The sequence below is a fragment of the Paenibacillus psychroresistens genome (assembly GCF_009728935.1).
In the GTDB taxonomy this organism is placed as follows: Bacteria; Bacillota; Bacilli; order Paenibacillales; family NBRC-103111; genus Paenibacillus_AC; species Paenibacillus_AC psychroresistens.
The window spans coordinates 3,667,755-4,129,127 of sequence record NZ_CP034235.1 but is presented as its reverse complement, the minus strand read 5'-3'; the positions used below and the strand labels follow the sequence as shown (position 1 = coordinate 4,129,127).

General features: G+C 39.6%; 424 protein-coding genes, 1 tRNA gene, 8 pseudogenes and 2 riboswitches (2 of these 435 running past the window's edge). Of the genes and pseudogenes, 188 read left to right on the top strand and 245 right to left on the bottom strand.

Annotation, left to right across the window (positions count from 1 at the left end):
* Positions 1 to 375 carry the 3' end of an aminopeptidase gene (locus EHS13_RS18660; RefSeq protein WP_155701813.1) on the top strand. Its footprint begins 741 nt before the window's first position, so 375 of the gene's 1,116 nt are visible here — the last part of the coding sequence; its start codon lies beyond the left edge, outside the window; its stop codon occupies positions 373 to 375.
* Positions 376 to 438: 63 nt separating this feature from the next.
* Here the strand turns inward: EHS13_RS18660 and EHS13_RS18655 are convergent, their stop codons facing one another.
* A complete protein-coding gene (locus EHS13_RS18655) occupies positions 439 to 1,365 on the bottom strand; it encodes an EamA family transporter (RefSeq protein WP_155701812.1) in 927 nt (308 codons plus the stop codon).
* Between the two features lie 81 nt (positions 1,366 to 1,446).
* Positions 1,447 to 1,546, bottom strand: a riboswitch (purine riboswitch).
* A gap of 113 nt (positions 1,547 to 1,659) precedes the next feature.
* Between EHS13_RS18655 and EHS13_RS18650 the strand changes: the two genes are divergently transcribed.
* From EHS13_RS18650 to EHS13_RS18625, 7 genes and pseudogenes are all read left to right on the top strand, one after another.
* A complete protein-coding gene (locus EHS13_RS18650; protein ID WP_155705420.1) occupies positions 1,660 to 2,508 on the top strand; it encodes a DMT family transporter in 849 nt (282 codons plus the stop codon).
* A gap of 82 nt (positions 2,509 to 2,590) precedes the next feature.
* A pseudogene (locus EHS13_RS36835) lies at positions 2,591 to 2,959 on the top strand (VOC family protein); the annotation flags it as partial.
* A gap of 48 nt (positions 2,960 to 3,007) precedes the next feature.
* Entirely contained in the window at positions 3,008 to 3,721 is a 714-nt protein-coding gene (locus tag EHS13_RS36830) for a class I SAM-dependent methyltransferase (RefSeq protein WP_227014047.1), read from the top strand.
* Positions 3,722 to 4,006: 285 nt separating this feature from the next.
* Positions 4,007 to 5,095: a 3-phosphoserine/phosphohydroxythreonine transaminase gene (gene serC, locus EHS13_RS18640; protein WP_155701810.1), complete on the top strand. Its 1,089-nt coding sequence runs from the start codon at positions 4,007 to 4,009 to the stop codon at positions 5,093 to 5,095.
* Positions 5,088 to 5,912 carry a hypothetical protein gene (locus EHS13_RS18635; protein ID WP_155701809.1) on the top strand — a complete coding sequence of 275 codons (825 nt, stop codon included), beginning with the start codon at positions 5,088 to 5,090 and terminating at the stop codon, positions 5,910 to 5,912. The genes serC and EHS13_RS18635 overlap by 8 nt, the downstream gene beginning before the upstream one ends.
* Before the next feature lie 131 nt (positions 5,913 to 6,043).
* Positions 6,044 to 6,871: an ABC transporter substrate-binding protein gene (locus EHS13_RS18630; RefSeq protein ID WP_227013427.1), complete on the top strand. Its 828-nt coding sequence runs from the start codon at positions 6,044 to 6,046 to the stop codon at positions 6,869 to 6,871.
* Positions 6,868 to 7,335, top strand: coding sequence for an extracellular solute-binding protein (locus EHS13_RS18625; RefSeq protein WP_227014046.1), 468 nt, complete (start codon positions 6,868 to 6,870; stop codon positions 7,333 to 7,335). Before EHS13_RS18630 ends, EHS13_RS18625 begins: the two co-directional genes overlap by 4 nt.
* 58 nt (positions 7,336 to 7,393) lie before the next feature.
* On the opposite strand, the gene EHS13_RS18620 is transcribed toward EHS13_RS18625, so the two are convergent.
* Positions 7,394 to 9,256, bottom strand: coding sequence for an LTA synthase family protein (locus tag EHS13_RS18620; RefSeq protein ID WP_319633381.1), 1,863 nt, complete (start codon positions 9,254 to 9,256; stop codon positions 7,394 to 7,396).
* Between the two features lie 207 nt (positions 9,257 to 9,463).
* On the opposite strand from EHS13_RS18620, the gene EHS13_RS18615 reads away from it, so the two are divergent.
* The 7 genes from EHS13_RS18615 (at position 9,464) to EHS13_RS18585 (ending at position 18,865) form a co-directional block, all read left to right on the top strand.
* A complete protein-coding gene (locus tag EHS13_RS18615) occupies positions 9,464 to 10,234 on the top strand; it encodes a hypothetical protein (RefSeq protein ID WP_155701806.1) in 771 nt (256 codons plus the stop codon).
* Between the two features lie 29 nt (positions 10,235 to 10,263).
* A complete protein-coding gene (locus tag EHS13_RS18610; RefSeq protein WP_155701805.1) occupies positions 10,264 to 11,988 on the top strand; it encodes an efflux RND transporter periplasmic adaptor subunit in 1,725 nt (574 codons plus the stop codon).
* 24 nt (positions 11,989 to 12,012) lie between these two features.
* The gene (locus tag EHS13_RS18605; protein WP_155701804.1) at positions 12,013 to 12,714 is read left to right on the top strand and encodes an ABC transporter ATP-binding protein; all 702 of its coding nucleotides are present in this window, start codon (positions 12,013 to 12,015) and stop codon (positions 12,712 to 12,714) included.
* 19 nt (positions 12,715 to 12,733) lie between these two features.
* Positions 12,734 to 13,912 carry an ABC transporter permease gene (locus EHS13_RS18600; RefSeq protein WP_155701803.1) on the top strand — a complete coding sequence of 393 codons (1,179 nt, stop codon included), beginning with the start codon at positions 12,734 to 12,736 and terminating at the stop codon, positions 13,910 to 13,912.
* A gap of 44 nt (positions 13,913 to 13,956) precedes the next feature.
* Positions 13,957 to 16,857, top strand: coding sequence for a hypothetical protein (locus tag EHS13_RS18595; protein ID WP_155701802.1), 2,901 nt, complete (start codon positions 13,957 to 13,959; stop codon positions 16,855 to 16,857).
* Between the two features lie 124 nt (positions 16,858 to 16,981).
* Positions 16,982 to 18,010, top strand: coding sequence for an AraC family transcriptional regulator (locus EHS13_RS18590; protein ID WP_155701801.1), 1,029 nt, complete (start codon positions 16,982 to 16,984; stop codon positions 18,008 to 18,010).
* A gap of 60 nt (positions 18,011 to 18,070) precedes the next feature.
* A complete protein-coding gene (locus EHS13_RS18585) occupies positions 18,071 to 18,865 on the top strand; it encodes an SDR family NAD(P)-dependent oxidoreductase (protein WP_155701800.1) in 795 nt (264 codons plus the stop codon).
* 109 nt (positions 18,866 to 18,974) lie between these two features.
* Here the strand turns inward: EHS13_RS18585 and EHS13_RS18580 are convergent, their stop codons facing one another.
* Together EHS13_RS18580 and EHS13_RS18575 are read right to left on the bottom strand one after the other, a co-directional pair.
* Complete coding sequence (locus EHS13_RS18580) at positions 18,975 to 19,568, bottom strand: beta-class carbonic anhydrase (protein ID WP_155701799.1); 594 nt, start codon at positions 19,566 to 19,568, stop codon at positions 18,975 to 18,977.
* Entirely contained in the window at positions 19,565 to 19,906 is a 342-nt protein-coding gene (locus EHS13_RS18575; RefSeq protein ID WP_155701798.1) for an iron-sulfur cluster biosynthesis family protein, read from the bottom strand. The genes EHS13_RS18580 and EHS13_RS18575 overlap by 4 nt, the downstream gene beginning before the upstream one ends.
* 127 nt (positions 19,907 to 20,033) lie before the next feature.
* Between EHS13_RS18575 and EHS13_RS18570 the strand changes: the two genes are divergently transcribed.
* From EHS13_RS18570 to EHS13_RS18515, 12 genes are all read left to right on the top strand, one after another.
* Entirely contained in the window at positions 20,034 to 21,551 is a 1,518-nt protein-coding gene (locus EHS13_RS18570) for a carboxypeptidase M32 (protein WP_155701797.1), read from the top strand.
* 28 nt (positions 21,552 to 21,579) lie between these two features.
* A complete protein-coding gene (locus tag EHS13_RS18565) occupies positions 21,580 to 22,536 on the top strand; it encodes an aromatic acid exporter family protein (protein WP_227013426.1) in 957 nt (318 codons plus the stop codon).
* 93 nt (positions 22,537 to 22,629) lie between these two features.
* Positions 22,630 to 23,199 (top strand): outer spore coat protein CotE, encoded by a 570-nt coding sequence (locus tag EHS13_RS18560; protein WP_155701796.1) that lies wholly within the window; start codon positions 22,630 to 22,632, stop codon positions 23,197 to 23,199.
* Positions 23,200 to 23,406: 207 nt separating this feature from the next.
* Positions 23,407 to 24,852: a putative amidoligase domain-containing protein gene (locus EHS13_RS18555; protein ID WP_155701795.1), complete on the top strand. Its 1,446-nt coding sequence runs from the start codon at positions 23,407 to 23,409 to the stop codon at positions 24,850 to 24,852.
* A gap of 85 nt (positions 24,853 to 24,937) precedes the next feature.
* Positions 24,938 to 27,559: a DNA mismatch repair protein MutS gene (mutS, locus tag EHS13_RS18550; RefSeq protein WP_155701794.1), complete on the top strand. Its 2,622-nt coding sequence runs from the start codon at positions 24,938 to 24,940 to the stop codon at positions 27,557 to 27,559.
* A gap of 27 nt (positions 27,560 to 27,586) precedes the next feature.
* The gene (locus EHS13_RS18545; RefSeq protein ID WP_155701793.1) at positions 27,587 to 29,056 is read left to right on the top strand and encodes a S41 family peptidase; all 1,470 of its coding nucleotides are present in this window, start codon (positions 27,587 to 27,589) and stop codon (positions 29,054 to 29,056) included.
* 3 nt (positions 29,057 to 29,059) lie between these two features.
* Positions 29,060 to 30,943, top strand: coding sequence for a DNA mismatch repair endonuclease MutL (gene mutL / locus EHS13_RS18540; protein ID WP_155701792.1), 1,884 nt, complete (start codon positions 29,060 to 29,062; stop codon positions 30,941 to 30,943).
* Positions 30,943 to 31,722: a class I SAM-dependent methyltransferase gene (locus EHS13_RS18535; protein ID WP_155701791.1), complete on the top strand. Its 780-nt coding sequence runs from the start codon at positions 30,943 to 30,945 to the stop codon at positions 31,720 to 31,722. Before mutL ends, EHS13_RS18535 begins: the two co-directional genes overlap by 1 nt.
* Complete coding sequence (gene miaA / locus EHS13_RS18530; RefSeq protein WP_405083504.1) at positions 31,719 to 32,681, top strand: tRNA (adenosine(37)-N6)-dimethylallyltransferase MiaA; 963 nt, start codon at positions 31,719 to 31,721, stop codon at positions 32,679 to 32,681. The genes EHS13_RS18535 and miaA overlap by 4 nt, the downstream gene beginning before the upstream one ends.
* Before the next feature lie 87 nt (positions 32,682 to 32,768).
* Positions 32,769 to 33,005 (top strand): RNA chaperone Hfq, encoded by a 237-nt coding sequence (gene hfq, locus EHS13_RS18525; RefSeq protein WP_155701790.1) that lies wholly within the window; start codon positions 32,769 to 32,771, stop codon positions 33,003 to 33,005.
* Between the two features lie 261 nt (positions 33,006 to 33,266).
* Positions 33,267 to 35,705, top strand: a complete 2,439-nt coding sequence (locus tag EHS13_RS18520) for a PBP1A family penicillin-binding protein (RefSeq protein WP_162463163.1) — start codon at positions 33,267 to 33,269, stop codon at positions 35,703 to 35,705.
* A gap of 95 nt (positions 35,706 to 35,800) precedes the next feature.
* A complete protein-coding gene (locus tag EHS13_RS18515; RefSeq protein ID WP_227013425.1) occupies positions 35,801 to 36,532 on the top strand; it encodes a peptidylprolyl isomerase in 732 nt (243 codons plus the stop codon).
* 54 nt (positions 36,533 to 36,586) lie between these two features.
* Here the strand turns inward: EHS13_RS18515 and EHS13_RS18510 are convergent, their stop codons facing one another.
* A complete protein-coding gene (locus tag EHS13_RS18510; protein WP_155701788.1) occupies positions 36,587 to 37,375 on the bottom strand; it encodes an AraC family transcriptional regulator in 789 nt (262 codons plus the stop codon).
* A gap of 132 nt (positions 37,376 to 37,507) precedes the next feature.
* Here EHS13_RS18510 and EHS13_RS18505 point away from each other — a divergent pair, with 132 nt between their 5' ends.
* Together EHS13_RS18505 and EHS13_RS18500 are read left to right on the top strand one after the other, a co-directional pair.
* Entirely contained in the window at positions 37,508 to 38,740 is a 1,233-nt protein-coding gene (locus tag EHS13_RS18505) for an LL-diaminopimelate aminotransferase (RefSeq protein WP_155701787.1), read from the top strand.
* 18 nt (positions 38,741 to 38,758) lie between these two features.
* The gene (locus EHS13_RS18500) at positions 38,759 to 39,349 is read left to right on the top strand and encodes a GNAT family N-acetyltransferase (RefSeq protein ID WP_155701786.1); all 591 of its coding nucleotides are present in this window, start codon (positions 38,759 to 38,761) and stop codon (positions 39,347 to 39,349) included.
* Here EHS13_RS18500 and EHS13_RS18495 read toward each other — a convergent pair.
* Positions 39,338 to 40,108, bottom strand: coding sequence for a GNAT family N-acetyltransferase (locus EHS13_RS18495; RefSeq protein WP_155701785.1), 771 nt, complete (start codon positions 40,106 to 40,108; stop codon positions 39,338 to 39,340). The two genes, EHS13_RS18500 and EHS13_RS18495, sit on opposite strands and share 12 nt — an antisense overlap.
* 232 nt (positions 40,109 to 40,340) lie before the next feature.
* On the opposite strand from EHS13_RS18495, the gene EHS13_RS18490 reads away from it, so the two are divergent.
* The 5 genes from EHS13_RS18490 to glnA all read left to right on the top strand — a co-directional run bounded on the left by EHS13_RS18490 (position 40,341) and on the right by glnA (position 45,801).
* Positions 40,341 to 41,330, top strand: coding sequence for an AAA family ATPase (locus EHS13_RS18490; protein ID WP_155701784.1), 990 nt, complete (start codon positions 40,341 to 40,343; stop codon positions 41,328 to 41,330).
* Positions 41,331 to 41,357: 27 nt separating this feature from the next.
* A complete protein-coding gene (gene hflX / locus EHS13_RS18485; RefSeq protein WP_155701783.1) occupies positions 41,358 to 42,674 on the top strand; it encodes a GTPase HflX in 1,317 nt (438 codons plus the stop codon).
* A 2-nt stretch (positions 42,675 to 42,676) separates the two neighbouring features.
* Positions 42,677 to 43,927 carry a methionine gamma-lyase family protein gene (locus EHS13_RS18480; protein ID WP_155701782.1) on the top strand — a complete coding sequence of 417 codons (1,251 nt, stop codon included), beginning with the start codon at positions 42,677 to 42,679 and terminating at the stop codon, positions 43,925 to 43,927.
* 101 nt (positions 43,928 to 44,028) lie between these two features.
* Positions 44,029 to 44,436 carry a MerR family transcriptional regulator gene (locus EHS13_RS18475; protein ID WP_155701781.1) on the top strand — a complete coding sequence of 136 codons (408 nt, stop codon included), beginning with the start codon at positions 44,029 to 44,031 and terminating at the stop codon, positions 44,434 to 44,436.
* A gap of 36 nt (positions 44,437 to 44,472) precedes the next feature.
* Positions 44,473 to 45,801, top strand: coding sequence for a type I glutamate--ammonia ligase (gene glnA / locus EHS13_RS18470; RefSeq protein ID WP_155705415.1), 1,329 nt, complete (start codon positions 44,473 to 44,475; stop codon positions 45,799 to 45,801).
* Positions 45,802 to 45,871: 70 nt separating this feature from the next.
* Here the strand turns inward: glnA and lexA are convergent, their stop codons facing one another.
* Positions 45,872 to 46,492, bottom strand: coding sequence for a transcriptional repressor LexA (gene lexA / locus EHS13_RS18465; protein ID WP_155701780.1), 621 nt, complete (start codon positions 46,490 to 46,492; stop codon positions 45,872 to 45,874).
* A 149-nt stretch (positions 46,493 to 46,641) separates the two neighbouring features.
* On the opposite strand from lexA, the gene EHS13_RS18460 reads away from it, so the two are divergent.
* From EHS13_RS18460 to EHS13_RS18445, 4 genes are all read left to right on the top strand, one after another.
* Positions 46,642 to 47,109 carry a LysM peptidoglycan-binding domain-containing protein gene (locus EHS13_RS18460; protein ID WP_155701779.1) on the top strand — a complete coding sequence of 156 codons (468 nt, stop codon included), beginning with the start codon at positions 46,642 to 46,644 and terminating at the stop codon, positions 47,107 to 47,109.
* 175 nt (positions 47,110 to 47,284) lie between these two features.
* Entirely contained in the window at positions 47,285 to 47,470 is a 186-nt protein-coding gene (locus tag EHS13_RS18455) for a DUF896 domain-containing protein (RefSeq protein WP_155701778.1), read from the top strand.
* A gap of 23 nt (positions 47,471 to 47,493) precedes the next feature.
* Positions 47,494 to 48,012, top strand: coding sequence for a hypothetical protein (locus EHS13_RS18450; protein WP_155701777.1), 519 nt, complete (start codon positions 47,494 to 47,496; stop codon positions 48,010 to 48,012).
* Between the two features lie 2 nt (positions 48,013 to 48,014).
* Positions 48,015 to 48,824, top strand: coding sequence for an HAD family hydrolase (locus tag EHS13_RS18445; protein WP_155701776.1), 810 nt, complete (start codon positions 48,015 to 48,017; stop codon positions 48,822 to 48,824).
* A gap of 65 nt (positions 48,825 to 48,889) precedes the next feature.
* Here the strand turns inward: EHS13_RS18445 and EHS13_RS18440 are convergent, their stop codons facing one another.
* Positions 48,890 to 49,432 carry an acireductone dioxygenase gene (locus EHS13_RS18440; protein WP_155701775.1) on the bottom strand — a complete coding sequence of 181 codons (543 nt, stop codon included), beginning with the start codon at positions 49,430 to 49,432 and terminating at the stop codon, positions 48,890 to 48,892.
* A 212-nt stretch (positions 49,433 to 49,644) separates the two neighbouring features.
* On the opposite strand from EHS13_RS18440, the gene metH reads away from it, so the two are divergent.
* Both metH and rnz read left to right on the top strand, forming a co-directional pair.
* Positions 49,645 to 53,091 (top strand): methionine synthase, encoded by a 3,447-nt coding sequence (metH, locus tag EHS13_RS18435; RefSeq protein WP_155701774.1) that lies wholly within the window; start codon positions 49,645 to 49,647, stop codon positions 53,089 to 53,091.
* Positions 53,092 to 53,160: 69 nt separating this feature from the next.
* Positions 53,161 to 54,084 (top strand): ribonuclease Z, encoded by a 924-nt coding sequence (rnz, locus tag EHS13_RS18430; RefSeq protein WP_155701773.1) that lies wholly within the window; start codon positions 53,161 to 53,163, stop codon positions 54,082 to 54,084.
* A gap of 57 nt (positions 54,085 to 54,141) precedes the next feature.
* On the opposite strand, the gene tlp is transcribed toward rnz, so the two are convergent.
* Positions 54,142 to 54,366: a small acid-soluble spore protein Tlp gene (gene tlp, locus EHS13_RS18425; protein WP_155701772.1), complete on the bottom strand. Its 225-nt coding sequence runs from the start codon at positions 54,364 to 54,366 to the stop codon at positions 54,142 to 54,144.
* A gap of 239 nt (positions 54,367 to 54,605) precedes the next feature.
* On the opposite strand from tlp, the gene murA reads away from it, so the two are divergent.
* From murA to EHS13_RS18400, 5 genes are all read left to right on the top strand, one after another.
* Positions 54,606 to 55,910, top strand: a complete 1,305-nt coding sequence (gene murA, locus EHS13_RS18420; RefSeq protein ID WP_155701771.1) for a UDP-N-acetylglucosamine 1-carboxyvinyltransferase — start codon at positions 54,606 to 54,608, stop codon at positions 55,908 to 55,910.
* A 28-nt stretch (positions 55,911 to 55,938) separates the two neighbouring features.
* Positions 55,939 to 57,567, top strand: coding sequence for an RCC1 domain-containing protein (locus EHS13_RS18415; protein ID WP_155701770.1), 1,629 nt, complete (start codon positions 55,939 to 55,941; stop codon positions 57,565 to 57,567).
* 153 nt (positions 57,568 to 57,720) lie between these two features.
* Positions 57,721 to 58,242 carry a type IV pilus modification PilV family protein gene (locus tag EHS13_RS18410; protein ID WP_155701769.1) on the top strand — a complete coding sequence of 174 codons (522 nt, stop codon included), beginning with the start codon at positions 57,721 to 57,723 and terminating at the stop codon, positions 58,240 to 58,242.
* Positions 58,226 to 58,777, top strand: a complete 552-nt coding sequence (locus EHS13_RS18405; RefSeq protein WP_162463162.1) for a PulJ/GspJ family protein — start codon at positions 58,226 to 58,228, stop codon at positions 58,775 to 58,777. Before EHS13_RS18410 ends, EHS13_RS18405 begins: the two co-directional genes overlap by 17 nt.
* Positions 58,778 to 58,790: 13 nt before the next feature.
* Positions 58,791 to 60,638, top strand: coding sequence for a hypothetical protein (locus tag EHS13_RS18400; protein WP_155701767.1), 1,848 nt, complete (start codon positions 58,791 to 58,793; stop codon positions 60,636 to 60,638).
* A 218-nt stretch (positions 60,639 to 60,856) separates the two neighbouring features.
* Here EHS13_RS18400 and EHS13_RS18395 read toward each other — a convergent pair whose 3' ends face one another.
* Positions 60,857 to 65,773 (bottom strand): Ig-like domain-containing protein, encoded by a 4,917-nt coding sequence (locus tag EHS13_RS18395; RefSeq protein WP_162463161.1) that lies wholly within the window; start codon positions 65,771 to 65,773, stop codon positions 60,857 to 60,859.
* 348 nt (positions 65,774 to 66,121) lie between these two features.
* On the opposite strand from EHS13_RS18395, the gene EHS13_RS18390 reads away from it, so the two are divergent.
* From EHS13_RS18390 to EHS13_RS18350, 9 genes are all read left to right on the top strand, one after another.
* Positions 66,122 to 67,786 (top strand): GspE/PulE family protein, encoded by a 1,665-nt coding sequence (locus EHS13_RS18390; protein ID WP_155701765.1) that lies wholly within the window; start codon positions 66,122 to 66,124, stop codon positions 67,784 to 67,786.
* Between the two features lie 40 nt (positions 67,787 to 67,826).
* Positions 67,827 to 68,855 (top strand): type IV pilus twitching motility protein PilT, encoded by a 1,029-nt coding sequence (locus tag EHS13_RS18385; RefSeq protein WP_227014045.1) that lies wholly within the window; start codon positions 67,827 to 67,829, stop codon positions 68,853 to 68,855.
* Complete coding sequence (locus EHS13_RS18380; protein ID WP_155701763.1) at positions 68,855 to 70,066, top strand: type II secretion system F family protein; 1,212 nt, start codon at positions 68,855 to 68,857, stop codon at positions 70,064 to 70,066. Before EHS13_RS18385 ends, EHS13_RS18380 begins: the two co-directional genes overlap by 1 nt.
* Positions 70,067 to 70,158: 92 nt before the next feature.
* Positions 70,159 to 70,647 (top strand): type II secretion system protein, encoded by a 489-nt coding sequence (locus tag EHS13_RS37385; protein ID WP_155701762.1) that lies wholly within the window; start codon positions 70,159 to 70,161, stop codon positions 70,645 to 70,647.
* Between the two features lie 88 nt (positions 70,648 to 70,735).
* Positions 70,736 to 71,500: a prepilin peptidase gene (locus tag EHS13_RS18370; RefSeq protein WP_155701761.1), complete on the top strand. Its 765-nt coding sequence runs from the start codon at positions 70,736 to 70,738 to the stop codon at positions 71,498 to 71,500.
* A gap of 7 nt (positions 71,501 to 71,507) precedes the next feature.
* Positions 71,508 to 73,025 carry a pilus assembly protein PilM gene (pilM, locus tag EHS13_RS18365; RefSeq protein WP_155701760.1) on the top strand — a complete coding sequence of 506 codons (1,518 nt, stop codon included), beginning with the start codon at positions 71,508 to 71,510 and terminating at the stop codon, positions 73,023 to 73,025.
* Positions 73,026 to 73,031: 6 nt separating this feature from the next.
* A complete protein-coding gene (pilO, locus tag EHS13_RS18360) occupies positions 73,032 to 73,652 on the top strand; it encodes a type 4a pilus biogenesis protein PilO (protein ID WP_155701759.1) in 621 nt (206 codons plus the stop codon).
* A 212-nt stretch (positions 73,653 to 73,864) separates the two neighbouring features.
* On the top strand, positions 73,865 to 74,416 hold the full coding sequence (locus tag EHS13_RS18355; RefSeq protein ID WP_155701758.1) for an NfeD family protein: 552 nt from the start codon (positions 73,865 to 73,867) through the stop codon (positions 74,414 to 74,416).
* 39 nt (positions 74,417 to 74,455) lie between these two features.
* Positions 74,456 to 75,931, top strand: coding sequence for a flotillin family protein (locus tag EHS13_RS18350; protein WP_155701757.1), 1,476 nt, complete (start codon positions 74,456 to 74,458; stop codon positions 75,929 to 75,931).
* A gap of 72 nt (positions 75,932 to 76,003) precedes the next feature.
* Here EHS13_RS18350 and EHS13_RS18345 read toward each other — a convergent pair whose 3' ends face one another.
* The gene (locus EHS13_RS18345; protein WP_155701756.1) at positions 76,004 to 76,471 is read right to left on the bottom strand and encodes a hypothetical protein; all 468 of its coding nucleotides are present in this window, start codon (positions 76,469 to 76,471) and stop codon (positions 76,004 to 76,006) included.
* Between the two features lie 184 nt (positions 76,472 to 76,655).
* On the opposite strand from EHS13_RS18345, the gene EHS13_RS18340 reads away from it, so the two are divergent.
* From EHS13_RS18340 to EHS13_RS18260, 17 genes are all read left to right on the top strand, one after another.
* Complete coding sequence (locus EHS13_RS18340) at positions 76,656 to 77,684, top strand: DUF3231 family protein (RefSeq protein WP_155701755.1); 1,029 nt, start codon at positions 76,656 to 76,658, stop codon at positions 77,682 to 77,684.
* A 69-nt stretch (positions 77,685 to 77,753) separates the two neighbouring features.
* Positions 77,754 to 80,042, top strand: coding sequence for a DEAD/DEAH box helicase (locus tag EHS13_RS18335; RefSeq protein WP_155701754.1), 2,289 nt, complete (start codon positions 77,754 to 77,756; stop codon positions 80,040 to 80,042).
* A complete protein-coding gene (locus EHS13_RS18330; RefSeq protein WP_155701753.1) occupies positions 80,039 to 81,325 on the top strand; it encodes a ribonuclease H-like domain-containing protein in 1,287 nt (428 codons plus the stop codon). The genes EHS13_RS18335 and EHS13_RS18330 overlap by 4 nt, the downstream gene beginning before the upstream one ends.
* Positions 81,326 to 81,384: 59 nt before the next feature.
* The gene (locus tag EHS13_RS18325; RefSeq protein ID WP_155701752.1) at positions 81,385 to 82,164 is read left to right on the top strand and encodes an ABC transporter ATP-binding protein; all 780 of its coding nucleotides are present in this window, start codon (positions 81,385 to 81,387) and stop codon (positions 82,162 to 82,164) included.
* Between the two features lie 129 nt (positions 82,165 to 82,293).
* On the top strand, positions 82,294 to 83,931 hold the full coding sequence (locus tag EHS13_RS18320; protein ID WP_162463160.1) for a protein kinase domain-containing protein: 1,638 nt from the start codon (positions 82,294 to 82,296) through the stop codon (positions 83,929 to 83,931).
* Between the two features lie 259 nt (positions 83,932 to 84,190).
* Positions 84,191 to 85,297, top strand: a complete 1,107-nt coding sequence (locus EHS13_RS18315) for an AAA family ATPase (protein WP_155701750.1) — start codon at positions 84,191 to 84,193, stop codon at positions 85,295 to 85,297.
* Complete coding sequence (locus EHS13_RS18310; protein WP_155701749.1) at positions 85,294 to 86,523, top strand: TadA family conjugal transfer-associated ATPase; 1,230 nt, start codon at positions 85,294 to 85,296, stop codon at positions 86,521 to 86,523. Before EHS13_RS18315 ends, EHS13_RS18310 begins: the two co-directional genes overlap by 4 nt.
* Before the next feature lie 4 nt (positions 86,524 to 86,527).
* Entirely contained in the window at positions 86,528 to 87,412 is an 885-nt protein-coding gene (locus EHS13_RS18305) for a type II secretion system F family protein (RefSeq protein ID WP_155701748.1), read from the top strand.
* Positions 87,409 to 88,203, top strand: a complete 795-nt coding sequence (locus EHS13_RS18300; protein WP_155701747.1) for a type II secretion system F family protein — start codon at positions 87,409 to 87,411, stop codon at positions 88,201 to 88,203. The genes EHS13_RS18305 and EHS13_RS18300 overlap by 4 nt, the downstream gene beginning before the upstream one ends.
* Before the next feature lie 15 nt (positions 88,204 to 88,218).
* Positions 88,219 to 88,431, top strand: a complete 213-nt coding sequence (locus EHS13_RS18295; RefSeq protein WP_155701746.1) for a Flp1 family type IVb pilin — start codon at positions 88,219 to 88,221, stop codon at positions 88,429 to 88,431.
* 101 nt (positions 88,432 to 88,532) lie between these two features.
* The gene (locus EHS13_RS18290) at positions 88,533 to 89,411 is read left to right on the top strand and encodes a hypothetical protein (RefSeq protein ID WP_155701745.1); all 879 of its coding nucleotides are present in this window, start codon (positions 88,533 to 88,535) and stop codon (positions 89,409 to 89,411) included.
* 13 nt (positions 89,412 to 89,424) lie between these two features.
* Complete coding sequence (locus EHS13_RS18285; protein WP_155701744.1) at positions 89,425 to 91,404, top strand: DUF5702 domain-containing protein; 1,980 nt, start codon at positions 89,425 to 89,427, stop codon at positions 91,402 to 91,404.
* An 82-nt stretch (positions 91,405 to 91,486) separates the two neighbouring features.
* Entirely contained in the window at positions 91,487 to 92,062 is a 576-nt protein-coding gene (locus EHS13_RS18280) for a hypothetical protein (RefSeq protein ID WP_155701743.1), read from the top strand.
* Positions 92,063 to 92,091: 29 nt separating this feature from the next.
* A complete protein-coding gene (locus EHS13_RS18275; protein ID WP_162463158.1) occupies positions 92,092 to 92,610 on the top strand; it encodes an A24 family peptidase in 519 nt (172 codons plus the stop codon).
* Positions 92,610 to 93,920 carry a DUF6382 and FHA domain-containing protein gene (locus EHS13_RS18270; protein ID WP_155701741.1) on the top strand — a complete coding sequence of 437 codons (1,311 nt, stop codon included), beginning with the start codon at positions 92,610 to 92,612 and terminating at the stop codon, positions 93,918 to 93,920. Before EHS13_RS18275 ends, EHS13_RS18270 begins: the two co-directional genes overlap by 1 nt.
* 82 nt (positions 93,921 to 94,002) lie before the next feature.
* Positions 94,003 to 95,562 carry an ABC-F family ATP-binding cassette domain-containing protein gene (locus tag EHS13_RS18265; RefSeq protein WP_155701740.1) on the top strand — a complete coding sequence of 520 codons (1,560 nt, stop codon included), beginning with the start codon at positions 94,003 to 94,005 and terminating at the stop codon, positions 95,560 to 95,562.
* A 21-nt stretch (positions 95,563 to 95,583) separates the two neighbouring features.
* Positions 95,584 to 95,871 carry a Dabb family protein gene (locus EHS13_RS18260; protein ID WP_155701739.1) on the top strand — a complete coding sequence of 96 codons (288 nt, stop codon included), beginning with the start codon at positions 95,584 to 95,586 and terminating at the stop codon, positions 95,869 to 95,871.
* A 2-nt stretch (positions 95,872 to 95,873) separates the two neighbouring features.
* Here the strand turns inward: EHS13_RS18260 and EHS13_RS18255 are convergent, their stop codons facing one another.
* Both EHS13_RS18255 and EHS13_RS18250 read right to left on the bottom strand, forming a co-directional pair.
* Positions 95,874 to 96,311, bottom strand: coding sequence for a hypothetical protein (locus tag EHS13_RS18255; RefSeq protein ID WP_155701738.1), 438 nt, complete (start codon positions 96,309 to 96,311; stop codon positions 95,874 to 95,876).
* A 107-nt stretch (positions 96,312 to 96,418) separates the two neighbouring features.
* Positions 96,419 to 96,751 (bottom strand): ASCH domain-containing protein, encoded by a 333-nt coding sequence (locus EHS13_RS18250; protein ID WP_155701737.1) that lies wholly within the window; start codon positions 96,749 to 96,751, stop codon positions 96,419 to 96,421.
* 99 nt (positions 96,752 to 96,850) lie between these two features.
* On the opposite strand from EHS13_RS18250, the gene EHS13_RS18245 reads away from it, so the two are divergent.
* Together EHS13_RS18245 and EHS13_RS18240 are read left to right on the top strand one after the other, a co-directional pair.
* Positions 96,851 to 98,803 (top strand): ABC-F family ATP-binding cassette domain-containing protein, encoded by a 1,953-nt coding sequence (locus tag EHS13_RS18245; protein WP_155701736.1) that lies wholly within the window; start codon positions 96,851 to 96,853, stop codon positions 98,801 to 98,803.
* Between the two features lie 51 nt (positions 98,804 to 98,854).
* Entirely contained in the window at positions 98,855 to 100,468 is a 1,614-nt protein-coding gene (locus tag EHS13_RS18240) for an ABC-F family ATP-binding cassette domain-containing protein (protein ID WP_155701735.1), read from the top strand.
* A 62-nt stretch (positions 100,469 to 100,530) separates the two neighbouring features.
* Here the strand turns inward: EHS13_RS18240 and EHS13_RS18235 are convergent, their stop codons facing one another.
* Complete coding sequence (locus EHS13_RS18235; protein ID WP_155701734.1) at positions 100,531 to 100,737, bottom strand: hypothetical protein; 207 nt, start codon at positions 100,735 to 100,737, stop codon at positions 100,531 to 100,533.
* A 122-nt stretch (positions 100,738 to 100,859) separates the two neighbouring features.
* On the opposite strand from EHS13_RS18235, the gene EHS13_RS18230 reads away from it, so the two are divergent.
* From EHS13_RS18230 to EHS13_RS18105, 27 genes are all read left to right on the top strand, one after another.
* Positions 100,860 to 101,339, top strand: a complete 480-nt coding sequence (locus tag EHS13_RS18230; protein ID WP_155701733.1) for a glutathione peroxidase — start codon at positions 100,860 to 100,862, stop codon at positions 101,337 to 101,339.
* A 32-nt stretch (positions 101,340 to 101,371) separates the two neighbouring features.
* On the top strand, positions 101,372 to 101,893 hold the full coding sequence (locus tag EHS13_RS18225; protein WP_155701732.1) for a hypothetical protein: 522 nt from the start codon (positions 101,372 to 101,374) through the stop codon (positions 101,891 to 101,893).
* Positions 101,894 to 101,897: 4 nt separating this feature from the next.
* Complete coding sequence (locus EHS13_RS18220) at positions 101,898 to 102,581, top strand: DUF6483 family protein (RefSeq protein ID WP_155701731.1); 684 nt, start codon at positions 101,898 to 101,900, stop codon at positions 102,579 to 102,581.
* Between the two features lie 74 nt (positions 102,582 to 102,655).
* Positions 102,656 to 103,144, top strand: coding sequence for a YdcF family protein (locus EHS13_RS18215; RefSeq protein WP_227013981.1), 489 nt, complete (start codon positions 102,656 to 102,658; stop codon positions 103,142 to 103,144).
* Positions 103,145 to 103,242: 98 nt separating this feature from the next.
* Positions 103,243 to 106,299, top strand: coding sequence for a HEAT repeat domain-containing protein (locus EHS13_RS18210; RefSeq protein ID WP_162463157.1), 3,057 nt, complete (start codon positions 103,243 to 103,245; stop codon positions 106,297 to 106,299).
* 16 nt (positions 106,300 to 106,315) lie between these two features.
* Positions 106,316 to 106,765, top strand: coding sequence for an ATP-binding protein (locus EHS13_RS18205; protein WP_155701728.1), 450 nt, complete (start codon positions 106,316 to 106,318; stop codon positions 106,763 to 106,765).
* 3 nt (positions 106,766 to 106,768) lie between these two features.
* On the top strand, positions 106,769 to 107,107 hold the full coding sequence (locus EHS13_RS18200) for an STAS domain-containing protein (protein WP_155701727.1): 339 nt from the start codon (positions 106,769 to 106,771) through the stop codon (positions 107,105 to 107,107).
* A gap of 40 nt (positions 107,108 to 107,147) precedes the next feature.
* Entirely contained in the window at positions 107,148 to 108,518 is a 1,371-nt protein-coding gene (locus tag EHS13_RS18195; RefSeq protein WP_155701726.1) for a PP2C family protein-serine/threonine phosphatase, read from the top strand.
* Positions 108,519 to 108,537: 19 nt separating this feature from the next.
* Positions 108,538 to 109,119, top strand: coding sequence for a hypothetical protein (locus EHS13_RS18190; RefSeq protein WP_155701725.1), 582 nt, complete (start codon positions 108,538 to 108,540; stop codon positions 109,117 to 109,119).
* Between the two features lie 104 nt (positions 109,120 to 109,223).
* Positions 109,224 to 109,895, top strand: a complete 672-nt coding sequence (locus EHS13_RS18185; protein ID WP_227013980.1) for an eCIS core domain-containing protein — start codon at positions 109,224 to 109,226, stop codon at positions 109,893 to 109,895.
* Positions 109,896 to 110,025: 130 nt separating this feature from the next.
* Positions 110,026 to 112,257 (top strand): ATP-binding protein, encoded by a 2,232-nt coding sequence (locus tag EHS13_RS18180; protein ID WP_155701724.1) that lies wholly within the window; start codon positions 110,026 to 110,028, stop codon positions 112,255 to 112,257.
* Positions 112,258 to 112,265: 8 nt separating this feature from the next.
* Entirely contained in the window at positions 112,266 to 112,835 is a 570-nt protein-coding gene (locus EHS13_RS18175) for a Pvc16 family protein (protein WP_227013979.1), read from the top strand.
* Positions 112,836 to 112,846: 11 nt separating this feature from the next.
* Entirely contained in the window at positions 112,847 to 113,650 is an 804-nt protein-coding gene (locus EHS13_RS18170) for a hypothetical protein (protein ID WP_155701723.1), read from the top strand.
* Between the two features lie 111 nt (positions 113,651 to 113,761).
* Positions 113,762 to 115,483 carry a phage tail sheath family protein gene (locus tag EHS13_RS18165; protein ID WP_155701722.1) on the top strand — a complete coding sequence of 574 codons (1,722 nt, stop codon included), beginning with the start codon at positions 113,762 to 113,764 and terminating at the stop codon, positions 115,481 to 115,483.
* Between the two features lie 39 nt (positions 115,484 to 115,522).
* Entirely contained in the window at positions 115,523 to 115,957 is a 435-nt protein-coding gene (locus EHS13_RS18160; protein ID WP_155701721.1) for a phage tail protein, read from the top strand.
* 104 nt (positions 115,958 to 116,061) lie between these two features.
* Positions 116,062 to 116,439, top strand: coding sequence for a phage tail assembly protein (locus tag EHS13_RS18155; RefSeq protein WP_155701720.1), 378 nt, complete (start codon positions 116,062 to 116,064; stop codon positions 116,437 to 116,439).
* 20 nt (positions 116,440 to 116,459) lie between these two features.
* Positions 116,460 to 116,627, top strand: a complete 168-nt coding sequence (locus EHS13_RS37380) for a DUF6760 family protein (protein ID WP_319633433.1) — start codon at positions 116,460 to 116,462, stop codon at positions 116,625 to 116,627.
* A 5-nt stretch (positions 116,628 to 116,632) separates the two neighbouring features.
* A complete protein-coding gene (locus tag EHS13_RS18150) occupies positions 116,633 to 117,100 on the top strand; it encodes a phage tail protein (protein ID WP_155701719.1) in 468 nt (155 codons plus the stop codon).
* 16 nt (positions 117,101 to 117,116) lie between these two features.
* Complete coding sequence (locus EHS13_RS18145; protein WP_155701718.1) at positions 117,117 to 123,188, top strand: hypothetical protein; 6,072 nt, start codon at positions 117,117 to 117,119, stop codon at positions 123,186 to 123,188.
* A 14-nt stretch (positions 123,189 to 123,202) separates the two neighbouring features.
* Entirely contained in the window at positions 123,203 to 123,838 is a 636-nt protein-coding gene (locus EHS13_RS18140) for a CIS tube protein (protein WP_155701717.1), read from the top strand.
* 6 nt (positions 123,839 to 123,844) lie between these two features.
* Positions 123,845 to 124,957 carry a phage late control D family protein gene (locus EHS13_RS18135; RefSeq protein ID WP_155701716.1) on the top strand — a complete coding sequence of 371 codons (1,113 nt, stop codon included), beginning with the start codon at positions 123,845 to 123,847 and terminating at the stop codon, positions 124,955 to 124,957.
* Positions 124,954 to 125,670, top strand: coding sequence for a phage baseplate assembly protein V (locus tag EHS13_RS18130; protein WP_155701715.1), 717 nt, complete (start codon positions 124,954 to 124,956; stop codon positions 125,668 to 125,670). The genes EHS13_RS18135 and EHS13_RS18130 overlap by 4 nt, the downstream gene beginning before the upstream one ends.
* Before the next feature lie 328 nt (positions 125,671 to 125,998).
* On the top strand, positions 125,999 to 126,403 hold the full coding sequence (locus EHS13_RS18125; protein WP_155701714.1) for a GPW/gp25 family protein: 405 nt from the start codon (positions 125,999 to 126,001) through the stop codon (positions 126,401 to 126,403).
* 18 nt (positions 126,404 to 126,421) lie between these two features.
* Complete coding sequence (locus tag EHS13_RS18120) at positions 126,422 to 129,523, top strand: baseplate J/gp47 family protein (protein WP_155701713.1); 3,102 nt, start codon at positions 126,422 to 126,424, stop codon at positions 129,521 to 129,523.
* A 31-nt stretch (positions 129,524 to 129,554) separates the two neighbouring features.
* On the top strand, positions 129,555 to 131,825 hold the full coding sequence (locus EHS13_RS18115) for a putative baseplate assembly protein (protein ID WP_155701712.1): 2,271 nt from the start codon (positions 129,555 to 129,557) through the stop codon (positions 131,823 to 131,825).
* A gap of 23 nt (positions 131,826 to 131,848) precedes the next feature.
* A complete protein-coding gene (locus EHS13_RS18110) occupies positions 131,849 to 133,906 on the top strand; it encodes a phage tail protein (RefSeq protein WP_155701711.1) in 2,058 nt (685 codons plus the stop codon).
* 29 nt (positions 133,907 to 133,935) lie between these two features.
* On the top strand, positions 133,936 to 135,615 hold the full coding sequence (locus tag EHS13_RS18105) for a hypothetical protein (RefSeq protein ID WP_155701710.1): 1,680 nt from the start codon (positions 133,936 to 133,938) through the stop codon (positions 135,613 to 135,615).
* Between the two features lie 67 nt (positions 135,616 to 135,682).
* Here the strand turns inward: EHS13_RS18105 and EHS13_RS18100 are convergent, their stop codons facing one another.
* Positions 135,683 to 137,302, bottom strand: a complete 1,620-nt coding sequence (locus tag EHS13_RS18100; RefSeq protein ID WP_155701709.1) for an MORN repeat-containing protein — start codon at positions 137,300 to 137,302, stop codon at positions 135,683 to 135,685.
* Between the two features lie 15 nt (positions 137,303 to 137,317).
* Entirely contained in the window at positions 137,318 to 137,704 is a 387-nt protein-coding gene (locus EHS13_RS18095) for a DUF4280 domain-containing protein (RefSeq protein ID WP_155701708.1), read from the bottom strand.
* A gap of 220 nt (positions 137,705 to 137,924) precedes the next feature.
* Here EHS13_RS18095 and EHS13_RS18090 point away from each other — a divergent pair, with 220 nt between their 5' ends.
* The 5 genes from EHS13_RS18090 to EHS13_RS18070 all read left to right on the top strand — a co-directional run bounded on the left by EHS13_RS18090 (position 137,925) and on the right by EHS13_RS18070 (position 149,472).
* The gene (locus EHS13_RS18090; protein ID WP_155701707.1) at positions 137,925 to 141,494 is read left to right on the top strand and encodes a stalk domain-containing protein; all 3,570 of its coding nucleotides are present in this window, start codon (positions 137,925 to 137,927) and stop codon (positions 141,492 to 141,494) included.
* Positions 141,495 to 141,509: 15 nt separating this feature from the next.
* Positions 141,510 to 144,248 carry an adenylate/guanylate cyclase domain-containing protein gene (locus EHS13_RS18085; protein WP_155701706.1) on the top strand — a complete coding sequence of 913 codons (2,739 nt, stop codon included), beginning with the start codon at positions 141,510 to 141,512 and terminating at the stop codon, positions 144,246 to 144,248.
* A 111-nt stretch (positions 144,249 to 144,359) separates the two neighbouring features.
* Positions 144,360 to 146,309 carry an ATP-dependent DNA helicase gene (locus EHS13_RS18080; RefSeq protein ID WP_155701705.1) on the top strand — a complete coding sequence of 650 codons (1,950 nt, stop codon included), beginning with the start codon at positions 144,360 to 144,362 and terminating at the stop codon, positions 146,307 to 146,309.
* Between the two features lie 81 nt (positions 146,310 to 146,390).
* Positions 146,391 to 148,772, top strand: coding sequence for an RNA polymerase recycling motor HelD (gene helD, locus EHS13_RS18075; protein WP_155701704.1), 2,382 nt, complete (start codon positions 146,391 to 146,393; stop codon positions 148,770 to 148,772).
* Positions 148,750 to 149,472: a metallophosphoesterase family protein gene (locus tag EHS13_RS18070; protein WP_227013978.1), complete on the top strand. Its 723-nt coding sequence runs from the start codon at positions 148,750 to 148,752 to the stop codon at positions 149,470 to 149,472. Before helD ends, EHS13_RS18070 begins: the two co-directional genes overlap by 23 nt.
* Here EHS13_RS18070 and EHS13_RS18065 read toward each other — a convergent pair.
* Complete coding sequence (locus EHS13_RS18065; RefSeq protein WP_155701702.1) at positions 149,426 to 149,686, bottom strand: DUF3951 domain-containing protein; 261 nt, start codon at positions 149,684 to 149,686, stop codon at positions 149,426 to 149,428. The genes EHS13_RS18070 and EHS13_RS18065 overlap by 47 nt on opposite strands.
* Positions 149,687 to 149,777: 91 nt before the next feature.
* On the opposite strand from EHS13_RS18065, the gene EHS13_RS18060 reads away from it, so the two are divergent.
* From EHS13_RS18060 to EHS13_RS17990, 15 genes are all read left to right on the top strand, one after another.
* Entirely contained in the window at positions 149,778 to 150,056 is a 279-nt protein-coding gene (locus EHS13_RS18060) for a 4a-hydroxytetrahydrobiopterin dehydratase (RefSeq protein WP_155701701.1), read from the top strand.
* 111 nt (positions 150,057 to 150,167) lie between these two features.
* Positions 150,168 to 150,542 carry a YtxH domain-containing protein gene (locus EHS13_RS18055; RefSeq protein ID WP_155701700.1) on the top strand — a complete coding sequence of 125 codons (375 nt, stop codon included), beginning with the start codon at positions 150,168 to 150,170 and terminating at the stop codon, positions 150,540 to 150,542.
* A gap of 86 nt (positions 150,543 to 150,628) precedes the next feature.
* The gene (locus EHS13_RS18050; protein ID WP_155701699.1) at positions 150,629 to 151,138 is read left to right on the top strand and encodes a hypothetical protein; all 510 of its coding nucleotides are present in this window, start codon (positions 150,629 to 150,631) and stop codon (positions 151,136 to 151,138) included.
* Between the two features lie 41 nt (positions 151,139 to 151,179).
* On the top strand, positions 151,180 to 151,455 hold the full coding sequence (locus tag EHS13_RS18045) for a DUF2277 domain-containing protein (RefSeq protein ID WP_155701698.1): 276 nt from the start codon (positions 151,180 to 151,182) through the stop codon (positions 151,453 to 151,455).
* 243 nt (positions 151,456 to 151,698) lie between these two features.
* A complete protein-coding gene (locus EHS13_RS18040) occupies positions 151,699 to 152,670 on the top strand; it encodes an SH3 domain-containing protein (protein WP_155701697.1) in 972 nt (323 codons plus the stop codon).
* Between the two features lie 41 nt (positions 152,671 to 152,711).
* Complete coding sequence (locus tag EHS13_RS18035; protein WP_155701696.1) at positions 152,712 to 153,320, top strand: nucleoside/nucleotide kinase family protein; 609 nt, start codon at positions 152,712 to 152,714, stop codon at positions 153,318 to 153,320.
* Positions 153,317 to 153,718, top strand: coding sequence for a YhfM domain-containing protein (locus tag EHS13_RS18030; protein WP_155701695.1), 402 nt, complete (start codon positions 153,317 to 153,319; stop codon positions 153,716 to 153,718). The genes EHS13_RS18035 and EHS13_RS18030 overlap by 4 nt, the downstream gene beginning before the upstream one ends.
* Positions 153,719 to 153,908: 190 nt before the next feature.
* Positions 153,909 to 154,436 (top strand): hypothetical protein, encoded by a 528-nt coding sequence (locus EHS13_RS18025; RefSeq protein ID WP_155701694.1) that lies wholly within the window; start codon positions 153,909 to 153,911, stop codon positions 154,434 to 154,436.
* Positions 154,437 to 154,502: 66 nt separating this feature from the next.
* On the top strand, positions 154,503 to 155,228 hold the full coding sequence (locus EHS13_RS18020) for a helix-turn-helix domain-containing protein (RefSeq protein WP_227014044.1): 726 nt from the start codon (positions 154,503 to 154,505) through the stop codon (positions 155,226 to 155,228).
* 121 nt (positions 155,229 to 155,349) lie between these two features.
* Positions 155,350 to 157,389 (top strand): molybdopterin-dependent oxidoreductase, encoded by a 2,040-nt coding sequence (locus EHS13_RS18015; protein WP_155701692.1) that lies wholly within the window; start codon positions 155,350 to 155,352, stop codon positions 157,387 to 157,389.
* 195 nt (positions 157,390 to 157,584) lie between these two features.
* Positions 157,585 to 158,166 (top strand): RNA polymerase sigma factor SigZ, encoded by a 582-nt coding sequence (sigZ, locus tag EHS13_RS18010; RefSeq protein ID WP_155701691.1) that lies wholly within the window; start codon positions 157,585 to 157,587, stop codon positions 158,164 to 158,166.
* A 30-nt stretch (positions 158,167 to 158,196) separates the two neighbouring features.
* Positions 158,197 to 159,003, top strand: coding sequence for an arsenite methyltransferase (locus tag EHS13_RS18005; protein ID WP_155701690.1), 807 nt, complete (start codon positions 158,197 to 158,199; stop codon positions 159,001 to 159,003).
* A 204-nt stretch (positions 159,004 to 159,207) separates the two neighbouring features.
* Positions 159,208 to 159,522: an ArsR/SmtB family transcription factor gene (locus EHS13_RS18000; RefSeq protein WP_405083588.1), complete on the top strand. Its 315-nt coding sequence runs from the start codon at positions 159,208 to 159,210 to the stop codon at positions 159,520 to 159,522.
* 25 nt (positions 159,523 to 159,547) lie between these two features.
* A complete protein-coding gene (locus tag EHS13_RS17995) occupies positions 159,548 to 159,976 on the top strand; it encodes a BlaI/MecI/CopY family transcriptional regulator (protein WP_155705411.1) in 429 nt (142 codons plus the stop codon).
* Positions 159,973 to 160,827 (top strand): M56 family metallopeptidase, encoded by an 855-nt coding sequence (locus EHS13_RS17990; protein WP_155701689.1) that lies wholly within the window; start codon positions 159,973 to 159,975, stop codon positions 160,825 to 160,827. The genes EHS13_RS17995 and EHS13_RS17990 overlap by 4 nt, the downstream gene beginning before the upstream one ends.
* 424 nt (positions 160,828 to 161,251) lie before the next feature.
* Here the strand turns inward: EHS13_RS17990 and EHS13_RS17980 are convergent, their stop codons facing one another.
* The gene (locus EHS13_RS17980) at positions 161,252 to 161,707 is read right to left on the bottom strand and encodes a ZIP family metal transporter (protein ID WP_155701687.1); all 456 of its coding nucleotides are present in this window, start codon (positions 161,705 to 161,707) and stop codon (positions 161,252 to 161,254) included.
* A 205-nt stretch (positions 161,708 to 161,912) separates the two neighbouring features.
* On the opposite strand from EHS13_RS17980, the gene EHS13_RS17975 reads away from it, so the two are divergent.
* From EHS13_RS17975 to EHS13_RS17910, 14 genes are all read left to right on the top strand, one after another.
* On the top strand, positions 161,913 to 163,205 hold the full coding sequence (locus tag EHS13_RS17975; protein WP_155701686.1) for a peptidoglycan DD-metalloendopeptidase family protein: 1,293 nt from the start codon (positions 161,913 to 161,915) through the stop codon (positions 163,203 to 163,205).
* A gap of 109 nt (positions 163,206 to 163,314) precedes the next feature.
* A complete protein-coding gene (locus tag EHS13_RS17970) occupies positions 163,315 to 163,896 on the top strand; it encodes a PrsW family glutamic-type intramembrane protease (RefSeq protein WP_227013977.1) in 582 nt (193 codons plus the stop codon).
* Positions 163,897 to 163,909: 13 nt separating this feature from the next.
* The gene (locus EHS13_RS17965) at positions 163,910 to 164,857 is read left to right on the top strand and encodes a hypothetical protein (protein WP_155701684.1); all 948 of its coding nucleotides are present in this window, start codon (positions 163,910 to 163,912) and stop codon (positions 164,855 to 164,857) included.
* A 77-nt stretch (positions 164,858 to 164,934) separates the two neighbouring features.
* A complete protein-coding gene (locus EHS13_RS17960; protein WP_155701683.1) occupies positions 164,935 to 167,082 on the top strand; it encodes a heavy metal translocating P-type ATPase in 2,148 nt (715 codons plus the stop codon).
* A 42-nt stretch (positions 167,083 to 167,124) separates the two neighbouring features.
* On the top strand, positions 167,125 to 167,400 hold the full coding sequence (locus tag EHS13_RS17955) for a hypothetical protein (protein WP_155701682.1): 276 nt from the start codon (positions 167,125 to 167,127) through the stop codon (positions 167,398 to 167,400).
* 98 nt (positions 167,401 to 167,498) lie between these two features.
* Positions 167,499 to 168,581 (top strand): copper resistance D family protein, encoded by a 1,083-nt coding sequence (locus EHS13_RS17950; protein WP_155701681.1) that lies wholly within the window; start codon positions 167,499 to 167,501, stop codon positions 168,579 to 168,581.
* Positions 168,582 to 168,598: 17 nt separating this feature from the next.
* Positions 168,599 to 169,270 carry a copper resistance CopC family protein gene (locus EHS13_RS17945; protein WP_162463156.1) on the top strand — a complete coding sequence of 224 codons (672 nt, stop codon included), beginning with the start codon at positions 168,599 to 168,601 and terminating at the stop codon, positions 169,268 to 169,270.
* The gene (locus tag EHS13_RS17940) at positions 169,263 to 169,979 is read left to right on the top strand and encodes a cytochrome c biogenesis CcdA family protein (protein ID WP_155701679.1); all 717 of its coding nucleotides are present in this window, start codon (positions 169,263 to 169,265) and stop codon (positions 169,977 to 169,979) included. Before EHS13_RS17945 ends, EHS13_RS17940 begins: the two co-directional genes overlap by 8 nt.
* A gap of 71 nt (positions 169,980 to 170,050) precedes the next feature.
* Positions 170,051 to 170,734 carry a DsbA family protein gene (locus EHS13_RS17935; protein WP_155701678.1) on the top strand — a complete coding sequence of 228 codons (684 nt, stop codon included), beginning with the start codon at positions 170,051 to 170,053 and terminating at the stop codon, positions 170,732 to 170,734.
* The gene (locus EHS13_RS17930; protein WP_155701677.1) at positions 170,735 to 171,166 is read left to right on the top strand and encodes a disulfide oxidoreductase; all 432 of its coding nucleotides are present in this window, start codon (positions 170,735 to 170,737) and stop codon (positions 171,164 to 171,166) included.
* Positions 171,167 to 171,420: 254 nt separating this feature from the next.
* Complete coding sequence (locus tag EHS13_RS17925) at positions 171,421 to 173,130, top strand: ABC transporter ATP-binding protein (protein WP_155701676.1); 1,710 nt, start codon at positions 171,421 to 171,423, stop codon at positions 173,128 to 173,130.
* A gap of 20 nt (positions 173,131 to 173,150) precedes the next feature.
* On the top strand, positions 173,151 to 173,588 hold the full coding sequence (locus EHS13_RS17920) for an ABC transporter ATP-binding protein (RefSeq protein WP_155701675.1): 438 nt from the start codon (positions 173,151 to 173,153) through the stop codon (positions 173,586 to 173,588).
* Between the two features lie 9 nt (positions 173,589 to 173,597).
* The gene (locus EHS13_RS17915; protein ID WP_155701674.1) at positions 173,598 to 174,926 is read left to right on the top strand and encodes an ABC transporter ATP-binding protein; all 1,329 of its coding nucleotides are present in this window, start codon (positions 173,598 to 173,600) and stop codon (positions 174,924 to 174,926) included.
* A complete protein-coding gene (locus EHS13_RS17910; protein ID WP_155701673.1) occupies positions 174,808 to 175,317 on the top strand; it encodes a GNAT family N-acetyltransferase in 510 nt (169 codons plus the stop codon). The genes EHS13_RS17915 and EHS13_RS17910 overlap by 119 nt, the downstream gene beginning before the upstream one ends.
* Positions 175,318 to 175,536: 219 nt before the next feature.
* Here EHS13_RS17910 and EHS13_RS17905 read toward each other — a convergent pair whose 3' ends face one another.
* Positions 175,537 to 176,259 (bottom strand): class I SAM-dependent methyltransferase, encoded by a 723-nt coding sequence (locus tag EHS13_RS17905; RefSeq protein WP_155701672.1) that lies wholly within the window; start codon positions 176,257 to 176,259, stop codon positions 175,537 to 175,539.
* A 199-nt stretch (positions 176,260 to 176,458) separates the two neighbouring features.
* Here EHS13_RS17905 and EHS13_RS17900 point away from each other — a divergent pair, with 199 nt between their 5' ends.
* The 6 genes from EHS13_RS17900 to EHS13_RS17875 all read left to right on the top strand — a co-directional run bounded on the left by EHS13_RS17900 (position 176,459) and on the right by EHS13_RS17875 (position 182,578).
* Positions 176,459 to 176,572 carry a sporulation protein YjcZ gene (locus EHS13_RS17900; RefSeq protein WP_155701671.1) on the top strand — a complete coding sequence of 38 codons (114 nt, stop codon included), beginning with the start codon at positions 176,459 to 176,461 and terminating at the stop codon, positions 176,570 to 176,572.
* Positions 176,573 to 176,829: 257 nt separating this feature from the next.
* Entirely contained in the window at positions 176,830 to 178,419 is a 1,590-nt protein-coding gene (locus EHS13_RS17895) for a ThiF family adenylyltransferase (protein WP_155701670.1), read from the top strand.
* On the top strand, positions 178,419 to 180,365 hold the full coding sequence (locus tag EHS13_RS17890; protein ID WP_155701669.1) for a TOMM precursor leader peptide-binding protein: 1,947 nt from the start codon (positions 178,419 to 178,421) through the stop codon (positions 180,363 to 180,365). Before EHS13_RS17895 ends, EHS13_RS17890 begins: the two co-directional genes overlap by 1 nt.
* A gap of 64 nt (positions 180,366 to 180,429) precedes the next feature.
* Positions 180,430 to 180,750, top strand: a complete 321-nt coding sequence (locus EHS13_RS17885; protein ID WP_155701668.1) for an acetyl-CoA acetyltransferase — start codon at positions 180,430 to 180,432, stop codon at positions 180,748 to 180,750.
* A gap of 898 nt (positions 180,751 to 181,648) precedes the next feature.
* Entirely contained in the window at positions 181,649 to 181,984 is a 336-nt protein-coding gene (locus EHS13_RS17880; RefSeq protein ID WP_155701667.1) for a DUF1801 domain-containing protein, read from the top strand.
* 93 nt (positions 181,985 to 182,077) lie between these two features.
* Complete coding sequence (locus tag EHS13_RS17875) at positions 182,078 to 182,578, top strand: SRPBCC family protein (RefSeq protein ID WP_155701666.1); 501 nt, start codon at positions 182,078 to 182,080, stop codon at positions 182,576 to 182,578.
* A gap of 1,647 nt (positions 182,579 to 184,225) precedes the next feature.
* Here EHS13_RS17875 and EHS13_RS17870 read toward each other — a convergent pair.
* The 3 genes from EHS13_RS17870 to EHS13_RS17860 form a co-directional block, all read right to left on the bottom strand.
* The gene (locus EHS13_RS17870; RefSeq protein WP_155701665.1) at positions 184,226 to 184,477 is read right to left on the bottom strand and encodes a hypothetical protein; all 252 of its coding nucleotides are present in this window, start codon (positions 184,475 to 184,477) and stop codon (positions 184,226 to 184,228) included.
* A 187-nt stretch (positions 184,478 to 184,664) separates the two neighbouring features.
* On the bottom strand, positions 184,665 to 185,429 hold the full coding sequence (locus tag EHS13_RS17865; protein ID WP_155701664.1) for an IS3 family transposase: 765 nt from the start codon (positions 185,427 to 185,429) through the stop codon (positions 184,665 to 184,667).
* Positions 185,430 to 185,697: 268 nt separating this feature from the next.
* On the bottom strand, positions 185,698 to 186,465 hold the full coding sequence (locus EHS13_RS17860; protein ID WP_155701663.1) for a nucleotidyltransferase domain-containing protein: 768 nt from the start codon (positions 186,463 to 186,465) through the stop codon (positions 185,698 to 185,700).
* 287 nt (positions 186,466 to 186,752) lie between these two features.
* On the opposite strand from EHS13_RS17860, the gene EHS13_RS17855 reads away from it, so the two are divergent.
* Entirely contained in the window at positions 186,753 to 187,334 is a 582-nt protein-coding gene (locus tag EHS13_RS17855) for a GNAT family N-acetyltransferase (RefSeq protein WP_155701662.1), read from the top strand.
* Positions 187,335 to 187,955: 621 nt separating this feature from the next.
* Here the strand turns inward: EHS13_RS17855 and EHS13_RS17850 are convergent.
* From EHS13_RS17850 to EHS13_RS17835, 4 genes are all read right to left on the bottom strand, one after another.
* Positions 187,956 to 188,471 (bottom strand): hypothetical protein, encoded by a 516-nt coding sequence (locus EHS13_RS17850; protein ID WP_155701661.1) that lies wholly within the window; start codon positions 188,469 to 188,471, stop codon positions 187,956 to 187,958.
* A gap of 181 nt (positions 188,472 to 188,652) precedes the next feature.
* Positions 188,653 to 189,081, bottom strand: a complete 429-nt coding sequence (locus EHS13_RS17845; RefSeq protein ID WP_155701660.1) for an NUDIX hydrolase — start codon at positions 189,079 to 189,081, stop codon at positions 188,653 to 188,655.
* 162 nt (positions 189,082 to 189,243) lie between these two features.
* Entirely contained in the window at positions 189,244 to 190,122 is an 879-nt protein-coding gene (locus EHS13_RS17840; RefSeq protein WP_155701659.1) for a class I SAM-dependent methyltransferase, read from the bottom strand.
* Between the two features lie 24 nt (positions 190,123 to 190,146).
* The gene (locus EHS13_RS17835; RefSeq protein ID WP_155701658.1) at positions 190,147 to 190,623 is read right to left on the bottom strand and encodes a GNAT family N-acetyltransferase; all 477 of its coding nucleotides are present in this window, start codon (positions 190,621 to 190,623) and stop codon (positions 190,147 to 190,149) included.
* 234 nt (positions 190,624 to 190,857) lie between these two features.
* Here EHS13_RS17835 and EHS13_RS17830 point away from each other — a divergent pair, with 234 nt between their 5' ends.
* The gene (locus EHS13_RS17830; protein WP_155701657.1) at positions 190,858 to 191,418 is read left to right on the top strand and encodes a histidine phosphatase family protein; all 561 of its coding nucleotides are present in this window, start codon (positions 190,858 to 190,860) and stop codon (positions 191,416 to 191,418) included.
* A 59-nt stretch (positions 191,419 to 191,477) separates the two neighbouring features.
* Here EHS13_RS17830 and EHS13_RS17825 read toward each other — a convergent pair whose 3' ends face one another.
* The 7 genes from EHS13_RS17825 to EHS13_RS17795 all read right to left on the bottom strand — a co-directional run bounded on the left by EHS13_RS17825 (position 191,478) and on the right by EHS13_RS17795 (position 198,515).
* On the bottom strand, positions 191,478 to 191,855 hold the full coding sequence (locus EHS13_RS17825) for a hypothetical protein (protein WP_155701656.1): 378 nt from the start codon (positions 191,853 to 191,855) through the stop codon (positions 191,478 to 191,480).
* Positions 191,856 to 192,170: 315 nt separating this feature from the next.
* A complete protein-coding gene (locus EHS13_RS17820; RefSeq protein ID WP_405083567.1) occupies positions 192,171 to 192,464 on the bottom strand; it encodes a nuclease-related domain-containing protein in 294 nt (97 codons plus the stop codon).
* 369 nt (positions 192,465 to 192,833) lie between these two features.
* A complete protein-coding gene (locus EHS13_RS17815; RefSeq protein WP_227014043.1) occupies positions 192,834 to 193,109 on the bottom strand; it encodes a type II toxin-antitoxin system VapC family toxin in 276 nt (91 codons plus the stop codon).
* A gap of 118 nt (positions 193,110 to 193,227) precedes the next feature.
* Positions 193,228 to 193,458, bottom strand: a complete 231-nt coding sequence (locus tag EHS13_RS17810; protein WP_155701655.1) for a hypothetical protein — start codon at positions 193,456 to 193,458, stop codon at positions 193,228 to 193,230.
* A gap of 115 nt (positions 193,459 to 193,573) precedes the next feature.
* Positions 193,574 to 194,944: a transposase gene (locus tag EHS13_RS17805; RefSeq protein ID WP_155701654.1), complete on the bottom strand. Its 1,371-nt coding sequence runs from the start codon at positions 194,942 to 194,944 to the stop codon at positions 193,574 to 193,576.
* 512 nt (positions 194,945 to 195,456) lie between these two features.
* Positions 195,457 to 195,798 (bottom strand): alpha-helical endospore appendage domain-containing protein, encoded by a 342-nt coding sequence (locus EHS13_RS36820; RefSeq protein ID WP_227014100.1) that lies wholly within the window; start codon positions 195,796 to 195,798, stop codon positions 195,457 to 195,459.
* Between the two features lie 593 nt (positions 195,799 to 196,391).
* The gene (locus EHS13_RS17795; protein WP_155701653.1) at positions 196,392 to 198,515 is read right to left on the bottom strand and encodes an NTTRR-F1 domain; all 2,124 of its coding nucleotides are present in this window, start codon (positions 198,513 to 198,515) and stop codon (positions 196,392 to 196,394) included.
* Positions 198,516 to 198,630: 115 nt separating this feature from the next.
* On the opposite strand from EHS13_RS17795, the pseudogene EHS13_RS36435 reads away from it, so the two are divergent.
* Positions 198,631 to 198,850, top strand: a pseudogene (locus EHS13_RS36435) (IS6 family transposase); the annotation flags it as partial.
* A gap of 609 nt (positions 198,851 to 199,459) precedes the next feature.
* Here the strand turns inward: EHS13_RS36435 and EHS13_RS17790 are convergent.
* The 8 genes and pseudogenes from EHS13_RS17790 to EHS13_RS17755 form a co-directional block, all read right to left on the bottom strand.
* A pseudogene (locus EHS13_RS17790) lies at positions 199,460 to 200,756 on the bottom strand (IS110 family transposase).
* A gap of 149 nt (positions 200,757 to 200,905) precedes the next feature.
* The gene (locus EHS13_RS17785) at positions 200,906 to 201,121 is read right to left on the bottom strand and encodes a hypothetical protein (RefSeq protein WP_155701652.1); all 216 of its coding nucleotides are present in this window, start codon (positions 201,119 to 201,121) and stop codon (positions 200,906 to 200,908) included.
* A 302-nt stretch (positions 201,122 to 201,423) separates the two neighbouring features.
* A complete protein-coding gene (locus EHS13_RS17780; RefSeq protein WP_155701651.1) occupies positions 201,424 to 201,669 on the bottom strand; it encodes a hypothetical protein in 246 nt (81 codons plus the stop codon).
* Between the two features lie 707 nt (positions 201,670 to 202,376).
* Positions 202,377 to 202,598: pseudogene (locus EHS13_RS17775) on the bottom strand (tyrosine recombinase XerS); the annotation flags it as partial.
* A gap of 158 nt (positions 202,599 to 202,756) precedes the next feature.
* Positions 202,757 to 204,073, bottom strand: a complete 1,317-nt coding sequence (locus tag EHS13_RS17770) for an ABC transporter substrate-binding protein (protein WP_155701650.1) — start codon at positions 204,071 to 204,073, stop codon at positions 202,757 to 202,759.
* A 248-nt stretch (positions 204,074 to 204,321) separates the two neighbouring features.
* Entirely contained in the window at positions 204,322 to 205,287 is a 966-nt protein-coding gene (locus tag EHS13_RS17765; RefSeq protein ID WP_155701649.1) for a glycerophosphoryl diester phosphodiesterase membrane domain-containing protein, read from the bottom strand.
* A gap of 160 nt (positions 205,288 to 205,447) precedes the next feature.
* Complete coding sequence (gene xerS, locus EHS13_RS17760; protein ID WP_155701648.1) at positions 205,448 to 206,524, bottom strand: tyrosine recombinase XerS; 1,077 nt, start codon at positions 206,522 to 206,524, stop codon at positions 205,448 to 205,450.
* 148 nt (positions 206,525 to 206,672) lie between these two features.
* Positions 206,673 to 209,255: an NPCBM/NEW2 domain-containing protein gene (locus EHS13_RS17755; RefSeq protein ID WP_227014041.1), complete on the bottom strand. Its 2,583-nt coding sequence runs from the start codon at positions 209,253 to 209,255 to the stop codon at positions 206,673 to 206,675.
* Here EHS13_RS17755 and EHS13_RS36255 point away from each other — a divergent pair.
* On the top strand, positions 209,158 to 209,367 hold the full coding sequence (locus EHS13_RS36255; protein ID WP_227014099.1) for a hypothetical protein: 210 nt from the start codon (positions 209,158 to 209,160) through the stop codon (positions 209,365 to 209,367). The two genes, EHS13_RS17755 and EHS13_RS36255, sit on opposite strands and share 98 nt — an antisense overlap.
* A gap of 374 nt (positions 209,368 to 209,741) precedes the next feature.
* Here EHS13_RS36255 and EHS13_RS17750 read toward each other — a convergent pair whose 3' ends face one another.
* The gene (locus tag EHS13_RS17750; protein ID WP_227013976.1) at positions 209,742 to 213,404 is read right to left on the bottom strand and encodes a fibronectin type III domain-containing protein; all 3,663 of its coding nucleotides are present in this window, start codon (positions 213,402 to 213,404) and stop codon (positions 209,742 to 209,744) included.
* A gap of 385 nt (positions 213,405 to 213,789) precedes the next feature.
* The gene (locus tag EHS13_RS17745; RefSeq protein WP_155701645.1) at positions 213,790 to 216,216 is read right to left on the bottom strand and encodes a glycoside hydrolase; all 2,427 of its coding nucleotides are present in this window, start codon (positions 216,214 to 216,216) and stop codon (positions 213,790 to 213,792) included.
* A 666-nt stretch (positions 216,217 to 216,882) separates the two neighbouring features.
* Between EHS13_RS17745 and EHS13_RS36815 the strand changes: the two are divergent.
* A pseudogene (locus tag EHS13_RS36815) lies at positions 216,883 to 221,448 on the top strand (fibronectin type III domain-containing protein); the annotation flags it as partial.
* Positions 221,449 to 221,690: 242 nt separating this feature from the next.
* On the opposite strand, the gene EHS13_RS17720 reads toward EHS13_RS36815, so the two are convergent.
* From EHS13_RS17720 to EHS13_RS17610, 23 genes are all read right to left on the bottom strand, one after another.
* Positions 221,691 to 222,206 (bottom strand): hypothetical protein, encoded by a 516-nt coding sequence (locus tag EHS13_RS17720; protein WP_155701644.1) that lies wholly within the window; start codon positions 222,204 to 222,206, stop codon positions 221,691 to 221,693.
* 85 nt (positions 222,207 to 222,291) lie between these two features.
* Positions 222,292 to 222,864: a GNAT family N-acetyltransferase gene (locus EHS13_RS17715; protein WP_155701643.1), complete on the bottom strand. Its 573-nt coding sequence runs from the start codon at positions 222,862 to 222,864 to the stop codon at positions 222,292 to 222,294.
* Positions 222,865 to 222,907: 43 nt separating this feature from the next.
* Positions 222,908 to 224,308 (bottom strand): sulfatase family protein, encoded by a 1,401-nt coding sequence (locus tag EHS13_RS17710; protein ID WP_155701642.1) that lies wholly within the window; start codon positions 224,306 to 224,308, stop codon positions 222,908 to 222,910.
* On the bottom strand, positions 224,305 to 225,708 hold the full coding sequence (locus EHS13_RS17705; protein ID WP_155701641.1) for a sulfatase family protein: 1,404 nt from the start codon (positions 225,706 to 225,708) through the stop codon (positions 224,305 to 224,307). The genes EHS13_RS17710 and EHS13_RS17705 overlap by 4 nt, the downstream gene beginning before the upstream one ends.
* Positions 225,705 to 226,262 (bottom strand): adenylyl-sulfate kinase, encoded by a 558-nt coding sequence (gene cysC / locus EHS13_RS17700; RefSeq protein ID WP_264373601.1) that lies wholly within the window; start codon positions 226,260 to 226,262, stop codon positions 225,705 to 225,707. Before cysC ends, EHS13_RS17705 begins: the two co-directional genes overlap by 4 nt.
* A 19-nt stretch (positions 226,263 to 226,281) precedes the next feature.
* The gene (locus tag EHS13_RS17695) at positions 226,282 to 227,277 is read right to left on the bottom strand and encodes a Gfo/Idh/MocA family protein (protein WP_155701639.1); all 996 of its coding nucleotides are present in this window, start codon (positions 227,275 to 227,277) and stop codon (positions 226,282 to 226,284) included.
* Positions 227,278 to 227,304: 27 nt separating this feature from the next.
* A complete protein-coding gene (locus EHS13_RS17690; RefSeq protein ID WP_155701638.1) occupies positions 227,305 to 228,738 on the bottom strand; it encodes a sulfatase family protein in 1,434 nt (477 codons plus the stop codon).
* 30 nt (positions 228,739 to 228,768) lie between these two features.
* A complete protein-coding gene (locus EHS13_RS17685; protein WP_155701637.1) occupies positions 228,769 to 229,569 on the bottom strand; it encodes a sugar phosphate isomerase/epimerase family protein in 801 nt (266 codons plus the stop codon).
* A gap of 21 nt (positions 229,570 to 229,590) precedes the next feature.
* Positions 229,591 to 230,580, bottom strand: a complete 990-nt coding sequence (locus EHS13_RS17680) for a Gfo/Idh/MocA family protein (RefSeq protein ID WP_155701636.1) — start codon at positions 230,578 to 230,580, stop codon at positions 229,591 to 229,593.
* 51 nt (positions 230,581 to 230,631) lie between these two features.
* Positions 230,632 to 231,396, bottom strand: coding sequence for a DeoR/GlpR family DNA-binding transcription regulator (locus EHS13_RS17675; RefSeq protein WP_155705410.1), 765 nt, complete (start codon positions 231,394 to 231,396; stop codon positions 230,632 to 230,634).
* Positions 231,397 to 231,443: 47 nt separating this feature from the next.
* The gene (locus EHS13_RS17670; protein WP_155701635.1) at positions 231,444 to 232,265 is read right to left on the bottom strand and encodes a sugar phosphate isomerase/epimerase family protein; all 822 of its coding nucleotides are present in this window, start codon (positions 232,263 to 232,265) and stop codon (positions 231,444 to 231,446) included.
* Positions 232,266 to 232,270: 5 nt separating this feature from the next.
* Complete coding sequence (locus EHS13_RS17665; protein WP_155701634.1) at positions 232,271 to 232,750, bottom strand: hypothetical protein; 480 nt, start codon at positions 232,748 to 232,750, stop codon at positions 232,271 to 232,273.
* Between the two features lies 1 nt (position 232,751).
* Entirely contained in the window at positions 232,752 to 233,132 is a 381-nt protein-coding gene (locus EHS13_RS17660) for a hypothetical protein (RefSeq protein WP_155701633.1), read from the bottom strand.
* A complete protein-coding gene (locus tag EHS13_RS17655) occupies positions 233,129 to 234,154 on the bottom strand; it encodes an ABC transporter ATP-binding protein (protein ID WP_155701632.1) in 1,026 nt (341 codons plus the stop codon). Before EHS13_RS17655 ends, EHS13_RS17660 begins: the two co-directional genes overlap by 4 nt.
* Positions 234,151 to 235,188, bottom strand: coding sequence for an ABC transporter ATP-binding protein (locus EHS13_RS17650; RefSeq protein ID WP_155701631.1), 1,038 nt, complete (start codon positions 235,186 to 235,188; stop codon positions 234,151 to 234,153). Before EHS13_RS17650 ends, EHS13_RS17655 begins: the two co-directional genes overlap by 4 nt.
* A gap of 13 nt (positions 235,189 to 235,201) precedes the next feature.
* Positions 235,202 to 236,362, bottom strand: a complete 1,161-nt coding sequence (locus EHS13_RS17645) for an ABC transporter permease (RefSeq protein ID WP_227013975.1) — start codon at positions 236,360 to 236,362, stop codon at positions 235,202 to 235,204.
* Positions 236,359 to 237,357, bottom strand: coding sequence for an ABC transporter permease (locus EHS13_RS17640; RefSeq protein WP_155701630.1), 999 nt, complete (start codon positions 237,355 to 237,357; stop codon positions 236,359 to 236,361). Before EHS13_RS17640 ends, EHS13_RS17645 begins: the two co-directional genes overlap by 4 nt.
* Before the next feature lie 100 nt (positions 237,358 to 237,457).
* A complete protein-coding gene (locus tag EHS13_RS17635; RefSeq protein WP_155701629.1) occupies positions 237,458 to 239,473 on the bottom strand; it encodes an ABC transporter substrate-binding protein in 2,016 nt (671 codons plus the stop codon).
* 387 nt (positions 239,474 to 239,860) lie between these two features.
* Positions 239,861 to 240,721 (bottom strand): AraC family transcriptional regulator, encoded by an 861-nt coding sequence (locus EHS13_RS17630; RefSeq protein ID WP_162463151.1) that lies wholly within the window; start codon positions 240,719 to 240,721, stop codon positions 239,861 to 239,863.
* Between the two features lie 196 nt (positions 240,722 to 240,917).
* Positions 240,918 to 242,069 (bottom strand): serine hydrolase domain-containing protein, encoded by a 1,152-nt coding sequence (locus EHS13_RS17625; RefSeq protein WP_162463150.1) that lies wholly within the window; start codon positions 242,067 to 242,069, stop codon positions 240,918 to 240,920.
* 28 nt (positions 242,070 to 242,097) lie between these two features.
* Positions 242,098 to 242,667: an SF0329 family protein gene (locus tag EHS13_RS17620; RefSeq protein WP_155701626.1), complete on the bottom strand. Its 570-nt coding sequence runs from the start codon at positions 242,665 to 242,667 to the stop codon at positions 242,098 to 242,100.
* Positions 242,668 to 242,705: 38 nt separating this feature from the next.
* A complete protein-coding gene (locus tag EHS13_RS17615; protein ID WP_227013974.1) occupies positions 242,706 to 243,422 on the bottom strand; it encodes a response regulator transcription factor in 717 nt (238 codons plus the stop codon).
* 46 nt (positions 243,423 to 243,468) lie between these two features.
* Complete coding sequence (locus tag EHS13_RS17610; protein ID WP_155701625.1) at positions 243,469 to 244,638, bottom strand: sensor histidine kinase; 1,170 nt, start codon at positions 244,636 to 244,638, stop codon at positions 243,469 to 243,471.
* Positions 244,639 to 244,871: 233 nt separating this feature from the next.
* Here EHS13_RS17610 and EHS13_RS37375 point away from each other — a divergent pair, with 233 nt between their 5' ends.
* Positions 244,872 to 245,669 carry a CPBP family intramembrane glutamic endopeptidase gene (locus tag EHS13_RS37375; protein ID WP_155701624.1) on the top strand — a complete coding sequence of 266 codons (798 nt, stop codon included), beginning with the start codon at positions 244,872 to 244,874 and terminating at the stop codon, positions 245,667 to 245,669.
* On the opposite strand, the pseudogene EHS13_RS36805 reads toward EHS13_RS37375, so the two are convergent.
* The 4 genes and pseudogenes from EHS13_RS36805 to EHS13_RS17585 form a co-directional block, all read right to left on the bottom strand.
* Positions 245,665 to 245,989 (bottom strand): annotated as a pseudogene (locus EHS13_RS36805) (tyrosine recombinase XerS); the annotation flags it as partial. The gene EHS13_RS37375 and the pseudogene EHS13_RS36805 overlap by 5 nt on opposite strands.
* Positions 245,990 to 246,163: 174 nt before the next feature.
* Positions 246,164 to 247,138 carry a zinc-dependent alcohol dehydrogenase family protein gene (locus tag EHS13_RS17595; RefSeq protein ID WP_227013973.1) on the bottom strand — a complete coding sequence of 325 codons (975 nt, stop codon included), beginning with the start codon at positions 247,136 to 247,138 and terminating at the stop codon, positions 246,164 to 246,166.
* A gap of 203 nt (positions 247,139 to 247,341) precedes the next feature.
* Positions 247,342 to 248,436: an NADH:flavin oxidoreductase gene (locus EHS13_RS17590; protein ID WP_227013972.1), complete on the bottom strand. Its 1,095-nt coding sequence runs from the start codon at positions 248,434 to 248,436 to the stop codon at positions 247,342 to 247,344.
* 304 nt (positions 248,437 to 248,740) lie between these two features.
* A pseudogene (locus tag EHS13_RS17585) lies at positions 248,741 to 249,630 on the bottom strand (NmrA/HSCARG family protein).
* Positions 249,631 to 249,844: 214 nt separating this feature from the next.
* On the opposite strand from EHS13_RS17585, the gene EHS13_RS17580 reads away from it, so the two are divergent.
* The gene (locus EHS13_RS17580) at positions 249,845 to 250,390 is read left to right on the top strand and encodes a TetR/AcrR family transcriptional regulator (protein WP_155701622.1); all 546 of its coding nucleotides are present in this window, start codon (positions 249,845 to 249,847) and stop codon (positions 250,388 to 250,390) included.
* A gap of 248 nt (positions 250,391 to 250,638) precedes the next feature.
* Here EHS13_RS17580 and EHS13_RS36800 read toward each other — a convergent pair whose 3' ends face one another.
* Positions 250,639 to 250,866, bottom strand: a complete 228-nt coding sequence (locus tag EHS13_RS36800) for a nitronate monooxygenase (RefSeq protein WP_227013971.1) — start codon at positions 250,864 to 250,866, stop codon at positions 250,639 to 250,641.
* Positions 250,867 to 251,286: 420 nt separating this feature from the next.
* On the opposite strand from EHS13_RS36800, the gene EHS13_RS17565 reads away from it, so the two are divergent.
* Entirely contained in the window at positions 251,287 to 252,294 is a 1,008-nt protein-coding gene (locus tag EHS13_RS17565; protein WP_155701621.1) for an SDR family NAD(P)-dependent oxidoreductase, read from the top strand.
* Positions 252,295 to 252,397: 103 nt separating this feature from the next.
* Here EHS13_RS17565 and EHS13_RS17560 read toward each other — a convergent pair whose 3' ends face one another.
* The 3 genes from EHS13_RS17560 to EHS13_RS17550 all read right to left on the bottom strand — a co-directional run bounded on the left by EHS13_RS17560 (position 252,398) and on the right by EHS13_RS17550 (position 256,194).
* Positions 252,398 to 253,366, bottom strand: a complete 969-nt coding sequence (locus EHS13_RS17560; RefSeq protein ID WP_155701620.1) for an AraC family transcriptional regulator — start codon at positions 253,364 to 253,366, stop codon at positions 252,398 to 252,400.
* A gap of 164 nt (positions 253,367 to 253,530) precedes the next feature.
* The gene (locus EHS13_RS17555; RefSeq protein WP_155701619.1) at positions 253,531 to 254,421 is read right to left on the bottom strand and encodes a hypothetical protein; all 891 of its coding nucleotides are present in this window, start codon (positions 254,419 to 254,421) and stop codon (positions 253,531 to 253,533) included.
* A gap of 24 nt (positions 254,422 to 254,445) precedes the next feature.
* Positions 254,446 to 256,194, bottom strand: a complete 1,749-nt coding sequence (locus EHS13_RS17550; protein ID WP_155701618.1) for a hypothetical protein — start codon at positions 256,192 to 256,194, stop codon at positions 254,446 to 254,448.
* A gap of 266 nt (positions 256,195 to 256,460) precedes the next feature.
* On the opposite strand from EHS13_RS17550, the gene EHS13_RS17545 reads away from it, so the two are divergent.
* A complete protein-coding gene (locus EHS13_RS17545; protein WP_155701617.1) occupies positions 256,461 to 257,366 on the top strand; it encodes an SAM-dependent methyltransferase in 906 nt (301 codons plus the stop codon).
* Positions 257,367 to 257,460: 94 nt separating this feature from the next.
* On the opposite strand, the gene EHS13_RS17540 is transcribed toward EHS13_RS17545, so the two are convergent.
* The 4 genes from EHS13_RS17540 to EHS13_RS17525 form a co-directional block, all read right to left on the bottom strand.
* A complete protein-coding gene (locus tag EHS13_RS17540) occupies positions 257,461 to 258,231 on the bottom strand; it encodes an ABC transporter permease (protein ID WP_155701616.1) in 771 nt (256 codons plus the stop codon).
* The gene (locus tag EHS13_RS17535) at positions 258,224 to 259,144 is read right to left on the bottom strand and encodes an ABC transporter ATP-binding protein (RefSeq protein WP_155701615.1); all 921 of its coding nucleotides are present in this window, start codon (positions 259,142 to 259,144) and stop codon (positions 258,224 to 258,226) included. The genes EHS13_RS17540 and EHS13_RS17535 overlap by 8 nt, the downstream gene beginning before the upstream one ends.
* An 80-nt stretch (positions 259,145 to 259,224) precedes the next feature.
* Positions 259,225 to 260,004, bottom strand: coding sequence for a sensor histidine kinase (locus EHS13_RS17530; RefSeq protein WP_227013970.1), 780 nt, complete (start codon positions 260,002 to 260,004; stop codon positions 259,225 to 259,227).
* Positions 260,005 to 260,149: 145 nt separating this feature from the next.
* Positions 260,150 to 260,848, bottom strand: a complete 699-nt coding sequence (locus EHS13_RS17525; protein WP_155701613.1) for a response regulator transcription factor — start codon at positions 260,846 to 260,848, stop codon at positions 260,150 to 260,152.
* A gap of 165 nt (positions 260,849 to 261,013) precedes the next feature.
* Here EHS13_RS17525 and EHS13_RS17520 point away from each other — a divergent pair, with 165 nt between their 5' ends.
* The gene (locus EHS13_RS17520) at positions 261,014 to 262,135 is read left to right on the top strand and encodes a glycosyltransferase family 2 protein (protein WP_162463148.1); all 1,122 of its coding nucleotides are present in this window, start codon (positions 261,014 to 261,016) and stop codon (positions 262,133 to 262,135) included.
* 4 nt (positions 262,136 to 262,139) lie between these two features.
* Here the strand turns inward: EHS13_RS17520 and EHS13_RS17515 are convergent, their stop codons facing one another.
* Entirely contained in the window at positions 262,140 to 262,721 is a 582-nt protein-coding gene (locus EHS13_RS17515; protein WP_155701611.1) for a hypothetical protein, read from the bottom strand.
* Between the two features lie 173 nt (positions 262,722 to 262,894).
* Here EHS13_RS17515 and EHS13_RS17510 point away from each other — a divergent pair, with 173 nt between their 5' ends.
* The gene (locus EHS13_RS17510; RefSeq protein ID WP_155701610.1) at positions 262,895 to 263,788 is read left to right on the top strand and encodes a GT-D fold domain-containing protein; all 894 of its coding nucleotides are present in this window, start codon (positions 262,895 to 262,897) and stop codon (positions 263,786 to 263,788) included.
* Between the two features lie 109 nt (positions 263,789 to 263,897).
* On the opposite strand, the gene EHS13_RS17505 is transcribed toward EHS13_RS17510, so the two are convergent.
* The 4 genes from EHS13_RS17505 to EHS13_RS17490 are packed head-to-tail and all read right to left on the bottom strand — an operon-like array spanning position 263,898 to position 269,351.
* Entirely contained in the window at positions 263,898 to 265,550 is a 1,653-nt protein-coding gene (locus EHS13_RS17505) for a thiamine pyrophosphate-binding protein (RefSeq protein WP_162463147.1), read from the bottom strand.
* Positions 265,537 to 267,345 carry a sensor histidine kinase gene (locus tag EHS13_RS17500; protein ID WP_155701608.1) on the bottom strand — a complete coding sequence of 603 codons (1,809 nt, stop codon included), beginning with the start codon at positions 267,343 to 267,345 and terminating at the stop codon, positions 265,537 to 265,539. Before EHS13_RS17500 ends, EHS13_RS17505 begins: the two co-directional genes overlap by 14 nt.
* 23 nt (positions 267,346 to 267,368) lie before the next feature.
* Entirely contained in the window at positions 267,369 to 268,259 is an 891-nt protein-coding gene (locus EHS13_RS17495) for a GGDEF domain-containing response regulator (protein ID WP_155701607.1), read from the bottom strand.
* 15 nt (positions 268,260 to 268,274) lie between these two features.
* Positions 268,275 to 269,351, bottom strand: a complete 1,077-nt coding sequence (locus EHS13_RS17490; protein ID WP_155701606.1) for an HD-GYP domain-containing protein — start codon at positions 269,349 to 269,351, stop codon at positions 268,275 to 268,277.
* A gap of 404 nt (positions 269,352 to 269,755) precedes the next feature.
* On the opposite strand from EHS13_RS17490, the gene EHS13_RS17485 reads away from it, so the two are divergent.
* The gene (locus EHS13_RS17485; RefSeq protein ID WP_155701605.1) at positions 269,756 to 271,204 is read left to right on the top strand and encodes a glycosyl hydrolase; all 1,449 of its coding nucleotides are present in this window, start codon (positions 269,756 to 269,758) and stop codon (positions 271,202 to 271,204) included.
* A 58-nt stretch (positions 271,205 to 271,262) separates the two neighbouring features.
* Here the strand turns inward: EHS13_RS17485 and EHS13_RS17480 are convergent, their stop codons facing one another.
* Both EHS13_RS17480 and EHS13_RS17475 read right to left on the bottom strand, forming a co-directional pair.
* Positions 271,263 to 272,081 carry an SDR family oxidoreductase gene (locus EHS13_RS17480; RefSeq protein ID WP_155701604.1) on the bottom strand — a complete coding sequence of 273 codons (819 nt, stop codon included), beginning with the start codon at positions 272,079 to 272,081 and terminating at the stop codon, positions 271,263 to 271,265.
* Between the two features lie 165 nt (positions 272,082 to 272,246).
* A complete protein-coding gene (locus tag EHS13_RS17475; protein ID WP_155701603.1) occupies positions 272,247 to 272,858 on the bottom strand; it encodes a TetR/AcrR family transcriptional regulator in 612 nt (203 codons plus the stop codon).
* Positions 272,859 to 273,073: 215 nt separating this feature from the next.
* On the opposite strand from EHS13_RS17475, the gene EHS13_RS17470 reads away from it, so the two are divergent.
* Positions 273,074 to 275,128, top strand: a complete 2,055-nt coding sequence (locus EHS13_RS17470) for a transglycosylase domain-containing protein (protein ID WP_155701602.1) — start codon at positions 273,074 to 273,076, stop codon at positions 275,126 to 275,128.
* An 81-nt stretch (positions 275,129 to 275,209) separates the two neighbouring features.
* On the opposite strand, the pseudogene EHS13_RS17465 reads toward EHS13_RS17470, so the two are convergent.
* The 3 genes and pseudogenes from EHS13_RS17465 to EHS13_RS17455 all read right to left on the bottom strand — a co-directional run bounded on the left by EHS13_RS17465 (position 275,210) and on the right by EHS13_RS17455 (position 278,010).
* Positions 275,210 to 275,723, bottom strand: a pseudogene (locus EHS13_RS17465) (formylglycine-generating enzyme family protein).
* Positions 275,724 to 275,815: 92 nt separating this feature from the next.
* Entirely contained in the window at positions 275,816 to 276,922 is a 1,107-nt protein-coding gene (locus EHS13_RS17460; RefSeq protein ID WP_227013969.1) for an LCP family protein, read from the bottom strand.
* A 206-nt stretch (positions 276,923 to 277,128) separates the two neighbouring features.
* On the bottom strand, positions 277,129 to 278,010 hold the full coding sequence (locus EHS13_RS17455; RefSeq protein ID WP_227013968.1) for an SPL family radical SAM protein: 882 nt from the start codon (positions 278,008 to 278,010) through the stop codon (positions 277,129 to 277,131).
* Between the two features lie 306 nt (positions 278,011 to 278,316).
* On the opposite strand from EHS13_RS17455, the gene EHS13_RS17450 reads away from it, so the two are divergent.
* Both EHS13_RS17450 and EHS13_RS17445 read left to right on the top strand, forming a co-directional pair.
* Positions 278,317 to 280,026: a DUF6583 family protein gene (locus EHS13_RS17450; RefSeq protein ID WP_155701599.1), complete on the top strand. Its 1,710-nt coding sequence runs from the start codon at positions 278,317 to 278,319 to the stop codon at positions 280,024 to 280,026.
* Between the two features lie 114 nt (positions 280,027 to 280,140).
* Positions 280,141 to 280,698 (top strand): NADPH-dependent FMN reductase, encoded by a 558-nt coding sequence (locus tag EHS13_RS17445; protein WP_155701598.1) that lies wholly within the window; start codon positions 280,141 to 280,143, stop codon positions 280,696 to 280,698.
* 79 nt (positions 280,699 to 280,777) lie between these two features.
* On the opposite strand, the gene EHS13_RS17440 is transcribed toward EHS13_RS17445, so the two are convergent.
* The 3 genes from EHS13_RS17440 to EHS13_RS17430 are packed head-to-tail and all read right to left on the bottom strand — an operon-like array spanning position 280,778 to position 282,145.
* Complete coding sequence (locus EHS13_RS17440; RefSeq protein ID WP_155701597.1) at positions 280,778 to 281,095, bottom strand: NIPSNAP family protein; 318 nt, start codon at positions 281,093 to 281,095, stop codon at positions 280,778 to 280,780.
* A gap of 34 nt (positions 281,096 to 281,129) precedes the next feature.
* Entirely contained in the window at positions 281,130 to 281,537 is a 408-nt protein-coding gene (locus EHS13_RS17435; protein ID WP_227013967.1) for a VOC family protein, read from the bottom strand.
* On the bottom strand, positions 281,537 to 282,145 hold the full coding sequence (locus EHS13_RS17430) for a polysaccharide deacetylase family protein (protein WP_155701596.1): 609 nt from the start codon (positions 282,143 to 282,145) through the stop codon (positions 281,537 to 281,539). Before EHS13_RS17430 ends, EHS13_RS17435 begins: the two co-directional genes overlap by 1 nt.
* 188 nt (positions 282,146 to 282,333) lie before the next feature.
* Here EHS13_RS17430 and EHS13_RS17425 point away from each other — a divergent pair, with 188 nt between their 5' ends.
* Positions 282,334 to 282,534 (top strand): hypothetical protein, encoded by a 201-nt coding sequence (locus EHS13_RS17425; protein ID WP_155701595.1) that lies wholly within the window; start codon positions 282,334 to 282,336, stop codon positions 282,532 to 282,534.
* Positions 282,535 to 282,576: 42 nt separating this feature from the next.
* On the opposite strand, the gene EHS13_RS17420 is transcribed toward EHS13_RS17425, so the two are convergent.
* The 3 genes from EHS13_RS17420 to EHS13_RS17410 all read right to left on the bottom strand — a co-directional run bounded on the left by EHS13_RS17420 (position 282,577) and on the right by EHS13_RS17410 (position 285,394).
* On the bottom strand, positions 282,577 to 283,764 hold the full coding sequence (locus EHS13_RS17420; protein ID WP_155701594.1) for a chromate transporter: 1,188 nt from the start codon (positions 283,762 to 283,764) through the stop codon (positions 282,577 to 282,579).
* Positions 283,765 to 283,859: 95 nt separating this feature from the next.
* Positions 283,860 to 284,639 (bottom strand): YheC/YheD family protein, encoded by a 780-nt coding sequence (locus EHS13_RS17415; RefSeq protein WP_155701593.1) that lies wholly within the window; start codon positions 284,637 to 284,639, stop codon positions 283,860 to 283,862.
* 2 nt (positions 284,640 to 284,641) lie between these two features.
* Positions 284,642 to 285,394: a YheC/YheD family protein gene (locus EHS13_RS17410; protein WP_155701592.1), complete on the bottom strand. Its 753-nt coding sequence runs from the start codon at positions 285,392 to 285,394 to the stop codon at positions 284,642 to 284,644.
* Positions 285,395 to 285,753: 359 nt separating this feature from the next.
* Between EHS13_RS17410 and EHS13_RS17405 the strand changes: the two genes are divergently transcribed.
* Positions 285,754 to 287,673: a terpene cyclase/mutase family protein gene (locus EHS13_RS17405; protein ID WP_319633429.1), complete on the top strand. Its 1,920-nt coding sequence runs from the start codon at positions 285,754 to 285,756 to the stop codon at positions 287,671 to 287,673.
* Positions 287,674 to 287,696: 23 nt separating this feature from the next.
* Here the strand turns inward: EHS13_RS17405 and EHS13_RS17400 are convergent, their stop codons facing one another.
* Positions 287,697 to 288,110 carry a VOC family protein gene (locus EHS13_RS17400; protein WP_155701590.1) on the bottom strand — a complete coding sequence of 138 codons (414 nt, stop codon included), beginning with the start codon at positions 288,108 to 288,110 and terminating at the stop codon, positions 287,697 to 287,699.
* Positions 288,111 to 288,240: 130 nt separating this feature from the next.
* Between EHS13_RS17400 and EHS13_RS17395 the strand changes: the two genes are divergently transcribed.
* Entirely contained in the window at positions 288,241 to 289,860 is a 1,620-nt protein-coding gene (locus EHS13_RS17395) for an alpha-galactosidase (protein WP_155701589.1), read from the top strand.
* A 19-nt stretch (positions 289,861 to 289,879) separates the two neighbouring features.
* On the opposite strand, the gene EHS13_RS17390 is transcribed toward EHS13_RS17395, so the two are convergent.
* The 7 genes from EHS13_RS17390 to EHS13_RS17360 form a co-directional block, all read right to left on the bottom strand.
* Entirely contained in the window at positions 289,880 to 290,584 is a 705-nt protein-coding gene (locus EHS13_RS17390) for a glycosyltransferase family 2 protein (RefSeq protein ID WP_162463146.1), read from the bottom strand.
* Between the two features lie 5 nt (positions 290,585 to 290,589).
* The gene (locus EHS13_RS17385) at positions 290,590 to 291,441 is read right to left on the bottom strand and encodes a dTDP-4-dehydrorhamnose reductase family protein (RefSeq protein WP_155701587.1); all 852 of its coding nucleotides are present in this window, start codon (positions 291,439 to 291,441) and stop codon (positions 290,590 to 290,592) included.
* A complete protein-coding gene (locus EHS13_RS17380; RefSeq protein ID WP_155701586.1) occupies positions 291,438 to 292,424 on the bottom strand; it encodes a polysaccharide biosynthesis protein in 987 nt (328 codons plus the stop codon). Before EHS13_RS17380 ends, EHS13_RS17385 begins: the two co-directional genes overlap by 4 nt.
* A complete protein-coding gene (gene wecB / locus EHS13_RS17375) occupies positions 292,417 to 293,508 on the bottom strand; it encodes a non-hydrolyzing UDP-N-acetylglucosamine 2-epimerase (protein WP_155701585.1) in 1,092 nt (363 codons plus the stop codon). Before wecB ends, EHS13_RS17380 begins: the two co-directional genes overlap by 8 nt.
* 206 nt (positions 293,509 to 293,714) lie before the next feature.
* Positions 293,715 to 294,221 carry a C40 family peptidase gene (locus EHS13_RS17370; protein WP_155701584.1) on the bottom strand — a complete coding sequence of 169 codons (507 nt, stop codon included), beginning with the start codon at positions 294,219 to 294,221 and terminating at the stop codon, positions 293,715 to 293,717.
* Between the two features lie 221 nt (positions 294,222 to 294,442).
* Positions 294,443 to 296,002: a VPS10 domain-containing protein gene (locus EHS13_RS17365; RefSeq protein WP_155701583.1), complete on the bottom strand. Its 1,560-nt coding sequence runs from the start codon at positions 296,000 to 296,002 to the stop codon at positions 294,443 to 294,445.
* A complete protein-coding gene (locus EHS13_RS17360; protein WP_155701582.1) occupies positions 295,989 to 296,543 on the bottom strand; it encodes an RNA polymerase sigma factor in 555 nt (184 codons plus the stop codon). Before EHS13_RS17360 ends, EHS13_RS17365 begins: the two co-directional genes overlap by 14 nt.
* Before the next feature lie 289 nt (positions 296,544 to 296,832).
* Here EHS13_RS17360 and EHS13_RS17355 point away from each other — a divergent pair, with 289 nt between their 5' ends.
* The gene (locus EHS13_RS17355; protein ID WP_155701581.1) at positions 296,833 to 300,732 is read left to right on the top strand and encodes a CARDB domain-containing protein; all 3,900 of its coding nucleotides are present in this window, start codon (positions 296,833 to 296,835) and stop codon (positions 300,730 to 300,732) included.
* Between the two features lie 114 nt (positions 300,733 to 300,846).
* Here the strand turns inward: EHS13_RS17355 and EHS13_RS17350 are convergent, their stop codons facing one another.
* The 10 genes from EHS13_RS17350 to EHS13_RS17305 all read right to left on the bottom strand — a co-directional run bounded on the left by EHS13_RS17350 (position 300,847) and on the right by EHS13_RS17305 (position 309,525).
* Entirely contained in the window at positions 300,847 to 301,266 is a 420-nt protein-coding gene (locus tag EHS13_RS17350; RefSeq protein WP_155701580.1) for a GNAT family N-acetyltransferase, read from the bottom strand.
* A 14-nt stretch (positions 301,267 to 301,280) separates the two neighbouring features.
* The gene (locus EHS13_RS17345) at positions 301,281 to 302,264 is read right to left on the bottom strand and encodes a phosphotransferase enzyme family protein (RefSeq protein ID WP_155701578.1); all 984 of its coding nucleotides are present in this window, start codon (positions 302,262 to 302,264) and stop codon (positions 301,281 to 301,283) included.
* Between the two features lie 144 nt (positions 302,265 to 302,408).
* The gene (locus EHS13_RS17340; RefSeq protein WP_155701577.1) at positions 302,409 to 303,209 is read right to left on the bottom strand and encodes a glycosyltransferase family 2 protein; all 801 of its coding nucleotides are present in this window, start codon (positions 303,207 to 303,209) and stop codon (positions 302,409 to 302,411) included.
* Between the two features lie 224 nt (positions 303,210 to 303,433).
* A complete protein-coding gene (locus EHS13_RS17335) occupies positions 303,434 to 304,804 on the bottom strand; it encodes a transposase (protein WP_155698741.1) in 1,371 nt (456 codons plus the stop codon).
* Between the two features lie 165 nt (positions 304,805 to 304,969).
* Positions 304,970 to 305,911 carry an exosporium glycoprotein BclB-related protein gene (locus EHS13_RS17330; RefSeq protein ID WP_319633428.1) on the bottom strand — a complete coding sequence of 314 codons (942 nt, stop codon included), beginning with the start codon at positions 305,909 to 305,911 and terminating at the stop codon, positions 304,970 to 304,972.
* Positions 305,912 to 306,113: 202 nt separating this feature from the next.
* Positions 306,114 to 306,824 carry a class I SAM-dependent methyltransferase gene (locus tag EHS13_RS17325; protein WP_155701575.1) on the bottom strand — a complete coding sequence of 237 codons (711 nt, stop codon included), beginning with the start codon at positions 306,822 to 306,824 and terminating at the stop codon, positions 306,114 to 306,116.
* A gap of 2 nt (positions 306,825 to 306,826) precedes the next feature.
* The gene (locus tag EHS13_RS17320; protein WP_155701574.1) at positions 306,827 to 307,531 is read right to left on the bottom strand and encodes a glycosyltransferase; all 705 of its coding nucleotides are present in this window, start codon (positions 307,529 to 307,531) and stop codon (positions 306,827 to 306,829) included.
* Positions 307,532 to 307,552: 21 nt separating this feature from the next.
* The gene (locus EHS13_RS17315; protein WP_155701572.1) at positions 307,553 to 308,641 is read right to left on the bottom strand and encodes a tetratricopeptide repeat-containing glycosyltransferase family 2 protein; all 1,089 of its coding nucleotides are present in this window, start codon (positions 308,639 to 308,641) and stop codon (positions 307,553 to 307,555) included.
* 83 nt (positions 308,642 to 308,724) lie between these two features.
* A complete protein-coding gene (locus EHS13_RS17310) occupies positions 308,725 to 309,177 on the bottom strand; it encodes a hypothetical protein (RefSeq protein WP_155701571.1) in 453 nt (150 codons plus the stop codon).
* A gap of 9 nt (positions 309,178 to 309,186) precedes the next feature.
* Positions 309,187 to 309,525, bottom strand: a complete 339-nt coding sequence (locus EHS13_RS17305; RefSeq protein WP_155701569.1) for an alpha-helical endospore appendage domain-containing protein — start codon at positions 309,523 to 309,525, stop codon at positions 309,187 to 309,189.
* 158 nt (positions 309,526 to 309,683) lie between these two features.
* Between EHS13_RS17305 and EHS13_RS17300 the strand changes: the two genes are divergently transcribed.
* Together EHS13_RS17300 and EHS13_RS17295 are read left to right on the top strand one after the other, a co-directional pair.
* Positions 309,684 to 310,013, top strand: coding sequence for an alpha-helical endospore appendage domain-containing protein (locus EHS13_RS17300; RefSeq protein WP_155701568.1), 330 nt, complete (start codon positions 309,684 to 309,686; stop codon positions 310,011 to 310,013).
* A 78-nt stretch (positions 310,014 to 310,091) separates the two neighbouring features.
* Positions 310,092 to 311,195 (top strand): glycosyltransferase family 2 protein, encoded by a 1,104-nt coding sequence (locus EHS13_RS17295; RefSeq protein WP_227013966.1) that lies wholly within the window; start codon positions 310,092 to 310,094, stop codon positions 311,193 to 311,195.
* A gap of 22 nt (positions 311,196 to 311,217) precedes the next feature.
* Here EHS13_RS17295 and EHS13_RS17290 read toward each other — a convergent pair whose 3' ends face one another.
* From EHS13_RS17290 to EHS13_RS17215, 16 genes are all read right to left on the bottom strand, one after another.
* On the bottom strand, positions 311,218 to 311,652 hold the full coding sequence (locus tag EHS13_RS17290) for a DUF4362 domain-containing protein (protein ID WP_155701566.1): 435 nt from the start codon (positions 311,650 to 311,652) through the stop codon (positions 311,218 to 311,220).
* A 15-nt stretch (positions 311,653 to 311,667) separates the two neighbouring features.
* A complete protein-coding gene (locus tag EHS13_RS17285; RefSeq protein ID WP_162463145.1) occupies positions 311,668 to 313,104 on the bottom strand; it encodes a WG repeat-containing protein in 1,437 nt (478 codons plus the stop codon).
* A gap of 156 nt (positions 313,105 to 313,260) precedes the next feature.
* Entirely contained in the window at positions 313,261 to 314,022 is a 762-nt protein-coding gene (locus EHS13_RS17280) for a VOC family protein (RefSeq protein WP_155701562.1), read from the bottom strand.
* 63 nt (positions 314,023 to 314,085) lie between these two features.
* Entirely contained in the window at positions 314,086 to 315,654 is a 1,569-nt protein-coding gene (locus tag EHS13_RS17275) for an RNA polymerase sigma factor (RefSeq protein ID WP_155701560.1), read from the bottom strand.
* Between the two features lie 56 nt (positions 315,655 to 315,710).
* Positions 315,711 to 316,190 carry a GNAT family N-acetyltransferase gene (locus EHS13_RS17270; RefSeq protein WP_155701559.1) on the bottom strand — a complete coding sequence of 160 codons (480 nt, stop codon included), beginning with the start codon at positions 316,188 to 316,190 and terminating at the stop codon, positions 315,711 to 315,713.
* The gene (locus EHS13_RS17265; protein WP_155701558.1) at positions 316,187 to 316,621 is read right to left on the bottom strand and encodes an NUDIX domain-containing protein; all 435 of its coding nucleotides are present in this window, start codon (positions 316,619 to 316,621) and stop codon (positions 316,187 to 316,189) included. The genes EHS13_RS17270 and EHS13_RS17265 overlap by 4 nt, the downstream gene beginning before the upstream one ends.
* 30 nt (positions 316,622 to 316,651) lie before the next feature.
* A complete protein-coding gene (locus EHS13_RS17260) occupies positions 316,652 to 317,176 on the bottom strand; it encodes a YfiT family bacillithiol transferase (protein WP_155701556.1) in 525 nt (174 codons plus the stop codon).
* Positions 317,177 to 317,209: 33 nt separating this feature from the next.
* Positions 317,210 to 317,356 (bottom strand): hypothetical protein, encoded by a 147-nt coding sequence (locus EHS13_RS17255; RefSeq protein WP_155701554.1) that lies wholly within the window; start codon positions 317,354 to 317,356, stop codon positions 317,210 to 317,212.
* 71 nt (positions 317,357 to 317,427) lie between these two features.
* Positions 317,428 to 317,928, bottom strand: a complete 501-nt coding sequence (locus EHS13_RS17250; protein WP_155701553.1) for a hypothetical protein — start codon at positions 317,926 to 317,928, stop codon at positions 317,428 to 317,430.
* 52 nt (positions 317,929 to 317,980) lie between these two features.
* The gene (locus tag EHS13_RS17245; protein ID WP_155701551.1) at positions 317,981 to 319,441 is read right to left on the bottom strand and encodes a HAMP domain-containing sensor histidine kinase; all 1,461 of its coding nucleotides are present in this window, start codon (positions 319,439 to 319,441) and stop codon (positions 317,981 to 317,983) included.
* 98 nt (positions 319,442 to 319,539) lie between these two features.
* Positions 319,540 to 320,310 (bottom strand): class I SAM-dependent methyltransferase, encoded by a 771-nt coding sequence (locus EHS13_RS17240; RefSeq protein WP_155701550.1) that lies wholly within the window; start codon positions 320,308 to 320,310, stop codon positions 319,540 to 319,542.
* Between the two features lie 152 nt (positions 320,311 to 320,462).
* Positions 320,463 to 320,870, bottom strand: a complete 408-nt coding sequence (locus tag EHS13_RS17235; RefSeq protein ID WP_155701548.1) for a GNAT family N-acetyltransferase — start codon at positions 320,868 to 320,870, stop codon at positions 320,463 to 320,465.
* Positions 320,860 to 321,996 (bottom strand): nucleotidyltransferase domain-containing protein, encoded by a 1,137-nt coding sequence (locus EHS13_RS17230; protein WP_155701547.1) that lies wholly within the window; start codon positions 321,994 to 321,996, stop codon positions 320,860 to 320,862. Before EHS13_RS17230 ends, EHS13_RS17235 begins: the two co-directional genes overlap by 11 nt.
* 71 nt (positions 321,997 to 322,067) lie before the next feature.
* Positions 322,068 to 323,045, bottom strand: a complete 978-nt coding sequence (locus tag EHS13_RS17225; protein WP_155701545.1) for a hypothetical protein — start codon at positions 323,043 to 323,045, stop codon at positions 322,068 to 322,070.
* 36 nt (positions 323,046 to 323,081) lie between these two features.
* Positions 323,082 to 324,080 (bottom strand): P-loop NTPase family protein, encoded by a 999-nt coding sequence (locus tag EHS13_RS17220; protein WP_155701543.1) that lies wholly within the window; start codon positions 324,078 to 324,080, stop codon positions 323,082 to 323,084.
* Positions 324,081 to 324,364: 284 nt separating this feature from the next.
* A tRNA-Gln gene (locus tag EHS13_RS17215) sits at positions 324,365 to 324,435 on the bottom strand.
* A gap of 139 nt (positions 324,436 to 324,574) precedes the next feature.
* Here EHS13_RS17215 and EHS13_RS17210 point away from each other — a divergent pair.
* Positions 324,575 to 324,892, top strand: a complete 318-nt coding sequence (locus EHS13_RS17210) for a hypothetical protein (RefSeq protein ID WP_155701541.1) — start codon at positions 324,575 to 324,577, stop codon at positions 324,890 to 324,892.
* A 2-nt stretch (positions 324,893 to 324,894) separates the two neighbouring features.
* Here EHS13_RS17210 and EHS13_RS17205 read toward each other — a convergent pair whose 3' ends face one another.
* Complete coding sequence (locus EHS13_RS17205; RefSeq protein ID WP_155701539.1) at positions 324,895 to 325,440, bottom strand: GNAT family N-acetyltransferase; 546 nt, start codon at positions 325,438 to 325,440, stop codon at positions 324,895 to 324,897.
* A 60-nt stretch (positions 325,441 to 325,500) separates the two neighbouring features.
* Entirely contained in the window at positions 325,501 to 326,481 is a 981-nt protein-coding gene (locus tag EHS13_RS17200; RefSeq protein ID WP_155701538.1) for a glucosaminidase domain-containing protein, read from the bottom strand.
* A gap of 260 nt (positions 326,482 to 326,741) precedes the next feature.
* On the opposite strand from EHS13_RS17200, the gene EHS13_RS17195 reads away from it, so the two are divergent.
* Complete coding sequence (locus EHS13_RS17195) at positions 326,742 to 327,146, top strand: CBS domain-containing protein (protein WP_155701536.1); 405 nt, start codon at positions 326,742 to 326,744, stop codon at positions 327,144 to 327,146.
* 62 nt (positions 327,147 to 327,208) lie between these two features.
* On the opposite strand, the gene EHS13_RS17190 is transcribed toward EHS13_RS17195, so the two are convergent.
* Positions 327,209 to 329,998 (bottom strand): transglycosylase domain-containing protein, encoded by a 2,790-nt coding sequence (locus EHS13_RS17190; protein ID WP_155701534.1) that lies wholly within the window; start codon positions 329,996 to 329,998, stop codon positions 327,209 to 327,211.
* 184 nt (positions 329,999 to 330,182) lie between these two features.
* Here EHS13_RS17190 and EHS13_RS17185 point away from each other — a divergent pair, with 184 nt between their 5' ends.
* Positions 330,183 to 331,073 (top strand): DMT family transporter, encoded by an 891-nt coding sequence (locus tag EHS13_RS17185; protein ID WP_155701532.1) that lies wholly within the window; start codon positions 330,183 to 330,185, stop codon positions 331,071 to 331,073.
* Between the two features lie 10 nt (positions 331,074 to 331,083).
* On the opposite strand, the gene EHS13_RS17180 is transcribed toward EHS13_RS17185, so the two are convergent.
* On the bottom strand, positions 331,084 to 331,626 hold the full coding sequence (locus tag EHS13_RS17180; RefSeq protein WP_155701531.1) for a hypothetical protein: 543 nt from the start codon (positions 331,624 to 331,626) through the stop codon (positions 331,084 to 331,086).
* 165 nt (positions 331,627 to 331,791) lie between these two features.
* On the opposite strand from EHS13_RS17180, the gene EHS13_RS17175 reads away from it, so the two are divergent.
* Both EHS13_RS17175 and EHS13_RS17170 read left to right on the top strand, forming a co-directional pair.
* Positions 331,792 to 332,169, top strand: coding sequence for a c-type cytochrome (locus EHS13_RS17175; RefSeq protein ID WP_155701529.1), 378 nt, complete (start codon positions 331,792 to 331,794; stop codon positions 332,167 to 332,169).
* Positions 332,170 to 332,268: 99 nt separating this feature from the next.
* Positions 332,269 to 332,400: riboswitch (cyclic di-AMP (ydaO/yuaA leader) on the top strand.
* Positions 332,401 to 332,405: 5 nt separating this feature from the next.
* Positions 332,406 to 333,062: a CAP domain-containing protein gene (locus EHS13_RS17170; RefSeq protein WP_155701527.1), complete on the top strand. Its 657-nt coding sequence runs from the start codon at positions 332,406 to 332,408 to the stop codon at positions 333,060 to 333,062.
* Positions 333,063 to 333,097: 35 nt separating this feature from the next.
* Here the strand turns inward: EHS13_RS17170 and EHS13_RS17165 are convergent, their stop codons facing one another.
* Positions 333,098 to 333,928 carry a YheC/YheD family protein gene (locus tag EHS13_RS17165; protein WP_155701525.1) on the bottom strand — a complete coding sequence of 277 codons (831 nt, stop codon included), beginning with the start codon at positions 333,926 to 333,928 and terminating at the stop codon, positions 333,098 to 333,100.
* 143 nt (positions 333,929 to 334,071) lie between these two features.
* Between EHS13_RS17165 and panD the strand changes: the two genes are divergently transcribed.
* Both panD and EHS13_RS17155 read left to right on the top strand, forming a co-directional pair.
* Positions 334,072 to 334,455, top strand: a complete 384-nt coding sequence (panD, locus tag EHS13_RS17160; RefSeq protein WP_155701524.1) for an aspartate 1-decarboxylase — start codon at positions 334,072 to 334,074, stop codon at positions 334,453 to 334,455.
* Between the two features lie 13 nt (positions 334,456 to 334,468).
* The gene (locus tag EHS13_RS17155) at positions 334,469 to 335,242 is read left to right on the top strand and encodes a YheC/YheD family protein (protein ID WP_155701522.1); all 774 of its coding nucleotides are present in this window, start codon (positions 334,469 to 334,471) and stop codon (positions 335,240 to 335,242) included.
* Here EHS13_RS17155 and EHS13_RS17150 read toward each other — a convergent pair.
* The 10 genes from EHS13_RS17150 to EHS13_RS17105 form a co-directional block, all read right to left on the bottom strand.
* Complete coding sequence (locus tag EHS13_RS17150) at positions 335,239 to 336,144, bottom strand: hypothetical protein (protein WP_155701521.1); 906 nt, start codon at positions 336,142 to 336,144, stop codon at positions 335,239 to 335,241. The genes EHS13_RS17155 and EHS13_RS17150 overlap by 4 nt on opposite strands.
* A gap of 45 nt (positions 336,145 to 336,189) precedes the next feature.
* Positions 336,190 to 336,792: an HAD family hydrolase gene (locus EHS13_RS17145; protein WP_155701519.1), complete on the bottom strand. Its 603-nt coding sequence runs from the start codon at positions 336,790 to 336,792 to the stop codon at positions 336,190 to 336,192.
* 197 nt (positions 336,793 to 336,989) lie between these two features.
* Entirely contained in the window at positions 336,990 to 338,189 is a 1,200-nt protein-coding gene (locus EHS13_RS17140) for a threonine synthase (RefSeq protein WP_155701517.1), read from the bottom strand.
* A gap of 194 nt (positions 338,190 to 338,383) precedes the next feature.
* The gene (locus EHS13_RS17135) at positions 338,384 to 339,538 is read right to left on the bottom strand and encodes a trans-sulfuration enzyme family protein (protein ID WP_155701516.1); all 1,155 of its coding nucleotides are present in this window, start codon (positions 339,536 to 339,538) and stop codon (positions 338,384 to 338,386) included.
* A gap of 34 nt (positions 339,539 to 339,572) precedes the next feature.
* On the bottom strand, positions 339,573 to 340,400 hold the full coding sequence (locus tag EHS13_RS17130) for a carbohydrate ABC transporter permease (RefSeq protein WP_155701514.1): 828 nt from the start codon (positions 340,398 to 340,400) through the stop codon (positions 339,573 to 339,575).
* Positions 340,400 to 341,281, bottom strand: coding sequence for a carbohydrate ABC transporter permease (locus EHS13_RS17125; RefSeq protein ID WP_155701512.1), 882 nt, complete (start codon positions 341,279 to 341,281; stop codon positions 340,400 to 340,402). Before EHS13_RS17125 ends, EHS13_RS17130 begins: the two co-directional genes overlap by 1 nt.
* Before the next feature lie 68 nt (positions 341,282 to 341,349).
* Positions 341,350 to 342,693 (bottom strand): ABC transporter substrate-binding protein, encoded by a 1,344-nt coding sequence (locus EHS13_RS17120; protein WP_155701511.1) that lies wholly within the window; start codon positions 342,691 to 342,693, stop codon positions 341,350 to 341,352.
* A 112-nt stretch (positions 342,694 to 342,805) separates the two neighbouring features.
* A complete protein-coding gene (locus EHS13_RS17115; RefSeq protein ID WP_155701509.1) occupies positions 342,806 to 343,489 on the bottom strand; it encodes a FadR/GntR family transcriptional regulator in 684 nt (227 codons plus the stop codon).
* 146 nt (positions 343,490 to 343,635) lie between these two features.
* On the bottom strand, positions 343,636 to 344,904 hold the full coding sequence (locus EHS13_RS17110; RefSeq protein WP_155701508.1) for a hypothetical protein: 1,269 nt from the start codon (positions 344,902 to 344,904) through the stop codon (positions 343,636 to 343,638).
* Position 344,905: 1 nt separating this feature from the next.
* Entirely contained in the window at positions 344,906 to 345,451 is a 546-nt protein-coding gene (locus EHS13_RS17105; RefSeq protein ID WP_155701506.1) for a sigma-70 family RNA polymerase sigma factor, read from the bottom strand.
* Between the two features lie 135 nt (positions 345,452 to 345,586).
* Between EHS13_RS17105 and EHS13_RS17100 the strand changes: the two genes are divergently transcribed.
* Positions 345,587 to 346,456, top strand: a complete 870-nt coding sequence (locus EHS13_RS17100; protein WP_227013965.1) for an alpha/beta fold hydrolase — start codon at positions 345,587 to 345,589, stop codon at positions 346,454 to 346,456.
* Between the two features lie 12 nt (positions 346,457 to 346,468).
* Here EHS13_RS17100 and EHS13_RS17095 read toward each other — a convergent pair whose 3' ends face one another.
* Positions 346,469 to 347,104: a phosphatase PAP2 family protein gene (locus EHS13_RS17095; protein WP_155701505.1), complete on the bottom strand. Its 636-nt coding sequence runs from the start codon at positions 347,102 to 347,104 to the stop codon at positions 346,469 to 346,471.
* 121 nt (positions 347,105 to 347,225) lie between these two features.
* On the opposite strand from EHS13_RS17095, the gene EHS13_RS17090 reads away from it, so the two are divergent.
* Positions 347,226 to 347,828, top strand: coding sequence for a CBO0543 family protein (locus EHS13_RS17090; protein WP_155701503.1), 603 nt, complete (start codon positions 347,226 to 347,228; stop codon positions 347,826 to 347,828).
* A 76-nt stretch (positions 347,829 to 347,904) separates the two neighbouring features.
* On the opposite strand, the gene EHS13_RS17085 is transcribed toward EHS13_RS17090, so the two are convergent.
* From EHS13_RS17085 to EHS13_RS17070, 4 genes are all read right to left on the bottom strand, one after another.
* Positions 347,905 to 349,998: a glycoside hydrolase family 36 protein gene (locus EHS13_RS17085; protein ID WP_193571511.1), complete on the bottom strand. Its 2,094-nt coding sequence runs from the start codon at positions 349,996 to 349,998 to the stop codon at positions 347,905 to 347,907.
* Positions 349,999 to 350,104: 106 nt separating this feature from the next.
* Positions 350,105 to 351,400 carry an ABC transporter substrate-binding protein gene (locus EHS13_RS17080; RefSeq protein ID WP_155701500.1) on the bottom strand — a complete coding sequence of 432 codons (1,296 nt, stop codon included), beginning with the start codon at positions 351,398 to 351,400 and terminating at the stop codon, positions 350,105 to 350,107.
* A gap of 111 nt (positions 351,401 to 351,511) precedes the next feature.
* A complete protein-coding gene (locus tag EHS13_RS17075; RefSeq protein WP_155701498.1) occupies positions 351,512 to 353,155 on the bottom strand; it encodes a response regulator transcription factor in 1,644 nt (547 codons plus the stop codon).
* Complete coding sequence (locus EHS13_RS17070) at positions 353,148 to 354,983, bottom strand: cache domain-containing sensor histidine kinase (protein WP_155701497.1); 1,836 nt, start codon at positions 354,981 to 354,983, stop codon at positions 353,148 to 353,150. Before EHS13_RS17070 ends, EHS13_RS17075 begins: the two co-directional genes overlap by 8 nt.
* Before the next feature lie 176 nt (positions 354,984 to 355,159).
* Between EHS13_RS17070 and EHS13_RS17065 the strand changes: the two genes are divergently transcribed.
* Positions 355,160 to 356,047 (top strand): carbohydrate ABC transporter permease, encoded by an 888-nt coding sequence (locus tag EHS13_RS17065; RefSeq protein WP_155701496.1) that lies wholly within the window; start codon positions 355,160 to 355,162, stop codon positions 356,045 to 356,047.
* Positions 356,047 to 356,877: a carbohydrate ABC transporter permease gene (locus EHS13_RS17060; RefSeq protein ID WP_155701494.1), complete on the top strand. Its 831-nt coding sequence runs from the start codon at positions 356,047 to 356,049 to the stop codon at positions 356,875 to 356,877. The genes EHS13_RS17065 and EHS13_RS17060 overlap by 1 nt, the downstream gene beginning before the upstream one ends.
* A 99-nt stretch (positions 356,878 to 356,976) precedes the next feature.
* On the opposite strand, the gene EHS13_RS17055 is transcribed toward EHS13_RS17060, so the two are convergent.
* From EHS13_RS17055 to EHS13_RS17040, 4 genes are all read right to left on the bottom strand, one after another.
* A complete protein-coding gene (locus tag EHS13_RS17055; RefSeq protein WP_155701493.1) occupies positions 356,977 to 357,345 on the bottom strand; it encodes a hypothetical protein in 369 nt (122 codons plus the stop codon).
* Between the two features lie 68 nt (positions 357,346 to 357,413).
* On the bottom strand, positions 357,414 to 358,487 hold the full coding sequence (locus EHS13_RS17050) for a DUF3900 domain-containing protein (RefSeq protein ID WP_155705401.1): 1,074 nt from the start codon (positions 358,485 to 358,487) through the stop codon (positions 357,414 to 357,416).
* Positions 358,488 to 358,561: 74 nt separating this feature from the next.
* On the bottom strand, positions 358,562 to 359,833 hold the full coding sequence (locus tag EHS13_RS17045) for an MFS transporter (RefSeq protein WP_155701492.1): 1,272 nt from the start codon (positions 359,831 to 359,833) through the stop codon (positions 358,562 to 358,564).
* 65 nt (positions 359,834 to 359,898) lie between these two features.
* A complete protein-coding gene (locus EHS13_RS17040; RefSeq protein WP_155701490.1) occupies positions 359,899 to 360,318 on the bottom strand; it encodes an Rrf2 family transcriptional regulator in 420 nt (139 codons plus the stop codon).
* 133 nt (positions 360,319 to 360,451) lie between these two features.
* Here EHS13_RS17040 and EHS13_RS17035 point away from each other — a divergent pair, with 133 nt between their 5' ends.
* Entirely contained in the window at positions 360,452 to 360,667 is a 216-nt protein-coding gene (locus tag EHS13_RS17035; RefSeq protein WP_155701488.1) for a hypothetical protein, read from the top strand.
* Between the two features lie 34 nt (positions 360,668 to 360,701).
* Positions 360,702 to 360,959, top strand: a complete 258-nt coding sequence (locus EHS13_RS37550; protein ID WP_405083587.1) for a sterol desaturase family protein — start codon at positions 360,702 to 360,704, stop codon at positions 360,957 to 360,959.
* Positions 360,960 to 360,968: 9 nt separating this feature from the next.
* Here the strand turns inward: EHS13_RS37550 and EHS13_RS17025 are convergent, their stop codons facing one another.
* The 18 genes from EHS13_RS17025 to EHS13_RS16940 form a co-directional block, all read right to left on the bottom strand.
* Positions 360,969 to 361,862, bottom strand: coding sequence for a DUF6999 family protein (locus EHS13_RS17025; protein ID WP_155701486.1), 894 nt, complete (start codon positions 361,860 to 361,862; stop codon positions 360,969 to 360,971).
* 22 nt (positions 361,863 to 361,884) lie between these two features.
* The gene (locus EHS13_RS17020; RefSeq protein ID WP_155701485.1) at positions 361,885 to 363,762 is read right to left on the bottom strand and encodes a beta-ketoacyl-ACP synthase III; all 1,878 of its coding nucleotides are present in this window, start codon (positions 363,760 to 363,762) and stop codon (positions 361,885 to 361,887) included.
* A gap of 163 nt (positions 363,763 to 363,925) precedes the next feature.
* Positions 363,926 to 364,075, bottom strand: a complete 150-nt coding sequence (locus tag EHS13_RS36415; protein WP_193571510.1) for a hypothetical protein — start codon at positions 364,073 to 364,075, stop codon at positions 363,926 to 363,928.
* Between the two features lie 17 nt (positions 364,076 to 364,092).
* Positions 364,093 to 364,275: a hypothetical protein gene (locus EHS13_RS17015; protein WP_155701484.1), complete on the bottom strand. Its 183-nt coding sequence runs from the start codon at positions 364,273 to 364,275 to the stop codon at positions 364,093 to 364,095.
* A 59-nt stretch (positions 364,276 to 364,334) separates the two neighbouring features.
* Positions 364,335 to 365,216, bottom strand: coding sequence for an AraC family transcriptional regulator (locus EHS13_RS17010; RefSeq protein ID WP_155701483.1), 882 nt, complete (start codon positions 365,214 to 365,216; stop codon positions 364,335 to 364,337).
* Positions 365,217 to 365,240: 24 nt separating this feature from the next.
* On the bottom strand, positions 365,241 to 366,350 hold the full coding sequence (locus tag EHS13_RS17005; protein WP_155701482.1) for a glycosyltransferase WbsX family protein: 1,110 nt from the start codon (positions 366,348 to 366,350) through the stop codon (positions 365,241 to 365,243).
* Positions 366,351 to 366,476: 126 nt separating this feature from the next.
* Positions 366,477 to 367,832, bottom strand: coding sequence for a nucleotidyl cyclase domain-containing protein (locus tag EHS13_RS17000; RefSeq protein WP_155701481.1), 1,356 nt, complete (start codon positions 367,830 to 367,832; stop codon positions 366,477 to 366,479).
* A 13-nt stretch (positions 367,833 to 367,845) separates the two neighbouring features.
* Positions 367,846 to 368,730 (bottom strand): L-serine ammonia-lyase, iron-sulfur-dependent, subunit alpha, encoded by an 885-nt coding sequence (gene sdaAA / locus EHS13_RS16995; protein WP_155701480.1) that lies wholly within the window; start codon positions 368,728 to 368,730, stop codon positions 367,846 to 367,848.
* Positions 368,727 to 369,407, bottom strand: a complete 681-nt coding sequence (gene sdaAB / locus EHS13_RS16990) for an L-serine ammonia-lyase, iron-sulfur-dependent subunit beta (RefSeq protein ID WP_155701479.1) — start codon at positions 369,405 to 369,407, stop codon at positions 368,727 to 368,729. The genes sdaAA and sdaAB overlap by 4 nt, the downstream gene beginning before the upstream one ends.
* Positions 369,408 to 369,433: 26 nt before the next feature.
* Positions 369,434 to 370,501, bottom strand: coding sequence for a dihydrodipicolinate synthase family protein (locus tag EHS13_RS16985; protein WP_155701478.1), 1,068 nt, complete (start codon positions 370,499 to 370,501; stop codon positions 369,434 to 369,436).
* Positions 370,501 to 371,517 (bottom strand): NAD-dependent epimerase/dehydratase family protein, encoded by a 1,017-nt coding sequence (locus EHS13_RS16980; RefSeq protein WP_155701477.1) that lies wholly within the window; start codon positions 371,515 to 371,517, stop codon positions 370,501 to 370,503. The genes EHS13_RS16985 and EHS13_RS16980 overlap by 1 nt, the downstream gene beginning before the upstream one ends.
* A gap of 203 nt (positions 371,518 to 371,720) precedes the next feature.
* On the bottom strand, positions 371,721 to 372,278 hold the full coding sequence (locus tag EHS13_RS16975) for a nucleoside-triphosphatase (protein ID WP_155701476.1): 558 nt from the start codon (positions 372,276 to 372,278) through the stop codon (positions 371,721 to 371,723).
* Positions 372,265 to 372,717 (bottom strand): hypothetical protein, encoded by a 453-nt coding sequence (locus EHS13_RS16970; RefSeq protein WP_155701475.1) that lies wholly within the window; start codon positions 372,715 to 372,717, stop codon positions 372,265 to 372,267. The genes EHS13_RS16975 and EHS13_RS16970 overlap by 14 nt, the downstream gene beginning before the upstream one ends.
* Before the next feature lie 431 nt (positions 372,718 to 373,148).
* Complete coding sequence (locus EHS13_RS16960) at positions 373,149 to 373,829, bottom strand: ankyrin repeat domain-containing protein (RefSeq protein ID WP_227013964.1); 681 nt, start codon at positions 373,827 to 373,829, stop codon at positions 373,149 to 373,151.
* Positions 373,830 to 373,876: 47 nt separating this feature from the next.
* Positions 373,877 to 374,083 (bottom strand): hypothetical protein, encoded by a 207-nt coding sequence (locus EHS13_RS16955; protein WP_155701472.1) that lies wholly within the window; start codon positions 374,081 to 374,083, stop codon positions 373,877 to 373,879.
* A gap of 281 nt (positions 374,084 to 374,364) precedes the next feature.
* Positions 374,365 to 375,849: an IS1182 family transposase gene (locus EHS13_RS16950; RefSeq protein ID WP_227013963.1), complete on the bottom strand. Its 1,485-nt coding sequence runs from the start codon at positions 375,847 to 375,849 to the stop codon at positions 374,365 to 374,367.
* A 239-nt stretch (positions 375,850 to 376,088) separates the two neighbouring features.
* On the bottom strand, positions 376,089 to 376,799 hold the full coding sequence (locus tag EHS13_RS16945; RefSeq protein ID WP_155701471.1) for a hypothetical protein: 711 nt from the start codon (positions 376,797 to 376,799) through the stop codon (positions 376,089 to 376,091).
* Positions 376,800 to 377,034: 235 nt separating this feature from the next.
* Positions 377,035 to 377,646, bottom strand: a complete 612-nt coding sequence (locus tag EHS13_RS16940) for a hypothetical protein (RefSeq protein WP_155701470.1) — start codon at positions 377,644 to 377,646, stop codon at positions 377,035 to 377,037.
* Between the two features lie 909 nt (positions 377,647 to 378,555).
* Between EHS13_RS16940 and EHS13_RS16935 the strand changes: the two genes are divergently transcribed.
* From EHS13_RS16935 to EHS13_RS16925, 3 genes are all read left to right on the top strand, one after another.
* Complete coding sequence (locus EHS13_RS16935; RefSeq protein ID WP_155700896.1) at positions 378,556 to 378,882, top strand: transposase; 327 nt, start codon at positions 378,556 to 378,558, stop codon at positions 378,880 to 378,882.
* Complete coding sequence (locus tag EHS13_RS16930; RefSeq protein ID WP_155700897.1) at positions 378,879 to 379,811, top strand: IS3 family transposase; 933 nt, start codon at positions 378,879 to 378,881, stop codon at positions 379,809 to 379,811. Before EHS13_RS16935 ends, EHS13_RS16930 begins: the two co-directional genes overlap by 4 nt.
* Positions 379,812 to 379,955: 144 nt before the next feature.
* Positions 379,956 to 380,510, top strand: a complete 555-nt coding sequence (locus tag EHS13_RS16925; protein ID WP_155701469.1) for a dihydrofolate reductase family protein — start codon at positions 379,956 to 379,958, stop codon at positions 380,508 to 380,510.
* Between the two features lie 197 nt (positions 380,511 to 380,707).
* Here EHS13_RS16925 and EHS13_RS16920 read toward each other — a convergent pair whose 3' ends face one another.
* The 12 genes from EHS13_RS16920 to EHS13_RS16865 all read right to left on the bottom strand — a co-directional run bounded on the left by EHS13_RS16920 (position 380,708) and on the right by EHS13_RS16865 (position 388,977).
* Positions 380,708 to 381,121 carry a hypothetical protein gene (locus EHS13_RS16920; RefSeq protein WP_227013962.1) on the bottom strand — a complete coding sequence of 138 codons (414 nt, stop codon included), beginning with the start codon at positions 381,119 to 381,121 and terminating at the stop codon, positions 380,708 to 380,710.
* A 218-nt stretch (positions 381,122 to 381,339) separates the two neighbouring features.
* A complete protein-coding gene (gene ltrA, locus EHS13_RS16915) occupies positions 381,340 to 383,133 on the bottom strand; it encodes a group II intron reverse transcriptase/maturase (RefSeq protein ID WP_193571463.1) in 1,794 nt (597 codons plus the stop codon).
* A 777-nt stretch (positions 383,134 to 383,910) separates the two neighbouring features.
* The gene (locus EHS13_RS16910; RefSeq protein ID WP_155701468.1) at positions 383,911 to 384,366 is read right to left on the bottom strand and encodes a hypothetical protein; all 456 of its coding nucleotides are present in this window, start codon (positions 384,364 to 384,366) and stop codon (positions 383,911 to 383,913) included.
* A 179-nt stretch (positions 384,367 to 384,545) separates the two neighbouring features.
* Positions 384,546 to 384,875, bottom strand: a complete 330-nt coding sequence (locus tag EHS13_RS16905; protein WP_155701467.1) for a hypothetical protein — start codon at positions 384,873 to 384,875, stop codon at positions 384,546 to 384,548.
* 126 nt (positions 384,876 to 385,001) lie between these two features.
* Positions 385,002 to 385,256, bottom strand: coding sequence for a hypothetical protein (locus tag EHS13_RS16900; protein WP_155701466.1), 255 nt, complete (start codon positions 385,254 to 385,256; stop codon positions 385,002 to 385,004).
* 149 nt (positions 385,257 to 385,405) lie between these two features.
* Positions 385,406 to 385,597 (bottom strand): hypothetical protein, encoded by a 192-nt coding sequence (locus EHS13_RS16895; protein WP_155701465.1) that lies wholly within the window; start codon positions 385,595 to 385,597, stop codon positions 385,406 to 385,408.
* Positions 385,598 to 385,615: 18 nt separating this feature from the next.
* Positions 385,616 to 385,867, bottom strand: coding sequence for a hypothetical protein (locus EHS13_RS16890; protein WP_155701464.1), 252 nt, complete (start codon positions 385,865 to 385,867; stop codon positions 385,616 to 385,618).
* 79 nt (positions 385,868 to 385,946) lie between these two features.
* The gene (locus EHS13_RS16885; protein ID WP_155701463.1) at positions 385,947 to 386,219 is read right to left on the bottom strand and encodes a hypothetical protein; all 273 of its coding nucleotides are present in this window, start codon (positions 386,217 to 386,219) and stop codon (positions 385,947 to 385,949) included.
* Positions 386,220 to 386,538: 319 nt separating this feature from the next.
* The gene (locus EHS13_RS16880; protein ID WP_155701462.1) at positions 386,539 to 386,856 is read right to left on the bottom strand and encodes a GNAT family N-acetyltransferase; all 318 of its coding nucleotides are present in this window, start codon (positions 386,854 to 386,856) and stop codon (positions 386,539 to 386,541) included.
* A 175-nt stretch (positions 386,857 to 387,031) separates the two neighbouring features.
* Entirely contained in the window at positions 387,032 to 387,583 is a 552-nt protein-coding gene (locus EHS13_RS16875) for a histidine phosphatase family protein (protein ID WP_155701461.1), read from the bottom strand.
* 82 nt (positions 387,584 to 387,665) lie between these two features.
* Complete coding sequence (locus EHS13_RS16870; protein ID WP_155701460.1) at positions 387,666 to 388,208, bottom strand: histidine phosphatase family protein; 543 nt, start codon at positions 388,206 to 388,208, stop codon at positions 387,666 to 387,668.
* Between the two features lie 217 nt (positions 388,209 to 388,425).
* Positions 388,426 to 388,977, bottom strand: coding sequence for an ATP-binding protein (locus tag EHS13_RS16865; protein WP_155701459.1), 552 nt, complete (start codon positions 388,975 to 388,977; stop codon positions 388,426 to 388,428).
* A gap of 456 nt (positions 388,978 to 389,433) precedes the next feature.
* On the opposite strand from EHS13_RS16865, the gene EHS13_RS16860 reads away from it, so the two are divergent.
* Positions 389,434 to 389,943 (top strand): SRPBCC family protein, encoded by a 510-nt coding sequence (locus tag EHS13_RS16860; protein ID WP_155701458.1) that lies wholly within the window; start codon positions 389,434 to 389,436, stop codon positions 389,941 to 389,943.
* A 36-nt stretch (positions 389,944 to 389,979) separates the two neighbouring features.
* Positions 389,980 to 390,291: an ArsR/SmtB family transcription factor gene (locus EHS13_RS16855; RefSeq protein ID WP_155701457.1), complete on the top strand. Its 312-nt coding sequence runs from the start codon at positions 389,980 to 389,982 to the stop codon at positions 390,289 to 390,291.
* Positions 390,292 to 390,575: 284 nt separating this feature from the next.
* Here the strand turns inward: EHS13_RS16855 and EHS13_RS16850 are convergent, their stop codons facing one another.
* The 7 genes from EHS13_RS16850 to EHS13_RS16820 form a co-directional block, all read right to left on the bottom strand.
* Positions 390,576 to 391,154, bottom strand: a complete 579-nt coding sequence (locus tag EHS13_RS16850; protein ID WP_155701456.1) for a chloramphenicol phosphotransferase CPT family protein — start codon at positions 391,152 to 391,154, stop codon at positions 390,576 to 390,578.
* Positions 391,155 to 391,610: 456 nt separating this feature from the next.
* The gene (locus EHS13_RS16845) at positions 391,611 to 392,063 is read right to left on the bottom strand and encodes a VOC family protein (protein ID WP_155701455.1); all 453 of its coding nucleotides are present in this window, start codon (positions 392,061 to 392,063) and stop codon (positions 391,611 to 391,613) included.
* A gap of 175 nt (positions 392,064 to 392,238) precedes the next feature.
* Positions 392,239 to 393,519, bottom strand: a complete 1,281-nt coding sequence (locus EHS13_RS16840; RefSeq protein WP_155701454.1) for an ABC transporter substrate-binding protein — start codon at positions 393,517 to 393,519, stop codon at positions 392,239 to 392,241.
* A gap of 180 nt (positions 393,520 to 393,699) precedes the next feature.
* Positions 393,700 to 393,891 (bottom strand): hypothetical protein, encoded by a 192-nt coding sequence (locus tag EHS13_RS16835; RefSeq protein WP_155701453.1) that lies wholly within the window; start codon positions 393,889 to 393,891, stop codon positions 393,700 to 393,702.
* Positions 393,892 to 394,058: 167 nt separating this feature from the next.
* Complete coding sequence (locus EHS13_RS16830) at positions 394,059 to 394,568, bottom strand: hypothetical protein (RefSeq protein ID WP_155701452.1); 510 nt, start codon at positions 394,566 to 394,568, stop codon at positions 394,059 to 394,061.
* Positions 394,569 to 394,736: 168 nt separating this feature from the next.
* The gene (locus tag EHS13_RS16825; protein ID WP_155701451.1) at positions 394,737 to 395,120 is read right to left on the bottom strand and encodes a hypothetical protein; all 384 of its coding nucleotides are present in this window, start codon (positions 395,118 to 395,120) and stop codon (positions 394,737 to 394,739) included.
* 100 nt (positions 395,121 to 395,220) lie between these two features.
* Complete coding sequence (locus EHS13_RS16820; RefSeq protein ID WP_155701450.1) at positions 395,221 to 395,487, bottom strand: hypothetical protein; 267 nt, start codon at positions 395,485 to 395,487, stop codon at positions 395,221 to 395,223.
* A 149-nt stretch (positions 395,488 to 395,636) separates the two neighbouring features.
* On the opposite strand from EHS13_RS16820, the gene spoVB reads away from it, so the two are divergent.
* Positions 395,637 to 397,187 (top strand): stage V sporulation protein B, encoded by a 1,551-nt coding sequence (gene spoVB / locus EHS13_RS16815; protein ID WP_155701449.1) that lies wholly within the window; start codon positions 395,637 to 395,639, stop codon positions 397,185 to 397,187.
* A 139-nt stretch (positions 397,188 to 397,326) separates the two neighbouring features.
* Here spoVB and EHS13_RS16810 read toward each other — a convergent pair whose 3' ends face one another.
* Both EHS13_RS16810 and EHS13_RS36410 read right to left on the bottom strand, forming a co-directional pair.
* Complete coding sequence (locus tag EHS13_RS16810; RefSeq protein WP_155701448.1) at positions 397,327 to 397,611, bottom strand: hypothetical protein; 285 nt, start codon at positions 397,609 to 397,611, stop codon at positions 397,327 to 397,329.
* A complete protein-coding gene (locus EHS13_RS36410) occupies positions 397,604 to 397,759 on the bottom strand; it encodes a hypothetical protein (RefSeq protein WP_193571509.1) in 156 nt (51 codons plus the stop codon). The genes EHS13_RS16810 and EHS13_RS36410 overlap by 8 nt, the downstream gene beginning before the upstream one ends.
* A 360-nt stretch (positions 397,760 to 398,119) precedes the next feature.
* Between EHS13_RS36410 and EHS13_RS16805 the strand changes: the two genes are divergently transcribed.
* Both EHS13_RS16805 and EHS13_RS16800 read left to right on the top strand, forming a co-directional pair.
* Positions 398,120 to 398,917, top strand: a complete 798-nt coding sequence (locus EHS13_RS16805) for a metal ABC transporter ATP-binding protein (RefSeq protein ID WP_155701447.1) — start codon at positions 398,120 to 398,122, stop codon at positions 398,915 to 398,917.
* Between the two features lie 11 nt (positions 398,918 to 398,928).
* A complete protein-coding gene (locus tag EHS13_RS16800; protein WP_155701446.1) occupies positions 398,929 to 399,750 on the top strand; it encodes a metal ABC transporter permease in 822 nt (273 codons plus the stop codon).
* Between the two features lie 87 nt (positions 399,751 to 399,837).
* Here the strand turns inward: EHS13_RS16800 and rpmG are convergent, their stop codons facing one another.
* From rpmG to EHS13_RS16755, 9 genes are all read right to left on the bottom strand, one after another.
* On the bottom strand, positions 399,838 to 399,987 hold the full coding sequence (gene rpmG, locus EHS13_RS16795) for a 50S ribosomal protein L33 (RefSeq protein WP_155701445.1): 150 nt from the start codon (positions 399,985 to 399,987) through the stop codon (positions 399,838 to 399,840).
* 25 nt (positions 399,988 to 400,012) lie between these two features.
* Positions 400,013 to 401,233, bottom strand: coding sequence for a GTP-binding protein (locus EHS13_RS16790; protein WP_155701444.1), 1,221 nt, complete (start codon positions 401,231 to 401,233; stop codon positions 400,013 to 400,015).
* A 159-nt stretch (positions 401,234 to 401,392) separates the two neighbouring features.
* Positions 401,393 to 401,917, bottom strand: coding sequence for a hypothetical protein (locus tag EHS13_RS16785; protein WP_155701443.1), 525 nt, complete (start codon positions 401,915 to 401,917; stop codon positions 401,393 to 401,395).
* A gap of 37 nt (positions 401,918 to 401,954) precedes the next feature.
* Positions 401,955 to 402,458, bottom strand: coding sequence for a nucleoside deaminase (locus tag EHS13_RS16780; protein WP_155701442.1), 504 nt, complete (start codon positions 402,456 to 402,458; stop codon positions 401,955 to 401,957).
* 170 nt (positions 402,459 to 402,628) lie between these two features.
* Positions 402,629 to 403,054, bottom strand: coding sequence for a Fur family transcriptional regulator (locus EHS13_RS16775; protein WP_155705397.1), 426 nt, complete (start codon positions 403,052 to 403,054; stop codon positions 402,629 to 402,631).
* A gap of 133 nt (positions 403,055 to 403,187) precedes the next feature.
* Positions 403,188 to 404,171 carry a CobW family GTP-binding protein gene (locus tag EHS13_RS16770; protein WP_155701441.1) on the bottom strand — a complete coding sequence of 328 codons (984 nt, stop codon included), beginning with the start codon at positions 404,169 to 404,171 and terminating at the stop codon, positions 403,188 to 403,190.
* A 171-nt stretch (positions 404,172 to 404,342) separates the two neighbouring features.
* The gene (locus EHS13_RS16765; protein WP_155705396.1) at positions 404,343 to 405,284 is read right to left on the bottom strand and encodes a metal ABC transporter solute-binding protein, Zn/Mn family; all 942 of its coding nucleotides are present in this window, start codon (positions 405,282 to 405,284) and stop codon (positions 404,343 to 404,345) included.
* Between the two features lie 30 nt (positions 405,285 to 405,314).
* Positions 405,315 to 406,169, bottom strand: coding sequence for a metal ABC transporter permease (locus EHS13_RS16760; RefSeq protein WP_155701440.1), 855 nt, complete (start codon positions 406,167 to 406,169; stop codon positions 405,315 to 405,317).
* Positions 406,169 to 406,912 carry a metal ABC transporter ATP-binding protein gene (locus EHS13_RS16755; protein ID WP_155701439.1) on the bottom strand — a complete coding sequence of 248 codons (744 nt, stop codon included), beginning with the start codon at positions 406,910 to 406,912 and terminating at the stop codon, positions 406,169 to 406,171. Before EHS13_RS16755 ends, EHS13_RS16760 begins: the two co-directional genes overlap by 1 nt.
* A gap of 402 nt (positions 406,913 to 407,314) precedes the next feature.
* On the opposite strand from EHS13_RS16755, the gene EHS13_RS16750 reads away from it, so the two are divergent.
* Positions 407,315 to 408,226 carry a metal ABC transporter solute-binding protein, Zn/Mn family gene (locus EHS13_RS16750; RefSeq protein ID WP_155701438.1) on the top strand — a complete coding sequence of 304 codons (912 nt, stop codon included), beginning with the start codon at positions 407,315 to 407,317 and terminating at the stop codon, positions 408,224 to 408,226.
* A 1-nt stretch (position 408,227) separates the two neighbouring features.
* Here EHS13_RS16750 and EHS13_RS16745 read toward each other — a convergent pair whose 3' ends face one another.
* From EHS13_RS16745 to EHS13_RS16735, 3 genes are all read right to left on the bottom strand, one after another.
* Positions 408,228 to 409,388 (bottom strand): polysaccharide deacetylase family protein, encoded by a 1,161-nt coding sequence (locus EHS13_RS16745; RefSeq protein ID WP_155701437.1) that lies wholly within the window; start codon positions 409,386 to 409,388, stop codon positions 408,228 to 408,230.
* Between the two features lie 119 nt (positions 409,389 to 409,507).
* Complete coding sequence (locus tag EHS13_RS16740) at positions 409,508 to 410,419, bottom strand: permease (RefSeq protein WP_155701436.1); 912 nt, start codon at positions 410,417 to 410,419, stop codon at positions 409,508 to 409,510.
* A gap of 48 nt (positions 410,420 to 410,467) precedes the next feature.
* Positions 410,468 to 412,312, bottom strand: coding sequence for an LTA synthase family protein (locus EHS13_RS16735; RefSeq protein WP_227013961.1), 1,845 nt, complete (start codon positions 412,310 to 412,312; stop codon positions 410,468 to 410,470).
* Between the two features lie 193 nt (positions 412,313 to 412,505).
* Between EHS13_RS16735 and EHS13_RS16730 the strand changes: the two genes are divergently transcribed.
* Positions 412,506 to 413,429 (top strand): TIGR03943 family putative permease subunit, encoded by a 924-nt coding sequence (locus EHS13_RS16730; RefSeq protein ID WP_155701434.1) that lies wholly within the window; start codon positions 412,506 to 412,508, stop codon positions 413,427 to 413,429.
* A gap of 3 nt (positions 413,430 to 413,432) precedes the next feature.
* Here the strand turns inward: EHS13_RS16730 and corA are convergent, their stop codons facing one another.
* The 25 genes from corA to EHS13_RS16605 all read right to left on the bottom strand — a co-directional run bounded on the left by corA (position 413,433) and on the right by EHS13_RS16605 (position 441,629).
* The gene (gene corA, locus EHS13_RS16725; protein WP_155701433.1) at positions 413,433 to 414,383 is read right to left on the bottom strand and encodes a magnesium/cobalt transporter CorA; all 951 of its coding nucleotides are present in this window, start codon (positions 414,381 to 414,383) and stop codon (positions 413,433 to 413,435) included.
* An 81-nt stretch (positions 414,384 to 414,464) separates the two neighbouring features.
* Positions 414,465 to 416,795, bottom strand: a complete 2,331-nt coding sequence (locus EHS13_RS16720; RefSeq protein WP_155701432.1) for a histidine kinase — start codon at positions 416,793 to 416,795, stop codon at positions 414,465 to 414,467.
* Between the two features lie 75 nt (positions 416,796 to 416,870).
* Entirely contained in the window at positions 416,871 to 417,434 is a 564-nt protein-coding gene (gene kdpC, locus EHS13_RS16715) for a potassium-transporting ATPase subunit KdpC (protein WP_155701431.1), read from the bottom strand.
* A 29-nt stretch (positions 417,435 to 417,463) separates the two neighbouring features.
* A complete protein-coding gene (gene kdpB, locus EHS13_RS16710) occupies positions 417,464 to 419,500 on the bottom strand; it encodes a potassium-transporting ATPase subunit KdpB (RefSeq protein WP_155701430.1) in 2,037 nt (678 codons plus the stop codon).
* An 18-nt stretch (positions 419,501 to 419,518) separates the two neighbouring features.
* Positions 419,519 to 421,192, bottom strand: a complete 1,674-nt coding sequence (gene kdpA, locus EHS13_RS16705) for a potassium-transporting ATPase subunit KdpA (protein WP_155705395.1) — start codon at positions 421,190 to 421,192, stop codon at positions 419,519 to 419,521.
* 56 nt (positions 421,193 to 421,248) lie between these two features.
* Positions 421,249 to 421,326, bottom strand: a complete 78-nt coding sequence (gene kdpF, locus EHS13_RS37545; RefSeq protein WP_155705394.1) for a K(+)-transporting ATPase subunit F — start codon at positions 421,324 to 421,326, stop codon at positions 421,249 to 421,251.
* Positions 421,327 to 421,552: 226 nt separating this feature from the next.
* Complete coding sequence (locus EHS13_RS16695) at positions 421,553 to 422,254, bottom strand: response regulator (protein WP_155701429.1); 702 nt, start codon at positions 422,252 to 422,254, stop codon at positions 421,553 to 421,555.
* A complete protein-coding gene (locus EHS13_RS16690; protein ID WP_155701428.1) occupies positions 422,247 to 423,800 on the bottom strand; it encodes a DUF4118 domain-containing protein in 1,554 nt (517 codons plus the stop codon). The genes EHS13_RS16695 and EHS13_RS16690 overlap by 8 nt, the downstream gene beginning before the upstream one ends.
* Before the next feature lie 127 nt (positions 423,801 to 423,927).
* Complete coding sequence (locus EHS13_RS37370; protein ID WP_155701427.1) at positions 423,928 to 424,689, bottom strand: YugN family protein; 762 nt, start codon at positions 424,687 to 424,689, stop codon at positions 423,928 to 423,930.
* Positions 424,690 to 424,823: 134 nt separating this feature from the next.
* Positions 424,824 to 426,416 carry a copper resistance CopC/CopD family protein gene (locus EHS13_RS16680; protein WP_155701426.1) on the bottom strand — a complete coding sequence of 531 codons (1,593 nt, stop codon included), beginning with the start codon at positions 426,414 to 426,416 and terminating at the stop codon, positions 424,824 to 424,826.
* On the bottom strand, positions 426,416 to 427,000 hold the full coding sequence (locus EHS13_RS16675) for a sterol desaturase family protein (RefSeq protein WP_162463140.1): 585 nt from the start codon (positions 426,998 to 427,000) through the stop codon (positions 426,416 to 426,418). Before EHS13_RS16675 ends, EHS13_RS16680 begins: the two co-directional genes overlap by 1 nt.
* Positions 427,001 to 427,061: 61 nt before the next feature.
* A complete protein-coding gene (locus EHS13_RS16670; RefSeq protein WP_155701424.1) occupies positions 427,062 to 427,199 on the bottom strand; it encodes a hypothetical protein in 138 nt (45 codons plus the stop codon).
* Between the two features lie 326 nt (positions 427,200 to 427,525).
* Positions 427,526 to 428,107, bottom strand: a complete 582-nt coding sequence (locus EHS13_RS16665) for a glucose-6-phosphate isomerase (protein ID WP_155701423.1) — start codon at positions 428,105 to 428,107, stop codon at positions 427,526 to 427,528.
* Between the two features lie 17 nt (positions 428,108 to 428,124).
* On the bottom strand, positions 428,125 to 429,069 hold the full coding sequence (locus tag EHS13_RS16660; protein ID WP_155701422.1) for a shikimate dehydrogenase family protein: 945 nt from the start codon (positions 429,067 to 429,069) through the stop codon (positions 428,125 to 428,127).
* Between the two features lie 11 nt (positions 429,070 to 429,080).
* On the bottom strand, positions 429,081 to 430,025 hold the full coding sequence (locus EHS13_RS16655) for a phosphoglycerate dehydrogenase (protein WP_155701421.1): 945 nt from the start codon (positions 430,023 to 430,025) through the stop codon (positions 429,081 to 429,083).
* The gene (locus tag EHS13_RS16650; protein ID WP_155701420.1) at positions 430,025 to 431,014 is read right to left on the bottom strand and encodes an SMP-30/gluconolactonase/LRE family protein; all 990 of its coding nucleotides are present in this window, start codon (positions 431,012 to 431,014) and stop codon (positions 430,025 to 430,027) included. Before EHS13_RS16650 ends, EHS13_RS16655 begins: the two co-directional genes overlap by 1 nt.
* A gap of 25 nt (positions 431,015 to 431,039) precedes the next feature.
* Positions 431,040 to 432,077 carry a zinc-dependent alcohol dehydrogenase gene (locus tag EHS13_RS16645; RefSeq protein WP_155701419.1) on the bottom strand — a complete coding sequence of 346 codons (1,038 nt, stop codon included), beginning with the start codon at positions 432,075 to 432,077 and terminating at the stop codon, positions 431,040 to 431,042.
* Between the two features lie 20 nt (positions 432,078 to 432,097).
* A complete protein-coding gene (locus EHS13_RS16640) occupies positions 432,098 to 433,072 on the bottom strand; it encodes a PfkB family carbohydrate kinase (protein ID WP_155701418.1) in 975 nt (324 codons plus the stop codon).
* A gap of 31 nt (positions 433,073 to 433,103) precedes the next feature.
* The gene (locus EHS13_RS16635) at positions 433,104 to 434,048 is read right to left on the bottom strand and encodes a glycoside hydrolase family 88 protein (RefSeq protein WP_155701417.1); all 945 of its coding nucleotides are present in this window, start codon (positions 434,046 to 434,048) and stop codon (positions 433,104 to 433,106) included.
* 57 nt (positions 434,049 to 434,105) lie between these two features.
* Entirely contained in the window at positions 434,106 to 434,855 is a 750-nt protein-coding gene (locus tag EHS13_RS16630; protein WP_155701416.1) for a GntR family transcriptional regulator, read from the bottom strand.
* A 33-nt stretch (positions 434,856 to 434,888) separates the two neighbouring features.
* A complete protein-coding gene (locus tag EHS13_RS16625) occupies positions 434,889 to 435,731 on the bottom strand; it encodes a carbohydrate ABC transporter permease (RefSeq protein WP_155701415.1) in 843 nt (280 codons plus the stop codon).
* Complete coding sequence (locus EHS13_RS16620) at positions 435,731 to 436,612, bottom strand: carbohydrate ABC transporter permease (protein ID WP_155701414.1); 882 nt, start codon at positions 436,610 to 436,612, stop codon at positions 435,731 to 435,733. Before EHS13_RS16620 ends, EHS13_RS16625 begins: the two co-directional genes overlap by 1 nt.
* Before the next feature lie 87 nt (positions 436,613 to 436,699).
* The gene (locus EHS13_RS16615) at positions 436,700 to 438,094 is read right to left on the bottom strand and encodes an ABC transporter substrate-binding protein (RefSeq protein WP_155701413.1); all 1,395 of its coding nucleotides are present in this window, start codon (positions 438,092 to 438,094) and stop codon (positions 436,700 to 436,702) included.
* Between the two features lie 138 nt (positions 438,095 to 438,232).
* The gene (locus EHS13_RS16610; protein WP_155701412.1) at positions 438,233 to 439,846 is read right to left on the bottom strand and encodes a response regulator transcription factor; all 1,614 of its coding nucleotides are present in this window, start codon (positions 439,844 to 439,846) and stop codon (positions 438,233 to 438,235) included.
* Positions 439,839 to 441,629, bottom strand: coding sequence for a cache domain-containing sensor histidine kinase (locus EHS13_RS16605; protein ID WP_162463139.1), 1,791 nt, complete (start codon positions 441,627 to 441,629; stop codon positions 439,839 to 439,841). Before EHS13_RS16605 ends, EHS13_RS16610 begins: the two co-directional genes overlap by 8 nt.
* Before the next feature lie 228 nt (positions 441,630 to 441,857).
* Here EHS13_RS16605 and EHS13_RS16600 point away from each other — a divergent pair, with 228 nt between their 5' ends.
* The gene (locus EHS13_RS16600; protein WP_155701410.1) at positions 441,858 to 442,019 is read left to right on the top strand and encodes a DUF3231 family protein; all 162 of its coding nucleotides are present in this window, start codon (positions 441,858 to 441,860) and stop codon (positions 442,017 to 442,019) included.
* On the opposite strand, the gene EHS13_RS16595 is transcribed toward EHS13_RS16600, so the two are convergent.
* The 12 genes from EHS13_RS16595 to EHS13_RS16540 form a co-directional block, all read right to left on the bottom strand.
* Positions 442,020 to 442,703, bottom strand: coding sequence for a lipase family protein (locus EHS13_RS16595; protein ID WP_155701409.1), 684 nt, complete (start codon positions 442,701 to 442,703; stop codon positions 442,020 to 442,022).
* A 34-nt stretch (positions 442,704 to 442,737) separates the two neighbouring features.
* Positions 442,738 to 444,186: a PDZ domain-containing protein gene (locus tag EHS13_RS16590; RefSeq protein WP_162463138.1), complete on the bottom strand. Its 1,449-nt coding sequence runs from the start codon at positions 444,184 to 444,186 to the stop codon at positions 442,738 to 442,740.
* Positions 444,137 to 445,015 (bottom strand): radical SAM/SPASM domain-containing protein, encoded by an 879-nt coding sequence (locus EHS13_RS16585; RefSeq protein ID WP_155701407.1) that lies wholly within the window; start codon positions 445,013 to 445,015, stop codon positions 444,137 to 444,139. Before EHS13_RS16585 ends, EHS13_RS16590 begins: the two co-directional genes overlap by 50 nt.
* 24 nt (positions 445,016 to 445,039) lie before the next feature.
* Positions 445,040 to 445,918: a tetratricopeptide repeat protein gene (locus EHS13_RS16580; protein WP_162463137.1), complete on the bottom strand. Its 879-nt coding sequence runs from the start codon at positions 445,916 to 445,918 to the stop codon at positions 445,040 to 445,042.
* Between the two features lie 12 nt (positions 445,919 to 445,930).
* Entirely contained in the window at positions 445,931 to 447,247 is a 1,317-nt protein-coding gene (locus EHS13_RS16575) for a deoxyguanosinetriphosphate triphosphohydrolase family protein (protein WP_155701405.1), read from the bottom strand.
* Positions 447,234 to 447,827, bottom strand: a complete 594-nt coding sequence (locus EHS13_RS16570) for a beta-class carbonic anhydrase (RefSeq protein ID WP_155701404.1) — start codon at positions 447,825 to 447,827, stop codon at positions 447,234 to 447,236. Before EHS13_RS16570 ends, EHS13_RS16575 begins: the two co-directional genes overlap by 14 nt.
* Positions 447,828 to 447,946: 119 nt before the next feature.
* Positions 447,947 to 448,792 (bottom strand): deoxyribonuclease IV, encoded by an 846-nt coding sequence (locus EHS13_RS16565; RefSeq protein WP_155701403.1) that lies wholly within the window; start codon positions 448,790 to 448,792, stop codon positions 447,947 to 447,949.
* A gap of 19 nt (positions 448,793 to 448,811) precedes the next feature.
* A complete protein-coding gene (locus tag EHS13_RS16560) occupies positions 448,812 to 449,618 on the bottom strand; it encodes an Fpg/Nei family DNA glycosylase (protein ID WP_155701402.1) in 807 nt (268 codons plus the stop codon).
* Between the two features lie 65 nt (positions 449,619 to 449,683).
* Positions 449,684 to 449,998, bottom strand: coding sequence for a thioredoxin family protein (locus tag EHS13_RS16555; protein WP_155701401.1), 315 nt, complete (start codon positions 449,996 to 449,998; stop codon positions 449,684 to 449,686).
* Positions 449,995 to 450,372, bottom strand: a complete 378-nt coding sequence (locus tag EHS13_RS16550; protein WP_155701400.1) for a MerR family transcriptional regulator — start codon at positions 450,370 to 450,372, stop codon at positions 449,995 to 449,997. The genes EHS13_RS16555 and EHS13_RS16550 overlap by 4 nt, the downstream gene beginning before the upstream one ends.
* 68 nt (positions 450,373 to 450,440) lie before the next feature.
* Positions 450,441 to 451,520, bottom strand: coding sequence for a PQQ-dependent sugar dehydrogenase (locus EHS13_RS16545; RefSeq protein WP_155701399.1), 1,080 nt, complete (start codon positions 451,518 to 451,520; stop codon positions 450,441 to 450,443).
* 159 nt (positions 451,521 to 451,679) lie between these two features.
* Positions 451,680 to 452,852, bottom strand: a complete 1,173-nt coding sequence (locus EHS13_RS16540) for a glycosyltransferase (RefSeq protein ID WP_227013960.1) — start codon at positions 452,850 to 452,852, stop codon at positions 451,680 to 451,682.
* A gap of 290 nt (positions 452,853 to 453,142) precedes the next feature.
* Between EHS13_RS16540 and EHS13_RS16535 the strand changes: the two genes are divergently transcribed.
* From EHS13_RS16535 to EHS13_RS16525, 3 genes are all read left to right on the top strand, one after another.
* Positions 453,143 to 455,416 (top strand): carbohydrate-binding protein, encoded by a 2,274-nt coding sequence (locus EHS13_RS16535; protein WP_162463136.1) that lies wholly within the window; start codon positions 453,143 to 453,145, stop codon positions 455,414 to 455,416.
* 154 nt (positions 455,417 to 455,570) lie between these two features.
* Positions 455,571 to 455,873, top strand: a complete 303-nt coding sequence (locus EHS13_RS16530) for an MTH1187 family thiamine-binding protein (protein ID WP_155701397.1) — start codon at positions 455,571 to 455,573, stop codon at positions 455,871 to 455,873.
* Positions 455,874 to 455,893: 20 nt separating this feature from the next.
* On the top strand, positions 455,894 to 457,132 hold the full coding sequence (locus EHS13_RS16525; RefSeq protein ID WP_155701396.1) for an MFS transporter: 1,239 nt from the start codon (positions 455,894 to 455,896) through the stop codon (positions 457,130 to 457,132).
* Between the two features lie 73 nt (positions 457,133 to 457,205).
* Here EHS13_RS16525 and EHS13_RS16520 read toward each other — a convergent pair whose 3' ends face one another.
* From EHS13_RS16520 to EHS13_RS16500, 5 genes are all read right to left on the bottom strand, one after another.
* On the bottom strand, positions 457,206 to 457,826 hold the full coding sequence (locus EHS13_RS16520) for a nitroreductase family protein (protein WP_155701395.1): 621 nt from the start codon (positions 457,824 to 457,826) through the stop codon (positions 457,206 to 457,208).
* Between the two features lie 83 nt (positions 457,827 to 457,909).
* A complete protein-coding gene (locus tag EHS13_RS16515) occupies positions 457,910 to 459,121 on the bottom strand; it encodes an MFS transporter (protein ID WP_155701394.1) in 1,212 nt (403 codons plus the stop codon).
* Positions 459,122 to 459,124: 3 nt separating this feature from the next.
* On the bottom strand, positions 459,125 to 459,469 hold the full coding sequence (locus EHS13_RS16510; RefSeq protein ID WP_155701393.1) for a 4Fe-4S dicluster domain-containing protein: 345 nt from the start codon (positions 459,467 to 459,469) through the stop codon (positions 459,125 to 459,127).
* Positions 459,466 to 461,070, bottom strand: a complete 1,605-nt coding sequence (locus tag EHS13_RS16505; protein ID WP_155701392.1) for an FAD-dependent oxidoreductase — start codon at positions 461,068 to 461,070, stop codon at positions 459,466 to 459,468. The genes EHS13_RS16510 and EHS13_RS16505 overlap by 4 nt, the downstream gene beginning before the upstream one ends.
* Positions 461,067 to 461,373, bottom strand: the final stretch of a protein-coding gene (locus EHS13_RS16500; protein WP_155701391.1) for a nitroreductase family protein. 344 nt of this gene lie beyond the right edge of the window; the window shows 307 of its 651 coding nt (coding positions 345-651); the start codon falls outside the window, past its right edge; it ends in the stop codon at positions 461,067 to 461,069. The genes EHS13_RS16505 and EHS13_RS16500 overlap by 4 nt, the downstream gene beginning before the upstream one ends.

The following is a 461,373-nucleotide window of genomic DNA, read 5'->3' as shown; positions in this document are numbered from 1 at the left end:
GTTTTGCGCTTTGAACAAGGGAAGATTGTTGAAGCGACAGCTAATAACACAACGAAGCTAAATGAAATTTTGGATTCAGATGAAGGCGCGCGTTATATTGGGGAGTTTGCAATTGGCGTTAATCCGTTTATTCAAACACCGATGAAAGATATACTGTTCGATGAGAAAATTGATGGTTCCATCCATTTCACGCCAGGCCAGGCATATGAGGTTGCGGATAACACTAACCGATCTTCCGTGCATTGGGATATGGTGCTGATCCAAAGACCTGAGTATGGTGGCGGAGAAATTTATTTTGACGATGTCTTGATTCGCAAGGATGGTCGTTTCGTCTTAGAAGAACTTTACTGCCTTAACCCAGAAAATTTGAAATAAAATGAGAAGCTAAAAAGGGACGGTAAGTCGAAGCTAGCATCACTCGACAAACTGTCCCTTTTTTTATAAAATTTTACTACCTTGTGCCTTTAGATTAGGTAAAGTAATGCAGAGTAGAATAACTCCAACTCCACTCCACTGGAGAAGCTGTAAATGTTCATGTAATAATAAGGTGGAACAAATCATTGCCACAGGGAGTTCGGCTGAGCCTAGTATCGAGGCCATACCCGTACCGATCTTGGGGATTCCTATAGTAAAGAGGATAGTCGGAATAACCGCACCAAAAAGTCCAAGCATTAAGCCGAAACCTAATAAAGTAAAATCTATTCCAATAAATAAGTAAGAAGGTGGGAAGAGCAGAAAAACGAACAGCAAGCCACCTGTTGACATCCAAGCACTGCGGTAAATCGGATCCAAGCGCGGTACAGTTTTTCCACTGAAGAAAATAAAAAAAGTATAACTTACTGCAGATAGCAAACCTAGCCCAATTCCCAATATTGGAGCAGAAGCAATGCCCGATTTGGTAATACCCGCAGCTAAGCCTGTTCCAACGAATATAAGTCCTAAAGTGATGCTTTGAAGCTTACTAGGCCATCTGCGCTTCGTCACAGCTTCAATTAGAACGCCAATCCAAGTAAATTGAAATAATAAAATGATCGCTAATGAAGCCGGTATATGCTGCAAACTCCCATAATACAATAAACCGGTCATTACCATGAAAGTTCCAACAAGTAATAAAAGCAGCTTTTCATTAATTGTGGCCTTTTTAACTAGATTATCTTGGCTGCTGACAGCTTCCTGTTGTCGCTTAATTGAAGATCTTCGCTGCACAATAATAGAAATAGTCCAAGTGATTAAAGTACCCCATAACATTTGTGTACCTACGACTTCACCGAGGGAATATCCATGGGAGTAGGCGACTTTTACAATCGAAGAGAGCACTCCATAGCTGCAGGCTCCCAAAAACACGTAAATCATATACTTAAACATTTAATTTCTCCTTAATCCGCTTAATTAGGCAAGCTTCAAAAAGCACAAAAAAATCCCTTCATACAACATATCAGATCAGAGCTTAACAGATCCAATATTCGTAGTCAGGAATTTACGGCTCCTTGTAGAAACCCTTAAGCCTTATTCTTAAGGATATACGAACAATATTTAGGGTGAAGCAAAACCTTAATTAATATACATTGTAACTGCGGTTATGTCAATTATTCATTAACAAGGAGAATTTCGTTGCCTACCTTTCATAAACCTACTCTCCATTTATCCTTACTTATATTTATGGGAATCGTTGCAATTTCATTATCATCTATTTTTATAAGATGGTCTTCAGCGCCAATTTCGATCATGGCGATGTATCGTTTACTAATGATTAATGCATGCATGTTACCTTTTCTTGTTTTTCATAGGCATGAAATCAAACATATTTCTCCCCTTATAGGGTTCAAGCTTTTTATTTCTGGGGTAGCATTGGGCTTGCATTTCTTGTTCTGGATGGAATCTTTAAGATGGACCTCTGTGGCGAGCTCAACAACTATTCTTACTCTAGAGCCGATTTTTGTGATGTTAGGTTCATTATGGATTTTCCGCCAAAAAATTACGCGAGCAGCACTTCTAAGTATGGTTATTGCTATTGTTGGAGCTAGCTTGATTGGTTGGGGAGACTTTAGCTTCATTGGTACTGCACTGCAAGGAGATTTATTATCCCTACTAGGTACTTTAACTATTGTGATTCACATGCTGCTCGGGAAAAGCCTGCGTGCGCACATGTCTGCATTTCTCTATAGCTTCTTTGTATTTCTGTTTGCAGGGCTAATACTAGCTGTTTATAACTGGATCCAAAGCTATTCCTTTACTGCTTATCCACCTAGAGAGTGGGGAATATTCTTACTGCTTGCGTTAGTTCCTACTTTATTGGGGCATTATTTATTTAATTATTTGCTAAAATATATGAGTGCCACCTCGGTTTCTATGACCATCCTAGGAGAACCGATCGGAGCAACAATCCTAGCCTATTTCATCTTAGGTGAGCAGATTACGCTATTACAATTCATTGCTGGATGTATCTTATTAGTTGGTGTTGCTTTATTTATTCGCAGCAGCAAAACGGCTCCAATTTTATCTGGATAAAAAAAATAGATTTCTTATGTATAATGTTCTTATACGTGAAACTGGGTTTCATTCAATGAAACTTCAAACAGGAGGAAATAAGATGGCTTTTATCTATTCTGGAATTGATCATGTTCAGCTAGCTGCACCCGAAGGCTGTGAAGCTGAAGCTCGAAAGTTTTATACGGAGTTATTAGGATGGATTGAAATTCCAAAACCCGAACAACTAAAGAAACGTGGTGGAGTATGGTTTCAATGTGGCGTGCATCAGGTCCATATTGGGGTACAGCCGAATTTTGTTCCAGCAACAAAAGCTCATCCGGCATTCCAAGTCCATTATCTGAATGAATTAAGAGCTCATTTAAACAAACATAATGTACCGATTATCGATGATGAGGCGAGAGAAGATGAAGGCGTTATTCGTTTTTATTTAAACGATCCGTTTGGTAATCGCCTTGAGTTTCTTGAATGGACAAGTAGAGATACCAAAACAAGATTTACCAATCGCGTTGAAAACTATGTGAAATATCGTCCTAGCTATCCTCAGGAAGCGATTGATTATTTATTTAATACAGTTGGTCTTAATTCCGAATCTGAAATAGCAGATATTGGAGCAGGAACGGGCATCTTCACGCAATTGTTATTGCAACGAGGAAGCCATGTGACAGCGGTTGAGCCTAATCAAGCCATGCGTGAAGCCGCAGGGCACATGTTAGCTGGCGAATCTCGTTATACCTCTGTTACAGGTTCAGCAGAAGAGACCCAGCTGCAAAGCGATTCTGTTGATTATATTGTTTGCGCACAAGCCTTTCATTGGTTTGATCAAGCAGCAGCACAGCTGGAGTTTCGGAGAGTACTGAAAAGCGGCGGGAAAGCTGCTCTGATCTGGAATTCCCGTTTGAGAAAAGGCAGTGCCTTTTTGGAACAGTATGAGCAATTACTGAATAAATTTGGCAGTGATTATGCAAAGGTTAATCACAGCAATATTTCTCAGGATGCTTTGATTGCTTTCTTCAAGCAAGGCGAGATGAAGGTGGGACGCTTTAAGATCAGTCAAAAGGTTGATTTTGATGGATTAACTGGGCGATTGCTTTCTTCATCCTATATTCCCGAAATCGGACATCCGAGCTATGAACCGATGATGGTTGAATTAAGCGGTATTTTTGAGCGGAACAATCAGCACGGAACCGTTTCTATAGACTATGAAACCGAAGTTTATTGGGGAGAAATATAAATAAGGATTGACCGTATTATTAAATAAGGCTATAATTTTCCAATATTGATAAATAAACGTGCCTATGAAGAGAATCCAACTCGGAGGCGTTTTCGCTAATAGAGACTTTTTGAAGTCGAAACTAAGTTAACCGGTCCTGCCCGTTATCGCAGAACCAAGTGGGGGATACGTATTTATACGTTCCTCAAATAGGGTGGCACCGCGAGCTAACGCTTCTCGTCCCAATCGGATGAGGGCGTTTTTTGTGTTTTTTAGTGCTTACAAACATTCTGAGGAGGAACAAACATGGCAGAACGATTATTCAATTTTAACGCAGGACCGGCAGCACTTCCGCTTGAAGTATTAATGCAAGCTCAAGAGGAATTTGTAGATTATCAGAACGGTGGCATCTCATTATTGGAAATGTCGCATCGTCATAAACGTGTGGAAGAAATGAACCAAGAAACGCAAGCGCTGCTTTTGGAGCTAATGAATTTGAAAAAGGGCTATCATGTACTGTTTATGGGAGGTGGGGCAAGTTCACAATTTGCCTTAATCCCGCTTAATCTTCTGCAGCAACAGCAGTTTGCAGCATATGCACTGTCCGGTAGTTTCTCAGAGAAAGCATACCAAGAGGCTAAATATGTTGGGGAAGCGCGTATTATAGCTAGCTCTAAAGATCAGAATTGGAGCCAGATTCCGCAATTAAATACACAGATGATTGAACCTGATTGCAGCTATGTTCATATTACTTCCAATAATACAATTGAAGGCTCGAGGTATAACTCTATTCCACAAACAAATAAGATTCCACTGATTGCAGATATGACCAGTGATATTTTGAGCCGCAAGCTCGATTTCGATAAATTCGCGATGATTTATGCTGGAGCACAAAAAAACCTAGGTCCAGCCGGAGTTACTACTGTTATTATTCATGAAGACTTGCTGCAAAATGCTTCCAAGCAGATCCCGCTTATTCTGAGGTATGAGACTTTTGTAAAAAATCAATCTTTATACAATACTCCACCTGTTCACGCTATTTATATGATGAATTTGATGCTGAAATGGGCAGTGAAGCAAGGGGGAATTGGTGCTTTGGAGCAGCAAAATAAGCAGAAAGCAAAGCGAGTCTATGAGGTTATAGATAATTCCAATGGATTTTACCAAGGCTTTATTGATCTAAAAGATCGTTCGGATATGAACATAACCTGGAGAATGTCGTCCGAAGAACTTGAGCAACAATTTGTTAATGAATCGTTGCTGCATGGGTTTGAAGGATTAGCAGGGCATAGAAGCATTGGCGGTTTAAGAGCCTCGGCGTATAACGCTGTCCCGTTAAAGGCATGCCAAGCTTTAGCCGAGTTTATGATTGAGTTTCAAAGACAGCATGAGTAAGAATGAGGGGATAGGATTAAAAAGCAGGGTTACAACAATTTCGATATTAATTATCGTTATGATGCTTATAAACGCTTGTATGTCGAAGAATGATATCCCAGTGTCAACTGCACAGCCTCATCCTGATTCTGTAGATCTACTCTTTAATCCTGTAGAAATGCAGTCAGTTACAGAAGGTAAACTAGATAAGAGCTGGGAGCTGCTGAAAGTAATTCCTTTTGGGGAGATAGATCATCATAAAGTTGAGATTTATACGTATCATGTGCCTAAAAAAGCGGAAGATCTGTTTGAAGTAAATCGTGCTTTTATAAAATTTCAAGAGAAGTATTATCTAATTAATGATCCCATATCTAATGATTTAGCTTATTTTCCACAATATGAGCATTCCACTGTGTTTTTACTGCAGCATACATTTTCGTATTTAGATAATCAGCTTGTAATGATTGGTGGAATTGAGGTTGAGGCAAATGGACCTGGAAGGGTTGACTATCTTATGTATGACTTGCAGAAGAAAACATGGTTCATTTTCTCAGACTGGGGTAAACCGCAGTTTATTGATTTGGATTCCGATGGGGAAGACGAGTTTGTGATTCAATTTGAAGGGCTGCATCTGGCATGGCCTGATGTAATTATTTATAACTGGAATAAGGGGAAGCTTGAAGTAAGTCAGTCATTGAAACAAACTATAATGGGGGATGAATCTATCCAATCTTTTGCAAATTTAGAAGCTAACAAAACGATTGCTTTTGGAGAAGTTAGGGAGAACGGCTCGATTTTACATTACAGTTATCATAATAAAAAGCTTATTAAACAATAAGTTAAAGCTGACAAATCGACACCATTTTCTAACAAAATGTATCTATATTCAAGCTCCCAGTTATATTATGATTTTTCTAATGATATAAAGGGGTGTGAATCATGCGGATCAACAAAATAGTATTGTTTACGATGATCGGAGTAGTTGCTTTTACGACTAGTGCGTGTACGCAATCCAAAAAGGATACTGAGCCAGCTATCATTCATTATCAGGTTCTTGCATTGAAAAATAATGCAGCATTAGATCCAATGACTCAAATTGAGCTGGATGCGGCTGAGCATTTCAACAAATTGAACCCATCTATCCAAGTTGTCATTGATTATATGCCCGAAACTCCACCAATGGCATATTCTACGCAGGATATAATAAAAATACTTCAATCCAACCAACCGCAAGATATTGTTCCTTTATGGGAGACTAGCATGCTGCCTATCCTTGATAACAGGAAATTATTATTGGATTTAAACGACTTTCTTTCAAATACAAATGATAAGGACATTAATCAACGAATCTTGGATAACGCCACTATAAATGGTAAATTACTTTTATTGCCCAATGCAGCTTATGCTAATTTAATGATGTTTAACAAAGAACTATTCGATGCTGCTCAAGTGCCATATCCTCAGGGAGATTGGACCTGGGAACAGTTCAGAGAGATATCAAAAAAAATCAAGCCGTCTGGTCCAGCTTTGTCCTATGATTTAGGTACCTTAGATATGCTAATGGGCGGGAGTGGAAAAAAGTTATTATCAACTGATGGGAAAACTGCTATTGGCTATTTGGATAGTCCAGAAGCAGTAAGTAGTCTTAAATGGCTTAACTCCTATTATCATGATAATGATAACCAGATTTCTCCCTTACACATTATGGATCTATTTGGTCGGTTTGATGGGCATAAAATGGGTATGTTACTAGGTGGTATGGGTAATACTTTTCTTCATTTGAGGGGAGCAATCTGAATAAGCTCGGTTATGCTCCATTGCCTCACTTCGAAGGGATGGAACGAGCCAATCCTATTGGATTCTCTGGGTTCGGAATTTCGGCGAAAAGCAAGCATGCAGCGGAAGCTTGGCAGTTTATCCAGTATCTTATCCTTTCCAAAAATGAAGATTCTGTCAAGTTTGCAGCTAATTATGTGACGACTAGTAAAATAATGGCCGATGCGACAGAGCAAAGCTCAGATCCAGTCAAGAGTATTTCATCCGATGAGATGAGCTATGCAACTAAGTCATCCAGTGATTACAATCTTTACTTTAACATAGCATCATCTAATGAAGAATTAACTGCCCAATTTGATGATTTGCTGGCAACCGCAGACTCTGATATTCCACGCAAACTTCATGAGCTGGCGCTGAAGCTGGATCAAGAAATGAAACGTTTGAAGGATACTGAAGAACAGTCAGCGGGTAGCTTAGCACCCTAATTAATAAACCCGCCCAAAACTGGGCGGATTTATCTATTTAAATAGCTATGGATAAATTCTATCTTTTGGGAAGCATATTCACATAATCATCAGAAAGCTTCATTTGATTTAGGACATAATCATAATCATCTTTATACATTGAAAAATCAGTAACTGGCTCTAAGGTTGTAAGTGATGTTGCTTTACCGTCAGCAAAGCCTTTGCCAGGAACAAACATAATGTCATCATTAAAGAATGAACCTGTTGGCAAATAATAACGCATACCGAACACATTTTTCTTGATATTCATTAAATCCTGTCCGAAATGCACAAAGTTTTCTTCTTTAAGTGAGATACCCAGTAAATTAGATATAGTCGGCATAATATCCATTTGCCCGCCTACTTGATTGATGACCTCACCCTTTTGTAAATTAGGTGCATGGATGAATAGCGGAATGTTGAAACGGCTTATATCGGGATGATACTTAACGCCAATGGCTTTATAGATGGCTTCAGCGGTGTTAGTGTTTTCCTTAGGCTGCAGTCCAAAATGATCACCATAAACGACTAAAACGGTATTCTCCCACAGCCCGGCTTTTTTTAATCCATCAATGAAAACTCCTAATGCATAATCTGTATAATTAATTGCTAATAAATAATCGCCCAGTTGGCTTCTAGTTAAAGAGTCACGTAAAGCTTTATTCTGATTCTCAACAGGTATTTTGAAAGGATGATGGCTGGAAAGCGTGATAAATTGCGCATAAAAGGGTTTGTTTTGCTTGCTAATGGCTGTTATTTTCTCTAAACCCACACGGTAAAGCTCTTCATCGGAAGCGCCTAAAGTATTGAAATTATCATTCTTATAGAATGGTTTATCAAAAAAGTGGGTAAAGCCTAATGCAGGATATAGCTTGATTCGATCCCAGAAGGTGACATCATTTACATGAAATGTATCGGCTTCATAGCCTTGTTTTTCGAGTAATTTGGGCAAGCTAGGGATATCACGATCCCCGTAACCCGTTGACATGGCAATTGTCCCTGTAGGGTAAATAGATGTATTGGACATAAACTCAGCATCGGAAGTGTTCCCTTGGCCAATTTGTTGAAAAATATGCGGGAAATAGTAGCCGTCTTTAGCTAAATTATTCAAAACGGGTGTAACTTCAGTGTTATTTAAAGAAAGATTTATTGGGAAGTTCTGAAAAGCTTCAAGCTGAATGACGATTAAATTTTTGCCTTTTTGTGTCCCAAAGAGCTTATCCGTGCTCTCCGTAACTGTTTCAGCTTGCGCTTCTGCAATGGCTGTTTTTGCTTCGGTTAAGTCAGTAAAGCTGTTTTGATTTCTCAAGAGAAAAGTATTAAGTTCATAATTAAGCACACCAAGCTGGTCCGCACGTACAAGCTCATTAGTAAAATCCTTGTCCATTTTATTGGATAGAATCGTGAAACTGATACAAACTACAGCTAAAACGAACCATGTTTTATTTTGGACAAAAAGTGGACGGAGTAATGGTTTTTTAAGCTTCGTAAGTTTCTTGGATACCAGATAGAATAGGAATGCAACAATGAAGTCTGTGAAGAATAAAAAATCCTGCGGTTTAATCAATGCTTTTATACTTGCTGAGACATCTCCAGCTTGTTTAGCTTGGAAAATCGATGTATAGATGATGATGGAGCCAAAATATTCAAAGTATACAACAGCAATAAAACATATAATTGAAAGTATTAAATTAATGGACCAATAAAAACCTTGGGTTAGTTTCTTAGGTACTATTAATTCAATTAAGCTGGCTAATACCAGGATGAATGCGAGATCAAACCCTAAACCTTTTAAGCTGATTTCTTCAAATAAGAAAACTCGGAGCAGAATAATTTTAATGAGCATGAGTAAAGATAGAATTAGAAATGGGCTTTTCCATAGTTGACGCTGATCTTTTTCCAATATGTAACCTCCAAAATAAATCGTTTTACAATTACTTAACAAACTATATGATATGATACAGCAAAAAGCTTAATATTTCATTAAGATTATGAGCCTGCTAATATTTTACACTTTTTTCACAATTGCCATACTGAATATTCATATTTTTCAACTAAGCTGATCTTGTATCAGTTTTTTTTATGTGAAAAAAAGGAGAGAGCGCTAATTATGAAAAGTAAAATGTATGCAGGAAAACTAGGATTTATAGCGATGCTCGTAGTCACTTTGGCTGTTATGAGTGGCTGCGGCAAACAAGCTGCAAGCTCTGAGCCCGCTTCATCGGTTCAAGCTAATAGCCAAGAAGCTGCTGTAAATTCGGATGCCCCTAAGGACCAAGTTATGAGTCCGAAGGAGCTTGAATTAAGCATGTTATTCCGCGGACTTCTGCAAATGGACAATAAAGGTGAGCTGCTAATCTCTAAAGAACAAGCAGTCAGCATGCAGCCGATTGTAACTAAAAGCACAGAAGACGGTGAAATTACGGCCGATAATCAAAAGCAGCTAATGGCTTTGTTAACTCCGGAGCAGAAAAAATTCATAGATGACCTGAATGCAAGATTTAAACAATTTGCGGGAAATCGCAACAATCCCGATGCAGCCGGTGGCGGTAAGCGACCTGCTTTAACGGATGAGCAACGTGCAGAATTTCAGAAGAATCAGGCTAATCTAACGGACGAGGAACGTAAAAAATTACAAGAAGCTAGAGGCAATCGTGGAAAAGGCCAAGGAACAGGAACTAAGGATCAAGGAGCAGGCACAGACGCTCAAGGTGATCAAGTTCAAGGTGATCAAGTTCAAGGTGATCAAGTTCAAGGTGATCAAGGTCAAGGTCAAGGTGATGGTCAGGGGAATGGTGGCTTTGGCGGCGGCTTTGGTGGATTTGGAGATAATGTAGAACAGCAATTAATGGATCTGCTAGATACTAAAATTAATAATTAATCGTCATTATTTCTATAGGAGGCTTATCGATGAAAGGTTTTTTTCGTAAAAAAATTGTTATTTGGAGTTTGATTGTGCTTGTACTAGCTGGAGCCGGGACTTTCTATTATCAAAAACAAAGTAAGCCGTCACTTGCAGCAGCAGCCAAAGAAAATATTATAGATGTAAAAAAAGGCAATCTTCGTTCCACGGTTTCGGGGACCTCACAGTTTGAGCCTACGAAGATGCAGACCATTACCATTCCCTCAGATGGAACAATTAAAAAGATGAACTTATCAAGAAACAAAGCAGTAAAAACAGGTGATGTGTTGTTCGAGCTGAGTAATCCAGATTTCAATATTGATATGCAAAGAGCCAAGCTGACCTTAACTCAATTACAAAAAGATTATGAGGATCTGCAAAAGCAACAAAATGCACTAACGATGATTGCGCCTTTAGGCGGCAAACTAACTTTTGCGAATACGATAGATATTGCCTCACAAGTGTCGAAAACGTCCAAAATAGCGACTATCTCCGATATGCGTACTTTGAACGTTACGCTTGCATTCTTGATTGAGGATGCTGTTCAATTTCACGTGGGTGATCCGATTGATATCGCCGTGGAAGGCTATATGCTGACAAAAACAGCAACTATTAAAGCAATTAATAAAGTACCACATGCGGATGCAACTGGTAATAAAATTCTCGATGTAGATTTAGAAATCATCAATGACAATACATTGGATGCAGGCTTGCAAGTGCGCGGCAGTACGACTATCGATGGCCACGTTAGTGATTCGCAAACTCAAGCACCTTTGCAATATGCAAAAACCGTTACGGTAATCGCAAATGCCAATGGCAATATTAAAGATTTAAATTATAAGACTGGGGATCAAGTTGAGCAAGGCGAGGTATTAGGGACTATTTTTAACGATACCTTGGTTAATGATATGTCCAGTAAGCAAGCAACAATCGATCAACAGAAAATTACAATCAGTGATTTGCAAGAGAAGCTAGATAGTTTAATTGTTAAAGCTCCTTTTAATGGTGTATTCTCGACAGATTTTGTTAACCAGAAAACGGATGTATTAGCGACTTATCCAGTAGGGGCAAAAGTCTCATCAGGCATTCAACTGGGAAGTATTGCAAGCTTAGAAAGTATGCAGCTTCCTGTGCAGGTGGATGAATTAGATTTGCCTAATATCAAAGATAAGATGAAAGCAGATGTGAAAATTGACTCCTTAGCAGGAAGAACCTATCAAGGTGAGGTCAACCAGGTTTCAACAGTTGGGACAACCACCAATGGTGTCACTTTTTATACGGTTGTACTTTCAGTGTCTAACAATAACAATACGTTGAAATATGGAATGACGGCCACAGCAGAAATTCTAATCCAGAATAAGCAAAATGTATTACTTCTACCTATAGAAGCGCTGCAATCCTCACAAGGTAAACGTTATGTTTCACTTAAAAAGGCAGATGGTACGGTCGAACTAAAACATGAAGTGAAAATTGGGATTCGCAGTAAAACTCAGGTTGAAATTACCTCAGGCTTGAAAGAAGGGGATAAGGTAGTTACGCCAGTCTTACAAGCTCAAGCAAGAAACTTAAGCCAAGCGGATATTCAGGCATTAAGAGAGCAATTCCAGAATGGTGCAGGTGGCGCAGCTGGTGGATTCGGTGGATTTGGCGGCGGTGCTGGAGCTGGAGGAACCGGAGGAACTCGAGCTGGTGGCAACGCCGGTGGTGGCGGTGGCGGTAATAGAGGGAATTAATCGCTAGGGAAGAGGTAAAACGGCATGAATATGATTGACTTACATGAAATCTCAAAAATATATTATCGCGGTGCAGAAGAGCTGCAAATTCTCAAAAAAATTTCCTTAACCGTGAAAAAAGGTGAGTTTGTAGCGATTATTGGTCCTAGTGGATCTGGTAAATCGACGTTGATGAATATGATTGGATTACTGGATGCCCCAACTTCAGGTAATTATACCTTGGATGGCGTAGCCACTGAGAAAATGTCAGATAATCAATTAGCTACTTTACGCAATCAAAAGCTGGGCTTTATTTTTCAACAATTTAATTTGCTTCCGCGTTTAACCGCGATTGAAAATGTGGAGCTTCCGATGATTTATGCAGGGTTCAGCTCAAAGCAGCGAAGAGAGCAGGCCATGAACATGCTGGCTTTACTTGGGATGGGAGAACGTGGCCATCATAAACCAAGTGAGCTCTCGGGGGGGCAGCAGCAGCGTGTTGCGATAGCTAGAGCATTAGCCATGTCCCCATCGCTTATCTTGGCTGATGAACCAACAGGTGCCCTAGATTCCAAAACAGGCGAGGAAGTTTTGGAATTGATTATGAAATTAAATGCTCAAGGCAATACGATTGTTCTGATCACTCATGACCAGCATATTGCCGAGCATGCAAATCGAGTCATTTCATTACGTGATGGTGAAATTTTAAGTGACGTTCGCAAAACCTTACAAGAGGTTGAACTATGAGGATTGTGGAGGTTAAAGCATGAAAATAATGGAGCTTGTATTTATGGCCATGCGAACGGTGCTCGCTAATCCATTACGTACTATATTAACGATGTTAGGGGTCATTATTGGAGTAGGCTCAGTAGTAACCTTAGTTGCACTAGGAAACGGGACTTCTGATCAGATCGCAAAGCAATATGAGAATTTAGGTACAAACCTTTTAGTCGTCACGGCTAACGGAAATGGTCGTGCGACTCAGCTAGACTATAGCGAGCTAATGCGGTTTGAACAATTTCCTGAATTTAAAACCGTTGCGCCTACGATGTCCAAACCCAATTCCAACATTAAATATGATCGGACCCAATCTACTTATTCTTTAATCGGGACGAATGATCGCTATTTAGAAATTACTAAATCCAAAATCGCCAAAGGTCGCTTTCTATCAGAAGCCGATTTAGAGTTTAGGACAAATGTTGTAATTCTCGGCAGCGAGGTGTCTAAAAAGTTTTTTGGTTTATTGGATCCCGTTGGTGAGGATGTTAACATCGATGGGATTGTATTTACAGTTATCGGGTTGCTTGAGCCTAAAGGCTCGAATATTACTGGAACCTCAGTAGATAGTGCTGTGATAGTGCCGCTTGAGACGGCGAGACGACAATTTAAGCTGGGAAGTATCCGGACAACTTATATTGAGGCGCCAACTAAAGATGATATCTACAAAGCACAGACTACAATGACACAGTACCTAACTTATAAATTCAAAAGTGCCGACAATTTTACATTAACCAATCAGGATGAATTGTTAACTGCCAAAACAGCTGCGACGGATACTTTAACGAATCAGCTGGTGGCTGTAGCTTGCATTTCCTTGCTCGTAGGCGGTATTGGAATTATGAATATTATGCTGGTAACGGTTAGTGAACGTACGAGAGAGATTGGTATTCGTAAATCTATTGGCGCCAAGCGAAGGAATATACTCTTTCAATTTCTGGTGGAAGCTACCGTTATTAGTGGAATGGGCGGATTAATAGGCCTGCTCCTTGGAATAGGCTTCTCCATTGCATGGCCGCATCTCTATCCCGCTCAAACGACGAAAATCTCTTTGGATATCAGTATTTATGCTTTTTTATTCTCAGCTTTTGTAGGCGTTGTGTTTGGTTTATACCCAGCCAACAAAGCATCAAAATTGCGGCCTATCGATGCTTTGCGTTTTGATTAGTCATCATTATCAGTCATTCTATTATTCATAGGAGGTAGAAACAATTGAAAAAAGCATTATGCGTAATGATCGCCTTTATACTCCTAGCCGCTTCATACTCACCCACAGTGACAAATGCAGCCCAACAGAAGGTTAGCGCTAATCCTACGGTATCTTTTACAGTAGATAAAGTGGTCCTCACCTCAACTACAGATGCTCAAGCGCTAAGTTTTACTTTGAATTTGTCGAATCAGAGCACGCAAAATGTGGATTATAACCAATATGGAGTTCGGATTAAAGATAAAAACGGCAATAAATATTCGGCACAGTTAACGGAAAAGGCATCTGCAAGAATTTTGCCGAAAGTAACTCAAGCCTTTAAGTATGCCGCAACAATTCCCAGTGACTTATACATCAATCAGCTGAGCATCGAAATTTTTGCTTGGGATTATAGTCTGCCTTCCCTAATTCGAGTTCTAGGGAGCTTCGATGTAGCCTCAGCCGTAGATACGACAAGCAATGCACCTGTTATTAAACAAGCCACAGTAAATTTAAGTGCACTTGATGCCAAATTACCTAAAAATACTTCGGCTACCTTTACTTTACTAAGCAGCTATTCCGTTTTAAAGAGCAGCGGTTGGGTCATCTATTCAGACGTACTTATCGAGAATCTAAGCGCAAAGACGATTAAATTGCCTGACAATTTACTATTTAATCTGCGTGATGAGTCTAGTCTGTTCTTGTTAACCTCGGTGGTTGCAGGTCAAAATCAATCACTGCTTACGAAACAACGTCGAATAATTACTTTTCAAACGCCATTCAACTCTACGGCCACACCTACAACAAAAGGTTTAACTTTTGAGTTGAGAAAAAGGCCTTTAGTTGTCAACACTACGGGTACAGTATTAGGCGGCTTGCCGATGGATCCAACTTTTGTTGATTCCCGTGTAGGTACAGTTCTAACTGCACCCAATCTAGCTAATAATGCACTTACAATTGCAGCTGAGAAGGCGACATATAACCATAATACCTTCAATAATGCGATTGATGTGACCGTTACCTTGAAGAATGAAGGGAAAACGAGCTTACCCGTTCCTGCACTTTCAGGTAATTTTCAAGTAATGGATGGCTCGATATCAACTCCAGCTGTTGAGAAGGAGACTCATCCTGCAGCTTTGGCAGCTGGCGAGTCTACAACCTATCATTTCAAAGCAGAATTCCCACTAGCTTTAAATGAAAGCTCGATTCAGTTAGTGATAACGGGAGTGAAGTCAGCTACTCAAGCGATTAGCAAGCCAATTAATGTGATTACCCTTTCTACGAGTCATATTCAGCCAGGTGTTACTGGACTTACTGAAGTAACCTCCTTGGATCTAAAAGATTTCGATCCAACGCTTCCCATTCATTCGATGATCAATTTACAGGTGATTCGCAGCTTTCACTCCGTTTCAAATGGAGAGCCAATGATCAACTTAGAGGTTAGCGCAGAGAACGAAACAGCTGTTGCCTTAAAGCTTCCTGCGTCCTTATTGTTCGAAATACGCGATAGCGCGGAGCTTTCGTATCCGACTACTGCCATTAGTGGAGCTGATCAAACGATCATGCCTCATCAGAGCATTAAGTTTACGTTGCAAACTAAGACAGGCAGTAAAGACGAGCAAACGGCTTATTCTTTTGATTTTGTTAAGAAGGCGGCAACACCAGCAGAAGCAAATGTGCTCCTTGATTACATCGATATATCGAGTTCTTTTGCAAACACACAATCCGTGAACAGTCCATTGGTTACAGCCATTGGCAGGCTTGGAGTTACCTTGAAATCGACCTATAGATTGGCTTCTTCAAGCGGAGACGATATTCTCATGAGTGAAGTCGAGCTTGAAAATCTAGATACAAAAACAGTTACATTGCCAAACGAAGATGGGCTTTATGCCGGTTATATGTTAAATGATGTAGATGCTGGAGGCAAAATAGTGCGGATTCAAACATCCCCATACTTGTATCCTAATCAGAAAACAACCATCTACATTTACACAAAAGTCCCTTACAGTACTATAGCGGAAAACGGCTATATCTATGTGGGAGATGGCACGCTAAACAAACAAACATCTGTTTGGACTTCAACTCATGAATGGACTGAACTACCCTACACATTAGGTGCTAATACATTATCGGCAGCTGTGTTGGACAAGGAATGGGTGCTAACAGATGCAGGAAGAGCATCATCAGGTAAAATAGTGGACAGCCAAATTTATGATATTAACAATCAGAAAATGTTGGCTGTGCGTATCCTGCAAACAAATAAAGAGCTGCGAAATGGCAGCATTGTTCCTTACACGGGATATCTGACCGACACAAATGGATCTGTGCTCTCCTTAAAAACAACGGATGATACAGCAGGGACAGCTATTCTCTGTAACACTTGTACTGCTTTATCAACATTATGGACTGTATTGCCTACAGGTTTTACAACTGAGAATCAGAGCGTGATTTTCGGTCAAAAGCTGGATGATCAAGCTTTCACAACACCTCAGAAATATGCTTTTGTATCAAGTGGAGGAACTGCAACAAGTGGTTCATCATTAAGCAACATTGCGATTTATCCCTATACGATTAGTTTGCAGAATCCAAAGCTGACCTTATATAGCACAGGTTCGGGAGCTAATTCATCTGCTGCTTATGATATCGCCTTGGATTATACAATAAGTAAATCGATAGATGCAGCGGGTTCTGCCAAGAACAGAAGCTTGCAATTCACATTAACAGAAGGGGATGGCAAAGTAATCAAGACTTGGGATACGCCACTTGTTGGAGGGGGTGCCTGGACAACAGGCAGCAACAAGCTAAGCTTTGCCAATTCAGAAATTCCCGATCTGCAGAGCTTCATTAATTCCCGCCAGCTGAATGTTTACGAGAAATTCGAAGGTGGTACTAGATTACTCGGAACTATAGCTATTGATTGGTACTAGAATATTGACATGGAGGCAGCCAGCTATTATGGCTGCTTTTTTGTTTCACAGCTTATTACGTTAATGTTGACACCTTAACAGACATAAGAGTATTCTAATGTGTACTTAAAGGAGGTTTATATGTATGAAGTCTCATACCTCTGACCGTATTAAAATCCCGCCAGGATTTTGGGCAGGTTTACATCAATTAGGGATTTCCGCCGACGACGTAGCTTGTAAAGCACGACTGCCACTCACCATAATTACTGAACCTATAGTCTCCACTGCCCAGTACTTCGCAATCTGGCAGGCTTATTCCGATCTCATTGGCGACACTGCCGAAGGAATCATCAAGCTTGCGACCGTTTTTGAAACAGCGAAGTACCCACCGACCGTCTTAGCGACTTACCACGCTCGTGACTACCGCGACGCTCTAAACCGAATGGCACGGTACAAACAACTGTGCCCTCCCGAAAGCTTACATATCACCGAGCAGGGCAATCTCTGTACAATCGAACTGGAGTGGCTGAATACTGAGCAATCTGGTCCGCCGATGCTGGTTGGTATCACGCTGGCATTTCTTCTGGAGCTTGGGCGTCGAGGCACAGGTCAACCTTTGACGGCGCAGTTAGTCGAATTTTCGCAGCCAATGGGTGATGTACAGGCCCTTAAAGCTTTCTTCGGCTGCCGTATCCGGATAGGTGCACAATGTAACCGGTTGACGCTGCATCGAAGGGATCTGGACCGTCTCTTTATCTCGTACAACGAAGAGTTGCTGGAGATTCTGACTCCCGTTCTGGACCAATCGTTGGACGAACAGCAGCGCAGCCGCACAAGCAGCGAGACGGTCAAATGGATCATGAAACGCAGCCTCACAGCTGGGCGCCCCAACATTCAGGCTGTCGCGAAGGAGATGGGGATGAGTGATCGTACCTTGCAGCGCCGGCTTACTGACGAAAACACAAGCTTCAAGCATCTGTTGTCACAGGCTAGACATGAGCAGGCACGAGAGTACTTGGCAGACCCATCGCTCAATATTAAAGAAGTGGCTTTCTTGATTGGATATGAAGATCAGAACTCGTTCTACCGTGCCTTCCGCCTTTGGGAAGGTGATACTCCTTTAAATTGGCGCGTTAAACAAGAACTTTGGCGCAATAGGCTAGTTACTAAATAATCCAGACAAGTTAACATAAACACTATCCGGAGATAAGCAAAATAAAAGGAGAAATGTATTATGGATATGGGATTAAACAATAAAACGGCTTTAGTTACAGGTTCAACAAAAGGTATAGGTAAAGCAATTGCCATTGAACTTGCCAAAGAAGGTGCTAATGTACTAATTAATGGACGAAATTATGAAGAGGTAGAACGTACTGTAAATGAAATTAAGTCGGATTTCCCGGCTACATCTCCGCAAAATGCTACAGCCGATATAGTGGATATTCAACAAAGAGCAGCTTTATTTGAAAAATACCCTAACATTGATATTTTAGTTAACAATATGGGTATTTATGAAATTATGAAATACAAGGATATTGATGATGAAGTATGGGAAAAATACTTCCATACTAATGTTCTTGCTGCAAATGGATTATCAAAGTTTTATTTACCTAGAATGTTGAAAAAAGATTATGGCCGCATTATCTTTATTGCGAGCGAAGAAGCAATTATGCCTTCAGGACTAATGCCACAGTATAGTATGACAAAAGCTATGTTATTATCATTGTCAAAAAGCTTATCAAAGTTAACCAAAGGAACAGAAGTTACAGTCAATTCGATCATGCCAGGACCAACACTCTCTGAAAATGTGCATCAAATAATTGACGGAATGTACCCTAATGAAGATATGACTTTTTCAGATAAAGAGAAAAAATTTATGGCTGTAAACCTACCTCAATCTGAAATACAACGATTTATCAAGCCCATCGAAATAGGTAGACTAGCTACTTTTTTATGTAGTCCATATGCATCCGCATTTAAAGGTTCTCCAATCCGTATGGATGGGGGAATGGTACCGACTATTTTTTAACATTTTGCATATTTCAAAAATTGTATATAGGTTAGCAAATATACAACAAAAGGATGCGCCATATTGCAGTGTGGGCGCATCCTTTTGTTTAAGGCGTTAATTAACTAGGTTAATTACCTTGAATTTTCTCTTTTTCCTCTAAATACACATATCCATCCTCAACAACATCGAGCTTACCTGTATTCGGAGAGATAACTAGTCCATGAACCGCAATCTTCGGAAGAAGCGGGTGGTTGCGAATCAGCTTAACGCTGTTGCGGACACTTTCATTGACATCGTCAAAGCCTTTGAGCCATTTTTCAAGATCGAGCCCGTAATATTCCAAGGTTTTGATGGTTTCGTCCTTAATGCCTTCGGCCTTGAATTTCTCTTTCATCTTACTAGGATCAAGACTGCCCATTCCGCAATCTGTGTGCCCCACGATAAAAACTTCAGAAGCTTTTAGCTCATAAATCGCAACAATGATACTTCGCATAACGCTTCCGAATGGATGAGCTACAACCGCACCCGCGATTTTAATGATCTTCACATCGCCATTCTTAATATCCATGCTTGCAGGTAAGAGCTCAATTAAACGCGTGTCCATGCAGGTGATAATGACAAATTTCTTTTCAGGGAACTTTGAGGTTAGAAAAGGGATATATTTTTCATTCTCAACAAATTGTTTATTATAATCCAATACTTCATATAACAAGGTTTTCATTGCAATGCCCCCTTAGCAATTAAATTAAGATTATTATTATAGATCTGATTAGAGCTTTTTAATATAAATGAACGACCGGAGGCCTTATAGTCAATGATTAACCGATCTTCAAAGTAAATCTCATCTTTCCGCGCATAGAGGATATGTAAGTCGGAACCTGTAGCTTCTGACCAAGCCTCTGACTCAGCAGCAGCTGGTACCATCCATAATTGTGCCACTCCATTTACCGCGCAGCCGCAGCCTTCATTATCATAAACAAGTTTCAATGCATGCATGTCATTTTTAGCAAGCTGAGCTGTTATTTCGTTTTGCGCATTTGCTGTGACTGTAATCTCCATGGGATCAATCTCCTTATGCTTCTCTTTTAAAGGCTATTTTATCATAAACCAGAGAAAAGTTGCTTATAAAATAGAGAAAAAGGTATATTTATATTTAGAAAATGTTACAAATAGGAGGCTATTCCATATGAGTGAAGTTCAAAATCAATTAATAGCGTTTCGCGAATTAGTCAAAAAAATAAAAAGCTACGAGGAAGCAGTCGGTTTAATTTATTGGGATATGCGCACAGGCTTGCCGAAAAAAGGGGTTGAAAGCAGATCCGATGTGGTGGGAGTTCTCTCAACTGAGATGTTTAAATTATCGATTTCCGATGAAATGGGCGCTTTTTTACAATTCTTATCCGAACCACAGCATTGGGAGCAAGTAGACGAGTTAAATCGTAAAATAATCCTTGAATGTCAAAAAGATTATGATCGCAGCCGTAAGATTCCCACTGAAAAGTATCAAGCTTATGTGGTTTTAACTTCTAATGCAGAGTCGCTTTGGGAAACAGCCAAATCTACTTCGGATTATGCTTTATTCCAGCCCTATCTGGAGAAAATTATTGCAGCAAATCTCGAATTTATCGAGCTTTGGGGATATAAGGACAACAAGTATGACACCTTATTAGATATGTATGAGCCAGGGATGACCGTTGCCAAGCTCGATGAAGTATTTGGAGCCTTGCGTAAAAAGCTTGTGCCGTTGGCAGCCAGTATTCAAGCTTCAAAGAACCAACCGGAAACGGCCTTTCTTCGTCAAACCTTTTCCAAAGATCAGCAGCGTCAATTCAGCCTGTTTATTCTTAATCAAATGGGTTATGACTTTGAGGCTGGGCGCCTCGATGAAACAGTTCACCCTTTTGCTACAGGCTTAAATCCAGGAGATGTACGCATTACGACTCGTTATTTAGAGGATGATGTGGTTAGTGCCTTGTTTGGTACCATCCATGAGGGGGGCCATGCTTTATATGAGCAGAATATCTCTGCAGAATTAATCGGGACGAATTTATGCACAGGCACATCGATGGGTATTCATGAGTCACAGTCTCGTTTCTGGGAGAACATGATTGGTCGGAGCGCTTCGTTCTGGAACCGATATTATGCGGATCTGCAAAAAACATTCCCAGGCCAATTTGATGATGTGTCAGTTGAAGCGTTCTACAAAGCTATCAATGAAGTTAAACCTTCCTTAATTCGGATTGAAGCGGATGAGTTAACTTATAACTTACATATTATGATCCGGTATGAAATTGAAAAAGCGTTGTTTAACGAAACGATTACAGCTGCCGAGCTCCCCCAATTCTGGAATGAGAAATACAAGGAATACTTAGGGGTAGAGCCTTCAACCAACGAAGAGGGCGTTCTGCAGGATGTTCATTGGTCAGGTGGTGCTTTTGGCTACTTCCCATCCTATGCTCTAGGCAACATGTATGCCGCGCAAATGCGTCATACCATGCTTGCGCGTATGCCTAATTTTGAGGAGCTTGTAGAGCAAGGCAATCTGCTTCCTATCAAGGAATGGCTAGTTGAGCAAATATATCAATATGGCAAGTCATTGACTCCCGCAGAAATTATTCAACAAGTAACAGGAGAAGCATTGAATCCGGATTATCTAGTTGCTTATTTGGAAGAGAAGTATCAAGAAATTTATAAACTGGTTTAATTTATTCTCATCAAGGAGGGCATAAGCTTTGATTGGGATTCGTGTGATCAAAACAGCAGCAGCTGTTGTTATAGCGATTTATCTAGCTCAATTTTTTGATTTGCTTTCCCCGTTTTCAGCTGGACTTTTTGCCGTATTGGGTGTGGATGTTACTAAAAAACGCGGAATTAAAACCTCCGCGATTCGGATTCTTGCTTCTTTAGTTGGGTTACTTTTAGCTGCATTAATTTTTTATTCATTGGGCTATCATATTTGGGCAATTGCGGTATTCGTCCTTGTGGTATATTCGTTATTGGCTAAGCTTAACCTTCATGATGGCATCGTCACAAGTACCGTAGTGATGCTCCATTTATTTGCCTTGCAATCTGTTTCTTTGACACATATCATGAATGAAGTTTATTTGTTAATTATCGGTTTGGGCTTGTCCACAATCATTAATTTGATCTACATGCCCAATGAGCACCCTAAGCTGGATCAAGCGAGAATTCGGCTGGAAGAGCTGCTTTCAGCAATATTTAAAGAATTTGCGCTACATCTTAATGATAATGAGAATCACGTTTGGGACGGTAAAGAGCTGCTGGAGGCTTATGATGTAATTGAAGCAGGCAACCTTATCGCAGAGCGGTCTGCAGATAATAAGCTTTTGCAAGGTAATGGCGATTGGGTGCGTTATTACGAGATGCGACGCCAGCAATTAGAATCAACGCAACGCATGCTTGATCTCGTAGCCCAGGTCTATCGCTCGTTGCCGCATGGCCATCAGATCGCACAGCTTTTCGAGGAATTGAGTGTCGAGGTAAAGATGGAATACTATCAAGGTAATGTGGATAAACATCTCTCGGAAATGGAGGCCGACTTCAAGAAGTATCCATTACCTGTGTCTCGCGATGAATTTGAGGTGCGTTCAGCCCTGCTGCAGCTTTGTGTAGAGCTTAAAAACTATCTATCAATTGCCAAAAGAAGTAAAAAGCGTAAAGAAGCGTAATCTTTTATTTAGAAACTGCAAAAATAGTTGTCACTCTAGACGTATGTCCTGCATACAATTTAAAAGAATGATCGTATGGAGGAGGTAGCAAGGATGTCAATCAAAGATAAAGACCTGCAATGTCGAGAGATCATTACGAAAGCGGTCTGCGGCAAAGGTCGGAAGTTCAGTCAGGTGAGCCATACCGTCACTCCGCCGCATGCTCCGACCAGCATCTTAGGCGCATGGATTATTAACAATCAATACGAATCGGCAAAGTCCAGCGACGGGGTAGAGGTATTAGGTACTTACGATATTAACATTTGGTATTCTTATGACAAAAATACGAAAACGGATGTTGCCAAAGAATCTGTCTCGTATGTTGATGTTGTTCCGTTAACCTACTTAGATAAAAAACATAAGGCAGGTACCGTAGAGGTTTCAGCTGACGCCACACAGGAGCCGAACTGTGTGGAGGCAAGCGTTTCCGCGCAAGGAAACAGTGTAATCATTCGAGTGGAACGTGAATTCGCAGTTGAAATGATTGCTGAAACCAAGGTATGCATCGTCGTATGTGACGGTGGGTGTGATGATGACGGAGATAAGCATTTTGACTTTGATGCCAGCAGCAGCTTAGATTACGATGACTTAGATCCAGAAACATTTGACGAAGATTTGAATTAAGTTAATTTAAAGTAGTATATGATTCATCATGTAGTTTGGCAGGGGGCAATTGCCCTCTTTTTTTTGCGAATATTGGATAGTATATAATTTTATACTTTCCGTAGATATTCCTTGGCAAACGCACCCGTCCAATAGGACGGTGTAGCCGTTTACCCTGGCTATTATTAATTATTTTCACGGATATTATAGGAGAGAGGTTGAGCTGAAATGGAAACTTATCTATTACATAACAATCAATCCGGCGTAGATAAATTACTTCCTTTGTTACATTTTGAGCATGGTGAGAGCTTGTCTCCAATTTTCCAAAAAACAATGATCCTCTCATGGGGAGCTGATTTCTCAGGAAGAACAATTACTGGTGAAAATATCCAGATTTTTAATGATCCGAAAAGCGTGCTTCAGTGTAATAATAAAAAAACAATGCGTCAGATCATAGAGCTACACGGGCTCAAAATTTCCCCAGCTGAAAATAGGCCTGAATATCGAATCGAGTATAGAATACCGATCTTTCACCTTAAAGCGCTAAGTGTATTTATTAAAAAAAGTAAAACAACATTGTGGTCGTCTAGATTGTCTTTTTCAGAATCCAATCGGGGCCGTTTTGAAGAGCTGGAAGTGAATGAACGGGTAGGCTTTTATGTTAGGCGTGCCATGCGTGAAGCTCGAAAAGCTGTATATGCGTTAGGGTTAGAGTTTGCTTTAGTGCATATTGGCATTCTAGGAAGGGGAGATACAGTAGTTATCGATGTGAATCCCACACCTGTGTTAAATCAAAGATTAGCCCAATGTTATGCAGATGAAATGAATGCTTTTGCTACCGAACTAAGGACTGTAAACCCTCCATATATAGCTAGAGTTAAGCCAATTCTAATTGGTGCGGATCCCGAATTCATCCTGCGTAAACCAAATGGGAAGATTGTCTCAGCGGATCGTTTTATGGGGAGAGAGGGTGTTGTTGGCTGTGATGCTGTGGTTCTCTCTGGACATCGAATTGTACTGCCGCTAGTTGAGCTTCGTCCACAACCGAGCACAAGTCCGATTATCCTAACTCATCATATAAGAAACCTAATGCAGAAAGCGCAGAAAATGATCAACGAGCCCGAATTAGATTGGTTAGCTGGTGCGATGCCAGTAAAAGGCTTACCTTTAGGCGGACATATCCATTTCAGTGGAGTCGAGGTTAATTCGATGCTGCTTCGCGTACTGGATAATTATTTAGCGCTGCCGTTAGTATTATTAGAAAGTGAAAGCATTTATCATCGCAGGCCACGATATGGTTTTTTAGGTGATTTTAGACGTCAATCCCACGGTGGCTTTGAATATCGCTCGCTCCCGAGCTGGCTGGTATCTCCAACCGTCACAGTGGGAGTACTGTCGCTTGGTATGGTCATTGCTCACCATTATCTGGAATTGCAGCAGCGTCCATTGCGGTTATTAGAGGTGCAACGAGCCTTTTATCAAGGAGCTAAAGATAGAATTAAACCCCACATCGAGAAGCTTTGGTTGGATATTAAACAAACCACTACGTATCTGAAATATCAAAAAGAGCTGAACCGCTTATTCCAAATGATTTTGCTAAAAGAAGATTGGCAGGAGGAACAGGACTTTCGTAAAAATTGGAGAATCGATTCTCAGCGTGAATTCATGTTATAATAAATTCATTACGGATCACTGATAAAGGACAACAATTTACCCATTAACAGTATCCGTATACGAACTGGATGTATGGAGGATTAAGATGATTAAATATACACCAATGATAGAACAATACTTGTTAGTAAAAGCAGAAGTGCCCGATGCTTTTTTATTTTTTCGACTCGGTGATTTCTATGAAATGTTTTTTGATGACGCGATATTAGCTTCTAAAGAATTGGAAATAACCTTAACAGGCAGAGATGGCGGGACTCAAGAGAAAATTCCGATGTGTGGAATTCCTTATCATGCTGCAGAGAATTATATAGCCCGCTTAATTGAAAAAGGCTATAAAGTCGCGATTTGTGAGCAAGTAGAGAAACCAGAAGAGGCCAAAGGTATCGTACGCCGTGAAATTGTGCGGATTGTTACTCCAGGAACTCTAATGGAAGGCAAGATGCTTAGTGATTCCGTTAATAACTATATTGCAGCGGCTATAGCTCACGATGATAAATATGGCTTTGCCGTTTGTGATCTGTCGACTGGAGAGCTTCATGTTACTTCTGTTGAACTCTCGCTTGAGCTTCTATTGGATGAATTTACGGCGTTCGCACCTTCAGAAATGTTGGGTGCCGCAGATTTAGTGGAGCAAGTAAGAGCTAATTTATTGCTGACTTCTAAAGCAGTTGTTTTTACTCAATGGGACTCTGTAGATGAACAATTCACTCGACAGCATTTCGCTGCGGAGCATATTAAGCCGCTCGACCCAGCATGCTTGTACGCGCTAACCTTATTAATGAATTATCTGAGCGCTACACAGAAAAGAATGCTTTCGCACATTACGCATATTAGGCAATATGAATCCAATCAGTTTATGATGATGGATTCCTTCACCAGACGGAACCTGGAATTGGTTGAAACGGTAAGGGAGCGCAGCAAAAAAGGCTCATTGCTATGGCTGCTGGATGAAAGTGTTACCTCTATGGGCGGAAGAATGCTGCGTCGATGGATTGAGAAGCCGCTTATGCAAGTTGCGCAGATTGATCAAAGACTGGAAGCGGTAGATTGCTTTTATCGCCAGTTGATCATTCGTGACGATATTCGTCACCATTTACAACAGATTTATGATTTGGAGCGTTTAACAGCTCGAATCTCCTATGGTAGTGCTAATGGACGAGATTTGCTCGCCCTGCAGCTGTCACTAGCGGCTATTCCAGCCTTGCGCCAGATTTGCCTCGATTCGGATTCCAATACTCTACAGCAATTAGCCAAGCGTATGGATCTCTGTGAGGATGTATTAAGCTGGATTTCAGCAGCGATAGTGGACGAGCCCCCAGTATCGATTCGAGATGGCGGAATCATTCGTGATGGTTACCATGAGCATCTGGACCAGTTAAAAGAAGCCGATCGCAATGGCAAGCAGTGGATGGCCGAGCTCGAGCGGCAGGAACGAGAAAAGACAGGAATTAAATCATTAAAAATTGGCTATAATCGGATATTTGGTTATTACATAGAAATAACGAGGTCACATCTGGTCAATCTGCCTGAAGGTACTTATGAACGTAAACAAACGCTTGCTAATGCTGAACGTTTTGTAACACCTGAGCTTAAGGAAAAAGAAGCCTTGATCCTTGAAGCGCAAGAGAAAATGGTCGATATCGAGCAGGAGCTGTTTATTAAGCTAAGGGAACAAATTGCACAGCAAATTTCCCGCTTGCAGCAGCTTGCTGAAATTGTGGCTGAGGTAGACGTCTATCAATCACTTGCTACCGTAAGTGCAGCGAATCGCTTTAAACGTCCTTATCTTACGGATGGCTACAGCTTTCAAGTCGGACAAGGCAGACATCCGGTTGTGGAAACTGTGATGAAATCAGGCTCATTTGTGGCCAATGACACCCATTTAAGTGAAGAGGATGGCATAGTTTTATTGATTACCGGACCTAATATGGCGGGTAAAAGCACTTATATGCGACAAGTTGCTATCATTGCGATTATGGCTCAAATCGGTTGCTTTGTGCCCGCTGAGCATGCTAACGTTTCGCTGATTGATCGAATTTTTACGCGGATTGGAGCTGCTGATGATTTAATTGCCGGTCAGAGTACTTTTATGGTAGAAATGATGGATATTCAAGTCATGACGGAGAAAGCTACCAAACGCAGCTTAGTGATTATTGATGAGCTGGGTAGAGGAACGTCAACAGGTGAGGGAATGGCTATCGCCCAAGCTGTGATTGAATTTATGCACGATGAGATTGGCTGCAAGACCCTGGTCTCGACGCATTTTCATGAATTGGCTCATTTGGAGGAAACCTTAAGCTCTTTACGCAATTATTGCATGGCAGTCAGAGAAAGCAACCAGCAGGTGACTTTCTTACGCAAGCTGATACCCGGAGCGGCAGATACCAGCTATGGCATCTATTGTGCCCGTATAGCAGGCTTGCCTGAATCGATTATCCAAAGATCCTATACGTTATTAAATGGTTTTATAGCTAGAGAATCGATAGCTCCGTATGAGACTCAGCAGGTAGCTGCTGCCGCAGAGCCTTTTGTACAGCTTAGCTTATTTGCTGAAGCGGACAAGCCGCAGGCGGATAAAGCCAAAAAGAAGCTGGATCCTAAAACCGAGCAGGTCATAGATGAGCTTCGCAATGCAGACATCATCAACATGACACCTTTGCAAGCGATGAATTTGGTTTATGAGCTCAAGAAAAAGCTAGCTGAGAAATAAAACAAGCTTAGAGAAAGGGATGAGTCCATGTTTCGTTATATTTCTAGAGCTAAGCTTCATAAGTCCTTGCGAAAAAGTCTACTTATTCTTACCCTATCAACCTTAGGTACTCTACCCATCCTATCGATCGCAAGCGCAGCGGATAGTACAGCGCCGACCGCAGTTACGGATGAAGTATTCAAGCTGCTTCAAGATAACCATTTCAGCGCAGTCTCACCGGAAAAGCTGAGCGACAACGCGATTAAAGGCATGGTAGATGGGCTTAATGATCCTTATACCGTCTATTTTACGCCTAAGGAATGGAAAGGCTTTGAGAACGCTTTGGAGCAGAACTATGTGGGAATCGGAGTTCGTTTAAATACGGATGAAAATGGAATCTTTATAACTGAAATCTTTAAAGGCTCCCCTGCTGAAGCGGGGGGGATTAAGATTGGTGATTACATCACAGGTGTAGATGGGAAGACAACGAAGAAGGTAACCGTTGATAAGCTCATTGAAATGGTGCTGGGTGAAGAGAATACCAATGTAACGATCACAGTAACTCGCAATAAAGAAGTGCTTGACCTGAAGATGCTTCGTAAAACAATTAATTTGCCAGTAGTGACGGGCAAGCTATTCGAGGATGGTACAGGTTATATACAGCTATCAAGCTTCTCGACGGACGCAGACGAATTGTTTGCAGCTAAGCTTAAGGAATTCCAACAAAATCACATTCGTTCCTTAGTGATTGATTTACGCGACAATGGCGGTGGATTATTGGACACGGCGAGCAATATTGCCAAGCTTTTCATTAAAGAAGGCACATTAATCCATACTAACGATCGCAACCATATCGATGCGCCGATTACCTTGAAAGGCGGGGCAACTGTTGATTTTCCAGTTTATGTACTGGTGAATGAGAATAGCGCAAGCGCATCTGAGGTACTAGCTGGAGCTTTACAGGATTACAAGCTAGCCACAGTAATAGGAACCAAAAGCTTTGGTAAAGGAAGCGTACAATCGATCTTCCCTCTAAGCAATGGTGGAGTCTTGAAAGTAACCATCGAGGAATATTTAACTCCCAAAAATCACAAAGTCAATAAAGTCGGAATTACTCCAGATATCGAGTCATTAGGTTATGTACCACAGCTAATCACTGCTTTTCAAACTGCAGGGATGAAGGAAATTAAGCTAACGAAAAATAATAATGAAATCTCAATTAACAATCAAGCCTTTGGCGGAGAGAATTATACAATTAAGACCGTTAATAATAAAATATATGTGCCATCGCGAATTTTGGCTACGCTGATTAAAGGTAAAATAAGCTGGAATACAGCTGCCAAAGCTGTTCAAATTACCGCCTCGAATAAAAATGAAGTATTTCCGGTGACTGCAGGGGGGACCCTGAATGAAAAAGGCACTACTTATCTCGAGCTCGCAAGCTTTAGTAAAAAATTCCCGCAGCTGCAATGGTCGATGGAAAAGGATCTGCTGACACTGCAAGTGAAAGGAAAATAAGCCATGGGTATAATACATGTTTTAGATGATCATATTGCTAATCAGATTGCTGCGGGCGAAGTAGTAGAGCGGCCTTCCTCCGTAGTGAAGGAGCTTGTAGAAAACAGTGTCGATGCTGGCAGTACGACAATTGATGTTACCATTGAAGAAGGTGGGCTGCAGCTAATTCGAGTGGTAGACAATGGTTCAGGAATCGAACAGGACGATTGTGAGCTCGCCTTTTTTCGCCATGCGACAAGTAAAATCAACTCAGGCAAGGAATTGTTTCAGATTCGGACGCTTGGCTTTCGTGGTGAGGCATTACCCAGTATTGCTGCCGTTTCCAAGGTTGAATGCACAACATCCACCACTAAGAATGGTCTGGGCAGGACGCTGATAATTGAAGGCGGCACGGTACGCTCTTTTGTCGAGGCGGCGGCACGCCAAGGAACAGATTTTAAAGTTCGCGAATTGTTCTACAATACACCTGCACGGTTAAAGTACATGAAGACAATTCAGACTGAACTTGGCAACGTATCCGATTATATATACCGATTAGCCATGGCGCATCCGCAGATTGCCTTTACTCTGCGACATAATGACAATCTATTGCTGCAAACCTTGGGCAATGGCGATCTATTGCAGGTTATCGCTGCTGTATATGGTTCAACGTCTGCTAAGCAGTTAATCCCTGTACAGGAGGAAAGTTTAGATTACACGGTTCAAGGCTATGTCTCTAAACCGGAATGGACACGAGCCAATCGCTCAGGCATTACCACGATTATTAACGGCCGTTACATCCGTAATTTTGCTTTAGCACAAACGATTCTACATGCTTATCATACTTACTTACCGATTAATCGCTATCCTGTTGCTGTTTTGCATATTACGATGGATCCGTCCTTGCTTGATGTCAATGTTCATCCATCCAAGCTTGAGGTTCGATTTAGTAAAGAACCGGAGCTGCTTGCTTGTCTGGTCAAAACGATTGAAGACGGTTTAAAGAAAGTTAACTTGATACCGCAGGGAGGTCAACAGCGCAAGCTGGATAAACCCGCTGTGGTTCAAGAACAAATGGAGCTTTATCGACCAACAACGACTCCAAATAGCCAAGCCCCAAGCAGATCAGTACCTAGCAGTACAGCTCTAAGCAGCTCAACACCAAATAACTATAGCTTTCCTAAACCGACTATAGATTTCACACGAGCTAAAGTAAATGAATATGTACCTATGCCCGCTCCTGAACGTAAATCGGTACCATATGATGCCGTTCAAAGATTAATGCAGCCGGCAGTCGAGTTGGAGCAACCTATTAAACTGCCATCATTCCCAGAGTTAACGCCTATTGGTCAATTGCATGGGACTTACATTGTGGCTCAGAACGAATTGGGTTTGTTCTTAATTGACCAGCACGCAGCTCATGAACGGATTCATTATGAATATTATTATGAGCAATTTGGCCATCCAGCTGACGCCAGTCAGCAATTATTAGTCCCGATTACCTTGGACTTCACACCCACGGATGCGGCCATGCTCAAGCTTAAATTAGACATATTCGTCCAAGCAGGTGTATATATTGAGCATTTTGGCGGGCAATCTTTTATCGTCCGTGCTTATCCTCATTGGTTTCCAGCAGGCGAAGAACAAGCGATTATTGAGGAAATGGCGGAGTGGATTCTCGCTGAGAAAAAAGCGATTGATCTAACTAAAATTCGTGAGAAGGCGGCCATCATGTGCTCATGTAAAGCCTCGATCAAAGCTAACCAATTCCAGACGATTGCGGAAATGGAAGCCTTGTTGGAGCGTCTGGGTGCTTGTAAAGTTCCTTATACCTGCCCGCATGGAAGACCCATTGTCGTTAGTTTTTCTACGCACGAGCTTGAAAAAATGTTCAAACGGGTGATGTAATGCTAGTGACAACTTCTTACAAGCCATCGAATGAATTAGCCATTAAAGCACAACGAATTGCTGATCAGCTAGGTGGAGGAAAATATGTTTTGCGTCGACAGTTTTCATTGCCAGCGTTGCGGAAACGATATACCGAAACTGAAATTATGCTGCTGACGGAGCGGGAAATTCGTTATTATACTTCAACGGATGATTCTGCGATATTTTTTCATCCAAGCACAGCAGCCATTCGGATTAAACGCTTAATTCGAGGCGAAGTGGATCCTCTAATTGCATTTGCAGGTATTAGTGAAGGAGACTCCGTGCTGGATTGCACAGCAGGGCTAGCCTCAGATTCAATTGTGTTTGCTTACGCAGTTGGCGCAACAGGCAGCGTGGTTGCGCTTGAAAGCGAACCGACGCTTGTTATGCTTCTACAGGAAGGGCTTAGCTGCTACGAATCTCCGATTGCTGAGATAACCGAAGCCATGCGTAGAGTCAAGGTCGAGCATGCAGATCACTATTCCTATCTTCAAAGCTTGGAAGCTAAGAGCATCGACTACATCTATTTTGATCCGATGTTCCGCACCCCAGTTGTCGATTCCAGTGCAATTTCACCTTTGCGTGAGATTGCGAATATGCAAGCTATTCAGCTAGAAACTATTACAGAAGCCAAGCGAGTCGCACGCAAAAAAATTATTATGAAAGAACTTAAAGATAGTACTGAATTCGCGCGATTAGGCTTTGCCACAACCTATCGATCCCAGACTAACATAGCTTATGGAGTGATTGAATTATGAGTCAATTGATTAACTCCGACAAACCCAAATTACTTGTTCTTGTCGGACCTACTGCTGTTGGCAAGACAAAGCTAAGCCTTGAATTAGCAAGAATCCATGGATGTGAAATTATTTCAGGTGACTCTATGCAGGTTTATCGAGGGATGGATGTCGGTACAGCCAAAATTTCTTATGAAGAGCAAGAGGGCATCCCACACCACCTGATTGACATCATTGAACCCGATGAAGCTTTCTCGGCAGCTTCTTTCCAACAATATGCGGAGCCATTAATTCTTGATATTCAAGCGAGAGGCCAGCTTCCGTTCATTGTGGGAGGCACCGGGTTATATATAGAATCACTTTGCTATCAATTTCAATTTAGTGAGGCGACAGCTGATGAAGCTTTTAGGCAGGAGCAAGCAATTTACTTAGCGGAGCATGGTGAACTGGCACTACATGAGAAATTAAGAGCCGTAGATCCGACTTCTGCGGAACGCTTGCACCCTAATAATACACGCCGTGTGGTGCGAGCCTTAGAAATCTTGCATCTCACAGGAATTACACTTTCAACACAATTAGCTGGCCAGTTGAAGCAATCCCCTTATGAGTTATGCATCATTGGGTTGACAATGGATAGGGATTTGCTATATAAACGAATTGAACATAGAATTGATTTAATGCTCGAGCAAGGATTGGTTGAAGAGGTGCGTATGCTCCTTGACAAAGGTTATACAACGGATTATGTTTCCATGCAAGGATTGGGCTATAAAGAGATCATTCGCTATCTGCAAGGCGAGTATACTTTAGAGGCTGCTATCACGCTTTTAAAACGGGATACCCGGCATTTTGCCAAGCGTCAGTTATCATGGTTTCGTCATATGAAAGACATTAATTGGGTGGATGTGACAGACTTCACAAACTTTTCTACGCATTTGCAAAAGATTAATGATATAATAGCAGGAAAGTTTACGCTTCCATAAGAATATACATCAGAACAGCCTATGTTTTGACTGTAATTGTTTCATTTTATTAAAAAATGGTTAAACAAAAATCTAGGGGGTACTTTCATGAACAAATCGATCAATATTCAAGACAACTTTCTCAATCAGCTGCGCAAAGAAAGCATTCCCGTGACAGTCTATTTAACAAATGGATTTCAAATTCGCGGCATTATTAAAGCATTTGACAATTTCACGATTATTATTGACAGCGAAGGCAGACAGCAAATGGTTTATAAGCATGCTATCTCTACATTTACTCCGTTAAGGTCCGTATCTTTTATTCAAGATCCAACTGCTGAATAATTATGGATAAATGGCTACGCCATCTTTCTGAAAGAAGATGGTGCTTTTATCCGAAAATATAAGAGCTGTATACAGGGTGAAACTTATACTTTCTTATATTTTGAAATACACTATAACGAGCAATTAATAATTGTTGCCCGTTACCAGTTTAACGCAACCTAATGAGTGCAATTACGTCTAATAGAATAAAGCTTGCTGCAGAGCAACCCAAGCTTTACGCGGGTTGCTCTTTTAATTAGAGAGATGAATAGGGGATGTTCCATGTCTAGAAACATGAATACCAAACCAAAAAAGAAAAAGAAATCCAAATGGTCCGTACGCAGAATGATATTCTGGATGATTATTACGGCCGGTACTGCAACGGTTTGTGTGCTAGTTGGCTATGCTTTAATTATTTTTAATGGCCAGAAGCTGCTGGGTAAGATTGATCCAAGTGAATTAGTTATGGGAAGCCCTACAGCTATTTACGATGAAAAAGGCGTTTTTGTAGCTAATTTAAATCAATTAAAAAGCGAGCCTGTTAAATATACGGATATCCCGCCTTTGATGATTGACGCCGTTATTGCTACAGAGGATAAACGGTTTAATGAGCATACCGGAATCGACTTTCTTTCGATTGGGCGTGCTGTCGTTAAGGATATTATTCACCGTTCTGCAGTTGAAGGCGGGAGTACGATTACCCAACAGCTGGCCAAGAATATCTTATTTGAAAATCCCGATAAAACATTATTCCGTAAAGCAACTGAAGCATCCTTAGCGATAGCTTTGGAAGAACAATTTACAAAAGAAGAGATTATTACTTTATATCTCAACCGAATTAATTTTGGCAATCGCTCGTATGGAATCAAGGTCGCAGCGAAGCGTTATTTTGACAAGGAGCTTAAGGATCTGGAGCTGTGGGAAATGGCTACATTAGCTGCGATTCCTAAATCGCCTAAGTATTATTCACCCGTTCTCTACCCGGATAACTCCAAAGATCGTCGTGCTGTGGTTCTTAAGCTGATGTTTGATCAGGGCTTTATTACCGAGGCAGAGAAGGATAAGGCTAATGCAGTAATCTATAAAGCTCCTCCTCAGGTCGCAACCTCAGAGAATTATTTATCCTTTATTGATTATACGGTTGAAGAAGCATTGGATAAGTATAATATTGAAGAGGATGCGCTTAAAAAAGGCGGCTACAAAATATATACAACGATGAATACCAAAGCCCAAAAGATCATGGAGGAATCGTTTAAAAATGATAAAATGTTTCAAAAAAGCGATGAAGAGCAGCAATTTCAAGGTGCTATGGTTATCGTTGATCACAAGACCGGTGGATTAGTTGCCATGGTTGGAGGACGCGATTATGAGAAGCAAGGTCTAAACCGTGCAACGCTTAAACAACAACCAGGTTCATCGTTTAAACCATTGGCTGTTTATGCGCCTGCCATTGAAACTGGAGAGTATAATCCATATTCCATTCTGGAGGATAAGCAAAACGATTACAATGGCTACAAACCACGCAATTATAACAACCAATACTTAGGTGAGGTTACGATGTTTGACGCAGTTAAAAAGTCGATGAATCAGCCTGCTGTATGGCTTTTGAATGAGATTAAAATGGCTAGAAGCTTGAAGTTTCTTAAAGCTTTGGATATTCCATTGGAGAAAAATGATGAGAACTTAGCCATTGCACTTGGTGGATTAACTAAAGGAGCTACACCCATTAGTATGGCTCAAGCCTATGGCAGCTTTGCTAATAATGGAGCTATGTATACCGCGCATTCCATTCTCAAAATCACATTAAATGATGAGGTCATTGAAACCTTTAAAGCAGATAAGCCTAAGCAAGTGATGAGCAAAAAAACCGCCTGGTATACGACACTTTTATTGAAAGGTGTTATTGAATCCGGTGGAACGGGTACGGCAGCTAAGATGAACCGCCCAGTTGCAGGTAAAACGGGCTCTACACAATTAACTATTAAAGGCTATGAGAAGTTTACCAAGGATCTGTGGTTTGTTGGTTACACACCTGAATGGACGGCAGCCGTTTGGATGGGATTCGATAAACCGGATAAAAACCATTACGTTACGATCAGCAGCGGCAGTGCAGCTGCGTTGTTTAAGGATGTTATGAGCAAAGCACTAGATAAAGTACCTGTAACTAACTTCGTTAAACCAAGTGGTGTACCTGAGTTAACAGAACCGCCTAAAGGCATTATCGATTTAACTGTGACCTTGGATCCTGCTCTTCCTAATAAAGCGAACATAAATTGGACACCCATTGCAGACTCTGCAGTTTCATATCGGATTTATCGCAAATCAACAGAAACGGAATTTGAGATGCTGGCGGAGATCAAGAATAACCAAGCTGTTAGTGACCTAACGATCGTCCCTGGGCAAACCTATCAGTATTATGTGGTTACTTTCTTGCCTGACTCTAACACGGAATCCAACAATTCCAATGTTGTAGATTTAGTTGTTCCCGTAACTGATGTAAGTCCATCGCCTACAGAATTGATAATCCCGTCACCTACAGATGACGGTACAATTCCAGTGATTAGTGAATCACCTAATCCAGAAGAATCAACTAATCCAGATGAAACACCTAGTCCAACACCAACGGAATCTTCGACGCCAGAACCAACACCAAGTTTAACGCCAACGGAGTCGCCGCTTCCCACACCAACACCTGTACCTGTAATCGAAGTTCAGCCTTAATTGGGATAAGATGAAATTTTATTAGGGCTATGTTATACTTTCAAAAGAAATTGTATGAATACACAATATATAAAAAAAGGTGGATGTTATTAAGAATGACTAAAGTACGTTCGATTTTAATGTTGAGTTTGATCTTATGTTTAGCAGCAGTAACAATGTCAGCATGCGGTAAAGTAAAAAACTTAACGGAAGGCCAATCTGTGGCACCTTCGCAAGCACCAGCGGCTTCTGTAGCTCCTGCAGCAGCAGAGTCACTATGTACTAAAGCTGTACAAGCTACACCAGTAGATAAGACAATTTCAACTGTAAAAAGCTATGCGGCAGCTCCAGAAATGACCATTGATGCAAGTAAAACCTATTGTGCTATTGTGCAAACGAGTAAAGGTAATTTGACGTTAGAATTATTTGCGAAGGATGCACCTAAAACCGTAAACAATTTTGTGTTTCTAGCTAAAAACAACTTTTATAACGGGATTATTTTTCACCGAATTATACAATCCTTTATGATTCAAACAGGAGATCCCGAAGGTACAGGAGCGGGTGGGCCGGGCTATTCTTTTGAGGATGAGCTTACAGGACCACAAAATTATGAGCCAGGCGTGGTTGCCATGGCAAATGCCGGAGCCAATACGAATGGCAGTCAATTTTTTATTAATACAGTAGACAATTCTAAAAATTTGCCGAAGAATTATTCTATATTCGGAAAAGTAGTAGCTGGTATGGATACAGTAACGAAAATTGCAGCAACACCAGTAGAAGCAGGCGGAGAGGGTTCAACCCCAACCGAGAAAGTAACGATCGATTCTGTACAAATTATTGAGCTTTAAGAAGCAATAAGTAGAAAAAACCGTCCAATATCTGGACGGTTTTTTGCTGTGTATTTAGCGTATAGCCGATGGATTTTTGCCGAAATGCTTTTTGAATTGCTTACTGAAGAAATAAACATCCTTATAACCCAGCGCATCCGCAGTCTCGGAAACGGTTAAACCTCCGTAATGCAAAAGAAATTCCGCTCGTTCAATCCTACTCCGAATCTCATAGTCGCGTGCATTAACCCCCATTATCTCTTTAAATTTTGCTGAGAAATAACGTGGAGACAGCTGAGCCCTATTTGCCAGTTCTTCAATGCTGAACCAATTTGCAGAATGCTCTCTCATATAATTGGCAATTTCTAGAATCCGATCATATAAAACTAAGCTAGTTTTGGGTTTAACATCTAGTTCCAGCTGATCGTATCGGAGTAGTTGAATCATTAGCTGTTTAAGAATCAGATTAGCTTCCACTTCTGAACCAAATAATGCAGACAATCTTGCATGAACATATCGACTTAATAACGTTTCTATTTCAGTGAGATTAGAAAGCTGTCTGTAGGTTGAAGGAATAAGATTTGGCTGCTCAAGGAAATTGAAATGGATATAAGTAAGTACTAATGGATGTTGTTTATCATGGCTGGCACTTGTATAATCCCCGGGCTTGAACAAAAAACAGCTGCCTTTTCCAACGGAATAGGAAGTGCCATTAACAATCACTTCACCCGTACCTTCCCAAACATAGAACAAGTCATAATTGCTCAAAGGCAGCTCGCGTTGCGGCCATTTCCAGGTGGGCTCACATTTAATTTTGGAATAAAAGGGAGTGGGTAAGTAGGCTGCTTCTGGAAGGTAAATCACTCTATCACCTCTGTAAAAGAATACAAAATTTTAAACGATCATTCCATTTTCTTAAATAGATCTTAACGATATATTAAGAGGAATACAACAGATGAGTAGATGGAAAAGTTTCAATAGAAGGGTGAGAGTCGAATGAGCAGCTATATACAAAATTTATTCGCCGCTAGAATTGGCGGCAGGCAATTTGGCCAAGATGAAATACTCTATAAATTCGAAAAGATTAAACAGGCAAAACGTGAAGCCGTAAGATTGAATCCCCATATCATTTTATTAGATTTTGGAGTGGGTGAACCGGATTGGATGGCAGATGAACCGGTAATTAATATTCTAGCAGATGAGGCAAGCAAGTGGGAAAACCGCGGCTACGCTGATAATGGAAGCCTAGCATTTAAAGAAGCAGCTGCTATGTATATGGAAAGTACATTTGGTGTGCGTGAACTTGACCCGTTAACGGAGATCAATCATTGCATCGGTTCAAAATCAGCACTCGCCCAGCTGCCGGCTGCTTTTATAAATGAAGGTGATATTACGCTGAGGACTGCACCCGGATACGAGATAATCGGTACACATACAGAATGGATGGGTGGTGAGGTTTATTTATTACCTTTGCTTGCTGAGAATCAATTCCTGCCTAATTTAAGCTCTATCCCGGAAAACATCAAAAAACGGGCTAAGCTTTTGTATCTGAATTATCCGAATAATCCAACAGGGGCGACAGCAACTAAGGCATTTTATGAAGAGGTTGTGCAATTTGCCAGAGATAATCAAGTGATTGTAGTTTCGGATGAAGCCTATAGCGGTCTGACTTTTGATAATGAGCTGCCGTTGTCTTTCTTATCGATACAGGGTGCTAAAGAGGTCGGAATTTCCATACACTCCCTGTCTAAGGCATTTAATATGACTGGCTGGAGATTAGGGTTTATCGCCGGAAATGAAAGAATCATTCATGCTATCAAAGCAGTGAAGGATAATTACGATTCAGGGCAATTTATGGCCATTCAAAAAGCAGGAGTCTATTGCTTAAACCACCCAGAGATTACAAAGGCAACCAATGCTAAATATTCTAGACGACACGACTTATTAACAAATGTATTAAATGGTATAGGTTTTAAAGCTGTTAAACCCAAAGGATCATTTTTCCAATATGTAGAAGCTCCACGTGGGTTGAAAGCGGGTATAACCTTTAATACTGCCGAAGATTTCTCACAATATTTAATAACCGATAAGCTGATTTCAACCGTACCCTGGGATGATGCAGGCAAGTATATCCGTTTTTCTGTAACCTATACAGCAACCATAGAGCAAGAAGTAGCCGTTATGGAAGAATTAAAAAGTCGCCTTTGCCATGTACCGTTTATCTGGTAATTCAAGAGGAGTGAGCATATGTATAACTTGTTTAAAGAAGAAGTTGTTTTAGAGAATAATCGTGTAAAGCTTGTGCCATTCTCAAAGAAATATGAAGGTGAATTGAGAAAAATCATCATAGATGAAGATATATTATTTACTGTAAACTGCAAAACAACGGAAGATGTCACACATTACGTCGAGAAAATGTTAGTCAAAAGGCATGAAAATGTGCTTTATCCGTTCATTATCATAGATAAGCTAACACACGTAGTCGCAGGCTCTACTAGCTTTGGCCATATTCATCCCGATAATAAACGCCTTGAAATAGGTTGGACCTGGTATGGACGATCTTTTCGAGGGTCTGGTTTGAATAAGGCCTGTAAATTTGAGTTGCTTAAATTTGCGTTTGAGCAAATGTTGTTTCGCAGAGTTCAGCTTAGCGCTGACATTGATAATATTCGCTCACAAAAAGCTATTCTTAAGTTAGGTGCTACACGCGAGGGGCTTTTCCGCTCCAATTATATAAATGAACTTGGAGAAAGCCGTGATGACGTTTATTTCAGCATGGTACATACAGAATGGGAAGCGATTAAAGCGAATAATTTTAGTGAGTTTTTATTGGTTTAGACGAGTTCGATAATGATAATCATAAACATGGGTAAAGCCCAAGCGTGTGTATAAATTTAGAGCAGCTTTGTTATTTTGCATGACCTGCAGATAAAGCTGATTTGCGCCGTTTAATCGACTCCACTGAGCTAGTTCTTGGACAATACTTGTCCCAATGCCTTTATTCCGATAGTTCGCAGCGGTAATGATATTGCCCAACCCAGCCCATCCATCCTCTAACACAGCTGATCCTAAACCTACTAATTCCTCATTTTGGTATATGCGCAGATAACAAATTTTAAGTTTAATTCCTGAGAAAATCTGTGTGTAAGCTGGTTTTCGTTCATAAGGGTGCTGTTCCAAGCGCAAAAAGTCCTCTAACCACTCATCCTCTAAGGAATTATTAATTTGGACTCTTAATAAAGGATTTGCAGGAATAGGGTTACTGAGAACCTGATTGCAGGCTGCTTGATATACCGCTGAGGGTGATTGAATGATAAGTCCATGTTTCTCAAGATCCAGATCGACATCAGGGTCAGTTGCAGCGCTAATATGAAAACGAAGCGGAAGGGATAGGGCTGCATAAAAAGCCGTAATTTCATCCATCCAGCTTTGAACAATGGGCAGTGAGCCGGTAGTTAGTACACTGTTGGCACGCATAGTAATACCCGTTCCCGCTCTTAGAATCCAATGCTCAAAAGCTTGCTGAGTTGGAGCAGGCCAAGAGTTAGCCGCCATTTGTTCCAATTTGACTATTAAATGATGCCTATTTACATCCATTGTTCATATCCTCCTTAATTAAATTATGAATAAATATACAATTTAATTTATGAATATGCAATATATGTGTTGTAATTGAGTATAGTCATTTAATCCGCCTGCAAAAAGCCTGATTGGCTTGCTTTTTCAGTAAGCTTTGCATAGACTTATTCTGAAGCTGTTTAAGTCATGCTGTAATCCTTTCTGGGCTGTTGCGTATAATGTAACAACGCAGTGATGAGGGGGATTTGACATGAGAGAGCCGAGTTCAACAAGCTCTAATACTAAAGCAGCAAGAAATCCACGACAAATGAACATTGTGCTTCGCAATTCGGAGGCAAACCATACTTCTTATTCTACATTGAGATATGGAACAGATGAAGCTGCCGCTTTAAATGAGAGTAAATCGTTAAATCGCGAGCCTTTTGCAGAAATTGCTAAGGAATTTGATTCATTTATTGGGATGGATCATGTCAAGGATATCGTCTATGAGATATTTGCTTTGCTGCAAATTTCACAATACCGTATGGATATCGGATTAAATTCACCCACCCAGGTATACCATATGCTGTTTAAAGGTAATCCGGGAACAGGTAAAACGACGGTTGCACGCATTTTGGCAAAGCTATTTCTGTCCATGGGGGTACTCAGCAAAGGGCATTTAGTTGAAGTAGAGCGCGCAGATTTAGTCGGTGAGTATATTGGACATACTGCATTAAAAACACGCGAGCTTGTTAAAAAAGCGTTAGGCGGTATACTTTTTATAGATGAGGCTTATAGCTTAGCCCGCGGCGGCGAGAAGGATTTTGGCAGAGAAGCCATTGACTGTTTAGTCAAATCAATGGAGGACTATCGCAATCAATTTATTCTAATATTAGCTGGATATCCGGAGGAAATGGATGACTTTTTGAGCATGAATCCTGGTTTGCCCTCACGTTTTCCATTGCAGATCGATTTTAATGATTATACCGTGCAGCAGCTCATGCAAATCGCCGATTTAATGGCCAAGGAAAGTCAATATGTCTTTGCTCCACAAGCTGAAATGAAATTAAGGCATCATTTGGCGGAGGAAAAGCTAAACTGCGGCTACAGCTTCAGCAATGCAAGGTATGTCCGCAATTTGATTGAGAAAGCCATTCGCCATCAAGCCGTAAGGCTGCTTCAGCAATATTCTACAAACCCTTCAAGGCAAGAGCTAATGCTGCTAAAAACCGAAGATTTACGCTGGGAACGCAAAAATTAAATGGTTATTAAAAGGAGAGAATCGCTTATGAAACAAACGACACATCACGTCATCCCTCATATTCTGGAACGCGCCATTCTAGTTAGCTTGGTCACTCAGAAGGAAAAACGCAATGAATTTCTAACGGAATATTCCTTGCAGGAGTTAGTCGCACTTGCTGAAACTGCTGGGGTACAGGTTCTAGAAACCATGACCCAGAATAAAGATGCCAAAGACTCCAAGACATTTATTGGTAAAGGGAAGGTCGCTGAGCTGAAGCTTCGTTTAGAGGAGCTGGATGGTAATACAGCGATATTCGACCAAGAGCTGTCTGGAGCGCAGGTACGGAATCTAGAAGCAGCACTTGATGTAAAAATTATTGATCGAACTCAGCTGATTCTGGATATCTTCGCACAACGGGCGAATACTCGTGAAGGTATCTTGCAAGTAGAACTAGCTCAGCTGAGCTACCTACTGCCTAGACTTTCTGGGCAAGGTAAGAATCTCGCTAGATTAAACGGTGGCGGGATTGGCGCACGTGGACCCGGAGAAACCAAATTGGAAATGGACCGTCGTCATATTCGCGATCGAATTGACGAGTTAAAGCAGCAAATGCAGGAGGTTGTTCGTCACCGGGTACTGCATCGCGAGAGACGTAAAAAAGCAGGAGCTTTTCAAGTTGCTTTAGTTGGCTACACCAATGCAGGTAAATCAACAATCTTAAATCAATTAACTCATGCAGACGTTTATGTGCAGAATCAGTTATTTGCTACATTGGATCCAACCTCACGCAACTTAAAGCTGCCAAATGGCAAGGAAATTATTCTAACGGATACAGTTGGATTTATTCAGAATTTACCGCATGATTTAATTGCCTCATTCCGTGCGACATTGGAGGAAGTATTAGAAGCTGATTTGATTCTACACGTTGTGGATAGCTCGCTTGAGATGCATATGGAGCAGATGAACATTGTAAATGCTGTCTTGAAAGAACTTGGCGCACGAGATAAAGAGCAAATCACCTTGTTTAATAAATCGGATCTTTGTGTGACTACCGAAGGGCAAATGGATGCAGCAGAAGGGGAGTTCTTGCGCATTTCTGCTTTTAACGAAGCAGATCTCGAACTAATAAAGCTGGCCATTCAAGAAAAATTAGTAAGTGACAGTAAATGGTTTCGTATCCCAGCTAATAAAGGTGATTTAATTGCGTTATTGTACCGAGTAGGTGAAGTGCTTGAAACAGATGTCGATGGAGATGACATGCTTATTCAAGTAAGAGTGAATGCTGGCGATTATGCCAAAAACGCTTATTTATTAGCTACATACGAGGATAATGGTCAGGTGGAAGAGGGAGCGACAGTGTAAGCATGGTATTTTCGGACAAGGTTCAAGCTATTATGGGGAAAGTAGAACAAAAAATATCTGGAGCTATCCAGCAAGTGGATCAATTAATTGATCCTAATCAATGGAAGGTTGTTGCTGCATTTCAGAAGCATCGCGTAAGTGATTATCATTTTAATTCATCGACTGGTTATGGCTATAATGATCGTGGCAGGGAAGTCTTGGATTTGGTATATGCGGATGTTTTTGGCGCTGAAGCAGCGCTTGTACGCCCGCATTTTGCATCTGGGACACATACTATTTCTACCGCATTATTCGGAGTCCTGCGTCCAGGAGATGAGCTATTATATATTACGGGAACGCCTTATGATACCTTACATAAAGTTATCGGTGAACCACAGGATGGAAAAGGTTCTTTACAGGATTGGGGAGTGCATTACGCTGAAGTTGCCTTATTAGAGGATGGGCTTCCCGATTGGATTAACATTCAGAAAAGCATAACCAGCCAAACAAAGGTTATCGGAATACAGCGTTCTCGCGGCTATGAGTGGAGAGCTTCTTTTACCGTTGCTCAAATTGCAGAAATGGTACAGTTTGTTAAAGAGATTAACCCAGCTTTAATTGTATTTGTAGATAATTGTTATGGAGAATTTACGGAACTTCTTGAACCTACACAAGTAGATGTAGATTTAATGGCTGGCTCATTAATTAAGAATCCAGGCGGCGGTATTGCCGAATCAGGAGGTTATATAGCTGGTAAACATAAATATGTCGAGCTGGCTGCTTTTAGATTGACCGCTCCGGGGATTGGCGGGGATGTAGGGGCAATGATGGGGGCAACTCATAAGATGTTCCAAGGGCTATTCCTAGCACCGCACATGGTGGGACAAGCTCTAAAAGGGAGCATATTTGCAGCGGCCATGTTTGAAGAATTAGGATTTGCAACTCAGCCGAGCTGGGAAGAGTCAAGAAGTGACTTAATTCAGGCGATTCGCTTCACAAGCGCGGACCATTTAATTGCTTTTGTACAAGGCGTGCAAAAAGCTTCTGCAGTAGATGCCCACGTTGTTCCTGAGCCTTGGGATATGCCAGGTTATGAGCATCCCGTTATTATGGCCGCAGGTACTTTTATCCAAGGCGGCAGCTTAGAGCTGTCAGCAGATGCGCCCATTCGTGAGCCTTATATTGCCTATATGCAAGGCGGGTTAACATACTCCCATGCAAAACTCGGCGTGATCTATGCAATTGAACATTTAATTGCAAAAGGACATCTGTAAACCTTACATCACTTGACATGTATTTAGGGAAAAGCTACAATAATAAGGAAGGTTTTCTAGGAAAAGATCGACCTCCCAGTGAGGTCACAGGAGTGAATGGCATGAATGATGATATCCGCAAGAATATGGCATTGTTTCCAATTGGTATTGTAATGAAATTAACCGATTTAACCGCTAGACAAATTCGCTATTATGAACAACATGAGCTAGTTATGCCAGCTAGAACGGGCGGCAATCAACGTTTGTATTCGTTTAACGATGTATCTCGCTTGCTAGAAATCAAGGACTTGATTGAAAAAGGTGTTAATATTGCAGGAATTAAGCAAGTATTGCATACGGTTTCACAGGATTCCGATGAAGCAACCGTTATAACTGAGCAAACAGAGAATAAGCGTCGGGAAATGACCGATTCACAGCTTCACAAGATGTTAAAACAGCAATTGATCAACGGTAAACGCCCGGGTCAGGTTTCATTGATCCAAGGCGAGCTATCGCGCTTTTTCCATTAAAACGCTTTACCATTCGAAGGAGGAGATAAACCCGTGATTCAATATACTAAAGAAGATATTTTAAAAATTGCAAGTCAAGAGAATGTACGGTTTATTCGTCTGCAGTTTACAGATTTAATGGGCTCTATTAAAAATGTTGAAATTCCAATTAGCCAGCTAGAAAAAGCTTTAGATAATAAAATGATGTTTGATGGTTCTTCCATTGAAGGCTACGTGCGTATTGAAGAGTCCGATATGTATCTATATCCGGATTTATCCACTTGGATGATTTTCCCTTGGATAGCATCGAATCGCGTAGCACGTTTAATTTGTGATATTTATTTGCCGGATGGTCGTCCTTTTCCAGGGGATCCACGTGGAATTCTCAAACGAGCTTTGCAAGAAGCAGTTGATATGGGCTATAGCGCAATGAATGTTGGACCTGAGCCTGAGTTTTTCTTATTCAAAACGGATGAAAAAGGCAATCCTACATTAGAATTAAATGATCAAGGTGGATACTTTGATTTAGCTCCGATGGATTTAGGTGAGAATTGCCGTCGTGAAATCGTGCTAACTTTGGAAGAAATGGGCTTTGAAGTTGAGGCTTCTCATCATGAAGTAGCACCAGGCCAGCATGAAATTGATTTTAAATATGCCAACGCACTTAAGGCAGCTGATCAAATTCAAACCTTTAAACTAGTAGTCAAAACAATAGCTAGACAGCATGGCTTACATGCAACCTTTATGCCGAAGCCGCTTTTTGGTGTTAATGGCTCAGGAATGCATTGTCACCAATCGTTGTTTAAAGGCGAAGTAAACGCTTTTTATGACGAGAAGGATAAATTAGGCCTAAGCTCAGATGCACGTTATTATATGGCTGGAATACTTAGGCATGCACGTTCATTCGCTGCTATCACTAACCCAACTGTCAATTCCTACAAGCGTCTAGTTCCTGGTTATGAAGCACCTTGTTATGTAGCGTGGTCTGCAAGTAACCGCAGCCCAATGATTCGTATCCCTGCTTCACGCGGGTTAAGTACTCGAGTAGAGGTTCGTAATCCGGATCCAGCAGCTAATCCTTATCTTGCGCTTGCCGTTATGCTCAAAGCAGGTTTGGATGGAATCAAGCACAAGATGCAATTGCCTCCTCCAACTGATCGCAATATTTATGTAATGTCCGAAGAGGAAAGAGAAGATCAAGGCATTCCTAGTTTGCCAGCTAATTTAAAGGAAGCTTTGAATGAGTTATTACGAGACGAAGTCATCTGCGATGTGCTTGGAGATCATGCACTAGCTCACTTTTATGAATTGAAGGAAATCGAGTGGGACATGTATCGTACACAGGTTCATCCATGGGAACGCGAGCAATATCTAACTTTGTATTAGAATAAATAATCATATAAAAAAAGACCATTGAAAGTTATCCCTCAATGGTCTTTTTTATATGTAATGAACCTTAGTGAATACTGCGGAATAAACCAATAACCTTACCGAGAATGGTTACTTTATTCAAACGAATTGGCTCCATAGAGGCATTCTCCGGCTGTAAGCGAATGTGATCCTTCTCTTTATAAAAGGTTTTAACAGTTGCCTCGTCATCTTCATTCATAGCCACTACGATGTCTCCATTATTAGCGGAGGACTGCTGACGAACTATAACGTAATCTCCGTCATGAATTCCCACTTCGATCATACTTTCTCCCATTACGCTTAGCATGTAAACTTCATCATCTTTGACAAAATGGTTAGGTAGCGGAAAGTAATCCTCGATGTTCTCACTAGCTGTAATGGGAACACCTGCAGTAACTCTACCAATTAAAGGGACTCTGGTAATAGTATGTGCAAAAGCAGAAGCTGAATCATCTAAACCTAATATTTCAATAGCTCTTGGTTTGGTAGGGTCACGTCTAATTAAGCCTTTTTTCTCTAAGCGCTCTAAATGGCCATGAACCGTGGAACTAGAAGCTAAGCCAACGGATTCACCGATTTCGCGAACGGATGGAGGATAACCTTTCTCTCTAACTTCACTTTTTATAAAATCTAGAATGGCAAGTTGTCTGTTTGAAATCTTACTCATATAATGAAATCCCTCCAAATTGGTAATTATTTAAATGAAGTATAACATAGAATAGGAGTTCGTACAAACATAAGTTCGAATAATTATTGACACAAACAATTGTTCGTGTTATCTTGTAAATAGAACAAACGTTTGGGGAGATGAATTGGATGAACACAGTTGATAACAACCCGGTTTATTTTATTGAAGAGGATCAGAAAGTTACAACAACTACATACTATAGAAGCAAGAATCAAGCTCTATTGAATAAAGCTACTCAACATACATGGAAGCATAAGAAATTTCTGCGAATCATTATTGTAGGAGTTTTGTTGCTTATTGCAATTACTTGCGGTACACTCATTCATGCTTTTGCAAGCACACACGAACAGATAAACGATAGTTCCTCTAATATATTGGCTATTAATACAGTAGCATTAGAAACACCTGAAGCTGATGTTCCCAAAGCTGAAGCTCCTAAAGTAGATGTTGTACAAGGTGATACTCTGTGGTCCATCGCAAACGAATATGCTCCTGCTAAAGTCAGTGTTTCATCCTATATAAATCAGATTAAAAAACTAAACGGACTGAAGAATTCGGTAATTCAAGAAGGACAAATGTTATTGTTACCTAATTGAATCAAAGGGTAATAGAAGAAGATCATTCATTCGGATGATCTTCTTTCTTTTTTATGTCCATAAGTTTGTCAGGGCTGCTTCTTGACAATGTAGAGTCAGAATGGCAAAGTAATAGAGATAACGAACATATGAAAGACTTCGTTTCCATTACAACGTATGGTTTGGAGGATTGCAGATGAGTATGGAAGAGAAGATTGAACGCATTAATCAATTAGCAAGAAAAGCAAAAACCGTTGGATTATCTGATGAAGAAATCGATGAAAGAAATGAATTACGCAAGCAATATATCGAAATCTTCAAGGGGAACTTAAAAATTCATCTTGATTCAATCCGATATGTAGAAGATGAAGAGAAGCAGTAGCTTAAGTTAGAGGGGGAACCACCGTGTCACGCAAATGGGAACGTATGGTCTTGAAGAATAAAAAAATTACCAATAAGCAACGCACTAAGCAAGGTAAAGAAGTCATCTCTAGAGTTTATAAAGAACCCATGTTGAAATTTTTTGGGCGCAGTTGGTTTTTACCGTTGCTTTGTATTGGGTTCTCACTTTTTTTCACACTATCTTACCCAACTAGTGGGCAGGATGCTACCACAAAATTTGTGATCATTGCTTATTTTGTCATGGGTTTATTTATTTATTTTGTTAGACGTCCCCGTTTAAGTGTCGGCAAAACGACGTTATCGTCTCGCCGTTTCTCTAGAGATGTTACCTTAGAGGCAGCTGAGATCGATGGAATTACCGTACAAAAAGCCTATGTGATTATTCATTTTAGACAAAAAAAATCTCGATGGGTATTTTCCAAGCTTATGCACCGCTTCGATATCAGAGCCATGTCTACAGCAGTAGAAGAATTTGCAAACAACAACGGAATATTATTCATTGATCAAACTAAAGGGGTATAACGATGTCACTAAAAGCAATTTTATTTGATTTGGATGATACACTATTATGGGATGATCGTAGTGTAGCTGAAGCATTTACAGCAACATGTGAGGCGGCTGTAAGGCAATATCCTCAGCTTAAAGCAACTGAATTGGAAGCTTCCGTACGCAAGGAAGCACGGGCTATGTATGAAAGCTTTGATACATTTCCATTTACGAAGATGATTGGTATCAATCCTTTTGAAGCTTTATGGGGTAATTTTAGCGAAGGCGAAGATGAGAACTTTGTTAAGCTCCGATCTCTAGCACCTGGTTATCGCACGGCTGCTTGGACCAAAGGCTTGCTTGCTTTAGGAATTGATGATGCTGAGCTAGGGCAAGTGTTAGGAGAGCTTTTTCCTAAAGAGCGGAGAGCAAGGCCTATCGTTTACGATGATACTTTCGCATTGTTAGATGCACTGAAAGGTAATTATAAGCTGTTATTGCTTACAAACGGTTCACCTGATCTACAAAAAGAGAAAATAGCAGGTGTCCCTAAGCTTGCTGCCTATTTTGATGAAATTATTATATCTGGACAGTTTGGTGAAGGTAAGCCGGCTATCTCCATTTTCCAACACGCTATGAAGTTATTGAACATCAGTCCAAATGACGGCTTAATGGTCGGAGACAAATTGACTACAGACATACTTGGTTCAAATCGAGTAGGGATGCGGAATGTATGGATCAATCATCATGAGGTAGTTCGTTCAAATGAAATTATTCCTACCTATGAAATTAAAGACGTCGGTGAGCTAATGGCGATCATCGAAAATTTAGCTCTAAGAAGCGCATAATCAAAAACCCGTTCTACTTCATTCAGAAGTGGAACGGGTTTTTTTAAGATAAATATAGTCCGGATTTAAGCTTTAACAAAGGAAGGATCTTCATAAGGTTCAGCAATCCAACCATTGGCTTCGATAAACAAGCGAACAGCAACAATAGCTCGGTTATCCATCAGTGTAAAGAAATGAGCTTTGTTCTCTGGGACAGAGATAACATCACCTGCTGAAAGCTCGACATCAAAATAACCAACATCACCGGCGCCTTTAATAATAAAAATCCCTTTACCCGCTGTGATAGCGCGAATTTCGTCCTCGGTATGAGTATGAACGGCTTCGAATTTCTTCAATAAATCACCTAAGTTTGGTGTTGCATCTGATAAAGTAATGAGATCCCATATTTGATATCCGCGGCGTGCAGACAGGTCTTTAATTTCACTGTCAAAGGTAGCAAGAACTTCAGCTTTCTCTGCATCAGACAATACAAAATTTTCTTGTAAGTGAGCAGGAAGCTTACTTGTATCCCAATGCTCATAAACAACTTCTTGCCCTTCGAGAAAATTCCTTACGTCTTGATCGGCACTAATTCTTTCATTTGTGTTGCGAATTCTAATTTCTGCCATCGTTATATCCTCCTTAAAAAATTAATTTAATACCTATTATATGCCTTTTAAGCTTCTATGTCGATAACTGCAGCCTTAATTCATTGTAAATACATCGGAAATGTAAATATAACAACACTTTCAAATTAGACTTTATTTTGCTACACTTTATGTTAAACTTAAATACAGTCATTTTGTAGCAGAATGTATGCAGATACGGAAGGAAGAGCGACTTGAGTAAACCAACCCTACAGGAACAAATGAAACGTAAGATTATGATATTAGATGGTGCAATGGGTACTATGATTCAGCAGGAGGATTTAACTGAGGCTGACTTTGGAAGTGAGGATTTAGATGGCTGTAACGAAATTCTAGTCATCACGCGTCCCGATGTAATATCCAAAATTCATGAAGCTTATTTTGCTGCTGGTGCAGATATTATAGAAACGAATACTTTTGGTGCGACCAGTATCGTACTTGCCGAATATGATTTACAGGATCGCTCCACTGAAATTAACTTGGCCGCTGCTAAGCTTGCAGTTGACGCAGCTAATAAATTCTCCACCCCAGAGTGGCCGAGGTATGTAGCAGGAGCGTTAGGACCCACAACTAAAACGTTATCGGTTACGGGTGGAGTTACTTTTGACCAGCTAGTGGACACGTATTATGAACAAGCTGTAGCGTTAATTCAAGCTGGAGTAGATGCGTTATTATTGGAAACCTCTCAGGATACGTTAAATGTTAAAGCAGGCAGTATTGGTATACGTAAAGCAATGGATGAGCTGAATACTCAACTTCCTATTATGATCTCAGGAACAATAGAACCTATGGGGACTACGCTTGCTGGGCAGAGTATTGAAGCATTTTATATTTCCTTAGAGCATCTTAACCCAGTATCTATTGGTTTGAACTGCGCTACAGGTCCTGAGTTTATGCGGGATCATATTCGTACTTTATCGGAAATCGCGGAAACGGCTGTTAGCTGTTATCCTAATGCTGGACTTCCTGATGAGAATGGCCATTATCACGAATCACCCGAATCCCTAGCGAAGAAAATGGCTGGGTTTGCTGAGCAAGGCTGGTTGAATATGGCCGGCGGCTGCTGTGGTACAACACCAGCACATATTCGAGCTTTAGCAGATATGATGGGGAAATATGCACCTAGAACTAAGTTTGGTACCCATCCTCCGGCAGTTTCAGGTATTGAAACCGTCTATATTGAGCCGGAAAATCGGCCTATTATGGTTGGGGAAAGAACGAATATCTCAGGATCACGTAAATTTAAACGGCTTATTAAAGAAGGAAAGTTTGAAGAAGCCTCAGAGGTTGCCAGAGCACAGGTTAAAAACGGCGCTCACGTTATCGATATTAATCTTCAAGATACAGATATCGATGAAGATTATGCGATGGAGAATTTTTTACAGCATGTAGTAAAGAAAGTAAAGGTTCCGTTAGTTATTGATTCGACCTATGATCACATCATTGAGCTAGGATTGAAATATTCGCAAGGTAAAGCAATCATTAATTCGATTAACCTTGAGGATGGCGAAGTGAAGTTTGCGGCCATTGTTCCGTTAATTCATCGCTATGGTGCTGCTGTTGTGACCATTCTGATTGATGAGAGAGGACAAGCTGTTACTCGTGAAGCTAAATTAGAGGTTGCTGCGCGTTCTTATGAACTCTTAGTTAACAAATATGGCATGAAGCCGCATGATATTATTTTTGACCCGAATATGTTCCCTATTGGCTCAGGAGATCCGCAATATATTGGTTCTGCTGTGGAAACCATTGAAGGGATTAAGCTCATTAAAGAAGCCTTTCCCGAGTGCAAAACTATACTTGGTTTAAGTAACATTTCTTTTGGCTTACCTGATACGGGACGCGAGGTTTTAAACTCGGTTTATCTGTATCATTGTACAAAAGCCGGTTTGGATTACGCGATTGTCAATACGGAGAAACTAGAGCGGTATGCCTCGATTTCACCAGCTGAGCGTAAGCTTGCGGAGGATTTAATTTTTGATACAAGTGACCAAACCTTAGCAGACTTCGTAGCTTTCTTCCGTGTGAAGAAAGTCGATAAGATTGTCAAAATCAGCTCACTTACTTTAGAAGAGCGCTTAGGCTCCTATGTTATTGAAGGTACCAAAGAAGGCTTGCTCCCGGACCTTGAACTGGCTTTAAAACAATATACAGCTTTAGAGGTTATCAACGGTCCGCTGATGGCTGGGATGAGCGAGGTAGGCCGTTTATTCAACAACAATGAATTAATTGTCGCAGAGGTGCTGCAGAGTGCTGAAGTAATGAAGGCTTCAGTAGCCTATCTAGAGCAATTTATGGAGAAGGATGAAACAGCAGTTAAAGGTAAAATCATCCTGGCTACTGTCAAAGGCGATGTTCATGATATTGGTAAAAATTTAGTCGAAATTATTTTATCAAATAATGGTTACAAGATCATAAACTTGGGTATTAAAGTACCACCGGAGCAAATAATTGAAGCTTTCCGCCGGGAACAGCCAGATGCGATAGGTTTATCGGGCTTGCTAGTTAAATCTGCCCAGCAAATGGTGATCACCGCACAGGATTTGAAGTTAGCTGGCATTAATGCCCCCATTCTAGTGGGTGGAGCTGCTTTGACTCGTAAGTTTACTAAAACGCGAATTGGGCCGGAATATGATGGTTTAGTGCTGTATGCCAAAGATGCGATGAACGGTCTGGATATTGCGAACCAAATTAGCGATCCAGAACAGAAAAAAATGCTGATTGAAGAAATGCGGATTTATAAAGAGTCCGATGTCATGGAGGCAGGCAAGAAAACAGAAGTTCCTTTACCTGTACAATCTCGTGCGCGCAGTACCAAAATATCGCCAGATGCGCCAGTATTCACACCACCGGATACAGAACGTCATGTATTGCGTGACTATCCTTTAGGACACGTATTGCCTTATGTCAATCTCGAGATGTTATTGGGTCATCACTTGGGTGTCCGTGGTTCAGTAGAACAATTGTTGAAAGATAAAGATCCGAAGACAACCCAGCTCAAAGAAGTGGTTGATTCCATTATGGAAGAAGCTGTGAAGGACGGAACGATTAAAACACACGGGATTTATCGCTTTTTGCCGGCTCAATCCTCAGGAAATGACATTATTATTTATGACCCAGCAGATACAACTAAAATCTTAAAAACATTCTCATTCCCACGTCAGGCTGTAGAGCCGCACCTTTGTCTAGCTGATTTCTTGAAATCTGTGGATAGCGGGATTATGGATTATGTCGGATTCTTGATTGTTACTGCTGGCCATGGAGTAAGAGATATGTCCACAAAATTGAAGGATTCAGGCGATTATTTACGCTCACATGCGGTCCAAGCGTGCGCTTTGGAATTAGCAGAAGGCTTTGCCGAAAGAATGCATCATATTATGCGCGATATTTGGGGCTACCCGGATTCACCAGATATGACTATGAAACAAAGACATGGTGCTAGATATCAAGGGATTCGTGTATCATTCGGCTATCCAGCTTGTCCAGACCTTGAGGATCAAATTCCTTTGTTTGATTTGCTTAAGCCTGAAGATATCGGAGTAGAATTAACTGAAGGCTGCATGATGGATCCAGAAGCTTCTGTTTCAGCTATGGTATTTGCCCATCCGCAGGCGCAATATTTTAATGTTGAGAAGGTTTGATGTGACTATATACGAGGTAAACTATTAGTAACCTCAAACAATGCTTGCGATACGAAGGAGAAGGTTTTTGTGGAGCTCGTTTTTCTAGGAACTGGTGCTGGCACCCCGTCGCGGCAAAGAAATGTGACGGCGATTGCCCTTGATTTATTAGCAGAGAACGGCGCTTATTGGCTTTTTGATTGTGGAGAGGGGACGCAGCAGCAAATCCTGCGTTCTTCTATAAAGCTGAGCAAACTGGATAAATTATTTGTGACACATTTGCATGGCGATCATATATTTGGAATACCGGGATTGTTGTCGACACGTGCAAATCAAGGGGGCATTACTCCGTTCACTGTGTTTGGCCCGCCTGGAATCCAAGCTTTTATTGATTCTGCCTTATCCGTTAGCCAATCACGATTGAATTATCCTTTAGAGATTATAGAAATTAATGACGGATTAATATATGAAGATGATTTGTTCCGCGTAGAAGCATTGCATGTAGAACATCGTATTGAATGCTTTGGTTATCGTTTCATTGAATTAAACCGTCCTGGCAAGCTGGAGGTTAAAAAACTCAATGCTTTGAAAATTGCTTCTGGTCCTGTGTTTGGACGCTTGAAACAAGGGGAGACTGTTATACTAGAGGATGGAACTGTATTAAATGGCCGCGATTTTATTGGTCCTGAGATTAAAGGGCGTAAAATAGCGATCATTGGTGATACTCGCCGATGTGAGGCGGCAGTTCAGCTAGCACTTGAAGTGGATATCATGGTTCATGAAGCTACATTTGCGGTGTTAAACCAGGATCTAGCGAATGAATATTTTCACTCCACTACCGTAGATGCGGCACAAACAGCTGCAGAAGCAGGGGCCAAAGCGTTGATTCTCACACATTTCAGCTCGCGTTATCAGGAAGAGCATATGAGTTCACTATTGACTGAAGCCCAAACCGTATTCGAAGCTGTTTATTTAGCAGCAGATTTCTCGAGCTATTCCATACCTTTGCTGTAAAAATAATAAAACCCCTTCAGCGCGAAGGGGATTCATAAGAAAATTAATTACTCTAAACTATCCATTGCCTTTTTCAGTTTCATCTATAATTTCTTCTTTAAAAGATGAGATGCTTTGACGACGCTTTTGATTCTTCTCAGCAAGATTATTCAATTCCTCAGAGCTGATTTCTTCCGCATGTTCATCTAAATAGGCTTTCGTTTCTTGTAAGTTATCCACTGTATTCTCAACATGTTCCTGCAAATGTGCTACATTATCTGAACGATCATCTGGTTTAGCCATTGCCATTACCCCCATTCTAGTTGAAATTAAACCAATCCAGAGCGTAGTTTACCACCTGTTTATCCATTTTATTCATTTTAAAAGACAGGACCAGAAACATATATCAAAAAATGTCGATTTGTGCTAAAATTAGTGAGATTATTTCCAAATGATAATCATAAAACTTACTATTTCAAGCACATAAGTCGTGTAAGGCAACTATAAGATACATATTAAACCTTTGGGAGTCGATATATAAAATGAAGTGGATTGAAGTGCAGCATTCTGGACCTCTGTTTGGCACTGTATGTATACCTGGGTCAAAGAATAGCTCATTGGCGCTATTGGCTGCAGCTTGTTTAAGTGATGAACCTTTAATACTCAAGGGAATTCCCAACATTCTAGATTTTAGAGTTATTGCAGAAATTGCGGATGAAATGGGAATGAAGATTGAGCGCAAGGAATCAGGAGATGTTTGGATTGACCCACAGTATATTCATACGGGCTTACTCAATCATTGCAAAACATCTGCATATCGCGCCTCGTATTATTTTGTAGGATCCTTATTAGCCAAAAAAGGCAAGGTTTCAATTGGATATCCCGGTGGCGATAACTTTGTTTCCCGTCCCATTGACCAGCATATTAAAGCCTTGAAGCAACTAGGAGCTAAATTCACCTTTTTTGATGATCATTATGTAGTTGAGGCTGAAAAGCTAGTCGGTACATCGATCTTTTTTGACATGATCACTTCAGGAGCAACAATTAATGCCATGCTGGCCGCAGTTTTAGCTGAAGGACGGACTGAATTGCTTAATGCCGCTAAAGATCCAGAGGTCGTGGATACGGCTAATTTATTGAATTACATGGGCGCTAGAATTACTGGAGCAGGTACGGATAAGATCAAAATTGATGGCGTTAAACAGCTTGGTGGCTGCACCTATACGGCAATTCCCGATCGATTGATCGCGGGGGCTTTTCTAATGGCTGCAGGTGCTACGAGAGGGACTGTAACTATTGAAGAGATCATTCCAGAGCATTTACAATCCTGTGTGCTCAAGCTTAAAGAAATCGGAATGTCCTTCGAGCTTAAGGAAAGCAGCATAACCGCCTATGGAGATGTTAATATCAAGGCAACACGTGTAAGAACGGGTATGTATCCAGCTTTTGCGACAGATCTACAGCAGCCGATGACTTCCTTATTGCTACGCGCACCTGGGCGCAGCATAATTACGGATAAAGTATATCCGGAGAGATTCAATCACATTTCACAGCTGAATAAAATGGGAGCCCAAATCAAAGTGCGTAACGGAAGTGCCTTTATCCAAGGTGCAGCACCGTTACAAGGTAATTACGTCCATGCATCCGATGTTAGAGCAGGGACTTGCCTAATCATTGCTGGATTGATGGCTGAAGGCCTCACGATGATCTCAGGTGTTGAACATATCGAACGCGGCTATGATAACGTGATGAACCAATTCCGCGGTCTAGGAGCCAAGCTATTGGTCCATGACATTGAAGAAGATATCGAAATAGCCGAATATGCTACTCAAGCAGCTGTAAAGTAAACTGAAATTTTTCTAAGGGGATGGAACCATGATCGGGAAAAAATTCAAGTTTATGAGAAATGTGCTTTTGATTTCAACAGTTTTTACGAGTATTGTAGGGAGTTCAGTTACATCGGCAGCAACTAATGTCGGTTGGAAAGGGATGGCTACTGGCGCTTATCATAGTCTCGCTATTAAGACTGATGGTACGCTTTGGGCTTGGGGGCGGAATCATCTAGGAGAGCTTGGAAATGGTACAAGCGGAGATAACAAGAAAGACATATACGCACCTATTCAGGTTGTTGGGGTTACAGATATCATTAAAGTTGCTGCTGGGTATGAGCATTCGCTTGCATTAAAGAGTGATGGTACAGTGTGGGCTTGGGGAAGTAATATCAATGGTGAGCTTGGAGTTGGAACCCAAACCATTATGGATTATCAAACGAATCCCGATAATCCAATTAAGGAAAATCACAATCAACTATTTCCTCAGCAAGTAAAGGGTCTAACTGATGTTACAGCAATTGCTGCGGGCTGGTATGCAAGTTATGCATTAAAGGCTGATGGCACGTTATGGTATTGGGGAAATAATCAAACTACACCTAAATTATTTGATGGTTTGGTTGATATCACTTCCATTGCTATTGGTTTTAATCATTTCATCGCACTTAAGAAGGATGGCTCAGTATGGACTTGGGGAACTAATAACCATGGACAGCTTGGTGATGGCAAAATTACTACAACTGAAATTTTAGCAGGTGCAATTACATATATCGAAAACAATGATACAGGGCCAATGCCTGTTAAAGACTTAACAGATGTGAAAGCAATTTCTGCAGGGGATTCTTTTAGTATGGTGCTTAAAAACGATGGAACGGTTTGGTCTTGGGGTTTAAATGCCAAGGGGCAACTTGGAGATGGTACTAATATAGATCATGCTACACCAGCCCAAGTAAAAGATATTACAGACGTCAAAACTATAAGTGCCGGTACAGATGTGGCCATATATTTAAAAAATGATGGAACTGTCTGGACAACGGGAAATAATAGTGTAGGACAGCTTGGAATTGGTACTTACGCGAATCAGGTCTTACCTATCCAAACAGAAAGTCTGGCAGGAGTTACACAGATTACTGGAGGCATTGGGCTTCACTTAATGGCAATAACAGACAAGGCTACGCTTTGGACATGGGGATTGAATTCAAGTGGCCAAATAGGAGATAGTGAGAAGTGGAACCGTGCTAAACCCGTATGGATAAAAAGCTTTATGGGCGAAACTCGACCAGTGGACTCTACTACTACCGATACAAAAAGAGATTTGATTCAGGTAAAGCTTGATTTTAACGTTTTGAGCTTTGATCAGCCTCCAATAATCATCAATAATCGAACAATGGTACCATTTCGTAAAATATTTGAATCATTGGGAGCAAACGTGAGTTGGGATGAAGCAACAAAACAGGTTACAGCAACAAAAGGACAAAAAATAATTATACTTACAATTGGCAGTAATGTAGCCATAGTAGATGGTAAAGATTTAGCTTTAGATACACCAGCAACTATTTTAAATGATAGAACCCTAGTTCCTGTGAGATTTATAGCAGAATCCTTTGACTCAAATGTCTACTGGGATTCAACCGCAAAAATTGTAAATATAATGACTCAAGTTGAAAGAGAATAGTTTTTTTAGACGCAAACTCCTCAAATGTGACGGTGATTCGAAAGTCCTAGGTATTTTGGACTTATTCCTGTCAAATGAGGAGTTTTTTTGTGTAAAATATGGTATGCTAGATGAAATAATATCCAAATTACAAGTATAGGAGACATAGAATCAATGAATTCAAGACATGAAAAAGAAGGCGGATTTTCACTAATTGAAGTGCTAGCTTCGATTGTCATCCTGTCGATTGCTAGTTTGACCATGACTGCATTTTTCAATAGTGCGATGACTTACAACAAGGGAAACCAGAACAAGACCGTAATGGTCAATATAGCACGTAACGTATTGGTATATATGGAAAAGCAGGATTTTGTTAAGATGAAAGGTTATTTTGTCAATAATCCTATTCCTGACAAGATGAGCTTATCCTATACCGATTGTAACCATACTCAATGCGGTACACCAGAATTTCAAAAGTTGTTTATTAACTCATCTTCTTTAGTCGAAGTATTAAATCCTGTTGTGAATAATATTCCTTATCACGTTACCATTGAATATCAACCTGACAATGTCAATCCAGATTTAAATAAATATCTATTGCCTATTGTTGTGAAAGTTAGTAATATCGACCCCATTCAAAGTAATCATAGAAGTTCAGAAGTGGAGGGATATATCACCAGTGGGGACATTCGTTAAAAAATTAGTTGGTGAGAAGGGCTTTTCAGTAATTGAGTTATTAGCGGCTCTGACGCTTTTTTCGCTAATATCCGGTGTTATTTATGCAACCATTACCTTCGGTTTTGATGCCTACTATAAAGTTAACATAGAAGGATCCTTACGAGATGAAGGTGATTTAGTGATGTCAACCATAATTTCACAGCTGTATGAATATGCGCCTGATAATGTTCAAATCTTAGGGAATGGTGTGGACAATTTAAATGGAGTTATTTTAAATAAAAATGTTTATCGGAATGGTGAACTCAGAAAAGTAATTAAAATAGCTAATGATGCACTTTTTATTAATGATCTGGATAGTGCCGCTTCGAATACCCCAAATGTAAATCCATTCGTAATTAAATCAACAATTGATGGTTTAAATTCAAAAATAACTTTAGACTGCAATGGAATCACGCAATGCAGCAGTGGAATCATCCAAATAAAGTTAGTGCTTACACAGACTTTTAAAAATAAGGTACAAAAGTTAGAGTTGGATAGTAAATTTGGTTTTTAAGCGGGGATGCGAAATGATTCGTCAAGAACGGGGCTCATCATTATTATTGGTATTATTTATGATTGTTATATTTATGATGCTTGGTATGGCTGTCTTAAGCGCTAGTCTTGGGGGGGCAGGGAGAAGTGAAGTAAGAGAATCCGATGTGCAAAGCTTGCACTTGGCAGAAAAGGCATTAAACGAAGCAGTAGCTTATTTGGTTGCAAAATTTGATACCTATCATTCTTTCACTCCTGAAAAAATAGATAGTATTCTCGATGAGTTTGGAGATGAAATGGAAGATCGGAAACGCAACAATGGCGGTGAATTAATAATTGGCACAGAATTATCAAGTGTAAAAAAACCTGTAGGTAGGATAACTGGGTTTAGCGATGGAACTAGAATTGATGATAATACTTATCAAATAGACATATATGCTGAAGGCGTAGTAAATGGGGTTACACGTAAATTAACTCAAGCTGTTACATTGGACACTTATCCTGATTTCTTACGGTATGCGTTAGGTTCAGAGGGAGATGTGTTTTTGAATGGAGCTCCTAAGATTAATGGGAATATATATTCAGGTAAGAATTTAAAAATCAAAAATGAAGCCAATTATTCATACAATAATCAACAATCACAAGAGTTTCAATATCTATCAACGTTGTATCCACTATTAAATGGAATTGCTTACGTACAAAATTTAACTAAGGTTTTTTATTGTCGTGCTTTATATTGTAATACTAATGTGGAATCTAATTATAATAGTATGAGTTTAAGTGGAGATAATAACGCTTTTAATTCACAGAAAATTCTAGGGATAACAACGGATAAGATAATACCTAAAGATCAAGGGAAATTTGTTCCAATAGATATCGATGAATCATTTATTGACAAAGTAGCAGAAGCAGTTGGGGTAAGGGATGCTGATAGAGGAAATATTAACTCTACCACTAGCTTTGATGGATTGATGACTTACTTGATTGCTGCATATGGTCCAGCTAGTACTGTTGAACCGCATAGAATTAATGTAATTGTACCACCTATTTCACCAATAGATGAAAATGACCCCGGAATAGGTGATTATCATGCTGCATTGATTCCTATCAATGAAGAGCTTAAAAATTTAACTTCATCGACCATTTATCAAGGAGATTTAAATTTGGATGGTATTAATTTAAAACAGCTTCTTTACAACGAGTCAGATAAAAATGATCGATATCGTTTTCCACGAAATACATTAGATCCAACGGCTCCATATAAAAGTAATTGGTTGATTGTCAATGGAGACTTAAATATTATTAACGAAAATTCAGCTGCAATCCAGGTTAGAGGAAATATATTAGTTAAAGGCGAGATTTATATCAGAGGCAAGGTGGATTTTGATGCCACCATTTTTTCACTAAAATCGCAAGGTGTTTTAAACTCCTTAAAAGATAGTACGACTACAATCGAGGATGCTGAAATAAGAGGTCTAATAGGGGCAGATGGGGCGAGAAAGCAATTAGTGCTAATATCTAAAGGGAAAATATTAATAAATCGTGTGGAGGCATTTAAACCGGCAATTCCCTATGACGCTACTAATTCTAAAGTACTCCAAGCTTACTTTTATACAGATGATAGTGCAATTTTATTTGGGGTAGGTTCAACCTTTTGGATCCGTGGCGGTTTTTTTGCTAAAAAAGAATTGGTAATTAATGCAGTACTTGGTACAACTCGTGCAACAGGTAATTCTATAACAGTAGATTCTGGTACTGAGGACAGAACCTTACCGAGATTAGTAATAGACTATAATAATGATTTTTTTACTGATCAAAGAGCGGGCTTACCGCGTGTAAATCATGTTAATGTAGTAATTGGCAAAAAAACATTTGTTAAGTAAAACTTTCGATTCCTCTAATTCATAATCTTTTTGCCCCCTAAAATGATGGGTACTTTTTATTAAGTATTCATAGAAGGGGGTTTTGTGTTACATGCATACGCCTAATAGGAGCTTCAATTGATCATTGTAGAAACAAAAAACTGGCTTCTGAGAATTTACAGAAGCCAGTTTTTCGATTGCCTACAATTTGGAGTAGGTAGTTTAAGAATTACTAGTGTTTAATAATAATCTCCATTAACTACATAAACTCTAATTACTGCAAATGTCACTAATGGTCTATCTTTATAGGTTACTCTTATATCAGCAAAGCCAAGTTTCTTTCCGGAAATTTCTCCATTTGGAGTAACAGAGACAATAGAACTATTACTTGTGCTCCAAATTAATGCGCCATTTCGTTTTGATACATCTGTTAAATCAGTGCCAATGGTAAGTAAATTAGTATCAATTAAACTTAAAGCTGCATCTGGTTTAAGTTGAATATTAGTAGATGAAGATGTAAATCCTAAGCTAGTTATAAGCCACTTGACTGTAATAGGTTTAGTTGCTGATACATTTAATAAGGAGACTTGAACTTCGGCAGTGCCAGCCGTTAAGCCTTTAATATCAGTACTGCTCTGATGTATATTGGTTGATGTAATATTCGCAACTGTTGTTGGACCAACCATTTCCCATGTATATGAACTGTTATCAACAATGGTACCGGGAGCAATATTGCTATTAAGTGTAATTGAATCACCTACATAAATTGGATCAAAATTATTAATTGAGATTGAATTTAATGGCTTTCTGACATGAATGATCTTTGTTTTGGTCTTTGGTTCTTCATCATTAATACCGCCAAGAGAAACCATAATAGTAATATCACCTTCTGTTAAACCAGTTAAAGTAGTGGTTTTATTGCTATCCACTTTGCTAGCAACCGCTGGATTAGATGGATTTACTATAGTCCATGTATATCCAGAATTATCACCATTGTAAGGAGTTATTGAAGCAGTAAGTTTTAGAGTATCACCTACTGCAACCTCATCAAAATCACTATCAATATTAACTGATGTAACTGGATTTGAGACTGTTACAGTAAAGCTTCTTGTATAGTCTCTACTTATATCAGTTAAAGTTGTTACGGTTAACTCAATAGCGGCTGAACCCTTTTTCAAGCCTGTTATTACCTTTTTAAGCATACTTGAGTCATTAGTTAATTCAATAATTTTATTTGTACCCGTTCCCCCCGAAGTTATTGACCAAGTAGCAGAGGTTATATTAGGTGTATTCGGTAAGAAGATTCCCTCTAAATTTATCTGTTCGCCAACATTGACCTTATTTGGTCCCGTAATGTTGAAATTAGGTTTGACATGAATAGTCTTTTGCACAGACCTAGAAACTGATCCATTGATACCACCGACAGTAACCTGAACCGTTACATCTCCATTTAATAAGCCTGTTAAAGTAGTTGTATTATTGCTGTCCGATTTACTTGCAATAGGAGGAGTTGATGGATTTAATAGGGTCCATGTATAACCTGAATTCTTACCATCAGAAGGAGTTATCCTAGCAGTTAGATTAATGTTGCTTCCGACTGTAACCTCATCCGATCCGTTAATATCGATAGAAACAGAATCAACCGAGTTATAAACATTTACTATTAGGGTTGTAGAATAACTTCTTGGTAACTTAGTGCCAGCAGTTAAAGTAGAAACATCTAATTGAATGGTTGCAGAACCTGTTTCTAAACCCTCTAATACTTTATTAAGTGGACCTGCGCCATTTGTTAAATTGACTTTATCTGTTCCCGAGATTACTGTCCAAGAAGATGAAGTAACATTTTCATTAATAGAGACGAAAACACCTTCAAGATTGATAGTATCTTTAACATATACTGAATTCTGGCCAATAATGTTAATACCTGGTTGGATAACTGTTACCGTATTAGTGCCTATTAGTCCACTGCCATCCGTGGCATTAACTGTGATTTGTGCGGTCCCTTGATTTACACCGATGTAATTACCAGATATAGGATCAATTGAGACGATAGTAGGGTCACTAGACTCCCAAGTAAAATTAAAATCTGTAGCATCAAAAGGAGCGTATTTTGCAATTAGCTTTGAATTGTCTCCCTTAGCAATATCAGCGTGATCTAAAGTCAAGGAAGTTACTCTGGTAACACCTTGTAGTGAAAATGCTGTAAAAGGAAGTGTTTTCGATAGCGGCGTTAGACTTCCAATTTTAAAATCACTAAAAGTTAAATTTGAATTATTTAATAAATAGTTTTTGTTCTTGGAAGGCTTAACTGTGATTTTAAATACAATTGGATCTGCTATAAACTTTGTTCCATTAAGTCTGTACTGGATATCAGGTAGATTACCATTTAGTGTGAATCCAGTAGCAAGGCTACCGGTTTTGTTTTGACCAGTAATTATACTAGGAAGAGTGATAATGTCCATATCGGCAGGGAATAATTCTTGAAGTTTTATTCCTCTAATAACCAAATCGGATGCAGCAATCCCAGTAGCTGAAGCAATCGATTTTGGAGCAATGGTATAGGTAATATCCACATTTTCATTTTTTTCTATTTGATTTTCTATTACATTTGCAGAAACCGTACGACTTATGTCTAAGTTAGCTGCTACATTGACAATCTTTACTACAATTTCTTTTGTTACGATAGCAAAGCTCTTATCTGTTGTTGAAATTTGAATAGTCAAATCACCACCAAAAGGATAATCTGAAATTGGGAGTGGGTTGGCAAAATTTTGTGTTATAACTTCACCAGATGATCTTTCGGATTCTGCTAGCCAAGTTACCCAGTTCCCACTATTATTAATTTTGTATTTGATAGTAGTGTTTAAAGTACGATCTACCAAGTCAAAATCATCCGGTTTAAAGCTGACTAATATATTACTAGTTGAAGGAATAATATTGTTAGCTGAAATTGAATAAGCTTCAGGAGAGTAGATCTCAAGAGTTGGAGCATGATTGGAACCAATAAATGCTCTATACATTGTGTTAACAAAAAGCTTCTGTTCCCAATCTGGGAAATTTGTATTTGTATGTCCAGTACCTGAATAAGTTACATTGCCGTTGGAATAAGTATAATAATGATTCCAGCTATCATCGTTATCTCGAGTACCTCCAGTAATGTTATACCAAGGTATAATGTTGCGATTTTCTAGATCGAGTGTGTAATATTGGTCATGTGTTAATGCAACGGAAGGAGTGATTCCAGCACTGCCAATATAAAAAGGAAACTGAGTTAATATACCATCATTTACTTTTTTTGTTGTAGTAGAGGTCAGTGGTGCCCCATATCCCATATTAGTCCAAGGAGCAATTTGACCCGTAGCTGTTTGGAAGTAATTAAGCCAATTTTGATTGCTAGTGGTACCGTTATTAAAAATCGTATCATGTGTAAACATTACACTTTGTCCTGTTTTTATAAAAGCTTTAGTTGCAGCAGAAGCAAGCGCATTAATTTCAGCTGAGTTATTATAAGAATCAGTAAATCCAAAAATAATCATATCATATTTACCATTTAAGTTTAGATAATCGCTTGTATTAAAATCAGTTATGGTTTTAACAGTTATATTAATTTTATAATCGGGTGTTTCCAAATAGCTTTGATTTAAGTTGGTTGGTTTTAAGAGGGAACTCGAATCTCCGTTTACAGGTAATACTTGCAATACGTTGATTATTGTTTTTTGATCCTTATAGCGAATAAGTCCAGTTTCCGTATCTTTTAGGCTATTACCTAAATCTACTAATTCTAACTTCCAATAATGAAGCCCTGAATATCCTTTAGGTAGATGGAAGGTAAGCGTATTTCCAGTTAGTGAAGTAATCGGTTGAGTAGCGATTAATTGATCTGCTCCAAACAGCAGAACGTAATCTATTCCCATATATAATTTAGCTACCAAATGCCTTTGGGTAATGTCTGCAACATTCCCTATATTAAAGGTGAAAGTAAGGTCTTCTCCTGCAAAGTATATTTTATTAACGTCTGCTGTATAATCAATTGGTTTAGACGTCATGTTTATTCGAGGGCGAATGTTTGCATTCTGTAATAAATTAGTTTTGTTAATAAAAGCCGTTGTGCTGAGAATATCTGCTGCTGAGACGAATATGACATTACTTTTTGGAGTTAACGAATTGTATGTTGAGAAAGTTGTATATAATTTTCCTCTGCTACCATCTGCAAATTTATTCTGATATAAAAACCCACCGTTAGTAGCTTGATCGCTATAAAACATTACTGGAAGTCCTTTATTGATATATCCATTAACAATCTCATTTGCTTTTAGGTTAGTAATATCATTTAATAAAGCTTTTGTATTATGAAGAGCATCTGTTCCTGTAGCGTTCATTACACCAGGTGCAACACCAGTAGGATTATATATTCCTTTACCAATATAGATAGCATCGTATTTACCATCCAGTTCGCCTCTCAAAGCAACAAAAGTCTTCATCTTTATAGTTTCAAAAACTACAATGTTATTTGTTGTATTACCAATTACCGTGTCCACATTTAAATCAGAACTACCACTTTCGGTAATCTCTAAAATTCGAATTGTTTTGTTTAAATCATATGGGGTCGAGATTTGAAATTGCTCTGCGTTACTAGTATTAGTAAGTTGGCTGGCTGTAAGCTGATTGGTAGTTAAATTTACTGTCACATATTTAAGTGTTGAATTAGAATTTAGAGAAATTGTATTGTTTGAATTAATTGTTTTTTTGAACTTCTCGGCAGAAGTTAGAATAGATGTTGCAGTAGATGACTTAGAGGCAATAAGTGCATTGCTACTATTAACGGATACATAGAGTTTGTTTGCTCTAGATTTTAATGCAAAATCCCCGTTTCCGAGATCTTCTAAATCAAATAGCTCTCCGAACCATACACTAGTAGAAGAAGCTGTTAAAGCGGTTGTCCCTAATTTACCGCTAGATACATAGTTTCCATTCGTTATAGTTGATTTTAATGAAATAGTAATTGGAGCAGCAGCAGCATGGGCAATGCCAGGTTTATTGCCAATATAACTAATTGAGGAAATAATAAGAGTGGCAATTAATAGTAGATTTAATTGCTTTTTTTTCAATCCAGTTTTCTTTGGTTTAAGCTTGTCGAAAAGAGTAAGTGTTTTCATTAGAATCATCCTTTGTTTGAGTCATAGTGAATATTTTTTTAGATTTTTAGTAATAGTTCTGTAGAACTACTCTAAATAAATTTGTTAATAGACAAAAATTAGTGAAATTAACACAAATTCGCTAAAATAATTATTGTTAAATCCAAAAAAAACGTGATATTTTGCGGATATTAAAGAAAAATGCCACATTGTGTTAAAAAATATGCTATGCTATACATATTCTATAATATGTTATAAATAAGGTAAGCGCAAGAAAGAATTTTGAATTATTTTACAAAAAATTAAGACTTTCGAACTATTAAACTTTAGCTCTTTTAGGTCGAAAATTTGTTGTGGAGTTGAATCAGAATGGTAAATGTAAAAAAGAGATTGGGAGATTTGCTAGTTGATAGTGGAATCATATCAGATGATCAGCTAAAACAAGCTTTAGGTGAGCAAAGTAAAACCAAACAAAAGCTAGGCGATTTACTTATCTCACAAGGTTATGTTACAGAACAACAGTTAATTGAAGTATTAGAATTCCAACTAGGTATACCACATGTGAATTTGAGTAAATATCAAATCGAAGCAGCCATCATTCAAATTATTCCTGAAAGCTTAGCAAGGAGATATCAAGTTATTCCACTAAGTAAAGATGGCAGTAAATTAATGGTAGCAATGGCTGATCCATTGGATTACTTTGCGATTGAAGAGCTGAGAATGAGCACGGGGTTTCGGATAGAACCAGCCATATCCAGTCGAGATGAATTGCAACGGGCAATTGCTAGACATTATGGTCTGCAGGATTCAATGAATCAAATGATGGTTGATCTTCCTACTAATGAAGATATAAGAGAAACAGAGATTACTAATGAAGATGCGCCAATAGTTAGGCTTGTAAACCAAATGATTCAACAAGCCGTCCAATTAAAAGTATCTGATATTCATGTTGATCCCGGTGAAATTACACTAGCAATTCGATATCGAGTGGACGGCAAGCTCAGGACTGAACGAACAATTCCTAAGCAGATGCAAGGTTTTATCACAGCAAGACTGAAGATTATGGCCAAGCTGAATATCGCCGAACGTCGTCTTCCGCAGGATGGAAGAATTAAGATGGTTATTGATTACAAATCTATTGATATTCGTGTATCCTCTTTACCGACTATCCATGGAGAGAAGATTGTTTTACGACTTTTAGATCTAAGCACAGGGGTTAAACCAATTAACCAACTTGGATTTAATAAATATAATTCACAGCTTTTTAAAACTATGATCGAAAGACCTTATGGAATCATGCTAATAACCGGTCCAACAGGCAGTGGGAAAACAACTACATTATATTCTGCTCTCAGTCATCTTAATCAGGAAAATGCTAATATTATCACTGTCGAAGATCCAGTGGAATATCAATTGCCTGGAATCAATCAAGTTCATGTCAATTCAACCATTGGGTTATCCTTTGCAACTGGATTACGCTCCATATTACGGCAAGATCCTAATATTGTTATGGTCGGAGAAATTCGAGATGCTGAAACTGCAGAAATTGCGATTCGTGCATCATTAACCGGGCATTTAGTTTTATCAACGCTCCATACGAATGATTCTATTAGTACGGTAACACGCTTTCGTGATATGGGGATCGAATCCTATTTAATAGCTTCTTCATTAATAGGTGTTGTGGCTCAACGGTTAGTTCGTCAAATTTGTGAAGATTGCAGAACGTCTTATGTTCCAACAGAGCAAGAAATTATTTTTCTCACAAGTCGTGGAATTACGGCTACAAAGCTCTATAAGGGAGCTGGTTGTACAGCATGCGGCAGATCAGGCTATCGTGGAAGAATTGCTATTCATGAGGTTCTGCTTATTAATGATTATATCCGGCAATTCATTACAGATTCAGCTTCAATTCATGATTTACGGGTCGCTGCACTTGAACATGGAATGATTCAATTGATGGATGATGGAATTGAGAAAGTGCTGCAAGGAATTACCTCATTGCAAGAAGTAATTAGAGAGACAGTTTCATTATAAATAAATGGAGGGATCTTCAGTGCCACATTCACTAGAAAGTATGGTTGAGCTTCTCAAGATAGCACATGAAATGAATGCGTCAGATTTACACATTTCAGTTGGCTCTCCTCCAGTACTTAGAATAAACGGTTCTTTAAAACCATTAGAAAGTGAGTCACTTAATTCTGAAGAGACTGCAAAAATGGCAGAATCATTGTTAAGTAGAGAACAAGCAGAGCGCTTTGAGAATGCTGGAGAAATAGATTTTTCCTATGAGCTTGAGGGCCTCTCACGCTACAGAATTAATGCCTATAGACAAAGAGGGAGAGTAAGTATCGCGATTCGGACCATCCCTACTAAAATCCCGACACTTGAGCAGCTGCAGCTCCCGTCTATTGTTAGCACTTTGGCTTTGAAGCCCCAAGGACTTGTGCTTGTAACCGGACCAACAGGTAGTGGTAAATCTTCGACGCTCGCTGCAATGATTGATTTCATTAACAAAACACAAAAACATCATATTGTAACATTGGAAGATCCAATCGAATATCTACATACCCACAATAAATCGATTATTGATCAACGTGAAGTCGGCAACGATACAAAAAGCTTTTCCAATGGATTAAGGGCGGCACTTCGCCAAGATCCTGATGTTATATTAGTTGGAGAGATGCGTGATTTAGAAACTATTTCTGCAGCTGTTACAGCAGCGGAAACTGGCCATTTGGTTTTTGCAACACTGCATACAACAGATGCAGCCCAAACCATTGATCGAATTATTGATGCATTTCCTGGTCATCAGCAAGGTCAAATTCGTGTCCAATTGGCATCTGTTCTTGCAGGTGTAATCTCACAAAGATTATTCCCCAAACCAAAAGGACTAGGAAGAAGCTGTGCGACAGAAATTCTGATTAACACGCCTGCAGTAGCAAATTTAATACGCTCTGAAAAAATTCATCAAATTAAAAGTGTAATGCAGACTAGCCGGGCATTGGGGATGCACACTTTGGAAATGACGATCAGAGATCAACTGCAGCAAGGGCTGATTGAACCATCTGCGGCTAAAGCATATCTGACTGAAGGGGGTATGTAATGGCCCAATTTGTATACCAAGCCAGATCAGCAAGCAGCGGGCAGCAAAAAGGTACATTAGCAGCACATGATAAATCTGCTGCAGTAGAGGAACTACGTAAGCGTGGCCTGGTTGTGCTCACATTAAAAGAACGCAAAAAAACGGTGTTATCTGTAGAAATATATATTGGGAATCCGGTAAAAACTATTCATTTTATAGTTTATTGTCGACAGTTTGCAACATTAATTCGAGCAGGTGTCAACATAGTGGAAGCAACTAGGATCCTAGGAGAGCAATCTGAAAGCAAGCCATTAAAAAAAGCGCTGGTAGATGTGAATTCTAGTCTATTGCGGGGAGTGTCTTTTTCGCAATCGCTTATGGATCACAAACGAATTTTCCCTTCAATGTTTGTTAATATGGTTCGGGCTGGTGAAGAATCAGGAGATTTAGAAGGTACGCTTGAGAGATTAGCTATTTTCTTCGAGAAGGAACATGTAACGCGTGAGAAAATAAAATCTGCTCTAACTTATCCCGCTATTGTTGGTTTTATTGCAATTTCAGCTGTAATTTATCTGTTAAAAGCCGTTGTGCCACAATTTGTAACCATGTTTGAATCAATGAATGCAGAGTTGCCCACAATTACTAAAATTGTATTAGCGGCAAGTAATAGTCTTTCTCATCAATGGTACATCTGGTTAATCTGTGTAATTGGAATTATTGTCATTTATCAAATCGCTAAAAGGACTACACGCGGTGCTTATATAATCGATTACGGCTTACTTAAAATGCCAATATTCGGTAAATTGCGCCAAAAAGGTGCTGTTGCTCAAATGACACGCACTTTATCCTCCCTTTATTCGAGTTCAGTACCTGTATTACAGTCATTAAGTATAGTAGAAGAAGTAGTGAATAACAAAGTTATTGGTGGTTTTATTCGTAAGTCAGCAGAATCCCTTCGTCAGGGAAAACCATTATCCGATCCATTACGAAAAGCTTGGGTATTTCCACCCTTGGTAACTCAAATGATTGCAATTGGTGAAGAAACTGGCTCATTAGATAAAATGCTGGAGAAGATTGCTGATTTTTACGAGATGGATGTAGAACAGACAGTTGATAGACTTAAATCTCTGATAGAGCCTTTATTGCTAGTTTTCTTAGCAGGTGTAGTAGGAGTAATTGTTGCCGCAGTCATGATTCCGATGTTTGGAATGTATGAAAATTTTGGCAAGTAGTTCAAACATTGTTCATATTTTTAATATGAATAGTTCTAAAGTCGTGGTATTATTGTACTATAAAATAAAAAATGATAATTGGAGGATTTAAAATGACAACATTTATAATTAAGCAACTTAAAAAGAATCAAAAAGGTTTTACATTAATAGAATTACTAGCGGTAATAGTAATTCTGGGTATTATTGCGGCTATTGCTGTTCCGATGGTTAGTCGGATTATTGGCAATTCCAAAGCCGATGCTGATATAGCAACAGGGCGACAAATTTATGATGCTGCTAGATTAGCGGTTACAACTGAGCTAAATGGAGATTTTAAAGGTAAAACAATTAATATTAAAGGTGGTACAGGAGAAATTACTGGAGTTGCAACTGCTTCTGCTGAAGGTGGTCTAATCTCAAAAGGTTACCTTGAATCAACAATGGTATTACCAAGTACTAAGAATACGATAAATGGTGGAATAGTTACATTTAAAGATGATGGAACACTTGATAACATTACAATTTTAGCTGGTGCTGCAGTAGCGGGGGGTACTACAGTAGATAACAAAACTTTCAACCTTACCCAGTTAATTGATAAGTAATAACACATTATAAATACATTTCAGTAGGGAACCAGTTAAGTCTGGTTCCTTTTTCCCTGAGAAAGTTAATAAGTGAGTGGAGTTTAAAATGACCATACTACTATCTTGTTATTTTTTTGTTTTAGGTTTACTTTTAGGTTCGTTTTTTAATGTCGTAGGTATGAGAGTGCCTGCAAAAGAATCAATTATTTTTCCAGGCTCATACTGCCCTAATTGTAAAACCCCATTAAAGGGAAGAGATCTCATTCCAGTGCTAAGCTTTTTAATTTCACGTGCTAAATGCAGGTATTGCCAAGTGTCGGTTTCGTGGTTATATCCACTCGGAGAGACTGTTACAGGATTATTATTTCTCTGGGTTTACTTACGGTTTGGTTTGACACTAGAAGGTCTAAATGCTTTGATACTAGTCAGTTTAGTTGTCATAATCTCAATCTCTGATTTGAAGTATATGTTGATTCCGAATAAAATTCTGCTTTATTTTTCACCCGTTATTTTACTAACAAGTTTGGGCTTTCCCTTACATACGATATGGAGTTATTTGTTAGGTGCAATTGTAGGAGGGGGAATTATCCTGCTAATAATCATTCTAACTCGTGGTGGAATGGGAATGGGCGATGCTAAACTGTTTTTTTTATGTGGTTGGTTTATAGGTTTCCCTTATATTTTATTAGCCTTATTTATTGCTTCTTTATTAGGGACATTAATAGGTGGCATTCTGTTGCTATTGAAAGTTGTAAAACGAAAACAACCCATTCCATTCGGACCCTTTCTAGCATTAGGGACATTAATTGCATTTGGTTATGGTTCGGATATTGTTGATATTTATCTTTCTATATTTGAAAATGGGATGTGATTTTTGAATGTTTGGCATAGGTTCTAAACGAATAGGTATTACACTGGATCAAACTGGCGTGCGGTATGTCATCTTGAAAAAGAAGGACAAATCCTGGGTGGTTGACATTAACGGCTTTCTTCCTATCCAAGAAGGAACCATTGTTGAGGATCAAATTGTTGATGTCCTTTCATTAAATAACCAACTCAAAGCTTGGGTGAAAAAAGAAGGCTTGAATGGAGCGATAGCAACTATCTCTGTTCCAACCTCACAGATAATAATTCGCAGAATGAATGTATCGACAATTAACCCTAAAGAGGTAGGGCAGTTGGTTGATTTGGAGGTCGAGACGACGCTTCATTTGCCATTTGAGGATCCGATATATGATTATGTCAAAGTAGGAACTGATGAAGTAAGTACCCAGCTATTTATTTATGCAGCACCTAAAAAATTAATTAATACCTATGTGAAGCTAATGCAGGACGCAGGAATTAAAGTGAATTCTGCTGAATTATCAGCAACTGCGCTAGCAAGAGCCATTGCGTTACAGCAGGATGAATCTTTTTCTGACACGATGTTAATTAGCATGGATGAAAAACTATTAGAGATCTATATGTTTCATGATGGTTATCCAATTTTCATGAGAGATATGTCCTTGGAAGAAAATGATGAAGATAGTATTAAAGGTGAATTATCTGTTGAGCAAGTGAGTGAAGTCACAGCTGAAATTTCACGCATGCTGAACTTCTATCAGTACAGCATTTATGAGGGTGCAAGTCGGATTACACGGATTATCCTTACTGGATCTACCGAAGGTAAACAGCAACTGCATAATGGTCTTAAACAATCACTGCCAGATACTATGGATATTCAGACCATTAATTTCACATCGGAATTAGGCAATAAAACGGTTGATGAATATCGTGTAGCAATGGGTTTGGCATTATATGAGAATAATGAATCCAGTATAAGTCTAATCCCTAGAATTAGTAGAGAAGATCAATTGTTTCCACTTATTATTAGCATTATGTTAATTATTTGGATTCTAGGTGCAGGGACTTTGGGCTATTTCTATTATAATAATCTAATCGATAGAAATGCCAATGATGAGATTCTTGTTACTAAGAATCAACAAAAAACTATTTTGGAGTCACAGTTTAAAACTGAGAGTAATGGTCCTTCAGGTGGCCAAACAAATCCAGAGGCTGCTATTGCAGAAATTCAGGCAAACAAACAGAATGTTGCAGCTCAATTAAAAGAAATTAACGATAATCTTCCTCCAGGAGCTTTAATCCGCAGGATTTCTTATACTAATCTCCAAATTACTTTGACAGTGAATTTTAATAACATTGAAGATAGTTCAAAATATTTATTTGACCTACGTGCATCAGCTTTAGTTAATACAGCAAATCTCCAATCCATTTCTGAAAGTGGAAACGCAATTGTTATCAATGGTCAGTCCAGTTTAAACACTCCCTCCGAAAATGTAGCTAATCAATACACTGGTAATTTTGAAGTTAAATTTAAGAATTTAAAAAAGGAGTGAGCAAAATTGGGAAATGTCCGTAAAAATCGTTCTTTACTGCTGTTTTGCGTCATTATCCTTTTTGTAGGTTTATTAGCTTTTTACTACCTCGGATTTGAGTCATCGAAAAAAGAACTTGAAACTCAGGATTCAGATATTAAAAGCTTAAATCAACAAATCACAATACTAACGAAAAAAGCAAATGAGAAAAAAGCAGCACTTGCTAGTTTTCCTGAAAAAGAAGTTCAGGCAGCATTGCCATTATGGGATAACACAGAACAATTAACAATTGATCTTAGTAAAACGAGTGAAAAAACTAATGTTGATATGAATAATCTGACTTATTCCTTAAATGATGTTAATCAATTGCAGGTACTTTTTGGTAGCGAAACACCTGTGCTTCCTAGTGTAAAAGAAGTAAAGATATCATTAGTCTTGAATGGAACTTATAATCAAATAGCTGATTGGCTTAACGAGGTTCAAATGCTGCCTAGATTGATTACAATCGAAGGATTCAATTTGGAAAAGCCTTTAGCAGATCATATTACTGAGAACAAAATTTCAGCAAATCTATCTATTACTTCTTATTACGACCCATCCTACAAAGATCTAGTCAAAGATATCCTAGAACCAACCTTTAACAATTAGAACTTTCCCGGGTAATAGCAGGATAAGCTAAAAATTTACTTTATTCGATATTCATTAATTATGAGCTCGCCATCTAAAAAATGGCGGGCTTTTTCCTTTTTTTATGTGAAATTTCTGGAAAAAGTTGACGTAATAACTAAATAAGTTTAACTTTAATGTTAGTGTGTAGGATATTTTCCAATATTATCTTGGAGGAAAGGAGCAGCAAACCCATGCTTACGTTTTATATCATTTGTTTCTGGGTTGGGTTGATTTTGACTTTAATCACCACAATATTTGGCGGGAATGGCGGCCATTCATTGAATTTAGAAGTCGATATGGATAGTGGCGACTCAGGTCAGGGAGGTCACGGGCATTCTCCGATTAATTTTACAACGATTCTAGCATTCTTAACAGGCTTTGGTGGAACGGGTTATATTCTATTAAAATATAATGGGTTGAGTGGGATTCTAATCCTACTTATAGCCGCAGGGATTGGTTTAGTTATTGCGGCCGCCTTATTCATGTTCTTATCTAAGGTGCTTATGCGAGATGAGCATCTGATGAAATTGGAAAACTATCAAATCGAAGGCACATTAGGTACGGTGACAACAGCAATTCCGCTACATGGTACTGGGGAACTGAAATACATCTTAGGTGGCACAACACGTTCGATAGGCGTGAAGGAGCAAAATGGGCAGGAAATCAGCCGTGGGACCAAGGTAGTTATTGTTGGAATGGAGAAAGGGATTGCGATTGTAACTCCTTTTGAAGAACTAGACTAGGTCGAAGATTCATTATCATAACTAATAGGAGTGGAAGCTGTGTTTATACTATATGTGGTTGGAGCTATTGTAGTCGTTGTGATTTTGCTATTTTCAAGTTTGATAAGTTCATATAAGAAGGTTCCTCCTAATGAAGCATTGATTGTTTATGGGTTGGGCGGTAAAAGAATTGTTCAAGGTGGTGGATTATTCGTCATTCCTGGCCTTCAGAATTCGAAAACCATTTCTATGATGCTCATGAGCTTTGATGTTGTTCCTCAGCAATCGATGTTCTCTAAACAAGGAATTGCCTTATCTATAGAAGCAGTTGCTCAAATTAAAATCAAAAGTGACCCAACCGCGATTCTTACAGCAAGTGAGCAGTTCTTGGACCGTCCAGATAATGAGCGGCAAAATATTATTCTACATAGCATCGAAGGTCATCTTCGAGGGATTGTTGGTCAGCTAGAGGTTTCGCAAATCCTTAAAAATCCAGAAGAAATTAACAGTAAAATGCGTGAAACATGCTCAGAGGATCTGGATAAAATGGGTTTGGAGGTCGTTAGCTTTACGATTAAACAAGTCATGGATAAGCTGGGCTACATTGAAAATTTAGGTGTTCCAGAGATTGAGAAGGTTAAGAAGGAAGCCGCTATCTCACGTGCAGAGAATGAACGCGATGTGGCGATTAATAAATCAGAAGCGGATAAATCAGCGGCAATTGCTCAAGCGAACGCACATCAATTACGAATTGAAGCAGAATCTGCGTCAAAGACTAAAGAAGCTGAATATCAAATGGGGCTTGATATCAAGCAAGCTGAATATAAGCAGGAAGTTGAAACTAAACGAGCTCATGCCGATTTGGCATACGAGCTACAGCAGAATAAGCTGCAACAAACATTGATCACTGAGAAGGTCCGCATCAATCAAATGGAATCCGAAGCAACCTCTAAGGTTCGTCAAATTGAAATTGAACTGAAGCAAAAGGAATTGGAAGCAACCGTCATTAAACCAGCTGAAGCAGATAAGCAAAGAGTAATGCTAAGAGCAGAAGCGGAGAAGGCCCAAACGATCCTTCAGGCGGAGGCACAAGCGGAATCAACGATTAAACGCGGGCAAGCGGATGCGGCAGCAGAATTAGCAAAAGGTAAGGCGCAGGCAGAGGTTATTCAGTTAGCAGGGTTTGCAGAAGCGGCAGCTTTAGAGAAGAAAGCGGAAGCTTATAAGCAATATACTCAAGCAGCGATTGTAGTTGAGATGCTTCGCATATTACCTGAATTAGCAGAACGCATCGCGCAGCCACTCTCCAATGTTGATAAAATAACGGTAATTTCACAGGACGGAGCAACTTCAGGTATTAATAAGATAACAGCTGATATTACGAAAATTATGTCCCAGGTGCCTGAGATCACTCAAACGCTAACCGGTTATCCATTAATGGATATTATCAAAAATGTATTGCATGGCACTGATAAGGCAGATATGCAAGTACCACCAGCAGTTTCAGTTCCGTATCTGAATAAAGATGAAGTTTAACTCTTAAACATTTGTCGCACTCGTACAGCTTATCTAGCTGATATGAGTGCGACATTTTTTTGATTATAGGTTCTACTCCTGAAATATTTTCTTATTAGATAAAAAAAGTTTAAGTAATTGCCCTAAAATTATACCTAGAAAGCAAAATAAGATTGGAAGCCAAACTGGTCCCCACAAAACTCCGAAAATAGTAAAGGTATTAGAGTAAATAACACCAACTGTTAACATATAGGCTGAGCTAACATAAGGAAGGAATGATAAGGAAGGTAAGTCCCCTTGAGCACCTTTAACTGCATCCCAAATGGCAAACATATAGACACATGGATAGAACATCAGCCATCCGTAATCAGTTAACCGGATAGCTTCATGAATTTCTCCATGGAAGCTGAGCATGATGATTTGATTAAAATTCGAATGGAGATTTATTAAAAATTCTAAAAAAATCAATAATAATCCTTTGATGTAGTTTTTATTTAAGAGCTGCCCAAAACCAGGTAAGGCAATACTCCAAAGCAACTTTTCAAATTGGTCCTTAGACATTTCCAAAGGCAAGTTCTTCTTTATGTTGGGTTCCCATTAGTATCCTCCGTGTAAAATATTGTATAGTCTTATCTTTCCTTATAAATCGTTTATCTATTCAAAAAGTGAGTATATTATCACCAATATAGGTAATTCTAAATCCAATGTTTAAAAAATAGATCAAACAAACGGAGTGATTCTGACAATGGCAACGTCAACCATAAAAACAGAACATATAATTAAATTTACTGCCGCAGAAATAGCAAATTTGTGGTCGAGTTATTTTAATGATACTTTAGCAGTTTGTACTATCACTCATTTTTTGGCGCATATTCAGGATAAGGAAATCGAAACGGTGCTTAATATGGCTCTAGATCATTCAAATACACATATTGGAAAATTAAAATCATTTTTCAATGAAGAAAAGCTTACAGTACCAGAAGCTTTCTCCATTGTAAATGATGTTTATCCAGATGCTCCTCGTTTGTTTACCGATGACTTTTACCTTTTCTACATTCAAAATATTGGAAAGCTTGGTTTAGCAACTTATACATTAGCACTGAGTAATTCAGCAAGGCTTGATATGTGTGAATATTTTACAGAATGCTTGAACGAATCTTCAGCTTTATTCAATAAAGCAACAGAAATTCTTTTAAAGAAAGGTTCATTTTCCAGAGCACCTTTTATTCCAGATAAAGAGAAAGTTCAGTTTATCGAGAAACAAAGCTATTTAGGGGAGTTATTGGGTAAGCCAAGACCATTGAACGTTATTGAAATATCAAATATTTACTTTAATTTAATCCAGAATCAATTAGGTAAAACCTTGTTAATCGGATTTAGTCAAGTTGCTAAATCGACCAAAGTACGGGAATACATGATTAGGGGAAGAGAGATTTCAGATAAGCATGTTAGAGTGTTCTGTGACATTCTAGATAAAGAATTTCTTCCTTCAGCCGGCTCATGGGACTCTCTAGCCACAGATTCAACAAGTGCAACCTTTTCAGACAAACTTATGATGATGCATGTTACTATGTTAAACTCAGCAGGTATTGGTCATTATGGGATGAGTATTGGTACTTCCGCCAGAAAAGATATTGGAGCTGACTTCCTTCGTTTAATGCTAGAAATTGTCGCATTTTCAGAGGACGGTGCAAACCTGATGATCGAAAATAGCTGGTTGGAACAAATACCGCAAGCCATGGATAGAGATAAATTAGCAGAGAACAGGGACTAGGACAGAGACTATCCATACGAACGTATGTATGATATTATGAGGATATCAAACAAGCGTTCGGAGGCTGCTATGAATCGTCTGACAGGTAAAATTTCTTCGATGGCGGAGATGATTGATTGGATCAAACAGACTCCAGACCTGATGAGCCAAGTAACATACTGGCATACAATTAAACCGCGGGACGCGAAGATGGCACCATTTCCAATAGGACTCCATAACGGTGTCATCCAAGCTTTACGTGATAAAGGTATTGATGGTTTATATACACATCAAGCCGCATCATATGATGCTGTTATGCAAGGCAATCATATCGTCACCGTTACACCTACTGCTTCTGGAAAAACCATGTGTTACAACTTACCAGTCCTGCAAGGGATTTTAAATGATGATAGCTCACGTGCATTATATCTTTTTCCAACTAAAGCGCTAGCCCAAGATCAGGTTGCTGAGCTGCATGAAATGGTAAAAGGAATCGGCGCGGACATTAAATCAAATACTTACGATGGCGATACTCCTCCTAGTGTTCGACAAGCGATCCGAAATGCAGGTCATATTGTGGTCACGAACCCGGATATGCTTCATTCAGCAATTTTGCCGCATCACACCAAATGGGTTAAGCTTTTCGAGAATTTAAAATTTGTGGTAATTGATGAGTTACATACATATCGGGGTGTTTTTGGCAGTCATGTAGCAAATGTAATCCGTCGGCTTAAGCGGATTTGCAGCTTTTATGGATCGACACCACAATTCATTTGTGCATCGGCAACCATTGAGAATCCGTTAGAGCACGCAGAACGACTAATTGGTGAAAAGGCAACACTAATTGATAATAATGGCGCTCCAGCCGGAGAAAAGCATTTTGTATTCTATAATCCGCCAGTTGTGAATGAGCAGTTGGGTATTCGTAAAAGCAGTGTATTGGAAACACGTAAATTAGCGGGTCATTTGTTGCGTAATGGCATTCAAACGATTGTTTTTGCACGCAGTCGCGTAAGAATGGAATTACTGCTCACATATCTGCAGGATTTAGTAAAGCATGAGCTAGGAGTGAAATCTATTCGTGGTTATCGAGGTGGTTATTTACCTAAGCTGCGACGTGAGATTGAACGTGGGCTGCGAAGTGGAGAGATACGTGGGGTTGTTAGTACAAACGCTTTAGAGCTCGGTATTGACATTGGACAGCTTCAAGCCTGTGTTTTGAACGGCTACCCAGGTACAATCGCCAGTACTTGGCAGCAATCGGGCAGAGCAGGGAGAAGACAAGAGAGCTCAATTACTTTTCTTGTCGCTAGCAGTAACCCGCTGGATCAATATATTATTCAGAATCCGAATTATTTTTTTGAGCGGCCACCGGAAAGAGCCTTAATCCATCCTGATAATTTAATTATTCTCGTTGATCATATTAAATGTGCGGCTTACGAGCTGCCTTTTGAGCATGGTGAGCCTTTTGGCGGGGAGACTTTGATAGAGATACTAGAGTTTCTTACAGAGCAGCAAATTCTGCATCATGCTAATAATCGTTGGCACTGGATGGATCAAAGCTTTCCTGCTCATGATATTTCGTTAAGATCTGCGGCTCAAGAGAATTTTGTTATTATCGACATCACCTCCAATGAGCATCGTGTACTTGGTGAAGTGGATCGTTTTAGCGCACCGACTATGATTCATGAAGAGGCTATTTATATTCATGAAGGTACTCAATTTCAAGTAGAGAAGCTAGACTATGAGGAAAAGAAAGCTTATGTGCGCGAGGTTAATGTCGACTATTACACGGATGCAAGTATGGCCATTCAGCTTAAAGTATTGCATGTGCTTGTAGAAGAAGAATCCAATGGATTAGTTAGACAATTCGGAGACGTAACGATTAATGCTATTCCGACTATTTTTAAGAAAATACGACTGCGTACCCATGAGAATATCGGTTCTGGACCGATAAGATTACCAGAGGAAGAGCTTCATACTAGCGCTTATTGGTTTACTTTTAACGAAGAGATTTCTGCAGGCAAAAGCCAGAATGATTTACAATTTGCTTTGCTGGGAATTGCCAATGTTTTGGTGCATATCGCTCCACTTTATTTAATGTGTGACCCATACGATATCCGTGTAGTCCCGCAGGTTAAAGCGGTGCATAATCAAAAACCAACTGTATTCTTCTATGATCGTTATCCAGGTGGTGTTGGACTAAGTGAGCGCCTTTATGAGGTTCATGATACCCTCCTACTACAAGCGCAGCAGCTTATCCAACATTGCAGCTGTCTAAGCGGTTGTCCGGCCTGTGTGGGACCTATTGAAGAAGTTGGTTTGTTAGGCAAGCAGCTTTCCATTGATTTATTGCAAAGGCTGGTGGTAAGTTCATGAGTTTATTGCAGGAACGCTTGAATCGTTTCAGAAAAACACTGGCAAACCTTGCTCAAAAAGAAGAGCTTATGGAGGTTGATTCGGAGCTACCTAAGCAAAGCAATTCATTGGATTGGGAAGACCTAGATGTAACCACTATAACTAATGATGCAGGTTCTTTTCTGATTCGCAAACGAATCTTTCCTTTACAGCACCAGCATGGCCAATATCAGTTAGGAGTGCTGCTAGATTTTGCACAAGAGCTAAGGGTGTTCCATCCCGATGTAGAAGTTAGCTGGGAGCAGCTTTTGTTTTTTGATACGGAAACAACCGGCTTGGGAGTCGGTGCGGGGAATGTGCCCTTTATGATTGGAATTGGGTATTATGAGCAAGATCAATTCGTCACGGAGCAATTTTTTATTCGTAATCCTGCCGAGGAACTGGCTATGCTGCGATATTTTAATGAGTGCTTACTGCGATTCAGTCATGTTGTATCCTATAATGGCCGTACCTTTGATTGGCCCATTGTGCAGAATCGTTATATCATGAATCGGATGAAATTATCAAATCCGAATCTGCTGCAGTTAGATTTCTTATATGTTTCACGCAGCTTTTGGCGTAATACATTGCCATCCTGCAGACTCAGTAAGGTAGAAGAAGAGCGGCTTGGTTTTTCGAGATTAGATGATGTTCCAGGCTCAATGGCACCTACCTTGTATTTTCAATATTTGGCTGAAAAGCACCCGAGTATTATGTCTGGTGTTTTTGTGCATAACGAGCATGATATCCTATCATTAGCTAGTTTAGCGATTCATTTCTGCTTGGCTTTGCTTGGAAAGTTAGATTATAAGGCGATGGAAGCGGAAGAGTTATTCCGAATTGGGCTTTGGTTAGATAAAATGGGCAAATTAGATTTGGCTGAGAGTGCTTTTACAGTTTTAATGGAGAGACCCGCCGAATTATCCAGTACACACTGGTTATTGCTTGCGGCCTACTATAAGAAAAAGGGACAAGAGCAATTGGCAGTGAAGCTTTGGAGTGATTATATTGCCTTGGAGCGTAATGAACTGGCATTTGCCTCCGTAGATCCTTATATTGAGCTAGCCATGTACTACGAACACCGAGTTAAAGATTATCAGACAGCTTTGAATCTGACGGAAAAAGCTTTTCAGCATGCTTGGAAGCAGGCGTCCTTCCTGAGGATGTCGATGCAGCGCGCATCTTCGAAAGAGTCCAAATCCAAACAGCAGCTATTATGTGATCAGATCCAGAAAAGATTAGACCGCTTACGCAAAAAAATATAAGCCCGTTACATTTACTTAAAAATAGTTTACAATATTCAAAAAAGAGTTGAGGTGCTACGTTGATTGATTTAAGTCATGTGAATTTTATACGAGAAGAACGTACCATTCTAAATGATGTGAATTTACACATGAACCCTGGTGAGAATTGGATGATCCTCGGCAAGAATGGCTCAGGCAAAACAACGATTCTAGAAATGATAAATGGCTATACTTTTCCTAGCTCCGGTCATATTACAGTATTAGATCAATTATATGGAACGGTCGATGTAAGAGAGATGCGTAAAAGCATTGGTTATATCAGCCAAACCTTGTTTGAAAAGCTTAGCTTGACTGATCCTGTCTGGGAAGTAGTTGCAACTGGTGAATATAGTTATTTGCGCTTCTATGAAGATATTCCTCAGGAAGTAATTGATAAAGCACACTCCAAGCTTGAGAGTGTTCAATTGGCTCATTTAAGTGAACAGTTATTGGGCTCCTTGTCTCAGGGTGAGCGTAAGAAAGTCATGTTAGCTCGCGCGTTAATGTCACAGCCTCGTATTCTAATTATGGACGAGCCTTGTGCTGGTTTAGATTTATATGAACGTGAGAAGCTATTGGATAATATTAATGATCTTCGCAAGCAAGATATTATGATTGTCTATGTTACCCACCATACGGAAGAAATCATGCCGTTATTCACGCATGTTGCGTTAATAGATGAGGGTCAAATCATTGCATCAGGCCTTAAAAGAGATGTACTAACTGCGGATAATCTCTATCGGATTTTTCAAATCCCACTGCAAATCAATTGGGTGGATGATCGTCCTTGGATTCAGGTTATTGGATCATTTAATAAATAAAGCAACTCAAATAATAATTAATTTCATGAATGTTTAATGGCGTTAATTAAATAAGTGTGGATTTTATGATCATTTCCTCCTATACTAAGCTACAAATATTGGGATTTGTAGATGAAGGAGGGAATTCATTTGACTTTGTATCGCTCACAATTGAAAATTGGAGCTCTTTTTGAAAACCGCTATTCGATTATTTCACGCTTAGGTGAAGGTGGAATGGGTGCGGTTTTTTTGGCGAACGATCATAAGCTAGCAGGTAAACAGTGGGCAATTAAAGAATCATTATGGCATGCAAGCCAACCTCAAGGATTTGCTGATGAAGCAGCGATGCTGGTAAAGCTTAATCATCCATTTTTGCCTAAAATTATTGACTTTTATCCTCCAGACTCTCAAGGCTTTAGTTATTTAGTCATGGATTACATTAATGGGCAGACGCTGCAAAATCTCTTTGAAGCTCGTAAGTCGCTGACAGTTGAGCTAGTTATTCGTTATGCTAAACAGCTTTGTCAGGTATTTGATTATTTGCATAAATTTAAACCTAAATCGATCATATTCCGTGATCTGAAGCCTTCAAATGTAATGATTGATCAACAAAACAATGTATGCTTAATTGATTTTGGGATAGCCCGGAGCTATACTTTTGAACGAAGCTCAGATACGGTTCAGCTTGGTACCGTAGGTTTTGCCGCTCCTGAGCAATATGAGCTGCAACAAACGGATGCAAGATCAGATCTTTATACTCTAGGTGCGCTGCTATTTTATTTATTGAATAATGGGCAGCATTACTCTTTTCAAGCTAAGCAATTACAGAAGCTGACAGAGCGGATTCCAGAGAAACTGATTTGGATAATAACTAAATTACTCAAAATAAATCCCGATGAACGTTTTCAAGAGGCTTCACATGTTTTGGCTGAGCTGGAGCAAATATACGAAGTCAGTCCTGTTGAGCTTCCCCCTAAAAAAGTTGTTAATTATCCACTTTCTTCAATTCCGCGTAAGCTGATTATCGTTGGAAGCTTGTATCCAGGTGCAGGTTCGACGTTCGTTTCACTAGCGCTTGCTCGAGTATTGAATCATTATGCCGTTCCACATGCATTGGTTGAATCGGTACATAATCAACCTGAATTATTTACTTTGTTTTATGGAGAAAAGCATGCTCCGCAAGGCTATCGTTACAGCGCAGACAAGGTCTACAGCGCAACAGGTGAGAAGTCACCGATATGGAATAAGGATTATACGGAGCTGCATCCACTGCCACCAAATGGCTTTAACCAAGCTTGGAACAAAGAGTTAAGCTATAAGCTTTTGTATTTCATAGATCAACCTGTTGTCATTATCGATGTTTCTCATCATTGGGAGGATCCGACCGTAATGGAGTTGTGCAGGCAGGCAAACGAAATTCTGGTCGTTGCAGCCCCATCCTTAGCCAAACTAAATTCACCAAGAGTGCACACACAAGTAGAGATTATTAAAGAGTTACAAGATGCAGGGCTATCCATTCATTGTGTGGCGAATCGTGTAATTGCCTTCCCAGCACAAAAAGAATGGCTTTCAACACTTCCTTTTCGTACAATGTGCGTAATGCCAGAATTTGATTATGCTTCCATACTGCTGTCCGAATGGGGAGGCAAGCTTTTTGCAGATCAGGAAGAATCTATTCAAATTATTACCAAATGTATGAAATCATTATGCACAAAAATAGTACCTCTAGATTTTCAAGCTCCAAGTAAGTATATAAAAAAGCATGCTTTAACACGTTGGTTCAAATAAATTCCAATTTAGGGTTGTATTAATTTGAGAATCTAGTATAATCAAAATTAAATTTAATCATTCATACGGAAGCACCGTATACGTTAGGTTAACCACCTGCGTTTACGCGTGCTTTTTTTGTTGTCTATTTTAACGAAATGGAGGTGATTAGCTTGTTAAAAGCACGTTTTAATCGATTGAATCTAGTTATCACTGTTATTTCACTAGTATTAATTATCAGTGGCTTGTTGCAAATATTTGGTTGGATGGGGGTGTGAACATGGATTCATTAATTATTGTTTTTTTAGATGATGATCGAGCCTATTTAGAAATGATTTCAAGCTATATTCATGATTCGAGCTATCATACAAAAATCCAGTTAAAAACCTTTACACAAAGAATTGCGCTGGATGCTTATCTCGAAACAGCAAGTAAATTCGATTTGTTGGTGATTCAAGCGGATAGTTTTGATTCTCAGTTAAAAGCTCGCATTCAAGGTTCATGTTTCGTATTGCTTGGAGAGAGTAACACAGATGCAACTAATCATGAGGTAACATTCTTAAATAAATATCAGCCTTTGAATTTGCTTCTGGATCGGTTGCTGGATATATATGCAAATTATTATACAAAAGCTTTGGATGTATCACAGACCACTCAGATAATTTCGGTATATTCCGCTGTTGGCGGTACGGGTAAGACAACAGTTGCCGCTAATTTGGCTAAGCTTCTCGCGTTTCTTGACCATAAAGTGTTTTATCTTAATCTAGAGCTTTTTCCCTCCGTTTCGATGTTTCCTGATGGAGATAATAAGCGAAATTTTGAACAATTATTATACTATGTGCAAGTAAAAACGGAGCAGTTGTTTACTAAATTAGAGTCATTGAAGAATTATGATCCGCTTACAAAAGTTGATTATTTTGAGCCAACTAGAAGTCCAATTGATATGGAAGAAATGACAGGCAATACAGTGGAAACTATTATAAAAGCCTTAGCTTTGCAAGGTAATTATGACTATATCATTATTGATTTGGATAACTCTTTGCATGAGAGAATAATTCGCGCACTAACTCTAAGCAACCAAATTATCTGGTTGGTATTGGATGATCTTAATTCGATTCATAAATCTATGGCTGTAAGGAAGGAATTTAGTGTGAGGTTTTCTGGAAGCTCCTTTCATTGGATGGATAAAATTCATTATGTACTGAACAAATTCACAGGAAAGTTTAGTAATGACTTCTCAGCTCAAGGCATTCAATTATCAGGTCAATTACCCTATGTACCTCAATGGAAATCCGTGTTTAAAGTTGAACAGTTAATGAGCGAAAATGCTTTCCACGGCCATCTCTTACAGTGGTTTTATAGTGTAAATGAGCTGAGTAAGGTATGAATGACCAGGTCTATGAAACGATTAAAAACCTAGTGCTTGAACAATTAAAAGAATCGATTGATCTGTCTAATCAACAATTGATGGAGTTGATCGAAGAGATCATGTTTCAAGCTTCACGAGATCAGTATTTATCAGTAGTGCATAAAGAAAAACTGGTCAAGCAGCTGTATTATTCATTTCGTGGATTGGATGTACTTCAGCCATTAATTGATGATAAAACCATTTCTGAGATTATGATTAATCGCCATGATGAAATCTTTATTGAACAAAATGGCAATGTTACACGCTATGATGGGAAGTTCGAGAGTGAGCAGAAGCTAGCAGATATCATTCAATCGATCGTAGCCAAAGTAAATCGAATTGTAAATGAAAGCACGCCGATAGTAGATGCCAGGCTAATGGATGGATCGCGTGTCAATATTGTTTTACCGCCAATTGCTTTAAAGGGACCCACCATGACCATCCGTAAATTCCCTGAAAATCCTATGACGATGGGGGATTTAATTGAAAAAGGTGCCTTATCCGAGGATATTGCGGATTTGCTTCAACAGCTAGTTTTCACAAAGCATAATATTTTTATTAGCGGCGGTACTGGATCTGGTAAAACGACATTTCTTAATGCACTTACAGATTATATTCCTCAAGATGAACGGATTATCACTATTGAGGATACGGCAGAGCTCAGAATTACTCATTTGCCCAATCTAGTTAGCTTGGAAACTAGAAATACAAATACAGAAGGTAAAGGAGGTATCTCGATTCGCAGCTTAATTCATACTTCTTTACGAATGAGACCTAATCGAATTATTATCGGAGAGGTTCGTGGAGCAGAGGCTCTCGATATGCTGCAGGCAATGAATACGGGCCATGAGGGTTCGATTTCAACGGGTCACTCTAATAATACTTTTGATATGCTTAGCCGGCTCGAAACGATGATTTTAAGTGGAAATGCTTTACCCATAGAAGTGATTCGTAATCAAATTGCTTCTGCGGTAGATATTATGATTCATTTATCAAGAATGCGAGACCACTCTAGAAAAGTAACCGAAATCCATGAAGTTATTGGCCTAAAAAATAATGAAGTCCAGTTAAATCCACTTTTTGTATTTGTTGAGGATGATGAAAGCACACCAGTAAAAGTAATTGGAAAGCTTCGTACAACAGGTAATAAGCTTGTAAATAAACTCAAATTTACCCAAGCAGGTTTAAATGTGGAAAGGTGGTGAAGAAATGTTTGGTATTGTTATTGCGGTTATATTGGGGATAGGCTGCTGGGGAATAAGCTACATAATACAACCTCTGAAAAATTATATAAACCGTGGTTCTCCACCCAAAACACAAGAAACAACACAGTCAAAAGCATTAATTGATTATTCGGTATATGAACTATCTAGCAATGAGAAAGCAGCGACACTTTTAGTTTCAGCAGCAGTAATTTTTATGGTTGCGTTTATATTCTATAAAGATATTCTGATCGCTTTTCTATGCTCCACAAGTTGCTTTTACTTCCTGCGACTGCGACGAAGTCAATTGCTGTTACGACGTAAAGCTGAGCTAAATGATCAATTTAAGCAAGCTCTGTTTTCATTATCTTCATCTTTATCAGCTGGGCGCTCTTTTGAAAATTCAATTGTCGAAACGGTGCAGGATTTACAAATGCTGTATGCGAATCCACAAACCTACATCATTGTTGAGTTTAATATTATTGTTCTGAAGCTGCGAAATGGCGAAAATGTTGAAGCAGCATTAAAGCAATTTAGTGAACGTGCTGATATGGATGATATTCGTAATTTTTCAGATGTTTTGACAATTTGCAAACGTTCAGGCGGCAACTTAGTTGAAGTCATCCGCAGAACTGCATCAATGATCGGCGAGAAGATCGAGCTGCAGCAAGATATTAGTTTTTTGGTCGCTCAAAAACGTTTTGAATCGAGAATTTTGAGCTTCGCACCGTTAGTCATTGTTGCGCTATTAAACTTTAGCTCGCCGGATTACATGCTTCCTTTGTATGAAGGAATAGTTGGGCATTCCATTATGACTCTTGCTTTAGTTCTGTTATTTCTATGTTTTACGTTGACTAATAAAATAATGAATATTCAGGTGCAATCACGATGAAGTCTAAACTGCATGAATGGATAACTAGATTATTGCCAGTTACTCTTTATATGATGGAGCGTCTTCGGCTTATCGAACGATACCCTTTGCATGTGGCCAAGCTGCATCTTAAGTGGGTTAATTACAAGAGTGGAAATCAATCCATGGAGCATACGAAGCTATTTATCGCGCAAATAATTACGTACATGTGGGTCTCATTGCTTTCATTTACTTTTCTGGGATTGGTCATTGATGTCATTTTTTTTAGCTGTGGCGCTATTATATTGCTGCTGATTCCAGTTGGGATTATTCAAAATTTAAACCAAAAACTGAAAATTAAAAAACGTCTAATGCTGATCGAATTAACGGAGTTTCTTAATAAATTAACCTTATTAGTAGACGCCGGTGAGACAGTGCAGAAAGCAATCAAACAATGTGTTGAACAGAAAAAGCAGCAAGTGATCACGGTAGAAACAAGCCCACTCTATTTTGAGTTAAATCAAATGGTAATTGCCCTGAATAATAATCGCTCTTTCCAACACGTCATGGAAGAGTTCAACAAACGCTGCAATGTCCAGGAAATATCCATTTTCACCACAACTGTTCTACTAAATTATCGCAGAGGAGGTTTGGAATTTGTTTATGCCTTACGGGAGTTATCCAGATTGGTTTGGGATAAACGTTTAGCACTAACCAAAACACTTGGAGAGGAGGCTTCAGCCAAGCTAGTTTTTCCGATGGTACTTATTTTCTTCATTGTGATGGTAATTGTCGCAGCACCAGCAATTTTATTAATGAATGCAAATGGATAATAGGGGGATTAATTAATGATTAAACAAAAGCTATTGCAATTCTGGAATGAGGAAGATGGGATAGGAACACTGGAAATATTACTAATTCTAGCTGTTATTGTAATAATTGCAATTGCATTTCGTAAATGGATTCTAAAATGGGTTAAGGATTTATTCAGTGGAGCAGATGCAGAGCTTAAATCTCCAACTATGAACAGTAATGATTTATTACCGAGCAATACTCCATAGAAGGGGGAATCGTCATCCATAAGTGGCTAAGAAATGAAGAGGGAAGCTTTACAATTGAGGCTTCCCTTGTATATCCTATTGTCTTCTTATGCACAGTCGCTTTGCTGTTCTTTAGCCTTTGGAGCTTTGAAAAAGCTTATTTGCAGCAAATGGCGGCATTAGCAGCGGACAGAATTGCATTCAACTGGGGCAATTCCAATAAAGATTTGGTGACAGGCGCATATGATATTCATCAAAATGATGGGTTATATTATCGTGTAAATAATGATAGTTTAACCCAATCCAGTTCAGTCTTGATTCCGAATCTAATATCATCTACAGCAATGTCAGGACCTAGCCGCAAATTACAAAAGGCTGCTACTCATTTCCCTAAAGGATTAACAGGCATACTGACATACAGAAATCGATTGATTGAACGAAAAGTGGAGGTGCAGCTTTCACGAATGATTACTCCTTTGCCTTTTTTAGTGCAATGGTTTGGTAAATCAAAAGCTTTAACAGTAAGCTCAAGTTCAGGTGTCACAGAACCTGTTGAATTTATTCGCAATACAGAATTAATGATCACTTATTTACCTTTAATTAAACAAAGTATGACTGATAAAGCTGCAGCAGATGCGATTCACGATACATTACCAGAGGTTAATTTGGATTTATTGATATCCTCTGAGGCAGAGGCAAGCAGTTATATCCGAGAATTAGTTCACGGACATAGTGTTGTTATAGAAACAGATGTTACTGGTGAATCTCGTAAGATAGATGCGCTAGATCCTGATGGAATAGCTCATGAGGCTAAATATACAGTGAATAATCAACAAGCCCATCAAGAAATTCTTAAAGATGTAGAGCTAATTCAAAAAGGTCTAATTAAAGGCGCCGTTTGGCATTTCTTCAAGATTCAGAAAACCGGACAGAATGGGCTTACACCCGCTCTACGTAAAGATTTAGAAGATCATGGCATCATTGTAGTTGTTCATAGTTGAAAGGAGCTTTGTTTTGAAATATCGCCAATTGAAACGTTTCTTTGTATCCAATAAAGGCTCAGTCTCGATCTATTTGATAGTGATAATTGTTCCAATTTTTATATTCCATGCTGTTTTTATTGATTATGCACGAGTAAAGCTAGCAGAACGAGAATCTGAGATGGCAGTAAAATCCGGATTACGTTCTGTATTAGCAGGTTTTGATCTAGCTCTACAACCTTATGGCATATATGCTTTAAAAGATGAGCCTTTGCAAGCTAATCAGCTATTCGGAGAAATGATTAAACAAAATCTAACCCCTGAGTACAAAGGAAGCTATCTCCAGCTGTTGGATGAACGTTTAAAGGAGAATAACTACTCACTGAAATCTGTCTATTCTATTGCTAACCAAACTGTCTTTCATCAACAAGTCCTCGAAGAAATGAAGTATCTAGCTCCCTTACAATACACACTTGAACTAGTTAACAAATTCAAGAAAACAGAAACTACCACTCAATTAAGCGAGTCCAAGCAGTTTATTGAAAATGCAGATGTATTAGAAAAATTGTTAGAAGAGCGGAATGATAAGCTTGATGACGCTTGGTCAAAAGCTTCTGATTTTCTAAATCAAACAGAAGCTAATATTGTAGAATTGGACAAAAAAGTAATTAACATCACTAATGATAATAAGAACGAGATTAAGTCTAGTGCCGAACAATTATACACCAATTTATCAGATGATTTTAAAGATAGTTTGGCTGTTTTAGACGAAGCAGAAGAGGAAAATAGACAGCTAAATAACGAAAAAAACCGCTTAACAGCTGCTTCTGGAACGGGGGATTCGAGTAATGAGATATTTAATCAACTTTTAATTTATGACATTAATTACTTTTCATTATACAGAACTGAATTAAGTAAAACACTAGCTGGTTATCATGGATTAATAACTAAATTGGACAATATACCAACATCCGCTTCAAACTATAGTGATGTATATAAACAAGATAAAGCTGTTTTAATCCAGCAAATTCAGAGCTTCAGACAAAAACAGGGGAATATAGAAAATCAACGCCAGCAAACTCATACAGAAACAAAGCTTAAAAAATCCGAACAAAAAAATAAGCTGAATCAAGCACTTTCAGCAGCGAAAAATACTAATCAAAGCTGCAGTATTATAGGTGCAGATCCTTATAAACCACAATATCAAATGCTTAAAGGTGACTCAACAATTGGATCTATAGGGCTTTACGATAAATATCAGAATTATAATGTGAATTCAAATTTGATCAATCCTAATGAACAAGTTTTTGAACTGGAGTCAGATGAGGTTACACGTAAAAGCTCAATGAATTGGATCGATCAATTCTCAAGTAAAGCAGCTGATTTTCGAGATGAATTATACCTTAATGAATATGCTTTAAATAAATTTAGCTATCGAACCTTGAAAAGCGACTCACCAATAGCAAATCGTTCACTAAAAAACCAAGAGGTTGAATATATTTTGTATGGCTTGAGCTCTTGTTCAGCAAATTATTCTGCAGCTTATGGAGAAATGTTTGTGATGTTCTTGGCCATTCGAACGATGGAGGCTTTACTAAAGCCACAAAATAAATTATTTAGTATCGGATCACCATTATTGGTGTTTTTGGCGGCAGCTGCAGAAGGAGCTCTTGAAGCATTAAGTGATATGAATCAGCTTCTAAAAGGTGAGTCAGTTGCCATTATTAAGAAATCACCAAATCTAACTATAGATTATAAACAGCTTCTCAGGATCTTTTTGCTGCTTCATCATAATGAAGGTCGAATGATGTCACGGATGCAAGCTTTAATAGAATTGGAAACTGCCGAGCCATTAGAGAAAAAAGCCACCTATATCCAGGGGTCTGCGGTAATATCTCTACGCTTATGGTTCATCCCATCTTTATTAAAATCACTTAATGTTGTGGGAATATCCGATTGTAAAATAATTAAGAATAGCTGTGAAATCCATAAGACTGCGGTGATAGCATATTAAGCGAATTAAACAATTAATATCGAATAAGTCTGGTTCAATAGTAATTGAAGCCTCCTTAATTTTACCGTTTTTTATCAGCTTTATGCTTGTTTTAAACTGCTTTATTCAAATTACATTGGCTCAAATTGCTTTGCAAACCGCAGTTTCCGAAACAACTAAGCAAATTGCAACACATATGTATCCTGTAAAACTCTTGTATATGGAGGCAGAAAGTAAAATAACAGATAGTAAACCGGGTATTATCATTCAACGTGTTTTAGAACAAATCACTGAAGCTCGAAGTAAGTTAACCGACTCTGAAGATATCATGGAGCAATATGCAAGTTACATTCCTCAGCCAATCGTGACATTGCTGGAATTGGAGAAAAAGCACCGGGAGCTTCTAGAGTCAAATAGCAAGGAAATGTCTCAGCAATTATTTGATCCGTTAGTTAATAAAGCCTTTACAGCTTTAGTGCTGCAATTTTCAGATAATCAAATTTTACATTCAGACCACTTGCAAGTAGTTGATGTTAGGCTTCCTAATCTGGCCTCATCATCTTCCGATGCTTTTATCGCGATTGAAGCTCAGTATGATTATAAACTGATGATACCCTTTTTTCATCGCACATTATCCTTAAGAAAACGAGCAATTGAGCGACTTTGGATCGGAAGTTAGTCCGTGAAATGAATAGGGGAGGCATTCAAATGATTCAATGGAGTTTAATAGGATTAATTACCGTATTAGCGTTTTATAGTGATATTCGACTTTACATAATACCTAATTGGCTAACAGTCTCTGGCATACTGCTTGGACTATTCTATCATGTAGTTACAGGAGGTACGGAAGGTTTTATATATTCAATTAGCGGTATATGTGTTGGACTAATTTTGCTATTTATCTTGTATCTATTTGGAGCTATTGGTGCAGGTGACGTAAAGCTTTTTGCTGCTTATGGAGCTATTGCTGGAATGGAATTTGTATTTCAGAGCCTGATTTATACTTTGCTCTATGCCTGCTTAATTGGCTTGGTTGTTCTTGCAATTCAAAAAAAATTGTTTCACAGAATGATTTGGATCTTCAATACGCTATTTTCGTTTTTGATCATGAAGAATTGGTTAGTTTATAAGACTTTACCATCCAATCAAATGCTGCGATTTCCGCTTATGTGGGCTGTTTTACCAGCTATTTTCACCTATAGCTTAAGCATGAAAGGGATAATCTAATGACAACCAATTATATTTACGGATTGAAATACGCTTTGACCCTAAACCCTGAACCCTGCTTAGTTTTCTCTAAAGATAGCGTTTGGACTGAGGATGATTTGATTGCAATCGAAAAAAAGATGATGATTAGCTATCCAATCTCCAAGCTGCTGCCTTTGCAGATTAATGAAATGGATTTACAGATAACCTTATGTTATAGGTTTGGAACAAGAAGAACCTTAAGTCATGTGTTCCAGCACCAGCTATTAAGTGAAATGGAATGTATGCAACTATTAATTGCGATTGTATCTACGATATTAAATAGTAAAGCGCATTTGCTAAATGAAGAGAGATATCTAATTCAAGATTCTTTCATTTACTTAGGAGCCGATCATATGGATGTTAGTTTAGTCTATTTGCCGATCAAGGATCTTTCCGATAAACCCCCTTTACAACAGGAGTTATTAAAACTGACGAATAATCTATTAAGTAAACAAGATAGGGTTCAATCTCATTCCATAAGAAAAATATTCCTAATGCTGAACTCACCTCATTTTCAACTCACGGCATTGAAGGATTTACTTTTGGAAGTGATCTTAGAGTTGGACTTTCAGCCGGCAGCAACGATACTTCAGCCCGATCATACTTACGAACCATGGCTTCCACAGACAACCAAAGAACGTTTTATCCAATGGCGTTTGCCTAAGACTCATAATCCAACACTCTTAACTTTTTGCATTTTAATTATAATGTTAATCGGTACCTTGTACTTTATGTTTCCTACTGTAGGAAATCTTAATTTATGTCTAGGACTGTGTTTGATGGTGTTAAATATTGGTTTTATGATGAATCGTTCTTTAGCTAAAATGGAGACTGGAGAACTGCCAAGTGATCAGCGTTTAGGAAGCTTTAATCAACAACAGGTCCCGCTCGAACCAGCAACCGATTATTATGTGCACTTAGCAGATCAAACCACTTTGCTAACGTCTAATCATATTATTTCGGATGCAACTGTTTTACTGACTCCAGCACCAAAAGCTTTTTTAGAGTTAAAGCAAGGTGAAGAGTCCGAATTAATAAAAATATCCAATGATGCTTTTATTATTGGCAGAAGTACCGAAGCGGCGCATTTTAATGTAAATTGGATTGGTTTATCACGAACTCACTTTGAAATAAGTCGCTTAGAAAATGATTATCAAGTCAAAGATTTAGGTTCGAAGAATGGCAGCTTTCTTAATGATGAATCGATGGTTCCACATCAATCTTATCCGTTAAATGAAGGTGATTGTATTAAAGTTGTCGAAAAACAATTTATTTACAAAAAATTATAGTTTTATATACATATGTTGTGTTATAATTATGAATTGTGATCAGAATTCAATATAATACACGACGGGAGTTAACTGAAGAATCATGAGTCTTTTAACAGTAGAGGATTTAAGCCATAGCTTTGGAGGACGGACATTATTCAAGGATGTATCTTTTCGCTTGTTGGCTGGAGAGCATGTTGGATTTGTAGGAGCTAACGGTGTTGGTAAATCGACATTGATGAATATATTAACGGGACAATTATTGAAGGACAACGGAAAGGTCGAATGGACACCTAGAGTTCATTACGGTTATTTGGATCAGCATTCCAATCTTGCAGCTGGTAAAACAATTCGTGATGTGCTTAAAGATGCGTTTTTGCCATTGTTGGAGCAAGAGAAAGAGTTAATTCTAATTTCCGAGAAAATGGCTACAGCTTCAGTTGAGGAATTAGACGTGTTATTAGAAGATATGGGCAATATTCAAGAGCGTCTTGACTCCAGTGGGTTTTACTTGTTGGATGTTAAAGTAGACGAGCTAGCATATGGTTTGGGACTTGATGCTATTGGTTTGGATCGTGATGTTGCCTCATTAAGTGGAGGTCAGAGAACCAAGGTTTTGCTGGCTAAGCTTTTATTGGAACAACCGACAGTCCTGCTGTTGGATGAGCCAACGAACTATCTTGATGTTGAGCATATTGATTGGTTAACCAACTACTTGCAAAACTATCCTTATGCTTTTATGTTGATTTCCCATGATACTGAATTTATGAACAAAGTGGTCAATATTGTTTATCATTTGGAATTCACTAAGCTTACTCGTTACACAGCTAACTATGAAAAGTTCCTCCAGATGGCTGATATGAATAAAGCTCAACATATTGATGCGTATGAGAAACAACAGGATCACATTAAGAAAACCGAAGAGTTTATTGCGAAGAATAAAGCAAGAGCTTCCACCTCTGGACGAGCGAAAAGCCGCGAAAAGCAGCTGGATCGGATTGATCGGATTGAGAAGCCTGAGGATTCCATTAAACCAACCTTTAATTTCAAAGAATCACGCGCAAGCGGAAGAATTGTGTTTGAAGCTAAAGATATGGAGATTGGCTATGAATTTCCTCTGTTGCCGAGAATGACAATGTCAATTGAGCGCGGCGATAAAATCGCGATTGTTGGCTGTAACGGAGTCGGGAAATCAACATTATTGAAAACCATTCTGGGTAGAATCCAGCCTTATAGTGGCAGTACCTATCTTGGTGACTATTTATTTTCGGCTTATTTTGAGCAAGAAGTTAAGCTAGGCAATATCACACCGATTGACGATGTCTGGAATTCATTCTCACATATGACGCAAAGTGAAGTTCGTGGAGCTTTGGCGCGTTGCGGCTTAAAGAATGATCATATTACTCGTCCGCTTAGTAAGTTAAGTGGTGGAGAGCAAGCAAAAGTACGTTTATGCAAGCTTCTGATGCATCAGAGCAACTGGTTATTATTCGATGAGCCAACGAATCATTTGGACATTAAAGCCAAAGCTGAGCTGCAAAGAGCACTGAAAGAATACAAAGGCACAATTCTGCTTGTCTGCCATGAGCCTGACTTTTATGAGGATTGGGTAACCAAGGTTTGGGATGTTGAAGAATGGTCTCAACAAATAGCTAAATCATAAATTTGAAAGGGGAAATGAAACATGTTAACACACATCGTATTTTTTAAGTTGAAGGAACGTACACCTGAGGTTGTTCAGAAAACTAAAGAGGTTTTATTGAACATGGAGGGAAAAATTGAACAGCTACTGAGTATCGAAGTAGGAGTTGATGTCGTTCACTCAGAGCGTTCATTTGATATTGCCTTAGTAACGAAATTTAATTCGTTAGCGGACTTAGCGATCTATAATGTACATCCGCTTCACCAAGAAGTGATTGCTTATATGGGAACTGTAAGAGAAGCTGCTGTAAGTGTTGATTACGAAGCATAAAGCTACCAAAAGTTTGGTTTATTTACCATAAACCAGAGCATGATTACCATAAGCACAACATATAGCCAAACATTGAATCGTAATTTGTTGACAAGCTCTTGTCGATTGTTATGATCTGGTATAGCCAGCTTTCGGATAGTTGGAGAGAAAGCACGAGCTATAAAATATAACGAACTAACTAGAATGAATATGGTAATGAGTACCCATGAAGTGAGCCAAGATATATGACCAATCCACATCATTAAGACTCCAGAGGTTACTAGAACGTGACCACAATGCTTGGATAAGCGTACTGCAAGTGTGAAAGTAGGCAAATATATTTTCAATTCATCTGAGCTAGCAGTGCGTAACTTACGAACTAATGGGATAAGCACGAAAAAAGGTCCTAAAGATGGAATTACGCTAAGAATATGTAAGTAAAGTAAAAAAGAATAAATCATAAACCCTCCAGGAATGAAAACAGTGTAGTAGCCGCAAGCGATTTCTACACTGTTTTTGTTATATTACTTATAATGTTAATGGTAAATCATTGACCTTTAACTGTTAGTTAAACTGCACGAAATTCATGAACCCATACTTTAGCATGAGGGATCCAAGGCATACCTTTATGCATCGACAAGATATAATTCTTGTAAGTTTCGAAATCTGTATAACCTTCTGCTTTAGCATCTGCATCAGTCATATCACCTAAAGCTTGTTGATATACTTTAAAAACTTCAAAGGATTTTCCGCCTAGCTCCATTATTTCTCCTGGATCTGCGTAACGTCCATTTCGACGAGTAACGAGTTTCTCTCCACTAAGCACAAGCTTGACATCATCTTCAACTGTAATTAGTCGTTCAATGGAACAGGTTTTAGGTGCTAATACTTCTTCTGACATGTTGTAAGCCTCCAATAAATCACGATTTTAGTTTTACCATTGGTTATTGTACAATAAAACCAGACTCAATTACAAAAAATAGAAACTAGGGTGAACCGTTTGAATATTTTATCTGTGGAAAACTTGTCAAAAAGCTATGGCGAAAAAATCCTATTTAAGGATATTTCCTTTACTATTGCCGAAAAACAACGAATTGGATTGATTGGAGTTAACGGAACCGGAAAATCATCTTTACTGCGCATTGTAGCTGAATTGGATTCGCCAGATAGTGGTAAATTGGTGCATGCCAATCATTTCCGTGTGCAATATTTATCACAAAATCCGGAGTTTACGGAGACTGAGACTGTCTTGCAGCATGTTTTTGGTGGCGATTCTCCGTTAATGCAAACGATTCGTGATTATGAGATAGCCTTACAAGACCTGGAAACAGATTATGAAAGTGAACAGAAACAAGCTAAGCTGTTTGCTGTTCAGCAGCGTATGGATGATATGGATGCTTGGGATGCAAGCACACAGGCACAGATTATTCTTACAAAACTAGGTATCGAGGAATTCCATAAGCCAGTTTCCTTAATGTCCGGTGGACAAAAGAAGCGTGTAGCACTAGCTAGCGCACTTATCCATCCGGCAGATTTATTGATTCTAGATGAGCCTACGAACCATATTGATCATGAGACCGTAAAATGGCTTGAAGAGCATTTGGCTAAATATCGCGGTGCGCTTCTGCTCGTAACGCATGATCGTTATTTTCTGGACCGTGTGACAAATCGAATTTTTGAAATCAATTTTGGCAATCTTTATAATTATGAAGGTAATTATGAGGTTTATCTAGAGAAAAAAGCAGATCGCGAAGAGCAGGATGCTTCATCTGAGGATAAAAGGCAGAATTTGCTACGTCGTGAGTTAGCTTGGCTGCAGAAGGGCGCTAAAGCCAGAACAACCAAGCAAAAAGCAAGAATTGATCGGGCCGAGGAGTTGCGGGACCGTCATGTAGATGGACCTAGAGATATTATGGATATTGCGATCGGGGCAAGCCGTCTTGGCAAGAAAGTGATTGAGCTGATCGATCTTGAAAAAAGCTTTGAAGGTCAAACGATGATCAAGGATTTGAATTATATCGTTATGCCGCGTGATCGAATTGGGATTATTGGACCTAATGGGAGCGGTAAATCAACTTTGCTTAATTTATTAACAGGGCGATTGCAGCCTGACAAAGGTGTAATTGATGTTGGTTCTACTGTAAAGATCGCTTATTATACGCAAGAAAATGTTGAAATGGATGAAAAGCTGCGAGTAATTGAATATGTAAAGCAAGCCGCAGAGAACATTCGTACTACAGATGGCGAGACGATCTCAGCGTCACAAATGCTAGAGCGCTTCTTATTCCCATCCTCCTCACAATGGACGCCAATCGCCAAATTATCAGGTGGAGAACGCAGAAGATTGTATTTGCTGCGTACTTTAATGGGCGAGCCCAATGTATTACTACTGGATGAGCCAACCAATGATTTAGATATTCAAACATTGACGATCTTAGAGGATTATTTGGAACGTTTCCCAGGAGCAGTTATTACAGTTTCTCATGATCGCTATTTTTTAGATCGGACGGCTGAACACCTATTTGTTTTTGCTGGAGATGGAGAAATTCAGCGGTTTCAAGGAACCTGTTCCGAATATCTGGATCAGAAGCAATTTGAGAACAGTAAGGATTATATAAAGGCTGCAGCACCTGCACAACCGATTAAGCAAGCTCCACCAATTGTTGTCCCTACAACGATTGCAACTAACAGTAAACTTAAAAAGCTTAGCTTTAAAGAGCAAAAAGAATGGGAAGAAATCGAAGCGAAAATTGCGGCGATTGAGCTTCAAATCTCACAGCTCAAACAAGAAATTGCTAATAATGGCGCCAATTACGATAAAATTCAGCTGCTATTTGAAAAAGAACAAAAAGCTACTCAAGAGCTCGATGCAACGATGGAAAGATGGACGGAGCTGTCTGATTTGGTTGAGGAAATTAATCAACAAAACGCAGTCAATTCGCAGAAGCCATAAGATTATGGTATAATGTAACTTATTTATTAGGATAAGGCGGTTGTTAATAATATGATTAGCACAAGTGGAATTACCTTACGCTACGGGAGTCGCTCGTTGTTTGAGGATGTCAACATTAAGTTTATCCCTGGTAACTGTTACGGACTCATTGGAGCAAACGGTGCAGGAAAATCAACATTTCTCAAGATCTTGTCCGGTGAGATCGAACCTACACGTGGTGAGGTTCATATTAATCCGAATGAGCGTATGGCTGTTTTGAAGCAAAATCATTATGAATACGATGAGTATGAAGTGCTAAAAACAGTGGTTATGGGTCATGCTAAGCTGTATGCCATTATGGAAGAAAAAGATGCCATTTATGCTAAAGCAGAATTCAGTGATGAAGACGGGATGAAAGCCGCTGAGCTTGAGGGTGAGTTTGCTGAAATGAACGGTTGGGAAGCAGAATCCGATGCTGCCGAGTTATTAATTGGCCTAGGAATTCCAAAATCGATGCATGAGCTGCAAATGAAGGAACTATCCGGGAATGAAAAGATCCGTGTTTTACTAGCACAAGCCTTGTTTGGTACTCCAAACATCTTGCTGCTGGATGAGCCGACGAATCATCTTGATTTAGAATCGATTAAATGGTTGGAAAATTTCTTGGCTCGTTTTGACGGTACTGTTATTGTAGTATCTCATGATCGTCATTTTCTAAATCAGGTTTGTACTCATATTGCTGATATTGATTTCAGTAAAGTGCAAATGTATGTAGGGAACTATGATTTTTGGTATGAATCCAGCCAGTTAGCTACACGCTTATTGCGCGATGCTAATAAGAAAACGGAAGAAAAACGTTTGGAGCTAGAAGCATTTATTCGTCGCTTTAGTGCGAATGCATCGAAATCTAAGCAAGCCACTTCCCGTAAGAAGCAATTGGAAAAGCTAACATTGGAAGACATTCGTCCATCGTCTCGTAAATATCCTTTCATTAACTTCAAGTCTGAACGTGAAGCCGGTAAACAACTGCTTTCCATCGAGAATTTATCGAAGAAGGTTGGCGATGAGCAGGTATTGAATGGTTTAAATCTTCTTGTTAACAAAGGCGATAAAATTGCTCTTGTAGGTCCTAATGGTTTAGCTAAAACGACTTTAATGCAAATTCTAATTAAAGAAATCGAAGCGGATGCAGGCAGCTTTACTTGGGGTGTAACTACTTCTCAAGCTTATTTCCCTAAAGAAAATACAACCTATTTTAATAGCGATTTGCCTTTAGTTGATTGGCTTCGTCAATTCTCTAAAGAACAGGATGAAGGCTTCTTGCGCGGATTCTTAGGCAGAATGTTATTCTCCGGTGAAGAAGCTTTGAAAAAGGTCAGCGTGCTTTCTGGAGGAGAAAAGGTTCGTTCGATGTTCTCAAAAATGATGTTATACGGTGCAAACGTATTGTTATTGGATGAGCCAACGAATCACTTGGATTTGGAATCCATTACCGCATTAAACAATGGTTTAGTTGATTTTGATGGAACGATAATATTCGTTTCACATGATCATCAGTTCTTGCAAACCATTGCTAACCGGATTATTGAGTTTACTCCAACCGGGATCATTGATAAAGTTATGAGCTATGATGAATATTTAGAGAATAAAGATGTTCAAGAAATGCGCGAATTGGCATACAAGTAATCCATTTTGCACAAAGAAAAAGAGCTGGCGTTTACCGCAGCTCTTTTCTAATATCTATTTACTTAGCTTCCGCCAGTACGACGGCGTTGATTGTTGATTTTCTTAGTCATTTGGCTTTTTGCTTCCATATTCCCTGCCTTGAGGGATGGATTGTTTTTTTCATTCATTTGCGCTTGCTTGTTCTGAGATAATTTATTACGGATCGCATCTTTTAAAGTCATTTTCTTCGGTTCAACGGGAGTGGATTCGTTTTTAGTTTGATCGGACATCTGAACACCTCTTTTTAATGTTAATATCTTCATTGTAATGTTAAACTTAGTTGGAATCAAGCATAAACGATCTTCAACTGTTATAATAGCACTGTGGTTTATAAAAACGAGGAGGCTTACAAATGTCAAAGTCTATTTATGAAATTGAAGTTGCGAATGCAAAAGGCGAACCAAAAACTTTAGCCGAATATAAAGGCAATGCGCTTTTAATTGTTAATGTAGCATCTAACTGTGGATTTACACCGCAATATGAAGGGCTAGAAGCATTAAGTCAAGCTTATAAATCAAAAGGTTTACTCGTGCTTGGAGTTCCATCTAATGATTTCGGTGGTCAAGAGCCTGGTACCTTGGAAGAAATCCAAGAGTTCTGTAAATTAAATTATGGGGTTACTTTTGAATTGCTCGACAAAGTTCACGCTATAGGTGAAGAGATTCATCCTTTATATGCTTGGTTAAAGAGTCAATCTGAGCTTCATGATGATGTGAAATGGAATTTTGAAAAGTTTTTAATTTCTAAAGAAGGTGAGCTTCTTGGCCATTATTCCAGTAAAGTAGCTCCTGATGATTCCAGCCTTGCAGCTGATATCGAGAATGCTCTGTAAGTTCGAAAGATAAGGTGAAGGTAGGGAAATCTATGTTTGATCCAACGATTTATGAGAATATGAAGGTCGTCATTGAAGGGGCTGTATATGACCTTGATTTGGCAGGTGAAATATTAGTAACAAACCGTTCGGATCGGGTAGAACTTTCCACAATGTCGAGATCCTATAGTATTCAGTTTAAGCTTCTCGGACTTGGAGATGTGATGGCAGAATTATGTTTGGCTGCGGCAACTGAGGACCTAGCATCGGAAATTCTAGAGAAAACGACGATGACCCCTGGCTGTACGCTCCAAATTAACCTGCAAATGCAAATAGCGGATGTTGAAGAGGATTGTTCAGCAGCTCAGCACATATTGTTCGATATTTGGGGCAATAGCTGTGAAATAAGCCAAAAGCTTTCTTTTATTTACGGGAAGAATCATCACTCCAATTACCTCAATGAGATCTCTTTGGATTTCGGGCGGAAGTTTGGTGAAAGCCTTATTGATGATATTCCAAGTATGCTGGAGCACATCGTGCTTTCCATAGAACGTTTAAATGAGATAGGGGGCTAGCTATATGTTCGAACGAGATTATATTATGCGCATGTTAACTTCATTTACTGCTGTAGTGGCTCGCCTTATGGGATTAAGGAAGGAAATGAAGCATGAGCAGGTGTTTGTAGTAGTCAATGAAACCTTGGAGAAGTATTACCGTCTAAATAGCAAAATGATTCAATCGTTAACCGACCGTAATCTTCTGGAATTGTTATCTAGCAATGGTGAATTGGATAATGAAAAAGCTATCACCGTAGCTTACTTGTTGAAGGCGGAAGGGGAGAGTTATGAGGCTCTTGGCTCGACGGATGAAAGCTACAAGAGGTATTTAACGGCATTAACTTTGTATACAGCTGCTATTCAGAACGATGCAGTATTAGAAGAAATTGATATACTGCACGAAATCGATGACTTGTTAATTAGGCTTCAGAGCTACCAATTACCTGCACCCTATTTACTTCAATTGTTCGATTATTATAATAAAATTGAACAATATGATGCTGCTGAGAACAAGCTGTTCGAATTAGTTGAGGCAGAACCAATCATTGAGAATGCTGTTACCTTAGATATTTCGTTAAAAGGTGTTAAATTCTATAAAAAACTATTGCAGCTAGATGATGCTGAGCTGATAGCAGGTGGATTGCCTCGTAGTGAAGTCTTAGATGGGTTAGAACAATTTAAGCAAAAGGCATCCATTACAGAATGAAAAGACTACTAAAAAGAGGATGTCTGGTAATTCTCGTTTTAGGAATAGCTTATATTAGCATAATTACAATAAAAATGGTCCAGATTAGCCATCATGCACCTGAAGCAAATGCTAATAGCATGATCATCTTAGGTGCTAAGCTGAATGGAGACCAGCTTTCACTAGCATTGAAAAATCGCATGGATGTTGCATTGACCTATCTGAAAAGCAATCCTTCCACCCAAGTGATTGTTTCTGGAGGACAAGGCTCGGATGAACTAACCTCTGAAGCAGCAGCGATGAAAAACTATTTAATTAAAAATCAAATTGACGTCTCACGAATTCAAACAGAAGCTTTATCCACTTCAACCTTTGAGAACATTAAATTCTCCCGAAAATTAATTCAAGGTGAGAAAATTATCTTGGTTAGTAATGACTTTCATGTTTTAAGAGCTAAAATGATTGCAAAAAATCAAGGTTTGATTGTGGATACGTTAGCAGCACCAACACCTAAGTCAGTTAGAATTCAGCTTTATGGCAGAGAATATATCGCTTTAATCAAATCCTTTCTATTGGACCGATAGTAAGGATTTTTTCCATTTTTGATGGTGTCGAATAAGCACTAAATATGTTATAATGTGTTGATTTCAATCGTGATTTCGGATACTTGGAGATGGATCATTTGGCTCGTATTTTTCGTTTCTTAGGCTTACAAGCAGGGGATACGCGCAAGCTTGGAATAATGGGACCTGTTTTCTTCGCAGGTGGCGTAGCCGAATTACTTAGTTATACCGCATTTATGGCTCTATTTAATTTGCGCTTTGGAGTTAAATTTTTACCAATTGTTTATATCATAGAAGCGGTAATCTTACCGCTCGAAGGCTTAATTCTTTCCTACATAGCTAATCGAATGTCCAAACCGCAGCTGATGCGAACCTTATATATTCTGATGACAAGTACCGTGCTTATTAACGGAATTATTCTACTGATGATTCTCTATTTTAAATGGGATATTCGGTATTATTATCCGATTTTATTCTTATCCTCTAATTTCGTTGTTAGACAATTCTCTCTATTAATGTGGAGCCTAGCTTTTGATTTATGTCCGACCCAGCAAGCCAAACGACTGATGCCGATTTTTGTTGCCCTAGCAACTCTTGGTGGAATTACCGCAGGTCTTATTGCACAGGTTGTAGGGCCTTTGTTGGGAACAGAATATGTTTATTTCTTGGCCTCTTTAATTTTGATAGCTGGCTTTTGGAATTTCCGTAAAGCCATTCATGATTACTTAGTCCCGTTAACTTTAAAGCTAGATAAGAAAGAACGTCAAATTAACCAAACTGCTAGTAGTGGGCAAAGCAATCTAAAACAATTGCTTAAATCTCCATTTTTACTCTGTGCAGTTGGCTTAATGACCTTAATGCCTGCCTTGTATTTCTTAATAGAGTATCAATATTTTACAACTGCACAAGGATCATTTAGCAGCGAACATGAATTAACTTCTTTTTATGGACGGGTATTTACGATACTTTTTACTGTGTCGTTATTACTGCAGCTGGTTTCCGGCAAGCTGATGAATTGGCTGGGCGCAAGCAATATGCTGTTAGCCATTTCAGGCGTCTTTACGGGTGGGTTCATCCTTGCTGCTTGTTTTATTGATTCAAGATTTGCGCTAGTTGCGATCTCAATAAGTTATATTTTCATCTATTTGCTTTATTACTATTTTGCAGAGCCTTGTTATCAATTATTCTTTAAAATGCTTCCATTAGCACAACGAGATGGTTTCCGTTTTCTTGCACAAGGCATAGCTGCTTCAGCTGGGATTTTACTCGGAGCTTTATTATCCTTATTGAACTCTGGTGGCTATATCCCAATGACGATTCAAGCTATTCTTGGAATCATAGTCTCTGGAAGCCTTGTGGCTCTAGCCTGGTACAGTCGTCAATTATATATCAAGGAATTAATTAAAAGCATCCAAGGAATGAATTCGTTTGTCTCGGAAGTAGTTGCTTCTTTTTTAGGAGGTGTTCGCAATTCGAAAGCGATCACTGCTGTAATCGAGCTTTTGAAGCATCCTAATAATTATGTGCGTGAAATCGCCCTAGAGATTATGGCTCGATTCCAGGATGTTGCTTTATTGCCGCGGTTATTTGTTCTGGTACAGGACCCAAGCCCGCGAATTCGTTTAGCCGCTTTAAAAGCTATGAACTTACATAATGTTGATTTAATAGGAATGGTAACTGTTGCTGCATGCTTAGAAGATACCGATTATGAGGTTCGAGCTCAAGCCGTTAAGGTTATTGCTCAGGCGGATCACTTGAAGGAGCAAGCTCATTATTTTATTAGACTTAAGCTGCTTGATCCGGATCCACGAATTGTTACGGAAGGAATTAAGGCGTTGTATACGTTAAAAAGCACACAAAGCTATGCCGCTTGCGAAGAAGCTATTGATCGACTCCTGATGGAAGATGGAGACGCTCCTGTTCTAGTGTGCAATGTTATTCAAGCCTGTAATTTAACGCAGTTTAGCCGGCAAGTGAATGCGTTGCTCTGGGATGATCGCCCCGCTGTGAAGGTAGCAGCCGTGGAATGTTTAGGAAAATTAAAAGATGTCCACATTGTACCGCAGCTGTTAACCTTTTTCCCATTGGCTGATCATGAGCTGCATGAAGCTTCTTTGCAAGCCCTAATCGATTTAGGGGAGACGATAATTCCTGATTTAACAGACGTATTGAAGGAATCACATCCTATGATTTGGAGTGCTGCTGTTAAAGCACTGTCCAGTATATGGAATGAAACGGATGTAAAAGCGAGCTTAATCGAGCCTTGTATCGAACGAGTAACGCAGTTAAACACAGAAAGAAAATTCGTTTTTGCTCTTGAGCAAATGAATCACCTAGAATTGGCAAGCTTAGCCGAAAAAAGATTCTTAGAAATTCGCCAAGCGCTTCATGATGCCATTTGGTCTGTAATAGGAAGATTAGCAGATGCTGAGGTAGTTAATAAAGTCCGTCAAGCAATTGACGATGAGGATGAAGAAGTACGTGATAATGGACTTGAGGTTTTGGCAGAAGGATTAGGAGATCGTCGCTTAGCTTCTGTGTTACTTGAAGATATTAAGCAATGGGACCAGAAAACCGCGGATGACGTTACCGACTCAGACTCGTTAAACGTCGACTCTTTTGAATTTATTAAAGCAGAATTAGAGGCAAACGATCATTGGTTGAGGGTCATCGCAGTTGACGCCTTGTCGCGAAAGGAGATAGGTTCCATGCATGATGAACGTGTATATCTAAGCCTACTTGAAAGAGTTATTTTTCTTAAGCAAGTTCCGATGTTTGATAACCTGAGCTTAGAGGAGCTTGGCTTGATCGCAGATATTGCTAGAGAGGAATTTTATCCAGATGAAACGATTTTGCTTCGTGCTGGAGAGATTAATGATACTTTATATCTAATTATTTCAGGTAATGTTGAATTAAGCAGTGTTTCCTCTGAAGGCTTGGAAGGTTCGTTTGGTGTATTGGGTCCTAAAGAGTCCTTGGGAGATACTTCGATTTTGGAGCACATTCCTTCTTCACTTACCGGACAAGTTTTATTAGGTGAGATCCATGTCCTTGAGATGAATGGAGAGGACTTAACTCGATTAGTCAGACGTTACCCGGAAATTGGGATTGGGTTATTGAGAGCTGCAAGTCGCAGAGTCCGCCTATTAGAGAAGATGATTATTAAAATGGGCTGATGGGAGGAATTAATAGGTGAATTCGGATGGAAGCATGATCTTCGAAGATACCATTGAATTGATGAATGATTTAAGTGAGTTAAATCGTCTGACCCAAATCTTTCATGCCTTACTCACAGCCCAGAGGATCGATGAAAAAACACTATTTTACTTAAATCTAATTGGAGATGAACTGGTTACTAACATTATTTCTTATGGTTACGAGGATGAATTAGTGCATGTTATACAATTGCATTTTGCGATAACTCCATTGCAATGGACTTTAAAAATCGCCGATGATGGACGACCGTTTAATCCATTGGACCGGAAGAATCCGGATCTCAGTTTATCCGTTGAGGAAAGAGAAATAGGTGGACTAGGCATTCATTTCGTTAAACAGATTGTTGATGAGATCAGCTATGAACGTACAGAAGGCCATAATATCATTTTCATGAAAAAATATTGGACACTAAGAAAAGAGGAATGAATCATGGAAATTCAATTAAGTAAAATCGAACAGGTATTGAAGCTTAGCTTAAATGGACGATTGGATGGAGTTACAGCAAGTATAGTAGAAAAGGAATTTCAAGCCCAAATAGATTTAGGAGAAAGGTTATTTGTTTTTGATCTGACACATGTAAGTTATATAAGCAGTGCAGGCCTTAGAGCCGTGCTGATTGCTGCCAAAAAAACCAAGTCTGTGCAAGGAAAGCTAGCGTTTGTTGGTCTGGATGACAATGTTAAGGAAGTATTCGACATGTCAGGCTTCTCGACCATTCTCTCCATTTATTCCACTGAGCAAGAAGCCATCCAAGCTTTTCAAGCTTAATGAGGTTTTATACGGCTAGTAAGAACAGGAGGGCCATTGGATGCTTTATCTGATTTGTATATTGTTTTGTGCGACGCTCATCCCGTTAACCCTATATATTCTTAAAAATAACGAAAAAAATCGCGAACTAACCCGAACCAAAATCCTTTTCGAAGTCAGTTTGCAGCTAAATTCGACGATCAAGAAAAAAGAGCTGCTGCAGATCATCATGTCCACCACTGCCAAAGTATTAAATGCGGAAGCCTCTTCGATAATTTTAGTAGATAAAGTAAAAGGCGAGCTATATTTTGAAATAGCCACTGGAGCTAAAGAAAATGAAATTAAAGAGATTCGTTTAAAAATAGGCGAGGGTATTGCAGGCTGGGTTGCACAAACGGGGGAATCTATCCGAATTGATAATGCGTCAAGTGATGCACGCTGGTCTAACAAGGTATCTTCTAAACTTGATTTTCCAACTAAAAACTTATTGTGTGTGCCTGTACGAAGTCGCGGTGAAATTATCGGTGTCTTGCAGGTTCTGAATAAGCAGCGAGGGGCGCATTTTAATGCCATGGATTTACAGCTGCTAGAAATGATAGCTTCTCCCGCAGCCAGCGCTTTAGAAAATGCACAGTTATTTGAAGCTTTAGAAGAATCTATCCTAAGTCTTAAAGAAACAACGGCCGTTAAAGAGCGCATGGAAAGAGAGCTACAGATTGCCCAAGAAATTCAGATGAGCTTTCTGCCACAAAAACAATTTGTCTCAACATCAGCTGCCGAGCTTGAATCTTATCTTAAACCTGCTAAAGTCGTAGGCGGAGATTTCTATAATTATTTTTACATAGATGAGGATCGCCTGTTTATGACGCTTGGCGATGTGTCAGATAAAGGGATTCCCGCAGCATTGTTCATGGCAGTGGCGATGACTTTAATTAAGGGCACGATGCATGCAGAGATGGAACCGGCGGATTTACTTTATAGTGTTAACAATGGGTTGTGCAAGGATGACTCCAATATGTTTGCCACTATTTTCTGCGGGATTTTGAATATTCGTACAGGTCATTTTATTTATAGCGATGGTGGGCATTGTACGCCATACATTATTCGTAATACAGGAGAAATAGAGCCACTGGCCGTAATTAAAAGTTTGCCATTAGGTGCTTTTCCTGATGTAAGCTACCATAACCAAGAAACCATGCTTCAAACTGGCGATACGATTTTTGTCTATTCGGACGGAATAACAGAAGCAGAGAATGCTGCGCAGAAGCAATTTGGCACAACGCGTTTATTACAATCTTTGGCTAATGGCCAAACAATAACACTGCAAGCTTTACTTCAACAGCTCATTATTCAAGTAGAAGCTTTTGTGGATGGAGCTCCGCAGTTCGATGATACAGCTTTGCTAATGGCTCGATTTTCAGCAAATTCTTGAGAATCAAGAGGGGGGCATCATGATATCAATCGTGAATAGTACTTTGGAAGAAGTTGCTGAGGTTTGTAGATTGGATAAGCTAGTGTTTAGTGAGAAATGGGATATACCCCTTAGTGATGGTGAGACAGCGTGGCAAAATAACCAAGAAATCTATCGTTTTATTAAAGATGATGATAAAATCATGGGCTATCACTTTGTCGCACCTTTTCAACAATATGTATACGAGCAATTATTATCTGGTGAAATGGATGAAAAAAATGCATTGCCTTTTATTCTGAATTACGACGAATGTAACGAAGTCTATCTCTATGTATATTCCATAGTAGTCGATATGTCCGTTGAGAATTACAAGACGTACTCCAAACCACTTATACAAGATTTGGTAGACGTTATTCAAAGACTTAATGAACGTAATATCGAAGTTAAAGATTTTGGCTTTATTGCTATTACACATGCAGGTATACGTCTAGCTGAACTAATGGGCCTTACTTTTATTGAGGAATTTGAAAGTGATGAAAAACCTAACCCTCAGGTGTATCGTTCGGAGCCTAGACATTTCAAAAAAGAGAGTATTTTTCTAAAAGGGCAGGTTGCAAAATAAAAGCTTGCAAGTTTCCTACATATTATGTCACTATTTAACTAATATTGATTGTCAGATGATGCCTAGATTTGTCGAAAAACTAGCTAATTGTGGGAGGTTATATTATGTCCTTGCAGCATCGTATTCAAAAATCAGCAAAACCTAAAACTTCGGATATATCCGAGCACGTTAAACCAAAAACAGATCAATCCGCAGGGGCTAAACAATTAATGACTGCTGGTGCTGAAACTGCCATGTCACCCGCACATATCATGCAGCTTCAACGCACAGTTGGGAATCAAGCCGTTCAGCGTATGCTTGCTAACCAGAATACACCACTTCAACGGGAAGCAATGCCTGAAGAAGAATTGCAAATGAAGGCTGATCCGAATGCAATACAACGCGAGGAAGCTTCTGAGGACGAAATGGAAGAGCTGCAGATGAAGGCTGATCCGAATAAAATGCCAGGTAAAGTACAATCCAAAATGGAGAATACCTTTGGCGCTGATTTTTCGGATGTTAGAGTTCATGAAGGCAACAAAGCTAGCGATGTAGGTGCTCATGCCTATGCACAAGGCAGCGATATTCATTTTGCTCCAGGACAATATGATCCAGAAAGTCAATCAGGCCAAGAATTGCTAGGGCATGAACTGACACATGTTGTACAGCAACGTCAGGGTGAAGTGAAGCCAACTACACAAGTAAATGGCGTAGCCGTCAACGATGACCCTGGTTTAGAAAACGAAGCTGATCAGATGGGAAAAAAAGCTGCCTCACAACCTGATCTGGATATTTAAATTGTTGTGAAACCTGTCATTTTATGATAACTTAAAAGAGAGAATTTCGACGAAAAAGCGCTTATTTAGTCGTTTTTCTGCCTATGCGTTGATTTACTTGGTTTTTATTCATAGAGACGAGGCGTTTAGTTTGTCGAAGAACCTTTCTGATATCGATAAACGGTCCGAATCTAGTCCTATTTCACTAGTTGGTTATTCAAGCTATTGGGACTATTATATGGATTCTCTGAAGAAATTGGATATGATGGTTCAATTTCAGATGAATCGTATGCATAACATTCCATCTGATAATCCGCTTGACCAATTTAGAGGTTTATTGGTCACAGAAGATGAGGTTATCTCGCTGTTGCAGGATAAGGATGAGATTAGCGATTTGCAAGTAATGTGGGATGAAGAAAATGCGCAATTACTGTCATTTGAAGCAAACATTCGTCAGCGCTTGGAACTGAGCCCATCAATTCAGATACCTCTGAAACAAGCTGTAATGCGTTTTAATCTTACTCCACAAGAAGAGCAATGTGTTTTTCTTTGTCTCGCTGTGGAGCTGGACCGTAAGTATGAGAAAATTTACGGTTATTTGCAAGATGATGTGACCTGTAAATATCCTTCAGTCGATTTAATTCTTAATTTACTTTGCCATAATAAAGAAGAGAAGCTTCAGATTCGCCAATCTTTTGCAGCAAGCAGTAAATTAAGTAAATATTTTCTGAGAAAAGATGAGGAATCCAGTAGTAAAGGCTCCCTTCTTACAAAAATAATTAGATTAGATGAGCGAATGATTGCCTATTTGATAAATCCATCTGAATCTCTGCAAACATCAGCTTCCTATTATCAGATATATGAGCCAGTTGAAGTGTTAGAGAATTTGCTTATTGGTCAGGATATACATAATAAATTAATTAATTTTGCCGCTTCAAGCTTTGAAGGTAGTGAAGAACCCTTACATAACCGTCTGACTTTTAATTTATGGGGCAATTCGGGCATGGGTAAGAAGCTCCAAGTAAAGCATTTCTGTCAGCACCTGGATAAGAAATTGATTATAGTTGATCTGCGTGTGCTGCGTGAGAAAACTCAGGAATATGCTGTTCCTCTTGAACACATTTTTCGAGAAGCCACTCTGCATGACGCTGTGATAGCATTTCAACATTATGAGATTATGTTTGAGGAGGATGAGGCAACTCGACGTGTTCAATCTAAGATCAATCTCGAAATGAATGATTTTAATGGCATCCTTTTTTCACTATCGAGCAAGCCTTGGAAACCAAACGAACATAATCGTCAGCAAATTTTCATCTCTATTGAGTTATCTATTCCTGAGGATGAAGAGCGTATACAGCTCTGGAGAGCTTTTGGGAATAAATACACATTCGAAGCTGGCTTTGACTGGGGAGTAATGGCAAGTAAGTTTAAGTTCAGCCCCGGCCAAATTAAACAATCGCTGGTTACAGCCGATTATTATGCAAAGTGGCGGAATCACGAGGAGATCAGCATTTCCTCAGAAGAGCTGCATAAAGCTTGCTACGATCAGGTGCAGCACAAGCTAGAGAGCAAGGCCACCCATATTAAACCTAAACGTTTATGGGATGAAGTTATTTTACCGCCCGAACAGAAAGAATTGTTGCGTAATGCCTGCAATCAAGTGAAGTTTAGACATATTGTTTATGGAGAATGGGGCTTTGAGAAGAAACTTTCCTATGGAAAAGGTGTCAGTATACTTTTTGCAGGACCACCAGGAACAGGTAAAACGATGTCAGCTGAAGTTGTTGCTAAAGAGCTAATGCTCGAAATTTATAAAATTGATCTATCGCAGGTGATCAGTAAGTACATAGGTGAAACCGAGAAGAACCTTCACGAAATTTTTCATGAAGCCCAATTCAGTAATGCGATCTTGTTTTTTGATGAAGCAGACGCATTGTTCGGTAAACGTTCAGAGGTCAAAGATTCGCATGATAAATATGCTAATATTGAAACGGCTTATTTACTCCAAAAAATCGAAGAATACGCTGGTATTACCATATTAGCAACAAATTTCTCACAGAATATCGATGATGCCTTCATGAGACGTTTGAATTATGTGATTAAATTTCCGTTTCCCGATGCCGAATATCGCGAGAAAATTTGGAGATCAATGTTTCCAACAGAAGCACCCCAGAACGAAGATATTGATTTTAAATTTATTGCACAAAAGTTTGAAATAGCTGGCGGCAATATTAAGAATATCGTTGTATCCGCAGCATTTCTAGCAGCAGTTAGCAACCAATCCATTGGAATGAACCACATTATCCAAGCGGCCCGACACGAATTAAAGAAGTCTGGAAAGCTTCTGCTTAAAGAGGATTTAGGCGAATACGATATGATGTGAAGATTGGGGTGAATATAATCGCTCAATATACAGTGATTGCAGATGTTGGAATTACTATTGTCCAGCTTTTGCGTGATAACATGGTTAATGAACCGATTCAACAACCCGAATTTATCGGATTGAGTCATCCCAATGATAAAGGTGATTTAAGTCTTTCCTTATTCCTATATTCAGTCAAAGAGAGTGCTGATCGACAGACCCAAATGCTCAGCAGAGGGCAGAGCACCTTGCAATATCCGCCATTAACGGTTGAATTGTTCTATATGTTAACTGCTCATTCTGCTGCCGAGCTGCAAACCCGAGCTTTGGATGAACAGCGCATATTGGGAAAAGCATTGCAGGTGCTTTATGATAATTCGATTATTAAAGGACAAGCGCTTCAAGGTTCGCTTGCAGATACGAATGAAGAGCTGCGTATAGTCATGGAAAATTTACCCTTAGATACACTAATTAGTTTGTTTCCTAATTCACCCTATAAGCTTTCAGTATGTTTTTCCGTAGGTCCCGTTTATATAGATTCCACACGTATAAAAGCAACAAAACGCGTTGTTGAAAGAGATATCAGCATAACCGGATAGGAGTCAATCCATTGGAATATGTGAGAAGTGTAAAAATCAAGACAAGCTTTTCATTTGCAGTTAGTCTAATTGATTCTTATACAAGCGCTCCAGCTATAGGAAAAGATCATATAGTATCCATTCAAGGCTTAACAGTAAAGCCAATTCCTAAAATCGATGGTTACTATATATTCACTGACTTACCTATACAAAGCTATCAGGTTGTTGTCCAATCTAAGTTTTACGTGCAAGAAATCATAGAGGTTTCACTAGATTTACTCGATTCTAATGAGCCTATTCTTTATGTACCTTTAATGCCCAATTCACAGTATCCTTTCGGTGAAGAAGCAACATCACTTGTCGCACTAGTTAAAGATGCTCAGGAAAACGCCGTTTATCAAGCAAGAGCAAGGGCAACGGTTACCAGTGTGGAATGTGTAAAAGCCAAATTGGCTCAAGATAGTAAAGAAGAGAGCCCGGATCAAATCTTTCTTGCACAAATAGCTGGGAAATTAACCATTGGAGATCGGTTTTTATTGCAAAACAGTTCAGGTAAATCTGAATATTGCCGATTGGTGAAGGTCGATGAAGTTACTCGTTGCTGCAGCTTAGAAAAGCCGCTGCAATCTACCTACGAAAAAGGAAGTCTGCTATTTCCAGTTATTGAATCTATAAGTGATGTTAAGGGAGAAGTGCTCTTATTCTTCAAACCCAACCGCATCCCAACCTTCGGAATCACGCTAGAGTTAACATATGGCAACAAAAAGCTGATTCAAGATTTAACATTGCAGCAAGGCGTTATCAAAAGCTTAGGTATCATCCGACTAGTAAATTGAATTCATAAATGCAATCATTTATGGCCATTCAATTTTCTATATAAAAGGTTACGAAAGGAGGAACTGGTTTTGGATTTTGATTATTTACTAAAAATCTAAAGCTGGGTAAAAATGGCAGAATATTTATCACCTGGAGTCTATGTTGAAGAGTTTGATAGTGGCGGACAGCCTCTGGAGGGCGCCAGTACAAGTACAGGCGGGTTCATTGGTTTAGCTCAAAGAGGTGCTATTGCTGGGCTTCCTGAATTGGTTACAGGAATCAATGACTTTAATCGTATTTTCGGTTCTTATTTATCCGAGAATGCATTTGGGGAGTTTCGTTTCTTAGCCTATGGCGTTGAACAGTTCTTCATGAATGGAGGCTCACGTTGTTATGTAATGCGTGTTGCTCCATCGGATGCAAAGGCTGCAGACAATGCTGCTGTTGCAAGTCCTCTTGGAATAACTGCGAAAAATCCAGGTTCATGGGGAAATCAAATTCGTGTGGTTATTTTGCCTTCAAGCAAAGCAAAAACACAAATTTATGAATCAGTTGGCGCTAATAAGTATCGTGTTAAAAACTCGGCTGGTTTTAATACAGGCGATGTAATCATTTTTGACGATGGTGCTACACAAGAATACAGCCAAGTGGTTTCTTCACTTGATAATGTAATTGAGTTGTCATCCGAGCTTTCTGGTGATCCAACAGACAATAATCTTTTGCCTGTTAAAGTGTTAAAAACTAGTGAATTTACCGTTCAAATATTCTATGGAAGTGAAGCGGAAGAATTTGAAAGATGTTCATTGAATGTCTCCGCAGCTAACCATGTAAGTAAAATCCTTGCTAAATCCAATATTGTTCTAGTTGAAGATAATAGCTCAGCTGCAGCAACACCAACAACGCCGTTCCAGCTTCTTACTGGGGAAACAGCGGATGCAGGTAAGTTCCAAATCACTCTTTCTGGTGGTAGCGATGGTTCATTCGATAATATCACACCAGATATCTATATCGGAGATGAATCAGGTGGACCTGGTAAAAGAACAGGAATTAAAGCTTTTATTGATAATGATGAAGCTAGCATTATGGCTATTCCTGGTGTTACAGATCCGAATGTTCAGCTTTCCCTTGTTGCTCATTGCGAAAACTTGAAAAGCAGATTTGCTATTCTTGATATTCCGCGCGATAAGAAAAAAGTAGCTGATGTAATGACTCACCGTAATATTTTTGATACGAATTATGCAGCACTTTACAATCCTTGGTTGCAGGTATTTGATCCATTAGATAAACGCAATATTTTCGTTCCTCCATCAGGTTCAATGGTGGGTGTTTATTCCAGATCCGATCAATCCCGTGGCGTACATAAAGCACCGGCGAATGAAGTGGTTCGTGGCGTAACTGGCTTGGATTGCCAATATAACACAGGCGAGCAAGACATTCTGAATCCCAAAGGCGTTAACCTTATCCGTACATTTACAGGACAAGGCATTCGTGTTTGGGGAGCAAGAACGGCATCATCCAATGGCCTTTGGAAATATATCAACGTTAGACGTTTGTTTATTTTCCTAGAGCAATCCATTAAAAGTGGAACCAATTGGGTTGTATTCGAACCCAATGATGAACAGCTCTGGGCTAGAGTAGCCCGTACTATCGATGCCTTCTTGACTCGTGTATGGAGAGATGGAGCTTTGATGGGCAATAGCCCGCAAGAAGCCTTCTACATTAACATCGGTCGCAGCACGATGACACAGGATGATATTGACAATGGTCGTTTGATTTGTGTGATTGGTGTAGCACCTGTTAAGCCTGCCGAGTTCGTAATCTTCAGAATTACGCAAAAAACAAGCGAGGAATAATCGATCTTTCAAAAATATTAAACATGGAAGGGGTTTACAATGGCTGGAGCACGTAAGGATCCATATAGAAAGTTTAGGTACCGCGTTGAAGTGGAAGGTATTACTCAAGCAGGCTTTAATGAAGTTTCAGGTTTTGATGCATCTATTGATGTAGTGGAGTATCGTGAAGGTAATGAGGTAATTACCCCGCGTAAGCTTCCCGGATTAGCTAAATACGGAAACATCACCCTTAAATGGGGAGTCACGGATTCCATGGATATGTACAATTGGATTCAGGCTACGATTCAAGGAACAGTTACTCGTAAGACAGTAACGATTATCGCAATCAACGAAGCAGGCGGCGATGTGGCTACTTGGAAGGTTATCGAAGCTTGGCCATCCAAATACACAGCACCTGATTTCAATGGTACCGCTTCTGAAGTAGGAATTGAACTTTTGGAAATGGCGCATGAAGGTATGACAAGAACCAAATAATAAGTTAACTTGAAAATTAGGGGACGTAAAGCGAGAGTGTGGAGCGTGAGCACTCTGCTTTATACCCCTTTTTTTCTCCAATAAAACTAAGGGAGATTATAACCATGGCATTTAAGACAGAATTTGATTTCGAGCTACCAAGAGGTTATGTGGATGAGGAAGGGACTTTACATAAAAGAGGTATCATGCGTTTAGCTACAGCTGCTGATGAAATTCTGCCAATGAGAGATCAACGTGTCCAACAAAATCCAGGCTACCTATCGATTATTCTATTAACACGAGTAATTACTAAGCTCGGTGATGTTCGTGGGATTGACACACGTACTATCGAAGGGCTATTTACAGCCGATCTTACTTTCTTACAGAACTTCTATCGTCAAATCAATGAATTGGAAAGTGTTTCTGTTAAAACTTCATGTCCTAAATGTGAGCATGCTTTTGAGGTTGAAATGGCTTTTCAGCCCGTGACGGAGGGAGCTTAGTCGGTTATCCCGTTGACAAGATCTATGAGGAAGCAGGCTTTATTGCCTATTATTTTCATTGGCCTCATGACGATATTATGTCGATGGAACACCGCGAACGTAGAAAATGGTGCGAACAAATTTCCAAAATTAATCGCAATATGAATGACGAACCGGAGAATCCATTTGATGTATTCAATAAGAGGTGACATGAGTGGTAACTGAAGCAGATAAGAAAAAATGGGCAGACCATAAAAAGGTCGTCGTAGCCTTTCGCTTTGAAATAGAAATAAATGGTTTAGTGGAAGCTGGATTTAATGAGGTTTCTGGTTTGCAAGTTGAAACGGAATTTGAAGAGTATAATGAAGGCGGTTTAAACGAATATACCCATCGTTTTCCAAAACGAATCAAATATCCACCATTGGTTTTTAAAAGAGGGATCATTCAATCTAATACCTTATGGGACTGGTACCAAGGATTTACACTTGGGACAATCAAGCGAATGGGCGGCGCCATCATACTTAACAATTCTTATGGTGTAGCCATTGGAAGATGGGAATTTGTTAATGCATATCCCATTAAATGGATGGGACCAACCTTAAGTGCCAATAAAAGTGAAGTTGCGATTGAAACATTGGAAATTGTTCACAATGGTTTAAAGGCTATTATTTTAGGCAAATAGTAAGGGGTGAATTCACATGATCAAGAATACGACTTTAACACCCCATAGGTCTTTATATATTCCGGATCATAGCCAGTTTGCATTGGGCATCATCGGTAAATATCAATATACGACCGATAATTATTTAGGGATGCTTGGTCTAACCTTTCGCGATAATGTAGCTACAGAAGCCTTAGATGCAGCACCTATTTATCAATATTTGATTCAATTACGATTGCAAATTCTCCAGCTTCAGCATGTTAATAATCGCTTTATGGGTTCAAGATCTGCAACCTTACAAATGCTTCAAACTAAATTAAATTCGAATATAGAGCTCCAACAAATAAATCAGCTGCTTTCACAGCAAGAGATTACCTATTCCAACCCAACTACACATAATCAAGCTATTTCTAATCAATTGATCGAACGCAGAATACAGGCAAGTAAGCTGCTTTCAACACCAGCATATGGCCGGACCATCCAAACTATTCAACAAGCTGTTATGCAACAAACTTTCCGTTTAGCTGATCTTAGAGTGCCTGCCAGTGAACGAGATGGTGCACATAACTCAACTACTATTTTTGATGTTCAAAATAAACAAGCCACTTACCTCAATAATCATCATATCCAGCAGTGGAACCCTTTGTTAGAGAAAACTTTATTTCGGGACTCCAGAATTTCAACAGAAAATATCACCACAACCACTGATCGAACGCAGACCGTTGCCTTTATCAAATCGCTTATTCAAATAGATCCAATTCCGCCAAGTGCTAATCAAACATGGAATCTTGCAAAACCAATTGTCGAAATCAAACGTTATAGCACAAAGCTAGTTGATAAGAAGCTGATTAACAATAGGGTAGAGCAAACGAACTCAAGCTCTCTATTTCCTGTAGAAAAAATCTTCAATATCTCAAACCAGCTTTTAAATCATCCAACTACTGTTAATAACACGAATACTTTAAACTCACTATATTTTGAAAATAATCCAGCTGCTAGCAAGCTTACAAATAATTATCTAAGAAATTATAATTCCGTATTTGGTTCTTCTTTTGTACAATACATTGCGAATAAGCTTACACAAACCCATGTAGAGGCTGAACAATTAGTAACAAACAAGGTATTACTAGTTGATCGCAGCTTAGTTCAACGAGGTTTATCGATCGAAAATGAACATTGGAATGAGAACCTAAATTTAACTATAGCAAGCCAAAATTCGACAATTGAGAACAACCATATAAACAATCTTCAAACGGATCAAAGTATCCATAACATTCTCTTTAAAAGAATGCCGATAAGCTCCTCATTTATCCAAACGATTATTGAAAAACAATCTTACTCTTTGAATGAAATCAATGAGAGCAGTCAATACAATGAGTCAAGACAAATAAACGAAATTGAAAATAAGCTAAATATTTCATCGCGTTTGCATCTTATAATTGGCAATCAAAATACGAATGTCGATGCTAGCAGAACTGATTTTATCAATGAACAAAGTAACCATAATTATTTCTATAAGAGAATGCATGAGCGCAGTAATTTTATCCAATCGATTATCGAAAAACAAGCTTACTCAGATAGTGAATTTGATGTAGGCAATTTATATGAGGAATCTACAGTAATAAATCAAAACAAGCAAAGCATTTCTTCACGTTTGCAGCTTATAATTCGCAATCAAAACACGAATATCGATGCTACAAGAAATGAACTCAACAATGAACAAAATAACCATAATCATTTCTATAAGAGAATGCATGAAAGCAGTAATTTTTTCCAATCCATATTTGAAAAGCAAGCTTATTCAGAGTATGTGTCCAATGAAAATAATTTGTACAATGATTCAACAGAAATAAGTCAAAGCTCGTTAAACATATCTTCTCGCTTGCAGCTTATTATTCGCACTCAAAACACGAATGTCGGTGCTACGAGAAATGAACTATTAAATGAACAAACTATCCTTAATTTATTCTATAAGAGAGTACATGAAAGCACTAAATTCATCCAAACTATTCTTACGAAGCAAGCTTATTCACAGCATGATAACAACTCTTATACTAAGACTACTGAAATAAACGAAAGCCCTAGAAATTCGCTGCAAATCAAACATACTTTACTTAAGAACTTAAATATAAAGGGCAATCTTTATAAAAACGAAATTTCACTTTCAAGTCTGCATTTTGCTAATGCTTTAATTCATAAATTCGATGATGATTCAACTGCATCCAACCACACAGAATTCAATACCAAGCTTATACTAAAAGATAATAAACAAAATAGTTCTGAAACAGCTAGCGAGCCTATTCACGTTACTAATCGTGTTTATCTTAAATCTAATTTTCTATATACGGATACTAATTCCCAGGTCTATCAGCAATTCCGTGTCAACCTTTTGCAGTCCAAGCAGGTTTTTAAAGCCTTAGAATATCCGGTTTCACCCGTTCAACTAATGAATCGTCTATTTACTAGTCGAATCGTGCAAGAGCATATGAGTGAACAAAACATAATTATGCAGCTAAACCCCACAAATTTAACTCATCAGACTCTAGCCAATTATCCAACAGAGATATTCAATGAGCAAAGGTTAAGCTCATGGGTGCAATTGAATTCAGTGAAAATCGAGCAGCAGTCTGTACTAAACCATAATTATGTGGACCATATACAACAAGACATTGAACATTCCCTATATACTAATTTAAACACCTTGCAGCTTATTGAACGTAATTATTCAACTGAGACCTTGTCCAATAACAATCAAGCTTATCATAATCTAACTATTTTACAGCAACCTAACCAACAACAAAATGTACAAAAGTTTCTATCATTTAAGACAAGCATAAGTCCTAGCTTATATCAGAAGTTTTCCTTAACTCAGAATAATCAGCAACTCCATGAAAGCAATTTAAATCGAACTTTAATAGATATTCAAGCCAATACGGTTGTCACTTCAATAAACCAGTCTAATCTCATCGAAAAAGTCGTTCAGACACATATCAATGATTGGTCAGCTCAAATTCAGTACATCCCGATAACCTCGGTTAATTATTTATTGGACCAGATAACGAATGAAGCAAAAACCAGCTTTAATGAAATAAACGTCAATTCTGTCCAACATAATAATCAAGCTTTAACGCTAGTTGAACGTAAAAATTTTGCTAGTAGCGAGTCTTTAATTCAGTCTGTGGGACTAGAACGTGTTTCCATTCTTCAGCAAAGTAAGGAAATCATCCAAAAGGCAATCTTTTTGAAACAAAGATCAAGTAAATTGCAAGAAATGAACAATAAGATTTCAATCCATGTTAAGGCTAATAATCCTAATTACGTATCGTTTGTTTGGAATAGTAGAAACATTCTGCAAGAAATAAGCTTGAACTCTGGCTTAAACCCAGCATTGATCCAACAGCTTTGGTTGAATAATAGGTTTGTTCAACAATCGACAGCTCATTCAGTCAATAATAACTTTCAGCTTCAACCTGAGCTAGTTAGACATATTATTCAAGAACGAATAGGTGATTTATCTCAAATCATTCAGCTCAATTCAACACAGGTAACAAATCAGCTATTACAGCAAACTAATCATAAAGCTGATCTATTAATCAAGAATGTTGATATTGCTGCTGAGTCTATATTCAGTAATAATCATTCTATAAAACTTGTAGATCGTTTACTAATAGATCGAGGTTTTTTGAATAAGACTTTAATCATCAAACCTCAGCCAACAATTCATCATCATATTGATTTATTAAGCTTAGTTCAACAATTTAAGGCAGTACCGGCACAACTAAGCTTTTCTTTAAGACAATTAACCAGTAATACAGATATTCAATCCACTCAGAATACTTATAATCAATCACATTCAGGTCCGGCAATGACAGTAATAACTAGCTTAAGTCCATTGATTTATAAAAAATATACTTTACAATTACTTCAGAATCGATTGACTACCAAACCTGTTAAAAGAAGCTTAAAGCGAATTATTACTTATAAAGATGGGGTATTACTAGATCAAGATACTGCTAATATCGAAACCAATAATTTAACCGAACGAATAGTAAATCAACGTATTCATGCTTTGTCTTCCTTGATTTTGCAAATGCCAATATCGTCTTCAAATCTTTTGCTGCATCAACTGAATATGGACATTTATAGTAAAACTGAATTAGCTAAGCAAATCGAACATACCCATTCTCAAGGTAGATTAGAGCTGGTGGATCGTAAAGTAATCGAACGAGGTGGAATTTCAAGCTTACTTACTGAAACCTATGAGCGAGTTTATAATCGATTAAGCACGACAGAGAGTATGCTTAAAGCTGCAGATTGGGTAACCTTAGATCGTTCATCCATTCAGGACACTGTGAAAATATTTAGCCAAGAACGTAATCTTTCACGGAAATTGACGGATAACCTCTTATCCAAAGTAACCAATGAATCTTATATTACCGGCATCCTTAATCATTCTCTGAACATGGTCGTGAAAGAATCATCCAATCAAACAAACTACAACCAACAGAATCTAACCGCTAAAATTATTCATGAGCGAATTGGTGGAGCAACCTCGGTATTGCAGCTTTTTCCTGATCACCATGAGAATTTACTGTTTTTTGCCAATCATCCTATAATGACAATCAATCACTTATTGGAAAAGAATACGCAACTGTTTAAAGAGAAAACAAGCTTGAAATTAATTGATCGCATGCTTATAGATCGTGGTTTACAAGCTGCCGCAGTTGCAGTTAATAGTCAGCAGAATGGAACCAACCGACTAGCAACGGTCATGCAAGTTCTCGAAAGAGCTGTAAAAGATGAGCTGGTTAGATCGTCAGTCAATAGACAACCTGTACCAAATCTACTTCAGGTTATCCATCAGCTTAAAGATCACAGAACAGAATTGCATAGAACCAGTGGACCAGTCATCAGTTTTTTAAGCAGCTTGAGTCCACTTATTTATCAAAAGTTTTCGTATCGCAGTCATTCAACTAAGTTAGTGCCGACTCAGCAGATAAAACGTAGATTAACAGAAGCGATATCCCAACAACAAAACGTAGATCACAGGGATCTTGCACTAACTTCTGTGTATAACACTATTTTAGCTGCAAATAATAACCAAAATAATACCAACCCAACAACGATTCTACGAGATGTAGTGGAGCATGCGGATTCAGTAACATTAACCTATCACGAGAATCTGACTGAAAAAATAGTTCGAGAACGAATCAATGAAATCAATTATTCCGCTCAATTAATGACATTAACTAATGACAAACAAATCTCAACTCAAGCTCAAATACAGGTAATTACACAAGCGCAGCAAGAGCTGGAACAACAATTATCAGCAGTTGATTCTATAACAGCTTCTAATGAAACAAAAACGCGTCCGCATTTAGTGCTCGTAGATCGCAATTATACAGATCATACTATTGTCCAATCCGTTACCGATACTTTATTAAGATCAAGAACTCAGGAACGTCCAAGACCAGAGATATTAATGGATCGAAATAATCGTTCTGTCATTCCATTCCGTGCGCGGGAGGCATTATTGAATACATCATTTCGCTCAGCTGAGACGCATATTTTGTTCCGTGAGCTGCTTACCAAGAAAGTCGTTAGCGCACAAATCAATGATATTCTAACACAAACGGATCATTCCGTTTCCATGCATTCACTACAGAAGAATCAAATCAATCAACAATTTATCGAAAAAGTAACGACACAATTGATAGTAGCCAACGAACGAAATCTAAGCACCGAGCGTGAAATTCGCAATGAGAATACCGAAAGCTATGAACGATCACTTATTAGTAACACGGAATCATTCTTAGTTAATCGAAGAAATAGTCATGAAACAACGGAAACTTCAGAAGAAATTGCTGCTTTAATGGCACAATCAGAAACTACCCTTGAATATTTAAAAACCAAATCCACATCAGCTGAGCCGATCCAACAAAGCGTGGCTAATGTATTAAATCAGAAGGAACAATTAGCTTCCGCAACAGATCAAACTAATGGCAAAGTGACACCGATCACTAAGCTCGAATTCGATAAAATTGTCGATCGTGTCTATAAAGAATTGCAAAAACGCTTCACGTATGAAAGACAAAGACGAGGTATGTAGGGGACTGAAGCAAAATGGCCTTTGTAAAAGCGAAAATTTTTGTCGATATTTCGGGTACACTTGAATTTGAAAAACAATTCGATGTTCTATTCAACCCATCTGATTACTCGATAGCTTCCTCCAATTCATATAATTGGGCAAAAGTAAAGGGACTCTCGTTGCCAATCGCTCAGTTTGACAGTGGAGAAAGCGACACCTTGACTATGGAGTTGTTTTTTGATACTTATGAGGCTAAATCCGATGTGAGATTCCACACCTCAAAAATCAGCGGTTTACTTGATATCATTCCCGATTTGCATGCTCCGCCTGTAGTACGCTTTGTTTGGGGAAATCTTAACTTTACTGGCGTTGTAACGAATGTCTCGCAAAAGTTTACGATGTTTTCTGGAGAAGGTGTACCTGTTCGTGCAACTTTGAATGTGACCTTTAAGGCATGGATGAGCAAATCGGAGCAGCTCAAAAAGCTGCCGAGAAATTCAGCAGATAGGACTAAACAGAAGACGATCAACCAAGGGGACCAATTGTGGATGATTGCTGCTAAAGAGTATGTAAATCCAGCCCTATGGCGTGATATCGCTAATGCCAATGGAATTGACAACCCACGCCTGCTTCAATCAGGTAAAAAAATAGTAGTACCGCGGCTGGAGTGATGATTAATGGGTGACTTAACCTTAGATGAGAGTACATTTACCTTTGAGGATCTAGAAAAAAAATATGGTAACTTCTATTCCCCAACTGTCGAAGTGATTATAGAAGGGACCAAAATAGTCAGAGAAACGCCCGCTGCTATTACAAAGGTTGTCGTAGAATCCAGTATAGATTCAAAAGCGGATACTTTCTCGTTTGTGGTCATTAATGCTTTCGATCTGATTAAACGGGAATTTCTTTGGGTAGATGAGTATTTTGCATTAGGTAAAGAAATAGAGATTCAAATGGGTTATGTCGATAAGCTGGAGACGGTTTTTTCGGGAATAATCACATCGATTTCCTTTACTTGCGAGGATGATACACCTAATATTATTATTAAAGGGATGGATAAGTCATTTCTAATGATGACTAGCAATAAATCGACCTCTTGGGACAAAAAGAAATTCAGTGATATAGCCACAGAAATTGGTGGAAAATACGGTCTTAAGTCTGTCGTCGATGCAACAGCTAATCAAATGATCAAAATTGCCAAAACAGAAGAGCAATCTGATTTTCAATTCCTGGCTGACTTGGCCAAAAGAACCAATTACGATTTTTTTGTATTTGGCAAATCCTTGTATTTTCGGAAGCCTTTAACGAGCATGACACCAGTGGTCAATCTCATGTGGGGAATTTCCTTAATTAGTTTTAATGCCGATGTGAATCTGGCTTCACAGGTTGCTTCCTATACTGTTCGCAGCTTTAAAACGAATAAAACGGAAATTATCGAATCAAAGGCAGTCTCAACCGATATCAAGAAATTGGGTACCAACACTAAAACGGGTGCTGATTTGTTAAAAGCCATTGGCTCGTATTTCGACCGATATGAATCCAATAAGGTTTTGGACTCCGCGGATGAAGGCAAAGATATAGCCAAATCCAAGCTCAATCACGTTTCGATGGATTTAATAACTGGAAGTGGCCAATCCCTTGGTATGCCAGAGATTAAAGCAGGTCGATATATCAAGCTAGAGGGACTAGGCAAAAAACTCAGTCAGCCTTACTATATCTCAGCTGTTACCCACACAGTTGATGAGAGTGGGTACAATACCTTTTTCTATGTGAGAGGAAACGCAATATGAATTTTGATGATTTGTTTCAAGCGCATACGGAATACTCCAATCGTGTCGATGGGGTTATGGTGGCCATTGTTACGAATAATGAGGACCCGGAAAAGCTTGCTCGAGTTAAGCTAAAGCTGCCTATTCTTGATGGCGAGCATGAAACCGATTGGGCTCGAATTGCAACTTTTATGGCGGGCAAGGATCGCGGCAGCTTATTCATCCCTGAAGTAGGCGATGTGGTGCTGGTTGCTTTCCATATGGGCGATATCCGCGAGCCTTTCGTAATCGGCATGCTCTGGAACACAGACCAGCCTTCACCAGAAGCAGGCAAGGATAATAACATCCGTAAAATCAAATCACGAGAGGGTCATGAGATCATTTTTGGTGACGATGCCGCAGATGGAAAAATTACCATTAAGACAAAAAAAGGACAAATTGTTGAGCTTATGGATAAAACTGATATAATTAAAATTGCTGAAAAAAGCGGAAATAACTCGATTGAAATCAAAGGCGGCTCTGCCAATGAAATTACAATCAAAAGCAGCACCTCCAAAATAACCATGAACGCTAAAGGCGACATCTCCATCGAGAGCTCAAAAGCGATCAAAATCAAGTCAACACAAGTCCAGATCGAAGCATCCGCCCAGCTTTCTCTCAAAGCCGGCGCCGCCCTCGACATCAAATCCGACGGCATGATCACCATCAAAGGTTCTTTAGTTAAAATAAACTGATCTAACTGTTTATTGTGTTGGTTTGTGGTTGGTTTGTGGTGTTGGTTTGTGGTGTTGGTTTGTGGTTGGTTTGTGGTGTTGGTTTGAGGTTTAGATTTAAAGTTTAGCATTTAAATGCATGAGTAGTGGAGATGCTGTATGTACCTAAGAGGTGACTTTTGCAGACGTGTTTCTTCGTTCCGGAGGCCCATTAAATAAAAGGAAACGCGTCTGCAACGGAACCCGTGGTGCATATAGGATCGCAACTGTGAATAGTTGTAGTTTTCTGTTTTATCTTTATCTTTATCACTAAATCTTCAATCACCAATAAACTTTTAGGAGGTCCCCTATGGGAAATGCATTTTTAGGAAGAGGCTGGAAATTCCCAATTCAAGTCGATGAGACAACAGGTCGCATCATGACATCTGAATTTGAAGAAGATATCGCCGAATCCATACGCATTATTATTGGTACCACCAAAGGTGAAAGAGTCATGAGGCCCAATTTTGGCAGCGGTATTCAAAAATTCCTGTTCGGTTTAACAGACAGCACCACCATTAACTTATTAAAGTCAGAAGTAAAAGAGTCGATTAGAGAATGGGAAGCACGTGTTGGCGATATAGAAGTAGAAGCAGAGCTGGATCGCAGTCAATCAGGCAAATTATTAGTTACAGTTTCTTACATAGTTCGTTCTACCAATAATATGCATAATCTAGTATTTCCATTTTACATAAATGAAGGATCCAAAAATTAAAGATAATGGGGTTATGCGATGATGAAGGCGAAGAATGGAGGTGAATTTATGCTTCCGCCAATGATTGATACTAGAGATATGCAAGCTCTAATTCAAAAAATGAGTGAAATGGTGCCTTATTACACACCAGAATGGAGATTCACACCAGAGGATCCAGACCCAGGTACAGCTTTATTCTCGATTTTCTCTGAGATGTTTATGGAGAATATCAAACGCTTGAATCGTACGCCAGTTAAGAATTTTATTGCCTTTCTTAATTTGCTGGATGTATCGATTTTAACAGCTAAGCCAGCATCATCTTATGTAACGTTTAATTTAAGCTTGGGTGCCCAAGAAGCGGTTTATTTACCTGCCGGAACTCAAGTAACAGGCAAATCAACCGATGGCAAGGATGATCTAATTTTTGAAACCGAGAAAAGCATGTTAGTTACTCCTGCAGTACTTAGTTCTATTTATAAGGTTAGTACTAAACAAGATAAAATCATTCAAATTTCCGATTCCTTTAATGAAGACCGCAAAGACGACAGTTTATTTCCGATTGCTTTGTATAATTATGAGCAAGGTGAGAATTTGCAGCAGCATAGCTGGTACTTAGGTCATGATTATTTGTTTAATATTAAACAAAGCGCACGAATTGAAATCACAATTACCCATTCCTTACAGAAATTCATGGAACAAACCTTATGTGGAAAATTAGCGAATAATCAAAATATAGAATGGTCATTTAGCGGGTTAGAAGGCTGGATTCCATTTGACGAAGTTAAGGTTGAATCCAATCGCTTAATCCTAATTAAAAACAATCAGCATGAGATTGTAGAGCTGGAGCTGGAAGGTAAAACAAATCGTTGGCTGCAAGGCAAAGTCAAACCAAGGATGTTAGAGGAAATCACTCTGAAAAATGGTGATATCGTTATCGATGGGATTCAAGTTAAAGCCGATTATTATGATCATTTACAGCAAGGTGGGATTGCACCGGATCTAATTTTTAGCAATGATCTGCAACTGGAGAATGTAGGGATGTTTCCATTCGGTGAACAGTTTCTGCCTAACAGTACTTTTTTCATTTCAAGCCAAGAGGTTTTCAGTAAAAAAGCAGCGCAGATCCATTTGCAATTCTCCTTAAAAAATGTTTTAAATCGTATCTACCCTGAGATTACTCAAGAGGTAGACTGGAAGCTGATTATGAAAGAATCTAAGCTAAAGCAACCAGAGGTTACTTATATTTCTGTGCTGAAAGTCGTTTGGGAGTATTGGAATGGAAATGGCTGGGTTTTACTATTCTCCAATAAACAATATGATGAGATCTTCTACAAGCCAGGTGAAGAAATTAAGTTCCATTCATTGAAATTCAAATGCCCATCTGATCTGGAGCAAACCTTTGTTAATGCCCAATATAATTACTGGATTCGGGCGCGGATTCTGACTATTGAGGATATGTATTCTGCTAATTCAATCTATTTAACACCATGGGTTGAGAATATCTCTTTGCAATATGAATATGGTGCTGCACAACATGAGTTTATGAATATATTTGCGACGAATAACCTAGAGAGCAAGAGCTGGCTTAGCTCTGAACAAACGAGTAAAAAAAGCTTTAAACCGTTCTTTAGTCTAGAAAGCAAATTTCCTGGCTTCTATATGGGGTTTGCTTCTAAGCCTGCAAAAGGGCCGATAAGCATCTTTTTCTCCTTAGTACCACAAGCCTATACGGAAGATCAGGTTCCCTTGATTGAGTGGGAATATTTAAGCTTAAGAGGCACTAAATTGGAGTGGGCGCCGCTTAAGGTTGCCGATAAAACCGATCAGTTCATCCGCAGCGGTACGATTAAATTTGCTGGTCCGCTAGATTTTGCTAATGCTTCGTTGTTTGGCAAGACCCAGTATTGGATTCGCGCTGTTAATCGTGATGGAAAGTTTGATCGGAATAATGAATTGCAGCCTATCCCAGCCGTAAAAGGAATTTATTTAAATACAACTTTAGTGATTCAACAAGAGAGTATCGAAAATGAGCTTCCTGATCCAATAGGTGAAGCAGGCAAAGAGGAATATGTACTATCCCGTTATCCGGTTGTTAGTGAAGCCGTATGGGTAGACGAAACCAGCCATTTTGGCGAGGAGGATATTCTTGCTTTTCAAGATGATCCCGTGCATTCGCTTGAAATCATACGTGATTCTGAAGGCCATATTCAGAAAAGCTGGGTCAAGTGGCTGAGAGTAGAGAATTTCTATGAATCAGAGTCCAATGATCGCCATTATATTACCCATCGTTCATCTGGAAAAATCCGATTTGGAGACGGGAAGCACGGTAAAGTTCCCCCTAATCCCGGAAGAGATAAAATTAAAGTCAATTATAAAATTGGCGGAGGAAAAAAAGGCAATATAGCCGCTCATCAAATCCAAAGCCTGCAGAATTCAATCGCCTTTATTCAATCCATCGACAATCCTGAGCCCTCTGGTGGCGGCTGTGACATGGAAACACTAGGCGAAGCCTTACGGAGAGGTCCACAGCTAATCAAGCATCGTAATCGCGCTGTGACCGCTGAGGACTTTGAATGGCTGGCAAGACAAGCAGATTCGAATATAGCAAAAGTGAAATGCCTATCGAATGTAAATGCCAACGCTGTGAAGGAAGCCGGGTGTGTAACGGTTGTTGTTCTACCGAAGGGTGGAAGCGCAGGACTAGCATTCTCTAACCTGAAACGTCGTGTCGAGCAATACCTCTTGGAACGTGCTGCTAATTCGATTGCTTTTCCAGAGAAAATTCAAGTGATTGAGCCTGCATATATCGAAATATCAATTTATGCAGATTTAGTCGTAAATTCAATAGAAGATATAATTCCTACTGAAATGGATACTAATGCCAAGCTGACTGATTTTTTAGATCCTTTCCGCGGTAATTATGATGGTAAAGGCTGGGACATTGGCCAACGGATTCATAGCTCAACCTTCTATGCTTTGCTTAAGTCGATAAGTAACGTAAATCATGTCGCCCAATTATCGATGACCCTTAATAAAATCGAGCAAGAAAAGCGCACGGAAATCAGTATGGAAGCTTTTGATCATATCCAACATGGTATTCTAGTAAATGGAATCCATAAAATCACGGTGAATGTACTATAGATAGAAAAAGTTGAGTCATGGAGCTGGAAATATGCTGCCTTTGCCGAATTTAGACGACAAAATGTTTGAACAAATCGTACTCGAGGCTAGAAAATCCATTCCTAGGCTTTATCCAGAATGGACAGATGAGAATGCGCATGATCCGGGCATAACCTTTATCGAATTATTCGCCTGGTTAACGGAAATGCAGCAATACTACCTCAATCGGGTCACGCATAAAAACGAACTCAAGTTTCTAAAGCTTCTAGGCATTCAATTGCAGGACGCTGTTTCCGCTCGGGCGGAAATTGCTTTTACTGGCGTTAAAACCGAGTTGATTCTTCCAAAAGGGACTAAGCTGCTGGCTGCTGAACAATCCTTTGAAACCGTAGAAGATTTACTGCTGCTGCCAACTAGAATCGATAAAGTAATTGTGCGATCTCAAGTCGAAGGCAACGATATGACCTCAACCAACGATCACGAAGGTGTAGCTTTCTATGCATTTGGCTCTGATACTAAGGTTGGAAGTCGGCTTTATATTGGCTTTGATTCTGCTTTGCCCGTTGGTAAAGCAGTTAGTTTATCCGTTAAGCTATTTGACAATTATCCTGTTAAAATGTCCCTAAACACTAGCGATACGGAATCCTTTTTCACTCCTTCTGCCAAAGTTTCCTGGAAATTCTATGGGGCTGAGCCGAATACAGCTAATCCCGCTTCTGGCTGGCTGCCATTGCCAATTATTAAGGATGAAACGCTGCATCTATCCCATAGTGGACGTGTGATCTTCAAGCTTCCAGTAGCTATGAAAGCAATGACCATCCATCCGGCTAATGAGCGTGGACGTTATTGGATCTGCTGCACATTAGAAGAAGACAATTACGAGGTTTACCCAAAAATTGATAATATTCGTTTGAATACAATTTCTGTTGTTCAGCAGGAGACCTTAAGTGAAGCCAATCTTTTCGATAGCGATGGAAAGGCTGATCTAATTCTAGAATATTCTGACCATCTATCATTCTATGGAAATATCACTTTGCAGACCCATAACGGTAATGGAAATTGGGTCGATTGGCGAGAGGTTGCCTCATTAACAGAAAGTAAAGCTAATGATCGACATTACGAATGGATGAAAGAACCGCAGAGTAAAATGACAGTTCTTGCTTTTGGGGATGACGTTCATGGTGCAATTCCGCCTGCAGGTACCCGTTCGATTCGTTTGATTGCTCATGTATTGGATTTTGCTGAAAAACGATATATAGGTCGCAGCAATGGACTGCCTAATCAACAATTCGAAACCCATTACACCAATCTTTTAAAAGCAAACTTACAGCTGCAGGTATCTATAAGGGATGCCGCTTCACGCGATGTGGTATGGCAGGATTGGTATCAGGTTGCAGATTTCGATCAATCGACCTCAACCGATCGCCATTTTGTCGTGGATGCAGTGACGGGGGAGATCTTTTTTGGCAACAATGAAAAAGGTCTAATTCCAGCCTTCTCGGAAGAAGTGGATAATATCCGCTGGATTACTTGCCAATTAGGTGGAGGCACACGAGGGAATGTCAAAAAGCATCTCATTCAGCAGCTGATTTCACCCTCTAGTGAGTTTCAAGGCGTCAAAGCAACTAATATGCATGTGGCTTCTGGAGGAAAAGAACGAGAAACCATAGAGGATGCTAAACGTCGAGTGCAGAAACAGCTGCATCATCCATATCGGGCTATCACCAATGAAGACTATGAACACATTGCCAAATCAACACCTGGACTAAGAGTTGCCAGAGTGAAAGCTATCCCATTGTTTAAGCTTGGCTTAAAGGACTACCCGATTCAGAAAGCGCCGGGGCAAATTACCGTTGTAGTGGTGCCATACAGTGAATTCAAAAAGCCAATGCCCAGTAAAGGATTTTTGAATACAGTTCGCTACCAATTGGACAGGCATCGACTTATTACAACCGAGATTCACGTGATTGCACCCGAATATATCAAAATAACCGTACATGCGGTAGTTGTCGTAGAAGCACATTTGCAGAATGAAGCTGATCGAATAATTAACATACTTAATGAATTTATTCAGCCCTTGGACCACTATGACCAATACTCCAATCACAAAGCAGGCTGGGAGTTTGGACGCTCGGTTTATAAAGGCGATATCTATGGTGAGATTAATCGTATTCAGGGCATTGAATATGTTCAAGATCTTTGGTTAAGTGCAGAAGGCACCGGTATCCGTAAAGAAGCCAATGGCGATATTCATATCCCGCCTCATGCTTTAGTCTATTCTGGAGATCATCAAATCGAAATTAGAAGCCCGCTAGACATCTAAGCAACAGGAAATGAGGTGAAGCTATGAACCCCTATTTTTCATTCAATAAGCCAGCTGACTGGGAAAAAGGCAAGTCGTCCAATTTAAACATTTCAGATGAAGGTCTTTCCGTAAGCCAAACTGAAAAATATGGCGTTCAACGTATCATTCCACTAGCTGATGTTTTTCGAATTCTCAATCGTACCACAGAAGACGGTGCAGATCGTGCGCCCGTGATCAAGGATTTTGCAGTGGGTCGTAATGGTAAGCTGTTTTTGATGGATGAGCATACTAATTTGTGGATGTATGATTTTCAGAATGAGAATCGAGAATTGCTTTTTACAGCAGGTCATGAATTATTTAGCAATAATGCCAAGCTAGCCGCTTGTGAAAGTACTTTATATTTTGCTGATCCATTGGGCGAGCGTAAATTAGCTGCTTATTCGGCAACAAACGGACAGGCCTACTGGAGTCTGGATGAGTGGAATGGACTTACACTTTATCCCTTATCGTTTGCAGTTAATGAGGCTTATCATACCTTTGCCTTAGTGCCACTTGATCTTCAGATGAATAATGGGGAAGTGGAAGCAGCAGAGAATGGCCGATTAGGTGTTATTCGAATTAATGATGCAGGTACTGTAACACGCATATACGAAAGCGTTGAACTGCGGATTTCAAATGATATTCCAATAAAAAGTATGCTGCAGCGTTATAACCTAACCTTATTGCCTAATGATTGCATAGCTGTTGTGGATACGATAAGCCATCAACTATTCACCTTTACGGACACAGAAGAGTTTCAGTATCCAATCTCCAGTGATTCTCTTATCGAGCTTTCGGGCTTAGCCGCAGATTCATATGGAAGTCTCTATATGGGCAATCGCCGCAGTTTGGATGTATCACTCGAAGAGGATGAACGGTTTGTAATTAAATACACAGACCATGGCATAAAAGCAGCACAAATCGCCTGTTTTCGCGGAAGAGTAGACAAATTGCTCTTAGACCGCAATAATAAAATGTATCTACTTAATCATGAAGAGGCTATGCTGACCATTTTACAGCCCAATTACCGGACGATGGAGCACGAGGATACACATTTGCTGCAAGCGATCTATTACTCACCTGAGATAGATAGCCAGTCCACAGAAACGGTTTGGCATAAAATTCAAGTAGAAGCCAGTATTCCAGAAGAAACCCAAATTCGGATTAGCTATTTTGCCTCCGACTTAAAGGATCATCCTTTTCCCATGTGGTCAACCCCAATTGTTAACCCTAAGGATGCCTTGTTTTTTGAAGCAAAGGGCCAATATTTACGTTTAAGAATAGAATTCCATGCGAGCGAGCAAAAGACGCCGCTATTACATAGATTAAGAGCTTACTACCCGAGAACTTCTTTACTTTCTTACCTGCCTGCGGTGTATCAAGAAGATCCCACAAGCCAATACTTCTTGGAACGTTACTTGAGCTTATTCGGTACTTTTTTTGATGAAATGGAAGAGGAGATTAGTGAGGTTTCCCAATATTATGATGTGGACACGATCTCTGGTGAATTTGTAAAATGGTTAGGTACCTGGGTCGGCATTCATGCAGATGAGGTTTGGAGTGAATCGCAGCTCAAGGAATTGATTCGACGATCGCCAGAATTATATCAGGAACGCGGTACTAAACAAGGCATTGAAAAAATGGTCGAAATCTATACAGGTGAAAAGCCTCTTATTGTCGAATATTTTCAGTATAAACAAATGTTAGAGAAACCTGAGCTTAAATCGCTCGTCACGCAGCTATATGGAGCAAGCCCATATACATTCTGTGTTCTGGTTCAGCAGCATTGTATGGAAACGGAAAAACAACGCTTGTTCGTTCAGAAAATATTAGACGAGCAGAAGCCCGCCTTTACTGAAGCTAAGCTAGTCGTTTTACAGCCATGGATGTACATGGATACACATAGCTACATTGGGATTAATACTTATTTATCTGAGCCAAACTGGCTAAGCTTGGACCAAAACTCGACTTTGCCTTTTGATACACTTCTGACAGATGAAGAGAATAAACACCGCCTTGGATTTCATACAAGAATTGAACTTGATTCTGAGCTAGAATAATACCATTTGAGAGAAATGAGGCTTTATTTATGAAAAATTTGCGGTATTTTCCGTTTGAACGAAATTTATTTTTCAAGGGCAAACTGCTAACCGTTCGTGATTTTGAGTCAGAGCAAAAATATTTTAACGACAAAAGACGACTTCTAAACCGCTTAATCTACGGGAGTGGCGTTGTTTCGGGCTTGCAAGTCATTCGGGTAGACGACAAACAAATTTCCATGGAAACTGGAGTCGCTCTGGATACCTTAGGCCGGGAAATTGTTGTAGCGTCACCTGTTAAGATGAAGCTTTCGATGATTGATGGGTTTAAGAACAATGACTACGCTAAGAATGTATACTTGTGTATTTCATACGATGAGAAGGGCAAGGAGCAGGTTTATTCCGTCAACAATAACTCTTCCAGCTCAGAGGAACAAAGCGAATATAATCGTGTCATGGAAAGCTATAAAATATTTATTAAAGAAGAGGCGCCAGATCCAGCAGCTTTTGAGCATAGCAATCAATTTGCTAGCATTTGTTTGATTTATGATGATTCTCAAGTTCGCATTTGGCAATCAACGCCACGGTACGTAAATCCTGGTGAGATATTTGAGCTAACCCTACATATTGAAAAAACGATTCAAACTCCTAGAATAGAATTTGAATATGCTTTGGATACGAAGCATTTCAGCTTAAATTCAAGTAGCAACGTGTTAGCCTTCTCCGAGCCTCTGGATGGACAAACAACCGCTTATCAGAAGACTTTCTCGATTAAAGCAAGCGATCTTCCAGCCAAATCAGAGATTACGCTTAAAAGCGATAGCGCTAAACTGAGCATTGGGGATAAATTACTGCATATTACAAGTAAAGAAGCGACCAATGTCATTGAGATTATTACGGGGGCGATAAAAGATCGTTTACTTGCTGATTATTATGATCGTTCGCTAGATAAAGCAGTGGAGTTTACGTCCGATTCTTGCATCTATTTAGCTAAAATCTGTTTATTGCAAATGGGCTCTACTTACATGATTGAGAAAATTGATCCCGTTCCGTTTGGAGAATATATCTATAATACGACTATACTTAATCAATTAGCTGGGTTTGGCGGCAGTGGCAGCACAGGAGCTACAAAAGCCAGCTACCGGGCTAAATCTACAACAGTGGAGTTAAACGCCAACGAAACTCCTAAATTCTCAGTTGATTACAATGAAGCTAATCAATTGTTTGATTTTAAGTTATCCTTACCCAAGTCACAAAAAATCAGCAATGAAGTAACGAAAGGTTACGTTGATATCCCAGTCAAATCTAAGGGAATTAAACCATTCTCCAAGCCGGAAAAAAGTTTTTTCAGTGATGAAATTGATCATTTTCTAGGGAGTGGTCAAGTCTTCGTAGTCACAGGGATGGAAGAGCTAAGCGGAGATCCAATATCAGGGATGTTGAACCGCAGTGAGCAGGTTTATTTTGGCGATAATGATGTTTTTAAAGATACGCAATATGAATCCGAGATTAACAACATCGCCATAGGGACGTTAATGTATCCGCAGAAGGGCACCTTCCGCATTGGAGTTAAGCCACAGGGAAGTACATCATCTACAAGCGTCAGAGTCCATTGGTGGGCTTTCAAACAGCTTAGCGAGGAACAAGAGGGGCTTGCATCCGAAGAGGCTATAAACGAGATCCAGAGCGGTTTGCTAGAAGCTGCTGGAAGTACTGAATCGGGTACATGATTGTTAACTTATTTGAATAGAGTACAAACAAAAAAAAGCCAATCGATGGCTTTTTTTGTTGTGGCCTTTAGCTTATTTCCAAGCGATTCAAGCTGTTATCTTTGCTATTGTAGAAGAAAGCGAACAAGTTCTTATCGATTTTGTAGGTTATGGAGTAGAGCAGTTCATCTACCGGCCGTTTTAAACCCACATCCTCTAAATCTCCTTTAACATAACCTTCCTTTAATTCATTGTGAAAAAGCGTTACTAGGCTTGAACTTGTAATGATCATTTTGCTGACAGAGCTTTCTTTAGGATTACTAGCAGAAAGCTTGAGAATGAAAGATAGCTGTTGGTCATTATAATTTGAAATCAGCGATTCCGGAAAGTTAGGATCTTCATTCACAATGATTTCAGATGGTTTATCTAGAATATCCTCCAGCTTCGTCCGGGAAATCCCAAGAAACCCTTGTGGAAATAGCCGATCCTGCTCAAAAAAGCCTTTATATAATATCGTTGCATCAGCTGCGAATAAAGTGCCTATTCCTTGATAAAGCCCTTCTTTGAAAGGACCGCTATAAAGCAACAAGCCTTCTTCATTGCTTTTATCACCGATACCATTATATTTGCCGCCAAAAAAACTGCCTTTATAAAGCGTAACACCCGCTTCGTTGATTGATTCGCCTAAACCACTATATTGGCCAACGAGGAAATCGCCTTTGTATTTTACTAAACCACTTGCATAATGCTCAACACCAGCACCTGAAAATATCCCATTTTTAAAGTTGCCTTCGTATTGTAATGTACCGTCCTCATTCATCAGCTGACCAGCACCGCTATATTTGCCATCAAGGAAAAGCCCTTTGTAGCGTGCTAGTTTATTAGAGTAGAAATCTGTGCCTTCACCCGAATAAAAACCGTTCTGAAAATTGCCATCATAAAGCAATACGCCTAGCTCAGACCAATGCTTTCCTGCACCATTATAGATTCCACTGCTAAATAGCCCTTCATATAACAATGCTCCATCTGGATAATAAGCCCGACCGGTTCCATCAGGTTTACCATTCTTATATTCACCTTCGTATAAGACCTGTTCGTTCTCTCCATAGGAGGCACCTTGACCGGAGTATGCGTCATCAACAAACGTGCCTTTATAAATCATCTGCTCTTGGTCATTATATAATTCGCCTGCTCCGTTCTTAGCGCCGGTTTTGAATTCGCCTTTATACAACAAACCGCCTTCATTGTTATATAACGTTCCATTCCCATTATAAAGGCCATCCACCAAGTCGCCTTGGTATTTTAATGTTTTCTGTGAGGAGATAACTTTGATTTTGCCCGTATTATTGTAGGTTTTTCCGACTTTTTCATGAATCACAGTGAAGCGGTCAAACCATCTATTAACAAAGGAGGGGGGCTTGATGAACAGGATATATAAAAGAAAGCAGACGAGGAGCAGCATGAATAAAAGCAGTCTTTTGGCAACTAGAAAACGTCCTACCCGGTAATAGTTGGTTAAATTCAGATCTTTGGGTTCTAGAACAGCTTTTACCCAGCCAGTTATGGTTTTAAGTAATGCTTTTGGCAAATCTGTAAGCTTTTTAAGCCAACCAAGCTGAGGAGCAACATATTTTTTGAACGCTAAAATAAACGGATTGAATACGGGCAGTATGTATTTCTCTGAATACTTAATTAATAATTTGTCCAAAACAATTCTCTCCTTTTAAGGCACCTGAATGGTCATTTGTCCTGCCATATTGATCTGTATGACGCCAGCCCAGTTGCACATCAATTTGGAGCTATTGTTTAAAGCAGGCATATTGCCGATTTGAACGGTTGGACAGCCAGGCGCCCAAGGTGCAGCCGTTACCGGAATGCACGGCATTGGTGTCAATACACCTAACGCAGCTGCAGTTGCTGCCGCTACCATTGGATTAGCCAGAGATTGGCACATTCCAAAAGGGAGAATATTCACCAGCGGTTTATTGTCCATTATATTAGCGATCGGCATGACTGTTGTTACTAGATTCGCCGGCAAAACCATTAAAGAACTTGGAGCGACACCAAAGCTGCATTTCAGCAGAGCACCACCGCATACGACTTGACCCATAAGTACGATCTCCTTTATATGGTGAAAATAGTCTAATTATCAGTTTCACTTATACCGTGGGCCATAACTATTCCCTATTAACAGTACTTGTCAATCATACTACAAAACTTTTCAAGGCAACAACAAATTATTCGAAAAATGTCGAATCTAGCGGCATTAAATGGTAAAATAGATCGAAACAAGCTTACTCCCATCCTATTTAAGGAGATTACCTATACATATGCTTAAGAAAATTGGATTGTTATGCTGCTTGCTGCTGCTTTTACAAACTCATATTCCTCAAAAAAACCTTTACGCAGCTTCGATTCTCTCTTTAGAGGATGTTATTAAACGTGGATTAAAGCAGGATCAAGATTTGAAAGACTTACAAGAAAATCTTAATCAGAAAAAATATGAACAAACCCAAGCACAGCAAGCCATTCAGGATCAAGCTGATCGTGACGCCAGCTCCGTTGCTAAGCCGCATAGCTTGAGCAAGGATATTGATCTTGCGATGAAAATACCAACTGCTAGAGGTGGATACAGCCTTGCTATGAGCGCTGTTGAAGATAAACAGAGACAAGTTACCGCTAATATAACGAAGCTGTATATCAAAACCTTTCAAGCTATGCGAGTTGTCCCTAAAGTTCAGCTGAAATTGGATGCTGCTAACAAAGCACTTAAGGATACTCAAACTAAGCTTAAATTTGGAATAGGTACCCAAGACGATGTTAAAGAAGCCGAAAAGGCAATCGAACAGGCGAACTCAGAGCTTAAGCTAATGCAATTGGATTATAAGAATAGCAAGATTGAGCTCGGTGAGATAATTGGACAAAACCTCGAGCAGGATGATTTTATATTCGAAGTTAAGCCAACCTATGCCAAGCTCAGTCAAAGCTTAATCTGGCAGCTGATTCATTTAGCAGAGAAAACGGATATGGAGCTATTGACGAATGTAAGCTCTCGTAAGCTAGCGGAAGAGAAGGTTAATAGTACACGTAACCTGTATGCGTCTAAATTTGGCAGTGGTGTCATGGTTCCGCTAAATTCCTTATACAATGCTCAAACCGTTGATTCAGAGCTGCTAACCACCTACTATGATCAATTACTGGTTGATGTTAAACAACAATGGGGCGGCAACTTTCTTTTTCCAATACCGGTAACTCCATTTGTAATGCCCATTCCTAAATCGATGCTGCAAGGCGAATATGATGGATTGCGTTATTTTGATGATATTAAATACTCACTCCCCATCTCAACACTAGCCATGAACAAGGCAAGAGCGACAGAGAGCCAAACACGTAAAAGCCTGATTCTGAAAATTAAAAAAACTTATCTGGATACTAAAACAGCTGAAGAAAATTATGCTCAAGCATTGAAAGCTGCCGAGGAAGTTAAACTATCGATGAAAGCAGCAGATAAAAAGCTGAAAACCGGCATTCTTAGTAAAGAAGAATACATTAAGCTGCAAGAAGCAACTGAGACGATTAATGATAATGTCGTGACGAACCAGCTCTCTTATCAAGCTGCGCTTACTCAACTAGATTTGGATACAAGTGGAGCGCTGGATCGCAATATTGTTCCTGGTATACTTCCGTGGAAAACGATTGACAGCGGGTTGGATCCCTTGAATAAAGTGCCTCCTGTTGCTAATCCTGTTATAGGAAGCTGGAGCCTTAAAACTATTGCCGATAACCTGACTGTAGATTTCTCAATTAAAGTAGATAAGAATTTAAAAGCAACACATTACGCCTTATTGACCTCAGATAATCAACTAATAGGTTCGAAGCTGAAGTTAACTAGCAAAATTCGGCATTTAAGCTTTATGTTTAATGATCCCAGTAAACTAAAGGTTGTTTTGTATAAAAAAGATACTATTATCGCAACGGCTTTAATAGACGGGCTAGGTGCTAAAGGTGATTTGCTGCAAGGTGATAAAGTGATCAAAGCGACCGATATCAAGCCTAGTAAAGTAGATAAGGAAGCAGGAACACTCCTAATCGGGACCTATAAAATTAATCTAGAAAAGCTAACTAATGCAAGCTTGCTAGCTGCCCAAGAAACTATGAAAAAAACCGGACAAGGCATGTATTATAAATCGGAATTCTCAAGCGGCGCATGGATTGGTATCGACAAAGTAACTGATATGGATTCAATAAATACTTCAACTGGCGCAAAACCAGTAAAAGCTAGTGAAATCGAACAATTGAAATTTACGGTAGTGATTAATGATGTTGGACAAATAGCAAGTGTACAAACACCAGAGGAATTGCAATCCGCTTTAGCCGAATTAATTCAAGAGCAGCAACAGCTGAAGGTTGATAATACTGTGGCAATTGCAGCAAACAAAGCTGAAACAGCGGCCAGTTTAAGCTTGCAATTGAAAGAAATCGAGGCACAAATCGCCTTTACGCAGGCATTAATAAAAGGCGATGCGGATGAAGCGGCCAAGCAAATGGCAATTATGAACACACCAGCTGCTGCGCTATCAGCACTTCCAAGTAATACTGCTGAAGCTAGTGCAGCTGCAAAAGCTGACTTAAACAGTGAGCTTGCAGAGCTAACTGCTAACTTACAGCAAGCTCAGACGAACGGTGATGCAACGTTAACAGAGCAGCTTAAGTTGAGCATTACTTCGACAAGCACCCAAATAATGAAATTGCAGCAAAGTATGGACGAGGCAGCAAAAACAAATTTAGCTCAAAGTCAGGCTGCAGATGCAGCATTAGCTGATCTGCAAACGGAGAAAACTAATCTTCAAAACAGCTTAAAGCAAGCCAATGAGCAAGGCAAAAAAGAATTAACTAAACAATTGCAGCAGCAATTAAACGAGCTATCTTTAAAAATTACTGCAGCAGAAGAAAAGAGTGAGCAGGCTCAGATCATTGTTGCCCAAGATAATGCAGCAAAGCAAGGTGTTGTAGAAATTCCAGTGGCTTCCGATGAAACGAAGCTAGCAGAATTGGATAAACAGCTAGCTCTAATAGAGGAGCAAATTAAACAAGCTCAACAAAAAAGTGATAAATCTGCCGTTCAAGAGCTGCAATTAAACTCACTGCAGTTGGAGATGGATAAGGCCATCATTGACTCCGGGTTAGGAGAACAGATCGCTGTATTTGAAGCAGCCCAGCTTTCTTTGCAGAAATTAGCAGATGAAGCCGTAAAAAAAGGAGATTCCGCCTCTTTTGACGAATTAAAGAAGTTAAAAGCTAGCAATGATATTGCTTTACAGCTAGCATTAAAATCGGAGCTATTCCTTAACAAAGCTAATCTCGAGGATTCACTCGCCGAATTGAAAGCGAATGGGCAGGCTAATCCCTTGATTGAGGCTGAAATTATTAAAATAACCAACCAAATTGTTGATAATGAAAAAAGTAAATATTCCAAAGAGCAGCTACAGAAATTAGCGCAATTAACTAAAGAAATACAAACCGCAACTAATAATCAAATCCAAGTTTTGCCTGTCGAAAAGCTGATTTCACAAGGAATTAATATACCGCTCGAATTGCCCCCAGTTATAATTAAGGGGACTACCTATATCACGGTTCGCCCATTATCAGAAGCCTTTAAGTCGACCGTTGTTTGGGACGATTCCGATCAAACGGTCACGATTACCAATGATCAAACTACGATTATTTGCCAAATTGATAATCCCATAGCTTCCGTTAACGGTAATGAAGTTCGCTTGACAGAACCACCTCGATTACTCGAGCATAGAACAATTGTCCCTTTACGCTTCATTGTTGAAAGCTTAGGTTTAACAATCGCATGGCAGGATTTAACGCAAACGATTGAAATTTCCGGTCTATAGGAGTGATAGGGGTTTATGAAGAAAAAAGGGTTTTTGCTGCTTTTTGTTGCCATTTTAATAGCTGGGTTAGGGTATTCTATCTTTCAAAATCGCAGCTTCCTCTCACAGTCACCCCTGCAAAAATCCAAGCCATTTGAGAATCTATTCAATGTCATTTCAGATCGTCATGGACATGAATATATGATCACTAAGTCCAAAGAGAGTATATTAATGCTCAATACATCAGGTACCTTACAATATCAGATTGATCTTGTTCGCGGTACCGATGGTTCCTTGAATAATTTCAATGATTTAGCGGTTGATTCCAAAGGTTATTTGTATGCGTTGCAGACTGGATTAGATGCTTTTGGCTTATACGTCAAAAACGAACAAATTGTACGATATAAACCGGATGGCAAATTTGACAAGCTGCTCTATAATCAAGATTTTGATGATAAAAGCAATTTATTGCGAGTAGGTACTATTCGTTCTTTACAGGTCTACGAAGATTCTCTATTCTTTTATACATATATCGATAAAAAAATTCAATTAAATCAACTCAATCATGAAGAAGCCACACCAGTAAAGGCATTTAGCTTCACCCTGCCTAAAGATTTATATTTATCCGAAATAACTGGTAGTAAACCTGGTGAGATCTATTTAACAACAAAAACAGGGAAAATTTACGAAGTATCCAAAACAGGGGATTTAAAGCTGCTTTTCCCACTGTCAGGTGATAACAACCCAATGAAGTCTGTACCGATTCGGATTACGCTCGATAATAATAAAAACCTCTATTTTATAAATTCAGATAATAATGATGTCTATCGAATCCCAGTTAGTGAGCCTGCTAAAATTGAATTGGTTTATACTAAAGCACCTGATGATACGGACACGGAGAACTTAGTAGACCTTGCGAATTTAATGGATGGTCATTTATTATTAGCTAGTTCAGATAGAATTACGAAGATTGATGGGACTAACCAGATATTATCACAAGAAAATGAAGCTGCTTTTTCCAAGCATTTAATCCAATTAGGTTATTTGTTTTGGTTGCAGGTCTTAGCGGCAGTCATTTTGCTTCTCTGGAGTATACGTTATTACTATGTGCATTTTATGAATAGACGTATTTCATTATTACTTAAACAAATTATCGTCTTCGTCCCGCTTGTAATAGCTTCTTTAATCCTGTTATCGATTTTAATTTATTCGAGCTACTCCAAAGAATTATTAGTAACGGTTGGCAATAATTTAAAGCTCTTAAGCCACAACGGACAGAATATCATTGACGGAGATAAGTTAGAAAAGCTTACAAGCGCCAAGGATTACATGAATGAGAACTATGTATCCATTAAGGCAAGTAAAAATGCCGTTTTTTCAGGTGGAGCCGGTAGGGATGGACTCTATAGTACTTTATATAAATACGAGAATAATCAAATTTATCGAGTTATGGATGATGATGATAGTGAGACGATGTTTCGTAAATTCCCTTCTGACGAGGATAACTCAAAGGTTATTAATGAAGGCCAAATTGTTGTAAGCGAATCTAGAGATGAGACTGGATTTTTTAAATATGCCATTGGTCCCTTATATACCTCGCAAGGTAAAATTATTGGTATATATGAAATAGGCCGTGATATGAATGCCTTTGATCGTCATAAGCGAGAGCTAATCTTAAAAGTTGTAGAAGGCATACTCGGGATAACGCTTGTTATTATTATTGTATTCTTATTTCTTAGCTACTACTTATTATCTTCGATACGCACCTTGCGCCGCAGCGTTGTTGATATTGCAGGCGGTAATTGGAATACAGTGGTTAATATCCAATCTCGTGATGAAGTCGCTGATTTGGGTGATAACTTCAATCACATGGCACAAAGCATTCAGATGTACATATCGAATATTACTAAGCTTAATGAAGCTAATAACCGCTTTGTTCCGCGGCAGTTTCTCCAATATTTAGGTAAAGAAAGTATTCAGAATGTGGAGCTTGGCGATCAAGTAGAGCAGGAAATGGGTATACTTATCTTGAATATGCAGTCCTTTTATGAATTCTCAAAGAACTTAACACCTAAAGAAAATTTCAACTTCATAAACTCCTTTCTCAACCGTTTTGGACCGATTGTCAGGAAGAATGAAGGGATGATCAACAAGTATCTTGGTGCTGGCATTATGGCTTTATTCCCTAATCGTGCTGAGGATTCACTGGATACAGCTATTGAGATGAGACAAATGCTTGATGTCTATAATACTCATCGCTTGAATTCAGGCTATTCAACAATTGACATCAGTATTGGGATTCATCGCGGACCTTTGATGCTAGGGATTATAGGTGAAGAAAAGCGCATGGAAGGCAATGTTATCTCTGATAATGTCAATATTGCAGGAATACTTGAGAAAATGTCTAATTCTATGGGTGTTTCCATACTTATTACAGATGAAATTTATAAGGTGCTAACGGAGCCTAAGCAATATGAAAGCCGCAGCCTAGGAATGGTTTATATCGAAGGTAAAGATGAACCGATACATCTTTACGATGTATTTCAAGGAGATCCTGAACATGTGCGTAAGCTTAAGCTCAAAACTAAGGCTACATTCGAAATCGCTGTTGAAGCTTACCAGAATGGACGCTTTTATGATGCACGCGAAGCATTCCTTGAGGTAATCAAACTGAATCGCTGGGACAAAGCGGCTCGTTTATACTTCTATTTAGCGGATGATTGTTATCAGAATGGTGCTTCTGAGAAATGGATTGGGGCATTAAATGTTTCTTAGCTCATGACTATATTTTAGGAGATCGGGCGTTTGGTATGATATGATAAAGACATAATCTAATTACACATCCATTTATCGTTGTATCATATAAAAATCGGGGGCCAATCTTTAGTGAAACGATATCCTTTTGCCTATGACGCTTCACAATCATTTGTGCAACAAGCAAGTGATTGGATAGCAGATGTATTCTATGAAGTATTACCGGAAGTCGGCTTTGAAGTACGTGATGAACAAATTTATATGGCCTTTCAATTAGAACGGGCTTTTGCCGATAAGAAAACCATTTTTGCTGAGGCAGGTGTTGGTACCGGTAAAACCTTAGTTTATTTACTTTATTCGATTTTCTATGCGCGACACACACGGAAACCAGCCATCATTGCTTGTGCGGACGAATCATTAATTGAACAATTAGTTAAGCCCGAAGGTGATATTGCAAAGCTTGCCAAACATTTAAATTTAACCATTGATGCCCGCTTGGGTAAATCTCAGGATCAATATTTATGTGTTAAAAAGCTAGGTGAAGTGCGTAACCCTAATGATGAGACCCAAGTTTTTCAGCAAATATATAGTCAATTGCCTGAATTTGTTGAGAAATATGAAGCCTTACAAGCGTTTTATCCTTACGGGGATCGCAGAGAGTATGCACATTTAAACGATGAACAATGGAGAGAGATCAATTGGGATACCTTCCAGGATTGTTTTGTTTGTGATAAACGCCATCGTTGTGGACAGACTTTATCGAGAGAGCATTATCGTAAATCCGCAGATTTAATTATTTGCTCGCATGATTTCTATATGGAGCATGTTTGGACCTATGAAGGTAGAAAAAGAGAAGGCCAGCTGCCTTTATTGCCTGAGCATTGTGCAGTCGTTTTTGATGAAGGCCATTTGTTGGAGAATGCAGCTCAAAAAGCCTTAACCTATAAGTTAAATCATGAGGTTTTTGAAGAAATTATTATTCGATTGCTTAAAGGGGAAGTGCGTGAATCCTTTGCGCTGGTTGTTGAAGAAGCCATTTCACAGAGTGAAGCTTTATTTAAGCTATTACGCAAACAAAGCAAATCTGTAATTGGCTCTGATCGCAAAGAAATCAATTATAATCCCCTATTAGTCCGCGAGGTTAATCGCTTCCGTGATCTAATTGCAACTATTGAAGATGAATTGGTATTTGAAAGTGAGCTTTATACTTTAGATATGTACCAGCTGAAAATTGTCGAAGAGCATTTGGAGATGATCCAGCTTGCTTTGGCGTTATTTAAACAATCCGACCAGCTAATCGCTTGGGTTATGGAAGATACAGTGGGGCTAACCTTGGTGATTATGCCAAGACTAGTTAAGGAAGTACTGAACGAGCGTGTCTTCACACAGAAGATGCCGATTGTATTTTCTTCCGCAACGCTTTCTATTGATGGATCCTTTGACTATGTTGCTGATAATTTAGGCATTGAAAGCTATTTATCCTTCTCAGTTCCTTCTCCACATGATTATGAAAACCAGATGAAATTCATTGCACCACGGTTGAATGAGAATTTTACTATTGCTGATAAAATGCAGTTGGTTGTTCGTTTATTACAGGAGACTGAAGGTAGAGCTTTAATTCTCTTTCCTTCTAAAGAAGAAATGAGACAATTCAAACAAGATATTCTGCAATACGATGCTTGCAAGGATATGCGCTTCGGTTTTGAAGGTGATCAGGAAATCAGCTATCTGATTTCAGCCTTCCAGAATGATGAACAAAGTGTTCTATGTGCAGTAACGCTTTGGGAAGGACTGGATATTCCAGGGCCATCCTTATCGAATGTAATCATTTGGTCATTGCCGTTTCCTCCGAATGATCCCGTGTTCTCAGCAAGAAGGAAAGCATCCCAATCCGCCTTTGAGGAAGTGGATCTTCCCTATATGCTGCTAAGGCTTAGACAGGGCATGGGGCGCCTTATTCGTTCTAAGGATGATCGTGGTATTGTAGCCATTCTAAGTTTGGAGTTATACGAGAATGAAGTAGTTCGTAAAAAGGTCCAAGAAATTTTACCTAATGGTGTCGAATGGAATGAAACGTTTTAATTTCACAAAAGCCGCTGTAAAAAAGCGGTTTTTGTGTTTAAACTACCCAATCATTTTTTTAGATAAGAAGGGGTGCATAGTATGAGTTTAACGGAAAGCGATTGGCAGTTTGAACAACAACGCATGGAGCATGTTAATGATCAATTAAACCAACGTATGGAACAATTAGCACAGGAAGTTGGGCTGGTCAAAGGTGACATTGGGGATATTCGCAAAAACTTTTGGGACGGCATTACAATAAATTTAGGCAACCCTGATGATATGGGCGAAACATTTTTTAGTATTAAACAACAGGCTGATGTTATTTCTGAGCGTGAACGGATGCATAAGCTTGCTGTTGTTACTTTAGATAAACTTAATCGATTGCTGCATTCTCCTTATTTTGGCAGGATTGATTTTGTCGAACAAGGTACGACTAATGTGGAATCTATTTATCTGGGAATTGCTTCGCTTTTGGACGCAGATGGCATTACGTTTCTGATTTATGACTGGCGTGCTCCCATAGCTAGCCTTTATTACGATTACCCGCCTGGGCTAGTGAAATATGAAACTCCCGATGGTGAAGTAACCGGTGAAATGCTGATGAAAAGGCAATACATGATTCGCGACGGAGTCATTGAATTGATGTTTGATACGAGTGTGACGATTGGGGATCAACTGCTGCAGAAGGTATTGGGCCATTCTTCAGAAGCTCAAATGAAGAGTATTGTCGCCACCATCCAGAGGGAACAAAACCAGATCATCCGCAATGATCGTAGCCGCATGCTGCTAGTTCAAGGAGTTGCAGGTAGTGGGAAAACTTCTGCTGCTTTGCAAAGAGTAGCGTACCTTTTATACAAACACCGTCAAACCTTAAAAGCAGATCAGATGCTCTTGTTCTCACCAAATCCGATGTTCAATAGCTATGTGTCTACAGTACTGCCAGAGCTCGGAGAAGAGAATATGCAACAAACGACCTTTCAACAGTATCTGGAGTACCGTTTAAATGAGGAATATCAATTAGAGGATCCGTTTGAACAACTGGAAACCATTCTTAGTGCTGAAGAAAATACAGTCGAGTATGAAGCCAGACTTGCAGGTATTCGCTTTAAATCTTCAATCGAATTCTATAAGGTTATTCTCGCCTATAAGGAAGTGCTGCAGCACCAAGATATTCTATTCAAGCCGCTTGTTTTTAGAGGACGCAATGTCGTTTCCGTAAAACGAATGAAGGAACGCTTCTACAGCTATGATCCAGCAATTCGACTTGCTAACCGCATCGAGCTGCATCGGGATTGGTTGCTTAAAGAATTAAGTGTATTTGAAGAGAAGGAGTGGCGTGAGGCGTGGTTGGACGATGAAGTGCAGAATCTGGATTTTGATGATTTGCATCATTCTTTCAAGAAGCTGCGTTTAAATCAAAAAGGTAAAGGCGCTACTTTTGATGATTATGACAAGCAGTATGAGGTATTGGCGCGATGGGTTGTCCAAGAAAAATTAAACCCGATTCGTCATCGTATTCAAACTCTGCGATTTGTCGATGTTTTGGGACTATATCGTCAATTATTTAGGGATGATAACGCCTTATCCATTAGCGCCTCTAAGCATATTCAGTTGCCTGATAATTGGCACGACATCTGCGAACAAACCTTGTTAAGGCTGGAAAAATTACAGCTTTCCTACGAGGATGCTACACCTTTTTTGTTAATTAAAGATTTGGTTCACGGCTATCAGTCCAACCATTCTATTCGATATGTAATCATTGACGAAGTGCAGGATTACTCGGCTTTTCAGCTTGAGTTTATTAAGCATCTGTTCCCACGCAGTAAAATGACGGCTTTAGGTGACTTGAATCAAGCGATATATGCGCATGCGTCCATTCTTCATGAATCTCAGCCGGTTATGGAAATGTATGGTGCCGCCCAAACCGAATTAATTCGTTTAGTGAATAGCTATCGTTCCACTCGTCAGATAGTTGAATTTACCCGTGGCATTGTCCAAGGCGGCGATCAAATTATGCCCTTTAACCGTCCTGGAGAGAAACCGCAAATCATTGTCGTAGATGATCATGAACAGCTTCACAAACGCATACTCATCGATATAGAAGCTTTTCTTGCCAGAGGCTTTGCCTCCATTGCGATCATTTGTAAAACAGCTAAGGAAAGTGAAGCCGCCTATGAAGCAATGAAGGAACAATTACCTTTACTGCTCATTACCAAGAACACCATTTTGTTTGAAAAAGGCATTCAAGTTATTCCCGCATATTTGGCCAAGGGGGTTGAATTTGACGCAGTTATCCTCTATAACGGTTCCAAAGAACAATATAGGCGGGAGAACGAACGAAAGCTCTTTTATACAGCTTGCACAAGAGCCATGCATGAATTGTTCATATACTCATTAGGTGAGCTAAGTCCTTTCCTAAGCGCATTGAATGCAGAGACTTATGAGAGGAAGGAATACGTTGACCAGAACGTTAGTCGTTAGTGATATTCACGGATGTTATGCTAAATGGATAGATCTGCTTAGAAAAGTTGAATTTAAGCCTAAGGCGGATCGTTTAATCATACTTGGGGACTATGTGGATCGTGGCTTACAAAGTAGAGAAGTGGTAGATCATATTATTCGCTTGGTTCAAGACGGTGAAGCCATCGCCCTACGTGGAAATCACGATCAACGGTTTATGGAGTGGGTCACGCTTAATAATACGCTGCATGATACCAAGTTTGTGGAACACGGCGGGTTGCAAACGATTAATAGTTATTGTCAGAGTAAATATTCCTTAGCAGATATACTAAAACCAGGAGTACTGGAGCAAGCTAAAGCATTGATTCGAAAAAACTATCGAGCTCATATTCAATTTATTGACAGCTTGCCTTTATATTACGAGGATGATTATCATATCTATGTTCACGCAGGTTTAAATCCATTCTATAAAACCTGGAAAGAGCAGCCGGAACGAGATTTCATTTGGATTCGTGATGCATTTGTTAGGCAGCCTACTGTCGTTGATAAAATGGTTGTATTCGGCCATTCCAAAACAGTAGATATTCAAGGAACGGGCGATATCTGGTTCGGAGGCGATAAAATAGGGATTGATGGAGGTTGTGCTTATGGCCTGCAGTTAAACTGTTTAGAGATTACTTTAGATCAAGATCAGGTAAGCTATTATAACTTTTCTGTCTAAGATTCTTATCTATATCATCACCCTGATCATCTTCTACTTCCTTTTCTTGTTTATCCTCATGAAATTCAACAGGTGCCTGACCCATAATATAATCAAAAGGTGTATAATTGCTGCTCGGCAGCTCTTTCTGTTTAAGCATTTTATAGACGACAATCCCTAATAAGATGAAAATCGGGCCGATTAAAGAAAGAATAACATAGAACGAAAAATCCATAGTTTAATCTCCTTTTCTTGTTCTAATGTTTCTAAAGCGGCATAATTGGGTAAACCATACATAAATCGAAATATGAAGGGTTGGGTGGATTATGAGTAAATTGTCGGAAGATCAAGTGGCGGTAAATTTAAGCTTATTACCTTTATGGAAACACGAAGGCGGGAGCCTTGTCAAAACATTTGTTAAAGAAACATTTATGGAGGCCATAGATTTTGTCGTTGCAATTGCTAAATTAGCTGAGGCAGCCAATCATCAACCGGATTTACTAATTCAATTTAATAAAGTTACGATTACTTCATCCACACATGACAGTCATGGGGTAACCGGTAAGGATTTTCTGCTCGCACAGCAAATAGAAAGCATAGGCTAAGTTTATTTTGTCGAAGTTTCTCTAAAAAGATGCGATTTATTAATGAATACGTTATAATTAAACAAACACAGAGAAAATCCAATTATAACTTGCGAAAGGAGTTAATCTGCTATGAAATCAAAAGAATTTGTTGTAGGAACCATTCTAGGAACTGTGGCTGGAGCCATTGCTGCAATTTTATTGACACCCAAGACAGGACCGGAAATTCGTGCTAAGCTTTCATTCCAAGTCGAGAATATAACCGAAAAAACACAAAAGCTTGCTCATGATGTTACAGATAAAACTCAACGTATTGCTAATGAAGTATCCGACATGACTCTGGAGATCGCTAAAACAATGAGTGCTCATACCAATCAGCTTGCTGAGAAAGCAAATGGTCTTGCGAGTACTGTGGTTAGCGGAGTGAAATCTTGGAGAGAAGACCGTCAGTTAGCTTCCGAAGGCGAGCAGGCACAGTCCGATGTTAAGACGGAAAAGCTTTCCTAAGCAATGAATAGCTTAAGCCAAAAAACCGGGGAGCATACCTCGGTTTTTATTTTGAATATAAATAACCATACAGGAGGTCACCTAACATGAAGACTCCAAATAAAATCCTTATCGGCTCAAGCTCAGGATTAGTGGAAGCTCCATATGAACGACTTATCAGTTTGTTATTAGATGTTCAAAGTGGAATGGTAGGTGGAAGCCGAATCCCTTTTATCCTATCGGGGTTAACTCAAGCTTCAACATCAGCAAATTTAGATATCCGAGGAGGACCGGAGCATTTCACTGTGTATTCAACCGGAGTTCATGTATCTCGACTTGTTAATGTAGAGGTGCTGAGAAAAGAGGCTTTAGTAGCAATCTATGGCGGGTACTGGTATCGTGGTGAATATACACTGGAACAACATCAAAAAGGAACACTAATTAAGTTAAGTATTTATAATATTGCTCCTGGATTCACTAAGGTTTTTGTGCCTTTTTTAAAGGAATATCGCCAATTACGTAATGGATATAGCAGTTCAAACCCAAGAAATCCAGCATTTGAAGCTTTCTTGGAAAGTATTGGGAAACAGCTTGCTTGTAAGGCTTGTACTATTTAATGCTATTAATAATTATTGTTATTAAAAGGAGAAATCAAACCATGTGCCGTAATATCAAGACACTATTTAACTTTGACCCTCATGCCACAGATGAAGAGATACAAGCTGCTTCACTCCAATTCGTCAGAAAACTCTCAGGCTTTAATGAGCCTTCTAAGGCTAACGAGTTAGCATTCAATCTTGCCATTAAAGAAATATCTGTTGTGGCCCGCAATTTGTTAGATTCACTTGTTACCAACTCGGAAGCTCGCAACCGTCAAGTAGAGATCGATCGCGCTCGCTCAAGGAACATTAAAAGATTTGGTGCTAAAGAATAACAATTCCGTCCGTATAAGAATGACAAGATGCAAAGCACAAACGTGGAGCTGCAGTCAGGTAATGAAGAGCTGGTATAACCAATGCATTTCTTTATAATGAGAAATGCTTTTTTATTTGGATAAAAAGGCAAAACTTTTTTACAAGTAAACAATAAAATTCACCAAACGATATCAAATGGAAACTTTTTACTCTTAATTCTGTCTAATGAGTATGTATATTTGAAGTAAGGAGATGGGAACGAGATGCTGCAAAAAATGATAGTTGTGGTTATGGGATTGGCGATTATCTCTGGTTGCCGGGACAGTGGGGAGGTGGCTTCCAATCAAATAAACGTGCTGCAAATTAAGCTAGCCGATATGGAACAAAAGCTGAATGAGACACAGCAAAAGCTGGAGGTATCTATACAACAGCTTGAGGAATCGGAGGTTAAACAGCAGAAATCAGCCTTGGAATTGCAGAACTCGCAAGATACACTCCAGAAATTTCAAGAACCACATATGGCTATAGACTGGAATTCATTAGATAGCTTAGGTGAAGTACATGAAGATCTTGATTTGAACGGTGATGGCAGTGTTGTCCGAACAGCTATTCTGGCAGATCATGGAAATCCGCTTAGAATCAGTACGGATGCAGCCAGCATTGCCATGGAAACCGACGGATTGGACGGAACCTTCGAGACGGTTCAAATTGGCAAAACGGACAAATCGCGGCAGTTGGCTTTTCCAGCTACGGGACCCAGCGGAATGGGCATGACGTATTTCTTCCAATATAATAAAGATAGTATGATTTTTGAGTATCTTGGAGTTGTGCCGGGCAAGGGCGATGCGTTGAAAATTACAGGTGACGGAAGTGTGATTACTTCACAGGAGCACGGAGCGATTCTTTACACTTGGTTTCACGAGCAAACTTACCTATTATCCATTGATCATAAACTGAAGCTTATGCCGCAAGATCTCTACCTCATGCCTCCCGAAAAATTAATTTTGAAAATAAATTTGACCCTGCAAAAATCACGCAAGGCTTCATCGACTGGCGTTATATTAAAAAAGGGAGAAGAAATTACTTTGATCGCTACGGATGATAAGGAATGGATTCAAGTACGGACAAAAGCTGGAGTGGAAGCCTGGCTAGCTTTAGATGGCTACGACACGGTCCGTTCACTGAAATTGCCTTTTGAAGACGTGTTTGACGGTTATCTAAGTCACGCAGGTTAGCCGGAGCAATGGAAAGAAAAATAGAAAGGATGAGAAGCTAATTGAAAAAGAGACCATTTGTAATTTCCATTAGTGGTATTTCTGGAGCTGGTAAAACATCTTTAGTGAACAGACTTACTGAATATTTTGGTCAAGAGGCTATTTATGTATCCCTAGACGAGTATTATGCAACAACAAAATTCCCGGAAAATGATATGGAATGGGTCGAGAGAGGGGCTGATCCTAACGAAATTGATGATCCAAAGTATTTGGAAGATTTGTTTACTTTACTTTCTAATGGAAGTATTATAAATCCTCATACAAAGCTAGAAGTTAAATCTACAAAGTTTATTATTTTAGATGAACCTTTTGGTCGCAGCAGATATAGAATGAATGAAATTATTGACCTCTCCGTACATATTGAGATCCCTTTAGAAATTGCTCTAGCTAGAAGAATACAAAGACAACTAATGAAGGATGAAGAGCCAGAAGCCTTTATGAAATTCGCAAAGGAATATATACCAAATTACTTATATAACGGCTATAGAGAGTTCTATTTGGCGGTAGATAGAATCGCAAAACAAAATTGTAATTTGAAGTTAGATGGAACAAAATCATTGGATGATCATTTACAGACCATATTGAACCAATTGAGCAGGGGCAATTCATGAAAGCGAACTTACGTACTATTCTAATTTCGTTATTAGTCATATTGGTCCTCCTATCATCCGCTAGTTATTTTATTTTCAGAGTCACTGAAAACCATGTAGTTGTAAATAAGATGATTAGATTCTATGAAGTTCAACCCGATTCTGAACGTGTGTTAAAAGATGAAGAAGCAGTAAAACAATTCACTTATGCCGTTCGATTCGCGGATAAACAACGAGGAAGGGTGGACATGGCAGACCCTCCATTTCAGTTCACACTAGGAAATAAGGTGTATTATCTCTGGGTCAGTGAACGTTTTGGTAAAGGGACACTTATGAAGCTTCCGAATACAGGAACGGTCTACACAATCGGAAAATCTAGGACGAAAAGTCTTCTGGACATCTTGAATAAGGAATATTGAATAAAGTAATCTTAGCTCCTTCTGTGTCCTCACATGACGGGAGCTTTTTTGTGTCTGGATCGCAGTTAGTTCCCCTTGAAATGTGGATTGAACAAAATAATGATGCATTAAAGCAATTATTTGGACTATAAGTGGCCGGTTTGCAGGAGTATCCTTGAGGTGCAGTCACCAATAAATGAGGAGGCAAGAGATGAGTAAGCATTTTAGGAGTATGTTGGTTTTCGCTTTTATGATTTGTAGCTTCATTATTTTCGGATCGATAACTGCAAAAGCTTCATCTACTATCACGGTTGTCAACCAAAGCCCTTATATGATTAATGACGCTGGAACGAACAAAACGGAAACAACGCTCACTGTCACCAACACAGATCCAGCTTACAGCGCATGGGTTAAAATTAGTGTCACCGGAAAGACAGCCTACATGGAGTCTGTAGGCTCGATGAGCACTGGGACTAATTCTAAGCTCGTACATGTAGTCGAGCTTAATACAGATGGGGATAATGTAACCTTTGCCGTATTCGACAATTCAGGCGGTACGGGTACAGCAAAGGCTACGATGACGCTTTCCCAGAAAAAAATTCGCCATTGGAGCGTGTTCATGGCCCATGATTCACATGTCGATATTGGCTATATCCAGCAGCAGGAGGATTTGCGAAATACGCAGTGGCCTACACAAACGGATGATACGTTTACTTATGTGACCGCGACGAATGCTTAGGCGCCTAACGATCAGTTCAAATACCATATGGAATCCTCCTATTTGCTTCTGGGTTCATGATTGAATGTGCGGAACGCTGATAAGGTGCAAGCTTTGAAAACCAATCTAGCCAGCGGCAGAATGGCGTATTCAGCCAGTTACATGAATCAATCGCACGAGGCAATGAGCACGGAAGAGCTTGTCCGTTATTTCTATTACTCTGGAAGAACGCTGAAGGATATGATGGGAGTCGGATCAAGCGGGGTTGCAATGGAACGGGATATGCCGAGCTTTTCATGGGCGGACGTTGATGTTATGACTGATATGGGCAAACAGCTGCGTGAGCTGAATTCGCTATCGCTGCACGATGGACAAATGCAAAGCTTTATCGAAGATATCAAGCATTCGGAAACAATTGATGAACTGAAAGCGAAGACCAAAGAATTGTTGGAGTCCATTCTCAGCTATGCCAGATTGGGGCATATTGACATGTCTCCAATCACCAAGTCAGTGGAGTATATCCAATCCAATATACATAAAGATATATCACTGCTGGAGGTTGCCGACTATGTAGGTATGAGCCCGTCCTACTTCAGCAAGCTGTTTAAGCAAGTGCAGGGCAACAACTTTATTGATTTCATGATCACTATGCGAATGGAGAAAGCAATTGATCTGCTGGAAAAAACCACACAAACCATTGCTCAGATCGGGTTGGAGGTAGGTTATCAGAGCTATCGTTATTTTACCAAGGTGTTTAAGGACCATTATGAAATTACGCCTACGCAGTATCGAGATAATGTTAAGCTGAAATGATGGGGGCAGTTTTGCAACTAGTGCTAAGCAATTATTGCAAGAACAAATCTATAAGATTATAATATCGATAAATATAAGATATATATCAAATCAGATGTGGCAGAATTAAAGGAGACTCATTATGCATTCCTATTTAAATCAACCCAATGGCATTTTCCCATCGGTTTGCTCTCTAGATTGTCCAGATCAATGTGGTCTGCTTATTCATAAAAAAGACGGAAAAATCGTAGGAATTAATGGAGCCCCACAACACCCTGTTACAAAGGGGAGCATTTGCAATAAAGTACGCCATATGACTGAAAGAATATATGATCCAAAACGTCTCCAACAACCGTTGAAACGCATAGGTGCCAAAGGTGAAGGTAAATTCGTGCCTATAAGCTGGGAGGAAGCTATTGCTACGATTACTTTCAACTGGAAAGAAATCATCGATAAACATGGACCGGAAGGCATCCTTCCTTACAGTTTCTATGGCAATATGGGCAGATTAAACGCAGAGGCTATGGATATGCGTTTTTTTCACCGTCTCGGGGCAAGTAAGTTAGATCGTACTATTTGCGCATCTGCAGGCTCAGAAGGCTACAACTATACAATGGGTAGCAATTATGGTGTAGACCCTGAAGATACCATACATGCTAAACTTATTATGATGTGGGGCATTAATGCGATCAGCACGAACATGCATCAGGTAGTCTTTGCTGAAAAGGCTCGTAAAAACGGAGCTTTTATCGTTGTCATAGATGTTCACAAAAATCAGACAAGCCGTTGGGCAGACTGGTTTGTACCTATTCTACCTGGCACGGATAGTGCGCTTGCTCTTGGTCTCATGCATGTATTGTTTGCCGAAAATATGGAGGATACTGCATTTCTTAGGCAATACACAGTGGGTTATGAGGAGCTTCGAGAGCATGTCATTCAGTATGATCCAGACACAGTATCTGCTATCACCGGTGTTCCAGTTGAAGACATTTACAAGCTAGCCAGGTTATATGGTCAAACTTCTCCTGCTTTTATTCGCATCGGAAATGGCATACAGCACCATGATAACGGTGGAATGTGTGTACGGACAATTTCATGTCTCCCGGCAATTACAGGTCAGTGGCTTGTTCGAGGTGGAGGTGCGATCAAGGGCAATTCAGCGTATTTGGCATTTAATAAACAAGCCTTACAGCGCCCTGATTTATTGCAAAACAAGCAAACAAGGACGATCAATATGAATGTAATCGGCAGTGCTCTGCTTGAACTTGATCCGCCAATACTTTCCATGTACGTGTATAATAGTAATCCAGTTCTTGTAGCTCCCGAAAGTAATAAAGTAAGACAGGGTATGGCACGTGAAGATTTATTTACTGTGGTTCACGACTTATTTCTAACCGAAACTGCGTTGTATGCTGATCTTGTGCTACCTGCAACTTCAGCGTTTGAAAATGAAGATTTTTATACTTCTTATTGGCATCATTACATCCAAATTCAACAGCCAGTCATTGAAAAATATGGAGAAAGCAAATCGAATGTGGAAGTTTTTCGGTTGTTGGCTAAGGGGATGGGGTTCGAAGATTCCGTCTTTGATGATTCTGAAGCTGATATGATCCGCCAGGCACTTAATAATCCTCAAAATATCTATTTAGAAGGCATAAACTATGAAACACTTAACGAAAAACAATTTATGAAGGCCCAAATAAAGTCACATTTTTTGAATAACCTTGCTACGCCAAGCGGAAAAATTGAACTCTATTCAAAAGCGATGGATAAAGCGGGATACCCGCCACTACCAACTTATACTCCCCTTGTAGAACAAGGCGATTTTCCATTCCTGTTTGTTCCAGGACCCAATCATAATTTTCTGAATTCAACCTTTTCTAATAATACAAAACAATCAGAAATGGAAAAGCCGCTACGCTTGTATATGAATTCATCCGATGCAGAAGCAGCTTCAATATTGGACGGAGATACAGTGAGGATCTGGAACACTCGTGGAGAGTGTGAGCTCGTTGTATCCGTTGGAGATACTGTACTTCCAGGAGTTGTCGTAACCCAAGGGCTTTGGGCTGACTCGCCAGGATCCAAGCAAGCCGTTAATTTATTAACACCAGACCGCATCGCCGATATGGGTGGAGGCGCTACCTTTTTTTCGGGACGGGTTGATGTGGCTAAAGTTTAGTGACTACACTCCAGTTTGTTCAAGAAAGGTAAAATAGTAACGTGCTCGAAAAGTGAAATTTGCGTCCTTTTGAATAGTCAATCGTCTTAATAAGCGAAAGAAGAAAACAATCAAAAAGGGCCTACCGGTTATGGCGCCAAAGATGCAAATAAGACAGCTGTTGAAAAATAACATAAGTATGGAGGTGATGATTATATGCAATCGGAGAAGGTGTGGAGATCCTTTAGTGATCCATTGAAACAATTTATTGGCAAGAGAGTTTCAAATGAATTTGATACGGATGATATCCTTCAGGATGTATTTATAAAGATCCATCTCCATATCAATAATCTTCAGGATGACAAGAACATTCATAGTTGGATTTATCAAATCACTCGTCATACCATCATTGATTTTTATCGTAGAAGAAAACGCGATTCGAGTTCTACTCAAACAATTATTGAGCAAGAAGATTTATTTTTTCCTGATTCATCGGATGCTCATGTAGAATTGGCGAAATGTTTAAAAGAAATGGTAAATGATTTACCTGTAGCTTACCGTGATGCAATTCAGTCCACTGAGTTTGAAGGCATGACTCAAAAAGAATTGGGAACGAAGATGGGCTTATCTTTATCTGGAGCTAAATCTAGAGTGCAACGTGCTAGAGGAAAGCTGCAAGAAATGTTGTTGACCTGTTGTCAAATCGAATTGGACCGAAGGGGTACGGTCATATCCTATACCCCATATAAGGTTGGATGTGCTGATAATTGTACTTCCAATCCGAAGAGTGTTAAATAACCATGAAAAAGAACTAGGAGTGTTTTAATTATAAATATAATCACTGAAGACCAAATCAGGCAAAATGTACGAAGTCGATATAAAGAGGTTGCTTTACAAGGAATAACATCAAGTAGTTGTTGTTCAACTGAAGTAAATTGTTGTGAAACTTCGGTTGCCTTCGATTCTGAATCTGGCAAGCTTGGTTATTCAACAGATGAGCTATCATCTGTACCTGTTGGAGCCAATTTGGGGCTTGGCTGCGGCAATCCTCAAGCGATTGCGGCATTAAAGTCAGGTGAAGTTGTGCTTGATTTAGGAAGTGGGGGAGGATTCGATTGTTTTCTAGCTGCTAAACAAGTTGGAGATCAAGGTAAAGTTATCGGCGTAGATATGACTCCAGAAATGATAAGTAAAGCTCGTTTAAATGCAGCTAAAGGCGGATTCACAAACACTGAATTTCGTTTGGGTGAGATCGAGAATCTACCAATCCCTAACGAAACGGTCAATGTGATCATATCCAATTGCGTAATTAACTTATCTCCTAATAAGCCACAAGTGTTTAAAGAAGCTTACCGTGTACTAAATTCAGGTGGAAGGCTTGCCATATCCGATATAGTTACCACTGCTGCTGAGCTTCCAACCGAGATTAAAAATAACATTGAAGATATGTACTCAGGCTGTATCTCAGGTGCCTCATCCATTACAGAACTAGAAACTATGTTAAAGCAAAGTGGTTTTATCGATATATCTATTGAACCAAAAGATGAATCAAAAGAATTTATAAAAGATTGGGTACCTGGTGCAAATATAGATAAATATATTGTTTCAGCAGTAATTAAAGCGAGAAAACAATAGTCACATGAATACCATCGGCTTGCTAGTAAAGAGGTCGATGGTACATATAATAGCTTGAAAATATATATCTTCAAATTGAGCGACTCGGCAGCAGTTTTTTTGTTATAATAAATAAAATAAGAAAAGTTGATTATTAAGGTGGTTGCTATAGTGATACAGGACATACAGGAATTATGTGATGAAACTTGTGAAGGAACAGGGTTATTGGAAACAACTTCACTTACAGATAGAAGGATAGAGGAACATTTAGCCCTTAATCTTTCCGATATTTTTAAAGCATTGGGTGATCCTACCCGAGTTAAGATTATATATGCCTTGGTACAAAATGAACTTTGTGTGCATGATTTATCAGTAGTACTTGAAATGGCACAATCGGCGGTATCCCATCAATTGCGATATTTAAGAAATTTAAGAATTGTGAAACGGCGTAAAAGTGGTAAAACTGTATATTATTCGTTGGATGATGATCATGTTGAACAAATATTTGTTCAAACACTACAGCATATTAAACATGAATAAAACTATCCGGAAAGTGTGAGTTATGATGATTGTAAATAAACACCTTGTTCATGAGCTTGGTTTACACCGTTTTTTCGGCTCATTAGAGGCACGAATTATGGACCTATTTTGGACTTCGGCTCAATTAACAATCAAAGAGGTTCACGTCAATTTAGATGCAAAAACTCCGATTTCGTTTAACGCTGTTATGACAGTAATGAATCGGCTTTGGGAGAAAGGGCATCTGGAGAAAACAAGCCAAGGCCAAGGAAGAACAAAGCTAACTCATTTTTGTGCAGCACAAACTAAAGATGAATTTATAACGGAACAGACTAAAGTAGTTACACATGGCCTTGTTAAAGAATTTGGTGACCTTATCGTGACACATTTAGTGGATTCATTGGAAGAAGTAGATCCCAGACTGATACTGAGACTGCAGGAAAAACTGGATCAGATTAAGAAGAGGGAAGAATGATGAAACATGAGATAACTCATCGCTTAATCGTTGGTTTGGTTCCATTCATCGGAGGATTAGTTTTACTTCAAATGAGTTTGCAATTGGTACATCAATGGAGTGATATGGATTCATATCTTAATTTAAACAATCTTTTTTCAAAGCTAATAACGGATATATTTATGAATCATACTCTTTTTGAATTGATCTTTAATGGAATTATTGGTTTCACTGTAGCTCGAATGATTTGGCAAGCTTGTAAACAGTCCTATTTGCAGCAAAAATGGAATGTTATATTTAATAATAAGAAACATAATGAGTTAACAAAAAAATTAAACAAAAAATATAAATCATGGAACACAAATTTTCTCGTTGTTAGAGATAGTTCGTTTTTTGCATTAACTATGGGTTTGTTCCATCCTAAAATTATTGTTTCAACAGGTTTGCTTGAGGTCATACAAGGTAAGGAATTAGAAGCGATTTTTTATCATGAAAAATACCATTGTGAAAAACATGACCCCATGAAAATATTTCTTATAACATTAGTGATGAATGGTATGAGTTACATTCCAGCGATTAAAGGTGTAGTTAAGTATTATAAAATCTGGAAAGAACTATTGGCGGATCGTTTTGCCATAACAAATATGGGATCAACTTTAGAGTTGGGTAACGCTTTGCTAAAAATGATATCCTACGGTAAGCAACAACAAGTAGTTGGTGTTCACTTTGGAGGAACTGCAATAGATTATCGCATTTTGCAAATAATTGAGCCAAACAGTGTAATTATTGTTCCTTCGTTAACTTTTAGATCAATGCTTGGTTCTATTATTGTACTAGTGTGTATGATGTTCATTACTTTTTTCGGACATTGATTAATAGTATGATTAACGAAAAATAAAGGGTAGAGAGCATTAACTTGCTTTCTACCCTTTTTTTTGGAATACGATTGTGGATAATTAATGAATTGTTTGCGTCCTCAGTTGACAATTAAACATGAATTGGTTACTTTTAAGTAAATTAAACTATACACTGTAGTGTTTAAATGGATGTAAGTTTCTTTCTCAAAAAGATGATCAGCATCTCGGTGGAATTATTACGAAGATTAAGTAGGAGTGTGTGCAAATTGCGAAAGGGGGACAAACAACATGCTATCAATTATTATTTTTTTAGCCATTTGTGTCGTCGTTGCAGGTGTACTGGCATATAGAATCCATATAGCAACTAAAACAAACAATCATAATAACAATCACAAGCAATGAGACACAATCAATTATAAAAGAATTATATAAATTCCACCTAAACACAATCCCACGGTGAAATTCTAGAGAGGACAAATGGGATTCCCAGTGTTATCCCTTCTAGACTACTACCTAAAGCAATGCCCGAAGGGAAATTATGCAAAGCTATAGCAAAGGTTAATACTATTCCTGAACGAATATAAATATCCTTTCGAGGGTCGTTCGTAATAATAATAATCCGATGAAACAATCGATCTATTTGTTTAGCCAATATATACCCTGTAGTGATTCCAATAAAAGTTAAAAAAATCCCGCCTAATTGAATGCTTTCGGGTACAATCTCAAAAAGTACCAGGGTAAATATCATCCCTACAGCTGAAATAATCAGCAATGGTAGGATAACGCGATGCAAATAAAGCAAAAAATAAGCTGCTAACCCTCCAATACCGATTCCGCCTCCACCAATAATAAATCCCCATAACCCCGAATGTATTGCACTTGAATTTCCTATCAAATTATTCACCTCCTGTTCGATAAGGTATGTCTATTTCATCGGCAATATGATGATTAAGAGCAATGAGAAGGCATGAATTTGAGAAATTTCACTATTCCTACATAATAAACTACTAATTGTAGTTTAATGTGTTGAATGAACAGATGCTCATATGTTATGTTAGAAAAGGATTAATCAAATACGGCTTTTTTGTAAGGAGGTAAGCATGAGAAAGACAAAAATCAAACGACTAATAGGGGTCTTTTGGATATTCATTATTATTTTATGCATTATTGGCGTACGGTCCAGTATGAATCAACGATATATTCAGGCTGATCCTAATGAGGTTTATTTAGGGAAGAAAGAAGCCATATTCAAAGATATAGCGGACGATGCTGCTCTATTATTGCTTTTAGAAAACAATATCCCCATTAAAAAACTCGGTATCGAATTGAAAATTGATGGTAAAACAATAGGCATTGTGAAAGATACTGAAACGGTTAATGAAGTCATGGAACAAATAAAAGCCCCATACCTTGTAAATTCACAAGAGGCTAGTAAGGTAAACATTTTGTCAGATACTAATAGAAAGATGAATATAAAAATGGATAAAAATATTCTAGAATCTGTTGAGTTTGAACAAAAAGTAGATATGGCGACAGTAGAAATCAACCCGAAATTGGTTTTAGAACCTAGTGAATTACTTCGAAAACTACAAACTGGTGATGTTCAGATGCGATTATATACCGTCCAAAGTGGAGATTGTATCTCTTGTATCGCAAAGAAATTTAGTGTGCCCAAGGCTGTTATTTATCAGAATAATCCTTGGATAGAAAATGATTTTATAAATGTTGGAGATGAATTGAATCTTACGGTGTTACAACCGCAACTCACTGTAAGAACTATCGAGAATCGGATGGAAAGCATGGAAATGATGAATGAGACTATCTATGAGGAAGATAAGAATATGAGAGAGGGAACATCCAAAGTTATTGTCGAAGGGAAAACGGGCATGAAACAAATAACTTACAGGATAACTAAGATAAATGGTCAAACTATAGAAGAAAAAACCCTAGTGCAAGTTATTCTAAAAGAACCAGTCACCAAAGTAATCAAGCAAGGAACAAAAGTAATTCCTGGAATTGGGAGTGGCAGTTTTGCGTGGCCAGTTGTAGGTCCTCAATTAACAAGTGAATTTGGAAAACGTTGGGGGAAATTACATGCAGGAACGGATACTGTTTCTGATAATAAAAATATATTAGCTGCTGATAATGGGAAAGTCATATTTGCAGGGAAAAAATCCGGGTACGGAAATTGCATTATTATCGACCATCAAAATGGATACCAGACTCTATATGGACATTTAAGTAAGATAAATGTTGTGGACGGTCAAAAGGTGCTGAAAGGTGAAAAAATAGGTTTAATGGGCAGTACAGGAAATTCTACAGGAGTTCATCTACACTTTGAAATTCGAAAAGATGACAAGCAAGAAAATCCCTTAAAATATTTAGATTACTAAACATAAGAAGTAATATATCATTTTCATAAATGTGGTGAATTGGATGGATAGTACAATTAAAATGATTGGAGCTATTACTCCAGGCATTTGTCTACTTACTTATTTTTATTTGAAGGATAAAGATCAACCGGAACCACTAAGACTCGTTTTTAAAATGTTTATTGCAGGCGGGCTTGTCGTATTTCCTTTGATTATTTTGCAATCCATTTTTACCTATTTTTCCCCAGGGGTATTCTTACATTCATTTATTGTTTCTGCATTCAGTGAGGAGTTGATAAAATGGTCACTCATGTATTACTTGATTTTTAATCACGTCGAGTTCGATGAGCATTTTGACGCAATTGTTTATTCTGTTGCTACTGCTGCTGGTTTCGCCACGATTGAAAACATATTCTATGTGTTTTTGGAACAAGGATCTATCCTTTCTATTATTTGGAATAGAGCATTTCTTCCCGTTTCTGCCCATGCCTTGTTTGGTGTCACTATGGGTTTTTATTTAGGAGAAATGAAAATAAAAGGATATAAACGGTTTGGTTTATTGGCTTTGTTATTACCTATTCTTTTCCATGGATTATTTAATAGCATTTTATATTGGTCGGATTGGTTAGCGACTGTGTTTATTTTATTATTTATGGTTTTCCTTTGGATATTTAATATAAATAGAATGAATTCGGCTTTAAAAGAGAAGTGAATGGTGGGAGGAAATGATGGTTAAGAATGAATTTTATCAAGGATTAAATCTGGATCGTAATGAGGAACGATGGATTGCTTGGGAAGGACATCGGTCAGAAATTAACGAGTTTATTGAAAAATCGTTGTGTAAAGATGGGAAAGCTGAAACAGCTATAGTTTTAGGGGCAGGAAATTGTGATGATTTGGATTTACAGTTTTTAAGTCAATTATTTGGTTCCATCACTTTAGCTGATATTGATGGTGATGCAACGGAGAGAGCTGTATTAGCAATAGACAATGAGCGAATTAAGAATCAAATCCATGTGATGAAAAATATTGATTTTACGAAATTGGATCAAATTGATTTTTATCATCTTTTTGAGCAAATGCTAGTGCAGAAGGTATCATCTAATGAAATAGCAGCGTTTTTGATTTCAAGTGGAAATGAAATGGATAGCTGTTCGCTTCTTAGAGATTTTCATAAAGGTTACTCCGTTGTTATTTCATCTGCAGTGTATACGCAGGTTTTTTATATTCATGCTTTAACCATATTTGCGAAATATGCAGACTTATATTCAGAACAAGAAGTGAATCAAATTGTGAAAGGACTTGTTCAATTAAGAGACAAAATTATTAAAGATTATAATGATCTACTGATTTTCTTAGTTAAAGATTCTGGCAGGATCATCGTATGGACAGATGTACTAAGATTGGACTCTTCCATGGAAGCAATTATTGTAGAATTATATGAATTTCGAATGGATAAGGATCGATTTAATTATTTGTTAAAAATAATTGCTCAATTCGGAAGAGAAGCAGCAATCGTTGGACTTCAGGATTTACAGGGAAAGTTATCCGAAACTCCATATTTACAGCGTTTTTGGAACTGGCCTTTTAATGATGAGAAACAATACTTAACCATTGGACTCTCTGGTAATCCGAAAAGGCCCTTACTAAATAATAGGCATCAAATAGATTGACAATTCCCCTTTATTAAATTAACATATGAACATGTATTCATATGTTATATGTTGATGGAAAAATAGGAGGCATTTCAATGGAGGAACTTCGTGTAAAAGGTCTTTCGTGTGCTAATTGTACGCGTGAGTTGGAAGAACAAATTCAAAAATTAGAGCATGGTCAAAGTGCAACGTTGAGCTATAACAGTGGAAAACTTATGCTCGATGAAAATGTATCCATTGATCAAGTGGGTAAGATACTAAGCTCAGAGGGGGCTTATATTGTAAAACCTGAAAAGGTACAACTAAACAAAGAACATAAACAAGATGAAGATCATAGCGGTCACAATCATGGAAGTAACGATAACAACACCCATGATCATGGGCACGTTCATGGACAAGGTGGAGCGAATATTAAGCTATTACTAGGAATCTCTGCAGTTTTGTTTGTTGCAGCCATTTTTCTTCAAAGCCATGTTCATCAAGCCATAACCATAAGTATATATTTAATATCAATGTCCATAAGCGGCTATTCAACCTTTCTCAAAGGCGCAAAAAATTTATTGAAGTTTAAATTCAATATTGACACGTTGATGACCATTGCACTCGTTGGGGCCATTGGTATTGGGGAGTGGAAAGAGGCTACATTAGTTGCCATCCTTTTCGGAGTGAATGAACTACTCGAGGGTCTAGGTATGGAGAAAGCACGACGTTCAATGGAAGTCCTCCTGCAGGTTGCTCCGAAGGAAGCAACCTTAATTCAAGATGGAAAAGAAACCGTGGTTCCAATTGCCTCTCTTCAAGTAGGTAATGTCGTCATGGTTCGAGCAGGGGAAAAGATCCCTTCCGATGGAAGTGTAGTCGAAGGGAAAAGCTCAGTGAATGAGGCTGCTATCACCGGAGAGTCATTACCCATTGAAAAATCACCTGGAGAATCAGTATTTGGTGGCAGTATTAATAACGAAGGTGTTATGAAAATTAAAATTGATAAGGCCTACAAAGATTCTTCTTTAGCTAAAATACTTCATTTAGTAGAAGAAGCTCAAGAAACAAAAACACCTACAGAATTATTTATTAATAAGTTTGCCAAATACTACACCCCTATTATTATTGCAGTGGCATTTTTAGTTATTCTTATTCCTCCATTATTTCTGGGTGGTGATTGGAAAACGTGGTTATACCAGGGCTTAGCTGTTCTTATTGTAGGTTGCCCATGTGCATTGATCCTTTCATCTCCGATAGCTATAGTAGCAGGAATAACATTGAATGCACGCAACGGAATCTTGATTAAGGGTGGTGTTTTCCTAGAGCAACTTGGTAAGATTGATACACTCGCCTTTGATAAAACGGGTACGCTTACCAAAGGGGAGCCTCATGTTGAAACAGTGATTGAGTATGACGAAGGTAATTTTTATACAATTGCAGCGTCTATTGAAAAATCTTCCTCTCACCCCCTTGCTAAGGCGGTAATGAAAAAAATAGAAGAACAAGGAACAAAAACTATAGATCCGGAAGAAGTTGAAACTATATCCGGTCAAGGGATCGTTGCAACTATTCAAGGTGAGAAGTACTGGCTTGGAAATGAAAAAAGCATGAATCACATTACGATTACTGCAAAAGTACAACAAGATATTGATCAATTAAAAGAAAATGGACTGACTTTAGTGATCGTTGCAAATTCAACTCATATTTTAGGTATGTTTGGTATATCAGATGAAATTCGTGAAGAAAGTAAAGAGGTTATTGCGGCCATTCATCGGGCTGGAATTCGTCATACAGTTATGTTAACCGGAGATCATCAGAAAACAGCAGAGAAAGTAGCCAAATTAGTAGGAGTCACAGACTACTTCGGCAATCTGTTACCTGAAGATAAAGTAGAAAAAATTAAAATGCTTTCCCAAAAAGGTAAAGTTGCCATGATAGGGGATGGTATCAATGATGCACCAGCATTAGCAACTGCACAGCTTGGTATTGCAATGGGTAAAGGCACCGATAGTGCTATCGAGACTGCAGATATCGTACTTATGCAGGATCATTTAGGCAAACTGCCAGAAGCAATTGCAATCGCGAAGAAAGTTAATCTGATTGTGAAAATAAATCTCTCATTAGCGCTAGGCTTGAAGCTTATTGCCTTACTTTTAACAATTCCTGGACTTTTAACATTATGGATTGCTATACTTTCGGACATGGGTGCTACAGTTATTGTTACTCTATTAAGCTTAACGATTTTAATCAAGAAAAAATGAAAGTAAATGGACTATTCAATTTACAGCTGAAAGGGAGCACAAATGAAAAGCAAAAAATTCATCGAGAGCTGGAGAGAAAAACGAGAAAAAGGTAAGAAACACTATGTACTAAGATATGGTATTTTGGGTTTTGGTGTTGGATTAACCTGTCTGTTTACCATTTTTGAAATCATTTTGAATGCCTCTATGTCATCCGGTTATCTAGTTCCACGAATACTCATATTGCCCGTAATTGGAATATTCCTTTTTAGTTATCGTTGGGAATCGCTAGAGATAAAATATGCAAAATTAATAAGTCAAAATCGTAAGGGAAATTGAAGTTTTTCATATAATGGTGCAAATAAAGAATAATATTTTTTGAGTTTATAGACTACAAAATGTAGTTTATAAATACTGTAGGAAAGGACAAGTAGAACATGACTTTTGTTAGTGATGCTTTTTTATACTTGTGTTTTGCTTTGCTGATTGGTGGCTTGTTGTCCTTGGCAATCCCAGCAAATAAGCAGCCTAATGTACAAGTGCCGAAATGGGTGCTCCCACTTGCAGTTGTTGGGGTTGCTATATTATCTTTTATGCCGGTCTGGAGAATCATTTCATACTTTGCCTCGGATCTTGGGTTCTGGATAACATTTAAGAGTGTGCTATTTACATTCGAAGAAGGGAAGGCATTTTTATGGACGCTTGCATTATCCATTATTTTGCTCATTATCCTTACGGTATATGATATCCGAAATCAACCAACACTGCTTGTACTTTCGCTTTTACTTACCCTTTTGATGGTTTTAGCTCTAGGCTGGTCTAGTCATGTAGCAAGTAAATACGGAGAGGTCGGATTCTTAGCACATACGGTTCATTTTTTAGCTGTCTCTGTATGGATGGGGTTGCTGTTCGTTACAGGTTGGTTTGCGAAGGATCACAGAAACTGGTTGGCTTTCTTGAAATGGTATACACCTTTATCAATAATATGTGTTACGGCTGTGCTCTTCACGGGGTGGCTTATTACGCAATACTTGGCACCTCAATACGTGGGATCTTGGGTGTTACCTTACGGCCAAGCTCTGTTAATCAAGCATTTATTTATTATCCCCTTGCTCGTTTTTGCATCTTACAATGGTTTCTTCATCAAAAGGAAATTCCAACAGGTACCACAATATAATCCTATTCCATGGGTACGAACGGAAAGTGTTATTACCTTATGTATCTTTACAATTACAGGTTATTTGGGTCAACAATCTCCACCACATGATGTAGCATTAACGCTGAATGAGAATAAACCTTCCCAATTATTTCTAGCTTTCCATCCCAATGGAGTTGATCCAAAAAAATTGCTCCTACTTGATTTCAACCTTACCAGCATTTTACTTGCTCTTTTAGCTTGTTTGTTCCTTATTGCCGGTACCGTATTTTATTTTAAAGGATATCGCAGCTTCCTCACTTTGATAGCTAGTGTATGTTTTGTAATAACCGCCTATATATCCTTAATGTTGTCCGTAAACTAAATATAAGAGAGGAAATTATGATGAAAATGGCAGATAAACAAGTTGGTAAAATGAAAGGGTCTTATTGGATTGGATTGATATTTATAGCACTCATACTTGTGCCTTCTACCGTAATGGCTCATACAGGTTTGGACACATCGACTCCTAAAAATGGAGATATTATTAAGGAAGACCTTCAAAAAATTACAATGATGTTTGAATCGAAAGTGGAAAAACTGAGCAGTTTTAAAGTCTACGATGAGAATAATCAAGCAATTGAGATCGGTCCACCACGTTTTGAAGGTAAAACCATGGAGGGTTTGCTAAAAGAACCCTTACTGAATGGAGCCTATAAAGTTGAATGGAATATTGTTGGTACTGATGGTCACCCCATTAAGGGAGAATTTTCTTTTAGGGTTGAAAAAGCTGTAGTCGAGCCAACAAAAACTCCAACACCAACTCCAACGATAACACCAACACTAACACCTACAATAACACCAAAACAAACTGAACCGCTAAGTCCGAGTATGGATAATAATTCACAAACAGATGTACAAGCAGTTGAAGATAGTGTGAAGGACCCCGTTGTGGAAGACGAATCTGGGAACAACAAAATACTATTTTTACTAATTGGAGGGTTCCTTGTAGCTGGTTTACTTATATTTTCAGCGATACGTGTAATGAAGCAGGGGAAGAAGAAAAATGAATAATATTGATTTAACGGTATGGTTAGCATTAGGTGCAGGTTTTTTATCCTTTATCTCACCATGCTGTTTACCTTTGTATCCGTCTTATTTGTCTTACATTACCGGTGTTTCTGCAAAAGACTTACGTGAAGGAAAGGGTATATTTGAAAGGAGAGCATTCACCCATACCTTTTTCTTTGTATTGGGCTTTTCAATCATTTTTTTCGCTATGGGATTGTCTGCAAGCTGGATTGGAAGTTTGTTCGTTGGTGCAAATAGGGATTTAATCCGGCAGCTAGGTGGCATTTTTGTAATTCTTATGGGATTAGTTCTCCTCGGTGTGTTTAAACCTTCATTATTAATGAAAGAAAAAAGATTTCAATTTAATAACAAGCCAGTCGGATACCTGGGTTCGTTTCTAATTGGAATGACCTTTTCGGCAGGATGGATGCCTTGTGTAGGTCCTATTTTATCTTCTATATTAGCCCTCGGTGTTACCAAACCGGATCAGGCGATTCTTTATATAACTGCATATACTTTGGGGTTTGCAATTCCATTTTTTATCATGGCTTTTTTTATAGGGAAAGTAAAATGGATCCTGAAATATTCCAATAGCATGATGAAAATAGGCGGAGGATTAATGCTTATTACTGGTGTATTGTTGTATTTTGATCAAATGACAAGAATCACCATCTGGTTTATTCGTTTGTATGGTGGATTTACCGGGTTTTAGCTTTTATTTAATTGAAATAGTATCACAATTTAATGGTTTTGAACTCAAATAATATGAGCGAGGTGTAAGTTATGAAAAAAAAGAAAAACCTGTCTAAAAACCTAGTTATATTTACGCTTGTCTTCTTGATACTCATGATATCGTTATTCATTCTTAATAAAGCAACAGATAAATCGAGCGGCAACATTGCTTTTGATAATCAACCAACACTCGAAAACCAACCTATTTTAGGAAAGGCTGATGCAAAAGTATCCATTGTAGAATTTGGAGATTATAAATGTCCTGCATGTAAAGCATGGGGAGAACAAATCTTCCCACGATTAACTAAGGATTATATTGACACAGGGAAAGTAAAGTTTTCGTATAGAAATGTCACTTTCCATGGGGAAGAGTCCAAACTGGCTTCTATTGCTGCTGAATCTGTATTTGCTCAAGATCCACAAGCTTATTGGACATTTCACAAGGAAGTATTTAAAGCGCAGCCACCCGAGCAATCTCATGATGATGCTTGGATCACACCAGAAAAACTTTTGGGAATCGCTAAATCTTATACCCCTCAAATTGATCTAAAGAAGTTGGAAGAGGATATTAAAAATCAAACAACACTGCCCCAGGTAAATCAGGATATCAGCTTGGGAGAAGAGTTTAATGTACAGAATACACCAAGCATAATAGTAAATGGAACTATGGTGGCAAATCCTTTCGATTATGATAATTTAGTTTCAATTATTGAACAGGGATTGGGAGGGCAATAAATGGAGACATTGAAAAGAAATTTTAATCTGCAAGATTATACTTTATATTTGGCTTGGATCGTTTCCCTTGCAGCCACATTTGGAAGCCTGTATTTTAGCGAAATCAAGGGTTACATTCCATGCGAATTATGTTGGTATCAACGAATTGCCATGTATCCGCTTGCCATTATTCTTGGAATTGCAGCCTATGATAACAACAAAAATATGAAAAGAATTGTATTGCCATTATCCATTATTGGAGGGTGCATATCGATTTTTCATTATTTGGAGCAAAAGGTGCCGGCTATGTCGGCAATTAAGACTTGTTCAAAAGGTGTTCCATGCAATGTAGACTATATAAATTGGCTTGGTTTTATTACGATTCCATTTTTGGCCTTGATTGCGTTTTGTCTAATTACCTTACTCATGATTTATACTAAGAAAGATGACTAAATTCGGTTGCTATTCTGCTGATTTCCCTTATATTATAGTCAAGAATTAATACAAAATTAATCTATAGGATAATTCTCCTCAGAAGGTGTGAGGAGGGTTATTTTTATTTCGCATACTTGACTATTATTTATTACATTATTTTTAAACTACAAAGATTAGTAGATGGTATATATATCGATTTAAAAAGGGATATTATTCTAATTTGTCGAATTGAAAGCAAGAGAAGATTTTCTATAGAAAAGAGAGTTGAGTTCATGACAAAAAGGCAATGGGTCACTAAATTCATGGTGATGCACAAATGGGTGTTATTACTAGGGTTCGTCTTCACTACATTATCGACGATGATTAATATGATTTTTCCGTTTCTCAGCGGAAAAGTGATTAATATCGCTTTTTATGATAAAGACATGTACGCCTTTATGAATTTGTGCTTGATCTATGCGGGCATCCTTATTTTCAATCAGTTTGTCTTAACGACATTAAACAATCTCGTTTCGTCACATTTGATGACGGGTTTTGTCTTTGATATACGGCGGGCTCTTTTCAAAAAGATATTGCATAAAAAAGGGAAAGACCTCTCCGGGATGTACAGCGGTGATATGATCAGTCGAATGAACAATGATTCCACGGAATTTATGAATCTCGTATTCTTGAGCGGTCTTTGGGGATATTCCAACCTTTTGCATATCGGATTCGCTGTCTTCTTCATGTTTTACTACAATATACTTTTGGGTGCTTTGACAGTCTTTCTGGTACCCATCGTATTCTTCACCTCGAAGCATTTCAAGGAAAAATCGCAAAATATCAACAACGATATAGCTAAAGAACAGGGCAAACTATCCTCTTACTTATTCGAAATTGCGAAAAATTTGCAGGAGATAAAAATTCTTAACGCAAGTAAAAAAGTAACGAGAGTATATGCAAGCAAAACGACTTTCATCAATAAAAAGCTCGTGGAAAACGGAAGAATCGAGGTTACGACAGAAAGGATTAATTCGTTCATCATGCTTATCGCACAGCTGTTGATATTTCTGATCTGTGCCTATTTCATTGTTAAAGGCCATATGCAGCTCGGCGTATTTGTAGCCGCCATAAGCTATTTCAATATGGCTGTAAACTACTTCAGTTCCATTAACGGCAAGATCGTTGAAGCCGGGAAGCAAATGGTCTCTGTACAACGAGTCGTGGATATTTTGAATGAAGATGAAGAGGATTACAATGAAAGCCAACATCCGAAACAAATAAAGGATGGCACTATTGAATTTATCAACGTCACATTCGGGTACACCGAAGATAAACCTATTCTGAACGGGATTAATCTTCGCATTGATGCTGGAAGCACGATTGGGCTTGTCGGAAAGAGCGGCGCGGGTAAAACGACGATGGCGAACCTGCTATACAAATTATATAACGTTGACGGCGGCGAGCTTATGATTGATGGCATGAATGTCAATACATATAACCTGCATAGCTTGCGGAGCCAAGTGGGTATTGTCCATCAGGAGACTATTCTTTATGATGGCACTCTGCGTTACAATCTATCTTTTTCAAATAACAAGGATAATGATAACGCATTGATGGCAGCTATTAAGAAAGCTGCCCTTTATGAGGTTTTCCTGACACTCCCGAACGGGCTGGATACTCTATTGGGAACTGAAGGGCAAGAATTATCCGGCGGGCAGAAGCAGCGTCTGGCTATCGCGCGGATATTAGTCAAGAATCCCAAGATTTTGATCTTCGACGAAGCCACATCGTCCCTCGACAGCCAGAACGAAGCGCTTATTCAGAACGTGATGAGTAATATGTCGAAAGATCGGACGTTAATTATAATCGCCCACCGTTTTTCCACTATTAAAAGCTGTGATAAAATCGCGGTTTTTGCGAACGGCGTTATCAAAGGCTATGATTCTCACGACGTACTGATAAAAAGCAATGAAACGTATATAAATTTATTCCACGAATAGTGCATTGGAGGTGAAGTCGCATGAAACGGTTGGAAACATTTAAGGCATTAACCCGGGATATTGACGGCATTAAAAAGCCGTTGATAGCGCTCGGCTTTTTCAAGGTGTGGAACTTAATATTTGGGCTTATCCCTTTGTTCTTGTACTCGTTTTTGGTTAATCGCGTTTTAGTAGATAAGGATATGAATGAGCTTTGGCCTGTCATTATCGGTTATCTGGCTGTTTTCCTGTTTGCGACAATGGGGATCGCAGTCAGCAAGAAGTTTTCAAACCGGTTAATATTGAAATATGACCTGAGAATAAAGATTAAATTGCTGAAAAAATATACCAGACTTGATACTAATGTATATAGTAAATATAGCATTGGTGACGTTAAAAGTCGGATTGATAACGATTCTGTGGTTGCTGGGAATTTTTTTGAGACCCATGTATTGGAGTTTATCTACGCCGTCGTTTAAGCGGTTGCGTTGGCGCTTATTTTACTAAGTTACGACTGGCGAATCGCGCTCCTCAGTTTTATTTTTGTTCCGATATCCATTATAACGGTTAATTTTTGGGGAGGAAAAACGAAGAAAGCCGGAGAGGAAATATGGGAACTGCAAACAAAATATGAAACTTTTTTACACGCGAATTTTCAAAATTGGAAAGATATCAAGATCAACAACCTTGAAGAGGCGCAATTTGATGAATTAAACGGACACTACAAGAAGATAAGCCGAATTTGGTTTATTAATCAACTCTATTTGCATCTAGGGATTACATACTCTTTCTTCACGAAGAACTTTATTACCCAGCTGTTTATCTATTTTATTGGCGGATTATTTGTAATTAAGGGTTACTCGGAAGTCGGTGTGCTGCTCGTTTTCATCAGCTTTTACGGGCAGTTTTTCGGGTGTATAGAAAGCATTAGTAATTCCATGATGAATTTTAAGAATGATTCGGTGAAAATCGAAAAAGTGATCGAGATACTGAATTTAGAAGCAGGCAAGAAGCCATATAAGCATATTGAAGGAACAGACATAAATGTTGAAAATCTGAAATTTACCTATGAGGGAAAAGATTCATTGGTTCTTGACGATATTTCGTTCACTGTGAGTAAGGGCGAGCACCTGGCAATCGTAGGAGAAAGCGGCAGCGGCAAGTCTACACTCGCTAAACTGTTGACAGCACAGATTAAACCGCAAGGTGGTACTGTCCGCATTGGCGGCATTGATATAAATACTGTAAACAGCGAGAGTGTGCCAGAAAAAGTGAGTATAGTTGCGCAGGAACCCGTTCTTTTCAATATGACGATCAGAGAAAACCTATTCCTGGCAAAAGCTGACGCAACCGATGCGGAACTGATAGAGTGCTGCCACAGAGCGAGTATTTATGATTTCATTGAAACATTGCCGAATATATTGGATACGATAATCGGAGAAAAAGGTGTAAAACTTTCAGGTGGCCAGAAACAGCGCTTATCTATTGCCCGTGCTTTTTTACAGGATTGGGACATCATCATTTTTGACGAAAGTACAAGCGCGCTTGATAACGAAAATGAGAATGACATAATTACAGAACTCAAGAGCCTTTCAGCGGGGAAAACCATGATTTCCATTGCTCACCGTTTATCTACTATTTTGGACTGCGACAAGGTGATGGTTTTAAAAGATGGAGTGATGGTTGCTTTTGATACCCATGAAAACCTATGTAACAGAAATGAAACCTATGATTTTCTTTTTCAAAATCAATACAGCAAGGAAGTCAATCATGCTGTTTCGAAAAGCTATTACAACCGATATCCCGCAGTTAATTAAATTTCGTAAGATATTGCTATGTCATGAGGACAACAGTAGTATGGATGAAACATTTAGAAAGTACTTTGTTTCCTCATTATCAGACAAGTCACTCGTTGTATGGGTTGCTGATGATGACGGAGTGGTTGTATCAACAGTATGTTTTTGCTTATGTAGATTTGCACCACGATTTGAAAATCCTTCTGGATTGGTTGCCTATATGGCTAATGTTTTCACAATCCCAAATTACCGTCGTCAAGGTATAGTATCCAAACTTGTTAGTGAAGCAATAGACGATTTAAAGACACAAGGAATTAGAAAAATTCTGCTACATTCGTCTGATATGGCTAAACCGTTGTATGAAATTCTTGGTTTTGTTGAAGGAAAGAACTATATGTCAATAAATATTTGATGCTAGAATAGAGATTGAACCAATTAGTGAGATAAATGAAAATAGACGGAGCAATGAACGCAACCGTCTAATTCGGATTGAAGAATGGGAAGAAATATGAGAGTCGGTGGATGGAGCTCACATATCACATCATATGAAGTTATTTGAAATTGGGAACGATTTGCACTTACGTTTAAATGATATTTTTCTTAGTTTTCCAAGACGATCTCAACCTAATCTTTATGGCTTTGAACCAATTAAAACAACAGAACCTAAGTATTCTTTATAAGTATTAATAAAATCGATGTACTCAAATGAAGTTTGAAGAGCTTGAAAATTTGTGAAAATATGACTATCTGGATACTGGAATTCGTCCGGATGGTTTACTTGATCCCTATTATCCAATACAAGTAATGAATAATCCCAGCTGGATACATGATTATATTTAATGCTGTTAAGTAATGACTTCCATTGATCAAGCGAAGCAAGTTGTCTAAATGCAAAGAAATCAAACAATGGAGGTCTCAAGTCGGAAGGAATAGGTATTACTTCGACTATTTCTCGGTCATATAAAGTTCCCCCAGATTTCAACACACGATAATATTCGGAAAGTGCTGTGTGATAATCAGCAAAATTTGTAACAGATTCAGCTAAGATGACATCAAATTGATTATCTTTGAATGGCAAGCAACAAACATCAGCCTCTACAAAATTTATATTCAGTTCTTGGGCTTCTGCTCTTTTTTTTGCCTTTTTGAGCATATCCGTATCAATATCGATTGCTGTTATCTGATATCCATTCTTAGATAGAAAACAAGAGGTTCGTCCAGTGCCACAGCCTACCTCTAAAATGTTACTCTCTTTTGAAATATTAAAATGTTGGAGTTGCTCTAAAGTAGCAGAAAATCCACCGGGATGTGCGCTGCTAGCACCGAATTGTGACAACATTTTCAAATAACTCACTTAAATTCCCCCAGTTTGATTTTTCATTTAACTTATGTAAGACCTGGGGAAAATGATAGGGTGCAATGCCCATATAAAAATATATGGCCATATTTAATTTTCAAAAATAAATTAGACACAAAAAAATATGCATACACCCAAGATTTTTAACAAATCAAACATACAATAAAAATATACTGAACGCTTGGAGGTGTAAACTATGGGTGTTGTTGCAGGAAGCTGTGGTGGTTTGGGTTTGGGCACTAGTACAGCAGCTATTTTGGTTCTGTATATTCTTCTAGTTATTATCCTATCTGCTGGATTCTTTGTTTAAGAACTCAAGGGAATTGTAGAGGCAGGAACTATGTCATAACAACAGTTACAAGTATATGGAATTCATAATTATTTCAAAAGAGGCTGTCCCCATTCTGATATTACAGAGGGGGAAGTCTTTTTACTTTTATTTATAGTGTTTTGCATGTTTGGGAAAGCGTAATGAAAGTACAATTTCTTACATATTTATAATAATTATTGAGTGTTTAACATCAACTAAAGAATGATGAAATATTACTGTTTATCGGAGGACGAATTGTGAATCAAGATCATAAGGTATTGGCTGTTGGCTGCGGTCCTTTTTTGCTCTCACTGATTGCATCGTTACTAGAATCTGGATTATGCAAGTTCCATGTGCTGATTACGGACTCCGTTCTAACTGATCGGCAACGGTTAGCGAAATTGGTCGAACAATTTTATCGAACCGACCCTGAAACATCAATAGAAGAAATTCCCTTCCAGAAGGATAAAGCGGAATATTTGCATGAGGTCATAAAGCCATTTCAAACCATCTTATATGTCTCGCAGGAAGGAGATATCAAGGAACTGCGGTCTATTCATACTATCTGCAGGGAGGAGAAGAAAATGTTCATCTCTGCCATATGCATAGGACAGTCTGGTCTTGTCGGACCAATGGTAAAACCCGGTGTAGAAGGATGTTGGGAGTCATCGTGGCGTCGTATACACAGAACAGCGCTTTACAAAAAAATGCAGTTGTCTGCTTTTTCTTCCGCTGCTGGGGCGCTATTGGCGAATATAATCGTATTTGAGCTGTTAAAAGCGGTTATGAGAGCAACCGAATCCGAACTTAAACATAATTTTTTTCTACTTGATATGGATACTTTGGAAGGGGATGTGCATTTCTTTGTACCTCATCCACTAGTAAACGAGCGTGTGTCAGCTAAATGGGTGTTGGATATCAATCAACGGGTAGAGCAGGATGCAGGTAACAGTGATCCGGATGTATTGCTTCAGTTCTTTTACCAAATGACATCGGCAGTATCAGGAATTTTTCAAATTTGGGAAGAAGGGGATTTGACGCAGCTTCCGCTCTCTCAGTGCCGTGTTCAGGTAGCAGACCTCCTATCAGAGGGACCAGCCGATCTTATGAATGACATTGTATGTTCCGAATTCACCCACAAGGAAGCTCGCAGGGAAGCGGGTCTGGTTGGAGTTGAAGCGTATATCTCACGAATGACCCGCTTACTTGTAACGTCGCTTCATTACAATCAGAAAATAGTGCCTGGGATGATAAAGCCTCAGGAATTCGTAGCTTTCGGTGCAGGCGAAACATTTGCCGAAGGCGTATGCCGGGGGTTGCAAAAGTGTTTGAATGAAGAACTGATTAAGCGGCATTCGAATCAAACTCATTCTCTTAAACAAGTGCAGCTTGATGCAATAGAAGATAAACAATGCGAGTATTATTGGAATGCTCTGAGTAAGATGCAGGCAACACCGAAGATTGGCTTGGGTGAGAATGTTTTCGGTTTTCCGGTGCTATATGTAGGTTCTGGTGGATATTGGTATAGTTGTGTAGGACTAAATATGACGATCGCGCTACGAAATGCAATGAAACAAGCACTGCGACAGGTACAAAACCAAACAGTTTGCTTCGCCCCACAGGGGATTAAGGATTCCTTGGTAGATATAGAAAAAGTGACGCCGCTCAATCTCGTAATTCGTTCTTTCAAGAACACAACAGCTCAATCGGAAGTTCTGCAGACTTCCCTGTCAATCTTGGCGTTAAACAACAAACATCTTTATGTATTCGATCTAGAACTGGAACCGTTTTTGAAAAATGAGCCAGTAAAAGTATTTGGAATGCTGCTTCGAGAGGATGTATGCTAGTGAGTGCTGTCATTGCAGTTGTCGGAGATGGAATGTTGGCTGATTTCGTGTGTGGAGAACTATCTGAGCACTATGATGTGTTTCGTCAAACTGATTTTACAGCAGGTGTACCTAAAGCGAGTGAATTGGTTTTAATGCTAAATGATAATCAGGATTCATCCATGTATCTTAAAGCTGAAGAGGAGCTGCGAGCTGTTGGTATCCCTTGGCTGCGAGGTTTTGTTTCATTTGACGAGGGCGTGGTCGGGCCTATGGTTCATCCGAACATACCAGGGTGTTCGCTGTGTGCAGATAACCGGCATCTTAGAGCAAGAAACAACACCAAAGTTCTAGCGGACTTTCAAAATGAGTTTCAGGAATCACAGGAAAATCTCAATGATACAAGAATATCGCATTCCGGAATTTGGCATGTAGCTCACTTGGTTTTAGCTGAGACGCATAGAGTGATGGAGGACAAAAGAGCACAAACTATAGAACACATGTATTTAATTAACCTGAAAACGTTGAAGAGCTCGCTCCATTTCTTTTTGCCTGATCCCTTTTGCTCCATATGCGGACAAATGACAGATGATTCATGGACGGCTGCCCAGATTTCATTGGAGTCGAGCCCTAAGATAAGTCAGGAAAGTTATCGCTGTCGTTCATTAGAACACCTTAAGGAAGTTATGCTCAAACACTATCTGGATTCGAGAACCGGCCTTCTTAATGCCAAAATGCAAGACCTCACGTCACCGTTTTCAGGAGTTAATGTGAATCTGCCTTTGTTTATGACAGAGGATGAGGTGACAGGTGGACGAAGCCATTCTTATTCTGAAAGCGAATTGACTGCTATATTGGAAGGATTGGAGCGGTATTGCGGTCAGTTTCCTCATAGCAAACGAACTGTGATCTGCGACAGCTTTAACAATCTTAAAGAACAAGCACTCGATCCAGTCAAGACAGGATTATATACGAAGGAACAGTACGCATTGCCTGATTTCCCATTCGAGCCTTTTGATCCTGACCGTCCAATGGATTGGGTTTGGGGCTATTCTTTTTTTCAAGAGTGTCCCATCCTTGTTCCAGAGAATCTTGCTTATTACAGTTCAAATTATGGGGATAGTTTTGTCCAAGAAGGCTCCAACGGATGTGCAATTGGGGGGAGTCTAGAGGAAGCAATTTTCCATGGGATTATGGAAGTGGTGGAACGCGATGCGTTCCTGATGACTTGGTATGCTAAGCTGCCAGTCCCACGATTGAATCCTTATTCTTCTAACAATCTGGAACTACAGTTGATGGTGGAAAGGTTGCAGGCGATCACCGATTATGAGGTGTATTTGTTTAACATCACGATGGAGAATGGAATTCCAAGTATATGGGCGTTGGCGAAAAGCAGAAATCCGGGAAAAATGAATCTTTTTTGTACGGCAGGAGCTCATTTAGATCCCGTACGTGCCGCAAAAAGTGCGATTCACGAATTAGCCGGCATGATGTTAGTGAGGCATGAAAGATTTGAAGCAGGCCTTGATGAATTTGCACAAATGCTGCATGATCCGTTTTTGGTCCAGCAAATGGAGGATCATTTAATGTTGTACAGCTTGCCGGAAGCGGAAGAAAGACTGCAATTTTTATTGGATAAACAACTTCCGTTACGAACTTTTGAGGAGGAATTCAAGATAAAAACAAATCATCTGGATTTGACCGATGATTTGAAGGACATTCTTCAAGTATTCCGCAATTTGAATCTCAATGTAATTGTAGTAGATCAGACATCACCAGAAACTTTGAAAAATGGGCTCTATTGTGTAAAAGTACTGATTCCTGGGATGCTGCCGATGACGTTTGGACATCAACTTACTCGAGTTCTAGGGCTAGAGAGAGTATTTCGCATACCAGTGGAACTTGGGTATATGCAACAACCACTAACGTCTGAACAACTTAATTCGCACCCACATCCGTTTCTATAAAACGAACCATTCTATAGGCATCAGCATATGGTAAAGTAAAATTTATTATGTGGAGGAATATTTAATGAGTGTAAATCCAGCCCAACAACAAGTTTTATATCAGGCTACCCCAAACACTGTGCAAGCTTTAAAATCTATTAGAGATCAATTGCATACAGTAACAAGGCCATATATTAACCAACCCGTAAGAGTTCAAATGTTAGATGGTCAGACTTATGATGGTATTATTGTAAATATTGAAGGTAGTTTATTATATCTATGCGTAGCCCAACCTCCTTATCAACGACCATTATTTAATCAGTTATATCAGCAATATCAGTATAATAATGTAATTCTTCCGTTAGTACTTTTTGAATTACTTGTTATTACTTTGATGTCAACTTAGAGGAAATCTATCTAGACTCTCTTTAGGAGGGTCTTTTTTTGTGTAATGTTTTTAAAACAAATGATAGTTGGTTGTGGTGCAAGAATTAAAAAAGTTTAAGAGAGGAGGTGGTCACAAATTCATCCCAACATACCATCAGATAGGCTAGGAGAGTATCTCTGCCTCTTCATACCTTACTCCTTTCGGTGCCTCGCAGCCCGGAAATATGCGCTTTGGGCTGCTCAAGGGGCTAGTAGTTGAACATAGCGATTTGCTGAGTAAGTGAGTTTCCGAAGATGTTCCTCCATTACATAAAAACAATAATAGTACCTTGGGAATTCGGGTGCATTGTTTTCACACTGTTCTAAAGTTAATGTTTAATCACATTAACTAATGCAAAAGAAAATGAGTTGAAAGTTTCTGCAATGTTGAACAACGTCGAATGAATGGTAATGATTCTATTGTTGCTAAAATAAGTTAAAAAATTTTGTATCAATCTTTGCTTCCTCGGTTATTTATTGGATATATTTAACCGTATTAATTAAATTCTTTTAAAAAAGTAATTGAAAAAAAATCTATTTAAATTCTAATACTTTGATCAGTACGAATGATTAAATAGCCGCAGAACCGCGGGAATAGCTGCGATCGCCGATGGCACGCCACCCGACTACCGCGCGTAGATGATGAGGGAGGAGAACGCAAAAGGCTGATCAACGCAGGCACGCCGAATAAAGAGGCTACAAGCAAACACGTCGTGAGACGGTTCGGAGTTATGGGTAGCAAGTGGAAGTTTTCCGGCAAAAGCATCTTGTCTTTTCCTGTGAAAAGAATCAATTACAACATTCCTTGACGGGAATATACTCATAATGGTATATTTAAACACAAGCAATATACTATCCAATTTGGAGGGAAAAGAAGTATGAATCAGGAAGTTACAGCCTATATCGAAAACCTGCCCAAATGGCAGACCGACATCAGTTCGACCTTGCGGGACATGGTCCATGAGACGATTCCGGAAGCCGAAGAACGCATTCAGTACAAGAAGCCGCATTTTCTGAAAAATGGGCATTATGCAGCAGTCATTTCACCTTCCAAAGATGCCATTGCATTTATGGTCATGAATGCGAACGGCATCGACTTTCCGAAAGGGTTTGATGGACCTGCCGAACGGAAATGGATCAAAATGCGGGAAGGCGACACGCCGGATCTTGCCATGCTGTCCGGACTTCTGAAGCAAGCCTCCAGCACACTGTAGCTGGAATCAATTCGTGGGCGAAAACGGTTCGATCGCCTTTCCGATTAACTTAAATATGGTCAGAGATTCATAAAAATCCAAGGAGGAATTTGAATGAGTAGTCAACAAGGTCTTTTATTAAGACGTGAGTTCAATGCGCCACGCGAACTTGTGTATCAGGTGTGGACGGAACCCAAGCACTTTGGCAACTGGTGGGGTCCCAAGGGCTTTTCGCTGGAAGTGACAAAGATGGACGTCCGGTCAGGTGGCATGTTTCTCGGATGCCAGAAGTCTCCAGACGGGCAGCACAAGATGTGGGGCAAGTTCGTTTACCAAGAAGTCCAACCGCCAGAGAAACTCGTTTGGGTGCAATCGTTCTCTGATGAGACAGGAAACACTGTCCGCGCACCGTTTAATCCTAACTGGCCGCTTGAAATTCTTAACATCCTGACACTTGAAGAGCGCGAAGGAAAAACTGTGCTGACGCTGCAAGGCGGCCCGCTCAATGCATCCGATGAGGAGCAAGCTGCATTTGATGCGATGTCGCCGATGGTTGCTCAAGGGTTCGAAGGCACGTTCGAGCAACTTGACAATTACTTGGCAAGTCAACAATAAGCGATTCCGATTGGTGATAAGGAAGCCGCGGGGCAAACCCGTAGAATTATCTTTAACAATCAATAATTAAGATGTCAATGAATTCATAGGTTTAATATATTTAGAGTGGTAATATTTTATTGGTTATCCAGCGACACAAATCTGGGGACATAAATATTTCGTGAAAAGCTTGAGAAATCAAGCTTTTTTATTTTTATGTGCTCACATTTGTGTTACAAAAATCTGTATTTACATGACTATATGAGCATTTATTATGCAATTAAATAGTAAATGATTTATTAGAATTTCGGCTTAATTACCAAGCTTAATATGGTGGATCAAGCACGGGATTGGATATATAATGAATTTATTGTTAATAACATTAATTATATGTATAGATATATAATGATTAGTATAGCAACAGCGTAAGCTTATAGTCGGTTATTTATAAGCTGAAACTATATAAATTGATTGTAGCGTCAGACATTTATGACAATAGACACTATTAAATCAAATTTCGGTTTTTTGAATGAGATCGTGTTTGATCTAACTGAACACACATTTCGAGCTTTCAATAAAAGTTTTTAAGAACACTAGATGATATATAATTAACATTTGTGAGTCACCAATAGAAAGAGGAAGTATATACATATTTATATAAAAGAAGATTAAAAGGTAATAAATAGTATTTTGTAATTAAATGGTTTAAAAGGGTGTTAAAGTTAAATTCACCATTTGAGTCCGATAATATATATTATGTAAACAAATATCGAAGTTTTTTACTGGGCACTGAATTATACATATTTTGTAAATGTCCGAATAAACAAACTTGGGCCGATAAACAACGAAGTCTCATTTCGTACTAACTTTACAAAAAAAAAAGTTACATTAGCAGCTCCGTTTATTAATTGTCCGCGGACATGTGGGTATATAAAAGCCTGTTAATATTTGATTGTCTTTGTTTCGAAAATAGAAAAAGACGATCTACATAAGTAGATTCGTCAAGTTTTATCTAATTGAGTTTAGACCTCAGATTTATAGGTGATTTTAGGTATCAATTTCAACAGTCATTGAAAGTATTGTGCAATTTTAAACTAATGGTTTTGTAAGGTCTTATACTTACTATTGAATGAAATCGAATGAGAAAGACATAAAAATGAATTTCGATTATTCTATTCAATAAAAAACAGTGTTAAGTTTAATATGAATGAGTTTATAAGTAGGTATTATATTAAAGAAAATTCATAAAAATTTACGATCTTATAATAATCAGTTTCATTAATTACCGGTGCAAATTTTATATTACTATACTCTCATTATAGCCAATTTATTAATAATTAAACCTATGGTTATTATTTTTTTTTATTAAACAGTCTCATTCAATTTTAATAATTCCATTTTGAACTAACAGTTATGTATCAGTACAAAACAAATAAATTACACAGTATCTGGATCTTGATACGCACCCGGAAATTCCTCTTTACGAACAGGTAGGATTGCTTTACAGTACACATATACACAAAATTCGGATTTTGTACATATGTTATAAAGTCAATAAAATGAAGATAATACCAAAGTTAATTTAAAAAAGTAGCTCATGCCTATTTACTACAATTATTTTTATTTACTGCTAGTTTTCTGATTTTCAAGACCCTCCATTGCTTTTGCTTAAGAAAACGGCTTACCAGTCAATACTTGAATAACTTTGCAGAATCTTTTCCATTCTTTTGGATAAGCATTGCTGCCATGGATATGTATTGATCTATCTTCTAATTCGATGTCCAGACTCCATTGTGTTCCATCAATCGTATCAGGATCGATATACTCTTTGTCCCATTCTAAAATGCCGCACTTACTTAGAGCTTCTCTGAATGCATTAATATCCCTATTGTCCATTTGTAGAGTTAATCCTGGTTCCAAAACACCCTCTTCTCTTGCTTCCCAAATTGTCTTTCCGTAATCAAAGTTGACTTCAAATGAATAACTTGTACCAAAATATCCACCAATAGAAGCGGCTGAACACCCTTATGCTGGACGCTACACCTCTTAACGAAATGATCTCATAGAATTGCTAGATATTGCTCTTATTTGCTCCATGTTTCACGTTTTACACCTTAATATGTTTAGGCTGTACGAGATTATTCTTTAATGCTTCGATATATTCATAGGGTGATAGGTCATAAATACTCCCATGAATCCGTTGTTGATTGTAATCTTTTATGAATTGGGAAACGATCTCATAGACCTGTGGATACGTTTCAAATTCATGGCGTTGATAACATTCAGCTTCCAAGATAGAGTGGAATGATTCAATGTGAGCATTCTTATTTGGTGTTCTAGGTGGAATTCGCTCATGAATCAATTGAAAGTCATCGCAAGCATTTTCAAACAGGTTGCTGATGAATTGTGGACCATTATCGGAGCGTATAAAAGGTTTCTCTTCCATTGGCTTACCAAATAATTGCCGCTTCATAAGGGCCTCCTGAGTGATCTGAACCAGGTGTTTAGCCTCACAGGTTAAGCCAAGATGATACGAAATAATAGCACGATCAAACACGTCTATAATGCTCATTATGAAGAAGAAACGGTGCTCGCCAGCAATCCAACCATACTTGATATCCGTTTCCCACAATTGATTAGAGCCGGTGATTAAACGGTTGTTAACCAGTCTTCTTGGATGTTTATTTTTCAGCTTACGCTGCGGACGTAGTACGTTCATACGCTTGCATAGCCTATAGACTTTCTTCTTATTAATCACAAGTTTGTGGCGTCTTTTAAGAAGCACGGTGAGCTTGCGGTAGCCATAGGCAGCTCCCTCACCCGCTATAAATTCCATCAGCCATTCTGTGATCTCTTCATCACTTACAGGCATTCCTTCTATTGTATAAGATAAACCAGGTGCGGGGCGACCGACCCTGTGGATAGGTATTTACGACAGAAGGAGCAGTTGCCGGGGGCAAACTGCTATATGATTTGTTGAACTAAAGTTCCCGTTAGCTCAATAGTCTTATGTTTTAATTAGAGTCGCTGCTTATAGTTGCGAGGCTTGCCGAACACCTAATGCAGTGACGTCCCGACGGGCTTAGGGGGCTGGATGTGGTCACTCGCTTCTCAGAGTGACCCGGAGCGTCAATATGGTGTTAGCCGAAGGAAGTTCTGGAAGCAGCCATTGCATTTAAGGCGTTCTCAAAATAGCTATATACTTCATCTGCAATTCCCAGAAACTCTTCAACAAGTACATTACTATCCAAGTAACAAGCATACAGATAATCAACTAAAGCGGAGTCAATCTCACAATAGTTTAATATGGCATTCTTCATCTTAATAATGTCATCTTGCCATACACCTGTATCTTCTAAAACCAAAGAGTATAATGCACGAATTAATCTCTTAGAGTAACCTTTAATATATCTAGTTTTCATTGTGTTATCACTAGCATTAGAAAGTAAACTATGTATACGATCTACTTCCTCCTTGGTCTCTGTATTTAAGTCTAAAATGAACTCTGGAGAAATAATTATCGGTGGTACTTTTTCACCAACGTCATAACCATATATGCAAACACAAATTATCTTTACCCAAAAACCCCACTCATTTGGTTTACTTAATACATCGTCAATCGAGCAAATTATCGTATCAATCTTAGTTACTACTGGATATTCTTCCAAAAGCCTGTCTTTAATATTTGACAATCTTTCGTAATCAATATCTTTGGGATTTACACATACAATAGTAAAATCTGCATCTGACTTAAAAGGTTTAGCAGTTCCTTTTGGAATCGAGCCACACATATAAATGCTATGAATCTTACCTTTAAATTCGGTAAGTATATTATCTATATACTTATCAACAAAATCCTTATATTCACTTTGTATTACAATTCTATTTATAACTTTTTCTAATATCATATAGATCCTCCTAAACTAAGAACTTCTTTCGGCTAACGTCTTTTTGCGAACTTCGTAAATTCGTCATGACTTAAGTTATTCGCGAAATCATTCAACTATCCTGCCCGTAGCGTAATGACCGTATTGATTCTTTGTTCCGTTATTGACCAAAGATACTATTTCGAAAGATTACTTACTGTGTTATTATAAATGCAAATTTATATTAGTTTGATATACTGAAGAAAGATATAGTTTGCATCAAATATATAGGACGAGTTAATGTATATGTTAATTTAGGAGGTTAGTTTATGATATATAGAAGTGAACGACTTAATTACAGGGAATTCACAGAAAATGATTTTCACTTATTTTATTCAGTATTTTCGAATGAACAAGTAATGCGGTATGCCTTGATAGAAAAATTTAATTGTGAAGAAGATATACTTCCATATTTTAAGAAAGTATTGAAAAATAATATTACTATTGAAAATCGAAATGCTTATGAATTTGCAGTTTTTTTAACTTCTGATGACAGTTTTATCGGCTTTGCAGATATCGAGATTCATAATAAAAATAATTTAGGTGGTTGTGGTGAAATCGGTTACTTCCTAATACCAAGTTTTTGGGGTAATGGTTACGCCACTGAGATTTCTAATTTACTATCTGAAATCTGTTTCAAACATATCAATTTACATAGAGTAGCAGCAAGATGTAATTCTAATAATCTTCAATCAGAAAAAATTATGAAAAAAGTTGGAATGACCAAAGAAGGAGAATTTAGAAGGGTTAGATTTAAAAACGGAGAGTGGGAAAATGAACAACATTATAGTATTCTTTTAGATGAATGGGAACAAAGTTGCAGCGAAATGTCAGAGATTGTATCTTTTTAAGTCAAATATCCCATATTATAACAATGCACAGAAAAACAATAACAAATAAATTTATATATACTTCATATTTATTATGAAAATGTATAATAGTCGATAAAGGCACTCAATTTGGAGTGCCTTTTAACTAACAGACTATTTTTATTTCAAATACTTTTTCGTTTAGTTGGAAAGTGATACGGTGAACCGTACCATAAATGGATTAGAGCATATAAAAGCCGCATGCACTTCTAGAATTTTTGTATTGTACTTGGTGCCGTGTGGGTGAAGTTCTGGGAAGTTGCTCGGTCTTCGTAAATGGTAAAGGTTCAAAACAAAGGGAAGTTTATTTTACAACAGAATGTAAGGTAGCCTTGATATACAAGGGATTCGGCGGTTTTATATGTATTCAGGGCAATTGAGATATATCAGAATCGAATGTAAAAAAGGCGGAACGTTATAACGTGATGTTAATCGGCGTTAATTCGTGTTCGATCATGAAGAAAAATTCAGTAATATCAAGGACTTCGCTTGAGTATTTCGACCAGAGTAGAACCAATATAACTAAACTATCCTGCCTGTTAGCGTAGCAAAGGATTGCTTCTCAGCAGCCCTTTCGGTATTGAACTAATCTTCTACGTTACTTCAGTAGAAAAGAGGAGCCGCTGCAGAGCAAACTCCAACGCTATCGTGCCCGTTAGTGGAATATCGATTGTTTACTGTAATCCAGTCATCAACGTTTCTATGTCTACCAAAACCGACAGTATCAAACTCATCTTTATCTTTTGATTTCTTTATTCCTAATATCTCTAATGCTTTATTGATTGCGTTATCGCTAAGTGTTTCCTCAAAAAATACTTTTTCCTTATCCCAAACAATTCCGTTTTGAGAACCTATACCACCAAAATATTCAGCTTCGACATAAGCAATCTTACTAATCATCGAAATATTCGAGCAGAACAGTCCTATTCTATCAGTAAAGTATTTATAGTTCTTTATAGATACGCTTCTGTTTTCATTTACTTCATCAAATAACTCATCAGTTAGGGGGATTATCACCAAATTATTATATAAATTGATAATATTTAAGTTCTTATATTTATCTCTGGAAATATTTACAATGTTATCTGTACTAATCATGCCTCGAAAGTAATATCCCATGGTTTACCTCCATGTAACTAAAATTGGAATAAATTCATTTTACCATAATCAGGAATCCAAAATCCTAATTATTAAGATTTCCCGTGCCTCTTTAGCTAGGTATACTGCCCATTACTTCAATGGAAAAGAGGAGCTGCTGTATATCAAGCTCCTCCGTTATCGAATTCGTTAGTTGAGGAGCTTATATTTCAAACCCCTCAACATCTAAGTCGAAACTATGGTATCTTAATTTTTTTTGTTCTAACCAATATTCTAAAGGGATGATCCAGGCACGAAACTTGATATATTCTCTAACTTCAATAATAGGTACAAATTTTATCTCGATTACATCATCTGGGTCAATATTGTTCGTTTTCGAGAGAATATTACCACTATAATAAACTTGTAAATATTGGCCGTATTCTCTAGTTTTATACTCTGTAATAAAAGCAACTCCATCAATAAGAAAATCAAACCCTGTTTCTTCATTTCCTTCTCTGAGCGCTGTTTCTTTAAATGATTCACCCTTCTCAATGGAACCCTTAGGTAAAGTCCATCCATGCTTATCTTTAACCAAAAGTATCTTCTCATTTTCAACAATAACAATTCCACTTGCTAAGTTATGTGACACATTATACCTCCTACACTCTGTTGGAGTTCATAATTTCCTGTAATACAATTTCAATATGAATTTAGTAATACCTTTTTTGCATTAAACTGCCAGTTAGCTGAGTAAGCTGCCGATATATCGGCAGCCTGCTGTCATTACTCTATCAGGGTAAGTTAGCGTAATTTATCGTTCGATAATTCCACTGGTTATCTTCATATTCGGGGCACAAGTTAGAACCGCCTCGTTATTAAATACTTTTGACAAAAACGATTCTAGCTTGTACTGTTTCTGTGCTTCTTCAACAGAAGCACCACGGTTCACTAATCCAGTGATAAACTGCAATTCTTCTCCAGTATCTGCTCCAAAGCCATCTTCCTTTAACGAGTTGAATAGCACTCCCTTCTTTGCAGCATCCGAGTTGGGATCTAAAAAATTCACCTTATCACTGACCCTACACTCGATTTCCCTTACCCCTAGCTGGCTTAAATATACGGGCACTTTTATCCCGATATTCCCATCCTTCCCACTGCGCAATGCATCTCTTTCAAATAACTCCTGGAGAAAACCTAACTGCACCACATCAGATAGGAAGTACCCATCAAGATTATAGCTTGCCATATTTGAGATCCAGTGAGGTTCAAAACATATTATCCTGCCTCCATCGACCAAACAATCTATCATCTTTTGAAGAATTTCCTTTGGATTTGCCACATGCAATAAAAATGCATGACAAACTGCAACGTCATACTTTCGTTCTAAAGCTATTTCCTGAATGTCCCCAAGGTAAAATTGTGCTTTAAATGGAGCATGTTGAAATACTTCCTTTGCATGACCAATTAATTTGGCTCCAGCATCTACACCTGTATACGTGGAGCCATCAGGTAGCAGCGGCATAAGCTTGGTACCTAAATATCCGTAGCCACAACCAAAATCGATGATTCGAACAGGTGAATTCATTTTCCAGACACTTTTAACAAGGAAATTCAAGTAATCATCATTGTAATATAACCATCTGGTCTTACTTAAATAATCGATTTTGCTGTCCCAATAATAATCTCCCATTCGGAATTTCCCCTTTAGATAAATTCATAGTGGCGATATGGTGATTAACTCATCTTCTACGATTTCGCCGTTGTCACGGAATCCGAAGTTCTCATAAAGCTTTTTGGCGTGCAAGTTATCTTTCTTATAAGAAATCCAGCAGTAATGTGCAGGTCCAGCTGGAAAGGTCCGAATAAATCCCAAGATTTTTTTCATGGCTTCCTTACCGTAACCCCTGTTCTGGTGCTGCTTGTCAATCATCAGTCGCATGATGCAATAGCTGTCGTATGCGATTGACGGGAACTCGTATCCGGTGATTCCATAGGCCAGCATAACAAAACCGACGGGTTGCCCATCCGAGTAAATGGCAAAAGGAAATGGATGTCCTCCATTGGTTGCAAGGACATAACACGAAGCCATGCTTGACAGATTGGAAGCAACGAAACGTCGTTGTTCTTCTGACACTTCCAAATTAAATATGGCACGCCGGTTTTCCAGTGTGATTTTTCGGAGCGTAATCATGCAGGTTTTCTCCCTTCACAAATCGTTTTTGCGCCGCGGTCGCATGAATAAACATACAACTTATACCAGAAAAGTAATAGACTTATGTTGAATTTTTTTATATACTATTATGTATTCATGGCATTTTTAGGGTTGTCCTTTTAGCATATGGGCAAGGGTTTAACCGGTACATAATTGTACCGGCTTTATTTTTTATTTAGACATAAATAGTTATATATTAAGCGAGGTAGTGTTATGCAAAAAATAGTATTTATGAGGCACAGCAAACCGGATTACTCATTTGTTTTGGAAAGAAAATATATAGGACACGGAATAGACTTAGCTCAATTAACTGAAGAAGGCATTTCAATTGCCGAAAAAGCTTCTTTTGATAATAGATTAGACAATTCCGAAATTATTATTTCTTCTCCATATACACGCGCTTTGCAAACAGCGGCTATTATATCCAAAAACAGACAGTTGGGCATAAAAATTGAATTGGATTTACATGAATGGATGCCAGATTTATCTTTTCAATTTAAATCTATTGAAGAAGCTCTGATAGCAGAAGAATTATGCACAAAATACAAAGGGGTGTGTCCGGAGAATAGTGAGATGAAGTTTGAAGATTTTGAAAATGTATTCAAACGTGCTAAAAAAGCTCTTTTACGTTATAGCAGTTATAAAAAAATAATTGTTGTAGCGCACAGCATTGTTATATGCCGGTTTGTTCCCTACCCAAACATACCTTATTGCGGAATATCAGAAATCGATTTTGACGAATCATATTCTTGTACAGAATTTGATTATTGTTAGAACGTACCCAAAATAAGGATTAAACGTAAAAATAAAAACGAAAATCTAGCACCCGTTAATTAAGCACAAAATAGAATATCAATATCCCCGTCTACAAATCCAATTCCAATAGCAGATGCACTTTTGAGGACGTTTACATACTCTCCTTCTTTAAGATAACGTTCTACTAACATTGTAATGTACTTTAAACCTTGTTCCCATTCTTGAATATCTTCTGTTCTTTTTATAGAGCAAATATTTTCTTCCAAATTCAAATAGTCGGTACAAGCCCAATCTGAGTCATTCTCATCGAATTCATCTGAACCTATTAATTGTATATCGTATGTATCATCTGACCCTTCATATAAGGTGAAATTGAATGCATTTATACCTATAAGGTGAAATTGAATGCATTTATACCTAGAGGGATGTCTAGCTCTAAAATCTGATTTAACCAAATTGAAAACAATCTATAATTCTCCATATACATTCCCCCACTTTTAATATTAGTTTTGTTAATTGTGATGCATAAGTAAGCCCCTCAACTATAGTATCCGTTAGTTCAATGAACATCATTCATTATCATTACGACAAATATGCTAGATCCTTTTAAAAATTCGAATTCCTTGTGGAATCGGTGCTTTTCGTAAAGGTTTATAGCTCTTTGATAAAACTTTGCCACAGTTAATCTAAGAGCGATCTCTCCGTAAGTTTTATTAAGAAAGTGAAAAATACTTGTGAAAAATGTAGATCCATTGCCCTTTCCTGTTAACTCAGGTCTCATACCTAATCGTTATAATTTTTCGTTTCAATAACAAAGATACATAAGGTGAAATTACGATATGGTCGATTTGCGAGTATCCTGTTTTGGATTTAGAATTTTTTATCATGATATCACTTAAGTATGTACAATCCTTTGGAAGCTGATCTAACTGTATGTTTATCTTATATTCCCCTAACTCACCTATACGAGTGGGTTTTACCTTTTTCTTTTGATTTTTTTTTGGTATTGACAGTTTGGGAACTTCTTCTTTCACTTTAAACAAGTTCATAAATTTTTTAATCATAATATGGCTCCTTATTTGAAAATACCTCTGGTTATAAATCTAAAGACTTTTAGTATTATCGGACGCAGTAACATCTGGGCTAAGTTTTTCTGCGCTTCCGTTACCGTCATTGATAAAGCCGTCCAAAGACATGGTCATACCAGCGAATACTTTTCTCATAGAAAACCTTCCTTTCATGTTCTTTATGCCCTCTATAAATTTATATCAAATGGTTTTAATTGTGACAAATGGTATTTATGTATCAAGCACCTGTACGGAGATATAGAAAATTACAAAAACTGTCTTTTCGGGAGGGCAATGTTGTGATTATACTTTGTCTGAAGCTCGTAACCTTAAGGATTTAATATTATTTACCAGAAATTATTTGCTTCATGGAATAATAAACTCGATATTATATTCATTTTCAATAAATTTCATATCATGGTCTCTCGAAACTAGAACTAATTTCAATTCTAAAGCAGTCGCAATAATAAGAGCATCTGGTGTTATAAGTTTTCGTCCTTTTAAAGATTGTTCCTTCCGTATTGCTCCGGCTGCTCTTGCAATTAGAGAAGTTACTTCAATACAACGCTTAGTATTAAATAATTTGTTGGCAAGTAATTGTTCTTCAAGCTTTAAACCTGTATAAACTTCACATTCCGTGATTACAGAAAAAATAGTTTTCGTTTATCGTTGAAAGCTTGTTGTGCAAAATTCATCGTAGATGTTTCATTCATAAGTAAGGCTATTGCAATATTAGTATCCAATAAAAAGTCTTGAGTTGTTAATCCCATTCTTCGCGTGACCTCTTAACTTCATCATAAAGTTCCTTTGCTCTTTCTGGAGTTAAGGTTCCAGCAGCCTCTAAAAGGTCGTCAATGGAGTAGTCATCATCTTCTACTTCAATCATTTCTTTAGAGAAATCTATCGTAACCCTTTGGTTATGAATATCGAGCTCGTCTAATATAGATTTTAATGCATTTACAGTCTGACGATTAATTTTTTTGGGGATCACTGGTATCCCTCCCATCCATAATTATAGATTTATTATAACATGAATCAATTTCATAAATCATTTTCTTTATAGACAGGCTGACCGAATATTCATACTATGATTTTTAAAAAAAGTGCTAAGCAGTAGACTTTTTCATTTTAATGTATTGATTTAATCGGTCAGCTGTTAATTTGCATGCCGTGTAGGTCAGACAGGCGAATTCAAAATCAACCTTTGCTAATGCGCCACGATGGCGAATGTTATTTAGTTGAAAGAACTCTTTTAAGTAGGCATTTACACGTTCAACGGCTGTTCTTTTTTTGTACTGTTCCCTATATCGGTCACTACCACGTGCTGGAACCGTATATCTTCTTTGGTTATCATCGATCTTTTTCTTAAATACTTTCTGACAGTGTCCATCGTTAAAAGGGCAGGTTGAACATTCTTTGGGCTGTGTGTATTTGACCGTTTCGTACTTCGGGTCAAAACTATCGTATCGATAAGAATGACCTTCTTTACAGACGGGACGAAAGTATTTATCCATGCCATCTTCTTGATGTTCATTCCGGCGGTTGTAATCGATGAGGGCCCTTGCACCCATGCTCTCGACTTGCTTATAAATCGGTACGAGATCATAACCTGCATCCGCGATCACTTGAGAAATGGCTAGTTCAGGATGCTTTTCAGCAAGTCCTTTAAGTAAGGGAATGGCCAACTTTCCATCATTCATATTTCCTGATGTAAGTAAGGCTACAAGGATATATTGGCTTTTGCAGTCGACGACAAGATGGGCTTTGAAACCGTACCAGAATACATTCTTGCCTTCCGAATTTTTCTTTACGCCCCAGGCTGGAGTTAACGGGATTTCCTTCACCAACTCGTCATAGCTGTAGGAGGCTTGGGTTTCTACCTTTTTCTCGAATAACGTTCGATTCTCTTCCAGTTCCAACTGTTCCTTGAGCCATTGTTCTCGCTCACCCTTGGACTTGCGTCCCCGTTTCTTCGTTGGCGTTTTCGTGTTTAGTGGTTGACTGTCTTCCTTCTTTTTCTCGGGTTGACGATCTCTGGCTTCAACATGAGTTGCATCTATAGCTACCGCGGAAGCATCGATAAAACCCTCATGAAACGCTTGCTTGACTAGGTCTTGTTGAGACTGCTGGAACACTTCCGATTGTAGTAGTTTCTGGATAAGTCGCGTGTAAGAAGCTTCACTTGGAATTCGATCAGAACCCATAAATCCACAATCCGTGCTAAATTCGATACTTCGTTTCAATCGTTTCCGCAGATCTTTAATGGTTGGAATACGTTCAACGATTCGAATGAATAACGATTGCAGCATAGCTACGTAGTTGAGCTGAGTTGGTGCCCCTAAAAATGCCTTTTTAGATACAACGCGTAAGAATGGATTAATATCTAACGTCTCAAAAAGATAAGCAAACGTATCTTTGGGTGACATTTCTAATAAATCCTGCAAGGAAAACAGACTTTCTTGTTGAATATTGTACATTGGGAGATGCTCCTTTCTTCTCATCAGTGTCTGGTAGGGGTACTAAACACTTCGAGATTTGGGGAGGCACTCCTTTTTTTATGCTCTAAAAACTTAAGCGCAATAAGGCTTTGGAATTATGAAATTGATTCACATAAATAAAATATGTTTAAACCGCAAAGTGTATAGGCTAATTAATCGCTCTAATCCAAATATATAATGTTAAATCAGTTAAATCGGTTGTATTTCAAACTGATTCACTGTTTGTTTAATTCATTTATCGGGAATAATTGATTTAATGGGAGCGACACATAACTCCTGGGGACGAGCCCGATAATATCCAAGGACGGTACGATAATTATGTCATCGTCCCGATAAGTAGCGAAATGCCCGAACGTAATATATTATGTAAACAAATTTTAGTATTATCGGACACAGTTGTACTTATCGTTCACAGTAATGCTGTAGAATTATTTAGCGATAACCCGATTGTTGCTCCTGGTAGTGTGGCAGCTGCAAGATTTATTACAACACTAATGTTGTACAAACCCGCATTTTATATTGTGAAAACACTTTGTTACTGCGTTATAAGTAAGTGCAGTAAATTGGTTTGGAGTAATATTTAAAATATTTGATCCCGAAGCAATTGTCTGAGGTTGAATATTACCGTTAAAGAATGCGTTTACAAACGTAGGTGCTGGGCCTGTTGGGCCTGTTACCCCCGTAGCTCCTGTTGCTCCTGTTGCACCAGTATCTCCTGTTGCTCCTGTTGGCTCTATGGAAGTGGTTGACTGCAAAATGGCTTGAAGTTTGTTTTCCAGAAGCATTTCTTTCTTGATTGCTCCACGCATAGTGGCTTGAACACTGTCATTCACAAGTAAGATTGTGCTTATGAATGAAGGAATAGTTAACCCTGGGAGGGTTCCCAGACTATAGTGTATCTTCTCAGCTTCTGCATTGATTATGTAACTTAATCCTAACTCTTACATAGCGATCGAGGCTAATAGAAGATTGATTGCATCATCTCTAGTTATATTAATAGTTGGGGTAATATTTGGGATATTTGCTTGACTCAATACATGTCACTTCCTTTCATATATTTTTTACTACAAAATATAATATGGAAAATCAAACATTTCACATGAACTAAAGCTCACACTAATACCTGAATTATTCATGATGGCTTAGAACGGTTGAATGAAATGGGGAAGTTTGTGTCATTCTTCTATATTTGCGGAATGGTCAGTCTGTTCTGCATTAGAGAGCGTAATGTTTTCTCCTTTTAATGGTTGGATATAGGTTATATAGTTAAATATGGATATAGAATGATTCGAGCATCCATAGGACCAATCAGCATTTTTTAAAAAACCGCCCTTTCCCGAGAAAGGTTAAGAGCGGTTACAAATGTATTGGCCCGTGCCATTCTATTTTACTTTTCTTTAGGAGCAATTCTTTCCTATATTGTTCATTATAGAGTCAATTTAATAATCTCCAACGAGGCGTTTACAATCTGTTGACCATCAAGACTAGTAGCCAAATTATCCGCAAATCCTACATTTCTTAAAGTAATAGTTGCACTTGCTGGAACAGTAATGATGGAATGACCTGCTGTCTGAAAAAAACTATTTGCTGAACTATTGACACCAAACCCAAAGAGTGTTTGTGGAAGCGTTGCGCCATTTAGCACAATCGCATATGCAGTTTGTATATTTTGATTAACGGTTATACTCCATTGGATATGGTAATTACCTGCAACTAAGATGGTCACAGGAGCTGTTCCTGCTATATGAGAGATCCCTCCTACCAGAGGACCGTTATTGCTGAAAATAACGTCAACATTGGCCCCTACACCCTGAACTCCTAAGTTGAAAACATAAGCATATGCGGAAGAGACAGCTCCTGTAGCTCCCGTTGCTCCTGTTACACCAGTATCGCCTATAGCTCCTGTAGCTCCTGTAGCTCCTGTAGCTCCTGTTGCACCTGTTGCACCTGTTGCACCTGTTGCACCTGTTGCACCTGTTGCTCCAGTTACTCCTGTTGCACCTGTTGCTCCAGTTACTCCTGTTGCTCCTGTGGCACCCGTAGCTCCAGTGTCGCCAGTCGCACCTGTAACTCCAGTAGCGCCAGTAGCTCCAGTAGCTCCAGTGTCGCCAGTCGCTCCCGTAGTTCCAGTAACGCCAGTCACACCCATAGCTCCAGTGGCTCCAGTGGCTCCAGTGGCTCCAGTTACTCCTGTTGCTCCTGTGGCACCCGTAGCTCCAGTAGCCCCAGTAGTCCCAGTGGCTCCAGTGGCTCCAGTGGCTCCAGTGGCTCCCGTAACACCAGTAACTCCAGTAACTCCAGTAACTCCAGTAGTTCCAGTAACTCCAGTAGTTCCAGTAACGCCAGTAGCTCCAGTGTCGCCAGTCGCTCCCGTAACTCCAGTGGCTCCCGTAGTTCCAGTAGCGCCAGTCACACCCATAGCTCCAGTGGCTCCAGTAACTCCAGTAGTTCCAGTAGCTCCAGTAACTCCAGTAGTTCCAGTAGTCCCAGTAGTTCCAGTAGCTCCAGTGTCGCCAGTCGCACCCGTAGTTCCTGTAGCGCCAGTCACACCCATAGCTCCAGTGGCTCCAGTAACTCCAGTAGTTCCAGTAGCTCCAGTGTCGCCAGTCGCTCCCGTAGACCCAGTAACACCAGTCGCTCCCGTAGTTCCAGTAGCGCCAGTAGCTCCAGTATCGCCAGTCGCACCTGTAACTCCAGTAACGCCAGTCGCACCCATAGCTCCAGTATCTCCAGTAGCGCCAGTAGCGCCAGTAGCTCCAGTATCGCCAGTCGCACCTGTAACTCCAGTATCGCCAGTCGCACCTGTAACTCCAGTATCGCCAGTCGCACCTGTAACTCCAGTATCGCCAGTCGCACCTGTAACTCCAGTATCGCCAGTCGCACCTGTAACTCCAGTATCGCCAGTCGCACCTGTAACTCCAGTAACGCCAGTCACACCCATAGCTCCAGTGACTCCAGTCACACCCATAGCTCCAGTGACTCCAGCCACACCCATAGCTCCAGTGGCTCCAGTCACACCCATAGCTCCAGTATCTCCAGTAGCGCCAGTGGCTCCAGTCGGTCCTGTTGATCCAGATCCTCCTGCTGCTAATAAAGCTACATCATCAACTAAAATGTCTGCCGTTCCTGCTTGCGGAAGATTGTCTATTAAAACAAATGCTTGCGTGCTTCCTAAAGGAGCTGGAGTAGTAGTTTGGTAGATTTCAAGCCATGTGTGATTATCAGCAGTAGGAATCCGATCAATTGGAACATTTGTAAAAAGTCCTTGTCCCAACAAATTAAATATACTATCAAAATAAAAAACTTGTATTATGACAGGCGCAGCTGGCAGAAATCCTACTTTGGCTAACGAAATAAGAATTTCAAAACTATCTCCTTGAGTTACCGGAACAAATTGCCCAATATATGAGGTTACTGGACCACCTTGTAGCCTTGCTGAAAATGTACCTGAATGTGAAAATAGACTGGTAATTGTTGTATTAGCTGGAATCCAAGGTGCTAGGGTACCTGTTTCAAAACCACCATTAACGATTAAATTTTGAATGCTCATATCATTTTTTCTCCTTTCTTACTAAGTCGACTTTTTATAGTAAAGTCTCTCTATCCTATGTATCTCAATATAAATCGTTCTGGTCTGTTATATTAATTTTAATAATAAAGATCCGAGATGGTATTTAAAATACAGCCTTAGTTATCGTAATCTAGTAGAAATGATGGACGAACGATGACTACATATGACTCATACAACTATCATGCGATGGATTCATCAGTTTGGACCGGAATTAGACAAGCGAATACGTCCTTATTTGAAGTCGACAAAATGATTTCTATAAGACGGTTGAGACCTATATTAAAGTCATTGGGCAGTGGAAGTATCTTTACAGGTTGTGGTGCAAGAATTAATAAAGATAGCAATTTCCCAATAAATTGTAATTAACTATGCCATAATACCAAATATTTTATTAAGCCATTCAAATGCAGAGAGGACAGACGAATTATTTCCGGCCTGCCCTTTCCTAATCATATGCATGGCCTCGATTCCCAGCATAGCCTTACCAGTATTTCCTCCCACTATAAAGTATTGTTTTCGCCTGTTTTCTCGCTTACTCTTAGTTTTTCAACTTTGACACCTAGAGGGTAATGGGAGAATATTGTCGTAGAACCATATATTCTATAAGGCTCGTGGCGGGAATAGGGCTTGGACTCGTTTTTATCCAAACTGTGATAAAACTTATGATCGCACAGTGGATCTCCACATTCACCCTTGGGGTTTACCCTCCCATATCACACTGGGTCTATGCCCTTACATTCCTTCGTTCTACCTCTCAAGGGGTGGAGGCCGATTCTTGCTCCTAAACTGGGTCGTTGCCCTTATGGAAATTAACTTTCGGCTTCTCCGGTGCTTCTATTGTCATTGTTGTCCATATGTTAATAAGTGAGGTTCTTGCTATTTATTCTTGTCTACCTGTTAATAAGGGAACATCTTAATTCCATTTATGCAGCATTTTCTTGTAATTGTGCTAATCGAATGGGGCCAAATACTTCATTGACATCATATTCTTTCTGCTTTGTTCCAAGTGTATAGAGCACACGTATCAGTTTTCCGCACAAAGCGATAAGAGACTGCTTCTTTTTCAAGGGATTTTGGTTTCGTGTTGTGTAATGCTTGTGTAGCGCTTTAAACTCTGCATTTTTAGCCACAATTGGCATAATACAACGGAATAGCAGCCCCCGAAGACGAGAGCGTCCTCGCTTGCTTATACCGGTCTTGCCTTTTCTCTTACCTGAACTGTTCTCTCTGAGGTTTAAGCCAGCTAAGCGTATTATCTGTTGACCATGATCATACTTACTCAGGTCGCCCACCTCTGCTAGGAACCCAGATGGTCGTAATCCCCACACCTGGAATACTCAGCATTTGAACTGTTCCTGGAATCTCATCTAGGATTTTTACGACTTCTTGCATGATCGTTTCAGCTTGTTTGGAAAACAGGTTAAACTGCTCTAATAACGTCGCTAGCTCTATTCGGGCGGCAACTCTTCCCTCGGTAAGACCTATAGAGTTTACGGCGGTCTCATACAGTTTCTCTGCTCTCTTGATGCCTATACCTTGCTTAATTTTCGTCTTCCAATGTACAAGAACACCTCTGGCTCCTGAAGAGATAATTTCTTGCGGAGTCGGAAATTGCTGCAAAGTCATAAGCGATGCTTTTCCCGTCCAATCTTTAAATACCAGTGGATATTCAGGGAAAAACCGATCAAACCAGTTGTGTACGCGTGCCTAGACCTGGCTCAAATTTACTACGACTTTCTCGCGTAAATTCATTAGAATACGTAAGTCTGCATAAGCTTCTGTTGGTAAATTTGGTTCGGAATACTTTCCATTGCGAACCAGATCAGCAATGACCTTAGCATCCTTATAGTCGCTCTTGGTTTGTGAATTGTCTTCAATTTCCTTGGTCTTATTTACATGGTGTGGGTTGACGAGCACAATCTTAATTCCCTCACCTTGCAGGAAAGCTGCTAACGGAAACCAGTAGTGTCCGGTAGGTTCGATTCCAAATACAATCTCGCTTTTGGTATGAACCTGTTGTAGCTCCTTCATCCACGTCGCTAACTTCGTTAGACCTTCTCGATCATTGTAAAATTCACAGTCCTTACCTAACTCGATTCCACGATAATCTACAGCACGTGCAATGTGAATCTTCTTTGCAATGTCCGCTCCTACAACTAGCGTTGTTTCACTAATACGTGTAATAAGTTGATTCTGCTTTTGTTTCATCTTATACTTCATTTGTGTGCCTCTTTTCGTATCGGTTATTTGTTCGGCCAGAACAATTCCCAGTATACTAGAGGTGCATTTTTCATTCAAAGCTCAAATTACTTCATTACAGGAATAGCTCCTATATTGTATTCCATATTCGTAATTTCCTTCGCACCTGTTTATTGAATATTTAAATCATAAACCCACTTTTTTATAGAATCATTAAGAGAGGGAGTTAATGTGATTTTCCAATCCTTTAAATTTTCTTCTGATTCCAAAGAGATTGTTATTTTCTTGAGGATTGATTTATTCTCGTTATCTCTTACGTTTATAAGATAAACAAAAAAAGCAATTAATAACAGAGTGCTAATTATAATTGCAATGATTTTCTTCATGTTTCCTCCTTTAGCAGAAATTCTAATTAACGTCTATTACGAACTACGCCAATTCTCCGTACTTGAAATATAAAGCGATAGGGAAAAATTTATAAATTACCTTTTTTAATAGATTCAAATGTTCGCCAGGAACCAAATATAATGACGGATGTTAAAAGAAAAAACATAATGACAAACCTACCAAGAGAACTTGCTTCGTTACGTAATAAACTAACATGCTCAATTGTAAAAGTTAAAAACCAAATATCGAAAAGCGAAAGTAAGATCAATAGTATGATAATTGCTACTCTCATTTGTTTCTTCTAACTGTCAGATTGCTTAACGTCACCATTTAATTCAGTCTTTTTGCTTTTATAAATCCCAATAATTCCCACAGTCAAAAAGCATATCCCTGTAAATAATTGCCATGTGAAATTAGTCCAAATTACTGCATCATTAGGACCATTTCCAACTGGTCCAACTTTAGGTTGATATGCGATCCATGTTTGTATTATGGCTATTAATATTAAAACAACAGCAATAAAAATTGTAAATACATAACGTTTCATACCGATCTCACCACTTCCAACTAGGTACTAACTATTAAGCCTTTTCATATTTACTTTAATTACGTTTTTTGTGTTGAGTTATACTGCCCGTTTCAATAATCCAAAGAGGAGTTGACCAAACCAAGCCCTCCATTATCGTATCCGTTCAACAAAAATCGGTCTTAACGACTGTAGCTTTTACTCATGTGCAGTGCGCTTTCGTTCCGCGCGCAGCTCCCAGCGCGCGGTGGACCATATATTCGTTATATGACAATTTGAAAGTTTAACATTATACTTTGAATGAGTTTATTCAAAGAATATTTGATTTTAATTCACTGTTTGTATAACTCATTTATCGGGAATAATTGAATTATAGGGAGCGACGCATAACTCCCGGGGACGCGCCCGATAATATCCCGGGACGGTACGATAATTATGTCATCGTCCCGATAAGTAACGAAATGTCCAAACGTAATATATATTATGTAAACAAATATCGAGGTTTTTTTACCGGACACTGAATTATACATATTTTGTAAAACAAAAAAATAAAGAACGAATTTATTTAAAATTCATTCTTTTGTATATCAATAACTTTGGCCATTGTTTTATCAGTGAGATGAGCATAAATTTGAATTGTCTCAGGTGAAGTATGTCCAAGTTGTTCTTGTGTTGTGTAGAGATCATTAGCATATTTAATTACTAACGCTTGAATAACGGATGAGATGTTTCTCTAAATCTTCTAGAAAAATATCTTTGAACGAAACAGCATTCGATAAGCCTTCCCCTAATAACCTAGAAAATAAAGCTTCGTAATCCCGGACATATTCAAGCAATGATGAGGGTGAAAGATCCGGTAATTTATAATTAATAAATTTTCCAACAAACCACGGCATCTGAGGCAATTTATTTTCCAACGTAAGACGATCTTTAGCTTTGATGATCTTCATTGGCTTTCACCCCAGTTTGTTAGTTACATAATCATTAACCCTAGCGAACTATATATGTTGGGTTTCTAATCCTGTGGATGAAAGTGCTTGAAACACTGCTTGGCTTATATTGCGCTCTGCCTCTTCCAGGTTAAGTTGTTGGTTACCATTCATTCCCCCTAATTTTCAGACTTCAATTTCAAGTCGGCATTTTTTGATTCACTGGTAAGCATTTGCTTAATATCTCCTTTGCTTTTAAAGGCATCTCGAAATGCCGAGGTTAACTCCGGTACAAAGGACTCCCAACGCCCATTCATATAAAATGAGCTCTTCTCAGAGAATTCCATTTCATTGGAAAAAACACTTAAAACAGGATCCTCCAGAATTCCACTTCCGTCAATTACTTCCCTTATTGCAATAAATTCATTGCTACCGAGCTCCTTGGTAAATTCATTGGTTTCAACTGCAATTTGCTTTAGAAAATCCCATGCAGCTGGTACGTTTTTAGATTGTGCTGAAATACCAATGCCATAAGAAAAACCAGTGTTAACTTTTTTTCCAGCTTCAAATTTGGGTAAGCCCACTACACCAAACCGATCACCTAAACTTCCTTGGATTTCGGTTAATCCATAATAAAATTGCATAGTCATACCTACCTGCCCATTGGTAAAATATCGAAGCGGGTCTTCAGTATAGGGGGCAACTTTTTGAACATTTACCAAATCAACCAGCCATTTAAATGCTTTTGAAGAAATGTCACTGTCTAAATATCCTTTTGACTGCAGACCATCTGATGATAAATAGCTGCCTCCCATACCAATCGTCAATACTTCAACTGGATCCGGATGAATGTTAATCGCCGCACCGAATTTATTCGAATCACCCTCAGCATTTGCCACCATTAATTTTCTTGCAATTACAATGAACTGTTCCCAGGTCCATCCTTCTTGCGGATATGCCAATTTCGCTTTATCAAACCAATTCTTGTTATAGAATATTACGTAAGGATCACCAAAAGTAGGCACTGCATATATTTCTCCATCTGAGGTGGTATGATTTAGCATGGCTTTGTACAATCGCTCCTCAAACTTAAAATTATCCAACCTCTCAAATTGGTTGAGGGATATAAGCTGTTGGTTTCGATATAATTGAGCCAAGTCTGGATTAGCTATATTGATAAGATCCGGTGAAGTTCCAGCTTCAAAATCTTGTTTTAGTCTTTCACGATACTTATCATATTGAATCCTTTCAATATTAATTTTTACATTGGGGTGGTCGGCCTCATATTTAACTTTTGCTTTTTCATAAATATCAATTCTTCTTGATTGCTGGGGAAAGTCAAGTGCCAACATATTTAATTTAATAATAGAATCATTGTTTGATTTCTCTTCAGGAGTATTGGCTGCTATGGCAACCTCTATCTCTGGAGATTTTTTACATCCATTAAAAATCGTCAATACCATTATCATTGCAATTAGAAAATATAGTTTTTTCATTTCAACCTGGTGCTCCTTTTGTTAAATTTTTATAATACTCAATCCAAGCGTACCATGCTAAAAGTCACAAATATCAAGGGAAGTAGTTTATTCTCCTTACAATTGATCATGCTATATCCATTGGATAATAAATAGAATACAATTTTCGGAAAAGTGTACTCTTTAAGTATAAGTTACATGAATATATGAAATTAACGTGCACCGATTGAGTATCGGTACACGTTGGCGGCATAGCTTTTTTCAATTGTTTACTTCAATAAGCATAATGGAGTTGGATTAAATCCTGGATTTAGAAGCATTGGCTCTAAGGCTGTGCCTCCTGCTCCTGCTCTTACTCTTAGATCAAAAAAGCAAACAACGTATGCAACCAAGAGAAGCGGGGAAATTAATAGATTTATTAATATAAACAAAATAGCCGTATAAACAACACTCAGCATCAAGAAGCTGAGTGTTGTAGCGACTATAATCAAGACAATTGCAATAACATACATAGTAAAAAAAACTGCGAAAATACGCCAAAAGCTTCCTTTCGTCAGCCTCCAGGAACGGAATATACCCACACTATCTTCTTTTAATGCTACAAAGGGAATAAAAAAGCTCCAACGCACTACAATATAAACAAACATTAAGCAAAAAGAAGCTAGTACTATTAGTATAATTCTTGGAATTACCCATGCACTACTGAAGAAATTTTGAAAGTAATCAACTAGAAAACCATATAAACCAAACGATGACGTAAAGCTTAAAATAATCACAAAAGCAATAATAAACATCAAAGCTATAAATGAGAGAAAAAAGAAGAAAACGAAACAGCTCACCAACATTGACCAGAGCCTTTTGAACGAACGACGCATGGATTCTCCAATACGGGCAGGCTTATTTTGATTAACCGAATCTACCATAAATACTACAGTCGATATCGCAATCGATATAAATAAAACCATCATGATACCTAATACAACTGCAATTAATCCGGGAATCTCAGTGCTTACTGTATTGAGAAGCTGATCTCCTGTTAGATCTGCAGCATTTTGATTAAAGATAACAGAATTAATACTAGCCATACTTATAAAAAAATCGGAAAAAAATATAACTTCCAGCAAGTTATAAAGACAAAATAAAAGGAATACCAACAAAAAAAGCTTAACAAATAATGTGCGATAGATCTGAAAGCTTAGAATCAATATCTGTCCATATCCCATAGGTTTTAACATCTTTCCATGCAAGTAAATTCCTCCAAAATTCTCTCTAATCTATGTTATTAATTTATTTCAGTTTATGATACATTTCGTATCATGTCATGCAAGTTTATATCAGAATAGGAGAATCTTCATAGTTGATGACAACAATGATAAATTTGTAACTTCAAACTCATTACTTTCGAATATCAATCGCTTCAGACATCGTTTTATCGGTAAGATGAGCATAAATTTGCGTTGTTTCTGGTGAAGCATGTCCAAGCTGATCTTGTGTTTTATAAAGGTCGTTACGTAAATAATAATCGGTGGCAAATGAATGCCGAAGTTTGTGTACAGTCAAAAAAGGCTTTCCAAAATGCTTAGCATATTTAATCACTAAGGCTTGAATAGCTCTTTTGCTCATTCTTTCGCCACTATTTTTACCGTTTGCAACAGCGAGGAAGAAAGCATTTTCTTTTTTTGGAGCTTTATAATGAACTTGACGAAGGTCAAGATATTGACTCAAGCCTTCTGAAGCTTCTTGTCTGAAATAGACTGGCGTTTTAAATGTATCATCATTTGCACCTTTACGATAAACATATGCGAGTCGTTTTTTAAGATCGATATCATTTACATTAAGATTGGTAACCTCAGAAACACGTAATCCGGAATTTAGAAACAGACTTATAATGCAAATATCCCTAATTTTGTTGATGTGATAAGAGTACAGAGCTTGTTTATTATTGGCCACAGACAGTTCATAACCACTATTAATGTATTCTATAAACTCAATAATTTCGTTTTCTTCGAGTAATTTACCAGCTAATTTAGCAGCAGTGTCCTTCGGTTTATTCGTTCTTTTGATTTCAACTTTCGCCATAACGTTTCTCTTAAGCAGAGGATAAAAGTTCTCATCTTCAGCAATTTGACTTAAATAATGAAAAAGGGAACGAATCGATGAAAGTTTTCTTGAAATAGTGACCCTAGAATTAGGATTATTCAATCTTGATAATAGAAACATCTTGAAGTTATCAATGCTGTCCATATGCAGCTTCTCTAACTCTTCTAGAAGAATATCTTTAAATGAAGTAGCGTTCGATAAGCCTTCCCCCAATAACCAGGAAAAAAAGGCTTCGTAATCCCGGACATATTCAAGCAATGATGAAGGTGACAGATCCGGTAATTTATAATTAATGAACTTTTCAACAAACCAAGGCATCTCAGGCAATTTATTTTCCAACGTAATACGATCTTTAGCTTTAATGATGTTCAATGGCTTCCACCTCGGTTTAATTAGTTACATAATCAAAAAAATCCGTATTTTGTACACATGTAACTATAATGGAAAAGTAGCTTGTTGTCACTTTAATTATTCTTATGAAAAAAGACCGATCGATGATCGGTCTCCCAATAAGTTATCGTTATCCCCCAGCAGGATAGATTATGCGTGCGTCTCCCCAATCCGCATGATCCCAATCACTACCGTTACCGCCGTTAGTCACGACAAGCTTCAATTCATTGACGCCAGTGATGTCAAGATCAATTACTTGTGTCGCCGATGTGGCGTTCATTACGCTGCTGTCGAAAGCCAATATGCCGTTCAGCCATACTTCGAAGCTTACGGAACCGTTCCCAAACGTCTCGTCATCAACGCCAACGCTTGATTGGAATCTTGCATATTTGCCTCCGAGCGTGTAAACGACCGTTGATGCAGCATGGGTACCCAAGCCTTTCGCATAGACGACGTCGTTTAGCGTGATCGGTTTGCCATCGGACGATTTATCCCTCTGGATATTACCCCAACCCGCAACTCCGTAATCCCATGAATAGTCACTGAGGTACACCGTCGGCGACGCAGGCGGAGCCAGTACTGCAGTAACCTGGCTACTTGCATTGGAAAGATTGCTTGCCGCATCTTTCGCTTTTACGGTAAAGGTACTTGCCGTTCCCGGAATAAGTCCGGATACCGTAAACGAGGTAGCGGATGAGCCGGTAGTCGTACCAACTATGATGCCATTCCTGTATACTTCGTATCCCGTAACTGCCTTATTGTCCGTGGACGCGGACCATGACAAATTAACGCTGGTACCAGTCACGGACGCAACTATCAAATTAGAAGGCACCGTTGGTGGCTGCGAATCTGGCAGTTCTGTTGTTACGCTAAGTGCTGCACTGGGATTCGAAGCATTACCGGAGGCGTCGCGCGCGCGTAACGTAATACTGTAGGTCGTGACTGCCGTTAGCCCCGTAAGCGAGAATGAAATTTCTCCAGGTGCCGTTGAACCCGCTAGTACGCCATTTTTATAAATATCATAGCTGACGACGCCAACATTGTCAGATGCTGGACTCCAAGTTAGGGCAATCATCTCATCCGTTTTAGACGTCGAAGCGAGATTCGTAGGCACGGACGGCATTTGCGTGTCTGTTGCCCCTGGTCTGACTAGAATGATCTTCTCCTTAACATTGGAACGGCCTTCATTGTCCCAAACGACAAGAATGACCCGGTAAATACCGGCTTTATCATAGACGAAAGTCGGAATGCCAGACGAGCTAGGCAGCCCAACACCGAAGTCCCATAAATATGTAACGATGGATCCATTGTCAGTCGAGAGACTTTTGAACGTAACTGGCTCCCCAATACGAACGATAGTAGGACTTGAAAAGTCAGCGACTGGCTTCGGATTCACAAAACCGCGCGAGACCGGTTGTGTATTGTCACCGTTCTTACGTACGGTATTGCCGGACCACTCCAGATGTTGAGCATCCGTCGGATACGGATCCATTGTCACCCCTTTATTTCCATAAATGATATTCTTCGTAAAACTAAGCCGATCAACCCCTGCCGCACCAGTAATTTCGATCGCCTTACGTCCGTTGTTCGCGATGATATTGCTATCGAAAGATAGATTTTTAGCATTGCCATGGATGCGAACCCCGTTCCCCTCATAGCCGGGATAAGCGGCTTTAGGGTTGCCAAGCTGCGTATCGATAAAGCTATTTTTGTAGAAATATTGGAACTGCTCGGTTTCGCTGGAGCCCGCACCTTGTAGCTGCATGCCCCACATGACCATGTTCTTAACGAGGTTATAGCCCCACAATTGGTGGCCGGTTCCCGGTGATTGCTGAATGCCGACCTGTTGCCCTCCATCCACAATGTTATCTGTAGTCACGGCATTATCAGCCATGATTTCAAGACCCATCGATCCTACTCTTCCATCAGTAGGACGTATTACGTTCCGTCTAACAGCGATATTCTTCGAACGAACAGCACTGATCCAGAAATCCACCTGATTGTCCTCGATGATGGAATTATCGGTATTCGTATGTAACTCGATGGAAAGGCCTAACTCTTTCAAACCCGAACCTGTGATTTTATTGGATCTAACGATAGCCCCAGAGCTTCCGTCATTAACGAAAATGCCTCCACGACCCGTATTCGCAATGACGTTTCCTTCGATGACTGCATTCTTTGAATCCCAGCCTGCTCGAACGGCGGCGCCCCAGATAGAGCCTATTCCTATATTTGAGACTTTATTGTCGGTAATACGAACATTATTGGAACCGATGACGTAAAGCGCATGGGGACCGAAGCCATCTATGGCGGCGAAATCCTTGACGATCAGCCCACTCATTTCGTTGGCTCCGCCGCCTTCGGATACAGCTGCCGACATCGCTACCGTGCTGTTATTGCCGTCAAGCGTCATATTTTTGATGGAAGCGTTTGATACATTATGCAGATAAAACATGTATGTCTCTGGGCTGTCCTTGTATTTCACTATCGTTTTGATACGGTCCTCTCCGCGGATGGAAACTCCCGACTTGCCATTTACGGTACCAGCCAAATAATACGTGCCTTTTGGGAGGAGTACGGTATCCCCAGGCAAAGCCGAATTGATCGCCGCTTGGATGGCGGCTTTGTCGTCGAGAGCGTCCGTCCCGTTCGCCCCAAAATTGACGACGGATAGTGTCGCTGGTGCGACTGGACCTGCAGCGGCACCGGTCAATGGGCTAGCTGTCATAACCATAACTGCCGATAAGAATACGAGAATAACATCTTTCTTGAATAACTTCACTTTCATCCTTCAATCCATCTCCTTCATCTTTGAATTGCAGTGACTTCCAATTGAAAATTTAAAACTAACTGCTCTTGCAGCAACTTTACGATACTGGAGTCGACTCATGTTTGCGTCCTGATGCGCGGTTATTTCGGATAAAGTATCATCCCCTTTAAGATCTCGAATGAAGGCACTTGTAGAGTGCTCACCTTATATGCTATATCACTTGGTAAAACGTGGATAGTGTACAAAAGCTGAAAATGAACATACCAACGAAATCAAGGCGTATACATTTTTCGGAATCATGTACAATCATGAAAACTTCAAACTAAATTACCTTTTGAAGTATAAAAACCTTTTGGTCTATATTTAAAAATAAATACGGACTTTCCCCCACTTACCCAGAGAAAGTCCATTTATAAGCACTTAACTAAATTAGTTCGTAAACAAGCGCCCTGTAGGTATAATTTGTTTCGCTTGTGAGGCACTTGACCAGGAAAGCTGCGCGTGTGCATTTCCACCGTTCTCAATATACTCCATCTTGAGATCGTATTTCACACCGGCGGAGAGTGTGATTGTTGCACTAAGTTCTCCGTTCATAGCTACCCAGTTGTTAATCAATTGTTGCCCATTTACCCATAAACGGACACCATCATCTGTGTTCGTGTAGAAGGTATACGTTTCTGAATATTGTGGTTGTACTCTACCAGTCCAACGTGCGGTGAACCATTCACCTGGTACATCCACTGTTGGTCGGTCGCCACCCCAATCGAAATTAATGGTTGCATCGACGCGGCTTAGTGCCAGAGTTCCAAAGTCACCTGAGTAATATTGACCGTTCACGCCGTTTGTAGATGGTACCGCTGCATTTGTTGTTACACTCAGCGCAGTGCTCGCCACAGACAAATTGCCAGCCGCGTCTTTCGCTTTAACAGTAAATGAGTACGTCGTACTTGCTGTTAATCCAGTCACTGTAAACGCAGTTGCTCCCGTTGTAGATCCTGCCAGATTGGTTCCATTGTAGATATTGTAACCAGTTACACCGACATTGTCGGTCGAAGCCGTCCATGAGAGATTAACACTCGTATCCGTTTTGGAAGGTGAAGTAAGTCCTGTCGGAGCTGTCGGAGCTGTTGTATCAGAAGCAGCGTTCGTCGTCACAGTAAGTCCACTGCTTGCCGCTGACAAATTGGCAGCCGCATCTTTCGCCTTAACGGTGAATGTGTACGCCGTACTGGCTGTTAATCCAGTCACTGTAAACGTTGTTGCACCCGTTGTTGAACCAGCTAGATTTGTTCCGTTGTAGATATTATAGCCTGTTACGCCAACGTTATCGGTCGAAGCTGTCCACGAGAGACTGACACTAGTATTCGTTTTAGAAGGCGAGCTGAGTCCTGTTGGAGCAGTTGGAGCTGTCGTATCCGAGCCAGCATTCGTCGTCACACTTAGTCCGCTGCTTGCTGCCGAATTATTGCCGGCTGCATCCTTGGCTTTAACCGTGAACGTGTAGGCCGTACTGGCTGAAAGACTGCTTACAGTAAAGCTTGTCGCTCCAGTTGTAGTACCTGCTAAGGTGCTTCCGTTGTAAATGTTATATCCCGTCACACCTATGTTGTCGGTTGATGCCGTCCAAGATAAGCTAACACTTGATGAGGTTTTCGAAGGTGATGTTAAACCCGTTGGAGCTGTTGGGGCTTGAGTATCCCCTCCGCTTCCACCAGCATTATTGACATCGCAAGTTTTGTATTGGCCTACTGCAGGGTCCGTGCCAAACCCGTTAGTGGAGCACATCACGGTGCTTGTGAACGTCCCGAACGCATAGCTGCCTGGTACCCCGAATCGAACTTGCTTCGTACCTGTAAAGTTACAAGGGTTGTTCTCACCAGCACAGTTCACCCAATTGGCAGCTGGATCCGTCGTGATTGTTATGGCATTGCTTGCTGCAGATAGATTATTTGAAGCATCTTTCGCTTTGACTGTGAACGTAAACGCCGTGTTCGTAGATAAACCAGTAGCTGTGTAGGAGGTTATGATGCTTCCTGTCGTGCTAGCTAACAAGGTAGATCCATTATAAATGTTATACCCCGTGACTCCGACATTGTCCGATGAAGCTGACCAGTACAAGCTGACGCTTGTGTCAGTCTTCGCCGGGGATATCAGATTGGTCGGTGTCGTTGGTGCTTGAGTATCTCCAGCAGAAGTTGTTACGCTTAGCGTATTGCTTGCTGAGGAGACATTGCCTGCAGCATCTTTTGCTTTTACCGTGAAGCTATAGGCTGTGCTTGGTGTCAAACCCGTGACGCCAAATGTCGTCGCACTCGTCGTTGATCCGATCAACGTACCATTCTTAAACACATCGTAACCAATGACTGCGACATTGTCCGTCGAAGCTGACCATGACAGGTCAACGGTAACATTTGACTTTGTTGGTGCCGTCAAGCTTCCAGGAGCTGAAGGTGCCGTCGTATCCGGTGGACCTGAGAATACGTTAATCGATTGTTCTTTTACACTAGCTCTTCCTCCATTATCCCAGACTCCAAGAATAACCTTATAGGTACCTGCCTTGAGGTAAGTATATGTCGGGCTAGCCGTTGTAACTGGAAGTCCTTCACCAAGATCCCAGAGATTCTCTACAATGGTCCCATTATCCGTAGACGAATTCGTAAACGTAACAGATGTTCCAAGCTGCACTGTAAGCGGAGCTGTGAAGTTAGCTATCGGCTTGGCGTCGGAGAATCCACGGCTGGTAAGCTGCGTATTCGTTCCATTGCCACTTACCGTATTGCTGCTCCACTCCAAATCTGCTGCGGAGGACGGATACTGATCAATCGACGGTCCGCCATTGCCGGTGATTGTATTATTAATGAAGCTAAGACGGTCTGTACCACTTGCCGTTGTAATCTCAATGGCTTTACGGCCGTTATTAATGATTTGATTGCTGTCAAATACAATGTTTTTCGTATCGCCATGAATCCGAACCGCATTGCCGTCGAATCCAGGATATGCTGCTGCTGGATTGCCAATCGGACCGTTTTTCCAAATATTTTTATAGAAATATTGATATTGCTCGGTGAATCCTGTCCCTGTTCCTTGAAGCTGCATGCCCCACATCACGCTATTCTGCACCGTGTTGTAATTCCACAGCTGATAGCCTGTGCCAGGAGATTGCTGCATACCGACCTGCTGGCCTCCATCGACCAGATTGCCAGATGTAATCCCATGATCCACCATGACCTCTAGTCCCATGTTCCCAACTGAACCATCGTTAGCTTTGACGATATTATTACGCACCGCAACATATTTGGAACGTACTGCACTAATCCAATGATCAACATTGTTATTCTCAATTAGAGAGTAGTCCGTATTGGTGTGCAGTTCAATTCCTAGACCTTCCATCTTCTTGCCTGTACCCGTAATCGTATTGCCTCGAACGGTTGCATAAGGGCTGTCATCGTTGACAAAAATACCGCCGCGTCCCGTATTTGAAATTGTATTGTTCTCGATCAGAGCATGGCTCGATCCCCAACCCGTACGCACCCCGCCACCCCAATCAGAGTTCACTCCGGTATTGGTAACGATATTGTCGGAAATCTCGAGATAAGTTGACCCAATAGCATAGAGTGCGAAGGGGCCGAAGCCTGCACTAGCTGCCAGATCTTTCACTCTGAGGTGACGCATCTTGTTGCCAGTCCCCGATTCGGAAGTTATCGCAGATAACAACACTGTACTGCTGTTTCCATCAAGCGTCATATCAGCGACTTCTGAATTAGTAACATTATAGAGATAAAAGAATTTCGTAGCTGCTGAACCGGATGTCATTTTAATTGTTGTTAAATCACGCCCCGCACCAGCGATCTTTACGCCTGTTTTACCATTTACATTTGTAGATAGATAATAAGTGCCCGCTGGAATCAGCACAGTGTCTCCATTTGCCGCTGAATTCACCGCATTTTGAATCGCCGTTAGGTCATCAGATGTATCACTGCCATTTGCACCAAATGTGGTTACATTAATCGTTGCTGCTAAAGCCGTTGTTACCGGTATTACCGGAAGTACAAGTGTTAATGCGCATACCAAACTAAGTACCTTTTTCTTCAACTTACTAGTAATCTGATTGACCATCCTCAATAATCCCTCATTTCGGTTATTTTATTCCCGCTGGATGTTGCACCAAACGTCTTGCATACATCGAAACTTTACCTACGAACTTGTTGTGTTATCACTCCTCTCGCCTCCATTCTGCCATGCACTTATAGACACGTATACTGTAACAAATTCGAAAAAGCATACTCCGAGGCTGTAATAAATAGGAATTCATGTACCAGGGGGAAGATATTTAGAAAACAAAAAAAGACTTTTCCTTCAAATTGAAGAAAAGTATAATATTTACACCATATGTTAAGAGGTTCTGAATTAATAAACAGCAACCCCTCAGCCTTCAATATATAAAGCGAAAGGGTTACTATTTATTCTGTGTTACTGCTTAAGGAATAATACTCCATTGTTGACTAGTGGATGAACCTTGAGTCCATTGAACTGCATCGCCGCCAGCTGCAGTGGAGCTCCCGCTAACATCAAGCGCCTTACCGCTGTTTCGATTAATTAACTTATAATATCCTCCACCTGCATCGACAATTTGCCATTGCTGATTAGTGCCGCTGGTGCTACTCCATTGAATTGCATCCCCTCCATCGGTTAAGGATGATCCGCTTATTTCCAACAGCTTCTGACTATTCACATTGACAATGGTATAATAGCCACCGCCAGCATCTATCAGGTTCCAGCGTTGATTTGCCCCGCCGTTGTCCGTCCATTGAATGACATTTCCTCCATTCGATGTGGATTGACCACTAACATCTAGAACTATGCCGCTATTCCGGTTGGTGATTTTGTAATTGGTGGAAGGGTTCCATCCCGTACCCGTAGCTGCTGTTGCTCCAACATTATCGAACCTAGCTGTACCATTGTAGGTACCCAGTCCAAAATAACCAGAGGCATACGAGGAGTCATTTGTATCAATTATCGGGCTGGTCCCATTATTTAAATATACTTTGAAGTTAGTGCCTGAAGCGACGACCTTAAGATGATAGTCGGTATTCAGTGACAAAGGTATGCTGTAGGTGGCAAGAGATTGATAAGGAAATTTAAAGAGCTTAATATAATTGCTTCCCGTATCGATGGTGACGGCATAGGACATCGTTGCATTAATATTGCTGCGAAACAATAGGGTTCCCGCTCCGCCGGTGGTTGTAACACGGATGTCGCCTTCGTAAGTGAAATTATTGCCTTGCGAATTGCGCATGAAGAACGCATCTGAATTCGCTGGAGCAATCCCTTGAAGGGAAGCTCCCGTATTAGACCAGCTGCCTGCTAAAGATGTCCATCCTGTCGTTGCGCCATTGTTCCAATTGTCTAAGAAGTCTGCAGTAGATGGAGGAGAATAGCTAAGTCCGCTTATGACATAAGTAGTAACTGATCGCGCTTTGGCTTGAACATTAAGCTGCTTGCTTGTAATAGATGCGTTTGCTAGCTGTACGTTATTCTCAGTAGACGAAGTTCGATATACAGCCGCAGCACTTCCGACTTGGTTAAACCCAGACAGGTTCAAGGTATAGTCTGTATCCGAAGTCGCCGTGTTCTTCACTACGATAGCCATTTTACCTGAAGCTTTATCCCATGAAGCTATGACGTTTGAATTATCCGCATCAATAAATTGGTAACCCGGACGGATAAATTTGGTAAATTGCCCATAGGTATAATACTGCTTGGTCACATAATAATTTCCATTCGGGTTATTCGCATATGGCGCATGAATCAGATTTACGTTTCCAACATTTGAAGCTTGTTCCTCGCCTTCAACCAGCAGCCATTCGATCCAGGCACTCGGCTTGAGAATCTTCAAATCGGAAAACATTTTATCAGTTAGCTCCATTGATGAATTGAATTCTGTATGTGTGGCATCGTGCGGTCCTGGGAATACACATACTTCGTCCATCCATAGCTTTTTATCCAGTGTCTTGGACAGGTTATAAAGTGTAGTACGTTCGGAATCGCTCCCCCCATAGGTATGGGTATTGATTTTACTAATTTGGCTCTTGGTTGTGGAATTATAATAATTCAAATCGTAAATCGTATCCCCGAGAATACTTCCTTCGGATGCTGTTATTTGTGTACTTAAGCTTTTGGAGGCTAGACTTGTCGAAACTTTGTTAATGATTGTCTCTTGATCAGGTCTGGACCAGAATGATCCTTCCTGAACGCCACATCCGCCTTGATAACATCCCCACCATGAGGAATCAGGCTCGTTGAATATACTAAGGTAGTTAAACGTTGTCCCCCAGCTGTCCTTGAAATGCTTGACCACTTCGGTTAAGTAATTAGCATAATTATCGTATTGCGAAGCTTGCAGATTAGTTGTTGTCCCCGCTCCGCCACTATCCCCATTCAGCGTCATCCAATATGGAGGAGAATTAGCGAATGCTTCAGTGATGGTGACGCCTCGTTGCAGCGCCCGCTCTAATACATACCGTTGGCCAGCATCGGCATTCCAATTCCATACTCCTGCAGGGTTCAGAAAGCTGGGCATTTCTGCACCTATTAGCATATGATCGCGATTAGGATCCTCTCCTGCACCGATATTGTAACGAGCGATATTCAAGCCTAAACTAGTGCTTGGGTCACCAAAAGCTAAATCAATGATGGCATTGCGATTTGCATTGTTCCATTGACCGATTACATTCGCCCACCATGCTAATGAAACACCCCATCCTTCCCACTTTTGATGCTCTAACGCTGGATTAATTATTACGGCTGTAGATGCATGGGCTTCACGCGGCTGAATAGCAGTCAGCTGAACAAGCACGATTGCGATAACAGCGATAACACCTAATTTTTTCATTAATTTGATCATTTTAATTCTCCCTTATTTCAAATTTAGCAAACGCTTACAAATTAACCCCCAATCCAAGTCTTTTACAAGCTGCATTTCCATCTTTTCAACAAATTATCTCCTTTCTTCTATTGATTATTATAGATTTAATTCAATGGTGTAGATAACCCCTTCATTCTTCGGTTTTACTGTATGGATTTCGGGAAACGATTCTACCTGTTTTACGCAATGAGCGTTCTTGCACTCATGCTCTTGACTTGTTAGTAAATCCGTACGAGATCGTAACCTGCATCCAACTTTCTTCAGTAAGATATAAATTCGAATTAAATGACAGTTGATTTAACCCTATATTACATGAATTCCAATATTGTACAGTTTTTTTTTGTTGTCATTTTTGCCATGATTATTATGAAGTTATTATGAACTGTAAAGGAGTGGATCCGCTAAGCGAGAAATTTTCCCTATAAAAAGAATGGACTCATTGAACACCACGATTGGATCTTCATGTGGAGCAAGAAACCATCCTTCAAATTTTAAAAATCGAAATGGAGCTGAAAATTAATGTTGAAGAAAAAAACCAAAAAAGCTTTACGCATGCGTTTGTTTAGTTTTGTCTTTACCTTGTCACTCCTACTGCCGCTAATTCCGTTGCCTGGAATTGCAGCCGCTGCAACACTCAATGTTACCTCATATGGGGCTAACGGAACTGATGCAAACGATGATACAGCAGCCATTCAAAGTGTAATTGATGCGGCAGTTTCTGGCGATACTGTCTATTTCCCTAATGGAACCTATACTTTGTCCACTGGAGGTTTGGTTGCTAAAACGGGAGTTAAACTCTTGGGCCAAAGCACAGCTGGCGCTATTCTTAAATACACATCCTCCTCGGACGGCTATATCCTCAATATCAATGATAAAAGCAATACGGAGGTTTCTTACCTGACATTATGGGGGAATAACCATACCATTGCTGGAATCTGGTCAGAAAATTTTAGTACCTTACCAGGAAACCATAATTTTCATCATATGTTATTAAAAGATTTTACGATGACAACAGGCTTTGGCCCTTTTGGAATTCTAACTGCGAATTCCAATGATAATAAAATTACGGATAACCAGTTTAACAACATGGGCCCAGGCTCTATTTGGGGAGCTGCCATTCGGGCTGGCTGGAATTCCAACCGTACACAAATTCTCCGCAATGTTATAGATACCACGGGAAGAGGCGGTATCTACGCGAATGATGGCTGTCAGGATGTCGTAGTGTCCAATAATACAATCACTCGTTCCGGATTAGCAGAGCATGGGCTTTCCATTGAGCTGCATACCAATTGCGATCGCGGAATCGTCGAAGATAACAATGTGGATCATTGGCTGAGTGTTGTACGCTCCTCCTATAACGCAGTCCGTCGCAATACGGTTCATACCACGGATGGAACGGTCCAGGGCATGGGATTGGAAATCATGTCAACGAATTCAGTTACAACAGACAATTTAGTCGATGGCGGCCAACAGGTGGGCATTCAACAATCACCAGGCGAAGGCTACCAGTATTGGGGCTACAACACGGTAAAAAATATGGTTATGTGGGGCATGCAGCTGCAAGGTGACGGCTCTCCTACAGAACGATTGCAATATTTCTATAAAAATAAATTCCAAAACGGACCTAATAACAATCCACAATGCGCTTATTCCGGTTATTGCGGCAATGCAATCCGAATCAATGGGAATACTACCGAGCTTACTTTTGACAGCAATGAAATTACTGGCAATGGCAATAAGGCTATCGAGATTACCGGCGCCGGCATAGATCGTTTAAGCTTTATTAATAACACCATTACGGGAAATGCGGGTCCTTCTATTGACCAATACCCATCTTCAGCAGCTGATTTGGAATGGAGTGGCAATACAGTAAGCGGTAATGGCACGAACACGCAATTAACTTCACGCGGTTTCAGCAATGCCAAACCGGTTGCCAACTTTACGGGCGGCACTACCATTTCATTGGGCCAGCCAGTAACATTCACGAACACTTCTACGGATTCCAACGGCACAATCGTTAATAATTTGTGGGATTTTGGTGAAGGTGTCCCTGTAACAACTGTTAGTCCTACCTATACTTATCAAAAAGCCGGAACATATAGAGTAGTGCTAGTCGTCTGGGATAACCAACATCGGGCAAGTATTAAGGAGCAAATCGTAGTTGTGAGCTCAGGCCCACCAGACACTACAGCACCTTCTGCTCCAACAAGCTTGGCATCACCGTCGAAAACGGATGTTGCTGTCAATTTAACCTGGACAGCATCTACAGATAACGTAGGTGTAACAGGCTATAATATTTATAAAGGCGGAGTGTTGGCAGGTTCAACAAGCGGAGCTAGCTCTACAGCCTTTACTGTCACTGGCTTGACTGCAAGCACGGCTTACGCCTTTACAGTAAAAGCAGTTGATGGAGCGAGCAATCTGTCAGCTGCCAGCAGCACTTTGAATGTCACCACCAATGCACCGGATACTCAGGCACCAACAACTCCTGCAGGCTTAAGCTCACCGGCCAAGACGGATACAACTGTTAGCCTGTCATGGACGGCTTCGACTGATAATTTTGGAGTTACCGGATACGAGGTGTATAAAGGCGGAGTGCTTGTCGGATCGACGATTGGCGCAAGCGCAACTACATTCATGGTAACAGGTTTAACTACCAATACCACTTATTCGTTTACCGTAAAAGCCAAGGATGCGGCTAATAATCTATCTGCCGCCAGCAGCGCTTTATCAGTAACAACACCAACGGTAACTTATGTAAGTGATTTGACTTGGGTATCTGCAACCTCGGGCTGGAATACAACTCGCAACAATTTAAGCATCGACGGGAATACAATCACGCTTGCTGGCGTTACTTATCCCAAAGGGATCGGGACACATGCCAATTCCGATGTAATTTATAATATTAGCAACGGTTATAGCCGATTTGTCTCTGATATTGGTGTAGATGATGAAGTTACCCACGCTAATGCTTCTGTTATTTTTCAAGTATGGCTGGACAGTGTCAAGGTATATGACAGTGGGCTGATGACAGCCAACTCTGCAACTAAAAGAATTGATGTTGATGTAACAGGCAAAAGTCAATTAAAGATGACAGTGACTGACGCAGGTGTCAACGGTAGTGATTACGACCATGCAAGCTGGGGTGGCGCTAAATTAACGAATGGCACAGGCACACCGGATACAATAGCTCCATCAGCACCAACAGGACTGTCGAGCCCTTCAAAAACCTCCACTTCAGTCAATTTGTCATGGACCGCTTCTACAGACAATATTGCTGTAACCGGTTATGACATTTACAAAGGCGGTGTGTTAGATGGATCAACAACTGGCGCTACCACTTACACGGCATCTGGTCTAACTGCAAGCACAGCTTACAGTTTTACTGTAAAAGCCAAAGATGCGGCAGGCAATAACTCAAGTGCAAGCAGTGCTTTAAGTGTTACTACAAATTCGAGCACAGATACTACTGTGCCAACAACACCGACCGGATTAAGCAGCCCTTCAAAAACGGCTACAACTGTTAATTTATCTTGGACAGCGTCAACCGATAACATTGGTGTTACAGGTTACGATGTTTATAAAGGCGGCGTGTTGACTGGATCAACAACAGGGGCAACAACCTTCACAGCGACTGGCTTGACTGCCAATACAGCGTATAGCTTTACGGTAAAAGCCAAAGATGCGGCAGGTAACAATTCAGCTGCAAGCAGCGCACTAAGCGTAACTACGAATTCAGCGGCAAGCTGGGTTTATTGCGCAGGAGAGAATAATCAATGCAGCTTTACCGGGACTAAAGATGTCCGATACGGCGGAAACGATTCCTATGCTTATGGGACTTATACCAACGGTGTTATGTGCAGCAACAATACCTTCGGTGATCCCGCACCTGGATTCTATAAAACCTGTGAAATAAGCGATACTGGAGGCGGAGATACACAAGCGCCATCAGCACCGACAAGCCTGAGTTCTCCCTCCAAAACAACAACTACAGTTAATCTATCATGGACGGCTTCGACCGATAATGTCGCTGTGACCGGATATGACATTTATAAAGGCGGAGTATTGGCTGGTTCAACAACAGGAGCAACGACCTTTAACGTAACTGGATTGACAGCAAACACAGCTTATAGCTTTACAGTAAATGCCAAGGATGCAGCAGGCAATTTCTCAGCAGCAAGCAGTGCTTTAAGTGTAACAACTAATGCTACAACAGATACGACTGCGCCATCGGCACCAACCAGCCTGACTTCTCCTTCCAAGACAGCGACAACTGTAAATCTTTCTTGGACGGCTTCGACCGATAATGTTGCTGTGACCGGGTATGACATCTATAAAGGTGGCGTATTGGCTGGTTCAACAACAGGAGCAACGACATTTACAGTGACTGGTTTAACAGCAAGCACAGCGTATAGCTTTACAGTTAATGCCAAGGATGCTGCTGGCAACTTCTCTGCAGCAAGCAGTGCTTTAAGTGTAACAACTAATGCTACAACAGATACGACTGCGCCATCGGCACCCACCAGCTTGACTTCTCCTTCCAAGACAGCAACAACTGTAAATCTGTCATGGACAGCTTCGACAGATAATGTCGCTGTAACGGGATATGACATTTATAAAGGTGGAGTATTAGATGGCTCGACAACAGGGGCAACCACTTATACTGCAAATGGTCTGACAGCAAGCACAGCCTATAGCTTTACAGTTAAAGCCAAGGATGCAGCGGGTAATAACTCTGCAGCAAGCAGCGCTTTAAGTGTAACAACTAATGCGAGTGGTGGAACAGGCAGTATCATTCGTGAATACTGGACAGGAATCTCAGGAGGCAACATCTCCAACATTCCAACTGGAACCACACCAACCGGAACTTCAACATTGACCAGCCTTAAAACGCCATCGAATTGGGCAGACAGCTATGGAACCCGTATCCGGGGTTACATTGTTCCAACCACAACAGGCACATATACATTCTCTGTTGCTGGCGATAATGCATGCGAGCTTTGGATCAGCACCAACAACTCACCGTCCAATAAAGTTTTAGTTGGTTATATTGTGGATTGGACGAATGAAGATGCTTGGAACACTTATCCGATTCAAACCTCTGGAAATATAAGCATGGTTGCCGGACAAAGCTATTATATAGAAGTTCTGCAAAAAGAAGACAGCGGCGGGGATCATCTTTCAGTAGGCTGGACTGGTCCTGGAATTAGCACAAGAGTTGTAGTGCCTGGTACCAATCTTGCTCCGTTTTAATGAAACTTGGATTTAGGCATTCTGTATGAATGACAAACAAATGATATAAAGAATGAATTATTAACAGTAAAAACACCTCCATTTACCAATTGGAAACACTTAAGTGCATTCCAATTGGTCAAGGTTGGAGGTGTTTTTTTAGTTTAAATCCTGATAACATCTGTTTGTTCTAATTCGTTGTTGTCGTAACATTATCCCATTTACTTTCCAATAGCCTTCCTAGCCGCTATGTGTGCCATTTTATGCAGCGGATTATTCTTTTTATGTTTGCTTATGTATTTGACTGTTACATCGACCTCGGGAAATCTTATTTTCAGATTATCAAGAGACTCTGTGATTTGGTTCCTAATCGCTTGGTAAAGGGGCTTGGAGGTATGATTTTTTAATAATAATCGTGTTATACAACTGCAATCTGTATATAAAACAGCGAATTTAGGAAGATACTCATTTAATACTTCTCCAAGAATATCAAGGCTGTAAAAAATCGCTAATAATTCACCATAAATAGAATCCCCTAAATGCTCGAAGGATATTTTTTTAGCCGTCACATTAATCGCTCTATTATAAACAAGACAGCATGCTAATCCGCAATACTTAACGTCATCGTGACCGGAGAAATCACAATATAAGTAAATCGTGCCTTTGTTGATAATAATTTGTCTTAGAATTGGAATGGCATATGCCCTTTTAATTAAGGTTTGATGTGCAACTTCCATGCCCAATCCCCTCTACTATTGCCTCATTTTTATTTATTATATCTCTTACTTTCTTGCTTTAATCATGTATAGCAACATCTCTTTATTATACATCCAACACTGATCTTAAAATAGGCATCGCCTTTTCATAATCATTTTTGTAATGGCCAAAACTCTCTTTTTCAAGAATTTCAAAACCAGCCTTTAGGTAAAGTCCTATAGCTTTGTAGCTCCAGGTTTGTGTATGTAAGTAAATATCCTTGTCACCTTCCAAAAGCAGTAATCTATTTAGACACTCTGAAACCAAAGCCTTCCCCAGTCCTAAACCTTGATACTCATTTTTCACTGCAAACCAATGGATGGATGGATGTCGTACTTCTCCAGTTAGGTTCCACCAACTAGTGATTGTGCCTATCTCTTCACCGTCTTTATTCTGTATAAACAAAAGCCTCCGTTTTAGCTCATCTAAAAAAGGCATATATTCAGTCCGAAAATAAGCAAGGCCTTGTTTTGTATTTTCAAATTCACCTACAGCTGCTTCAATCTCTGCCCATTTTTCTTCATCGTTAGGAGTATACCAAGTAAATTTATATCCTTCAGGTAAAGAATAATTAGGCAAGGCAATACCAGCACTACGCTTCATGATCACATTGTAATAAGGTATGGATTTATCTAACAATGCCTTTCCCCCTCCTACTTATATTCTATATGTTTATATGCGATTACTTCTTCCTTCCTAGCAGTAGTTGATCTCGCATCCATTGATTCTGAACTAAACCGTCTCCGTCTTGATACAAAATGTCATATAAACGTTTGCGAAGTTCTTGGACCACATGACTGTTTGATGGATGCGAAATGACATTGTGCAGCTCATTTGGATCCCTTTGCATATCGTAAAGTTCGTCCACATCCGTGGTGTTCCACACATACTTCCAATCCCTCGTTCGAATCATGCGCTGGGTGTAAAGCCCGAATTGCTGTCCATTATAGGTAGCCACAACCTCATCTCTCCATGTTATCTCATTCGTAGCTTTTAGCAAAGGTTGTATGGATTGCCCGTGAAACCGGTGATTGGTTGGCAAAGGTGAACCACTGAACTCCAAAAGTGAAGGAGGCAAATCGAGAAGCGGATATACGAATTCATCACAATAGCTGTTTGGAGCTATAACCCCAGGCCAACGCATAATCAATGGCACCTTAACGACGTCCTCATACATAATGTAGTGTTTATCCATCATCCGATGCCCACCGCACATATCTCCATGATCAGAAGTGAAAATAACAATTGTATTATCACTTTCTCCTAACGTATCCAGCTCCTTTAAAATGCAGCCCAAAGCATCGTCCAATTGGCTGATAATCGCGTAATAACGGGCGACAATTGGCGCCCAATCCTGCCAACCATAATGAGCAACATGCCAGTTTCGCAGCTGTTGTTCTTGGATATAAGGCTTATTGGCAAAAGTCTCCACAAAGCTGCCCCACTCCGGAATACTATCCGCTGAATAAAGATTAGCGAACGCTGCTGTGGGGCGGCATGGGAGATGAGGCTCCTTGAAATTAACACGAAGGTGCCACGGAGATCCGGATCTAGACAGCTGTTGGAGCAGCTCCGAGGTCATTCGTGCTGTTTGATGGGTTCGTGTATCTGCCAATGGTAAAGGATCTATTTCTCCAAATAACTCATTTGCGTAAGCTAAGTCTGGATAACGTTCCGTAATCCAAGTTTGATAAATTTGCTCGCTATTCACATATACATAATAACCATAAAAGGTTGGATCGTAGGTGGGATGTACATCCCATTTACCTATATAACCATTATAGTAGCCCGCACTTTGTAAAGATCGTGCCCATGAATAGGCAGCTGGTTCCAAAGCACTTACTTTTAAACCAAGTGAAAAATTCCAAAGTCCGCCGAATGTTTCAGGCCGCTGGCCACATATGAAAGATTGTCTTGCCGGGCCGCATACTGGGATATGATTATAAGCGCTGTTGAACCACATTCCTTCTGAAGCCAACGCATCGATATGAGGTGTAATAACAGGTGCCATGCTGCTGAAGCCAAGACAATCATATCGAAGCTGATCGACCATGATGATCAGGATATTGGGTTGATTCTTCAAATGGAGGAACTCCCTTCATGACTTGCCGCTATAGCTGCATCATCGAAACGTTCCCGACAGGGATTCTCCATCCATTGCGACCAAGTAAGTCCGTATTGCCTCAGAATCTCGTTAATACGGTTACGAAATGGGAGACCTGCCTCAATCTGTGTAGTCATGGGATCCACTTGTCCGTTAAGTATTTGGGCAACCCATTCATCTAGACGATACTCAAGATCATCCGCCATAAGGGTACAGCTTTCGGCCACATTCAGCGTTTCCTTTGGATCGGAACGCAGATCATATAATTCTCTTCTAGGACGTACAAATGGTCCTGAATCTAATGTTCGTATAAATTTGTAATCCTTCGTGACGATTCCTCGGCTGGCCTGCCATGCGCATTCGCTCAGATAAATGAAATCGCGAGTGCCGTCTGCTTCCCCCCGGATACTAGGCCATAGGCTGCGTCCATCCAAGGAAGGCGGTAATGTGATACCTGCTGCTTCGAGTACTGTAGGCATCATATCTACCTGCTGGACAAGGCCAGTTACTCTGCGCCCAGACGGAATACGCCTTGGCCACCTCATCAGCATTGGCACATGAACTGTCGTTTCATATAATCCGCAATGATCCCAATAAATATCATGTTCTGTCAGACTTTCTCCGTGATCCCCGAACAAAATGAGCAGCGTGTCATCGTAAAGTCCCTCTTCAATTAGCCGTTCGTCGAGTTCACGTAGTCGATCATCCAAATATCGAACTTCAGCATCATACAGGGCATTCATATACGCGGCATCGGTTACAGGACCCAGAAGATCATAGTGATGATGCTTGAAAAAAGGGTAAGCCGCATGATTATATGCAGCTTGCATACTTTGATTAGCAGGGTCATAAGGGTTCTGACCCTGCTTATAAAATTGTGGAACATAGGATTGCGGCGGCTGATAGGGGGTATGTGGGTCCCAATAGTGGAGAAACAGGAAGAAATTATCCTGTTTATGTTCATGAATCCAAGGAAAGGCTAGCTTATTTACCGTTTCTCCATCTATACCGCGCTTTTTTCCGACGGAGTTGATGTAATACCGATATCCTCTAGCGAACCATTCCTTCAATTGGTATAAGTTATCGACTGCCCCCGTTGTGAAACCATAATTTTGAAGCAGGGAAGGCAGCCAAGGTTCTTTTTTCGGCAAATGTGTCAAAGGGGATCCATGGGCTACAACCCCTGTTCGTAAACCAACTTTTCCTGTAAAAATACCTGTATGCGCCACTTCTGTAGGAATATCTGCGGCATACGCTCTTTCGAAGAGCACACCATGAGCAGCAATTTGATCCATATAAGGTGAAGTAGGCTTATTGTACCCATAGCAACCAAGACGGGACGCCCGTAGCGTGTCTAACGAAATAAATACAATATTCATACAGGCTCACCCCGTACCGATTTGGTCGTCATATAATCCATTATTAAGGCAACATTGTACTGGAGTTCATCCTTGTGTGTACGGATAACGATATCGGACTGTTCAGGAATATCATAAGGATCACTGATCCCTGTAAATTGGGAGATTTCTAAGTTTCTTGCTTTGGCATATAGCCCTTTAACATCACGGCGTTCACATACTTCCAATGGACAATCGACGAATATTTCGACATATCCAGGAATCTCCGTGCGAGCAAGCTCTCTCATTTCCTCATAGGGGGTAATCACGGATACAATAACCGTAACACCGTTTCGTGACAATAAACGGCTTAAATAAACGATTCGACGAATATTATCGATTCGATCCTCCCGACTGAATCCAAGCCCTTTGGAAATGGTCTTACGAAGATCATCCCCATCAAGCAGTTCTACTTTCCCGCCATTTAATTGTAGGGTTTCAACTAAAGCACGAGCCGTCGTTGATTTCCCAGCCCCGGAGAGCCCTGTAAACCATAAAACTAGCCCTTGTTCGTTCATAACCTTCCTCCTTTGGATCGGTCATTACGGCAGCATTTTAGGAAACTGCAATCACTGCACCGTTTGAAAGATGAGAGCGAATAGCTGCTTCTATAATTTCTTGAACAGCAAGAGCATCAGCGCCAGATGCTTCGACCAGATCGGGTGATACACCTTCCTTCACTTGGCGGATAAAGACGTCTAACCTCATTCGGAAAGTATCCTCAAACCCCCGCATGCCACCCATAATGGAGTTGCGATAAACACGAAGCTCTTCCTGTTTGTGAGGGTAATAGGTAAGTGATTCATAAACATTATCGAGCACGAATCTCCCTTGGTTTCCAGCGACTTCACAAGCTTCGATCGAATGCCCCCCAAACATGTCATAGCTTCCCATTAAGTGACCAACAGCGCCAGAGGCGAACTCCAAATTAATAGAGGCGGTTGACCAGACAGACCTGCCTGGTGCTCGTGTCAGAAAAGCTTGAACCCTGCGAACATCACCGGCAAAATAACGCATTACATCCAAAGAGTGCGGATGCAGCGCACGCAAGTGAATCCATGGACTCGATTCATTGGGGTTACCAATCGTCAGCTTCATATTCACGAAAAGCATATGTCCTATGTCGCCTGTATCGATCCATTGCTTTGCCTTTTGCGCTGCAGGAGTGAAGCGATGATTGAGATTACAGCCGAAGCGAACTCCATTATCCCTAGCGAACTGGACCATTTCTTGGGCTTCTTCGATGCGATTCGAAATCGGCTTCTCGACTAGCACGTTTTTGCCAGCTGCGATTGCTTTCATGACAGGATCCCTATGATGGGATCCGTTCTCTATACCGCCTGTTGCAACACTAACGATATCTATCTCTTCACATTCCAGCATCTTATCTATATCGTAATAAGCTTTTACATGAAATTGAGCTGCAACTTTGTCTGCAAGCTCTTTGTTTAAGTCACAAACTGCTATCAATTCAACATCCAAGTGTTCGGCATAGCAGCGGCAATGAATCCGCCCGATATGATTCACACCAACAACAGCTACTTTTAGCATGAATGAAACTCCTCCTATCTTCACCTATTAAGCAGACGACTGTTCAGCAGTATCTACCTCCATAGTGGAATCCACCTCTTCGTCCTTGGTCTGCAGCATTTTTGCTGATCTCGGTGATCCAATATGCATCGAATCGAAAGCTTGTTGAGATGTTTTAAAAGGTCCGCAGCCGAGTCCATGCCAGTTTAGATTCGTGTAGATCGGATTCTCACGGCCTGTTTGACTTTCCCGCTTAGCGATATGAGTTTCTATTCGAGCCAACAAAGAAGCAACAATGTCTGGCTCTTTATCGACAACATTCAGAAGCTCATCAGGGTCACGAATCAAGTTATACAACTCGAATGTTGGTTTGAAATGCAGATCAGGCTCTAGAGCCACGATTAGCTTCCATTCCTGTGTCCGCCACCCGTGCTTACGCATCCAAGTACATTCTGTGAGATACATTTCGCTCTCTGGAATCTGCAATTTACCTGCTACTAAAGGCATTAAGCTGCGGCCGTCAAAGGGAATATCGCTTTCGATGCTTAGAAGTTCAAGAATCGTTGGCATAATGTCCTTAATTTGCGTGACACTAGACACTCTTTTCCCTTCTGGCAGCTTCCCAGGGAATCTGAGAATCAGAGGAACACGCAAATTGGTTTCATATAAACCATGATGATCGTAGTAACAGTCGTGTTCATTTAAGGTTTCACCATGGTCTGAGGTGATGACGACAAGTGTATCTTCCTCGAGTCCCAACGCTGCAAGAGAGGTGAAGATCGCTTGAATGCCTGCATCCATATAAGCAATAGCTCCATCATACTGTGCATCAATATAACTGCTATCCGAACATCCTTCTGGGAACCAGGAGCTAAAGTAATCAGCAAAAGGTTTAAACTTATATAATTCATCCAATGAATGGTTATCTGGATCACACTCGTTACCCTCATAAAATATTCGCTCGAATGGTTTCGGCGGTAAATAAGGGGAATGGGGATCCATATGGCGAAGAAAGAGGAAAAATGGTTTTCCTTCCTCTTTCAGTCGCTTCAACTCAGGAATTGCAACCCGGTTCATATTGTCTGCCTTCGGACTTCTGCCCGTATGATCGGCGCCCCAGCTTTCGTAATCCAAATAGTTTTGGAAACCACGAGATGATGGGTTTCCGGTGAATCCAATACAAGTCGTGTTGTAGCCGTTCTGCTCTAAGAGTTCAGCTAACGTCGTCACATGTTCACCGACATCACCCCCATGCCGAAGTGCGACTACATCCGTACCGAAGCAATCCATGCCAGTTAACATCGAGGCATACCCGGGAGTCGTCGGGATACTTGGGGAGAAATGTTGTTCAAATAACACACCTGTTTGACTAAATCTGTCGATATGCGGCGTCGTAAGCCTCTTATAACCATAACCGCTCATGTGGTCCCTGCGTAGGCTATCAATTCCTAGCAGCAGCAAATTAGGTAATTTAGGTGTCATACCTCTATCTCCTTATCGTTCAATTCGGATTTATCTCGCTCCAGACGAACGGAGCACGGCATTCAAGTAGCCATAGCTTTCAGCTGCAACTATAGATACCTCAGTAAGTGAGTGACCATTAGCACCGATAACCTCCAGGCACACCGGACCGTCATACCCGCTGTCAGCAAGCACTTGACAATACCCAATCAGATCAATGTCTCCTCGACCGCAAGCTTGCTTATCAATTGACCCGGGACCTGCCTGTCGACCGCTGCAATCCCGAATATGAATGTGCTTAACGCGTGATATAACAGCAGGCAGCGCCTGTTCCGGATTTTCACCAGCGCGATATATATGGCTTGGATCCATGTCAATTCCGAATGAAGAGTCGGCGATCGACTCCATAGCACTTAACGAGGTGGACGTATTGTAAATAGATCCACCTACATGGGCTTTCACACAAAGTGTAACACCATATTCTCCTGCTAATTTGGCCATACGAGTCAGCTTTTCAATCGTAAACTGGAGGTCTTCCTCCACATCTGATTTACCGCCAGGACCGACATTCACAATTGGAATGCCCAGTTCAGCAGCTGCTTCGAAAGCTAATAACAGCCTAGTCTCGTTGAGTTCCGCTACTTCCATGGACAACAGCTTGAGCTGATGATCTGCTGCGATCTGCTTGATTGCTGCTGCTTGCTCGCGCCACCGATCAAGCTCGATATGCTCACACATCCCTTTAATCGCGGATAATTCAACACCGTCATACCCGCAAAGCTTAATATGCTGAGCCGCAGTAGCGAAATCGAAATCCTTGAATAGGACCGAATTAATACCTAATGAAATCATACATTATTACCCCCTTTATGCTTAGAGTTCGACGATACTAGATGTTTCAAAAGAACGAATAGCCGCTTCAATGATCGATTGTGCTTTCAGCGCTTCTTCACCGGAACCATTAATTTGATCGTAAGGCACCTTAGCGTCAAGCTGTTCAATCCAATCGCTGATTCGGCTTTTGAACGTTTCATTAAAATTGCGCATGCCCCCCAAATAGCTATAACTCTCCGTTGCAATGCTATGACGAGGGTAGTACGTCAATAGCTCGCATGCATCATCCAAGACAAACCGCCCTTTGGAGCCAACGACTTCGCAGCGCTCCAAACCATAACTAGCACCAGCATCATAGCTTCCAACTAAATTGCCGATCGCGCCATTCTCAAACTCAAGCATCACCTGTGCATTGGACCAGATCTTACGACCTTCTCCCTTCATCATGAAAGCCGCCACTCGCTTCACATCTCCGCAGAAATAACGGATCACGTCGAAGGAATGAGGATGGAGCGCCCTGAGGTGAAACCATGGAGATGTCTCAACAGGGTTGTTAATCCACATTTTCATATTAATCATATGCAATTGACCCAGTCTGCCTTCCTCCACCCATTCCTTAGCCCTAAGTGCAGCCGGCGTAAATCGGTGGTTTAGGTTAACGGCAAAAGGCAGCTGCTTCTCCTTGGCTAGAGCCACCATTCGCTCTCCTTCATCAATCCGATTCGAGATCGGCTTCTCCCCAAGGACAGGTATATTTGCAGCTAGAAGCTCCATGGTGGGCACATAATGCTCGCCCCCATTTTCCTCGCCCTTCGTCGCCATCGAACAGGCATCGAGATGAATTCCGCTTTCCAGCATCTCTCGCACACTATAAAAGGCTTTGCATCCGTACTTTGCTGCGGCCGCATCTGCCTTCTCTTTCACAATGTCGCAAACGGCAACAAGCTCAGTCTTTGCGTGCTCCGTGTACACATTTGCGTGTATGGTTCCGATGTTTCCGATCCCAACGACTCCGACTTTTAATGTCATGTTCATGCCTCCAACCATTGGATTTATCGATCAAGTTTATCGTTATTCACACTAGGATGGCAGCTGAATGACGTTGATTGATTTACGCTGAAGCAGTTGAATATTATCAATTGGTGTTTGGCTATCTGTAATCAGATGATGAATTTGATTCCAACCACTTATCATCGTGAACGCCTGCATATCGAATTTACTATAATCGGCAAGCACGAATACTTGCTCTGCCATTCCGACCATTATTCTTTTGACCCGGGCTTGCATCTCATTGGATTCACTTATTCCGCGCTCCATATGGACGCCTTTACAGGAAATAAACGCTTTATTGACGTGATATTCTTCCAAGGCATGTTCCGTAAGCGGCCCCACGAAAGATAGTGAATTCGGCACGAGGATGCCTCCTGTGCTGATGACACTCACGTTTTTTTTCTCACTAAGCACTAGTGCTACTTTCAAAGAGTTGGTAATGACGGTTAAAGGAATATCGGGTAGTTCCGCTGCCATGTGCCAAGTTGTTGAGCTCGCATCCATAACGATCCGATCATTAGGCTCCACATACTTGAGCGCCTCGCTAGAAATGCGCTGCTTCTCCATAACATGTATCGTTTCCCGTAGTTGGTAGGACGTTTCCGTCGTTTGCGGATGGAGCCGGATCGCTCCACCATAGCTGCGCAGCAGTCGGCCTTCATTTTCTAGCCGGTCCAAATCACGGCGGATGGTCTCTTCGGTTACCCTGCATAATTGACTAAGTTCAGTCACACGCATGCTTCCCCGTTCATTAACCAGCCGTAGAATGTGTTGATATCTTTCCGCGACCAGCATCATCAAACACCTCCTGAACCCCAGTTTTCCAACATTCCCGAATACATTTACCTGCTTCGATCAAATGCCAATACTCGATCTCTTATTTCGCAAAAATTATTGATGTTAACATACTCTAGAATAAATGGCACACCTTCCGTATGCTGATGATACAAATTTAGAAATGTATGCCAATCCATATCTCCGTCCCCCACGACACGGCCATAGGTATCATTTACTTTTCGATCTTTTCCATGAAAATAAGCAATATGCGGGGCCAAATACCGGAACATCTCTTCCTCAGAGCTATTTGCAATCAAATTTGCCGGGTCTAGAAGTATCTGTACATGGGGTGATCCGACCTGCTCCAGAAAATCGGCTGTCCGTTTGGCGCTAGGGACTACATCAAGTACACAAGGCTCGAGTGCTAGCTTTATGCCATAATGTCCGGCACGTTCTCCTAAATAGCGCACCTGCTGTACGAGCCGCTCGAAAGCAGTTTCGTATGTATCTGCATGAATACCGCGTTGGCCAGGGATAAACCCACATTCGGTTGCTACAATTGGTACACCGTTTAATGCTGCAATTTGCATATGACGTTCAAAATACTTTAAATTTTGTTCCAGCTCACTTTCATCCGTTTCCAGCAGATTAGTAAAGACGCCAATGGAGGCAACTTCAATATTGTGCCTCCTGTATGTTTCAACAATTTCACGGCTGCGTTCATCGGTAAGATCGCTCAAGTCACTTCGTCCATTGTATCGCCAGTAGTTGGAATCCGTTTGTGAGAGACATAGCTCGGTCCAAGTAAAGCCACTTTCAGCAAGTAGAGCCGCCACTTCTTCATTCGTTAAATGAGGAAAGCTGCGTGAGACAACGCCAATTCGCATGATGGCTAGCCTTCTTTCTCTATTTTAATTTTTTGAACAGCTTGATGCCGAGCTGACATAACTGCCAGTAAGGTAAGCAGAATCGCAGCCGAGCCTTCAATAAGCAATACCTGAATATTGGAAGGAACCAATGATGACCGAATTAGTAAATTCGAAAGCAGATCACTAATAAAAAGGATCCACATCTGTATGGAAAGAAGCCTAGCAATTGACTTCAATACCTGTTTGGCTATCACTTTTTTTTTCAAATACCATTGGCTATAGTAGACATTTGCTAACCATATAATGCCGAGCAGGAGAAATGTGATATTATCAATCCCTTGCCAAGCAGATGGCTTAACTTCAAAAAATGCAAGGAGCGACAAAATTAAACTTCGCAATGCCAACCAATTATATATGCCCAACACAGAGGTTAAGATGGTTAACCCAACAGAAATTAACCCTGCCGTAGGATGCTTTTGGTTCATTTCACGAATGGTATTCATCTTAATTGGCCTCCCTCAAATCACATTCAACCCTTTGAAGAATGCGCAGAGTATGGTTGCGGGAATCTTCATTTTGAAGCAGATTCGTTTTCTTCACATAAGCAGTTAACTTAGAGATTTTGTTTAAATAAAACCTTCTCGATGCTCGCTGAACTCGTTTTAACCTCACTTCATCTCCAAGCTCTTGCCATCTAATCATGCGCTCTGTATATTTAGTCGACCATTGCTCAGGAATCGTACCCGTAGCAGTCAACGTTTCAAGATCTCGCATTTTTCTGCCAATTATTAGGTCTAACAATACCCTCATATACCACATAGATCCCCACATGATGAGACAAAGAAAGCCGAAGAAGATCAATAAAAGCACAAGAATATAAGTCATATTCCAACGGCTCCTCTCAATGGAAGCTCACCTGCGAAATGACAAGCCGCATAATGTCCATCGCCTACCTGCTTTAATTCTGGCGATTGTATTTTGCAAATGTCTTTCGCATAAGGACAACGGGGATGGAAATAACAGCCTGTTGGAGGGTTCGCAGGGTTCGCTACTTCGCCTGGCAATATAATACGGTTTGATTTCTTACGCGGGTCTGGAACAGGCTTAGCAGACAAAAGCGCCTCCGTATAGGGATGTTTCGGAGAGGCGAATAAATCTTGGGTGGAAGCTGTTTCCACCATTTTGCCCACGTACATTACGCCGACGCGGTTGGATATATGCTGTATGACACCAAGATCATGGGAAATAAACAGATAGGATAAATCCAGCTTTTCTTGCAAATCCTGCAACAAATTAATAATCTGCGCTTGAACCGAGACGTCAAGGGCTGAAACAGCCTCGTCACAAACTATGAATCGTGGATTAGTGGCGAGTGCTCTTGCAATACCAATACGCTGCCTCTGTCCTCCACTAAACGCATGCGGGTAACGTTCCAGATGTCGACTGTTTAAGCCAACCATCTCCATGAGTTCAGACACGCGCTCTCTCAATGCAGCTCCATGTGCCAAACCATTGCATACGAGAGGCTCGGCGATAATGTTGAGCACAGTCATCCGCGGATTGAGCGACGAATACGGATCTTGAAAGATCAGCTGCATATCGCGTCGAATGGCTCGCAATCCCTTGGAATCCAGGGCTAAGACGTCGAGCATCTGACCGTGGCGATCCCGGAATAAGATGGATCCTGCTGACGGCTCAATTGCCCGAAGAATACAGCGCCCGAGAGTCGTCTTACCGCAGCCTGATTCCCCAACCAAGCCGAACGTTTCTCCCGGCCTAATATGGAACTCAACGTCATCGACTGCTTTGACATAACCTACATTTTTTTGTAGAAAACCTTTTTTTATCGGAAAATATTTCTTCATATATCTGACATCCAAGATCAATTCATCGGTTTGAACACTCATGAGACCACCTCAATTTCCTTATGTTCGGCTTCGACCATTAAGCAGCGGACCGTGTGACCTTTGGAGACTTGGATCAGAGGAATATCGCTCACATTGCATACACCATCGACGGCCAGCTTGCAGCGAGAATAGAAGCCGCAGCCTTGAGGTAAATTCATCGGGAACGGGACCGTTCCTTCGATGGATTCTAGCCGTTTATTCTCCCTTCCGATGGCAGGAATGGAGTTCATAAGTGCTTTCGTATACGGATGCTTCGGATTATAGAATAGGGAATCTACATCGGTATACTCGACAACCTTCCCTAAATACATGACAGCAACGTCATCCGACATCTCCGCAATAACGCCTAGATCATGTGTGATGAAAATAACAGACGTATCATTATTAGACTTCAAGTCATTAATGAGCTGAAGCACTTGTGCTTGCACGGTAACATCAAGCGCTGTTGTCGGTTCATCCGCAATTAGGATGGATGGGTTGCATGACAATGCCATAGCGATCATCGCCCGCTGCCTCATACCACCTGAGAGCTGATGAGGATATTCGCTTAAACGCTGCTCTGGATTGGACATTCCGACTTTTTTCAATATATCCACAGCTATTCGATAAGCTTCCTCTTTATCCTCAGTGGCATGAAGCAGAATGGCTTCCATAATTTGATTTCCGATGCTATGAATCGGGGAGAACGCTTTCATTGGTTCCTGGAAAATCATTGCGATTTCCCCGCCCCTGATATCCCGTATCTCCTTACCTCGAGGGTTGAGGTTCGTCAAATTAGTCGCTTCATTCTTGTGATTTGCATCGTTACGATACAGATTAATGTCACCTACTACCTCTCCTGGCTTAGGAACAATCCGCAAAATCGCTTGAGCGGTGACACTTTTTCCACAACCGCTTTCGCCAACGATTCCTAACGTTTTTCCACGTTTAATTTGCAGGTCGATCCCATCCACTGCCTTTAGCACACCTTCATCCAAATGAAAGTGAACTTTAACATCTTTCATTTCCAATATGATCGCATCATGTTCTGACATTAGCTCCACCTCTCTATTTATAAGGGTCTGCCGCATCTCGTAGTCCATCCCCAAGAAAATTAAACATCAGAACCGTCATAATAATAAACGCCGCTGGCCACAACAGCCATGGATGATGAGCCAATGTTTCCAGATTCTGCGCATCTTGCAGCAGCACCCCCCAGCTAACAACCGGAGCTTGAAGTCCAATGCCAAGGAAGCTTAAAGCCGTTTCTCCTAATATGGTTCCAGGAATAGAAAGCGTGACGTTCACTATAATGTAGCTGGCAAATGAGGGCAGCAGATGCTTCCGAATAATCCGGAGGTCACTTGCCCCGGCTAATCTAGCAGCCATCGTAAAATCTTCCTCACGAAGCGACAATATTTTCCCCCGAACAACACGGGCAAGTCCCGTCCAACCAATGATTGAGAATATAATGATGAGTCCAAAATAAGTTTGCAGCGCCGACCAATCCCTCGGTAAAGCAGCTGTCAATGCCATCCATAACGGAATTGTTGGTATACAGATAAGTAAATCAATCGTTCGCTGAATAATGGTATCTGTAACACCACCCAAATATCCGGATATACCTCCAAGCAGCAGCCCGAGGAAAAGTGTGAGTACGATACCCAGTAAACCGAACGACAGGGAAATCCGCGCCCCGTAGAGAATACGGGAAAATAGGTCATGCCCAAGCTTATCAGTACCCATAACTATGAGCGCTTCTTTTGGATCTTTCAGTCCAAATAAATGCCTATCCATTGGAATCAATCCCCAGAGCTTATACGATTCGCCTTTTGTAAAAAAATAAATTTCAAATTTCTTTTCAGGATCTTCAGAAAATGTACGTTTAAACGTATCCTTGTCGACTTTTTCAGTCAGCCCGTACACGAAAGGCCTCAGTTGAAAGCCTTTGTTCGGATCGACGAAATGAATGCTTTGCGGTGCCGCATTCTTATATTGGGTATACCTGGAATCTTGTAGAGTAGGTGCCAAAAATTCGCAGAATATGGCGACCAGATAAAAGATGATAAGCATAATAGCAGAGAAGACAGCCATCCTATGCTTGATGAATTTCCACCACATAAGCTTCCATTGCGAAGCAACTTCATAATCATTATCTGTCCCTCTTTTATTTTGCTGCTTAACTTTCGGTCTGCGTAGTCGATTCATAATCGTCGTAATTGCACTCATTCTTCAACACCCCCGAAGCGGATTCTAGGGTCGACAAAAGCAAGTAAAATATCAGATAACAGTGTCCCAATGACCGTCATCACGCTAAGTATGAGCAAGAAGCTTCCCGTTAAATAAATATCTTGGAACATTAAAGCCTTTAAGAGCATTGGACCTGTTGTCTGTAAGTTTAAGACGATAGATATGATAGCTTCACCTGAAATGAGTGCAGGCAGTGTCCATCCAATAGTGGAGATAAGTGGGTTAATGGCCATTCGAACTGGGTACTTAAAGAGCAGCCTGCCCTCTGAAACCCCTTTTGCACGCGCTGTAATCACATACTGTTTCGACAATTCATCTAGCAACATCCCCCTGGTAATCCGAACCAATGAAGCCGTACCTGACATTCCGATAACGACCACAGGAAGGATCAGCCTTGGCAGCATGTTCATGATCTTGGCCATATCCCACGGTGCATCGACGAATTGAGGCGAGAATAGCCCTGTTATAGAGACACCAGTCTGTGCGAATATAAAGTAGACAATGATTAAGGCAATGAGAAAGCCTGGCATAGCTAGCCCAATAAAACCTATAAACGTAAACACATAGTCAAGAACGGAGTATTGATGAGTAGCTGAATAGATGCCAATAGGGATAGCTATAACCCACACAAAAACAAGGCTTATCAGTGAAATGATAACAGTCAATGCTAGTCTGGGACCTATAACATCAGCGACTGGTTGATTCCATTGGAAGGAACGACCCAAGTCACCGTGAAGCAGAATATTTTTCATCCAGAAGATATATTGGATAATTAACGATTTATCTAGGCCATATTGCTGCTGCAGGTTAATGACTGTACTCTCAGAAAGAGCCGTGCCAGCTTGCTTCATCTGCGCAATGTATTGCGTCAAGAAATCCCCGGGAGGAAGCTGAATAATCACAAAGACGATAATACTGATTGCGATTAACAACGGGATGAGCTGCAGAACACGGTAGGAGATATAATTAAGCATGTGATTCCTCCTTCCAGAATAAACACTGTCTACAATAATGAACCTTTGGGTTCGGACGAATTCATTGCAACCATCCGAACCCAATCAGGTTCATCACCTTTTAGTTACCAAAGAAGAATTGCTCTCCGCTGAAGTTGGCACCGATAGCAAAGCTGGTGTCATTCGGAATGTTATGCAGCTTTGCATTGACAATCAACGGCTGTTTTACTTCCGCGATCGGAATGAAGTAGTACACGTTATCTTTCATAATTTGTTTAATTTCTGTTACTTTCTGCTTTGCATCATCTGGGTTAGCCGCAGCAGAGTCATTGATCATTTTGTACAGGTTCTTCACATCCGCAGGCGGTTCTTTTCCTAGCTTACCACCCGAAGTACGCCATAGATCCCATTGATTCCCCCACATCTGAGTACCCCAATCTCCCATATACCAGAGAGGTGTATGTGTCCAGATCATCGTGGCTTGTAGTTCATTATTGGTATTGCGAGTCGTCCATAACGTCTGGTCAATCGTCTTCATCGTCACGTTTAGACCCAGTTCTTTCCACATCTCAACAACTAATTGAGTTAAAGGAACAATATCCGGTGCTTGAGCTCCGACTTCGAATGGAATCGTAAATACTTTATTATCTGGACCTAATCGTTTTCCGTCCGTACCTTTCTTAAGACCCATGTCATCGAGCAGTTTATTCGCTTGATCAAGGTCAAATGTTGGATCTTCGATGCTGCCTGGTTGCGCAAAATCATAGTATATGGTGTTAATGATCTCTTCCCGGTTTAAAGCCAGACTCAGCGCTTTACGGAAACGAACATCTTGAACGACCTTTTGCCAGTTTGGATTATTGTAAGTCTGATTGAGGAATATATCAGTCGGCGTGACGTGCATATTCGCTAACATTGCTTTATAGCCATTCTTTTCGTTTTCCTTATAAAGCGGCATTTTGATAAGAGACGCCGATTCCCTTGAGAAATCCACTTCACCTGAAATTGTTTTCAAACCAACCATTTCAATATCCTGTACGAGTGTACTTTGAACACGGTCGATATACGGCAATTGGTTACCGTCAGAATCGACTTTGAAGTAATACGGGTTGCGCTCATAAGTAGTCAAACTCTCTGTATTCTTCACCATAATCCATGGGTATAGCACGGGAAAGCCAATGGCCTTCTTATTTGCAAGCTCCCAGTTTGTAATATCCTTATCGTTGAAAAGATTGAACCATTCGCCAGGCTGGAAACCAGCTTTTTTAATCAACGGTTCCAACTTATCGAGCGCTGTGTATTTCGTGTGGAACTGTTTGAGATAATGTGCAGGACGGATGAGCTCTGTATATCCACGCCAGCCTTGAATCGCAAAACGGATCAAGATACCTCCGTATGGACGATCAAAGATAAGTTTGAAGTTCAAATCATCGATAACTTCAAGCTTCATCGGAGCTGCATCCGCTTCTCCACCGCCACGTAACCAGACTGGAAAGATAGGCGTAAGTTTGGGATCATTCAAGATATCTTCGATAGTAAACTTCACATCTTCTGTTGTTACAGGTTGACCGTCGGACCATTTCAACCCTTTGCGCATGCCAAAGGTGAATGTTTTCTGATCATCACTAACTTGGAAATCTTTAAGCACGTTGCCAGTGATCGTATCACCGAGAATACCCGGCGTGTTCAGCAGCGGCTCATTATTCATAACGAACACATCCGCATCCCAGTCCGGAGCTGATGTAACCGTTCTCAAAACACCGCCAAATGAACCGATTTCAAACTTCATCTGGCTTTCTGGAATTTCGTTAGTGATCTTATAATCACCAGGTAATCGATCCATCACAGCAGGTAGACCCTTCCCCTCCAAAAATGGTGAATCTTTAAAAGCTGTAAGTGTTGTTTGACCGCCACCCCCCGCTGCTGTTTCAGTTGCCTCTGGTGCTGTGGTTGCCTCTGGTGCTTTCGTTGCCTCTGGCGCTTTTGTTGCTTCTGGTGCTTTTGTCGCTTCTGGTGCAGCGCTTTGAGTTAAAGTTGGCGTCGTGGATGCTGGACTGCTTTTACATCCTGATAGTGCGAGAGCGAACATGAGTGCAGTAACTAGGAGTATCATGATCGACTTACTCATTAACTTCATTTTGCAACCCTCCGATTCCCATAAATTATATTTGAGTTTGTGGACTCCTCCCTAATTTATGGCGAACTCAAAAGGAAATCAACACAATTATCTAGTATTTCAATATATTAACTAATCCCACCACTCGGTGTTAAGATCCGACAAGATATGCTCGGTTCGCGCGTAAATTTCTAGGCATTAAACGCCACCCTTATAGCTGAAATGACAAGAAAACTCCTTTATTTCATAATCTTCTTTATCACCGTTTTAACGTGGATCCGATTGTTTACCTTATTTCCAATTCAAAATTCAATAAAAGTCAAACAAAGACAAAAAAAGTCCCACATCGGGACTTTGAATACTCTTGGAATTCAAGTTGTAATTAGTAAGCGTTTACATTTTAATTTGTTAATATTGCCGTCTATGCTGTTGAGGTGTCATTCCTAAAGATTGCTTAAACATTCGAAAGAACTGTGACTTATCAACGTATCCCACACTGCGTCCTATGGATTCTACCGAATCCTCCGTTTCCATAAGCAACCGTTTGGCTTCTCGAAGCCTGACTTCATGCACATATTCTGTGAATGTGAAACCTAAACATTCTTTAAACATTTTGCTTAAATAATTAGGAGAGTAAAAGCTTTCTTTCGCCAGATCCTGAAGGGTAATATGACCTGCATAATGCTGCTCGATATAAGATAATAATTGTGGCAGCATATCATAAGCTGTTCGTAGATCAGAGCTTTGTAAATTCTCCTCCATCATTCGGAACATACGCGTGAGTAACAGCGTTGCATAGCCGTGCAGCATAGATAAATAGCCGATCTTCTTACTGCAGTACTCCATATACATGATATCCAGAAGGTGTTCTAACTCAATCATAGATTTGCCCCTAAATTTCACATTAGGAACTGGGCTTGCTAAGGAATCTTGGAATTCCTGGAATAGCTTCAAGGGCAGGAATTGATGTGTCGAAGCGGTCGAGGTCAATTGTTCATTTAGAAAATCGGGATCGAATAAAATATTCATATACTGCATGTCTCTCTGGACAACGAACGAATGTCGATCCCCTACGTTCATGAACAGAAAGTCTCCTCTTTGGACATCATAAGACTTCCCATTTACCTGTTGACAACCAGCACCTCTCCAAATATAGACTAGCTCAATAAAGTTATGACTGTGTTCAGGCTCATTCGAATGATTCAAAAGTTTGTACAACGCGATCTTCTCATCTTGTAGGATAAAGTCAACGGATTGGTACATCTTCATTTCAACAACACTCCTTCTCGTAAAGGTCATGTATGCCTTATTTGGATCATTCTGTTATATTAACCATATCACAAATAAAGTGAAAACGTTAGATGAATAAATGCTTATTTAATAAGGTTAAAATAGCATTTAAAGCGCGAAATATCTTGTCGAATTGCACTTGGAATTGCAAAATTAATCTATCGTAATAAATAGGCTATGATAATAAAAGCTTGATCTTTCGACTTATTCTATCAACCATTTCTGGATCCTCTGCTTCAATATTGCTTAATAAAATGATGACAGTGTCTTCTTCTATAAATCTGGAGATTATTCCGATTCCTCCACCCGAAATATGTCCGGAATGCGAAACTAATTTACCATTATCAGATATTAACCATCCATAACCATAAAAATCATAGCTATTGACTGATACATAGGGTTTAAAGATTTTCTTTAAGGTTTCGCTTGATACAAGAATATCCGTATATAACGCCCTATCCCACAAATACATATCTTCGATTGTTGAATAAAGAGAGCCCGAACCATGGGTTAGCTGTATACTTCCTCCCAAATCCATTGTTGTTCCATAATTGTTTTTTCCAATTGCTATTTTAATGTCCGGGGTTTTACGATGGAAATAACCGGAGTTATCCATACCCGCCACCTGAAAAATATTCTCATCCAACACATCTTCATACGGCTTACCGGTAATTTTTTCAATAATATAGGCGAGAATTAAGTAGCCGGGGCTGCTATAACTAAATCGATTGCCCGGCTCGAATAGAAGTGGTATCTCACCGATTCTATTTATTACTTTTAAGATTGGTGTATCATAATTATAAGAATAATAATAGGGCAGTCCCGAAGTGTGTGTGAGAAGATGATGAATGGTTATTTTATTTCCGTTTGGATATTCCGGTAAGAATTTCGAGATAGGATCGTCCAGATTTAAACTTCCTTTTTCTTCTAACTGCATAACCAACATAGCAGTAAATGATTTAGTGATAGAACCAACGAGAAATTTAGTATCGATTTGATTAACTATCTCTTTATTATAATTGGCCATACCGTATGCTTTTTTTAGAATAATATTACCTTGACTTCCAATAAGCACAGTGCCGTTAAAATTTTCGTTTTTTAAATACTGATCAATTATGGAATCCTTCTGTTGAGTAATCGTTGATGCTGCTGGAATAGCAGTAGTCACAACTGTATGGATCGGATCGACTATTTCAGGTTCAAGAACTGGCATAACTATTTCAGGAGTGTTAATTGGCAAACGATCTGATGCCAAGGGAGCTACTACAAGACAAATTAGAATCAGAAATAGACAACATAGAAGCAACCGTAATGGTAAACTAAACATGCCATTCTCCCTCCTTGATTTCTTAATTTCACAACCCACTAAGCCGTAGCCCATAAAAATATTGCACAATTGGATGCTTCAACTTCATCTTTTCGCTCATGTTTAAAATCCGCTTTTTTCCAACTCGTCTGTCCACCAAAGCCAAGATATTCAGTAAGATATCATTGCTCTCTATGCTTTCCTCTATAGAAATAGATAAAAACTTATTAACTACAACGATAAAATTTGATTTACTTAATGCTGACTGTGCTGACAAAAGCTCCTTTGCATATTCTGATATTTTTCTATTTCTGGCAATTAATTTTAGTCGATCGTCCGGAACTATCCCCTTGGTATCTTTTCTGACCGCTTCAATTTCTTCATCGTTGATTGGAATTTGGATATCTGGATCATTCTTTATTTCCAGCTCAGTCTGATACCATCTGATTAAGGCAGTTATATCAATCATATTGAGTACGTTCTTTTTATCTACCGCAATATAACACTGCCCTGCTTTATCAGGTAAATAACGGTAGCTGGTTGAACGGTATTCTACCCTTCCATGTAACGCAGGACAGAGAAAACTCTCCAGCTGTTGCTTCATTTTGCTCCAGGCCATGAAATCCTCCTATGTTCTATATCATAAATATTAAGCGATCATATCATGCCTTCATCTAACGCTTTTTTGGAAGCTTTGATGCGATCATGCACATTGAGCTTGGAATAAATGATTGAAATATAATTTTTAATGGTACCTTCTGAGAGAAAGAGCTTCTCGGCTATTTCACGATTGTTAAGTCCCTCAGAGACATAATGTAGCACTTGTAGCTCCCGAACACTGAGATCATACGCTTCTCCCTTAGAAAGTTTATTTGTTCTCGATTCAGAGATTTGTACTTCTGTCCCTGAAGCCACAAAAGAACCATGAGATCCAGAAGCGATACCTGCCATTTTGAGCTGAGAAACGAGCAGCTTGGCAATGTCCTGAGGGATTAGGGTCCCTCCTTGACTTACCCAATGGATGCCTGCAGCAAGGTCTTTAGGATGGATCGCTTTCAACAAATAGCCTTCGGCACCTGCACTTAGCGCTTCTACAACATACTGAATTTCTTGAAACGTAGTCAAAATGATGACGTGGATATTAGGCCAACGCAATTTGATTTGTCTGGTCGCTTCAACACCATCCATTTGCGGCATATGAATATCCATTAGTACGATAGTGGGAGATAGCTTCTCACATAGCTCAATAGCAATCTGTCCATTTTCTGCTACTCCGATCACTTCAATTTCCGTATCCATATCAAGCAGGATATGGAGGCTTTCTCGTATCAATTGTTGATCGTCCACTAGCAACAACTTAATTTTTTTCATCATCCATTCCTTCCTGTAAAAAATAATAGTAGCTCAAATTATATGAGTTTTATCGTATAGGTATGATGCAGGTGACTATCGTTCCTCCTCCAAAGACAGAGTGGATTTCCAATGTCCCCTGAAGTGCGTCAAGACGTTCCTTCATTCCGGTTAATCCAAACCCCGCTTCAAGATTTTGGCTTCCGACCCCATTGTCTTTAATTCGAAGTTCTATGTAATGTTTGTAGAAGCAAACCGAAATTAGAATATCCGTTGCTTGTCCATGCCGTTTAGCATTGGTCAACGATTCCTGTAAACAGCGAATTAATGTCAATTGTACAGGCTTAGGTAATTCTTTTTCGTTACCAATTAGTTCAATATGAACTTGAGTCCGGGTGTGGATTGCAAACTCATTAGCTAAAAGAGAGAGCTGCTGCAATAATGTTCCTTCTTCAAGCGAAATTTGGTGAATGCTTCGGCGGATTTGCTCCAGGCCATTCCGGGTAACATCACGAAGCACATCAAGTTTTTCGCTCGCTTGTTCAGGGGATATGGGGATTAAATAAGATACTACATCCATGCCAATAATCACGGAAGTGAACGTATGTCCCACAGTGTCATGCATCTCTCGTGCCACGCGGCTACGTTCCTCTAAAAGTGTTAGCTTCTCTACTTGATTTGCGTATTGCTCCAACGTATCGTTTATGTGGCGATATTGCCTAAGATTCTCTTCATAAAGTTGCTTGGCTTTCAAATTGGATTCAAGCACCTTGCTCACACTGAGACCAATTCCATAAGCTAATGCGAGATTTAAGATATGACTAATAAAATCACCAAAAGATTGATCTATCTTAAGTATGAACAAATCGATGAGAGGTAACCCAATAATAAAGATCAGGATAGACCACCACATTGTTCTGCGGATTGCCAAAAACCCAACAATGATCAATGGAATTGTAATAAATGGAGTAATTTCATGGAACGAATAATTGGCGCTAACTTGAATTACACCGCTTGTCAGCAGGACAGCAATAGGAAAGGCAGGTTTATTGATATAACCGGGACGCCAAAAGATCAACGGTGTGAAATAACAAATCAATGTTCCGATAATAGCACCTATAAAGATAGAGGAACCGAAGGTTTCTTCGATGAGCAATTCCACTATATTTAAAATCATCCAAAATGTAAAAATCCCGAAAAAAAGCCACTCCATCCAATGCCATTTTCTTTTTTCGATCATAATATCCTTCCTGCTTCACTAGATAATGTTACTTTTTATTGTACTTGATTTAATCGGTCTGTAATAGTGACTACAGTCATCTTCAGCTATGACTTTATTATGACTTTCAAGTGACGTGAGGCACTTATAGTTAAGTGCTTTTACATTTACACTAAAAAAGGAAGAAAGCCACCACAGAGGTATCTGAACGATATCGCAACGAAAAAAAATTGATTTATACGAGGAGTAATAAGATGTTTAAAAAATTGACTGATGTTAAAAAAGGGCTGCTATTTTGTGTTTTAGTTTTATTAATTTCGCTTTTCTTTGGTATTTACATGCCTGCTGCTGAATTACCCAACCAGATTTCACCTATGTTTGTTGCCTTAATCATGATGTTGGTGATTACTAGAGAGGGTTATACAAAGGCTGGATGGAAGACGCTTGGAATTCATAAATTAGGTTTGCGAACCTGGCTATTTGCCTTATTAGCTCCCTTAGTTATACTTGCCATTGGATATGTAATAGTATTAGGTCTAGGTACCGCTAAACTTATTGAACCTGCTGATGCTACGTGGATGGGATTTATTATCAACATGTTTCTAATGATAGCTGCTGTAACGATATTATCGCTGGGTGAAGAGTTCGGCTGGCGTGGTTATCTTTTTCCTAGGCTCTATAAACTGGGACGGGTTAAAACAAGTATTATTATCGGCTTGGTTTGGGCGGCTTGGCATTATCCAATCCTGCTTTTGACAGATACGTATCATCCGGGTGGAAATAGACTCGTAGTTCTTCTGCTATTTACTTTGATTATTGTATCCGCAAGCTTTATTTATAACGAGCTGCGGATGATTACAGGAAGCATATGGCCTGCCTGTCTATTACACGCGTCATTAAATATTGGATACAATAATCTACAAACTTTGCTAGATGGCAAACAGTCGTCAATTGAGTTAATCGCTGGAGAAACGGGGATTACTACAGTAATTATAGTTGGGTTCGCGGCTATATGGATTATTAAAAACCGAAAACCGTATGCTCAGGTATAGCCATATATTGACTTAAATCATCCGATGCTTCTTGTCTGAAATAGACTGGTGTTTTGAATGTACCATCGTTTGTACCTTTGCAATAAACAGAGGCAAGTCGCTTTCTAAGATCGATATCATCTACACTGAGATTAGTTGTTGATATGATAGGAGTATAAGGCTTGCTTATTATTAGCTACGTCTAGTTCGCATCCGCTGCGAATATACTCGATGAATTGGTTTAATTCGTTCTCCTCTAGTAGTTTTCCAGCTAATTTAGCCGCTGTATCCTTCGGTTTATTCGTTCTATTGATTTCGACCTTCGCCATAATGTTTCTCTTTCCAACAAATTATTATCTGTGCATAAAATTGACGGCAGCTCTTCGTTCCTTGGCCAGCTGCCGTCGAATCTTTTAACTTTTGTGTCCTATCCAAGTCGTAAAAGAATATCTCATCGCGATAGGCTTGAATAATTTCGCCTGTGACTAACCATGACTGCCATAGAAATGAATTACTTAAACACCGCTCACGCCATGGATATTAACGACTATTTTGCCAAAGTCAGGTCCGTTCAGCTGCTGAATAAAGGCTGACTTTGCGTCCTCAAACGCAAAGCGCTGGCTGATAATGGGATGAATATTCTTTCGTTCGATGAAGGCATTCATTTCTTCAAACAATTGGCGCGAACCAACGCGCACGCCTCGGACGGTGATCGCTCCGAAAATGACGGGCATCGGATCTATTTTCCCCGCTGGTGGAACGATTCCGACCAAGTGGACCATGCCTTCGATCCGAGCAGCGAGAATAGATTGTTCCAACGTATTCGAACCTACTGTTTCCACAACATGGTCGACCCCCATACCTTCAGTCAAGTCACGGACCGTTTTATGCCAATCCGGGTTGCTTCGGTAGTTGATTACATGGTCGACCCCGACTTCAATAGCCCGAGCAAGCTTTGCGTCGCTGGAGGAGGTGATAATCGTTTTCGCTCCGAGCGCTTTTGCAAACTGGAGTGCAAAGAGGGCAACCCCTCCGGTGCCGAGAATCAAAACTGTCTGCGAGGAGCGAATGTCGCGAACTGCATTCCAAGCCGTAACGGCAGCACAAGGAAGCGTTGCGCCTTCCTCGTAAGACAAGTTTTTCGGCAATTGGACCAAACCCTCTTGGTTAAACACGCGATATTCAGTCAAATTCCCGTCGAGTCCATGGCCAAGGGACGTGCTGGAATTAAGCGCATGCACAGGAATGGGACCGTAGAGCCAATCCTGAACGAGTACGCCCGCAACGTGGTCGCTAGGTACGAAGCGATCCACGCTAGAACCTACGGCCACGACCTCCCCTGCTCCATCCGACAGCGGTACTGTTGGACGGGGCAATTGAATCCCCTTGTCACCCGCAATGTAGAACGTGTCTTTGTAATTGAGCGAAGCCGCGTGGAGCTTGACGAGAACTTCGTTAGGAGCAATTTCGGGTATTTTTTCAGTGTTCATTTGAAGTCCATCCAGGGTAGGAGCCACCAATCGGTATGCACGCATGTCGCGTTTCTCTTGGCTCATTGGTTTTGTAGTTGTCATTGTTCTCTTCTTATCCTCCGATTTTTTTGAGAGTAGTCCGTTCCTAATTTCGGAAAAACCCTATTCCTAATTGTTCCGTTGTCTTCTTGTAATATTACTTACTCAGTCCCGTAAACCAGTTATGTCAGCTTTGCAAAAACATCCGCCGATACAGGTGTAATGTCATCCAATCGTCCCTCACGAACCTTATTTGCCCAAGCAGCATCGGCTAACAATGAGCGTCCGACTGCAATCAGATCGAATTCCTCCCGCTTGATTTGCTCGTTCAAGGCATCGAGTCGTGCATAGGGGTTACCGTCATTCGCGGAGCCAAGAACGTCCGCTTCAAGACCGACCGAACCAACGGAAATGGTCGGTTTGCCCGTCACTTTCTTGACCCATCCCGCCAAATTCAATTCGGATCCTTCGAATTCCGGTACCCAGAACCGGCGAGTCGAGCAGTGAAAAATATCCACACCTGCATTCGCCAGTGGCATCAGCCATTGCGCGAGCTGATCCGGAGTATCGGCAAGTTTCGCATCGTAGTTGTCTGCCTTCCATTGCGAAATACGAAGCACGATCGGAAAGTCTGGTCCGACCGCTTCCCGGCAGGCTTGGATAACCGCTTCAGCGAATCGGGTGCGTGCCGTCAAGTCGCCACCATATCGGTCCGTGCGGCGGTTCGTTTTCTCCCAGAAGAACTGATCAATCAGATAACCGTGAGCGCCATGGAGCTCTATCCCATCGAACCCGAGGCGCTTCGCGTTGGCAGCTGCTTGCGCGTAAGCATCGACGATGGAGGCAATTTCCGACTCGTTCAAAGGATTCGATACTTGTTCACCTTGGAGATTCAGCCCGGAAGGTCCGACCGGATTGATATCAGAATCTGGAAATTCGCTCATCTTGCGGGCCATGCCCGTATGCCAAAGTTGAGGCATGATTTTGCCGCCTGCTGCGTGCACCTCTTTTACGACCTGCGACCAGCCGTTCAACGCGTCTTCTCCGTAGAAATGCGGTACATCATGGTCTGCCGCGGACGCGGGGTGATTGATGACCGTCCCTTCGGTAATAATCAGTCCAACCCCACCTTCCGCGCGACGGCGATAATAAGCGGCAACGTCTGGGCCTGGAACTCCATTGGGGGAAAAGTTTCTTGTCATCGGAGCCATGACAATACGATTGCGTAAGTTCAAGCTCCACAGTGATAGGGGATGAAATAAATTGGGTTTGTTCATTAAATTTAACCTCCGATAAGTCATATTTATTTGAATACTCAATCCAGTAATTGACGAAAGATAAGCTCATTACTTGAACATGAAATCAAGTAATGATCAAGCTATAATTATTTGGACACTCTGGAAATAGACGTCGTAAAAACCATGACTTTTTGATAGAGCCAGTCATCGTTTCGCTAAGCGGTCTGTCCGCTCCCTAATTGTTTTTTCTTCTCAAAAGCTAGCCATGTGCTGAGTCCTTACTGAAGTTCATCCAGGTTAGGAGCCGTCAATCTGTATACACGCATGTCGTGGCTATCTTGACTCATTGACCTTCACCACCAGCGGGCATCGCAGATGCGAGCAAATTCTTAATTTTCGATGCCCCACCTCGGGAAAGCCAGGTGTTAAAATTCATTAGCGACGGATACATCGCTTGCAAAGCGGGAATATCGGCATGCCAGTTACTATAGCGTACGATACCGTTATTGCCGTCAACCGCCCTGTTGCTTGGCTTCGCATGGCTTTCCAGCTTAACATCGGTCCATTGGTTGATCGCAAATAAAATCTGCCCGAGGGTCAGCTCATCGCCAGCCAACTCAATCGCATGACCAATAAATCGCTCCGGATGTTGGAATACGAGCGCTGCCATAGCTCCGATATCTTCCAGTGCAATGAGCTGTACAGCTTCGTCAGGCGGAATTTGAGCTAGTATCGAACATTCTCCTATCGGTCCCCATGTGACATCCGCGAAGTTCTCCATGAACATGGTTGGCCGCAAGAATGTGGCCGGGAGGCCGAGTTTCCGAATGTACTGCTCGACCTGCCACTTGAATTCCCAATGCGGAATTCCAGTGTTCCGATCGACGCTGCCCACTGACGCGAATACCATATGTTGAACCCTGCTGCCAGCGCAGCGTTGGCAACATTGATACCGCGTTGGAGTTCGTTCTCTGCAAAGTCGGGTGGAAGATAAGACGGCTGGATGCTGTATACACCCTTAACATCTCTCATTGCCTCGTCAAGCGATGCGCGGTCATCCATATTTCCGATCATCAATTTGGCTCCGGCATTAGCCAAATGTTGCGCTGCGGGAGCGTTCGGATTACGAACGAAGGCACGCACGTCAAGTCCTTGGGCGAGCAGATGCCGGGCAGTTGCACCGCCTTGCTGGCCGGTTGCTCCCGTGACAAGAATGGTTTTAGTAGTTGACATTATTGTTATATCCTCCAATCCTTTTTTTGTTTGTAGGGGTGAATCAGATCCGGATTTGATTTCATTATGCATGTTGATGCAATATCGCACATCTGTGTATAATATAAAATGAAAATATGATATGCTCAATAATCAAAACTACTAGATCTGTGCCTAATTGCACAAGCTGCTTTTTTCTGTGCAATTAATCTTAAGAAAGTTGGTGTTGACTATAATGAGAGTGATGGATAGAAGAGTTCTCAAGTCACAAGAAGCAATTAAAACAGCTTTTATTGAACTGATGTCTGAAAAGAACTTTAATGAAATTACTATTCAAGATATATCCGACAGAGCAAATGTCGGTCGAAGAACAATTTATCATCATTATTTGGATAAGTTCGATCTGCTGGATAAACTTATTGAAGAACATTTAAACGAACTAAGGAAAATCTGCGAATCATCATCAGATTTAAATTTCGTAGCAGCAAATTTGATTATGTTCGAATATTTTGAACGTAATTTTTCTTTCTTTTCGACCATGTTAGCAAGTAGTGGATCCCCTACCTTCCGTAACCGTCTGCTTGAGTTTCTTATTGAACAATTAAAAAATAACGTAGATATAACCCAAGGTATAAATAAAGGATTAAATAAAGATGTGTTTCTAAATTTTTTTGGAATTGCTATCGTTGGAATTGTGGAATCGTATGTTACGAATGGAATACCTGAATCGCCTCAAGTAATAGCAGAACAAGTGGGAATTTTGTTAGAGCGGAATCTATAGGAGAAGGAAATTCAGAGTCGTTAATGTCACTAAGATTTAAAAACTAAGCCATTGTTTTGTTATAGGGTTTAGCTTATCACATTTAAACTAAACTCAAGTTACAGAAAAAACACAGTCCTCTCAAAGTTGAGGAGCTGTGCCTTTTATTTTTCTCTGAAACTTTTTCAGTGGCCTCAATTCATTAAGTGAGCGCTTTATTGGAAAAGATAAAATGAAAGTAGCTTGTTGAGGGACCAGAGCAAACGTACCTATATTGGCTCCCATTTCCCGATTAGAAATTTCAAATGTACCCCGGTGTCCCCCCCTTCTCTACCCTGCGCAACAATTGCATCACATCTAGCCTGTTCAGCTAATAACGCCTCATTGACAGTTGTTACCATTGTAATAATCCGCATGCCAGCAGATTTAGCCTGCCGAGTGAGATCTTCAGGAAGAACACCAAAATCTGTGCTGATGACAGGTACCTTCTCTTCCAATACAACTGAAAATTGTTTTGTAAAAAGGTTCGGAGTGACGGGTAATTAATCAGAAGCGTGCATCATATTCATTGTACCTATGAAATATTTTTTTGGCCGTCAGACTTCGCCATTTATTTCTACTGCATATGAATAGTATCTTAGTACTTTTCATCTCCTTTGTAATATAAAATCAACTTTTAAAATATTTTTCTGTCGGAATCATTAGTTATTGCACTTAGATTTTTTTCGTAACAAGATTATTTTGCGGTTTTAGGCAAGTTTAAGGCGGGAACTGCCTATTTAGTTTCTACTAGGGATGCAATAATATTCTTAAGAACATTTGGAGGAGGCAATCTCATATTAAGCCAATAAAGCTGCATCCGTTTATGCCGATAAAATAATAATTAAACCAAACACAAAATTGGAGGTATTTCAAAAATGAATACATTTAACGAATATAATAAATCACCCCAGAAGCCCCTTGCATCTGGTTTTGGAAAAGAGACGACAGCGCAGGAGGCGCTAGGTAAGCGAGATCTTAGTGGTAAAATAGCCATTGTGACTGGAGGATATTCCGGAATTGGCCTTGAGACTACACGCATTTTGGCTGAAGCAGGAGCGACTGTAATAGTACCGGTCCGCACACCTGAGAAAGCAGCCGCTGCACTGGCGGGTATTCCTAGAGTAGAGTTAGAGCTGATGGATCTAATGAATCCAGCTTCAATCGATGATTTCGCTCAGCGTTTCCTGAATTCGGAACGTAAATTGGATATACTTCTCAATAGCGCAGGTATTATGGCGGTTCCGCATTTGCGAGATGCGCGTGGTTTTGAGTCACATTTTGCCACCAATCATTTAGGGCATTTTCAGCTGACGGCGCGGCTTTGGCCAGCATTGAAAGCTTCGGGAAATGCACGGGTCGTCTCGGTTTCATCGCGGGCGCACCGCATTAGTGGTGTAGATTTTGATGATGTTAACTTCGAGAAACGTGAATATAACAGACAAATCGCTTATGGGCAATCCAAATCTGCTAATGCGCTGTTCGCCGTTACATTAGATAGAATCGGCCAGCCCCATGGCGTTCGCGCTTTCTCTGTCCATCCAGGCATGATTGTTACTGAGCTTTGGCGCCACCTAACCGACGACGAGCTGCGTTACTTAGGTGCCCTAGACGAGCAGGATCGCCGTGTTACCCTTGATAAAAATGGCGTTTTCAAAACCGTTGAGCAAGGTGCAGCGACAAGCGTCTGGTGTGCAGCGAATACACAGCTAGACGGCAAAGGCGGCGTTTATTGTGAAGATGTGGATATAACCATTGATATTCCTGTCAATCCTTCAGATGCTCTGGATAGTTCAGGTATAGTTTCTTGGGCTTCAGACCCAAGCATAGCGGAGCGGTTGTGGTTGCTCAGCGAAGAAATGACTGGAGTTAAATTCGAGAATTAAGTGTTAGCGAAAAGATTGAATATTAATGATTCGGCAGTCTGTTACCTCGAAAGAGGATCAGGCTGTTTTATTTTTTTCCATCCTGAATTCTTACTATAAGCAACTAACCATTCTCTAATTCGCTTGCAAGTGAGCCTCTTTGCACAGCTTTTATATCTTTATGAGGAGGCAGTCCAAAAAGTCTTCGATATTCTCGGCTAAATTGGGATGCACTCTCATAACCCACCTCAAAAGCAGCAGTTGTTGCATCCATAGAACCGCTGAGCATAAGGCGTCTTGCTTCCTGAAGGCGGAGCTGCTTCTGATATTGCAAAGGGCCCATCATCGTTATCGCTTTAAACTTATGCTGTAATCCCGAGAGACTCATATTGTTTAATTTTGCGAGCTCTAGAGCAGTAAATGAACGAGAATAGTTTTCTTTGATCCATGCGATTGCTTTACCAACTCCGTCAGCTTTTTGGTCAAATAGCACCTGTTGGAAGAATAAGTGTCCATAATCTCCAGACAATAAATTAAAAATCATTTCACGCTTGATGAGTGCAGAAAGAAAGAGAACTTCATGAGGCTTATCGATAAGGTTTAATAACCTGATAAATAAATCAAACAGGCTGCTATCGGATTTGCCGATTAGGTCTTCGGTATTCAGCTTTTTAACCTTTGGTTTAATATTGATTTTAGCCTCCATTACAACTGAAGCTATTTCTTTTGTCGTAAAGTCAATGTGTAGTCCAATATAAGGTGACTTTTTAGTAACAGCAATGGTTTGTGCAGATGCAGGTATATCTATCATCGAGGCCAAGTAATCGCCTGCTTGAAATTGAATAATGTTTGGTCCAAGATGCAGCTGCTTAGTCCCTTGAAGAATGAGACAAAATGAAGGGCTCAAAACAATAGGATTCAGTGGAGTGGGATGACTGTCTCTAATAATGGAAAGAAACGGGACTAGGGTTGGAGTTGTTCCTTCTGCGGTGGAAATTTTCTCAGTCATCGCAATAATTCGACTCAATATCTTTTGATGAATGGAGATGCTTTCTCCAAATAAAGCTCGGCTTTTAAGCTCTGTTTCCAACATCAATATTTCACCAGCCTTTATGTTTGTTCTATATTAAATTATACCTTTATCCGAGTAGAAGGCAATACAGCCGAACCATGTAAATTACAGCATTTTGCAGCTTTAGGCATGTTTTATGCGGGAATTAATATAGACAACTTTTAATTTTGAAATATGAAGTGGAGTTACTTAACAAATACAGGGTCCTTCATTTCTACGTCTACCTCATTAGCGGACTGATTTTCATATACAAACTCAATTTTGTTCTTATCTCTTACATTAATTTCTATGCTTATGCTAGATTGAACGGTAGTAAGCTCAATTATTTTAAAGATTTTACTATCTAATTTAATCTGTATAGTTACCTTGTCATTTACATCAATAATTGCGGCTTTAGGATAAGCAAATGTTGTACTGAATCTTCTGTAATTGTTAAACAAATTAAAGGCATAATGGATATTTGCTTTCGATTGTAGTACATGAACATAGTTACCTGTAGCTTTACCTGAGCTGTCCATAATAGTAGCTTGAGGTTCTTTTACTACATTTTCATTGATATCTGTTACTTTAATATGATTTTGCGGCGATGGAACATTTATAGAATGATTTAAATCAGGATAATAGTTTGTCCCCTCACTTCTTAGGTAGAAGCTAATGTTCTCTTTAGTTACTACCCTATCTTTAGCAACTGGCTTCCTATACCCTAAATTCTCCAAAAATGAACTTGGGAAGTAGGTATTCCCTTGTATTATTCTAGGTCTAATAAACGGATCAAAACTTAATGGTTTACCATCGATGTAAAAGTTGGAGATCAGGTCCCTTGTCGTTATTGAAATACTAGAATTATCTTTAGCGCGAGTCACATTATAGCCCAGTTCATTCAATGTAAATTCAGAAAAATATACACTTCCGCCTTCTAGAACCAAGGGTCGTTTTGCTTGTGCAGTAATATCCACGCTTTTGTTATTAATTGACATCATCTTGATAGTCGTAAAAGAAAACTTATCTGCTGCAAATACCTGCAGTGATGTAAAGCAGCAAGCGCCGACTATGAAACCGATTAGATATCTTTTCATTATCTTTACCACCATTCATTCCAGTTATTTTCCAATCAATTTTTCTGTCTCTTTTAATTCTTTTTGCATTTTCGATATTTTATCACGAGATATAGATGTTTTGGAAAGTTTATTTAATATTTGTTTTGCTAAAATAATATTGTTTGGTATTTTATATTGAAATAACAAATCTCCAAACTTATTAACCATTGCATTAATTTCAGCTTGTGTGGGTTTTGCTACTGGGCTTGAGGTAGGTTTTGCTATAGGAATTGAGGTAGGTTTTACTAATATCTTTAGTGGTTTTTCGTGATTCACAATTGCTGTTGCAACTGGAGTTGGCTTGATAGTGGATTTCGGAGTTGCAGTTACAGTTAATGTGGGAGTTGGCTCTGGAGTTACTATCTGTGTAGGTACAACAGTTGGTTCTTTGGTAATGGATGGTTCAATTGTTTCTTGAACTGTTGTTGCTTGTATAATAAGTGCCTCAGTGTTTTTTTCAGGCTTGCCAGATTGGTTAAATATCATTGCACTGCATAGGATAAGGACAGCAAAACCACCAAGAATGTATATCATTCTTTTTTTAAGATTTGCTTTGTTTCCTAACTGTTCATTAGTTACTTTTTTTTCAAAATCCTCGCTAACTCTTTCTATTTCTGATCTTTTAGAATAATCATTTAGATGGATTTCGATTTCCCTATATAGGCTGTCAGTTTCTGGCAGTTGATCTTTAATTGAATTGTAAATTAGCAAAGCGGCAGGTATATTCCCGAACTTCTCCAGTTCTCTTGCTTGAGCAAGTTCATTCTGAAATGACCAACTTGGCAATAATACATTCTTATTAACAGCCTCAATCATTTCAGTCGAAGACATCACTGCAACATACCATTCACCAAATGTTGGACATTGAATTAGCTCACCACTGTCCCAGGTTCTTATGAACAGTGTGGCGATTGCTGAACCCCAATGCTGTTCAAGCTTGGCATGCATTAAACGGAATCTATCCGAGTCCTGCTTTATTTCCTCTGGTGCAAAATAACTTCCTCCCCATGATGCTAAGCGAATTTCTTCGATCGACCAAGCCAGCATTTCACAAATCAGAATTGCTCCTGAGAAACGGTCTGAATACTTGTTCCATATCGGTTCTTTGTTAGATAGCTGATCGGAGTATCCCGGTGATCCTCCTTCTAATAATTCTGGCTTTTCAAGCCCAATCCCATACATTTGCTCGATATCAACCAGCTCTACGAAGAACATCTCATTGCTCTCTGAGTCATAGGTTTCCAAATGACCTGGAAGAATCAGATTAGCCGCAGACAAATCGCAATGTGCTAACCCCATCTGCTCCATGGAAGCAAGAATCTGTGCCAAACTACAAGCTGTCTTACGCGATAAAGAGCGAGTCATCGGCTGTTTGTCCATTAAAACATCATACCATTTAGGACCATATACCCACGGCATAACAACGGCATACATAAGATCATTATGCTTGGCTAGCAGCTCAAATTCATTCTGCGGTATGATCACCGTTCTGTTACTTACCACTAAACCTTTAATAGCAGAATAAGCATGCATCAGTTCTGATCGGTATACGAGAGAAGGAATTCTAAAATTTGATTTAAACACTTTCATAGCTAGAAATCCTGTGTTTGCCCCCTCTGGAATAAGCTGATATACGAAGCCTTGGCGACCTTCCTGGCAATAAAGCCTCTCCGCCCATGCCGGATGCTCACCTAATAGATAACGATTTTTATTCAAAGTTATACTATCTAACGCATTTGGTTGAAATGCCATATATTACCCCTTGCTCCCAATTAATAATATTTAATATATAGATTTTTGGTCAAAATATAGCTATTCCTATTCATTAAATTATATCTCATCACTTATTTATTGGGTAGTAAATATTGGTAATTACCTATTCCCGTTATTAAACTGCCATTTTTATTATATGTATTGAAAATTGAAAATTTTTGTTATAATTATATCAGATTGAGATAATATGGTATCTAGAGTTGATAGATTACAAACTTTTAATAATTTAGAGGGAAGTGGCAACAATGGAATCTGCAATCGAGATGTCAACTGAGGAGAAAATTAACAGGTATTATTCAAAAAAAAAGGATGAGTACAACAGAAAGTATAAAATTGGCGATTATGCGCACATTCACCCAGGATATTTTGACAAGCAACTTTTTCCGGTCCTCTATTCATTAGACAGTTATGTAGGATTGAAGCTCGAAAAAATAAGGAATTACATGCATAGCGGTCAGGAATTAGTCGTAAGCGATGTGATTCAAGAGATACATAAACGTTGCGAATCCAAAACGACAATTGATGTATTGGATTGTGGTGCTGGACATGGCGCAACCTCAATCTCGGTGGCGCAAGGCGTCAACGGAAGCCAAGTGACAGCACTTACGCTTTCGCGGGATCAAGTGAAAGAAATTGAAGAGAATGTGGCTTCTTTATCGATGGGTGATCGTGTGAATGTATTGTATCAAAATGTATTCGATTATGAAGTAACTGATACCCATGATATCATTATTGGAATCGACGCCTTCTGTCAAATGGGGAGTATAGATAAATTATTTAAGATATTATTTGATTCTTTGAAGAGCAACGGACATTTAATTATCCACGATATCTTTGCTTTAAACCCTCATTCCGAATTTTACGAATATTTTAACAATTATTGGCAGAGTGACATTCAAAATTTAAAGGATTTTATTAGTGTGGTCTTGGAAATTGGATATAAATTGGAAATCATAGAGAACACGACCACTTTGCAGATGCCGTTTTGGAAATTAAGCCTTGCCTATAGTGAAGTTATGTTGAATAGCAAGAAAACGAATGAACTCGATTCTGATAAGCTGAAAGCATCAAGAGAATTTCACGTAGCCATGATGGCAGCCCATTATAATCGTGATGTCGGATACTATAAAATAATATTGAAAAAAATCTAACTTGGAAATTAACTTCCTTATCAAGAATAAAACGTCCATAACGTTTATAGTTATGGACGTTTTCAATATATGATTTAAAGGAGCTTTCTTTCCCTTAAGACCCGCTGTGGACTTCTGCTTTGGAGTAATAAATGATGCAGAAGGTTAACGAGACAAGAAAAGTAATGACAAGAATGATTAATGCAGGTATCACATAAGGATTTGGGCCCATTTCGGCTAGTCCTTGAGCTAGATCGCGAACAGGCCAATAAGGAGTAAGCCACGGAAACAGGATACCTCGCATACCATGCCCCATTTCGCTAATAATGTTGACGATGGTGATGAATACGCCTAAGACAGTGGTAGGAATAACGCTTTTGCTAATCATACTTAAGGCTGCTGCTACTGGAATCGTACCAAATGAAAGCACACAAAGCATAATATTCATTCTGATTCCTGTCCAGACCCTATCAAATCCGATATCTTGAGTGAAAGACTTGATGACACCAATTACAGTCACAGCTATACAAGAAAAAGCTGTGGTCAATACTATTAGTAAAACGACTACGGATAGTTTAGCTGCAAGAATCCTTACCCGCGAGACTGGATATGAAAATAGCTGATTAATCGTACGTTCCTGATATTCGCGCGATATAATATATCCTGTCATCAAGGCGAACATGAAGGGTCCCAATATGGTTAGTACCATCCCTTGGCGATAGAACATATCCTGTAAATCAAAAGCTGCGCGAGCACCATCTGGAGTTATTCTAGGCAATAAAGCAAACAAGGAGATTAAGTTAGCAGGCATTGCTCCCATTAGCACCAACCAGCTCATTTTTGTGCTTTTCAGCTTCATGATTTCAGATTTGAAAATACTAAGCATGCTGACCACCTCCAGTCATTCTGAGAAAATAATCCTCTAGACTATCGCCGCGCAACACTATTTCTTTCACACCTATACCATTACTGGATAACGCAAAATTAACCTTTTCCGGCAGATCCAAGCACTCATAAAGGCGCAAAACACCTGGTTTGTCTATAAGATAGTCAGTAATCCCAAGCTCTTGCTCGATAATAAAAGCAGCCCGTTGATCATCATCAACTTTGATTTCAAGATAATGACGCGTCTTTTTCTGCAGGCTCTCACTATCTATTTCTTCTAAAAGATTTCCCTTATGAATGATCCCGATTTTAGTAGCCAATTGCTCAATTTCGTTTAACAAATGACTTGAAATTAAGAAGGTAATGCCACGCTGCTTTGCAAGATTCATAAAAAGCTGGCGAATGGCTTTGATGCCTCCAGGGTCTAAACCATTTGTAGGTTCATCTAGTATCAGAAATTCCGGGTGGTGCAGCAGTGCTCTAGCAATGCCCAATCTTTGCTTCATTCCTAATGAATAATGCTTTACCTTCTGATGTTTAGCATCAAGTAGTCCGACAGTCGACAAAACCTCGTTAATGCTCTCTTTATTACTCATCCCCATATAACGGCGATGAACCTCCAAATTGTCAGTCGCGCTTAGGTTTAGATAAAAACCTGGATACTCAATAATCGAGCCGATTCGTTCCAGTGCCTGGCTTCTTCCGCCACTCAAGCTGGCCCCAAAAAGTTCAATCTCCCCTGCTGATGGCTGAATCAGTCCCATAATCATCCGCAATACAGTTGTTTTACCTGCGCCATTTTGCCCAAGAAAGCCATAGATTTCACCTCTTTGGACATTCATGTTGATATTATTGACGGCTAATTCTGTTTTGTAGCGTTTGGTTAATTGATTTGTTCGCAACACATAGTCCACGCAAATCCCTCCTTTAATACCTAGTATATAGGGAAGTTCTAACGTGCCGTTTTCATAGTTCTTACAAAGTACTTAAGTTTTTAAGCTTTCGTTATGTAAAAGGAAAATACTGTTCTCTCGCCTGGCGAACTACTTACTGTAATCTGACCGCCTTGCTTTTCAACCAGATTCTTAACAATGGTCAATCCCAAGCCAGTGCCACGAAGCGATGCGTTTCTTGAGGCTTCACCAGTATATAGGCGCTCGAAAACATGTGGCAAATCCTCAACCGAAATACCTTTGCCTCGATCCCATACCTCTACCCTAACCAGCCCTGATTCCTCATGGAAAGCAATTCCGATTTCCTTACCATCATGTCCGTATCGTAAAGCGTTAGACAAAAGATTATCTAAAATTCGCCGCAAATAAACCGAATCACCTCTAACATAATAAGGAGCGTCAGAGATATCGACCAGAGGAGTAATCTCAGCTTTTGTAAATTCCGGATATAGACCAAGAAGAGCTTCCTGGACCACTTTGGTCAAGTCGACCTGTTGAAGTTCAATCTCAATATTGTCAACTTCCAGCTTAGCCAGTTCAAAAAAATCTTGCAATAAGAAAAGCAAGGTATTACCTTTGTCAGCAGCGATCCGTAGAAACTTCTCTCTTTCATCCGTTTTTAGAGATTTGTCGTTTTGCAATGCTTCCATATATCCGAGTAAGGAAGTTAACGGTGTGCGTAAATCATGTGAGATATTGGCAATCATCCGCTTGTGTTCTTGCTCCAAAAATTGGGTGCGCTCGAAGGTGCCTTGGATATAGTTCATCAATCGATTTAACTCCCCTGCCAAGCCCTCCATAGATTTCCATGATGTGTGCATTCGGTAACGCAAATTAAAGTTTCCACTTTGAATTTCCTTTGTAGTCCAAGTAATCTTTTTTATTTCATTATGTAGTCGTAAGCTTTGTAACAAGAAAAATAGGCATAGGATTATGAGAACAATCAAAAGAATTGGAATCCACATATCAATGCACCTCACCCAGTTTATAACCAAAACCCCAGACTGTTTGAACAATTATCGGATTAGAGGGATCTTTTTCTATTTTGGCCCGCAGCCTATTGATATGAACCATGACCGTATTGTCATCGGAAATGCTTTCTTCTTGCCAAACAGCTTCAAATAGCTGTGATTTAGTAAAAACGCGGGTAGGATTGGATAAAAGCAGTTTTAATATAGCAAACTCTTTTGCCGTTAAAGACTTTTTTTGCCCATCCACAGCTACTTCAAAAATGGCTGTATTGAGTTCTAGATTACCATGCTTTAAGACTTTGGCATCATCATTAGTGTTAACCGAATTAAAATCCATATATCGACGAAGCTGTGCTTTGACTCTGGCGATTAGTTCACCTATGGTAAAGGGCTTAGTTATATAATCATCTGCTCCAAGCTCTAAGCCTAATATTTTATCCATTTCTCTGTCTTTGGCAGATAAAATAATCACTGGAACAGTTAGTTTTTCGCGAATTTTGCGCAAAACCTCCTGCCCATCCATTTTGGGCAGCATCAAATCTAAAATGATGAGTTGATAATCATGCGAGGCAATTGATGAAAGTGCATCCATTCCATTATAAACAGAATGTGTATCAAATCCCTCTTTATCCAAGTATTTCGTTATCAGCTGATTTATTTCTATATCATCCTCAACTACAAGAATCTTTTTCATATGAAATAATCACCTCCCCTAAGATAACATTGCCTCATAAATCCTTTTAAATCAAGATTAGTACAACCAAAATTTATACGGACGCATAATATAATTCGAAATTAAAAGATTCATTACTAGGGTTTGCATTCATTCGGATAATCTATACGCTTGAATTATTGGGGGGTGAGGAAACTGATCAGTGTAATTGTGCCTGTTTTTAACGCTGCTGAATATTTACATTCTTGTATCGAAAGCATATTGAATCAATCCGAGACAGATTTCGAACTGCTTCTTATAAATGATGGATCAACCGATCGTAGTGAAGAAATTATTCTATCTTACTCAGACTCGAGAATCAAGTATGTGAAGCAAATCAATCAGGGTGTAGCTGTAACTAGAAATCTAGCCATCGATATGGCGAAGGGGAATTATATTGTCTTTCAAGATGCGGATGATATCTCTGTTCCCTCTCGCTTTGATATTTTAAAACGTCATTTTTTCTCCGATTCAGTTGGACTCGTTCATTCTGATGTATTACTAATCGATTCAGATGATAAACCTGTAGGATATTACAGTAACCGTAATATAGATAGGAAACGTGCGTTACGTTATTTCTTTAAAATAGGGACTCCAATTTGCGGGGGAACTGTGATGGTCCGTCGAGAAGTGTTTCGAGATGTACGTTACGATCCTGCACTCAAAATTGGTGAAGACAACGATGTACTCTCGAAAATTACACAAGATTGGGATTCTATTCACGTACCGGAACCATTGTATTTATATCGTCGGCATGGAAATAATTCGGCTAGAGAAATTCGATACGATATGGTATTTGCACATGTTCAAAAGCTCCTAGAAGTATATTCACTACAAGAACTGATCCCCGAAATAAACTGGAACAACGGGGATTATGGTAACAATCAAGCGCGTGCCCTAAGTATAATTTCCTTGTTTCTAAAACGTAGGGGGATGTATCTGCATGTTGAAAACTGGAGAAAAGCAGCTGAAGATAAGGCATCCGAGGCAGACTCCAAGCATTTTATCGAAGGTATTACCTTTATAATTGAAGAAGATTACGCGAAAGCACTTAAAGCTTTTCAGTTATGTAACGCTCACGATCATATCGTTGAAAATTATAAAGGGGAATGTTATGCATTATTAAGAGAAGTACAAGATGCAGTCCATTGTTTTTTAGAATCATTAAACATATCTCCTGCCTATTCAGAGCCAATTGATAATCTAAAGGGATTAGGAGGGCTTTCTAATTTCAACATGGGTGATATTACTTGGTTGAAATTTAGATGAACTCCTATTCCAAGATATTCTTCAATTTGATTTTGAGATCAGCCAATAGATATTCTTTGTCTTGTTTGTTTTCTAAGAGAGATACCTTGCCATCTTTCACTTTAAGAACACCTTGAGCGCCCCAAGAATGTCCAGATTCGTTGAGGAATAGGATGATTTCATCACCTTTTTGAAGGAAACCATGATCAGGCATTACGATTTTATCAGAAAGCTCCCCTCCTTCTTCCCAATAAATAATGGTGCTCTTGTTCTCCTTATTTTTAATGTATTCCGTTACCTCAATCGTAATTGGGGTCTCCACGTTTTCAAGAAACTTTCCTTCGTTTTCATTCGTTACATCCATTTCCGTTGAGATAGGTATTTTGACAATTTGCGATTCCCCTCTTTCTTTTACAATCCCATTCACCACAACTTCAGCTTGCTGTATGAGATCTTCCATTTCTATGTATGTATAGACTGCGCTGCTATGCACAACTGGCTTGATTACTTCGATAGCTTTTTCTGAATGCCCTAAGTATGAAAAGTATAAACTTGCCGTCAAGCATACAGCTAGCACTGCTACAATAATAGCAATTTTCTTATTCATAAGATCACCTCCTGATTTATAGGTTTATTGATGGCCATAGGTGCCCAGCGACAGCAGAGACTAGCAATAAATGGTACTTTAACAGACGAAAATTGGAGTCAATAGTTGCATTCAGTGTTCATTCCATCCTCTTAAGCATAATATAATTCAAAATTGGAAAAGTTGGTGGAATCATGACGTTTTCACTCTCTGAAGAAGAATGGAGTTCCGTAATAAAAATAGGCTGTAGAGGTGAAACAGATTTAAGAGCATTTGCTGCAGAAGGAATCTATCGAGGAGGAGAAGAATTTGTTAATAATCATTTGGGAATTACCCATGTTCTCCCCCTCGATATCGAACAAATTATTAAAGCAGGTATAAATGCTTTGTCATCTGATATCATTAAACTTCACTCAGCGAAGGAAATCGCAGTTTGCATAAAAGAAGCTCTTGAAAATAAACAGGGTTACTCCATTATTCGTATGGGTGATGGCGAACTAGTTTCTCTTGCTCATGATTTATTGATTTCAACAGATGAATTAAATAATGATAGCCGCTTTAATTTCCTTTCATATTCGGGTATAACAATACCTGACCATTCATCTCGAGACACATTAGCCAAAAATGTACTGAAAGCGGATGTAATAGGAATACCTCTTGCCCGTTACCCCACCTTTCAATGTTTATTTAATAAAATCGCCAAATATTATAAATGGCCACTTCACACTATGTGTTTAAGCAGCTCCAATATTCAAACCGAGCTTAACAACGAAACAACATTATTTCACGAACTAATGAGCGAGTATAAGATTTTATTAATTGGTAACCGCATGAATGAGGCTAAAAATTTATTCAATTACTGGGGGTACGACAGCATTGTCGGCACTATTCCGGTTAACGGTATCGAATCGGTAAGCAGCGTTCTAGATGCAGTCCAACAGTATGAATTTGATGTTGCTATAGTTTCTGCTGGAATTCCAGCTAATTTAATCTGTGTAGCCCTCGCGGAACAAAATAAAGTGGCTATAGATTTTGGACATCTAACAGACATGCTTCTTAGAGGTCATGCAGTAATTCGAAAAGTATAGACGTACCTATTCCAGTTCAAAAAACGGCCAACTCTTTAAGAGTTGACCGTTCTCAGCTTATTATAGGTAGCTTTAATGATTGCAGTATCTATGATTTCATGGAAATCTTTTAATTCGTAGCACCCTGCAAGAACTTAACACGCTCCCCCATCGGCGGGACCTCATCACCATCGACAACAATTTCGATAATCGTTGTTTCATTGCGCGAAAACCAATAATCCATATCCAAATGCTGCAACTCTTTGGCTGAATTAACCTGTGAATAATGAATACCTAAAGCACCGGCAACCGCAGCAATATCGACTCGGGTTTGTGAAAAATCAGCTAGACAACGTTTATACTGCAATAAATGCCCGTGATGCACCATGCCTAAACGTGCATTATTAATTACAAAGAAAATGACGGGGAGTCCATATTGCTTAGCCGTTAGAATTTCTAAACCGTGCATAAAGAAGCACCCATCACCTGTAACACATATAATCTGTCGGTGTGGTTCAGCCAATTGTGCCCCAATCGCACCACCAATTCCAGATCCCATAGCACCAAAATTAATATCAATATCGAAATCCTGTTGTTCTTTTATCCGGATACTTTGGATGGAATAGGTCATGAATTCACCAATATCTATGTAAAAACGCGTATGATCTGGAGCAAATTCACTAATTCTTGAAATAGCATTTAAGGTATTCCAATCTGCTGTATCTTCCACTAAAGGTTTTGACTTGGTTGGGAAAAGTGAATTAATTGGTGTTTGAGCTTCTTTAGTCGGAATTGTAGACAATAAATATTCCATCACCTGTGGAATTGCCCCGCAAACGGTTAAATCCGTTATATAATTCTGCCCTAATACCTGTACATCATAATCCAGATGTACTATTTTTTTACCTTGTACTAAAGCATGCGACCAATTACAGGTAGCTAATTCTCCTAAGCTAGAGCCGATAACAAAAAGCAAATCATATTCTCTTCCATTGAGATAACTTATGGCTTGTTCATTACCGGACAGCCCATAAACTCCAAGAGATAGCGGATGATCCTCAGGAAAAGCTCCCTTTCCACGTGGGGTTGTTGCCACTTTCCATCCGGTTCTTTCGGCAAAAGCGCGGATCCCGGCTTTCGCGGATTTAGCACCATAGCCTAATAAAAGTGTACCTCGCGAGCCTGTTGATTGTAACAGTTCTGTAACCTCTGACAATTGTACAAGGTCTAAAGGATCTGGATGAGCTATTTTCTGTATGTTTTGAAATTCAAAATCAAAATCAATCTCAGTCATTTGAATATCAATCGGAATGGCCAAATGTACAGGACCAGGTACACCACTGTTTGCTATCTCATACGCTTCTGCTATTGCTGCAGGTAATTCCTTAGCATCAATAACCGTTTTATTATACTTCGTTATCGATGTAAACAGCACTTCTCCGTTTAATTCCTGCGCTCCGCCTTTTCCCATTTTACTTAGTGGTACAGAGCCTGTAATAAAAATTACAGGCAGCTTTTCTTTCCAGGCATGCGCAGCAGCTGTTACCAAGTTAGTCGCTCCAGGGCCGCTAGAGGCTACACAGAGAGAAGGAATTCCTGTAATCCGCGTGTATGCTGCAGCCATATAACCTGCTCCGGTTTCATGTTTGGCTACTATTGGCTTTAACTCGGGCAAATCCATTAATGAATCATAGAGTGCATTGATAGAGCCTGCTGGGATGCCGAATACATATTTAACTCCACTTGCAATCAATATTCTTAAGCCAGCTTCAATTGCCCGCATGTGCCAACATCCTCTCTTTCGGTAACATAAAAGCAAATAGCGAGCCTTGATTTTCTTGACTTTCAAACCAGATTCTTCCTCCATGCAATTCTATGAGCTGTTTTGAAATAGCAAGCCCTAAGCCTGTACCCTTCAAATGATTATTTACTTGGTAAAACTTTGTGAAAATATGTTTTTGTTTATCCATAGGAATACCTTTTCCTGTATCGACAACTTCTATATAAAAAGCATGTTCTTTTTCATGAGTATGAATGGATATCGTTCCGTTCTCAGGTGTAAATTTATTTGCATTTGAAATTAAATTTATCAGTACCTGTAAGATGCGCTGTCGATCTACCTTGACTTTAACCTTGCCGCTGTATTTAACAACTAGCAATTGTTTCTTTTTCTCAATTAAAGGCTCCATAATCCCTAAAGCATCCGATATAATGTCTTGCAAAGATACATTAGTGTCATTCAATTCAAATTTTCCGTCCTCCAGCTTTGCGAAATCCAACAGCTCATTTACTTGATTCAACAAACGTTCAATCGCTTTATTGGTTGTATCCAATAATTCATGCTGAGCAAAGTTTAACTCGCCTAAAATGTTTCTTTTTAAAATATCAACCGATCCTTTAATAGCCGTTATTGGTGTGCGAAGCTCATGAGAAAGCGATGCAATAAAATCGTTTTTCAGTTCGTTTAACTGTTCCAACTCAATGACAACATCTTCTAGCTTGAGGTTTGCTTGCTGAAGCTCTGCCGTACGTTCTTTAACTAATTGATCCAAGTTCTCTGTATGCATGACATTAGATAATGCTGTAGCGGTTACATCCGCAATGGATTGGCAGAATTCGATTTCATGTTCGATGTAGGTTTTGGATGCCCCGATCTCTGGAACGGCAACAGCACCTAATACATTGCCTTTTGCTAATAATGGAATAAGCAGCAAGCTTTGAATACCAAATGATCGACAAGCTTTATGGTTTGGACGATTGTCACTGAATACATCCGAGATGGCAATCGCCTTTTTACCTGTGATTACTTCGTTGAATAATAGGTCGGTATCAATGTTTAAATTTATCTCTTTATTGTGTTTATCTCTCCATTCCTTCTCAGAGACATGAACGGATGAAATATGAAAGGGGGTAAGCATCCTCGTCTTTTCATCATATAAATGAATGGCCACATCCTTTGATGCTGTTGCCTGCTGCATAAATCGAAAACAGGTGTTAAGCACTTCATGCACAGATAATGAGCAGGATAAAGCATTGGTTGCATCTAAAAGCAGCTGCTGTCTTTCTAACAAATGCTGTCTTTGTTCAAAGATATGGATGTTACGAATCGCCACGCTTGCCATACTGACAAACGCTTCAGTCATTTTCATTTGTTCTTCCGTCAAGTTCATTTGCTTACCAAAATCGTGGATAAATACAAAACCAAATACTTCGTTATTAACAATAACGGGGATTCCGAGTAAAGATTTTATTTTTAATAAAGCTACTTTTACTGGATCTGGACGCATGTCTTTGCTGGTATCTGCAATATACTCCATATTGCGTGTTTTAATAATATCTCTAACAAACTCATCATCTTCAGGGTCGATCACGAGTTCCGTAATATCTACTGGAAGCTTGTTCCCTTTGTAGCCGCGAAATTTCCCATCCAATTGAAGGATAAAAAAACCAACTAAATCCGCTTGAGTAATCTCATTTGCGATCGTCTCAACTAGAACTTGCATAATTTCCGGCAACTCAAACTTCGAGTTAATTAATTGGGTCATGTGGAATAATCTTTGATTGCTTTTTGGCTGCATACCTAACGCCTTCTTTCATAGTTTTAGGAGATATAAATCCGATTTCTGCCACGGTTTTTAGCATCGTATAATGCTGTATCCGCGCACGCAATCACTCGCTCTGTTGTTTTATATTTATAGCTCTTTGACAAGCCAAGACTAACCGATACCTGAATACTACGTTTAAATGGTGTAATCAGATTAAGCGCATCAACCTGGCCGCGGATCGATTCAGCAATACTGAGATAATTGCGTTCCTCAACCAACAGGACTAGAAACTCATCACCGCCGTATCGAAAAGCTGCATCATGACCAGCCCTTATCGAGGATAAAATGATTTTCGCTACCTCTTTGAGAACCTGGTCCCCCATGAGATGCCCATGCTCATCATTAATTTCCTTGAAATAATCAATATCTATCATCATGGCTATTGCGAATTGCATTCCCCCCTCCTTGACTTGTTCAATTACACTTTGTAAATAATTGCGATTATATAAGCTGGTAACAGGATCAATATTTACCTTTAAGCTCAATTCAGCATTCTCTGACTTCAGATTAAGTATCTCGGTACGATTGGCGATGACAATAGAAATTTTCTTCTCTATCAAATCCAGATCAAAAGGTTTTGTTAAATAATCTACTGCCCCTAACTGCAAGCCTTGTAAAATATCATCCTTCTGCACTTTAGCCGAGAGAAATACGATTGGTATATTAAATCCAGGCTGATCTCTCCATATTTCGGCTACATTAAAACCTGACAAATCAGGCATCATCACATCTAATAAAATCAGATCAGGCAGTATATCCATAACATTTACTAAGGCATCCTTGCCACATTCTGCCTCAAAAACTTCATATCCCAATGAGTTCAAAAAAATACGCAAAATAGCTAAATTATGCGGTTCGTCATCCACAATCATGATCCGTTTAGTCATCTTCGTTTCATCCTTTCATACTAAGCTGTAAGGGTTTATTTTCACCTGATTGTTGATGACTTCCAAAAATTGCTTTGTCATGTTTTCGTCAAATTGTGTCCCCGCATTCGTTAACAGCTGCCTTTTGACTTCATCGATATTAAGCGAACTGCGATATACACGGGTTGAGGTCATTGCGTCAAATGCATCTACCAATGAAACTATTTTTACAATGTACGGGATCTCCGTTCCTATCAGCCTATCTGGATAACCACTGCCATCAATTCTTTCATGATGCCATCTCACTATGGGTAAGATGGACTCAACATTGGCAAAATCTTTTAGAAGCTCATAGCCTAGAGCAGGATGTTCTCGAATAATTTCAAATTCTTCGTCTGTCAGTCTTCCCGGTTTTAATAAAATATGTTTCGGTGTGAATAGCTTCCCTATATCGTGCAGCAAGGATGCTACCTTCAGCTTCTCTAAATCAACTGCTGATAAACCTAGCTTCATCCCAAGCAGCGAAGCATAAAAGGAAACATTGTAGCTGTGATTCATTGTAAAGTGATCTTTAATCCGCAAAGTATTGAATAAACTTTCATATTCCGTTTGTTTAAGCAGCTGCTTTCGAAAATGAATTTTTTCTATTAAGTGCTCCAAGTGTAAGCGAATTAAGTGACAGTTTTGCTTTTTATTCTCTGTGAGCTGTGAATTATTCGGATAACAAAAAATTAAAGTACCGCAATAAAAATCGTAGATAAGCTGGAAGGAGAATATGGAAGCAAATGGAGTATGTATGATTTCATTTTTGAGCTGATCCGAAATCCGTTTGAAAACCCGATTATGTTGTATTTCCGAATACACATTATCTCCTTCTGGGATCAGCTTAAAGTAATCCGATTCTTTGGTTAGCTGACATAAAACTTTTAAATCAGCATCAAGAATATTAAATGCATAGGAAGCGATCGAAATATTCTCATATTTCTTATCTGCAATAAATGCGCATACATGCTCACAATCGAGATATTCCTTGGCAAATTCTTTGATGTGTTCTAATCCTTCTTGTATTGAATTTGAATCTAATACACTTTTTAGAAAATGCGATGGCTCCATTTAAATTGTCCTCCTTCCGATTTGCTGGATTATTGAAATTAAAGTAGAAAAAAGTCTATTTTCATATATCGCTTAATCTAGCTAGCTAACTATTAATTTACCGCAACTCTTTTTTGATAATATCTTTTGTTATTTAACAAATACCAACAGTTAATTAACAATCTAATCTATAACTAAAAAAAATACTGTCGAAATACACAGTCGAATAACCACTTCCTTTGTCGAAAGTGGCTTTTTAGTAACATTTACCCATCACTTGAGGTAAAAAACTCTCATTTGAGAGATTTAAAAAATTGTTTATGATTTATTCGAATCTGTAATCTAGGTTACAGATAGTGACAAAGTCCTGTGATAAAATGCCTGTAAATTGATTAATTATTTACAAAAACGGAGGACTAAAAGTCATGAAAACGAAGAAAATCCATTTTACGCTTGCATTTATTTTAGCTTTTCAGCTCTTTTTTACTGGCGTGATGTTAAATGGAGTAAAACAAGTCTATGCAGCAACCGGGCCAGTTAACCCCAATGAAACGACGGAAGCAAAGGACCTTTTAGCCTACCTTTACGCTCTTCAAGGAAAAGGCATGCTAACCGGTCAGCATGAATACATTGAAGCACCAGATGTATATGCCGAAACTCTTAAAACATTGACTGGTAAATATCCAGCAGTGCACGGCTATGAAATAGGGGGAATTACAGGACAAAGTGACACAGTGCTTGCAGACCAACGGCAAAAGGTCGTCAACAGCGCGATCAATTGGTCCAAAAACGGTGGTATTGTTACAATGATGTATCATGCGAGTTTCCCAGGAGCCTGTCAATGCTGGAATCAAGTACAGCGAACTGCGACCCAAGCTGAATTTGACAAAATCGTTACCCCAGGAACTATTGAATATAATCTGCTTATCAGCGATATGGATAAAGTAGCTGTTTTCTTGAAGCAAATGAAGGATGCCAATGTACCTATTCTTTGGAGGCCTTACCATGAAATGAACGGAGGATGGTTCTGGTGGGGACAAAAAAATAACTATGCGAAGCTATGGAATATTATGTATGACCGCTATGTAAACTACTTTCATCTAGATAATTTGTTATGGGTCTGGAATCCCAATGCTCCTAATTCCACAGCTTCTGATTATGCCTCCACTTACCCAGGCAGCAATAAAGTAGACATTTTGGCGGCAGACATTTATAACAACGACTATAAACAAAGCCATCATGACGGACTAATTGCCCTTGGAGGCGGAAAACCGATCGCGATAGGTGAAAATGGCGAGCTTCCGAGCATGGCTACCGCTACTACTACACAAAATAAATGGGTATGGCAAATGACATGGGGGAAAATGCTTAATGAAAACAATACGAACCTGACTGTACAAAATTTCTTCAACCATCCCTATGCATTTACGCGTGACGAAGTAAAAATCCCTCCCATAGTTTTAACAGGACCACCGATAGCACCTGTAAATTTGGTTTTACGCAAAACTGCAGTTGCCTCGAGTACAAGCTTTGGCGATACAGCCTCGAAAACAGTAGATGGCGATGCAGTAACAAGATGGCAAAGCGGATATTCCGATAAGGAATGGATTTATGTCGACTTAGGGAAAAATTACAATATAACCAGTGTCGCAGTTCAATATTTAAACCACCGCGCCCGAAATTACGATGTACAGGTTTCCACTGATGCTATCAACTGGACCACTATAAAAACGGTTGTTAACGGACTCGGTACACTAGATGAATTCAAAAACCTTCAATCTCAAGGACGATATGTGAAATTAAATATGACATTGCGGTCAAGCCCTACTTACGTTTATAACGTACAAGAAATCAAAGTGTATGGAACAGAATAACAAAACAGCCTTCTTCAAGATAATTGAAGAAGGCTGTTTTGTTTAAAATAAAGCAAGATTACTCAAAATTCTTAGCCACAGTACTCAAATATTCTTCAATGGGTACTGATTTTCTAAGTTCCATTAATCCCTTGCCCATATCGCCTACTAATGTACGGAATTGATTGCTTTTTCCTGTTGCTAAAGAATCAATCACATCTACAATATCCTGAGGATCGCCTAGATGACTGCTATCTCTATTTTCCATAAGAAGTTTAATTTTAGCCGTAATCGCATCATAAGCTTTGATGTTTTCATCCGTATTCCACGTAATGTTATCACCAAAATTGTTTCCAGAGGATCCGCCTTGCTCCACTAATCTGAGCTCAATATTAAGTGGCTTTAATTCATAATAGAGACCTTCAATTAAACCTTCCAACGCAAATTTAGACATATTATAAAGAGAGCCAATTGGTACAGCAGTGGTCACGCCCATAAACGAACTAATGTTAATGAACATTCCCCCACGGTTAGCTCTGAAGTGCGGTAAAAAAGCTCGAATTACATTTATAGGACCACGTACATTAACAGCATATTGATTGTCGATTGCTTCCTCGGTTGCTAGTTCCAATGCTCCATAAGTACCCATCCCGGCATTGTTAACTACAATATCAATTTTGCCAAATGTAGCAATGGCTTGTTCTATCGCCGTATTCACCTGTTCCTGTTTAGTAACATCTAACTTGAAAACTTTTATATTGCTAATCTGCGTAAGCTCCGTTTCTTTTTCTGGAGTACGCATTGTAGCCGCTACGTTCCACCCTAGCTTTGCAAAATGTTTAGCTGTCAGCTTGCCTAACCCTGAACTCGTACCTGTAATAAAAATTGTTTTTGCCATTTTTATTTCTCCTTTTATATGTGAATTATGAATTATTAAAATAAAAACTAATCGGAAACATTCCTTACTAGTATTGCCTTCTCCTTTCATTTCTAACTTATCACTTTTATTGAGTGAATGTTCATTCATAATGAATAAAAAAACTTCAAAGGTAATCTACTTACTTTATACCTTTGCAGTTAAATTCACAGACCATTTATCTTTGCTAACCGAGTTCCAGCAGGAATGAATCGCAATATCAATCACTTCTTCTGTCAGCTTATTATTGTTATATAACTGGCTCTTTATTAAATACACCATCATGCCGTAATGCATCTGAACTGTCAGCCGTGGCGGGCTGTCGATAAACAACTGCTGTTCCATAGCTTGCTTGTATAACTCTGCCATTGGACGGCACCAGTTATTATCGTAAACTGTCTGTTTCGTTTCATCGTAAATATACGGCGAGAATGAATATTGTTCAAGAAACTGAAACGCTGGCAAATTATTCAAACTTACCCTAACAAGGTTATCCCATACCCGGAGAAAACGCTCTTGAATGGATACCTCATCATAAAAGCCATTCAATAATGAATCTGTGTAGAAATCGGCTATTCCTTTGAACAGTTCATTAATTATATCTTCCTTACTGCCAAAATTATTATAAATACTGCCTATCGGTATGCCAGATTCCTTGGATATTACAGACATAGATGTTGCCTGCAGTTCCTTTTGGCTAATCATTCGAAGAGTTGCATCCAACACAGATTTTTGAACGGTTGTGTACTTTTCGAACATACGACCATAACCTCCGTTACAGAATAGTTAGTTTATTGATAAATGGTAAGTCAATCAGAATGAATGATCATTCACTAGATTTTATATTACATTCTGTCATTCATTTTGTCAAACAAGCATTTCCATGTTTCATTGTTATATAATAAGTTTATTACCTATTAATAAAACTTACCCAAAAGGTGAGTTTTTTAGAGTGCAACTTAGAAAGGAACATCATGACCACTACAAAACTAGTTAAATCCCTTTTCCCTCAACGAAAGTGGCTGCGCTGGCTGCTAATCGCTTTCCTCTCTTTTATCATGCTTGGTGTGATTTTTGCCATTTGGTTTTCAATTTGGTTTGCCCAACTGAACATATCAAAGCTTGCAGAACCTCTTCCACTACCCACATTGATTTATGATAAAAATGCGAAGCTAATATCCCAGCTTTCTTCAACGAAAATAGAAGCAGTTACCCTTTCAGAAATCCCCCAACAGCTGCGTGACGCTGTGATAGCCACCGAAGATCGCAGATTCTATGATCATTCTGGAGTAGATTTACGCTCTATCCTTCGAGCCCTTTGGCGTGATTTGCGGTCTGGCGGCCTTGTTGAAGGTGGTAGTACAATTACACAACAACTAGCTAAAAATATGTTTCTGCCCATGGATAAAACGTTTGGTCGAAAACTTAAAGAAGCAGCCTATGCGCTAAAAATCGAAACCTCCTATTCAAAAGACGAAATACTTGTACTCTATTTGAATAGTATTTATTACGGAGAAGGACAATGGGGAATCCAACGAGCTGCAAAAACTTATTTCGGGAAGAATACTAAGGATCTCAATTTAGTAGAAAGCGCAACTTTGGCAGGACTTCCCAAAGCACCTAGCAAATATAATCCCCTACGCAACAAAGATGGCGCATTGAATCGCCGAAACATCGTCCTGTCTTTAATGAATGAACAAAAAAAAATCTCGGATACTGATTTCAAATTAGCTTTTTCAACTCCACTTCTTTTGGCTGCTCAAAACCAAGAAATCGCTAAACAAAGCTATCCTGATTTCATTGACGCAATCTTGTCAGAGGCAACAGAACTTTATGGTTTTACGGAGGGGCAATTATTAACTAGTGGATTGAGTATTTATTCATCTGTAGAACCCAAGATACAACTAGCAGCCGAATCCGTATATGCAGATAATCAATTCTTTCCGGAAAGTAAGCCTGATCAGTTGATTCAAAGTGGTACAGTGATCATTGATCAACATTCGGGTGAAATTCGCGGAATTGTCGGTCATCGCGGCGACGGTGTTTACCGAGGGTTTAATTATGCTACAAAATTAAAACGACAGCCTGGTTCAGCATTTAAACCATTGTCCGTTTATGGACCTGCCTTAGAGCAAGGCTATACACAAGATTCCATGCTTTCTGATAGTGAAATTAACATTAATGGCTATCAACCAAGGGATTATGATCTGCAAAATCGAGGTCAAGTTACACTCAAGGAAGCAATATCACGTTCCTACAATATCCCCGCCGTATGGTTATTGCATGAAATTGGGATTGATACAGGAATTAATTTTGCAACGAGAACCGGCATTACATTAGCTAAGGATGACCGAAACCTCGGAATTGCGCTAGGTGGAATGTCTGAGGGTACCTCTCCACTTCTTATGGCCCAAGCCTATACTAGCTTTGCCAACCTTGGAGATATGCATCCTGCACATACTATTGTCCGAATCGTTACAAGTTCAGGACTTGAATTAGTCAATAACGACTTTACTCTTGTGAAGGTTACGTCACCAACTGTAGCTTATACGATGACTACTCTGCTGCTTAACGTTGTTGATGAAGGGACAGGAAATGCAGCTGCACTGGATCGACCGACAGCTGGGAAAACAGGTACAACTGAGCTTCCCGATACTGCCGAATTTAACGGTATTGCCAGTTCAGGGGCCGTATCCAAGGATGCTTGGTTCGTTGGCTACACCCCAGAGCTTACAGCTGCAGTTTGGATGGGTTATGAGAAAACTGATAAAGATCATTATTTAACTTCAGGATCTACAGCAGCGGCAAAAGTTTTTAAAGAAATCATGTCTCGAGCTTTGCTAGATCAACCCATTGTACCATTTTCAGTTCCCGCTGATTTTACCATTACTGATAAAGGCAAAGATGAAGACAAGCATGATGAAAAAGACAATAAAGACGATAAAGATGATAAAGACAAAAAAGATGAAAAACCTAATAAACATGAAAATAAACCAAGAGGAAATCATGGTAAAGGCAAGGATAAATAGTAGTTAATATAAAAAAAGTTTTACTTAAAGTAGTTTTTAGTTACTTCGAGTAAAACTTTCTTTTTATTGAATTTATAATTCTTATAATAAAGATCGAGCGAGGCGGAATCCAAGGTCGTCGATGCTTAAAGTTGGGTGGCTGCGACGCCGACACGAAACCCCACATCCTCTGGCTTCTTCAGCCCAGCTGCCACCGCGAAAAATGCGGTAAGAGCCATATACTTTCTCATCATATAAATCCCAGCACCACTCCCAAACATTTCCCAACATGTCATACAGCCCCCATGCATTCGGATCCTTTTTTCCTACTTCATGCGCTAGGCCATCTGAATTTTCGTTATACAAGGCAATCTGATCAATTTCTCCGTATCTATATCCTGTAGATATTACAAAAAGCAACCGCATCATTCCAAGAAATATTCACAGCTGGCTTTTGATCTCCTTCATAAAGATTAGATGTTGTATTTGTAATAGCAGAATATAGTTCCCTAGTTACAGGATACTGGGCAAGAAGAAACGGTCTTATTTCAACTTCCCATCTCCTTTTTGTTCTATCATCTCTTAATTCTATTCTGCCACCTGAAATTTTAATCATTGGATTACCCTTTATTGTATTTTTCAACACTCCTATTCCATAAAAAATGCGCTGGTAAGAGGGCTGTTTCCTGCTCTACCAACGCTTCGCTATTAATGCATATAGTGTTCTCGGATAAAGTCTGGAGGTATCTCAATTTCTGGTGCTGGTTCCCCAGGATATGTACTCATAATATCTGCAGGGTTCATAGTCAAGTCGGAAGTCAAACCAGCTTGGGTACGAAGTGCATTGAAAGCGACTGAAACATCATTTTCCATTAGATAAATGTAAGGATTATCCCACCGGCTAGTTAAAGGCATAGTACGGATCTCTTGTGGCTTAATATCTGAAAAATGCAAAATCCAGCTGCGCAGCTGATCGGCGGGAATATCCGTTTTAACATGATCGCCGATGATTTCTAGAATATTGCCCCATTGTGTGATGCCGCCGAGCGATGTCATTTCATTGAGCATTCCACTGAGTACTTGCTGCTGACGGCCATTACGGGCAATGTCCGACGATTCATCCGTACCCATGTTGGACTTGCGGTATCGGACAAAATCAAGTGCCTGTTTGCCATTCAGGTGTTGAAGTCCCTTTTTCAAATTAATATTCGTTCCATCCGCAGTATCGACATATCGCATGTTCATATCGACATCAATATCTAAGCCGCCTAACGCATCAACAATTTTACGCAAACCGTCAAAATCGATCACGATCATATAATCAAGCGGTAAATCGAGCAACTCAGAAAAAAAGCTCTTTGTATTGCTAATTGCCGTATCCTTATCTTTAGCATAATAATGGGCGTAGTAGTAATTAATTTTGCGTGCTTCCAGTTCTGCAGGCTTAAGCTGGACATCGCGGGGAATGGAAACAAGTGTGGACAGCTTCGTGTCCATATTCAGGCTCCCGAACATTAGAACGTCCGAATTCATCGTGCCGCCGCTTCCTTCACGGTTATCCACCCCAGCCAAAACAAATGTGAATGCATTTGCTTTCTTGACTTCTACAGGTTGAACTTCCTCTGTCACTTCCGGCACTACATTAGTTTTCAGAACTGATTTCAATTTAACTTCGGATTTTGGGGCGGCAATTTTTTCAATTGCTGCATCCGCCTTTAAATACATATACCCTGTGAAGCTGCACACCCCTATGATAACGACTGAAAGAATCGATACAAGGACGATAAGGATGATTTTACGCGTTTGTTTTTTCATTTTGAACATGGTCATGATTTCCTCCGTTGTTAACAAAAGGCTATTTAGAAATGTATCTAGATTCGCCGCCAATTAGGTATATTAGTAGAAATTTCAAATATAGTCAATATTCAATTAATAATGACAAATATTAGACGCAAGAAAGGCTCAATAAGTTGCAAAGTATATCAAAAAAAGTATATGTGTGGGAATTAATATTTGTTCCATTAGTCGTCGAACAGGCTCATCTGGACAGCCGACTGAGTTGGAGCTTGATAATATGGCATATTTGTTGATATTCCATATCTAGAGCAAAGTTCATTGAATTGATGCTTCAACTCCATCTCTCGTTCCGAACGGCACTCGTAAGCATTGCCAAACGTTCGCCTATATCGATCACTTAATCCAGGGAATTCCCCATCCAGCTTGTTAAAGAAATAATCCCTTTGCCTGTCTCGCAATGTGACCCCGAATGCAGCAACAATATGCTTAACACCAGCAGCAGCTGCTTGATTAACAATCTGATCAATATTCTCGGGATTATCCTCAAGAAAGGGAAGAATCGGCATCATCGTAATGCTCGTAACAACACCAATCTTTCCAAGTTCGGCCAATATCTTGAATCGATCCGTCGACGTAGGTGCATGCGGCTCTAGCTTTCGCGCCAAATCATCGTCTGCAGTAGTGATCGTAACCGCTACCGAAGCATATTTGCGGGATAGCTGCTGCAAGATATCGAGATCGCGCAAGATGAGATCGCTTTTAGTCGTAATATGGACAGGAAACCTAAATTCAGCTAGAATCTCTAGCGCATGACGCGTCATCTGCAGCTTTCGGTCCATCAAAGTATATGGATCGCTCATCGAACCTGTGCCTATTGTCAACGATTTGTTTCGTTTCGAAGCCAATTCTCTGCGTAACAGCTCCAATGCATTCGTCTTTACCGTAACATTATGAAAGTCTTCAATTCCGTACCGCTCACTGCGAGAATCACAATAAATGCATTGAATATCGCAACCGCGATACAGGTTTATCGTATAATTAACCCCAAACCAGCCAGCAGGATATTTGTTTGGAGTAAGGATGCCTTTAGCTGTTACAGATTGCATGATTGCCTAATACCTCCATTAGATACCTTGTTTCCATATTGACTAATAACAAAAATGCATTTACATTACCTCAATCATATGCTTGCAAAGGTAATGTATAACTCAACATTTTAACAGACGTTTGTATATAGTACTATGAATTAAGCGATTTTTCGATGGGAAGCTTGAAAGACTGGTCAGTCAACAAATGATACTTCTAATTAAAAAGTGTTTACGAATATTAATAAATGGGTTAAAGTGGAATTCGACTTACAAATTCATACATAGCCTATCAAAAACTGACATTATTATTAGGAGGAATCATTTATGACATCTATTCAAGACAACTCTGTTTACACAGTACCTACACACTCATTCCCACGGAAGAAGCGCCCTATGCGGTTAATTTTCAGTATTGTGCTGATTATTGTGATTTTAGTCTTAGGTTCAGTAGTCGCATACGCCAAGTTTGATGTATTCAAAAGCCCCAAAACAATCTATCTGCAATCCGAATTAAACTCTTTAAGCTCTGCCGGAAGTTCTTTCGGTTTTTTGAAAGACAAGTTTAATAGTGAGGTCAACCCACTACTGAAAGGCCCACAGCATTATACGGTTGATATCTCCAAACTCAGTGTTGATTATACAGATCAACAAGATGAGCAAATACAAGGTATTTTAGATTTAATTAATAAAATCAACCTATCATTTGATATACAACAGGACGGTAAGAGTGGTAATTCACTTAACAAGCTAATATTGAACGTGGATAAGAAATCCGTCCTTACTTTTGAAATGGCCTATAATAAAGAGCAGCTTTCCATCCATATTCCCGAAATTTATGAAAAGTATGGATATGTTAATCTTAAAGATTTAGATTCATTAGAAAATGACCTTAGTCTTGAAAACATGCCCAAAAAAATATTAACTACTCAGGATATAATAGATGCTATTTCGATTAAGCCAGAAGAACTGACTGATGTACTAATGCCTTATGCCAAGTTATATGCCAGCTCCATTAAACCAGAGCAGGTAACATTAAATAAAGACAGCCAATTGGTCGAGGGTAGCACCTCTATCCCTGCTCGTGAAATAACCGTCACTTTAACTCAAAATGATCTTACACGAATTTCAAACAGTTTTTTGAGTAAGATGCTTGCGGATACTACTCTTCAAGACCTAATCTATACTCGCATAAAGAATGTTATCCAACTGATTAATGACTCCGGTTATGCAATTGATGAAATCAGTAAATCTGAGTTTTTAGAGAACTGGAAGCAAAAGATCGTAGATATGCAAGATTCAATTGAAGATAATAGTTTAGTTGATGGAGCTACCATGGTGTTATATATTGACGGAAACCACCGAATTTTAGAGCGCAAATTTGCTTTTAAAGTAAAGGACGAAGATGATATAACATCTTCAGTAAACCTCAATATAGGCAGCTGGACGGATGAAAGCTCTCTAACTAATTCGCTCTTTTTCTTGCGCGTTAAAGATAGCGATGGTGAAGATGGAGAATTTAAACTAGTAAATAAAGCTAATAGTAATGATAAGGGCAGTAAAGGAAATCTTAGCTTAAACTTTAAGGTCACTGACTCTGATATCGATGATGTCGACTTTAATGCTGAAGTCGATTACGATCTGCTTAAAAGTAAAACGGAAGATAGTGGAACTTATAGCTTTAAGATAGATGTTCCGGGCGATGGCGAGGATGCTGGTTCCATTAAAGGAACTATCACAACAGCGACCACTAAAACAGGCGATTCCAGTGAATCTAATTATGATGTAAATATTAATTTAAAGGATTTTGAAGATAATAGTTCCGTTAATAGCGTTAAATTTAAACTTCATTCTAAACAAGAGCCTATTCAAGAAGTTAAATTACCGGTTATGACTGCAGATAATTCGTTTGATTTTGTGAAAATTAGTGATGAAAATCAAGGGGATCTGCTTGAGGAATTATTAAATGGAATGCAAGCTTTCATAGAGGAAAATACGGAATTGTTGCAATCTTTTGGATATGGAGATTCCTATTAAGTAAACTTTAATTATAACCGATATTTCGCTTGTTAAAAAAAGAAACAATCGGTTATGATTTCTATGGAATGTCTATTTAATTTAAATACTAGTATCATACTGGAGGAGATTATCTTGTTAAAAATTGCAATCATAATTGGCAGTACACGACCAGGCCGCAGAGGTGAAGCAGTCGCACAATGGGTGCATGAGATAGCCCAAAAACGTAGTGACGCTATATTTGAAATCGTCGATATCGCAGATTTTAATTTACCATTATACGATGAACCTAATCCGCCTATGTTTGCGAAATATACCAAACCACATACCTTGGCATGGTCAGAAGCGATTAATTCTTATGACGGTTTTGTCTTCGTGACGCCCGAGTATAATCATGCTATTTCCGGTGCACTCAAGAACGCGATTGATTTTCTGTTTAATGAATGGAAAAATAAAGCGGCTGGCATCGTCAGCTATGGCGGCGGCACAGGCGGGGCGCGTGCAGCAGAAAACCTGAGACTCATTTTGGGAGAGCTGCATGTTGCTGATGTTCGAGCTCAGGTCACCCTTTCACTCTTTACGGATTTTGAAAATTTCAGTATTTTAAAACCCGCACCACGCCAAGAGGCAAACGCCAACACCCTTTTCGATGAAGTTATCGCCTGGAGCGGTGCATTAAAACCGTTGCGTTAAACCACCAGCAGATTACCTAAATAAACAAACCGTTAAATGTATACAACCATTTAACGGTTTGTTTATTTTTGCACTTAGATCATACTTTGAAAAAATCAGCGCGATGCATGTAAATTTCTTGGACATCTTTAACGATGGGACCGCTTATCTCCGAATTAGTTTTTGCTTCAATCCATTCCGGATCTTCTCTAAAAGCATTCCACTCCGTATCGCGCTCCTCCATATCTTTATATTCCATAATGTAATAAAGTTTGGGCTCATTATTAGCATCTAACCAAAAATCATAAACCTTCAAACCTCTTCGTTTGAAAATGCCAAAAGTATGATCTGCAAACCGATTCTTGATTGCGTCCATTCTGTCTGGGTACATGGTGTAAATACGAAGCTCGAATAACATAGTTGTCCACTCCTTATTTTTAATGTTTCGTTCCTTACATGCTGTCTACTTTCTTGCCTATCTCCCAATGATAACCAAACGGATCGACTATACGGCCAATTCGCCAACCATACTCTTCCAATATGGGATTTATTATGGTTGCGCCAGCTGCAACAGCCTGATCAAATACAGAATCTGGATCTTTGACAGTCATAATCATTCGGATCGAACCACGACTAGCCATTTCAGGCGTGAATTCTGGATCCTCACTTATCCAAAAATTAGCCCCGTTGACGGAAAGCTGAGCAAGCTCTAACTTGCCATTATCGTTCTCAAGTCGATATAACTCTTGTGTACGGAATGCTGTCATGTAATATTCTGCTGCCAACTCGGAGCTGCTAACCGTAAGCCATACTGCTATTTCGGTTTTTTGTATATCTGACTCAGGAGTTTGCATATTCATTATAGATCCTTTAATTGGAGCAGTTCGCTAACAGTCACGAGCTGATATCCTTGAGCAAGCAGCTCAGGTACTAGAATTTTAATTGCAGCCAGCGATTGTGAGCGATCGCCAAAGCCATCGTGAAACAGAAGGATACTGCCATTTCGGATGTAATCTCGCGTTTTATCCAGAATAAATTCAACTCCTGGCTGCTCCCAATCTTTCGTTTCGACGTTTAAGGCTCCAATTGATAGGTAAGTAAATTCTTTTATGACATTCTCTAATTCATCGTTCGATTGTAAAAAAGGGGCACGAAATGTTCTTGGTTTTTCTCCTGTAATTTGCGCAATGAGCTTATCTGTGCGATCTAGTTCTGATTTTTGCTGAGTTTGATCTAACTCGGTAAGGTTAGGGTGGGAATAGGTATGATTTCCAAGTTCGTGCCCTTGTTCATGAATCAATTTGGCGATTTCCGGATATAGCTCTAATTGCTGACCTATCGTATAAAAGGTAGCTTTAGAGCTATATTCCTCAAAAGCAGCGAGAAATTGCGGTGTATATTCTGGATTAGGTCCATCATCAAAGGTGATTGCAATTACCTTCTGATCCGTAATAACTTCAGCTAGCATAATAATAACTCTCCCTCCACAAACTCAGATATATCTCTATATTAACTCTACTGGCTGTTAATTTAAACCATTGTCGAAATGTTTCATAATTCGCCAACGTGAATCGACATACTTTTCAATTCTTATCTCCTATAATCATTAATATAGTTAAGCAGTTGTTTAAAATAAATCTTTGAAGGAGAATGGAAATGACGATGCATAAAAATGAAATTGGCTTGAATAGTCAAACATTAAGCAGTTATGACCCTTTAATTTGGAGAAAAGATGTACATGTAGTTTCGCAGAAATTTCCACAGCACCTTGTTTCAGATTCCGGTAAAGCGGGAAATTCGGAGAATAATGTTGAAAATATGTTTTGGACAAATGTATATTCAAGAACCCGCCCTTGAGAATCAAGGGCTTTTTTGTCTAATCTCTGTGTAGTATATTACTCATATTTGGCTTAATAGCACCCCGCCTGCTAGACCTGCAAGGACAACTACCCACGGTGGAAGCTTCCAGAAAACAAGCATGACAAACAGTATGGCTGCAAGTGCATAGTCAGCTGGCATTTTTATTGCTGTCGTCCATAAAGGATTGTAAAGTGCAGCTAATAGAATTCCAACTACCGATGCATTAATCCCTATTAATGCTGCCTGTACATGAGCGTTTCTACGTATAGAGTTCCAAAAAGGCAAAGCCCCTATAATGAGCAAGAAGGCTGGAATGAAAATGGCAATTGTTGCGATTACAGCTCCAAAAACACCCTTTGCCATAGTCCCTAGATAAGCAGCAAACGTGAACAAAGGGCCGGGAACTGCTTGGGCTGCTCCATACCCAGATAGAAAGTCACTTTCGCTTACCCAGCCTGTTGGCACAACTTCTCTTTCTAAAAGCGGTAAAACGACATGCCCCCCGCCAAATACAAGCGACCCCGAACGATAAAAACTATCAAACAAAGCTAACCATCCATTGGAGATTATACCACTCATAAGCGGTAGCCCAATCAAAAGTCCGACAAATGCAATCAGACAGGCAATCGCAGCCTTGCGACTGATTGGAACCCGAATACTCGGAGCCTCCACAATTTTCGTTTTTCGAAATAACCATAAACCTAATCCCCCGGCAATAATAATTACCAGCACTTGGCTAAACGCGGTCTGCCACAACAGTATGATAGAAGCTGCAATAATTGCGAAGGAAGCTCTCGTCTTATCAGGTGCGAGTTTTTGTCCCATGCTAAGAATGGCTTGAGCAACAATCGCTACAGCAACAATTTTCAACCCGTGAATCCACCCCGTATTGCTAATATCTAATCCTTTTAACAAGTAAGCAAACAAGACTAGAAGGATAACTGATGGCAGTGTAAAGCCGATCCAAGCGATTATTCCTCCCCAAAATCCAGCACGAATTAGACCAATACCAATGCCGACTTGACTGCTGGCTGGACCAGGAAGAAGCTGACACAAGGCTACAAGCTCTGAATAACTGGCTTCGTCCATCCACTTTCGCTTACGTATGTATTCATTATGAAAATAACCTAGATGAGCAATCGGTCCACCGAATGAGGTCAGCCCAAGCTTGGTTGAAACGATCCAAATCTCTAGCAGCTTTTTAAATTTACTGGCAGGCGGATTCATCCTTACAGCTCCCTTTTCAACTCGTTTTTCTAATTATGACACTTAAACTTAAAATGAGCTATCCATTATGAAAACTGGATAGCTCATTTATAATTCTACGCTCTCTTTAGCTGCTTAGCATAACGATATATTTTATGAAATGTCGCTTTATCCTTTAATTGTTTAAAAATATAAAGATCAGGATTTGTATTTACTTCAATGATCCATGGGGTTAACTTCTTGTCTACTCCCACATCTACCCCAAGCATGTTGAGTTTCGGATATTTATGGCTCATTGCTCCTGCTACATCTTTACCAAATTTCTTCAAGGTTTTTTTGTATTTCTTTGTTTTTCTAGCTGTTAAATGCGATTTAAAAATCTTTTTAAAGCTCAAAGGTGTTCCTCCATTATGATAATTGGTGACAATTTTTTGAGGATGAGCGGCTCGCCCAATAATACCGGTTGTTTCCCATTCCTTTTCTGAATTTCTTTGCACCATTATTCGCAAATCAAACAAGCGATTTTTATGCTTCAATAAATGTATCCCTTGCTGCGCAATATAGGGGCGTTTAACCTTACTTTTTTTAATTTTTCGATATAAAGCACTGACCGAGGGAAATTTTCTTTTCTCTTTGCCTTGTTGATATTTATATGTTTTTTTACCATTACTTTTGAGCTTCTCTGCACGAATTACCCCTCTGCCAGCAGTTCCATTAACAGGTTTTAAATAAATCATTTTAAACTCCTTCAACATGGACTTCAATACCCGTTTATTTAATTTTCTTGTTTTCGGGATATATTTTCTTATTAATTTATTTTGTAATAATACTTTAGTTTTACTCCACTTGCTTCCTACGTACTGACCTCGCTTTATCAACTTTTTGAATTTTTTCATGCTTACCTCCGCCCTTTTGCTTTCAAGTATTTGGCACGTGTGCGTTTAATTAAACGATATATGGATTTATCAGGTAAGCGTGCAAATAATCCGTGTGACGGAAAATCAAAATTAACTTCAATCAACCATAATCGTCCGCGTTTATCCACAGCATAATCAATTCCAATTTGTGAGCTATACTTGTAACGGTTAAATCTTTTACAAATGCGGTAACTGGTCTTAATAAGCTTACGCTTAAGCTTTTTTCGTTTTCTGGCTGCAGGAGCTACAGATTTCTTCAATGCTTGCCCTACGGTTATGGCATACCCTCCGCCTCGCCGAATATTGCTAATAATGCTTGATGGCCCCATCACTTTGGCGAGCATACCTATATAGGTCCATTTGTCCTGTTTATTTCTCATCATCATGACTCGAATATCATATGAACGTCCGCGATAATGGGCGAGCGGGATTGTTTTTTGAATAATATATGGTTTATTCCGCGTTATTTTCTTAACTTTTCTAATCAATTTCTGGACATTAGAAAACTTATGCTTACCTTTATTGACTCTAACCAGCTTGTATTTCTTCGAAGTCTTAACTGCTTTCATAATGCCTTTTCCCATATGCTCCATATTCGGTTTAATATAGACGGATCCATAACGCTTTATAAGCTTACGAAGAGATGCTTTGCTTAAAACCTTTGTTTTAGGCAATAAGCGTCGAATTTTGCGATCCTTCGAGTAGAATGTATGTAATCCCCATTTTCCAGGCATATCTTTACCCTCTCCCCTTATCTGGCGTGAGCGCTAACACCATATTTTATACACATAGTTTGGAGGGGGAACGGCTATATTCTAAAATTATTTTCTTTTGATATTGATTTTTATACTGCATGGAATCTTTGTTGATGAGCATTGGCAAACCATGATAAAGCCTGATGGGCTAGTAGCCATCCAGCCATGCAAATGACTTGGAGATTGCAAATCATTCGTATATAAGGTTAAATGTTGTCCTATTCATAATGTGCCTTAGCTAAATTCAGCAAACCACAGGTCATGAAGTTCAATTTTCATACTTAAGAATGAACAACGCCAAGAATGCGTATGTATGAAAAAGGCAAGGTGAGATGAAAATGATAAGGAAACAGGTTCAACAAGCCCTTGAATATTTAACAAATGATCTAATCAAGAAGCAATCCGCGGATGGCTCCTGGCGTTTCAGCTATGAAAGTGGTGTGATGACAGACGCCTATATGATAATTACATTACGGACCTTGAAGATTGATGATGAGTTATTGATTCGTGCGCTACATCATCGTATTAGTACTAAGCAAGAGACTAATGGTGCTTGGAAAGTATATCCCGACGAGCAGGAAGGAAATTTATCTGCAACGGTCGAAGCCGTTTTCGCCCTGTTGTATTCCAAATATAGTCAGCCCTCTGATCCGCATATCCAGAACGCCAAACATTTTATTGAAACACATGGCGGGATATCTAAAATAGATAGTCTAATGACCCGAATCATTCTTACCTGCTGCGGACAAAATTTATGGCCTTCCTTCTTCCCGCTCCCCTTAGAATTGCTGCTAGTCCCCTCAATTTCACCTGTGAATTTCTTTGATTTTTCCGGATATGCCCGCGTTCACCTCGCTCCGGTTATGCTGCTGGCAGAAAAACGATTTATCATCACTAATGAGCGAACTCCTGAGCTTTCAAATTTATTTCGTTTGGATCCTTCCTTACTTGATCTGCCTGAACATAGTCAACGATCTAATTCGATTTGGAATGAATTGAATTTAATTATGGATAAAGTGACTTCACTGCCAGACCAGCTTCATCAAAAAGCCCTTCACAAAGCGGAGCAATTCATGCTCGATCGTATTGAAGCCGACGGAACCTTATATAGCTATAGCAGCGCTACTATTTTTATGATTTTTGCGCTGTTATCACTTGGCTACGATAAACACCATCCACCAATCGCACGCGCTGTTCAAGGCCTCAAGTCACTCCAATACCATACTGATGGCACCATCCACATTCAAAATTCATCATCAACTGTTTGGGATACTGCTCTTATCAGTCATGCCTTACAGCAAGCGAACTTATCCTGTAAACATCCAACAATTCAAGCTTCAGGCCATTATTTACTTTCAAGACAACACGACAAATTAGGTGATTGGAGTCAAAACGTTCGCAATCCGGTTCCAGGTGGCTGGGGATTCTCCGATATTAACACCTTAAATCCCGATGTCGACGATACGACTGCCGCTCTAAGAGCCATACATAACTTGGACGTTCCTAATCTAACCTATCGTAACGCCTTTAATAAGGGACTTCAATGGATCATATCGATGCAAAATAAAGACGGAGGCTGGCCTGCATTTGAGAAAAAAACGAACAATCCCATGATGACCCTACTCCCTTTTAAAGGAGCAGCTGCTGCGGCCATTGATCCGTCAACCGCGGATTTAACAGGGCGTACTTTAGAATTTCTGGGAAAGGAAACGGGACTTACCTCCCGCCACTCTTTTATTCATAAAGCAGTTAGCTGGTTGCAGGAACATCAAGAAACGGATGGTTCTTGGTATGGTCGTTGGGGAATTTGTTACATTTATGGCACATGGGCTGCTTTAACTGGCATGATAGCAGTCGGAGAAAACCAGGATCAGAGTCATATTCGCAAAGGTGCGGAATGGTTGAGCAGTATACAAAATTCCGATGGTGGCTGGGGTGAATCGTGCTCAAGTGATCACGTGAAACAGTATGTCCCGTTACATCAATCTACTCTTATTCAAACTGCTTGGGCAGTCGATGCATTGATAGCCTGCTATCCGATAATGAATTCAACAATTATTAACGGCATTAATTATCTCCTAAACAACTTAAATAAATTAAACCAAGAAGCTTACCCAACAGGAGCTGGATTACCTGGCCAATTTTATAGCCGTTACCACAGCTATCCCTATATTTGGCCATTGCTAGCACTTAGTCATTATAAGAGTAAGTATGAAGATACGATTGGCAGCCCAGTGGAACATGAGAATAATTGTTGATGAAAAAGAAAAAACTCACTTTATCAGTGAGTGGGCATCATACTCATATCCATATACAACACATTCCATCTGTGTCCATCCAAGTCAGCAAAAACGCAGCCGTACAACCAGCCCTTACCTTCAGGCTTACTATGTATAATCCCTCCAGCTTGCTCCGCTTTGATGACTATTTCATCAACCGCTTCTCTCGATTCAGCATCAATAGAAAGCAATACTTCGGTCGATAAACTCGTATCTGTAATCTCATTTCTCGTAAAGCTCTTGAAAGTAGCCTCTGGGAAAAGCATGATCATAAAATTCTTTTCTCCAACAATTAAGCCGGCTGCATCCTCACTGTTCTCATGTCGCGGATGAAAGGAAAATCCTAGCTTGCTGAAAAATTCTTTTGATTTCTTAAGATCCTTCACAGGAAGATTCAACCAGATTTCTTTAGCCATCTTAATCACTCCTCTATAAATGATTTGATCTACTTATATTACCATAAAATGAAATTTATCAGGCGTAGAAAATTCATTTTTTCTCATAGGATTTGGATGAAAATCACTCAAGGGGAGTAAAATAGCCTAAATGAACAAAAAGGAGTTTAACCTTGCTATGCACAAACGCACGATTTCGGGTCGATTGTTGGTAATTGTTATTATTATTTTCACTTTCCTTACTACAGCTTTTAACCCTTCGAGAATTGTGGCAAGAGATAGTGCATTTACCCGATCAGGAACTGGACCTTTATATTGGATAAGCTATGAATATCAGTACGATAATGATACTTTCTTACCTTATAGCCGATGGTTAGCCAATGTAAATTGGTTTGCGCAAAATTTCATGCCTTATGGGTATCAGATGGTTTCAACGGATGGCTGGATTGAAGGTGCGACCCAAACCAATCAAAATGGTTATGTTCTGAGCCATAATGATAGCTGGCTCCCTGAGCACTCATGGAATAAGGTTACTCAAGAGGTAAATGCGCTTGGCTTGGATATGGGGGTCTACTATAATCCTTTATGGGTAACGCAAGCGGCAGTCAACGATCCAACGAAAAAAGTGATAGGCACTTCAATTAGTATTAAAGATATCGTTGCTCCAGGTGACTTTTTCACAGGTAATCCAAATCCCTCGAAGCACCCTTATTGGGTGGATGTTACTAAGGCCGGAGCTGAGCAATACATCAAAGGATATGTGGATTATTTCAAACAAATGAATGTGAAGTTTTTGCGGATTGATTTTCTTTCTTGGTTTGAAACAGGCACAGATAGTGATAAGATCGTGGGAATTTCTCATGGATCAGCTAATTATGAAACAGCCTTACGTTGGATGTCTGAGGCTGCAGGAGATGATATTGAGCTTAGCTTTGTTATGCCCCATCTTAAAAATCATGCTGCCACCGAACTCAAGTATGGAGATATGATCCGGATTAACGAAGATGTTTTTGCAGGTGGTTGGGAGCATCTTAGCGGCAGAAGACAAACCTCTAAAGCGGTTTGGTCGCAATGGGCGAATACTTTTCAAGGATTAACTGCTTTCTCCGATATTAGCGGCCACGGCAGCATGGTGCTCGATACGGATTTTCAAAGATTACGAAAGCTAAATAATGATAATGAGAAACAGACATCCATCTCACTAAGTATTATGGCAGGTGCACCAATTGCTATGGCAGATCAATATGATACTCTTGCTCCAGCGGACTATATCTTTTATCAGAATGAAGAGCTGCTTGCATTAAACAAACAAGGCTTTGTCGGCAAACCCCTTTACAAGAATAAAGCAGCCTATCCGATCAATCAAAAAGACAGCGAAAGATGGGCTGGGCAGCTGCCAAATGGAGACTGGGTGCTCGGTTTATTCAATCGCAGCGACTCATCAAAAACAGTGAAAGTTAATTTGCTTAAAACATTTGGATCCATGGATGCCTTCTCGGTAAGAGATCTTTGGGGTGGAACTGAGCTTGGTTTAATATCCGTTTATAAAACTACTTTGGCACCACATGCAGTAAAAGTCCTTAAGCTAACCTCACCTTATCGCACAGGGAACTACTATAATTTTTCCAATCCATCCAACATTAATTCCAAAGCTCTCCATCAACAACCTATCCAAAAAACCTCACCTATCCGAAAATATGGTTTTGGCTTGCTCATTCTTCTAGTTATTCTTCTGATATCCACTTTATTAGTTAACAGAAAACGTAGTTGAAGGGGGCAGTCGTCCCAGCTTAAAGAGTTCCAATAAATTGACTCAGCTTGGATTGATAGCTGGTTTGGAGAGCCTTAATTTCATGTTCAATATCCGTTCGATGTTTTCTTGACCCCATTTGCGGATGATCGCGATATTTAACTAAGGTTTTATCAATAAATGATAACTCATAGCCTGCCAGCATTATACGCATCCACAAATCATAATCATGGGTATAACGAAGGGATTTATCAAACACTCCGCTAATTTTAAGCATTTCCTTGCTCATCATGACCGTACAGCCGTTAATTGGATTTCCCAGCAGGAAGCTTTCTGCAAGCTCCCGTTTGGAGTTTACTCGCTGCCCATAAGAAGCAGCTATTACATTATTAGCCGCGTCAATCACATCCCAATTAGTAAAACTAAACGAAACCTGATATTTAAGCATGTAATAAAGCTGGTCTTCCACTTTATTGGGGTAATAAACGTCATCGGAGCTTAGCCAGGTGACATACTCTCCTGTGGAATTTCGAATCGCTGCATTCAGTGCATTTCCTGTTCCGGCATTATATTGATGGATATATTTAATTCGGGAGCGAAAAGGCTGCAATTTATCCAAATGTAAGGTTGAACCGTCGTTGACAAGAACAATTTCGATGTTGGAATAAGTCTGGTTTAGCGCACTTTCAAGTGCTTGATCAATATAGGGACAATTATAAAAGGGAATAATAATTGAAACCTTCACCTGATCTACCTCCATTCCCAATTCATCTGAATGGGAGAACTCATCCAATTTAGCAGCTCAATCATTTGCTGCTTATATACTGGAATCTCATAATGAAAGTCTTTACGAGTATTTACTAGAGTTCGATCCATAATGACAGCCCCTTCCGTCTCCAATTTAATATCCTGAATACTGAACGTTTGCTGAAAGTGCTTCAGCAGCTCGAGCTTGCTGATCTTCTCTGGTGAAACTAAATGAAGCAAGCCGACAATAGGATGCTGGATAATATAATGAATCGCTTTTGCAAGCTCAATGGTTGTTAAACCGTTCCACATCACATTTGAGAAACCTTTGACGACTCCTTGCTGCTGCAGAAACCAATGTAATAATCCAATACCATTCCCCCTAATTTCAGGACCAATAATGGAAGTCCGAATGGTTAAATGATTCTCATGAATGACTTCTCCAAGCGCCTTGGTCCGGGCATAAGTGGAAGTACCGTCGGGTCGATCCGTTTCTGTATAATCGCCTCGCATTCCTGAGAATACACAATCGGTGCTAATGTGAATCAATATGCTTCCAGTTCTGTCCGCAATTCTCCGTAATTCATGAGGAAATAAACCGTTTATTCGATAAGCATCCAATTTATTCTTAGCCGCATTATCATTCAACAAACCAATACAATTGATAATTACATTGGGAGACACCGCTTCAATGATTTTCTCTACCATTATAGAATCGCTAGCATCCATATATAATCCAGTTGCATGGCGTTTATCCCGAGTTGTAAAACTAACATTGTAATCCGTACATTTGGTGAAATATTTCACCATCACATGTCCAGCCATCCCATGACCACCCAGAATCAATAACTTCATGATATAAAACCTCCAAGGAGAAGCATGCTTTTAATTTCATTAATACTCATTAAAGCGTCGTTTGAACTATAATTTTTAAATGAAACTTGTGGATATGGGTAATAAAATGCCTGTAAGTCTGGGATGTCGATCGTAGGTAAAATGACTAATAATTGTTCGTCGTAAACAACTGTAGATTGGCTTTCAAATTCGGTATAAAGGATCTCATGGGTTTTTTCACCTGGACGAATGCCAAGCTCGATAAATTCGACTGTTTTTTCACCCGATGCTTCAACTAGTACTTGTGCCAGATCGATAATCCTGCAGGCTGGCGTTGCCATTACGAAAATCTCTCCTCCTTGACCTATTGCAGTTGCTTTTAATAGGAGATCTATGGCTTCTTGAATATTAAGGAAAAACCGCGTCATAAGTTTATCTGTAATCCCAATCTTACGTTTTTCCTTAATTTGTTTAATAAATAAATGCATGACACTCCCGTTGCTTCCTAGAAGATTGCCACCTCTAACACAGATAAATTTTGTATCTGAATTCTGCAGGTTTGCAGATACAATCAATTTTTCACCCATTGCTTTCGTCATTCCGTAAAAATTGGAAGGATTGGCAGCTTTATCAGTGGAAATAGCCACTACTACCTTTACTTTATTCTTAATCGCAGCATCAATAATATTCTTGGTCCCGATTACATTCGTTTTTAAAGCCTCAAAGGGTTGATCCTCACAGACAGGAACATGCTTTAAGGCTGCCAAATGAAAAATATAATCGACTCCTTTACTTGCTCTAGTTACCTCATTTAAATCCCTGACATCCCCAATGCAGAATTGCAGGTGAGGATTATTAAAGGCACGCTCCATTTTCACTTGGTTGTTCTCGTTTCTTGAGAATACAATGATTTTCAATGGATTCAATTTCAGCAACTGGCTTACTAACTCGTACCCCCACGATCCCGTCCCACCTGTTACCAGAATAATTGAGCTATCAAACATCGCACTTGCCTCCCAGTAAAAATTTGATCACCTTATCAGAAACATTCGTATCGAGATATCCCTCCGGACAGCACCAATCTGTCGGTAGCTGGACCATTAGTTTAGTGGCTGCTAGTATTTGTATTCCACCAATACCTGCAACTATATTGCTTCCACAATCAACGGTTTCTGGCCTTTCCGTGCTGTTACGCATCGTAACCGTCGGCACATGGTAAATACAGCACTCCTCTTGAACGGTACCACTGTCTGTCAGCACACAAAGTGCGTGTTTCTCTAAGTGCGCAAAATCAAAAAATCCAAACGGCTCATGAAATTCAATTAAAGGATGAATAGTCGTCGAAAGGTTTTGCTCAATGCGTGCACGAGTTCTTGGATGAACGCTGAAAATAAGACGAAGCTGATACAATTCAGCAATCAAATTCAATCCATTGATAATTTCTTGCAAGCGCTGTGGATGATCTACATTTTCTGAGCGATGAGCCGTAACCAGAAAATAGGATCTAGCTTTAAGGTTAAGTTTATTTAATAGGGTGCTAGAATCTATTTGCGGCTGATAGTGCTGCAGCACTTCGTAGATAGGATTGCCTGTCAGAATGATCCGCTGAACAGGAACCCCTTCACTCAGTAAGTTTTCTTTACTTTGTTTGGTATAAGGCAAGTTATAGCTTGAGATGGCATCTATTACTTTTCGATTCTTTTCTTCCGGCACTTCGAGATTGAAGCAGCGATTTCCGGCTTCCATATGAATAACAGGAATACCCATCCGTTCTGCTAGAATGGCGCTTAGGGCACTATTCGTATCACCTAATACCAGCACTTTATCGGGTTTCTCCTGTAGTAGGATTTTTTCTATTTCACGAAACATCATCGATAATTGACCGCCAAGTGATTGAAATTGATCATTTAACAGATAATCGGGATCTCTTAGCTGCATTTCTTGAAAAAATAAACGATTAAGAGAATGGGTATAGTTCTGTCCAGTATGAATCAGAATGGGATGGTCCGCATATAGGTTTAATTTATTAAGAATAAGGCTCAATCTAATTATTTCAGGACGAGTCCCTAAGATTGTTGCAATTTTCAATCCCCACGCCACTCCCTTTCAGTTTCTCGTATTTTTTTCATAAGATAGGACATTATATTAGAATAATTAACTATACGGCACCATATATGTCCACTACGATTGGTCTAAATAACCACAAAGATCAACATTTCCACAACAAAAAAGCAAGCTGCCAGGGCAGCTTGCTTCTCATAATTAATTTGTGTAATTAACACCTCAATAATAGCTTATCCAAAAATTCGACGTGCAGTAACATAATGATCTTTCCACCAGCCTGAATTAATATTGGAGTATGTAACTCCGCCTTTACCATAGGTATGCACGAAATAACCTTTTTCCGAGTAAATGCCGACATGCGCAATCTTTTTACCAGAAGCAGATGTTGTGAAGAATACCAGATCACCTTTTTTCAAATTGCTTTTGGAAACATACTTGCCCATCTTCGATTGTTCAATAGAAGTACGCGGTAAATACATGTAATTACGCCCAAACACATACTTAGTTAATGAAGAGCAGTCAAACTCATATTCAATGTTCGTTTTGGCTCCAAATTTATACCTTACTCCGAGATACCAATTGGCAGTGGTGATCAGATTAATGCCTGTCTGAATATTCTTGGAATAGGCTTGTACCGGTTGAGGCATTAAGATTGCAGCGCTTGCAGAAAAAGCAACTGTAAGCGCGAGGCTCACGGTAACAAACTTGGTGGTCAGCATTTTAATTGAAAATTTCATTTGTGTTCCTCCTGTGAAGTTCTGTTTCCAAAACTATATTTCGTAAGTCGCTAGCTTACTAAGAGCATAACACAAATATATTTACCACTATTTACTAGAATTGGGACGAGACAAGTCACTGACTAGTCTCGTCCCTGTTTCTGAGAGTTTAATGAGAATTTTCTCAGCTTAATTTCATTGTATTGATCTAATGTTAATGCAGTTCTCGTAATACCCATGGTCTATTTAACCGTTTGCTCCATAAATTCCCAAGTAATACCGCCATCTGTAGTCTTATACATATTGTATTTAGCTATTGCAAAGCCATCATTTTGTGAAACAAAGTCAAGATGAACACCTCTAAATTCGGCGGTTTCAAGTGGATGTGTGGTCCAGCTCCTCGCACCATCAGTAGTCACGTATATATTAGCACCGTCTGTAGCATAGCCATGATCAGCATCAATAAAGTCCCAAGCTTCGAAATTACTTCGTTCGGGGATCAAAGGTGTCGTCGGCTCCCATGTTTGTCCACTATCATGCGTAGAATAGAATATTAGGGGCTTCTTGTCGTCCTTAGATAGACTAACTGGTAATATGCCTTTCTTGCTCTCGAAGAACTGAGGCGGGTATGAATAAGCTGCTCCTCCGTCTGCAGAAAAACCACTTGGTGCTAGCAATGTTTGTTTTTGCCAATTCAATCCACCGTCATGACTTGCAAATAACCAAATTCCGTCTTCTTGAGAGGATCCCGTTAAATATCCATCCTGCTCAGTCGCAAAAGTAACACCTGATTTAGTTCCTTCCAATGGATTAATGACCCACGATATTATTTTCCAAGTCTGACCACTATCCATTGTTTTGAACAATTCCCCAGACTCAGATCCCTCTGCTGTATCAAAGTGAGCCAACATCCAACCTGTATTTTTATTTACAAAGGTTATATTAGGGTTGCTTGCTCGAATATTTAGATCTAAATTGTTGATTGCTTTGCTAGAAAGCCAAGTTTCTCCACCATCTTTAGTTATATAGACGGTTAATCCCGACCCTGAACCATCGGGAGCAGCCACATAAGCAGTAAGGGAATCAATGAACTTAGCCCAGATTTCCACATTTCTTGATTGAAAATCAATCTCAGCGATATGTTGGGTTTTCCATGTATTGCCCCCGTCAGTCGTCCGTAATATATTCCTAGTCGTTTGTGCCCAACCAATTTTCGTATCGATCATTTGAAAGCTCTTTAGATCTTTATATAAAGCTGTATTCTCAGGGGTTAGATCTCGCTGCGAGGGTGCTTCTCCTTCCCCTAAGCTGAGAATCTTGCCTGTAATGGCATCCATTGTTACTTTCATGTTGTTTCCTGCTGGATAAAGAGCTTTAACGATCCATACCGAATATACATCTGGCTTATCTGGCTCGCCCTGCACATTTTCCTTGAAAAAAGCAGACCATTGTAACTCTGCGTTAGCGTCCATTGCTTTTGCAATTCGCATAGCTTCTTCTTTAGAAATAAAGGTTATCCCAGGTTTAGGAGTTTGAGTGGATACTGGATTATTAACTGTGATCGATTGCTTGCTTGTTTTTAACCAAAGATCTAAATGATCCCAATTCAGACTGAGTATAATACCAAGTGAGCAAGCAATAATAATTGAACCCCATACCATTCTTGAGGAATGATTTCGCTTAAATTGTGATACACCTTTAACGTTTGCTTCCGTCTGGCGCATCATGACTTCAGTAAATTTTTTATTAATAAAAGGCCCTTCTTCCAGCTTATCATACCAATCGGGCTTAGTCGTTTTCATGGCCATTTGCCTCCTTAAGTGATTTCGTTACCGCTTGGCGAGCCCGATAAAGCCGGGATTTCACCGTACCTTCGGAAATGCCCAACAAACTGGACATTTCCTTACCAGATAATTGGTGCCTGGCATCAAGCTGCAGCACTTCACGATATTTGGTAGGCAGCTTCATCACTATCTTCCAGAGGTCATCTGTATAAGACTGATCCAAATACTGACTTTCGGCTGAATTCTGCGATCCGCTCCCTCGTACAACATCTACTAAAGTAACTCTACGAATGAAGGCTGATTTGCGTATATTATAGGCAAGATTGCGAGTGATCGTCAGCAGCCAAGTCTTAATAGAAGATTCTCCGCGAAACTCTGCAATTTTCGTATAGGCTTTAAGAAAAACCTCCTGAGCAATATCATCGGCTTGATGAGTATTCCGTGTAATCGAATAAGCATATCCCCAAACTTCTTCTCCATACGCCTCCATCAGGTTTCGAAAGCTAATATCATCCATGTATTCGACATGTATTAGATAGTCATGTTCCGTAGCAATCATCCCCTTATGCTCCTTGATTTTACGCTGAAATATTACAGTCTTAAGAATAGACAAACTAAGTGCAAGAAAGTTCCCATTATGGATAGAAATTATATGAAAGCATAATAATTCACACAATTAGCATAATAATTTCCATCGTTGGTATTCTGTTCTACGTAGTACAATGTGAAATGTACCCCTTTTAAGCACTTCAAATTTGGTTAAGGCAGGTGATGGTAAAGAACTAGTTTAGCAAGAAATGAAAGCGCATTCTATTGCTGCTTCACCAAAAGAAACTAGGAGGATGATTATGACTGTTAACCGTTTGATACTGAAAAAAAATCCATTTGTTATTTGTTTGCTTGTATTTGTACTGCTTGCTGCACAACTGGCGTTTTTCCCTTCCCTCAGCTCTGCCGCGACAAACCTCGCGCTCAGCAAGCCGATTACAGCTGGGAATTACACGCAGACCTACGTGTCGACCAACTCCAATGACGGCAACCAAGCTACGTACTGGGAAGGCAGCTCCTATCCCAGCTGGATTCGTGTTGACCTCGGTGCAGCAAGCTCTGTTAATCAAGTTGTTTTGAAGCTTCCTAGTGCTTGGGGATCCAGAACACAAACCCTGTCCGTGCAGGGCAGTATGAACGATTCCACCTATACCAACCTTGCCGCTTCTGCGAACTACACATTCAGCCCAAGCGCCAACACTGTGACAATTAACTTTACAGCAGCCAGTGTTCGTTATGTCAAAGTAAACATCACCGCTAACACCGGCTCAACTGGCGGACAAATTTCCGAGTTTGAAGTTTACGGTACGCAAACTCCGACTAACGGAACATACGAAGCTGAAGCTGCTGCTCTCTCCGGTGGTGCAAAGACGAACACCGACCATACAGGCTATACAGGTTCGGGCTTCGTTGATGGCTACCTGACTTCAGGTCCGCAAACTCTGTTCACGGTAACAGCAGCAACAGCAGGCAACTACAACGTTGCGCTGAGATACGCCAATGCATCCGGCAACGCGAAGACACTGAGCCTGTATGTCAATGGCACGAAAATTCGTCAAACCTCACTCCCGAACCTAGTAAACTGGGATACCTGGTCGATCAAAAACGAAACAATCGCGTTAAATGCGGGATCAAACACGGTCGCATTCAAATACGACACAACGGATTCTGGTAACGTCAATATTGATCAAATTGTGGTAACTTTGGCAGGCACAACGCCAACGCCAACGGCTACACCTACTGCTACACCTACTGCTACACCTACTGCTACACCTACTGCTACACCAACAGTTACTCCAACACCTACAGCAACACCAACTGCTACTCCTACACCAACAGGTACTCCAACTGCAACACCTACTCCAACACCAACGGCTACGCCACCTCCGGGCGGCAACATAGCTCTTGGGAAAGCAATCTCGGCTTCTTCATCGACACAAACTTTTATTGCTGCGAACGGCAATGATGGCAACACAGCTACTTATTGGGAAGGCGGAGGCAATCCTAGCCAGCTGACACTCGACCTTGGAGCCAACCACAATATTACTTCCGTAGTTGTGAAGCTGAACCCTGACTCAGCTTGGGGCACGCGCCAGCAAACTATTCAAGTGCTTGGACATAACCAGAGCACGACGACTTTCAGCAGCCTGGTTTCCGCACAATCCTATACCTTCAATCCTGCTTCCGGCAACACAGTAACGATTCCGATTTCTGCTACAGTTAAACGGATCCAACTGAATATTACGACTAATTCCGGTGCTCCTGCAGGTCAGGTTGCTGAATTCCAAGTATATGGCAGCCCGGCTCCAAACCCGGATCTAACGGTTACTGGCTTGACTTGGACACCAGCCACTCCGATTGAAACCAATCCAATTACGCTGAATGCTACAGTGAAAAACAATGGTACAGCTGCATCCACAGCAACCAATGTAAATTTTTACTTGGGCAGCACATTAGTTGGAACTTCTACGCTTGGCGCATTGGCAGCAGGCGTTTCCACTGTTGTATCTGCCAACATTGCAGCGCAGAATGCAGGTACCTATGCTGTAACGGCAAAAGCAGACGAAGCTAATGCGGTTATTGAGCAAAACGAGAATAATAATAGCTTTACCAGCTCCAGCTCACTTGTCGTAAGTCAGGTTGCAAGCTCCGACTTGGTTGGAACTGTTTCTTGGACACCAAGTACTCCGGTGGTTGGTAATGCCGTTTCTTTTACCGTGAATCTTAAGAATCAAGGAACTATTGCTTCTGCAAGCGGAGCTCACGGTATCACATTAGCTCTGAAGAATTCTGCAGGTTCCACGCTTCAAACCTTTACAGGTACTTATAACGGTACATTAGCAGTTGGAGCCTCCGTCAATGTAGCTCTAACTGGAACATGGACTACGGCTACTGGCAACTATAGTGTTACTGCAACTGTTGCAGTAGATGCCAACGAAGTATCGACCAAGCAAGCAAACAATGTAAGTACATCAAGCCTGATTGTATATGCTCTGCGTGGTGCAAGCGTACCGTATTTCCGGTATGATACCCCTGATGCGACACGTGGTGGTGCTGCCACTCTTAAGACTGCACCGACATTCGACCAAGCACTAATTGCTTCGGAAGCTTCCGGTCAGAGTTATGTGGCTCTTCCATCGAACGGCTCAAATCTTCAATGGACGGTTAGACCAGGTCAAGGTGGTGCTGGTATAACCATGAGATTTACTATGCCTGACTCATCAAATGGGATGGGATTGAATGGTTCGCTTGATGCTTATGTAAATGGCGTCAATGTCAAAACAATACCATTAACATCCTACTTCAGCTGGCAGTATTTCTCAGGTGATCAGCCTGCAGATGCTCCTGGTGGTGGACGCCCTCTCTTCCGTTTTGATGAAGTACATTGGAAACTGGCCACCCCGCTCCAGCCTGGAGACATCATTCGTATTCAGAAGAATAATGGGGATAGCTTGGAATATGGCGTTGATTTTATTGAAATAGAACCTCTTCCTGCTGCTGTCGCTCGTCCGGCCAACTCGGTTTCTGTAACCGATCATGGTGCAGTTGCCAACGATGGCCAAGATGACCTTGCGGCCTTCAATACAGCAGTAACTGCAGCAGTAACAGCTGGTAAGAGCCTATACATTCCAGAAGGAACATTCAACCTTAGCAGCATGTGGCAAATCGGTTCTATCGCTAATATGATTAATAATTTTACAGTCACTGGTGCAGGTATCTGGTATACGAACATCCAGTTTACCAACCCCAATGCATTTGGCGGCGGTATCTCACTCCGTATCTTAGGCAAGCTTGATTTCAGTAATGTCTACATGAATTCAAATTTGCGCTCACGTTATGACCAAATGGCGGTCTATAAAGGCTTCATGGACAACTTTGGAAACAATTCCATCATCCACGATGTCTGGGTAGAACATTTTGAATGCGGTATGTGGGTAGGGGATTATGGACACACTCCAGCAATCTTTGCTAACAATCTGCTTGTTGAGAATAGCCGAATTAGGAATAACCTTGCCGATGGTATCAACTACTCGCAGGGAACCAGCAATTCGACCGTACGCAACAGCAGTGTGCGAAACAATGGTGATGACGGTCTTGCCGTTTGGCCGAGCAATACCTTCGGAGCACCTGATGGTGTAAATGATACTTTCTCGTATAATACAATCGAGAATAACTGGCGTGCAGGCGGTATTGCATTCTTCGGTGGTAGCGGACACAAGGCTGATCACAACCTGATCATTGACACTGTTGGTGGTTCTGGAATCAGATTGAACACCACGTTCCCCGGAGCCCATTTCAACAATAATACCGGCATTCTGTTTTCAGACACTACTATTATTAACAGTGGTACCAGTCAAGACCTTTACAATGGTGAACGTGGTGCAATCGATCTAGAGGCATCTGGCGATAGCATCAAAAACGTAACGTTTACTAACATCGATATCATCAATACTCAACGTGATGCTATCCAGTTTGGATACGGTGGCGGATTCACCAATATCGTATTTAACAACATCACTATTAATGGTACCGGCCTTGATGGAATAACGACCTCGCGGTTCTCGGGACCCCATCAGGGTTCCGCCATATACACCTATACAGGTAATGGCTCTGCAACGTTCAATAACCTGACGACCAGTAATATTGCTAACCCTAATCTGAATTACATCCAGACTGGTTTTAATCTGATCATTCAGTAACGATTTATGTAAGTCTCTGTAGGGAGGAGTTTTTCGGAACTCCTCTTTTTTTATGGTTGAAACAGAAAAACCCAGAAGCTCAGTAAGAGCATCTGGTCTAATTCTTTGTATAAGCTAAATATCTTTTTTGAGATAATAGTGTGTATGCCTGCCTGCATTTTGAATAGTTCCAAAAACTACAAAACCTTGGCTTTTGTAAAAATCTAAGGCTTGAAAGCTTAAAGTATCCAATTTAATAAATTCACAATTCTTCGCTTTAGCTAGTTTCTCTGCTTCTAGCAACAGCTTTTTTCCATAACCCAACTTGCGATACGTTTCATCTACAAACAGATATTCAACTTCCATCCAGTTCCAGCATATCTCCCCAGTTATTCCACCAAAAATTTGGCCATCGGTATTTTCTAAAGTTAATGTAAACTCTTGATATCTCCCTTTTAAATCATCTGGAAAATGCATTAAATTATACTCAATCATTTTATCAACTACATAAGTTTTATCAGAACTATTTAAATCATTGGATATGTAAAGCTCCATTTTTCTTCGCTCCCTTAAATATCCGCTCCAAAATAAAAAGCTCTATTTTTCAAACCATTCACTAATCTCTCTCTCAAATTTACTAACCACTCGGGCTCATTATCCCATTGATCAGCCATTGATCTTAAAATTCGAACATATCCATATAAATTCGCAAAACGTCGGCATAAAGGTAGCAAAGACAGCATTTCATCCGAAATTTCAAATTCAGCTAAATATCCGTCCATGAAGATTTGTTTTTTGAGATCAAAATTCTCAGATGGGACATTATCTTGCAAACTATCAAGTACTTGCTCGATATCCATCACGTACCAATGATACATCGCATCATCAAAATCAATCACATTGCAGGATTTAGCAACCTCATCATAAAACACATTATCATATTCAAAATCATAATGAATCATCCCAAAATTAGCTTTTGTCTGCGGAATTGTTGAAAAGTAATCTCGAAGTAACTTTACTTCCATCAAAGCGGCTGTTTCCTGTGGGAAATCTCTCAGAATATCCATAATCCATTCAAAAACATCTTTATATGACCATCGTTTGTTATTAATTGGAGTATATTTACTAGAGAGTTGATGAAGCTTGCCTAAAGCTTTTCCATGACTGAAAACAATAGCATCACTTAAATCAGTCTCACTTAACTGCACACCTGATACACGTTTGAAAACCGATGCATAATACACACCCCACGGAGTACGAACCTCTATTAGATTTTCTCCTTTTTGGGTTGCAACTGATTCTAATGCCTTATAGTTGTTATTATGTAGATAAGAAATAAACTCAAGCTCAGCTTCGATATTCTCCTTAACCTTCTCCGTCTTAGGGGCAAATCTTAATAGCTGAATCTTCCCTTCGAATGTAAATGGATAAATGGCGTTTGAAGAGATGCGATAATACTTAAACATGTCTAAAGATTCTTTATCGAATTCCCAATTTTCTAAGATCATTTCGGCTAGATTTACATTATTGAATAGATATTGCAGTTTTAACAAAAGCATTCTCCTCATAGTTAAGTTTATATGATTACAAAAAGCCCGCAAGACTAGCCTGCTGGCAAAATGATTAGGATTAGGCTAGCGGTTACCCAAAATATAGTTTATTTAATGAGTTATCACAAGAGGACAGTTTAATTATAATTAAATCGAACAGGATTTTTTGTATATGGAGACCTTATCCAACTCAGATTCTCGGTAAATATGAAAGGCAGGATAATGGGTGTCCACATAAAGCGTAAAACCTAGTGCTGCCGCCCGAATGCAGAAATGTCTATCTTCGCCCCAAATCGATAAATTGTAGATTTCCGCATAACGAACACCTGATTGGATAGCCTTCATTGATATTAAGGTACAAGCACCTAAACCACCCACTTTATATATGCCAGGCACTCTCAGATTAGCCATAAATTCAAAGGATTTCCGAGTACCCTCTTCATCGGATAAAGGATTTTTGCGATTGCTTGTAAACATCTTATAATCATCCTGCACCCAAACCTGAGGCATTTCCATCGTATTCGGTTGCCATTGCGTCCAAAATATATTACTTATTATGTCCTTGTCTGCCTTTATAAGCTGCTCTAATGTTTGAGGGTGCAGGATCAAATCAGAATCCACTAAGAACAGGTAATCATATTCATGTTGTTTGGCATATAGAATGATCGAATCCTTCATTGCAGCAACCTTCCAAATTAAATCATCACTCCAATAATGTGTATACTCGTCTTTTTGATATTGATTCGAATTCTGAGTCTTAATAATAATTGCATTCGGGTTCTTCTGTTTGAAATCGTCCAGTAATAGGCTTGAATCTTCATCTGTATTATCATCCATGAGCATATAATCAACTGTTAAAGAGTTTTTCTGTAATTCATTCAATGAGATAAGAAATTCTTGCAATACGTTTGATTTTTGATGGATTGGACTGCCTATTAGCACCTTCATTTATTCCTAACTCCTCTCCTGAAGCTTATATATGTTATTCATGCTCATTTTAAAGTGACAATAACAGTGAGTAATGATAAAGCTATCCTTGCGATCTTTTCAGACCTAAGGATAGCCCATTATTAAAACTTATAAAATTATTATTCTATTGAATCAATTTCATAAATCATTTTCTTTATAGACAGGCTGACCGAATATTCATACTATGATTTTTTAAAAAAGTGCTAAGCAGTAGACTTTTTCATTTTAATGTATTGATTTAATCGGTCAGCTGTTAATTTGCATGCCGTGTAGGTCAGACAGGCGAATTCAAAATCAACCTTTGCTAATGCGCCACGATGGCGAATGTTATTTAGTTGAAAGAACTCTTTTAAGTAGGCATTTACACGTTCAACGGCTGTTCTTTTTTTGTACTGTTCCCTATATCGGTCACTACCACGTGCTGGAACCGTATATCTTCTTGGGTTATCATCGATCTTTTTCTTAAATACTTTCTGACAGTGTCCATCGTTAAAAGGGCAGGTTGAACATTCTTTGGGCTGTGTGTATTTGACCGTTTCGTACTTCGGGTCAAAACTATCGTATCGATAAGAATGACCTTCTTTACAGACGGGACGAAAGTATTTATCCATGCCATCTTCTTGATGTTCATTCCGGCGGTTGTAATCGATGAGGGCCCTTGCACCCATGCTCTCGACTTGCTTATAAATCGGTACGAGATCATAACCTGCATCCGCGATCACTTGAGAAATGGCTAGTTCAGGATGCTTTTCAGCAAGTCCTTTAAGTAAGGGAATGGCCAACTTTCCATCATTCATATTTCCTGATGTAAGTAAGGCTACAAGGATATATTGGCTTTTGCAGTCGACGACAAGATGGGCTTTGAAACCGTACCAGAATACATTCTTGCCTTCCGAATTTTTCTTTACGCCCCAGGCTGGAGTTAACGGGATTTCCTTCACCAACTCGTCATAGCTGTAGGAGGCTTGGGTTTCTACCTTTTTCTCGAATAACGTTCGATTCTCTTCCAGTTCCAACTGTTCCTTGAGCCATTGTTCTCGCTCACCCTTGGACTTGCGTCCCCGTTTCTTCGTTGGCGTTTTCGTGTTTAGTGGTTGACTGTCTTCCTTCTTTTTCTCGGGTTGACGATCTCTGGCTTCAACATGAGTTGCATCTATAGCTACCGCGGAAGCATCGATAAAACCCTCATGAAACGCTTGCTTGACTAGGTCTTGTTGAGACTGCTGGAACACTTCCGATTGTAGTAGTTTCTGGATAAGTCGCGTGTAAGAAGCTTCACTTGGAATTCGATCAGAACCCATAAATCCACAATCCGTGCTAAATTCGATACTTCGTTTCAATCGTTTCCGCAGATCTTTAATGGTTGGAATACGTTCAACGATTCGAATGAATAACGATTGCAGCATAGCTACGTAGTTGAGCTGAGTTGGTGCCCCTAAAAATGCCTTTTTAGATACAACGCGTAAGAATGGATTAATATCTAACGTCTCAAAAAGATAAGCAAACGTATCTTTGGGTGACATTTCTAATAAATCCTGCAAGGAAAACAGACTTTCTTGTTGAATATTGTACATTGGGAGATGCTCCTTTCTTCTCATCAGTGTCTGGTAGGGGTACTAAACACTTCGAGATTTGGGGAGGCACTCCTTTTTTTATGCTCTAAAAACTTAAGCGCAATAAGGCTTTGGAATTATGAAATTGATTCTATTAAAAATTTTTAGTTATTTTTTCAAATAAACTTAGGCGATTGTTACACCTGCACTTGCATAGCCATTAATAGTGTTAACTAAACTTAAACCAGCAGCAGTTGCCGAGAAGACCATGAGGATACGATCTTGTGGTGAAACTGGAATATTTAAGCCAGTAATTATACCATTACTTATAGCGCCAAGTAATACGGTTCCAGTAAGTGCTGGTGATAAAGTAACTATAGCTCCTGGAATTGGAATAAAAATATTATTTGGTGTCGCTGATCTAAACAATTGTGCTCTAATTGTAACAGCCGAACCAATTAATGAAAGCCCGAGTGTCACACTGAAATATGCAGCAATGCTCGTAATTGTTCCTGCACGCGGCATTGAAAAAGAAAAGTTGAGCAATAAACCACCTGCACCAGTCAGATCGATGGTACCACCAGCAATATTAACATTAGTTACATTGTTTCCAAAACCTACTAGGCTACCTGTTCCCACAAGCCCACCAAGAATTGTTGTTAATGAAGCGGGTAACCCAGATGCGAAAGGAATAATGGCGCCAGCACCTGCTGCCCCGGTTGCTCCGGTAATTCCTGTTGCACCTGTGACTCCTGTGACTCCGGTTGCTCCAGTTGCTCCGGTTGCTCTGGTTGCTCCCGTAAGTCCAGTTATTCGTGTTGTTCCGGTTATTCCTGTTGTACCTGTGACTCCTGTTACCCCTGGATCTCCTGTTGCCCCAGTTACACCTGTTACTCCCTGCGCCCCAGTTGCACCTATAGCTCCCGTTGTCACTATAACCGGTGGGGGAGTAGCAGATTTCAGAATAGCTTCCAGTTTATTCTCCAGAAGCATTTCTTTCTTGATAGCTTCACGCATAGTCGCTTGAACACTTTCATTCACAAGTAAGATTGTGCTTATGGATGTAGGTACTGTTATACTAATAATTGGTGTAATATTTGGAATATTTGCCTGACTCAAGTCTATCACTTCCTTTCTTTTTAACTCTAAATAGTATATGGAGTAACCAAAATTACGGATGGACTGGTGTTCTTAAACTATAAGTAGCTCTATAATTCTAAAAACCTTGTGTCTAATTTATGTATAATTTTAGTAGAATAACGTCCTTTGAAAAACGCACAAAAGGCCAACCTCTGAAAGTTGGCCAATCCTCATACATTCTGCTAGATCTTTAGACACTCTCTTTAATAGCTAACTTTCCTTTCAATCGTAGAAGCAACCAGACCTGATCCCCCCATGTATCTCTATGTAATTCCTCATAAGAAAAGAGTCGTTCCAGATCGGCAACAAACGGATAATGGTTAAAATCATCAATTAGAATCAAGGCATTTTCTTTCAACTTCAAATATAACCATGTGAAAACAAGCGAACGTCCATTTCCATGCGGACCATCTACAATTAATACATCTATACTCTCATTTAAAAAGGTAAACTGACTTAACTCCCCATAAAATGCATTTCGGATTTGATAATGATCATATTGATCTGTTTTTACATATTTTCCAAGCCTTCCGCATTTTTCATTAGCCTCAGCTGGATTATTAAACAAGTCCTCACGCTCTTCATCAGTCAGTTGCTTTAAACAACTCCAATGCACGTCGATCCCTGTCATTGCTTCCGCATTTTGGATCAATTGACTTGCACGCGCAGGATGATGCTCGATTATAGTTGTTTTTATGGGTAGAAGGTTTAATTCATGCAAAGAATTCCAGACCCAGATGGCTTGCCCTCCACCTAGCTGGACAATTCTAATTTCATCATTAGACTTTTCCAATCTACGTAATAGATGAATGAATGCGCTTCTACTAATCGAATCATTATCTGGGTTCCAACCTCTTCTCCCTGCAAGAGAAAGAGCGACTTCAATATCTTTAACAAGCATGCTTACTCCTCCCAGTCTACAAGATTTGGAGATTCTTCGAGAATTGAATCATACTGTTCCTTCCAACCATACCTAGCACCAGGATCTAATAATTGATAACGATCATATTTAAATTCGCGATCTTTCTTAAGCGACCATCCATAATGCTGAATCCGAGCTGGATGGCATTGATAAGTAAACTGAACTATAGTTAGCGGAAATCTACCGCAGTGCTGTGGAGTTTCTTTCCAAAGGTATGAAACATCGGAACGATATCTGACGAGAAATGGACGATAAAACTTATGCGCTTGCCAGTAATGATCTTCTCTATATTGCGTCATGCTCCACATGTCATATAGACGAAAGTAATAGACGTCATAGTCTGATTGGATTAGCATCCGATCTATCTGAGCTCTATCGAAGCTGGTTTCAAACATTTCGTCAGCATCCAAATTTAGAATCCATTGAGGATTAGTTTGAATCGTTTCGTCCCACTGTTGTTTTCTTAGCGTTATTTCATTATGAAATTTGGAGGCATCATTTCGGATATATTTCAGCGGGATACCTGCTAATGCTTCATGACATATTTCTGGTGTAGTATCGGTGCTTCCATCATCTATAATAACTGCTTCGTCTATTAAGCTTCTATGACGCGTTAAAGCTTCATGCAAGTACCGTCCAGCCTCATTTTTGACAATCATTGAAAGTGTTACTTTACCTCGTTCCATTCCTATACAGTCCTCCTTTGCCTAAGTTTCTTGCTTTCTCTGAGCCAATACTTTTTCTAAATATGATTTGTTGCTTAGCATGCTGGAATGCGTGGGTTGATAGGTCAAAGCAATTTCATTGTGACGATAAGCCATCTCATAATTGCCTAGACGATCATAGCAAACACAAAGCTGGATATGCGGCAGCCAGGTCCAAGATGGTAAATCTATCATCCCCCCTGTAAGCGGAGGTTCTCCAAGTATGGTTGCCACCAAATACCAATGTTTTGCTTGATTCCACCGTTTATTTTCCATAAAAAAAGCAGCCAATCGACAACAAATCTCTGCCCGAGGTGTATCAAGCTCAAACGAGCGAAATAACACCTGAAGCTGTTTTTCATACTCTCCCATCCGAGAATAACAATCAGCCAATTTAAGACACGAGGTGATGCGGTCTTCGATCCACCCTAGCTTTGTCGCCCAGAACGTTTCGTATATAACGGACGCTTGCTCAACTAAAGAGTGATCATAAAGTTCGTTAGCATAATAGAACAGATCACGCGTCGATAACGATTCCCCTGATTCCACTTTCTTTCTGTAAATGCGCAAATTTCGATCTGTATATACTCTTTCTTTCTTATGTGTAACTGCGATTTCGCTTTGTAAGCATTTCCCACTAACCTCTAAGTACTCGTGGACAGCACCTATCCATACAAAATTGCAATCTCTCCGAACCAGCCGATTACGTCTCATACTAAAGGTAGGCTTACCTGTATGATCAAAAGAAAGATGATACGGCATCATCACTGTATTGTACGAAGAATCTAAAGTTTTTTTTAATTGAATGAATTTTTCGCGATCGACTTTTTCAAAAACATCATCTGCATCCAACCATAGAATATATGATTTCGTGGCTTGTTGAAAAGCAAAGTTCCGTGCAGCAGCGAAATCATCTATCCACGTAAAATCAACTATTTTATTCGTAAACCGAGCAGCAATTTGTTTGGTTGAATCCGTTGAACCTGTATCCACTATGATGATTTCATTAGCAATATTTTTAACCGATGTTAGACAGCGCTCTAAAGTTTCTTCTTCATTTTTCACAATCATACACAAACTGATTGTAATCATAACACCAACCCTTTCGGACTATGAATGACCGTTTTTTTGTTCAATGTATGAGAATCACATTCTATTAGTGCCGAAATTGTGTGTTAAACCCAATTGCCGAATTTTCGCATAAGACTTCGTTTTTTTTCAAAATAATATTTAAATTGTTGAAATTGAGGCTTTATCTCATTCTGTAGATTTGGATATTGGTTAGTCATTTCCCATAACTCATCTATTCGCCTATTTAGCTTCATATAAGAGTGATAGTAGATCACATAGTCATCAATTAACTTCGTATGCTCCATATTCACTAGGTAAAAGGCTGTCATTTTTAACAAATTGTTTTGAATTTTAATGATTGATTTTAAAGCGTTGGATAAAGGAAGTACTTCATTTACTAAAAAAAACAACGTTTTACGTTGTTCAATGGATCGATAAAAAATTACAACAGACTTAAAATAATCAAATAAAGACACCTCCAATTGATTAATAGCTGTCCATGTCATTTGTTGAGTCTCCGATGGCCAAGCTTCTTTATTCGCATGGAATTCCTTCATGCCTATACCTCATTCTTCCTCATATTCATCTTCATAATGATTTTCGTTGCTGTTATCATAAGCAAGGATTTCTAGGGATGTCTCCAATTTTCTAAACAGCAGCCATTCCTTCATAACGATGATATCCACTAACTTGGTAACACTCTGATTAAATCTAAGTATGTCGAGGTTTGTAGGATTAGTAGGAAAATCCATTTGATGTCCAACAAAAGCTTGAATCTTCTCGGCTTCTGCATTCAAAAGATGTGATATAGCTGTTTCTTCCATGGCAATGGATTTGAATAAATCGATAACTGCTTCTCGGATCGTAGGACGAAACAATTCTTCTGGTATTGTAGGCATACTCATCTATATCACCTCATCCATTTCATTCGTTCTAATATATGCCCATATTGTTACGCAGGTGCCCAATAATTTCGAAAACACAGTTGAAGATGGATATGTATGCACGCAGTTCATAAACATACATAAGCTATATAAGTTCAGTCGAGAAAGGAGTGAAGAACATGTCACAAGCCAGCATACCCGATATTACACCTGATATCTCCATTACTATTGGGCAAACTATCCCACTTCTTTTGGCCTCGATTGCATTAGAGGAAATAGCTTTAGCCCATATCATCAATGCTGAAGCAGAGAAAATACAATTTGTACTTGGTACACTTTCTACCGAAAACACACTTGATGACACAACTATTACAATCTCCAACCTGTTACTAATCAACCAGAGCGTAAGCCAGACCATGAGGGACGTAATTAAAAAAGAAATGTTGTTACAATTCAAGCTGGATACGGTATTTAAATTATATCTGCAAGATCAGGGGGCCTTATTCTAAAAAGTAGTTACTTCCTTGGAGGTGGGGAGCGTTATTTTGCACGCTCCTCATCGATACATAAAACGAAGGAGTGTTCATGTGGAACAATGGAAAAGATTATCCTTATGCATGATTGTTAAAGACGAGGAACAATTTCTTGAAGCCTGCTTAAGGAGTGTTAAAGATGTAGTAGATGAAATGATCATCGTCGATACAGGGTCTACGGACAGCACTAAGGAGATTTGCCATAAATATGGAGCGCTTTTATTTGATTATGTATGGCAAGATGACTTTGCAGCGGCAAGGAATTATGGTTTAGTACAAGCAACGGGGGATTGGATACTGTGGTTGGATGCGGATGAGGAAATGGATATAAACGATCGGTTTAAGCTGCGGGATATTTTATACATGGATGAATTTGATTTAGTATCACTCCATCTAATCAATTATTACGGTAGTGAGATTAACCCGGATGAAAGCTATCATATTGCCCATACGAGATTATTCAGGAATCATAAAGGGATTCTTTTTGAGAATAAAATTCACGAATCATTAAATATTCATAATCACGCTCCTATACCGATGGCACCGATCAAATTGCACCATTATGGATATATGAATCCTGTAGTCACATCAAAAAAAAAACTGGAACGAAACCTGACTATGTTAGAAACAGAGATTAAACAAGGAAGCCAGAACCCTTGGACCCCTTATCATATGGCAACCGAATATCATAGAGGCCAGCAGAGTGAACGTGCTTTTGAATTTGTGAATCTATCTATCCTGTTATTCATTTCACAAGGATTTACTCCCCCATCTATTCTATATAAATTAAAATATTCGATTATGCTGAGTCTTGGGTGTATCGAAGGAGCTTGGCCTGCTATTGAGAAAGCAATCATGCTTTATTCAGATTATGTCGACCTGCATTTTTATAAAGGATTAATTTTATTGGCTAAAGATAGGTATGAGGAAGCTCTGGCAACCTTCAACCATTGCTTAGAATTAGGGGAAACCAACCTAAAGCATCTTATTCTAAAAGGAGCAGGCAGCTTTCAGGCATGGTATCAAATTGGCCGCTGCCAGGAAAAGCTGGGCAGCCTAGATGAAGCCATTAAATCCTATCAAATGTCTATAACCTTGTCCCCATCATTTAAAGATCCCGTTAAAGCTCTTCAAACGATAGGGGTTACCATGCTTTAATCTGAGTTTAAGTTCATCTGCCTTATTCTTTATTTATACTGAAGCCGAATCCAGCACCAATATCAGCATTTTTACCGGAACATCCTTCTAATTTGTAATTAATCATTTTGGCTTCTTCCGTTTTAGTAAAATCCTTACAAACCGTACTCCTTACATCGCTGGAACCAAACTTATCATTAGAGTTATCATACTTATATTTAATTGTTTGCCCATCATAAGTAAAATCAAAGTATAACGGATCTCCTTCAATCGTATAGCGAGTAATACGGATTTTATCCATTTTCTTATCTTTAACGCTATTAATGAATATATCCAATCTTGCTTCATTTGTAACTTTCCCGTGTATATCCACAATGTCACCGCGTTTTGTCGCTTTAGCTGGATTATAGGAGCGACTGCATGAAACCAATGACACAGTACAGATAATGATCAAAAACACTTTTATGACCTTGTTCATTGGAGTCCTCCAATTTTATAAATACTCTACTCTGCAAAAACTACCCGTATTACTGTAAATTGGATTTACAATATATTTTCCTTTTTTATCAATAAACCCAAACGATTCGCCTACGCTAACTTCTGTTAATTTACCGTAAAACTGACTTGCCGTATCAAATTGAGGATTAATGATTATTTTACCTTTTGTATCCATATACCCTTTTCTGTCATCCGTAGTCACGATCGCATATCCGTTATAGAATCGTTCAGCTTTATCATAAATGGGTAGTACCACATATTTACCTTTTTTATCAATATATCCCCATTGGTCACCTTGCTTTACTGCAGCCAATCCATCATGGAATTGCATAGCACCATACAGTGATCTATCAAAAGATTCTGTATCATCAAATTGGGGATTGATAGCGATATTTCCTTTTGAATCAATAAATGCCCATTTCTCGTTTATTTCCACTGCCGCAAGACCTTCATTAAACATATCTGCATTATCAAATTGAGGATTGATTACTATGTCACCTTTATCATTGATATAGCCCCATTTATCACTCAATTTTACAGCAGCAAGGCCATTTTGAAAGTCCTTTACTTCGTCAAACTGTAAATTCACAGCAATTTTTCCGGTATTATCAATAAATCCCCATTTACCGCCTACAACACCATATTCATCCTCATCATAAACTCCACCAAGATTAACGAATGCTAATCCATCATAAAAGCCGCCTAAATCATCATAAATGGGCTTGATTGCAAAGCTGCCATCTGTATTCAAGTAACCCCATTTATCCTCTTTTTTCACTTTAGACAAACCTTCCCAAAATCCAAAAGCTTCCTGAAATTCAGGATTCACGATCATTTTTCCGGTATTATTTATTACTCCATAAACATCACCTATTTTGACCATGGCTACTCCTTCATGGAAATCTGTGGTTTCATCATAGGTTGGAGGAATGATTGTCTTCCCAACTTTGTTTATATAGCCCCATTTATCATCCAATTTGTAACTTGCTATATCTTCAGAAAAATCAGATACCACTTCGAATTGTGCATTTATAACCATTTGGCCTTTTATGTTAATAAAGCCCCATTTACCTCCAGTAAATTGGTATTCATCAAGCTTACCACCTATATTAACCTTAGCTATTCCATCTTGAAAATCTTCAGCTCTGTCGAATTTAGGTGCAATTAATTCTTCACCTGTGTCATTGATGTAACCCCATTTATCGTTCACTTCAACGCTAGCCAAATTTGTACATATTGTCTTGAAAATTTCCATTGTCTGCTCTTTAGAACCTTTGACAAAGTAAAAATATAAACTACCAATTATTAGAATCAAGACAATAAGCGAACTAATAATAAAAGCTTTGCTTTTAAATAATTTTTTCTCCACTGTGACTGGACTTATTTCTTCCATTTCTAACTCTTTAATCTCTGTTTTCTGTTCGTTATCCACCCAAATAATCCCCTTTTTGTGTTTATTGTGAAAATAAGCAAAATAAAATAATGGCACCATAATAGTACCATCATTCGCCAATTTTCGCAGTTATTTTTGGATTTTCAGGTGATTATTGAATAACGAATATAAGATATAGCTTTTTTATAGCTTATTTCAGATAATAATTGAATTCCCCTCTGGATCGCTAATAAAAAAATGATTGTCAAATTCAACTTCTGTAAGAGTCTTAATGTTTTTACTGACAATAAACCGATATGCTTCCTCTATATCTGGCCCCTTCAACATAAAGGTAGGATACTTTTCACAGTAACCATTGCTTCGATTATCATCCAATAAAACCCCTGTTCCGTTTTCCATATCAAACCAATAAATCGGACCTCCAGTCTGACGATCTGGTTTAATAACATGTCCAAGCAAATGGGCATACCATTCTGTAGCTCGTTTTAAATCTGTTACAGGCACTACGATAGAATTAATGTGGTTAACAATCGGTTTATCCAACTCATTTAATTGTTGCGAATTGGGATTTACCCAATTTGATTGAATGATCATCATTACATTGCCTTCTGAATCGCTAATATTAAAATAAGACAAACCAGGGTGAACATGTTGAATTTCTAAATTTATCGTAATCTCGTTTTGTTTAGCCCAATTATAGCTTGCCTCAATGTCCATAGTATTTAGCATGAAAATGGGATGTTTGGCTTGATCCTGCATAAAACGATGATCATCAAGCATTAAATTAACACCATTAATCATTTCGAATACATAATAAGGCGTTTCTGATTCAATTTCTGTTATTGGAGTACCCAAGATGTCCCCGTACCAGCTGACCATTAAGTTCAAATTACGTACGTGTAGAATAGCACTGCCAACCGATTTTATTCCAGATCCTTGTGCATTTGATGTTTGCATTTTTTTTTCCTCCTAGAATAAAGTTAACTTCAGTTTATAGACGTTTGTGGGATATAAAATCTATCACTTTTTTTGAATCAGTTGTAAATATATTTTTTCTAATGCCACTATTCCATTATTTTCAACTGCCTTTACCTTTTTTAAGAGATCAATCGTCTGTTCACGAATGTCCATCTGAACGCCAGGCATACCATAAGGATAGGAAGGATACAGGGTTACATAGAGCTCATGGACTATTTGAAAATGATCCATAGCATCATGCCATAAAAGTATAATTTCTGAATTCCCTTGTATAAGAGGGTGATCTTCCCAGCTTTTCAAAAAGCGGACGGCATGCTCCCTTGCTTCGGTTAACAAGCTTACTTGATAAGCATGTCCGACTGGTTGAGCTTGGCCATTCTCAAAGGCTTCAATCCAAATATCATATGCTGCAATTCCAGTGAAATATCCTGCAACACCTGGCTCTATGCCTCGGGCATGATCCATAATGGTTTTCAAAGCTTGGATTAGGTTAGGAGTCTTAGAAAATTCAATTCTATCCGAATTCTCAAATGTCCCTACGAATAGTTCCGGATTTTCGAGAGTCCTGCCTAATTTCTCATAAGAAATCTGCAAGGATTCCTCCACAGCATTACGATAGGTTAATTGTTGCAGCTGATCGTTATAACCGTAGATAACTCCAAACTCTGATTTAACTAAATTCCAAACTATAACAGACATTCCCCGATCAATAGATAAATGGATCATATCCAGGGCTTCAATTAGGATATCTGGTGTCAGCACTCTGCCAGGCCGTCCTATACTTCGAGTCTGGAAGCCAAAGGCTATTAATGCCCTTTCCATTACCCAGCCCCAATCATATATTAAGCTGCCACTCAAACCGCAATCGACCGTCGTTTGAATTCGAAATGCTTGGCCGGTAAAACCCATTATATCGCTTAAGCTATAATTATTATCATTCACATTTGAAATCAATTCATTTAACAAATGTCCCATAGAACTATACGCCGAACGATAACTCGGAATAGTTAATAGCTGAGTTGTTAGTAGACTCCGTGCCATTTTTTGCTGAAGGTATTTGGTGGTTTCCTTTCTAAATCTCAGCTCTTGCAGTTTTATTTTCGATCTTGAAATGATGTTGTAGACATTACTTATTGTCATCTGAAATTCCTCGGCAATTTCATCAGGAGAATGCTGTTTAAAGAAATGAGCTTCGAATATTAGCCGATTTCTAACTGGCAATGACTCCATTAGCAAGCTTATAGATTCCATCCATTCCTTATGTAGCGTTACGACTTCAGGTGTATCCGAATCTACAGTGTGATTTATTTCTGAATTATGAATATATAGGTTATTACGCTTATTCTTACGAAGAACATCGATTGCCTGATTACGAACGATATTGCGAAGCCAAGGAAGAAATCGGTCTGGGTGCTCTAGCGATTCCAAGTGCAAATAAGATCGCAAAATAGCATTTTGGGCGATGTCTTCGGCTAGATAGGAGTCATGGGTAATTGACCTTGCCCAATCAACTGCCTTAGATCTATGCTTCATGACTAGATCACTAAAAGCTGCTTGATCTCCGTTTTTTGCACGTTTGATTAACTCTTGGTCTTCCTGCTGATTAATCAATGCTTTTTCCCCTTAGCTGATCTCAACGAATGCTTCCATTCGAGCTGCCGTTTTATTTAAAGAGTTACTTTCATGGTCCATGAAGTCCCCGAGATCCCACAAAACACAAAGCCAAGCTTTTCATATAATCGAACCGCCAGCAGATTGTCTGGATCAACACTTAAAGAAAGTGCATTATAACCTTCCAACTCAGCCTTTTGCATGATCCCTTTCATTAATGCGGTTCCAATTCCTTGCTTTACGTAATCTGATCTTATAGCGATACCCAGCTCTGGAGTTTCATTATCAACAAATCCATACCCTTTATTAGTTTCGTTAAATAATCTATACCAGACAGCACCAACCGGTATCTCGCCACTCCACGCAATTAAAGCCCTATCTCCTGTTCTCCCCCATCCATCGCTGTATTTTTTTATATTTGGTGCATTCAGTAGCTCTTGTTTGGGAGGCTTGTCCTCCAGAATGTGAATAGATTCATAATGCATGTCCATTAAAAATTCAAAATCCGATTGTACCAAAGGTTTTATTGTTATCATAGATGGTTAGAAACTTTATCTAAGTGGACACCTAAATGGTTAAATAGAGTTGGTTTTTCTTTTAAATCTAACCAGGAATATTCATAAATCCAACCATTATCCTCATCATCGCTTTGTACGATATGTGTAAAATACTCAGGGCTATCCGCTTGCATTTGATAATAATAACGTTTAATAATGCGGTCAGGCTTCTCCATGTTGTATGTAAATTCTCCAAGATATTTAACGTTTGACACCTCGTTGATGCCCGCTTCTTCCTTAATCTCTCTAATTATTGCAGCCTGTAAATCTTCATTTTTCTCTACAGTTCCACCAGGAACTTGAAAACCGAGATGCTCATAGTCTTTTTCCTTAAAGACTAATAATTGCTGATTTCCCTTATTAAATCGCGTTATATAAGCGGTAACTTTATAAACATAATCACTCTCCATATACTCCCTCGCTTCATTTATTTACTCTGTTTACCAGCCTGATCGTTCGATTAGTGAAGTAATTTGTGCAATATGATGCCGGTTATGCCAAGCATATCGATGAGTCGCCACTTCAAGAGTCATATTGCCATGAGTTGGACTTGTAAATGTCTTCTGAAAGTCAGATGCGTGCAAAGAATTTAACAGGATTACAAATCTGCTATGAAGAGCTTCGAGAAGTATTAAGGACGGCTCAATCGGAGCAATTAAATAATCACTGAGTTCAGCCCATAAATTCTCATGATAAGAGCCTGATATAGGATTGTCTTCGGTTAATGCCCTCTTGAAACGAATAAAAGCATTCATATCGTTATCTTCTATATGGTGGACCACCTGCTGAATAGTCCAGCCACCCAGTCGATAAGGTGTCTGCAATTGCTCCAAAGTTAAATTTTGCACGACTAGTCTAAGGACCCTTGGCATTTCTGAGATTTCAATAATCCATTGATTAAGTTGTTCTTGTGTTGGTTGCTGCTGGTGTTGGAATCGACCTATTGGATAGCGCAACTGTTCCATTTTCTCATCTCCCCATTGTTTATAAAGTTACTATCAAATGTACTTTACTGCGAGTGGACTCCAGATGAATTCTACTTGAAGCTCTGGGAATGCCTCAAGAACAATCTCTACGACTGTTAACATACCAGCCTCCTCGCTCTTCTGATGGCCGGTAATGATTAGTGCCTTCGTAATTTCCATGAATTAGACTCCTTTCAGTCCTTTTTATATTAGGATAACACAGTAACTATTAATCTTTTGAGAATATATAGCTAAGTTGAAGCGTTCCCGTATTTCTTATGCCATTTCTCTTTCCATTCTTTATAAGTTAACCCGGTTGCTTCCTCTAAAGTTTTACCGTCTAATGTATATGCGGCTCCAAGTAATCTCTGTTCTCCTTTACCAGCAGGGAAGGATGTCCCACCTATCACTTTGCCATCGCAAAGCATGATGGATACAGTGGTCTTTAAGTTATATAATTTTTCTAACGGATGATTTGAAACTGTGAACCCATACATGGATATATCCTTGCCAAAATATTTATCGGGTTCTATCTGCTGCACTCCCCATATCTGCTGGTTCAATGTATCTTCCATGGTCCCCTTTTCTATTATGTATTTATAAACTTGCTCATTAGTGGAAGTAATTTTATATCCCAGCTTCTCAACGTATTGTTTAGCTGTTTCTTGATCACCCATTACCTCTTCCTTACACCCAGAAAGAATTAATAATACTAGACCAAATATAGTTAAGCTTAGCGAAATTCTTTTCATTTCTATCACTCCTCATCTCTTTAACGAAGCTGAATAGTTAAATGTTACCAGCTTAATCCAATTTATTAGATTCTGGATTTAATATCGGCAGATATATACTAATCGAAGTTCCAATCCCTTTTTCACTAACAACCTCAACAGTTCCTTGATGCTCATCCAAGATCCATTTTGCAATAGATAATCCTAGTCCTGTCCCTGGAGTAATCCCCCTTGAGGAGTCGGCTCTATAAAATCTTTCAAATATATGGGGAATTTCGTTAGGATCCATCCCAATACCGGTATCTCGAATCATTAATCCCACTCTATCAGCCAATTTGAATACTCTAAGCTCAACTAAGCCATTTTCGGTGAACTTAAACGCATTATCGAGAATAATGAAAATCAGCTGTTGTAGATAATCCTTATCCCCCATAACTTGAAGATTATCCAGCATCTCAAGATTCTCCATCTTCCATTCAATCAGCTTTGGAATTAACTGCAGCTTTCTTACTACAGCCTCAACAATTGGTTTCAATTCAATCTCAGTTCTTACTATCTGCAGCCCAGCATCTGTTCGGGCTAGAATCAAGAGATCATTAACCAATTTGCCCATCTTCATTGCTTCATCTGTTATGTCATGAATAGCCTCTACAGATATTTCAATTTCTTTTAGTTCAATCAGGCTAGGATTGTGGAGGTAAGTTCCCCATATCTTTTTAAGAAATTCTGCATTTCCATTTATAGTTGTGAGTGGAGTTCTTAGCTCATGAGAAGCATCAGCTACAAAACGGCGCTGTGTAATATATGAACCATCTAATACTGCATACATCATCTGTATACGTTCAAGCATACCATTCATCGTCTTACTTAAAAGGCCAACTTCATCATGTTTGTTATCGTAGTGAATTCTTCTCGCTAAATCATCGCTATTTTGAATTAGTTCCGTTTCACGGATTAAGCTGTAAATCGGTTTTAACGCTCTTTTTGAAACTAACCATCCCAAATAAGAAGCGATCGAAACTACAAAAACAGATAACACGACGAGCACTAATTTTAAAATCGAAAAAAACAAGCTGATCACACTAATATTGTAAGCAGCCTGTAGGATGCCAACTTCAGTTCCATTAATAATCAACGAATCATTGTAAATATAAAATGGTGAATTATGAATATTTGCAGTTACAAAGTAACCCTTATTGGGATCATGGCCCTCCGTGGAAAAGGGCAAATCAACTCCATTTAAGTTAATTGACTTTGCAATCTCACCACTCGTAAAGTTAATAAGCTGCAAATACATCCCTGATTGCAAGGTATCAAAATCGTCGAGCTTTATGGATAAACTCCAACCCGTAGAATTAATTCTAAACTTATAATTAACATTTTCCTGAAGATCAGCCGTTTGTTCCTTAAGGGAGTGTTCCAGTTCTTTGTAGATATAGAAATGTAAAATATTATATAGGAGCGCACCGAATAGCAATAAAACTAGACCAAGTATCCCTGAATATAACAAAGTCAATCTCAGGCGAATTGTCATAAATCCTCCGCATACTTTTTCCTTTATTATCCACTTCGATAATTAAAACAAAATGAACGTAGGATAAATTATTTGGAGGACTGTACAATTAATTATTCTTACTCGTTCCATGCTACAATTCTTAATCTTTTATAATCCGCATACCAAATACCGTCTATAAATAGATCCTTTTTTGCTAGATCCGATACTTTATTAAAAATATCAGTTCTTTCGCTTTCGCTGAAACCTTTAAAAAATTCATCTGCTGCTAGACCTGCTAGCCAAATATTGAGTCCATTCTCGCCATCTTCCAGCTTAGTTGACCGATCAAAGTGTACAGCATAAGTCACTCTGAAGCCCATCTGTTCTAGCAAATTACTATATTCACCAATACTTGGGAAGTACCATGGGTTAAACGCACTAGCATCGATTCCATAATCTCGAGCTAAAATTTTAGAAATGGCTTCTACAATTTTCTCCACATTGCCTTTCCCGCCAAATTCCACAACAAAACGTCCATCTTTTGCTAAGGCATTCTTAACACAGGAAATGACTTTAGCTGCATTCTTTATCCAATGTAACGAAGCATTAGAGAATACAGCGTCAAAAGAATGCTTGAACTCAAACTCTTCAGCATTTCCAATAACGAAATCAATGTCTGGATATTTTCTTTTTGCCTGCTCAATCATAGTAGCTGATAAATCCATCCCCACTACCTTTGCTCCACATTTGGAAATCTCTGAACTCAAATCACCCGTCCCACAGCCCAAATCAAGAATTCTTTCTCCCGATTGAGGATTAAGCAGCTCCACTACACCTTTGCCGAATTGTGAAACAAATCCTAATTTGTTGTCGTATAATTCCGGCTGCCATTTATGAATCGAACTCATCTTACTTCCCCCTTTATTAGTGTTAGGGTTATTGTTGCATAACGTTATTTATTTATGAAATATATAAAATCTATTCACTTTATAATCAATCCCTATAAAGGTGCATACAATATATCCTTCTATAAGATTTGTTTTTTAAATTCAAAGTTTTATTAGATCTCTTTAGTAAAAATGATTTCTAAAGGCTCTTTATCCAGCAATAGACATCCTGAATCTTTATAGCCTAATTTTCTATAGAAATGCTGCGCTTCTTCATTAGCTAAAGTGGAGGTCATGAGCATTTTACAACCCTTGAGCTTCATTTCATATTCCCAGAAGAGTACAATTCGTTTCCCAATACCTTTACTTCTATATTCTTCATTGATCCAGATCATGTTCATAAAAGGCGTTTTATCCCAAAAATACCCAAACCGCATCCAACCGATATATACACCCTCTCGGTTTCGAAGGATGTAAATTTCTTTTGCCTTAATTTTTGCTGAAATTAAGCTTTCTAATATGTGTTTATCATTTTCGAAAATATAATCGTAGTCCGTTTCCACTGCAAACTCAATTTTCATTCAGACTCCCACCTACATTTTCAAGAAATAGTTTAAATTCCACTAAACTCTGAAATCTATTAATTTTTACACCTTGGGATATGAGGTGACTTTCAAAAAGAGAACTGAGTCGTTCCACAGCAGCTTGAAGTTTTGTTAAGTCATGAGGATCAACAAACGTAATTAGATCAGGAAATCCTAACTGGAAATATAAATCCTGATAAGTTAAATTACATTCCAACTTAATTGGCCAGCTCCCTGTTTCAGCAAAAAATAGCAACCGGGCGATTTCATCCTGGATTCCAATCGAAGCAAAGAATGCTGTATGATAATCGTTACTCTCGCATGCTGTTATGATCTTGTCAAATGTTCCCTTTGTCTCTTCGTAGCACCCTTTCAACCGATCGGCATAATAAGCTGTGCCTAGATAGGACTCTTTTTTCTTCAAAATTAATGCGAGCGTCTCATCTGTCAATTCCTCACAAGCTAATCTAATCTCTTCAGAGCTTCTGGTACTCATAATAACTTCAAGAAGCTGCTTCAAACAAGTTGGTTTCAGTGGATATTGTAAAATTTGCGCTATATTTTTGCCCCAGCCTTTGGTGAAATAAGTTTGATTTAATAGCGCTAGACTTTGAAGTACTTTCGTCAAAACTGCATTTGCTTCCGTACGATAGAAATTTATATTCACCGCAGCGTTCTCACGACTCATTTTATATAAATGCAAATAAGCTTCGTTCAATTGTGTTTCGGCTTTCTCCAAGAGCACTTGTCCATGACTAGGCTCACGCATTGTTGTTATAGAATCACGCAGCTTCATAAATCGAGCTAGGTCTTCGTCTGAACGATTATATAATAGCTGGCAATCTGCGATAATTGTCGTAAAGGGATCTTCAAAAGAAGCCATTTTCTCAGCACGTTCCCAGCCAATTGGCCAAAAATCAAAGCTTATGTCATTCAATATAAACTGGATACTGACTTCATAGCCTTCAGGCGTAGCTGGAATAAAAAAGAAGTCCAAGTCAGACCGCTTTGATGCTGTTCCTTGTGCATAGGACCCGTAATAAGCAATAATGGCAATTTCATTGGGATAATTAGATTTGATATGGTTGACTAGTGTTTCGGAAACATCAAAAACGTTTAACAATTTATTTCCTCCTTCATGTGTCACAAAGTCATAATATCAGAGTCTAGAAGAATTTTGTTGGGAAATTATAGCTATAGGCATATTTTATTGTCTCTTAATATCTTTAGATAGAGAAGCGCACTTTTTTCCTTTTCTTTAATGTCATTAAGCAATTGAATAGCTTTGTCTCTAATCAAATCTTCCCGTGGGTTTCCTCCAGTTGGATATGGAAACAATAGCTCAAGTTCGTTAATTAGCTTTACTGCTTCGATCAAAGAATTCTTTGATTGATTAATTAATTCAATTTCCTCTTCTTTAATAAACTCATTCTTAAATTTGTTTAAAAATCCAATTGCAGATTCACGTGCATTTTTAAGTACCTGAATGTTAAATGAATTGCCATAGAAATCAATTTTTTTATTATTAAATGCGATAATCCAAGCATCGTATGCCGGCAAACCAGTAGAGAACTCCCAAGTATCATGAGCATCAGTCAACCCATACTTAAGAATTAAATCAAGTGTGCCCATAATTCTATCGTTTGGACTCCTGTTAATGACTTCATCTATTGAAAGCACATAAAACTCAGGGGTATCATCCCCCCGTCCTATTCGGTCAAACGGTATTTCCCCTTCTATAGCTGCATCAATAACATATAAACTCTGGCTTTCATCATTGTATCCATAGATTATCCCAAATTCAGGTCCAAGCGGCTCCCACATAATTAGCGGAACTCCCTTATCAATAGATTGGCGTATTAGAGCGATCGAATTATTCAATACATTTGGCACTTCCATATGATAACCGGAATAGGCGATATCTTTTGAAATTAAGCCTAGATTATGTAAGCCCCTTGGGATCACCCCATCCCAGTCGTACATCGTTGGTCCCCATTTATCTATCGCTTCCACTCTTACGTTGATGTGAAAGGCATGTCCGGTGTAACCCATGATTTCTTCATATGTATATTTAGCTTGATTTATGTAGGGCAGAACATGGAATAAGCAAAAACAAAAAGAGGACAAATTGCTAATATCGCTTCCGATACAATTAGGTTTAGTAAGTTTCATTGTGTTACCTCCATATGGATCTAGATTTATTTGAAATCAATTTCCTTTATTCCTTATAAGCATGTAATCAACAGGCCCATCAAATAATGCAGAACCCGTAAGATGCATCCGCAAGTTCTGTAAATTGTCTTCCTCAAAAGCAACCTGAAACGGTAATGATTGCACATCGAATATATTAGAAGAACGTGGGATTAAAATAGTTTTTGTCCAGACATGCGGTAGCCCATCAGCAACCAGCTTTCCCTCTTTATTAACTATCAAACTAACATGCTGATCCATATCTTTAGACTGATAGGTTCCTACAAATCTTTGAGCATCATAATTTCCAAATCTCTCAAACTTATCTAGATTAATATAGAGGAATTTCAAAATCTCACTATTATATAGAGGCCAATTACCATCAGAATTGTTTATGGATATTCTCGACATACTTAATTCTTTAAACAGATCATCCGTGAGCACGCGATAATCCTGCCAATAAGCAGTTAATCCATCAAATCCAGACAACCCCCTAGATAAACCATAGACAGAACCAGTTGCCGCATTTGTAAAATTCTTCTCCGTATCGCCGCTTCTTCGTTCACAGATTTTCGTAAGTGCAGCATGAATATCATTTTGATAGAGATAAATTAAATGTGGATTGCACCCGCTAATAAGCGCCTCAACCTTCAAGGCATATTCTTTTATTTCGTCAATAGGCACATTGTAAGGAAACAAACTCCAAGTTAAATAGCCAAAAAGGCTGCTGTCTACAATAATGATTTCGTCAGAGGCTTGAATGGCTGAACTAAATCTTGCCCATTGTTCAAGAGCTAAATCAATGACCTCTCGATAATTTCCATTGGCTAGGTTCGTCACAACCTGCTGCATCGATTCATGATCCTCGTAAATGTAAATGGGGTGTTCTTTCTCTTCTTCATACCACCATTTATGTAAGATATTATTGGTTCTCAGCACTTTTGATATATACTGTGCAGTCGTTGATTTACCTGATCCTGGGATACCTTCAATTAAGATTAATTTGCAGTTTTTCATATTTCCCCTTTCATTATTTTCCAATCTATTTCATTTTGTCAATTTATACTCCCAGATCTTGTAAAAGTTGTATCGCAGCTAAAATTTGTTTTAAAATCGTCATGAGTTTGTCACTGTTTCTTAAGGTTGATTTAAGCTTGTTTGGGTATTCTATAAGTACCCCCTTTTATTAATATAGCATTGGAAAAGAGACCTGCAACTCTGATAAGTTGTAGGTCTTTTTTTGTAATAAAATATGAAAACAAAAAGACGCTCTCTAAGAGAACGTCCATTTGATGGATTAACAGGGAATGATGGGATCGAACCACCGGTGCGGGAGTCAGAGTCCCGAGCATTACCACTTTGCTAATTCCCTATAAGGTTAATAATGCTTTTTTATTCTAACACATTTTACTTTCAGATGGAACCCATTCTCTTTAAGTACTGCATTTGAACTTTATCCTTGCTATAATATGACTATTGAAAAATTAATTATGAGGATGGCGTGACATAAAATGGCGTTTGGTATCAGCAGAAAAGAGCTTAACCAATGGAAAGAAGCTGTAGAAAGAGAAGAAATTAGCTTCTTAACCCACTTTTGGTTGGATAAGCGTTTCCCTCAATTCCATACAGTTACAAAGGTAGGCTGTTCTAATCTCGAACGTTTGACTTTATGGTGTGTGACCCATGGATTGAATCCAAAATATATTCATAACCGGCAGCCCTTCCCCCATTTTGATCTCATGGGTCCCAAACAACAGGAAATTCTGCATAAGGAAGGCATGTGGGAGCAATTGAAGCGTTTTAGAATCGAAGCACCTTCTATTGAGTAGCATTATTTATTATAAGCTTTTTTGTGATATTGGTTTATATATTGAAAAAGCTTCTCCCCGCCTTCAGGCAGACCATTGGCTTTGTCCATGTTCAAGTACATAGCTTGGTAAGGTTCCGGAACCCATATATACTGATGGACATATTCAGTGAGACGGAATCCATAGGCTTGCCAAAAACGAATACGATTTGTATTCTCTGGATTAGATTCCGCTTCAACCTCGACAATTATACCCCGACTTTTTGTTGTTTCTGCCCACTCTTTAATATAATTTATTAGTAATTTGCCGTGCCCTTTACTGCGAAGGTCTTCCCTAATAGCAATGTAATCAATAATTAATACTAAAGCCTGTTCATCCATGGCTGTAAGAGCCATTGCGATTACCTCGTTATTATCGATGGCTAGGTGCAAATGGCACATTTTCCGCTCAAACATACGCCTTATATTAGTCCGACTTTTTCTGCCTTCTTTAGGGAATGCCTGCTGATATATGCCTTCAGTTTTTTTCCAAATGAGTTCATCCCATTCGGTAATGGTCTTATATTCCAAAGTCTATTCCACCTGCCTCTGCCCCCTTATAATACCCTATTTAATTCAATAATACATAACCTATAGCTTGCTATAATCGCTTTTCATGATCGCTTTAACAGCACCCGACCATTTTGGATTGGCTTGGCAGTATTTCTTCGATACTTTTTCAACGGTTGTGTATCCCTTATTTATATAATTTTTTGAGATGAGCTGACCAAATTTCCGCACACTGTCCCCTTTTGTTTTAAAGCTGAATGCCTTATTGTACACATCACCGTCTAATGCGTTTAACCCAAATAAATTATTCTTATTTTTAGCTATTCTACTTTTTCCATTGCCGCTCTCAAGCTTCATTACGGCAATGGTAAAGTAAGCATTAATCCCAAATTCCTCTTCTATCTCAAGGATAGCTTTTTCTAGATCATGGCCAGCTAAAGAGGTCCCTTTCAAAATTTCTTCAATATTGGCTTCCCGAAGTCCGGAATCGGATTTTACATTGGAGGTTGGTTTAGCAATGTCTTTCACTACCGAGGATTGTAAAGACAATGTCTTCACTTGAGCGATTTTTTTAACATTTTCGATCTTTAGCTTAGTATATTTGCCATTGACGTACCCACCTTGTTTAAGTGCAAGCCACCCATTCTTAGCGGCATTAATTACCTCAATTAACTCCCCTTTGTTAATGACGCTAAGTATCTTTGATGCTGCATTGGCTTTTGAACGAATGTTTAAGTGCTCAGAAGTCACTTCATATTCATTCAGGGTTTTCTCTATTTGCGTTAGCTCCTTACTTGCAATCTTCTGGATAGCTTGGACAAATTTCTGTGACTCTTCTGTTTTCTTCTCTGAATAATTGATAGAAGTAAGTTTAATTGTGGGTTGTGAATAGGTTAATGGCTTATACTCTGATCTAATAATATCGACGTTAGCTTTTACAATTGGCTCAGGTGCAGCAACTATGTACGGATTATGCCTAATTTCGAAGCTATTTCCCATGGTTAGAATGAAGGTCAAGCTCAAGAAGTAAGTAATCAATTGCTGTTTAAGCCTATTACTCATCTATTGCACCTCGCTATTTAGGATTTACTAGAATCAACTAATGAACATAACTTTGCTCATTCTTCCAGTACCTAAATAGATTGTACCTAAGTATAACTGAGAAGCTTGTCAAACGGTCAGTGATTATTAAGAGACAATTTGTCGTAATCGTAGGAAATGTAAGTTATTGGGATGGTTATCAATGTCATTATCAGAATTCTATGTTTTAATGGTACAATAGAAATTGTAGATAGAAAATTTCAGAGTAAAGGAGAACAACTATGAAAATTTCCTCTTTTCTATTACCCAAAGAAAAAGTAGCCTTTTTAACCTCTTCATGTTCCATGCTTGATGCGATAGAACAATTGGAAGGCCGATATTATACCGCACTACCTATCGTTGATGACGAAGGGAAATATGTAGGTACATTATCAGAAGGTGACTTGTTGTGGAAATTAAAGAGTACACCTGAGCTAGACTTTGCTAATCTTCAGCAAGTGCCCGTAAGTGAGATTAAGAAACATATCCATAATGAATCTGTCTCGATTAATGCGCAAATGGACGATATGCTCGCATTAGCCGCAGATCAGAACTTTGTTCCTGTAGTAGATGATGCCGGTATTTTCATTGGAATTATTCGTCGTAAAGATATCATTGAATATTACATGAAAAGCATTACAGATTAATAAATTATATCAAGAAGGCCCATGCGCAATTGCATGGGCCTTCTTGATTCAATACAAATTCCTCACCTATGAAAATACTCTGAAAACCAGTCCTCAACCGATTTATTTTCATTAAACTTAATCTCGCTTTTTTGAGATTCATTGCCAGCTATATCTACAGCAGATAGCACGTACATATAATAATTCTTTTGATCTCCAGTAACAGTAAACTGCGCTTGATCTTGAGTTGAAATTGGTTTTACTTGAATTGCTGAGAATGTCACTCCATCATTGGAGCCAAATAAGCGATATCCTACGACATCCTGCTCTGGATTCATTGCAAATGATACAACTACAGCTTCGTCTGTATTTTGTAGATTGATTCCATTTGGCGTGCTTGGAACTTTGCCATCTTCAACCCGTGGATCTATTTCAACTGGCCCATCTAATTCAGCATCCAACGGCGTGTAATGGGCAAGTGAGTTTCTTTGATCCTCTGGAACCAGCTTTAATCCAGCTCGAACCTCATTTAAGATTTCGGAAATAGGCTTTTCTCTTTTCACCATAAAGCGTTCTCCAACCATATCCGCAGGTGTTGCCGGATTTGCTCTATAGTTTTTGCCATTATAAGCAATATATTTAGTCATACCTGCTGCATCATCTGTTTCTGTTGGAACATATTTGAGATTAAACAAATCAGTTACCACATCATCTCTAGCCAGAATCTCAGCTGTTGGCAGTTTTCCTGTATATCTGGATACTGTCTTGGAAACAATTTCCTCTGGCTTAATAAACTCTTCTGTAGCCAATAGCTTGGGTTGTTTATCTGCAGTTGCATCCATGATTAATGCCCAAATTTTCTTCGCTCTTGTAGTGCCACAGCCAGCAGTCTCCGAGCAATGCTTAGTAGTTAATTTGAATTTGGATTGATCATATCCTGCCCAAACCCCAACCGTTACATCCGGGGTATAACCAATAAACCATGCATCTGCATCCTCTTGAGTGGAGCCCGTTTTACCAACGAACGGAGTTTGTTTATAATGCTCGTAATAATTTTTCATATCTGCGGCTGTACCCGATTTGACAACCGTTTTCATCATGTCTGTCATTAAAAAAGCAGTTTGTTTGGAGAAAACAGTCTTGGGTTCTAGCTGATGCTCATAAATAACCTCTCCCAACGCATTTTCGATTCTAGAAATCAAATAGCTGTCATTATAACTCCCTTGATTCCCAATCGAGGTGTATGCATTGGTTAGCTCCTGTACAGAAACACCATAAGTTAACCCGCCAATTACACCTGTTTTGGCTTGTGCATCTTGAGCCGTAATTGTCGTTATCCCTACTTTTTTGGCAAACGCCCAAGCTGTCGGTATTCCAACCTTATCGTTAAACAGCTTTAATGCCGGAATATTATAAGACCATTTTAGAGCTTCTCTAGCCGTAATTAGCCCGTGGAATTTACCATCCCAATTCTCAGGTAGATGCGCTTTGCCACCACTATCTGCTAATACAATTGGCACATCGTCAATTATGCTTGCAGGTTGTATTAAGCCGGCGTCCAAAGCTGGTAAATAGGCTGCTATCGGCTTCATAGCTGATCCCGGTTGTCTGACCATCTGTGTAGCATGGTTTATTTGCTCTTGCTTGAAATCTCTTCCTTCGATCATTCCGAGAATCGCGCTTGTCCGATTATCAATCATAATAGCGCCAACTTGCTCAACGCCTTTCTCTGGATCATTGCTTGTAAAATTGGCCTTATTGCTAGTAATCTTATTCATTTCCGCATAAATAATTGGATTAATGGTAGTTGTTATTTTATAACCTTTGTTGATTAGATTATTTCTAGCCTCATCCCACGATTTTTGATAATCCTTATCCGTCTTTTTAAGATTCGGGTGATCTGCTTTCACTAATATTTCAGTTGCCTTTTGTTCTACCTCTGTCATTAAATAAGGATAAGTGGAATAGGTTTTAGCTTTAGTCTTGGCCAATACTGCTTTTATATTATACTCGTCGGCTAGTTTGAATTGCTCTGGCGTGATTTTTTTTTGCTCCAGCATTTTTTGCAGCACTAGCTTTTGACGTTTTATCGCGCCGCTGAATGCTGTTAGATTCTGCTTGCCTTGACTATCAAAAGCTGAAAAAGCATTCGGCTGCTGAGGTAATCCTGCTAGATAGGCGGATTGCGCTGTATTGAGATTATGTAAGTCATCTACATTAAATATCCCTTTGGCAGCTGATTTAATCCCATATAAATTATTGCCATCTGAGCCTTTACCGTAATAAATTTTAGTTAAGTATGCTAATAATATTTGATCCTTGGACAAAATTCTTTCCATACGAATGGATAAGAGGATTTCCGCCGCTTTTCTTTCATAGGTTTGATCCAAGCTGAGAAAAACCCGGCGTGAAAGCTGCTGGGTAATCGTGCTCCCACCTGTTTGGACTTCTTCGTCACCGATTTGTTGCTTAACTGCTCGCAATGTCCCTTTTATGTTAAAACCATTATGAGTATAGAAGCTTTGATCTTCTACCGCTATAGTAGCATCAATAACCTGTTGCGGAATATCACTCAGAGTGGTGAGCATATGGTCTTCACCTGACAGAAGCTTTCCAACCTCCGTATGATCACTAAAATACACAAAGCCATTAATATCATTATCCTCGATAGCTTTTACAATGCCATCATTGGATCGAATCGGTTCATCTTTAGTTAAAGAAGTTACATAGCCATATATCAATCCAAATCCAAGACATCCGCACAGAAGAAGGGTTAGAGCTATTCGCTTGGTTATCGTTCTCACTTTTCTTTTATTTATAAAAAGCAAAATGGTTTTATATGTATGTATGAGTTTTTGTTGAATGTTGCTCATGTTGTACCTCCAGAAAAAAACAGTAAATTTTGAAACACAAGAATTATTATAGACTTCTCTGCTCCAATCGTTTTTAAGGGGGTACCCTGTAATTAATATTTTTCAGTCCTTGACGTAAACGTTTGCAACTTCATATAATTGCTTAGTCATATTATAGCTAAATGCCCTCAGGAGGATATGTATCATGTCAGAAAGACTTATTATGCTCAAATTATTAATCGTTTCTTTGTTATGGGGCTGTAATTATGTGGCTAGTGCTTATCTGCTTAGAGATTTTTCACCTATCTTCCTATCCTTTTCGCGTCTTCTCGTAACTTCACTTTTTCTAATAAGTGTAGCATTAATAAAAGGCAATCTTAAAAGGCCGACAATGCAGCAATGGATTTTACTCTGTTTTGCCGGAGTATTCGGAACTCTATTAAATCAACTGTTTTATTTTAAAGGATTGATGCATTCTATCGCGGGTAATGCTGCGCTAATCATTGCTTTATCCCCCATTGCAACTACCTTTCTCGCGCGTATTTTTCTCAAAGAAAATATAACTTGGTTTAAGCTCATTGGAGCTTCTATCGCTTTATCAGGTGTTGGATTTATTGTGCTTTATGGCAGTAAAAGCTTTGGGATCTCCACGGGTGACGTTTTTATCCTGCTTGCAATGCTTACATTATCGATCAGTCTGCTTTTCATTCGTAAATTAACGGTCTCTTTAAGCTCTTTCGATGTGACTATATATGCAACTGTGATCGGAACCATTTTTATGACACCAGCAGCGATAATTGAATTTGCTCAAGGGAATCTTCACTACAGTGTTCAGACACTTTCGTGGATTTTACTAATTGGTGTTGCTGTAATTGGGCAAGGATTGGCAGGATTCTGGTGGAACGAGGGTATTTCAGTGGTAGGTGCATCAACAAGCTCCATGTTTATGAATATTCCGCCATTCGTGGCGATTGTAGTTGCTTTCTTTGTACTTGGAGATCCGATTCGCAATGCCCAAATTGCTGGCGGCCTCTTAATTCTAACAGGCGTAGCTCTATCGAATAAAAGGTTCAAGGTTAAAACAGTCAGTTCGTAATTAAATCTCTTTATGTCACGGCATCCCAACGATGTGTTGTGCTCTCTAGCTTAGGATGCAGCTTGGAAGTCGTTGCAGATGTCATATCCACACACAACCGCAGCTTTTTAATCCAGATATCGAAATCATTAAATGCAGCGAGCTTATTAGCCATATCTAGCGTCACATAAACGAAATAAGGACCTTTAAACTTTTCCTCTAAAAATCTAAAAGAAGTATCCATCGGTGTATACTTTTTACGGCGCCCTTCCCAGCGTTCAATAACGGTATCCACCGTAATATCCATCTGCTCCAACAGCTCCTCCAGTCCGTCAGCTCTCCGATAAAAAGCCACAGCCGTCTCGCCTACTCTCTTCAGCGTTTCCTCATGCAGCGGGTATAAGACCAGCTTTTTCATTTCCATCCGATGTGCCAAGTCCATAATTCGTTGAAGCTGCTCAAGGGTGAATGCTTCAAAACTGCCATATGCCCACATACAGCCATGCAGACCTTTCTGCTTATTGTCAATTTCAAATCCAAATGGTACCTGTATTCGGCTGGGCTGTTTTTTCATTTCGATTCTCCTAGTCACTTAGTAATAGCCACTTCATGTTTTTCCTTTACCCCAATAATTATACTTTATTATCTGTTAACATGCATGAAGCCATCCTGATAAGGGGAACTTACATGTAGCTGAATTAATTAACTGCGATCAAATCAATTTTAGTGGAGGTAAAATATGTTAAAAAAATCAAGTTTATTAAGCTTAGGTGTCATGCTAACTATTTCAATGTCAGCCTGTAGTAAAAGTACTCCTGCACCAACTGCATCTCTAACAAATACACCAGCAAATAGCGCAAATGAACCCACAAGCTCAGCCAATGTTGATTCAAACTTAGTTGCACAGACTGTGTTCAAACAGAACTGTGTAAGCTGCCATGGAGTTGATCTTGCTGGAGGGTTTGGACCCAATCTCCAAAAGGTCGGGGCTCATTTAAATCAACAGCAAATTGTCACTACTATAACTAATGGCAAAGGCGGAATGCCTGCGTTTAAGGAGAAACTAAAACCAGAAGAAATCGATGCTTTAGCGATTTGGTTATTTTCCATGAAATAACATTAGTTAACGGACTGGCAGATTTTATGGGATGAACCTGTCTATTACATATGCTAGAATTGTACCGATCCCATGAAGGGTTAACGCTTCTCTGGGAAATCGCTCAAAAGGCCGAAGCTTCTTATGAAACACGGGGGACCCATCTTTAGGGGTGAAGCCATTTCATTGGCCGGGTACTTCTCTGTTATCCGAATCCGTCAGCTAACCTCGTAGGCCGCTATTAGGAGAGGATGGTTTTGATGCATTTCAGAAAACTAGCTTTAACGGGTGTAATTGCACTCGGTACAATTGTTGGTGCTGGAGCTGTTTCTGCTGCTCCATACACGGTCAATGGAAATGATTCCATGTGGTTGATTTCCAAGCAATATGGGATTAGCTTGAGTGGTTTAATTCAAGCGAACCCACAGTTATTCAACCCGAGTAATATCTGGCAAGGAATGGTTATCAATCTCCCTGGTAAAGGTCCAGCACAAGCTCCAGCTCAAGCTCCGGCACAAGCCCCGGCTCCGGCACTGGTCTCATCTGCTTCATTTGCCAATCAAGTCGTTTCTCTGGTCAACCAAGAACGTGCCAAAGCAAACTTGAAGCCATTAACAAGTGACGCTAACTTAACCGCAATGGCTTTGGATAAAGCTAAAGATATGTACGATAAGCACTATTTTGATCATACTTCCCCAACCTTTGGCTCACCTTTTGATATGATGAAATCGTATGGCATTAGCTTTTCTTATGCTGGCGAGAACATTGCAATGGGACAGAAAACTCCGCAAGAAGTCATGACAGCGTGGATGAACAGCCCAGGACATCGTCAGAATATTTTAAGTCCTAATTTTACTAAGATTGGAGCCGCTTATTATAATAGTGAGTGGGTTCAGGAATTTATTGCGAATTAAGCTGCAGGGGGCACCTAGCCCCCTGTTTTTTTGCACTATGTCCTCTTAAGCCGCTTTGCATAGCGATACATCCTCCGAAAAATCTTTTTATCTTTTAACTTCTTAAAAATATAAAGATCGGGATTAGTATTAACTTCGATTATCCACGGATAAAGCTTCTTATCCACTCCCACATCAATACCCAGCATGTTGAGATTCGGATATTGTTTACTCATCGCCTTTGCGACATCCTGTCCAAATCCATTTAGTACTTGCTGATATTCACCAATTTGTTTCGTTGACAAATAGGACTGAAAAATGGTCCTAATCGACATAGGTGTTCCACCGCTATGATAATTAGTGACGATTTTCTTCGGATGAGCGACTCTTCCAATAATACCCGTTGTTTCCCACACCTTTTTCAGGTTTTTTTGCACCATAATCCTTAAATCAAATAGACATTTGTTATATTTTAATAGATGAATTCCTTGTTGGGCAATGTACTTGCGTTTCAATTTTTTCTGCTTGATCTTTTGATACAAAGTAGGAAAGTCTAGAAAACGCTTTTTATCTGTCCCCTGCTGATAACTAAATATTATTCTACCATTAATACTGTGTTTCTCAACACGCATAACCCCTTGACCATATGTGCCTTTAATTGGCTTTAAATAAATCATTTCAAACTCATTTAGCATTTCTTTTACAATAGACTCATTGAGTTTCCTTGTTACTGGGATGAATCTACTTAAATAACGATTGTGCAATAAAACATTGGTTTTTCCCCACTTACTCCCAATATATTCACCTGTCTTTGTCAATTTCCTTACTTTCTCAGCGAGACTCCCCGATTGAGTCTTAACTTTGCTCAGCACATAACTTCTTCGCATAAAACCCTCCTTCAGCTAAGTTTCAACACGTAGATATTTATCATAGAATATGAATATTAGTTATTTATTGCACTAGGCATCTACACAATCCGCTTCATCTCCGCTTTCATATCATTTACAAACAACTAAAAAGGAGAACTGAGATGCTCCGTTTGATGTGCAAAGGCAAGATCCATCGTGCAACGGTGACAGAAGCAGATTTAAATTACGTGGGCAGCATTACAATTGATGCCAAATTAATGAAAGCATCCAACATCAGCCCTTACGAAATGATTCAGGTGACCAGTCTGAGAAATGCTACTCGCTGGAAAACCTATGCGCTCCCAGCTCCTGAAGGATCAGGTAAAATCTGCCTAAATGGTCCTCCCGCACATCTATTTGAGCCTGGTGATATAGTGATTATTCTCAGCTTAGGATTATTGAATGAAAATGAAGTAACTAACCTTCAACCCAAAATAGTCTTTGTAGATGCACAAAATCAGATTACTCGAATCGAAACTCACGATCTTTTGATACCTGAATCATAAAGGAGTTAATGGGATGGCAAATAAACTAGCAAGATTGTCTAAATGGAAGATGCATCGTTTTTATGCCAAGAAACCAGCGTTTGCCAAACATTTACCTCACTCGGCTTCATTTTCATCAAGATCACTTGCCAAATTTATGAAAAAATATAAAAACGTCTACATTAAAGCAACCCATCAGCATACGGGAAGAGGAATCATTAAAGCCTGGAAAATTAATCGGGGATATCGTTTTATTAAAGTACGCGGAAGAGCCAGATTCTCACCAACGATTAAACATTTATATAAAAAAATCAGAAAAGTCGGCGGAAGTCGGTCGTACATTATCCAGAGAACAATCAAATTAGCTCGAATTAACGGCAGGACATTTGATATTAGAGTTATGATGATGCGAAACAGAAGACGCAAATGGAAATACGCGGGGATCATTGCCAAAGTATCTGGCTCTGGAAGTGTTGTTTCAAATGTGCTTAGAGGGCGTGGTTATGCTCTAGGGCTAAAAAAAGCATTAAAAAAATCTTTAAATTGGAATGCGACCAAATCTGCTAAAATAAAAAAACAACTAATCCGTTTAAGTAAAAAGATCATCCGATATTCCGATAAATACCCCTTCTATTCTTATCAAAGCGGGATCGATCTTGCCATAGATAAAAAAGGGCGCATCTGGATAATTGAAGTGAATCTGCACAATCCCTCACACGGCCTCTTCAAGGATAAAGACAAAAAAGCCTATAAACGCATAGGCCACTTGTACTCCAGCTATCGCAGACACAACAAACGGGTCATTTAAAAGAGATAAATTCGGTTAAAAGCTTTTAATGTCATTAAATTGTTTAGTGTTAAATAGCCTTTCCATTCCTTTTTAGCCGTCACCCATTCTTCTTCATATCTCCCCCAATCCCAATTTGGCCCCCATGTCCCATCTTCATTTTGGCTATTAATTAACAGATCCAAGTCATTCGGAATGACATCCGTATATTTTCCATAAAAGTAAGATGAGGGACTATTCACAATTTGAAGCGGGACTGCACAATAACCATTTCTATCTGCTGGATTTTTCACAATGCAATTTTCGATGAATTTAGATATAGAGGGCTCAATTTCGCTTTGTAATTCAATAGGCAATCTAACAAATAATCTTATATAACAAAAGAGTTCGTGCATTTCAGTTTGCTCAGAGGTGTTCTGAAGGTAATCAAAACAATATGTCTTCAATAACCCAGTTAAATATGGATCAGAAAGCTTCGCGTATTCGTAAAAATATCCTAGTATTTCAGCATTAGGATTGCCCCATGTTTTCTGAAAACCATTATAATTCCACCAATCTGCACGTGGTGAATCATTGGCTGCTATTGCGATGATTTCCCATCCTTGGTTCTTAGCGTCAAATGTATTCTGGAGATACTCGAAACATTCGCTAACAAGCTCCAGCTTATCATCAGTAGGTATTAGTGAAAGATATTGGAGCGCAAATGTAGTAGCCAATGAAGAGGATTCTTTACAACGGAGGTCGGGTTCCAGAGCATTGCCAAATCCTTTGTCTTCATTCTGATAGCACTTAAGCGCTGTTAGAACTTCATGCGAATTGCCATTTTCAAACAAATAATTAAACATGGCTTTATCAATGTCTCTTGCATTATGTAGGAGATATTTTCTTGCGCTCAAGTACTTACCATGGGATAACTTAACCATTGATATCACTCCAATTTTCGATTTTTTCACTTAATATACTAATTTTCAATTGTTGTTAATACCATTAATAATTTTATTTACCTCCTCTATCCAATTCCCTAATGAATCCGCCTGTAATGTACTCCAACCAAGCTTTGTTGCGGGAGGGAAATTTTTTGCTTGGTCATCTACAAATAGAATAGGATTGCGGCTATTTATGTGCGAGCTCACAATCTCATAAATCCGAATATCAGGTTTACAAAATCCGACCTCGCTGGAAATCGTGCAGCTCTGTATATGGGGTTTAATTGAGCTCAAGAGAGGTCTTAGCCATTCCACTCGATGATTGCTTAATAAATGAATATTCGCATACTTACTCCATTTAGCAAGATGTTCTATTGCTGGCAGTGCTATTAAGTTGTTATTTAATAACTTGCGAGCCGCTTCCATATCAAGGTTGGGGCAGATTCGGACAAGCCATACCCAGAACTCTTCCTCAGCCATCCTCCCTGACCAGAAATCTTCTCGTAATTCAGCTTTGAATCTCTCTTTTAGCTGCTCACAAGAGATATTTCCAGCTAACTCCGCAATTTGCCTCCAGAACAAAGGAGATAAATTGGATACTAATACACCGGCTAAATCAAGAACTAGCTGAGTTTTTTTAAACATTTATGTATATTCTCCTCTAAGCTTTATTGGGGAGTGATGACTTCCTTGCTGGATTTGATTCCTTAGGAACGTAGATGCTTTAGCATTCACGTTCCTTTAGACTTAACATCCATACACATACAGCTGAATACTTGATTTTTTTAGTAGTATATTTTAAAGAATACCATATTTTTCAATTTAGTGATCCTATTGTTTATTTATTTTCTTACATCCAAAAAATCCTGATAGCTCTTAATAAGTGGAATATGTGAGGCATGTTTTCCAGCACTATATTTCATCGCATGAGAGGTGTTAAATAAAACAACCTTATCCTTCTTTTGGATCCAGCCCGTTTCACACAGACGCAGCATTCCTGCCCAAGTTGCAGCACCTTCAGGGGAGGATGATATTCCACTCAAGCCTGTAGCAGCTGCCGCTGCTCTTATTTCAGCTTGGGTAACTGTGACTGTTGTTCCATTCATTTTGCGTATTATAGATGCCACAAGCTGTCGGTCAGGTGGTTCCGGTACTCGCATCCCTGTAGGAGCTGGCAATGTTGCGTAAACAGTTAGTCCAGTTTCCTGAAAGGCATCACAAATCGGCGTGCAGCCATATTCCTGCACAGCTGCAATTCGTGGCATTTCGCCATTAACTAATCCCAACTCAAGGAGCTGGCTAAAGGCTCTCCATAGTCCAATAACTCCTGAACCTCCCCCTGTTGGGTAAATGATAACATCTGGCAGGGTCCATTCTAACTGCTCAGCGATTTCAAATCCCATCGTTTTCTTGCCTTCAACCCTTCCAGGCTCCCTTAATGTACCGACATTAAACCATCCTTGCTCAACTTTTCCTGCTTCGACAATAGCTCCTGCATCATGAATGAGTCCATCCACAAGGTAGGTTTTAGCCCCATAATGCAAACACTCTTCCACAATAAGATAGGGACAATCCTGAGGAATGAACACATAGGCATCTATGCCAGCCCGCCCTGAATAAGCAGCAAATGCTGATGCAGCATTGCCATTAGACGGTACAGCTGCTTTTACAATACCTCTTTCTTTCAATAATGTCAGTGCAGCTGAGAAACCTCTAGCTTTAAAGCTGCCTGTTGGGTTCTGTTCCTCGCGTTTAATATATAGCTTACCCAACGGAAGCTTTTGCTCCCAAGTATTTAATCTGATTAACGGTGTATAGCCCTCGCCAAGCGAGACAATGCAATTGGGATTAGTAATTGGCAGCAGTTCGTGATATTTCCACATCGAAGAATGTCTTTGTTTAAGATTAGCTTTGGTGAATGTCCTAGCAGCAAGCTCTATATCATACTCAACAAGCAAAGTGCCTCCGCATTCACATTTCCCTTTCAACGCAAACACTTCTGTCTTATTGCATAATGTGCATTTTAAAAGGAAACAGTCCATTAAACCATCCTCCATATAAATCGATTCAAAATGACTGCATAATTCAGCTGTTATTTTTCATCATATACGGTTTCAAATTAACTGGAACGGCACTCATACCGAGCCCTCTTAATAAACAAAAAACAGTAAGCTGACGATTAAATTCACCGTCTTCTTACTGCTTCCCCGTGTTTTGTTATGGTTTGGTTTGATCCTTACTGCCAAGCTTCATTCATATCTCGAATCAAATCTTCTGGACTTTCCATTCCTACATAGATTCGCACCAATGTATGATGTCCTTGAAGCGAACTATCCTCAATTGCTTTTACGGTTATTAAGCTCTCAAAGCCACCCCAGCTTACGCCTATTTTGAAGTAACGTAGGCGATTAGCCCATTCTCTTAGCTTCTGAACCGGTTCATCTGACTCGAAGGAAAACAAGCTGCTGAATCCAAGCATTTGACGTAGAGCCAATTCATGCTGGGGATGAGAAATCAGTCCAGGATGATTGACTTTTGTTACAAATGCTTGTTTTAAAAGGTGTTTAGCTATGATTAAGCCACTTTCTTCATGTCTTTGCATACGCAAAGGCAACGTTCGCAAACCTCTGATTACTAGCGCAGCACTTTGCGGTGTCATGATACCCCCGAAAAGCATATATTCATTCTGGCTAAGTCGATCTATATGCAGCTTATTGCCGATTACCACACCACCCAAACAATCACTATGTCCAGCAATATATTTGGTTATGGAATGAACGACCATGTCGACACCGAGCTTTAAAGGTTTCTGATTGCAGGCAGTTGCCCAGCTTCCATCACAAATGGTTATAGCCCCTACACTATGTGCAAGCTCAACAAGCGCCTGCAAATCCTGCAGCTGAAAGTACGCACTCGTTGGACTTTCCAAATAAATTAATTTGGTATTCGGGCGAACAGCTGCTTTCCATTCCTCCATGGAAGTACCGTCCACAAAGGTTGTTTCTATGTTAAAACGTTCTAAGTATGAGCCAAGAAATTCTCTTGTTGGCCCATAAACCTGATGTGTGCAGATAATGTGGTCTCCACCGCGGATAACGGACATAATGGCTGAAGAAATAGCTGCCATCCCAGAAGCGAAGCATTTAGCAACCTCGCCCTCTTCCAATTCGGCAAGCTTTTGTTCCAGATATAATACGGTAGGATTATTACCGCGTGAATACACGTGATGGTCTAATACATTTACCATTGCCTGATCAAAATCATCGTGGTTATCAAAAGCAAAGAGGCTGGTTTGATAAATCGGAATACTAATTGATCCATGATGCCTAGAATCCATAGGATCGTGAGCTACAGAAGTAAATTGAGTTTCTTGATGTTTAGTGTCGCGCATAGTTCCAATCCTTTCTAATAAAAATGAATCTGAATCAGCCTTTTTCGGCTCCTTGAGTTAAACCCTGTACAATAAATCTTTGTGCAAAAGCGAACAAGACAATGGAAGGTAGAATAGACAATACAGTCCCTGCAGACATCGAGCCCCAATCCACATCAAATTTAAGTACAAAAGAGTTCATCGCAACTGGTAGTGTTTTTAATGCTTCGCTATCGATAAACATAACGGCGAGGAACAGCTCATTCCAATTCTGCACAAAGGCGAAAATAAAGGTTGACGCTATTCCTGGCAGCATAACTGGAATAATAATGCGGATTAAAGCCATAACCCTTGAACAGCCATCAATCATGGCCGCTTCTTCCAAGCTAACCGGGATCCGTTGGAAAAACCCGCGGAGAATAATGGTGGAGAAAGGAATCAGTCCTACGGTATACAAGAGTACTAGTGAAATACGTGTATCAATCAAATGCAAATTCGACATCAATAAATATAATGGAGCCAGGGAAATAAATCCTGGAAGCATTTGTGTAAGGAAAAACGCCAGCATGATCTGTTGATGACCACGAAATCTATAGCGTGCTAATACATAAGCACTAAGCGTAGCAATAGCTATAACAATCGTAGCTGAAATAATGGATACCAATAAACTGTTCCCTATATAAATGTGAAATTTGGAAATTTTGAATACATTCACATAATTATCAAAGGTCAAATGAGTAGGCCAGTACTTTAGCGGAAAGCTAAAAATATCTTTTTGTGGCTTTAAAGAGGTAATTACAATCCAATACAATGGAAAAACCATTACGATTAAATGCAGGGCCAGGTAGAATACTTTCAAACTGCCAAGAAGACGTTCCTTCATTAGAAATCCCCTACCTTCTCTGATCTAGTTACTGCTAAAAAGAATAATGTATAAAGCAGTAGAACTACAATCATAATGACACCAACTGCGGAAGCTGCTCCATAATCTCTACCATAAATAATTTTATCCAGCATAAAAGATGAAAGAATATGGGTACTGCCTGCTGGACCTCCATTAGTCATTCCATAAATAATCGTTGGATCATTAAATATCCAAATAGCTCTTAGCAATGTAGTAGTTATAATAGTTGGCATGATAAACGGTAAAGTAATATTTACAAGCCTGCGAAAGCCATTAGCACCATCAATACTGGATGCATCATAAAGCTCAGCAGGAATAGATTGCAGGGCTGCCAAAATCATAATCGCAAAAAAAGCAATGCCATACCAAACATTGGTAATAATAATCGCCTTCATCGCCCATTTAGGGTCAGAGAGGAATCCAATCCGTTCATTAATAATACCAAGCTTAAGCAATAAGTCATTGATAACCCCGATTTGAGAATTGTACAACCATTTCCAGATCATCCCGATAATAAAGCCTGATAAAGCCCAAGAATAAAAAGCAAGTCCTTGATAAATGCCACGCCCTTTGAAAGGTTTATTCAGCAGCAAGGCTAATATTAATCCAAATAAAAACTGCAGGATGAGTGAAACAAATACCCAATAAGCTGTATTAGAAAAAGCTGTGAGAAATTTAGGATCCTTAAATGCATCCTTGAAATTATCTAATCCTACATAATGGATATTCTTCAGGTTAAACAGCTTATATTCTTGAAAGGCCATCACTATTCCCTTGAGAAAAGGATAGTATGTAAATACTAAAACCAAGAATAATGTAGGAAGTAAGCTCAACAAGATAAATCGATTTAGACTTTTCATGGCTTGCACCCCTTAGATTTAAAAATGTGGTGGGCAAATTTCCATTACCCACCACTTTTCAATACGTATTATTTCTTCTTCGATTGTATTTCCTTTTGATCGACCCAGAAAGCATCCCAGCCCTTTAGAGTATCCTCTAAAGTTGCTTTGTCAAATAGTAAAGCTTGATTGGCTTCCATAGTAATTTTGTTCCATTGTCCTGTACCTTCATATTCAAATGCCGGCTTGTAATTAACAAAAACATCTGCTTTAGCTGACATATCCAATAAAGTTTTATACGGACCTGTTTGGAAGAAAGGATCCGTAGAAGCTGTAGTGTGTAACGCAATTACACCTGTTGATTTTGCTATCTTAAGATTTTGCTCTGGATTTGAGAGGAACTCAATCAATTTCCATGCTTCTGGTTTGTTCTTGGAATTGGCAACCATTGCCCATCCAGCTGCGCCAGTTGCTACTAAAGCTTTGCCAGTTGGACCAACAGGAATAGGTGCTGTTGCCCAAGTTCCTTCTTTCATCTTTTCTTGAATTCCTTGGATCGCATCTGGATCTTGAAGCAGCATAGCTGTTACACCTGAAGTGAAAGCTTGTACTTGCTCATTAAATCCCCAGTTAATAGAATCTTTTGGTGATGCTTCTTTATAAATTTTAACATACAATTCCATTGCTTGTTTAGCTTCCGGAGAAGAATAAATCGTTTTTCCGTCTTTTAGGAATTGTGAATCCTCAAGATTATCATTATCCGCGTTGTAAGAAAGAATCATCGCATCCGAAGTTCCGTTTGAACCTGAACCTCCACGGAATGAAAACCCATAACGATTCTTAGCAGGATCTGTTAATTGTTTACCGACTTCATATATTTCTTGATAGGTTGTTGGCACTTTTAAGCCTTTTTCTTCAAACCAATCTTTTCTATAAAATAATTGTCTTTGATACATGGCATTAGCAAGGAAATATAATTTCCCTTGGACAGTCCCAACCGCTTTTGCAGTACCACTAACTGTTGCGAAATCCTTCCAAGCAGCAGTGTAAGTATCCAATGGTTCAATGTACTCGTTATTAACTAATTCGCCAACGTTTAAATCTCTTGCTTCCATTACGTCAAGATCTTGGTTAGCTGCTAGCATTGTTGTAATTTTGTTGTCCGCTTGATCAAATGGAGGTGAAATGAGATCAACCTTGATATTCGGATTGGCTTTCTCGAAATCAGCAAGTATCGCCTTAAGTGAATCTGTTCTTGTAGGACTAGTTAGGCTTTCAATCATATGAAGCGTAACTTTCTTTCCTGATTCACCTGCTGGAGCACTTGATGAAGCATCTGAATCTTCCTTGCTTGCACAGCCTGCAAGAATCCCTAGTACCATTGTGAGCGAGAGTAGAATTGAAGCGACTTTCTTAGTGCTTGGTCTGTTCATTTAATGATCCTCCCCATTTTTGAAAGCATGTATCATACAGTCATCCTGTCTGATAGGTTGATTATAATTGAAAGCGTTTTACCCGTCAAGAAAATTTTTACGGCTGCTACGCTTACTCTTTATAGGATGTGATAAGCTCTTCAATACAATTCATCATCTTATTAAATTCTTCTAAAGCCCCTGCTGCATCATGTTCAGAGATCGCTTTAAACATGGTGAAATGGAATAAATAAGTATCATCAAACAATTGTTTGTTGCCAAGCGGATCATTAAAAAATTTATTATAAAGATCTGCAATTGAATTTAAAACACTTTCAAGAATCGGGTTTGCTGCAGCTTTCATGATCAGGTGATGAAAAGAAAGATCGATCATGGAGGTATCTTTATTGCCTTCCTTAAGCTTTTTGTACTCCACTAAACAAACTTCTATTTCTTTAATCTGCTTGGGAGTGATATGTTTAGCAGCTAATTCTATGGCCTTGCCTTCAAGTGCACGACGTACATCCAAAATGGACAGCAGGAATTTTTTCTCATTCTCTACTTTTACCTTACCTGAAAAACGAAACGTATCTACATCTCTAACAAAGATGCCTTTGCCATTCTCTACTCTTATGATTTCTATAGCTTCTAAATAGCGCAAAGCTTCGCGCAAGGACGAACGTCCCACACCAAACATAACGGTCATTGCTTCTACGGAAGGCAGCTTCTCCCCTTCTTTAAGCTCGTTCTCTTGAATGTAATTTTGGATTTCCTGGGAGACTTGTTCATGTAAATGAATTTTTTGAATTTTCCTCATTTGTATGTACCTTCCTTTATATCCTATTCACCTATCAGACAGGTGAATCATATTTTATTTAGCCTTCACTGTCAAGTAAATAATCCTGCCAATACAGCAAAAAAGAGCGCTGAAAAATTCCAGCAGCTCTTAAACAACGTTGAATCCTATTTCAGATATCTCTTTCCTTCTACTACCCAATTATTTGCATACTTGGCTGTAGCCCATTGCGCCATAACCATGCTTTCATTATCGTGAAGATCCACTTGTAAAGCTAGTTTGCCTATCTGATTGTTAACAAGTGGATATGCATAAAGTTTATCGGCTGTGATAATCGCAATCATATCCCCATCTGGTGAAGATGCCGCGTCAATTGCTTGAGGCTGAGCTTGAACAATTTGCTCCCATGTTAAGGCTAATTTATCGTAGGAAACAACACTCTCTGGTAATGAAAACGGAAGTGGGTGCAAAATATAGGATGTGGCATAGCTCGTCGTATCTATAGTTTCTGCAACCTTGGGTATCCATTGCCCTTGGCTTCTGCTAATCGTCCAGCTATTCCCGGTTAATTCATCCTTGATCATGGACTGAGGTGCCGGTACTTGATCTTGCAACTGTGCAATTGCTTGGGTAGCTTGATTATTGAATATCTTTTCTAGCGATATCGTATTCTCCGCTTTATTGGTTGGATTATTAACTTGCTCTATGGTTTTCGTCCAGATTTTTTCGTAATGACCTGGTTGATTACCTGACCACTTGTCATCATTTTCATGAATAGAAACATATTGATTGCCGGCAAACACTAATTTCTCATTATGCATAGACTCTAATACACCTGCATCCACGGTTTGTTTTCTTTTTGTGATCCCTTCACTCGCTTTATAGGCAGTCAGGTAATGATAAGTGTTAGCTTTGTCTTCGATAGTAATAGGTTCAATTTTCCAAAAATTTTGATGATAGGGAACCAAGATACCGCTGCCTTCTGCGGCAACTTCTAATTTTGCAGGATCATTTACTGCCCCTGTAATCATTAGCGATCTATACTCACTATAGCTGAGCTCACCAAAAATTGACTTCTCATTCTTGGACTTTAAATCCGTTCGCAAACCAATTAATAAAACAGATTTTACCGGCGTAGGTTCCGTAATAACGACTTGCTCCTGGATTACAATTGCTTTTTGATTACTAAGATGTACGGCAGTGTCTTCAAAAGAAACAACAGATTCTGTAATTGGCGTCCAGTTCAAGCCTATAAAACTGAATACGAGCAGCATAATACACCAAGCGCCGGCTAAGCGATAGGAACGATTTCTGAACAATTTTGATTGTTTGTCCATCTTATTCTCAATCTGCCTTTGCAGCTGCTTACTAAAGCCTTTTTGCGAAAAAGGGCCATCTGTCAGCTCATTCTTCAGCTTCTCCCAGCTGGGATCCATATTACTCCCCTCCCTTTAATTTAAGCAATCTCAGCCGCGCATTATGTAATCTGGATTTTACTGTACCCTCATTAATATCTAAAACTTCAGCAATCTCTTTCATCGATAATTGATCATAACCAAACAGAATAATCACTTCACGATATTTTAAAGGGAGCTGCATAACTTTTTCCCAAATATCACTCACACCGATTTTTTCCATAACTTCGTTTTCAGCAGACCTCTGCGTTTGCAAGGTTTCGGCATGGCTAACCAGCGAGACCTTACGGAAAAATGCGGTCCTACGATAAGAATAGGCTGTATTGCGCGTGATCGTAAATAACCATGTTTTAATGGAAGCCTCATTGCGAAAGGTAAATAGATTTCGGTAAACCTTAATAAATACTTCCTGAGTAATATCGTCTGCTTGCTCACGTTTACGTGTCAGACTGAATGCATAATTCCACACCTTTTCGCCAAAAGCTGTCATAAGATCGACCACAATTGCTTTTTTATCCGATGTATCGGCTACTGTTCGTAAATAATCAAAATCCATATGGACATCCATACCTATAAATCACCTCGCTTATTAGACTCCACAGCTTTAGAAAAGTTCATTTTTTCAAAAAAAAAAAAACGCCCACTAACCTTACTCCATTTATGGGCATATAATGAAACATCCGAATCTGAAAGGAACATGTAAATGAATATGAATACGAATAGTCTGTCTTATGAACAAGAATGGTTAAACGCTTATAATCGTGCAATCTCTGAAGAACAATGGATTCCGATATATCCTTCATCGGCAGATTTTCAACAAGACCATCGCGAGAGGCAAGAACCGCTTACCTTCGTATTAATCCACGGATCGTGGGCTGATGCTAGTTTTTGGGATGGAATAGCTGCAGAATTAAGTAAAAAAGGCCACACCGTTTATGTACCTGAATATCCGGGACATGGTGCAGATACTAATAAAAACGTGACACATGCAGTGATTACAAAATCTATTGCTGATTTCATCGTGTCGAAAAATTTGCATAATGTCGTTCTTGTCGGACATAGCTTTGGCGGTAGTTTGGTACAAACTGTTGCCCAAATAGTGCCTGATCGACTGAAACGTTTGGTTTTCTTAGATGCATTTGTGCTGAAGGACGGCGAAATGCTGGTAGAAGAATTGCCGCCTGCTGCACAAGAGGCATTTCAACAGCTACGCCAGAGCTCAAATAATGATACCATCATGCTTCCCTTCCCTTTGTTCCGCGAAACCTTTGTCAATTTAGCAAGCTTAAAGCTAGCTCAAAGCATCTATAGCCATGTAACCCCAGAGCCAGCAAAACCATTCTATGAAAAACTCGATCTCAAAAAATTCTACAGCTTAAATATTCCAAAAAGCTATCTGTATCTTACGGAAGATAATGCACTGCCTCAGGGTGATGGCTACGGTTGGCATCCTCATATGTCCAGTCGATTGGGCGTATTCCGTTTAATTAAAGATCATGGCGACCATATCTCCACTGCTAAAACAGAACCTGCAAGATTAGCTCAAAAAATTTATGAAGCGGGCAGAGATTAATCAGCCATTAATTTAGACAAAATAACGCGGCTTCCCCCATCGATAAAACTGGATAATGGCTATCAGGCATAAACTACCTAATAGATAAGCTCCCAGCACATCACTGGCCCAATGAGCTCCAAGGTAAATACGTGATATCCCAACAGCTAAGACTTGACTGCCGAATAGAATCAGAATCACATTCCGTTTCCAAGATGGCCTAAGTAAAACAAACGCTAAAAAACAAATAAAGCCAAAAAATTCCGTATAAAACATAACATGTCCACTGGGAAAACTATAGCTATCTAGCTTGAGAACCACGTTCACCAGATCTCCAGAAGGACGATCTCGATGAATAAGCTCTTTAATTAACCAATTTAGCAATTGACCAAATATGCCACCTAACAGGGTTACGGCTGCCTCCCAGCGTAAACCAAGAAAATAAATTAAGCCCACAAACAATAGCATGAGGACTACAGATTGTGGCGGAAACCCAGCCCAGCTAAAAAAAACCATTATTCCATTGAAAGCTGCAAAGTCTATGCTCTGGATCGAATGAGTAATACGAAGATCCAATGAAAAGGATGAAATAGCTTGGACCAGATAAGTTAAAATGGCAAAAGCAATGATTAGAATGACTATACTTATTTGATTTTTATTAAATGCCATTTTATTTCCTTTCTCGCTTTAACTAATATATGAAGGATAATATCCCAACAATTCGTTAATTTTAAACGTAATGAATTTTAAACCTTTAGGAAATACTTTTCTTGAAGGAGGGAATATGAATATGTTTCAAAAAATAGAAAATTTAAATAATCAAATGCATCAATTAGAAACGAATAATTGGCTTCATCATGATTTATTCACATATCAATGGTGGATTATCGTGCTCGTTAATACTATTTTCTTATGTTTACTGTTTATATTCATCGATCGAAAGCGAATATTTCAGATCGCACTTGCTTTTATGGTCTGTTATTATATCGTTTGTGTTTCGGACGATCTTGGACAATATTATGGTTTATGGAGTTACCCACACCAATTCGTTCCGTTCATATCTGAATTAGATGCCGTTGAGTTTGCAGTAATCCCCGCTACCTTTACTATTTTATACCAAACCTTTGATTCTTGGCAAAAGTATCTGATAGGGGGTATCCTTATTTCAATTGCCTGTGCCTTTATCGGTTTACCTATTTTTGTGTATTTGGGTATAACTAAGCTAAGCAATTGGAATTACTTCTACTCGCTCCTTGTTTTAACTGCAACTTTTATACTTTTGAAAATAATTGTGGATTCAATCTCAAGTGCTTACCGAAAATTAAAACAACAAGATTATAGTAATCCAAAACCAACCTTCAATCCTTTTCTCTCTAAAAAGAAAGCACGCTAAAATGGCCACAAATTCAACAAAAATGGAGTGCTTGAACTATTTCCAGTTCGCACTCCATTTGTTATTTGTAGATTATCTAATTCTCAATTTGGATCTCAAAAAGGCGGGCTGTCAGTAATTTGGGAAGTGTGACAGTCAGTTCATCAACCTCATCATTCCATTTCCATGCCGCATCATTTTCCAAGGGATAAGCACATTTAATCGTAGCATTTCTTGCAGATACTGCGGGTAACGGTAAAGCGATTGTAGCAGAATCACCTTTTATGCGCCAGACAGCTAGATACATCTTATTGCCGTAATGAAGTCCGTAGGTGATCCAATCATCCTGTTGAGTAGGCAATCCTAATGGCCAAAAAGGGAGAGAATGAGCAATATCTAGTCGGATTTTCTTATAATAATCCAACGCTTCTTTAACTAAGGATTTTCTGCGCGGACTAAGCTTGGCTAAATGACCGCTTTGGTGTACTCGTAATAATAAAGCATTAACCATATTAAAGATTACTTCTTCGTCATCCCCCTCTGATAAAGGGTATGACCAAATTGCGGATTGTTCTGGTGTTAACGCAGTTGGTGAGCTTGCTGCAATTTGCGCATATTTTACGTAATCCTCTTGATCACTTGTTGATTGAATACTATGACGGCTGAGTAAGGCATAATCCATTCTCATTCCACCACTGGAACAATTTTCGATAACGAGCTGTGGATATCGGGCAAATATGTTATCTAACCATGCCAAGTAAGCGCGATTATGCTGCAGCAAACCATCTCCAACGCTATCCGCATCCGTTTCGGTACCGATACCTGCATTAATATTATAATCCATCTTAATGTAGCCTACCCCGTAATCCTCCACTAGCCTTCTTATCACTTCATTAGCATGGTTAATTACCTCGGGATGACGGAAATCCAGCTGATAACGGCTGCGATCCTTCACTAGCTTTCCATGGCGTTTGAAAAACCAATCCTCTGTGGTTTCAGGCAACAGCAAGCTGTTAATACCTACGACCTCCAGCTCCAGCCATAGACCAGGAATCATTCCTTTACTGCGAATATAATCCAGCACAAACTTAATTCCTTCTGGAAAACGCTCAGACGATGGTTGCCATTGTCCGACTCCATCCCACCATTCACCTGCATCGTACCAGCCAGCGTCAATACAGAAATATTCACAGCCCACTTCAGCAGCTGCATCAATTAAAGGCAGTTCCTTGGCTGTAGTTGGATCAGCCCACAGACAATTCATATAATCATTAAAAATAATTTTTAATTCACGATTATCTTCATTAGGACGACGAATCGCCCTGCGATAATGAGTTAATTCGGCAATTGCTTGTTCAAATTCACCTTTAGCTGAACCTACAGCAACGGGAACGGAAATAAACTCTTCATTCGGCTGTAATTTTTTCCACCAATGATTATCATGCTCTGTTGGACCGCTAATCAGGATGGATAAATGATCAAATTGATCGATAATTTCCCAGTGCCAAGACCCATTGTTCTCAATTTGCCAGAATAAACTGGTTCCTGCCTCTTTATTCTCCAGATAACCCATTGGCAAATGCTCGGAGGATGACCATGAGCCCGTATTACTGCAGCTTATACGCTTAGAGCTACGTGTAGCTACATGGGATAAGCCTAGCTCCGGAAGTGTGTAGGTTCGCCATTGCAGCTCACTTTGCCAGCCATTATGCGGAATCGAAAGCAGCATTTTCTCATCTCTGTCTTGTTTCCCTTCTTTAGCAAGCCCAGTTAAAGCGAAGGATGAGACATATTCCAATTCGATTGGAGCAGCTCCCCGATTCTTAATGACCGTCCAGCAGCGAACAGCTGCAATTCCATTATAAAACTGATAGTGTGCTTCAGCTTCCAAATTAGTTATTGGATCCTGCAAAGTTATTTCGAATTTGCGACCCATTTCATTTCGGGAATCCTCATGCTTGACATACTTCAAACGTAATCCAGGAAAAGAAGCACGGTGACTTCTTCCATGATATTCGGCACGATCCTCGCCAGAAAGCTGGACTTCAATTAAACGAAAGCCTGCGATTTGATTCTCTTTAATACTCGCTTCTTCAAAGGGCAACGCTCCAAAATGCAGCAACAATACATCTAAGTCCACTTCCACGGATACAACCATATAAAGCCCATTTTCGACCACTTCAATTCTCATAATAGCTACTCACTCTCCTTATATAAACTTGTAAACAAAACTTAACTCAGCACAAGATAGCTGCGCCGAGTTAAGTTTTTCAATATCCTATTTTGTTGAAGAAAAATTATTTAGCTGCGCCTAATTGAACCCAAGCTTTTTGAATCTCATCAATCGCTTGATCTCTAGTTTTTGCTTTACCAATATAAGCTTGCATGATTTCGCCTAGCTTTTGGTTGAAGCTGTCCAAGGAGTAGATAATCGATAGATCGGCAGATTTTTCTGTTTTAAGGATTTCATTCATAGCTGTAGGGATTTGCAATGCCGGCATTTTACCATCTTTGATTGGTGGAATAACCTTAGCTACATCAGAGAACCACTTTTTCCCATAATCTGAAGTGTATAGCCAATTGAAGAACTCAACTGTTTCTTTAACATTTTTGGAATCCTTGTTAATTCTCAGTGCTTGATCCGCACCTGTAATAACCAATGCTTTACTTGGATCATCACTAACCGGGTAACCCATGATTCCCATTTGGAAGTCAGGAGTAATTTTAAGAATACCATCTTCTGCCCATGCGCCTTGACCTGTCATGATGGCTGCTTTTCCAGTTGCAAAGTCACTGGTTTCAGCTGAAAAATCTCTTTCCAACTGCTTTGGAAGGCCATTTGCAACAGTCAAGTCTACAAAATCAAAATAGTTGTTCATAATCGGGTGATCCTTGAAAGTAGTTGTTCCAGCAATAAACTCTCCAACTAATTTACCTGCATCGTCACTAGCTGCATCAACAAAGCTTTGCAGGATATGCTTTTGTACCCACCATTCTTTGTATCCGTTAGCAAATGGAGTAATGCCTTTTGCTTTCAATTTAGCAACCGCATCGTTTAATTGAGCTGTTGTTTTTGGAACTTCAGTAATTCCTGCATCTGCAAACAATTTCTTGTTGTAGATTAGAGCAAACAAGTTGCCTTTAACCGGAAGTCCTAAAACTTTACCATCTGCTGACATATTGTTTTTAACAGCGTCTGTCATTGCAGCGGCAAGCGGCTCATTGGTTAGATCTGCACTATATTCTTCATACTGCTTGATCTCGCCTCCAGCTGTTGACTGGAATACATCCGGGATATTGGCTGAAGCAATCTTCGATTTAAGAATCGTCGGATAATCAGCTTGGATAATTTCAAGCTCAATCGTTACATTTGGCTTAACTGTTTTGTATTCTTTAATATAAGCATTAAAAGCATCTGTGTATTCTGGTGAAGCTGTGAACATTTTAATCGTGACTGGCTTGGATGAATCTACTGCACCAGTTGCTGTTGGTGCTGAAGTACCCTCTGATGCCTTGTCCGAATTACTGCCACATCCTGCTAGTAAACCAACAATCACTGCTGAACTTACTGCTATCGAAACCATTTTTTTCATCTAGTTAAACCCTCCATTGAAGATAATTTTGCTACACCTTTATAGTAATAAAATTGATCTTTAATAAGAATGCACTTAAGTAATCTCTTATGGGTAAAAAAGTAATTTCATTTATTCCGGTTCGATCTGCCCTTGGTTTAGCCTTGAATCTGATGGTGAAATCTGATAGTAATTTTTAAACGCCTTACTGAAGTAATTTTTATCGCTGTACCCGAGCATTTCGGAAATGGTCTGTATTTTCAGATTGGAGTCATTTAGCAGCTCTTTAGCCTTCTCCATGCGCACCTTCTGAATATATTCATGAATCCCATAACCAAACTCCTGTTTAAACAGCTTCATCAAATACTCTCTGCTTAGGAAATATTTTTGGGTAAATAATGAGATTTTAATCGTTTCAAAATAATGATTATGAATATACTCTTTGATATCGTTGACGTTAAAATTCTTAGAGGACTTAATTGAGCTTTTTATCTTGTCGCTATAATAATGGAGAATATGAAACAGAACCTGCTCGAATTGTTCAAAGGAAGTATAGTCCAATGTAGTCCCCTGAGTCAGCAACGCGGCTTCGTAATCATTGGATAGCTCCTTCTGTTGTACACCAAATTCAATCGCAATATCCTGCAGTAGAATAAAAAACTCCAATAACGAACGATCTGCATTCCCTATATTAAAATAACCTGATTTCTTAATCTTATGTGTATATTCATAAAGAATATTAGTAATCGTGCTTTGATTGCTGTCTTCTAATGCACTTTTAATCAAACTCATCCGATTGGTAATCGAATGGCTCTCAAAGCTATCTTTATGGAGTACATAGATAAATATGGCTTCCTTCAAATCAATTAAATTCACTGAATTTAAGATAGCCTCTGCTGTTCGATAAGATACGGACAGCTCAAACGCATCCGAGCTGATATCCCCAATACCTGCTATAACTTCAATGCCGAATAACTCATTTAATTTTCTAACGACACGCTTCATAAAGCTAATGGATAACGATTTGATCTCGTCCGGGAATACACCTTCGTAAGTGAAAGTGATTATTATCTCGCGTTTTGCCTTAGGGTTTACGAAGCTGAAGCATTGAAAATTATCACTGCCCACCTCATTAATTACATTGGTGATAGCAAAATATAATAAATCAGACTCCTGATTAAAGCGTTTTTGTTTAATTTCCTCTAAATTCATGATTCTAAGCAAGGCAATACCAAAGCTATTGTTTTTATTGTCGGGAAAAATCATTTCAAGCTGCTCTTGATTGGTATGCCGATTTACTGTTTGTTCGATGATCGACATCAATATCTTCTCTTTAAGCTTAGGTAAAGACATATTCAGCGAGATATTAGCATCAATACTTTCCGTTTCCTTTTTCCTTTTTACTTTTAAGCTATCTATTGCTTTTTGAAGGACAACATTTAACTCCGTTTTATTAACAGGCTTTAATAGATAATCTGCTGCGTTGGATTGAATGGCTTGTTTGGCATATTCAAAATCACTATATCCACTGATTACAATGCGAACAAGGTCGGGAAATTCTTGGGTCACAAGCTTTAAAAACTCCGTTCCGTTCATTTCGGGCATTCGCATATCGACCAGCACAATATCCGGCCTTTCTGCTCGCACTAGCTCCATACCCATTTTGCCATTTATCGCTTCTAGAACGGAATCAACGCCTAAGCTATCCCAATCCCCGAGAATTTTGATCGCATCTCGTGATGGCTCTTCATCATCTATTATCAGTACTTTATACATCTTGGCTTCGACTCCCTCCAGGGATAATGATTGACATTTCCGTACCTGCTGCACTGGATTGGATAAGCACACCAGCTTCGTCTCCAAAAATCAGCTTTAATCGCGCATTTAAATTTTTCAATCCAATACTTTCGTCATCCCAATCCTCCCACTCCATTTGCAGCGATTGGTTAATTTCAGTAAGTTTATCAGGATCAATCCCTGGCCCGTTATCTTTAACCGTAATCACAGCATTAGATCCAGCAAAATGCACTTGAATAAGGATCGTGATCGTTGTTGAAATTTTTTCCAAAGCGTGTTTTATACAATTTTCTACTAAAGATTGAATCGATAATTTCGGGATATCCAAATCCAAAGCATAAACATCTAATTCATAAATCACTTCAAGTCGACTGCCAAATCGTGCCTTCTGGATGATTAGATAATTCTCAATATGCTTTATTTCATCTCGGAGCTTGACGATATCTTTGCCATTAATACAATATCTTAAAGTTAAAGCCAAAGCATCGACCATTTCAGTAATGTCCTGCATCCCATTCTTAAGAGCTTTGGTTGAGATGGCTTGCAACGCGTTATAAAGAAAATGCGGATTAATTTCGGCTTCTAAAGCTTTAAGAATCGCACTTTTCTCGATCAGCTTCATTTTATATTTTTCATTGATCAAGTCATCTATTCGAGTCACCATCGTATTGAATTGTCTGGAAAATAGCGCAATCTCGTCTCTGCCTTTAATTTCGGTCTCTACTTCAAAATAACCCTCACTAAATCGACCCATTTTTATAGAAAGCTTCTTTAACGGCTTTGTTATCGCATTTGAAATTAAAGCAATGAACAAGATCGAGACGGCTATGAATAAAAAACCAATTAAAAAGCTCAGGTTTCGATTAGTTTGTGCGACCTTATAAATCGCACTATTCGGAATAGCCTTCATTAACTTCCAATCACCAACTACATCAGCATTGTAGATGACCATATACTTTCCATTACCCTTCCCCCAAGTAAATCGCCCTTCCTGGTTAGCAGCTTTAAGCACAGAATTCGTCGTGGAGTTCTGAAAATCATCATAAAAATCAGCATCATCAAGGTAAAACGGCTTATTATTCGAATCGGAGAAAATGATATGCTCCCCTTCGTTTAAAGGAATATCCTTAACGATTTCGTCACGAACCGAAGTATTCATATAAAAGGAGATAACTGCTTTAGGAGCTCTGTCAATTAAGTTCCGCAAAGTTCGATGGTAAGCCATAAAGGTTTTATCATAATTAATCTGATACCCTTCTTTATTGGACAAAAGCAGGGATTGCACGGTACCGCTCTGATTATTTTGCGTGGCTTTTTTAAACCATTCTAAGTTGATAATATCCTCGTTACTATTATTGCGAACCGTCGGATTTTGATCTTCTCGTGAAATATAGTAATACTTTTTGCTGTCGATCAGATACAAATAAATCCCTTCGATATCTTTTCTGGAATAAAATAAGCCTCTCAGGTAATCCTCTAAATAGGACTTTGCGGAGTAATCATCCGATTCTGTTAAAACGGCATTCATCACCTGCTCAAATTTAAAATAAGGAAATGAGATCAGTTCAATATCTGCAATGTAATTACTAAAATTTTTGTTTACGAGCTTAAGATTACTTGTATTGCTTGTGATGATATTAGTGATCGACTCATTTTCTAACATTTTGGAGGAAATAAACGTCAGTGATACCACAACAAGCAGGATAAGTGTCGTAAATAGCAGGATGAGCTTGTTAAACAAGCGTTTGGTACTTTTTAGAATGAGTGCTCGGACTAATCCTTTGATCCACTCCATAATTGTTTTCATAGCTTCCTCATCCTCCATAATTAAGAACTCTGTCATTATAGCTTACCGCTCTGATCTAGTCTAATGAAGAGATATTAAAGAGATTACGTTATTACCCTATTCTGATTACTTAATCACATTTTTTTAGAGCAACAACTGAACTATACTGAGTTTACATTTAATAATGAGGTGAAGATATGTTTCGATTTGGCAGAAGATCGTTTGAGAAGATTGAATTCAGTTTATTTATACTACCTGCTTTAATTGCGATTGCTTGTTCATTTTTTATCCCTTTCTTTATGAGTATGGTTTATTCCTTTACCGAATGGAATGGAATTCAAAAAAGCCCGACATTTATCGGACTAGATAACTTCAAGCAAATTTTCTCCGGAGATACTAATTTTATTAGCTCCTCTATTTTCACCATCAAATACACGGTTTTGTACATTATCATCATCAATGTGTTTGCGATTTTACTTGCTGTCATTCTCGATCAGAAGTTTAAAACCTCAAGCATCCTAAGAGCAGCCTTTTTCATTCCTTATATCTTAAGCTTAATAGTGGTCGGATTCATTTGGAAGTTTATTTTCATGCAGGGCTTTGATGCTCTAGGTACGCTGACTGGATTTTCGTTCTTTGGATACAGCTGGCTAGGTACACCTAAATTAGCTTTTATCTCCATTCTGATGGTCTCCATCTGGCAATCGATTGGCTTCTACATAGTCATCTACATTGCAGGCTTACAGTCGATTCCTCAGGAATTACAGGAGGCTGCAACCATGGATGGTGCCGGGTTCATGCGGAGGTTTTTCAGCATTACGTTGCCTTTGCTTGCTCCATCTATTACGATTTCAATTTTCTTATCCTTAACGAATTCGATAAAAGTGTTCGATGTCATTCTTGCCTTAACTGGAGGCGGACCTGGAGGCTCAACGTACAGTATCACCTATGATATTTTCCGCGACACCTTCCAGAACAACATGTATGGTTATGGTACAGCCAAGGCTTTAGTTCTATTCATCGCTGTCTTGCTAATCACCATCGTTCAGCTTAAATACTTTAAGAGCAAGGAGCTTGAAAGCTGATGAAAACTCAAAAAACAGGCTTGATTTTATTAGAGATTGTGATGATTATATTGGCTATCGTTTTCTTATTTCCACTTTTCTTGATCTTCTACAATTCATTAAAAAGCTATTCAGAAATCCTGACCAATGTTATGGCTTTACCAACTCATTACCAATTCGGCAACTATTCGCATGTTTGGACTTTGATCAATTACCCGAGATTGTTTCTAAATAACTTTGTCATTACAGCTATAGCAATCGTCGGCATTATCGCTTTTGGTTCACTTGCCGCTTATAAGCTTTCCAGAACCAACAGCAGAATCAGCGGCATCATTTATATGCTCTGTATCATTCCGATGCTGATTCCCTTTCAATCCATTATGATTACGGTGCTAAAATTTTCTAAAATGCTGCATTTATCCGATACCACCTGGGGATTAGGCATTCTATACTGGGGCTTTGGAGCACCATTAGCCATCTTCATATATCATGGCTTCGTCAAAACCATTCCTAAAGAAATCGATGAAAGTGCAACGATTGATGGAGCTACTACGATCCGACTATTTAGAAGTGTCATTTTCCCACTGCTGCAATCTGTAACAGCAACCATCGTTATCATTGATGTTATGTGGATTTGGAATGACTTCCTGCTACCATTAATTATGGTGAACGGATCTGCTTCCACCAAGACTTTAACCTTGGCTGCTTATACCTTCGTTGGCCAGTATACAACGGATTGGCAATACGCAATGACCGCGATGGTGATGGCTGTGCTACCTTCCATTGTAGTGTTCATCGTGCTGCAAAAGCACATCGTTAAAGGTGTCGCGGCTGGAGCGATTAAAGGTTAATGCTGTTAATAATCGATTCATAATAAAAATCCCTTCCTTTTAATCGAGGAAGGGATTTTTATATTCTATAAATTTGCATGTGCCTTATGTTGAAAATTTCTAGCGAGCTTTCCTTCTTCTTTGAAAGAAATTGAAGTTAATTTTAGGCTCTGATTTTGCAGGATGCTCCACTTTAAGATTCCTTGCAGTAATGAAATGTACAATAATTTTGACTAGCACGCCGGTTAAAAACAAAGTGAAAAATGAATTGATGTAAGCCCAATTGCTTAATTCAGTGATACCTAAGTAAACAAAGAGCGGCAAGCCAATAAATGCGCAAACCAACGAGACTGCAATACTCGCAAGCAAATATCTTCCCCACGTACTAAAGGTTTGATGAATTAAAGCAATCATCACAGGAACAACAGCAAAATCGGCTGCATTAAGATGATTAGAGAACTGGACAAACTCGTGGGAATAACTCCACAATTGAAAAAAAGTTCCTATTTCATCTAAAGTGCCTGTTAAAAATCATTCCCGCAACGAGAGCCTTCGTATTATTCTTCTTTCATCCTCAGCTTAATTTGATCAATCACATCATGTAATTGCGGTGGATTTAGCAATTCTACTGGAGATACGCCTTTTTCAAATTGGATAAGCTCGCCTTCTATCAGGATTACATATCGTCCATTCAGCTGTGTGATATGAAGCTGATTGCCATAATCGGATAAAAGTGCTTTAATGTTGATCCCATCCAGCTTGAATTTAAGCTCAATGTCTTCCTTCTGCTCGACTAGCTGAGTTGTAGCTTCAATCACCTGTTCCGGTTCCCATTTCTTCTGCAGCACTCTTTTCTCGCTTGCTGCCCAAACCTCCAAGCTCGCTACTTCGTCCTTGCGTTCCTCATCCTCTTTATCCGGATACTTTTGCTCTATGTACTCATAGACCATGTTCGACATTTGCTCATTCATGATCTCTGGCATTGATTTTTCATAGGATATGAATTTTAGAAAATCTTCAAAATAACGTGCATGCGAGGCTTGATGTATTTTTAATTCACTCTCCTCGATCATGCCCGGTTCAGGCATATAAGGATATTGAATCGATTTAATGTTTCGGGCACTAATCGCCATTTCGACTTGCGAAATCAAGTTTTTTTCATCGGAAATCCGAGCAATATTAGGTTCAAAATCACATTTCATCACAAATAAAAAGGAGGCTTCCGTATATTTGGGCAGCTTAGCACGAGAAATAATAAACGCTCCGCCTCGTACTGAGCTTGTTTCCATATATAAGCGAACCAAACCATCACATTGATCCTGAAAATCGCCCTTGGTATCTGCAGTTAGAATATATTGAAGAAGATTATAATTCGGGTTGCTGTCGAGCTCATATCCAGGCTCTACTATAAAATGGCCAATTTTAGTTGGCGCTTGGTCCGTATTCGGGTTCTTTTCGACTTTACGTTTAGCAATTCTCGCAAATTCACTATTCAGAAAACCTTTTAAATCACTTTCCTGGTAGCTTTCCTGGTTCAAGGTTTGATAATGTTTAAATGCTTTTGTTGCATTCGTTTCCTTATCCTCCGCTTGAACCACGAAAAATGATAAATAATCAATTGAAAATTCCATTGCTGCACCCCAATTTCGCTTAATCACACAAAATCCATTGTATCATATTTTGCGGCTTCCGCTTATTGCGATTTTTAAACGCCTGCGATTTGAACCTTCTTGCCTGCTGCTTTGATCCGAATAGCCATTAATGCTGCATACAAACAAACGAACCCTGCTACGATAAAAGGTAAAGTATAGCTTCCTAATAAATCCCGCATAACGCCAGCACCATAAGCTGCAGTAGAAGCACCAATCTGATGAGCCACTACAATCCAGCCAAATACCATACCCGCCTTCTCTTTGCCAAAGACATCAGAGGTAAGTCTGACTGTAGGCGGAACCGTTGCGATCCAATCCAAACCGTAGAAAACGGCAAAGATTAACAACGATGTATAACCTAGACCCAAGGCTTGCGGTAAAAAGATCAATGAAAGACCACGAAGTCCATAATACCAGAACAGCAGCTTTCGACTATCAAATCGATCTGACAACCAACCAGATAATGTTGTCCCCACCAAATCGAACATTCCCATAAGTGCAAGTAATCCAGCCGCTGTTACTACTGGGATACCATAATCTCCACATGCTGGAATAAGATGCGTTCCTATCAAGCCATTAGTCGAGAATCCACAGAAGAAAAATGTTCCCGCCAGCAGCCAAAAGGTTTTATTCTTGGAAGCATCGCGAAGCGCACGTAACGGTACCATAAATAGATTTCCCGTAAAAGGTGTTGGCTTCAATATCTCATCCGTCCCAAGAGAAGCTTTCCCTACATCGAACGGATGATTTCTCATCCAGATAGCGACTACTGGAAGCAGAATCAGCAGCGCCGCTACTGTCGTATAAATCGCATATCGCCAGCCTATATTTATTGTAATGTTGGCTAGTAGCGGCAAGAAAAGCAGCTGCCCTGTGGCGGCACTCGCTGTAAGCATACCAACAACTAATCCTTTATGCTTGACGAACCAGCGATTTGCAATTGTTACTCCTAGAACATTGGCCAGCATACCTGTTGCAAGCCCAACAACTACACCCCATAACAGAAAGAACTGCCAAAGCTCTGTAATTTGCGGAGTCAGCGATAAGCTAACAGCCAAGAAAGCCATTGAGGTAACCATCATTCTACGAATCCCAAATTTGGCCATTAATGCCGCTGAGAAAGGTCCCATTAAACCATATAATAGAATCTTGATGGATACGGCACCTGAAACTGCAGCACGATCCCAACCAAATTCCTTTTCAAGCGGCAGCATTAAGATACTCGGAACAGAATTAATCCCTGCTGATACCAACAAAACCAAGAATGCGATGCCTACAACAAACCATCCGTAATAAACCTTTGAAGCCTTCGAAGTCTCTTGCATCTCATTCTCTCCAATCTTGAATAAATTACTGTATCAAATAATATTACAGTAAAAATCAAAAAAAATTATAAGCTTGCTTCCGCTTGCACTCGCTCCAAAATATCAGCGATTGTGTAATTAAGTAAATAATTGCCCACTTGATTTTCTAAAGCATCGAATATTCCATCCATGGCATTCTCAATATTAGCACCAATTAAACATTGCTTATTGGGATTAGGAAACTTAGGCTTTAAAGTCCCTTCTGATGTAAGCAAGTAAAGCTCATTCAAAGTGACATCCTCCGGCTTGCAATTAAGCTCAAAACCGCCCTTGGCTCCTTCTTTGGAATTAATGTAGCCTTGTTTACACAGTAGGCTTAGAATCTTGCGAACTCTGACGGGATGTACCGAAACACTTTGGGCAATTCGGTCACTTGGCGCACTCTGTGTAGGTAAATGAGCCAAATAAGAAAGACTGTGTACAGCTATCGTAAAATCACTATTCATAGGTGGCCACCTCTCACTTTCGTTAACTACAATATTATTCATTACAGTTAATTTCGTCAAGTAAAATATTTCATATCCATTCTGGGAAGGATAAACAGAGCAGTAAATTTTATAATAAGGAGTCGATTGTTCAATGGGTGAAGGAAAAAGCATGGATCCTGTTTCAAGCGAAGATGTTGAAACTGACGGCGTCTATACAACAGAATGGGGGCGTGAACAACTCTTAAAACGTGGAGATAAATTCCCAAGTGACGTAATGATGGGTGATACAGAATGGAAATTAGATAGGCTTCCCAATGAAGAACAGAAAGAAAAACTCAATCATGAGCGTGGAAAAAGAGAAACTTAGACTGCCAAATTACGAATTTTCTGGTTAATCTCCAATATCATTCTATAATGATATTGGAGGGATTGCTTTATTAACTCTGCCGTTAACTAGTATTACCTTTAACGCGATTGGCCATTTTCATTACGATATGTTTCCACTCAAGCGTACCTCCAACCTCTTATCCTTTAGCCGGCGACATAGCTTGCATCATAGTCACAATAAGGGAAACTTCGGCTTCTTATTGCCGATTTTTGATCAGTTATTTGGGTCTTCCATTTCCAAAAAAATAGAAAGCGAGACTCCTCCCCTATGATTCTCGAAGTCATATCCCATTGTGATCATTTCCGCCGCTTGCCATAGCATGTTTCTTGCGGTTTAATAGAGCATGCAATTCCTCTGACGAAAGTCCATGTAAAATCAACCGATACCCCGCACTAATCGTACTTAAAGGTACCAACGGATGCTTGTTATTCAACAGTGCCAAATGCTGGGGGCTATTTAAAATCGTTGCCGCATAAATCCCGATCGTTTCATCCAGCTGCAAGGAATTAGAAGCCCTCCAAAAGTCACTATCGGTTAAGAGTAACTGATAGACAGGTGTGAATATCTCAATCGCTGTGGTTAAATCCAAAAAGTTAGTCCAGCGATTGGGCATCGGCTCGATTCCTAAGGAATCATCCGAAATATTATCCAGATTGAGCTTTTCCGGCGGCTGCAAGCGAATATTCTTCTCTTTCAATTCTTTATTAAGTCGAATAATAAAATTATAAAGATTCAAATCGTGGATCAGAAATAAATTGTCTTTCACAGCCAGCAAGTTTTTCGGTTTTAATGGGTTCATTTCTATGTCTACGGAAGTATTGCTTTTGATGAAAGCCAGAATTTCTGAACCAATATTAAAATGTCGCAAAATCATTTCATTGGCTTGCGGAGACACGAAAGTTTTCATCCCCCAATAAAGGATCTGATGCAATAAACGCGGTGAAGTGAATTTTTTCGGAATAACCAATTTAATTAATTGAAATAATACAATGCAAAGTCTGGCAAATGGGCGTATTACAGGCAATAGAAATTGCCGTGATTTCGATTGAGCATCCTGTAGGAACAGCATCTTCGCTCGATTGTTAAAAGGAATACTTTTGTCCAAGTAAAGGGCTTGCCAGGGATTTGGGTCATTAGGATCTAGTTCCATTTCATCATAAAACGTTTTTTCCATGCTTATTTATCCCCTTCGCCTTTTAGATATTACCCAACTCTTCCAACTGAAGCAGATATAATCTAGCCGTAACTTTCGCCGTTTTCACCACCTTTTCAGCAACCTGCATCGTCAGAATATCGGATTGGATTGATTTCTCCAAGCGATCGAAATGATTGATATCACTAACACTATGATATAACAGAAACGACACTTGATCATCACGTAAACCTAATTGATCACGGATTAAAGTCCCCCAATGTTTAGCCATTCGGTTTCCTAAGCCTTCCACAATAAACATGCCGCCTAACAAGTCAAATGGATTTTCACGACTCGCACGTTGGAACATATAGGCGGATAGAGCTTCACTGCCTACATTTTTTTCACCAGAAATGATATCTTTAAGATTTCCACCAACCGAAACATAATTTTTCTCCAGCATTTGATAATCGCGATGCTCATCCGAAGCATGAGCGATGAACATGGAGCGAATATCGATTAAATCTATCGAAACATTAGAGGCAGCTCTAGCAATCCACTGTGATCCTTCAACAACCTGCTGACGTATATTTTCCATTAAGATTTTATAATCCTCTAAAGTAAACTTGCCCGCATTTAACTTATGAATAATCGGTACCTGATTAAGCTTTGATTCAAAATCAATCCAGACCCGCACCAATTGTCTAACGAGCCACTCTTGTGTTTCGGTACCTGTTGTTGCAATATGGGGTGCTTCTGGTACACGTATTTCAGGTACCTCAGGATTAGAATTCTTATTCCCAGTGGGACCAACTACCGTAAGCATCATATAAGCCATCATAAATCGGCCGCTTTCTGGGACAATACAGCATATTTTTTGCCCCATCTTCAGTTTGCCTTCGTTAAGCATTTCTTCCAGCATAATATAAATCGATGCAGAGCCTGTGTTCCCCTTGGTGTACAAATTTGTAAACCATTTGTCTTCAGGAATATTTAAACCGCCCATATTTAAAAGCTTGAAGATTTCTGCTCTAAAAAAATCAGAGGAATAATGGCAAACAATCCAATCCAGCTCATTCGGAGCTATTTTACCTTCATCAATAAGACGGAAAAAGCCATCTACTCCAAGCTTAGGCATGTTCTGGACAAGCCGAATGTCTTGTTTAACATTTAATGCGCCAGCATCGGCCGCTTCCTGAAAGGTTGGATAATCAAGCCAGGTCGTATCCATTTCACCAGTTTGAGTTTTGTTTGCACCCGAGTACATACACGGTTCATATTGGGAAGCATGCGACTTAATATCAATCCACTCGATTTGCAATGAGAGTCCATGAGGACTTGGATGATCTTGTAAAACAGCCGCACCCGCACCATCTGAAAGCATAAAACGCAAGAAATCCGTATCAAATGGAATGCTGTCTCCATCTCGAAATTTAGCTTGAGCCTCATATCTGCTGCTTTTAAAAACACGACTCGGAAACTCACTCGCACAAGCTACTGCATATTGCTTTTCGCCTGTTTTTACTTGCAGATAGGCACTTTTGATTGCGGTCATTCCCGTTACACAGATGCCAAACAAATTAGCCAGCTCACATGGAGGGGTTCCCAATTCAGCATGAACCATACTTGCAAAGCCAGGCAGGATTAAATCTGCTTGTGCCGTCGCCACCGCTAAAAAATCCATTTGATTCTGATCAAAATCAACATGGCGCATACTATCTTTAATAGCAAATGCTGCCATTTCTGCATTGCTGTAAAGTGAGTTTTGTTGTTTATCAATGGCGTAATGGCGAGATTTAATCCCATTCTGATCAAGTACCCGTTTTTTAGCTTTAGAAGGTTTTCCGCCTATCCTCCCTAGATAATCCTCCATTTCATCGTTTGCAATCGGAGCTCCAGGCAGAAATTTACCCAATGCTGTTATATAAACTTTGTTATTCATATTAAGCCTCACTCCTACTATGTTTCTGTAATATTTTCCATATTACAACTTATACGCAAAAAAAGAAGTACTATTATTTTCTAGTACCCCACTTAAAGCCTTATCCTCTTGAAATCAAAAGGATAAGGCTTTCTCTTAAAAATATTCAATCTAAATGGTCAACCTAGCTTTCATCATGATTCAATGCATCTTTGTGTCTACGATCATTGGTATCCTGTTGGATTTGCTGCGCCTGATGGCTGTTCACAGCTGATTTCTTCAAATTTTTATCGACATTTTGTAGATTCTTATCCTTGGCTTTTTTCTTTGTCATTTCGACTTGGCCCCCTATTAGACTCCATTTGTGTTTAATGGTTCATCTTCATGCCCTTCGTTAATATCATCCTTCATAGTATTAACAGAGGTCGTATTATCGGCATTTTCTAAAGTATCATTAACGAAAGCTAGATCTTGATTCTTCGCATTCATGTTAGTCGTTCCAACATAATTCCCGCTATGTTCCTTATTCTCCATGGACTCTTTCACCCCCTCGTTAAATCGATACGAGATAGGGTGTGCCAATAAGCCGTTTATTATTTATCTAGTAGACCATCCTTACGATATGCTCCGGGTGAAGTTCCCATTATCCTTCTAAAAACAGCAAGAAAGGAATTCATATCTTTATAGCCTACATTTTCAGCAACTATACTGATTTTATCTTGAGAATCACGCAGCATTTCACAGCTTTTACGAATCCGTTGCTCCTGAAGATAGCTGCGAAACGATTGACCTGTATGCTTATGGAACAACCTCTGTAACTGTCGTTCACTCCATCCAGTTATGGCTGCTAGCTGCTGTAGAGATATCATTTCTGCATAATTATGCTCAATATGTTCAAGGGTATGTATGAAGGTTGTTTGCTGCTTATGTTCATTGTTCGAATCTGGATCTGGCAACGTGCAGCGATAAATTTCAATGATCAGCTGCAGTAATAAACTATTTAAACATGAGTAGCTTCCGTTTCGAACTAAAGAGAATTCTTGATATAACGCCGTAAACAGCTTCGAAATATTACCCTTTGCATCTAGAACTGAAATAGATGAAATGGCGTCCTGAACAAGGGTATCCACAAAACTTTGAATATCATTTTCGACAATAATGGCTTGCAAGGCTTGAAGAATTAACGGTGAAAACAAACAATTATAAACGACTAGCTTGTCTTTGTGGTCACCTGTTGTAGAAGGTCGGAATACGTGGGAAACCCCAATCGGTATAATAAATAATTGTCCGGAACGAACGGGTTGCACTTGATCCTCCATATGATGAAAGCCGCGCCCCTCTGCGACGAATGCAAATTCAATAAAATCATGGGCATGATACGGATACTCGAAATGCTCGATGGAGCGAGTTATAAATATCGGAGAACTAGCAGGAAAATAATCTGCTCCCCTTAATGTTTCAGAAGGTCTCTTCATTCGCTCGCTCCCCTCAGCTCTAATTTATTTAACGAAAGTCTTCTTAACCGCTTCTAAGTAACCATAACCATACAGATCATCCGGCAAAAGATAGCTAGTTTCCGTCCATTCATTCCAGCTGTTGATGGTTATTAGCGGTGGCTGCCCTGGATGTGCATCGGCATATTCCTTGGCTTGAGCAAACGCCTTTTGGACATTTTCCGGCGTATTATTCTTCACAATGCCTGAAACCAAATCCTTGAATCGCGGATTATTGTCCCAGCCCACAGAGATATGAGGAAAATAGGGAATATCATGATCCTGTTCAATCTTCGCCCACTCTTCTACAACATCAACCATAATATCGTTATAGTCACGATCAATATCGACAAAATGCACAAACTGATAATGGGTCATACTATCAAAGCCTAAAAACTTAACGATTTCGTTTGAAGTAGCCTTATCCCCTTCATCTACACCGCTAAGATTGAAATTCTCCTCACCCCACTTGGTCAGCTGAAGATGAAGTCCCGGCAAGCCAGCAATTACAGCCTGAGCTCTGAACCATTCAAAGGCATCTTTGGTTTCCTTGGCACCGCCTAAACCTATAATCAGGTTAGCAAGATCATAAATCATAAATACAGGCTTGCCTTCAATTGTATAATAAGACGGATGTTTGAAATAGTTATCAATTAATCTATGAGCAATGATCTCAAATTCCTTACGGTCAACGGCTGCATCCCAAATCATATTATCTGGTTCATGGGAATTGCGAATATCCCAGGTATTATTAACATTATGGTTAGCCCACATTAGATAAAATTTAACTCTGTCATTATTCTTTGCTTTCAAGTAGCCATCGTTTAGACAATTCTCGAGAAAAGGACGCCTATCGTACCAATACCAATCATAAATAAAAACATTTACGCCATGATCGGCTGCAGCATTTATCTGCATTTCCATGACATAAGGATCCGCTTCGTTAACATAGCCCCATATCGGTTTTCTTGGCCAGTTATGTTCGGGGAATTTTTTAACGGAGTTTTTAACAGATTGCCACTCGCCAATTCCCTCGGGCCAGAACATTCTTGTTCGCTTTTCGTCACCCGTATAGGCCGGCCAAATGTAGGCGGCTACATCATATTCTTGTTTCATTTCAGGTCCTCTTTTCTCATTATAATAGATTTGAATGACTTGTCTATTAACCTAATTATAATGAAATACTTGAGATTACCTCATGCCATAACTGACAAACTATTACGGTAAATACGACATTATTACTTAACGACGAATCAATTCACTTAAAAAAGCTAAACGGTAGATTTGCTTAGGCCTTCCCTTGGCACTAGGTTTCTCTTCACCGATAATATCGATCAGCTTTTCATCTACCCAATTGCTTAATAATCGGTGTGTACTGCGAATAGTAACCCCTAAGCATGTCGATAATTCATCTGCTGTATATTCTGTTTTCCCATGTCGGGTTATATATGCGGCCATTTTACTGAGATACACCTGGGTCATCCCACTATTCTCCGTTCGCTCTATTAATTCAATGGGAATCATCGATAAATCGACTTCATTGGCTGCGGCCATCTCTAAGGGACCAATCATACTGCCATCCTCACGAATAATAAAACAGATATTGCCGCCTGCTTCTTTAGCATTTCGTAAAGCCATTCGAGCATGAGTCCCTGCTTCACTAGCAGAGCGACCAAAGCCAATTCCTATACTCAGCGAAAGATGAAATGCCTTCTCTAGCTCATGAGCCAAAGGTATTGATTTATAACCACCTGTTTCTCGTTCAAAAATACCGCGAGTCGTAAAGAATAAATAATCGTCCCCGCCAAGATGAGTCAAATGACCCTCCAAAGACTCTACATAACCAATCAGCATTCGATAAATATCCAGCTTTAACCGTTGAATATCATGCTCCGACTTCTTTTTCTCTACCAAACGGCCAAATTCGTCGACATTAATCATCCCAACGACAATTTGCGATTCTTTACTTCTTCTAGTCACCGTCGATAATAGCGCACGTTCAAGGCTGACGATTATATCGTGCTCAGTGGGCACAATCCAATCATTCGGAATCCCTTCCTTGGTGAGCATATCTGCAACCGATTTGATACCCGTTATCGCGATACCGCCTCGATGACTTGCATAAAGCTTGCGATGAAAGCTAACAAGCTCTTCCGTGGAAGGATTAGGTGAACCATCATAACAAACAATAGCAGGTAAATCCGCGCCCATTTCAATAAACGTTTTCTCCACTAGCTTTTTGCTCAATGAATCAACCGTGAAAATGAGCCGTTCCTCAGACTTCTGCACCCGAAACAATGCACGAAAAAGCCCCATGCCAGTTAGCGGTAAGTAATGCACTGGAATGGGGAAATTCATTTGTTCTTTAGCGATCTTATAGGGATGAAGCCCCGAAAACAGCAGAACTTCAGCTATTTCGCATAATTCCTTAGCTAATTTAGGAACTTCAGCTTCATCCGTATAAGCTTTAACAATGGGCGAAAAAGAAGGGAAACCCTTAAGTGCTTTCTGGATGTTTTTAACCATCATTGGCGGTCCGATTATGCCAATGGTGATCCCCTTCTCGTTCGAGGTCGTTTCCGCTGTATGATCGAGCATGCAGACTCAACTCCTATTGTTTATTATTCCGATAAAGCTGCTTCATAATTTTCTTGCCAGTTGGAGTTTGCGCCAGCCCGCCTTTAGCAGTTTCGCGATGTTTAGCTGGCATTGCACTGCCAACTTCGAGCATTACCTGTACAACCTCATCGGAAGGAATAACGCTAAGTACACCTGCCATAGCCATATCTGCTGCAGCCAAGGCGGTAACGGCACCGAATCCATTGCGGACTATGCAAGGGATTTCGACCAATCCACCAACTGGATCACAGATTAAACCCAGGGAATTTTTCAGTGCAAGGCCAACAGCATGAATGGCTTGCTCAGGTGTTCCGCCACGAAGCTCAACTAAAGCTCCTGCCGCCATGCCAATTGCAGAACCAACCTCTGCTTGACAACCACCTTCAGCTCCAGAAATGAATGAATTGTTAGCAATTACATATCCAATAGCCCCTGCACAGAATAAGCCATTAACCATATGGTCATCCGTCCACTGAAACCGCTTCTGTGTCCGAATAAAAACGCCAGGAATTATCCCGCAGGAACCAGCGGTTGGCGTAGCAATAATTCGCCCCATTGAAGCATTAACCTCGGAAACGGCAAGCGCACATGCCATAGTTTCACAGGCTTCAGCTCCCAGGGAGGATTCATTCGTCTCTAAGAAAGTCATGATTCTTTGAGCATCCATCCCTGTTAGGCCACTTCGCGAAGTAGTGTCTTCTGTTAAACCTTTATGAACAGCTTGTTTCATGATTTGATAATATTCAGCCATTTTGCGAAATTCGCTTTGCTGGCTATGTCCCGTTTCAGCTGCTTGTTCTTCTAACATAACCTGAGAAATGGATTTATGCTCAGCATTACATATTTCCGTTAGCTGTGCTAAGGTACTAAATCTCATTGTGAAACGCCTCCTGTTATATCGACCTTACTCACATTAGTCACACTTGGAATGCGACTTATCTCGTCGATAAGCTCCGTGGATATTGAGCTATCCAATTCGAGAGCTGTAAGGGCCTCGCTACTTCTCCCTTTACGATCTATATCCATATAAGCAATATTGATATTTTTCTTAAGTAGAATTTGGGCTAGCTCCGCAACCATACCTGGGCGATCCAGATGAAAAATTAGCAGCGTTGGATAGCTCCCACTGAAATTCACATCAAAGTTGTTAATGTGGTTAATTTCTATTGTACCTCCCCCAATGGAGGAACCGACAACTTTGACCTCATGGGTCTTCGAGGTAAGATGCATTAACACGGTATTTGGGTGAGCGACGAGAGCTTTGCCTCGTTTGAAGCTAATCTCAATCCCCATTTGTTCTGCTGTTGCCAGTGAAGTTGCAATACGTTGATCGAAGGTTTCATAATCAAGCAAGCCTCCAATGATAGCATAATCGGTACCATGCCCCTGATAGGTTTCCGCAAAAGATCCGTAAAAGGTAATTTCGGCTTTTTGCGGTACTTCAGCTAGAATATGCCGAGCCACTCGTCCTAAGCGAACCGCACCTGCTGTATGTGAGCTGGAAGGGCCAATCATTGCGGGACCAATAATCGAAAATACATCTTTAAAACGCATAGGTAGCCTCCTCAACTGTCCAATTACTATTTTAACCACTCATTCAAATGAAGCTTTACAAAAGCATCATCGTTTAAGCTCGGATAACTTGCATAAACTCGATCAATTTCTTCTAATTGACCGGGTGAAAGTATTTCCTCTCGATCTAAGCACCAAAGTCCGGCTAATAAACCTTGTCGACGCAATACCTCATGAATCCCTGGAATACATCCCTCATAGTGATGCGAAGGATCGAAAAATGCTGCATTGCTGTCTGTAATAGCAATATTCTTCATTAACCAATCTTTGCTGATTTCTTGGTTGTTGCGGACTAATTTAATTTGTTCCAGCAATTCAACTGCTTTTTGAGTCCATACCGCCCAATGTCCAAGCAAGCCACCAACAATCGTTTTCTCTATTGATTTACCTTCAATATTGAACCGATAAGTAGTCAACAAATCATTAACAATATTATCATCATTTCCTGTATATAAAGCAATTTCATCACACCGTTTAGAGTAGCATACAGCACGTACAACATCAATGGTTTGATAGCGATTGAACGGCGCCATCTTAATCGCAACAACACCTGGAATATCGGCAAAAGCCTTCCAAAAATCAAAGCTGAGTATCCTTCCACCCACGGATGGTTGGAGATAGAAACCAAATACCGGGATATGCTCTGCAATTTGTTCAACGCGCTTAATTAACTGGGCTTCCGTTAAATCCTGTAGTCCTCCCATGCTTACTAAGCCAACATCATAACCTAGCTTAGCTGCTAAAATCGCCTCTGCAACGGCTTGTTCAGTTGGGCCGCAAATCCCGGCTACTTGAATAAAGGGTCGATCTAGCTTCGCTTTTTGAACCTCTTCAGCAGCTAATCGTAAGACAGTTTCATATAAGTCGATAGCTTTATCCCGAATAGAGAATTGTGTCGTATGGACGCCAACGGCAATACCTCCAGCTCCTGAAGCGATATAATAACGTGTCAACGCTCGCTGGCGACCTGCATCAAGCTGACGATCTGAATCCAGCGCAAGTGGATGAGCTGGGATAACTAATCCTTCGTGCAGTGCCCGATTTAATTCCGAACTTAATCTTTTGAGGTTTGTCATTAGTATTTACCTTCTCTTTCCTCAAAATGAGTAGGTTTGTTCCACATTTCCCCGCCATCCGCTACCCACTCTGCTATCCAATCAATCATTTGCAGCAAGGATACGCGTGGATAACCAAAAAGCTGATGAGCTTTCGAACAATTGCTTAATAAAGCCGTAGCCGATTCTACTCCCTCATATTGAGGCTCTAGCCCAAATCGTTTAGCGAATAATGCGGCAACCCAGCGCAATGAGATGGTTTCTGGACCCGATACATTCAATACCGTTGGAGGTGTCTGGCAAACATTCAAGGAGCGGATTGCCCACTCATTAGCATCCCCCTGCCAAATAACATTCACATGCCCAGTACCCAATTGAACCGCTTTACCTGCTTTAACCGATTTAGCAATTTCAAGCAGCACGCCATAACGCAAATCTACGGCATAATTTAAGCGAAATATAGTCATTGGAATTTTATATTTGTGGGCAAAATGCTCAAAAATTCGTTCACGTCCTAAACAGGATTGTCCGTATTCCCCGACAGGCCCAGTTGGTGTTTGTTCAGTAGCCCCGCCATTGAAAACGGGTGTCAATGGATACACATTTCCCGTTGAGAAAACAACAATGCGCGAATCCTTATACTTCTCTGCCACTCGCCCCGGTAAATAAGCATTCATGGCCCAAGTAAAATGCTCATTTCCTGTTGTCCCGAATTTATTTCCAGCCATATAGATCACGTTTCTCACATCTGGCAATTTTTGCAGCTGTGCATCATCAAGCAAATCGACAGCGATCGTTTCAACACCATCGTTATCCAATTCATTCCGCAGCGCTTTATCAGAGAAACGTGAAGCTCCATAAATTTTTTTATTAATGCCTGCTTCCTTTAAGGCGTTTTTTGCTAATCTTGCTAAGCTTGGACCCATTTTACCTCCAATACCCAAAAGCATAATATCCCCTTCAATCTGGGTTAAATCCTTAATTAACGCCTCTGAAGGCTTCGCTAGCTCAAGCTCTAATTGCTCAATTGTTTTCATTATTTACTTTCCTCTCTTAACTGAAATTCAACTTATACCTTCATTCTATGTCCTCCTCTTATAATAAGACAAGACTATATGTTGTCTTTAAATGTCATCAACAATAAGCAAAAAAACTCAATCCGATCTCCATAAGATCCAATTGAGTTTTTGCGCTCAGCTTCCATATGCATTTCCTTTACTTCAACAAACTAAAATGTAGATTAAATTAACTCATGACATAACTTTAGAATCTCATCTGCTATTACTTCTGTTGTCATGTCACGATTTTCTTCATTCATCGCATATAGTTTTATGCCAGTTAATTGTTTTATCTTGTCAATTTCAGGGTGTCTATCTACGCAAATTGTCCCTAGAATGATATGTTGAGAGCTCGAAACAGCTTCATGGATCATTTCTTGAAAGGGAACGGATAACATTTGCATGAAGCCAATTTCATCGATAACTGTAATCTTCTTCGTATCTAACGATAGCCTCACTGCCTTTAAAGCAATATTCTCAAAAGTATCTATTTCAACTCCATATCGCCCTACTCTTACCAAGCTTTCACTATCAACACTCGCAATACGTTGACTCTCACCACTAAGAGTTACACAATTAAATCCAATGCGATTCGTCGAGTTGCGTACTTCTTCTGTGTAAAAACCACCAAAATATTCAGGACCAATTCGATTAATAATTAGTTTTATTGCTGTTGATTTACCCACGCGAGGTTTCCCAATTAACAAATAACATGTAACCAAATCATCAACTTCTTCCATTAGCTGAATGAACGTTTATTAGATATGTAGCTTTACCATTAATTTGACGTCCATCTTCAATCCATTCTAATTCTATTACAACCGTTTCATTTTGATTAGGCAATTTGCCACTACCTTTAACATGAATTGATGGGGATGGTGTTCCGGTCCCTGCTCCACTAACCTGGAATCCATCCATATGAAGTGTTAATGTTGTAACCTTCCCAGCCCCTGTAAAAACTGCATTGAAATCTCTATCTGGCATTAAAGTTATATTCCAATTGTTTAAATTTTCTTTTGTAATCAACTTCACTTCTGCTGAATTAACTTCTTGTGGCTGAATCAATTGGTTAGCTGTTTTTGCTGATGTGATCCCCTTAAATGTAGCATAAGTAAATATCGAAACAAATCCAATCAAAATACAGGCTAAACAGACAAAATACCAAAATTTATACTTCATATAATTTTCCTTCTTATGTTTGAGACGTACGATCAAAATATACACTTTATGTTTATCTATTTTTTATCAAAGTTAATCTTCAACCTCTATGTCATATTCACCATCAAGTACTCCATCAATATAAATTGCGGGATGTTTAAGAAATTTTTTCCATGTTGCATCCAGAAGGATCGTTAGAGTTGCATGTTCTATATCGTAGCTGCCAAGTAATTTTTTTGATGGAATCCAAACAAGCATACCTAAAAAATCATATGCATCAATTTCTATTAGAAGATTAAGGAGTTTAACTCCTTCAAACTCCAGTTCTGTTACATCTTGAATTGCACAAAACTCAATAAATTTTACATGTCGGGAATCCTTGAGTTGGACTCTTTTTCGTGATTCACCCAGATCCTTCTGTATTACTGTTGGTAATCCCGCTTTTTTTATATCTAATCATGTAGTTCTCTCGGTTCGTACGTTTTTATCAGATCCATAATTTCTTGATGTTTATATCGTTTTGCTACTGTGTATGGCCGGTTACCGTATTTATCCTTAATTGTAGGGTCTGCTCCAAGTTCCAATAAAAAATGCACAATATGCACATGACCACGTTGGGCAGCGACTTGCAAAGGGGTTGGGCAGTCAGAATGAACTTGATCGTAACCGTGGTAATTTATATCTGCTCCTTCTTTAAACAGAAGCTGTAAAATTTCCTCTTTTCCATCCCAAGCAGCTCCTCGTAAAGGTTTCCCACCGTGAATTTCTACATCTATCCCAGATCCTAATAAAAATTTGATTACTTCAATATTACTTATAGAGAGAGCCGAATTACCTAGATGGTTAACAGCATTAATATTGGCTCCACGATCAAGGACATATTGAATCTCCTCAATCTTTCCCCGGTAAGCGGCATCGGTAATTGAAGGGTATTTCGAGTCATTTAAATCAGCACCATGATCTAACAACAGTTTAACGATTTCAAAATCATAATCTTGAAAATCAGTCCATGCCATACTAAGGTAAGTGTTACCAACGAGCTTTGTATTTATATCCACTCGCCCTTCAGTAATTAATGATCTAACTACATTTATGTCTCTTTTTCTTATAGCATCCTCAATTTGTGGATCCACAAAATTCAATATATTCACATCTTTCCATTTTATTTAGTAGATATAAATCAATGCATTTTCTTGGTTTTGTCATATCCCGAAGCAATTAGTATACCAACTGCTCCTACAACTAATGTCACAACAATTAGTGATAAACTATAAATAGTATCATCGATGGTATGAACGGAATGTGATAATTCATAAAGTTTGTTTACTTCAATGTAAAGAATTACAATCCAACATAAATACATAATAGATAAACCTATTCTAAACATTTTGCACACCTCCTTATTTTAGAGCCTAAATGACTACAATTCATACTACCATAATTAGGGAATTAATATCCCAATTATATCTTAATGTTACCAGTTTTCCACAAATATTACCGCACCGCTTCATTAAATTATGATCGCGGTAACATTGGGAATTTCGGGCAAAAAAAAATAACCCCGTTGGGAGAGCACTGCAAAAAGCACGTATTTAGCTTTTTTAGAAGTATGGAATTAAATTTATACAAGAAAACTGAGATTCTATCCAAAAAATGCAGCTATCCTCTTCAAGAGGTTGGCTGCATTTTGTCCATTAGCTTTATCATTCGCTTGACGTTTACTACAAATATAGTGAGGAGTGTTTGCATTCGCATGCGAAAGAGACCACGGTATTTCGCCTTGGCCAGCCCATGATGTCTTTTTAATTCGGCATTTTTGTGTTCAATAATTGGTCGCCGTTTCATTCGTTTATTAAATGACTCACTCTTCTCGAATGCCATGTGATCCTTAAATTGCTCGACAATGATTCGAATCGAATACGTCTTACTCTTGGATTCAGGTTTGTAACACCCTTCTCGGAGTGGGCATGTCTTGCACTTTTCTACATTAAAGTAGAATACCAACGACCGGCTGTTTCCAGACGTTTTACTTCCCTGAAGCGCTTTTCGAATACTGTGTTCTCCAGCCGGACAAAGAACGAAGTCCGCATCTTTGTTATACTCAAACCCTTCTTGCTTCAAACCTCCATTATGTACGATTGGGTTTAGAGGAATAATGGCTTGGATTTCGTGTGCTTTCAATTTAGCTAAATTATCTTTTCCAGAATAAGCGGTATCTCCGAGGATTTCTTTCACTTCCAAGCCCAATTCTAAAGATTGTTTGAGCAAATTCGGTAATTGCTTTCCATCATCACTACTGCCACCCGTCACTTCAACGGCTGTAATAATTTCCTCTTCAGTCATTGCAATATGGTTCTTGTAACCAAAAAAAGATTTTGTGTTGCTCTTCCATCCGAATCGCGCTTCTGGGTCAATGGCGGACATAATCCCTTTGTTTGCAAGTAGACGCTCATCTTCAACAATTTGCTTCGCGATCTGCAGTTTCTCTGAAATAGCACCCTCATGATCAGGAAGTAACATTTCGACCGATTCACCAAGTTGAGCCAAATAATGTAGCATCACCTTTTCAGCATCAGCTTGATCTTTTTTAAGCTCGGGTTGTCTAGGTAATTTTTTTTCAAGCTTGGGATGTTTTTTAACGACGGTTCGTAAGAGTCGCTTCGCCGCATCTCGCAAAACATCTAAGGCTCTTTGCTTTTGACTCGCTGCTAGAGAATGCGTAGAATCCAAGATTAACGCCTTGGATTTAATCAATCCTTTTTCAATACATTGTTTTACTATTACCTTCAACAATTCGTCGATTTGACTTGCGCCTAAACGATGATTGCGAAACCGAGAAAGCTGCGAGGCATCTGGAAGGGCTTCCTCGGGGTTCAAGCCCACGAACCATTTGTAAGCTAGATTCACTTGTGCATCTTGTATCATTCTTTCGTCAGATAATCCATAGAGAATCTGCAGAAACAATAGACGAAACAACAATTCAGGTTCATTTGCGGGTCTTCCATAATATTCGCAATAGGAGAATCGCACAAGTTCATGGACAAACGAAAAATCCACAACTTCATGAATCTTACGAAGCAAATGGCTTTCGGGTATGAGTTTATATAATTCCGCATGAAATGAGGCGGTTAATTGTTTGGCAGAGTGTAGCATGCTTTCTCACTCTTTCTTTTTTTCTTTTATTATACCAAAATGCAGAAAACCCAGCACCTATAAAGTACTGGGTTCCATTTTACAAATATTGTATTCGTTTTGCAGTGCTCTCGTTGGGGGGTGTATATGGGTAACGTATAGAATAGACTTCTGCGAAACATGACGTGAATTTATTCAATTATCGTAAGCCGTTAGTTGAAAATTCATATCCATCTATTCTATATGCTTTCGTTTTTGAGTTATCCAATTAATCTGTGTATTTCTTGTATAGCAATTTGTTCTACCCAAGAAACAAAGTTTGGGCATTCATTAATTCTGTAAATGGTATATTCGGGATAGCCTTCTAGAGGTATTATATGCTCAAAACAATGATCATGAGCAAGCATAATTATTGATGAGTTGTCTTTATGGTATAAAGTAATATTACCATTCGCCTCGAAGGCGAACGCTATGTAATCGTTTGGAGTGATATAACTTTCAAAACCCTCACCATTGCACATATCTGCGATGTAATCTTGCCATCCTTGAAACCCCTCTTCTGCATCTTCAAGAGTTAGTGCTGAGTTTAAATTCAAAAGCCAGCTTATTTCAGTCTCGTTCCATCTTTCCGTAATTCCTCCGAAATTTGATAGAAGTATTTTATGTTCATTGCATAATGGTTTGTTAATTTCAAAAGTAGGTGGTTTTGCTAACCAGCCGAATGAATTTCCTTCAAAGTCAGACCAGCCTAATAACTGATAGGACTTATTGTTAACCTGAATGTTAGTTACTCGTGCTTTCAGTAACAATTCGCTTAAAACTGGGTAGATACTTATGAAAGATTCAGAAAATTTAAAGAATTCTATCCCGTGGTACGTCTCAGATAAGGTGATTTTATCAATTGGGTTAATAAACCAAGAGATGTCATTATTGAAATCATTCCAATCATTATTTAACAGCTTCATTTCCACTTTTACACTCCCCTTCAGTAAATTGACGTTACCATATTTAGTTTCTATATGTTTTCCTATTTACCTTCTCTCAGAAAAACTACCTAACGAGTGAGACTAGAACCACACTCTACTGCCTATTTGCGAAACAGGCTACCGAGATTAAAACAGCGGTAACCTGTTATAGTCAATTATTAAGCTCTCATACTCGTTTGTAACGAATTAATTTTGAATTGCTGTTCAAATATTTAGTAATTCAATCCTCGCTACTAAATGTAAACCGATAACTTTTCACATCACTTTCAAGTTTCGGGTAAACCTCCTTATAAAAATTTTCGTCCGTATATACTTTTAACTCTTTATTTTTATATTTTTCCATTAACCAATTTGAAATCGTTTGGAGGTCTTTGATAACAATCGCAACTTGTTTAATATTTCCGTAAGGTTCTTTGGAATTACTTTCAAGATAGGTTCGATATGAACGAAGCTCATTTAGGTAATCATTGAGTAATACCCCTGATTGCATAATGCTTTTACCGCTCAGTGCAATTGCTTGGAATTTCGAAGCTGCCATATAATAAGATTCGGCAAGTTGAACTCCTTCAATTATTACACTTAGCTTATCTGGATTATTAATGTATTCCATAATAGCAATATTTTCGGGATTATAAAAGACATTTGAAAAGGTTGCTGCATGATTGCTCATGAAATCTTCAGACATATTTATATCGTTTTTTCTTTCGGAAATAAGCATTTTGTATTGATATGCATTTATTCCAAGTGAAATGATGATAAGAAAGCATAATGCATATGCAAGTAATTTTCCAAGAAATGATGATTTAATTGTCGCTGGCATAACTACTTTCACCGCCTCCTCTTGCTTAACCTGTTATGGTAATTTATTACTCTAACGTACCCGTTCGTAACAAACAAGTATGTCATCCTAGTTAAGCCCATCTTCTGAATAAGATAATGACCGTACCGAATAGTGCTAGGAATACATTTATATCAACGTTTGAAACGATTTATTGACCATCTTTACATTGTTCATTTTTGCCCAACTCTTTAAATCCGAAATACCTCTATCTTCATCCTTTGAATACCTAAATGTCATATCCACTGGGACGATTTTCTTCCTGTAAGGTAATATCCCGATAACAGGTTTAAAGTACCCCCCGATCATAATCACTTTAATATCCCTCGAATTAATTATATTCCCATTTAATATGATTCGCTCACTGGATAGGCATAACTCGGTTGGTTTCTTGAAAAATGTTCTGTACAATGCGAGTAACAGTACAGCTAAACATAGAAGAACCGCTGTTAACGAAGCGTAGAATACACCTCTCTGATCCCATGATCTCAATACAAGAATAAATTGGCTCAATATAATAACAATCATGCCTATAATGGTTCTAATCCTTGATGGACTCTTAACTGGATGCTTTATTCCCCTCAACATTGTCCCCCCTTATTCAAATCCCTTATATTAACATACTACATATTGGAACTATCCTGCCAGAGAGTTTAACAAATAAAAAAGGAGCCGCAGTAAAGCTAGCCCCTCCATTATCGTACCCGTTACCTAACACAAATCGAATCACATAAGGAAAAAGTGAGATGTACTCTCAGTCCATTGATTTAGCTAGTTGCATCATCTTATCTTTTGTTAAACTAAAGCTATCCATCTGGATATAAGTACCTATTTAGCCCCCTAGGAGACTTGGACAGTACACCCCTTAATCAAATATAATTATATTAGACGGAGGGGAACGTTATGAAGCGAGTACAGTATGATCTTAATTTTAAGATGGATATCATTCGAAAAGGGAAAGAGATTGGGAACTTTACAGCAGTAGCCAGGCAGCACGAACTGGATCCCAAGATGGTCATGCGATGGGCAAAAGAATTAAATCGTAAGGATGTGGATAAGTTAGATGGTGCTAGCAAAAGACAAGCCCAGTTTATACCTACCCCTGATGATTATAAACAGTTAGAGCATGAGAATGAAAAGCTGAAGAAGCTACTAGCGGAACAAGCTCTGGAAAGAGAAATTCTCAAAGACCTACTAAAAAAAACGAACCCAAACTTGCGGATAAAATAGAGATTGCCCACAAATATATTGTCCAAGGGCATTGTATTACCTTAGTGCTCCGTGTGGTGGAAGTCGAACGCTCGACGTATTATGCACATGTGAATAAAGCGGAATTAAAACCTATCCACAGGGTCGGTCGCCCCGCACCTGGTTTATCTTATACAGCAGATGGCAAGCCCGTAAGTGATGAAGAGATCACAGAATGGCTGATGGAATTCATAGCGGGTGAGGGAGCAGCCTACGGCTACCGCAAGCTCACTGTGCTTCTTAGAAGACGCCACAAACTTGTGATTAACAAGAAGAAAGTCTATAGGCTATGTAAGTCTATGAACGTCCTACGTCCACAGCGTAAGTTAAAGAATAAGCATCCAAGAAGACTTGCTAACAACCGTTTAATCACCGGCTCCAATCAATTGTGGGAGACCGATATTAAGTACGGATGGATTGCTGGCGAGTACCGTTTCTTCTTCATAATGAGCATTATAGACGTGTTTGATCGTGCCATTATTTCGTATCATCTTGGCTTAACCTGTGAGGCTAAACATCTGGTTCAGATCACTCAGGAGGCCCTTATGAAGCGTCAATTATTCGGGAAACCACAGGAAGAGAAACCTTTTATACGCTCCGATAATGGTCCACAATTCATCAGCCAACTGTTTGAAGATGCATGCGAGAACTTTCAAATGATTCATGAGCGGATTCCGCCTAGAACACCAAATAAAAATGCTCACATTGAATCATTTCATTCTATTTTGGAAGCGGAATGCTACCAACGCCATGAATTTGAAACGTATCCACAGGTCTATGAGATCGTTTCTCAATTCATAAAAGATTACAATCAACAACGGATCCATGGGAGTATTTATGACCTATCACCCTATGAATATATCGAAGCATTGAAGAAAAATCTCGTACAGCCTAAACATATTAAGGTGTAAACCGTGAAAAATGGAGCAAACAAGAGCAATATCTAGCAATTCTATGAGATCATTTCGTTAAGAGGTGTAGCGTCCAGCATAAGGGTGTTCAGCCGGTTGCCATGTTATTATAGTAAGAGATATCTGAATAAATTGGAGGTCATTATGACAAAAGTAATCTTTGGTATGACAATGTCACTTGATGGATTCATTAATGACGTGAATGGCAGTGTCACCTTGCTCTATCCTGATCTGAAGGAGCTTGACCAAACCGACCTGATGCAAGAGTCGATCCGCACAACCGGAGCGGTAGTTATGGGGCGCAGAACCTTTGAAATGGCCAGTGATCCTGATTCCTACGCCGATGCCTATGAGTTTCAGGTACCAATTTTTGTCATCACTGGGCAAGCGCCAGAGAGAAAACCAAAAGAAAATGGCCTTATAAGTTTTACATTCGTTGATACTGTCGAAGCTGCTATTCAGCAAGCCAAACAAGCCGCTGGAGAAAAAGACGTCACGGTAGTGGGCGGCCCGAACGTTGGCCTGCATTTGTTAAAGGCCGGTCTCGTGGATGTATTGGAAATTGGCATTATGCCTATCTTGCTAGGTGAGGGGCAGCGGCTTTTCGAGCACCTTGAAGGCATGCAGATAATACTCAAGAAGACTAGACTCGTTGAAACGGGCCAGCGTACTGACATATGGTTTACTGTTCAAAAGTAATGCCGTTAAAGTTGAACTAGTCCATTTGTATCCTTTAGAAAGCCCAGGCTTCTCGTTTGCCTGGGCTTTTATTTACCCTAAACTTGTGACTATACTGCCAGTTAGCGTAATGAAAGGCTACCACTTGGCACCACTTGGCAGCCCTTTCGGTGTTCAACTATCGTATCCGTTCGTAATGAAACTGTTGTAAAACCTTGTCACTTCGTCACAAGTAATCCCTTCACAATTTCTTCCACGCGTTCATCTTTAAATGCGTCTTCCTTAACATAGAAAAGTAATGCATTCGCTATTTCGTATTTGCTGTGAATTACCACACTTGCCGTTGCTGTCTTATCTTCAAAATCCTTTAATCCTTTTTTAACCTCTTTGTTTGAGGAATAGACATAAATGCTGATTAACTGATTTTCATTAATTGTATAAGTTTCAGGTGTGCCATTATTCAAGTCCATTAAAAATACATTTCCTGGATTTAATCCTTTTGGCTCTGACAATTGAATATCATACGTCTCAAATGAAGCTTTAATCTGTTCTGACGTAATTAATATTTCATCCTTTGTGCACCCAGCTGTTATGACACACATTAATAAAAAAATAATCATAACTATTCTCACGCATTTCCCTCCTTCGTTGGAATAGCAAATATCCTATAAATTAAGACGCTAAACATAGTACGAATGTTACGGTAATGTCAGCAATAGGTAAGCCTTTGATGTGATCTCCAGCTTTTCCCCTGCTCCACACCGGACGTGCCAGTTTCCCGGCATCCGGCGCTCCCTCTAACAGAATGTACTAGATCATAAGTTCCTCGTTACTCATAGATCTGGGATTATTAGACTGGTTCTTGTCCGTATATCTTACGATATTGGTTGACTTTAATTTTCATCAAGTCTGTGATGCCTAGTCTATTTATGAGTGCTTCAATCGTCTCTTTGTGTGTGAGGTGGATAAGTTCATATACCTCTCTGTGGAGGATGCGTATGTTATTGAATTTGTCGCTTCCACCGAGATATAATGGGATGAAGTGGTGGCAGTAGACGTCCGATGCGAAGAGATACATCCCTGTAATTTCGCATTTCCCCCTCTTCATGCTGTACCTGCTTATCCGGTTATCCATGTATTCCACACTTTGGTTCGGGATGCTAGATTCCATCAAAGAAAGAATTTCTTGACGTATATCCGGACGAAGCTTTTTGTGTATTTCTTCCCTTCCTGCCGTTGTATAAAGTGAAAGATCTTGACTGAAACCCATGGTGTTCTTTGTTTTCACATTGGCAAGCGGATATAAATAGACATTAGCTACTTTGAACGTTCTGTAACCCAAACTATAGAATTTGCCGTAGGAAGGCGGTGGGTTAGCAGGATGTTCATATTTCCCGATTTGATTAAGACAATTATACATGAAGGTTCGCAAGTCATAGGCAAGACGTGAGAACGCAACACTAACATGAGTTGCCCGATTAAAGTAGTTATGGATTCCCAAAACAAAGCTATTGAAGAGTATTGCATTTTGAGCCGTTGGAGAAGTTCTCAGTTTTTGAAGGCGTTTTTTAGCTTCCATCTTGAGCTTCTGTATTTTATTGGCTTTAATACCTGTATGCGCGACTCTAATTTTTCCCTTTTTATTCGCTCGGATCGTGAAACCTAGAAATTCAGATTCTCGCTTTCGCAGATTTACAACTTGCGATTTTTCAGGCGAAACGTCCAGTTTTAGACGGTGTTTTAGATAAGACACGACAGCATGGTACCACTTGTAGGCGGTCTTGTAGTCTCTGCAGATGACTTTGAAGTCATCTGCGTAACGCACCATGTATCCTTCTTTAAGGGAAGTACGGTTTTTCCAATACAATTCACTGCTTCTTGTTTTATGAGGTTGAGTCAGAGGGAAGAACTCCCATTGACCAGCCACCCAATGATCCAAGTCGTTGAGAACGATATTTGAAAGTAATGTCGACAACAGACCCCCTTGCGGCACGCCCCGGGTAGGTATTCCTTCTCCATCGATTTCAGCTTTCAGCATCTTGGAGATGCATGATAACACTTTTCTATCCTGAATCCCCATGTTCCATAATTGTTTCATCAGTAGAGTGTGATTCACATTGTCGAAGAAACCTAAAATGTCAATATCTACCACATAATGCATCTGTGCTCGATTCACGAGAAATTGCACTCTTGCCATTGCATGGTGTGTTGACCGTAGGGGTCTGAAACCATAACTATGTTTGTAGAAATGAGCTTCTGCTATGGCTTCTAAGACTTGCTTAAAGCATTGCTGAATGATTCGATCCAGTATACAAGGAATTCCGAGCGGTCGCCATTTGCCATTGTCTTTTTCTATGAGTTTCCGTCTGACTTTCTTAGGGCGATAACACTTTAGATTGTTTTGAATTTCTTTTACTAGTTCATCTTCGGACACCTTTTCAATGTCTGTGATGGTTTTCCCATCTGTTCCTGGCGTCTTTGATCCTTTATTGGATTTCATTGTTCGATACGCAAGCCGAATATTTTCTCTAGATGTAATCAAATCGTAAAGGTCTGAAAAGGATTCGCGCTTGCAGGCTCTCTCATATAAATCCGTAAAAGATTCCGTCATGCCGTAGTACTCCCAATTTCGCAAAGCTTGCACTGTGGCATCCTCTCCTTTTGAGGTGATGTTCCCACGTTCTTACCCGACCGGTGCAATTCACGTTTGGAAAATGATCGTTCTTTACTATTAGACTTGGGGCTGTTCCTCCACTTCCATTACAGGAGATTCATCAGTCGTGCCCCTACCCTCACAAGGATAAATGCATTTCGGTTCTCACCTTATTGCAACCGTCTTGGGTAACAGCCCTTGTTGCGACGTCCCTTGTTTTCCAAGTACCTTACAACTTAGCTTTCTCTTCTGAACTTAGGTGCTTCCTGTAGGCCTGTGAGTTTGATGCCGCCATCGTTAGGCATAGCGTATTTCAGAGGGCAGATTTTTACTTTACGCCGCTCACCCCATCGTAGGATGGTACATAAGTTTCCTTATGCTGTAACTTTAGACCTGTACATTCGGTTGTTCGTCAGTTCCTTACACGGAACCATACTCACCATATCCAGTTTTTCAGCCGCGCGGCATATCCGTTAGCATACCTTGAATTGGCTCTAGCCTTCGTTCTGCCGAATCTACCTGATCTTCAAACCCCATGACCTGTTAGCCATGACGCATGCAGGAGTATTGGCGGGATGGTTTCAGGATACATGGTTCCGTCATTCCCATCCTCGGTTGTAAAGTTAAGATTATTTGATTTAATCTCCTGCTTTTCACGCGATGGTGCGCTTATAGCAGAACTTGTCGAACGCTGCCCGTTACTTCAATAGAAAAAAGGAGCTGCCGCATAGCAAACTCCTCCGCTATCGTTATCCGTTAGCGGTTAGCTTATGGCATAACCTTAGTTTGCCAAGGTGAACCCGAACGATATTCTTTAATTTTCCAATTTCCGTTCTTTTTCACAAGGATAAGGTTATCCTCATATTGTTTAACCTTATTATTTTCCGCATTAACTAACAATTTAATGGTTACTTTTCTAACTCCAAATCCTCTCCATCGCGATTCCAATTGCTTGTATTCTTGGATACTTCCATACCAATGGCGATCGTTTAGCAGGCTTTGGGCAATAATCCCCATCTTTGTTTCCGAAGGTAATTTTTCATAATCTGGAATTGACTTAATGTTGTCAAAATAGGTGTACATTGTTTGATAATCTTTATTGATAAAATCACTGTAAAATCGGTTAACCAAAGGAGTAAACTCATTTTCATCTCTACTCATTTTCAATAAAAATCCCCATAGTAACAATATAATAACAAAAAAAATTGCAATATACTTTTTCATTCTTATAAACTCTCCTCAATTCATGAATCCATTCATTAATCAACCAATTAGACGTTTGAGTTTCAAGTTTGTTACAGGAATCTATTTCGGTTTCCGCAATGAGTTATCGAGCTAACTGCCCGTTACTGCAATAGAAAAGAGGAGCTGCTGCATAGCAATCTCCTACGTTATAGTTTCCGTTAGTTCAGCCTTTTCGTGAGTTGTTTACCGTCGAATTTAAAAACTAAGGGTGCTCCCTTTTCTTTAGGGTTCCAATCTTGTTCAAGTGACTGCTTGATAAAAAACTCTAAATCTTTAGGTCTTAAAATTTTTAAGTTCAAATGTTCCGTATTAGGAAAGTTCACCCAGAGGCTATCTATATCTGATTCGATATACACTTCAAGCCGTCTCCCATTATAGGATTCAAGCTCTGCTATCATGATGATATATCCACTTCCAGGAGAAACAGTCCAAACAAAATGTTCATCACTTATTACAATTTTTCGAGAACTCTTCTTGTTTATTGTCATTTCTATTCTCCTATAAGTCCTTTGTGTTCATATTCAACTATCATTTCCATAAGCGTAATGATTGATCGACCAAGGGGCGAGTGCACCGATGCGTGAAGACAGTGTAAGACTGAATCTACAAAGTGCTTAATTATTATTTTTTAAGTGCTTTAAGATTGCTTTAACTCCATAAAAAATAGCCATCAATGCTGTAAGAACACTCAAACCTAATAACTTAGAAAAATCGACATCGAATAGTAATATAATAATCCATGATACCAACCAAGCCCATCCTGCCCACCAAAATGAAAATCCCAAATAAATAATGCTTGGATAATCCGTTATTTTATAAAGTATTGCACCAACAAGTAAGAACCCAATGGATATATATAAATGCTCCAAAAAAACACCACTTCCATAGTAATTTCAAACCTGCCCGTTCAGAGAAAACCAAAAATGGCTTCCAAAGCACCGCTTATTAGACAAACGTTACCAGTTAGTTCAATCATCATTTACTATATATGGGCTTTAACATAACATAAGAAACTTTATTATTCTTTTGTGTCACGATTAGATTTTGATAACTCCAACAATGCTTCTTTTGCTACATTTCGTACATTAAGATGTTCATGATTTTCATATCTGATAAAAATTGGAACATACTTTAAATTAAAAGTAGAGCCTAAAGCATAAATTGCATCTGCGAGCAGTTCAAATTCTAGTAATTCAATTCTTTCTGCCAAATAATCTAACGAATCCTTTTAATAATCGGTAAGTAATTGCAAAATATCTTCTTTAACTTCCTTGTCATGTTTTTCAAACAAGTGTTTTTCTAAAAGAACTATTATCTCATCGAAATATGGCAAGTTGTACCAAAAATAAGGGTCTAGGTATTTATCTAAGCAAAATAATATACTTCTTTTTTCAACAGCATTAGCACTTTTTAAGATTTCACCGATTGCATCTACACCTCTAATAACAATGTCCTGATGCTTCCTAGTATACGATACCAACCTAACCACCACCTTATAATCATGACAATGCTATTAAACAAATCTACCCGTAAGTAATCGTTCACCACTAGTTCAGAGTTTAATTATCACGTTCATGTTCACCCTTAAAATGAAAGTGCTCATGGTGTATACCATCCATACCTACTAACCTACCGCTTTTTTTATGAAAATAAGCAAAATTACAGTTCAATGGCAGTTTAAGCAAATCGTAATTCATATCTTTTGGTAACGTTTGAATTACTTCTATTGCCTTTTCACGAGTCTCATAGAATGCAATGGGAAAAAAGTTTGGAAGGCATCTAGTATCTTCTGAAACAAATATTCCCCAGATAACTTCTCCTTCATGGTCCAAGTGTTCACTCCGTTCTTGATTGTCTTTTTTCCCATATTATAACACTTAAAATTGCATTAAACTGCCCGTTACTTCAATAGAAAAGAGGAACCTGTATATGAAGTTCCTCCATTATCGTACTCCGTTAGAGTAGCAACCTATCTTCACGAATTTGATGGTGGCTCTTTTATTAAATACAACGCCAAATCGTGACCAACTAATACATTACTGCCGGGTTCCGCCAGCTGATCTAGATACATCATTCCTCTTCCGTCGGGGACATAACCACGCTTAGCATAAAGTCGTTGTGCGTTCCCATAATCGTAATATAGTCCTACACCTAGCCAACGATTCCGTATTTTTCAAATGCTATTTGTTCAATAGCATCCATTAATGCATTACCGATACCATGTCGACGTAATGTGGGAACTACATCAAAATTATTTATTTCTGGGATCCCCTGTTCAACAAAAAATGAATAGTTTGATTTCGATAAAAGATGTAACCACCCAGCAAACCTGTCGCCATATAAAGCTATTAGCGTAATCCGCTCTCCGGTTTTGTTTTCTTCCCAGCACCTCTTTATGTATTCTCGGGGTTTTCCAATTTGGGCATCATCAAGAGACTGGAATACCATTTCAACGTCTGCGTATTTCATTTGTTGGATTGTATAATCGAGTTCATCAAGCAGCTCCCAAGTATTTTTTTACATAATTGTATCATAACCCCTATGGTGGAGTACGATTATAGTTAAACTATGCTGTCCGTTACTTCAGTAAGCAAAAAGGAGCCGCAACAAAGTAGATCCTGAGCTAAAGTATCCGTTCAATAAACTATAGTGGATTGTCAGTCCAAATCCTTCTTATATTCGATGATATGCCATCAATAGATAGATGGTACACATCAGGATTAGATAATGCTTCCCATTCTTTAAATCCGAACCGTTTATTATCGTAATACTTAAGTAATAAAGACATTAAATTTCCATGAGTAGTTATAACTACATTGTTAAATTGACTATATTTTAGATCGTTGATAACTGATACTACACGATTCATTGCGGATCTACTTGATTCCCCGCCTTCATAGCACAGTTCAAAATCAATAAAGGTATTATGAAGCATTTCTCGCCAGTTAGGATGATCTACAGTACATAATATTCTTTCAGATAAGCGTTCTTCTGTATCCACTTCAATCATCAATTTCTCTGCCAGAGGGAGAATAGATTGATTTGCCCTAGCAAAAGGACTACAAATAATCATCTCAATTTTTTTGTCAAATAGAAATGTGGCAAGTCTATCAGCTTGTAGGTATCCTTCATCGGTAAGATTTGCATCTAATGACTGTCCTTCTGCTTTACAGTGTCTTACTATATAGATGTTCAAGCTTAACCTCCGTTTTGATTATATTTGTTAATTTCTTTGAGTTCATTCTCAGCTTTTTTATGCATTCCATCATCCAAATTTGTCATCTCACACCCCCTGCTAAAGAAAAATCATATACTCCGCAATATGGAATTTCCTCAGATGTGAGATCAAGTAAGGTGGCAATAACCATTCCATGGCAAACTACTATTACTTTGTTATAAGCTTGATATTTCTCCAATACATTTACTACTCTATTACGGACACTTTCCTTGCTTTCCCATATTCTCGTCTCATTTTCTGGGTGTACCCCATTGTTGTCCATATAATCCTGCCATAAAAGGGTTATTTCTTCCACTGATTCTGCTGTCCAATTATCAGGAGTCCATTCATGTAAGTCAAACTCAACTTGTAGTGGAAGGCTGTACGAACGATTGATAATGGCAGCAGTTTGAAGGGATCTTGTATAGGGTGAGGAAATGATGATATCGCAAGTTGAGAAATCATTTAACTGGGATACTTGTTCAACTTGTTTTATTCCGATTTCAGTTAAAGGAACAAAATCCCTAAGTGCTGCCATTAGTTTCTTTGTATCTTTGAGTCCCCAATTCGGTTCTCCATGCCTAATTAAATAGAATTTCGTCATATAAGTCTCCCAACAGGACTTTGTGTTGATCTGTCCCTAGTTATTCGCTTGTATTGCATGGTTTTCCTCTTACTTAAATCAATGAAAAAGGAGCTGCTTCAGAGCATACTCCTGAACTATCCTGCTCTGTTAGCGGAACATGCTACAACATTAAATCGGCAGTACCCTGTTATGGCTGTATATTCAGCTCTCGTTACCGATAGTTGAAAAAGACCACTCATAAGCTTTGAGCGATATTCGTAATTTCTTGATTGATAGACTGAACCTCATTACTGTCCTTGATTACAAATGAATAGTCAGCTTCGCCTTCTGCTGGTGCTATCACATTGTCATCTTGAGACTCAGCCTGTTGTAGAATTAGTACTTCTTCAAAATTTGAAGCACCCCTAATAACTGTCGTGCTGCGCTGACTTTTAGCGATGCGCTCCATAAGAACACAATCTGGAATATCAAAATTTACAAGAATACTGATAAAACCTTGATTATGAAATTTTTCGAGAAGATCCAAACGATTTTTGCGATGGCGATTTGAGTTGCAAAGAATAAGATGAAAATCAGTCTGATTTACCGCATAATTTACAATTGTTTGAGTGACGGCATACTTGAAAGTATAAGGACCTTGTTCTGGCATTAAGGTTTTGTAATAGGTGTTGATAAATTCCGCATGATTATCCTGGTCAATCACAAGTGAGTTGTGTAATTGCTGTTCTAATTCTTTAGTTTTACCACTATGTGTTTTACCAACTGTAATTATCAAAAACCTTTTCATGAATGCTTCACCATTCCCAAGAGCTGTGCGTTAAATCTTATTGGCTTCACAAATTCAAAGGTGAAGTTAACGAACTTCAGTTGATTGTAATTACGTGAGTACTTATATTCCAAATTATACTATATTTTAACAAGTATATTGAACAAATCTGCCTGTTAGTTCAGCGTCATAATGGAAAAATGAAAAAACTTTATTATGAATTAAACAACTTTATTATAAAACAATAGAAAAAAAGACTCCGAAGGGTCTTTTTCTCAACAGTAACGTTTTGCACTAAGTTTCTTAGTTTATCCATATCATTCCAACGTCCAAAGACGCACAGAGTCCTCATCGAAAAAGGCACAAATCTGAATAGAACATTAGGATAGAGCAAATAAACAACATTCCTTGACAGGAATATTCTATTTGATGTATATTCAGATCAACAAATAAAATATCGTTTCAGGAGGAGTTAAAATGACAACTCAACAATCATCCAACAGTAAGGCACCGGTTATCAATGAACGTGAGTTTTTACTGGAAAGAGTATTTAAAGCACCGAAAGCGCTTGTTTTTACGGCTTTCACCGAACCCGAGCATTTAGCCAAATGGTGGGCACCTAGGCCTTATACCATTCCGATCTGTAACATTAATCTTCGTGTAGGTGGCAAATGGCATTATTGCATGCAATCACCTGAAGGTGAGCGACATTGGGCTTTAGCCATTTATGAAGAAATTAACAGTCCGGACAGCTTGGCTTATACAAGCACATTCTCAGATGAACTAGGAAACCCGACTAATTTTGTTCCTGAGCAGCATGCTACTGTGGTATTCAGAGAAGTTGATGGCAGCACCAAGCTTAGTATTTCCTACCGGTTTGAATCTGCAGAGGCGCTTCAGGCAACAATTCAAATGGGGATGATTGAAGGGCTGTCAATGACATTGGACAACAATCTGCCTGATCTATTGGCTGAAATGCAGAGCTGACCTATGTACATCCTATCTTTTGAGTAGGTTAAAATTATGAATGAGACGATCTTTAGCGCTCTTGCCGAACCGAATAGGCTGCATATCGTCGAGCTGTTACGCACGGGTCCACTATCTGTGGGAGAGATTGCCCACAGTCTGGGCCTGAACCAGCCCCAAGCCTCCAAACAATTACGTGTGCTTAGTGATGCCGGTTTAGTCGAAATGAAAGCTGACGCCAACCGGCGGATTTACAAGCTCTGCCCCAAGCCCTTAATTGCGCTGTACGCTTGGCTTAATTCCTTCCACCTCATCTCGGACGAGCGGCTGGATCTATTGGACGACTACTTGCAGGGGCTTCTTAGATGAAGTTCTCCAGAAGGTGGATACAATTATAAAGGCAATTATATCAATTGATATATTGGCCTTTATAATTGTGGTAAAGTAAGAAATTTGAACCCTAACAGCCGCTCGTGAGCTTAATTTGTTCGCCTCTTAGGCTACCATTCTTGAATAAAGTCATAAAATTATCTTATTCAACTAAATTTTCATCCAAGCAGTTAAATAGATACCCTCCTACGCTCTCATAATCCATTAGCTGAGAAGATATGGAGTCCTAACTTATTTAAATTTGGAGGAACATTAGTTTGAATTTAATGTTTAGTTACCAAACTATTCTTCATGCGAATAATAGCACTACTAGAAGAGATATTTCGTGCACATTTAATTTTTATAGCACACTCCATTGGATCATGCTTCTGTGTGTCCACAGTCAAATCGTAATCCATGTTCTCATGTGCAGTATGAATTTGAGATTTGGCTAACCCAACAGCGCGATCACCACGAGCAAGCTCCCGACGCTCAAGTTCTTCAAGAGGACAATGAACTCCAACAAAGGTTACAGGATAATCGGATAGAATATCTACACATTCTATCAACCAATTCTTATCGGTGATAATATGATCTACTATTACATTTTTTCCGAGTAATGCCAATGCTGCGACTATATGATGCAAGAGTGAAGCTACTTTTGGAATCATCAAGCTAGCAGCTTTACCCAATTCCTCGTGCGCTTGTATATTTGTAAAATACATGTTGATGATCGGTTCGACTATACTATCGAAAGAAACATATACATAGGGTTCTTCCAAAATCGTTTCTAATGCCTTTGCCAGACTTGTTTTCCCAGAACTTGATGTTCCGTTTAGAAAAATAATATGTCCGTGGATCATCTTAATCCCCCTAGAATTCTGTTGCTTTTTTTGATGCTACTTTATTTATCACTCATTAAATATTAACATCCAGTCGCAATTAGAAATTTTTTAAATAACTCTTACATACGTTTCTCGTCCAATCATGGTAGTTCTCCCAAGTATCCCAAACGTTCCTGCTCCATTCCATCAGCATTTCATTACGTTTCACCTCTACTACACTCGCATTTCACACTCCCTGTAACAACGGTAGACATCATTTGGGACTTAATAACCGTAATTTACCAATTAAGTATAATTATCTTGCAAGTTAGCCCGTTTGTTTTTCTGTCTGCTGCATTACTACCCGTTAGTGCCAATTCATTTAATAATCCTATCTCTACGTGGATTGGGAGGTTTTAATCTATTCTATTACTATTCTGACCTAGAGTATCCGTGAGTTCGCATAACTACTCTCCAAAGCTAACTTCAAAAACCTTATTCGTTTATAGTTTTAATAAATTCTTCTTTTATTTCATCCTTTGGATCCCATATAGACCACGCTACTTCTAAGAGATTTCCCTGGTTATCTCTGAAATAAAAATATTTTGCCTCACCAGCTCCCAGTGTCTTCAAGTCTTCAACTTCAATTCCGTTGCCCTTCAAGTAACTATGAGTAAATTCTATATCTATACAGTTTATAGCCATGATTGGAAAAGGCTTCCCATTCCTTGATATTTCTAACCTATTGCTGTCTTCTGTCTCTATAAGCAATAATGCGATTGAATTCTTGTGGGGTTGTTGTAAAACAGCCAAAAACGAACCACGATCCTGGAATTTATTCATCAATCTAAAATCCAAGTTATGAGTATACCACTCTATTGAATCATCTAAATTTGAAGTTGGTATATAGACATAACCTATACGCGTAAATACAAATCCATTACTCACTTACAAACACTCCCTTAGATTGTTTTATTGGTTTTTGTTATGTCTTGTACCTAAGCTTAATTACGAAAACCCTTCTAATTTTAACATAATTAGGGAATTAATGTGTATATTATTGTAATGCACATACCACTTATCTTTACGCATAGCTGAAGCAAAGTCCCCGTTTATATATAGTTTACGGTGTGACGCTTTCCTTCTGCTGGTCATCCTCAATCTTCAAGCGGTTCATCTCTTGATCTAGCTTTAGTGCAAGTTCGTGAAGTTTGTCTTGAATGTCATTGTCATCCGTTGTAAGAAGGTTAATAAATTGGGCTCTCAGATCTTCGTTCCAATTGTAATTGAACACGTTATTATTACGGGACGGTTTGACCACATAATTCATCTCATCTTCAAATATACTCTTGATCGGATCTGATTTTTGATGAAACGCTTCCGACATGGATTTACTGGGCGTCAAATAATACTCTGAAAATTTTATTGAATCTTCATTTGTAGATAAAGCGAGATATTGAGTAAATCTCCAAGCCTCATCAGGGTGCTTGCTTTTTTGAGTAATTCCGAATCCATAAATATCCGATAAATGATTGGCGCGCTCGCCACTTTCGAAGTGGGGTAATGAGGCGACGCCTATTTTATCTTTTAAATCCCCAAATTTATTTCTATAGTATGAATATGCGTAAAAACTACCGAAAACCATCCCAGTTTTTAAGGTTTCAAATCCATAATCGGTACCTAAAACACCAGTATCCTTTTTTTCTTTATCATCATGAAAATATGCATTTAGCCATTGAATCGTACGAATCGCCTCAGGACTGTCTAAATAACCAATAGAAGTTTTTCCGTCGGGAGACAGAATGCTTTTTCCGTAACTTGCCAACAGAAGATCAAAATAATCTGTCATATAAGGAAGCATGGATCCACCTTTTAATTTTTTGGAAATGTCTCTAAATTGTTCCCATGTCCAATCACCTTGAGGATAGGGAATGCTGGCTTCATTAAAAAAATCATTATTATAGATTACTACATACGAATCGGTAGTGTATGGCAAGGCAAGTAGTTTGTCATTAACCATCCCCGTGTCGAGAATTCCTTTATAAATATCTATTTGCTTTGATCCTGATGATCGCTGCAACGATAATAAATCGACTAATACCTCTTTTTTCTCAAGAGCAGGAAGGCTGGATAAAGGGAGTGGAACAATGTCTGCCGCTTCGTTACTCTCTATGTATTCTTGAAATGAAGAATAATTCCCGGTTGCTTGAACAACCTTGATCGTGATTTGCGGGTTTAATTTGTGAAAATTTTCAGCAGCATCCTGATATACTTGGCGATAACTAGTAGAATAGGCATCGTCACTAATCGCAAAAGCTGGAAGTAGAAAATCGATCTCGACGGGTTCTATGTCTTTCTTGTTTTCGCTGCATGCGGAAGAAGTAAAAGTAATCAGAAGTATCATGGTAATTATAGGAATTTTAAGAATCACTTTTTTATATTCAAAATATCAAATCCCTTCTATACATGTTTAGGAAAATTATATAGCAAAGGATAAGTGGAATATAGGTATATTTTGTTAGAGAATGGTGTCGATTTGTTAGATAACCCAGTTAGTTCAAAGGAGACTGCTGAAATCTGGTGCTTAATCATATTTCTTCTTCCACTCAGTTCTGATTATTGCGAATATATCAACAAGGACTGCCAAAATAGCGAAGAACACAATACTTTGCCAATCGATTTTCTTATTGATTAGTAATGAAATGATGCATAGGATGATGATGATTACCACTGTACTTATGGATAACTTTATAAATTTGGCCTGGAATTTTGTCATTAGCTCACCTCTGATATCTTTCTACCGTTAATAAATGGATAAGGTATTCAAATAGAAACCCTACACCCCATTGAATCACTAAGACAAATGATAATACAATACCCCATTTGTTAATGAAATGTTTCGATACATTTCCCTATATTTCCCTCACCTATATATATTGGAACTCAAACTTTCCCTAATCCTTTTAATGCCTCAAATATTTTAGTATCGTCTCTAGGATCCTGATTTTTTCCATATTGTATTTTGTACATATTATTATCACTTCTTTTAAGCCACACAGAAGAGATCCTCGGAATATCAATATCAGGTTTAAATTGAGAAGAAAAGGAGGACCAAAAGCTCCCTAGATATATTCTTTCATTACCCACAACTACAACAAAAGGTTTACCACTTGCTGGTACTTTCCCTTCTAACTTTTCCTCTAAACTAATACCTTCCTTCATTGTGAATTCATGTTCAGTCCAATTGTATGTACTAATTTCCTTGTCAGTAAGCAGAGCTATAGTTTCTAACGGAAGATCATCAAGCTTTTTACTCATGGCTTCAGTTGTTGATAAGTCTTTAACCAAATAGATTGAGAATTCATTAACAGACCTAACCTTATCATTACAGCCAACAATCAGTAATAGCATAACATTCAGAATTACAATTAATTTTATATTAGATGATATCATAAGAACTCCCCTCTTTTATTTAGACACTCATTAGCAGACAATTGATATTTATAAAGGTTTCATTTAATGGTATTCCATCCAATATTAATATTATCGTTGCTTCAATAGGAAAGAGGTGTTTGCCGCATAGCAAAAAGGCTCCACTATAGTACTCAGTTCATATAGTTATTATTTTTCTTTGTTATAGTGGATTTCAATATTCTCATTTTTTATTATCATTTCATCATTTTTCAATTCAATTTCATAAAGTGAACTGTTTATTGAAATTTTTTTTTTTGATCTCCATTCATATTTCATTTTTTCATCTGATTTTGTTATGTTTTTAACCGTTATATCATCCTTTATTTCATTTACATAATTCCCTAAAGTTATATTTCCTTCTTTAATTTCCAAGTAATTAAATTGACTTAATACTTCGTCACTACCTACTTTTTGAGAAGCTTGATCTGATACCCATATACCTAGAATTTGAGATTCATTATCTTTCGAACAACTTGATAAAATGAAAGGTAAAACAACAACTACAATTAGAAGAGTAACTAATCTTTTCATTTTTAGCTCCTATTTTTATTTTATTTCGAGCATTTCGCATATCGTCTTGCTTACTAACTTCGCATATTATCCATAATTTCCATTATATCTCATTAATTGTTTATAGTGTTATTACAATTGATGTTACAATTCCAATTAAAGAGATCCAAATAAAATACGATTTGAAAATATTCTTCATCAAAGTGTCCTGTCCTTGAATTACTTCTCTATGATTGTGCTCTAATTGTAAATCAGTCGTCGATCCTGAATACGGATCAGCATTATATCCAGTCATTCCACGTCTCCCTATACCTTTAATTATTAATGTGAGTATCAGAAGTGCTACTGATCCTAGAAACAAGTAATTAGATAATTGGATTAATGTCATTTAGTCTACACTCCTTGTAATGTTTTAGTTCATGGTGTGATTGGATATTATTTAGTTACGAACTATCCTGCCCCGATTATAGCTCGTTCACATACTTTTCCAAATGGTGAATATAATTAAATATTGTTCATCAGGAGGAAACGAAGTCTATGGTACAACCGACACACTCGTTCATGAGAGGTACATTAGTTTTGTCCGTCGCCGCTTTCATCAACCGCATTCTCGGCTTTATCAGCGGCATATTTGTCGCCCGCGTGTTGGGCGCAGAGGGAATTGGTCTCTTGATGATGGCGCATCCACTCGTGCCACTCGTCATTACGATTACGGAGCTCGGCTTACCGGTCGCGATCTCGAAACTGGTCGCGGAGGCCTACGCTCGAGACGAGCGTGCTAAAGTGAGACGTATCCTGCACGTATCGCTCGCTGTCACCACTGTCTTGAGCGTGGCGTTGACGACAGTCTCACTGCTCTGCTCAGAGTGGATCGCTTCCATCCTGCTAAGTGACCAACGTGCGTATTACGCGATGCTCGCGATTACACCGATCGCACCGATCGTCGCCGTCTCCGCGGTGCTGAAGGGCTACTTCCGTGGCAAACAGCGAATGATGACGATCGCTGCTTCCGACGTGCTCGAGCATACAGTGCAAATCGCATGCGTATTGGCGATGGTGCATCTGTTGATGCCTTATGGAATCGCGTATGCAGCTGCGGGCGCAATGGTCGCTTCCGTCGTTAGCGAGGCGATCAGTCTCTTATTCCTAATGGCAAGTTATAAGGTATACGGTGAATCCAAGGTGTCTGGTGAAACATGGGTGAGCCACCTGAAGCAGGGGAAACGCACACTCTCCGAGCTGCTGCAAATCGGCCTGCCGACGACCGGGCATGGCGTGATTCATTCGTTATTCGGCGCATTTCAGCCGCTGCTCATTACAACCAGCTTAGCATTAGCCGGTATTGGCACAGCACTCGCCACGAAGCAGTTTGGCCAGCTCGCCGGCTATGTATTTCCGCTGCTCTTCATGCCAGGCTTTATTACGTCATCACTGTCCACGGCACTCATCCCGGCGATTAGCGAGGCTGCAACAAACAAGAACGGTCTGCTCATACATGAACGGATGGATCAAGCGCTGCGCTTGGGACTCCTGATCGGTGCTCCGGCAACCGTCATCCTGTTCGTGTGGGCGACCCCGCTCACGACGCTCATTTACGATGCACCGGATGCAGGATTACTGCTGAAAATATTGGCGCCTATGTTTTTTTTGTATTATTTCGATGCGCCGCTGCACGCGATATTGCTTGGGATCGGACGAGCGAATGTTTCACTATGGAACTATGTGGTTGCCACAGCATTCAAAATACTCGCTATCTTCGCGTTCGGCAGCCAATTCGGCATAATCGGCGTAGCGTATGGCATCGGTTTTGGTATCGTCATATTGACGCTGCTGAACTTCTTATCAATCTCAAGCTTGATCGGGTTTTACTGGGATATTCGTCCATATGTCAAAAGCAGCATCTGCATGGTGATTATGGCGCTATGCGGGAAATGGGCCTTTGGCTACCTTAACAACCTAGGACTGTCCCTGCTATGGAGCGTACTCGATTCGATCATCTTATCCTTGCTCTTCTACTTCGTTGTGTTCATTTTAATGGATATGGTGAAACGTAAACGTAAACGCCACATTTTTTCGATACCATGGTAAGCTGTTCGCGGATGACATGTGTAAAATGAAAACCCAACAAATTGTAAGACATTTCTTCGTTAATAAAAGGGAGATATGACTTCTTAGACTCCATAAAGAAAAATGGAATGCCTGCATTTTTATATACCTTTGCATATTTTTAATTTGCAGCCTCAGTTTGATGTTGCTTCATAATGATAATGGCATCAAAGGCTGGTGAAAGATTTTGATCCTCTAATTGATTAAAAGTTATTTTTTTGAAGTCCACATTTTTTTCTCTTATATTCGGAGCATCTCCAATAACGCCTATAACTAAGCTTTTGCCTTCGTACCGAGGCGTTTCGATTGTATCAGAGTTACAACCCGCTAATATCAAACAAATAAAAAGAAGGATTATTGAAATTTTATTCATTTCCGTTAAAGTAATTGAATTGCGATTATTCATGCTTATTTCTTATCATAAGTTCTTTTATATCACGCAATTCTTGTAATATTTCTTTTGAATATTGAGTGCTTTTAGAATTATCTATGCCTACTTTAATAATTAATGCTCCTACTACCAAATAAACGATAAACATGATTATTACGCCCATCTTATTTTCATTCCTCTCTAATAGATACCCAATTTTTTCACAATTGTTATCCTGTCATTTTACCACAATATGGATTTTTAAAGACTGTAAAATTCAACAATGTTACAAAAAGTAATAAGCAATAAAATTACTTTACTTGAATAACCTTGGATTTCCATCTATTCCACTCCTATTATTTATAAATTCACCCCCATATGTTTGCTCGATGACCTTTTAGACGTTATATTAGCAAATAAAATCCACAAGTTTAGTTCCCCTCCTAAACCATCCTTAACAATAATAATTACTATCTTGACAGGCTTAATGATAGAGATTACAATTAGCAACAAAGCAAACAGGAAATAAGGAGTGATTGATTTAATGGGCTGTGAAATATTAGTTCAGGACGTCACTGTCCACCTTGGCAATAAATGCATATTAGATCGTGTTACCTTTACAGTAAAACCAGGCGAATTTCTTGGAATTATTGGTCCTAATGGTGCTGGCAAAACGACTTTATTCCAAGTTCTATTGGGTATTCTCGAGCCTCAGCATGGACGCATTCTTTTTGAGGATGATTTACATAAACAATTAGCAGGCTCTTCCGTTATCGGTTATGTGCCGCAAGCTCGTCAAATGGATCCTGAAGTTCCAATGACCTCATGGGATTTTGTCAGCTTGGGCTTACCACATAAGATTAGGCCTTGGTTCACCTCCAAAGATCGCACTGCTATTAAAGAAGCATTACGACTAACGGATGCTGAAAGCTTATCGGACAAAATGATCGGCAAATTATCTGGTGGTGAAAGACAGCGAGTCTATCTTGCACAAGCCTTGGTCCGTAATCCGCAGATCCTATTATTAGATGAGCCTACCTCCAATCTTGATCCCGGTGCTCAAGAGAAGATGGCAGCTGTTGTTGCTAGAATCTGTAATGAAACAGGCACAAGCGTATTATTCATTAGTCACGATGTGAATTTAATTGCTAGATACGCTCACCGTATTTTGTATTTAACTAAAGGTCATTATGCAGTTGGAACGGTTGAAGAGGTTATGCAGTCGGATGTACTTAGCAATCTTTACGGCAATACAGTTGAAGTCATGAAAAAAGGCACTAAGCTGATGCTGGTTTCCGATGCTGATGATGCTGTTTCCTCAATTTGTCACCATAACTCTTAGGAGGTATTATTTTGTTTCATTATGCTTTTATGCAGCATGCATTTATTGCAGGGACACTAGTTGCCATTATGTGTGGAGCTATTGGTGTGTTTGTAATTGCGCGAAATCTTTCTTTTATTGCCCATACTTTTTCACATATCGGATTCTCTGGAGCGGCATTTGCCGTTTTCATGGGCTGGAATCCACTTTATGGGCTGCTTTTATTTACAAGTACAAGTGCTTTGGCCGTTGGTCAGATGGGTGTAAAAGTATTCCGCCGTGATGTTTCTATTAGTGTGGTTTTGAGTATCTTTCTCGGATTAGGCATCCTTTTTTTATCGCTTAATACCAAACAAACCACCTCGATGTTCGCCCTTTTATTCGGAAGTATCGTTGGTATTAGTAAAAATGATGTTTGGGAGCTTGCCGGATTATCCACACTCGTACTGATAGTACTGATTTTTGGTTATCGCATGTTAAAGTTTGATTCCTTCGATCCCCTAGGTGCGCAAGCAGCAGGCTTACCCATTCGTTTAATTTCGATTGGCTTTTTGCTCTTGATGTCCATCGCGGTTGCCGAAGCAATTCAAATTGTTGGTGCCCTGTTAGTCTTCACTTTAATGACCATTCCGGCAGCTACTGCACGCTATTTATCACCTTCCATTTTTAAAATGATTCTCTATTCCGCAGGCATTGCTGTTCTAGGGGTCTGGTTGGGACTTATCTTAAGCTATTATACGAATGCACCCGTAAGCTTCTTCATTACGATCAGTGAAGGGTTCTTCTATTTCGCAGCTTTAAGCTGGTACACCCTGCGTGAGAAATCAATCGCTAAAAAAGCCATGCAAGCCTAAATCATGTAAACTAAAGGCGAAACGGTTACCTGCATTCATCTGCAGGTATTCCGCTTCGCCTTTTATATTGTTTGTTAACGACCTTAATTACCTGGCTTCCCTGTGAATCGTGTATTTTTTTAAACGAGATGAGTATTTTTTCTTCTCGATCCGCTCTGGATTATTACGTTTATTCTTTGTTGTTGTGTAATTACGATCCCCGGTTTCCGAACAAGCTAATGTTATGGTTATTCTCATTTGTTACCTCTCCCCAATAATTAGATTAAGCACGCACCAATTCTTCGTCCTTATGATTAGGCAATTCGTCTATAAACGAATGCCAATTCATCTTGAGCTCAGCTTCATTAAGCAAGCAAGCGTCTAGAGTAGTGATTAAATGAGATTTATCTAAATTTATACCAATGAAAACAAGCTTATTGATCCGATCTCCATAATCATCATCCCAATTTTCTAGCAGCTCAGGCTCCTCATTAAACATTTGCTGTCTTTCTGCTTCAGGAAGTGTTGCAATCCAATGGCCGGCAGGACCAAATTGAATTGATGGGCCAGCCTGGCTTAGGTTCTGCCCCATCTCATTACGAGAAGCGAGCCAGACTATGCCTTTGGCACGGACGATCTCCTCTGGCCACTCCTCCATCCACAAGGTTAAGCGTTCAGGATGAAAGGGAATTTTTCGCTCAAAGACAAAAGAAGATATTCCGTACTCTTCGGTTTCCGGCGTATGAACCGTTTTATTCATCTCCTGCATCCAGCCTGCAGACTGGCTTGCTTCATCGAAGTCAAATAATCCTGTATTTAAGATTTCTTTTAGATCAACTTTACCGTAAGTACTCTGAATGATCTTAGCACGTGGCTGCAGCTTGCGCATTATCAGCTCCATTTCAGCAAGTTCATCCGCAGCGATCATATCACATTTGTTGAGAATCAACACATCACAGAATTCAATTTGACTGATCAATAAGTCTACAACCTCTCGAGTATCATCTTCACCTACAGCTTGCTGACGATCCAAAAGACTTTCCCCTGAGGAGAAATCATGCCAGAAACGAAAAGCATCTACTACCGTCACCATGGTATCAAGCTGACAGAGCTTAGATAGATCAATACCCAGCTCTTCATCGACATAAGTAAAAGTTTGTGCTACAGGAATAGGCTCACCAATGCCCGTAGATTCAATAAGAATGTAATCAAAACGATTCTCTTTCGCCAGCTTTTCAACCTCCTGCAATAAATCCTCTCTTAAAGTACAGCAAATACATCCATTCGACATCTCGACCAGCTTTTCATCCGTTTTAGATAGACCGCTGCCCTCCCTAATCAAATCTGCATCAATATTAACTTCGCTTAAATCATTAACGATGACAGCTACCTTCAAACCTTCCCGATTATTCAGTACATGATTGAGCAAGGTTGTTTTGCCAGCACCTAAATATCCATTTAAAACAGTAACCGGCAGTTTTTTCAAATTCGCTAATTTTTCCATACTTCACCCTCCTAATTTAGTAATTATTACGATTAATGAAAATAATAAAACCGAACTTCGCGTCCGGCCGATTCATTAAATGTAATTATTACTATTACGAGTATTATAATATCGTTACAAAGGATGAGTGTCAATAACCACATTAACATTTTAATAAACTCAAAGATATCTAAGTCTAATATCATTGCCTTGTCTGATTAAGCTGATGTTTAATGAAGACAATTTGACGAATATAATATTATTTTTCGAGAACATATCAGCCAGCTGACTATATTCTTTGTATACCGTTAATTTAATTTCACCACGATTGGGCAATCTATATATGAAAGAAGACTCGTTTGCTTCAAGATAATTTTTAAATACTCTAGCTTGGATAAACTCGTTTCCATCTAGAATAAAATATTGATAGGTTTCATTGCTTGAATCATAGACTTCAAAATCATTAGATTTCACAAAAAACTCAATGTTAGAAAATTCATTTGTGATCAATCTTTCTGGCAGCTTCTTCTCTATTTTCACAAGCACTTCAACTATTTTACCCATAGCAAGAAAAAACACTCCGCCAATGATCATATTTACTATAATGGAGAGATCACTAGAAGTTAAATTTTTGTTAACACCAAAACCATACAACACAGCTACTGCAATGATAAAATATCCTATAATATAAAGAATGAAATCCATAATAAGTCCTCCTGTATCTTCCTTTTCTGTACTGCTATCAATTTGTATCTAATGGAACATTACTTACTGCATATGATACACCGCGATTTTCATCCCATGCTTTATGTAATTCCTGTGCCATTATTGCCAAATCTTTATATGGCATGGCCGTAGTTTGGACCTTGTCATACTTATGTCTAAAATGCTTTCCTTGTTTCATTATTCTAAGTGCTCCTAGATAGTCATCACTTAATGCCCAAACTACACGTTTAATATCTGCTAGAATAATGGCGCCTGAGCACATCGGACAAGGTTCAACCGTTGAATATAACGTGCATTGATTCTTGTATTCTGGTTTCATTAATTCAAACCCTGATTGTCTAATTACATCAATCTCTGCATGCCAGGAAGGATCATGAGCCGTGAAAACTCTGTTTCTTCCTCTACTTAAAAGCTTCCCATCAGGTGAGACAAGTACGGCACCAATAGGAATAGTACCTTCTTCGAATACGATCTTTGCTTCTTCAAGAGCCATCTCAAGAAAATAACGATCCAGTTCCATAAATACACCTCCGCGAGTAAAGTCTATTACACTTTAAATATCTTACTTGCACTATATTACCATAAACTGGATTAATTGCATCCATCCAAACTAAAAAAGACATCAAAGGTTATTCCCCCTCGATATCTACAGTTGTAATTAGCTTAATTTAATTATAAAGCTTAACTTGCTTACTCCGCTGTAACAGGCTCTTCTTGTTCAACTTTTTTCGGTGCTGCAGCACAATCTGGACAGATCCCAAAAACCTCAAAGCGATGCTGGAGAATTTCGTAGTTGCCAGGAAGTGTCGACATGAAATTCATTGGACAGAAATCGAACGTCATCGTCTTCTCACAGTTGGTGCAAATAAGGTGATGGTGATGATGCTTCAGACAGCTAGCCCTAAACTTCAAGCCTTCGTTGAAATAAAATTGCTCCAATACCCCCATTTCGCTAAGCAAACGGAGATTGCGATATACCGTATCGAAGCTGACTCCTGGATAAGGAATTTTCATATAATCATAAACATCCTTGGGTGATAAATAGCCTTCGGCTCCTGCAAACAACGTAGCCATGCTTTTACGCTGCTCTGTAATCCGCCAGCCTTTGGATGTCATTGCCTGTATAATTTGCTGAATTGTCGCATTATGTTCAACATTATGTTCAACCACGTTAGTAGCTCCTTTATAAAAGTATTCGCTATTTAATTATAGTGAAGCATTTAGCTAGGGGTGTCAAGCAATAATCGACTTAAAGCTTGTCTAATGCAAGCTTTATAGCTTCTTTCGAGAAATTCTCGCCAATAAAAACAGCGACATTAGGCACCTTACCTTGTGGAGTGATCTTAATAAGCTCAGTCTGACGATAAGCATATTGAAACAAAAATCGACTTTCTTTGTCCTTAAACTCCATAATCCCTTTAGCCCGGTAGACTTCTTTTGGTAGCTCCTTGATTAATTGATCAAAAGCCTCACTCTGGATAGCTCGCTCAAAATAATGAGTATAGACCATAACATGATCATGCGAGTGATGATGTTTTTTGTCATTATGATCGTGCATGTGTTCATGATTGTGCGGCTCATGTTCCGTCTCATGCAGCTGATCCTGCTTTCTATCCCAAGTGATATCATCCAATTCATCAAACAACTGAATGTCGATCTCGCTATAGACAGTCGGATAGATTGCAGCAAAGACATTCCATTCGCGAATGATGCTTTCTAAGCCTTGAAGCTCCCCTGAAGAAACCTGATCCATTTTATTTAGAATAATTGCGTTGGCACAGCGAATTTGATCACGCATTAAACGAAAGGTTTTGCCGGATTTTTTTTGTGATAGCTCTAATAAATGTCGTGCATCAACTAGGGTAATGATCGATTTCAAAGCAATTTTCATTAAAAGCGAAGCTTCTGTCACGCCGTCCATGATTTCCATGGGATTAGCAACCCCTGTTGATTCAATAAAAATTACATCTGGCTGATGATCTTGATAAAGCCCTTGAATCGTCATACCCAAATCTCCACGAATCGTGCAGCAAATGCAACCGCTGAGCATTTCCTCCATTGGTACGGTTTCTCCAAGGATTAGTCCATCTAAATTCACATCACCAATCTCATTCATAATAACTGCCGGCTTTTTGCCAGACTCTTTATAATAATCCAGTGCTTTTTTTAACAAGGTCGTTTTGCCGCTTCCTAAAAATCCAGATATAATATGAATCGGTATGATCAACTCCATTTAACATTGCCTCCTGTGATTCAACTTCCATGTATAATAGTAAAACTTACTATTTTGATATTAATATAGCTTTACTGAATAACCATGTCAATAAAAAAACAACACCTCATATTCTGCATGGAGCAGAAAATAAGATGTTGAAAAACGCTTCATTTAATAAAACTAATCCCTTTACTTCGTTAATCCTGCATGAATGATATCTAAATTCCACTTCATCATTTTTAAATAACTATCTCCATTTTGACCTGGTTTCCCTGTCGAGTCAGTAAAAATTTTACCTTTAATGGCAACGCCTGTTTCTTTAGAAAGACTGTCCATACTACGAGAATCAACGCTGGTTTCCACAAACAAAGCCGACACTTTTTTCTCCTTGACGATATCCACTATTCGCATCATTTGATCGGGAGTCCCTTGATTTTCGGTATTGATCTCCCATATATATTGCGCATCTAAATCGTAAGCCGCTGAGAAATACTTAAACGCTCCTTCGCTTGTTACCAATATGCGACGTGCTTTTGGAATATCTGCAAAAAGTGCTATGGCATGCTCATCCAGCTTGGTTAATTCTCCAATATAAGTTTTGGCATTCTGCTCATAGAACTCCTTATTATTAGGATCTTTGGCAACCAAAATTTCGAGTGTATTCTGAGCATAGATAATACCATTCTTAATGCTTAACCAAGCATGCGGGTCCTGTTCAGATTCCTTGCCAGCCGTAGTCAGATACTTAGGCTCCACCCCTTTACTTAAAGGATATACTACATCCGCTTTGCCTTTTTTATGGGTCGTTTCTAGGAGTCTATCGAACCATCCATTCCCTGTTTCAAGGTTAAGTCCATTATATAGAATGATGTCAGCGTCACTTGCGTGCTGGACGTCCAATGGTAAAGGATCATATTCATGAGGATCTGTGCCAACTGGAACTATGCTGTAAAGGTCTACTCGATCAGAGGCAATGTTGCTTACTATATCATAGAGAATGGAATAGGTAGCCAATACAACAAGCTTATCTCCATCTTCGCTCTCTCCTGAATTGTTATTTTTACTCCCACATCCCGTTATCACCGCAATAGTTAATAAGAAAATAAATCCAATTTTAAATGTGTGTTTCATCATTTCTTTCCTCCTTAAGACTTCATTTAATTATTGTGCAGATCGCTGTTTTCTAGCTCGTAGAGATCTCCATACGACACCTTGCTTCGGTGAAAATGCAAAAGCGACTGCGAAGAAAAAGGCAGATGCGAGTACTATCGAAGCACCTGAAGCCAGATTATACGTAAAGCTGAAGAATAGACCGACGATTGCCGAAGCCGCCCCAAAGGAGGCAGATAAATAAATCATAACCCATAACCTATCCGTTAGTAGATAGGCGGTTGATGCCGGTGTAATGAGCATGGCAACAACCAAGATAATCCCCACTGTTTGCAACGAAGCCACGGTAACCATCGTCAATAAGGTCATCAAAAAATAATGAATGAGTTGATTCGGTAATCCATAAGCAGCAGACATAACTGGATCGAATGAGCTAACAAGCAGTTCTTTATAGAAAACATAAACTGCGGTCAGAATTACAAGGCCAATAACCAATGTAATCCACATGTCCGATGAACGAACAGCGAGAACATTTCCGAATAGGATGTGATACAGATCGCTTGAGCTTTTGGCAAAGGTAATTAGAATAATCCCTAATGCGAAAAAAGCTGTGAAAATAATTCCTATAGCAGAATCATTCTTAATCCGACTATTCTGACTCACATAGCCAATACCAATCGCAGTAAGCACACCTGTTATCACAGCTCCAAAGAAGAAATTAATACCCAGCATATACGAAACAGCAACCCCTGGCAGTACAGCATGTGAAATGGCATCCCCCATCAACGCCATCCCTCTAAGCACAATAAAGCAACCAATCACACCACAAATAATTCCCACCATAACGGAGGTCAATAAAGCCTTTTGCAGAAAATTATATTCAATCAAAGCGTTTATAAAATGCATCAGACTCTCACCTCGTTCAATTTTAAGAAAGATAATTGTGAAGCATATGCTTTCATCATAATATCGGGCTGAAGTATTTTTTTCACAGGTCCGATGTCAATCAAATCCTTATTCAATAACACTAGTTCTTCAAAATACGTTTCAGCTTTGCTTAAATCATGATGTACGACAAGCACTGTCTTACCCTGATCTCTAAGCTCTTGCAGGATCGAAACAATTATTTCCTCACTAGTCACATCAATAGCGACAAACGGTTCATCCAAGCAGAAAAGTGTTGCATCCTGTGCAAGTGCCCGTGCTATAAAAACACGCTGCTGTTGCCCACCGGAAAGCTCACCTATCTGACGATTGCTGTATGCTTCCATTCCTACTTTTTCCAAACAGGCGTATGCCCAATCCTTGTGTTGCTTTTTGGGGCGGTGAAACAGGCCTAGTCTCGGATAAGTTCCTAGCAATACTGTATCGATAACCGTAATGGGAAAGGTCCAATCCGTTTCATTTCTTTGCGGGACATAGGCAATTTCCTTGCGAACTTCTTTAATGGGCTTGCCTAATATATGGACATGTCCCTTATCTCTTGTAATTAACTCAAGCATCGATTTCAAAAGGGTTGATTTCCCTGCTCCATTGGGTCCAATAATTCCGACCATCTTCCCTTGCTGGATTGTGAAGCTTATATCGCGCAAAGCTTGGTTACCATGATAGGAGACGGATAAGTTACGCACTGAAACGGCTGTTGTCATTCTATATGCAACTCCTTTATTATTAGTATTGGATGTTAAACTTATTAAGTTTCCTATTCGACAAAATGTTTCCCATGGGAAAGTTATTGGTTTAAAGATAATACACTTATTCGATTATGTAAAGATATTTTTTCCCTGCGCCATCTTATTTTCACTAGGGCAACATATTTCCCAAAAAATTCATGGATATTAAAATAATTTTCACTATTTGTACAGTATCATGTCTCAAACGAGCTTTCTTATTCGCGTATTCAGCCGATTGCGCTTCCCTTTAAACCTAAATCTACTTATTAGTAATTGTTACAGATAAAATTATTGACATCCTCTATTCGGAAGGATTATAATTAGGCACGTTGCTACTATGTGTAATAATTACATTTAAAAAAGGAGATACACCATTTTATGAAAACACCGACTCTATTCCATCCATTACTAAGCAAGGCTACTCTATTATTAACTTCTATTGCCCTAATAAGTTTACTCAGTGGCTGCGGTAAGGATAAAGACGAATTCCCAGGTAAAATTAAAATTGTCGCTGCTGAGAACTTTTATGGAGAAGTAGCTCAAGCAGTTGGAGGCGATTTAGTTCATGTGGTCTCTTTACTTACTAGCCCTGATATGGATCCTCATGATTTTGAGCCAACTCCCCAGGCTTCCAAAGATGTTGATGCAGCACAAATCGTGATCTATAACGGAATTGGCTACGATGAGTGGATGGCCAAAATTATTAAAGCATCCGGAGGAACAGATTCTAAAACAGTTATTGCTATTGGCAGTGATATTATGGGCAAAAAAGAAGGCGATAATGAGCATCTCTGGTATAACCCAGAAACTTTCCCTAAATACGCTAAGGTTCTTGCTGAGAATCTAAGTAAGCTCGACCCGCTTAATGCCGATACATATGCTAAACAAGCGGATGCCTACATTGCAACCCTCGCTCCAGCCACTGAATTAGCTAAAGAGCTTAAACAAGCAACAGCCATTCCGATTGCTGTATCCGAACCTGTATTTGATTATATGGCTGAAGCACTTAACCTTACAGTCACAGATAAAAAGTTTGAATTAGCTGCCGAGGAAGGCGCAGATCCCGCACCAGCAGACGTAGCAAAGCTTCAGGATGATATCAAAGCTAAAAAAATCAAAATGTTTGTGTACAACACTCAATCCTCTAGTACGACAATTCAAAATATGGTTGCCTTATCGAAGGAAAATGGCATTCCAATTATTGAGGTTACAGAAACGCTGCCAAAAGATAAAAATTATATCCAATGGATGACGGATATCCTAAACCAAATCAAAGCAGCTTTAAAATAAGCTATTTGCTAGCTCGAATTGGATCCATGACATCATGGGCATCAAATAATTCTAGCAGCTTCGTGCGTTGAGTCATTAAAGCTACACCATCGATGTGTCGTCGGTCCATCATCAACACTCCAGATTGCAAGGTCAAATACGGCTTAGGCCCAACCGAACATAACACAGTAAAACCAAGCTTTTTCAATGCATTGAACTTGGCGCTATCGGTTTCCACGCGGCTGCCATACGGATAAATATAGATCGAAGTTGGACCGATCAGCGGTTCAACTTCACGTTTCCAACGCTCCGTATCTTTAACAAACCGCTCAAAGCTGACTTTAACTGCATCCAAATGACCCCAGCCATGGCTGGCAAACGACCAGCCTGTTTCCTTCAATCTTTGAATCACCGCACTTGCTTCTACCTGCTCCGCTTTTGCAATTTCCACATGCTCATCGTTCGTTCGATACCCAAGGATACCTTGATAACCAGTCAGAGCAATAACTCCTTTGGCGCCGTGATCAGAGAAATCCGGATGCTCATGAACAAAGCTGTCGAGAATTGGCACTATTTCGTTATCATTAAATGCTGCTTTATTCCCTTGTGGATCAATTGATTCTGTTATAACATCCCCAGCAGGATTCGTTACCAGCTTGCTAACGTTCCCATTATCAATCATATAATCATAATAGTTTAAATCGTCAATCGATAAGATTAGCGGCTTTTTGCCCTCAGGCAGCATCAAATCTTTGGACTTGATCTCATTCCCGCCAAGACTTGAATTCTCTTCATACAACGAATGTATATCAATCAGGATATAATTATTTTTGTACAGTTGGCTAATAATTTCTTTAAACTCCGGCACCGTTATGAACCAATCATTATAGCCTTGGGCCATGGAATCCCCATCAAAAGCAAGCTCAGGATAAGCGACCAATGGGTGAAAAAAAATATGTTCAACAGCTCCCTTATATATCACCGTCGGCTCAGGAGTTGGAGACTCCGTTGCTTGAGGTGTTACGCTAGCTGGAAGCACCTCAGTTTGCAGGTGTGGTTGTGGCGTTGGCGTTGAAATGGGTTCAGGAGAATTAGATTCATAGACCGTGGGACTAGGAATGGTTGTGCACCCTGCAAAAAGCAATGTTATGGTAGTAATTATTGTTATTAATTTCTTTTTCATCGAGACTCCCCTACCCTTTTACTCCCATATTTCGACATTCTTGTATTAGACTACATCAACACAAAAAAAGTTCACGAATGAAAGTCTCATTCATAAACTTTTATTAATAGCTTATTTACTTAGAAGAACAAAGCTCCCATTATGATCGACCCAACAAATACGGATAACGCAACTAGGCAGATCAACAATAAGACAAACTTTGCACGGAAGGCGCTTAAGAGCATTAATGTGCTTTTGAAATCCAACATAGGGCCAAATACTAGAAATGCCAATAAGGAGCCTCCAGAGAAAGTACTGGTGAAGGAAGATGCCACAAATGCATCGGACGTGGAACAAAGCGAGAGAATATAAGCAAACCCCATCATAAATAGATGCGAGCTAATCTGCCCTTGACCAATATCAATCAACGAGGCTCTAGAAACCAATGTCTGTATAGCTGCAGTCAGAAGCGAGCCCAGCACCAGATATTTGCCAATATCAATAAATTCACTGCCAGCATGCTCAAACATCGATAGTAGGCGAGTTCCAAGCTTTGGAGGATGACCAGTTGAATGGGTATGTAAATGTGTATCTTTGCTAGCCTCGCTATCTTTCAAAGCATTTTTCTTGACGAAATAATAGATGAATAGTCCGATAAACGTTCCAACCAGCAAAGCCAGGACCATTCTGCTATAAACCATCTCAGGATTAGTCCGAAAGGCTAAGTAAGTCGAGGCAAACACTACCGGGTTAATGATCGGCCCAACAAGTATAAAAACAATCCCAACATATAATGGCATGCCCTTCTTAACCAACCTACGCACAATCGGAATCAAACCACATTCACAAATCGGAAACAGCACTCCCAGAAAACAGGCGAATAAAATAGCCAACATGGGATCGCGAGGGATATATTTTTGAATTATTTTATCAGATATAAAAATATGGATAAACGAAGAAACCAATACCCCAATCAGAATGAAGGGTATGGCTTCTAGGATAATACTGATAAATATGGTTTTAAAGCTTTGCAGTCCGTATCCATATGACATTCGATGTCCCCCCTTCCCAAACTGGTAACGGGTTTCTTTAAACCTTATCTACTTATGTTTAGGTAAATTATTCACATAGCTATCCGACATCTTAAAAAGCTTGAGCGCATTATTAAACTGTTCCTCGGAAGTTATGGCTGTAGCTGCAATTGGCATATTCAGCGGATGTTTGATCCCATCTGCAAAACCTTTTCCTGGTATAAAAATCTCTGAATTATTAATCAGGGAACCTCTTGGCAAATAATAATGCTCGGGTAACAAGTTTGTTGTTGTATTGATAATATCCTGGCCAAAATGCAATTGATTATCCAAAGATATTCCTACTAAATTGGCTACTGTCGGCAAAATATCAACCTGTCCTCCCGCTTGAGTAAATACAGCAGGTTTTGTTGTTCCAGGTGCCACGATCAAAAGTGGGATATTCAACATTTGTGAGAAGGAGTAATTCTTACCAAGCATTTCATGAAGTAAATCATCATCCGTATCTGACAAGGAATAGATCGGCAAGCCCATATGATCCCCATAAATAACGAACAAGCTATTCTCCCAGAGATGCGAAGCTTTTAATTTGTCTATAAATAATCCTAAGCTGTAATCCGTATAATTTTGTGCTTGGATATAATCGCCAACAAACGTATTCTCATAACGGTCTGGAAGCTTCAAATGATGCTTATTCTCTGGTATTTGAAAGGGATAATGAGCGGATAAGGATATGAGCTGTGCGTAGAAAAGCTGATTTTTATTATGCAGCTTCTCCATTTCAGCAGCCGTTTTATCATACAGCACTTCATCGGAAGCAGCTAATGCAATCGGATCCGCATCTCCAAAAAAAGCCTTATCATAATAACGATCAAAGCCTAATGCTTTATATAACTCTTCACGATTCCAGAAGGTAATATCATTCGTATGAAAAGTCATCGATTCATAACCAATTTGTTTGAACAGCTTAGGTAAGCTAGGTAAATCTTTGTCCGCATATTCAATGGATGCAGCACCATGAGGTGGTATATAAACGGAAGTGTTGACTACAACCTCAGCATCAGACGTATTCCCTTGTCCCACCATCTGATAAAAGTTGGGAAAATACATGCTCTCTTTGAGCAAGGCATTTAAATTGGGTGTCACTTCGACTCCATCCAGCTTCTGATTAAGTAAAAGGTTCTGAAAAGCTTCAAGCTGCAGAATAATGACGTTCTTCCCCTCGGCAGCTTTCCATAAAGTGGGATTAGCCACTGTGGAAATTCCTTTTAGCTTGGAAATTTCAGCTTGGCTTATAGTTGTAGGCAGATTATTATTTGCATTGCCATCCGGGAAAAAAGTATACACCTCATAATTGAGAATCCCCATTTGTTCGGCTTGCTTAATCTCATTCATCGTGAAGCGTCCATTCCAAATACTAAAAAAACAAACCACGATAAGCAGCAGCATCAATCCAGCTGCCCCAGTACGAACACGCTCTGAATAAGCTGTCCCCCAGCTTCTAGTTTTCTTGCGAAATAGAAAGTAAGCTAGGATCACAACATCTAGAAAAACCAAGAGAAAATACGGATGAAGCAGCTGAAATACGCTGCCTTTGACTTCGGTAACCTGATTGACCTGTTGCAGTGCATGATAAGTAACGATTACACCAAAATATTGATGATACATGATAGCGGCAAAATAGATCGCGGTCATAATCAGATTTGCAATGAAATAACCCATAATCTTACGCTTGGTCATTCTCCATTCAATTAAGAGGAATACTACCCAAACGGCTGGAAGACCATTCAAGATGGGTAACCAAGCTGATGCATCATCAAAAATAATCATTTGAGTCAGATACATTTTAAATAATAGTAAAACCGTAAAAACAACAAAAGGACTTCTGACCCAAAACGGTAATTTTTTTAACATTTCTCTGCTCATTCCTTGTAGCTATAATAGGTAATCTAATCAGAACTTTTAATCATCACATAAGTATAGTTGCGTCTAATATTCCTTGTCAAATGAATGGCTTAAATGGGCACTGGCTGCTAATGTTGTTCCTGTTGATTGCCTATGCTACTATTGTCACAAAGCCTCAACCTGGGAGTGAATCTCTGATACTATGACCAAACCGAATATTCAAATCTTTCATTATGCAATCCGCTGCTTTATCATACTTGGTTTAGCTTTATACATTGCCTATTTAGTGAAGCATGATACTCTGCAGTATTATATTGCCCCACGCATGATGGGTTATATCCAATGGTCCGCTATTCTGCTATTTATCATTGCGATATTTCAATTGTATTTTGCCTTACGCTCAAAAGCTGAAGTCGACCTGAATTGCGATTGTGAACATACACCTTCAAAGTCCAAAATTAAGAATATAGTTTCTTATACTTTGTTAATTCTTCCGTTGTTATTTGGATTCTTGCTACCGGATACCACGATGAACAGCGCTTTGGCTGCCAAAAAAGGCGTGATTCTAAGCATCTCATCTAGTAATAGCCCATTAAACCATGCTGCTGTTACAGGTAAAACTCCACTTGACATGCCTGCCCCGCCAAGCGAAGATGCTATACCTCAAGTAGACGGTAAATTTATAACTACTCAGCCATATAATCAGGATTACGCTAAGCTAAGCTCGAAATTGTATGCAAAAGAAACCATCCCCATCAAACCGGAGATTTTTCTGGAAACCTTAACCTCACTCGATTTGTTTATGGATGATTTTGTAGATAAAAAAGTGGAGTTAAGTGGATTTATCTATCGTGAGCCTGGTATGTTGGCTGATCAGTTTGTTGTAGCTCGATTTGCGTTACAGTGCTGCTCTGCTGATGCTATCCCATATGGATTACTCATTGAATTTTCAGGAGATAAAACCTATGCCGACGACTCATGGGTTAAGATTACAGGAACCCTGCACACCACAACCTACAAGCAGCAAAAAATAATCAAAATAAGCGCATCCCAAGTAGTTAAACTGGAAGCGCCTAAGTCGCAATATGTTTATCCGAATTTAGAATTTCTCGAGGAAGTGCTATAGAGCTTATTTAAACCAACCTTTTCTGCGGAACCACAATACCATACCGATACCAAGCAAAGACATAACAATCATAATCCCAAAATAACCGAAGCGCCAGGTCAATTCCGGCATATTGTCAAAATTCATCCCATAAACACCAGCAATGAACGTCAAGGGCATGAAAATCGAGGTTGAGACCGTCAAGGTTTTCATGATTTTATTCATGCGGTTTGAATTGATCGACATATAACTGTCCCGCATATCGGCCGTAATTTCACGATTGGATTCAATCATGTCGGAGAGCTTTAATAAATGATCATAGATATCTGTAAAATAAACCAAGCTGTCTTTTTGACCCGCCAAACGTTCTGAATTGATAATACGATAGAGCAAATCGCGCATTGGATTAATCGAACGGCGCACCTTGAGCAGCTGCCCTCTTATTTCATATACCTCTTCCATTAACAGATCAATTGATTTATTTTTAATGTCATTTTCTAGCTGCAGAAGATCATCTTCGATCTGATGTAAGACAGGGAAAAAATGATCGACAAGCTTATCAATTACGAGATGAGCACAATTAATTGCACCTCCTGACCAAAGCTTTGAATTACCACACATACGCACCCAAGCTTCTTCAATTTCAAATTGAGCCTTTAGATGAAAGGTGACAATATAATTCTTACCGATGAACATATCTACTTCTTCAGGCTCCAACGTCTTCTGATTCATCGCGTGCAGTACAAAGAAATGATAACCTTCATAATAATCCATCTTCGGGCGCTGTAGAAAATGGGTACAATCTTCAATAGTTAATGGATGAAAGTGAAAATGCGTATCCAACAATAAAATTTCTGCTTCGGTTGGTTCAATAAAATCGACCCAATACCAGATGATCTCAGGATTGGATAACTTAACTAAAGGAATATCCTTTTCTACAGTATGATTTAAAGTAACAGCCAATGTGCGAATCATGTAAGAACATACCCCTCGTTTAACCGCTTATTTTCGATATTTAAACTCATTTTACCATTTTTTCAAGTGGGGAGATTAATTTTATTCTGTGAAGACTTGTGCTTCATAATCAGCTACAACCAGAATGTCTAAATCCCTTGTTAGCCGCAATAGCTTTTTAACGACTGAGCCTGCTCGCAATTCCTTCCAGAATGAGAGCTTTGACTGCCCAATGATCAGTTGAGTTGCTTCAGCTTCTTTGGCTTTAGTCGTTATGATTGCTGCAATTTCCTTCTTATGCTCCGTCTGATGAATGACAAATTTACCGCCTAAACGCACAGTTAATTTATGTAATACCTCTAATCTAGCTTGAAGATCTGGCTTATCTCCCCCACTTATTTGCACATAATTAACTTGCCAATTAGCCTTGAGGCGAAAGGCAATCCTAAACCCACGACGAATTAAACGCTCCGCATGCTCTGTGCTATTGACACAAACAAAGATCATTTCCTTTCTGCGCCAAGGGCCTCTTAAAGAATGATTACGCTCCAGCGACTCCAATCTTTCATCTACATCATCTGCTATTTCCCGTAAAGCCAATTCTCGCAAAGCAATTAAATTGCCTGTTTTAAAAAAATTGTTCAAGGCTTGATCTATTTTTTCGGTCGCATAGATTTTTCCCTCTTTCATTCTCGCTTGCAGCGATTGCGGTGAAACGTCAATTAACTGTACCTCATCAGCCAGCTGGAGAATGTGATCGGGCACTGTTTCACGCACGTGTATCCCCGTAATTTGAAAAACGGCATCATTCAAGCTTTCCAAATGCTGCACATTAACCGTTGTGATAACATTGATTCCGGCATTGAGGATATCCAAAACGTCTTCATATCGCTTTTTATATGTGCTGCCTGGGACATTGGTGTGAGCCAATTCATCGACTAGAATGACATCCGGTGATCTGGCGATTATTGCAGCTGTATCCATTTCTTCGAGATGTATTCCCTGATAGATTAGCTTTTGGCGAGGAATTAGCTCCAAGTCAGCTGTCTGGGCTAACGTCTCTTTCCTGCCATGAGTTTCAAGCAAGCCGATTAAAACTTGAACGCCTTTTTTCTTCAGATCATTCCCATCGCGCAGCATAGTATAGGTTTTACCTACTCCAGGGGCAGCTCCGATATAAACCTTCAGTTTCCCGCGTTTAATTTGACCTAATTTATCTTTAATTTCTTGGGTATTTAATCGGTGAAATACTTCCTGCGAAGTTTTCTCTGAATTCATTTTTGCAGGGAGGATTCTTTCTCCATCAATTTCAGTCCGATCCGCTACAAGAAATACATCGATATTGTGAGTCTTCTGGATGATTTTATTAGCTAGAGAACCCTGCCAAAGCTCCTGCCACCACGTGTGTCTGGAATGGCCGAGCACTATTCGCGTAATATTATGAGAAATGGCATATTTAATAAGTGCATGCGGGATCCGCCGACGATTTATATAAGGTAATTCCTCGAACTGCCCCTCTACCTTTTCTACCAGCTTTGAAATTGATTTTTTAAACATAGCGGTTTCTTTTGAATCGGTTTTCTTGGAATTATGAAAGGATACTACAATTAAATCACCATTTAAGCGCTTGGCGATTTGTTGGCCTCTCCGTACATAAATCGAGCCATTCCAATGATACTGGACAGAAACCAGAATACGCTCTGTTACACCTGATGGTCCTAATAGGCCGATTTCTTCGCGATGTTTATCTAACGAATCATTCACATCCTCAGCAACAATCCGTAGGGCTAGCTCTCTGAGAATGCCTAGATTCCCTCTTTTAAACAGCATACTATCTTGGGTACCTTTTAAATCCCCTTCTGCAAAGCGGCTGAGGATTGTTTCAGGAGTCACATCAATAAGCCTAACCTCATCTGCCAACTCCAATGTATCCGAGGGAACGGTACAGCTAGCTTCGATCCCCGTGCGCTTTTTGGCAATTTCCATAATCCCGTCTAATTCGTAAACATTAATAGTTGTAATAACGCTTATTCCATGACTAAGTAGATATTTAATATCATCCAGTCTAGTTGGGAATTGCGCATTAGGCCGATTTCGATGAGCCAAGCTATCCACCAATACAACCTCAGGATTGCGTTCAATTAAGCATTCTAAATTGAGATCCTTTTGCTCCGTGCCTTTTTTATCCCAATGTATGCTCGGAACTCTTTCTAAATCACCTAGCTGCTCCATAGTTTCTGGACGCTGCAGCGTTGAGATCGCGCAAATCACGACATCATTGCCTTGCTTTTTAAGTGCCTGGCCTTCACGCAGCATATGATAGGTTTTACCTGTGCCGCTTACAGCGCCAATATATATTTTAAAACGGCCGCGATGCAGCTCCGAAATCGATAATAAAATTTCTTCTGGTGTTTTCCGTTTATAGCTTTCCACTGTCATAGCCTCCCTTCTTAAGCGCTGAATGCCCGAAAGCCACTCCCAATTATATCAGGAGCGGCTGTGATCAGCTTATAATTTAATTGTCTTCAGCAGCTCCTGGTTCAGTTCAAGCACATTTACTCTGGGCTCTCCAAAAATACCAAGCTGGCGGCTTTTACTAATTCGATCAATGATCCCATTTAAATCGCCTTCTGTCATGCCAGTTTCTTTGCTAATTCTCGGCACTTGCGCTTGAGCACCAGCAATCGATAAATCTGGATCAAAGCCTGAGCCTGAGGTAGTGACTAAATCTGCAGGAATATCCTTTAGAGTAGGATTCTCCAGCTTAAGTGCATCCACCTGCTCTGTTATCGCTTTAATGTAATCGTCCGAAGCAACGGCTTTATTCGATCCAGATGAACCGGTTGGATTATATGCCGCCGCTGAAGCTCGCGAATGAAACAATTTCGGTGATTTAAACTCTTGTGCGAGCAGCTCTGACCCTTGGACGAAACCATTAACCTCAACCAAGCTCCCATTTGCCTGCTTATGAAAGAACAATTGAGCCAAGCCCGTTGTGACAAGCGGATAAATAAATCCACAGATTACTAAAAGTACAACCGAAGTCCTTATTGCTATCCAGATTAATTTCATGTTCGATTCTCCTTGTATTTAAACCTAGTTTAAACCCAACCTTTAATAATTAAATCGATGATTTTTATTCCCAAGAACGGAACGATCACCCCACCAAGACCATATACGAAAATATTGCGAGCCAGCAGCTTATTAGCCGATGAAGGAATATATTTTACACCTCGCATAGCTACCGGGATAAGCAACGGGATAATGATCGCATTAAAGATCAGAGCAGACAATATAGCCGATTGAGGTGAAGCCAAATTCATGATATTCAATGTCTGCAGCTGAGGAATGGCCAGTATAAACATAGCCGGGATAATCGCAAAATATTTGGCAATATCATTAGCAATCGAGAAGGTTGTTAATGAACCACGAGTGATCAACAGCTGCTTGCCGATTGAAATCACAGACAATAGCTTGGTAGGATCGGAATCCAAATCAATCATGTTAGCTGCTTCCTTGGCTGCCATTGTACCCGAATTCATTGCAAGGCCAACATCTGCTTGAGCAAGTGCTGGTGCATCATTGGTTCCATCTCCGGTCATAGCAACTAATTTACCCGCTTGCTGTTCTTTTTTGATCGTAGCAATTTTATCTTCAGGTGTGGCCTCGGCAATAAACTCATCTACCCCAGCTTCACGAGCAATCGTCGCTGCTGTTAACGGATTATCTCCCGTACACATGATGGTTTTAATCCCCATAGCTCTTAGCTCTGCAAATCGCTCTTTAAGTCCTGGCTTTACTGTATCCTTTAAATAAATCAAGCCAAAGATTTGATTGTTAATCGAGACAGCAAGCGGTGTTCCACCTTCGTTGGCAATCCGATCCGATTTATCAGTCAGATCATCCGGAACGCTTCCGCCTTTAGCTGTTACATATTTCTTGATCGCATCAACAGCGCCTTTGCGGATTTCTGTACCATCTGGCAGATTTAAACCCGACATCCGAGTTTGGGCCGTAAAATCCACAACTTCTGCTGTAGTATAAGCCGCTGAGTCCCAAGTTACGTTCATTTTATGCGCCAGCTCAACAATGGAACGACCTTCTGGCGTTTCATCCTTAACGGAGGCTTGTAGAGCTTTCAGTGTGACTTCATTCACTGTAGCCGTTCCTACTGGAATAAATGCAGCTGCCATCCGGTTACCAAACGTAATGGTTCCTGTTTTATCGAGAATCATTGTATCAATGTCGCCTGCTGCCTCAACTGCTTTACCTGACATCGCCAATACATTAAATTGCGTGACACGGTCCATTCCGGCAATCCCAATTGCTGATAGCAAACCGCCGATAGTTGTCGGAATCAGACAGACCAGCAAAGCAATTAAAGTTGCAATATCTAAGTCAACATTCAGGTATTTAGCCATCGGTACTATGGTCATAATAACAATTAAGAAAATTAAAGTTAATACCGCTAATAATGTCGTTAAAGCTATTTCATTGGGTGTTTTCTGTCGTTTGGCACCCTCGACTAAAGCAATCATCCGATCCAAAAAGGATTCACCTGGATCTGTCATCACTTTAACAATAATATAGTCAGATACTACTCGTGTACCTCCAGTTACAGAGGAGAAATCACCGCCAGATTCTTTAATAACTGGTGCAGATTCACCTGTAATCGCCGATTCATCTATGGAAGCAAGCCCTTGGATAATTTCACCATCGGATGGAATCATCTCTCCGGTTTCAATCCGCACGATATCGCCTTTCTTTAATTGCGTCGAAGAAACCTGCTTGAATGAACCGTCTTTGAGTACAAGACGCGCCAGAGTATCTGACTTTGTTTTACGCAAGGTATCTGCCTGAGCTTTACCTCGCCCTTCGGCAATTGCCTCGGCAAAATTGGCAAATAACAAGGTGAATAAAAGAATAAAGAATACGGCAATATTATAGCCTTGACCACCGCTTGTCGTCCCAAATGCATTCGGTGCGATCGATAAAATCAAAGTTATCAAAGTTCCTACTTCAACGACAAACATGACTGGATTTTTGATCATAACACGTGGATCTAGTTTTTTAATAGCGTCCCAAATGGCGCGAGTCACCATTTCTTGCGACATCGTTTTTTTACGTTCCGTTGACATATAAAGCCTCCCTAATCTTTAATGAAACATGCCCAGATGCTCGGCAATTGGACCAATGGCTACCGCTGGGAAGAAAGTCAGCGCACCAACTATGAGAATAACCAGAATCAGAATACCAGTGAACAGAGAGGTATCGGTGCGTAAGGTTCCCGTGGAGACAGGTACAATTCGTTTCACTGCAAGCGATCCTGCAATAGCAAGCATGCATATAATTGAAATATATCGTCCAAACAACATTACAAAACCAAGAGCTACGTTGTAAAAATCCGTATTAGTTGTTAATCCCGCAAAGGCTGATCCATTATTAGCTGCTCCTGAGGTAAAGGCGTACAACACTTCGGTAAAGCCATGAAAGCCTTGGTTCGCCATGGATGCAACAGCGACAGGATTCATCAGTGCAATAGCCGTTGGGACTAGAATAAGCACAGGATGAATTAGCAAGGCAATCGAAGCTAGCTTAATTTCCTTTCCTTCGATTTTCTTGCCGAGGAATTCAGGTGTACGTCCCACCATTAAACCGCAAATGAATACGGCTAAGATTACATACATCAAGCCATTTAGTAAACCAACACCTTTACCGCCAAACACATTGTTCAGCATCATTCCCGCAAGAGGAACCATACCTCCTATTGGAGTTAAAGATTCATGCATCGCATTTACTGAACCTGTAGTTGAAGATGTAGTTGCAGCAGCAAAAAGTGCGGATTCCGAGATCCCGAAGCGGACTTCTTTTCCTTCCATATTGCCGTGAATGCCCAACGTTTCAAGTGCAGGCGTACCTTTATATTCTGCAAAAAACACGGTACCGATCAAGACAACGAATATTAAGCCCATTGCAGCAAAAATCGTCCAGCCTTGCTTTTTGTTCTTAATCATTACACCAAATGCGTAAACCAGTGCAGTTGGCAGCAGCATTAAGCTGAGAATGTGAACCATGTTCGTTAATGGAGTTGGGTTCTCAAAAGGATGGGCAGCATTCGTTCCAAACCAGCCACCGCCGTTCGTCCCCAAATGTTTGATTGATTCAAGAGATGCTACCAGTCCTCTTGTAATCGTTTGTTTCGCTCCTTCAAGAGTCGTTGCATCTACTGCTCCCATAAAGGTTTGAGGTACTCCTTGAAAAACTAGAAAAAGGGCAACTAGGATGGAAAGCGGTAAGAATACCCGTGTAATCGAACGAACCAAATCCACAAAGTAATTACCAAGATTATCTTGTTTGCCAATCAAACCTCTTATGAATGCAATAGCTAATGCAAATCCCGTTGCCGCCGAGGTAAACATTGGGAAAATAATCGCTGCCATTTGCGAGAAATAGGATAATGAATTCTCACCGCTATAGGACTGCCAGTTGGTATTCGTGATAAATGAAATCGAAGTATTAAAAGCCAACCATGTCGGCATATTTCCAATTCCATCTGGATTGAGCGGCAAGTACTTTTGCAATCTCAACACAGCGAAAAGAATCAACAGCATTACAAAGTTTGTTAACAGCATGGCTCCAATATATTTTTTCCAGCCCATGGCTTCATGCTCTCGAACACCCATCAAGCGATAAATCCCTCGTTCAGTTGATCCAAAGAAACGATCCTGACCTGATTTTTCATAATTAAAAACCTTAACTAAATAGTTACCTACTGGCTTCACAAGCAATAAAATGACAACCAATGTTATGATGACTTGGACCAAGCCCATTCCCATTTTAAATTCTCCTTCTGCAAAAATAATTTCATAGCTAATTGATCTCACATTTAGAATTTCTCTGGTTTAATTAGTACGAACCCAAGATAGGCAACTAATGCAACTGCAATAATTCCAATAACTATCATCGATAATGCCTCCTGTTAATATCTTCTCTACTGACCATTAGCTTTATACTCTCGCAGCTTTAGATCTTAGTATTCCCTCTTGGAATAAAGCTAGTACATCTCTCAAATGCAGCGGCAGTTTTCTCATCCATTTCTCCTTCTTCTTTTTCTGCTCTTAGCTTATCAAAAAACAAATAAAGCCGGTGTGAAGAACACCGGCCCTCGTATAAAGATGTTGTGAAGATTTTTATTCATCCACCAAACGATAACCAACGCCTACCTCGGTTAAGATATACCTTGGCTGCGCTGGCTCCTTCTCTACCTTTCGGCGAATATTCGCCATGAAGACACGGAGTGACTGCGTATCATTTCCGGAATAGGAGCCCCAAATCTCGTTAAGGATAAATTTATGCGTTAATACTTTTCCCACATGCTTGGTCATCAAAACCATTAGCTTGTATTCTATGGGGGTCAAATGGATTTCTTCCTCAGCAAGTAAAACACGCCGTTTATTAAAATCAATCTTCAGATCACCTACTATAAACAAGGAAGGCGTATCTGCTTCCGACTGGTTCGCTTGATTCATATGTCTGAACGCAACCCGAATTCGTGCCAATAATTCGGCAACACTGAATGGTTTGGTTAAAAAATCATCCGCTCCACTATCCAAAGCTTCTACCTTTTCTCGATCCAAGCCTCGCGCAGATACTACAATTATAGTTGCTTTAGTAACCGGCCTAATTCGTGTAATCACATCGATGCCATCTATATCCGGAAGTCCTAAATCCATAATTATAATGTCTGGGTTGTGAGAAGTAACGAGTGAAATAGCCGTTTTACCATGCTGTGTTTCCAAAACCTTATATCCTTGTGTTTCAAGGGAGACACAGATAAAATTACGAATCGGCTTCTCATCCTCAACTACTAGAATCAACGGTTTGTTATCCATCCAATTCACTCCCATTTTCATGATTAATGTTTGACTCGACAATAGTCGGTAAAGTAACCTGCAATGTTGCTCCACCAGTTGGATTATTATAAGCTGTAATCTCTCCACCATGTGCAATAATAATAGATTTGCAGATCGCGAGACCCAATCCGGTGCCTCGCCTTCCTGTTTTATTAATGGTTGATGCAATATAGAATCGATCAAAAATTAACGGTAAATCCGCTTCCGCAATCCCATTTCCATTATCTACAATTTCAAAAACCAGCTTGTCCTCTGCTAAATAGGCATTCAATTGGATGATTGATCCATCAGGAGTGTACTTAATTGCATTGTCCATCAGGTTAACCAAAACTTGTCCAATTAACATTCCATCCATCGGTATTAGGATCAGCTCATCTGGAATTTTTATTTTAATAATATGATTTACGGCGAGTTTTTTGACCCTAGCAACAGATTCCGCAACAACTTCCTCTACTGCCTCCATACTTTTGATCAATTCCAAATTCCCTTCATCCATCCGAGTTATGCTCAGGATATTCTCAACTGCATGCATTAACCAGCCGGCATCCTCATAGACTCCAAGCAGCAAATCCTTTTTAACTTTTTTCTCGAGCACATCATCATGATCGAGCAATGTACCTGTTGCACCTAGAATACCTGTTAAGGGAGTTCGCAAATCATGTGAGATAGCGCGCAAAAGATTGCCGCGCAGCCTTTCCCGCTCGACTTCTAATTTAGAGCTTTGCTGTTTCTCTGATAATCGCTCACGTTCAATAGCTAATGCGATTTGTGTCGTGACTGCCTCTAAAATTGTTTTCTGCTCTTCTGTAAGCAGCTTATTATCAAAACATGAAACACCAACAACTCCTAAAACACCGCTTTGGCCTTTAATCGCAAGATAATAGGCAGAGCGGTCTCCATGCTCATTCATTCCCGTGCCCATCGATTTCCCTGTATTAAAGACTTCGGATAAGACCTGCAATTCCAAGAAAGAAGTAAAGATACTGGCACGCTCATCATCGTCATTGGCATAAATGTAAGGTTTATCTAACTCATCCGCAGCATTGATAGTCGCCATTATAACAGAGCGATTTAACAGCTTTGCGATATCTTTTACTCCTACATCTGCAATTTGATTACTATTTCTAACCTTTAAAAGATTTTTACTAAACTGATAAAGAACCTGCGCTCTCTTTTCACGCATTATCGATAATTTGGTTTCTTGTTTAGCCTTTGTTGTCATAGTACTTGTAATAATGGCACAAATCAGCATAATCACAAAAGTAATGGGATAGTCAGGCCTATAAGCCATTAACGAATAATAAGGAACCGTGAAAAAGAAATTAAAAACCAGCACACCCAACACAGAAGCAATAATTCCGTATAAATACCCTTCTGTTTGCTTGGCGACGAGTAATACACCAAGAATATAAGCAATAATAATATTCGATTCATCAAAACCAATGTAACGGAACAAAAACGACAGCAAAGTTGCAAATAACATAATACTTAACGTTACGACAACATTTATTCTATTTAACCTCATTAAATATCCCCTCGTTATTCCGTGATTTATCCATTTCTAAACTTTATAAAAGAGTATAGCACAAAAAATCCTTATCGCGTTCTGTCTAAGCTGCGCCGATAAGGATTTGTATTCTATATTTATTACATTATAGAGGCAATGAGATTTGAGCTAACGCTTCGCCAACTGTGATCTCATACCCTTTATGAGTAGCCATATCACCAAGTGTTACGATGCCTAGCAGTTCACCATTTAATACTACAGGAAGCCGGCGAATTTGCTCTTTAGCCATAATCTGCGCGGCTACCTCAACAGTCTCAGTTGGTAATATTGTTCTGACATCCTTGCTAAGTACTTTCTCAACTGTAACTGCTTCATCCTGATGTTCGGCATATCCGCGAATCGCTAAATCTCGATCCGTAATCACACCCAACAATATTCTACCCTCAACTACCGGAATAAAACCTATATTATGATCTTTCATTTTTGTGGCAATATCGTGAAGGCTATCCTGCAAAGTAGCTGTAATGAAGTCCTTAGTCATGATTTCTTTGACCAGCTTAGCATCACTTAGCTCTCTTTGCAGCTCAAATAATTTATGTCTGCAGAGCTTGAGAATATGCTCTGGGATAGGTGAATCATAATCCAAGCCATGTGGAAAAGTTGCTTTGCCAATGTAGGCATCCTCGATGATTAAGATTGCATAAGGGGACTCGAGTCTACCTTGGGTTGATCTCGTATTCACTCTTAAATAATAGTCCGCATTGTCCGCCTTCTCTTCGATTTTGAAATCATAGGTTGCCCGTGTATATTCCCACTGCCAGCGTACAAATCCAAGCTTAGTAGTCACTTCGTCTAAATAAGCAAGCTCGCTAACCAAACCTTTGACTTCAACATCTTCTATTATCATTTGAATCCCTCCAAGTAGTTGGTTATGCGCAGCTATATTTAATCTCTACTCTATTACGATACTTCACTAAAAGTCACCTGTATGTAGCTAATCTAAGCTAATTCGTGACATTTCCATGAAGAACTTATGAACATTTAGTAGATCCGCATAACTTTCTCCGAAACCGCTTCATTATCGTCTCCATCCACTAGGATCAGCTTAACCTTCCATTTTCCCGGAAAGGCTAAATAAGTGCCTTCTGCAGAAAAAGTAAATTGTTCAATAGCAGCATCGCCTTTACTTACGGATTGATTTAATAATTTTAAAGGTATCTTAATCGGAGCTATTTCTTTATGACTAATGGCTAAAAGCTCGATAGAAACGGACTTGAATTCCGGCTTTTCGATTGGTTGTGTTAAGTAAACAGTAAATTGATTATTCCCAGCAACATTAGGTGTAATGGTTATATTTCGTTGCTCATTTCTTGAATAGAACCGCCAATCTAGGGGACTATTGCTCGGGACTGGAGAAAGATAAGTAAAAATACCCACAATAATCAGAATGCCGAACATCAGCGTAAAATCTCTTTTTAGCCAAATTCTTAAGCTTAGTTCATTCTCTGACTTTAAATAATGACGGATTCGACTTCCTGTGATCATAACAGCGGCAACCAAAACGAGCTTAGCTAGTAGAAAAAGCCCCCAGCCTGTATAGAGTAAATACTCGATTTTGGGTATTAGGATTAGAGCATAGAAAGTACCTGAAATAATAAGTACAATCATGCTAAGCAAGGCACCTTTTGAGAATATAGGCAAAAAGCGCGTGATTAAAAGCCGATGATTTTTCAGAAACAGTATGATAAACAGAAGTCCACCAACCCAAATCGAAGCTGCCAATAGATGAAGCCAATCTAAGATAAGTGTTATAACTGGCGGATCCGTAGCAAATGCATGCCCGCTAAATGCTTGGGTCACTAACAAAAGCATGACCCAAATACTAACGATCCACTTAGATTGCTTCGCAACCCAATAGGCTAGCAATGAGATGAAAAGCATGCTGAACCATGCAATCCCAACGGAGGTACCTGTCCATAACGCCCAAATATTCACAAAGGTAATCTCATCCAATGAATCCACGCTCTGCAATAATATGGTCTGGATGACAAAAAACAGATTTAAGTGAATGAAGTAGCGTAACCATTTTGTATACTCTTGCTTCTCAATCGGAGTTGCAAAGCGGATAAATGGCAGCCATAACAACCAGCCTACCAAAGATAATAGAAATAGATAATGCACAATACGGAAGCTATAAATAGCTTCCGTATCCGTATGACTATGGCCTTTTATTATCGGTAATTGCGGGTCAGAGGGCTGACCTAGCGTCCATACATATGTACTTTTTACAGCATGTCCATCCGCAGAGATGAGATGGTAAGTAACCGTAAATACACCGGATTTCAGCTCCGGAAGGGCAATACTAATTACCTTCTGATTCGCACTCATTCTTGTAGTGCTGCTCGTGCTTAGCTCGCCTTTATCATCATAAACCTTGATGGAGTAAAGCTCTTTTTGCAATCTTTCATTAAATTCAAGCCTGATTTCCTGCGGTGCTGCTTGCAGAATACTGTTAGGAGCTGGCAGTGCTTGCAGAAGCACGGAATGTGCCAATGCCGGTTTTGGCATAGCAAGTATGACTATAATTAATAGAAGAAATGCTATCCATTTTATAGCAATACTTAACGGCTTCATTAGTTCTCCTCGTTCGGTTTTGCAGGAGTGACTGGGGAAGGATATGTGCCTACGATCATATCAATCGAAGGATTGGTCACCCCAAAATAATGATTAGAGCTCTTGAAATGATGCAATAAATGGAACTTCTTCATCCATCTTCCCCAAGGAGTCAGGGGTCTAATCGAGCGATGAGTAACAAAGTGGCTCCATTCATAGTAGAGCTGATAGAAAGTGATGCCTAACATAAATGCGCAAGCAAGATGGAAATTCTGAGTGACCAAAAAAACGGTCGCGCCAAATCCAATATGATAGGAAATATTATAGATATTAGGAGTCAATAAATATTCAATATCATTAGGATTCTCATGATGCATGTCATGTCCTTTATAGGCTTTAGGCATCCATTTGGCAAAATATCCATGCAGAATAAAACGATGAACAATATATTCAACCAAGTAAAACCAGATTATCCCAATAACTGCAGCGATCCATACCCCATTAAAATCGGTTGAAAATAGCGTTGAAATACAATAAAAAGTAAGCACAGATAATAGAAATAGAATACGTCGATCAGTCAAAAACTCTTTCAAATGAGTTGCCACCTGCAACCCTCCAAACATCATTAATTTTTTGGCAAGCTATGAACCTTTCTTGAGGATAAAGTTAATCCTCTACAATAATAACACAAAACATGAACGGTGCTAATCCAAAGTTTTTACACTCTTGTTTCTCTAGCATATGCTGTAGTTTTACTAAAGTGACTTTATTAGCCTCAAGACCATCGAAACCGGTGCTTGGCATCTTCCGCTCCTCTAGCATATGCATCAACTACGGCTGCTATCTCCTGAATGCTCATCGGTTCTGTTATTTTTTCAGTTCAATGCTAGATTTCCGAGCATAACAGGCTCAAATTGAGCTTTTGTAGACAAGGAATTACCACCTTTTTTGGAAGATCATTCTCAGTATACAGCATTTCTATTCTTGATCCAAAAAACAAATTTACGTAAACCATACCTCCTACCGGCCTTTCAGTCTTTTTTTATTTTAGAAGTCTAATCCTTCTCTAAACACAGCAAGCTGCCCAATGATGCGGCAGCTTGCTCATAACGATTATGAAGTGAAGTTCTCTACCATGCGAACTTGGGATTATCAATAATCGCAACCTGGCCATCCTGTTCAACAACAAGCTTGCGATAGCCTTTGGTTTCAATTGTTCCGTAATCATGGCCAGCATCTGCCCGAAACACAAAAAACATTACTAAAGGCACATTGCCTGTATTAATACTTCTATGCGCATAACGTGGTGGCACATAAACGGCTGAACCTGGCTTCATTTCTTGGGTATCCCAATCACCCTCTGGGTTTTCCATCAGCAAGATGCCTTCTCCACTTAGACAATAATATACCTCTGCTGTTTCAAGAATCGTATGGAAATGTCCTTTAGTCATATAATATTCATTGCCAACCTTACCAGGATTGACAATGCTCGTGCCGAACAAAAGCTCTCCCGGTTTTTCTGGAAGCACCAATTCATAGAACTCATACAACAGCGGGTCACCCTCGCTCAGCTTCTGTTCAAAAGCAAGATCATCCGCGTACATGCCTTTCATCTTAGACAGATGGCGTTTCGTTGTGGTTCGGCTTGAAGAGTGTCCACTTAATAGATTAAAATCGATCACAAAAGGCAAGGTAGCCTTATTCTCTTCCATTCTGCATAACTCCCTTCTTATTTTAAGCTATTTGAGATTCGCTCTATTTCGCTAAATTGTTGTGGTGTGATTTCAAAGTGGAACACCTCTGCAATGACTTGAGTCCAGCCATGGATAAAATAAATCCAACCATCCTCAACCTGTAGCTGCTGTTGTCCCTGCTGCTTCCGAGCTTGCTTCAGGAAATCAAGCTCTCCTCGGTAATTGAGCTCCCAAACTACACTCTTATCAGGAAAAAGCGCATCATCTGTGAGCGGTGAGCCTGGGCGATCTTTGCCTAAACCTGTAGCATTGATAACTAACGAGTGTGGTTTCAGCTTATGGAGCAGCTCGTCATTGGTGATCGACTCTGGTGTAAGATGAATAAATCGTGCCATTAATTCAGGACGCATCTTGCTCACGAGTCGCTCGATTTCCTCTAAACGCGATAGGCTGCGATCTGAAATAAATAGCTGGCTTGGAATATTGGTTCCGTGTTTTTCATTCAGCAAATATGAACAAATCGCAATAGCACTACCGCCTGCACCCATAATAAACAAGTCTCCACTGTGCTCGCTCCAATAATCTGCAGGTACAAAGGCATCCATCGCTAAACCACTGGAAATCGGGTCTTTGGCAAAGCCTTCAAGCTTGCCAGCTTTTTTGGATATGGAGGATAATTCACCAAACATCGTTGCATAAGGATCGAAATAATCAAACATATCCGCTGCAGCTTCATATAAGTCAATTTTGTGAGTCGTCACTAAGGCTCCTAAAGACAGCACATCCTGCTTAATAAAGCCAACCGCTTCCCGATAAACCTCTTGCTTGGCATGAAGTTCAATATCTATGCCTTTAATAATCGCGTTATCCAAGCCTAATACCTCTGCCCACAGAGGAAAAAGCTTCATTATCGAGGATTGGCCTGTTGTGACACCTATAAAATACATCGTAGGCTGAGTTGCCTGGGTAGGTAGATTCATATATGGTCTCCTTACTTAATGCCATTAAGCATTTCCAATAAATTTCTGGTTGAATAAAGCACCATTCGCTCTACAGATTCATGAGTGAAAGCTCCAATATGCGAGGTTAAGATGAAATTATCCAATTTAATTAGTTTGTTATCTGCCTCTGGAGGCTCACTTGAAAATACATCCTGTGCCGCCCCATAAATTTGATTGTTAACTAGCGCTTCATACAAATCATCTTCGTTAACTAGTTCTCCTCTGGAAGTGTTGATCAGCATTACTGTTGATTTCATCCGCTTAAGCGCTCGTTGATCAATCATTTCCTTAGTCTCTGGAAGATAAGGCACATGCAGCGAAATAATGTCGGATTCTTGATATAAAATGTCTAATTCTGAAATGATTTGAATTTTATATTGTTCAGCGAATGCTGTATCTTGCCAAAAAGGATCATAAATCGACACTTCCATCTGCAAGCCAATCGCTCGCTTAGCTACTTCACGGCCAATTTGACCGCCGCCGATTAAACCAAGCTTTTTCCCTGTCAATTCATAACCGATGGACCGCTCCCACTTTCCACCTTTAACTTTTGCGGCAACAGAGGTAATATTCCTCGCCATAGTCAGCATAAGTGTGATGGCAAGCTCTGCAACGGATATATGATTAGTTCCAGCGGCATTCATCACTTGAATTCCCAGTTCTTTTGCCTTGATTAAATCGATATTGTCCATGCCCATTCCATACTTAGAAATCGCTTTAAGCTGCTTGAATTGCGCTAAAGCGAAGCCTGGTAAAGGATCAATCCCGACGATGATTCCAACTGCTTCCTCCCCTGCCAGCTCGAGGATTTCTTCGACAGTCAAAGTGCGTCCAAGCTTATTTTCGATAGGCTCATATCCTTGTTCACGCAGCAAAGCAAAAGCCTGATCTTTATAAAGACCAAATGATTTTGGTGTTACCAGCACCTTTTTCATTACACAAGATCCATTTCAGCTAAGGTAGCAGGAATTTCATGTGCAGTGTTCACTTTATCGGGACCAGTAACTAAATCAAAACAAGAAACTATTAACTTGCCTCTATAAACAATCGGTTCTCCAGGCTGATCGAGCTCTCCATGAAAGCCATCTGTATCCGGACTTTGAGCTAATCGCCTTACTTTACCATCTGGCGAAACGACAGCAATTGCATTGGCTGAAAAATCCGCGATATAAAGATTGCCGTTATCATCCATAATCATTCCATCTGTAGATTGCAGCTGCGTTGGATCCTTCGCCCAAACCACATTAGCCAGCACACTTCCATCGCTGTTAAAGCTGATTTTGTGTACAGCTCCATCCCCGAAATTCCCGACAAATAGATTACCAGCAGGGTCAAATTCAATTCCATCCGCTCCATATTGGCAGGCTGGATCTAAAGTAATAAACGTAGTCAAGATATGCTTATCTTCAAGTGTATTAGTAATCTGAATATCCTGCTCTTCTAGAGCAAATTTGTATACACAGCTGACTAGCAATCCAGAAGAATCAATGACTTTAGTTAACATGCTTTGAGTTACATACATATAGCCGTCACGAATCCGAATCCCGTTGGGATGCTCCATCCCCGCAGCAACGACAGTGGTCTTAGTCACAATACCATCTTGAATCCGCAGCCTTAGAACACGACCTTTGAATATCAGCTCTGGAGCTCCAGACCAGCCTTGATTATCACAAACATACAGATCCTCATCCGGACCAAAAGCAATCCCCATAGGTAAAGCAAGCCCGGTTTCCGCTAATACAGGAACATCGATCCACTTCGTGATTTGCTTGTTTTCATCAATCTTGATAATGCAACCAGGCTTTGTTGTATCTGCATAATTAGGACAGGATAGAACGAGATTCCCCTCTCTATCTATGGCCATTCCGTCAGGTGTCACCGCATAGTCTTCAGGTAATAAAGTAAATAAGCGAGATTGTTGCATCTCTTCTCCACCTTTATCGATAATTTTAGAATTGAATAATCATCTTCCGTACCGATCCACTGTTTACAAGCTCGAAAGCATCCAAAACGTTGCTAAAATCCATCACATGGGATATAAAGACTGCTGGGTCCAAAACTCCCGCTTGTATCCATGCGATAATTTGTTCATGACAAAGTGATTCCTCCAGCTTAGAAGGCCATTGCACAAACTGAAGTGTCCAATTATAGGGTGCCAAACTCCAATCTAGATTCATCTGCAATTGGGATGAGATTCCATAACAGCCAATAACCCCGTTATATTTAACCAGCTTCATGGCTTGATTAATAATCGCATTGTCTCCTACAGCATCAACAATATAATCTATTCCATCCGGAGCTAGCTTCCTAATCGCTTCCACTTCATTGACTTTATTGCTGTTAAACGCGTAATCCGCCCCCATATCGATGGCTTCCTGGAGCTTTTCATCGCGATTAACAGAAACAATGATCGGGCTCATGCCTAATAATTTAGCAAATTTCACAAAAGCCAATCCGACAGGACCTGCACCGTAAACTACTAAACTTGCCTTCTCACGAAAACCAAATCGCTTGCAAGCGCTTAATACCTCACGAAAAGTAATAATCATCGCCGCATGTACAGATGAGATTTCACTAGGTACTTTTTGCTGTGCATAATAGGCTTCCGAAAAACTTGGGTTACCTGGCCCTTTGCCATGAGCAATCATTGCAGCAGCATCACCCACAACGGCAAACTCGGAAAAAGCTCCCCAGCCTGAATAATAGCCATCTGTTTCCGTTTCAATAAAGGGCAGCAATACCAAATCTTCCAACTCAAAGCTTTGCACATACTTGCCTAATTCAATAACTCGCCCCACTCCTTCATGCCCCAAAATCGCAGGATAGGTATGAAAGCCTTTAAACTGTCCATGGATCAGCTTTGAATCAGTGCCTCGGCAAACGCCGCAGCTTTCCATTCTAACAAGTGCTTGATAATCATTGATCTGAGGGACAGCAATATTCTGAATCGATAGATGACCTTTATCGTTTACGGTTAAGCTTTTCACATGGACATCCTCATTTCGGGTTAATAGGTTTTTCGGACTAATTCGTTTACTTCTAAGCTAGTTGGCAGTGCAGGGATCGCGCCGATTCGAGTAGTTGCAAGCGCACCTGCCGCATTAGCAAACTGCAATATAGCAATTAATCTCTCATCTACAGCCAAGGATGCATCCTTACCCACATTTATATTTTGCGATAGCTGGTACAAGACCGCCGCCATAAAAGCATCGCCTGCTCCTGTCGTTTCAATGGCATTAACCTCAATACCGCCTAAAGAACCGCTATGCGTGCCATCGGAATAATAACAGCCGTCTTTTCCTCGCGAGATTAGCACTAATCGTGGGCCCATTTGCAGAATAAACGCAGCACACGCTTCAAGTGACTGGCTCCCTGTAATAAATTCCATTTCTTCTTCACTTATCTTGACAATATCGGCATATTGAAACCCAGCATTGATTTCTGTACGTGCTGTTTCTTCCGTTTCCCATAAGCTCATTCTTAAGTTAGGATCATAAGAGATCAACAATTGATGTTTACGAGCATATTCCAGTGCTTTTAAGCTCGCTTGCTTACTTAGTGGGGAATTAAAGCTTATAGAGCCGTAATGAAATATTAGTGCTTGCTTGATATACTCCTCAGAAATATCGTCTGGACTTAACAGCATATCCGCACCTGGGTTTCGATAGAATACACAATCGCGGATTCCGCTAGAGTGATTGGCAACAAAAGATAATGTTGTCCTAGCATCTTTATCCATTGCAAGACAAGTAGTATCCACAGGGATTTCTTCCAATACGGCTTTTAAATAATAACCAAACGGATCATCCCCAACCTTGCCGATAAAACCCGACGTACCACCCAGCTTGGCAAAGCCAGCGGCCACATTAGCTGGTGCACCACCAGGTGCCTTAGTAAAACCTGAGCTATCGATCAACGATACATCCCGCTCTAGAACTACAAAATCTATTAATAGTTCACCTAGGCTGATTAATTGCGGCATTGATTAACCCCCTTAATTAGTTTGTTTATAATTAAAAGGCAACGCTTTCCATCAACAAAAAGAAAGCCTGACCTTCTGGTGCCGTTCCCGCTTTACTAAAGGTTGGAGCACCGCATACTCCCTGTACCAAACCATATTCATCGACCTTAGTATTCGCTGCTGCCCTCATTCGTCTTGCAGCATCTAAGTAGCTGTCGTCGATCCAATTTTCATTAATGGCATTAAATATAGCATAAGCCAACATCTGCGCCGTATTCGTTTCTACAAAGCTTTCTGTATTATCCAACACATCATGGAACAGTCCATCCTTACGTTGATAAATTAAACAGCCAGCCAAAACTTCTTTTAAATAACCGATTAATCTATTACGTTCGAGCTCCATCGAGTCAGGCAGTGCCTTAATAACACGGACAATACCTGCGGCTGCCCAGCCATTACCTACTCCCCAGCAATCCTCCCTCACATAAGCTTGTTTTTCATCATCCCACATATGTGCATACATTTGTTTGTCTGTTAACCAGAGTAAAGAGCGAAATCCATCGATCTGTTTAACCGCTTCCTCTGGATGTCCTGCTGCTGCGAGAAATGGCGGAGCCATATAGAAAGAATCCACCCAAACCTGGCGATGATCGACGGTATGATTCAGTATCCCGTGCTCCGTTTTGGGAGCATGATGTAATAGATAATCCAGCATCTTATCGGCTGCCAGCTTGAATAATGGATCGCCCGTTGCTTTCCAAGCAAATAACACAGGCTCACCATTAGCAGCTGCGTCAGTAACGCCATTGCTATCACTTAACATCCCTAGTCTGCCAAGCTCATCCTGCCTAACAACAGCATCTTTGGCCATTAAGATGACATAGTCTGTTTCGCCCAATTCCAGCATAGCTTGAGCGGTTACACCTTGCTCCCAAGAAAATCTTTGCATACTGAGTAACGCTTGCTTTACCTTATTTACAGCTTGGTTTGGATCCATCGGCATCTCCTTCTTAGCTCAAAGGTCATTATGTCATTACATTTGATCGTAAAAAAATTATTTGGTAAGCTCAAAGCTAAATTTACTGCGATTCCCTCTATATTTAGCTAATGAATATTCAATTGGCGCTTCATCAGCTAGATACGTTATGCTTTTAATATATTGCAACGGCGATCCAATATCAATCTGCAATAAAGCGGCTTCATAGTCCCCTGCGATCACCGCTTCAAGCTCGCGAGTTGCCTTTAATAAACATAAACCACATTCCTGTTCCAATATTTCATACAGCGATTCGTGCTGGAGATCCTTCTCCAGAATTAAGGAACATTTGCTGTAGGGTAAATAAGTAACCACATAGACAATCGGCTCTTCATTAGCATATCGAAGCCTTCGCAGCTGAATGACTTGACTATCAAGCGGAAGCTTCAGCTTTTCACTGACTTTCTCATCACTTTTTTTCACTTCCATACTGAGAACCGTTGTTGTGGGCTTAAGCCCTTTTTTAATCATTTCATTATTAAAGCTATCTAACACCTGCAGGAAGGATTGTGAAATCTTCGGTTTAATGATGAAGGTCCCTTTGCCTTTTTGCCGATATAAGTATCCTTCAACAACTAGCTCATTCATGGCTTGACGCACCGTAGGTCTACTAATACTGAAATGTTTGCTAATTTCAAGCTCGGTTGGTATCTGCACATCTTGATTAACATGATGCTCGGTAATGTACTCCAAAAGAATTTCTTTCAATTGATAGTAATAAGGAATTGGAATATTCTTTTTTAAGCTTTTACTGAATAAAATCGACATATGGCAACTCCTTTCTATCAATCAAACTATTGATTACCCTTTTACTGCACCGACTGTAAGGCTGTTCGTAATTTGTTCCGTGAAGATCATGTAGAGAATAACGGATGGCAAAGCAATTAACGTTAAAACTGCAAATTGCGCTGCATAATTGGAAGCGTATTGACCTGTAAATTGAATAAGTGAAAATGGCAATGTTTTATAAGCATCTGAACGGATAAACGTAATCGCCATGATAAATTCATTCCAAGTGCTCAGAAAAGCTAAGACTGAAATCGAAGCAATGACTGGACGTGAAATTGGCATGATAATCTTAAATACAACACCTAACAGACTCAATCCGTCGATTACAGCTGCCTCTTCAATAGCTCTATGTGTAGTTTGCAAGAATCCAATGAAAATAAAGACACTTACTGGAATTAGAAAGGCAATATTCGGCAAAATCAGCGCAAAATAAGAATCGATTATTTTTAGCTTACTAAAGATAAAAAAATTGGGTAACAGTGTCGAATAAATCGGGACTATTAAACCAACCATCACCAAAGCCAAGATATATTTGTTTCCTTTCCACTCAATGCGGGCTATAACATAACTGAGCATCAACGAAGCCATAACCGTTACAAAAATAACAACGGCAGCAATTAAGGCACTATTCGATAAGTATTTAGCAATGTGCCCTACATTAAAGGCATCCACATAATTTTTCCATTGGAATGGGTTGGGCCATTTCAGAATAGCACTCCCATAAAAATCACCGCTTTTCAACAATGAAAAGTTGATCATCCAAACTAAAGGGAAGACCTGTACGATGGCTACCAAAGCAAGCAAGACTACCATAATTAGTTGAAGCAGCTTGAACTTATTTCGTGTAAAAATCATCAGAATTCACCTACATCTTTCTTTAGCAGACGATTCATTATCAAGGTAACGACTAAGCAGAATATGACAAATAGTACTGAGATCGCATTTCCATAACCAAAAAGTCCGTCTCTAAAGGCTTTGTAATATAAATACGTTCCAAGGAATTGAGTGCTGTTGGCAGGTCCGCCGCCTGTCATCAAGAACACCGTCTCCATTTGTTTGAATCCTGCAACAATTGCAAGAATGACATTAATCCTAATTACCGGCATCAACAAGGGTAATACTACCTTCATGTTGTATTGAAGCTTACTGGCTCCATCCACAATTGCAGCCTCATGCATTTCCGATGGAATTCCTTTAATTCCAGTATAATACAATAAATACGCATAACCAAAGCCCTGCCACATCGCTACGAAAATAATTGAGAATATCGCGATACTCGAATTGCCTAGCCAATCCTGCTGCCAAGAAGGTAACCCTACGGTAACCAATATACGATTAACTAGTCCAAATTGTGCCGATAATAAACTTACCCACATTTGCGAAGTAACGAACGTTGAGATAATCGATGGAATAAAGATAATGATCCGCAAAGGTCGTTCCCATCTGCCACAATACGGAGTTACAATAGCCAAGAATATAGCAATCGGATGCTGCAATAGAATAAAGCAAATCCCTAAAACTAAAGCATTGCGCAACGAGCTCCAGAACACACTATCATGAAAGAATATTTCTATATAATTCTTGAATCCAATTAGTTGAAAGTCAACACCATCATAATTGGTAAAGCTTAGAAAAATCGCTATAGCAATGGGGACTAATATCAAACCGGCAATAAAGAGCAAGCCCGGTGTAATTAACAAATAAATACTTCTTTTCTCCATCCACAGTTTGTTCATAATCACCATTCCGTTCATCTTTATCTTTTCTTTGTAAAAAAATCGAGCAAAACAATTTGTTTTGCTCGATTTTCATCCTGCAATTAGTTAAGGATTAAGCTCTTTGAAGGACTTATCAGCAATGGCGTCAATTTCTTCAGCAAATTTCTCTGGAGTTGATTTCAAAGCAATTAATTGCGTAATCTGATCCAGATAGCTCTTCGAAGTAGCAGTAGAGAATTTATCTTGAGAACTCGTTCCACTAAAAACGGTAGCAGTGCTAAGAATACTGGTTAAATCTTTTTGAACTTGTGTTTCTTTACCCGTATTAAATTCTTCATAGGCTTGAGCAGGGAAAGTTATTCCGTTCTGCCAAACTGTTCTTGCCCAATTCTCTTTCTTGAACATCCAAATTGCGAATTTCTTGGCTTCAGCTGAGTTTTCAGATTTACTAGAAACACTATAACCACCACCAAACCAAGCAAGTAGGTCTGTCGTTTTACCTTTACCGTCATCAGAAGCCGGGTATGGAATAACAATCATGTTGTTTCGAACATCTTCTGGGAAGTTAGCATCAGTAGAAATCCCCATTTCCCATTCACCCATTAGATACATGGCTGCTTTTCCTTGTCCGAATAGGTTTCTTGCACCGCCATAATCTAAATTTAGGAAGCCAGTTCCGAACATGCCTGCTTTAGCCATATCCTGTATTTTTTTGGCGCCGCTGATTACAGCTGGATCTTTAAATGAACCCGTACGGTCCATTGCTTTTTGATAAATTTCAAATGATCCTGATTGTCTAGCAACAACCGCATCGAATAATAATCCCAAAGGCCATGCATCTCTTCCATCCAACGCGATTGGCACAATGTTTTTTGCTTTTAATGTTTCAGTAATTTTGAATAAATCAGATTCCGTTTTTGGTGGCTCTAGTCCATTATCTGCGAGTAGTTTTTTGTTTACGTAAAGGACTAAGAAATCTGTATTCTTTGGAATTGCATAAATTTTACCATCCAATGTAAAAGGTGCAAAAGCTGCATCAATGAATCCTTGTCCTGCAAAATCTTCTTTTGTAAACGTTACCAATGCTTCATTCTTTACTAATGGTGACAGGTAACGTGCTCCGCCCCACATCATAGTCATTTCGGGTAAGTCATTTGTTGCATTGTAAATTTTTAGCTTATCTTGGAATTGTGGATCTGGTGATAATGTTTCTGCAGTAATTTTAATATGCGGGTTTTCCTTCATGTATTGATCGATTAAAAGCTGCTCCGCATAACCTTGTCCTGCTTTGCGGTCTGGATTATTACTGAAAAATTTGATACTAGCTGGTTTGTTGCTTTCAGGTGCTTTAGTTGCTTCAGGAGCGACTGTTGCCACTGCAGTTGCTGCAGGCGCTACGGATGCCGTATTTACAGCCTCATCCGCTTTCTTGCCCCCACATGCCGATAATGAGATGGATAGAATCAGTACAGTAATCATTAGTAAAGCTAATTTTTTCAAAAATATCCCGCCTTCTGTATAATTTTTACTTAGATGAATATCTTTTTTCTTTTCTCTAAGTGACTTTAGTATAAAACATCGTTAAAAAATCCATAACCCATGATTATTCTGTAAAATTGTACGATTATTCGATTCTGCTTATTTTTTGTACTGGGAAGGCAGCATACCTGTCCATTTTTTAAACATCCGTACAAAATGTGACTCATCGTAATAACCTACTTGTTTAGCAATAATATAAATCTTGCCATTCTCTTCTTTCAGCAGCTGCTTGGCTTTCTCGATCCTGAATTGATGCAGACAATCCAAAAAGTTAATCCCCATTTCCTGGCGAAATAAGGTAGACAAGTGTGAGGGTGATATGAAAACTTCCTCCGCAATCGATTTTAGTGTTAGATTGGTCATATATTTTTCCTTAATTAAAGCCATTACATGTTCAATTGTTTTGTGAGTTGGCTTCTGTGCATTCATTAATTCGACCATTTTCTGAATAATAATTGTCAAAAGCGTAGAAAGCTCTTCGAAAGTTTCCTGATATTCAATTTGCTCTGCATATTTCTCGAATAGTGCAATATGCTCCTTCAGGAAACTATCATTTCCTGTATTAACCACTTTAATTAGCATATTTACAAATGAATAGGCATGCAAATGGATGCGTTGTATAGATAGCTCCTGCTCTTGGAAAGCGTTCAGCCATTCCTCAACTTCAATAACGAAATCTGAAAAATTACATTTGGCAATATACTCATTTATCTTGGATTGAAAATCGGATATTTGCTCCTGAAAGGATGAATACACCTTGGAAAAATGATCTTGGACTTTTCCCTCGCTATAAATGAATATCTCTCCCCCGCCATAGTAAAAGCGGTTTGCTAGAATTTCTAGCGCTTCATCATAGGAACGCTGTATCTCAATTATGTCCACCTCTGAGCCAACGCCAATGCTAACGGTTACCTTAAGGAAATCCGTTAAGTTTTTTTGCACTGCAAATAAAGTCCCTTTTAATAAGTCAACCTCATTGGAATCAACTGCATTGGCAATCAGAATAAACTCTTCCTTTTGAGTCATAATTTCTAGCCGCCCATTAAAATAGCCATGCAAGCTTTCTAGCATAATATTAGCTGCCGCATAGCGGATGAGATGCAGATCATTCTCATTGTAGTGCAGAGTCTTTAACTTCTTGCTGTCGAATTGCAGCACCATGACCAAACATACTTTATCCTCCAATTGCATGTGACATTCCGTAATTTCACTCAATCGTGCTGCTTTATTGCGTGGTGCAGATCGCAACCATTTTAACATGCGGTCTTCTTTAATCGTCTGTGAATGCACTTTCATTTGACGTTCTAGCAGGTTAAACTGCAAGTCTTTGTTTCTGCGGAGCAATAACTCGGTTTGAGCACGGACCATCACATCACGAATTTGCTTCGGCTGACAAGGCTTAAGAATGTAATCAAATACACCAAGCTGAAGCGCTTGCTTGGCATATTGGAAATCATCATAGCCCGATAAAAAAACAGTCATAATATCCAAATTAGCTTCGTTAATCCGTTCAACAAGCTCTAAACCAGTAATTAACGGCATCCGAATATCCGATAATAAGAGATCTGGACAATCTTTCTGGATGAAACGCCAAGCTTCCTTACCATCTGCACAAGCTCCAACTATTGTAATATCGAACTTATGCCAATCTATCATCGTTATTATCCCCTCCCGAACAGAAGGCTCGTCTTCTACAACCAAGAGTTTAAGCATTTAAGGGTTCCTCCTTCTTAGGAAATCTTACGGTTATTGTGGTTCCAAACGTCAGCTTGCTTGAAATTTCAATTATAGACTGTGCTCCAAAATGATTGGTAATCCGATCCCGGACGTTGATCAATGCAAAAGAATGAATCCCATCTGACTTCCCTGATGTTTTCTTAGTCTTAATTCCACTGTTTAATTGCTCTAATAACTCCCCTTGAATACCCATCCCATTATCCGTAATCACAATAATGACCTCATCCTCCATTTGATGAATGGCAATATTAACAAAACCTTGCCCCTCCATCGGTTCAATTCCATGCACGATTGCATTCTCGACCAACGGCTGGAGAATTAGCTTCGGAATGTACATCGCTTTCAAATGTTCATCCGTTTCAATCGAATAAGTAAGTTTGTTGCCAAAGCGGATTTTACTTAGGAACAGATAATCTTCAATAATTTTCAATTCTTTATCCAAGGTGATAATATCGGCTCCTTGGTTTAAGCTAAAGCGGAAAAAATCCGACATTTTTTGAATCATTTCTGCTGTTTCTGGCGAACCATCCCGATGCAGCAACCACGAAATATTGTTTAATGTATTATAGAGAAAATGTGGATTAATTTGTGATTGCAGCAAACGGAGCTCGGATTCTTTCTTGGACAGCTCAGATTCATAAACATTCTGAATCAGCTCCCTAATGCGCATAACCATTATATTGTAACCATTTCCCAACTGACCGATCTCATCCTTCAAATCAATTTCAACCTTTTGATTAAAATCCCCCATCTGCAATTCACGCATGGATTTCAGAATTCGCATTAAGGGCTGAGAGAAGAGCTTGGAAATATACCAGCCAACAGGGATATTAATTAAGAGTATTACGAGCACTAGACCAAAGGTTAACCATCTGATTTTATTCAATTGCTGCAGTTCTTCCGAGCGTGGTTGTATGACTAGCGTATGCCAGCCTGTCTCCTTGGATTCGGAATGGGCAACAATCCAATCCTGATTATTACTGCTCCAATTAACTTGTCCGAATGGAATATGATCATAATAAGGGAGATCATTGAAAGACCTTCCACTCCAGGCATCATTAGAATCGGATAAAACGGTACCATCTTGATTGAGTATAATAATTTCGATATTCTCATTCTGTGAGCTGCTGTAGGATTTGCGGAAATTTTCTTCGTTCATTCCAATGATCATCAAGCCTTCAATAGCCATTGTCCCCGGGTTGGTCAACATTTTACTATAGAACACTTCTCTACTCTCGTCACCAACGAATAATTTAAATGCTTTTGTCTCCACTCCCCAAGTTCCTTCGCCTACATTTGCTAGTGTTTTGGTATAATACTCACTTTTTTTAAATTCTTCATATTCCATTATGTCGTTGGTGTTGATGCTATTAAACTTAATTGTTTGGTGAGTATCTGAATAAATAAGCAAGGTTTGAAAATATTGGCGTGTAATCATCAAGCGGTTAATCATCGGGTAAACAACGCCGGAAGAGCTAAAATTCTCATTAGGTGAGAATAAATCATGCAGCTCGCTAGAAAGCCACAAATAGTTATTGATATCATAAATATCCCTTGCCAAATAATCCAAATGTGCGATTGTCTGGGAAGAGATATTTTGCTGACTTTGTCTGATTTTCTCGAGGACCTGATTAGAAGCGGTTGAATAAGAAATGAAGCCAATACAGCCTGCCGTAAAAATTAATAGAGGCATAAACCAGATTTGCAATTTTATACGAATCGGCAGCTCTAAGTAGACGGATCTGAGAAAGCGAAACATAGTATCCCTCTTTGTTATAGATATAGTAGATTGAATGTACATATTCACACTGCTATTGTCAATCCTATTACCAGATAGAACAATAAAAAAAGCCATACAGGATCTTTCCCTGTACAGCCCAGCTCCCTATTAAATATATTAATTGATATTCACAAAATCCAGCTCAGCATATCTCGTGGTTCCTTTTGTAAATCGCAATGTATTGAGTTGCTTCATGTAGAATAACCGTTGCATCACAAGCGCCCCATTGGATGGCATAACCAACACTTTATTAGACTTACGGCAGAAATTACAGATTATGCGGAGGCTGGAGCTAAGATATTGATTGAAAATGGTTGGATGGAGCAACCCCCGTTAGCTTCAGATCGCGATAAATTAACGCAGCATTAGTTAGTTTAGCCAATCCCATACCGAGCTAGCTGTCTGGTCTAAATTACTCGTTCCAAACTGATTGATAAATGGCTCTCTACTGCGAAAATAATCGGCATGGCCTCCAACCATCGGTATTGAATATACCGTTGAAGGAGCCTTTTTCCGGCTATTCCAGCGGACTATTCCCCCACTTCGCTCCCAGCCTCCCCAGCTTCCAATCCGTGTAATCGGATCTGTAGATTTCCCCACCTGATTGACAGCTCGAATGAATAAGGATGACGTTTGGGCTGCAGCAGAAACCGCACATTTGGGAGAACCAATTTGAATTACTCGCACATCTGAATATTGCTCGGGATCAAGCTTCTCTGCTGCATGAATACCCGCAACCCCACCGCTGCTATGACCTATGATAACAACTCTGCCGCTTCTATGAGTCTTCATTATATGATTGGCAACTAATTCCCCGCGATAATAGCTGCTGTTCCTTGTAAGTCGAGGCAGCATATCATAGCTAATTTCCATGACCTGCTTCCAGAGCCTTCTACTCCAATCCCCATACGGAAATAGCATACTGGATTGAACCTCAAGACCAGCATGCTCATACCGTCTTATTACCTCAAGCTTAAAATCGTCCATGAAATTTAACGAGGTCGCTACACCTGCCAAGAAATATAGGGATACTTTATTCTCTGTATTAAGCATAAGCAGGCACTTTAATCCTCTCTTTAAATCTAACTCACGGTTTCGGGTGCTCTTTAAGCCATTTCAAAATATCATCAATCGTCTTTACAGGAACAATGTTTAAAAGCTTTGCACCCCGACGGGCTTCTTCATATTGATCATATGGAACGAAAAATACATCAGCCGCTGAGCGTTCAACGGTGTAAGCTTTTTGGCGAATACCACCAATTTGACCCACCTGGCCAAGGCTATTAATTGTTCCCGTACCTGCTACAATATTGCCGTTTGTAATTCCACCAGTTGTAAGCTGATCAATTAAAGCCAGAGTCAGCATGGCCCCGTGGGACGGTCCGCCAACATGTAATAGATAAGGTTTGAACTTAACCTTCAAGGGAAGATCCAGCTCCACTTCATCACTTACCTGTACACCAATTACAGAATTCTTGGGTTCCTTCGCATCTGCTTGAGTTTGAATGGCTACTTTTAACTCAGCTCCATTACGTTTAATAACAAGCTTTAGCTCATTGCCTGGCTTGATTTGTTTAATGTGGTTAATTAAATCGATGGTTGTCGAGATCGAGTCACCATTCGCTTGGATAATCACATCCCCAGCTTTAAGCTGCTTAGCTGCTGGAAAGTCTTTGACAACTGAATTAACCATTGCCCCATGTGATATCGCTCCTTGACCTAGGCCAACTTTAGCAAAAGCCACTGCACTGGCCACTTGATTCGCGTCGATTTGCTGGGTTCGAACTTCTTGCAGCTGTTCATGCAAAGATGGCTGGTTCACTGCCTTCTTCGCAAACTCGTATACTGTGAAAAATTTGGCGTAAAGCCGATCAATCCGAAATGCTGGACGCTCAAAAATCAGTACGCCTGCAATTTGATCACTGGAATTGCCCTTATCCACCTGCGCATATTCGTTCATATTCATCGTCAAACCTGGATAAGTAACTACATAATTTGTGGGCCATAGCAAAAAATAAAGCAACACAATCGTAAACCCAAGGAAGGTTAGGCTTCTAAAAGGGACTCGATGTTTGTGACTCCATTCACTCAGATGTATACTGATCAAGCTCGTTATCCAGGCGCATGCCAAACAAACAACCATCCAGAGATACTGCTGTTGAGCAAAGAGGATGCAATACATCACTATGAACGAGCTAATTAAACCGACAGCTCTCATGAAAACTAGTGTGATTGAAGCAGCAGCCAGCTTTTTTGTCGTTTTCCAGCACTTTAATTCCCTGTTGATATTCCTTACTGCAGCCGTACTCCAGAGTATTAAAGGCAGCAAGCCGATATAAATCAGCTCATCAAACAATTCAATCCAGTAAACATGGTGCCCCACTCTTAGAGGGTCAGGGAGCCAGATCAACTCTCCGAAAACAATGAAAAAAAGGGCTAGACCCATAGCGCTCAGATCTAACCATTGCGATTTTCTTGTAGCTGTTTTACATGCTGAATCTTTGACGGTATCCGCACTTGCGACATAATTCTTCAACGACTTCTCTCCTCGAAAAACCATCCACCAGATTATTAGCTCTTTGACTCTCAATAATTTCCGCAAAAGGCGTTTGATGCACATTGCCTAAATTAATGACACCTTCTCCATCCAAGCAACAAGGAACCACAGTCCCATCGGATAGAATAGCCGCTTGATTACGCAGCCCATGACAGAAGCCTTTGCCATCATCTTCTTTTTCTTTAAGTGCCGGCCATTGAAACTCATGATCCTGATTTAAGTAAACCCGATCTGTAATTTTATGTCCACTGCCGCGAACGAACTTCTCTTCAATTTTATAATCCAAATTAAATTCCCGCTCTAGAATCTCTAGAACCTGCCGATTCTTGTTTCGTTCTTGGTTTGTTGTATTGTCGGTATCTAAATTCCATAAACGTAAAGAAAAGATAATATCCGTTTTCTCCAAGGCTTCTTTAACAAAGGTAAGAATATCAGAAACATAACCTTCTTTATTCGTTGAGCCGACATGGCCATCAAAGCTGTGCAAGGAGAAATTCATCTGCCTCAGCGCTGGCTTCATCATGATTTTAGCTCTATTCTTGTTAATCAAGGTCCCATTGGTTGTAATGTTAACTTTAAAGCCTTTCTCATGGCTTAAATCCAACAATTCATCGATCTTCGGATGCAGCAGCGGTTCACCTTTAACATGATAATAAATATAATCCGTGTGTGGCTTGATCTCATCTAATATTTTACTAAAGGCATCCACTTTAATGAAATTGGACGCTCGTTCCGTAGGCGGGCAAAAGGTACAAGCCAAATTGCAGACACTTGTAATCTCTACATAAAATTTCTTGAATTTTTTCATGTGGGTACTCCATTCATCTGGTCTCTAGCTTGAGCTTTTAAAAATATTGCGCCAACCAAACACCTTCACCTGAACCAATAATTTAGAAGTCCAATGGGCGAGTACATAAAGAGCAATAAAGACGAAAACCAAAGGCTTAAAAAAGATCCATGCCAAGAACCAGCTTATAATAAAATAGGTCGGCTTAATGTTTTTAAGTGAGGAAGGCATTAGCAGCATACGATAAAATCTATCATTTTTCTGTAAGCTCTTGAGATATTCTTCGCGAATTTGATTATTTTGCGGATTTAAACGTACCGCGTTTTTGAAATATTCAGTTTCTTTCTCATCTTCAGCTCTTAGTTCAGCCGCCCAAGCGAGATAAATGAATACTTGAGAATCAGAGGAATGGATGCGTAATGCTTGACGCTCAGAGATCCGCGACTGAACGAGTTCGCCTTGGCTTGCTTGCAAATAACTATAAGCAGCTAGATACAAGGGTGCATCCGGGTTAATCTCCAGCGCTTTAAGCATTTCAGCTTCTGCTTCCATACGATTCCCTTTTTTATGATAAATATTAAATCTTAAGAAATAATATAACGATTGAGAGGGGTCAATCCGCAGCGCTACCGTTACGGCTTCAAAAAACTCTTGCTCCTTACTCTCGCAATAATAAGCAAACACACGAACATACCAAGCAAGAACATTCTCAGGATCATAGCGAAGCGCTTGATTAGTCCAATTGTGAGCTTGCTCAAATTGATTCTGCTTTAAATTTATTTGAGCGAGAGTCGCATAGGCTTCAGCATTACTGGGTTCGCTGCTTATCCACCGCTCCGCTTCAGCACTAGCTTCCTTCCACTTTCTCAAGTCTATTAGCTGAACAACTTTTTCGCGGTTTACCGAACCATTAGGTAAATTCAAGGCCATCTCCCCTTAATCCATTTCATAGATTGACCCTGAGCGACTTGCGAACAGCTCCGTATATACTTTCTCCGCATAGGCATCTGTCATTCCCGAGATATAATCGCAGACTAAACGTTCCCAAGTCCATTGATCTTTAAAATGGTGATAGCTTTCAATCCAATCTGGAGGCAAAATCAATCTACCCGTTTCATACTCTTTAAAGCTGTCCCATAAACGATGAACCATAATTTCACTGCGCTTCTGCAAGCGTTGGACTCGAAAATCTTTAATTAACGTCACCCAAGCCAGCTTTTTAAGAATCTCCATCGTCCGCAATAAGTCTAAATCCTCTTGCCCGTCAAGCACGAAGGTGACTCGCTTCCAATCCTTCTTGGAGTCATCTATAATCCCAACCTGATGAGCGAATTTACTTACCCAGCGAGCCTTCATTTCGCGACGCGTTCGCGAAGCTTCTCCACCACATTCAGCATAGATAGTCTCCCATTGAGACAAGTAAGAAGCCAAAACCTGTTGAACCATTACCTTTAAATCTACTTGGTCCCAGCCCATTTCTTCATTGCCAGTATCATCGATTACCTCTTGCATAAGATGGGTTACTAAGCGATCGTCTTCAAAAAATGTACGGTTCATTTGAATTTTCCCTGCTCTAATACCATCTTCAATATCATGGGTGGAATAAGCAATATCATCACAAAGATCCATCAATTGGGCTTCGAGTGTGGCACAGCCATCCGGCATTTCCCACAATTGGCGCAAGTACTCAATTCCTTGCCATTCGCGAGCGAAAACCCCTTTAATCCGACCAGGGTCATCCAAACAAAACGGATATTTGTTTATTCCTAACAATACCGCTGCCGTTAAATCCAACCCGCTTCCACTTCCAGCGCGTTTCTCAAGAAACATTAGAATGCGATAGTTTTGTGCATTGCCTTCGAATGCCAGTCCATACGCATCCTTTAGCAGCTGATTTAGCACCTCTTCACCTTTATGGCCAAAAGGCGGATGCCCCAAATCATGGGCGAGTGAAGCTACCTCTACGACCTCTGGGTCTAGCACTAAGCCCGGATGCTCACGAAAAGCTAGAAAAGGTAACGTTCGGCTTAATCGCTTAGCCATCTCTCTAGCAATTTGCGATACTTCCAATGAGTGTGTCAATCGGGTTCTATAGTAATCACCTGATCCAGCGCCAAATACCTGCGCTTTTCCCTGTAATCTGCGGAAGGAAGGCGATTGGATTAAACGAGCATAATCTTTCTCGAATTCATCGCGATCGTCGCTAGACAATGTGTTCTCACTATCGAATAATCTCAGTTTACGGACGTTCACTAGCTTTCTCCTCCTCACGGGAGGTATACCCGTCACAAATCTGCTCCATAAAACCTGTTTCGGGATGCATAATAAAGCCGTGGACAGGAATGAATACAGGAACTAGTGGATGATTGCGAATCATATTGACACTATGCATAACGCCTTCTTCTGCGCTTGCAAAGCCTTTGAGAAATCGATCCATCCGAATACCTGAGTTTTCTAAAGTCGATAAAACTTCATCCGAAATTCCACTAGCACGAATTTTGGCAACCATAGCTTTTGAATCAAGCGTGGTCATGCCGCAGCCATGATGGCCAATAACCAGTACTTCCGCTGCACCCATTTCATATATAGCTACAAGAATACTACGCATCGCACTGCCAAACGGCTGAGTCAGAATCGCACCTGCATTTTTAATCAGCTTGGCATCCCCATTCCGTAAATTTAAAGCTTTGGGCAGCAGCTCAACTAAACGCGTATCCATACAAGTTAAAATGGCGATCTTTTTATCTGGAAATTTATCGGTTAAGTATTCCTTATATTGCTCTTGCTTCACGAACTCTTGGTTAAATTCTAGAATATTCGATACGACTGACATCCTACCAGCTCCTCGTCTTCATTATTGGGGTATGATATCTTTGGGTATTTATTTTAATTTTACCTGTATACAACCTTTTAAGCAATCCATAGAAACACATCCCTAGATTGGCAATGTATTTAAGATTTTGCTTTAGTTACAGACATCAATTCTCTAATATAATTTATTTCATCCCGATGCGTGCCGTCTGCCGCTGGAGCCGTCTCCAACACAATGGCAGTATCCCGTACAAAAGCCGAGCTTAATACGGCAGTTAAATGCTCACTTCCAATAAAGCCTTGGCCAATATTCGCATGACGGTCGCGGAACGACCCTGTTGGATAGAGAGAATCATTCAAGTGGATGGCTTTAAGGTGCGTCCAGAATCCAAGCCTTTCTCCATTAGCTTCAACCTCACTCCAATTGGCTCCGTTCCATAATCCGCTGGCAAAAGCATGGCAGGTATCTAAGCAAAACCCGATTTTATCTGGATAATTGGACAGTGAACGAATCTGAGTTAGTTCTTCAAATGTAGTCCCCATAGGATTGCCGCTGCCTGCCTGATTCTCCAGTAAGATGAGCGCCCGTCCCTGCCATTGCTGTAGGGTTTCATTTAATACCTGCAGAATATGCTTGTACCCCTCTAAAGTATCTTTACCCGAAAACCTGCCAAAATGGACAACAAGTCCGATAGATCCACAAGTATCTGTTATTTCAAGTCCATTCAAAAGTGCATCAACCATGACAGCTTGTTGATCTTGTACAACGGCTAAATTTAATGGATAGGGAGCATGGCCTATGGAAACAAGTGAATTCTCAGCACAAAACTGCGCACATGCTACTGCATCGGATACGTTGAAGGACTTGATATTCAAACTTCGCGGATTTTTGGGGAAATATTGAAAAGCACTCGCTCCATTGCGAAAGGCAAATTTAGCTGCTGCTGCATAACCGCCTTTAGTGCTAACATGAGCTCCGATATACATAAATCACCTCTTTATGAGATTACTTTTGACAATGACGGCAATAAAAACATTTTTTAGAGCTGACCTCGTCCTTAATCAATGGATATCCACAACGAAGGCAAGGTTCTCCCTCTCGATCATAAACCCGGCATTTCGGATCAAATTGCCCTGTCAATCGATCACCTTCATATAAAGGAGTGTCCATATAGCCGCCAAAATAGATCGCTTCTTTAAGCACGGTTTGCATAGCTTGATAAAGCTGCTTTTGCTCCTGCTCCGTTAAAGCATTCACTTTTCTAGTCGGCAGCAATTCAGCTATAAAACAAATCTCATCCGAATAGCAATTTCCAATCCCCGACATCACACTTTGATCGACAAGCATTACCTTTAAATTGGTTCTGCGCCCTCGGAGTACCTGCTGAAAATCAGCAAAGCTAAATTGATTATCGAGTGGCTCTGGCCCTAATTTAATGAGAAGCTGCTCCACCTCTTGAACCGTATGCAGGTGCAGGTAGCCTAATCTTAAGCCAAGAAAATACAGGCTAGCCTCATCTCTAAAATGCAAAATAACCTGAGCAGTTCGCTCAGGAGCTTGTTTCCCATAATATAATGATCCGCCTAGCATCAAATGCAGCAATAAGACAGAGCCCGTATCCAAAATAAATAAAAGATGCTTAGCTCTTCGCTCAATAGACACGATAGAATGCTGCAGCACCTTTTTCCGAAATTCGTCTACTACTATGTTGATTGTTTTTTCCCTGGTAACCGTAAGATCTATAATGGGCTTATTCACTATTAGTGAAGACAGCAATCGTTTATAATTTTCCATTTCGGGTAACTCTGGCATCGAATCATCCTAACTTTGGTTATCTACTATGCTGTATAACCAAGTTAGGAGCAAAATAAACGATATTATATATATCGCGCAATAATAGTTTGATAAGCTTCTTTAGAACGCAGACCCACCAGCTTATCCACTGGCTCACCATTATGGAATATAACAACTGTAGGCAACGACATGATGCTAAATTCAGCTGCAAAGTCAGGAGATTCATCACAATCCACTTTTACGAATGTAACACTCCCGCCATACTCATGATCCATTCCATCTAATATCGGCAGAAGTACTTTACATGGGGGACACCAATTAGCACCGAACTCCACTACAGTAACTCCAGCTTGACGTAAACTATCCTTTAGCTTCGTTTCTTTGTTTGCTGTAATCATCTTGTAACCTCCGATATGGATTGATTAGATTCCTCTTTAATAGAACGAATACGTTCTTCAAGGTTTGATTTAATCGCTTGCATTTGTTTAATTTGAGTATCAATTTCGGCTAGCTTAGTTAAATAAACGGGCAATACCTCCGTACAGAATGCTTCTTTATTCAAAAGAACACAATGCAGAAAGCTGACAATTTGCTCGGTTGTGAGCCCTAAGCCAAGGTATAGCTGAATTGTTTTCACTTGATCCTCAGCAAGTACGGAATAGTCGCGATAGCCATTCTCATGACGGGTTGGCGCGAGCAGACCTTTCTGCTCATAATAACGCAATGATCGAATGCTGACTCCTGTACGCTGAGCTAACTCTCCAATCTTCATACCTCCAACCTCCCTTCTATCCCGCTAATGCAAGTATAAACCATGACATTAATGGCAGAGTCAAGCGATTAATTCAACATAAGTAAACGATCATCATCTGCTTTAGGCGTACCTCGCCCATCTGTATTATTAGTTATAATATAGGTCTTGCCATTATGGATTTTCACATCACGCAATCTGCCCTGATTTTCTAAAATCATTTGCAATTTATTGCTTTTCGGATCATAGCTGAACAGCTTTTGTCCCCGTAAGGTTGCCATAAGTAATTGATCATCAGCAGTAAAACTGACTCCAGAAGGCGCAATAGCGGTTTCCCCCGTATGGTATAACGGATTAATCAAACCTTCCTTCTTCTCATCACCAATGATCAATGGCCAGCCATAATTTTTACCAGGTTCAATGCGGTTTATCTCATCATGTCCCCCAGGTGATCCAGATGGACCATGCTCCGAGCCATACATATTTCCTTGGCTATCCCAGGCGATTCCTTGTGAGTTGCGATGGCCATAGGAATAAACATAAGAGTCCGCGAATGGATTATCCTGTGGAATTTTGCCATCTAATGTCATGCGCAATATTTTGCCTCCAAGGCTTTTTAGCTCTTGTGCTAGCACATCTACAGTTGAGTCTCCTGTTGTTATGTAGAGGTTATGATCAGGACCAATTGCCAGCCTGCCGCCATTGTGATTCATTGAACCTGGAATTCCTTCCAGATAGACTTTTACTTCCTCCCAGCCTTCTGGATTTTCTTGAATGAGCACAACTCTATTTAATATTTTCCCTGCCTCTTCATATGTATGATAGGCATAAGCTTGTTTGGTAGTCGCGAAGTCTGGAGCCAGCACAAAGCCAAGAAAACCGCCTTCTCCACCTTGCTTAACCACTTTGCTTAACTTAACCTGCTGCCTCGTTAGCTTTTCCCCTTCTATTTTGGCAATAGTTCCGACTCTCTCACTAATATAAATTTGCTCTCCATTAAAATTAATCGCCCAAGGTGTTTTCAGATTTTTAGCAATCACTTCAAATTCCGTAGCTGGTTTCGTTGTTGTCACTTTTGTAGGTTCTGTGGTAGGTGTAGTCTGTGTGGGACTACCGTTGCCTGAGCATGCTGCGAGCAGGAGAACAATTAATAAAAGCACTGATTTCATCCTAATAACCACCTTCATCTAGTTAATTAAAAAAAACCACAAATGATTTCTGCAAGGCAGGATCATTCGTGGTAGTTGTAGGTTAGTATAACACATGTGGACAAGATCATAAAACGGTTTGCCTTCATCGTTATAATTCAGAGGTGTATGCAAAAACTCTCATCCCCTCCTTCTTATTTTGTTGTAAAGCTTTAAATATCTATCTGTCATTTTCTTAGTGGTATATTTCTCCATAACATACTTTCGCAGCTTTCTTGAGGAGGGGTAACGACCTCGTTTTACTTTTCGTACCATTTGTTTTACATTTTTGCAGATTAACTCAGGAAATCTAGCTAAAATTTCCGGAACTGCTCCGTTATTCAAAGCAACCACTGGTGTTCCGCATGCCATAGCCTCAATCATCACTAAACCAAATGGTTCTTCCCAAACGGTTGGGAACAGCAGACAAGATGCATGTTTCAGCAGCTGCTGTTTTTTCTTTCCGCCAACCGCTCCAACATAACGAATTCTTGGATTCCGCTTTATACGTGGTAAAATTTTATTTTTAAAAAGCTTGTTATCTTTAATTGGACCCGCGATAATTAGCTTCTTTTTCGTAATATCGGCAATATCCAATGCATGCAGAATGCCTTTTGATTTGAGAATGCGGCCAATAAACAGCAAAAACCCCTGTTTATTCTCACTATATTGGTAATCACGCGGATTGATTCCATTGTGGACATAGAAGCCCCTGCCCTTCCCCATTACAGATCGGGCTCGTTTACTCACATAAACGGGATGCTTCACCCAATGCTTTTCTGGCATATGCAAGGTACAAAGTGTGGGGATCTTGGTTTTTGATCTGCCTAACACAGATTTAAAGGTGTGGTCATGAATGATATCTACTTTTTTGGGGAGTGTGTTTAATACAAATGAACCAATGGATTTGGACTTCAAGCCCTTCGGATAAGTAATTAACCTCGCGCTGCTTCGACTTCCTTTTGCTGCATATAAGTAAACATCCTGTCCACGATGCACTAGCTCTTCCGTTAATTCATAGACTATTTTTTCTGTTCCACCTTGGTTGGTTGGGGGTACGCGGTTGGCTTGCGGGTAATTGGAGATGACTTGGATAATTCTTAAACGTTTATGCTTATTCTTTCGTTTATGGCTCTTGTGTTTGTGTTTGCCCTTATGTTTATGCTTGGCTTTAAGCCTTCTTCTGGCTTTATTTTTTCCGTTTTTGCTTATAGTTAGACTTAGGCTGCTGCCTATGGTTTTACTTAACATTGTAGCGTTTCCCCCATTCTTCAAGTTTGTATACTGGTAACGGGCAACAATTAATGATTCCATTCCATCTAAACACGGGGATTCTCGCGGATTTCTTACGAATGATGGAAATGCAACAAGTTGCGCGTTAACAGTATAATTCGGCTACAAAAAAGCTCACTTTCTAAAGGATATGCGTATTGAGCTTAAGAATTGTGGACATATTCATCGAGATTGAAAAATATACCTATGACTCACTTTTCTTCTACATTGCTATTGGTAATATTAAGTTATAGGAACTTAAGGTTTTTAATTGTAAAATAAAGAAGTAAAAGATTTAGTTTATAAGTTCAACAATTGGTTGAATGAAAGGAATGAATAACATCATGGGCAAACAGAATAAAACGAAAATCCGCAGTTGGGCATTAGTTGGCATGAGCTTAATCATGTCTGGAGTTCTAGCAATAGCACCTGCATCTGCACGTGAGAGCCAATTCACACAAGATGGAACTGGACCTTTATATTGGAGCACATACGAATATCAATATACTCACGATTCACCTATGGATGAACAAGAATGGAAGAAGAACATCGATTGGATCGCCAAAGATTACAAAGCCTCCGGCTATAACATGGTTACTGCAGATGGCTGGATCGAGCAAGCACAGGAAACCAATGAGAACGGTTACATCCTTAATCATAATGATAATTGGACACATGACTGGACTTATTGGGCTAACTACATTCAGAAAAAAGGCTTGGATATGGGGATGTATTATAACCCGCTTTGGGTTACAAGAAGCGCGGCTTCTGATCCTTCAAAGAAAGTAGTGGGAACCAATTATCTCGTTAAAGATATCGCCAGCTCTAAAGATACTTTCAATAAAGATCTCTACTGGCTCGATGTAGCTAAACCGGGTGCTGAAGAATACTTAAAGGGATATATTCAATATTTTAAGAATATGGGTGTCACCTTCCTACGGATCGATTTTCTATCCTGGTACGAGACCGGCAGAGATAAAGATTCGTACAAAGGCATTGACCATGGAACCGAAAATTATAAGCTTGCTTTAAAATGGATGCATGAAGCAGCAGGGAATGATATGGAGCTAAGCTTGGTTATGCCGCATCTTAAAAATCATGCTGCTTCCGAACTTCCTTATGGCGACATGGTCCGAATTAATGAAGATTTGGCTCATGGAGGCTGGCAGAATCTCAGTGGACAAAGACAGAATTGGATAAACGGCTGGTCCCAATGGGCTAACCCGTTTATGGGTTTTACCGGATTTTCAGATATAGCTGGTCGAGGTTCGAATATGATTCTTGATGGCGACTTTATCCGTATGAACAAATTTAGCAATGATGATGAACGAAGATCCATTATTAATCTGTTCACAATGGCGGGGTCCCCCATTGCAATTACAGATCAGTATTCAACAATTAGCACCTATGGCAGCTTTTATAAGAATGCCAACATGCTCGATTTGCATAACCAAGGCTTTGTCGGTAAACCCTATTATAGGAATGGGAATCCCTTCAATACGGATCCCAACGCTAGAGATTCCGAGAAATGGCTTGGACAGCTGCCAGATGGCAGTTGGGTTGTCAGCTTGTTCAATCGGGATGATTCCTCCCAAGTCCGTTCGGTCGATTATAAGACTGATCTGGGGCTTAATGGATCGGCAAGTACCAAAGATCTATGGACCAATGCTAATCTCGGTTCCATTGCTAGCTTAAATCCGAATTTAAATGCACATGCATCGAAGATAGTTCAGATTTCTCCAGTGGGTTCGTCCATACGTTATCAGTCTGAGGTTGCCACTTGGTTGAATGGGACACATTTTAATAACGATCACAAAGGATATTCCGGATTTGGTTTTGTGGATGGCTTAGGGAATGTAGGCGCCAAAATCGTTTATGCTGTTGAGGCTCCATCCACTGGCAGCTATCCAATATCCTATAGATATGGAAACTCTGTAGGTACTACGAGTACAATGAAGGTCAAAGTCGTGGATGAGAACGGTACTTCTGTTCAGCCAGCTAAGACCGTATCCTTCCCCAACCTCGCGAATTGGGATACTTGGTCGAATAAATCGGATCAAATAAGCTTGAAAAAAGGTGTTAATTTAATTACGATCGAACGTACAGCTGCGGATTCAGGTGCGATTAATTTAGATTACATTGAGTTGGACAAAACAGCTTCGGGCACAGCAAGCTTAATTCAAAATGCAGGTTTTGAGTCCAACAATCTTAACGGATGGTCAGAATGGCATCCCGATGGACAATCCGCTGCTTTTGGTGTTGACACGAATGATAATCACAGTGGGATGAATAAGTTGTATTTTCACAATAACAATGCCTTTAAACAAAGTGTACACCAAAAGCTAAGCGGTCTTACGAATGGGAGCTATACGGTTTCAGCTTGGGTGAAAGAACGAGTATACGGCGGCAATCCATTGACTGTGCGGATGGAATTAGCTGACTACGGTGGTTCAGCTCTTTACGCGAATATTAACCCATCCGATGTGTATACTAAAATCAGCAGATCAGTTAATGTATCGAACGGACAGCTCGATATTGGATTCTATCTAGATTCACCGGGCAATACTTCACTGCAAATCGATGATGTTTCCATAGTTAAAAATTAGATATTAGCTTTATCAAAACCCAAACATCCTCTTGAGGGCGATGTTTGGGTTTTTGCTTATTAAAATTAACTTTTTGATAAAAAGCATTTTTTATTTGCATGCTAAGTGGTAAGATAAGATTTAAAATTCAACTAAACGTTAAAGGAGATCATATATGGCTATTGTCGAAGTTACGATTATCCCCATTGGGACCGGAACCACCAGCCTGAGCAGCTATGTCGCTGATCTTGTCAAGGAGCTGGAGCATGCTCCAGAAGCCATTCATTATGAGCTCACGGCGATGAGTACTATAATTGAAGGCTCATTAGAGGATTTGTTTACGGTCATTCGTCGCTTGCACGAAATTCCGTTCTTGAATGGCGCTGCCCGTGTCTCCACTTCAATCAAAATAGATGATCGTCGTGACATAACAGGCTCCATAGCTCAAAAAATGAAATCTGTCACAGATAAGCTTTAACTCAGAAAGGAAATAACCACATGTCAAAAACATTGCCAAATCCGGCACCTAATTCTACTGCTAATCTTTCGGCTGCTGTTCCAGCAACTATTTATCCGATCCTTTTTGCGATCAGCATTGTCCATTTGTTAAATGATTCGATGCAATCCAGCATCTCTGCTCTATTCCCGATACTTCATGATTCTTTAAATCTAAATTTTGCACAAATCGGTATCATAGCCTTATGTATGAACCTTACCGCATCCGTTTTACAGCCGATGATTGGTTTGTATGCGGATAAGCATCCTAAACCATATATTTTGCCTATCGGCGTATGTTTTACGCTAATTGGCATCATTGCCCTTGCGATAGCGCCTAATTATGCCTCTGTGCTACTTGCTGTCGCTTGCGTAGGTGTTGGTTCTTCCATCTTTCATCCAGAATCCTCAAGAGTAGCTTACATGGCAGCTGGACAAAAACGTGGATTAGCCCAATCTATATTCCAAGTAGGAGGCAACATAGGCAGCTCGTTAGGACCGTTAATGACCGCATTTATTTTTTTACCGCTTGGTCAATTTGGAGTCATCTGGTTTACAATTGCTGCCGGTACTGCTATCATCATTCAATTCTTCGTGGCAGGCTGGTATAGCAGGCAGAATTTACTCGCACGCAGATCAACAAAGCCTAAAGCTGCTGTTAAAGCGAATTTACTTACTAGACGCCAGGTTGGCTTTGCCTTGACGATATTGATATTACTGGTTTTCTCGAAAAATGTGTATATGGCTAGTATTACTAGCTTTTATAACTTCTTCCTCGTTGGCAATGTTGGCGTCACGGTTAAGCATGCTCAGCTGTTTATTTTTGCCTTCTTAGCAGCGGCAGCGGCAGGGACATTCATCGGTGGACCTTTATCTGACCGCTTTGGGCGACGCAAAATAATTTGGTTCTCGATTCTAGGCACAGCTCCATTCTCCATTTTGTTGCCTTATGCCAATATATTCTGGTCAGGTGTTTTATGCGTATGCGCAGGTTTTGTTTTATCCTCGGCTTTTTCAATCATTGTGGTTTATGCCCAAGAATTGCTTCCTGGTAAAGTGGGGTTGGTTTCCGGTTTATTCTTCGGCCTTGCTTTTGGATTAGGCGGGCTAGGTTCCGCTGTCCTCGGCTTTATTGCAGATGAAACCAGTATCGCTTTTATTATGAAAATTTGCTCTTATTTGCCGCTCATTGGATTACTAACCGTCTTCCTGCCTAAGGATGAAGCCTTGCGCGGACAATGACCTTAAAGCGTTCGACAAAAAAGCTGTTGAGAAGCCCATTAGGCTTCTCAACAGCTTTTTTTCAAGTATGCTATTACGCGTTCCACTCGACAATACTAGCAGACAAAGGATTACGTTGATTTGGCTTCTCACGCTCTTGCAGAGCTTCTGATAAAGTAGCTTTATCTCCTTGATAGCCAATAACAATAACGGCATGCAAGTCAATATCAGCGGGTACATTTAATAGCTCACGTGCCTTATTACTATCAAATCCACCGATCGCATGAGAACTTAGTCCAAGCAATGTAGCTTGCAATGCGATATGCGACCAAGCGGATCCTGCATCAAATGCATGTGCTCCATTAGGGTCTCCCTTAGGAGTTAGCTTAGCTGATCCCAATAAGATCAACTGAGGTACTTGACTCATCCACGATAGATTGAATGGCACGATGAATTGTCTGAAAACCTCAAGCTTAGCTTCCGTATTCGCCACATAAAATCTCCATGGCTGCTGATTATTCGAGGATGGAGCCCATCGAGCTGCCTCTAGCAATTGGTTCAATTCTGCATCAGGTACTTTTTGATCCGTGTAAGCACGCGGTGACCAGCGGTTTAAAAAAAGGGGACTTACTTCATGCTCAGGTTCACGGTTATTTTTTACAACTTCTAATAGGTCTAGTGCGGGATGAAAGGCTTGTTTCTCAATTGAGCTCATTCGATAAAAACCAACTTTCTATATTAAGTTTAGTAGCTATTATCATTATACCAGAGTATAAGAGATTACTTAAGTACCTATTTTCAGTTTGGATTGTAGCTTGGCTTGTGGACATAGGCCGTCCGTCCAATTCGAAAAGCCTGCCAGCAGCTGATAGCGAAAATGCAGCCTGTGACGCCGAACCAACCATTAACCCCTAAGATCGCCGTAATCTCTCCACTCAGTAAAGGTCCTAATAAACTTCCCATAAACATCCATGAATTGCTAATCATAAAGGTTCTGCTTTCCATTCCTGGCTTCATATACCGGCGAATTTGCGCTTGGATATTCGGAATCATAGCAGCTACACATAAGCCAAGGAGAAACCTGCAAATAAGAATGCTCAGATAGGAATGAACATACATTTGCGTAAAGCCTAGGATAGCAGCAGCAAACGTCGCTATTTTTAGAAGCGGCAAGGGACCGATACGATCTGCAAGCTTTCCTAGCAGCGGTGAGAATAGGATGACTGCTAGCGAAGTTGCCGCAAGTGCTATGCCAATACTTAGCGCTTCACTCCATATAAGATGGGATGATTGCTTAATATAGAAATGAATGATCGGACTTGTTCCCACTAAAGCAAAATTGATGCAAAAAGCAGAAATCAGCAGCTGCTGAAAGGGTCTGGTTTGCCAAACCTGCCTCCAATCCTCGATTAAGTTCTGCTTGGGCAAAACATGAACTGTTCGTTCCGGTTCTTTAATAAACCAAAGTACGCATAAGGAACCAAGCAGAATGAAAAAGCTCATCATCGGCATTACAGATTTTGCATGCAAGAAGATTAATAGTGCTCCACCCAGCAATGGACCAATCACAGAGCCGAGCTCACCAGCCATTTGCAAGCTTCCTACGGAGACTCCTACTTTCTCTTTAGGTGATCCAAGCACAACTAAAACCATCGTAAATGGTAGAATACCCGTGAAACACCCCTGGATAAAGCGCAAGATCACCAAATCAAGGGGGTGTTGGGCAAAAAACATCAGAAAAGTAACAATCACCATGCCAAATCCAGACCAAATCATCACGGGCTTCTGTCCATATCTATCCCCTATCTTGCCTAAAAGCGGCATGGCAATCATCATCGATAGGAAATTAGCTCCGAAAATTAGCCCGCTCCACACCAAGAGCTGATCGCTGTTAAGCCCACCAATCTCGATTAGATAAGCAGGCAATATGGGTATAAACATGCCATGTGCAGTCATGACTGTAAATTGCACGATCAAAAGAAAACTAAATTGCTTGCGCCAGCTTCCCATTATCTAATCCGTAGCTTTGTGGTACATAGCTTTATACATTTCATAGGAACCGTCTAGCTTAGCTGTAGATTTGCGTCCATGACCCCAACCGAGCTGCTCTCTATAGCTCCCAAGTATGCCATTCTCCCCAAGCAATTGCTCCGAAAAGGCTAGCGACTCATCGACCTCTGGTGCTACATATAAAGCATCAGCCGGACAATAAACTTCACACATAAAGCAGGTTTGGCAATCACTTTGACGTGCGATTACAGGAATCCCGCCTGAAGTTTTATCGAATACATTGGTTGGGCATACGGATACACATATGTTACATTCAATACAACGTTCTTCGCTTACCAATTCAATCATATGGTGAACACCTCCGCCTGAGTTGAAGTGCTTTCTGGTTTCACCCAAATCTTATCTAAACCACCAGTAATAAAACGATGCTGCTGATCCGAATTCTGGCCTGGATGATCCGTACGACGATGCATCCCGCGTGTTTCCTTGCGTTCAAGCGCTGTCGTATACATCCACCTTGCCGTAACTGCCATAGCTGTAGCTTCTGTAGCTTTTAATGAAGTCGTTCTAAACGAAGCGATACCTTCTTTAACCTCATCCCAAACCTGATCCAAACGTCCTAATGAATCGCGAAGACCTGTTTCAGAGCGGAATAAATTTTTATCATACGGATAAACCTCATCCTGAACGGCTTTAATAATCTCAGGGATAGAAGCTGAATCCTTAAAGCCTGAACGTGCTTGAAAACTCGATTGAGTTACACTCTTTAAATTTCTTTGCGCTGCATTTTCACCTAGCTTCTGAGCATAGATGGCTGCACCTTCACCAGACCAGAAACCGGATGACATCGCCCAAGCCGCATTATGGCTGCCGCCGCCTGTAAATCCACCACAGATCAATTCACGTGTAGCTGCATCCCCTGCTGCATAAAGCCCTGGCACTTTAGTTGCACAGCTTTCATCAACAATATGGATACCGCCAGTACCGCGAACAGTGCCTTCCAGACGCAGGGTTACCGCAAATCTTTTGCTAAAAGGATCAATACCGGCTCGATCAAATGGCAGGAAGAAGTTAGGCTGTGCTCTGCGCATCCATACCTTCATGCTTTCATCTGCTTTATCCAGCTTAGCGTAAACCGGCTGTGTTAATAGTGTTTTGGCAATGATCGATCGGCCTCTTTGTGAGCCAGCCCCTTCAATAACTGAGCCATCTTCGTAGGTAAATGTAGCCCAATTATAAAAAGCTGATTTGGTTACAGAAGCAAAAGCAGGAGCTAGTGAATAAGCATTGGAGAATTCCATTCCAGAAAACTCGGCTCCCGCTTCAGCAGCTAGTAAATAACCATCGCCAGTAAGCACATTACAGCCTAAAGCCTTGCTTAAAAAGGCACAACCACCAGTCGCAATAACTACTGCACCCGCATGAACTGTCCAAGGAGCATCTGCTTTTTGCGTTTGAATTCCTTTGGCACCGCCAACTCCATGCTCATCAGCAAGCAATTCTAGCGCTGGACTATGATCCAATATATGAACACCAGCCTTTTGCACCTGTTTACGCATTAAACGCATGTATTCAGGACCTTGCAAGCTGCGGCGAAATGGATTGCCATCATCATCTACCGGAAATGGGTAGCCCGCTTCAGCCAGCCAATTGATATTCGAATAGGTTTGATTCAATACTCTGGTCATCCAGCCGCGATCAGCCAAATAACCGCCTAATGCTTCACGGCTTCTCATGGCTTCTTCACGTTCATTTGCCTTGGGAGGGACATACCAAACCCCTGTTCCTGAAGGAGCGGTAGCACCACTGCTGCCGCAATAGCCTTTATCCACTAAGATAACTTTAGCTCCATTTGTTGCAGCGGTAATAGCTGCCCAGGCGCCTGCCGGACCTCCGCCTAGCACTAGTACATCTGCTTTTAAGTTAATCCCGTTTGATTGTTCGCTCATATTGTTGCCTCTTTTCCGATGTTATGATCTATTTTCCATTCCACAATGCTCTCCGATAATGGACGCCGATTATTTGGTTTTTCACGCTCTTGCAGAGCCTCTGCTAAGTCCTCTTTATTGCCTTGATATCCAATAGTAATAATCGCATGAATCTCAAAATCATCGGGTACCTGTAATAGCTCACGAGCCTTGTCTCTATCGAATCCACCAACCGCATGTGTGACCAATCCCAGCAGTGTTGCTTGCAAAGCCAGTTGAGCCCAAGCAGCCCCTGTATCAAAAGCATGTGCCAAGCTTGGCTCA

Excerpts from the sequence above, each read along its gene's own strand:
- EHS13_RS16640 (WP_155701418.1), bottom strand. The coding sequence starts at position 433,072 with ATGCCGCAATTAATCAGCCTAGGTGAACTATTAATAGATTTTGTAGTT.
- EHS13_RS18025 (WP_155701694.1), top strand. The coding sequence starts at position 153,909 with ATGAGTAAGCATTTTAGGAGTATGTTGGTTTTCGCTTTTATGATTTGT.
- EHS13_RS16515 (WP_155701394.1), bottom strand. The coding sequence starts at position 459,121 with ATGGGAAGCTGGCGCAAGCAATTTAGTTTTCTTTTGATCGTGCAATTT.
- EHS13_RS18140 (WP_155701717.1), top strand. The coding sequence starts at position 123,203 with ATGGCCTTTGTAAAAGCGAAAATTTTTGTCGATATTTCGGGTACACTT.
- EHS13_RS16505 (WP_155701392.1), bottom strand. The coding sequence starts at position 461,070 with ATGAGCGAACAATCAAACGGGATTAACTTAAAAGCAGATGTACTAGTG.
- EHS13_RS17990 (WP_155701689.1), top strand. The coding sequence starts at position 159,973 with ATGATGAAACATGAGATAACTCATCGCTTAATCGTTGGTTTGGTTCCA.
- EHS13_RS17100 (WP_227013965.1), top strand. The coding sequence starts at position 345,587 with ATGAATATGAATACGAATAGTCTGTCTTATGAACAAGAATGGTTAAAC.
- EHS13_RS16570 (WP_155701404.1), bottom strand. The coding sequence starts at position 447,827 with ATGTCAGTCGTATCGAATATTCTAGAATTTAACCAAGAGTTCGTGAAG.
- EHS13_RS16925 (WP_155701469.1), top strand. The coding sequence starts at position 379,956 with ATGACAAAAGTAATCTTTGGTATGACAATGTCACTTGATGGATTCATT.
- EHS13_RS16955 (WP_155701472.1), bottom strand. The coding sequence starts at position 374,083 with ATGTTTAGAATAGGTTTATCTATTATGTATTTATGTTGGATTGTAATT.
- EHS13_RS17435 (WP_227013967.1), bottom strand. The coding sequence starts at position 281,537 with ATGAATATGCAAACTCCTGAGTCAGATATACAAAAAACCGAAATAGCA.
- EHS13_RS17410 (WP_155701592.1), bottom strand. The coding sequence starts at position 285,394 with ATGCCTGGAAAATGGGGATTACATACATTCTACTCGAAGGATCGCAAA.
- EHS13_RS18355 (WP_155701758.1), top strand. The coding sequence starts at position 73,865 with ATGCTTACGTTTTATATCATTTGTTTCTGGGTTGGGTTGATTTTGACT.
- EHS13_RS17470 (WP_155701602.1), top strand. The coding sequence starts at position 273,074 with ATGACCACTACAAAACTAGTTAAATCCCTTTTCCCTCAACGAAAGTGG.
- EHS13_RS17070 (WP_155701497.1), bottom strand. The coding sequence starts at position 354,983 with ATGAAAACAATTATGGAGTGGATCAAAGGATTAGTCCGAGCACTCATT.
- EHS13_RS18385 (WP_227014045.1), top strand. The coding sequence starts at position 67,827 with ATGGTTGAGCTTCTCAAGATAGCACATGAAATGAATGCGTCAGATTTA.
- EHS13_RS17415 (WP_155701593.1), bottom strand. The coding sequence starts at position 284,639 with ATGAAAAAATTCAAAAAGTTGATAAAGCGAGGTCAGTACGTAGGAAGC.
- EHS13_RS17270 (WP_155701559.1), bottom strand. The coding sequence starts at position 316,190 with ATGATAACAATAAAACCTTTGGTACAATCGGATTTTGAATTTTTAATG.
- EHS13_RS18570 (WP_155701797.1), top strand. The coding sequence starts at position 20,034 with ATGAGTGAAGTTCAAAATCAATTAATAGCGTTTCGCGAATTAGTCAAA.
- EHS13_RS16660 (WP_155701422.1), bottom strand. The coding sequence starts at position 429,069 with ATGAATCTACCTACCCAGGCAACTCAGCCTACGATGTATTTTATAGGT.
- EHS13_RS37370 (WP_155701427.1), bottom strand. The coding sequence starts at position 424,689 with ATGATAATAGAAGATGTTGAAGTCAAAGGTTTGGTTAGCGAGCTTGCT.
- EHS13_RS17185 (WP_155701532.1), top strand. The coding sequence starts at position 330,183 with ATGTCAGAAAGACTTATTATGCTCAAATTATTAATCGTTTCTTTGTTA.
- EHS13_RS16650 (WP_155701420.1), bottom strand. The coding sequence starts at position 431,014 with ATGCAACAATCTCGCTTATTTACTTTATTACCTGAAGACTATGCGGTG.
- EHS13_RS17115 (WP_155701509.1), bottom strand. The coding sequence starts at position 343,489 with ATGAGGAAAATTCAAAAAATTCATTTACATGAACAAGTCTCCCAGGAA.
- EHS13_RS17560 (WP_155701620.1), bottom strand. The coding sequence starts at position 253,366 with ATGTTGGAAACAGAGCTTAAAAGCCGAGCTTTATTTGGAGAAAGCATC.
- EHS13_RS16625 (WP_155701415.1), bottom strand. The coding sequence starts at position 435,731 with ATGATTTTTACACGAAATAAGTTCAAGCTGCTTCAACTAATTATGGTA.
- EHS13_RS18260 (WP_155701739.1), top strand. The coding sequence starts at position 95,584 with ATGTTAACACACATCGTATTTTTTAAGTTGAAGGAACGTACACCTGAG.
- EHS13_RS17675 (WP_155705410.1), bottom strand. The coding sequence starts at position 231,396 with ATGCTGGTCGCGGAAAGATATCAACACATTCTACGGCTGGTTAATGAA.
- serC (WP_155701810.1), top strand. The coding sequence starts at position 4,007 with ATGGCAGAACGATTATTCAATTTTAACGCAGGACCGGCAGCACTTCCG.
- kdpA (WP_155705395.1), bottom strand. The coding sequence starts at position 421,192 with ATGGGCTTGGTCCAAGTCATCATAACATTGGTTGTCATTTTATTGCTT.
- EHS13_RS17995 (WP_155705411.1), top strand. The coding sequence starts at position 159,548 with ATGATTGTAAATAAACACCTTGTTCATGAGCTTGGTTTACACCGTTTT.
- EHS13_RS17245 (WP_155701551.1), bottom strand. The coding sequence starts at position 319,441 with ATGACAATTCGCCTGAGATTGACTTTGTTATATTCAGGGATACTTGGT.
- EHS13_RS17690 (WP_155701638.1), bottom strand. The coding sequence starts at position 228,738 with ATGACACCTAAATTACCTAATTTGCTGCTGCTAGGAATTGATAGCCTA.
- EHS13_RS16840 (WP_155701454.1), bottom strand. The coding sequence starts at position 393,519 with ATGATACTTCTGATTACTTTTACTTCTTCCGCATGCAGCGAAAACAAG.
- EHS13_RS17630 (WP_162463151.1), bottom strand. The coding sequence starts at position 240,721 with ATGAAGATGTACCAATCCGTTGACTTTATCCTACAAGATGAGAAGATC.
- EHS13_RS16525 (WP_155701396.1), top strand. The coding sequence starts at position 455,894 with ATGTCAAAAACATTGCCAAATCCGGCACCTAATTCTACTGCTAATCTT.
- corA (WP_155701433.1), bottom strand. The coding sequence starts at position 414,383 with ATGATTCGCACATTGGCTGTTACTTTAAATCATACTGTAGAAAAGGAT.
- EHS13_RS17220 (WP_155701543.1), bottom strand. The coding sequence starts at position 324,080 with ATGAAAAACTGCAAATTAATCTTAATTGAAGGTATCCCAGGATCAGGT.
- EHS13_RS18590 (WP_155701801.1), top strand. The coding sequence starts at position 16,982 with ATGAAGTCTCATACCTCTGACCGTATTAAAATCCCGCCAGGATTTTGG.
- EHS13_RS17105 (WP_155701506.1), bottom strand. The coding sequence starts at position 345,451 with ATGGATGTCCATATGGATTTTGATTATTTACGAACAGTAGCCGATACA.
- EHS13_RS18235 (WP_155701734.1), bottom strand. The coding sequence starts at position 100,737 with ATGTCCGATCAAACTAAAAACGAATCCACTCCCGTTGAACCGAAGAAA.
- EHS13_RS18635 (WP_155701809.1), top strand. The coding sequence starts at position 5,088 with ATGAGTAAGAATGAGGGGATAGGATTAAAAAGCAGGGTTACAACAATT.
- EHS13_RS17640 (WP_155701630.1), bottom strand. The coding sequence starts at position 237,357 with ATGCTTAATTATATCTCCTACCGTGTTCTGCAGCTCATCCCGTTGTTA.
- EHS13_RS17325 (WP_155701575.1), bottom strand. The coding sequence starts at position 306,824 with ATGCTTGTTAAAGATATTGAAGTCGCTCTTTCTCTTGCAGGGAGAAGA.
- EHS13_RS17265 (WP_155701558.1), bottom strand. The coding sequence starts at position 316,621 with ATGGAGAGTGATTATGTTTATAAAGTTACCGCTTATATAACGCGATTT.
- EHS13_RS17975 (WP_155701686.1), top strand. The coding sequence starts at position 161,913 with ATGAGAAAGACAAAAATCAAACGACTAATAGGGGTCTTTTGGATATTC.
- EHS13_RS17665 (WP_155701634.1), bottom strand. The coding sequence starts at position 232,750 with ATGAATACCATTCGTGAAATGAACCAAAAGCATCCTACGGCAGGGTTA.
- EHS13_RS17910 (WP_155701673.1), top strand. The coding sequence starts at position 174,808 with ATGAAAACCTATGTAACAGAAATGAAACCTATGATTTTCTTTTTCAAA.
- kdpF (WP_155705394.1), bottom strand. The coding sequence starts at position 421,326 with ATGATAGTTATTGGAATTATTGCAGTTGCATTAGTTGCCTATCTTGGG.
- EHS13_RS17550 (WP_155701618.1), bottom strand. The coding sequence starts at position 256,194 with ATGGCATTTCAACCAAATGCGTTAGATAGTATAACTTTGAATAAAAAT.
- EHS13_RS16770 (WP_155701441.1), bottom strand. The coding sequence starts at position 404,171 with ATGGAGTTGATCATACCGATTCATATTATATCTGGATTTTTAGGAAGC.
- EHS13_RS17060 (WP_155701494.1), top strand. The coding sequence starts at position 356,047 with ATGAAAACTCAAAAAACAGGCTTGATTTTATTAGAGATTGTGATGATT.
- EHS13_RS16750 (WP_155701438.1), top strand. The coding sequence starts at position 407,315 with ATGAAAACACCGACTCTATTCCATCCATTACTAAGCAAGGCTACTCTA.
- EHS13_RS18335 (WP_155701754.1), top strand. The coding sequence starts at position 77,754 with ATGAATCGTCTGACAGGTAAAATTTCTTCGATGGCGGAGATGATTGAT.
- EHS13_RS17580 (WP_155701622.1), top strand. The coding sequence starts at position 249,845 with ATGAGAGTGATGGATAGAAGAGTTCTCAAGTCACAAGAAGCAATTAAA.
- mutL (WP_155701792.1), top strand. The coding sequence starts at position 29,060 with ATGGGTATAATACATGTTTTAGATGATCATATTGCTAATCAGATTGCT.
- EHS13_RS16775 (WP_155705397.1), bottom strand. The coding sequence starts at position 403,054 with ATGACATCCAAAGGCTGGCGGATTACAGAGCAGCGTAAAAGCATGGCT.
- EHS13_RS18040 (WP_155701697.1), top strand. The coding sequence starts at position 151,699 with ATGCTGCAAAAAATGATAGTTGTGGTTATGGGATTGGCGATTATCTCT.
- EHS13_RS17290 (WP_155701566.1), bottom strand. The coding sequence starts at position 311,652 with ATGAACAAGGTCATAAAAGTGTTTTTGATCATTATCTGTACTGTGTCA.
- EHS13_RS17510 (WP_155701610.1), top strand. The coding sequence starts at position 262,895 with ATGACGTTTTCACTCTCTGAAGAAGAATGGAGTTCCGTAATAAAAATA.
- EHS13_RS17935 (WP_155701678.1), top strand. The coding sequence starts at position 170,051 with ATGAAAAAAAAGAAAAACCTGTCTAAAAACCTAGTTATATTTACGCTT.
- EHS13_RS17950 (WP_155701681.1), top strand. The coding sequence starts at position 167,499 with ATGACTTTTGTTAGTGATGCTTTTTTATACTTGTGTTTTGCTTTGCTG.
- EHS13_RS16680 (WP_155701426.1), bottom strand. The coding sequence starts at position 426,416 with ATGAAGCCGTTAAGTATTGCTATAAAATGGATAGCATTTCTTCTATTA.
- EHS13_RS16565 (WP_155701403.1), bottom strand. The coding sequence starts at position 448,792 with ATGTATATCGGAGCTCATGTTAGCACTAAAGGCGGTTATGCAGCAGCA.
- EHS13_RS17000 (WP_155701481.1), bottom strand. The coding sequence starts at position 367,832 with ATGCTCGATCATACAGCGGAAACGACCTCGAACGAGAAGGGGATCACC.
- EHS13_RS16695 (WP_155701429.1), bottom strand. The coding sequence starts at position 422,254 with ATGGATAACAAACCGTTGATTCTAGTAGTTGAGGATGAGAAGCCGATT.
- EHS13_RS18185 (WP_227013980.1), top strand. The coding sequence starts at position 109,224 with ATGTCCTTGCAGCATCGTATTCAAAAATCAGCAAAACCTAAAACTTCG.
- EHS13_RS17365 (WP_155701583.1), bottom strand. The coding sequence starts at position 296,002 with ATGAAAACGACTAAGCCCGATTGGTATGATAAGCTGGAAGAAGGGCCT.
- EHS13_RS17455 (WP_227013968.1), bottom strand. The coding sequence starts at position 278,010 with ATGCAATCTGTAACAGCTAAAGGCATCCTTACTCCAAACAAATATCCT.
- EHS13_RS17945 (WP_162463156.1), top strand. The coding sequence starts at position 168,599 with ATGATGAAAATGGCAGATAAACAAGTTGGTAAAATGAAAGGGTCTTAT.
- EHS13_RS18085 (WP_155701706.1), top strand. The coding sequence starts at position 141,510 with ATGAAGAAAAAAGGGTTTTTGCTGCTTTTTGTTGCCATTTTAATAGCT.
- EHS13_RS16970 (WP_155701475.1), bottom strand. The coding sequence starts at position 372,717 with ATGAAGTATAAATTTTGGTATTTTGTCTGTTTAGCCTGTATTTTGATT.
- EHS13_RS17765 (WP_155701649.1), bottom strand. The coding sequence starts at position 205,287 with ATGTTAAAACCTATGGGATATGGACAGATATTGATTCTAAGCTTTCAG.
- EHS13_RS18490 (WP_155701784.1), top strand. The coding sequence starts at position 40,341 with ATGAGAGAGCCGAGTTCAACAAGCTCTAATACTAAAGCAGCAAGAAAT.
- EHS13_RS18250 (WP_155701737.1), bottom strand. The coding sequence starts at position 96,751 with ATGTCAGAAGAAGTATTAGCACCTAAAACCTGTTCCATTGAACGACTA.
- EHS13_RS16980 (WP_155701477.1), bottom strand. The coding sequence starts at position 371,517 with ATGAAAACAATTGAGCAATTAGAGCTTGAGCTAGCGAAGCCTTCAGAG.
- EHS13_RS16585 (WP_155701407.1), bottom strand. The coding sequence starts at position 445,015 with ATGAAAAAATTCAAGAAATTTTATGTAGAGATTACAAGTGTCTGCAAT.
- sigZ (WP_155701691.1), top strand. The coding sequence starts at position 157,585 with ATGCAATCGGAGAAGGTGTGGAGATCCTTTAGTGATCCATTGAAACAA.
- EHS13_RS16620 (WP_155701414.1), bottom strand. The coding sequence starts at position 436,612 with ATGAACAAACTGTGGATGGAGAAAAGAAGTATTTATTTGTTAATTACA.
- EHS13_RS17540 (WP_155701616.1), bottom strand. The coding sequence starts at position 258,231 with ATGCTTAGTATTTTCAAATCTGAAATCATGAAGCTGAAAAGCACAAAA.
- EHS13_RS17805 (WP_155701654.1), bottom strand. The coding sequence starts at position 194,944 with ATGTACAATATTCAACAAGAAAGTCTGTTTTCCTTGCAGGATTTATTA.
- EHS13_RS18440 (WP_155701775.1), bottom strand. The coding sequence starts at position 49,432 with ATGGCAGAAATTAGAATTCGCAACACAAATGAAAGAATTAGTGCCGAT.
- EHS13_RS17050 (WP_155705401.1), bottom strand. The coding sequence starts at position 358,487 with ATGGAATTTTCAATTGATTATTTATCATTTTTCGTGGTTCAAGCGGAG.
- EHS13_RS18315 (WP_155701750.1), top strand. The coding sequence starts at position 84,191 with ATGGATTCATTAATTATTGTTTTTTTAGATGATGATCGAGCCTATTTA.
- EHS13_RS16985 (WP_155701478.1), bottom strand. The coding sequence starts at position 370,501 with ATGACAAACCTCAAAAGATTAAGTTCGGAATTAAATCGGGCACTGCAC.
- EHS13_RS16830 (WP_155701452.1), bottom strand. The coding sequence starts at position 394,568 with ATGATATCATCTAATATAAAATTAATTGTAATTCTGAATGTTATGCTA.
- EHS13_RS16850 (WP_155701456.1), bottom strand. The coding sequence starts at position 391,154 with ATGATCCACGGACATATTATTTTTCTAAACGGAACATCAAGTTCTGGG.
- EHS13_RS18575 (WP_155701798.1), bottom strand. The coding sequence starts at position 19,906 with ATGGAGATTACAGTCACAGCAAATGCGCAAAACGAAATAACAGCTCAG.
- EHS13_RS17305 (WP_155701569.1), bottom strand. The coding sequence starts at position 309,525 with ATGAGTATGCCTACAATACCAGAAGAATTGTTTCGTCCTACGATCCGA.
- EHS13_RS17795 (WP_155701653.1), bottom strand. The coding sequence starts at position 198,515 with ATGAGCATTCAAAATTTAATCGTTAATGGTGGTTTTGAAACAGGTACC.
- EHS13_RS18045 (WP_155701698.1), top strand. The coding sequence starts at position 151,180 with ATGTGCCGTAATATCAAGACACTATTTAACTTTGACCCTCATGCCACA.
- EHS13_RS16760 (WP_155701440.1), bottom strand. The coding sequence starts at position 406,169 with ATGCATTTTATAAACGCTTTGATTGAATATAATTTTCTGCAAAAGGCT.
- EHS13_RS17210 (WP_155701541.1), top strand. The coding sequence starts at position 324,575 with ATGGCGTTTGGTATCAGCAGAAAAGAGCTTAACCAATGGAAAGAAGCT.
- EHS13_RS17020 (WP_155701485.1), bottom strand. The coding sequence starts at position 363,762 with ATGAATAACAAAGTTTATATAACAGCATTGGGTAAATTTCTGCCTGGA.
- EHS13_RS17400 (WP_155701590.1), bottom strand. The coding sequence starts at position 288,110 with ATGGCTAAAGAAATCTGGTTGAATCTTCCTGTGAAGGATCTTAAGAAA.
- EHS13_RS17590 (WP_227013972.1), bottom strand. The coding sequence starts at position 248,436 with ATGAACAAACCCAATTTATTTCATCCCCTATCACTGTGGAGCTTGAAC.
- EHS13_RS37385 (WP_155701762.1), top strand. The coding sequence starts at position 70,159 with ATGACAACATTTATAATTAAGCAACTTAAAAAGAATCAAAAAGGTTTT.
- EHS13_RS17125 (WP_155701512.1), bottom strand. The coding sequence starts at position 341,281 with ATGAAAAGTCTAAATCGATTTATCTTGTTGAGCTTACTTCCTACATTA.
- EHS13_RS17430 (WP_155701596.1), bottom strand. The coding sequence starts at position 282,145 with ATGCTAGCTGAAGTTATTACGGATCAGAAGGTAATTGCAATCACCTTT.
- EHS13_RS17120 (WP_155701511.1), bottom strand. The coding sequence starts at position 342,693 with ATGAACAGACCAAGCACTAAGAAAGTCGCTTCAATTCTACTCTCGCTC.
- EHS13_RS17505 (WP_162463147.1), bottom strand. The coding sequence starts at position 265,550 with ATGCGGGCAATTGAAGCTGGCTTAAGAATATTGATTGCAAGTGGAGTT.
- sdaAA (WP_155701480.1), bottom strand. The coding sequence starts at position 368,730 with ATGAGATTTAGTACCTTAGCACAGCTAACGGAAATATGTAATGCTGAG.
- EHS13_RS17620 (WP_155701626.1), bottom strand. The coding sequence starts at position 242,667 with ATGGCCTGGAGCAAAATGAAGCAACAGCTGGAGAGTTTTCTCTGTCCT.
- EHS13_RS17615 (WP_227013974.1), bottom strand. The coding sequence starts at position 243,422 with ATGATGAAAAAAATTAAGTTGTTGCTAGTGGACGATCAACAATTGATA.
- EHS13_RS16520 (WP_155701395.1), bottom strand. The coding sequence starts at position 457,826 with ATGAGCTCAATTGAGAAACAAGCCTTTCATCCCGCACTAGACCTATTA.
- EHS13_RS17250 (WP_155701553.1), bottom strand. The coding sequence starts at position 317,928 with ATGAAAAGAATTTCGCTAAGCTTAACTATATTTGGTCTAGTATTATTA.
- EHS13_RS17855 (WP_155701662.1), top strand. The coding sequence starts at position 186,753 with ATGATATATAGAAGTGAACGACTTAATTACAGGGAATTCACAGAAAAT.
- EHS13_RS36415 (WP_193571510.1), bottom strand. The coding sequence starts at position 364,075 with ATGACAAAGAAAAAAGCCAAGGATAAGAATCTACAAAATGTCGATAAA.
- EHS13_RS17075 (WP_155701498.1), bottom strand. The coding sequence starts at position 353,155 with ATGTATAAAGTACTGATAATAGATGATGAAGAGCCATCACGAGATGCG.
- EHS13_RS17840 (WP_155701659.1), bottom strand. The coding sequence starts at position 190,122 with ATGGGAGATTATTATTGGGACAGCAAAATCGATTATTTAAGTAAGACC.
- EHS13_RS18050 (WP_155701699.1), top strand. The coding sequence starts at position 150,629 with ATGAAGACTCCAAATAAAATCCTTATCGGCTCAAGCTCAGGATTAGTG.
- EHS13_RS17495 (WP_155701607.1), bottom strand. The coding sequence starts at position 268,259 with ATGACTAAACGGATCATGATTGTGGATGACGAACCGCATAATTTAGCT.
- EHS13_RS17480 (WP_155701604.1), bottom strand. The coding sequence starts at position 272,081 with ATGGCAAAAACAATTTTTATTACAGGTACGAGTTCAGGGTTAGGCAAG.
- EHS13_RS18380 (WP_155701763.1), top strand. The coding sequence starts at position 68,855 with ATGGCCCAATTTGTATACCAAGCCAGATCAGCAAGCAGCGGGCAGCAA.
- EHS13_RS17920 (WP_155701675.1), top strand. The coding sequence starts at position 173,151 with ATGAAACGGTTGGAAACATTTAAGGCATTAACCCGGGATATTGACGGC.
- EHS13_RS16540 (WP_227013960.1), bottom strand. The coding sequence starts at position 452,852 with ATGGAATCATTAATTGTTGCCCGTTACCAGTATACAAACTTGAAGAAT.
- EHS13_RS18270 (WP_155701741.1), top strand. The coding sequence starts at position 92,610 with ATGACAACCAATTATATTTACGGATTGAAATACGCTTTGACCCTAAAC.
- EHS13_RS16510 (WP_155701393.1), bottom strand. The coding sequence starts at position 459,469 with ATGATTGAATTGGTAAGCGAAGAACGTTGTATTGAATGTAACATATGT.
- EHS13_RS17395 (WP_155701589.1), top strand. The coding sequence starts at position 288,241 with ATGAACAAAAAGGAGTTTAACCTTGCTATGCACAAACGCACGATTTCG.
- EHS13_RS17545 (WP_155701617.1), top strand. The coding sequence starts at position 256,461 with ATGGAATCTGCAATCGAGATGTCAACTGAGGAGAAAATTAACAGGTAT.
- EHS13_RS17335 (WP_155698741.1), bottom strand. The coding sequence starts at position 304,804 with ATGTACAATATTCAACAAGAAAGTCTGTTTTCCTTGCAGGATTTATTA.
- EHS13_RS17770 (WP_155701650.1), bottom strand. The coding sequence starts at position 204,073 with ATGAAAAAACTATATTTTCTAATTGCAATGATAATGGTATTGACGATT.
- EHS13_RS18390 (WP_155701765.1), top strand. The coding sequence starts at position 66,122 with ATGGTAAATGTAAAAAAGAGATTGGGAGATTTGCTAGTTGATAGTGGA.
- EHS13_RS36255 (WP_227014099.1), top strand. The coding sequence starts at position 209,158 with ATGGCGGCTTTGTCGTCGAGAGCGTCCGTCCCGTTCGCCCCAAAATTG.
- EHS13_RS18610 (WP_155701805.1), top strand. The coding sequence starts at position 10,264 with ATGAAAGGTTTTTTTCGTAAAAAAATTGTTATTTGGAGTTTGATTGTG.
- EHS13_RS37375 (WP_155701624.1), top strand. The coding sequence starts at position 244,872 with ATGTTTAAAAAATTGACTGATGTTAAAAAAGGGCTGCTATTTTGTGTT.
- EHS13_RS17405 (WP_319633429.1), top strand. The coding sequence starts at position 285,754 with ATGATAAGGAAACAGGTTCAACAAGCCCTTGAATATTTAACAAATGAT.
- EHS13_RS18130 (WP_155701715.1), top strand. The coding sequence starts at position 124,954 with ATGAATTTTGATGATTTGTTTCAAGCGCATACGGAATACTCCAATCGT.
- EHS13_RS17680 (WP_155701636.1), bottom strand. The coding sequence starts at position 230,580 with ATGACATTAAAAGTCGGAGTCGTTGGGATCGGAAACATCGGAACCATA.
- EHS13_RS17720 (WP_155701644.1), bottom strand. The coding sequence starts at position 222,206 with ATGGAAGTTGCACATCAAACCTTAATTAAAAGGGCATATGCCATTCCA.
- EHS13_RS18515 (WP_227013425.1), top strand. The coding sequence starts at position 35,801 with ATGACTAAAGTACGTTCGATTTTAATGTTGAGTTTGATCTTATGTTTA.
- EHS13_RS17140 (WP_155701517.1), bottom strand. The coding sequence starts at position 338,189 with ATGGACTGTTTCCTTTTAAAATGCACATTATGCAATAAGACAGAAGTG.
- EHS13_RS17355 (WP_155701581.1), top strand. The coding sequence starts at position 296,833 with ATGACTGTTAACCGTTTGATACTGAAAAAAAATCCATTTGTTATTTGT.
- EHS13_RS17595 (WP_227013973.1), bottom strand. The coding sequence starts at position 247,138 with ATGAACACTGAAAAAATACCCGAAATTGCTCCTAACGAAGTTCTCGTC.
- EHS13_RS18225 (WP_155701732.1), top strand. The coding sequence starts at position 101,372 with ATGTTTGATCCAACGATTTATGAGAATATGAAGGTCGTCATTGAAGGG.
- EHS13_RS16910 (WP_155701468.1), bottom strand. The coding sequence starts at position 384,366 with ATGAAAAAGTATATTGCAATTTTTTTTGTTATTATATTGTTACTATGG.
- EHS13_RS16810 (WP_155701448.1), bottom strand. The coding sequence starts at position 397,611 with ATGAATAATCGCAATTCAATTACTTTAACGGAAATGAATAAAATTTCA.
- EHS13_RS17960 (WP_155701683.1), top strand. The coding sequence starts at position 164,935 with ATGGAGGAACTTCGTGTAAAAGGTCTTTCGTGTGCTAATTGTACGCGT.
- EHS13_RS18455 (WP_155701778.1), top strand. The coding sequence starts at position 47,285 with ATGAGTATGGAAGAGAAGATTGAACGCATTAATCAATTAGCAAGAAAA.
- EHS13_RS17190 (WP_155701534.1), bottom strand. The coding sequence starts at position 329,998 with ATGAGCAACATTCAACAAAAACTCATACATACATATAAAACCATTTTG.
- EHS13_RS17610 (WP_155701625.1), bottom strand. The coding sequence starts at position 244,638 with ATGATCGAAAAAAGAAAATGGCATTGGATGGAGTGGCTTTTTTTCGGG.
- EHS13_RS17785 (WP_155701652.1), bottom strand. The coding sequence starts at position 201,121 with ATGAAGAAAATCATTGCAATTATAATTAGCACTCTGTTATTAATTGCT.
- EHS13_RS18410 (WP_155701769.1), top strand. The coding sequence starts at position 57,721 with ATGAATTCAAGACATGAAAAAGAAGGCGGATTTTCACTAATTGAAGTG.
- EHS13_RS18630 (WP_227013427.1), top strand. The coding sequence starts at position 6,044 with ATGATCGGAGTAGTTGCTTTTACGACTAGTGCGTGTACGCAATCCAAA.
- EHS13_RS17650 (WP_155701631.1), bottom strand. The coding sequence starts at position 235,188 with ATGTCAGAACATGATGCGATCATATTGGAAATGAAAGATGTTAAAGTT.
- EHS13_RS17195 (WP_155701536.1), top strand. The coding sequence starts at position 326,742 with ATGAAAATTTCCTCTTTTCTATTACCCAAAGAAAAAGTAGCCTTTTTA.
- EHS13_RS18650 (WP_155705420.1), top strand. The coding sequence starts at position 1,660 with ATGGGAATCGTTGCAATTTCATTATCATCTATTTTTATAAGATGGTCT.
- EHS13_RS18555 (WP_155701795.1), top strand. The coding sequence starts at position 23,407 with ATGGAAACTTATCTATTACATAACAATCAATCCGGCGTAGATAAATTA.
- EHS13_RS16860 (WP_155701458.1), top strand. The coding sequence starts at position 389,434 with ATGACAACTCAACAATCATCCAACAGTAAGGCACCGGTTATCAATGAA.
- kdpB (WP_155701430.1), bottom strand. The coding sequence starts at position 419,500 with ATGTCAACGGAACGTAAAAAAACGATGTCGCAAGAAATGGTGACTCGC.
- EHS13_RS18310 (WP_155701749.1), top strand. The coding sequence starts at position 85,294 with ATGAATGACCAGGTCTATGAAACGATTAAAAACCTAGTGCTTGAACAA.
- miaA (WP_405083504.1), top strand. The coding sequence starts at position 31,719 with ATGAGTCAATTGATTAACTCCGACAAACCCAAATTACTTGTTCTTGTC.
- EHS13_RS18190 (WP_155701725.1), top strand. The coding sequence starts at position 108,538 with ATGATATCAATCGTGAATAGTACTTTGGAAGAAGTTGCTGAGGTTTGT.
- EHS13_RS18265 (WP_155701740.1), top strand. The coding sequence starts at position 94,003 with ATGAGTCTTTTAACAGTAGAGGATTTAAGCCATAGCTTTGGAGGACGG.
- EHS13_RS18160 (WP_155701721.1), top strand. The coding sequence starts at position 115,523 with ATGGCTGGAGCACGTAAGGATCCATATAGAAAGTTTAGGTACCGCGTT.
- EHS13_RS17340 (WP_155701577.1), bottom strand. The coding sequence starts at position 303,209 with ATGAAGGTGCTAATAGGCAGTCCAATCCATCAAAAATCAAACGTATTG.
- EHS13_RS18120 (WP_155701713.1), top strand. The coding sequence starts at position 126,422 with ATGATGAAGGCGAAGAATGGAGGTGAATTTATGCTTCCGCCAATGATT.
- EHS13_RS17300 (WP_155701568.1), top strand. The coding sequence starts at position 309,684 with ATGTCACAAGCCAGCATACCCGATATTACACCTGATATCTCCATTACT.
- EHS13_RS17500 (WP_155701608.1), bottom strand. The coding sequence starts at position 267,345 with ATGCAGCCAAAAAGCAATCAAAGATTATTCCACATGACCCAATTAATT.
- EHS13_RS18460 (WP_155701779.1), top strand. The coding sequence starts at position 46,642 with ATGAACACAGTTGATAACAACCCGGTTTATTTTATTGAAGAGGATCAG.
- EHS13_RS16735 (WP_227013961.1), bottom strand. The coding sequence starts at position 412,312 with ATGTTAAAAAAATTACCGTTTTGGGTCAGAAGTCCTTTTGTTGTTTTT.
- EHS13_RS18110 (WP_155701711.1), top strand. The coding sequence starts at position 131,849 with ATGAACCCCTATTTTTCATTCAATAAGCCAGCTGACTGGGAAAAAGGC.
- EHS13_RS18475 (WP_155701781.1), top strand. The coding sequence starts at position 44,029 with ATGAATGATGATATCCGCAAGAATATGGCATTGTTTCCAATTGGTATT.
- EHS13_RS17525 (WP_155701613.1), bottom strand. The coding sequence starts at position 260,848 with ATGAAAAAGATTCTTGTAGTTGAGGATGATATAGAAATAAATCAGCTG.
- EHS13_RS17660 (WP_155701633.1), bottom strand. The coding sequence starts at position 233,132 with ATGACTTATATTCTTGTGCTTTTATTGATCTTCTTCGGCTTTCTTTGT.
- EHS13_RS17925 (WP_155701676.1), top strand. The coding sequence starts at position 171,421 with ATGACAAAAAGGCAATGGGTCACTAAATTCATGGTGATGCACAAATGG.
- EHS13_RS18655 (WP_155701812.1), bottom strand. The coding sequence starts at position 1,365 with ATGTTTAAGTATATGATTTACGTGTTTTTGGGAGCCTGCAGCTATGGA.
- mutS (WP_155701794.1), top strand. The coding sequence starts at position 24,938 with ATGATTAAATATACACCAATGATAGAACAATACTTGTTAGTAAAAGCA.
- EHS13_RS18295 (WP_155701746.1), top strand. The coding sequence starts at position 88,219 with ATGATTAAACAAAAGCTATTGCAATTCTGGAATGAGGAAGATGGGATA.
- EHS13_RS18215 (WP_227013981.1), top strand. The coding sequence starts at position 102,656 with ATGGTCCAGATTAGCCATCATGCACCTGAAGCAAATGCTAATAGCATG.
- EHS13_RS17385 (WP_155701587.1), bottom strand. The coding sequence starts at position 291,441 with ATGAAGTTATTGATTCTGGGTGGTCATGGGATGGCTGGACATGTGATG.
- EHS13_RS18195 (WP_155701726.1), top strand. The coding sequence starts at position 107,148 with ATGCTTTATCTGATTTGTATATTGTTTTGTGCGACGCTCATCCCGTTA.
- EHS13_RS18615 (WP_155701806.1), top strand. The coding sequence starts at position 9,464 with ATGAAAAGTAAAATGTATGCAGGAAAACTAGGATTTATAGCGATGCTC.
- EHS13_RS17280 (WP_155701562.1), bottom strand. The coding sequence starts at position 314,022 with ATGCAAACATCAAATGCACAAGGATCTGGAATAAAATCGGTTGGCAGT.
- EHS13_RS18305 (WP_155701748.1), top strand. The coding sequence starts at position 86,528 with ATGTTTGGTATTGTTATTGCGGTTATATTGGGGATAGGCTGCTGGGGA.
- EHS13_RS16785 (WP_155701443.1), bottom strand. The coding sequence starts at position 401,917 with ATGGATTTCATTCTTTATATTATAGGATATTTTATCATTGCAGTAGCT.
- EHS13_RS16605 (WP_162463139.1), bottom strand. The coding sequence starts at position 441,629 with ATGTTTCGCTTTCTCAGATCCGTCTACTTAGAGCTGCCGATTCGTATA.
- EHS13_RS18400 (WP_155701767.1), top strand. The coding sequence starts at position 58,791 with ATGATTCGTCAAGAACGGGGCTCATCATTATTATTGGTATTATTTATG.
- EHS13_RS17085 (WP_193571511.1), bottom strand. The coding sequence starts at position 349,998 with ATGAGAATTGAAGTGGTCGAAAATGGGCTTTATATGGTTGTATCCGTG.
- EHS13_RS17490 (WP_155701606.1), bottom strand. The coding sequence starts at position 269,351 with ATGGAGCCATCGCATTTTCTAAAAAGTGTATTAGATTCAAATTCAATA.
- EHS13_RS18255 (WP_155701738.1), bottom strand. The coding sequence starts at position 96,311 with ATGATTTATTCTTTTTTACTTTACTTACATATTCTTAGCGTAATTCCA.
- lexA (WP_155701780.1), bottom strand. The coding sequence starts at position 46,492 with ATGAGTAAGATTTCAAACAGACAACTTGCCATTCTAGATTTTATAAAA.
- EHS13_RS17180 (WP_155701531.1), bottom strand. The coding sequence starts at position 331,626 with ATGAAAAAACAGCCCAGCCGAATACAGGTACCATTTGGATTTGAAATT.
- EHS13_RS17040 (WP_155701490.1), bottom strand. The coding sequence starts at position 360,318 with ATGAATAGTGATTTTACGATAGCTGTACACAGTCTTTCTTATTTGGCT.
- EHS13_RS18495 (WP_155701785.1), bottom strand. The coding sequence starts at position 40,108 with ATGGATGTAAATAGGCATCATTTAATAGTCAAATTGGAACAAATGGCG.
- EHS13_RS17685 (WP_155701637.1), bottom strand. The coding sequence starts at position 229,569 with ATGATTTCATTAGGTATTAATTCGGTCCTATTCAAGGATTTCGATTTC.
- EHS13_RS16950 (WP_227013963.1), bottom strand. The coding sequence starts at position 375,849 with ATGCTACACTCTGCCAAACAATTAACCGCCTCATTTCATGCGGAATTA.
- EHS13_RS16550 (WP_155701400.1), bottom strand. The coding sequence starts at position 450,372 with ATGAAGATTGGAGAGTTAGCTCAGCGTACAGGAGTCAGCATTCGATCA.
- EHS13_RS17255 (WP_155701554.1), bottom strand. The coding sequence starts at position 317,356 with ATGGAAATTACGAAGGCACTAATCATTACCGGCCATCAGAAGAGCGAG.
- EHS13_RS18115 (WP_155701712.1), top strand. The coding sequence starts at position 129,555 with ATGCTGCCTTTGCCGAATTTAGACGACAAAATGTTTGAACAAATCGTA.
- EHS13_RS17485 (WP_155701605.1), top strand. The coding sequence starts at position 269,756 with ATGAAAACGAAGAAAATCCATTTTACGCTTGCATTTATTTTAGCTTTT.
- hflX (WP_155701783.1), top strand. The coding sequence starts at position 41,358 with ATGAAACAAACGACACATCACGTCATCCCTCATATTCTGGAACGCGCC.
- EHS13_RS18520 (WP_162463163.1), top strand. The coding sequence starts at position 33,267 with ATGTCTAGAAACATGAATACCAAACCAAAAAAGAAAAAGAAATCCAAA.
- EHS13_RS17835 (WP_155701658.1), bottom strand. The coding sequence starts at position 190,623 with ATGATTACGCTCCGAAAAATCACACTGGAAAACCGGCGTGCCATATTT.
- EHS13_RS17045 (WP_155701492.1), bottom strand. The coding sequence starts at position 359,833 with ATGCAAGAGACTTCGAAGGCTTCAAAGGTTTATTACGGATGGTTTGTT.
- EHS13_RS16560 (WP_155701402.1), bottom strand. The coding sequence starts at position 449,618 with ATGCCAGAGTTACCCGAAATGGAAAATTATAAACGATTGCTGTCTTCA.
- EHS13_RS18065 (WP_155701702.1), bottom strand. The coding sequence starts at position 149,686 with ATGGATTTTTCGTTCTATGTTATTCTTTCTTTAATCGGCCCGATTTTC.
- rpmG (WP_155701445.1), bottom strand. The coding sequence starts at position 399,987 with ATGAGAATAACCATAACATTAGCTTGTTCGGAAACCGGGGATCGTAAT.
- EHS13_RS16530 (WP_155701397.1), top strand. The coding sequence starts at position 455,571 with ATGGCTATTGTCGAAGTTACGATTATCCCCATTGGGACCGGAACCACC.
- EHS13_RS17225 (WP_155701545.1), bottom strand. The coding sequence starts at position 323,045 with ATGAAACTTACTAAACCTAATTGTATCGGAAGCGATATTAGCAATTTG.
- EHS13_RS17015 (WP_155701484.1), bottom strand. The coding sequence starts at position 364,275 with ATGGAGAATAAGGAACATAGCGGGAATTATGTTGGAACGACTAACATG.
- panD (WP_155701524.1), top strand. The coding sequence starts at position 334,072 with ATGCTCCGTTTGATGTGCAAAGGCAAGATCCATCGTGCAACGGTGACA.
- EHS13_RS17035 (WP_155701488.1), top strand. The coding sequence starts at position 360,452 with ATGGGTGAAGGAAAAAGCATGGATCCTGTTTCAAGCGAAGATGTTGAA.
- EHS13_RS17420 (WP_155701594.1), bottom strand. The coding sequence starts at position 283,764 with ATGAATCCGCCTGCCAGTAAATTTAAAAAGCTGCTAGAGATTTGGATC.
- EHS13_RS18545 (WP_155701793.1), top strand. The coding sequence starts at position 27,587 with ATGTTTCGTTATATTTCTAGAGCTAAGCTTCATAAGTCCTTGCGAAAA.
- EHS13_RS16740 (WP_155701436.1), bottom strand. The coding sequence starts at position 410,419 with ATGTCATATGGATACGGACTGCAAAGCTTTAAAACCATATTTATCAGT.
- EHS13_RS18135 (WP_155701716.1), top strand. The coding sequence starts at position 123,845 with ATGGGTGACTTAACCTTAGATGAGAGTACATTTACCTTTGAGGATCTA.
- EHS13_RS16535 (WP_162463136.1), top strand. The coding sequence starts at position 453,143 with ATGAATAACATCATGGGCAAACAGAATAAAACGAAAATCCGCAGTTGG.
- EHS13_RS18055 (WP_155701700.1), top strand. The coding sequence starts at position 150,168 with ATGAAATCAAAAGAATTTGTTGTAGGAACCATTCTAGGAACTGTGGCT.
- EHS13_RS16780 (WP_155701442.1), bottom strand. The coding sequence starts at position 402,458 with ATGGAACTGGATCGTTATTTTCTTGAGATGGCTCTTGAAGAAGCAAAG.
- EHS13_RS17860 (WP_155701663.1), bottom strand. The coding sequence starts at position 186,465 with ATGATATTAGAAAAAGTTATAAATAGAATTGTAATACAAAGTGAATAT.
- EHS13_RS36410 (WP_193571509.1), bottom strand. The coding sequence starts at position 397,759 with ATGGGCGTAATAATCATGTTTATCGTTTATTTGGTAGTAGGAGCATTA.
- EHS13_RS17820 (WP_405083567.1), bottom strand. The coding sequence starts at position 192,464 with ATGATTAAAAAATTTATGAACTTGTTTAAAGTGAAAGAAGAAGTTCCC.
- EHS13_RS16545 (WP_155701399.1), bottom strand. The coding sequence starts at position 451,520 with ATGAAATCAGTGCTTTTATTAATTGTTCTCCTGCTCGCAGCATGCTCA.
- EHS13_RS17745 (WP_155701645.1), bottom strand. The coding sequence starts at position 216,216 with ATGATCAAATTAATGAAAAAATTAGGTGTTATCGCTGTTATCGCAATC.
- EHS13_RS17165 (WP_155701525.1), bottom strand. The coding sequence starts at position 333,928 with ATGCGAAGAAGTTATGTGCTGAGCAAAGTTAAGACTCAATCGGGGAGT.
- EHS13_RS17955 (WP_155701682.1), top strand. The coding sequence starts at position 167,125 with ATGAAAAGCAAAAAATTCATCGAGAGCTGGAGAGAAAAACGAGAAAAA.
- EHS13_RS16855 (WP_155701457.1), top strand. The coding sequence starts at position 389,980 with ATGAATGAGACGATCTTTAGCGCTCTTGCCGAACCGAATAGGCTGCAT.
- EHS13_RS18275 (WP_162463158.1), top strand. The coding sequence starts at position 92,092 with ATGATTCAATGGAGTTTAATAGGATTAATTACCGTATTAGCGTTTTAT.
- EHS13_RS17130 (WP_155701514.1), bottom strand. The coding sequence starts at position 340,400 with ATGAAGGAACGTCTTCTTGGCAGTTTGAAAGTATTCTACCTGGCCCTG.
- EHS13_RS17080 (WP_155701500.1), bottom strand. The coding sequence starts at position 351,400 with ATGAAAAAAATGGTTTCGATAGCAGTAAGTTCAGCAGTGATTGTTGGT.
- EHS13_RS17145 (WP_155701519.1), bottom strand. The coding sequence starts at position 336,792 with ATGTTTAAAAAAACTCAGCTAGTTCTTGATTTAGCCGGTGTATTAGTA.
- EHS13_RS17885 (WP_155701668.1), top strand. The coding sequence starts at position 180,430 with ATGAGTGTAAATCCAGCCCAACAACAAGTTTTATATCAGGCTACCCCA.
- EHS13_RS17025 (WP_155701486.1), bottom strand. The coding sequence starts at position 361,862 with ATGGAAAAAACGTTTTATGATGAAATGGAACTAGATCCTAATGACCCA.
- EHS13_RS17635 (WP_155701629.1), bottom strand. The coding sequence starts at position 239,473 with ATGAAGTTAATGAGTAAGTCGATCATGATACTCCTAGTTACTGCACTC.
- EHS13_RS18095 (WP_155701708.1), bottom strand. The coding sequence starts at position 137,704 with ATGGGTCAAGTCGTATGCGGTGGTGCTCTGCTGAAATGCAGCTTTGGT.
- EHS13_RS17880 (WP_155701667.1), top strand. The coding sequence starts at position 181,649 with ATGAATCAGGAAGTTACAGCCTATATCGAAAACCTGCCCAAATGGCAG.
- EHS13_RS17315 (WP_155701572.1), bottom strand. The coding sequence starts at position 308,641 with ATGATTACAATCAGTTTGTGTATGATTGTGAAAAATGAAGAAGAAACT.
- EHS13_RS18200 (WP_155701727.1), top strand. The coding sequence starts at position 106,769 with ATGGAAATTCAATTAAGTAAAATCGAACAGGTATTGAAGCTTAGCTTA.
- EHS13_RS16745 (WP_155701437.1), bottom strand. The coding sequence starts at position 409,388 with ATGAAAAAGAAATTAATAACAATAATTACTACCATAACATTGCTTTTT.
- pilM (WP_155701760.1), top strand. The coding sequence starts at position 71,508 with ATGTTTGGCATAGGTTCTAAACGAATAGGTATTACACTGGATCAAACT.
- tlp (WP_155701772.1), bottom strand. The coding sequence starts at position 54,366 with ATGGCTAAACCAGATGATCGTTCAGATAATGTAGCACATTTGCAGGAA.
- EHS13_RS17440 (WP_155701597.1), bottom strand. The coding sequence starts at position 281,095 with ATGTTATTCGAGCTTCGTATTTACACCATGTACCCAGACAGAATGGAC.
- EHS13_RS16825 (WP_155701451.1), bottom strand. The coding sequence starts at position 395,120 with ATGAAAAGATTAGTTACTCTTCTAATTGTAGTTGTTGTTTTACCTTTC.
- EHS13_RS16555 (WP_155701401.1), bottom strand. The coding sequence starts at position 449,998 with ATGATTACAGCAAACAAAGAAACGAAGCTAAAGGATAGTTTACGTCAA.
- EHS13_RS18155 (WP_155701720.1), top strand. The coding sequence starts at position 116,062 with ATGGCATTTAAGACAGAATTTGATTTCGAGCTACCAAGAGGTTATGTG.
- EHS13_RS16905 (WP_155701467.1), bottom strand. The coding sequence starts at position 384,875 with ATGACAATAAACAAGAAGAGTTCTCGAAAAATTGTAATAAGTGATGAA.
- EHS13_RS17065 (WP_155701496.1), top strand. The coding sequence starts at position 355,160 with ATGTTTCGATTTGGCAGAAGATCGTTTGAGAAGATTGAATTCAGTTTA.
- EHS13_RS17370 (WP_155701584.1), bottom strand. The coding sequence starts at position 294,221 with ATGAAATTTTCAATTAAAATGCTGACCACCAAGTTTGTTACCGTGAGC.
- EHS13_RS17965 (WP_155701684.1), top strand. The coding sequence starts at position 163,910 with ATGATGGTTAAGAATGAATTTTATCAAGGATTAAATCTGGATCGTAAT.
- EHS13_RS17005 (WP_155701482.1), bottom strand. The coding sequence starts at position 366,350 with ATGAAACAAGAATATGATGTAGCCGCCTACATTTGGCCGGCCTATACG.
- hfq (WP_155701790.1), top strand. The coding sequence starts at position 32,769 with ATGAACAAATCGATCAATATTCAAGACAACTTTCTCAATCAGCTGCGC.
- EHS13_RS18340 (WP_155701755.1), top strand. The coding sequence starts at position 76,656 with ATGGCAACGTCAACCATAAAAACAGAACATATAATTAAATTTACTGCC.
- EHS13_RS18560 (WP_155701796.1), top strand. The coding sequence starts at position 22,630 with ATGTCAATCAAAGATAAAGACCTGCAATGTCGAGAGATCATTACGAAA.
- EHS13_RS18415 (WP_155701770.1), top strand. The coding sequence starts at position 55,939 with ATGATCGGGAAAAAATTCAAGTTTATGAGAAATGTGCTTTTGATTTCA.
- EHS13_RS17875 (WP_155701666.1), top strand. The coding sequence starts at position 182,078 with ATGAGTAGTCAACAAGGTCTTTTATTAAGACGTGAGTTCAATGCGCCA.
- EHS13_RS18395 (WP_162463161.1), bottom strand. The coding sequence starts at position 65,773 with ATGAAAACACTTACTCTTTTCGACAAGCTTAAACCAAAGAAAACTGGA.
- EHS13_RS18090 (WP_155701707.1), top strand. The coding sequence starts at position 137,925 with ATGCTTAAGAAAATTGGATTGTTATGCTGCTTGCTGCTGCTTTTACAA.
- EHS13_RS16820 (WP_155701450.1), bottom strand. The coding sequence starts at position 395,487 with ATGACATTAATCCAATTATCTAATTACTTGTTTCTAGGATCAGTAGCA.
- EHS13_RS16865 (WP_155701459.1), bottom strand. The coding sequence starts at position 388,977 with ATGAAAAGGTTTTTGATAATTACAGTTGGTAAAACACATAGTGGTAAA.
- EHS13_RS18480 (WP_155701782.1), top strand. The coding sequence starts at position 42,677 with ATGGTATTTTCGGACAAGGTTCAAGCTATTATGGGGAAAGTAGAACAA.
- EHS13_RS18370 (WP_155701761.1), top strand. The coding sequence starts at position 70,736 with ATGACCATACTACTATCTTGTTATTTTTTTGTTTTAGGTTTACTTTTA.
- EHS13_RS17240 (WP_155701550.1), bottom strand. The coding sequence starts at position 320,310 with ATGAGTTCGATTCATAAATGGCAGCCGGAATTATACGACAACAAATTA.
- EHS13_RS18535 (WP_155701791.1), top strand. The coding sequence starts at position 30,943 with ATGCTAGTGACAACTTCTTACAAGCCATCGAATGAATTAGCCATTAAA.
- EHS13_RS17940 (WP_155701679.1), top strand. The coding sequence starts at position 169,263 with ATGAATAATATTGATTTAACGGTATGGTTAGCATTAGGTGCAGGTTTT.
- EHS13_RS17900 (WP_155701671.1), top strand. The coding sequence starts at position 176,459 with ATGGGTGTTGTTGCAGGAAGCTGTGGTGGTTTGGGTTTGGGCACTAGT.
- EHS13_RS17645 (WP_227013975.1), bottom strand. The coding sequence starts at position 236,362 with ATGAGTGCAATTACGACGATTATGAATCGACTACGCAGACCGAAAGTT.
- EHS13_RS17655 (WP_155701632.1), bottom strand. The coding sequence starts at position 234,154 with ATGAGTGTTCAAACCGATGAATTGATCTTGGATGTCAGATATATGAAG.
- EHS13_RS18580 (WP_155701799.1), bottom strand. The coding sequence starts at position 19,568 with ATGAAAACCTTGTTATATGAAGTATTGGATTATAATAAACAATTTGTT.
- EHS13_RS18300 (WP_155701747.1), top strand. The coding sequence starts at position 87,409 with ATGAAGTCTAAACTGCATGAATGGATAACTAGATTATTGCCAGTTACT.
- EHS13_RS16665 (WP_155701423.1), bottom strand. The coding sequence starts at position 428,107 with ATGGAAGAGAATAAGGCTACCTTGCCTTTTGTGATCGATTTTAATCTA.
- EHS13_RS18345 (WP_155701756.1), bottom strand. The coding sequence starts at position 76,471 with ATGTCTAAGGACCAATTTGAAAAGTTGCTTTGGAGTATTGCCTTACCT.
- EHS13_RS16835 (WP_155701453.1), bottom strand. The coding sequence starts at position 393,891 with ATGACAAAATTCCAGGCCAAATTTATAAAGTTATCCATAAGTACAGTG.
- EHS13_RS17515 (WP_155701611.1), bottom strand. The coding sequence starts at position 262,721 with ATGAATAAGAAAATTGCTATTATTGTAGCAGTGCTAGCTGTATGCTTG.
- EHS13_RS16870 (WP_155701460.1), bottom strand. The coding sequence starts at position 388,208 with ATGACGAAATTCTATTTAATTAGGCATGGAGAACCGAATTGGGGACTC.
- EHS13_RS17930 (WP_155701677.1), top strand. The coding sequence starts at position 170,735 with ATGGAGACATTGAAAAGAAATTTTAATCTGCAAGATTATACTTTATAT.
- EHS13_RS17360 (WP_155701582.1), bottom strand. The coding sequence starts at position 296,543 with ATGATTGCTACGGAACATGACTATCTAATACATGTCGAATACATGGAT.
- EHS13_RS18165 (WP_155701722.1), top strand. The coding sequence starts at position 113,762 with ATGGCAGAATATTTATCACCTGGAGTCTATGTTGAAGAGTTTGATAGT.
- EHS13_RS18445 (WP_155701776.1), top strand. The coding sequence starts at position 48,015 with ATGTCACTAAAAGCAATTTTATTTGATTTGGATGATACACTATTATGG.
- EHS13_RS17695 (WP_155701639.1), bottom strand. The coding sequence starts at position 227,277 with ATGCTAAAAGTAGCTGTTGTTGGTGTGAATCATATCGGGCGGATTCAT.
- EHS13_RS18605 (WP_155701804.1), top strand. The coding sequence starts at position 12,013 with ATGAATATGATTGACTTACATGAAATCTCAAAAATATATTATCGCGGT.
- EHS13_RS17090 (WP_155701503.1), top strand. The coding sequence starts at position 347,226 with ATGTTTCAAAAAATAGAAAATTTAAATAATCAAATGCATCAATTAGAA.
- EHS13_RS18220 (WP_155701731.1), top strand. The coding sequence starts at position 101,898 with ATGTTCGAACGAGATTATATTATGCGCATGTTAACTTCATTTACTGCT.
- EHS13_RS17010 (WP_155701483.1), bottom strand. The coding sequence starts at position 365,216 with ATGAAGAGACCTTCTGAAACATTAAGGGGAGCAGATTATTTTCCTGCT.
- EHS13_RS16690 (WP_155701428.1), bottom strand. The coding sequence starts at position 423,800 with ATGAGGTTAAATAGAATAAATGTTGTCGTAACGTTAAGTATTATGTTA.
- EHS13_RS18060 (WP_155701701.1), top strand. The coding sequence starts at position 149,778 with ATGAGTAAATTGTCGGAAGATCAAGTGGCGGTAAATTTAAGCTTATTA.
- EHS13_RS17780 (WP_155701651.1), bottom strand. The coding sequence starts at position 201,669 with ATGAAACGTTATGTATTTACAATTTTTATTGCTGTTGTTTTAATATTA.
- EHS13_RS18230 (WP_155701733.1), top strand. The coding sequence starts at position 100,860 with ATGTCAAAGTCTATTTATGAAATTGAAGTTGCGAATGCAAAAGGCGAA.
- EHS13_RS16730 (WP_155701434.1), top strand. The coding sequence starts at position 412,506 with ATGACCAAACCGAATATTCAAATCTTTCATTATGCAATCCGCTGCTTT.
- EHS13_RS16755 (WP_155701439.1), bottom strand. The coding sequence starts at position 406,912 with ATGACAACAGCCGTTTCAGTGCGTAACTTATCCGTCTCCTATCATGGT.
- EHS13_RS17475 (WP_155701603.1), bottom strand. The coding sequence starts at position 272,858 with ATGTTCGAAAAGTACACAACCGTTCAAAAATCTGTGTTGGATGCAACT.
- EHS13_RS17200 (WP_155701538.1), bottom strand. The coding sequence starts at position 326,481 with ATGAGTAATAGGCTTAAACAGCAATTGATTACTTACTTCTTGAGCTTG.
- helD (WP_155701704.1), top strand. The coding sequence starts at position 146,391 with ATGAGTTTAACGGAAAGCGATTGGCAGTTTGAACAACAACGCATGGAG.
- EHS13_RS17150 (WP_155701521.1), bottom strand. The coding sequence starts at position 336,144 with ATGGTTAAGTTATCCCATGGTAAGTACTTGAGCGCAAGAAAATATCTC.
- murA (WP_155701771.1), top strand. The coding sequence starts at position 54,606 with ATGAAGTGGATTGAAGTGCAGCATTCTGGACCTCTGTTTGGCACTGTA.
- EHS13_RS18015 (WP_155701692.1), top strand. The coding sequence starts at position 155,350 with ATGCATTCCTATTTAAATCAACCCAATGGCATTTTCCCATCGGTTTGC.
- EHS13_RS17425 (WP_155701595.1), top strand. The coding sequence starts at position 282,334 with ATGACGATGCATAAAAATGAAATTGGCTTGAATAGTCAAACATTAAGC.
- EHS13_RS17310 (WP_155701571.1), bottom strand. The coding sequence starts at position 309,177 with ATGAAGGAATTCCATGCGAATAAAGAAGCTTGGCCATCGGAGACTCAA.
- EHS13_RS17135 (WP_155701516.1), bottom strand. The coding sequence starts at position 339,538 with ATGCGCGACACTAAACATCAAGAAACTCAATTTACTTCTGTAGCTCAC.
- EHS13_RS16610 (WP_155701412.1), bottom strand. The coding sequence starts at position 439,846 with ATGCTTAAACTCTTGGTTGTAGAAGACGAGCCTTCTGTTCGGGAGGGG.
- EHS13_RS17670 (WP_155701635.1), bottom strand. The coding sequence starts at position 232,265 with ATGCGAATTGGCGTTGTCTCACGCAGCTTTCCTCATTTAACGAATGAA.
- sdaAB (WP_155701479.1), bottom strand. The coding sequence starts at position 369,407 with ATGCGTTTTAAAGATGTATTTTCGATTATTGGTCCCGCAATGATTGGC.
- EHS13_RS18030 (WP_155701695.1), top strand. The coding sequence starts at position 153,317 with ATGAAAGCGAACTTACGTACTATTCTAATTTCGTTATTAGTCATATTG.
- EHS13_RS18240 (WP_155701735.1), top strand. The coding sequence starts at position 98,855 with ATGATTAGCACAAGTGGAATTACCTTACGCTACGGGAGTCGCTCGTTG.
- EHS13_RS18505 (WP_155701787.1), top strand. The coding sequence starts at position 37,508 with ATGAGCAGCTATATACAAAATTTATTCGCCGCTAGAATTGGCGGCAGG.
- EHS13_RS17175 (WP_155701529.1), top strand. The coding sequence starts at position 331,792 with ATGTTAAAAAAATCAAGTTTATTAAGCTTAGGTGTCATGCTAACTATT.
- EHS13_RS17260 (WP_155701556.1), bottom strand. The coding sequence starts at position 317,176 with ATGGAACAGTTGCGCTATCCAATAGGTCGATTCCAACACCAGCAGCAA.
- EHS13_RS17565 (WP_155701621.1), top strand. The coding sequence starts at position 251,287 with ATGAATACATTTAACGAATATAATAAATCACCCCAGAAGCCCCTTGCA.
- EHS13_RS17460 (WP_227013969.1), bottom strand. The coding sequence starts at position 276,922 with ATGAAAAAACAAACGCGTAAAATCATCCTTATCGTCCTTGTATCGATT.
- EHS13_RS17530 (WP_227013970.1), bottom strand. The coding sequence starts at position 260,004 with ATGCACACATCATGGAAATCTATGGAGGGCTTGGCAGGGGAGTTAAAT.
- EHS13_RS18500 (WP_155701786.1), top strand. The coding sequence starts at position 38,759 with ATGTATAACTTGTTTAAAGAAGAAGTTGTTTTAGAGAATAATCGTGTA.
- EHS13_RS17830 (WP_155701657.1), top strand. The coding sequence starts at position 190,858 with ATGCAAAAAATAGTATTTATGAGGCACAGCAAACCGGATTACTCATTT.
- EHS13_RS18125 (WP_155701714.1), top strand. The coding sequence starts at position 125,999 with ATGGGAAATGCATTTTTAGGAAGAGGCTGGAAATTCCCAATTCAAGTC.
- EHS13_RS16805 (WP_155701447.1), top strand. The coding sequence starts at position 398,120 with ATGGGCTGTGAAATATTAGTTCAGGACGTCACTGTCCACCTTGGCAAT.
- EHS13_RS17155 (WP_155701522.1), top strand. The coding sequence starts at position 334,469 with ATGGCAAATAAACTAGCAAGATTGTCTAAATGGAAGATGCATCGTTTT.
- EHS13_RS16935 (WP_155700896.1), top strand. The coding sequence starts at position 378,556 with ATGAAGCGAGTACAGTATGATCTTAATTTTAAGATGGATATCATTCGA.
- EHS13_RS16975 (WP_155701476.1), bottom strand. The coding sequence starts at position 372,278 with ATGGAAGAAGTTGATGATTTGGTTACATGTTATTTGTTAATTGGGAAA.
- EHS13_RS17320 (WP_155701574.1), bottom strand. The coding sequence starts at position 307,531 with ATGGAACGAGGTAAAGTAACACTTTCAATGATTGTCAAAAATGAGGCT.
- EHS13_RS16765 (WP_155705396.1), bottom strand. The coding sequence starts at position 405,284 with ATGAAACACACATTTAAAATTGGATTTATTTTCTTATTAACTATTGCG.
- EHS13_RS18600 (WP_155701803.1), top strand. The coding sequence starts at position 12,734 with ATGAAAATAATGGAGCTTGTATTTATGGCCATGCGAACGGTGCTCGCT.
- spoVB (WP_155701449.1), top strand. The coding sequence starts at position 395,637 with ATGGTACAACCGACACACTCGTTCATGAGAGGTACATTAGTTTTGTCC.
- EHS13_RS18585 (WP_155701800.1), top strand. The coding sequence starts at position 18,071 with ATGGATATGGGATTAAACAATAAAACGGCTTTAGTTACAGGTTCAACA.
- EHS13_RS18330 (WP_155701753.1), top strand. The coding sequence starts at position 80,039 with ATGAGTTTATTGCAGGAACGCTTGAATCGTTTCAGAAAAACACTGGCA.
- EHS13_RS17850 (WP_155701661.1), bottom strand. The coding sequence starts at position 188,471 with ATGGGATATTACTTTCGAGGCATGATTAGTACAGATAACATTGTAAAT.
- EHS13_RS17555 (WP_155701619.1), bottom strand. The coding sequence starts at position 254,421 with ATGAAAAGATATCTAATCGGTTTCATAGTCGGCGCTTGCTGCTTTACA.
- EHS13_RS18280 (WP_155701743.1), top strand. The coding sequence starts at position 91,487 with ATGCTTGTTTTAAACTGCTTTATTCAAATTACATTGGCTCAAATTGCT.
- EHS13_RS17450 (WP_155701599.1), top strand. The coding sequence starts at position 278,317 with ATGACATCTATTCAAGACAACTCTGTTTACACAGTACCTACACACTCA.
- EHS13_RS16635 (WP_155701417.1), bottom strand. The coding sequence starts at position 434,048 with ATGGATCCAAACCAAGCTGTAAATAAGGTAAAGCAAGCGTTACTCAGT.
- EHS13_RS18105 (WP_155701710.1), top strand. The coding sequence starts at position 133,936 with ATGAAAAATTTGCGGTATTTTCCGTTTGAACGAAATTTATTTTTCAAG.
- EHS13_RS16880 (WP_155701462.1), bottom strand. The coding sequence starts at position 386,856 with ATGAAATACGCAGACGTTGAAATGGTATTCCAGTCTCTTGATGATGCC.
- EHS13_RS17095 (WP_155701505.1), bottom strand. The coding sequence starts at position 347,104 with ATGGCATTTAATAAAAATCAAATAAGTATAGTCATTCTAATCATTGCT.
- EHS13_RS16655 (WP_155701421.1), bottom strand. The coding sequence starts at position 430,025 with ATGAAAAAGGTGCTGGTAACACCAAAATCATTTGGTCTTTATAAAGAT.
- EHS13_RS16595 (WP_155701409.1), bottom strand. The coding sequence starts at position 442,703 with ATGCTTAATACAGAGAATAAAGTATCCCTATATTTCTTGGCAGGTGTA.
- EHS13_RS17350 (WP_155701580.1), bottom strand. The coding sequence starts at position 301,266 with ATGGAGCTTTACATATCCAATGATTTAAATAGTTCTGATAAAACTTAT.
- EHS13_RS17625 (WP_162463150.1), bottom strand. The coding sequence starts at position 242,069 with ATGTTTAGTTTACCATTACGGTTGCTTCTATGTTGTCTATTTCTGATT.
- EHS13_RS18145 (WP_155701718.1), top strand. The coding sequence starts at position 117,117 with ATGATCAAGAATACGACTTTAACACCCCATAGGTCTTTATATATTCCG.
- kdpC (WP_155701431.1), bottom strand. The coding sequence starts at position 417,434 with ATGAAATTAATCTGGATAGCAATAAGGACTTCGGTTGTACTTTTAGTA.
- EHS13_RS17110 (WP_155701508.1), bottom strand. The coding sequence starts at position 344,904 with ATGGATCCCAGCTGGGAGAAGCTGAAGAATGAGCTGACAGATGGCCCT.
- EHS13_RS16790 (WP_155701444.1), bottom strand. The coding sequence starts at position 401,233 with ATGGAAAAATTAGCGAATTTGAAAAAACTGCCGGTTACTGTTTTAAAT.
- EHS13_RS16670 (WP_155701424.1), bottom strand. The coding sequence starts at position 427,199 with ATGCCAAGCACCGGTTTCGATGGTCTTGAGGCTAATAAAGTCACTTTA.
- EHS13_RS16630 (WP_155701416.1), bottom strand. The coding sequence starts at position 434,855 with ATGTCGATTTTATTCAGTAAAAGCTTAAAAAAGAATATTCCAATTCCT.
- EHS13_RS17865 (WP_155701664.1), bottom strand. The coding sequence starts at position 185,429 with ATGCCTGTAAGTGATGAAGAGATCACAGAATGGCTGATGGAATTTATA.
- EHS13_RS17235 (WP_155701548.1), bottom strand. The coding sequence starts at position 320,870 with ATGAAAATTGAGTTTGCAGTGGAAACGGACTACGATTATATTTTCGAA.
- EHS13_RS17380 (WP_155701586.1), bottom strand. The coding sequence starts at position 292,424 with ATGTTTGATAGCTCAATTATTCTGGTAACAGGTGGGACGGGATCGTGG.
- EHS13_RS17705 (WP_155701641.1), bottom strand. The coding sequence starts at position 225,708 with ATGAATATTGTATTTATTTCGTTAGACACGCTACGGGCGTCCCGTCTT.